This window comes from Rhodococcus sp. IEGM 1306, assembly GCF_036541985.1.
GTDB classification, from domain to species: Bacteria; Actinomycetota; Actinomycetes; order Mycobacteriales; family Mycobacteriaceae; genus Rhodococcus_F; species Rhodococcus_F qingshengii.
In genome coordinates this window covers 1-461,373 of record NZ_JAZHFF010000002.1, presented here as the reverse complement: position 1 = coordinate 461,373, position 461,373 = coordinate 1, and the positions used below count along the sequence as shown (strand labels likewise).

At 63.0% G+C, this 461,373-nt stretch carries 434 protein-coding genes, 7 tRNA genes and 1 pseudogene (1 of these 442 only partly in view); 175 read left to right on the top strand and 267 right to left on the bottom strand.

Annotated elements, in window-relative coordinates; genetic code table 11:
- The 17 genes from V3587_RS08950 to V3587_RS08870 all read right to left on the bottom strand — a co-directional run.
- Positions 1–276: the 5' portion of a primosomal protein N' gene (locus V3587_RS08950; protein WP_283376399.1), read on the bottom strand. It extends 1,743 nt beyond the left edge of the window; only the first 276 of its 2,019 coding nucleotides appear in the window; it begins with the start codon at positions 274–276; the stop codon falls past the left edge of the window.
- Between the two features lie 25 nt (positions 277–301).
- Entirely contained in the window at positions 302–1,516 is a 1,215-nt protein-coding gene (gene metK / locus V3587_RS08945) for a methionine adenosyltransferase (RefSeq protein WP_003944827.1), read from the bottom strand.
- A gap of 188 nt (positions 1,517–1,704) precedes the next feature.
- Positions 1,705–3,003, bottom strand: coding sequence for a bifunctional phosphopantothenoylcysteine decarboxylase/phosphopantothenate--cysteine ligase CoaBC (gene coaBC, locus V3587_RS08940; protein ID WP_003944888.1), 1,299 nt, complete (start codon positions 3,001–3,003; stop codon positions 1,705–1,707).
- Positions 3,000–3,299 (bottom strand): DNA-directed RNA polymerase subunit omega, encoded by a 300-nt coding sequence (gene rpoZ, locus V3587_RS08935; RefSeq protein WP_003944996.1) that lies wholly within the window; start codon positions 3,297–3,299, stop codon positions 3,000–3,002. The genes coaBC and rpoZ overlap by 4 nt, the downstream gene beginning before the upstream one ends.
- A gap of 98 nt (positions 3,300–3,397) precedes the next feature.
- On the bottom strand, positions 3,398–3,997 hold the full coding sequence (gene gmk, locus V3587_RS08930; protein ID WP_020907704.1) for a guanylate kinase: 600 nt from the start codon (positions 3,995–3,997) through the stop codon (positions 3,398–3,400).
- Positions 3,998–4,033: 36 nt separating this feature from the next.
- Positions 4,034–4,354 carry an integration host factor, actinobacterial type gene (gene mihF, locus V3587_RS08925; protein ID WP_003944825.1) on the bottom strand — a complete coding sequence of 107 codons (321 nt, stop codon included), beginning with the start codon at positions 4,352–4,354 and terminating at the stop codon, positions 4,034–4,036.
- A 369-nt stretch (positions 4,355–4,723) separates the two neighbouring features.
- A complete protein-coding gene (locus tag V3587_RS08920) occupies positions 4,724–5,923 on the bottom strand; it encodes a glycosyltransferase 87 family protein (RefSeq protein WP_235172203.1) in 1,200 nt (399 codons plus the stop codon).
- 57 nt (positions 5,924–5,980) lie between these two features.
- Complete coding sequence (pyrF, locus tag V3587_RS08915; protein ID WP_095970206.1) at positions 5,981–6,802, bottom strand: orotidine-5'-phosphate decarboxylase; 822 nt, start codon at positions 6,800–6,802, stop codon at positions 5,981–5,983.
- A complete protein-coding gene (gene carB / locus V3587_RS08910; protein WP_095970207.1) occupies positions 6,799–10,155 on the bottom strand; it encodes a carbamoyl-phosphate synthase large subunit in 3,357 nt (1,118 codons plus the stop codon). The genes pyrF and carB overlap by 4 nt, the downstream gene beginning before the upstream one ends.
- Positions 10,155–11,330, bottom strand: coding sequence for a glutamine-hydrolyzing carbamoyl-phosphate synthase small subunit (carA, locus tag V3587_RS08905; RefSeq protein WP_064075331.1), 1,176 nt, complete (start codon positions 11,328–11,330; stop codon positions 10,155–10,157). Before carA ends, carB begins: the two co-directional genes overlap by 1 nt.
- Positions 11,327–11,893, bottom strand: coding sequence for a PH-like domain-containing protein (locus V3587_RS08900; protein ID WP_095970208.1), 567 nt, complete (start codon positions 11,891–11,893; stop codon positions 11,327–11,329). Before V3587_RS08900 ends, carA begins: the two co-directional genes overlap by 4 nt.
- A 6-nt stretch (positions 11,894–11,899) precedes the next feature.
- Complete coding sequence (locus V3587_RS08895; RefSeq protein ID WP_003944990.1) at positions 11,900–13,207, bottom strand: dihydroorotase; 1,308 nt, start codon at positions 13,205–13,207, stop codon at positions 11,900–11,902.
- 26 nt (positions 13,208–13,233) lie between these two features.
- Complete coding sequence (locus V3587_RS08890) at positions 13,234–14,178, bottom strand: aspartate carbamoyltransferase catalytic subunit (protein WP_003944883.1); 945 nt, start codon at positions 14,176–14,178, stop codon at positions 13,234–13,236.
- On the bottom strand, positions 14,175–14,816 hold the full coding sequence (gene pyrR / locus V3587_RS08885; RefSeq protein ID WP_095970210.1) for a bifunctional pyr operon transcriptional regulator/uracil phosphoribosyltransferase PyrR: 642 nt from the start codon (positions 14,814–14,816) through the stop codon (positions 14,175–14,177). Before pyrR ends, V3587_RS08890 begins: the two co-directional genes overlap by 4 nt.
- Positions 14,817–15,045: 229 nt before the next feature.
- On the bottom strand, positions 15,046–15,543 hold the full coding sequence (nusB, locus tag V3587_RS08880; RefSeq protein ID WP_007728014.1) for a transcription antitermination factor NusB: 498 nt from the start codon (positions 15,541–15,543) through the stop codon (positions 15,046–15,048).
- Positions 15,544–16,107 carry an elongation factor P gene (efp, locus tag V3587_RS08875; RefSeq protein ID WP_003944958.1) on the bottom strand — a complete coding sequence of 188 codons (564 nt, stop codon included), beginning with the start codon at positions 16,105–16,107 and terminating at the stop codon, positions 15,544–15,546.
- Between the two features lie 34 nt (positions 16,108–16,141).
- Entirely contained in the window at positions 16,142–17,236 is a 1,095-nt protein-coding gene (locus V3587_RS08870) for a M24 family metallopeptidase (protein WP_283376398.1), read from the bottom strand.
- 111 nt (positions 17,237–17,347) lie between these two features.
- Here V3587_RS08870 and V3587_RS08865 point away from each other — a divergent pair, with 111 nt between their 5' ends.
- Complete coding sequence (locus V3587_RS08865) at positions 17,348–17,956, top strand: B-4DMT family transporter (protein ID WP_124568642.1); 609 nt, start codon at positions 17,348–17,350, stop codon at positions 17,954–17,956.
- Between the two features lie 87 nt (positions 17,957–18,043).
- Here V3587_RS08865 and aroQ read toward each other — a convergent pair whose 3' ends face one another.
- The 11 genes from aroQ to V3587_RS08810 form a co-directional block, all read right to left on the bottom strand.
- Complete coding sequence (gene aroQ, locus V3587_RS08860; protein WP_095970213.1) at positions 18,044–18,472, bottom strand: type II 3-dehydroquinate dehydratase; 429 nt, start codon at positions 18,470–18,472, stop codon at positions 18,044–18,046.
- Entirely contained in the window at positions 18,469–19,578 is a 1,110-nt protein-coding gene (aroB, locus tag V3587_RS08855) for a 3-dehydroquinate synthase (protein ID WP_095970214.1), read from the bottom strand. Before aroB ends, aroQ begins: the two co-directional genes overlap by 4 nt.
- 25 nt (positions 19,579–19,603) lie before the next feature.
- Positions 19,604–20,113, bottom strand: a complete 510-nt coding sequence (locus V3587_RS08850; RefSeq protein ID WP_095970215.1) for a shikimate kinase — start codon at positions 20,111–20,113, stop codon at positions 19,604–19,606.
- Positions 20,114–20,126: 13 nt separating this feature from the next.
- On the bottom strand, positions 20,127–21,314 hold the full coding sequence (aroC, locus tag V3587_RS08845) for a chorismate synthase (protein ID WP_003944974.1): 1,188 nt from the start codon (positions 21,312–21,314) through the stop codon (positions 20,127–20,129).
- Positions 21,315–21,425: 111 nt separating this feature from the next.
- Positions 21,426–22,124, bottom strand: a complete 699-nt coding sequence (locus V3587_RS08840; RefSeq protein WP_283376397.1) for a S1 family peptidase — start codon at positions 22,122–22,124, stop codon at positions 21,426–21,428.
- 225 nt (positions 22,125–22,349) lie between these two features.
- On the bottom strand, positions 22,350–22,988 hold the full coding sequence (locus V3587_RS08835) for a prepilin peptidase (protein WP_283376396.1): 639 nt from the start codon (positions 22,986–22,988) through the stop codon (positions 22,350–22,352).
- 80 nt (positions 22,989–23,068) lie between these two features.
- Positions 23,069–23,908: a shikimate dehydrogenase gene (locus tag V3587_RS08830; protein WP_069146549.1), complete on the bottom strand. Its 840-nt coding sequence runs from the start codon at positions 23,906–23,908 to the stop codon at positions 23,069–23,071.
- Positions 23,898–25,208, bottom strand: a complete 1,311-nt coding sequence (mltG, locus tag V3587_RS08825) for an endolytic transglycosylase MltG (protein WP_124568646.1) — start codon at positions 25,206–25,208, stop codon at positions 23,898–23,900. The genes V3587_RS08830 and mltG overlap by 11 nt, the downstream gene beginning before the upstream one ends.
- On the bottom strand, positions 25,205–25,738 hold the full coding sequence (gene ruvX / locus V3587_RS08820; RefSeq protein ID WP_003944838.1) for a Holliday junction resolvase RuvX: 534 nt from the start codon (positions 25,736–25,738) through the stop codon (positions 25,205–25,207). The genes mltG and ruvX overlap by 4 nt, the downstream gene beginning before the upstream one ends.
- A gap of 2 nt (positions 25,739–25,740) precedes the next feature.
- Positions 25,741–28,413: an alanine--tRNA ligase gene (gene alaS / locus V3587_RS08815; RefSeq protein WP_283376395.1), complete on the bottom strand. Its 2,673-nt coding sequence runs from the start codon at positions 28,411–28,413 to the stop codon at positions 25,741–25,743.
- Between the two features lie 77 nt (positions 28,414–28,490).
- On the bottom strand, positions 28,491–29,930 hold the full coding sequence (locus V3587_RS08810; protein ID WP_378376475.1) for a replication-associated recombination protein A: 1,440 nt from the start codon (positions 29,928–29,930) through the stop codon (positions 28,491–28,493).
- Positions 29,931–30,027: 97 nt separating this feature from the next.
- Here V3587_RS08810 and V3587_RS08805 point away from each other — a divergent pair, with 97 nt between their 5' ends.
- Positions 30,028–30,408 carry a nuclear transport factor 2 family protein gene (locus V3587_RS08805; RefSeq protein ID WP_095970221.1) on the top strand — a complete coding sequence of 127 codons (381 nt, stop codon included), beginning with the start codon at positions 30,028–30,030 and terminating at the stop codon, positions 30,406–30,408.
- Positions 30,409–30,479: 71 nt separating this feature from the next.
- Here the strand turns inward: V3587_RS08805 and V3587_RS08800 are convergent, their stop codons facing one another.
- From V3587_RS08800 to aspS, 3 genes are all read right to left on the bottom strand, one after another.
- Positions 30,480–31,661 (bottom strand): kinase, encoded by a 1,182-nt coding sequence (locus V3587_RS08800; RefSeq protein WP_235172199.1) that lies wholly within the window; start codon positions 31,659–31,661, stop codon positions 30,480–30,482.
- Between the two features lie 191 nt (positions 31,662–31,852).
- The gene (locus V3587_RS08795) at positions 31,853–32,818 is read right to left on the bottom strand and encodes a DUF389 domain-containing protein (RefSeq protein WP_235172198.1); all 966 of its coding nucleotides are present in this window, start codon (positions 32,816–32,818) and stop codon (positions 31,853–31,855) included.
- A gap of 18 nt (positions 32,819–32,836) precedes the next feature.
- Complete coding sequence (gene aspS, locus V3587_RS08790) at positions 32,837–34,645, bottom strand: aspartate--tRNA ligase (RefSeq protein WP_214886543.1); 1,809 nt, start codon at positions 34,643–34,645, stop codon at positions 32,837–32,839.
- 163 nt (positions 34,646–34,808) lie between these two features.
- Between aspS and ypfJ the strand changes: the two genes are divergently transcribed.
- The 3 genes from ypfJ (at position 34,809) to V3587_RS08775 (ending at position 37,137) form a co-directional block, all read left to right on the top strand.
- Positions 34,809–35,732, top strand: a complete 924-nt coding sequence (gene ypfJ / locus V3587_RS08785; RefSeq protein WP_095970224.1) for a KPN_02809 family neutral zinc metallopeptidase — start codon at positions 34,809–34,811, stop codon at positions 35,730–35,732.
- A 74-nt stretch (positions 35,733–35,806) separates the two neighbouring features.
- Entirely contained in the window at positions 35,807–36,418 is a 612-nt protein-coding gene (locus V3587_RS08780) for an ArsR/SmtB family transcription factor (RefSeq protein WP_124568650.1), read from the top strand.
- A 2-nt stretch (positions 36,419–36,420) separates the two neighbouring features.
- Positions 36,421–37,137 carry an ATPase gene (locus V3587_RS08775; protein WP_095970226.1) on the top strand — a complete coding sequence of 239 codons (717 nt, stop codon included), beginning with the start codon at positions 36,421–36,423 and terminating at the stop codon, positions 37,135–37,137.
- 4 nt (positions 37,138–37,141) lie between these two features.
- Here the strand turns inward: V3587_RS08775 and V3587_RS08770 are convergent, their stop codons facing one another.
- From V3587_RS08770 to V3587_RS08755, 4 genes are all read right to left on the bottom strand, one after another.
- Positions 37,142–38,542, bottom strand: a complete 1,401-nt coding sequence (locus tag V3587_RS08770; RefSeq protein WP_124568651.1) for a DUF2252 domain-containing protein — start codon at positions 38,540–38,542, stop codon at positions 37,142–37,144.
- Positions 38,543–38,591: 49 nt separating this feature from the next.
- Positions 38,592–39,011 (bottom strand): DUF1622 domain-containing protein, encoded by a 420-nt coding sequence (locus V3587_RS08765; protein WP_095970274.1) that lies wholly within the window; start codon positions 39,009–39,011, stop codon positions 38,592–38,594.
- A gap of 51 nt (positions 39,012–39,062) precedes the next feature.
- On the bottom strand, positions 39,063–40,094 hold the full coding sequence (locus V3587_RS08760; protein ID WP_283376394.1) for an ABC transporter substrate-binding protein: 1,032 nt from the start codon (positions 40,092–40,094) through the stop codon (positions 39,063–39,065).
- A 101-nt stretch (positions 40,095–40,195) separates the two neighbouring features.
- A complete protein-coding gene (locus V3587_RS08755; protein ID WP_283376393.1) occupies positions 40,196–40,549 on the bottom strand; it encodes a zinc ribbon domain-containing protein YjdM in 354 nt (117 codons plus the stop codon).
- Positions 40,550–40,653: 104 nt separating this feature from the next.
- Between V3587_RS08755 and V3587_RS08750 the strand changes: the two genes are divergently transcribed.
- From V3587_RS08750 to V3587_RS08735, 4 genes are all read left to right on the top strand, one after another.
- A complete protein-coding gene (locus tag V3587_RS08750; RefSeq protein WP_283376392.1) occupies positions 40,654–41,286 on the top strand; it encodes a TetR/AcrR family transcriptional regulator in 633 nt (210 codons plus the stop codon).
- A 32-nt stretch (positions 41,287–41,318) separates the two neighbouring features.
- Positions 41,319–42,890 (top strand): MDR family MFS transporter, encoded by a 1,572-nt coding sequence (locus V3587_RS08745; protein ID WP_283376391.1) that lies wholly within the window; start codon positions 41,319–41,321, stop codon positions 42,888–42,890.
- Between the two features lie 15 nt (positions 42,891–42,905).
- On the top strand, positions 42,906–43,505 hold the full coding sequence (locus V3587_RS08740; protein ID WP_411742223.1) for a CHAP domain-containing protein: 600 nt from the start codon (positions 42,906–42,908) through the stop codon (positions 43,503–43,505).
- Between the two features lie 209 nt (positions 43,506–43,714).
- Positions 43,715–44,443 carry an HD domain-containing protein gene (locus V3587_RS08735; protein WP_283376389.1) on the top strand — a complete coding sequence of 243 codons (729 nt, stop codon included), beginning with the start codon at positions 43,715–43,717 and terminating at the stop codon, positions 44,441–44,443.
- Here the strand turns inward: V3587_RS08735 and V3587_RS08730 are convergent, their stop codons facing one another.
- Positions 44,444–44,815: a cupin domain-containing protein gene (locus tag V3587_RS08730; RefSeq protein ID WP_283376388.1), complete on the bottom strand. Its 372-nt coding sequence runs from the start codon at positions 44,813–44,815 to the stop codon at positions 44,444–44,446.
- 89 nt (positions 44,816–44,904) lie between these two features.
- On the opposite strand from V3587_RS08730, the gene V3587_RS08725 reads away from it, so the two are divergent.
- Complete coding sequence (locus V3587_RS08725) at positions 44,905–45,747, top strand: helix-turn-helix domain-containing protein (protein WP_283376387.1); 843 nt, start codon at positions 44,905–44,907, stop codon at positions 45,745–45,747.
- 70 nt (positions 45,748–45,817) lie between these two features.
- On the opposite strand, the gene V3587_RS08720 is transcribed toward V3587_RS08725, so the two are convergent.
- Positions 45,818–46,273: a hypothetical protein gene (locus tag V3587_RS08720; RefSeq protein ID WP_283376386.1), complete on the bottom strand. Its 456-nt coding sequence runs from the start codon at positions 46,271–46,273 to the stop codon at positions 45,818–45,820.
- Entirely contained in the window at positions 46,270–47,325 is a 1,056-nt protein-coding gene (locus tag V3587_RS08715; RefSeq protein ID WP_253252851.1) for a LacI family DNA-binding transcriptional regulator, read from the bottom strand. The genes V3587_RS08720 and V3587_RS08715 overlap by 4 nt, the downstream gene beginning before the upstream one ends.
- Before the next feature lie 70 nt (positions 47,326–47,395).
- On the opposite strand from V3587_RS08715, the gene V3587_RS08710 reads away from it, so the two are divergent.
- Positions 47,396–48,625 carry an MFS transporter gene (locus V3587_RS08710; RefSeq protein WP_095970237.1) on the top strand — a complete coding sequence of 410 codons (1,230 nt, stop codon included), beginning with the start codon at positions 47,396–47,398 and terminating at the stop codon, positions 48,623–48,625.
- On the opposite strand, the gene V3587_RS08705 is transcribed toward V3587_RS08710, so the two are convergent.
- Genes V3587_RS08705 through V3587_RS08690 form a run of 4 tightly spaced genes read right to left on the bottom strand, consistent with a single transcriptional unit; the run spans position 48,586 to position 54,330 of the window.
- Entirely contained in the window at positions 48,586–49,254 is a 669-nt protein-coding gene (locus tag V3587_RS08705; RefSeq protein ID WP_283376385.1) for a class I SAM-dependent methyltransferase, read from the bottom strand. The two genes, V3587_RS08710 and V3587_RS08705, sit on opposite strands and share 40 nt — an antisense overlap.
- Positions 49,255–49,290: 36 nt before the next feature.
- Positions 49,291–51,834: a polynucleotide kinase-phosphatase gene (locus V3587_RS08700; RefSeq protein ID WP_095970239.1), complete on the bottom strand. Its 2,544-nt coding sequence runs from the start codon at positions 51,832–51,834 to the stop codon at positions 49,291–49,293.
- Positions 51,831–53,255 carry a 3' terminal RNA ribose 2'-O-methyltransferase Hen1 gene (locus tag V3587_RS08695; RefSeq protein ID WP_095970240.1) on the bottom strand — a complete coding sequence of 475 codons (1,425 nt, stop codon included), beginning with the start codon at positions 53,253–53,255 and terminating at the stop codon, positions 51,831–51,833. Before V3587_RS08695 ends, V3587_RS08700 begins: the two co-directional genes overlap by 4 nt.
- A 37-nt stretch (positions 53,256–53,292) precedes the next feature.
- Entirely contained in the window at positions 53,293–54,330 is a 1,038-nt protein-coding gene (locus V3587_RS08690) for an Rv2578c family radical SAM protein (RefSeq protein ID WP_283376384.1), read from the bottom strand.
- Between the two features lie 98 nt (positions 54,331–54,428).
- On the opposite strand from V3587_RS08690, the gene V3587_RS08685 reads away from it, so the two are divergent.
- From V3587_RS08685 to V3587_RS08665, 4 genes and pseudogenes are all read left to right on the top strand, one after another.
- A complete protein-coding gene (locus tag V3587_RS08685) occupies positions 54,429–54,809 on the top strand; it encodes a RidA family protein (protein ID WP_095970242.1) in 381 nt (126 codons plus the stop codon).
- Positions 54,810–54,863: 54 nt separating this feature from the next.
- Positions 54,864–55,763, top strand: a pseudogene (locus V3587_RS30685) (DUF5995 family protein).
- Positions 55,764–55,812: 49 nt separating this feature from the next.
- Positions 55,813–57,246, top strand: a complete 1,434-nt coding sequence (locus V3587_RS08670) for a putative nucleotidyltransferase substrate binding domain-containing protein (protein WP_251011995.1) — start codon at positions 55,813–55,815, stop codon at positions 57,244–57,246.
- Positions 57,243–58,025 carry a Fic/DOC family protein gene (locus tag V3587_RS08665; protein WP_200313907.1) on the top strand — a complete coding sequence of 261 codons (783 nt, stop codon included), beginning with the start codon at positions 57,243–57,245 and terminating at the stop codon, positions 58,023–58,025. Before V3587_RS08670 ends, V3587_RS08665 begins: the two co-directional genes overlap by 4 nt.
- 38 nt (positions 58,026–58,063) lie before the next feature.
- Here V3587_RS08665 and V3587_RS08660 read toward each other — a convergent pair whose 3' ends face one another.
- Genes V3587_RS08660 through V3587_RS08645 form a run of 4 tightly spaced genes read right to left on the bottom strand, consistent with a single transcriptional unit; the run spans position 58,064 to position 63,088 of the window.
- Complete coding sequence (locus V3587_RS08660; RefSeq protein ID WP_283376381.1) at positions 58,064–60,046, bottom strand: 5-oxoprolinase/urea amidolyase family protein; 1,983 nt, start codon at positions 60,044–60,046, stop codon at positions 58,064–58,066.
- Positions 60,043–60,696: an urea amidolyase associated protein UAAP2 gene (locus tag V3587_RS08655; RefSeq protein WP_283376380.1), complete on the bottom strand. Its 654-nt coding sequence runs from the start codon at positions 60,694–60,696 to the stop codon at positions 60,043–60,045. Before V3587_RS08655 ends, V3587_RS08660 begins: the two co-directional genes overlap by 4 nt.
- Positions 60,693–61,526, bottom strand: coding sequence for an urea amidolyase associated protein UAAP1 (locus V3587_RS08650; RefSeq protein WP_283376379.1), 834 nt, complete (start codon positions 61,524–61,526; stop codon positions 60,693–60,695). The genes V3587_RS08655 and V3587_RS08650 overlap by 4 nt, the downstream gene beginning before the upstream one ends.
- 2 nt (positions 61,527–61,528) lie before the next feature.
- The gene (locus tag V3587_RS08645; protein WP_095970248.1) at positions 61,529–63,088 is read right to left on the bottom strand and encodes an amino acid permease; all 1,560 of its coding nucleotides are present in this window, start codon (positions 63,086–63,088) and stop codon (positions 61,529–61,531) included.
- A gap of 197 nt (positions 63,089–63,285) precedes the next feature.
- Here V3587_RS08645 and V3587_RS08640 point away from each other — a divergent pair, with 197 nt between their 5' ends.
- On the top strand, positions 63,286–64,017 hold the full coding sequence (locus V3587_RS08640) for a TetR/AcrR family transcriptional regulator (protein WP_166810239.1): 732 nt from the start codon (positions 63,286–63,288) through the stop codon (positions 64,015–64,017).
- A gap of 12 nt (positions 64,018–64,029) precedes the next feature.
- Here V3587_RS08640 and V3587_RS08635 read toward each other — a convergent pair whose 3' ends face one another.
- Positions 64,030–64,584: a LysM peptidoglycan-binding domain-containing protein gene (locus V3587_RS08635; protein ID WP_095970250.1), complete on the bottom strand. Its 555-nt coding sequence runs from the start codon at positions 64,582–64,584 to the stop codon at positions 64,030–64,032.
- 440 nt (positions 64,585–65,024) lie between these two features.
- On the opposite strand from V3587_RS08635, the gene V3587_RS08630 reads away from it, so the two are divergent.
- Positions 65,025–65,672, top strand: a complete 648-nt coding sequence (locus V3587_RS08630; protein ID WP_283376378.1) for a hypothetical protein — start codon at positions 65,025–65,027, stop codon at positions 65,670–65,672.
- Positions 65,673–65,739: 67 nt separating this feature from the next.
- On the opposite strand, the gene V3587_RS08625 is transcribed toward V3587_RS08630, so the two are convergent.
- From V3587_RS08625 to V3587_RS08615, 3 genes are read right to left on the bottom strand one after another with little or no spacing between them, the layout of a single operon-like run.
- Complete coding sequence (locus V3587_RS08625; protein ID WP_124568670.1) at positions 65,740–67,422, bottom strand: ABC-F family ATP-binding cassette domain-containing protein; 1,683 nt, start codon at positions 67,420–67,422, stop codon at positions 65,740–65,742.
- A 15-nt stretch (positions 67,423–67,437) separates the two neighbouring features.
- The gene (gene kstD / locus V3587_RS08620; protein ID WP_283376377.1) at positions 67,438–69,222 is read right to left on the bottom strand and encodes a 3-oxosteroid 1-dehydrogenase; all 1,785 of its coding nucleotides are present in this window, start codon (positions 69,220–69,222) and stop codon (positions 67,438–67,440) included.
- The gene (locus V3587_RS08615) at positions 69,222–69,842 is read right to left on the bottom strand and encodes a TetR/AcrR family transcriptional regulator (RefSeq protein ID WP_234036687.1); all 621 of its coding nucleotides are present in this window, start codon (positions 69,840–69,842) and stop codon (positions 69,222–69,224) included. Before V3587_RS08615 ends, kstD begins: the two co-directional genes overlap by 1 nt.
- A 158-nt stretch (positions 69,843–70,000) precedes the next feature.
- Here V3587_RS08615 and V3587_RS08610 point away from each other — a divergent pair, with 158 nt between their 5' ends.
- The 5 genes from V3587_RS08610 (at position 70,001) to V3587_RS08590 (ending at position 74,338) form a co-directional block, all read left to right on the top strand.
- Positions 70,001–70,504 carry a nuclear transport factor 2 family protein gene (locus V3587_RS08610; protein WP_283376376.1) on the top strand — a complete coding sequence of 168 codons (504 nt, stop codon included), beginning with the start codon at positions 70,001–70,003 and terminating at the stop codon, positions 70,502–70,504.
- Positions 70,501–71,556 carry a serine/threonine protein phosphatase gene (locus V3587_RS08605; RefSeq protein WP_283376375.1) on the top strand — a complete coding sequence of 352 codons (1,056 nt, stop codon included), beginning with the start codon at positions 70,501–70,503 and terminating at the stop codon, positions 71,554–71,556. Before V3587_RS08610 ends, V3587_RS08605 begins: the two co-directional genes overlap by 4 nt.
- 81 nt (positions 71,557–71,637) lie before the next feature.
- Entirely contained in the window at positions 71,638–72,612 is a 975-nt protein-coding gene (locus V3587_RS08600; protein ID WP_283376374.1) for an ABC transporter ATP-binding protein, read from the top strand.
- Positions 72,612–73,403: an ABC transporter permease gene (locus V3587_RS08595; RefSeq protein ID WP_283376373.1), complete on the top strand. Its 792-nt coding sequence runs from the start codon at positions 72,612–72,614 to the stop codon at positions 73,401–73,403. The genes V3587_RS08600 and V3587_RS08595 overlap by 1 nt, the downstream gene beginning before the upstream one ends.
- A 134-nt stretch (positions 73,404–73,537) precedes the next feature.
- Positions 73,538–74,338 (top strand): alpha/beta fold hydrolase, encoded by an 801-nt coding sequence (locus V3587_RS08590; protein ID WP_283376372.1) that lies wholly within the window; start codon positions 73,538–73,540, stop codon positions 74,336–74,338.
- 9 nt (positions 74,339–74,347) lie between these two features.
- Here V3587_RS08590 and otsB read toward each other — a convergent pair whose 3' ends face one another.
- Positions 74,348–75,136, bottom strand: a complete 789-nt coding sequence (gene otsB, locus V3587_RS08585) for a trehalose-phosphatase (protein ID WP_260395807.1) — start codon at positions 75,134–75,136, stop codon at positions 74,348–74,350.
- A 175-nt stretch (positions 75,137–75,311) separates the two neighbouring features.
- Between otsB and V3587_RS08580 the strand changes: the two genes are divergently transcribed.
- Together V3587_RS08580 and V3587_RS08575 are read left to right on the top strand one after the other, a co-directional pair.
- The gene (locus V3587_RS08580) at positions 75,312–75,641 is read left to right on the top strand and encodes a type VII secretion target (protein ID WP_283376371.1); all 330 of its coding nucleotides are present in this window, start codon (positions 75,312–75,314) and stop codon (positions 75,639–75,641) included.
- Complete coding sequence (locus V3587_RS08575; RefSeq protein ID WP_283376370.1) at positions 75,638–76,867, top strand: hypothetical protein; 1,230 nt, start codon at positions 75,638–75,640, stop codon at positions 76,865–76,867. The genes V3587_RS08580 and V3587_RS08575 overlap by 4 nt, the downstream gene beginning before the upstream one ends.
- Before the next feature lie 33 nt (positions 76,868–76,900).
- On the opposite strand, the gene V3587_RS08570 is transcribed toward V3587_RS08575, so the two are convergent.
- From V3587_RS08570 to V3587_RS08555, 4 genes are all read right to left on the bottom strand, one after another.
- Positions 76,901–77,890: a malate dehydrogenase gene (locus V3587_RS08570; RefSeq protein WP_124569683.1), complete on the bottom strand. Its 990-nt coding sequence runs from the start codon at positions 77,888–77,890 to the stop codon at positions 76,901–76,903.
- A gap of 66 nt (positions 77,891–77,956) precedes the next feature.
- Entirely contained in the window at positions 77,957–78,586 is a 630-nt protein-coding gene (locus tag V3587_RS08565) for a hypothetical protein (RefSeq protein ID WP_200314968.1), read from the bottom strand.
- The gene (gene hisS / locus V3587_RS08560; RefSeq protein WP_124569685.1) at positions 78,576–79,847 is read right to left on the bottom strand and encodes a histidine--tRNA ligase; all 1,272 of its coding nucleotides are present in this window, start codon (positions 79,845–79,847) and stop codon (positions 78,576–78,578) included. The genes V3587_RS08565 and hisS overlap by 11 nt, the downstream gene beginning before the upstream one ends.
- A gap of 15 nt (positions 79,848–79,862) precedes the next feature.
- Entirely contained in the window at positions 79,863–80,543 is a 681-nt protein-coding gene (locus V3587_RS08555; protein WP_095973604.1) for an MBL fold metallo-hydrolase, read from the bottom strand.
- A gap of 194 nt (positions 80,544–80,737) precedes the next feature.
- Between V3587_RS08555 and V3587_RS08550 the strand changes: the two genes are divergently transcribed.
- A complete protein-coding gene (locus tag V3587_RS08550; RefSeq protein ID WP_124569687.1) occupies positions 80,738–81,619 on the top strand; it encodes a peptidylprolyl isomerase in 882 nt (293 codons plus the stop codon).
- Positions 81,619–82,431 carry a peptidylprolyl isomerase gene (locus tag V3587_RS08545; RefSeq protein WP_411742224.1) on the top strand — a complete coding sequence of 271 codons (813 nt, stop codon included), beginning with the start codon at positions 81,619–81,621 and terminating at the stop codon, positions 82,429–82,431. The genes V3587_RS08550 and V3587_RS08545 overlap by 1 nt, the downstream gene beginning before the upstream one ends.
- Before the next feature lie 51 nt (positions 82,432–82,482).
- Here V3587_RS08545 and V3587_RS08540 read toward each other — a convergent pair whose 3' ends face one another.
- The 10 genes from V3587_RS08540 to V3587_RS08495 all read right to left on the bottom strand — a co-directional run bounded on the left by V3587_RS08540 (position 82,483) and on the right by V3587_RS08495 (position 94,103).
- Complete coding sequence (locus tag V3587_RS08540; protein ID WP_095973602.1) at positions 82,483–84,894, bottom strand: RelA/SpoT family protein; 2,412 nt, start codon at positions 84,892–84,894, stop codon at positions 82,483–82,485.
- Positions 84,895–84,992: 98 nt separating this feature from the next.
- Entirely contained in the window at positions 84,993–85,571 is a 579-nt protein-coding gene (locus V3587_RS08535) for an adenine phosphoribosyltransferase (RefSeq protein ID WP_007732962.1), read from the bottom strand.
- Positions 85,568–87,298 carry an ABC transporter substrate-binding protein gene (locus V3587_RS08530; protein ID WP_283376369.1) on the bottom strand — a complete coding sequence of 577 codons (1,731 nt, stop codon included), beginning with the start codon at positions 87,296–87,298 and terminating at the stop codon, positions 85,568–85,570. The genes V3587_RS08535 and V3587_RS08530 overlap by 4 nt, the downstream gene beginning before the upstream one ends.
- Positions 87,299–87,300: 2 nt before the next feature.
- Positions 87,301–88,500, bottom strand: a complete 1,200-nt coding sequence (gene secF / locus V3587_RS08525; protein ID WP_411742227.1) for a protein translocase subunit SecF — start codon at positions 88,498–88,500, stop codon at positions 87,301–87,303.
- Positions 88,501–88,520: 20 nt separating this feature from the next.
- On the bottom strand, positions 88,521–90,242 hold the full coding sequence (secD, locus tag V3587_RS08520) for a protein translocase subunit SecD (protein ID WP_283376367.1): 1,722 nt from the start codon (positions 90,240–90,242) through the stop codon (positions 88,521–88,523).
- A gap of 237 nt (positions 90,243–90,479) precedes the next feature.
- Positions 90,480–90,827, bottom strand: a complete 348-nt coding sequence (gene yajC, locus V3587_RS08515; RefSeq protein WP_003943339.1) for a preprotein translocase subunit YajC — start codon at positions 90,825–90,827, stop codon at positions 90,480–90,482.
- A 138-nt stretch (positions 90,828–90,965) separates the two neighbouring features.
- Positions 90,966–92,063: a Holliday junction branch migration DNA helicase RuvB gene (gene ruvB / locus V3587_RS08510; RefSeq protein ID WP_095973598.1), complete on the bottom strand. Its 1,098-nt coding sequence runs from the start codon at positions 92,061–92,063 to the stop codon at positions 90,966–90,968.
- Entirely contained in the window at positions 92,060–92,659 is a 600-nt protein-coding gene (gene ruvA, locus V3587_RS08505) for a Holliday junction branch migration protein RuvA (RefSeq protein ID WP_003943318.1), read from the bottom strand. Before ruvA ends, ruvB begins: the two co-directional genes overlap by 4 nt.
- Positions 92,656–93,225 (bottom strand): crossover junction endodeoxyribonuclease RuvC, encoded by a 570-nt coding sequence (gene ruvC, locus V3587_RS08500; RefSeq protein WP_003943325.1) that lies wholly within the window; start codon positions 93,223–93,225, stop codon positions 92,656–92,658. The genes ruvA and ruvC overlap by 4 nt, the downstream gene beginning before the upstream one ends.
- A gap of 125 nt (positions 93,226–93,350) precedes the next feature.
- The gene (locus tag V3587_RS08495) at positions 93,351–94,103 is read right to left on the bottom strand and encodes a YebC/PmpR family DNA-binding transcriptional regulator (RefSeq protein WP_007732951.1); all 753 of its coding nucleotides are present in this window, start codon (positions 94,101–94,103) and stop codon (positions 93,351–93,353) included.
- A 145-nt stretch (positions 94,104–94,248) separates the two neighbouring features.
- On the opposite strand from V3587_RS08495, the gene V3587_RS08490 reads away from it, so the two are divergent.
- Both V3587_RS08490 and V3587_RS08485 read left to right on the top strand, forming a co-directional pair.
- Positions 94,249–94,605: a GntR family transcriptional regulator gene (locus tag V3587_RS08490; RefSeq protein ID WP_283376366.1), complete on the top strand. Its 357-nt coding sequence runs from the start codon at positions 94,249–94,251 to the stop codon at positions 94,603–94,605.
- The gene (locus V3587_RS08485; RefSeq protein ID WP_283376365.1) at positions 94,602–95,522 is read left to right on the top strand and encodes a hypothetical protein; all 921 of its coding nucleotides are present in this window, start codon (positions 94,602–94,604) and stop codon (positions 95,520–95,522) included. The genes V3587_RS08490 and V3587_RS08485 overlap by 4 nt, the downstream gene beginning before the upstream one ends.
- Before the next feature lie 13 nt (positions 95,523–95,535).
- Here V3587_RS08485 and V3587_RS08480 read toward each other — a convergent pair whose 3' ends face one another.
- Both V3587_RS08480 and V3587_RS08475 read right to left on the bottom strand, forming a co-directional pair.
- Positions 95,536–96,237 carry a GAP family protein gene (locus V3587_RS08480; RefSeq protein ID WP_283376364.1) on the bottom strand — a complete coding sequence of 234 codons (702 nt, stop codon included), beginning with the start codon at positions 96,235–96,237 and terminating at the stop codon, positions 95,536–95,538.
- Position 96,238: 1 nt separating this feature from the next.
- Positions 96,239–96,439 (bottom strand): hypothetical protein, encoded by a 201-nt coding sequence (locus tag V3587_RS08475; RefSeq protein WP_003943331.1) that lies wholly within the window; start codon positions 96,437–96,439, stop codon positions 96,239–96,241.
- 111 nt (positions 96,440–96,550) lie between these two features.
- On the opposite strand from V3587_RS08475, the gene V3587_RS08470 reads away from it, so the two are divergent.
- On the top strand, positions 96,551–97,777 hold the full coding sequence (locus tag V3587_RS08470; protein WP_283376363.1) for a sensor histidine kinase: 1,227 nt from the start codon (positions 96,551–96,553) through the stop codon (positions 97,775–97,777).
- Positions 97,732–98,409, top strand: coding sequence for a response regulator (locus V3587_RS08465; protein WP_166809512.1), 678 nt, complete (start codon positions 97,732–97,734; stop codon positions 98,407–98,409). The genes V3587_RS08470 and V3587_RS08465 overlap by 46 nt, the downstream gene beginning before the upstream one ends.
- 26 nt (positions 98,410–98,435) lie before the next feature.
- Here V3587_RS08465 and pdxT read toward each other — a convergent pair whose 3' ends face one another.
- Complete coding sequence (gene pdxT, locus V3587_RS08460; RefSeq protein WP_095973592.1) at positions 98,436–99,041, bottom strand: pyridoxal 5'-phosphate synthase glutaminase subunit PdxT; 606 nt, start codon at positions 99,039–99,041, stop codon at positions 98,436–98,438.
- Positions 99,041–99,910 (bottom strand): acyl-CoA thioesterase II, encoded by an 870-nt coding sequence (gene tesB, locus V3587_RS08455; RefSeq protein WP_007732935.1) that lies wholly within the window; start codon positions 99,908–99,910, stop codon positions 99,041–99,043. Before tesB ends, pdxT begins: the two co-directional genes overlap by 1 nt.
- A 79-nt stretch (positions 99,911–99,989) precedes the next feature.
- Between tesB and V3587_RS08450 the strand changes: the two genes are divergently transcribed.
- On the top strand, positions 99,990–100,613 hold the full coding sequence (locus tag V3587_RS08450; protein ID WP_283376433.1) for a hypothetical protein: 624 nt from the start codon (positions 99,990–99,992) through the stop codon (positions 100,611–100,613).
- A 36-nt stretch (positions 100,614–100,649) separates the two neighbouring features.
- On the opposite strand, the gene V3587_RS08445 is transcribed toward V3587_RS08450, so the two are convergent.
- From V3587_RS08445 to V3587_RS08435, 3 genes are all read right to left on the bottom strand, one after another.
- Positions 100,650–101,471 carry an acyl-CoA thioesterase gene (locus V3587_RS08445; RefSeq protein ID WP_019748291.1) on the bottom strand — a complete coding sequence of 274 codons (822 nt, stop codon included), beginning with the start codon at positions 101,469–101,471 and terminating at the stop codon, positions 100,650–100,652.
- Positions 101,472–101,584: 113 nt separating this feature from the next.
- Positions 101,585–103,096: an HNH endonuclease signature motif containing protein gene (locus tag V3587_RS08440; RefSeq protein ID WP_283376362.1), complete on the bottom strand. Its 1,512-nt coding sequence runs from the start codon at positions 103,094–103,096 to the stop codon at positions 101,585–101,587.
- Positions 103,097–103,293: 197 nt separating this feature from the next.
- A complete protein-coding gene (locus tag V3587_RS08435; protein ID WP_283376361.1) occupies positions 103,294–103,551 on the bottom strand; it encodes an NUDIX domain-containing protein in 258 nt (85 codons plus the stop codon).
- 162 nt (positions 103,552–103,713) lie between these two features.
- Here V3587_RS08435 and V3587_RS08430 point away from each other — a divergent pair, with 162 nt between their 5' ends.
- Positions 103,714–104,190 (top strand): RidA family protein, encoded by a 477-nt coding sequence (locus V3587_RS08430; RefSeq protein ID WP_020969521.1) that lies wholly within the window; start codon positions 103,714–103,716, stop codon positions 104,188–104,190.
- A 102-nt stretch (positions 104,191–104,292) separates the two neighbouring features.
- Here the strand turns inward: V3587_RS08430 and pdxS are convergent, their stop codons facing one another.
- The 9 genes from pdxS to V3587_RS08385 form a co-directional block, all read right to left on the bottom strand.
- Complete coding sequence (gene pdxS, locus V3587_RS08425; RefSeq protein ID WP_283376360.1) at positions 104,293–105,201, bottom strand: pyridoxal 5'-phosphate synthase lyase subunit PdxS; 909 nt, start codon at positions 105,199–105,201, stop codon at positions 104,293–104,295.
- A 171-nt stretch (positions 105,202–105,372) separates the two neighbouring features.
- A complete protein-coding gene (locus V3587_RS08420; RefSeq protein WP_042951805.1) occupies positions 105,373–106,395 on the bottom strand; it encodes an NUDIX hydrolase in 1,023 nt (340 codons plus the stop codon).
- Positions 106,392–107,519, bottom strand: a complete 1,128-nt coding sequence (locus tag V3587_RS08415) for a glycosyltransferase family 4 protein (protein ID WP_095970498.1) — start codon at positions 107,517–107,519, stop codon at positions 106,392–106,394. Before V3587_RS08415 ends, V3587_RS08420 begins: the two co-directional genes overlap by 4 nt.
- Complete coding sequence (locus tag V3587_RS08410; RefSeq protein WP_030536867.1) at positions 107,516–108,418, bottom strand: phosphatidylinositol mannoside acyltransferase; 903 nt, start codon at positions 108,416–108,418, stop codon at positions 107,516–107,518. Before V3587_RS08410 ends, V3587_RS08415 begins: the two co-directional genes overlap by 4 nt.
- Positions 108,415–109,110, bottom strand: coding sequence for a phosphatidylinositol phosphate synthase (gene pgsA / locus V3587_RS08405; protein ID WP_283376359.1), 696 nt, complete (start codon positions 109,108–109,110; stop codon positions 108,415–108,417). The genes V3587_RS08410 and pgsA (V3587_RS08405) overlap by 4 nt, the downstream gene beginning before the upstream one ends.
- Positions 109,111–109,191: 81 nt before the next feature.
- Positions 109,192–109,746 (bottom strand): HIT family protein, encoded by a 555-nt coding sequence (locus tag V3587_RS08400; RefSeq protein ID WP_095970499.1) that lies wholly within the window; start codon positions 109,744–109,746, stop codon positions 109,192–109,194.
- Positions 109,743–111,800 carry a threonine--tRNA ligase gene (gene thrS / locus V3587_RS08395; RefSeq protein ID WP_235172153.1) on the bottom strand — a complete coding sequence of 686 codons (2,058 nt, stop codon included), beginning with the start codon at positions 111,798–111,800 and terminating at the stop codon, positions 109,743–109,745. The genes V3587_RS08400 and thrS overlap by 4 nt, the downstream gene beginning before the upstream one ends.
- Positions 111,801–111,931: 131 nt before the next feature.
- Positions 111,932–112,384, bottom strand: a complete 453-nt coding sequence (locus V3587_RS08390; protein ID WP_185564970.1) for a TIGR02611 family protein — start codon at positions 112,382–112,384, stop codon at positions 111,932–111,934.
- 171 nt (positions 112,385–112,555) lie between these two features.
- Positions 112,556–112,627 (bottom strand) — tRNA-Val (locus tag V3587_RS08385).
- A 293-nt stretch (positions 112,628–112,920) separates the two neighbouring features.
- Between V3587_RS08385 and V3587_RS08380 the strand changes: the two genes are divergently transcribed.
- From V3587_RS08380 to V3587_RS08360, 5 genes are all read left to right on the top strand, one after another.
- Positions 112,921–112,993: transfer RNA gene (locus V3587_RS08380), tRNA-Gly, on the top strand.
- 25 nt (positions 112,994–113,018) lie between these two features.
- Positions 113,019–113,089 (top strand) — tRNA-Cys (locus V3587_RS08375).
- 1 nt (position 113,090) lies between these two features.
- Positions 113,091–113,165, top strand: a tRNA-Val gene (locus V3587_RS08370).
- A 92-nt stretch (positions 113,166–113,257) separates the two neighbouring features.
- Positions 113,258–113,333: transfer RNA gene (locus tag V3587_RS08365), tRNA-Gly, on the top strand.
- 16 nt (positions 113,334–113,349) lie between these two features.
- Positions 113,350–113,424 (top strand) — tRNA-Val (locus tag V3587_RS08360).
- 148 nt (positions 113,425–113,572) lie between these two features.
- Here V3587_RS08360 and V3587_RS08355 read toward each other — a convergent pair.
- Both V3587_RS08355 and V3587_RS08350 read right to left on the bottom strand, forming a co-directional pair.
- Positions 113,573–114,052 (bottom strand): alpha-isopropylmalate synthase regulatory domain-containing protein, encoded by a 480-nt coding sequence (locus V3587_RS08355; protein WP_283376358.1) that lies wholly within the window; start codon positions 114,050–114,052, stop codon positions 113,573–113,575.
- Positions 114,053–114,227: 175 nt separating this feature from the next.
- Positions 114,228–115,613 (bottom strand): GH1 family beta-glucosidase, encoded by a 1,386-nt coding sequence (locus tag V3587_RS08350; RefSeq protein WP_283376357.1) that lies wholly within the window; start codon positions 115,611–115,613, stop codon positions 114,228–114,230.
- A gap of 116 nt (positions 115,614–115,729) precedes the next feature.
- Here V3587_RS08350 and V3587_RS08345 point away from each other — a divergent pair, with 116 nt between their 5' ends.
- Complete coding sequence (locus V3587_RS08345; RefSeq protein WP_283376356.1) at positions 115,730–116,926, top strand: MFS transporter; 1,197 nt, start codon at positions 115,730–115,732, stop codon at positions 116,924–116,926.
- Positions 116,927–116,993: 67 nt separating this feature from the next.
- The gene (locus V3587_RS08340; protein WP_095970505.1) at positions 116,994–117,527 is read left to right on the top strand and encodes a GNAT family N-acetyltransferase; all 534 of its coding nucleotides are present in this window, start codon (positions 116,994–116,996) and stop codon (positions 117,525–117,527) included.
- A gap of 12 nt (positions 117,528–117,539) precedes the next feature.
- Here the strand turns inward: V3587_RS08340 and zapE are convergent, their stop codons facing one another.
- A complete protein-coding gene (gene zapE / locus V3587_RS08335) occupies positions 117,540–118,556 on the bottom strand; it encodes a cell division protein ZapE (RefSeq protein ID WP_003942629.1) in 1,017 nt (338 codons plus the stop codon).
- A gap of 43 nt (positions 118,557–118,599) precedes the next feature.
- Here zapE and V3587_RS08330 point away from each other — a divergent pair, with 43 nt between their 5' ends.
- From V3587_RS08330 to msrB, 4 genes are read left to right on the top strand one after another with little or no spacing between them, the layout of a single operon-like run.
- The gene (locus V3587_RS08330; protein ID WP_283376355.1) at positions 118,600–119,349 is read left to right on the top strand and encodes a pyrimidine reductase family protein; all 750 of its coding nucleotides are present in this window, start codon (positions 118,600–118,602) and stop codon (positions 119,347–119,349) included.
- 19 nt (positions 119,350–119,368) lie between these two features.
- The gene (locus V3587_RS08325; RefSeq protein ID WP_283376354.1) at positions 119,369–120,922 is read left to right on the top strand and encodes an alpha/beta fold hydrolase; all 1,554 of its coding nucleotides are present in this window, start codon (positions 119,369–119,371) and stop codon (positions 120,920–120,922) included.
- Positions 120,923–120,982: 60 nt separating this feature from the next.
- Complete coding sequence (locus V3587_RS08320; RefSeq protein WP_054828358.1) at positions 120,983–122,266, top strand: glycosyltransferase family 87 protein; 1,284 nt, start codon at positions 120,983–120,985, stop codon at positions 122,264–122,266.
- Positions 122,267–122,275: 9 nt separating this feature from the next.
- Positions 122,276–122,707 carry a peptide-methionine (R)-S-oxide reductase MsrB gene (gene msrB / locus V3587_RS08315; RefSeq protein ID WP_003942631.1) on the top strand — a complete coding sequence of 144 codons (432 nt, stop codon included), beginning with the start codon at positions 122,276–122,278 and terminating at the stop codon, positions 122,705–122,707.
- A gap of 54 nt (positions 122,708–122,761) precedes the next feature.
- On the opposite strand, the gene V3587_RS08310 is transcribed toward msrB, so the two are convergent.
- From V3587_RS08310 to hemE, 7 genes are all read right to left on the bottom strand, one after another.
- Positions 122,762–123,682, bottom strand: coding sequence for a WXG100-like domain-containing protein (locus V3587_RS08310; protein WP_003942627.1), 921 nt, complete (start codon positions 123,680–123,682; stop codon positions 122,762–122,764).
- A complete protein-coding gene (locus tag V3587_RS08305) occupies positions 123,682–123,993 on the bottom strand; it encodes a hypothetical protein (protein WP_003942588.1) in 312 nt (103 codons plus the stop codon). The genes V3587_RS08310 and V3587_RS08305 overlap by 1 nt, the downstream gene beginning before the upstream one ends.
- The gene (locus V3587_RS08300) at positions 123,986–124,459 is read right to left on the bottom strand and encodes a YbaB/EbfC family nucleoid-associated protein (RefSeq protein ID WP_223304570.1); all 474 of its coding nucleotides are present in this window, start codon (positions 124,457–124,459) and stop codon (positions 123,986–123,988) included. Before V3587_RS08300 ends, V3587_RS08305 begins: the two co-directional genes overlap by 8 nt.
- 82 nt (positions 124,460–124,541) lie before the next feature.
- Complete coding sequence (locus V3587_RS08295) at positions 124,542–126,818, bottom strand: molybdopterin guanine dinucleotide-containing S/N-oxide reductase (RefSeq protein ID WP_283376432.1); 2,277 nt, start codon at positions 126,816–126,818, stop codon at positions 124,542–124,544.
- 53 nt (positions 126,819–126,871) lie between these two features.
- A complete protein-coding gene (hemQ, locus tag V3587_RS08290) occupies positions 126,872–127,567 on the bottom strand; it encodes a hydrogen peroxide-dependent heme synthase (RefSeq protein WP_019748269.1) in 696 nt (231 codons plus the stop codon).
- A gap of 4 nt (positions 127,568–127,571) precedes the next feature.
- Positions 127,572–128,933: a protoporphyrinogen oxidase gene (locus tag V3587_RS08285; RefSeq protein WP_283376353.1), complete on the bottom strand. Its 1,362-nt coding sequence runs from the start codon at positions 128,931–128,933 to the stop codon at positions 127,572–127,574.
- A complete protein-coding gene (gene hemE / locus V3587_RS08280) occupies positions 128,930–130,027 on the bottom strand; it encodes a uroporphyrinogen decarboxylase (protein WP_124569718.1) in 1,098 nt (365 codons plus the stop codon). The genes V3587_RS08285 and hemE overlap by 4 nt, the downstream gene beginning before the upstream one ends.
- Positions 130,028–130,195: 168 nt before the next feature.
- On the opposite strand from hemE, the gene V3587_RS08275 reads away from it, so the two are divergent.
- The 5 genes from V3587_RS08275 (at position 130,196) to V3587_RS08255 (ending at position 137,042) form a co-directional block, all read left to right on the top strand.
- Positions 130,196–130,786: a DUF3000 domain-containing protein gene (locus V3587_RS08275; RefSeq protein WP_283376352.1), complete on the top strand. Its 591-nt coding sequence runs from the start codon at positions 130,196–130,198 to the stop codon at positions 130,784–130,786.
- Between the two features lie 60 nt (positions 130,787–130,846).
- Entirely contained in the window at positions 130,847–132,253 is a 1,407-nt protein-coding gene (locus V3587_RS08270) for a WS/DGAT/MGAT family O-acyltransferase (protein ID WP_235172141.1), read from the top strand.
- A gap of 11 nt (positions 132,254–132,264) precedes the next feature.
- Positions 132,265–133,554 (top strand): ribonuclease D, encoded by a 1,290-nt coding sequence (locus tag V3587_RS08265; RefSeq protein ID WP_283376351.1) that lies wholly within the window; start codon positions 132,265–132,267, stop codon positions 133,552–133,554.
- Between the two features lie 161 nt (positions 133,555–133,715).
- Entirely contained in the window at positions 133,716–134,936 is a 1,221-nt protein-coding gene (locus tag V3587_RS08260) for a thiolase family protein (RefSeq protein ID WP_095970517.1), read from the top strand.
- Positions 134,937–137,042, top strand: coding sequence for a 3-hydroxyacyl-CoA dehydrogenase NAD-binding domain-containing protein (locus V3587_RS08255; RefSeq protein WP_007732875.1), 2,106 nt, complete (start codon positions 134,937–134,939; stop codon positions 137,040–137,042). It begins immediately after the preceding gene.
- 66 nt (positions 137,043–137,108) lie between these two features.
- Here the strand turns inward: V3587_RS08255 and V3587_RS08250 are convergent, their stop codons facing one another.
- Both V3587_RS08250 and V3587_RS08245 read right to left on the bottom strand, forming a co-directional pair.
- A complete protein-coding gene (locus V3587_RS08250; RefSeq protein ID WP_095970518.1) occupies positions 137,109–138,680 on the bottom strand; it encodes a GMC oxidoreductase in 1,572 nt (523 codons plus the stop codon).
- A gap of 102 nt (positions 138,681–138,782) precedes the next feature.
- Positions 138,783–139,334: a TetR/AcrR family transcriptional regulator gene (locus V3587_RS08245; protein ID WP_095970519.1), complete on the bottom strand. Its 552-nt coding sequence runs from the start codon at positions 139,332–139,334 to the stop codon at positions 138,783–138,785.
- Positions 139,335–139,458: 124 nt separating this feature from the next.
- Here V3587_RS08245 and V3587_RS08240 point away from each other — a divergent pair, with 124 nt between their 5' ends.
- The 3 genes from V3587_RS08240 to V3587_RS08230 all read left to right on the top strand — a co-directional run bounded on the left by V3587_RS08240 (position 139,459) and on the right by V3587_RS08230 (position 142,642).
- Entirely contained in the window at positions 139,459–140,475 is a 1,017-nt protein-coding gene (locus V3587_RS08240; protein WP_283376350.1) for an iron-siderophore ABC transporter substrate-binding protein, read from the top strand.
- 40 nt (positions 140,476–140,515) lie between these two features.
- Positions 140,516–140,986, top strand: a complete 471-nt coding sequence (locus tag V3587_RS08235) for an SRPBCC family protein (protein WP_166809536.1) — start codon at positions 140,516–140,518, stop codon at positions 140,984–140,986.
- Between the two features lie 213 nt (positions 140,987–141,199).
- Positions 141,200–142,642 carry a sugar porter family MFS transporter gene (locus V3587_RS08230; protein ID WP_124569724.1) on the top strand — a complete coding sequence of 481 codons (1,443 nt, stop codon included), beginning with the start codon at positions 141,200–141,202 and terminating at the stop codon, positions 142,640–142,642.
- 88 nt (positions 142,643–142,730) lie between these two features.
- On the opposite strand, the gene dxs is transcribed toward V3587_RS08230, so the two are convergent.
- Positions 142,731–144,677, bottom strand: coding sequence for a 1-deoxy-D-xylulose-5-phosphate synthase (dxs, locus tag V3587_RS08225; RefSeq protein WP_166809537.1), 1,947 nt, complete (start codon positions 144,675–144,677; stop codon positions 142,731–142,733).
- 252 nt (positions 144,678–144,929) lie between these two features.
- Here dxs and glsA point away from each other — a divergent pair, with 252 nt between their 5' ends.
- Positions 144,930–146,756 (top strand): glutaminase A, encoded by a 1,827-nt coding sequence (gene glsA / locus V3587_RS08220; RefSeq protein ID WP_283376349.1) that lies wholly within the window; start codon positions 144,930–144,932, stop codon positions 146,754–146,756.
- Between the two features lie 9 nt (positions 146,757–146,765).
- Positions 146,766–147,431, top strand: a complete 666-nt coding sequence (locus V3587_RS08215) for an SIMPL domain-containing protein (RefSeq protein ID WP_235172133.1) — start codon at positions 146,766–146,768, stop codon at positions 147,429–147,431.
- Positions 147,432–147,482: 51 nt separating this feature from the next.
- Here the strand turns inward: V3587_RS08215 and V3587_RS08210 are convergent, their stop codons facing one another.
- The 4 genes from V3587_RS08210 to V3587_RS08195 all read right to left on the bottom strand — a co-directional run bounded on the left by V3587_RS08210 (position 147,483) and on the right by V3587_RS08195 (position 153,077).
- Positions 147,483–149,117: an MDR family MFS transporter gene (locus tag V3587_RS08210; protein ID WP_185564972.1), complete on the bottom strand. Its 1,635-nt coding sequence runs from the start codon at positions 149,115–149,117 to the stop codon at positions 147,483–147,485.
- Between the two features lie 5 nt (positions 149,118–149,122).
- On the bottom strand, positions 149,123–149,611 hold the full coding sequence (locus V3587_RS08205; protein WP_095970526.1) for a MarR family winged helix-turn-helix transcriptional regulator: 489 nt from the start codon (positions 149,609–149,611) through the stop codon (positions 149,123–149,125).
- Positions 149,612–149,765: 154 nt separating this feature from the next.
- On the bottom strand, positions 149,766–151,034 hold the full coding sequence (locus tag V3587_RS08200; protein ID WP_283376348.1) for a class I SAM-dependent RNA methyltransferase: 1,269 nt from the start codon (positions 151,032–151,034) through the stop codon (positions 149,766–149,768).
- A 48-nt stretch (positions 151,035–151,082) separates the two neighbouring features.
- Entirely contained in the window at positions 151,083–153,077 is a 1,995-nt protein-coding gene (locus tag V3587_RS08195) for an APC family permease (RefSeq protein ID WP_095970528.1), read from the bottom strand.
- 171 nt (positions 153,078–153,248) lie between these two features.
- On the opposite strand from V3587_RS08195, the gene V3587_RS08190 reads away from it, so the two are divergent.
- A complete protein-coding gene (locus V3587_RS08190) occupies positions 153,249–153,914 on the top strand; it encodes a potassium channel family protein (RefSeq protein WP_095970529.1) in 666 nt (221 codons plus the stop codon).
- Positions 153,915–154,000: 86 nt separating this feature from the next.
- Positions 154,001–154,663: a potassium channel family protein gene (locus tag V3587_RS08185; RefSeq protein WP_003942632.1), complete on the top strand. Its 663-nt coding sequence runs from the start codon at positions 154,001–154,003 to the stop codon at positions 154,661–154,663.
- Positions 154,664–154,705: 42 nt separating this feature from the next.
- Here the strand turns inward: V3587_RS08185 and V3587_RS08180 are convergent, their stop codons facing one another.
- The gene (locus V3587_RS08180) at positions 154,706–155,935 is read right to left on the bottom strand and encodes an IS110 family transposase (protein ID WP_044480091.1); all 1,230 of its coding nucleotides are present in this window, start codon (positions 155,933–155,935) and stop codon (positions 154,706–154,708) included.
- A 365-nt stretch (positions 155,936–156,300) separates the two neighbouring features.
- Between V3587_RS08180 and V3587_RS08175 the strand changes: the two genes are divergently transcribed.
- A complete protein-coding gene (locus V3587_RS08175) occupies positions 156,301–156,594 on the top strand; it encodes a GNAT family N-acetyltransferase (RefSeq protein ID WP_095970530.1) in 294 nt (97 codons plus the stop codon).
- On the opposite strand, the gene V3587_RS08170 is transcribed toward V3587_RS08175, so the two are convergent.
- Both V3587_RS08170 and V3587_RS08165 read right to left on the bottom strand, forming a co-directional pair.
- The gene (locus tag V3587_RS08170; RefSeq protein WP_095970531.1) at positions 156,587–157,300 is read right to left on the bottom strand and encodes a DUF3159 domain-containing protein; all 714 of its coding nucleotides are present in this window, start codon (positions 157,298–157,300) and stop codon (positions 156,587–156,589) included. The two genes, V3587_RS08175 and V3587_RS08170, sit on opposite strands and share 8 nt — an antisense overlap.
- A 52-nt stretch (positions 157,301–157,352) precedes the next feature.
- Positions 157,353–157,727, bottom strand: a complete 375-nt coding sequence (locus V3587_RS08165; protein WP_003942613.1) for an OB-fold nucleic acid binding domain-containing protein — start codon at positions 157,725–157,727, stop codon at positions 157,353–157,355.
- A 138-nt stretch (positions 157,728–157,865) separates the two neighbouring features.
- On the opposite strand from V3587_RS08165, the gene V3587_RS08160 reads away from it, so the two are divergent.
- Entirely contained in the window at positions 157,866–158,591 is a 726-nt protein-coding gene (locus V3587_RS08160) for an alpha/beta hydrolase (protein WP_283376347.1), read from the top strand.
- A gap of 11 nt (positions 158,592–158,602) precedes the next feature.
- On the opposite strand, the gene V3587_RS08155 is transcribed toward V3587_RS08160, so the two are convergent.
- Positions 158,603–159,442, bottom strand: coding sequence for a DUF3710 domain-containing protein (locus V3587_RS08155; protein ID WP_200315052.1), 840 nt, complete (start codon positions 159,440–159,442; stop codon positions 158,603–158,605).
- Positions 159,443–159,445: 3 nt separating this feature from the next.
- Positions 159,446–159,940: a dUTP diphosphatase gene (gene dut / locus V3587_RS08150; RefSeq protein ID WP_200315054.1), complete on the bottom strand. Its 495-nt coding sequence runs from the start codon at positions 159,938–159,940 to the stop codon at positions 159,446–159,448.
- 41 nt (positions 159,941–159,981) lie between these two features.
- Between dut and V3587_RS08145 the strand changes: the two genes are divergently transcribed.
- Positions 159,982–160,479, top strand: a complete 498-nt coding sequence (locus V3587_RS08145; RefSeq protein WP_283376346.1) for a DUF3093 domain-containing protein — start codon at positions 159,982–159,984, stop codon at positions 160,477–160,479.
- 80 nt (positions 160,480–160,559) lie between these two features.
- Here V3587_RS08145 and V3587_RS08140 read toward each other — a convergent pair whose 3' ends face one another.
- Positions 160,560–160,862 carry a DUF4193 domain-containing protein gene (locus tag V3587_RS08140; RefSeq protein ID WP_003942593.1) on the bottom strand — a complete coding sequence of 101 codons (303 nt, stop codon included), beginning with the start codon at positions 160,860–160,862 and terminating at the stop codon, positions 160,560–160,562.
- A 533-nt stretch (positions 160,863–161,395) separates the two neighbouring features.
- On the opposite strand from V3587_RS08140, the gene cei reads away from it, so the two are divergent.
- Positions 161,396–162,079 (top strand): envelope integrity protein Cei, encoded by a 684-nt coding sequence (cei, locus tag V3587_RS08135; RefSeq protein ID WP_003942618.1) that lies wholly within the window; start codon positions 161,396–161,398, stop codon positions 162,077–162,079.
- A 6-nt stretch (positions 162,080–162,085) separates the two neighbouring features.
- Here cei and V3587_RS08130 read toward each other — a convergent pair whose 3' ends face one another.
- Entirely contained in the window at positions 162,086–162,964 is an 879-nt protein-coding gene (locus V3587_RS08130) for an inositol monophosphatase family protein (RefSeq protein WP_283376345.1), read from the bottom strand.
- A gap of 156 nt (positions 162,965–163,120) precedes the next feature.
- Here V3587_RS08130 and ppgK point away from each other — a divergent pair, with 156 nt between their 5' ends.
- Both ppgK and V3587_RS08120 read left to right on the top strand, forming a co-directional pair.
- Positions 163,121–163,888: a polyphosphate--glucose phosphotransferase gene (gene ppgK, locus V3587_RS08125; RefSeq protein ID WP_283376344.1), complete on the top strand. Its 768-nt coding sequence runs from the start codon at positions 163,121–163,123 to the stop codon at positions 163,886–163,888.
- Between the two features lie 112 nt (positions 163,889–164,000).
- On the top strand, positions 164,001–165,425 hold the full coding sequence (locus V3587_RS08120; RefSeq protein ID WP_370333980.1) for an RNA polymerase sigma factor: 1,425 nt from the start codon (positions 164,001–164,003) through the stop codon (positions 165,423–165,425).
- A gap of 69 nt (positions 165,426–165,494) precedes the next feature.
- Here V3587_RS08120 and V3587_RS08115 read toward each other — a convergent pair whose 3' ends face one another.
- The 4 genes from V3587_RS08115 to V3587_RS08100 all read right to left on the bottom strand — a co-directional run bounded on the left by V3587_RS08115 (position 165,495) and on the right by V3587_RS08100 (position 168,452).
- On the bottom strand, positions 165,495–166,304 hold the full coding sequence (locus tag V3587_RS08115) for a tyrosine-protein phosphatase (protein WP_283376343.1): 810 nt from the start codon (positions 166,302–166,304) through the stop codon (positions 165,495–165,497).
- 21 nt (positions 166,305–166,325) lie between these two features.
- Positions 166,326–167,498 carry a cation:proton antiporter gene (locus V3587_RS08110; protein WP_003943778.1) on the bottom strand — a complete coding sequence of 391 codons (1,173 nt, stop codon included), beginning with the start codon at positions 167,496–167,498 and terminating at the stop codon, positions 166,326–166,328.
- Positions 167,499–167,505: 7 nt separating this feature from the next.
- Positions 167,506–167,988: a cation:proton antiporter regulatory subunit gene (locus tag V3587_RS08105; protein WP_021344116.1), complete on the bottom strand. Its 483-nt coding sequence runs from the start codon at positions 167,986–167,988 to the stop codon at positions 167,506–167,508.
- A gap of 86 nt (positions 167,989–168,074) precedes the next feature.
- Positions 168,075–168,452, bottom strand: a complete 378-nt coding sequence (locus V3587_RS08100; protein WP_124569734.1) for a DUF952 domain-containing protein — start codon at positions 168,450–168,452, stop codon at positions 168,075–168,077.
- A gap of 234 nt (positions 168,453–168,686) precedes the next feature.
- Between V3587_RS08100 and V3587_RS08095 the strand changes: the two genes are divergently transcribed.
- Positions 168,687–168,878, top strand: a complete 192-nt coding sequence (locus tag V3587_RS08095; RefSeq protein WP_003942643.1) for a DUF7455 domain-containing protein — start codon at positions 168,687–168,689, stop codon at positions 168,876–168,878.
- 135 nt (positions 168,879–169,013) lie between these two features.
- Here V3587_RS08095 and V3587_RS08090 read toward each other — a convergent pair whose 3' ends face one another.
- Positions 169,014–170,792 carry a DEAD/DEAH box helicase gene (locus tag V3587_RS08090; RefSeq protein ID WP_020907558.1) on the bottom strand — a complete coding sequence of 593 codons (1,779 nt, stop codon included), beginning with the start codon at positions 170,790–170,792 and terminating at the stop codon, positions 169,014–169,016.
- Positions 170,793–171,048: 256 nt separating this feature from the next.
- On the opposite strand from V3587_RS08090, the gene V3587_RS08085 reads away from it, so the two are divergent.
- Positions 171,049–172,296 (top strand): YihY/virulence factor BrkB family protein, encoded by a 1,248-nt coding sequence (locus V3587_RS08085; protein ID WP_235172127.1) that lies wholly within the window; start codon positions 171,049–171,051, stop codon positions 172,294–172,296.
- Here the strand turns inward: V3587_RS08085 and V3587_RS08080 are convergent.
- Positions 172,269–172,505 (bottom strand): DUF3039 domain-containing protein, encoded by a 237-nt coding sequence (locus V3587_RS08080; protein ID WP_003942602.1) that lies wholly within the window; start codon positions 172,503–172,505, stop codon positions 172,269–172,271. The genes V3587_RS08085 and V3587_RS08080 overlap by 28 nt on opposite strands.
- A gap of 83 nt (positions 172,506–172,588) precedes the next feature.
- On the opposite strand from V3587_RS08080, the gene V3587_RS08075 reads away from it, so the two are divergent.
- The 3 genes from V3587_RS08075 (at position 172,589) to V3587_RS08065 (ending at position 175,605) form a co-directional block, all read left to right on the top strand.
- Positions 172,589–172,948, top strand: coding sequence for a DUF3099 domain-containing protein (locus tag V3587_RS08075; protein ID WP_003942638.1), 360 nt, complete (start codon positions 172,589–172,591; stop codon positions 172,946–172,948).
- 26 nt (positions 172,949–172,974) lie between these two features.
- Positions 172,975–174,474: a DUF7782 domain-containing protein gene (locus V3587_RS08070; protein ID WP_235172126.1), complete on the top strand. Its 1,500-nt coding sequence runs from the start codon at positions 172,975–172,977 to the stop codon at positions 174,472–174,474.
- A gap of 159 nt (positions 174,475–174,633) precedes the next feature.
- The gene (locus V3587_RS08065; protein ID WP_003942639.1) at positions 174,634–175,605 is read left to right on the top strand and encodes a sigma-70 family RNA polymerase sigma factor; all 972 of its coding nucleotides are present in this window, start codon (positions 174,634–174,636) and stop codon (positions 175,603–175,605) included.
- A 142-nt stretch (positions 175,606–175,747) separates the two neighbouring features.
- On the opposite strand, the gene V3587_RS08060 is transcribed toward V3587_RS08065, so the two are convergent.
- On the bottom strand, positions 175,748–178,453 hold the full coding sequence (locus tag V3587_RS08060; RefSeq protein ID WP_283376342.1) for a bifunctional acetate--CoA ligase family protein/GNAT family N-acetyltransferase: 2,706 nt from the start codon (positions 178,451–178,453) through the stop codon (positions 175,748–175,750).
- Positions 178,446–179,717 (bottom strand): acetoin utilization protein AcuC, encoded by a 1,272-nt coding sequence (locus V3587_RS08055; RefSeq protein ID WP_003942159.1) that lies wholly within the window; start codon positions 179,715–179,717, stop codon positions 178,446–178,448. Before V3587_RS08055 ends, V3587_RS08060 begins: the two co-directional genes overlap by 8 nt.
- Positions 179,718–179,893: 176 nt before the next feature.
- Here V3587_RS08055 and V3587_RS08050 point away from each other — a divergent pair, with 176 nt between their 5' ends.
- Positions 179,894–180,580: a metal-dependent transcriptional regulator gene (locus V3587_RS08050; RefSeq protein ID WP_003942150.1), complete on the top strand. Its 687-nt coding sequence runs from the start codon at positions 179,894–179,896 to the stop codon at positions 180,578–180,580.
- 11 nt (positions 180,581–180,591) lie between these two features.
- Positions 180,592–181,581, top strand: coding sequence for a UDP-glucose 4-epimerase GalE (gene galE, locus V3587_RS08045; RefSeq protein ID WP_283376341.1), 990 nt, complete (start codon positions 180,592–180,594; stop codon positions 181,579–181,581).
- On the opposite strand, the gene V3587_RS08040 is transcribed toward galE, so the two are convergent.
- A complete protein-coding gene (locus V3587_RS08040) occupies positions 181,578–182,705 on the bottom strand; it encodes a DUF4192 domain-containing protein (protein WP_283376340.1) in 1,128 nt (375 codons plus the stop codon). The genes galE and V3587_RS08040 overlap by 4 nt on opposite strands.
- A gap of 155 nt (positions 182,706–182,860) precedes the next feature.
- A complete protein-coding gene (locus V3587_RS08035; RefSeq protein WP_124569738.1) occupies positions 182,861–183,616 on the bottom strand; it encodes a sensor domain-containing protein in 756 nt (251 codons plus the stop codon).
- A gap of 355 nt (positions 183,617–183,971) precedes the next feature.
- Here V3587_RS08035 and V3587_RS08030 point away from each other — a divergent pair, with 355 nt between their 5' ends.
- The 3 genes from V3587_RS08030 (at position 183,972) to V3587_RS08020 (ending at position 188,681) form a co-directional block, all read left to right on the top strand.
- The gene (locus V3587_RS08030) at positions 183,972–184,931 is read left to right on the top strand and encodes a proteasome assembly chaperone family protein (protein ID WP_283376339.1); all 960 of its coding nucleotides are present in this window, start codon (positions 183,972–183,974) and stop codon (positions 184,929–184,931) included.
- A 181-nt stretch (positions 184,932–185,112) separates the two neighbouring features.
- Positions 185,113–186,150 (top strand): alpha/beta fold hydrolase, encoded by a 1,038-nt coding sequence (locus tag V3587_RS08025; RefSeq protein ID WP_007732813.1) that lies wholly within the window; start codon positions 185,113–185,115, stop codon positions 186,148–186,150.
- A 26-nt stretch (positions 186,151–186,176) separates the two neighbouring features.
- Positions 186,177–188,681, top strand: coding sequence for a DEAD/DEAH box helicase (locus V3587_RS08020; RefSeq protein ID WP_095970545.1), 2,505 nt, complete (start codon positions 186,177–186,179; stop codon positions 188,679–188,681).
- 54 nt (positions 188,682–188,735) lie between these two features.
- On the opposite strand, the gene V3587_RS08015 is transcribed toward V3587_RS08020, so the two are convergent.
- Entirely contained in the window at positions 188,736–189,143 is a 408-nt protein-coding gene (locus V3587_RS08015; RefSeq protein WP_095970546.1) for a DUF5997 family protein, read from the bottom strand.
- 56 nt (positions 189,144–189,199) lie between these two features.
- On the opposite strand from V3587_RS08015, the gene V3587_RS08010 reads away from it, so the two are divergent.
- Together V3587_RS08010 and V3587_RS08005 are read left to right on the top strand one after the other, a co-directional pair.
- Positions 189,200–190,048 carry a LysR substrate-binding domain-containing protein gene (locus tag V3587_RS08010; RefSeq protein ID WP_214886441.1) on the top strand — a complete coding sequence of 283 codons (849 nt, stop codon included), beginning with the start codon at positions 189,200–189,202 and terminating at the stop codon, positions 190,046–190,048.
- Between the two features lie 121 nt (positions 190,049–190,169).
- Positions 190,170–191,570 carry an FAD-binding oxidoreductase gene (locus tag V3587_RS08005; protein WP_283376338.1) on the top strand — a complete coding sequence of 467 codons (1,401 nt, stop codon included), beginning with the start codon at positions 190,170–190,172 and terminating at the stop codon, positions 191,568–191,570.
- Between the two features lie 28 nt (positions 191,571–191,598).
- Here V3587_RS08005 and V3587_RS08000 read toward each other — a convergent pair whose 3' ends face one another.
- Complete coding sequence (locus V3587_RS08000; RefSeq protein ID WP_095970736.1) at positions 191,599–192,519, bottom strand: hydrogen peroxide-inducible genes activator; 921 nt, start codon at positions 192,517–192,519, stop codon at positions 191,599–191,601.
- A gap of 229 nt (positions 192,520–192,748) precedes the next feature.
- On the opposite strand from V3587_RS08000, the gene V3587_RS07995 reads away from it, so the two are divergent.
- From V3587_RS07995 to V3587_RS07985, 3 genes are all read left to right on the top strand, one after another.
- Complete coding sequence (locus V3587_RS07995) at positions 192,749–193,336, top strand: peroxiredoxin (protein ID WP_095970549.1); 588 nt, start codon at positions 192,749–192,751, stop codon at positions 193,334–193,336.
- 2 nt (positions 193,337–193,338) lie between these two features.
- A complete protein-coding gene (locus tag V3587_RS07990) occupies positions 193,339–193,878 on the top strand; it encodes a carboxymuconolactone decarboxylase family protein (protein ID WP_003942122.1) in 540 nt (179 codons plus the stop codon).
- A gap of 80 nt (positions 193,879–193,958) precedes the next feature.
- Positions 193,959–194,639 carry a PhzF family phenazine biosynthesis protein gene (locus V3587_RS07985; RefSeq protein WP_283376337.1) on the top strand — a complete coding sequence of 227 codons (681 nt, stop codon included), beginning with the start codon at positions 193,959–193,961 and terminating at the stop codon, positions 194,637–194,639.
- On the opposite strand, the gene V3587_RS07980 is transcribed toward V3587_RS07985, so the two are convergent.
- Entirely contained in the window at positions 194,625–195,323 is a 699-nt protein-coding gene (locus V3587_RS07980; protein WP_283376336.1) for a hypothetical protein, read from the bottom strand. The two genes, V3587_RS07985 and V3587_RS07980, sit on opposite strands and share 15 nt — an antisense overlap.
- 17 nt (positions 195,324–195,340) lie before the next feature.
- Here V3587_RS07980 and V3587_RS07975 point away from each other — a divergent pair, with 17 nt between their 5' ends.
- Positions 195,341–195,607 (top strand): hypothetical protein, encoded by a 267-nt coding sequence (locus V3587_RS07975; RefSeq protein WP_095970552.1) that lies wholly within the window; start codon positions 195,341–195,343, stop codon positions 195,605–195,607.
- A gap of 2 nt (positions 195,608–195,609) precedes the next feature.
- Here V3587_RS07975 and V3587_RS07970 read toward each other — a convergent pair whose 3' ends face one another.
- A complete protein-coding gene (locus tag V3587_RS07970) occupies positions 195,610–196,833 on the bottom strand; it encodes an aminotransferase family protein (protein ID WP_283376335.1) in 1,224 nt (407 codons plus the stop codon).
- 130 nt (positions 196,834–196,963) lie between these two features.
- Here V3587_RS07970 and V3587_RS07965 point away from each other — a divergent pair, with 130 nt between their 5' ends.
- Entirely contained in the window at positions 196,964–197,281 is a 318-nt protein-coding gene (locus V3587_RS07965; RefSeq protein WP_166809551.1) for a DUF2322 family protein, read from the top strand.
- Here the strand turns inward: V3587_RS07965 and V3587_RS07960 are convergent.
- Positions 197,252–197,881 (bottom strand): Pr6Pr family membrane protein, encoded by a 630-nt coding sequence (locus V3587_RS07960; protein WP_124569744.1) that lies wholly within the window; start codon positions 197,879–197,881, stop codon positions 197,252–197,254. The two genes, V3587_RS07965 and V3587_RS07960, sit on opposite strands and share 30 nt — an antisense overlap.
- 101 nt (positions 197,882–197,982) lie before the next feature.
- Between V3587_RS07960 and hrpA the strand changes: the two genes are divergently transcribed.
- Positions 197,983–201,888: an ATP-dependent RNA helicase HrpA gene (hrpA, locus tag V3587_RS07955; RefSeq protein WP_283376334.1), complete on the top strand. Its 3,906-nt coding sequence runs from the start codon at positions 197,983–197,985 to the stop codon at positions 201,886–201,888.
- 287 nt (positions 201,889–202,175) lie between these two features.
- Here hrpA and nrdR read toward each other — a convergent pair whose 3' ends face one another.
- The gene (gene nrdR / locus V3587_RS07950) at positions 202,176–202,673 is read right to left on the bottom strand and encodes a transcriptional regulator NrdR (RefSeq protein WP_095970738.1); all 498 of its coding nucleotides are present in this window, start codon (positions 202,671–202,673) and stop codon (positions 202,176–202,178) included.
- A gap of 195 nt (positions 202,674–202,868) precedes the next feature.
- Positions 202,869–203,609, bottom strand: a complete 741-nt coding sequence (locus V3587_RS07945) for a LysM peptidoglycan-binding domain-containing protein (protein WP_283376333.1) — start codon at positions 203,607–203,609, stop codon at positions 202,869–202,871.
- Between the two features lie 242 nt (positions 203,610–203,851).
- Here V3587_RS07945 and lexA point away from each other — a divergent pair, with 242 nt between their 5' ends.
- Positions 203,852–204,580 carry a transcriptional repressor LexA gene (gene lexA, locus V3587_RS07940; RefSeq protein WP_007735195.1) on the top strand — a complete coding sequence of 243 codons (729 nt, stop codon included), beginning with the start codon at positions 203,852–203,854 and terminating at the stop codon, positions 204,578–204,580.
- A 93-nt stretch (positions 204,581–204,673) separates the two neighbouring features.
- Here lexA and V3587_RS07935 read toward each other — a convergent pair whose 3' ends face one another.
- From V3587_RS07935 to V3587_RS07925, 3 genes are all read right to left on the bottom strand, one after another.
- On the bottom strand, positions 204,674–205,816 hold the full coding sequence (locus tag V3587_RS07935) for an acyl-CoA dehydrogenase family protein (protein ID WP_007735194.1): 1,143 nt from the start codon (positions 205,814–205,816) through the stop codon (positions 204,674–204,676).
- A 186-nt stretch (positions 205,817–206,002) separates the two neighbouring features.
- Positions 206,003–207,283 (bottom strand): uracil-xanthine permease family protein, encoded by a 1,281-nt coding sequence (locus tag V3587_RS07930; protein ID WP_166809794.1) that lies wholly within the window; start codon positions 207,281–207,283, stop codon positions 206,003–206,005.
- 75 nt (positions 207,284–207,358) lie between these two features.
- Positions 207,359–209,032: a putative PEP-binding protein gene (locus V3587_RS07925; protein ID WP_095970558.1), complete on the bottom strand. Its 1,674-nt coding sequence runs from the start codon at positions 209,030–209,032 to the stop codon at positions 207,359–207,361.
- A 191-nt stretch (positions 209,033–209,223) separates the two neighbouring features.
- Here V3587_RS07925 and V3587_RS07920 point away from each other — a divergent pair, with 191 nt between their 5' ends.
- The 4 genes from V3587_RS07920 (at position 209,224) to V3587_RS07905 (ending at position 213,441) form a co-directional block, all read left to right on the top strand.
- Positions 209,224–209,991 carry a DeoR/GlpR family DNA-binding transcription regulator gene (locus V3587_RS07920; RefSeq protein WP_095970559.1) on the top strand — a complete coding sequence of 256 codons (768 nt, stop codon included), beginning with the start codon at positions 209,224–209,226 and terminating at the stop codon, positions 209,989–209,991.
- Positions 209,988–210,983: a 1-phosphofructokinase family hexose kinase gene (locus V3587_RS07915; protein ID WP_124569748.1), complete on the top strand. Its 996-nt coding sequence runs from the start codon at positions 209,988–209,990 to the stop codon at positions 210,981–210,983. The genes V3587_RS07920 and V3587_RS07915 overlap by 4 nt, the downstream gene beginning before the upstream one ends.
- Before the next feature lie 18 nt (positions 210,984–211,001).
- Positions 211,002–213,086, top strand: coding sequence for a PTS fructose transporter subunit IIABC (locus V3587_RS07910; protein WP_283376332.1), 2,085 nt, complete (start codon positions 211,002–211,004; stop codon positions 213,084–213,086).
- Between the two features lie 97 nt (positions 213,087–213,183).
- Complete coding sequence (locus V3587_RS07905; protein WP_003942144.1) at positions 213,184–213,441, top strand: HPr family phosphocarrier protein; 258 nt, start codon at positions 213,184–213,186, stop codon at positions 213,439–213,441.
- 39 nt (positions 213,442–213,480) lie between these two features.
- Here the strand turns inward: V3587_RS07905 and V3587_RS07900 are convergent, their stop codons facing one another.
- From V3587_RS07900 to V3587_RS07870, 7 genes are all read right to left on the bottom strand, one after another.
- Positions 213,481–214,806: an alpha/beta hydrolase gene (locus V3587_RS07900; RefSeq protein WP_283376331.1), complete on the bottom strand. Its 1,326-nt coding sequence runs from the start codon at positions 214,804–214,806 to the stop codon at positions 213,481–213,483.
- Between the two features lie 56 nt (positions 214,807–214,862).
- Positions 214,863–215,852 carry a hypothetical protein gene (locus V3587_RS07895; protein WP_283376330.1) on the bottom strand — a complete coding sequence of 330 codons (990 nt, stop codon included), beginning with the start codon at positions 215,850–215,852 and terminating at the stop codon, positions 214,863–214,865.
- A gap of 10 nt (positions 215,853–215,862) precedes the next feature.
- Positions 215,863–217,338, bottom strand: a complete 1,476-nt coding sequence (gene hflX, locus V3587_RS07890; protein ID WP_124569752.1) for a GTPase HflX — start codon at positions 217,336–217,338, stop codon at positions 215,863–215,865.
- Between the two features lie 75 nt (positions 217,339–217,413).
- The gene (dapF, locus tag V3587_RS07885; RefSeq protein ID WP_283376329.1) at positions 217,414–218,283 is read right to left on the bottom strand and encodes a diaminopimelate epimerase; all 870 of its coding nucleotides are present in this window, start codon (positions 218,281–218,283) and stop codon (positions 217,414–217,416) included.
- A gap of 32 nt (positions 218,284–218,315) precedes the next feature.
- Entirely contained in the window at positions 218,316–218,987 is a 672-nt protein-coding gene (locus tag V3587_RS07880) for a class F sortase (RefSeq protein ID WP_283376328.1), read from the bottom strand.
- A gap of 84 nt (positions 218,988–219,071) precedes the next feature.
- Entirely contained in the window at positions 219,072–220,007 is a 936-nt protein-coding gene (gene miaA / locus V3587_RS07875; protein WP_283376327.1) for a tRNA (adenosine(37)-N6)-dimethylallyltransferase MiaA, read from the bottom strand.
- Positions 219,995–220,741, bottom strand: coding sequence for a class III extradiol dioxygenase subunit B-like domain-containing protein (locus tag V3587_RS07870; RefSeq protein ID WP_283376326.1), 747 nt, complete (start codon positions 220,739–220,741; stop codon positions 219,995–219,997). The genes miaA and V3587_RS07870 overlap by 13 nt, the downstream gene beginning before the upstream one ends.
- Before the next feature lie 139 nt (positions 220,742–220,880).
- Between V3587_RS07870 and V3587_RS07865 the strand changes: the two genes are divergently transcribed.
- Complete coding sequence (locus tag V3587_RS07865) at positions 220,881–222,266, top strand: DUF349 domain-containing protein (RefSeq protein ID WP_283376325.1); 1,386 nt, start codon at positions 220,881–220,883, stop codon at positions 222,264–222,266.
- A gap of 93 nt (positions 222,267–222,359) precedes the next feature.
- Here the strand turns inward: V3587_RS07865 and V3587_RS07860 are convergent, their stop codons facing one another.
- Both V3587_RS07860 and miaB read right to left on the bottom strand, forming a co-directional pair.
- Positions 222,360–222,950 (bottom strand): Rv2732c family membrane protein, encoded by a 591-nt coding sequence (locus tag V3587_RS07860; protein WP_124569757.1) that lies wholly within the window; start codon positions 222,948–222,950, stop codon positions 222,360–222,362.
- Positions 222,947–224,530, bottom strand: coding sequence for a tRNA (N6-isopentenyl adenosine(37)-C2)-methylthiotransferase MiaB (miaB, locus tag V3587_RS07855; RefSeq protein ID WP_166809563.1), 1,584 nt, complete (start codon positions 224,528–224,530; stop codon positions 222,947–222,949). The genes V3587_RS07860 and miaB overlap by 4 nt, the downstream gene beginning before the upstream one ends.
- A 213-nt stretch (positions 224,531–224,743) precedes the next feature.
- Here miaB and gluA point away from each other — a divergent pair, with 213 nt between their 5' ends.
- From gluA to V3587_RS07835, 4 genes are all read left to right on the top strand, one after another.
- Complete coding sequence (gene gluA / locus V3587_RS07850) at positions 224,744–225,472, top strand: glutamate ABC transporter ATP-binding protein GluA (RefSeq protein ID WP_007735175.1); 729 nt, start codon at positions 224,744–224,746, stop codon at positions 225,470–225,472.
- Between the two features lie 124 nt (positions 225,473–225,596).
- Positions 225,597–226,433, top strand: coding sequence for a glutamate ABC transporter substrate-binding protein (locus V3587_RS07845; protein ID WP_030535553.1), 837 nt, complete (start codon positions 225,597–225,599; stop codon positions 226,431–226,433).
- A 100-nt stretch (positions 226,434–226,533) separates the two neighbouring features.
- Entirely contained in the window at positions 226,534–227,214 is a 681-nt protein-coding gene (locus V3587_RS07840; protein WP_030535554.1) for an amino acid ABC transporter permease, read from the top strand.
- Positions 227,211–228,107 (top strand): amino acid ABC transporter permease, encoded by an 897-nt coding sequence (locus tag V3587_RS07835; RefSeq protein ID WP_116056808.1) that lies wholly within the window; start codon positions 227,211–227,213, stop codon positions 228,105–228,107. The genes V3587_RS07840 and V3587_RS07835 overlap by 4 nt, the downstream gene beginning before the upstream one ends.
- A 101-nt stretch (positions 228,108–228,208) precedes the next feature.
- Here the strand turns inward: V3587_RS07835 and recX are convergent, their stop codons facing one another.
- From recX to V3587_RS07795, 8 genes are all read right to left on the bottom strand, one after another.
- Positions 228,209–228,784 (bottom strand): recombination regulator RecX, encoded by a 576-nt coding sequence (gene recX / locus V3587_RS07830; protein ID WP_095970569.1) that lies wholly within the window; start codon positions 228,782–228,784, stop codon positions 228,209–228,211.
- A gap of 8 nt (positions 228,785–228,792) precedes the next feature.
- Positions 228,793–229,830, bottom strand: a complete 1,038-nt coding sequence (gene recA / locus V3587_RS07825) for a recombinase RecA (RefSeq protein WP_007735170.1) — start codon at positions 229,828–229,830, stop codon at positions 228,793–228,795.
- A gap of 336 nt (positions 229,831–230,166) precedes the next feature.
- Positions 230,167–230,361, bottom strand: coding sequence for a DUF3046 domain-containing protein (locus tag V3587_RS07820; RefSeq protein WP_003942185.1), 195 nt, complete (start codon positions 230,359–230,361; stop codon positions 230,167–230,169).
- Between the two features lie 52 nt (positions 230,362–230,413).
- Positions 230,414–231,577: a glycosyltransferase gene (locus V3587_RS07815; protein ID WP_283376324.1), complete on the bottom strand. Its 1,164-nt coding sequence runs from the start codon at positions 231,575–231,577 to the stop codon at positions 230,414–230,416.
- A gap of 12 nt (positions 231,578–231,589) precedes the next feature.
- A complete protein-coding gene (locus tag V3587_RS07810; RefSeq protein ID WP_283376323.1) occupies positions 231,590–233,125 on the bottom strand; it encodes a glycerol-3-phosphate dehydrogenase/oxidase in 1,536 nt (511 codons plus the stop codon).
- Between the two features lie 2 nt (positions 233,126–233,127).
- Entirely contained in the window at positions 233,128–233,766 is a 639-nt protein-coding gene (locus V3587_RS07805) for a TetR/AcrR family transcriptional regulator (protein ID WP_095970573.1), read from the bottom strand.
- A 73-nt stretch (positions 233,767–233,839) separates the two neighbouring features.
- Positions 233,840–234,553 (bottom strand): PIG-L deacetylase family protein, encoded by a 714-nt coding sequence (locus V3587_RS07800; protein WP_019748191.1) that lies wholly within the window; start codon positions 234,551–234,553, stop codon positions 233,840–233,842.
- A 17-nt stretch (positions 234,554–234,570) separates the two neighbouring features.
- Positions 234,571–234,759 carry a hypothetical protein gene (locus V3587_RS07795; protein WP_419183465.1) on the bottom strand — a complete coding sequence of 63 codons (189 nt, stop codon included), beginning with the start codon at positions 234,757–234,759 and terminating at the stop codon, positions 234,571–234,573.
- Between the two features lie 225 nt (positions 234,760–234,984).
- Between V3587_RS07795 and V3587_RS07790 the strand changes: the two genes are divergently transcribed.
- The 3 genes from V3587_RS07790 to V3587_RS07780 are packed head-to-tail and all read left to right on the top strand — an operon-like array spanning position 234,985 to position 236,870.
- On the top strand, positions 234,985–235,581 hold the full coding sequence (locus V3587_RS07790) for a biotin transporter BioY (protein WP_007735162.1): 597 nt from the start codon (positions 234,985–234,987) through the stop codon (positions 235,579–235,581).
- Positions 235,582–235,587: 6 nt separating this feature from the next.
- Entirely contained in the window at positions 235,588–236,268 is a 681-nt protein-coding gene (locus V3587_RS07785; RefSeq protein WP_166809568.1) for an energy-coupling factor ABC transporter ATP-binding protein, read from the top strand.
- The gene (locus V3587_RS07780; protein ID WP_283376322.1) at positions 236,265–236,870 is read left to right on the top strand and encodes an energy-coupling factor transporter transmembrane component T family protein; all 606 of its coding nucleotides are present in this window, start codon (positions 236,265–236,267) and stop codon (positions 236,868–236,870) included. Before V3587_RS07785 ends, V3587_RS07780 begins: the two co-directional genes overlap by 4 nt.
- Positions 236,871–236,892: 22 nt before the next feature.
- Here V3587_RS07780 and pspM read toward each other — a convergent pair whose 3' ends face one another.
- From pspM to pgsA (V3587_RS07755), 5 genes are all read right to left on the bottom strand, one after another.
- Entirely contained in the window at positions 236,893–237,738 is an 846-nt protein-coding gene (pspM, locus tag V3587_RS07775; protein ID WP_235172102.1) for a phage shock envelope stress response protein PspM, read from the bottom strand.
- A gap of 31 nt (positions 237,739–237,769) precedes the next feature.
- Positions 237,770–238,582, bottom strand: a complete 813-nt coding sequence (pspA, locus tag V3587_RS07770) for a phage shock protein PspA (RefSeq protein ID WP_003942098.1) — start codon at positions 238,580–238,582, stop codon at positions 237,770–237,772.
- A gap of 156 nt (positions 238,583–238,738) precedes the next feature.
- Complete coding sequence (locus tag V3587_RS07765) at positions 238,739–239,119, bottom strand: helix-turn-helix domain-containing protein (RefSeq protein ID WP_095970577.1); 381 nt, start codon at positions 239,117–239,119, stop codon at positions 238,739–238,741.
- A 90-nt stretch (positions 239,120–239,209) separates the two neighbouring features.
- Positions 239,210–239,707, bottom strand: a complete 498-nt coding sequence (locus V3587_RS07760; protein ID WP_283376321.1) for a CinA family protein — start codon at positions 239,705–239,707, stop codon at positions 239,210–239,212.
- On the bottom strand, positions 239,704–240,345 hold the full coding sequence (pgsA, locus tag V3587_RS07755) for a CDP-diacylglycerol--glycerol-3-phosphate 3-phosphatidyltransferase (RefSeq protein WP_003942125.1): 642 nt from the start codon (positions 240,343–240,345) through the stop codon (positions 239,704–239,706). Before pgsA (V3587_RS07755) ends, V3587_RS07760 begins: the two co-directional genes overlap by 4 nt.
- Before the next feature lie 120 nt (positions 240,346–240,465).
- On the opposite strand from pgsA (V3587_RS07755), the gene V3587_RS07750 reads away from it, so the two are divergent.
- The gene (locus tag V3587_RS07750) at positions 240,466–240,990 is read left to right on the top strand and encodes an amino-acid N-acetyltransferase (RefSeq protein WP_095970579.1); all 525 of its coding nucleotides are present in this window, start codon (positions 240,466–240,468) and stop codon (positions 240,988–240,990) included.
- Between the two features lie 74 nt (positions 240,991–241,064).
- On the top strand, positions 241,065–241,349 hold the full coding sequence (locus V3587_RS07745) for a YciI family protein (protein ID WP_095970580.1): 285 nt from the start codon (positions 241,065–241,067) through the stop codon (positions 241,347–241,349).
- A gap of 16 nt (positions 241,350–241,365) precedes the next feature.
- On the opposite strand, the gene V3587_RS07740 is transcribed toward V3587_RS07745, so the two are convergent.
- The 6 genes from V3587_RS07740 to thyX all read right to left on the bottom strand — a co-directional run bounded on the left by V3587_RS07740 (position 241,366) and on the right by thyX (position 249,682).
- On the bottom strand, positions 241,366–242,346 hold the full coding sequence (locus tag V3587_RS07740; RefSeq protein ID WP_069146046.1) for a TerC family protein: 981 nt from the start codon (positions 242,344–242,346) through the stop codon (positions 241,366–241,368).
- A 45-nt stretch (positions 242,347–242,391) separates the two neighbouring features.
- Positions 242,392–245,163, bottom strand: coding sequence for a DNA translocase FtsK (locus V3587_RS07735; RefSeq protein WP_166809570.1), 2,772 nt, complete (start codon positions 245,161–245,163; stop codon positions 242,392–242,394).
- Positions 245,164–245,287: 124 nt separating this feature from the next.
- A complete protein-coding gene (locus V3587_RS07730) occupies positions 245,288–245,911 on the bottom strand; it encodes a TIGR03085 family metal-binding protein (RefSeq protein ID WP_095970582.1) in 624 nt (207 codons plus the stop codon).
- A gap of 59 nt (positions 245,912–245,970) precedes the next feature.
- Positions 245,971–247,980, bottom strand: coding sequence for a ribonuclease J (locus V3587_RS07725; protein WP_283376320.1), 2,010 nt, complete (start codon positions 247,978–247,980; stop codon positions 245,971–245,973).
- Positions 247,981–248,886: a 4-hydroxy-tetrahydrodipicolinate synthase gene (gene dapA, locus V3587_RS07720; RefSeq protein ID WP_003942142.1), complete on the bottom strand. Its 906-nt coding sequence runs from the start codon at positions 248,884–248,886 to the stop codon at positions 247,981–247,983. It lies immediately after the preceding gene.
- A gap of 43 nt (positions 248,887–248,929) precedes the next feature.
- Complete coding sequence (thyX, locus tag V3587_RS07715; RefSeq protein WP_095970584.1) at positions 248,930–249,682, bottom strand: FAD-dependent thymidylate synthase; 753 nt, start codon at positions 249,680–249,682, stop codon at positions 248,930–248,932.
- 153 nt (positions 249,683–249,835) lie between these two features.
- Here thyX and V3587_RS07710 point away from each other — a divergent pair, with 153 nt between their 5' ends.
- The 23 genes from V3587_RS07710 (at position 249,836) to V3587_RS07600 (ending at position 272,483) form a co-directional block, all read left to right on the top strand.
- A complete protein-coding gene (locus V3587_RS07710; protein WP_095970585.1) occupies positions 249,836–250,315 on the top strand; it encodes a toxin-antitoxin system HicB family antitoxin in 480 nt (159 codons plus the stop codon).
- Positions 250,316–250,402: 87 nt separating this feature from the next.
- Complete coding sequence (locus V3587_RS07705) at positions 250,403–250,837, top strand: SRPBCC family protein (RefSeq protein ID WP_283376319.1); 435 nt, start codon at positions 250,403–250,405, stop codon at positions 250,835–250,837.
- Between the two features lie 180 nt (positions 250,838–251,017).
- Positions 251,018–251,410 (top strand): Rv3143 family two-component system response regulator, encoded by a 393-nt coding sequence (locus V3587_RS07700; protein WP_095970743.1) that lies wholly within the window; start codon positions 251,018–251,020, stop codon positions 251,408–251,410.
- A 228-nt stretch (positions 251,411–251,638) separates the two neighbouring features.
- Positions 251,639–251,998 (top strand): NADH-quinone oxidoreductase subunit A, encoded by a 360-nt coding sequence (locus V3587_RS07695; RefSeq protein WP_283376318.1) that lies wholly within the window; start codon positions 251,639–251,641, stop codon positions 251,996–251,998.
- 80 nt (positions 251,999–252,078) lie between these two features.
- Positions 252,079–252,633 (top strand): NuoB/complex I 20 kDa subunit family protein, encoded by a 555-nt coding sequence (locus V3587_RS07690; RefSeq protein WP_095970587.1) that lies wholly within the window; start codon positions 252,079–252,081, stop codon positions 252,631–252,633.
- Positions 252,630–253,292 carry an NADH-quinone oxidoreductase subunit C gene (locus V3587_RS07685; RefSeq protein ID WP_200315120.1) on the top strand — a complete coding sequence of 221 codons (663 nt, stop codon included), beginning with the start codon at positions 252,630–252,632 and terminating at the stop codon, positions 253,290–253,292. The genes V3587_RS07690 and V3587_RS07685 overlap by 4 nt, the downstream gene beginning before the upstream one ends.
- Positions 253,292–254,623: an NADH dehydrogenase (quinone) subunit D gene (nuoD, locus tag V3587_RS07680; RefSeq protein WP_095970589.1), complete on the top strand. Its 1,332-nt coding sequence runs from the start codon at positions 253,292–253,294 to the stop codon at positions 254,621–254,623. Before V3587_RS07685 ends, nuoD begins: the two co-directional genes overlap by 1 nt.
- Positions 254,620–255,444, top strand: a complete 825-nt coding sequence (gene nuoE / locus V3587_RS07675) for an NADH-quinone oxidoreductase subunit NuoE (RefSeq protein WP_200315122.1) — start codon at positions 254,620–254,622, stop codon at positions 255,442–255,444. The genes nuoD and nuoE overlap by 4 nt, the downstream gene beginning before the upstream one ends.
- A 1-nt stretch (position 255,445) precedes the next feature.
- Positions 255,446–256,765, top strand: coding sequence for an NADH-quinone oxidoreductase subunit NuoF (gene nuoF / locus V3587_RS07670; protein WP_283376317.1), 1,320 nt, complete (start codon positions 255,446–255,448; stop codon positions 256,763–256,765).
- On the top strand, positions 256,762–259,191 hold the full coding sequence (locus tag V3587_RS07665; RefSeq protein WP_283376316.1) for an NADH-quinone oxidoreductase subunit G: 2,430 nt from the start codon (positions 256,762–256,764) through the stop codon (positions 259,189–259,191). Before nuoF ends, V3587_RS07665 begins: the two co-directional genes overlap by 4 nt.
- Entirely contained in the window at positions 259,188–260,528 is a 1,341-nt protein-coding gene (gene nuoH, locus V3587_RS07660) for an NADH-quinone oxidoreductase subunit NuoH (RefSeq protein ID WP_283376315.1), read from the top strand. The genes V3587_RS07665 and nuoH overlap by 4 nt, the downstream gene beginning before the upstream one ends.
- On the top strand, positions 260,521–261,078 hold the full coding sequence (gene nuoI / locus V3587_RS07655; RefSeq protein WP_124569768.1) for an NADH-quinone oxidoreductase subunit NuoI: 558 nt from the start codon (positions 260,521–260,523) through the stop codon (positions 261,076–261,078). The genes nuoH and nuoI overlap by 8 nt, the downstream gene beginning before the upstream one ends.
- Positions 261,075–261,872: an NADH-quinone oxidoreductase subunit J gene (locus tag V3587_RS07650; RefSeq protein WP_200315128.1), complete on the top strand. Its 798-nt coding sequence runs from the start codon at positions 261,075–261,077 to the stop codon at positions 261,870–261,872. The genes nuoI and V3587_RS07650 overlap by 4 nt, the downstream gene beginning before the upstream one ends.
- Entirely contained in the window at positions 261,869–262,168 is a 300-nt protein-coding gene (gene nuoK, locus V3587_RS07645) for an NADH-quinone oxidoreductase subunit NuoK (RefSeq protein ID WP_003942238.1), read from the top strand. The genes V3587_RS07650 and nuoK overlap by 4 nt, the downstream gene beginning before the upstream one ends.
- Before the next feature lies 1 nt (position 262,169).
- Entirely contained in the window at positions 262,170–264,062 is a 1,893-nt protein-coding gene (gene nuoL, locus V3587_RS07640; protein ID WP_283376314.1) for an NADH-quinone oxidoreductase subunit L, read from the top strand.
- Between the two features lie 8 nt (positions 264,063–264,070).
- A complete protein-coding gene (locus V3587_RS07635) occupies positions 264,071–265,675 on the top strand; it encodes an NADH-quinone oxidoreductase subunit M (protein ID WP_283376431.1) in 1,605 nt (534 codons plus the stop codon).
- On the top strand, positions 265,672–267,267 hold the full coding sequence (nuoN, locus tag V3587_RS07630; RefSeq protein ID WP_166809577.1) for an NADH-quinone oxidoreductase subunit NuoN: 1,596 nt from the start codon (positions 265,672–265,674) through the stop codon (positions 267,265–267,267). Before V3587_RS07635 ends, nuoN begins: the two co-directional genes overlap by 4 nt.
- A 4-nt stretch (positions 267,268–267,271) precedes the next feature.
- Complete coding sequence (locus V3587_RS07625) at positions 267,272–267,955, top strand: lysoplasmalogenase (RefSeq protein ID WP_283376313.1); 684 nt, start codon at positions 267,272–267,274, stop codon at positions 267,953–267,955.
- Positions 267,956–267,985: 30 nt separating this feature from the next.
- Positions 267,986–268,570: an RNA polymerase sigma factor gene (locus tag V3587_RS07620; RefSeq protein ID WP_124569772.1), complete on the top strand. Its 585-nt coding sequence runs from the start codon at positions 267,986–267,988 to the stop codon at positions 268,568–268,570.
- A complete protein-coding gene (locus V3587_RS07615) occupies positions 268,567–269,289 on the top strand; it encodes a hypothetical protein (RefSeq protein WP_283376312.1) in 723 nt (240 codons plus the stop codon). The genes V3587_RS07620 and V3587_RS07615 overlap by 4 nt, the downstream gene beginning before the upstream one ends.
- 20 nt (positions 269,290–269,309) lie before the next feature.
- The gene (locus V3587_RS07610) at positions 269,310–269,936 is read left to right on the top strand and encodes a class I SAM-dependent methyltransferase (RefSeq protein ID WP_095970601.1); all 627 of its coding nucleotides are present in this window, start codon (positions 269,310–269,312) and stop codon (positions 269,934–269,936) included.
- 103 nt (positions 269,937–270,039) lie between these two features.
- A tRNA-Cys gene (locus V3587_RS07605) sits at positions 270,040–270,110 on the top strand.
- Positions 270,111–271,028: 918 nt separating this feature from the next.
- On the top strand, positions 271,029–272,483 hold the full coding sequence (locus tag V3587_RS07600; protein WP_283376311.1) for an MFS transporter: 1,455 nt from the start codon (positions 271,029–271,031) through the stop codon (positions 272,481–272,483).
- Here V3587_RS07600 and V3587_RS07595 read toward each other — a convergent pair.
- The 9 genes from V3587_RS07595 to V3587_RS07555 all read right to left on the bottom strand — a co-directional run bounded on the left by V3587_RS07595 (position 272,432) and on the right by V3587_RS07555 (position 292,184).
- Positions 272,432–273,277 carry a siderophore-interacting protein gene (locus V3587_RS07595; RefSeq protein ID WP_095970605.1) on the bottom strand — a complete coding sequence of 282 codons (846 nt, stop codon included), beginning with the start codon at positions 273,275–273,277 and terminating at the stop codon, positions 272,432–272,434. The genes V3587_RS07600 and V3587_RS07595 overlap by 52 nt on opposite strands.
- A complete protein-coding gene (gene entS / locus V3587_RS07590) occupies positions 273,274–274,575 on the bottom strand; it encodes an enterobactin transporter EntS (RefSeq protein ID WP_166809581.1) in 1,302 nt (433 codons plus the stop codon). The genes V3587_RS07595 and entS overlap by 4 nt, the downstream gene beginning before the upstream one ends.
- Positions 274,572–275,585 (bottom strand): Fe2+-enterobactin ABC transporter substrate-binding protein, encoded by a 1,014-nt coding sequence (locus tag V3587_RS07585; RefSeq protein ID WP_095970745.1) that lies wholly within the window; start codon positions 275,583–275,585, stop codon positions 274,572–274,574. Before V3587_RS07585 ends, entS begins: the two co-directional genes overlap by 4 nt.
- Positions 275,586–275,625: 40 nt before the next feature.
- A complete protein-coding gene (locus V3587_RS07580; protein WP_283376310.1) occupies positions 275,626–288,069 on the bottom strand; it encodes a non-ribosomal peptide synthetase in 12,444 nt (4,147 codons plus the stop codon).
- Positions 288,070–288,277: 208 nt separating this feature from the next.
- On the bottom strand, positions 288,278–288,730 hold the full coding sequence (locus V3587_RS07575; protein WP_019748153.1) for a flavodoxin family protein: 453 nt from the start codon (positions 288,728–288,730) through the stop codon (positions 288,278–288,280).
- 46 nt (positions 288,731–288,776) lie between these two features.
- Positions 288,777–289,424, bottom strand: a complete 648-nt coding sequence (locus V3587_RS07570) for an isochorismatase family protein (RefSeq protein WP_124566205.1) — start codon at positions 289,422–289,424, stop codon at positions 288,777–288,779.
- Between the two features lie 35 nt (positions 289,425–289,459).
- Positions 289,460–291,124, bottom strand: a complete 1,665-nt coding sequence (locus V3587_RS07565) for a (2,3-dihydroxybenzoyl)adenylate synthase (RefSeq protein WP_283376309.1) — start codon at positions 291,122–291,124, stop codon at positions 289,460–289,462.
- 41 nt (positions 291,125–291,165) lie between these two features.
- Positions 291,166–291,966, bottom strand: coding sequence for a 2,3-dihydro-2,3-dihydroxybenzoate dehydrogenase (locus tag V3587_RS07560; protein WP_283376308.1), 801 nt, complete (start codon positions 291,964–291,966; stop codon positions 291,166–291,168).
- Positions 291,954–292,184: a phosphopantetheine-binding protein gene (locus V3587_RS07555; RefSeq protein WP_003942230.1), complete on the bottom strand. Its 231-nt coding sequence runs from the start codon at positions 292,182–292,184 to the stop codon at positions 291,954–291,956. Before V3587_RS07555 ends, V3587_RS07560 begins: the two co-directional genes overlap by 13 nt.
- A gap of 199 nt (positions 292,185–292,383) precedes the next feature.
- Between V3587_RS07555 and V3587_RS07550 the strand changes: the two genes are divergently transcribed.
- Positions 292,384–293,541, top strand: a complete 1,158-nt coding sequence (locus tag V3587_RS07550; RefSeq protein ID WP_283376307.1) for an isochorismate synthase — start codon at positions 292,384–292,386, stop codon at positions 293,539–293,541.
- 7 nt (positions 293,542–293,548) lie between these two features.
- On the opposite strand, the gene V3587_RS07545 is transcribed toward V3587_RS07550, so the two are convergent.
- A complete protein-coding gene (locus tag V3587_RS07545) occupies positions 293,549–293,947 on the bottom strand; it encodes a DUF1801 domain-containing protein (protein ID WP_283376306.1) in 399 nt (132 codons plus the stop codon).
- A gap of 203 nt (positions 293,948–294,150) precedes the next feature.
- Between V3587_RS07545 and V3587_RS07540 the strand changes: the two genes are divergently transcribed.
- Together V3587_RS07540 and V3587_RS07535 are read left to right on the top strand one after the other, a co-directional pair.
- A complete protein-coding gene (locus tag V3587_RS07540) occupies positions 294,151–295,098 on the top strand; it encodes a hypothetical protein (RefSeq protein WP_283376430.1) in 948 nt (315 codons plus the stop codon).
- A gap of 47 nt (positions 295,099–295,145) precedes the next feature.
- The gene (locus V3587_RS07535; RefSeq protein ID WP_283376305.1) at positions 295,146–295,802 is read left to right on the top strand and encodes a DUF3105 domain-containing protein; all 657 of its coding nucleotides are present in this window, start codon (positions 295,146–295,148) and stop codon (positions 295,800–295,802) included.
- 34 nt (positions 295,803–295,836) lie between these two features.
- On the opposite strand, the gene V3587_RS07530 is transcribed toward V3587_RS07535, so the two are convergent.
- A complete protein-coding gene (locus tag V3587_RS07530) occupies positions 295,837–296,301 on the bottom strand; it encodes a hypothetical protein (RefSeq protein WP_046378448.1) in 465 nt (154 codons plus the stop codon).
- Positions 296,298–297,062 (bottom strand): 4-hydroxy-tetrahydrodipicolinate reductase, encoded by a 765-nt coding sequence (dapB, locus tag V3587_RS07525; protein ID WP_003942179.1) that lies wholly within the window; start codon positions 297,060–297,062, stop codon positions 296,298–296,300. Before dapB ends, V3587_RS07530 begins: the two co-directional genes overlap by 4 nt.
- Before the next feature lie 102 nt (positions 297,063–297,164).
- On the opposite strand from dapB, the gene V3587_RS07520 reads away from it, so the two are divergent.
- Together V3587_RS07520 and V3587_RS07515 are read left to right on the top strand one after the other, a co-directional pair.
- The gene (locus tag V3587_RS07520) at positions 297,165–299,204 is read left to right on the top strand and encodes an ATP-binding cassette domain-containing protein (protein WP_283376304.1); all 2,040 of its coding nucleotides are present in this window, start codon (positions 297,165–297,167) and stop codon (positions 299,202–299,204) included.
- Positions 299,201–299,935, top strand: a complete 735-nt coding sequence (locus V3587_RS07515; RefSeq protein ID WP_095970616.1) for an energy-coupling factor transporter transmembrane component T family protein — start codon at positions 299,201–299,203, stop codon at positions 299,933–299,935. Before V3587_RS07520 ends, V3587_RS07515 begins: the two co-directional genes overlap by 4 nt.
- Positions 299,936–299,947: 12 nt before the next feature.
- Here V3587_RS07515 and V3587_RS07510 read toward each other — a convergent pair whose 3' ends face one another.
- Positions 299,948–300,556 carry a TetR/AcrR family transcriptional regulator gene (locus V3587_RS07510; protein WP_095970617.1) on the bottom strand — a complete coding sequence of 203 codons (609 nt, stop codon included), beginning with the start codon at positions 300,554–300,556 and terminating at the stop codon, positions 299,948–299,950.
- A gap of 225 nt (positions 300,557–300,781) precedes the next feature.
- On the opposite strand from V3587_RS07510, the gene V3587_RS07505 reads away from it, so the two are divergent.
- Both V3587_RS07505 and V3587_RS07500 read left to right on the top strand, forming a co-directional pair.
- A complete protein-coding gene (locus V3587_RS07505) occupies positions 300,782–301,729 on the top strand; it encodes a metal-dependent hydrolase (protein WP_095970618.1) in 948 nt (315 codons plus the stop codon).
- The gene (locus V3587_RS07500; protein ID WP_124566216.1) at positions 301,729–302,889 is read left to right on the top strand and encodes a DUF7802 domain-containing protein; all 1,161 of its coding nucleotides are present in this window, start codon (positions 301,729–301,731) and stop codon (positions 302,887–302,889) included. Before V3587_RS07505 ends, V3587_RS07500 begins: the two co-directional genes overlap by 1 nt.
- A gap of 46 nt (positions 302,890–302,935) precedes the next feature.
- Here V3587_RS07500 and V3587_RS07495 read toward each other — a convergent pair whose 3' ends face one another.
- Positions 302,936–303,985, bottom strand: coding sequence for a lipoate--protein ligase family protein (locus V3587_RS07495; RefSeq protein WP_166809588.1), 1,050 nt, complete (start codon positions 303,983–303,985; stop codon positions 302,936–302,938).
- A gap of 276 nt (positions 303,986–304,261) precedes the next feature.
- Between V3587_RS07495 and V3587_RS07490 the strand changes: the two genes are divergently transcribed.
- Positions 304,262–304,417: a hypothetical protein gene (locus tag V3587_RS07490; RefSeq protein ID WP_172436565.1), complete on the top strand. Its 156-nt coding sequence runs from the start codon at positions 304,262–304,264 to the stop codon at positions 304,415–304,417.
- A 19-nt stretch (positions 304,418–304,436) separates the two neighbouring features.
- Here V3587_RS07490 and V3587_RS07485 read toward each other — a convergent pair whose 3' ends face one another.
- The 3 genes from V3587_RS07485 to V3587_RS07475 form a co-directional block, all read right to left on the bottom strand.
- A complete protein-coding gene (locus V3587_RS07485) occupies positions 304,437–305,252 on the bottom strand; it encodes a MerR family transcriptional regulator (protein WP_166809590.1) in 816 nt (271 codons plus the stop codon).
- A gap of 52 nt (positions 305,253–305,304) precedes the next feature.
- Entirely contained in the window at positions 305,305–305,811 is a 507-nt protein-coding gene (locus V3587_RS07480) for a VOC family protein (RefSeq protein ID WP_283376303.1), read from the bottom strand.
- 71 nt (positions 305,812–305,882) lie between these two features.
- Positions 305,883–307,064 (bottom strand): SGNH/GDSL hydrolase family protein, encoded by a 1,182-nt coding sequence (locus V3587_RS07475; protein WP_283376302.1) that lies wholly within the window; start codon positions 307,062–307,064, stop codon positions 305,883–305,885.
- A 109-nt stretch (positions 307,065–307,173) separates the two neighbouring features.
- Between V3587_RS07475 and V3587_RS07470 the strand changes: the two genes are divergently transcribed.
- The gene (locus V3587_RS07470; RefSeq protein WP_283376301.1) at positions 307,174–307,749 is read left to right on the top strand and encodes a TetR/AcrR family transcriptional regulator; all 576 of its coding nucleotides are present in this window, start codon (positions 307,174–307,176) and stop codon (positions 307,747–307,749) included.
- 163 nt (positions 307,750–307,912) lie between these two features.
- Here the strand turns inward: V3587_RS07470 and V3587_RS07465 are convergent, their stop codons facing one another.
- The 4 genes from V3587_RS07465 to V3587_RS07450 form a co-directional block, all read right to left on the bottom strand.
- Entirely contained in the window at positions 307,913–308,821 is a 909-nt protein-coding gene (locus V3587_RS07465; protein ID WP_095970624.1) for a tyrosine-protein phosphatase, read from the bottom strand.
- Positions 308,822–309,755: 934 nt separating this feature from the next.
- Positions 309,756–311,345, bottom strand: a complete 1,590-nt coding sequence (locus V3587_RS07460) for an amidohydrolase (RefSeq protein ID WP_124566220.1) — start codon at positions 311,343–311,345, stop codon at positions 309,756–309,758.
- Positions 311,345–312,838 (bottom strand): sodium:solute symporter family protein, encoded by a 1,494-nt coding sequence (locus tag V3587_RS07455; protein ID WP_124566221.1) that lies wholly within the window; start codon positions 312,836–312,838, stop codon positions 311,345–311,347. Before V3587_RS07455 ends, V3587_RS07460 begins: the two co-directional genes overlap by 1 nt.
- The gene (locus V3587_RS07450) at positions 312,835–313,092 is read right to left on the bottom strand and encodes a DUF3311 domain-containing protein (RefSeq protein ID WP_283376300.1); all 258 of its coding nucleotides are present in this window, start codon (positions 313,090–313,092) and stop codon (positions 312,835–312,837) included. The genes V3587_RS07455 and V3587_RS07450 overlap by 4 nt, the downstream gene beginning before the upstream one ends.
- A 196-nt stretch (positions 313,093–313,288) precedes the next feature.
- Here V3587_RS07450 and V3587_RS07445 point away from each other — a divergent pair, with 196 nt between their 5' ends.
- Entirely contained in the window at positions 313,289–314,494 is a 1,206-nt protein-coding gene (locus V3587_RS07445; RefSeq protein WP_283376299.1) for a PucR family transcriptional regulator, read from the top strand.
- A 16-nt stretch (positions 314,495–314,510) separates the two neighbouring features.
- Here the strand turns inward: V3587_RS07445 and V3587_RS07440 are convergent, their stop codons facing one another.
- On the bottom strand, positions 314,511–315,434 hold the full coding sequence (locus V3587_RS07440) for an alpha/beta hydrolase (RefSeq protein ID WP_283376298.1): 924 nt from the start codon (positions 315,432–315,434) through the stop codon (positions 314,511–314,513).
- Between the two features lie 173 nt (positions 315,435–315,607).
- Here V3587_RS07440 and V3587_RS07435 point away from each other — a divergent pair, with 173 nt between their 5' ends.
- Positions 315,608–317,071, top strand: coding sequence for a glycoside hydrolase family 5 protein (locus tag V3587_RS07435; RefSeq protein WP_283376297.1), 1,464 nt, complete (start codon positions 315,608–315,610; stop codon positions 317,069–317,071).
- A gap of 51 nt (positions 317,072–317,122) precedes the next feature.
- On the opposite strand, the gene V3587_RS07430 is transcribed toward V3587_RS07435, so the two are convergent.
- Together V3587_RS07430 and V3587_RS07425 are read right to left on the bottom strand one after the other, a co-directional pair.
- Positions 317,123–317,785: a GAP family protein gene (locus V3587_RS07430; RefSeq protein WP_283376296.1), complete on the bottom strand. Its 663-nt coding sequence runs from the start codon at positions 317,783–317,785 to the stop codon at positions 317,123–317,125.
- A gap of 135 nt (positions 317,786–317,920) precedes the next feature.
- Positions 317,921–319,513: a D-alanyl-D-alanine carboxypeptidase/D-alanyl-D-alanine-endopeptidase gene (locus tag V3587_RS07425; protein ID WP_283376295.1), complete on the bottom strand. Its 1,593-nt coding sequence runs from the start codon at positions 319,511–319,513 to the stop codon at positions 317,921–317,923.
- A gap of 86 nt (positions 319,514–319,599) precedes the next feature.
- Here V3587_RS07425 and V3587_RS07420 point away from each other — a divergent pair, with 86 nt between their 5' ends.
- Positions 319,600–320,925: a serine hydrolase domain-containing protein gene (locus V3587_RS07420; protein ID WP_283376294.1), complete on the top strand. Its 1,326-nt coding sequence runs from the start codon at positions 319,600–319,602 to the stop codon at positions 320,923–320,925.
- Positions 320,926–320,968: 43 nt separating this feature from the next.
- Positions 320,969–321,607, top strand: coding sequence for a PadR family transcriptional regulator (locus tag V3587_RS07415; RefSeq protein WP_283376293.1), 639 nt, complete (start codon positions 320,969–320,971; stop codon positions 321,605–321,607).
- Positions 321,608–321,651: 44 nt separating this feature from the next.
- Here the strand turns inward: V3587_RS07415 and V3587_RS07410 are convergent, their stop codons facing one another.
- Positions 321,652–323,073: a hypothetical protein gene (locus V3587_RS07410; protein ID WP_166809599.1), complete on the bottom strand. Its 1,422-nt coding sequence runs from the start codon at positions 323,071–323,073 to the stop codon at positions 321,652–321,654.
- 103 nt (positions 323,074–323,176) lie between these two features.
- The gene (locus V3587_RS07405; protein WP_283376292.1) at positions 323,177–324,841 is read right to left on the bottom strand and encodes an alpha/beta hydrolase; all 1,665 of its coding nucleotides are present in this window, start codon (positions 324,839–324,841) and stop codon (positions 323,177–323,179) included.
- A 153-nt stretch (positions 324,842–324,994) separates the two neighbouring features.
- On the opposite strand from V3587_RS07405, the gene V3587_RS07400 reads away from it, so the two are divergent.
- Together V3587_RS07400 and V3587_RS07395 are read left to right on the top strand one after the other, a co-directional pair.
- A complete protein-coding gene (locus tag V3587_RS07400) occupies positions 324,995–325,546 on the top strand; it encodes an AAA family ATPase (RefSeq protein ID WP_283376291.1) in 552 nt (183 codons plus the stop codon).
- Entirely contained in the window at positions 325,489–327,336 is a 1,848-nt protein-coding gene (locus V3587_RS07395) for a LuxR C-terminal-related transcriptional regulator (protein ID WP_283376290.1), read from the top strand. The genes V3587_RS07400 and V3587_RS07395 overlap by 58 nt, the downstream gene beginning before the upstream one ends.
- A gap of 83 nt (positions 327,337–327,419) precedes the next feature.
- Here V3587_RS07395 and V3587_RS07390 read toward each other — a convergent pair whose 3' ends face one another.
- The 23 genes from V3587_RS07390 to V3587_RS07285 form a co-directional block, all read right to left on the bottom strand.
- Positions 327,420–329,237 (bottom strand): ABC transporter ATP-binding protein/permease, encoded by a 1,818-nt coding sequence (locus V3587_RS07390; RefSeq protein WP_283376289.1) that lies wholly within the window; start codon positions 329,235–329,237, stop codon positions 327,420–327,422.
- A gap of 31 nt (positions 329,238–329,268) precedes the next feature.
- Positions 329,269–330,018 (bottom strand): DUF6390 family protein, encoded by a 750-nt coding sequence (locus tag V3587_RS07385; RefSeq protein WP_283376288.1) that lies wholly within the window; start codon positions 330,016–330,018, stop codon positions 329,269–329,271.
- On the bottom strand, positions 330,018–331,088 hold the full coding sequence (gene hypE / locus V3587_RS07380) for a hydrogenase expression/formation protein HypE (protein WP_283376287.1): 1,071 nt from the start codon (positions 331,086–331,088) through the stop codon (positions 330,018–330,020). Before hypE ends, V3587_RS07385 begins: the two co-directional genes overlap by 1 nt.
- On the bottom strand, positions 331,078–332,190 hold the full coding sequence (gene hypD, locus V3587_RS07375) for a hydrogenase formation protein HypD (protein WP_166809604.1): 1,113 nt from the start codon (positions 332,188–332,190) through the stop codon (positions 331,078–331,080). The genes hypE and hypD overlap by 11 nt, the downstream gene beginning before the upstream one ends.
- Entirely contained in the window at positions 332,187–332,486 is a 300-nt protein-coding gene (locus V3587_RS07370) for a HypC/HybG/HupF family hydrogenase formation chaperone (protein WP_095970637.1), read from the bottom strand. Before V3587_RS07370 ends, hypD begins: the two co-directional genes overlap by 4 nt.
- Before the next feature lie 16 nt (positions 332,487–332,502).
- Complete coding sequence (hypF, locus tag V3587_RS07365; RefSeq protein ID WP_283376286.1) at positions 332,503–334,791, bottom strand: carbamoyltransferase HypF; 2,289 nt, start codon at positions 334,789–334,791, stop codon at positions 332,503–332,505.
- Entirely contained in the window at positions 334,788–335,072 is a 285-nt protein-coding gene (locus V3587_RS07360) for a HypC/HybG/HupF family hydrogenase formation chaperone (protein ID WP_283376285.1), read from the bottom strand. Before V3587_RS07360 ends, hypF begins: the two co-directional genes overlap by 4 nt.
- A gap of 3 nt (positions 335,073–335,075) precedes the next feature.
- The gene (locus V3587_RS07355; RefSeq protein WP_095970640.1) at positions 335,076–335,570 is read right to left on the bottom strand and encodes a hydrogenase maturation protease; all 495 of its coding nucleotides are present in this window, start codon (positions 335,568–335,570) and stop codon (positions 335,076–335,078) included.
- A 6-nt stretch (positions 335,571–335,576) separates the two neighbouring features.
- On the bottom strand, positions 335,577–335,696 hold the full coding sequence (locus V3587_RS30680) for a DUF6893 family small protein (protein WP_003942178.1): 120 nt from the start codon (positions 335,694–335,696) through the stop codon (positions 335,577–335,579).
- Between the two features lie 49 nt (positions 335,697–335,745).
- Entirely contained in the window at positions 335,746–337,110 is a 1,365-nt protein-coding gene (locus V3587_RS07350; RefSeq protein WP_283376284.1) for a hypothetical protein, read from the bottom strand.
- Positions 337,107–337,745 (bottom strand): DUF6084 family protein, encoded by a 639-nt coding sequence (locus tag V3587_RS07345; protein WP_124566237.1) that lies wholly within the window; start codon positions 337,743–337,745, stop codon positions 337,107–337,109. The genes V3587_RS07350 and V3587_RS07345 overlap by 4 nt, the downstream gene beginning before the upstream one ends.
- Positions 337,742–338,362, bottom strand: coding sequence for a DUF5947 family protein (locus tag V3587_RS07340; protein ID WP_200315195.1), 621 nt, complete (start codon positions 338,360–338,362; stop codon positions 337,742–337,744). Before V3587_RS07340 ends, V3587_RS07345 begins: the two co-directional genes overlap by 4 nt.
- A 36-nt stretch (positions 338,363–338,398) precedes the next feature.
- Positions 338,399–339,301 (bottom strand): NifU family protein, encoded by a 903-nt coding sequence (locus tag V3587_RS07335; protein WP_200315197.1) that lies wholly within the window; start codon positions 339,299–339,301, stop codon positions 338,399–338,401.
- A gap of 3 nt (positions 339,302–339,304) precedes the next feature.
- Complete coding sequence (locus V3587_RS07330) at positions 339,305–341,098, bottom strand: nickel-dependent hydrogenase large subunit (protein ID WP_124566238.1); 1,794 nt, start codon at positions 341,096–341,098, stop codon at positions 339,305–339,307.
- Between the two features lie 54 nt (positions 341,099–341,152).
- Positions 341,153–342,262, bottom strand: coding sequence for a hydrogenase expression protein HypE (locus tag V3587_RS07325; protein ID WP_235172061.1), 1,110 nt, complete (start codon positions 342,260–342,262; stop codon positions 341,153–341,155).
- A 191-nt stretch (positions 342,263–342,453) separates the two neighbouring features.
- A complete protein-coding gene (gene hypB / locus V3587_RS07320) occupies positions 342,454–343,257 on the bottom strand; it encodes a hydrogenase nickel incorporation protein HypB (RefSeq protein WP_283376283.1) in 804 nt (267 codons plus the stop codon).
- Between the two features lie 3 nt (positions 343,258–343,260).
- Complete coding sequence (gene hypA, locus V3587_RS07315) at positions 343,261–343,590, bottom strand: hydrogenase maturation nickel metallochaperone HypA (RefSeq protein ID WP_095970748.1); 330 nt, start codon at positions 343,588–343,590, stop codon at positions 343,261–343,263.
- A 158-nt stretch (positions 343,591–343,748) separates the two neighbouring features.
- Positions 343,749–345,380 (bottom strand): cutinase family protein, encoded by a 1,632-nt coding sequence (locus tag V3587_RS07310; RefSeq protein WP_283376282.1) that lies wholly within the window; start codon positions 345,378–345,380, stop codon positions 343,749–343,751.
- 181 nt (positions 345,381–345,561) lie between these two features.
- Positions 345,562–346,674 carry an alcohol dehydrogenase catalytic domain-containing protein gene (locus V3587_RS07305; RefSeq protein WP_206029038.1) on the bottom strand — a complete coding sequence of 371 codons (1,113 nt, stop codon included), beginning with the start codon at positions 346,672–346,674 and terminating at the stop codon, positions 345,562–345,564.
- A gap of 28 nt (positions 346,675–346,702) precedes the next feature.
- Positions 346,703–348,061, bottom strand: coding sequence for a M16 family metallopeptidase (locus V3587_RS07300; protein ID WP_003942169.1), 1,359 nt, complete (start codon positions 348,059–348,061; stop codon positions 346,703–346,705).
- A 134-nt stretch (positions 348,062–348,195) separates the two neighbouring features.
- Positions 348,196–350,466, bottom strand: a complete 2,271-nt coding sequence (locus V3587_RS07295) for a polyribonucleotide nucleotidyltransferase (protein ID WP_003942275.1) — start codon at positions 350,464–350,466, stop codon at positions 348,196–348,198.
- Positions 350,467–350,896: 430 nt separating this feature from the next.
- Positions 350,897–351,166, bottom strand: coding sequence for a 30S ribosomal protein S15 (rpsO, locus tag V3587_RS07290; RefSeq protein ID WP_007735061.1), 270 nt, complete (start codon positions 351,164–351,166; stop codon positions 350,897–350,899).
- A gap of 174 nt (positions 351,167–351,340) precedes the next feature.
- The gene (locus tag V3587_RS07285; RefSeq protein ID WP_019748071.1) at positions 351,341–352,321 is read right to left on the bottom strand and encodes a bifunctional riboflavin kinase/FAD synthetase; all 981 of its coding nucleotides are present in this window, start codon (positions 352,319–352,321) and stop codon (positions 351,341–351,343) included.
- Positions 352,322–352,438: 117 nt separating this feature from the next.
- Here V3587_RS07285 and V3587_RS07280 point away from each other — a divergent pair, with 117 nt between their 5' ends.
- Positions 352,439–353,185, top strand: a complete 747-nt coding sequence (locus tag V3587_RS07280; RefSeq protein ID WP_095970650.1) for a metal-dependent transcriptional regulator — start codon at positions 352,439–352,441, stop codon at positions 353,183–353,185.
- A gap of 10 nt (positions 353,186–353,195) precedes the next feature.
- Here V3587_RS07280 and V3587_RS07275 read toward each other — a convergent pair whose 3' ends face one another.
- The 12 genes from V3587_RS07275 to rimP form a co-directional block, all read right to left on the bottom strand.
- Entirely contained in the window at positions 353,196–353,672 is a 477-nt protein-coding gene (locus tag V3587_RS07275) for a GNAT family N-acetyltransferase (protein WP_283376281.1), read from the bottom strand.
- A complete protein-coding gene (gene truB, locus V3587_RS07270; protein ID WP_095970652.1) occupies positions 353,669–354,589 on the bottom strand; it encodes a tRNA pseudouridine(55) synthase TruB in 921 nt (306 codons plus the stop codon). The genes V3587_RS07275 and truB overlap by 4 nt, the downstream gene beginning before the upstream one ends.
- Before the next feature lie 24 nt (positions 354,590–354,613).
- Positions 354,614–355,273, bottom strand: a complete 660-nt coding sequence (locus tag V3587_RS07265; protein ID WP_200315209.1) for a 4'-phosphopantetheinyl transferase family protein — start codon at positions 355,271–355,273, stop codon at positions 354,614–354,616.
- 13 nt (positions 355,274–355,286) lie between these two features.
- A complete protein-coding gene (locus tag V3587_RS07260) occupies positions 355,287–356,210 on the bottom strand; it encodes a metallophosphoesterase family protein (protein WP_003942180.1) in 924 nt (307 codons plus the stop codon).
- A complete protein-coding gene (locus tag V3587_RS07255) occupies positions 356,195–357,598 on the bottom strand; it encodes an MATE family efflux transporter (protein WP_411742225.1) in 1,404 nt (467 codons plus the stop codon). The genes V3587_RS07260 and V3587_RS07255 overlap by 16 nt, the downstream gene beginning before the upstream one ends.
- A 10-nt stretch (positions 357,599–357,608) precedes the next feature.
- Positions 357,609–358,601, bottom strand: a complete 993-nt coding sequence (locus V3587_RS07250) for a DHH family phosphoesterase (protein WP_095970656.1) — start codon at positions 358,599–358,601, stop codon at positions 357,609–357,611.
- 12 nt (positions 358,602–358,613) lie between these two features.
- Positions 358,614–359,093: a 30S ribosome-binding factor RbfA gene (gene rbfA / locus V3587_RS07245; protein ID WP_095970657.1), complete on the bottom strand. Its 480-nt coding sequence runs from the start codon at positions 359,091–359,093 to the stop codon at positions 358,614–358,616.
- A gap of 943 nt (positions 359,094–360,036) precedes the next feature.
- Complete coding sequence (locus V3587_RS07240) at positions 360,037–360,327, bottom strand: DUF503 domain-containing protein (protein WP_003942205.1); 291 nt, start codon at positions 360,325–360,327, stop codon at positions 360,037–360,039.
- Positions 360,328–360,440: 113 nt separating this feature from the next.
- On the bottom strand, positions 360,441–363,386 hold the full coding sequence (gene infB / locus V3587_RS07235; RefSeq protein ID WP_020907439.1) for a translation initiation factor IF-2: 2,946 nt from the start codon (positions 363,384–363,386) through the stop codon (positions 360,441–360,443).
- Between the two features lie 108 nt (positions 363,387–363,494).
- The gene (locus V3587_RS07230; RefSeq protein ID WP_283376280.1) at positions 363,495–363,845 is read right to left on the bottom strand and encodes a YlxR family protein; all 351 of its coding nucleotides are present in this window, start codon (positions 363,843–363,845) and stop codon (positions 363,495–363,497) included.
- A gap of 44 nt (positions 363,846–363,889) precedes the next feature.
- Positions 363,890–364,921 carry a transcription termination factor NusA gene (gene nusA / locus V3587_RS07225; RefSeq protein ID WP_003942738.1) on the bottom strand — a complete coding sequence of 344 codons (1,032 nt, stop codon included), beginning with the start codon at positions 364,919–364,921 and terminating at the stop codon, positions 363,890–363,892.
- The gene (gene rimP / locus V3587_RS07220; protein WP_095970659.1) at positions 364,918–365,538 is read right to left on the bottom strand and encodes a ribosome maturation factor RimP; all 621 of its coding nucleotides are present in this window, start codon (positions 365,536–365,538) and stop codon (positions 364,918–364,920) included. The genes nusA and rimP overlap by 4 nt, the downstream gene beginning before the upstream one ends.
- A gap of 271 nt (positions 365,539–365,809) precedes the next feature.
- Here rimP and V3587_RS07215 point away from each other — a divergent pair, with 271 nt between their 5' ends.
- Both V3587_RS07215 and V3587_RS07210 read left to right on the top strand, forming a co-directional pair.
- Entirely contained in the window at positions 365,810–366,262 is a 453-nt protein-coding gene (locus V3587_RS07215) for a hypothetical protein (protein WP_095970751.1), read from the top strand.
- The gene (locus V3587_RS07210; RefSeq protein WP_095970660.1) at positions 366,259–366,714 is read left to right on the top strand and encodes a ferritin-like domain-containing protein; all 456 of its coding nucleotides are present in this window, start codon (positions 366,259–366,261) and stop codon (positions 366,712–366,714) included. Before V3587_RS07215 ends, V3587_RS07210 begins: the two co-directional genes overlap by 4 nt.
- A gap of 54 nt (positions 366,715–366,768) precedes the next feature.
- Here the strand turns inward: V3587_RS07210 and V3587_RS07205 are convergent, their stop codons facing one another.
- Entirely contained in the window at positions 366,769–368,193 is a 1,425-nt protein-coding gene (locus V3587_RS07205) for an MFS transporter (RefSeq protein ID WP_283376279.1), read from the bottom strand.
- Positions 368,194–368,276: 83 nt separating this feature from the next.
- Between V3587_RS07205 and V3587_RS07200 the strand changes: the two genes are divergently transcribed.
- The 3 genes from V3587_RS07200 (at position 368,277) to V3587_RS07190 (ending at position 370,333) form a co-directional block, all read left to right on the top strand.
- Positions 368,277–368,912, top strand: coding sequence for a TetR/AcrR family transcriptional regulator (locus V3587_RS07200; RefSeq protein ID WP_021333000.1), 636 nt, complete (start codon positions 368,277–368,279; stop codon positions 368,910–368,912).
- 93 nt (positions 368,913–369,005) lie between these two features.
- Positions 369,006–369,503 carry a nuclear transport factor 2 family protein gene (locus V3587_RS07195; RefSeq protein ID WP_124566250.1) on the top strand — a complete coding sequence of 166 codons (498 nt, stop codon included), beginning with the start codon at positions 369,006–369,008 and terminating at the stop codon, positions 369,501–369,503.
- Positions 369,500–370,333, top strand: coding sequence for an SDR family NAD(P)-dependent oxidoreductase (locus V3587_RS07190; protein WP_235172053.1), 834 nt, complete (start codon positions 369,500–369,502; stop codon positions 370,331–370,333). The genes V3587_RS07195 and V3587_RS07190 overlap by 4 nt, the downstream gene beginning before the upstream one ends.
- On the opposite strand, the gene V3587_RS07185 is transcribed toward V3587_RS07190, so the two are convergent.
- Together V3587_RS07185 and V3587_RS07180 are read right to left on the bottom strand one after the other, a co-directional pair.
- Positions 370,295–371,299 (bottom strand): DMT family transporter, encoded by a 1,005-nt coding sequence (locus tag V3587_RS07185; protein ID WP_283376278.1) that lies wholly within the window; start codon positions 371,297–371,299, stop codon positions 370,295–370,297. The genes V3587_RS07190 and V3587_RS07185 overlap by 39 nt on opposite strands.
- Before the next feature lie 44 nt (positions 371,300–371,343).
- Positions 371,344–372,639, bottom strand: a complete 1,296-nt coding sequence (locus tag V3587_RS07180) for an MFS transporter (protein ID WP_283376277.1) — start codon at positions 372,637–372,639, stop codon at positions 371,344–371,346.
- A gap of 158 nt (positions 372,640–372,797) precedes the next feature.
- On the opposite strand from V3587_RS07180, the gene V3587_RS07175 reads away from it, so the two are divergent.
- Positions 372,798–373,223 (top strand): pyridoxamine 5'-phosphate oxidase family protein, encoded by a 426-nt coding sequence (locus V3587_RS07175; RefSeq protein WP_095970664.1) that lies wholly within the window; start codon positions 372,798–372,800, stop codon positions 373,221–373,223.
- A 76-nt stretch (positions 373,224–373,299) separates the two neighbouring features.
- Here the strand turns inward: V3587_RS07175 and V3587_RS07170 are convergent, their stop codons facing one another.
- The 5 genes from V3587_RS07170 to V3587_RS07150 form a co-directional block, all read right to left on the bottom strand.
- Positions 373,300–374,079 (bottom strand): nuclear transport factor 2 family protein, encoded by a 780-nt coding sequence (locus tag V3587_RS07170; protein WP_283376276.1) that lies wholly within the window; start codon positions 374,077–374,079, stop codon positions 373,300–373,302.
- On the bottom strand, positions 374,076–375,806 hold the full coding sequence (locus V3587_RS07165) for an acyl-CoA dehydrogenase (protein ID WP_283376275.1): 1,731 nt from the start codon (positions 375,804–375,806) through the stop codon (positions 374,076–374,078). Before V3587_RS07165 ends, V3587_RS07170 begins: the two co-directional genes overlap by 4 nt.
- A 58-nt stretch (positions 375,807–375,864) precedes the next feature.
- Positions 375,865–376,524 (bottom strand): rhomboid-like protein, encoded by a 660-nt coding sequence (locus V3587_RS07160; RefSeq protein ID WP_021343988.1) that lies wholly within the window; start codon positions 376,522–376,524, stop codon positions 375,865–375,867.
- Positions 376,525–376,546: 22 nt separating this feature from the next.
- On the bottom strand, positions 376,547–377,218 hold the full coding sequence (locus V3587_RS07155; protein WP_095970668.1) for an O-methyltransferase: 672 nt from the start codon (positions 377,216–377,218) through the stop codon (positions 376,547–376,549).
- Positions 377,219–377,297: 79 nt separating this feature from the next.
- Positions 377,298–379,043 (bottom strand): proline--tRNA ligase, encoded by a 1,746-nt coding sequence (locus V3587_RS07150; RefSeq protein ID WP_095970669.1) that lies wholly within the window; start codon positions 379,041–379,043, stop codon positions 377,298–377,300.
- Positions 379,044–379,098: 55 nt separating this feature from the next.
- Between V3587_RS07150 and yaaA the strand changes: the two genes are divergently transcribed.
- A complete protein-coding gene (yaaA, locus tag V3587_RS07145) occupies positions 379,099–379,842 on the top strand; it encodes a peroxide stress protein YaaA (RefSeq protein WP_007735009.1) in 744 nt (247 codons plus the stop codon).
- Between the two features lie 12 nt (positions 379,843–379,854).
- Here yaaA and V3587_RS07140 read toward each other — a convergent pair whose 3' ends face one another.
- The 10 genes from V3587_RS07140 to mqo all read right to left on the bottom strand — a co-directional run bounded on the left by V3587_RS07140 (position 379,855) and on the right by mqo (position 391,257).
- A complete protein-coding gene (locus tag V3587_RS07140; RefSeq protein WP_283376274.1) occupies positions 379,855–381,363 on the bottom strand; it encodes a protein adenylyltransferase SelO in 1,509 nt (502 codons plus the stop codon).
- Between the two features lie 35 nt (positions 381,364–381,398).
- Positions 381,399–381,827, bottom strand: coding sequence for a CBS domain-containing protein (locus tag V3587_RS07135; protein ID WP_047888847.1), 429 nt, complete (start codon positions 381,825–381,827; stop codon positions 381,399–381,401).
- Positions 381,828–381,907: 80 nt separating this feature from the next.
- A complete protein-coding gene (locus V3587_RS07130) occupies positions 381,908–383,404 on the bottom strand; it encodes an MFS transporter (RefSeq protein ID WP_411742226.1) in 1,497 nt (498 codons plus the stop codon).
- Positions 383,405–383,415: 11 nt separating this feature from the next.
- A complete protein-coding gene (gene cobA / locus V3587_RS07125; protein WP_283376273.1) occupies positions 383,416–384,642 on the bottom strand; it encodes a uroporphyrinogen-III C-methyltransferase in 1,227 nt (408 codons plus the stop codon).
- A complete protein-coding gene (locus V3587_RS07120) occupies positions 384,639–385,052 on the bottom strand; it encodes a cobalamin biosynthesis protein (RefSeq protein ID WP_283376272.1) in 414 nt (137 codons plus the stop codon). The genes cobA and V3587_RS07120 overlap by 4 nt, the downstream gene beginning before the upstream one ends.
- Positions 385,036–386,412: a cobyrinate a,c-diamide synthase gene (locus tag V3587_RS07115; protein ID WP_283376271.1), complete on the bottom strand. Its 1,377-nt coding sequence runs from the start codon at positions 386,410–386,412 to the stop codon at positions 385,036–385,038. The genes V3587_RS07120 and V3587_RS07115 overlap by 17 nt, the downstream gene beginning before the upstream one ends.
- Positions 386,406–387,020 (bottom strand): cob(I)yrinic acid a,c-diamide adenosyltransferase, encoded by a 615-nt coding sequence (gene cobO / locus V3587_RS07110; RefSeq protein ID WP_019748043.1) that lies wholly within the window; start codon positions 387,018–387,020, stop codon positions 386,406–386,408. Before cobO ends, V3587_RS07115 begins: the two co-directional genes overlap by 7 nt.
- A gap of 21 nt (positions 387,021–387,041) precedes the next feature.
- Entirely contained in the window at positions 387,042–389,006 is a 1,965-nt protein-coding gene (locus V3587_RS07105; RefSeq protein ID WP_283376270.1) for a magnesium chelatase subunit D family protein, read from the bottom strand.
- A gap of 224 nt (positions 389,007–389,230) precedes the next feature.
- Positions 389,231–389,707 carry a GNAT family N-acetyltransferase gene (locus tag V3587_RS07100; RefSeq protein WP_003942808.1) on the bottom strand — a complete coding sequence of 159 codons (477 nt, stop codon included), beginning with the start codon at positions 389,705–389,707 and terminating at the stop codon, positions 389,231–389,233.
- 11 nt (positions 389,708–389,718) lie between these two features.
- The gene (gene mqo, locus V3587_RS07095) at positions 389,719–391,257 is read right to left on the bottom strand and encodes a malate dehydrogenase (quinone) (protein WP_003942820.1); all 1,539 of its coding nucleotides are present in this window, start codon (positions 391,255–391,257) and stop codon (positions 389,719–389,721) included.
- 146 nt (positions 391,258–391,403) lie between these two features.
- On the opposite strand from mqo, the gene V3587_RS07090 reads away from it, so the two are divergent.
- Both V3587_RS07090 and mtr read left to right on the top strand, forming a co-directional pair.
- Positions 391,404–392,453, top strand: coding sequence for an alpha/beta hydrolase (locus V3587_RS07090; protein ID WP_095970676.1), 1,050 nt, complete (start codon positions 391,404–391,406; stop codon positions 392,451–392,453).
- On the top strand, positions 392,450–393,826 hold the full coding sequence (gene mtr / locus V3587_RS07085; RefSeq protein WP_283376269.1) for a mycothione reductase: 1,377 nt from the start codon (positions 392,450–392,452) through the stop codon (positions 393,824–393,826). Before V3587_RS07090 ends, mtr begins: the two co-directional genes overlap by 4 nt.
- A 78-nt stretch (positions 393,827–393,904) precedes the next feature.
- Here the strand turns inward: mtr and V3587_RS07080 are convergent, their stop codons facing one another.
- Positions 393,905–394,450 carry an alpha/beta fold hydrolase gene (locus V3587_RS07080; RefSeq protein ID WP_003942671.1) on the bottom strand — a complete coding sequence of 182 codons (546 nt, stop codon included), beginning with the start codon at positions 394,448–394,450 and terminating at the stop codon, positions 393,905–393,907.
- Positions 394,451–394,693: 243 nt separating this feature from the next.
- A complete protein-coding gene (locus V3587_RS07075) occupies positions 394,694–395,320 on the bottom strand; it encodes a TetR/AcrR family transcriptional regulator (RefSeq protein WP_283376268.1) in 627 nt (208 codons plus the stop codon).
- A 101-nt stretch (positions 395,321–395,421) separates the two neighbouring features.
- Between V3587_RS07075 and V3587_RS07070 the strand changes: the two genes are divergently transcribed.
- The gene (locus tag V3587_RS07070) at positions 395,422–396,567 is read left to right on the top strand and encodes a hypothetical protein (protein ID WP_166809629.1); all 1,146 of its coding nucleotides are present in this window, start codon (positions 395,422–395,424) and stop codon (positions 396,565–396,567) included.
- Positions 396,560–397,591 carry a phosphotransferase family protein gene (locus tag V3587_RS07065; protein ID WP_283376267.1) on the top strand — a complete coding sequence of 344 codons (1,032 nt, stop codon included), beginning with the start codon at positions 396,560–396,562 and terminating at the stop codon, positions 397,589–397,591. The genes V3587_RS07070 and V3587_RS07065 overlap by 8 nt, the downstream gene beginning before the upstream one ends.
- A 34-nt stretch (positions 397,592–397,625) precedes the next feature.
- Here the strand turns inward: V3587_RS07065 and V3587_RS07060 are convergent, their stop codons facing one another.
- Genes V3587_RS07060 through V3587_RS07050 form a run of 3 tightly spaced genes read right to left on the bottom strand, consistent with a single transcriptional unit; the run spans position 397,626 to position 399,557 of the window.
- Positions 397,626–398,432 (bottom strand): enoyl-CoA hydratase/isomerase family protein, encoded by an 807-nt coding sequence (locus V3587_RS07060; RefSeq protein WP_283376266.1) that lies wholly within the window; start codon positions 398,430–398,432, stop codon positions 397,626–397,628.
- A complete protein-coding gene (locus tag V3587_RS07055) occupies positions 398,429–399,046 on the bottom strand; it encodes a TetR/AcrR family transcriptional regulator (RefSeq protein WP_283376265.1) in 618 nt (205 codons plus the stop codon). Before V3587_RS07055 ends, V3587_RS07060 begins: the two co-directional genes overlap by 4 nt.
- Before the next feature lie 49 nt (positions 399,047–399,095).
- On the bottom strand, positions 399,096–399,557 hold the full coding sequence (locus V3587_RS07050) for a PPOX class F420-dependent oxidoreductase (protein ID WP_283376264.1): 462 nt from the start codon (positions 399,555–399,557) through the stop codon (positions 399,096–399,098).
- Positions 399,558–399,677: 120 nt separating this feature from the next.
- On the opposite strand from V3587_RS07050, the gene V3587_RS07045 reads away from it, so the two are divergent.
- Together V3587_RS07045 and V3587_RS07040 are read left to right on the top strand one after the other, a co-directional pair.
- Positions 399,678–400,547, top strand: coding sequence for a PhzF family phenazine biosynthesis protein (locus V3587_RS07045; RefSeq protein ID WP_283376263.1), 870 nt, complete (start codon positions 399,678–399,680; stop codon positions 400,545–400,547).
- An 88-nt stretch (positions 400,548–400,635) separates the two neighbouring features.
- Positions 400,636–401,070 (top strand): DUF6069 family protein, encoded by a 435-nt coding sequence (locus V3587_RS07040; RefSeq protein ID WP_283376262.1) that lies wholly within the window; start codon positions 400,636–400,638, stop codon positions 401,068–401,070.
- Here the strand turns inward: V3587_RS07040 and V3587_RS07035 are convergent.
- The 5 genes from V3587_RS07035 to V3587_RS07015 form a co-directional block, all read right to left on the bottom strand.
- Complete coding sequence (locus tag V3587_RS07035; RefSeq protein WP_200315247.1) at positions 401,057–401,890, bottom strand: GAF and ANTAR domain-containing protein; 834 nt, start codon at positions 401,888–401,890, stop codon at positions 401,057–401,059. The genes V3587_RS07040 and V3587_RS07035 overlap by 14 nt on opposite strands.
- A 76-nt stretch (positions 401,891–401,966) precedes the next feature.
- Positions 401,967–402,536 (bottom strand): RNA polymerase sigma factor, encoded by a 570-nt coding sequence (locus V3587_RS07030; RefSeq protein ID WP_283376261.1) that lies wholly within the window; start codon positions 402,534–402,536, stop codon positions 401,967–401,969.
- A gap of 84 nt (positions 402,537–402,620) precedes the next feature.
- Complete coding sequence (locus V3587_RS07025; RefSeq protein WP_283376428.1) at positions 402,621–404,132, bottom strand: cobyric acid synthase; 1,512 nt, start codon at positions 404,130–404,132, stop codon at positions 402,621–402,623.
- Positions 404,133–404,140: 8 nt separating this feature from the next.
- Positions 404,141–404,998 (bottom strand): type I methionyl aminopeptidase, encoded by an 858-nt coding sequence (map, locus tag V3587_RS07020; protein WP_007734970.1) that lies wholly within the window; start codon positions 404,996–404,998, stop codon positions 404,141–404,143.
- A 29-nt stretch (positions 404,999–405,027) separates the two neighbouring features.
- A complete protein-coding gene (locus V3587_RS07015) occupies positions 405,028–405,747 on the bottom strand; it encodes a transglutaminase domain-containing protein (protein WP_283376260.1) in 720 nt (239 codons plus the stop codon).
- Between the two features lie 53 nt (positions 405,748–405,800).
- On the opposite strand from V3587_RS07015, the gene V3587_RS07010 reads away from it, so the two are divergent.
- The 4 genes from V3587_RS07010 to V3587_RS06995 all read left to right on the top strand — a co-directional run bounded on the left by V3587_RS07010 (position 405,801) and on the right by V3587_RS06995 (position 408,584).
- Entirely contained in the window at positions 405,801–406,151 is a 351-nt protein-coding gene (locus V3587_RS07010; RefSeq protein WP_166809637.1) for a DMT family transporter, read from the top strand.
- Positions 406,148–406,474, top strand: a complete 327-nt coding sequence (locus V3587_RS07005; protein WP_166809638.1) for a DMT family transporter — start codon at positions 406,148–406,150, stop codon at positions 406,472–406,474. The genes V3587_RS07010 and V3587_RS07005 overlap by 4 nt, the downstream gene beginning before the upstream one ends.
- A gap of 54 nt (positions 406,475–406,528) precedes the next feature.
- Positions 406,529–407,365: a helix-turn-helix transcriptional regulator gene (locus V3587_RS07000; RefSeq protein WP_166809639.1), complete on the top strand. Its 837-nt coding sequence runs from the start codon at positions 406,529–406,531 to the stop codon at positions 407,363–407,365.
- 142 nt (positions 407,366–407,507) lie between these two features.
- A complete protein-coding gene (locus tag V3587_RS06995) occupies positions 407,508–408,584 on the top strand; it encodes an ABC transporter substrate-binding protein (RefSeq protein WP_283376259.1) in 1,077 nt (358 codons plus the stop codon).
- 17 nt (positions 408,585–408,601) lie between these two features.
- Here V3587_RS06995 and V3587_RS06990 read toward each other — a convergent pair whose 3' ends face one another.
- Positions 408,602–409,195: a GNAT family N-acetyltransferase gene (locus V3587_RS06990; RefSeq protein WP_283376258.1), complete on the bottom strand. Its 594-nt coding sequence runs from the start codon at positions 409,193–409,195 to the stop codon at positions 408,602–408,604.
- 162 nt (positions 409,196–409,357) lie between these two features.
- Here V3587_RS06990 and V3587_RS06985 point away from each other — a divergent pair, with 162 nt between their 5' ends.
- Positions 409,358–409,756, top strand: coding sequence for a DUF7144 family membrane protein (locus V3587_RS06985; protein ID WP_019748023.1), 399 nt, complete (start codon positions 409,358–409,360; stop codon positions 409,754–409,756).
- 78 nt (positions 409,757–409,834) lie between these two features.
- Positions 409,835–411,280 carry a hypothetical protein gene (locus V3587_RS06980; protein ID WP_283376427.1) on the top strand — a complete coding sequence of 482 codons (1,446 nt, stop codon included), beginning with the start codon at positions 409,835–409,837 and terminating at the stop codon, positions 411,278–411,280.
- Here the strand turns inward: V3587_RS06980 and V3587_RS06975 are convergent.
- A complete protein-coding gene (locus tag V3587_RS06975) occupies positions 411,258–411,635 on the bottom strand; it encodes an SHOCT domain-containing protein (RefSeq protein ID WP_283376257.1) in 378 nt (125 codons plus the stop codon). The two genes, V3587_RS06980 and V3587_RS06975, sit on opposite strands and share 23 nt — an antisense overlap.
- Before the next feature lie 132 nt (positions 411,636–411,767).
- Positions 411,768–412,019: a three-helix bundle dimerization domain-containing protein gene (locus V3587_RS06970; RefSeq protein ID WP_283376256.1), complete on the bottom strand. Its 252-nt coding sequence runs from the start codon at positions 412,017–412,019 to the stop codon at positions 411,768–411,770.
- Positions 412,020–412,237: 218 nt separating this feature from the next.
- Between V3587_RS06970 and ppk2 the strand changes: the two genes are divergently transcribed.
- From ppk2 to V3587_RS06950, 4 genes are read left to right on the top strand one after another with little or no spacing between them, the layout of a single operon-like run.
- Entirely contained in the window at positions 412,238–413,005 is a 768-nt protein-coding gene (gene ppk2, locus V3587_RS06965) for a polyphosphate kinase 2 (RefSeq protein ID WP_411742228.1), read from the top strand.
- A 27-nt stretch (positions 413,006–413,032) separates the two neighbouring features.
- Positions 413,033–415,795, top strand: coding sequence for a cation-translocating P-type ATPase (locus V3587_RS06960; protein ID WP_283376254.1), 2,763 nt, complete (start codon positions 413,033–413,035; stop codon positions 415,793–415,795).
- Positions 415,792–417,486, top strand: coding sequence for a SulP family inorganic anion transporter (locus tag V3587_RS06955; protein ID WP_283376253.1), 1,695 nt, complete (start codon positions 415,792–415,794; stop codon positions 417,484–417,486). Before V3587_RS06960 ends, V3587_RS06955 begins: the two co-directional genes overlap by 4 nt.
- A 47-nt stretch (positions 417,487–417,533) precedes the next feature.
- The gene (locus V3587_RS06950; protein ID WP_283376252.1) at positions 417,534–418,499 is read left to right on the top strand and encodes an endonuclease/exonuclease/phosphatase family protein; all 966 of its coding nucleotides are present in this window, start codon (positions 417,534–417,536) and stop codon (positions 418,497–418,499) included.
- A gap of 35 nt (positions 418,500–418,534) precedes the next feature.
- Here the strand turns inward: V3587_RS06950 and V3587_RS06945 are convergent, their stop codons facing one another.
- The gene (locus V3587_RS06945) at positions 418,535–419,533 is read right to left on the bottom strand and encodes an Lrp/AsnC family transcriptional regulator (RefSeq protein ID WP_260395226.1); all 999 of its coding nucleotides are present in this window, start codon (positions 419,531–419,533) and stop codon (positions 418,535–418,537) included.
- Positions 419,534–419,668: 135 nt separating this feature from the next.
- On the opposite strand from V3587_RS06945, the gene V3587_RS06940 reads away from it, so the two are divergent.
- The 7 genes from V3587_RS06940 (at position 419,669) to V3587_RS06910 (ending at position 428,067) form a co-directional block, all read left to right on the top strand.
- A complete protein-coding gene (locus tag V3587_RS06940; protein ID WP_095970700.1) occupies positions 419,669–421,012 on the top strand; it encodes a DUF3100 domain-containing protein in 1,344 nt (447 codons plus the stop codon).
- A 52-nt stretch (positions 421,013–421,064) separates the two neighbouring features.
- Positions 421,065–422,279: an amidohydrolase gene (locus V3587_RS06935; RefSeq protein WP_235172020.1), complete on the top strand. Its 1,215-nt coding sequence runs from the start codon at positions 421,065–421,067 to the stop codon at positions 422,277–422,279.
- Positions 422,276–423,634 (top strand): L-serine ammonia-lyase, encoded by a 1,359-nt coding sequence (locus V3587_RS06930; protein WP_283376251.1) that lies wholly within the window; start codon positions 422,276–422,278, stop codon positions 423,632–423,634. Before V3587_RS06935 ends, V3587_RS06930 begins: the two co-directional genes overlap by 4 nt.
- Before the next feature lie 126 nt (positions 423,635–423,760).
- Positions 423,761–424,651 (top strand): hypothetical protein, encoded by an 891-nt coding sequence (locus V3587_RS06925; protein WP_206028988.1) that lies wholly within the window; start codon positions 423,761–423,763, stop codon positions 424,649–424,651.
- Positions 424,652–424,777: 126 nt separating this feature from the next.
- Positions 424,778–425,938 (top strand): serine hydrolase domain-containing protein, encoded by a 1,161-nt coding sequence (locus tag V3587_RS06920; RefSeq protein WP_283376250.1) that lies wholly within the window; start codon positions 424,778–424,780, stop codon positions 425,936–425,938.
- A 305-nt stretch (positions 425,939–426,243) separates the two neighbouring features.
- Entirely contained in the window at positions 426,244–426,930 is a 687-nt protein-coding gene (locus tag V3587_RS06915; RefSeq protein ID WP_283376249.1) for a TetR/AcrR family transcriptional regulator C-terminal domain-containing protein, read from the top strand.
- A 9-nt stretch (positions 426,931–426,939) separates the two neighbouring features.
- Positions 426,940–428,067 carry an FAD-dependent oxidoreductase gene (locus tag V3587_RS06910; protein WP_283376248.1) on the top strand — a complete coding sequence of 376 codons (1,128 nt, stop codon included), beginning with the start codon at positions 426,940–426,942 and terminating at the stop codon, positions 428,065–428,067.
- A 15-nt stretch (positions 428,068–428,082) separates the two neighbouring features.
- Here the strand turns inward: V3587_RS06910 and V3587_RS06905 are convergent, their stop codons facing one another.
- Together V3587_RS06905 and V3587_RS06900 are read right to left on the bottom strand one after the other, a co-directional pair.
- The gene (locus V3587_RS06905) at positions 428,083–428,934 is read right to left on the bottom strand and encodes an SDR family oxidoreductase (RefSeq protein WP_095970706.1); all 852 of its coding nucleotides are present in this window, start codon (positions 428,932–428,934) and stop codon (positions 428,083–428,085) included.
- Between the two features lie 100 nt (positions 428,935–429,034).
- A complete protein-coding gene (locus tag V3587_RS06900) occupies positions 429,035–429,778 on the bottom strand; it encodes a GntR family transcriptional regulator (RefSeq protein WP_095970707.1) in 744 nt (247 codons plus the stop codon).
- Positions 429,779–429,874: 96 nt separating this feature from the next.
- On the opposite strand from V3587_RS06900, the gene V3587_RS06895 reads away from it, so the two are divergent.
- The 6 genes from V3587_RS06895 to V3587_RS06870 are packed head-to-tail and all read left to right on the top strand — an operon-like array spanning position 429,875 to position 435,617.
- Complete coding sequence (locus V3587_RS06895; protein ID WP_283376247.1) at positions 429,875–431,002, top strand: TIGR03364 family FAD-dependent oxidoreductase; 1,128 nt, start codon at positions 429,875–429,877, stop codon at positions 431,000–431,002.
- A gap of 25 nt (positions 431,003–431,027) precedes the next feature.
- The gene (locus tag V3587_RS06890) at positions 431,028–431,705 is read left to right on the top strand and encodes a phosphonatase-like hydrolase (RefSeq protein ID WP_235172012.1); all 678 of its coding nucleotides are present in this window, start codon (positions 431,028–431,030) and stop codon (positions 431,703–431,705) included.
- A gap of 25 nt (positions 431,706–431,730) precedes the next feature.
- Positions 431,731–432,780, top strand: a complete 1,050-nt coding sequence (locus tag V3587_RS06885; RefSeq protein WP_283376246.1) for a 2-aminoethylphosphonate ABC transporter substrate-binding protein — start codon at positions 431,731–431,733, stop codon at positions 432,778–432,780.
- Between the two features lie 2 nt (positions 432,781–432,782).
- Entirely contained in the window at positions 432,783–433,958 is a 1,176-nt protein-coding gene (locus tag V3587_RS06880) for an ABC transporter ATP-binding protein (RefSeq protein ID WP_124566290.1), read from the top strand.
- Positions 433,955–434,857, top strand: coding sequence for a 2-aminoethylphosphonate ABC transporter permease subunit (locus V3587_RS06875; protein ID WP_283376245.1), 903 nt, complete (start codon positions 433,955–433,957; stop codon positions 434,855–434,857). Before V3587_RS06880 ends, V3587_RS06875 begins: the two co-directional genes overlap by 4 nt.
- The gene (locus V3587_RS06870) at positions 434,832–435,617 is read left to right on the top strand and encodes an ABC transporter permease (RefSeq protein WP_166809655.1); all 786 of its coding nucleotides are present in this window, start codon (positions 434,832–434,834) and stop codon (positions 435,615–435,617) included. The genes V3587_RS06875 and V3587_RS06870 overlap by 26 nt, the downstream gene beginning before the upstream one ends.
- Positions 435,618–435,674: 57 nt before the next feature.
- Here the strand turns inward: V3587_RS06870 and V3587_RS06865 are convergent, their stop codons facing one another.
- Positions 435,675–437,297: an AMP-binding protein gene (locus V3587_RS06865; RefSeq protein WP_235172008.1), complete on the bottom strand. Its 1,623-nt coding sequence runs from the start codon at positions 437,295–437,297 to the stop codon at positions 435,675–435,677.
- Between the two features lie 178 nt (positions 437,298–437,475).
- Between V3587_RS06865 and V3587_RS06860 the strand changes: the two genes are divergently transcribed.
- Positions 437,476–438,285: a LuxR C-terminal-related transcriptional regulator gene (locus V3587_RS06860; protein ID WP_166809803.1), complete on the top strand. Its 810-nt coding sequence runs from the start codon at positions 437,476–437,478 to the stop codon at positions 438,283–438,285.
- Between the two features lie 4 nt (positions 438,286–438,289).
- Here the strand turns inward: V3587_RS06860 and V3587_RS06855 are convergent, their stop codons facing one another.
- The 5 genes from V3587_RS06855 to dxr all read right to left on the bottom strand — a co-directional run bounded on the left by V3587_RS06855 (position 438,290) and on the right by dxr (position 444,743).
- Positions 438,290–440,104 (bottom strand): penicillin-binding transpeptidase domain-containing protein, encoded by a 1,815-nt coding sequence (locus V3587_RS06855; protein ID WP_200315286.1) that lies wholly within the window; start codon positions 440,102–440,104, stop codon positions 438,290–438,292.
- 69 nt (positions 440,105–440,173) lie between these two features.
- Positions 440,174–441,010, bottom strand: coding sequence for a GNAT family N-acetyltransferase (locus V3587_RS06850; protein ID WP_095970716.1), 837 nt, complete (start codon positions 441,008–441,010; stop codon positions 440,174–440,176).
- Positions 441,011–441,121: 111 nt separating this feature from the next.
- Positions 441,122–442,279, bottom strand: a complete 1,158-nt coding sequence (gene ispG / locus V3587_RS06845; RefSeq protein ID WP_095970762.1) for a flavodoxin-dependent (E)-4-hydroxy-3-methylbut-2-enyl-diphosphate synthase — start codon at positions 442,277–442,279, stop codon at positions 441,122–441,124.
- 87 nt (positions 442,280–442,366) lie between these two features.
- Positions 442,367–443,578 carry a M50 family metallopeptidase gene (locus V3587_RS06840; RefSeq protein ID WP_200315288.1) on the bottom strand — a complete coding sequence of 404 codons (1,212 nt, stop codon included), beginning with the start codon at positions 443,576–443,578 and terminating at the stop codon, positions 442,367–442,369.
- A gap of 7 nt (positions 443,579–443,585) precedes the next feature.
- A complete protein-coding gene (gene dxr, locus V3587_RS06835) occupies positions 443,586–444,743 on the bottom strand; it encodes a 1-deoxy-D-xylulose-5-phosphate reductoisomerase (RefSeq protein WP_124566295.1) in 1,158 nt (385 codons plus the stop codon).
- Between the two features lie 120 nt (positions 444,744–444,863).
- Here dxr and V3587_RS06830 point away from each other — a divergent pair, with 120 nt between their 5' ends.
- A complete protein-coding gene (locus V3587_RS06830) occupies positions 444,864–445,133 on the top strand; it encodes a DUF2631 domain-containing protein (protein WP_003942762.1) in 270 nt (89 codons plus the stop codon).
- Positions 445,134–445,211: 78 nt separating this feature from the next.
- On the opposite strand, the gene rlmN is transcribed toward V3587_RS06830, so the two are convergent.
- Positions 445,212–446,321 carry a 23S rRNA (adenine(2503)-C(2))-methyltransferase RlmN gene (rlmN, locus tag V3587_RS06825; RefSeq protein ID WP_003942816.1) on the bottom strand — a complete coding sequence of 370 codons (1,110 nt, stop codon included), beginning with the start codon at positions 446,319–446,321 and terminating at the stop codon, positions 445,212–445,214.
- Positions 446,322–446,423: 102 nt separating this feature from the next.
- On the opposite strand from rlmN, the gene V3587_RS06820 reads away from it, so the two are divergent.
- Positions 446,424–446,834, top strand: coding sequence for a LapA family protein (locus V3587_RS06820; RefSeq protein ID WP_172436569.1), 411 nt, complete (start codon positions 446,424–446,426; stop codon positions 446,832–446,834).
- Between the two features lie 95 nt (positions 446,835–446,929).
- Entirely contained in the window at positions 446,930–447,772 is an 843-nt protein-coding gene (locus V3587_RS06815) for an HpcH/HpaI aldolase/citrate lyase family protein (RefSeq protein ID WP_235172005.1), read from the top strand.
- 80 nt (positions 447,773–447,852) lie between these two features.
- Here the strand turns inward: V3587_RS06815 and V3587_RS06810 are convergent, their stop codons facing one another.
- The 6 genes from V3587_RS06810 to rpsB form a co-directional block, all read right to left on the bottom strand.
- Complete coding sequence (locus V3587_RS06810; protein WP_235172004.1) at positions 447,853–448,581, bottom strand: class I SAM-dependent methyltransferase; 729 nt, start codon at positions 448,579–448,581, stop codon at positions 447,853–447,855.
- Between the two features lie 6 nt (positions 448,582–448,587).
- Positions 448,588–449,484, bottom strand: a complete 897-nt coding sequence (locus tag V3587_RS06805) for a phosphatidate cytidylyltransferase (protein WP_095970724.1) — start codon at positions 449,482–449,484, stop codon at positions 448,588–448,590.
- A gap of 48 nt (positions 449,485–449,532) precedes the next feature.
- Positions 449,533–450,090: a ribosome recycling factor gene (frr, locus tag V3587_RS06800; RefSeq protein ID WP_003942777.1), complete on the bottom strand. Its 558-nt coding sequence runs from the start codon at positions 450,088–450,090 to the stop codon at positions 449,533–449,535.
- A gap of 43 nt (positions 450,091–450,133) precedes the next feature.
- Positions 450,134–450,862, bottom strand: coding sequence for a UMP kinase (gene pyrH / locus V3587_RS06795; protein WP_019747988.1), 729 nt, complete (start codon positions 450,860–450,862; stop codon positions 450,134–450,136).
- 199 nt (positions 450,863–451,061) lie between these two features.
- On the bottom strand, positions 451,062–451,889 hold the full coding sequence (tsf, locus tag V3587_RS06790; protein WP_007734877.1) for a translation elongation factor Ts: 828 nt from the start codon (positions 451,887–451,889) through the stop codon (positions 451,062–451,064).
- Positions 451,890–452,041: 152 nt separating this feature from the next.
- Entirely contained in the window at positions 452,042–452,899 is an 858-nt protein-coding gene (gene rpsB / locus V3587_RS06785; protein WP_003942709.1) for a 30S ribosomal protein S2, read from the bottom strand.
- A 313-nt stretch (positions 452,900–453,212) separates the two neighbouring features.
- Between rpsB and V3587_RS06780 the strand changes: the two genes are divergently transcribed.
- Positions 453,213–453,707 (top strand): M23 family metallopeptidase, encoded by a 495-nt coding sequence (locus V3587_RS06780; RefSeq protein ID WP_235172003.1) that lies wholly within the window; start codon positions 453,213–453,215, stop codon positions 453,705–453,707.
- A 12-nt stretch (positions 453,708–453,719) separates the two neighbouring features.
- Here V3587_RS06780 and V3587_RS06775 read toward each other — a convergent pair whose 3' ends face one another.
- Positions 453,720–454,829 (bottom strand): MinD/ParA family ATP-binding protein, encoded by a 1,110-nt coding sequence (locus tag V3587_RS06775; protein WP_095970726.1) that lies wholly within the window; start codon positions 454,827–454,829, stop codon positions 453,720–453,722.
- A gap of 123 nt (positions 454,830–454,952) precedes the next feature.
- The gene (locus V3587_RS06770) at positions 454,953–455,879 is read right to left on the bottom strand and encodes a tyrosine recombinase XerC (RefSeq protein WP_095970727.1); all 927 of its coding nucleotides are present in this window, start codon (positions 455,877–455,879) and stop codon (positions 454,953–454,955) included.
- Between the two features lie 84 nt (positions 455,880–455,963).
- Between V3587_RS06770 and V3587_RS06765 the strand changes: the two genes are divergently transcribed.
- Positions 455,964–457,136 (top strand): multidrug effflux MFS transporter, encoded by a 1,173-nt coding sequence (locus V3587_RS06765; protein WP_283376426.1) that lies wholly within the window; start codon positions 455,964–455,966, stop codon positions 457,134–457,136.
- On the opposite strand, the gene V3587_RS06760 is transcribed toward V3587_RS06765, so the two are convergent.
- The 4 genes from V3587_RS06760 to V3587_RS06745 all read right to left on the bottom strand — a co-directional run.
- Positions 457,133–457,903, bottom strand: coding sequence for a siderophore-interacting protein (locus tag V3587_RS06760; RefSeq protein ID WP_095970729.1), 771 nt, complete (start codon positions 457,901–457,903; stop codon positions 457,133–457,135). The two genes, V3587_RS06765 and V3587_RS06760, sit on opposite strands and share 4 nt — an antisense overlap.
- Positions 457,904–458,197: 294 nt before the next feature.
- Complete coding sequence (locus V3587_RS06755) at positions 458,198–458,557, bottom strand: histone-like nucleoid-structuring protein Lsr2 (RefSeq protein ID WP_003942721.1); 360 nt, start codon at positions 458,555–458,557, stop codon at positions 458,198–458,200.
- 459 nt (positions 458,558–459,016) lie between these two features.
- The gene (gene dprA, locus V3587_RS06750) at positions 459,017–460,144 is read right to left on the bottom strand and encodes a DNA-processing protein DprA (protein ID WP_283376243.1); all 1,128 of its coding nucleotides are present in this window, start codon (positions 460,142–460,144) and stop codon (positions 459,017–459,019) included.
- Positions 460,141–461,373, bottom strand: a 1,233-nt coding sequence (locus V3587_RS06745) for a YifB family Mg chelatase-like AAA ATPase (RefSeq protein WP_317829737.1), incomplete at its 5' end; no start/stop codon positions are given. The genes dprA and V3587_RS06745, both read right to left, overlap by 4 nt.

The window sequence follows — 461,373 nt, the reverse complement described above, 5'->3', positions numbered from 1 at the left end:
TTGCGCAATTTCGGCCGTCAAGACCCGCTCGGACGAGATGACGCGTTCGAGCCAGCCGAACTTCCCCTGATGGTCACTGGTCGCCTCGCGCGAGACGATGAAACCGTCCACCAGACGACCAGCGAAGCGGATGCGCACCCGGACTCCGGGCTGCGCATCCGCTTCGAGTTCACGAGGAACGAGGTAGTCGAATTCACGGTCGAGGTGAGCGAGCGGGAGCATCGGCAGCACCCGGGCGACCGGATCGACTTCTGCCGCTACTCTTTCCGCGCCCACCCGCGCCCCGTCTGTACGTCAGTGATCAGAGACCAGCTGCGCTACGCAGCTTGTCGGCGCGATCGGTGCTCTCCCACGGGAGGTCGATATCGGTGCGACCGAAGTGACCGTATGCCGCCGTCTGCGCGTAGATCGGGCGCAGCAGGTCGAGGTCGCGGATGATCGCTCCCGGACGCAGGTCGAAGATCTCGGTGATCGCCTTCTGGATCCGTGCCGGATCGGTCTTCTCGGTGCCGAAGGTTTCAACGAAGAGTCCGACCGGAGCTGCCTTGCCGATGGCGTAGGCGACCTGAACCTCGATGCGGTCGGCCAGACCTGCGGCAACAGCGTTCTTGGCCACCCAGCGCATGGCGTAGGCAGCGCTGCGGTCGACCTTTGACGGGTCCTTGCCGGAGAACGCGCCGCCACCGTGGCGAGCCATTCCGCCGTAGGTGTCGACGATGATCTTGCGGCCGGTCAAACCGGCGTCACCCATCGGGCCACCGAGGACGAACTTGCCCGTCGGGTTCACCAACAGACGAACATCGGAGGTGTCGAGATCGGTGAGGTTGACGTCGGTCAGCACCGAGTGAAGCACCTTCTCGCGAAGATCGGGCGTCAACAGGTTGTCGAGGTCGATGTCAGCGGCATGCTGGGTGGAGATGACCACGGTGTCGAGACGGACAGCCTTGTCACCGTCGTACTCGATGGTGACCTGGGTCTTGCCGTCCGGGCGCAGGTACGGCAGCACGCCGGACTTACGGACCTCGGTCAACCGGCGAGAGAGACGATGAGCCAGCGCGATGGGCAGCGGCATCAGTTCCGGCGTGTCGGTGGTGGCGTAGCCGAACATCAGGCCCTGGTCGCCCGCACCCTGACGGTCGATCTCGTCGTCGCTGATTCCGTCGACGCGAGCCTCGTGCGAGTGATCGACACCCTGCGCGATCTCGGGCGACTGGGCGCCGATCGCGACGTTGACGCCGCAGGAGTTACCGTCGAAGCCCTTTGCGGAGCTGTCGTAGCCGATTTCGAGGACCGTGTCGCGCACGATCTTCGGAATGTCCGCGTACGCAGTGGTCGTGACCTCACCGGCTACGTGAACCTGGCCGGTGGTGACCAGTGTCTCGACGGCCACGCGGGCGCGCGGGTCCTGGGTGAGCAGCGCGTCGAGGATCGAGTCGCTGATCGCGTCACAGATCTTGTCCGGGTGCCCCTCGGTGACGGACTCGCTGGTGAATAGCCGACTGCCGGACTTGCTCACAGATCTCCCTCTCGACGACTGAGTTCTTGACTACAGCTTATTGAAGTATCCGAATCACCGTTCGGTGACCGTTTTGTCATGCTTTGTTAGCTGGGGGCTGAGCCGACGATAACGGTTGGACCGCCTGCGCAACACCCTTGTACTCACCCGATTATCGTGGGGTAACTCTCACCACCGGGCGCGTGTCGCTACTCGGGAAAGAGCTTGACCAGGGCGTCGAGTACTCGACTGGCCATCAAAGCCTTGGATCCGTGTTCGAGAGCGGACTCCGAGCCGTCGGAACCGAGCAACCAACCGTCGTTGTGATCGACCTCGAACGCCTTGCCCTCGCCGACCGCATTGACCACGAGGAGATCGCAACCTTTGCGGGCAAGCTTGGAGCGGGCATAGGTGAGAACGTCACCATGGGCGTCACCGGTCTCAGCGGCGAATCCGACGATCACCGTTCGAGCATCCAAGTCGCCGTCACGACGCGCTTCGACGAGACCGGCGAGGATGTCGGCATTTCTGGTGAGGCTGATCGAGTCGGGTTCGTTTGCGCCCTTCTTGATCTTGCTGCCTTCGACGGTGGTGGGGCGGAAGTCCGCGACAGCCGCAGCCATGACGACTCCGTCGTGTCCCGGTGCGTGCTTTTCCACTGCCAACCGGAGATCTTCGGCCGTCTTGATGTGCACGACGTCGACAGCGGCGGGGTCGGCGAGATCAGCCGTGTACCCGGCGATCAGTGTCACGTGCGCGCCGCGTTGCGCGGCAAGACGGGCGAGCGCGTAGCCCTGTTTGCCCGAGCTGCGATTACCGAGAAAGCGCACGGGATCCAGCGGCTCGCGAGTACCGCCGGCAGTGACCAGAATGCGGCGACCTTCCAGGTCGCGCGGCAACGCGTCCGAGCGCTCGAGGAGCAACGATGCCAAACCGACGATCTCGTCGGGTTCGGGAAGTCGACCCGCTCCGGTATCTTTTCCGGTCAACCGCCCGGAGGCAGGTTCGATCACGTGGACGCCGCGCGAGCGCAGTGTCGCCACGTTGGACACCGTTGCGGGGTGCTCCCACATCTCGGTGTGCATTGCTGGGGCGAAGACGACCGGACAGCGCGCGGTCAACAAAGTGGCCGTCAACAGGTCGTCTGCGCGACCCATGACAGCTCGCGCCATCAGATCAGCGGTTGCCGGCGCGATGACGACGAGATCGGCTTCCTGTCCGAGACGGACATGCGGAACCTGCGGGACGTCGTTGAAGACGCCGGTGTGAACCGGGTTGCCGGAGAGTGCTTCGAACGTCGCGCGGCCGACGAACTCCAGAGCGGATTCGGTCGGAATCACGCGGACGTGATGACCGCTCTCGGTGAAGCTGCGGATGATCGAGCACGCTTTGTACGCGGCGATACCCCCACCGACACCGACGACAATGCGCTTACGTATCGATGTGGGTGCGTCGGACACTCCCCCGACACCCGAACGAGGTTCGGGTGCGGCAGACGTGGTGCTCACTCGCCTTCGGTGTGCTCGAGGAGATCAGCGTGGATTTCACGCAACGCGATGGACAGCGGCTTTTCCTGCAGACCGGGCTCGACCAGAGGTCCGACGTATTCGAGGATGCCGTCACCGAGCTGGTTGTAGTAGTCGTTGATCTGGCGTGCACGCTTGGCCGAGTAAATCACCAGGGCGTACTTGGAAGAGGTGCGTTCGAGCAACTCGTCGATCGGCGGGTTGGTGATGCCGAGCGGGGTGTCGTAGGCAGGCAGAGCGCCCTGACCTGCTGCGGACGCGGCTGAAGTGCTGCTCACTCTTGTGTCTCCTGAATTAGATCTTCATTGAAGAACTAGTTTTATCGATCCGGATATCTGAGAAACAGGATGGAAATCGGTTCCCGAAGGGTGCCGAATCAGTTCCCAACCAACAAGGATACCAACTCATCGCAAGCACGGCTTACATCCTCGTTCACGATGACCGTGTCGAACTCGTCCTGTGCGGCCAATTCCACTCGGGCCGTCTCGAGTCGCCGTGCCACGACGTCTTCCGTTTCGGTGCCTCGTCCGGTCAGCCGTTGCACCAGAACGTCCCAGCTCGGTGGAGCCATGAACACCAACAGAGCCTCGGGCATCGCTTTCCGGACAGCTCGTGCTCCGGCGAGATCGACCTCGACGAGAACGGGCTTTCCAGCTTCGAGTGCTTCTTCGATCGGAGCTGCGGGGGTGCCGGAGCGCTGCAGACCGCCGTGGATTTCCGCCCATTCGAGAAGTTCACCGGAGTCGATCATCCGTTGAAATTCTTCGCGGGAGGTGAATCGGTAGTCCTTGCCGTCCACTTCACCTGGACGGGGATCGCGAGTGGTTGCCGAAACACTGAAAACGAGTTCGGGCAACCGAGTTCTCAGCTCGCGAACGACGCTGGACTTACCGACAGCCGAAGGGCCGGCCAGTACAACCAGCCGACCCCTCCGCACTGCGGTCTTGCTCTCTGACACTGTTGCGTCAGCAATCATCAGACACTGCCGCGTCAGCAATCATCACTTGTCGGCTCAGGCCTCGAAGTCAAACTTGGTGAGCAGAGCCTTGCGCTGCCGATCACCGAGGCCACGAAGGCGACGGGTCGGTGCAATCTCCAGCTCGGTCATGATCTCCTGAGCCTTGACCTTGCCCACCTTGGGCAGCGCCTCGAGCAGTGCCGAAACCTTCATCTTGCCCAAGATTTCGTTGTCTTCGGCGTCCTTGAGGACCTGCTTGAGGTCGGTGCCGCCACGCTTCAGGCGCTCCTTGAGCTCAGCCCTGGCCTTGCGGGCAGCAGCTGCCTTCTCCAAAGCAGCAGCGCGCTGCTCATCAGTCAACTGGGGAAGGGCCACGGTTCCTCCGTCTCGTCGTGTGCAAATTTTGTCTATTCCGCTGATAACCAGCAGCGATAGCGACCGTACTCACGCCTGGCGCGAATTGCTAACCCACCCCCCGCGGTCCGATGCAGATCGCGGTGGGTTATGCGCGTCGAATCGATGTCACCGATCGTCGCCATTTTCGGCAGGATCGAGACGGATTCGGCGCAACATGAACATGCGTACAGTACCGAAATAGACTGTAGCACAAAGTATTTCGTCAATCGCGGCATGACCGCCCTGTGTACGTGTGCGAAATCGTTACCTGCGGGAATGAACGTGGTCGCCGACACATCCAAAATTTTCGAGCATTTTCGACGCCCATGCGCGTGTCGCGGCCTGTTTTCAGGTCTGCAGTGACGATTTCGGATCGCCGGCGTCGACCGTCTCGGGTTCGGTGCGGCTCACACCGGGGGCAGCCAGAGCGATGACCACCGCGAGGCTCGCCCAGAGCAATGAATTCTCCAGTACGAAGCCGAAGACCGGGACATCCATGTCCGCACCGACTCGCGGAAGCCGAAACAGGACGACTGCGGCAGTGAGGCTGATGGCGACCCAGGACCACACGGGCACGGTTCGAGTGCGCTCCCCCACGCTTGGCTTGATCGGAACCAGGAGCACGCCCACCGCCGGCACCAACCACACGAAATGGTGGGTCCAGGCAATGGGAGTCACGACTGCCGCCAGCAGAGCCACCACCGTGAAACCGGCAAGATCACCCCGCAGGCGCTGAGCACGCCGTGTTGCGACAATTCCGACGACACCCAACACTGCACAGGCGAAAAGCCATGCGGGACCCACCAGGCCCTCGGGAAGTAGCCGCAAGGCCATTCCACGCACGGACTGGTTGCCGAACACAGAAGGGTCGCCGACAGCGACGCGCCCCGACAGTGAGGCGATGTCACCGAAGTAGTCGATCGTCTGGCGCGGGAGAACCGCCAAGCCGAGTGCCGTTGCGCCGAGGAAGCCGGCGAGGCCTCCCGCAACCGCTTTCCAACGCCCGGTGATCACGTAATAACCGATGTAGACGAGCGGCACCAGTTTGACCGCCCCGGCGATCCCCACCAACACACCCTCGGGAATCCACCGTGGTCGAGCCAGCACGTCGATCAGACACAGGAGCGTCAGGAACAACCCGACCTGCCCGTACCCGAGGTGATCGGAGATCGGTGATGCTGCCGTCCACAGGACCAGGAAACCCACGTAGACCACGACCGGTCGCTTACGCGTGAACGGGACTTCGCGGTAGCTGAGCACGATGATCGCGGCCAGCATCAGGAGGCTGACAAAACTCCATCCCCACTGGACCGCGCCCCACGAACCCAAGGCGACCGGAACGGCGACGAGCGCAGCGAAGGGCGGATACGTGAACGGCAATCTCGCGTTGAACGACTCGTCGTACAGGTTCGAGCCGTCGAGGACGGCCTGACCCGCCGTCCGGTACACGGCGAGATCGTCGCCGTGTACGCCGGTGACGGATTGGAACCCGGTGGCCAGCAGCGCGCACGCCGCGATGAGAAGTCCGATCTGCCACCAACGATTCACCGACGGACGGTACCACCGGGTTCCACCGCTCGAACGAGCCTCGAGGTCACTCACGGATCAGTTCGCCAATGCGGCTTCGATCTCGTCTCGGTCACGCATTGCTGCCTCCCGAAGTGCCGATACCGAAGGACCGTGCCTGAGCACCCCGCGTGAGGTGTTCGGCAGCAGGAGTTCGGTCGAACCGGCAAAGATGTCTGCGAGATCCGCTGCCGTTGCGCCCTGCGCGCCGAGCCCCGGAGCGAGAATCGGCCCGTTGAACTGCGACAGGTCCAGACCGTGGTCCCGAGTTGCACCAACCACCAGTCCGACGGTGTCGCGGCCGTCGGCGTTCGCGTCGACCGCCGCGTTCACGATCGACTGAGCCACGCTCACACCGTCGGCCGACGACTGTTGAAGTTCGCCACCCTCCGGATTGGACGTTCGGGCCAGCACGAAGATCCCGCGTGCGTTCTCCCTCGCCAGTTCGAGTGTCGGAGCCAGCGCCCCGAACCCCAGGTACGGCGAAACAGTGACCGAGTCGGAGGCCAACGGTGAATCACCCAACCAGGCTTGCGCGTACGCGTCCATCGTCGATCCGATGTCACCACGCTTGGCGTCCGCGACGACGAGCGTTCCCGCGTCGCGGAGGACCGAGATGGTCCGCTCCAACACGGCGAAGCCGGCGCTGCCGTATGCCTCGAAGAACGCGACCTGAGGTTTGACGAGTCCGACCTCACCGGTGAACGCCTCGACGCAGATCTCGGCGAAAGTCTCGAGACCCTCAGCAGTACGCGGCAGTCCCCACGCGTCGAGAAGTGCGGGATGCGGGTCGATGCCGACGCACAGCCGCCCCCGGTCCGCGATCGCGGACCGGAGACGATGCCCCCAGCTGTGACTCACGACTGCTGTGCCGGCCGGCGAAGACCTGCGTGCAGTTCCTGCAGGGAGTGAACCCCGATGTCGCCGCGGATGGCCGCTTCGATGCCTTGTACGGCAGCCGAGGCACCCTGCACCGTCGTGATGCACGGGATGTTCGACGCTACTGCTGCGCTTCGGATCTCGTAGCCGTCGACGCGCGGGCCGTTGTTGCCGTACGGCGTGTTGATGACCATGGCGACCTCGCCGCTGCGGATCTGGTCGACGATGGTCTCGGCACCGGCCGGAACATCCTCACCCGACTGCTTGTACACCTGCTTGCACTCGATACCGTTGCGCCGCAACACATCTGCGGTCCCTTCGGTGGCAAGAATGGTGAATCCGAGATCTGCCAGGCGCTTGACCGGGAAGATCAGCGAACGCTTGTCCTTGTTGGCGACCGAGACGAACACCGCGCCCGTGGTGGGCAAGGAACCGTAGGCAGCCGTCTGCGACTTGGCAAAAGCCGTACCGAAGTCGAAGTCGATTCCCATGACCTCACCGGTGGACTTCATCTCAGGGCTGAGCAAGGTATCCACGCCGGTACCGTCGGCGCGGCGGAAGCGGTTGAACGGCAACACAGCTTCCTTGACCGCGATCGGTGCACCGGCCGGAGTGTTTCCACCGTCACCGGTCGCCGGCAGGATGCCGCTTGCGCGCAGCTCGGCGATGGATTCGCCGAGCATGACGCGGGCGCATGCCTTGGCCAGCTGGACGGCCGTCGCCTTGGACACGAACGGAACCGTACGGCTGGCGCGGGGGTTCGCTTCCAGCACGTAGAGGATGTCGTCCTTGAGGGCGTACTGGACGTTGAGCAGGCCCTTGACACCGATGCCCTTTGCAAGAGCCTCGGTGGAGCGGCGGACGTTCTCGAGATCCGCACGACCCAGAGTGATGGGCGGAAGCGCACACGCCGAGTCGCCGGAGTGAATGCCGGCTTCCTCGATGTGCTCCATGACGCCACCGAGGTACACCTCGGTGCCGTCGCACAGAGCGTCGACGTCGATCTCGACCGCGTCTTCGAGGAAGCGGTCGACCAGGACCGGACGATCGTCGGAGATCTCCGTGGCACGCGAGATGTAGTCGGCGAGGGAAGCCTCGTCGTAGACGATCTCCATGCCGCGACCACCGAGCACGTACGACGGACGCACCAGCACCGGGTAGCCGATACCGGCTGCGATCTCGCGGGCGCCGTCGAACGTGGTGGCGGTACCGAACTTCGGTGCAGGCAGTCCGGCTTCGGTGAGCACGCGACCGAATTCGCCGCGGTCCTCGGCCAGGTCGATCGCTGCGGGGCTGGTTCCCACGATGGGGACTCCGGCAGCTTCGAGGCGCTTCGCCAATCCGAGCGGGGTCTGGCCGCCGAGTTGGACGATGACGCCGGCAACGGTGCCCGACTGAGCCTCCGCGCGGTAGACCTCGAAGACGTCCTCGAACGTCAGCGGCTCGAAGTACAGGCGGTCAGCGGTGTCGTAGTCCGTAGAGACGGTCTCGGGGTTGCAGTTGACCATGACGGTCTCGTACCCGGCTTCGGACAGCGTCTGCGCCGCATGGACACACGAGTAGTCGAACTCGATGCCCTGACCGATGCGGTTGGGGCCGGATCCGAGAATCAGAACCTTGGGACGCTCGGTCTGCGGAGCCACCTCGGACTCTGCCTCAGGATCAAGCTCGTAGGTCGAGTAGTGGTACGGCGTCTTGGCCTCGAACTCTGCGGCACAGGTGTCGACGGTCTTGTAGACGGGGCGCACGCCCAGCTGATCACGCAGAGCGCGAACGGCGTCCTCACCTGCGTGCGTGTCACCACCGAGTTCGGGGCGCAGAGCCGCGATCTGGCGGTCCGAGATGCCGTGGTACTTGGCCTGACGCAGGGCAGCCTCGTCGAAAGACTCTGCAGCGCGTAGCTTTTCACCGAGCTCGTGAATCTGCTGGAACTGGTCGAGGAACCACGGATCGATCTTGGTGGCGTCGAAGAGCTGCTCGACAGTTGCGCCGAGGGCGAATGCCTTCTCGATGCCGTACATGCGGCCGTCCTGCGGAACGCTCAGATCGGCGAGCAGTGCGTCCAGGCTCTCCGTCTCGATGTCGGCGCCGGTCCAGTAACCCGCACGCTTGGTTTCGAGTGAACGCATGACCTTGCCGAAGGCCTCGGTGAAGTTGCGGCCGATACTCATGGCCTCGCCTACCGACTTCATCGTGGTGGTCAGGGTTCCGTCGGCACCGGGGAACTTCTCGAAAGCGAACCGCGGAGCCTTGACGACGACGTAGTCGAGCGTCGGCTCGAAGCAGGCCGGGGTTTCCTTGGTGATGTCGTTGACGATCTCGTCGAGCGTGTAGCCGATGGCAAGCTTGGCTGCCATCTTCGCGATCGGGTAACCGGTCGCCTTCGACGCCAGAGCCGACGAGCGGGAAACGCGCGGGTTCATCTCGATGACAACCAGGCGGCCGTCCTTCGGGTCCATCGCGAACTGGATGTTGCAGCCGCCGGTGTCGACGCCCACCTCACGCAGGATGTCGATGGAAAGGTCGCGCATCGCCTGGTACTCGCGGTCGGTCAGTGTCATCGCCGGAGCGACCGTCACGCTGTCTCCGGTGTGGACACCGACCGGGTCGACGTTCTCGATGGAGCAGACGATCACGACGTTGTCGCGACTGTCACGCATGAGCTCGAGTTCGTATTCCTTCCAGCCGAGGATGGATTCCTCGATCAGGACGTTCGCCGTCGGCGACGCGGCGAGACCGCCACCGGCGATCCGGTTGAGATCGTCGACGTCGTACGCCATGCCGGAGCCGAGGCCGCCCATGGTGAAGGACGGGCGCACGACAACCGGGTAACCGAGTTCGGCGACCGTTGCGTGTACTTCGTCCATCGTGTAGCACACTGCGGACTTCGCGGATTCGCCACCGACCTTGGCGACGATGTCCTTGAACTTCTGGCGATCTTCGCCGCGCTGGATGGCGTCGAAGTCGGCGCCGATCAGTTCGACGTCGTACTTCTCGAGGATGCCCTGCTCGTGCAGCGCCACGGCGGCGTTGAGCGCAGTCTGACCGCCGAGCGTCGCGAGGACGGCGTCGATCTTGTTGCCCTGCAACGCTTCCTTGGCGATGACCTTCTCGAGGAACTCGGCCGTGATCGGCTCGACGTACGTGGCGTCGGCGAACTCGGGGTCCGTCATGATGGTGGCGGGGTTGGAGTTGACGAGGCTGACGCGCAGGCCCTCCTCCTGGAGGACGCGGCAAGCCTGGGTGCCCGAGTAGTCGAACTCGCAGGCCTGACCGATGACGATCGGACCGGAGCCGATTACCAGGATGTGCTTGAGATCTGTACGGCGTGGCATTAGTTCTTGACTCCGGTTTCTTTCCGTGCGGAGAGCAGGCTGGTGAAGCGGTCGAAGAGGTACGCAGCGTCGTGCGGGCCGGCTGCTGCCTCCGGGTGGTACTGCACCGAGAAGGCCGAATCGTCGAGCAGGCGTACACCTTCGACGGCGCCGTCGTTTGCGCAGGTGTGGCTGACGACCGCGCGACCGAACGGGGTGTCGAATTCCTGGCCGGCTTCGCCTTCGAGTGCGAAGCCGTGGTTCTGCGCGGTGATCGCGATACGACCGGTCTGATGCTCGATCACCGGGATGTTGATGCCGCGGTGTCCGAATTTCATCTTGTACGTGCTCAGGCCGAGGGCGCGGCCCAGGATCTGGTTACCGAAGCAGATACCGAACAGCGGCAAGCCCTGTCCGATGACCTCTTTCGTGAGGTGAACGGCACCGTCGGCGGTGGCCGGATCACCAGGGCCGTTGGAGAGGAACACTCCGTCGGCCTTCAGGTCGAGGATCTGTTCGAGACTCGCGTTGGACGGCAACACGTGGACGCGAATGCCGCGCTCGGCGAACATGCGCGGGGTGTTGGTCTTGATACCGAGGTCGATGGCGGCAACCGTGTACAGCGCCTCGCCACCCTTCGGCTCGACGACGTAGCCGCTGGTGGTGCTGACCTCACCGGCAAGATCGGCGCCGAGCATGGTCGGCTGATCCTGGACCCGGCGAACCAACTCGTCATCGGCGGCGATGGCTTCACCGGAGAAAATGCCGGCCTTCATCGAACCGCGAGTACGCAGGTGGCGAACCAGGGCACGAGTGTCGATCCCGGCGATCCCGACGATGCCCTGCTCTTCGAGCTTGGCCTGCAGCGAACCGGTTGCACGCCAGCTCGAGGTGACGCGCGAGGGGTCACGAACGACGTATCCGGCAACCCAGATCTTGGCGCCGGCACGCTCGCCGGTCGGTCCGACCGACTCGTCGTCTTCGTCGTTCCAGCCGGTGTTGCCGATCTGCGGCGCGGTGGAGACCACGATCTGGCGGTGGTAGCTGGGATCGGTGAGCGTTTCCTGGTAGCCGGTCATTCCGGTGCTGAACACCGCTTCGCCCAGGGTCTGTCCAACCGCACCGAAGGTGGTTCCGCGGAACACCCGTCCGTCTTCGAGGACCAGTACTGCCGGGCTGTTACCAAAGCCGCTCATGCGTTCTTTCCGTTCTGCTCGATGTCGCCAGAGCTTGCGTCTTCGTTGTCATTCGTCTTGTTCGAAGCAGTCTTGTTCGAAGCAGTTACCGGCTTGACCCAGTCCGGATAGACCGTCTTGTCGTCACCGCGCACGCCCGTGTCGATCTCGGTTCCGCTCGGCAATTCCCAGCGGATGACCAGGACGCCGTCCTTGCTCATGACCTTGCCGGCGAGACCGTTCTCCGTGCGGATCGCGCGGATCGACTTCTCCGGAATCCATATGGCCGACGCACCGTCACGCTCGACCAGAATTCCGCCGCTGTAGCGGCTGATCTCGCAGGTGGCGCGGAAACCGAGGTCGCCCACGGCGATACGGTCCTGCCAACTGGGTGCGATGGTGCTGCCGACGTAGAGGCCGGTGGTCGGCAGCACGAGCAGCTCACCCAGGGTTGCCGGTACCGTCGGCAGCTCGCCGATCCTGTCTTTCTGGCGTCGCGCGCGTCCACGCCAGCCGACGTACATCAGGCCGATCATCGCGACCCAGAAGATCGCCAGACCGATGATCCACAGTGCTCTGTCCATGACGCGCTACTCCTCGCTACTCCGCAGCCGCACATTCCCGTCGTGTGCGGTGATGCGGCCACGTAACAGTGTGGTCGTGACCCGAGCGGGCAATGTCATCGACTCGTACGGAGTGTTATGCGCGACACTCGCCAGGTCGGGACCGTGGACCGTCCACTCGGCCGACGGATCGACCAATGTCAGGTTCGCCGGCTCCCCCACCTCGATGGGGCGGCCCTGATCGTCGAGGCCCACGATTGCCGCGGGGCGCTCGCTCATGACCCGGGCAACGCCGCGCCAGTCCAACAGGCCAGGCTGGACCATCGTCTGCACGATGATCGACAGCGCCGTCTCGAGGCCGAGCATTCCGGGACGAGCGGCCGCGAATTCGCAGCATTTGTCCTGCTCGGCGTGCGGAGCATGGTCGGTCGCGACGCAGTCGATGATGCCCTCGGCCAGACCCTTGCGCAGGGCAGCAACATCGCTGGCCTCACGCAAGGGAGGATTGACCTTGTTGATCGCGTCGTACGTCTCGAGCCGTGAATCGTCGAGGAGCAGGTGATGCGGGGTGACCTCGGCGGTGATCGAAATCCCTTGGCTGCGAGCCCACTTCACGAGTTCAACGGTTCCGGCGGTGGATGCGTGGCAGATGTGAACGCGAGCTCCGGCGTCACGCGCGAGGAGTGCGTCACGGGCGACGATCGATTCTTCGGCTGCTCGCGGCCATCCGGCCAGGCCGAGACGCGCGGCCGTGGGGCCCTCGTGGGCGACCGCACCGACGGTCAGGCGGGGCTCTTCGGCGTGCTGTGCGATCAGAACGCCCAGTGAGCTGGAGTATTCGAGCGCGCGACGCATGATCAGTGGGTCGTAGACGCAGTGGCCGTCGTCGGAGAACATCTTGACCTTGCCGACGCCAGCGGCCATGGTCGCCATCTCGGCGAGCTGCTTACCTTCCAGGCCTGCTGTGACTGCGCCAACGGGGTGGACGTCGACGAGGCCGACTTCCTGACCGCGTCGCCAGACGTGATCGGTGATGACCACCGAATCGGCGACGGGGCTCGTGTTGGCCATCGCGAAGACCGCGGTGTATCCACCCAGCGCGGCTGCCGAGCTACCGGTTTCGATGGTCTCGGTGTCTTCGCGGCCCGGCTCACGCAGATGCGTGTGCAGATCCACGAAGCCGGGAAGCAGGATCTGCCCGCCGGCATCGATCACCTCGGATGCCGTGGCCGGATCGAGGTCCACGCCGATCTCGAGGATCGTGCCGTCGCCGACGAGTACGTCGGTGGGCTCACCTTCTCCGTAGATCAGGACTCCGCGGAGCAGGACACTCACGGGTGATTCTCCGTTCTCGTTTCTCGTCACAGCGCGCCGTCCTCCGACCCGACCAGAAGTCGGAACAAGACAGCCATGCGCATGTGCACGCCGTTGGTAACCTGTTGCAGTACAGCAGTTTTCGAGGAATCGGCGACGGCGGATGCAATCTCCATGCCGCGCAGCATCGGGCCGGGGTGCAGTACCACCGCATGATCGGCCAGCATCGCCAGTCGCTTCTCGGACAGGCCGTAGTTGATCGAGTACTCGCGCTGCGACGGGAAGAAGCCGCCGTTCATGCGTTCGGCCTGAACCCGCAGCATCAGCACCGCGTCGAGGCCGGGCAGTTCGGCGTCGAGTGAATGCGAGACCGTGACCGGCCACGTGTGCGCCCCGACCGGCAGCAGTGTCGGCGGGGCAACAAGAACAACCTCGGCGCCGAGCATCGAGAGCAGCAGCGCGTTGGAGCGGGCCACGCGGCTGTGCAGAATATCGCCGACGATCGCGATCCGCTTGCCCTCGATGTCACCGAGACGCTGCCGAAGGGTCAAGGCGTCGAGAAGCGCCTGGGTGGGATGCTCGTGCGTACCGTCACCTGCGTTGATGACTGCCGGGCCACCGTCGTCGGCCGCTCCGGTCCACTTGGCGATCTGGTGGGCGGCACCCGAAGCCGGATGCCGCACGATGAGGGCGTCGGCACCCGCCGCGCGCAGGGTCATCGCGGTATCGCGCAGGGATTCGCCCTTGGACACCGAGGAACTCGATGCGCTGACGTTGATGACGTCGGCACTCATCCACTTGCCGGCCACCTCGAAGGACACCCGGGTGCGCGTCGAGTTTTCGAAGAACACCGTCATGACCGTGCGTCCACGCAGCGTCGGGAGCTTGCGTACCTCGCGTCCCAGAAGCGCCTGCTCGAAGCGTTCCGCCTCGTCGAGAAGTTCTACCGCGGACTCACGATCGAGGTCCGCGATGGAAAGAAGGTGCTTCACGCGCTCTTACCTCCGGAGATGACTACCGCTTCCCTGCCGTCGTGCTCCTGGAGGAGAACCTTGACATCCTCGGACCTCGCGGTCGGGACGTTCTTGCCGACGTAGTCGGCACGCAGCGGGAGTTCGCGGTGACCACGATCCACGAGCACTGCGAGTTGGACCGCACGAGGGCGGCCCAGATCGCGCAACGCGTCCAGTGCCGAGCGCACAGTGCGACCGGAGAAGAGGACGTCGTCCACGAGAACGACCAGCGCATTGTCGACGCCACCTTCGGGGACGGACGTGCGCTCGAGCGGGCGATGCGGCTTGTTCCGGAGATCATCCCGGTAGAGCGTGATGTCGAGAGATCCGATAGGAAGACGCACACCGGAGAATTCTTCGATCTTGGCGCGCAGTCGCGTGGCGAGAGTGGTTCCACGCGTAGGGATACCGATCAGAACCACACGAGGGGCTGTTCCCTCGGGTCCGTCGAGTGCGGTTTTCTCGATGATCTCGTGAGCGATCCGCGCGATTGTCCGGCCCACATCCTGGGCGGACAACAATTCGCGGGTCTCGCTACCTGCCTCGGCACCGACCGGCGCCTTCGCGTTATCTGGACCTGCAAGATCGGATGGGCGAGACCCTTCGGGCACGCTCATGCTGCGACCTCCTTCTCCGCCTCACTGGACGGATCGTTAAAGGATGTCTGACGGTCCCCACCCTATCAGCCGACAGACCTGATCCCGCCGTGCGAGCAGTGACTCTGACCGGTTGTGTGCAGACACACAACTCGCGCAGAGACATCTGTGCGACTCGCACGGCGACATCTGTGCGACTCGCACGGCGACATCTGTGCGACTCGCACGGCGGGTGGTGGAACAAGACTTGCTACTCGGTACCGGAATCCGATTCCTGCGCGCGCTGCGAGGTCGCCGCTGCTGCCGATCGAACCTGCGGCGCAACGAGAACGACCTGGCCGAGGATTCCGTTGACGAATCCCGGAGAGTCGTCCGTCGAGAGCTGCTTGGCGAGTTCGACGGCCTCGTCCACGGCGACAACCGGCGGAACGTCCGTCGCGTGGAAGAGCTCCCACACGGCGATACGCAGAATCGCACGGTCGACGGCGGGCAGACGCTCGAGCGTCCAATCCTGCAGATGCGAGGAGATGACCTGATCGATCCGGTCCAGATTCTCCGCGACTCCGGACACCAACGTGACGGTGTAGGCCGCGACAGGCGCTACCGCGTCGTCCTTGACGGACAGGTCGGAACGCTCCGACGCGAGTGCGACCGGATCGAGGTCACGTGCCTCGGCTTCGAAGAGGAAGTCGACGGCACGCTTGCGCGCCTTGTGGCGTGCACCGAGTTTCTTATGTGTGCCGGACACTCAGGAATTCACACGCCCGAGGTAGTTGCCGTCACGGGAATCGACCTTGAGCTTGTCACCGGTGTTGATGAAGAGCGGGACGTTGATCTCGGCACCGGTCTCGAGGGTGGCAGGCTTGGTGCCGCCGGTGGAGCGGTCGCCCTGCAGGCCCGGATCGGTGTGCTTGACGACGAGCTCGACCGTGACCGGAAGCTCGACGAAGAGGGGAACGTCTTCGTGGGTCGCGACCTGGACGGCCATGTTCTCGAGCAGGAAACGCGACTGGTCGCCGACGGTGGACTCGCTGATCGACACCTGGTCGTAGGTGTCGCCGTCCATGAAGATGTAGTCGCTGCCGTCGTGGTAGAGGTACGTCATGTCACGACGGTCGACCGTGGCGGTCTCGACCTTCACACCGGCGTTGAACGTCTTGTCCACTACCTTGCCCGAGAGCACGTTCTTGAGCTTGGTGCGCACGAAGGCAGGGCCCTTGCCGGGCTTGACATGCTGGAACTCGATGATCGTCCACAGCTGGCCTTCGATCTGCAGAACCAGACCATTCTTGAAATCACTGGTGGAAGCCACTTGCTTCGCGTCTCCTAGGGGTCGGGAAACCGTCTCAGACGACGGTAAGGTCTTTTGCGGTCAGTGTGAGCAGCTCTGGCCCCTGCTCACGAACTACGAGCGTGTCCTCGATCCGTACACCTCCGCGCCCGGAGAAGTACACGCCCGGCTCGACGGTCACCGCCGCGCCGGAAAGAAGTGTACCGGTGCCGAGCTTGCCGATCCCCGGTGCTTCGTGGATTTCGAGGCCGACACCGTGGCCGAGGCCGTGCAGGAACAATTCGCCGTACCCTGCATCGCCGATCACCGCACGGGCGACGGCGTCGACTGCCGCACATTCGACACCCGGCGCGAGCGCGTCGCAACCGGCAGCTTGAGAACGCGCGACAAGCTCGTAGATCTCCTGTTGCCAATCGGAAACGGACTCGAGCACGTAGGTACGGGTCATGTCCGAGTGGTACCCACCGACCTGAGCTCCGAAGTCGAGTTTCACGAAGTCACCCGACGCCAGGATCGCGTCGGTCGGTCGGTGATGCGGAATTGCCGAGTTGGCGCCGGCCGCGACGATCGTCTCGAACGAAATACCGTCCGCACCGTTGTCGAGCATCAGATTTTCCAGCTCGCGGCCGACCTCTCGTTCCGTTCGGCCAGGTCGCAGACCACCGCGAGTGATCAACTGTGCCAACGCGACATCGGCTGCGGTGCACGCGGCGCGCAACAACTCCACCTCGTGCTCGTCCTTGACCATGCGCAACTGTTCGACAAGTCCGCTCACCGGTTCGAACCGGATCTTCGGCGCCGCCTCGGTCCACGCCCGATGTTCGGCGAACGTCGCCACGTGTGACTCGAATGCGAGAACGGGCGCCGTGGACTTCTCGATCAAGTGCGCAGCACTCGAACGGGCGATTTCGGCACGAAGGTCAGGTACCTGCTCCGCGACCTGCGTCACGTAACGGCCGTCGGTGCAGATCACCGTCTCGCGTTCGTCGGACGCTGAATCGGATGCACTGACGACGAGCGCCGCATTCGAGCCGGTGAAACCGGTGAGGTATCTGATGTTGAGGAGATCTGTGACGAGAATCGCGTCGAGTTCGCGCTCCGAGAGGAGGCGTCTGAGGGATTCACGGCGTGTTCTGAAGTCGACCGGCATCCCTCGAACCTACCGCCCGCGCAGACCTGCCGATCAACTCGAAACTCACGGTTACAGCAATAAGTGTGGGTTAGGCCACAAGGTGTAATGGGTTCTAGTTAGGCTGTACCCATGAATGCGTGGTTGGTACGTGGCCTCGGCATGGCCCTGATACATGTTGTGTTTCGTGCGTTGCTCGGTGCAGCGATCGCACAGTGGCCACTTCAGGGGTCCACCCTGCGCTGGCTGTCCCTGTTGATCGTCATCGTCTTCGCCGCGATCTGGGGTGGTATCGACGGCATTCGTGACCGCCGGAACTTCCCCGAACCCGAGGACGGCGCCGATCTGACCATGCTGTGGCTCAAGGCCGCGTTGGTCGGCGGGTTCGTCGCCGGTGCTGCCAGCTGGGCACTCAGCCTCGTCCCCTCCCTCGAGCTGACCCAGCAGGGCTTGTTCTTCGAGGTGACGTCGGGTGCGGCGTTCACGATTCTTCTCATCTTCGTCCCCGCCATGATCGCCATCACCGTCGGACGCTTCTTCGTCAGCCGCGAACAGCGCAAGAACGGAACAGCTCCGCAGACCCCGACCCACGAGCGTCACCGCGAACCCGTGCCCGTCAGCGAGGGCTACGACTCCCCCACCGAGCAGCACGCGTACAGCGGAGCCGCCATGTCCGTCGAGGAATCCGACGCCGATACCGCGGTCTTCCCGGCGATCGATCTGGGCAAGCGCGAGCAGTAACGCCCACCGTCTACACAACCGAATGCGGCCCCGAGGATATTTTCCTCGGGGCCGCATTCGTGTGGCTGGGTTTTCGACTTCCCTCGTTCAGCCCCGCTCGGCGAGGAATCTGATCGCCAGCGGGTACGCGGCGACGCCGAGTCCGACGATCACGCCGGTCGCAATCGGGCTCAGGTAAGAATGGTGCCGAAACTCTTCTCGCGCATGAACGTTCGAGATGTGCACTTCGACGAGACCTGCGGTTAGTTCGGCGCATGCATCTCGCAGGACCACCGACGTGTGCGTCAAGCCACCGGCATTGAGGATCACGGGTTCCCCCGCGTCCGCCGCGTCGTGGATCCAGCCGAGCAGATCACCTTCGTGATCGCTCTGACGAACGACGACCTCGACGCCGAGCTCCTTGCCTGCCGCGACACACAATTCGATCAGGTCGTCGTGTGTGGTCGCGCCGTAGACCTCGGGCTGACGCTTACCCAGACGTCCCAGATTGGGCCCGTTGACGACGTTGATCTTCACAGCAGGACCGTTCCGCCGGCCGGCCTCGCATCGCGGGCAATCGCGGAGTATGCCGCAACCAACAAGCTCGGATCCGGCCCTTCGAGGCGGCCCGGCTTGGCCAGACCGTCGAGGACCACGAAACGCAGCAGGCCGGCACGGTTCTTCTTGTCGGTCTGCATTCCCTTGAGCAGGTCACCGAACGCGTCACCGTCGTAGGACGTCGGCAGCCCGACGAGATCGAGAATCGACTTGTGACGATCCGCGGTGGCATCGTCGAGTCGGCCCGCGAGCCGTCCGAGTTCGGCAGCGAAGACCAGTCCGACGGAGACGGCAGCACCGTGGCGCCACTTGTAGCGTTCACGACGTTCGATCGCGTGGCCGAGGGTGTGGCCGTAGTTGAGGATTTCACGCAGATCCGACTCGCGCAGATCCGCGGCCACGACCTTGGCCTTGACCTCGACGGAGCGACGAATCAACTCGGGCAGAACAGTTCCCGACGGATCGAGAGCTGCCTTGGGATCGGCTTCGATGAGATCCAGGATTACCGGGTCGGCGATGAATCCGGTCTTGATGACCTCGGCCATGCCGGCGACGATCTCGTTGTGCGGCACCGTCTCGAGTGTCGCGAGATCGATGAACACCGCGCCGGGTTCGTGGAACGAACCGACGAGGTTCTTGCCCGCTTCGGTGTTGATACCGGTTTTGCCGCCCACTGCTGCGTCGACCATCGCGAGCAAGGTGGTGGGGACGTGAACTACCTTGACACCGCGCATCCACGTAGCAGCGACGAAGCCGGTGAGGTCGGTCGCCGCTCCCCCGCCCAAGCTCATGATCGCGTCGCTGCGAGTCAGGCCGATCCGGCCGAGCACATCCCAGCAGAAGCCGGCGACGGCAAGATCCTTGCCGTCCTCGGCATCGGGAATCTCGATACGGTGAGCGTCGATTCCCTTCTCCGCCAACGCAGCCCGTACGGCCTCCGCGGTCTCTGCCAGCGGCGGCTGATGGAAGATCGCGACAGTGCGCGCGCCGTCGAACTCGGCAACGAGATCACCGAGCAGGCCGCGGCCGATCACGACCGGGTAAGGACTTGCGGTCTTCACCTCTACACGTACGGGTTCGGTCACTGCTCCACTACTCCGCTCCGGTTGTTCATTTGTCTTGAAGTTTCGACACCAGTTGTCCGACGACACGCGCCGGACTTCGGCCGTCGGTCCGAATCCGAATCGTGGCCGAACGCCGGTACAGCGGACGACGACGCCTCATCAACTCCTGGTACTTGACCTTGGGATCTCCGCCGGCCAGCAGCGGACGATGATTGTTCGCCCCGGTGCGGCGAAGCCCTTCGGCGACACTGATCTCGAGGTAGATGACCGTGTGCCCCTGGAGCAGTTCGCGGGTGCGATCGGAGAGGATCGCGCCACCTCCGAGGGAGACGATGCCGTCGGTGGCCTCCAACGCTTCGCGAACCACCGATTCCTCGATCTCACGAAACCGAGGCTCGCCGTCATGGGTGAAGATCTCCGGGATCGTCCTACCCGTGGTCCGTTCGATCTCGGCGTCGGTATCGACCAATTCGAGTTCGAGTGCCTGCGCGAGACGTCGACCGATGGTCGATTTGCCGGCTCCGGGCGGACCGATGAGTACAGCCTTCGGCTTCATCGATACGTGAGTCCTATCGAGGCGGCCGGGCTGCGATGCCCTCGGCGTAACGACGGTAGTTGGCAGTGGTTTCAGCAATGGAATCACCACCGAACTTTTCGAGTGCAGCCTGAGCCACGACAAGCGCAACCATCGACTCGGCGACGACGCCGGCGGCCGGAACCGCGCACACGTCGCTGCGCTGGTGGATGGCAACCGCTTCCTCGCCGCTCTCCATGTCGACCGTCGCCAGAGCGCGCGGAACCGTCGAGATCGGCTTCATCGCGGCGCGAACTCGCAGAGCCTCACCATTGGTCATGCCACCTTCGATACCGCCTGCGCGGTTCGTGGAACGCACGATGCCGTCGGGGCCCGGACGGATCTCGTCGTGAGCCTCGCTGCCACGACGGCGCGCGGTCTCGAAGCCGTCACCGACCTCGACGCCCTTGATGGCCTGAATTCCCATGAGGGCAGCGGCAAGTCGTGAATCGAGACGCTCGGCGCCACTGACGAAGGTGCCGAGTCCGACCGGCAACCCGTGGATGACAACCTCGACGACGCCACCGAGGGTGTCGCCGTCCTTCTTGGCCGATTCGATTTCGGCGATCATCGACTCTTCGGCGGCCTTGTCGAAGGCACGGACCGGGCTCGCGTCGATCGCGTCCAGATCCTTGCCCTCCGGCACAGGACCGACGTACGGCTCGGAAGCGCCGATGGAGATGACGTGTGAGACGACCTCGGCACCGAACACCTGACGCAGGAACGAACGCGCGACGGTTCCGGCGGCTACTCGGGCTGCGGTCTCGCGAGCGCTGGCACGCTCGAGGACGGGACGCGCATCGTTGAAGCCGTACTTGAGCATGCCGCTGTAATCGGCGTGGCCGGGACGCGGGCGCGTCAGCGGGGCATTGCGTGCCTGATCGGCGAGCAGGTCCGGGTCGACCGGGTCGGCGGACATGATGGTTTCCCACTTGGGCCACTCGGTGTTGCCGATTTCGATGGCCACGGGGCCACCGAGCGTAAATCCGTGGCGGACACCGCCGATGATGGTGACCTTGTCGGCCTCGAACTTCATCCGTGCGCCACGGCCGTAACCGAGTCGACGACGGGCAAGTTCGGACGAGATGGCCTCAGAGGTCACTTCGACCCCCGCGACCATGCCCTCGAGCATCGCAACGAGGGCGGGACCATGGGATTCTCCGGCAGTTATCCAACGCAGCACGCCGACCATCTTTCCACGTCGCAGACCTCAGTTGTCACAGTGGCCCTCCGGGTGAACGCAGATGGCCCACACGCACGATGCGTGTGGGCCATCTCAGAGGTTCCTGCGGGTCTAGAACAGGCGGAATCCTCCACCGTTGGCATTGATGTCAGCCAAACCGATGTTGATGTCCGCCGAGTTGTCGGGAGCATGGAACGGCGGCGGGAGCGGCTCGAAGCAGTACGGTTCGAAACCGTTGCTGATCAAGCCGACCAGGCGATCACCGACGACAAGGGGTCCACCGGAGTCACCGGGAATCGAGCAGGTGTGCTCGACGATCTCACCGTAGGCGGAGTCGTAACCCCAGGTGATACCGCATGTGTTGCCGGTCGATCGGCCTTCCTTGCACACGATCGTGCCCGGTGCCGGCGGGGCGCCGATTCCGTTGATCGTCGTGCCGCCGACGGTACGCAGCGGGGCAACCTTTGCGTCGTCGAGATCGATCACGGCGATGTCCGAGACCGGACTCGAGTAGGTGAACCGGCCGATGGGGCCGGCTTCGGGCAGGTATTCGGCGAACACCCGGTCGCCGACAACTCCACAATGTCCGGCGGTGAGTGCCACGAGCGAACCGGCGTTGTCATAGCCGACCGCGGTCAACGTGCACGCCGCAACTTGGTCGGGATTGGAGTGATCCACGTCCGGCAGCAGGATTCCTGAGCCCCCGCCCAGTGCCACCGACGAAGGTGCAGGCGCGGCGCCGGCGACGCCTGCCCCTGCGGCCACAGCAGCCAAACAGGCTGCCGCAGCGACGAAAAGCCTTGTGCGCATAGGTTCCCCCGATAATCGAGTGCGAAACGAGATTCGTTTTGTCCCATTTCCGAATGCTCAGTGAACGACAGCATGTGGACATTCGGCAAGTCCGACTCGCCGCATACTGGGACTGCGCGCTTGCAATACCCGCATTTATGAAACCGACGGTTACGTCTTTCCTGCAGATCACGGTTCGTCGTTGAACGGTCAATGACGCCAGACTTTCCGCCGATGTTGCACTCGTCACGTCAGCCAGGCAAACGTGATCGAACCGCATGCTGCCAGGCACATCGAAGGACCGTGCGGCAGGGGCGAATTGTGGGCAACCGGTCCCCTCTTTCGACGTCCGAGCGTCCGCAGTTCGAGCACGATCCCCAGGGTTGCGGTGAGCACCGACGCAGACACCAACGACCACAACCAGGCGTCAGCACCCACCAATCCGGTGAGAGCGCCGAGTGGAAGAGAGAGTTTCGCATCGCCGACACCCATGGAACCAGGCGACATCACGTGCGCCAGGAGATGGATTCCGGCGAGCAGCACCGATCCCACCGCGGCTGCCCACACCGTGCCTGCCACCGTCGCGTAGAACATCACGACTGCGTAGCCGGGCAACGTGAAACTGTTGGGCAGCCGGCGCACGGCCAGGTCGACAGTCGAGATCGCGACGCACCACCACACCACGGCGAGACCGGAAAGCAACTGCACCACCGAGGTATTCAGAGCGCCGACCACAACCCAGCCTGTTGCGACGGCACACTGTGGCACACAACAGAGAGCCACGACTGGTCGATAACCGTGTCGTCGCAACCAGCTGTCGACGATCGCCCGAGCACCGACACCACCGATTACCCCAGCGCCTGCCAAGACCACGAACGTCCACATGGTTTCGAGCTTGGCGTCTGGCGTACACCAGCGGCAGACCACGAATCGTCTTGTGGACTACCTCGACACTGTGAACAGAGCTAGGCGATAGCGGCAGCCATCGCCTCTCGCGGAGCGGGCTTGCCCGTGAACTGCTCTACCTGTCCGAAAGCCTGATTGAGCAACATCTCGAGGCCACCGATCACCGTGCCACCAGCCGCCTCGACAGCCGAAGCGAGTGGCGTCGGCCAGGGGTTGTAAATCGCGTCGAGGACAAATCGTGCCCTCCCCAGTTGCTGGGCGAAAGGCGCGGCCGCTTCTGCGGGAACTGTGCTGACCAAGACCGAGGATTCGGCACAGATCCCACCGAGTCGTGCGTCGTCGAAAGAGACCAGATCAATGCCCAACCCGACAGCACTGCCGCATTCGATGGCACCGGATGCTCGCCCCGGATCACGCGCGACCACGGTGACTGTCCGAACTCCCATGTCGGCCAACGCGACCAATGCCGGCCGCGCGGTGCCGCCCGCGCCGACGACTACCGCCGAAGTGCCGCTGAGATCGCCGACGCCGCCGGCGATCAACGCACCGCTGACTCCGTCGACGTCCGTGCAGTCGGCACGCCAACCGCCGTCGATGCGGACCAGGGTGTTCGCCGAGCCGATGGTCACCGCTCGCGGTGTGCGTTCGGTGGCATAGTCGAGTGCTGCGATCTTGCCCGGCATCGTCACGGAGAGGCCGACCCATTCGGGGCCGAGTGAGTCCACGAGGGCAGGCAACTGCTCGCCGGTGCATTCGATTCGCTCGTAGGTCCAATCGCTCAGACCCAAAGCCTCGTACGCAGCAAGGTGCAGCAACGGCGACTTCGAGTGAGCGATCGGGCTTCCGAGAACTGCCGCCTTACGCGGCGTCGCGAGCGAAGTCGCGGTACTACCGTCCACTGTCGAGAATCCCACTTTGCTGTGCCAGTTCGATGTTGGCCAGATGCTCCTCGTAACTCTTGGTGAAGAGCGTCTGGCCTTCCTTGTTGATCGTGACGAAGTACAACCAGTCACCGGCCGCCGGCGATTCCACGGCCTTCAGCGCGTCGATGCTCGGCGAAGCAATAGGCGTCGCAGGCAGACCGGGCATTGCGTACGTGTTCCAGGGGGTGACGCGCTCACGGTCGGCATCCGTCGTGGCAACTTCGGTGGTGTCGAGTGAGTAGTTGACCGTGGAGTCGAACTGCAAAGGCTGATCGACTGCGAGTCGGTTGACGATCACCCGCGCGACCTTGGCCATGTCGCCAGGCAATGCCTCACGCTCGACCAGCGACGCTGCCACCAACAGCTGGTACGGCGACATTCCGACTCCGCTGCCTGCTGTCAGGATCCCGGTGGCCTCGTACTTGGCGGCGCTGCCCTCGACCAACGAACGCAGGATCTCGGTCGGCGTCGCAGTGGGGTCGAAATCCCAACTGCTGGCGGCGATCAGGCCTTCGAGCTGACGGTCCTTGTCCGGCACGCTCTTGACCGACGACATCGCCCAGTCCGGCACGCCGAGCGAAGCCAGATCGGAAGACGCTCCCGCAGTGTTCAATTCGTCCGTCGAGACGCACTTCTGAGCGGAAACCGGGCCGACACAGCTCGCCTCGGAAATGAGGTTGTAGATGCCCTTCTTGAGCGAGCCCGTCTGCGCGTCCGAACTGTCGTGCAGCTGACGACCCTCGGCGATGACAACACTGCCGACTCGGGAGTCCGGGGCAACCAAGGTGTCGAGTGCGCTCGCGGCGCTACTCTGCACCGGCACCTGGTAGAAGCCTGGTTGCACCTTCTGGATCTCCGACGGGTTGGCGATCGCGGCGTTGTAGAAAGCAGCGGAACTCGCGACGACGTTCTTCGCTTCCAGCGTCGCACCGATCTCCGATGCGGTTTCTCCACTGTTGATCTGGATGACCACGGGAGCGCCGCCCGGGCCGGCGAAGTCCTCCGCGGCCTTGTTGCGATCCATGTACCAGAGGGCACCGTATGCACCGACACCGAGAACCGCGATCACCAACACCAGGAGAGCGAGAACACCGACCTTCTTACCTCGCTTCGCGCGCTTGTTGCGTGCTTCGCGTTGCTTACGTGCCTCCGCTCGCGACATGTGCGGCGGATCGATGTTCTGCGGCAGCGCCCGCATGACCATGGTCTCGTCGTTGTCGAAGTCGAACGAACTGGTGGGCCGGCTTCCGCCGCCCTCATCCCACCGCGCGTTCACAGATCGCCCTCCAGTGCAGCGTCCTTCGACGACTCCCCTGGTTTCACAGCTCTACTCCGCTCGTCCAGCCAGCCTTGCAGGATTTCCACCGCCGCAGCCTGATCGATCATCGGTCGCTGACCGCGTGCCTTGACTCCACTTTCGCGGAGGTTGCGCGCAGCCGTGACGGTCGTCAGTCGTTCGTCGGACAGTCTCACCGGGATCGGTTCGACGGCCCGCTGCAGTCGTTTGGCGAATGCAGTCGCGATACCGGCGGCTTTACCTTGCTCACCGCGCAGCGTCTGTGGCAGTCCGACGATAACCTCAACGGCCTCGTATTCGGACACGATGGCGATAATGCGCCGGATATCCGGCGCGTCGGGCCCACGCTCCTTCGAGCGTGGAACCGTTTCCACCGGTGTCGCGAGGATGCCGTCGGGGTCGCTGGACGCGACGCCGATGCGAACGCTGCCGACGTCGATGGCGATGCGCCGCCCGCGACCAGGGTCGTCGATGCCGGGGCGATCGGGACCCTGCTGCGTAGCCACCACCGTCAGCTGCCGCCCGCCAGCTCTCCGACTCTGTCCCGGATCGCATCGAGCGCCGCCGGGATTCCTGCGGAGTCCGAACCCGAACCCTGGGCCATGTCGGGCTTTCCGCCGCCGCGGCCACCGATCTTGGGACCGAAGGACGCAACCAGCTCACCGGCCTTCACTCCGAGACTCTGGGCTGCCTTGCTGGATGCGACCACGAACGGGACCTTGCCGTCGACGTCACCGAGGAGAGCTACGACGGCAGGTTCGGAGCCGAGACGACCCTTGATGTCCGTGACGAGGCTGCGCAGATCGTTGCCGCCGACGCCCGCGGGAGCAGGCTCGGCGATGACGAGGACGCTGCCGATGCGCTTGGCCTTGGCGACGTACTCGCCCGCCGATGCCAGCACAGCCTTGGCCTTGGTCTGTTCGAGTTCCTTCTCGGCCACCTTCAGACGCTCGACGAGAGCCTCGACTCGGGCAGGCACCTCTTCCGAAGGAACCTTCAGCGAGGAGGACAGTCCGGCCAGGAGCGCACGCTCCTTGGCGAGGTAGCGGTAAGAGTCCAAACCGACGTACGCCTCGACGCGTCGGATTCCGGAGCCCACCGACTGCTCGCCGAGCAGCGTGACCTGACCGATCTGAGCGGAGCTTCCGACGTGAGTGCCGCCGCACAGTTCCATCGAGAACGGACCGCCGATTTCGACGACGCGAACCTCGTCGCCGTAGTTCTCACCGAAGAGTGCCATCGCACCCATCGCCTTGGCCTTGTCGAGATCGGTGACAAAGGTGTTGACCGCGTAGTTCGACGCCACGGCTTCGTTGGTGAGTGCCTCGATGTCCTGCTTCTGGGAATCGGACAGCGCGCCCTGCCAGGAGAAGTCGAAGCGGAGGTATCCCGGCTTGTTGAGAGAGCCCGCCTGCACCGCGTTGGGGCCGAGCACCTGACGCAGCGCCGCGTGCACCATGTGGGTACCGGAGTGCCCCTGGGTTGCGCCCTTGCGCCACTCGGCATCGACGTGCGCGAGGACGACGTCACCCTCGGTGATCTCGCCCTTCTTGACCGTCACCTTGTGCGTCCAGACCTTCTTGGCGATCTTCTGCACGTCGTTGACCTTGGCTTCGAGGCCCGGAGCGGTGAGCGAACCGATGTCGGCGATCTGTCCACCGGACTCTGCGTAGAGCGGGCTTCGGTCGAGGATGACCTCGACGTCCTGGCCTGCCTTCGCCACCGGCACACGGACGCCGTCGACGATCAGCGCGAGGACGTGAGCCTCGGAGACGAGCTCGTCGAAACCGGTGAACTCGGTGGCGCCTCGATCGAGCAGTTCCTTGTAGACCGTCAGGTCCGCATGCGCGTGCTTACGCGCTTGAGCATCGTCCTTGGCGCGCTTGCGCTGCTCGGCCATCAGCGTGCGGAAGCCATCTTCGTCGACTGTGAGACCGGCCTCGGACGCCATTTCGAGCGTGAGGTCGATCGGGAAGCCGTAGGTGTCGTGCAGTGCAAATGCCTGATCGCCGGCGATGACCGACTTTCCGGACGACTTGACCGTCTCGGCAGCATTCTCGAACAGGGCCGATCCCGATGCCAGCGTCTTGAGGAACGCGGTCTCCTCACCGACGGCAACGTTCTCGATGCGCGTGAAGTCGGTTTCCAGAACCGGGTACGACGGCGCCATCGTGTCGCGGACGACGATCATGAACTCGCGCATGGTGGGCTGCTCGCTGCCGAGCAGTTTGGCCGAGCGCACGATGCGACGCAGCAACCGGCGCAGGACGTATCCGCGGCCGTAGTTACCGGGGTTCACACCGTCGGCGATCAACATCGCTGCAGTGCGTGCGTGGTCGGCGATGACGCGGAAACGAACGTCAGACGTGTGATCGGTCCCGTACACACTGCCGGTCAGTTCGGCGGCCTTGTCGATGACGGGGCGGAGAAGGTCTGTCTCGTAGACGTTTTCGACGCCCTGCAGGAGGAACGCGACGCGCTCGACGCCCATGCCGGTGTCGATGTTCTTCTTCGGCAGCGGTCCGAGGATCGGGTAGTCGCCCTTGTTGGTGCCCTCGCCGCGCTCGTTCTGCATGAACACGAGGTTCCAGATCTCGATGTAGCGATCCTCGTCGGCTTCGGGGCCACCCTCGACGCCGTATTCGGCGCCGCGGTCGTAGAAGATCTCAGAGCAGGGTCCACACGGTCCGGGGATACCCATGGACCAGTAGTTGTCCTTCATCCCGCGGCGCTGGATGCGCTCTTCGGGCACTCCGACCTCGTCGCGCCAGATCGAAAATGCTTCGTCGTCGTCGAGATAGACGGTTGCCCACAGGCGCGTGGGATCGATGCCGTATCCGCCGTCCTCGACCGAACCTGTCAGCAACTGCCAGGCGTGGGAGATGGCTTCCTTCTTGAAGTAGTCACCGAAGGAGAAGTTGCCCGCCATCTGGAAGAAGGTGTTGTGGCGGGTGGTGATGCCGACCTCTTCGATGTCCAGGGTGCGGACACACTTCTGCACGGACGTCGCCCGTGAGTAGGACGGCGTCTGCTGCCCGAGGAAGAACGGCACGAACGGAACCATGCCCGCGTTGACGAACAGAAGGTTCGGGTCGTCGAGAATCAGCGAGGCGCTGGGCACCTCGGTGTGGCCGGCCTTGACGAAGTGGTCGAGGAATCGCCTGCGGATCTCGTGGGTTTGCACTAACCGGTCCTTACCTTCAAGAGCGTCGAGCTATGGGTGTCCAGACTAACGCGTCGACCGGTGGAACCTGGCAGGCGTCAGCCACGAACTATTCGGCGGAGTTTGCTCACCCGATCGGCGATCTCTCGCTCGTTGCCGTGCGCGGTGGGCTGGTAATAGTCGACACCCACCAGATCGTCTGGTGGATACTGTTGCCGCAGAACACCATCACGTGTGTCGTGCGGGTACTTGTATCCGACTGCGTTGCCCAATTGCTCGGCACCCTTGTAGTGCCCGTCACGCAGATGCGGCGGTACCAGTCCGGATTTTCCGGCGGCCACGTCGGCCATGGCTGCACCGAGAGCGGCGATGACCGCACCCGATTTGGGAGCCGTCGCCAGATGAATGGTGGCCTGTGCCAGCGCCAGACGAGCCTCCGGCATACCGATGAGCTGCACTGCTTGCGCTGCGGCGGTGGCAGTCTGCAGTGCCGTCGGATCGGCCATGCCGATGTCTTCGCTGGCATGAACCACCAGCCGCCTCGCGATGAAACGAGGGTCTTCGCCCGCTGTCAGCATCCGTGCGAGGTAGTGCAGGGCGGCGTCGACGTCTGATCCACGAATGCTCTTGATGAAGGCGCTGATGACGTCGTAGTGCTGATCTCCGGCACGGTCGTACCGAACCGCGGCCTTGTCGACACTGGCCTCGACGGTCGCGAGGTCGAGCACCACCGGGCCCGACGCGTCACCTGCCGTGTCCAGTGCGGCTCCGGCGGCGGCCTCGAGTGCCGTCAGGGCTCGGCGTGCGTCGCCGGCCGCCAGACGAACGAGGTGTTCCATCGCGTCGTCGTCGATCGTGATCGCGCCCCCGAACCCGCGCTCGTCGGCGACGGCGCGTTCGAGCAGTTCCTGGACATCCGCAGCGGTGAGCGATTGCAGTTGTAAGACCAACGAGCGCGACAACAGCGCGGAGACGACGGAGAACGACGGATTCTCGGTGGTCGCGCCGACCAAGAGCACGATCCGGTTCTCGACCGCGGCGAGCAAGGCGTCCTGCTGGGTTTTGGAGAAACGATGAACCTCGTCGATGAACAAGACGGTCTGTTCGCCGTTCAGCAGACGACGGCGCGCAAGTTCGATGACACCGCGAACCTCCTTGACGCCGGCGGACAGAGCAGACAGAGCCTCGAACCGGCGGCCGGTTGCGCCCGAGATCAACGAGGCGAGAGTGGTCTTGCCGGTGCCGGGAGGTCCGTACAGAAGGACCGATGCTGCACCGGATCCCTCGACCATTCTGCGCAGCGGAGCGCCAGGGCCGAGCAGGTGCTGTTGACCGACAACTTCACCGAGAGTGAGCGGACGCATGCGGACAGCCAGTGGAGCCCCGGGCGGCACCGAGGACAAGGCGCGCTCGGCTACCGACACGACATCTGGTTCGTCGACGATCGCGGATTCCTCCGGAGTTGCCTCGAACAGGCCGTCTTCCGCCACCACGCCGTCTTTCGCCCCCACACTGTCTTCCGCTTGCCAATCGCTCACGAATCGACGCTACTAGAGACCACCGACGCCGGACACAACCCGCAGTTCCAGCCAGCCCGAACGTCCTCGGCGGAGGCGCTGTAATAGCGTTGTCGCCATGAGCACCTCCGAGATCGCCACCGTCCTCGCGTGGCACGATGCACTCAACTCCCAAGACATCGACACACTGCTGCAGTTGTCGAGTGACGACATCGAGGTAGGCGGCCCCAAGGGCGCGAGCCAGGGACTCGCAGCCTTGCGCGAGTGGGCCACCAACGCCGGCATCACCCTCGTCCCCGGCAAGATGTACGTCCACCACGGCGTGGTCGTCGTCGAACAGACTGCAACGTGGGCGGCCGAACCGGACAAGTCCGCGACTCTGGCCTCGGCTTTCCGAGTCGTGGCCGACCAGGTCACGTCGACGTTCCGGCATCCTGATCTCGAGACGGCGCTCGCGGCGACGGACCTGTCCGAGAACGATCTGGTCTCCGACAACTGAGGTGACTCGAACGAGAAAGGGCGTCCGTGCTGCGTGCACGGGCGCCCTTCTGCGTGTGTTCGGTCAGAGACTCAACTGAACTCGGTGCGCAGCGCCGCCACGACGTCGCGGGCGTGTGCCTCGACGGCGTCGTTGCCGGCGAGCTGCGCCGAACGCGCGAGCCTGGCCCAACGGCCGACCAAGGCGTCGGCGCGCGGGATCGAGAGATAATGCTCGCGGACGGCGGCGATACGCGAATGATCCTCGGGCAGATACAGATAGGTGCTGAGCCACACCCAGATGAGTTGGGCCTCGACGATCCTGCGCCCCAACTCGGCTTCGTCGGCCAGGGCGGGCCACATCCCCACGACCTCGGCGCGCCAGGCGTCGACCATCGCCGACGCCCGCTCTTCGGTCAGGTCGATGTTGCACAGGCAACCGGGGAACGACACCAGTGCGTAGGTGATGTCGAGGAGCGCGTCGCGGTAGCCACCCCACTCGTAGTCGAGGAACTGCACGCCGTCGTCGTTGACGATGATGTTGTCCGGGCACAGATCGGACGGGCTGAAGGCACGGAATCGACCGCCACTGAACAGTGTCTGCGCGTGCTGAACCTGCTCGAGAATGTCCGGACTCACATCGATGCCGAGACTTTCCACCAACATCGCGGGAACACCGGCCACTGCGCGGCCCACCTGATCCGCCACTTCGTCCGAGCAATGTGCAACTTCGGCACGACGCAGAAGCGCGGTGAAGTCGTCCTCACGGCCGACGGTCGCGGCGTGCATGCGGCCCATTGCCTGCGCCATGGCCATCAACGTGTGTGTGACGGTGTCCGGGTCGGAGTCTTCGAGCCGGACGCTGATTGCGGTGGCGTCGCCGAGATCACTCAGGATCAGGAGGCGAGCATCGAGGTCGGAGGCCAACAGTTCGGCACCGGGGCGTGCGTCCTTGGCAAGCGCGTTGGCGAACTGATACGACACCGCTTCACGAAGGAAAGCGGTCTCGACGTCGAAGTCGCCTTCGGACGCGGCCGGGAGCGCAATCGCTGTTTTGGTAGCTCCCTGGAAGTTGTCGCGGACCTGCTTGATCACCAGCGTCCGAGGCAGGGAGAACGGGTTCTCGGCGACACGTACGCGCAGCACGACGGTGCGGCCACTCCCCCCGAGATCGACTGGATCCACCAGGGTTACGGGTGCCCCTGTGCGGCGTGTCAGCAACTGCTCAGCAGCTGCGACGACTTCGGAAACGGGGTCTGCCAGTAATGCGGTCATCACCGACCAACTTACCCGTTAGTGACTCCGATCATGCCCGGCTCATCCGCTCACAGCGGAGAATTCAGGTAATCACAGCGACAGAAGTTGCCGTCTACCTGCGGTGATGACAAAAGTCCCTAATCGCCACACCGCTTTACAATTCTCGCGAGAATATTGCTGTCGACGAGCAGAACTCCGGACCGGCGAATTCACGGAGTCTTGTCCTCGTCGACAAAGCGGGAAATACCCTTCAACGCTGCTTCGAACTCCTCGTCGGCTCGCGTTCTGACCCAGAGAACAAGCACGCAGGCAACGACGATCCCGAGCAGGTTGACAGCCAGTTGCAGAGACGACAACCCGGCGATCCGCCACTCCCCGTTTGCTGCTGCCACCACTGCGAAACCGGCGGCAGGAACGGTAGTGACCGAGATGAACACCCCGACCAAAGCAGCGGACTTCGACGAGACGAGTGCCAGCATCCCAGCCGCACCGGCAAGAAGCGCGACGACAAACGAAATGGGCCCGACCTTGTAGACGAAATCGACCTCGTGGAGTGATTCGAGACTGACGACGTCCATCCACCCGAAGAACTTCACCACGAACGTGGCGGCAAGGGTCACTCCCATCGCGATGGGGAATCCGACGGCAAGGGCGAGAATCGAGCGTCGGCGCAACCGTCGATCCCGCCGTACGAGTGCGACTGCCAAAGCAGCCAGCGGACCGAACTCCGGGCCGACGACCATGGCGCCCACGATCGTGATCTGAGAGTCGGTGACGACGCCGATCGCGGCCAGCAGACACGCGATCGTCAGGAATGCGACGAACAATCCGTTGAGAGTCGACTCTTCGCGCGTGCGGGACAGTAATTCCTCCCACACGACGGAGTCCGCGGGATCACCCGGCACGTCGCGTTCGGCTTTGCGGGCCGCCGCCGACAAGACAGTCTCGACCGGTACGAGCGTCATTCCGCCGTCCTCGGCGACGCCGAGTTCGTTCAGGGCGTCGACGACGTCGTTTGCGGCCTCACGGGCGACGTCGGCCTCCACCATGTCTCCGGCAGGATGAACCGCGACATCGCGCATCACGACGATGTGTGTCGCGCCCCGCTGCGACGCGAGCGCACCGAGAACTTGCTCGGTGCGCTCGGTCGGGCAGATCACCCGCAAATGCAGCATGGCGATCCGGTGTCGGCTCTACTTGGCTTCGCCGGTGTCGCCTTCGGACTTCTTGTCCTCTGACTTCTTCTCGGGCTTCGCGTCGATACCCGATTCCTTGCGCTGCTGAGCCGAGATCGGTGCCGGAGCATCCGTCAGCGGGTCGACGCCGCCGCCGGACTTCGGGAACGCGATGACCTCACGGATGGAATCCATACCGGCGAGGAGCGCGGTGATGCGGTCCCAGCCGAATGCGATTCCGCCGTGCGGCGGCGCACCGAAGGCGAAGGCGTCGAGGAGGAAGCCGAACTGCTCCTGCGCCTCTTCCTCGGAGATGCCCATCACCTTGAACACTCGTTCTTGAATGTCCTTGCGGTGGATACGAATACTGCCGCCGCCGATCTCGTTGCCGTTGCAGACGATGTCGTAGGCGTAGGCGAGAGCGGAATCCGGATCGGTGTCGAATGTGTCGAAGAACTCCGGCTTCGGCGACGTGAAGGCGTGGTGCACCGCCGTCCATGCGGAGTGGCCGAGCGCGACGTCACCGGATGCAGTGGCGTCGGCGGTCGGCTCGAACATCGGAGCGTCGACGATCCACACGAAGGCCCACGCGTCGGGATCGATGAGATCCTTCTTGCGGGCGATCTCACCACGGGCCGCGCCGAGGAGAGCACGCGTCGACTTGGTCGCGCCCGCTCCGAAGAAGATGCAGTCACCCGGCTGAGCCCCGACGTGTGCAGCAAGGCCCTCACGCTCGGCGTCGGTCAGGTTCTTGGCAACCGGACCACCGAGAGTGCCGTCTTCACCGACCAACACGTACGCCAGGCCCTTGGAGCCGCGCTGCTTCGCCCACTCCTGCCAGGCATCGAGCTGCTTGCGCGGCTGGCTTGCACCACCGGGCATCACGACGGCGCCGACGTACTCGGCCTGGAACACACGGAAGGTCGTGTCCTTGAAGAACTCCGCGCACTCGACGAGTTCGATACCGAAACGCAGGTCCGGCTTGTCGCTGCCGTAACGACGCATTGCCTCGTTGTAGGTCATGCGGTCGATCGGCGTCTTGATCTCGTGGCCGACGAGCTTCCAGAGCGCCGTCAGAATTTCCTCGGCGAGCAGGATGATGTCGTCCTGGTTGACGAAGGCCATCTCGATGTCGAGCTGGGTGAACTCCGGCTGGCGATCGGCGCGGAAATCCTCGTCGCGGTAGCAACGCGCGATCTGGTAGTAGCGCTCGATGCCGCCGACCATGAGGAGCTGCTTGAACAGCTGCGGGCTCTGCGGCAGTGCGTAGAAGCTACCGGGCTGCAGGCGTGACGGCACGAGGAAATCGCGGGCACCCTCGGGCGTCGAGCGCGTGAGCGTCGGAGTCTCGACCTCGACGAACTCGTGGTGCGCGAGAACGCCGCGCGCAGCAGCACTCACCTTGGAGCGCAAGCGAATTGCGGAGCCGGGGCCTTCACGACGCAGGTCCAGGTATCGGTACTTGAGGCGCGCTTCTTCGCCGACCTGATCGTCGAGCTGGAACGGCAGCGGTGCGCTCTCGTTGAGAACCTCGAGTTCTGTGGCGTTGACCTCGATTGCTCCCGTGGGGATCTCGAAGTTCTGGTTGCCCTCGGGGCGAACCTCGACCGTTCCGGTCACGCGGACGCAGTATTCCGCGCGCAGACGGTGGGCCTGCTCGGCCACGTCACCTGCCCGGAAAACTACCTGCGCAACTCCGGATGCATCACGGAGATCGATGAAGATCACTCCGCCGTGATCACGACGCCTGGCTACCCAACCGGTGAGCGTTACGGTCTGCTCTGCCTGCTCGGGTCGCAATGAACCGGCGAGATGTGTGCGCAGCACGGGATTCCTTTCGAACTACTTCCAATAACCGACGACCGACTACTTTGCCTGCGATCCTACGGAGCGAACTGCGCAGAGCGGAAACGCGGACCCGCATCGCATGCGAAGCTATCTCCAGAAGTGACGGCAAGCACTTGTTCATGACAGCAGAAAGCGGACATAGATGACCTTCAACGAGGGGGCCCGCGGCGAAGCGGGACGCGTTCAGGTTCAAGGCGGCGGCGGGGGCGGCGGCCGCGGCGGCAAAATCGCGATCGGCGGTGGCGCGGGTGGCATCATCGTTCTGATCCTGGCGCTGTTGTTCGGCGGTGACCCCGGCTCACTCCTGGGCACGTCTACCGAGACTTCGAGTTCGTCGACCGGACTGTCGTCGGTCGACGAGTGCACCGGCGCTCAGGCAAACGCCGATGTGAACTGCCGCGTCACACTGACCGTCGGAAGCCTCGACGACGTCTGGGAACAGCAGTTGGTCAAGCAAACCGGCACGGCGTACGTGCGCCCCGAAGTTGTCTTGTTCAGCGGTTCGGTCAACACCGGGTGTGGCCAGGCGTCGAGTGATGTCGGCCCGTTCTACTGCCCGGCCGATCAGACGGCGTACTTCGACACGAGTTTCTTCCAATTGCTCGTCGACCGTTTCGGTTCCAGTGCCGGACCGCTCGCACAGGAATACGTGGTCGCTCACGAGTTCGGACATCACATCCAGAATCAGCTCGGCGACATCGGCCGCGCGCAGGCCGACCCGCAGGGTGAGGAGTCCGGCGCGGTTCGCACCGAACTCCAGGCCGATTGCTATGCCGGCGTCTGGGCTCATTTTGCCGACACGATTCCCGACGAGGCAACCGGTCAGCCATTTTTGAAGCCACTGTCGAAGAACGATATTCGCGACGCTCTGTCAGCAGCATCGTCGGTGGGCGACGACCGTATCCAGAAGTCGACTACGGGTCGAGTCAACCCCGAAGGATGGACACATGGTTCCTCCGCGCAACGCCAGGCGTGGTTCGCCACCGGGTACCAAACGGGCCAGGTCTCCTCGTGCGACACCTACTCGGCGAGGGATTTGAACAATCCGCCCGATCTGAAGCGGTAGAGAAACCACGAAACCATCCCGCCGACAACTTTTTCTTTCTTGACAGATCAAGTTGTCGGTGGGATGGTTTTCTCATGTTGGAAGTCGCAGTCATCGACCGCCCCGCAGCTGCCGAGGTCTCTCTCGATCCGATCCGGCAACGGATTCTGGCTGAACTGGCAGTTCCGGGATCAGCATCCTCGCTGGCACCCCGGATCGGACTGACACGCCAGAAGGTGAATTACCACCTGCGCACTCTGGAAGAACATGGACTCGTAGAGCTGGTCGAGGAACGCAAGCGGGGCAACATGACCGAGCGCATCATGCAAGCGAGCGCCGCGTCGTACGTCATCTCGCCCGCCGCGATGTCCGCACTCGCCCCGGATCCGAGTCGGTTTCCGGATCAGCTCTCGGCACGTTGGCTCGTCACTCTCGCGGCACGGATCGTTCGAGAGGTCGGTGAGCTGATCGCCGGAGCAACTGCGGCCGGAAAACCATTGGCCTCCTTTGCCATCGACAGTGACATCACCTTCGCCACTGCTTCCGACCGAGCCGCATTCGCCGGCGAACTCGGCGAGTCGATCAACTCACTCGTGGCCAAGTACCACGACGGCAATTCCGAAGGTGGACGCAAACACCGCCTGGTTGTCGCCCTGCATCCCAGCCTCACCACACCGCACGTCACCACACCCGAAACGGAGCAGTAGCAATGTCCGAGAAATTCGAAATCCGCCGCGAGGTGGTCGTCCCCGGAACTCCCGAACAGATCTGGGCCGCGATCTCGGCAGAGACGGCCGGCTGGATGTTCCCGTCCCCTCTCGAGATCCCCGCCGACGGCAGTCGCCCGGACAGCCCGATCATCGCGGACTGGGAACCGCCCCGCGAACTAGCCATCCACATGCAGGGCCCCGACGGCTGGTTCAACAACCTCGAGTACGTCGTCGAGGCCCGCGACGAGAGCACCGCTGTCGTCCGTTACGTCCACGCCGGAGTATTTGCCGAGGACTGGGACAACCAGTACGACGGCGCGAGTAAGCACACAGACTTCTACCTGCACAGTCTCGGCCAGTACGTTCAGTACTTCGCCGGCAGACCCGTCACCTACGTCTCAGCCGAAGGGCCGGAAGCCTCTTCCGCACCGGAGGCCATGGGAGCACTTCGCGGCGCCCTCGGAATCGCCTCGGGCGCCACCGCCGGAGACACGGTGACGGTGGATGTCCCCGGAATCGGAACCGTCGAAGCAATCATCGACTACATCGACGACTGGTTCGTCGGCCTGCGCACCGAGAACGCATTGCTGCGGTTCTACGGCCGAAATGCCTTCGGCGGCAACGTCGATGCAGCCCATCACCTCTTCGCCGCGGATGCGGACGGAGACGCAGCGACAGCGGCATGGCAGGCCTGGCTTTCCGGCGTGTTCGCCTGAGCCGTCACACTCCCCGCTCTGCTGACACGCGACCGTCGTCGATCGCGGTCAGCAGAGCGGAGTGATCGCGTGCGTTGCGCTTGGCGTAGGCAGCCGCGAACTCTCCGATCGCGAAATCGAATTCGGTTCCCTCACCAAGGTATTCGGCGATCGCAATCCGGTCGGAGGAGCGAGCGTGCGCATAGGCGAGGACCCTCGCACACAAGCGCCCGTAGAGTTCCAGACCCTCCGGAACCATCTCCTCGATGACTGCCGATCCCTTACCGTCACGCAGTTGACGAATGTAGAAATCGTGCTCACCCTCGTCCAGTCCCGGCCCGCGTTCCCAGCCGAGGAAGATGTCGCTCGTAGCCTGCATCAAACGCTGCCCGTTGACGACGCGCTCACCTTCGTTCTTGAAGGTCGGACCGTCGACGTAGCCGGACAGCACCGAAGGCTGCGCCTCCTTGACCTGCAAAATCAGCGGGTCGCCATCGTCGACGCCCTTCATCAGGATCATCCACGCGCGGGTTCCGACGCTTCCGACGCCCACCACCTTCCGGGCGATGTGCGTCATCTCGAAGGCGTCGAGGAGAACGCGCCGATCCCATTGCAGAGTGTTGCGGTACGACCGGACACGCTGACGCAACAAGTCCTCGATCTGCGTGAGATCGGTGCCCGCGAACAACTCGTCTGCCGGAACGATCAAAGGCGGATCACTGATGAATCGCCGACGGCCGTCGACGATTTCGGTGAACTTGCCGGCGGCCTGCACACTGTCGCGGCGGCGAGCCTTGTCGAGCGTCGCTTGCGTGCGCGCGACCATTCGCTTCTTCAGGTCGATTTGGAGATCCTCGAGCCCGTCCTCGGGTGCGATGTGCGAGTACCAGACCGCAAGATTACCCAACCCTGCCTGGGTGATCATGGTTTCCCGGTACTCGGCCGCGCATCCGCGAACGATCTTCTTTCGCTCCTTGCCCGAAAACCCGTTGTCCTTCGCGGCGATCACCAAACTCGCGGCCAGCCGCTTGACGTCCCACTCGAACGGGCCCGGGTATGTCTCGTCGAAATCGTTGATGTCGAACGCCAACTTCCGCTCCGGCGTCGCATAGATGCCGAAATTGCTCAGATGTGCGTCACCGCAAAGTTGACTGCCGAGGCCCGAATCCGCGCTGCGAGACAAGTCGTCCGCCATCACCAATGCGGCACCACGGAAGAACGAGAACCGTGACGCCGACATCCGCCCGTAGCGAATGGGTACCAGGTCCTGCACCCGGGATTTCGCCTGTACTTCCAGCAGCGAAATCGGGTCGCGATCGCTGTCCGCGAGATCCGCGAGCGCTGCCAGCGGGGTGTCTCTACGCGCTTGGCGGCCGCGCGCCCGCCGCTCGTCGACAGAGAGATGTTCGGTGCGCACTGCTGTCATCTGCCCGACCTTTGTCATCTGCCCGACCTTTCACTCGCAACGGCTATCGCTACGAACTCGACGCGTCGGGCATCGCTCGGCCTCCTGATCCGCGCGCCGCGCGTACCAGGAGTTCCGGACTGGACACCAACGCCTTGCGCCACGGAAGTACCCCGTCGATCTCGATCTGAATCGACAGGCTCAGCACAGTTCGAATCAGCACGATCATGCCCAGAACTGCGGCGTCGGTCAGTGACGGAGAAGACGTCACAGTCTTCACCAGATCAGCGGCGACGAGGATCTCGAGTCCGAGAAGGATGACCGCGCCCATGGTCTCGCGCAGCGTGCGAAACGCCGAACTACCGTCGCGTGTTCGACTCCACGCCCGCCCCGCGATCACGAATGCGAACACGAACCCGAGAACCATGGCGACAACACCGAGCACTTCGAACCATTCGGTGACAAGCTCGAAGAACCTGATTTTGTCCATGGTCATGATTCTCGAGGTAATGCACCGATAAGTCGAGGTGACACGACGGAGTCAGCTGAAGATCCGCTCGATGTCGTCGAGCCGCAGCTCGGTGGCCCGAGGGGAATAGCCCGAGCCCCACAGGCTGTCGTCGACGTAATGGACGTTTCCCGAGCGGACAGCGGGAAGGCGCTCCCAGAGCGGGTTCGTCGCCAACTGTGCGCGGACGTCCTGCTGATCCTGGAAGGCGCCCACGATGATCACGTCGCTGGTGACCTGATCGAGTTGCTCCGCGGTCAGTGTGCGCGTGAACTCCTCCGACGTGGCTCGATCGCCGGGGAACTCGAGGGCGTCGAGAAGTGCGTCGACCTGGTTGTAGACGACACCGTTCTCACCGGTACGCAGCAGCGTCACCGACGGTAGCGAGCCGAGGGCCGCGAGTCGATCCTTGATTGCGAGGAGGCGCTCTTCCGTTCTCGCGTTCAATTCGGCTGCCGCTTCTTCGCGTCGGACCGCGACGCCCATCGAGGTGACCAGTTTCTTCATCTCGTCCCACGTGAGGAATCCGTTGAAGCCGGCGAACACCGGCACTCCGGTCGCTGAGAGTTCGTCGTAAGATTTTGCGGCATAGGCATTTCCGGCCGTCAGAAGCATGACGATCAGGTCGGGCGATGCGCCGATGATAGCTTCTTTGTTCCACGTTCCCGCCGTGCCGAGGTTCGGGATGTTCGCAGCCTCCGGCATCGTGCGCAACACCGCGTCACCGCTCACACCCTCGAGACCGAAGAAGCCGCCGACGATCTTCTCCGGCGGCACACCGAGGTCGAGCACCGTCGCCATGGCGCTGACATGGGCGATGACCATTCGCTGCGGATCCGAAGGAATCTCGACACTGCCCGTCTCGTCCTGCACCGTGACGAGACTGCCTGACTCCACGCCGTTTTCGTCACTGCTGCACGCTGCCAGCAAGGTCGCGGCCGCGACACCGAGCCCGGCGCCGAGGAATCCCCTGCGCGTCAGCGCATCGACGATGAGGCTCCACTGCTCGTCTGTATCGAGTGCGGTGCTATCGGGAGCAGGGTCAAGGCAGATCGAGTGCGACACAGTTCGGTCCATTCGTTCGAGAGGTCGAGAATCTCCTCGATTGTGGCTGTCGAACCGTCGAAACTGAACAGGATCTCGAGCCGACTTCTATTGCTATCCGGTCAGACCTTCTTGACGACGCTCGACTTCAATTGCATCGGCCCGATGCCGTCGACCTTGCAGTCGATGTCGTGGTCCCCAACGCCCTGAACAAGGCGGATGTTGCGCACTTTCGTGCCCGACTTGATACCGGTCGGACTGCCCTTCACCTTGAGCGTCTTGACGACCGTCACAGTGTCTCCGTCCGCAAGGACGTTTCCTACCGAATCTTTCACCACTCCCAGAGCATCCCCTGTGCCCTCGACTGGCGCCCACTCGTGTGCACAGGACGGACACACCATCAAGGCACCCATTTCGTAGGTGTATTCGCCGGCGCATTCAGGACAAGGAGGCAAGGTGTCTTCCACGTGGATCATCCTATCCAGCGGGTGTCGGATCCCCATTTTTGCACTTCATAGGTCATTCTTGGGACAGCAATTGCATTCGATGAAACTTTGCACTCTGTGCAATTATGGATGAAATGGGAACCGAAACACTCGGATTGCGCGAACGAAAGCGAATCGCTACGAGGCAGCTGATCGAGCACACCGCGGTCGAACTCGTCCTCGACCTCGGATACGTCGAAGTGACCGTCGAGAAGATCTGCGAAGCCTGCAATCTGTCGACCCGCACGTTCTTCAACTACTTCCCCACCAAGGACGCAGCCATCGGTGGACTCATGCTCGTCGTACCGAATGAGACGACCATGATCACGCTGATCAACGAGCACCCCGATGACCCTCTCCGAGGGGCTCTGGCGGTCTTCGAAGAGGCGATGCAGATCGTCGACGAGCGGCCCGACCTGCTGGCGTACCGCCGCGAATTGTTCGAACGGCATCCCACACTCTTGCAGCAGCACCTGGCCACGTTTCACGATCTGGAGGACACACTCACCAGGCTCTTGACGCGTGAGTTGCGCGGTCGCCCCGAGTATCGACAGCTTCCGGCAGACACCGCCGCGGAAGACGAGGCCACCGCAACGGTCATCACAGCGGGCGCAGCGATGCGTTACGTCTTCCGAAAGTGGCAGAACAGCGAACGGGCAAGCCCCAGAACCGAACTGCTCGATCCTGCACTACTTCTGATGGCTCGAATTCTCCGCTCCGCGAACTGATTTCACCAGCTGTCACTCAACTAAGGAATTCCATGTCCACTCGAGAAGCTGCGACCGTCGGCCCAGACGACACGCGCACCGACACCGAATCCACGCCAGACAAGCGGTCGATCATCCTCGTTTTTGTCGGGTTGATGATCACCATGCTTCTGGCATCGCTCGATCAGATGATCTTCAGCACCGCCTTGCCCACCATCGTCGGCGAATTGAACGGCGTCAACCACATGGTCTGGGTGACGACGGCGTACATCCTCGCCTCGACCGTCATGATGCCGGTGTACGGGAAACTCGGTGATCTGATCGGCCGCAAGGGCCTATTCATCGGCGCCATCAGCATTTTCATCGTCGGTTCTGTGATCGGCGGTCTGTCCCACGACATGACCACACTCATCGCGGGGCGCGCTGTTCAAGGACTCGGCGGCGGCGGGTTGATCTTGCTGTCCCAGGCGATCATCGCCGACGTCGTTCCGGCCCGGCAACGCGGCCGGTACATGGGCGCGATGGGCGGTGTGTTCGCCTTGGCTTCGGTTGCCGGTCCCCTACTCGGCGGCTGGTTCACCGAAGGCATCGGTTGGCGTTGGGCTTTCTGGATCAACATCCCCCTCGGCCTTCTCGCCATCGCGAGTGCGATGGCATTCCTTCACTTGCGGAAACCGAATCTCGGCAAGCCTCGCATCGACTACCTCGGAATGATCCTGGTCGCGACGGCAGCGACGTGCCTGATCCTGTTCACCACCTGGGGCGGAAACACTTACGCCTGGGGTTCCGGAGTCATCATCGGGTTGATCGTCGGCTGCATCGTGACCGCCGTGGCGTTCGTCTTCGTCGAGAAGCGTGCCGACGAACCAGTGATTCCGATGCACCTGTTCGCTCAGCGAAACTTCGTGTTGACCACCGTCGCGGGTCTGATCATCGGAATCGCGATGTTCGGTGCGCTCGCCTACCTGCCGACCTACATCCAGATGGTGACCGGAAAGAACGCCACCGAAGCAGGACTGATCATGATTCCGATGATGGCGGGCCTACTCGTCGCCTCCATCGGATCCGGTCAGCTGGTCAGCAAAACCGGTCGCTACAAGATCTTCCCCATCGTCGGAACATCCATCGTCGCCGTTGCTCTGGTCCTGCTTTCACGTCTGACGCCGTCGACCTCGCTGCTGGTCTTCGGTTGTTACATCGCCCTCATGGGTATCGGCCTCGGCCTCGTCATGCAGATCTTGATCCTGATCGTGCAGAACACCTTCCCTGCGGCCGAAGTGGGAACGGCCACCGCGTCGAACAACTTCTTCCGTCAGATCGGCGCTTCGTTGGGCAGCGCTATCGTGGGCAGCCTGTTCGCCTCGCGCCTGACCAATCTGCTGTCCGAACGACTACCGGCAAACGGAGGCGCAGCGGGTGGGGACGAGAACTCTTTGACGCCGGGAATTCTCTGGAAGTTGCCGAGCCAGGTTCGCGAGATCATCGTCGGCGCATACAACGATGCGCTTGCGCCGATCTTCCTCTATCTCGTACCGCTGGTCATCGCGGCGGTCGTCTTGTTGCTCTTCGTCAAGGAGAAGCCCCTCGCGACGACGATCGACCGCTCAGCGCCCCCGCTCGAGTAATTTGACTATCGTGGCGTGATGTCGCACGCACCGAATACGTCCAGACGCACTCTCACCGTTCTGGGCGTATTCGGCGTTGTAGTGGTTGTAGCAGCCGCCGGCATTTTCTGGTGGTTCGCCCGCAGCGACGACGCCCTTGCCGGCGAGAACCTGGATTCGTTCCCGGCTGTCGACCACAGCGCACTGACCGCTCAGCAAAGTGCGCTGCTCACCGTCCTCGAACAGGAATGGGAGTCAGGGAGCCCCGGCACCAAGTACGCCGAAGGTGTCGAGGAATCGTGGTGTGCCGATTTCGTGAGCTGGTCGATGAACCAGATCGGCACGCCGTTCTCGAACCCCAACTCAGGCTCGTGGCGCATCCCCGGGGTGTACACGCTGCAGGAGTATTACGAGTCGGTCGACGCGTTTGTCCCCTACGGTCAGGACTACCAACCCAAGGTCGGCGACACGATCCTGTACGGCGACTCGAGCCCATTCGGTCAACACGTCAACGTCGTTCTGGTCAATGACGCCGGCACTCTGACGACCGTCGGCGGCAACGAGAACAACAAAGTCATGCTTCATCGCATAAAGCCCTCGGAAGTTCCGGGAATAGTCGGGTTCGGCGTCATCTGAGCCGAACCCCACCGTCGTTGCTTGTCGAGATAGTGCGAAGTGCAGAGGTGAGGTTGCTGATTTGTCGTTGCCGTTGGATGGCACTTGCTATCAACCAACATTCGGATAATACCGCATTTCCGTCGTCGACAGATATTATGCAAGCGTGAAGAATTGTCCTCGCCAACTAGATTCGTATTCAGCTGTCCCCTACCTCAGACAGGAATTCGATGCGCCCTGGTGAGCTGACCACCCTCGAGCAGATGCAACTCATGGCCCGCGCGGCAGCTGCGCAGGCCATGAGTACCCCGTCGATGCTTCGACTGCGGCTCGGCCGCTACCCCACTCACACGCCCGACCTGCGCAAATGCCAACTCCCCGACACCAGACTGTGCAGGGAAGCGCTCGATCACGCCAGAGGAACCCTCTCCCCCGCGGTCTTGAACCACAGTCTCCGCTGCTGGATCTGGGCCGACACCTTCGCACAGATCGACGCGATCGAGTACGACCCCGAAGATCTCTTCACTGCGTGCGCCCTTCACGATGTCGGACTGGGCGCAGAAGGATCGGCCGAGCATGGGTGTTTCACCTACATCAGTGCCGCAGACGCGGAAGAACTCGCGACCCGAGTGGGAACTTCGGAGAAGTCGGTAGAGCGAATCGGCGCAGCGATCCGTCTGCACATGGATCTGACCGTCGACCGCAGCGCGGGCGGTGACGCCTATCTCCTGCACGCCGCAGCGCATTTCGATGTTGCCGGTCGGCGTGCGGCCGAAATTCCGCGAGCAACTGTTGATGCAGCAATCGCGGAGTACCCCCGAACAGGATTCACCGACGAGTTCGCGCAGTCGATGCGGCGCGAGGTCGAGCTCCGTCCGCGCTCTCGCGCGGCGACGCTCTGGAGATCGGGAATGGCCCTGCCGTTGCGTACCAATCCCCTGGACTGGAAGAGCCGGTAACTACGAAAGGTCCTCGAGCACTGCGGTTCGCGGACCTCCCACGTTCCCGGTATTCACCACGCCGACGGGTTCGATCAACATCACCTCCGCTTCCTCCTCGGCGATCGGGCAATGTTCGACGCCGCGAGGTACCACGAACAGTTCACCGGGCCCCAGTGCAACATCTCCGTTTCGCAGTTGGATTCGAATCTGCCCCTTCGTCACCAGGAACATCTCGTCGGTGTCGGCGTGGGAGTGCCAGACGAATTCACCTTTGATCTTGACGATCTTGATCTCGTAGTCATTGAGCGCCGCAATCTTCTTGGGCGACCAGTGCTCGGTGAACTGACCGAACTTCTCGCGAAGCGATACCGCTGTTGCCGAACTGTTCATGTTGTTCCTCCCTCGGGCGCGCCACCACCGCGATGACGACCCCGCCACTCTTCGTCACCCGCGGCAGCTGCGTCTTGTACGTTTCTGACATGGATCCCCACGGCGCACAGATCACCGCGTGGGCACCGGGCCTCGCGGGAATCACCGAGGTCTTCCATGCCGATTTCGTCGGACACGCCTATCCCAAACACACGCACGATCAGTGGTCTCTGATGCTCGTCGACCGCGGCACGATTGCATACGACCTCGATCATCGCGCTCATGGCGCAGCACCCGAGATCGTGACTCTGCTGCCGCCAGGTATCGCACACGACGGAGTTCCCGTCACCGAGGCCGGATTTCGTCAACGAATCCTTTACCTCGACACGTCAGTTCTCGGCGAGGTCCTCATAGGCCCGGCAGTGGACAGTCCCGAGATTCGAGACCCTCTGCTGCGCCACCGCATCGATCAACTGCACTCTGCACTCGACCCAGACGGCGAATCACTCGAGGCCGAAAGTCGCCTGGGGTTCCTCGCTGAAAGATTGAACGAGATCCTCACACCGGCCACAGGCCGAGCCCGTCACACGCCCACCGTTGACGAACGCGTTGCCGATCAACTGCGAGACCTGCTCGATGCGCGACTCACAACGGGAATCACGATGCACGAAGCGTCGAACATCCTGCAGCGGAACTCCACGTATCTGATCAAGAACTTCGCGAAGCATTTCGGGCTTCCGCCTCACAAGTACGTGACGGGACGCCGAATCGATCTGGCACGACGCGCAATCCTCGCCGGGCGCGAATTGGCGGACGTGGCCGTCGACGTCGGGTTCCACGATCAATCCCACTTGTCGCGGCACTTCGTGAAACACGTCGGGGCGCCGCCCGGCAGGTACGCACGGAACGTGGTCGGCAGAGCGGGCTCGCCACAGCAGCTGGCACCGGTTTAATCGAGCAGAGACTGTTTCCGGTCAGCTGGAGCCTGTGCTCACTGGATGAAAACGGTGCCAGGTCCAGCGATCAAGAAGCCGTCTCGAGGTCGACGAGCAAGAAGTCCTCGCGACGCGGCCCCCATTCACGATCGGTCAGCTGATACGAGCGCAATGCGCGAGGCGCACGGGCCAACTCGTAGAACCGCTCGGACCCGGGCACGAATTGCCTCGTAGCCCAGCCCCAGCTCGGGCCGTGCGGAAACTTCGGGTCGGGCAGCATGTCGGACTCCAACGACATGAGCCGCAGGCGCCGAACCACTCCGGTAGTGGAGGCATTCTCGTCGAAATCGGTCCACGCCTGACGGGCGTTTGTGCCGTCACGAGGAGTTCCGGCACATAGTTGCAAAGCGCCCGCGGCTTCGGCGACCGCCCATCTGCGCGGGCTGTCGACATTCCACGAGAGTCCCCACCGGACGGTCTCCCCCACTTCGGGAGGAACAAACCACCGAAGACGCAGAGCGTCGACCACTACCGGCGTGATCATCGTGTCGAAGTTCGCCGACGCACCGACCATTCGACCGGCTCGACCGCATCGTCCAGCCCGAGAACCACGCGAGCTGCGTTACGTCCCTGATCGAAGAGGGACTGGCGAACTGTGGTCAAGCCGGCGTCCGATGCAGCTGTTGTGTCGTCCCACCCGACGACTGCGACATCATCGGGCAGCGCGAGGCCGAGTTCACGGATCGCGTCCAGGGCCCCCAGAGCAAGTTCGTCGCTCATCGCCAGGATGACATCGGGCCTTCGGCTCACGGGAACGTCGAGCAGGGACCGAGCCATCCGAGCCCCTTCGCTCCGCTCGTTGACGGTGACGACCCCCACCCGCACCGATGACCACTCGAGGCCGGCGTTGCGGACGCCGCGTTCGTAGCCCTCGAGCCGATGGCGGGACACCGGAAACAACGCTTCACCTGGATCCACGTCCATCCGAATCTCGGACCGACGCTCACGATCCCACGGAAGGCTGATCACCACAGGCCGCTGCGCCCCCGACAACCCGACCGCCGCGATCGCAACGGCGCCGGCAACATCGTCCATCCCGACGAGATCCACACCCTCGTGCAGGGGCCCACCCTGGATGCATGCGGGTTTTCCGGTGCCGACGATCGCGTCGAGGATAGGATCGTCGAAGACGGTGGTCCAGACGACAAAGCCGTCTACTGCTGCGTCGCGAACTCTGTCGACGTCTCCAGGTTTCCCCGAGTTCGGCAGCATCATCAATCCGGCGTTCGCATCCAGGCACGCTTCGGCCACTCCCGAGAGAAACCGCCGGGCTACTGCGTCTTCGAAGGCGTAAGTCAGCTTCTCGCTGAAGACGACCGCAATGTTGTTGAATTTCCCGCTACGCAAGGACTGCGCCGCCCGGTTGGGGCCCGCGTACTCGAGTTCTTCAGCAGCCGCGAACACCTTGGCCCGCGTTGATTCCGACACGCGCTCGGGCTGTGCGAAGGAGTACGACACCGACATCACCGACACCCCCGCGGCCTTGGCGACGTCGGCCATCGTCGGTCGACTCGAACGCTGCGCACGTGTGGCCATGAGCATCAGCATAGCGAGTGCAAAATATCCACTGCGCAGGTGTGTATCGATACATGTATCGTTACACAACATGACCGCTCGACTGCCCAAGGCAACCACGCTCCGGCTGATGACCCTGGCCGGAGCAGCCTTCGCCTACGTGACGGCCGAAATGCTCCCCGTCGGACTGCTCAGCGAAATCTCGACGGACCTCGACGTCACCGAAGGGCGTGTCGGCCTACTGCTGACCTTCTACGCATACGGTGTCGCGGCCTTGACTCTTCCGCTGATCGGAGCGGTCAAAACCTGGCCGCGCCGACGCGTCGTCGTTCTGACGGTGGCCACCCTCGCGGTGTCGCAACTGGTCGCAGCGTGCGCCGTCAACTATCCGATGCTGGTGATCGGACGATTGCTCTGCGCTGCGACGCACGGAGTGTTCTGGGCTGTCGTTGCCCCGGTCGCAGCCACCCTGGTTCCGCGCGGACAACAGGGCAAGGCAATCGCGACGGTGTATGCCGGAACGTCTCTCGCTTTTGTTCTCGGGGGTCCACTTTCCTCGGCGATCGGCCAATCCTGGGGTTGGCGAACTGCGTCGGCGGCAATCGGTGTGGTGGCAGTGATCATCGCTTTCTCGCTGCATCGTGCGCTGCCTGAGATGCCGGTCGACCAGCGCCATCGGAACAAGCGAGACAAACCGAAACCGACACCGGAGATGCGACGGGCACTCGCCGTCATCTGCGCGGCAACGCTGTTCGCCGCCCTGGGACAGTTTGCGTCGTACACGTTCTTCACGCTTCTCGTGGAGGAAAGCCTCGGCTCGTCCGGTGGCATCCGTACCGCGATGCTTCTGGTGTACGGCGCAGCGGGCGCCGTCGGAGTGTGGGTCGCCGGCAAGTACTACGACCGCCGACCGCGCCTCTTCACGCTCATCTCGATCGCGACGGTGGCCGGCGCGCTGGCCATTTTCTGGCTCCTGGCGCCGTCGATGGGAGCGTTCGCCGTCGTCGCCACGATCTTGTGGGGCGCGGCGTTCACCACCGTTCCGATCTGCCTCCAGTCCTCGGTTCTGCGCGCCGTCCCGATCGGGACCGACCGCGCGTCCGCCATCTACGTCGTCGTGTTCCAGATCGCGATTGCAACAGGCGCGCTGCTCGGTGCGGCCGTCGTAGACAGTGGTGGGCTCTCACATCTGGCGGGCATCGGGGTCGCCTTGATGATCGGTTCCTTGGTGATAGTCGGGTTCGGGCGACGCGCGTTTCCCCAGGAACCGGAACGGTCTACTCACTCCCCCACCGACGCGCCCGCGGGCCTCGCGTCGTAGATCAGGGTGTATCGCCAGAACAGTCGTCTCCTGATCCTGCTCCCTGGCAAACACGACGCGGCCGCGCGCCGGACGTCAGCCATCGACTCACCCGGGTCAGCGGTGGGAGCCGTCATCGCCTTCAGCGACTCGGAGGCAACCCGTCGATGCTTGACGACGCCGAGGACGGGATTGCAGACGGTCGCCAACACCGACAGGAGCCCGTCGGTGGCTGTGGTCGATCGATAACACCCGACCACGACGAGCCGGCCGCCCGGTTCGAGAAGGCCGCGCAGCCGCTTCATCGATTCGTCGAGTGGAAGATGGTGCAACGCTGCGACGACCGTGATCGCGTCGTACTTCGCCTCGGATGCAAAGTCCTCGATCCGCCGTGCGTCGATGATCACGTTCTCCTCGTGGACAAACCTTGCGCGCACGGCGGCCGAGGTCGTGGGGTCGGGTTCCACACCGACCACCACGTCGAACCGCCGACGCAAGAGTTCGATCAGATTGCCCGTCCCGCACCCCACGTCGAGAGCGCGACCGGACCTGACCCCGCGCAGATTACGTAGAATCCATCGGCCGTAGTGATCGTTGTGACTCCACGGATGGCGTCGGTTGAAACCGTCCAAGCGAGTAATCACACCCATACCCGACGGTATCAATCCGAGCCCCGGCACCGGCCGTCACAACCGCGGGTCGACCGGCTCCGATTCGAGAGCCAACACCGCGAACACGGCCTGGTGCGCTCGCCACAAAGGTTCACGGTCGACGAGCCTGGAGACTGCCTCCATGCCGAGCGCGTACTCGCGCAGCGCCATCGACTGCTTGTGCCCGAGGTTGCGATTGCGTAGCCGAGCAAGCGTCGACGGTTCGAGGTAGTCGGCACCGTAGATCAATCGCAGGTACTCCCGGCCGCGAACCTTGATGCCCGGTTGTACCTTCGCGTTGTACCCCCGCGGTCCGTGGATCTGATTCGCCAGAGGTTTGACGACCATCCCCTCACCACCGTCAGCGGTCAGCGACTCCCACCACTTCGTCGCTTCGGACACCGAGTCCTCGGAACCGAGATCGACTACCAGTCGACGCGTGGTGGTAAATCGATTCGGGTCGGCCGCGGCCAGGCGGTCCGAAATACCGAGGTGCCATTCGTGATCCCGTTCCCCGTACGACTGGCCCTCGGTCGCAAGAATCTGGAAGGGCGCGATGGTGACGCCGTCCAGTCCGTTCGTCGGCCACACGTACCGTCGGTAGGCCTCACCGAAGCGGTCGATACTGGCAGCCCGAACAGTTGTCTGTTCGAACATCTCCGCCACGTCCAGGCCCCGCGAACCTGCCTGCGCCAACACGGCCTCGCGAGCGGCGAGGTCTGATCGCCCTGCCGCCGCGACCGACGCATACTGCGAGCGCAGCAGACCCTCCGCTTTGACGTTCCACGGCAACAGTTCGCAGTCGAGGAGCAGCCAGTCGGTGCCCAACTCTTCCCACAACCCCGCTGCGGTGACTGCGGCGGCGATGTCGTCGATCAACTGCTGAGTCAGGCCGTCGCCGAAGAACTGACGGCCGGTGCGGGTGTGCACCATCCCGGTGAGCGAATCCGGTGCGTCGAAGCGGGACTGAGCAACCGATCGATCACGGCACACGAGCACAACTGCCCGCGAACCCATGTGCTTCTCTTCGCAGATCACTGTTCCGATTCCGCCGGCCCGGTATGCGTCGAACGCGGTCGACGGGTGTTCCAGATAGTCGTCGGATTGGGCCGTCGCGCAGGGCGCCATGGTCGGCGGTAGGTACCGCAGCCATTGCGGGGCGACCGCGAATCGGCTCATCACTTCCAAGGCGCCGGCGGCGTTGTCGGTGCGAACGGACACTCGCCCGCGCAGTTCGGTGTCGACGCCGGTCGTTTCCAGGACGTCGGCCAGATCGAGCACATCCGGATCGCGAGTCGGCGCAGCCAGCGGCACCACCGGTTCGTACCAAACCCGCTCCGCCGGAACCGACACGATCTCTCGTTCCGGGTATCGAAGAGCGGTGAGGGATCCACCGAAGACGCACCCGGTATCGAGGCACGCGGTGTTGTTGATCCATTCCACCTCGAGCACCGGCGTGTGACCGTAGAGGACCATGGCTGATCCTCGGTAGTCCTGCGCCCACGGGTATCGAACAGGCAAGCCGAATTCGTCAGTCTCACCGGTGGTTTCACCGTAGAGCGCAAAGCTTCGCACCCGGCCGGACGCCCTGTTGTGGTAGTCCTCCTTGAGACCGGCGTGTGCGACGACGAGTTTGCCGTCGTCCAGGACGAGGTGCGCCACGAGGCCGTCACAGAAGTCGACGACGCTTTCGCGGAACTCCGCCGACTCGGCGGCAAGCTGCTCGAGCGTCTCGGCCAGTCCGTGACTGGCCGTGACCTTCTTACCCCGAAGCGCTTTGACGAGTTTGTTCTCGTGGTTACCCGGAACTGCTATCGCATGTCCCGCCGCGACCATCCCCATGACCAGACGCAGCACACCGACCGAATCCGGTCCCCGATCCACGTAGTCCCCGAGGAAGACGGCAGTTCGCCCGTCCGGCGGCACCGCGTCGACAGCGCTGCCATCCGTCCCGTAGTCGACGGTGTAGCCGAGTTTCACGAGGAGCGACTCGAGCTCACTTCGACATCCGTGGACGTCGCCGATGACGTCGAACGGGCCATGCTCGACACGCAGATCGCTGCGCAGCGGGTGGCGCGAGAATGTGGCTTCGGAAACCGCGTCCTCACCTCTGAGGATGTGAACCGAACGGAAACCTTCCTTACCCAAACCTCGGAGCGAGCGAGTCAACTGTTGGTGCTGGCGGCGAATGACGTCGCGTCCGAACGTCCGATCAGAGCGAGCGTCGTTTCGTGCCGAACACACCGATTCCGGAACATCGAGCACGACTGCCACCGGCAGTATGTCGTGCTCGCGTGCCAACGCAACGAGCCGCTTGCGCGCAGCGGGCTGGACGTTGGTCGCGTCGACAACCGTGAGACGTCCGCGTCGCAGACGCTTGGCTGCGACGAACTCCAGCACTTCGAAAGCGTCGGACGTCGATTCCTGTGAGTTCGGATCGTCACTGACCCACCCACGGAAGGTGTCACTCGAGAGAGTTTCGAAGTCACCGAAGTGACGCGCCGCGAAGGTCGACTTTCCCGAGCCACTGACACCGATGAGTACTACAAGAGCGAGGTCTGGAATCTCGTACACCGTCATGACGTTCGTGCCTCCTTCGTGAAGATCGCCATCTGAGTCGGCCCGCCGAGGGCCGGATCGATGGCTCCGACGAATTCGAACTCCACGGAATACCCGTGGGCTCGGGCCGTTTCGGTTGCCCAGTCGCCGAATTGGGTTCGGGAGAACTCGAACCTGTGGTCCGGGTGCCTGAACTCTCCCTCCGCCAACGCCGGATACAGCACGTTGTAGTCGGCATTCGGAGTTGTCATCAGCACGTACTGCGGTGCTGCGTCCACGAAGACCGATCTGACCAGGGCAGGCAACCGCGCAGCATCGACGTGCTCGATCACTTCCATGAGCACGGCTGCGTCGAAGCCTTTCATCCGTGCATCGCGGTAAGTCGCCGACGACTGCATCAAAGACACCCGTTCACGCTGGACGTCGGACATTTCGGTGAACTTCAATCTCCGCTGCGCACGCGTCAGTTCGCGCGCGCTCACGTCGACCCCGACAAGTTTGTCGAATCGAGCGTGCGGCATCAGTGCCTCGATCAGTTTCCCTTCGCCGCAACCGATGTCGACGATCGTTCGCACGGGCAGTCGCTGAAGCGTCGCCGACACTGCGTCGACGCGAAGCCTCTCCAGCGGCGGATCCGGTCGCGGTACTTCGATCTGCGCCTCGGCTTGTTCGGGAATCAGTCGATCGACCACCGATTCGACCAGGTCGCGTCGACGAGCCAGGTAGCGGGACATGATCAGCGCGGAATCCGGATGCGACGCCAACCACTCTCCAGCGACGCGGATCAATTTGTCTGCCTCGTCGGGTCCCACCCAGTAGTGCTTCGCGTCGTCGAGGACCGGCAACAGCACGTAGAGGTGCCGTAGGGCGCTCTGCACCGTGTGTTCCCCGGTGAGCGTCAGCGATACGAAGTCGGAGTTTCCCCACGTCGGCAGGTGCGGATCAAGCTGCACCGGTATCGCGGTTACATCCCAGCCCAGCGGCTCGAACAGCCGACGAGGCAAATCCGCATCGCCGCCACACGGAACCACCGGAATCGAGACGGTCAACGCTAGTTCGGCTCCGACGAGTTCCGGGTGTGACTTGCACGTTCCCGTCAACGCGGTGCGAAACAGCTTCGACAGGGCAACCGAGAGGATGGACGACGCCGCATACGGCCGATCGTTGACGTACTCCCCCAGCGAAAAGTTGTCGCCACTCTTACCGCGTCGATACCTACTCTGCACAAGTTCGATGGGGTCGACGTCCACAATCACTGCCACAGTTGTCTTCTCGGCCGAGGACTCCGGGTACAGAACCGTGGCGGTGCCGATCGCCAAGTCGAAGCTTTGCACGCGGTCGGGATGTTTGTGCAGCAGGTAGCTCAACGCGGTCGCATCAGGAGTCTGCGAGGTCGGGGTGGACGTCAGTGTGAGTAGCACCAGGCGAATGTAGCCCGGCAAACGTCCGGGGCGCCTCCGATTTACGCGCCCAGGGCCGTCAGAACAAGGTGAGAGCTGCTCCCGCACCCACCAGTTCCCGAGGCGCCTCGCGCGATTCGATGCCGGCTGCACTGACGTCTCGATGCTCCGAGCGACCACCCAACCCATGACGCTCGACCAGTGGCTCGACACGGCTTGCAAGCCAGCGCTTGTACTCGGGCGTGACATACGCACCCCGCCCGTACAGCTCGCGGTAGCGACGGATGAGCGCCGGGTGTTCCTGAGCAAGCCAATTCATGAACCAACCCCGAGTACTCCCGCGCAGGTGCATCGGAAAGACCGTCACGCTGCTCGCGCCTGCCTCCGACAGTGCCTCGAACAGACCGTCGAGGTGACTGGTGGAATCGGTGAGGAACGGAATGACCGGCGCCACCATGACATTGCACGAGAATCCGGCATCGGTGATGGCGCGGATCATCTCGAGACGCGCCCGCGGCGACGGGGTACCAGGCTCGATCTGCTTCTGAAGGGCTGCGTCGTTGATCGCCAACGACACTCCGATTCCGACGTCGACCTGCGCCGCCGCCATTTTCAACAGCGGCAGATCCCGTCGGAGCAGAGTTCCCTTCGTCAAGATCGAGAAGGGAGTTCCCGATTCGGTCAACGCGCGAATGATGCCGGGCATCAAGCGGTATCGGCCCTCGGCTCGCTGATAGGGATCTGTGTTGGTGCCCAGTGCCACCGCCTCCCGTTTCCAGGACTTTCGCGCCAACTCCTTGCGGAGCACCGCGGCGATGTTCGTCTTCACGACCACTTGGGAGTCGAAATCCGCGCCGGCGTCGAGGTCGAGATACTCGTGACTCGGTCTCGCGAAGCAATATCGGCATGCGTGCGAGCAACCACGAAAAGCGTTGACGGTGAAGCTGAACGGCAACGTCGACTCTTCGGGCAACTTGTTGAGCGCGCTCTTGCAGAGCACCTCGTGAAACGTGATTCCCTCGAACTCGGGAGTCTGCACGGAGCGCACCAACCCGGCCCGTTCGAGTCCGGGTAGTGCTCCGTCATCTGCATCCAATGCCTGACCCGACCACCTCATGGCCCCAAGTCGAACACTTGTTCTAAGCTATGTCAAGATGAAGCGAATAGCCGACCGTGCCTCACCACGGCCGGTGAGTTGTTGGCACAATTCCTCGCATGTCGAACACAAGCACGCCGAACAGAATCAACATTTCGTCCGGTTCCGAATGGGAACCGAAGATCGGTTACTCCCGCGCCGTGCGCATCGGTAACCAGATCGCAGTCTCCGGCACCACCGCTCCTGGTGAGACCCTCACCGATCAGACCCGCGCAGCGCTCGAAACCATCAAGGCAGCACTGGCCGAGGCAGGCGCCACCCTCGGCGACGTCATCCGCACTCGCATGTACCTTCGCGACATGACGCAGTGGGAGCAGGCCGCTCTCGCCCACGGTGAAGTGTTCGGCGAAATTCGTCCCGCCACCACGATCCTCGAGGTCAGCTCGCTGATCGACCCCGCTCTGCTCATCGAGATCGAGGCCGACGCGGTTATCAGCTGATCGCCAATCCGGACATTTGCGAAAGTGGGCGCCTAGTCTGAGCCGATGACACCGATGCGGCTGTATCCGTTGACGCTCGCGCTCGGCATCACCGTCACTTTCCTCGCGTCCACCTTCCTCTCGCCCGGCTCTGCACTCGCAGATCCGGGCGAGAGTCTTTCGACGGCCTGTGGCAGCCCGCTGAGCAATGCCGAGGTGGATCGGGTTGCCGAACTCAGTGACGTCACGACGCTGACCGGCGCTGGACTATCGCGTCTCGAGACCGCTGTCGAACGTCATCGGGAGATCACGTCGATCCTCGTCTCACACCATGATTGGCGAGGCTTGTTCTCCGTCGGCCTCGACGCTGTGGAGCACGAGGCGGTGATGCCGCTGCAGCGAGACCGTGCGGCCTTCGACGATGACGAGTGGGCCCATTCGGTCAGCTACGAATTGCTGCGCAGGTACCTGGTGAACGTCCATGCGGAGTTCACCGGCACTCCCACCGATCCGGCGTGGAGCAACTAGTTCGCCCTGACGCGTCAGTGCGACGCCAGTCCGGCACGAGTCGCCATGGCCGGCTACAACGCCCATCTCACCGTCGATCTCGCTCACGCCGTCGCCACATCCGGAACCACTGCGGAGGATGTCCCCGATTTCTACAAGATCGTCGATTCCATTGCCGTCAAGGGTGGTTCGATCGTGACCCTCACCAAGGCCGAGTACGACGCCGATCTCGGGCCGCTCTGGCGGTTCTACTTCGTCGGCGAAGGACTCGACCGATTGGCCGGAAACTCGCAGCCCTCGGAACTACTGCTCCGCGCCGCCGACAGCGGATACAACACCATCACACTGGCCAACGGGTTCGCCCTCCAGAATCCGCAGACACGTCCCGGCGCAGAACAGGAGATCGACGCGCTCTGGCGTACTACAGATTCCGCTCTCGACGTACTCTCGCGACTCGGTGGTCTCTGACATCTCCCCCTCCGCTGCCTGAAACGGACACACCTGCGACAATGACCCCATGACGGGGCACTCGGCGGGGCAAGGCATGCAGAGTCCCGCCATGCGCCGGGTGCGAGACCTGTTGCGCGGGCCCGCAATTGTCTGCGACGGCCGGGCAACCATCCGCGATGCCGCCAAGTTGATGACCGATGCGGGCCGCCGCGCTGTTGTGATCCCGACGGAGACAACCGGTTTCGGAATCTTCACCGAAGGTGACCTACGTGCCCGCGTGGTAGTCGGTGGTATCGACAGCAACCAGCCGGTATCAACGGTGATGACGCCGTCAGCAGTGACAGTCGATCCGGATCGACTGGGCGCCGACGCCGTGACCGACATGCTCGAGTACGGATTGCGCCATCTCCCGGTCGTGACCGAGGCAGGCGCACTGATGGGTGTGCTCGAACTCAGCGACCTCCTGACTTCGGCCACCAATCAGGGTTTCGAACTGCGCGCAGCGCTCGCCACGGCACAGGACGACTCCCACCTCGTCGAAACAGCCCGCGCGGTCCCTGTTCTGGTGACGGAATTGGTGGCGTCACGGGTCTCACCGCTCGACATCGGTGCGACGCTGGCGGTGCTGATCGACGTGACGGTCAGGCGAGCGATCGAATTGGTAGTGGGCGGAGACGAGCGACCGGATTTCGCGTGGCTGTCGCTCGGCAGCGTCGCCAGACGTGAAGCGCTCCCCTCTTCGGATATCGACAGTGCGCTGGTGTGGGGCGGCGAATCACATCACGAGGGAGCCGACGCCGCGAAGACCATCCACGACATCCTCGATCTCTGCGGGTTCCCTCGCGACACCAAGAACGCCGTCGCGACCCAGGCCAGGTTTGCTCGGACGCTCCCACAATGGCGCACTGCGCTGCGGAAATGGGTGTCCAATCCGTATCAGGACCAAGCCCTGGTCATGTTGTCGATGCTCGCGGATGCCCGCGTCGTCGCGGGCGATCCTGCGTTGGATCCTCGTCCTGCGGCGTTGGATCAACTGCGACTGCACCCGGCAGTGATGCGCCTGCTCCTTCGCGAAGCGGTCGGCGACAAGGCAAAGCTCCATTCGTTCAAGGACGTGATGACGCGTCGGACCGGAACCGTCGACCTCAAAGCCAGCGCCGTCCAACCGATCGTGAACATCGCTCGATGGGCGGGGATTTCCGTGGGCGCCCGCACGAGTTCGACCCTCGAACGCCTCAAAGCCGCAGCGGGAAGTGGTTTCCTACTCGACGACGACGCCCAGGTACTGATCGAATCTTTCGAGGTGCTGCAGCAGATTCGTGTCCGCCACCAGACCGACCAATTCTCCGCGGGTAGGCCACCGACCGACGAAGTCGTGATCGCCGAACTCACTCCCCTCTCGCGTAGCTTGCTGAGCAATGCTGTGCGCGAAGTCGCGGGTGTGCAACGACGACTCGAATATGCCGCGTCCGCGTCGGCGCTACCCGACATCGACCCGTGAATCGCACTGCGCTCGAACAGGTTCTGGCGGCGGAGGGCCTCGAAGGCTGGGATCCGAGCGATGAGCAGATCGCGGAACTCGAAGCCGTCCTCGTCGGAACACTCTCTCGGCGTGAATATTTCGAGCAGGAATTGGCGCGGGCTGTCGGCCTGTCGTCACCGATTCCCCCGCGGATCCGCTGGCGAAGATCAGCGCCGTACGTCTATCGCGGTACGTCGGTACTCGAGAACAACTTCGACGTGCGGGATCCCGCTGCCCTGCAATCACTCGAGTTCGCGGCGACCGCGCTCCGCCTGGGTGAGGCGCACCTCGGCAGCGACCTCGTACCGCACACGCGAGACACAGCCGAACTACTCCTGCTTCACCAGCACGTTTTCCAAGACCTGTATCAGTGGGCCGGCCACATCAGAACGGTCGACATCAGGAAAGGTGCGGCGACGTTTGCGCCGGTCTCGGCGATTCGGAACTATCTGTCCGAGGTGGAAGAGATCATCGCCGCCGTCGATTGGGTAGCGCTCGATCACGGCGCTGCGTCGTTCGCGCTCGCTTCGGTGTACTCGACGCTCAATCATGCCCACCCGTTTCGGGAAGGAAACGGGCGAACCGGAACCCTCTTCCTGCACCGACTCTCCGCCGACACCCGGCATCAGCTCGACTTGTCGCGGGTGAGCAGAATCGAGTGGGTATCGGCGTCGAGGGACTCTGCGCCTTTCCGGCCCACCGGAACCCCGTCGCCTCGCCCGTTCATCGATCTGTTCAATCGCGCTCTGACTCGCTGACGCACACGACTGCCGGTGGTCCGCGCTGGGATCGAGCATCAACCGGGCAGCGCGAACTCCCCTGCGTCGGACCAGCGTTGACGCTCGGCCCCGAATGCGACGGACTGCATCGCGCGGAACTCCTCGATCGAGCGCGAGTTCGACGCGAGGAACTCTTGATGCTCGGCCAGCGAGAAGCTGCCGTCCTCGATCTCGACGCCCCCGCCGCGGCCGGCGGCGGTGTCCGCGCGCAGATCCATCAACTCGTCCGGCTCGACGGGGTACCAGGAGATCCGGTCGAAGAATCGCAGCAACCACGGAGTGCCCTCCTCGAACGGCCCGGACTTCGCGGGATGACGGTGATTCCACACCTGCGTCGTACGTCCGACGAACTGGTATCCACCTGGGCCTTCCATGCCGTAGATGCAGAGGTAAGCCCCGCCGATCCCGACGGCGTTTTCCGGGGTCCAGGTGCGGGCCGGGTTGTACTTGGTCGTGACAAGGCGATGACGGGGGTCGAGCGGCGTCGCGACCGGAGCGCCGAGGTAGACGTCGCCGAGTCCGAGCACCATGTATTCGGCGCCGAAGACGGTGTCGAACACGTCGTTCACGGATTCGAGACCGTTCATCCGGCGGATGAACTCGATGTTCCACGGGCACCACGGCGCGTCGGCACGCACGCCGTGCATGTACCGCTGGATCGCTTCGCGCGTAGCCGGGTCGTCCCACGACAGTGGCATCCGCACAGTGCGACTGGGCACCACGAGTTCGTTGGCAGCAGGCAAGGTGTCCTCCGCCTCGGCGAGCATTCCCATCAGCTTGCGGACGGGCAGGACGTCCGGGTCGACGCGAACCTGCAGGCTGCGGATTCCAGGTGTGAGATCGAGTAGTCCGGCCGGCTTCTCGGCTTCGAGTCGCTGATGCAGTGCATGTGCACGCGCACGGAGCGCCAGGTCGAGGTTCATGTCGCCGTATTCGACCAACACGTTGTCATCGCCTGAGCGCCGGTACGTGACCGCGGTGTCGCCGTCACGGCGGGCTATGACGCCGTCGTCGCCGTCACCACCGGAGGAATGCACAACCGAATTGGACGCTCGACGCGATACTCCGAGGTCACGGCGGGAGGCTGCGCGTTCGGCGCGGATCGGTACGAAGCGAATCTTGTTCCCGGGTGCCAACTGTCCGAGCTTCCAGCGATCAGCGGACACGACCGTGATCGGGCAGACGAAGCCGCCGAGGCTCGGTCCGTCGGGTCCGAGGAGGATGGGCGTGTCACCGGTGAAGTCGAGTGCACCGATCGAATACGCGTTGTCGTGGATATTCGAAGGGTGAAGTCCCGCTTCGCCGCCGGTGGTTCTGGCCCAGTCAGGTTTCGGACCGATCAACCGGACTCCGGTGCGGTCGGAGTTGAAGTGGACCTCGTACTCGGTCGCGTACAGCGTGTCGATGTCGGAGCGGGTGAAGAACTCCGGCGCCCCGTGCGGGCCCTCGGTCACCGCAAGTTCCCAGCACGTGTGTATCGCCGGAACATGCTCGGCGGGAACAGCTCCCACTGCGCCGGTCGCCTGTCCGAGTTTGAGAACGTCCCCCGCCCGCAGGGTCCTCCCTTCGTGTCCACCGAACCTGCCGAGGGTGAAGGTCGACGCGCTGCCGAGATAGTCGTCGGTCTCGATTCCGCCCTGGACGAGTACGTAGATGCGCAGTCCCGGGCCGCTGACCGTTCCGACATCGAGCACCGCTCCAGCGGGGACGAAAACGGGACGCCACTGACCGTGTGCGACGCCGTCGACCGTCACCGACACCGGGGCGCCCGTGACGCATACCGTGGTGTCCTCGTCGAACGTCATCGCAGGTCCGGCCATCGCGCATTCGATGCCGGGGGCACCTTCGGGGTTTCCGACTGCGGTGTTTCCCAACCGAAACGACAGGTCGTCCATCGGGCCGGACGGAGGGACTCCGATCTGCCAGTACCCGACGCGTCCTGGATAGTCCTGAACCGTCGTCAACATTCCGGGACGCACGATGGTCAGTTTTGCGTTCATTCGTCTGCCTCCGGCCGTGTGACGATCATGCGGACGGCAGTCGGATCGAAGCCGTTGCACGGGTTGTTGATCTGCGGGCAGTTGGACACGAGGACGAGCACGTCGCGTTCGGCACGCAACGCGAGCCGCTTGCCTGGCGCTGAAAGCCCGTCGACGATCCCGAGCGTGCCGTCGGGGTCGACCGGGACGTTCATGAAGAAGTTGATGTTGGACACCAGGTCCCGCTTACCGAGCCCCCATCTGGCGCCCTCGACGAGGAAGTTCTCGACGCACGCGTGCTGATGTTTGGTGTGGTGGCCGTACCGCAGGGTGTTCGATTCCTGTGAGCACGCGCCGCCCACGGTGTCGTGGTTTCCGACCTCGTCCGCGACCAGGGTCATGAGTGGCGTTCCGTCGTCACTGCGAAGCACGGAGCCTGCGGACAGAAACAGGTTCTTCTGGGCTGCGACCGTCGCTGCTGCCGAGTACCGAACGCTGTGATCGTCACTGGCGTAGACGAGTGTGTCGACTGCTTGGTTTCCGTGCAGATCGACGACGGTCAGGACGTCACCGGCGCGGACAACTGCGGACCACGGCCCAAATGCATCGGCAATCTCGTCGAGGATCACCGTTCCGGTAACGAGGGCGGGCACATCCAAGGTGGTGGTCATACGATCGCCTCCAGGTTCGAAGCCGTCCAGGCATCTTCGGTATTGAGCACTGCGCGTTGGTATTCCGGACCGCCGCCGGCAAGGCTGCCGAGTTCCTCGGCCGCGTTCCACGCGAGCACTTCGAGGGACGTGGTGGGAAACTCCAGCGCCGGATCGAGTGGGTGCGCGGTGTTGGCGATCATCACGATGACCGGCAGGTGGATGAGAAGATCGACCGTTGCGCCTGCGCCGACAGATCCGGTACTGGTGAGAGCGCCGTCCGCCTCGACGCGGACACCGTGGAAGAAGGACAACGGAGGCGCAATGTCCTGCGGCCCGAGTCCGTTCTTCGCGGCAGCGACGGTGAACAGTTCGCGTCCGGCGGGTGCGGCGCTGTGCAACGAACCCTGCCCGTACTTCGCCTCGTTGGTGGCACGTGACGTCGTTCCGCAGAACGCATCGTGGTGACCCGACGTGTCTGCGACCACGGTCGCAAGTACTCGCCCCTGATCGGAGAGCAACGGGTGCCCGACGCCGAGATAGGCCTGCCATGGCACCTTGACGGTATCGGCGACGTTGAGACGCTCCCAGGGGGCGTCGGCGCGATAGAGCAAGATGTTTGCGCAGGCGCTGCCGGCGATGTCGCGAAGTCGCAATCGGGTTCCACGGGCGAGAACCTTGGTCGTGTACCGCCCACCCGGCACGGTTTCAGCCCAGGTCAGACGTTCGGGAGCGACGTCCTCGGGTGGGTTCGGCCAATGCGTTGCCGGCAATACGGGCATGGAATCGGTGATCGTTCCAGCTTGGGACCGGGCATGCTCGCGCGCTCCGGCGGTGGTCTGAGTACTCATGGTCAGGCTCCGATCGTGACGGGATTCGGGGTGGCGCGGCCGCGCGGGAAGCAGGCGACTCCCAGCCCCACCACCAGCGCTATCGTGATGGGCGCGGCCCACTGCAAAATGGGGTACTCCCCCGTGGGGTTGAAGATCTCGGCTCGTGGCCAGGACAGGTTGATCACCATCAGCGCGCCGTACACAACCGCGGCGATGTTGACCGGGACTCCCCAGATGCCCAGGGAGAAAAGCTTTTTGCCTTCGGCGTCGAACTTGGGGCCGACAGCGGTGCGCGGCCAACCCTTGAGACGCTGAACCAGCAGCGGCACGGTCACCATGAGGTAGGCCAAGTAGATCAAGATGATGCATACGCTGGACAGGGTCGCGAAAATTGCCGAGTTGCCCACGTTGACGGCCAGAACGGCTATGCAGATCAGGCCGATGAGGACGGACGGTGCGATAGGTGTTCCGGTGCGGGGGTTGACCTTTGCCAGTATCTGCGAGGCAGGCAGCCGGCCGTCGCGGGCCATGGAGAACATCAGCCGTGAAGCAGCAGTCTGAATGGCCAAGGTGCACACGAACACTGCGATCGAGACGTCGATCAACAGGACCGTGCCCCACGGCGAACTCAGAATCGATGTCAGTACGTACGGCAAACCTTCCGTGGCCAGGCGTCCGTCGGTGAGTGAGGGGGCTGCCATCAACGCGCCGAGGATCATCAAGCCGCCGCCGAGTGCGGAAGCGGACAGTGCGAGGCGGATCGTACGAGGTGCGACGCGTCGGGGGTTACGGGTCTCCTCGGCCAACTCCCCTGCCGAACCGAAGCCGACCATGACGTAAGCGGCCATCAGTCCGGACATGATCCACGCCCAGGCGTATCCGGGCTGACCGCCGGCACTGCCGGTGTCGAAGACGACGTCCGGTCCGCGCTGAGCGTGGGTGAAGAACATCCCGATCACTGCGATGACACCGACGATTTCGCAGGTCACACCGATATTGTTGATACGCGACATCCAGTTGACGCCGATGCAGTTGATGAAGGTGGTCAGAACCAGAAGCACCGAACCGAGCAGCACGGCATTGGCAGCGCCGCTCGAGGAGGTGAGCGCACTGTCCTCGCCGATGATCTGGAACCCGCTCCACACATTGGGAAGCACGACCTGCAAGGCGATGGCAGCAGCCGATGCAGTGACGATCTGAGCGAGAATCATGAACCACCCGGCGAACCAGCCGACTATCTCACCGCCCATCCGTCGTGACCACTGGTAGATGGCTCCCGAAATCGGATACCTGGCAGCGAGTTCCGCGAAGTTGAGCGCGACCATGAACTGGCCGACGAAGACGACCGGCCACGTCCAGAAGAACGCCGGACCCGCGAAACCGAAACCGAGGCCGAACAATTGGAAGATCGTCGTCAGAATGGAGACGAAGGAGAAGCCCGCAGCAAACGACGCGAACTTTCCCAGCGATCGATGCAGCTGCTGCTCGTAACCGAACTCCGCTAAGTCGCCGTCGTCGTGAGGTGACGAGGCGAGTGCGGATGCGGTGGTGGGCTGCGCAGCCGGGGTTGTTGCACTCAACGGCGTACTCCTTCGGCGAGGCGATTCAGAGGCGAATAACTGTCGATTGACAGTTTTCGCGAAATCAACTCGTCGCAGGTGACGCCCGCGTATACGATTCGCCCGATTCTGTAACAGGCTCGTTGAGTACGTTTCGAGCATGTGACCGAATGCTCACAGGGCCGTCCACCCCGCACGTAAGGCCTCCGCCTGCCACTATGGAAGGCGTGACCAACGCCGGCCCCGGACGACCCCGCCTGACAGCTCGCCGACGCCCGGGTGGGACCGCCCGGGCGGAGATCTTGGATGCTGCTGCAGAACTGTTCACCACCCGAGGCTTTGCCGCGACGTCGACGCGCCACATTGCCGAAGCTGTCGGGATGCGTCAGGCGTCGTTGTACAACCATTTCGCCACCAAGGACGACATCCTCGTTGCGCTACTCGCCGACACAGTGACTCCGGCGCTCGACTTCGCCGAGAATCTCAGGCCTCTCGACGCCTCTCCCGAGGTGAAGCTGTATGCACTGTCGTACCTCGACGCCGCGCAACTGATCACCGGTCGGTGGAACCTGGGCGTCCTTTACCTCTTGCCGGAACTGAGAAGCGACAGATTCATGTCGTTCCGGGCTGATCGCGATCGGCTTCGCGAGCAGTACCGGGCACTCGCCCAGGCAGTTCTCGACGCGATGGGCGATCCTGCGTCGACACAACTGGCCGAGTTGCCGTTTCGTCTGGTCGAAAGCGTGATCAGCGCAAGAGCCGACGCACTCGAAGGAACACCGATCCCCGACGCCGCGGTGATCGCCGGGTCCGCACTGCGCATTCTGGGGTGGCGCCAGGATCTTGATCCCATCCACACGGAAGCAGCAGAGCTCATTGCGAACGCAGAAACGTCGACATTGTCCGGAGCTGCAACAGCTCCGGACAATGTCGACGCAATGAAGACCTGAACGGCCACGAGACTAGACCGAGAGGGACTGTCCCGGGAAGATCAGGTTGATGTTCGGGACCTGGCTGGCGAGGTTCTCGAGCGAGATGCCGTGTGCAGCAGCGATCTTCGACAGGGTGTCGCCTGCCTTGACCACGTAGTTGCCGCTTCCGGTGCTTGCTGCCGGAGCCGACTCGACGGAAGCCTCAGCGGTGATGGGAGCTGCTGCGGCCTCGTAGTTGCCTGCGGTGGTGCCGGTGGTCAGGTACTGACCGCACACGGGCCATGCGCCGACGCCCTGGCCTGCGAGAACGTTCTCGGCGACACGGATCTGCTCAGCCTGGCTGGCGTTGGCAGCGTTGCCCGATCCACCGAACGCGTTCCAGGTGCTCTGAGTGAACTGGAGACCGCCGTAGAAGCCGTTGCCGGTGTTGGCAGCCCAGTTACCGGAGGACTCGCAGTTCGCGACTCCGGACCAGTCGTGGCCGGCTGCCGAAGCGGTACCGGTGCTCATGGCGAGCGGGATCGCGACGACTGCGCCTGCGGTTGCAACTGCGCCGAGGGCGCGCTTGAAGGTAATGCTGGTCATTGGGTAGATCCTCTCCGCTACCGCGGACGAGGTCGGTCCGGACGCTTACACGTCTCGTCGATCGACTCGTCTGTTTCACTCCTGCCCCGCGAAGGTTTCGGGAGTACCGGACCCGCGGGGCAGAAGCACGCAGTTGCGGGTCGGTGTTTGCCCGGTAGTTTCGGGCTGTCAACGACCGTAGGCGATGGTCACGGATTGGTCACGGGGCATTTTTCCGGTACTAATGTACCAGATTCTGTCGTAATTCAAGCAATAGCCACAGGTCAACCGATTGATTCGAGGTTCAACCATACCGATCGTTATCCGTCCGTTATGTGGCAACCGTCACTGCGATTTTGTGACCCACCGCACCGAAAAAGGCCGTGTCGAACCACGAAGGAGCCCCCTTCGGATGTTAAGAGATTCCTGGCAACGGGCAAAAACCAACCGCCCCAATCGTTATGGAGAATCAACTGGTGATCATCGCAGTGGAAGGACCCAGCTCCGCCGGCAAGACCACTTGGTGCCGAGCCCAGATGACGAATGAATCGGTCGTCGAGGAATTCGTGGCCGAATATCAGCCCACAGGGTTCGAACCGGATGGAACCAACCTCGAAGTGCAGGCAAGTTACTGGGCAACGGTCAATTCGAACCGATGGTCGCAAGCGAAAGAACTCGAAGTGAGATCCGGCATCGCGATCTGCGACAGCGACCCGTTGAAACTGCACTACAGCTGGTGCCTCGCCGCAGTGGGTGCGGCACCAGCGGAGCGATTCGAGCGCGAGCTTTCGGCAGTGGAAAGCGCTTTTGAACAGCTGAAACTGGGTTTCGCAGACCTGACCGTCATTTCGATGCCGTCACCGGAACAACTTCGGCTGCAACGCGAAAGAGACCACAGCCGCCGACGACGGCACTTCGAGCTTCATGCAGCGCTCGCTGGGCCACTCACCCACTGGTACGCGGCGATCGACCGAGTAGATCCAGGTCGCGTTCTGTGGCACTTCCCGACACAGCTCGATCTTTCGCAGTGTCCACCGCCTCGATCGGATCGCAGCGATCTGGGCCTCCTTCACGCCGTGATCAACGAGTTGCCGCCTCTTCCCAAATAGCCGGCAGATGCGCACTCGGTCAGCGAGACACAGCGTCACCGAGACACAGCGTCACCGAGACACAGCGTCAGCGTGCTCGTTCGACCCTGGCCTCGTCCCACACCGGCGACTCGCTCTCGTACACGTTCCCGTCCGATCCGAAGACGAGGAACCTGTCGAACCCGCGCGCGAACCAACGATCGTGGGTGACCGAGATGACGGTCCCGGCAAATTGTGCGATGCCCTGCTCGAGCGCGTCCGCCGAATGGAGGTCGAGGTTGTCGGTCGGCTCGTCGAGCAACAACATCGTCGCGCCGGAGAGTTCGAGGAGCAGAATCTGCAGTCGCGCCTGCTGTCCGCCGGACAGGTCGTCGTACTTCTGTTCGGCTGCTCGGGACAGTCCGTAACGGTCGAGCGCGCGGCTCGCCGCTTCACGCCCCATTCCGTTTCGGTGTTCGTCGCCCATGTGCAGGATCTCGAGCAGCGTATTTCCGGTCAGATCAGGCCTGGAGTGGGTCTGCGCAAACAATCCGGGACGTACCCGGGCACCGAGCGTCGCGGTACCACCGTGCTCGACCGGCGCGATGTCGAGCGCCTCGACGGGTAGATGCTCCGTCCCCGGGTCGGTTCCACCGCCCGCCAACAGACGGAGGAAATGCGACTTTCCGGAACCGTTGGAGCCCAGCACGGCAACGCGGTCGCCGTACCAGATCTCGGTGTCGAAAGGCTTCATCAGCCCCGTCAGCTCGAGATCCTGACATACCAAGGCCCGCTTGGCGGTTCGCCCACCCTCCAGCCGTACTGTCACCTTCTGCTGGAGGGGGATCGCCTCGGGCGGTCCGGCCTCCTCGAATTTCGCCAACCGGGTTTGCGAAGCGTGATACCGCGCCGCGACGCCGTCGTTGAACTTGGCCTTCTCACGTAATCGCAGAACAAGGGCACGAAGTTTCGCGTGCTCCTCGTCCCAGCGTCGACGCAGTTCTTCGAATCGAGCGTTGCGATCCTCGCGGGCCTGGTGGTAGCTGGCCAACCCAGCGCCGTGGGTCCACGACGTCGCGCCGCTGATTCCGGGTTCGAGCGTCACGATGTGGGTAGCTGCATTGGCGATCAGTTCGCGGTCGTGGCTGACGAACAAGACGACTTTCGACGATTCCGAGATGGTCTTCTCGAGCCACCGCTTACCCGGAACATCGAGGTAGTTGTCCGGCTCGTCCAGCAGAAGTGCGTCGTCGGGCCCAGCGAACAGTGCTTCGAGGACCAACCGCTTCTGCTCGCCCCCGCTCAGCGAGTTGGCCGCTCGCCACTTCGCACGGTCGTACGGGACACCGAGAGCCGCGGTGGTGACCTTGTCCCAGAAGTCTTCCGTCTCGTAGCCTCCGACGTCAGCCCAATCGGCCAGTGCGTGTGAATATTTCATCTGAGTTGATTCTTCGTCGCGCTCGATCATCGCGTTTTCGGCTGTATCGAGCGCCAGCGCTGCGTCGCGGATCGGTGCCGGAGACACGGACAACAGCAGATCTCGCACGGTGGACTCGTCGCGAACCTGGCCGACGAATTGCCGCATCACGCCCAGTGTGCCGGATCGAGTGACTGCGCCCTCGTCGGCGACGGCGTCTCCGGCGATAATGCGAAGCAACGTCGTCTTACCAGTGCCGTTGGGGCCGATCAGTGCAGTTTTTGCACCGTTTCCGACCCGGAAGCTGACACCGCTGAGCAGTTGTCGACCATCAGGGAGGAAGTAGTCGACGTCGGCGATGTTGAGGTGGGTCACGCTCTCAAGAGAACCCTACCCACGGCGTTCTGCCAAACCATTATTGCGGTCCACGGCCTCTTGGCCTCTACCCTCGGCCTGTTGGCCTCTGCCCTCGAGCAAGCGCCCGGCCGCATCGAGCGCCGCCAGATAGCCGAAAACCATTGCGGGACCGATAGTTGCACCTGGACCGGCATAGGTATGACCCATCACCGGCGAGCTGGTGTTACCTGCTGCGTAGAGCCCGTCGATGACCGAACCGTCCGCGCGCAACGCCCGCGCGCAAGCGTCCGTATCGATGCCGCCCTTGGTCCCGAGGTCTCCCGGCACCATTTTCGCGGCATAGAACGGACCCTTGGTAAGTTCTCCGAGGCTGGGGTTGGGCTTGTTGGTGCAGTCGCCGTAGTAATGGTCGTATCTGCTTGTCCCACGGCCGAAGTCGCGATCGATGCCTTCGCGGGCATAACTGTTGAATCGTGTGATCGTCGCTGACAACGCGTCACCTGGCACGCCGATCTCGGCAGCGAGTTCGGCAATCGATCCAGCTCGTACGATCGCGCCCGATTCGATCCAGGACCGAGGAATCGGCCTGCGCGCCGGAACTCCCGCGAACAGGTAACGGTCACGGTACGTCTGATCGAAGATCAGCCAAGCCGGGATGTTCTCAGCGGGTCCTTCACCTCGGCCGTACTTTCCGCCGAACATCGCATGCGCCGCTTCGACATAGGGAAGCGACTCGTTCATGAAGCGATTGCCGCCGGCGTTGACCATCAGACTGCGCGGCAACGAGCGTTCAGCCAAGGCGAACCACGGGCCTTTGGGCAGCGGGATCGACGGAGCCCACCACGCGTCGTCCATGTACGAAATTGCCGCGCCGACCCGCAGTGCCGCCCGTATCCCGTCCCCGGTATTGGTCGGTGCCCCGAGGGTCCACTGTGCACTGCTCGGCCGACGCTGGTACTCGCCTCGCATGTCGTCGTTGTTGTCGAACCCACCGCACGCGAGGATGACGCCGCATCGAGTGTGCAGTGTTGTCTGCACTCCCCCGGACTCGAGTCGCACGCCCACGACACGATCACTGTCGGTAATCAAATCCACAAGCTTCGTTCCGAGCTTCACCGGCACTCCAGCTCCCCGAACTCCGAGCATCAGTTCCGCCATGAGCGCTGGGCCGAGCCCGATCAACTTCTTCTTCCTGGCCTTCGCGGCCAGCGAGCGCATACCCACCCGCAGCATTCGCACCGGCCCGCGCCAATGCCGAATCCCCGTGCTCAGCCAACGGTAATCAGATTGTTGGACAACCATGTTGAGCGGAACCTTCATGTACGGCGGATGAAGTGTCGCAAGATCGTCGCCCAGTGCTCGCGCGTCGAACGGGCGCGGCTCGCACGAGCGGCCGCTTGCAAGTCCGCCGGGTGCCTCAGGAAAGTAGTCGGAGTAACCCTTCACCCATTCGAGCTCGAGTGCAGAGTGCCGAATCAGGAAATCGAGGGCTTCCGGGCCTCGATCGATATACGTGTCGATACGGTCGGTGTCTGCATCCTCTCCGACAATGCTCTTCAGATATGTTCGCGCAGAGTCAATATCATCCGCCGGCGCCTCGCGGCGAAGTATCGAGTTTCCTGGAATCCACACTCCACCCCCGGACCGGGACGACGAACCGCCCCAGCATTCGGACTTCTCCACGAGAATCGTCGAGAGTCCGTTTCGGGCGGCGGTGATTGCCGCGGACATACCGGCAGCCCCCGAACCGACAACAACCACATCCACCGCGGGCAGATCCGCTACCGGTGGCACGGTGTCCTGAGGGTTCTCGGTCATCACTGGTCACTACCTTTCGTGTCGTCTACGTCCTGCGTGCGCCACCGGGATCCCCGGACCGCGTCGAGCGCCCCCTCGACGCACACGGGAAGTGATGCGCCGCGCTTTTGGGGGTTGCGTATCCATTGGCGATAACCGAACTCCGCCGCCGCCAACATCAGATGAACGAGAAGTCCGGGGCGGCTGTCATTTTCCGGATCGAGGTGCATCCGGTGCGCCACCAACTCGACCAACCGATCACGATGCTCGGGCGCGATGAGCGCGACTCGATCCATCAAATGCGGCGCGGTACGAAACGCTGCCCGCCACTGATCGATCTCCGAGGACTCGAATGCATTGGAGCGTTCGAGGATCGCCCGCGAGATCGCAAGATCAGCCGACTCGGATGCCGGGCGATCCTCGAGCAACGTCACGATTCCGGCGCCGCCCTGCCTGACCGGATCCAACAGCAGATCCTCCTTGTTGCGAACGTGCCGGAAGTACGTACTTGCCGACACTCCCGCCGCCGCCGCAATCTGCTCGGTGGTCACGTCCTCGAATCCGTCACGCGCGAACAGATCGAATGCCGCACGTTGAATGTCTGCTCGCACCTGCAACCGCTGTCTCTCTCGTAGTGACATCAGCAACGTCCTTTCACCGCGGCCGAAATCCGACCTTCCTCGATAGTGCGAGTCTCACCTATTGTGACAGTCACTGTCAATATCCAATTCCCTGTCAGGTATCAGCAGACCTCGGCGTTTCGTTGACAGGGCATTCGGTGCCACGACAAGCTTCGAAGATGAAAAGTTGGTTCGCGGCAGTCCTCGCAACGGCGATCGTCTCGCGGTCGCTGCTCCACAAAGCCTTGATCTTCAAGTTCGGGCGCGACGTCCGGGCGCTCAACTCCGGGAACTACCGCCCATTGTTGGGGTCCTATCACCGCGACGCAGTTCTGAGATTCGCAGATGGCGATCATCGGTGGGCCGGGGAGCACGCCGGGCGGGACCGAATCGAGAACTTTCTCCAGGAATTTGTCGCTGCCGGACTTCAAGGCGAAGTCAGCGAAGCGTATTTCGGCGGTCCACCATGGCGGATGACTCTGCTCGCCCGTTTCGACGACCGAGCCCTTGGCCCCGACGGCTCCGTCATCTACCGCAATCGAACAGTGCTTCTCGTTCGAACCAAGTGGGGCAAAATCATCGAGCAGGAGGACTACTACGAGGACACCGCCAGAATCGGTGACTTCGACAGGCGACTCCGCGAGATCGAAGCCGGACGATCCTGTGGCACAGTCGTGGAGTGACGCACGTCAGGATTGACCGCCACCGAAAACTGTCGACATTCCTGTCTTCCCAGAACGATGTCGAACTGGCCCGACTGACCGACACCGCTCGAGTCTCGAGCATCGGCGTGGGCGGCGCCGCAGGAGTGGTCAATGTCTGCGACCACAGGCTCAACTGTGTTCCGATATTCACCAAACGCATTCCACTGAGCGATCGGGAACTCGCCGACGTCGGCTGTACCTCCAATCATTTCGATTTGCCGATGTTCTGCCAGTACGGCATTGGCGGCCCAAGCTTCAACGCCTGGCGAGAGCTGGCCGCGAACATCATGGTCACCGAGGCCGTCCTGGCCGGCGAAACACAGTCGTTCCCAATGCTTTACCACTGGCGAGTGCTGCCCGGCCGATCGCCGGTTGCGCCCGAACACGCCGACATCGATTCCGTTCACACCGCCCGCGCCAGTAGTCAAGTGCGAGTCCGCCTCGAAGCGCTCGCCGCTGCACCGTGCAGCCTCGTACTGTTCTGCGAGTACATCGCACACCCGATCTCGGATTGGCTGCAAGACAACCCGGCCGCCAAAGCTGCCGACCTCGAGCGCCAGTTTTCGGAGATCGTGGCGTTCTTGCGAGATCGACAGTTGCTGCACATGGACGGACATTTCGGCAACATGCGCACCGATTTGGAGCGGATCTATCTCACCGACTTCGGACTGGCCACATCCCCACACTTCGACCTGTCGACTGTCGAGCACGACTTCGCCCGGCGCCATGCCACTCATGACGCCGACTATGCCGCCATGCTTCTGGTCAACTGGCTGGTGACCGAGGTCTGCGGCGTACCGAGACCGAAACACGGCGGACCAGTCACCCGCAACCAGTACGTACGACGATGCGCCACAGGTCATATCCCAGGTGATGTGGCACCGGAGGTGGCCGCGATCTTGACCCGGCACGCGCCCGCCGCTGCGAGGATGAACGACTTCTACTGGCGATTGTTCGACGGCGACTTCGATGCGCCCTACCCTCATGCCGCGGCAGTTCCGACTTCCGGTCGAGGACAGGGTTTTCCCTGAACTGCCGTCTCCGCATCTCAGGGTTCATGTCATCCTCCGGACGGATGTGCTGGTCAGTGCCGGTAGGGCACAGTTCTCCTCATGATTGAACTGAGGGGATTGACCAAGGTTTACGGACCGACGAAAGCGGTGGACGATTTGTCGTTCACGGTCAAGCCGGGCATCGTGACGGGCTTTCTGGGCCCGAACGGTGCAGGCAAGTCGACGACAATGCGGATGATTCTGGGTTTGGATCAGCCGACGTCGGGTGCGGCGTTGATCGACGGCAAGCCGTATCGGGAGCTGAAGACACCGCTGCGGACTGTCGGTGCATTGTTGGATGCGAAGTGGGTGCATCCCAATCGCAGTGCGCGGGCGCATCTGCAGTGGATGGCTGCTTCGAACGGCATTCCGAAGTCCCGGGTGGACGAGGTGCTCGGGTTGGTCGGGTTGTCCGAGGTGGCGGGCAAGAAGGCCGGCGGGTTCTCGTTGGGTATGTCGCAGCGTCTCGGGTTGGCGGGTGCGTTGTTGGGGGATCCGAAGGTGTTGTTGTTCGACGAGCCGGTCAACGGTCTCGATCCGGAGGGCATCGTCTGGATTCGTAAGTTCATGCAGCGGTTGGCGGCTGAGGGCCGCACGGTGTTGGTGTCGAGTCATCTTCTGTCGGAGATGGCGTTGACGGCGGAGCAGTTGGTGGTGATCGGTCGGGGTCGGTTGATCTCGGATTCGACGGTGGCGGAGTTCGTGGATCGTTCGTCGGAGTCGACGGTGCGCGTGCGTAGCCCACAACTCGACGCTCTCCATGCCGCATTGACTGCCCACGGACTGACTGTCCGCGAGGAGCATTCAGGATCGGAGCCGGTGTTGGTGGTCGTGGATTCGACCACCGATGTGATCGGTGGTCTGGCTGGCTCGCAGGGAATCGTGTTGCACGAGTTGGCGTCTGTGCAGGGATCGCTCGAGGACGCGTTCATGAAGTTGACCGGAGACGATGTCCAGTACCACGCATCCGGTGTCGATCCGGGTGCCGGAGCCCACCACGCAAACACACAGCACGCTATGGGAGGTGCACTGTAATGGCTGTTCTCAGTGCTGAACGAATCAAGATCACCACGACCAAGTCCCCGCTGTGGTGCACGATCACCATCATCGTCCTGGGGTTGGGCGTCGCCTGGATGATCGGGCGTTCATCGAGTTCGAGCATTCAGGCGTACAACGACAAAGCCGCATCAGGAACTCCTGATTTCGAGAAATTCCTCCCCACGTTCAACGACGCGGGGCTAGGAGTTTCCGGCTTCGGCGTCATGGTCCTGATGATCATGGCGGCGCTCGCGATCACCAGCGAGTACCGCTTCGGCATCATCCGCACGACCTTCCAAGCCATCCCGAGTCGGGCGTCGGTTCTGATCGCGAAAGCCGGCCTGATCGGAGCCTTCGGAGCGGTGCTGTCCTTTGTCCTCATGCTCGGCGCAGTCTTCATCACCAAAGCTGCTGCAGGCACTGAAGGTTCCACCAACCTGGCACTCGACAACGCCGATGCCTGGCGCGCCGTCTACGGCGTACCGATCTTCGCGTTCCTCTGCGTCGTCCTCGCTATCGCCGTCGGAGCACTCCTCCGTCAATCTGCCGGGGCTATTGCACTACTGCTGCTGTGGCCGCTGCTCATCGAGAGCCTGTTCGGCATGTTCGGATCCTTCGGTAGAAACGTCACACCGTTCCTCCCGTTCGCCAACGCCGACCACTTCCTCTCCTCGGGTTCGAGCACCAATTTTCATTGGGGCCCTTGGGGAAGCCTGTTCTACTTCGCCGCATTTGTTCTGGTGGTTTTCGGAATCAGCATCGCCGTCGTCAACAAGCGCGACGCCTGACCGAACACCACGACTGGCCGTACCGGAGATGGTTCCGGTACGGCCAGTTTCTCGTTGCCACAACCGAAGTTCACATAACTTAGGATAGGCTCACTTCTATTCGATTCGGCAACGAACTGAGGCAACGGACAGCGATGCAGACTCTGACAACCCAGACGATTTCCACTCCGGGCACCGAGATGCGTGTGTGGCGCACGTCGGCGCTCGACCGGAAATGCGTGGTTTTCCTGCATGGCGCCGGAGTTGATCATCGAATGTTCGACGACCAGGTCGCGGAACTCGCGGGGGCCTATTCCCTGCTGCTACCCGATTTACGCGGTCAAGGGCTGTCCATCCTGAAGGAAGGCCACCGCGCCACTCTCGACACTGTGATCGACGACGTGAAGGTCATGTTCGACTCGCTCGGAATCGATCGGGCAAGCATCGTCGGACACTCGTTCGGCGGAAACATTGCGCAGGAGTTCACCCACCGCTATCCGGATCGAGTCGACAAGCTCGTCATGATCGGCAGCCCTGGACAGCACCGGGAAATGAGTGCCGCCGCTGCCTCGGCGATCAAGATCGGCACACATCTGTATCGACGAATTCCGTGGGGCCCCTTTGCCTTTTACAGTGGTCGGTGGTCGAGTCGAAATCCCGCAACTCGCAGATACGTTGCCGACTGCATGCTGGCCGCCGGACGGCAGACGTGGCTGGATTTGGGAACAAGCGGGTTCGCGTCACTCTGCCCGGTGGATACGGCACCCCGAAAGGAGACCCTCCTGATGCGGGGAGAGGTAGACATGGCGCGCCAACTCGATCGCATCTACGACGCGCTGAGTGAACAACTCCCCGACCTGACTCGCCGGGTGGTGATCAGCGGTGTCGGACATCAATGCACACAGGACAACCCGGAAGAGGTCAACCGCGCGCTGGCCGAGTTCCTGGCAGACTGACCCTACGTGTCAGCGTTCCAGTTGCGCGGCAAGCTCTTTCATCCACTCCAGAAACGCCTGCGGGCCGTCGAACTGGACGCCGTCGACAGCAGCCACCTCCGGTGCAATGTCATCGCCCTTGACCACCAACGCTTCTCCACCCGAGGCAAGGACAGCAGCAAAGGCGGGTAGGTCACCCCGGTCGTCGCCCGCATACGCGACGACGTCGACCCCTGCGGCTGCGATCGCGCGAAGGAGGCCTGTTCCCTTGTCCTCCTCAACGGGTGGGCGCAATTCCTCGACCAACTTGCCGGGCTCACGACGCAACCCGGTCCGGCTCGCGATTTCTGTTGTCGCCGCTTCCACCAGGCGCTGCGCGGCCGCTCGATCCGCGACCCGACGCCAATGCACTGCTACCGCAAGGCCTTTGCTCTCGACGTGGATGCCAGGAACTGCCTGAGAGTCGAACAAGCGGCGCAGTTCGGCTTCTGCTTCGGCGACAGCATCACTGAACGCCGCGACTGCCGGAAGCACTTGGATTCCGTCGTCCGTCCAGGTCTCGACGCCGTAGGAACCCATGAGCACAACGGAATTCAAGCTGAGCCGCTCTCGCAAGAACGACACCGGCCGTCCCGAGAGCAAGCCGACCACACCGAGGTGCTCCGCCAGGGTCGCGAGCACGTCTTCGGCGCCGGGCAGGAGTGCACTCGCCGACGGATCGTCGACGATGGGTGCAAGCACTCCGTCGAAATCCATCACCAGTCCCGCACGAGCTGGATCGGACGTGAGTCGGAGGATGACGTCCGAAGCGGTTCGCATGGTTCGAGTGTGCCAAATCGATCGCACTCGCAATACCAACACCGGAGCCGAATGTAATCTCTGCCACTTCGTCCAGGTTGTCCGGAACCGCTGAGTAGGTCGCGTCCACTCCCTGCACGGGCCCACAGTGGTCCGCTAAAGTTCTCACGACGCTTACCAACTGGGGGGGGTAATGATGAGCGAATTGACTGTCGTCACTGACGGCATCCGAAAGTACGGCTCGACGTCCACCGAAGCGGCAGGACGCATCGCGCAGGCCGCCGCCGTCGATCTGGGTGCAAACATCGCTGCAGTCGCACCGGCCGTGGGCCCCGTCGGGATCGAATTTCTCGAAGCATTCGCGCGCGCTCAGGCCACACACACCAAAGATGTTGCAGCACTCGCCACGTTCTACGCCGGCAACGCCGCAACGGCCGGTGCAGCCGCGCAGGCCTACGACACCACAGATCAAGCAATCGCAACAGATCTGACCGCTGCGGCTGGATCGACGGGCGCGACCGCGTGAGCACCGAAGACGACTCGACGACCGTCATCGAATTCCTTCACGGTGGTGCTCCGGCCCCGGTACTGCCGAACAACGCGGTCGAATCGATGCTCGCCGGCATACCGGTACCGCCGCTACCCGGAATCGAAGATCTGTTCGCGCCCTTGATCGAACTCGGCAAGAGTCTCGGCACAGGCACTTTTGCGGGCATCGATCCCGTCGGCATCTTCAATCAGGCGTCCACTCTCATCGACCACGCCATGGGACTGTCCCAAAGCGCGGTCGCCGAGGTGGGCCAGACCTGGAACAGCACCGGCAGTGAAGCCGCGACCGAACTGTCGCGATCCGCCCAGAACAGCGGCGCCGAATTGAGCGAACGCGGAACCGCGATATCGAAAACTGCTGCCGCCGCCGCGGAATCGGTGCAGCGAGGCAACGCGAATCTCGCGGCAATCGCGCAGTCCTTCGCCACCACGGTTGCAGCTGCTGCGCCGATCGCGTGGACACCACCAGGACAGGCGATGTTGCTTGCCTCGGCAGCTGAACACATGCAGGCAGCCGTCGCGTCGGTGACTCGGACTCGTGGGGAGATGCTCGGGCACACCGCAGCCATGAACGCCCTTGCCGGGTCGATCCCAGTTCCGACTCCACCGACCAGTGAGGCACTGTCCAACCTGGTCACTCCGGAGGCAATCAACAACGCCGCCCGTCAGATCGCCCAACCTCTGTCTGCCTCAACCGATGCCGGTGACGCGTACTCCACCCACCAGGACTCCACTCAGCCAGTCACCGACGCAGTCCGGACCTCGGCGGCGCAGGCAGGCGCCGGACTTGCGACCGGCGTCGACAAGCTGTGGGGCGCGGGCAATTCGTCGACGTCACTCACAGCTGGCGGGTCGCCGTCACCCAGTGCGACGACGAGCTCCGGTGGAGCATGGGTGGGTGGAAGCGGCACTATCGGTGGAATTGCAAGGGGCGCAGCGGGAGTTACTGCGGCTCAACCGGTCCCGATAGCAACGCCCGGCCTGGGTGCACCATCGTCGGCGGCCGCCAATGCTGGCATGTCGCCGGGCGGCATGTTGGGCGGTGGACCCCGCGGATCTCGGGACGACGAGTCGTCACGCACTACCGCGGGGTATCTCGTGACTGCCGGCGACGAGAATTCGATGGTCGACGACCTACCGATGGTGTCACCGCCCGTGCTCGGTGCCGAGAATCCCGATCAGTATCTGTTCCGAGATCTTTGATCGGGACTTCCCGGCCGGGGCGGCATTACAACCTCAGACGAAGCCCAACTCCCGTACCGCCGCGCGCTCCTGCTCCAATTCGCTGACAGACAGGTCAATCCGTTCGCGCGAGAAGTCGTCGATCGCGAGGTCGGGAACGATAGTGAATTCACCATCGGCGCAGGTCACCGGGAAAGACGAGATCAATCCTTCGGGCACTCCGTAGGAACCGTCCGAACACACGGCCATGGACACCCAGTCGTCCTCGGCCGTTCCGATCACCCAGTCGCGGACGTGGTCGATAGACGCGCTGGCCGCACTTGCCGCCGAGGACGATCCACGCGCAGCGATGATGGCGGTGCCTCGCACCTGCACAGTCGGGATGAAATCGTTCTCCACCCAGTCGCGGTCGTTGATCACCGCGAGCGCAGGCTCACCCGCGACGGTCGCGTGGGACAGGTCCGGGTACTGCGTCGCCGAATGGTTTCCCCAGACGGACACCTTGCGCACCGACGACGCACGAACGCCGGTCTTCTTCACCACCTGCGCAATCGCTCGGTTGTGGTCGAGACGCGTCAACGCACTGAACCGAGTATCGGGTACATCCGGCGCGTTGTTCATCGCGATGAGAGCGTTGGTGTTGGCCGGGTTTCCGACGACCAGCACCTTGACGTCCGAGGCGGCGTTGTTGTTGATCGCCTTCCCGTGCGCTGTGAAAATCGCGCCGTTCGCGCTCAGCAAGTCGGCGCGCTCCATGCCCTTGCTCCGCGGACGCGCACCGACCAGCATGCCGACGTTCGCACCGGAGAAGGCGACATCGGGATCGTCGGTGATGTCGATGGAGCTCAGCAACGGAAATGCGCCGTCTTCGAGTTCCATCGCAACGCCTTCGGCAGCGGACACGGCGGCGGGAATCTCGAGCAGTCGAAGTTTGATCGGTACGTCAGCGCCGAGCATCTCCCCCGCAGCTATGCGGAAAAGCATTCCGTATGCGATCTGACCCGACGCTCCGGTCACCGTGACGGTTACGGGCGCAATACTCATTGCCGACTCCTCACCTGCCGTTTTCACGACTGTCCGTTCTACAACGCTGTAAGAACGGTTTCCACGCTAGTCGAGTAATCCGGCCACTTCGTGGTCTGTCAGTGTGGTTCTCGGCACTCGTCCCGCCGCCGTCACGAGTTCGACGGCGCGGTACAGCGGACGCTCGTCCAGCCCGGCGCCGCGGGCTTCGGCACGCAACTGTTCGATCAGGACCGAAGACAACGCGGCCGCCGGTACCAACTCGCTGGCTGCCAGGGCGTCGGCGAGTTTGCGGAGCGCAAGGATCTCCAACTCCCGCCCGCCACCCGCGGTATACAACGCGAGCGGGATTCGCACGGTGGACCGCCCGTCGCCGAGCGTCAGGCTGACCTCGCTGATCCGGCCGGATCGCACCGTCAGCGCCGCCGTGAGTACCTCGGCGACGTCGACGTCGTTGGTTCGGAAGCCGGCTTGAGCCCGAATCCTGTTGCCGTACAGGGTGATGTGTCGGCGCAACGTCATCAGAATGGCCAGCGACGTCGGCACCGCGATGACGGCGCCGACGATCGCTCCCACGGTCGCCGTCGAGAAAACACTGACGATCAACCCGACGACAACACCGAACACCACCACGACGACAGCGAACTTCTTCAGCCGCGGCGCGATCAACGCCACGGGAACCAGATCGAGCGAAACCGGTTCGGCCTCAGTGCTCAACGAGATCCCCGAGCTTGTCGACGACCTGGTCGAGTGCCACCGACTCCTGCTCACCTGTCGCCAACTGTTTGACGACGATCACGCCTTCTTCGAGTTCACGCTCGCCGAGAACCAACGCGATTGCGGCACCCGAGCGGTCGGCCGCTTTCATCGAGCCCTTCACACCACGATTTCCGTAGGCGATGTCAACTCGAATTCCGTTGGCACGCAGCTGGTGAGCAATCTTCACCAGCGCTGCCTTCGCTTCGGTACCCATCGGCACACAGAACACATCGACACGTGCCGGTGGTGCTACCGACTTACCCTCGGCCTCGAGCGCGAGAACAGTGCGGTCGACGCCGATTCCGAATCCGATCCCCGAGAGCGGCTGTCCGCCCAGTTGTTCCATCAGACCGTCGTAGCGACCACCGCCACCGATTCCGGACTGCGCGCCCAGTCCGTCGTGCACGAACTCGAAGGTCGTCTTGGTGTAGTAGTCGAGGCCGCGAACCATGCGCGGGTTGACGACATAGGGAACGCCCAAGGCGTCCAGGTGCGCGAGTACCTCGTCGAAGTGTGCCTTGCAGCTCTCCGACAGGTGATCGAGCATGAGCGGTGCGCCCGCAGTCATCTCACGCACATCCGGGCGCTTGTCGTCGAGCACCCGGAGCGGGTTGATCTCGGCGCGTCGACGCGTGTCCTCGTCGAGCGGGAGTGCAAAGAGAAACTCCTGCAGCAGTTCGCGGTACTGCGGTCGGCAGGTGTCGTCGCCGAGCGAGGTGATTTCGAGGCGGAAGCCGTCGAGCCCCAATGACCGGAATCCGGCGTCGGCGATCGCGATGACCTCAGCGTCGAGTGCGGGGTCGTCGATCCCGATGGCCTCGACGCCGACCTGCTGCAACTGGCGGTAACGACCGGCCTGCGGACGCTCGTAGCGGAAGAACGGGCCCGCGTAGCTGACCTTGACCGGCAGCTGTCCACGATCGAGGCTGTGCTCGATGACCGCACGCATCACACCGGCGGTTCCCTCGGGACGCAACGTCACCGAACGGTCGCCACGGTCGGCGAACGTGTACATCTCTTTACTCACGACATCGGTCGACTCGCCGACGCCGCGCGCGAACAATCCGGTGTCCTCGAAGATCGGCAATTCGATGTGGCCGTATCCGGCCAATCTGGCGGCGCGCGTCAAACCGTCACGAACGGCGACGAATTCGGCTGACTGCGGCGGAACGTAGTCCGGAATACCCTTGGGTGCAGAGAAGGTGCTGGCTTTACTCACGAGAGGTACTTTTCCTTATTCTTGTGCGCTGAGTCCAACGAGAAACGGGTTCGAGCTTCGCTCGGCGCCGATCGAACTGTTACCACCGTGCCCGGGCAGGACCACTGTCTCGTCGCCGAGTACCAGTAGCTTGCGGGCGATCGAGGCGAGCAACTGCTCGTGATTTCCGCCGGGCAGGTCGCTGCGTCCGATCGAACCCTGGAACAGCGTGTCACCGGTGAACGCCAAGTCCACGGGTCCGGTCTCCGTGTTCGCCTGGGTTCGGAACACCACGGATCCCTGCGTGTGCCCGGGTGTGTGGTCCACGAAAAAAGACATTCCGGCCTCGGTGATCTTGTCTCCATCGGCCAGTTCGATCACTTCGTCCGGCTCCACGAACGTCATACCCTGGATGAATTCCTTCATTGTCGGGCCGATTCCCCGTGCCGGATCACTGAGCATGTAGCGATCCTCGGGATGGATGTACGCGGGTACGGAGTACCGCTCACAGACCTCGCGGGCCGACCACACGTGATCGAGATGGCCGTGTGTCAACAGGACCGCGTTGACCGTCATGTCTTTGGAGTCGAGATATTCGAAGAGCGGCTCGGCCGCGTCCTGCCCTGGATCGACGACCACACATTCGCACGCGTCGTCCTGGGCGAGTATGTAGCAGTTGGTTTGGAACATCCCGGCCGGAAAACCAGTGACGAGCACGGGGGCAACTCCTCTTCGAAGGGTGGAAACGAACAACACGGTGTCGGTTACAGCCTAAGCTGCTGCCCCGCCAGTAAGTTCTCAGGTTGCAATGGGAGACTCTGACGACGAGTAGAGCCGCTTGCCGAAGCCGACCCCAGGGTGTCGCTCGGCCGGCCGACCACGATCCACCCGCGATACGGAGGACTACAGCAGTGCCGAGTAACGAGCAACGCCGCGAGGCGGCGAAACGCAAGCTCGAGCGTCAGCTCGAACGCCGCGCAGAACGTGCCCGCAAGCGCAAGCAGATGACGATCGCCGGAACCGCGCTCGGCGTGGTTGTCGTGGTCGGTGTCGTCGGTGGACTCATCTGGCTGAGCAACCGCAGTGACGACGACGCGAACACCACCAACACTGCTGCCGACGACTCGAGCCTCACGCCACAGACTGCGGGTGCCATGCCTGCCGGACTGTCGACGCCGCTCGCCGACACGGTGTCCTGCTCGTACCCGGCTGACGGCGCTACCGCGTCCAAGGCCAACAATCCGCCTCGTACCGACGGCATCCCCACCACCGCGCCCGACGCGACGCCGAGCATCAGCGTCGAGACCTCGCAGGGAAACATCGGGCTCACGCTCGACGGAACGAAGTCGCCGTGCACGGTCAACAGCTTCGTGAGCTTGGCGCAGCAGGACTACTTCAACGACACCACCTGCCACCGTATGACGACGAGCCCCTCGCTCCAGGTTCTGCAGTGCGGTGACCCGTCGGGCACCGGCACCGGCGGACCGGGCTACGGATTCGACAACGAGTTCCCCACCACGGCCTACGCCACCACCGACCCGGCAGCGCAAGAGCCCGTCACCTACGCGCGCGGCACGGTTGCGATGGCCAACACCGGGGCACCCGGTAGCAACGGCAGCCAGTTCTTCCTCGTCTACGGCGACTCACAACTCCCGCCGCAGTACACGGTTTTCGGCACGATCGACGAAACCGGGCTCGCCACTTTGGACAAGGTCGCGGCCGGCGGATCGACGCCAGAGGGCGACGGCAAGCCGAATCTGACCACCGACATCAAGACAGTAAGGCTCGACTGATGCGACGTAATCCCGTGCTGCGCTTTCCTGTAGTCATTGCCGCTGCGAGCGCCGCGGCGCTGCTTCTGGCTGGTTGTTCCAGTGATTCCGGTAGCTCGGACTCGCCGTCCAGTACCTCCAAGGCGAAGACGACAACCGCTGCCATGCCGCCGCTCGACATGTCGCAGTTCGACGCACTCCCGCCTGTCCCGACTCCGGCGTCGGCGACCGTCGACTGCTCGTACCCGAGCGCGGCGGGTGCAGCCAAAACCGTCAATCCGCCGAACTCCACGGGTGTGTCCACCGAGGGAACCGTCAACGTCGCGCTCACGACCACGGCCGGCCCGATCGGGATGGAACTGAACCGGGCAGAAGCCCCCTGCACGGTCAACAGCATCGTGAGCCTGACCGAGCAGAAGTACTTCGACGACACTCCGTGTCATCGACTCGTGACCAGCCCTGGGTTGCAGATCCTGCAGTGCGGCGATCCCTCGGGCAAGGGCACGGGCGGACCGGGCTACGGCTTCGACAACGAGTACCCGACCACGGCCTACCCGGCTAACGATCCGGCACTCTCCTTGCCTGCCGTCTACCCCCGCGGCACGCTGGCAATGGCCAACTCGGGTGTACCGGGCAGCAACGGCAGTCAGTTCTTCCTCGTCTACGAGGATTCGGTCTTGCCGCCCAACTACACGGTCTTCGGAAAGATCGACGACGCCGGCCTGGCGACAATCGAGAAAATCGCAGCCGACGGCGACGACGGTGGCATGGGCGCAACCGGCGGCGGTGCACCCAACACCCCGATCACCATCGAGACTGCAGTAGTCGCCTGACCCACTGTGCGCCTTTATTAACCGCCCGCGGTTAATAAAGGCGCACAGCAGTTACGAAGCAGAGGTCACGCGGTAGACGTCGTAAACGCCTTCCACATTGCGAACCACATTGAGCACATGACCCAGATGCTTCGGGTCGCCCATCTCGAAGGTGAACTTGCTGATCGCCACTCGGTCGCCGGACGTGGTGACCGAGGCGGACAGGATGTTCACCTTCTCGTCGGCCAACGCCTTGGTGACGTCGGAAAGCAACCGATGACGATCGAGCGCCTCGATCTGGATCGCGACCAGGAACACCGACGTCGCTGACGGCGCCCATTCGACGTCGATGATTCGCTCCGACTGATCGTGGAGCGAGTTGGCGTTGGTGCAGTCGGTACGGTGCACGCTGACCGCTCCGCCGCGCGTGACGAAGCCCAGAATCGAATCGCCCGGAACCGGCGTGCAACATTTTGCCAGTTTGGCCACCGTGCCCGGCGCTCCGGGAACAAGAATTCCGGAGTCGCCCGTACTGCGGGTGCGTACCGGCATGGTCGACGGCGTCGAACGCTCGGCCAATTCCTCCTCGACGGCGCCGACGCCGCCCAGATGAGCAACGAGACGCTGCACGACGTGGTGCGCCGACACCTGGCTCTCGCCTACCGCCGTGTACAACGCCGAGACGTCGGGATAGCGAAGTTCGTGCGCGATCGTGCTCATCGATTCGGCATTCATCAACCGCTGCAACGGAAGTCCCACACGGCGGACTTCCTTCGCGATCTGATCCTTGCCGGACTCGAGCGCCTCTTCGCGGCGTTCCTTCGCGAACCACTGACGGATCTTCGCCTTGGCGCGCGGCGAGACGACGAATGTCTGCCAATCTCGGCTCGGCCCGGCGGTGGCAGCCTTCGACGTGAAGACCTCCACGACTTCGCCGTTCTCGAGAGTTCGTTCCAGTGCGACCAGTCGGCCGTTGACCCTGGCACCAATGCATCGGTGGCCGACCTCGGTATGCACCGCATACGCGAAATCAACGGGAGTCGATCCGGCAGGCAACGTGATGACGTCACCCTTCGGCGTGAAGACGAAGATCTCCTTGACGGCGAGGTCGTAACGCAACGATTCGAGGAACTCCCCCGGATCGGCTGCTTCACGTTGCCAGTCGAGTAGCTGACGCATCCACGCCATGTCGTCGACCTCGGCGATGTCGCCGGCGTGCTTGCCCTTGGTCTCCTTGTACCGCCAGTGCGCGGCGATACCGAACTCCGCGGTCCGGTGCATGTCCTGGGTCCGGATCTGGACCTCCAGGGGCTTGCCTTCCGGTCCCACGACGGTGGTGTGCAGCGACTGGTAGACGCCGTAGCGCGGCTGCGCGATGTAGTCCTTGAAGCGTCCGGCCATCGGCTGCCACAGCGAGTGGACTACGCCGACCGCGGCGTAACAGTCACGCACTTCTTCACACAGAATGCGCACGCCGACCAGATCGTGGATGTCGTCGAAATCGCGGCCCTTGACGATCATCTTCTGATAGATCGACCAGTAATGCTTGGGCCGGCCCTCGACGATGGCGTTGATCCGCGAGGCGGACAGAGTCGAGTTGATCTCGGCGCGAACCTTGGCCAGATAGGTGTCTCGAGACGGCGCGCGATCGGCGACCAGTCGAACGATCTCGTCGTACTTCTTCGGGTGCAGGATTGCGAACGAGAGATCCTCGAGTTCCCACTTGACGGTCGCCATTCCGAGCCGATGCGCAAGTGGCGCAATGACTTCGAGAGTCTCTCTGGCCTTACGTGCCTGCTTTTCGGGCGGCAGGAATCGCATCGTGCGCATGTTGTGCAGACGATCCGCAACCTTGATCACGAGCACGCGCGGGTCCCGCGCCATCGCGATGATCATCTTGCGGATGGTTTCGCCCTCGGCTGCGGTGCCCAGAACGACCTTGTCGAGTTTGGTGACTCCGTCGACGAGGTGAGCGACCTCGTCACCGAAGTCCTTGGTCAACTCTTCGAGTGAGTAACCGGTGTCCTCGACGGTGTCGTGCAGAAGGGCTGCGACGAGGGTGGTGGTGTCCATACCCAACTCGGCCAAAATGCTCGCGACTGCCAACGGATGCGTGATGTACGGATCGCCGGACTTGCGCCGCTGGCTCGAATGTCTGTCCTCGGCGACGTCGTACGCACGCTGGAGCAGCGCGAGGTCGGCCTTCGGATACAGCTCACGGTGGAGGCTGACCAACGGCTCGAGTACCGGGCGGATGGTGGCATTGCGCTGACCGGTGATGCGCCGCGCAAGCCGGGCACGCACCCTACGGGAGGCCGAAGCGGGCACGGCCAGATTCTGCCCACCCCGATTGCCGGTAGTTTGCGCTGATCCCGAAACGTCAGGAACCGCGGACTTCGATGGTGTCGTCTCCGGAGCGGGAACTGCACCCGTCTCCTGCGACACTGCACCCGAGTTCTGTGATCGATCAAGATTCGACGTCATGTCGCCACCTCCTACCACCGAGTTGGATGAGGCAACCGCCCTGCATCGGGTAATTGCCCTGGAGGTCTAACTCGACCCCCAGGAGACAACTTTAATACTCAGACCTTCACCAGGGATGTCAGTGGGTACTTCAAGAAGCGATCACGGCCGCGCAATTCCTCGATCTCGAGCACCACTGCGACGCCGACGACGTTAGCTCCACCCAACTCAACCAACTGTACAGCCGCCTCGAGTGTCCCTCCGGTAGCCAGAACGTCGTCGATCACCAGAACATTCCGTCCGGTGAGATCGAAGCCGTTTGCCGGGATCTCGAGTGTCGACGATCCGTACTCGAGGCTGTAGGAACGAGAGAGCACCGGCGGCGGCAGTTTGCCGACCTTCCGCACGGCAACTACTCCAGCGCCCATCTTCGCGGCCGCGCCGGCACCGAGCAGGAAACCGCGAGCATCGACGGCGGCGATCGTGTCGGCGTCCGGAGCACAGGCGACAAGGGCGTCGAGCACGGCTCCGAATCCCTCGGCGTCGGCGAACACCGGAGTCAGATCGGCGAACCGAACACCGGGACCGGGAAAGTTGTCCGCCCAGCGGGTCAGCCGAACGACGGCGTCTCCGGCAGCCCGGTGGATTGCGATCAATTCTTCAGTCGTGTGCAAGGCAACACCGTTCGAGACGCTCATCTGCGTAGTACCCATCTGTCCATGTTCCAGCCGGTAGCGGCCCGAGTCGGATTGACCAACACTGCCGACATGCCTGGGGCTACAGCGACAGTTCGTAGTTGATTGAACAGTGGAATCGTAGGCACCTGGGTCCACAGGATGTTCTCCGCCTCCACCGAGAGTCCCAATTGCGCACTGGTGCTCGCATCCACGTTCAACTGATCGATGATCTGATCGATCCTTACGTTTCCGTACGTTCCGAGGTTTGCGCCGTTGCCCGATCGCAATGCTCCGCGCGCGTCGATCATGCTCGCTGTGCCGCCTGCACCGACTTTGCCTGCCATGCCGGAAAGCACAGCGTCGACTCCCCCGGACTGCAGACTCGTCGGATCGAAGCTGTCGCTACTCGCGTCCTCGATCGTGATTCCCGCCGGAGCACACGCGGCTTTCGCCTCGGAGACGATCTGCGCCCGCACCGGGTCCGGTGCGAGGTACCCGACCCGGATGGTCAACTGATCGAGGTCGGCTTCCGACAACGAGGTCTTCGCGGCCTCGACGTCGGCGTTGGCGTACCGATCACCGTCGACCGCGGCGGCGTCGCCGTAGACGAGTGAATCCGGCGCCATCAGTCGTGAATCAACCACGCCGGAACCCAGACCGGCCTGCGGCGCATTCTCCGTCTGTCCGAACTTCTCGAAAAGTGTTGTCCGCGGAACGCAATGCGCGAAGGCACGGCGCGCGGCCTCGTCCCCCAGCGCGCCCGAAGTCGCGAGAACGAACTGCTCGATCGACCGCGACGGAATCTGCTGGACATCGAACCCGGACGGAGTGCCGAGTTCGCCTGCCGACCCGGAAGCGACGTCGACGACCTCGATCGAGTTCTTGTCGAGGTCCTCGGTCAGATTCACACCACGTGGCCAGACGACGATGCGATCGGTCGCCGGCTTGTTACCCCACCACCGCTCGTTCGCGACCAGTACCAGACCGTCGTCGTCACTGTACGAGTCGATTCGATACGGACCAGCGGAAGGCAGTACGGAGGTGTCCACTTGCCCGGGAGTCAGGTTCCACCCGGTGTTCCAGAAGTCCGCGATCTTCGACAACGCTTCGGCGTCAGCGGCATTCACCGCACTCACGACGTCGCCGACGCCGGCGCGCTGCGTCACGATGTGTGAAGGCATCAATGCAGTCGCACCGAACAAGGATCGCCAATCGGTGAACGATCGCCCGGGTTTGAAGAAGACAGTCGCGTCCTTCGACCCGCTCTGGCAGTCGATCCGGTCGATGTCCGCATATCCGAGATTGTTCGCCGTGTCGAACATGGGCTTCACGACCCCATCGACGTCTTTGGTGAACTTGCCACTCGACGCCGCCCAGGTGAGGACCAGATCGTCACAGGACATCGGAATCCCGTCGGAGTACACGGACGCCGGATTGAGCTTGTACGAGACCGTGAGGACGTCACCGGGCAACTCCGACGCCGTTCCGATGTCGGTGTCCGATACCGGTGCCCCGGCCGGGCCCGTGAACGTGAAGCCGGGAAGCACCCGGCCGAACGCGGCCATCGCCCCGGACACCGATCCGGCTGTCGTGTTGGCGTTGTACGTGGAGATGGAGTTGTCGATGGCGTATCCGATGGAGGGAACCTGCTCGGAGCTTTCCGAGCAGGCCGCCAACGAACCCGCAGCCACCGCAGTGGCTGCAACGAACGTCATCGATCGAACCAGTGTGCGTGTCCTTGGGAGCATGTTCAGTGCCCCTTCTTGTTTCGCTTTCCGGTCGGCCGCGCACCCGGCTGCGGAGCAACCGGCACACGACGTGCAACTGGTGCGCCGACGGCAACCGCCTGCGTACCCTTCTCGGCCAGCGTAGCCCGGCGAGCGAGCACCTTACGAGTGTGTGCGGCGACGGGTCCCCAGCGTTCCTTCATCGACACCAGGAGCGGCGTCGCGAAGAAGATCGAGGAGTACGCACCGACGATGATGCCGACGAGCTGAACGAGCGCAAGGTCCTTGAGCGTGCCGACGCCGAGCATCCATACCGCGACGACCATCAGCGCGATCACCGGAAGCACACTGATGACGGTCGTGTTGATCGATCGCATCAAGGTCTGATTCACCGCGAGGTTGGCCTGCTCGCCGTACGTACGACGCGTCAGATGCAGAACACCGCGGGTGTTCTCTTCGACCTTGTCGAACACCACCACTGTGTCGTACAGCGAGAAGCCGAGAATGGTGAGCAAACCGATCACCGTCGCGGGCGTCACCTCGAAACCGACAAGCGAATAGACGCCGGCAGTGACGATGATGTCGAAGAACAACGCGACGATGGCTGCTACCGCCATGTCGCGCTCGAAGCGGATGGCGATGTAGATACTCACGATCACCAGGAACACAATCAGCGCGATCAGCGCCTTCTTGGTGATCTGGCCGCCCCAGGTTTCACTCACGTCCGCGAAACTGATGGCTTGCGCCGACGGGTTCCCGTTCTTGTCCTTGGGCTGGAACTCGTCGAAGAGAGCAGACTGAAGATCGTTGATCTGCGTCGCGTTCAACGTCTCCGACCGGATCTGCACGGTGGCGCTGGCACCCGAGCCGACCGTCTGCACGCTGACGGGCTCGAAGCCGAGTGTGTCGGAGTACACGGTTTCCACCGCCGACGTCTCGACTCCACCCTCGGCCGGGAACTGAATGCGCGATCCGCCTTCGAAGTCGATACCGAAGGTGAAGCCGCGCAAAATGATGCTCAGCAACGCGATCGCGACCAGAGCGCCGGTCAGTCCGTAGTAGAAGCGACGCTTGCCGACGACCTCGAACGCACCCGTTCCGGTGTACAGACGCGAGAGCCAGCTGTGCTTGGGCATCGCGCCCTGGTCGACGCCGGAGTCGGTGATCTCCGATCGGGCTGCGGCATCGGAGGACGCGGCCGAGGAACTGTTGTCGGACCCCATCGGGGAGTTGTTGGACTCGCTCATGCTCGTGTCTCCTTAGCCGACGCAGCGGCGGCAACCTTACGTTCGCGGGCAACCTCTTGCACTGCGCCGAGACCGTTGACGCTGGGCTTGGACCAGAACGCCGAACGGGACGCCATGCTGACCAGTGGCCACGTCACGAGGAACACGACAATCACGTCGAGGATGGTGGTAAGACCCAAGGTGAAGGCGAATCCTCGCACCTGTCCGACCGCCAGTACGTACAGAACTGCAGCGGCGATGAAGCTCACCGCGTTGCCGGAAAGAATGGTTCGGCGCGCTCGCGCCCAACCGCGTGGCACCGCCGAGCGGAAGCTACGACCCTCACGCATTTCGTCCTTGATGCGTTCGAAGAACACGACGAAGGAGTCGGCGGTCATACCGATACCGATGATCAGACCGGCCATGCCGGCCAAGTCGAGTGTGAAGCCGATGTATCGACCGAGCAGAACCATGATCGCGTAGACCATGACTCCGGACAGAATCAGCGACAACGCCGTCAGGACGCCGAGCATGCGGTAGTAGACGAGGCAGTACAGCAGCACGAGTACGAGACCGACTGCTCCGGCGATCAACGCCGCCTGCAGTGATGCCAGGCCGAGCGTGGCCGAGACCGTCTCCGCCTCAGAGGCTGCGAACGACAGCGGAAGCGAACCGTACTTCAGTGTGTTGGCCAGCTCCTTCGCGCTTTCTGCAGTGAAGCTGCCGGTGATCGAAGTGGCACTGCCCGCAGGCGTTGCGCCTTGAATCGTGGGAGCGCTGACGACCTTCGAGTCGAGGGTGAACGCTGCCTGCTTGCCGATGTTGGCTGAGGTGAACTCGGCCCAGGTGTTGCTGCCGGTCGTCTTGAACGAGAGGCTGATCTCGTGGCGCGACTGCTGCGAGTTGAAGACCGACGACGCGTCGGCAATCTCCTGGCCGTCGATGATCGAGGGACCGAGAAGGTAGATGTTCAGTCCGTCTTGCGAGCATGCGACCAGCGGCAGGGTCGGGTCGTCGTTGCCACGAAGTGGATCTGCAACCGAGCAGTCGAGGTTGGCCAGTGCCTGCTGCTGCACAGTTTGGTCGGTGCTCTGTCGAAGGGCGCGCGCTGCGGCGATTTCCGCTGCTGCTGCGTCGCCTTCGTCGGTGCCGTCGCTCGGCGCGTCTCCGGTGGGAGCCGGCGTTGTCGTCCCCGGCGCCGGGGTGGCCTCCGGGGTAGTCGGGTCCTGAGCCAGGAACGGACGGTTCTGCGGAGTCTGGGTCCCGTCAGCGGGCGCTTCGGGAGCCGGAGCATCGGTGGCCGGAGTTTCGGCCGCCGGCGCCTCGGGCGTAGCTGTCCGATTCGCGTCACGGGTGGCGACATCGATCGAACCCGTCACCGGGCGGATGTACAGACGGGCGGTCTGGCCGAGCGAGCGAGCCTGCGCACTGTCGTCGCCGGGAACGGTGATGACGAGGTTGTCACCGTCGACGACGACCTCGGAGCCGGAAACGCCGAGACCGTTGACGCGGGTCTCGATGATTTCCTGAGCCTGCTTCAGACTGTCCTGACTGGGAGCGCTGCCGTCCGGGGTACGAGCGGTCAACGTGACGCGCGTTCCACCCTGCAGGTCGATACCGAGCTTCGGCGTAGTCGACTTGTCGCCAGTGAAGAACACCAGGGCATACAGTGCCACCACCAGGACCCCGAAAAGGGCCAGGTAGCGGACCGGATGCACCGTTCCGGTGGAAGGTGCCACGATCTTTAAGTCTCCTCAGTAGGTGCAGAGCTTCAGTAAATGCAGGGCTCGGGCGGTCGACGACCACCCGAGCTGCGGCGTTCGAACTGCAACGATTGATCAACGGGATGAACTGAGCTGCTGGTCAAAGAACGGCTCTGACGAAAGAATCATTCTCACGAAAGAACTACCACGGACAAACTGATCTGGACGTGTGTCCGAGTTCACAACTCTAGAACACGTACCAGGTCGACGAAGTCAGGACTCCTTGGTGAGCCGGATTTCGGTGTCGGCAGCAGACTCTTCGATCTCCGAAATCGAGTCGTCGTCGTACTCGTCGGTCTCGGTCGTCTCGACCACGCGCTCACGGATGACCAGACGCGACCAGGTGGTGATGACGCCGTCGGCGATCTCGAGGTCCACGGTGTCGTCGTCCAGAGAAGCAATCGTGGCATAGAGCCCGGCCGTGGTCTGCACTCGATCGCCGACCTGCAGCGAGTCCTGCATCTCGGAAGTGGCAGCCAAAGCCTTCTTCTGCTTGCGCATGCCCAGGAACATGGGCACCAGCAGTGCGAGGATCAAGAGTGGGAAAAGCAAACTCGACATGTGTTGATCAACCTCGGTTGTGTTGCACGTTTTACGCCGCGATGGTCCCGGATGGACCTACGCAATACACCAGTGTGCCATTAGTTGCTGAGGATTCCTGACAGATCGGCCGTTCAAGTAGGCCTTTCCAGTCGAAATTCACTCTCCGTTCGGATCGAACAACGTGGCCTGCGGTTCGTTGACACGAACCTCGATACCGCCCGCTGCGGCATCCGGCGGCGGTGTCATTCCGAGTTGCGTCCAGGCAGCGGCGGTAGCCACACGTCCTCGCGGCGTCCGGGCGATCATCCCGGCACGGACCAGGAACGGCTCGCACACTTCTTCCACCGTCGACGGTTCCTCGCCGACGGCCACCGCAAGCGTCGACACGCCGACAGGCCCGCCGCCGAACGACCGCACCAACGCACTCAGAACGGATCGGTCGAGACGATCCAAGCCCAACTGGTCCACGTCGTAGACGGCCAAGGCTGCCTGAGCGACGTCCATGGTGACGATTCCGTCGGCGCGGACCTCGGCGAAGTCACGAACCCGGCGCAGCAAGCGGTTCGCGATACGCGGCGTCCCGCGCGAGCGTCGCGCGATTTCGGCCCCGGCGTCAACTTCGAGATTGACGCCCAGAATTCCGGCCGACCTCATCAGAATCTGTTGCAGCTCTTCGGGTTCGTAGAAATCCATGTGCGCGGTGAATCCGAAACGATCGCGCAACGGACCGGTCAGCGCACCGGATCGGGTAGTCGCACCGACCAGCGTGAACGGTGCAACCTCCAGTGGAATCGACGTGGCACCCGGCCCCTTGCCGACGACGACGTCGACACGGAAGTCCTCCATCGCCAGGTACAACATCTCCTCCGCCGGACGCGCGATGCGGTGAATCTCGTCGATGAACAACACGTCGCCTTCGACGAGATTGCTCAGCATCGCGGCCAAGTCTCCAGCGCGTTCGAGCGCGGGCCCGGACGTCAGCCGCAGTGAAGAGCCCAACTCCCCCGCGATGATCATCGCCATCGACGTCTTACCCAGCCCGGGCGGACCGGACATCAGGATGTGATCAGGCGTGCTGCCACGAAGTTTTGCACCGGTGAGCACCAGCTGCAATTGCTCACGAACACGAGGTTGCCCGATGAAGTCGTCGAGACTCTTGGGACGCAAACTCGCTTCGACGTCGCCGTCCCCTGCCACCAATTCGGCGGAGACCTGCGACTCGTCCTCGAAATCGTCGATCGGGTCGAAGTTCATCGAGTCTTACCGAGCAACGACAGGGCAGAACGCAGCGCGACCGACGTGGTGGCCTCGGGTGATTCCGCCAGAACCGAGTCCGTGGCCTGCTCGGCCTGCTTGATCGGGAAGCCCAGACCTTCCAGAGCTTCGACGATCTGATCGCGGATCGAACTGCCGGCGACCACACCGGAAGCCGCGCCGGCCGTCGTCGCGACCGCGTCGACCTTGTCGCGCAGTTCGACGACCATGCGCTCAGCGCCGCGTTTTCCGATACCGGGGACCCTCGTCAACGCCGTCAGGTTGCCTTCCGAAAGTGCCCGCCGCAATGCGTCGGGTTCGAGAACTGCGAGAGTTGCCATCGCCAGGCGCGGCCCGACACCCGAGACCGTTTGCAAAAGGCTGAACAGATCCTTCGACTCGGTATCGGAAAAGCCGTACAACGTCATCGAATCTTCGCGAACGATCATCGTCGTGAACAGTCGTGCTTCGCTTCCCCGATGCAGCGCACCGAGGGTCACCGGGGTGGCATTGACCCGATAGCCGACGCCCGACGCTTCGATGACCGCATGGTCGAGCGCAATATCGAGTACCTCGCCGCGTACCGACGCGATCATCGTGAACCTGCCTTCTTCGTCTCGGCCAATTTTGCCTGATACTTACGCATTTGTTCGGCGGCCATCGCCTCGGCGCGGGCCATTCTCTCGATCATGGGAGCTCGCCAGCAGTGACAGATCGCCAGCGCCAGCGCGTCGGCGGCATCAGCAGGTTTCGGCGCAGTCTTCAAATTCAGGATTCGAGTCACCATCGCGGTGACCTGCGCCTTGTCTGCGTTACCGCTACCGGTGACGGCAGCCTTCACCTCACTGGGCGTGTGGAAACACACCGGGATTCCGCGCCTGGCTGCCGCGAGTGCCACAACACCGCCCGCTTGCGCCGTTCCCATCGCGGTACTGACGTTGTGCTGTGCGAACACTCGCTCGATCGCAACCACCTCGGGCTTGTACTGCTCGATCCACAGTTCGGCCGCATCGGAAATCCGCAGGAGCCGAGAACCGAGGTCCATCTCCGCCGGGGTCCGCACCACGTCGACTGCAATCGGGCGCACTTTCCTGCCGTTGCTCCCGTCGACCACGCCCAACCCACAGCGAGTCAGCCCTGGGTCCACTCCGAGCACGCGCACTTTGTCACACCTCTCCATACCGAACAGCTGTTCGATAGCTTAGCGGTGTGCGGTACTACTACCCCGCATCAACACGCAACCCGGCCCAGACGCGGACGTCAGGGCCGGGTTGAGTTGAAAAGCAATCAGTCTTCGAGAGCCGCGAGAACCTCGTCGGACAGATCGATGTTGGTGTAGACGTTCTGCACGTCGTCGGAGTCCTCGAGCGCGTCGACGAGCTTGAAGATCTTGCGTGCGCCGTCGACATCCAGGGGAACCTCGACGGAAGCGCGGAAATCAGCTTCGGCTGAGTCGTAGTCGATGCCGGCTTCCTGCAGCGCCGAACGCACTGCAACCAGATCCTGTGGCTCACTGACGATTTCGAAGGTTTCACCGAGATCGGTGACCTCTTCGGCGCCGGCGTCGAGCACAGCCATCAGGACGTCGTCCTCCGACTGGCCGTTCTTCTCGAGCGTGACGACGCCCTTGCGAGCGAACAGGTAGGACACCGAACCCGGGTCTGCGAGGTTTCCACCGTTGCGCGTCATCGCGGTGCGAACTTCACCGGCTGCGCGATTGCGGTTGTCGGTGAGGCACTCGATCAGAACGGCGACGCCGTTGGGTCCGTAGCCCTCGTACATGATGGTCTGCCAGTCTGCGCCGCCCGCTTCTTCACCGGCGCCGCGCTTGCGCGCACGCTCGATGTTGTCATTGGGAACTGACGTCTTCTTCGCCTTCTGGATGGCGTCGTACAAGGTGGGGTTGCCCGTGGGATCGCCACCGCCGGTTCGTGCCGCCACCTCGATGTTCTTGATCAGCTTCGCGAAGGATTTGCCACGACGTGCGTCGATCACAGCCTTCTTGTGCTTGGTGGTGGCCCATTTTGAGTGGCCGCTCATGCGATTCAAGCCCCTTTCCTGCTGCGTTGCGCACGCCGAATGCGCGTCTTTCAGCTCTGCCGATGTTACCCGTCCCACGTCACAACTCGCTGCATCCCCCGACACGAATTAGTCAAACCTCGCATTGTTTGCATAGAATGCAAACATGTTGGTCCGAATAGATCACGCCTCCACAACTCCACTCGCGGAGCAGATTGCAGCCGGGGTTCGTGGCTCGGTCATCCGCGGTGAGATCGGTCCAGGTGACCGCCTGCCGTCCGCTCGCGCCCTCGCCGAGTCGATCGACGTCAATCTCCATACGGTTCTTCGTGCGTACGCAACACTGCGCGACGAAGGCCTGCTCGATCTCCGACGCGGACGTGGCGCCGTCATTCGCACCGAATTCGACTCGGGAAGAACAGCTCTCAACGAATCTGCGCGCGAGTTCGTACGGCAAGCCCGAAATCTCGGACTCGACACCGCGCACATGCTCGACCTCATCAAGGAGACCAGCACACAATGACGACCAGCAAGATCCGACTCTGGACAGCAGCTTCGCTGACTCTGATCCCGACCCTGATCCTGGTTATCGCACGCTTCGCGTGGGGTGACCGCCTACCCGAGACCGTCGCGAGCCATTGGTCCGGGTCGAACCCGGACGGGTTCAGCACCACGACGACCTTTTTCTCCATCGCGCTGGCGATATCACTGGTGGCAGTCGTTATCGCGTGTGTTGTCGCGGCCCGTTCGAGTGACAACGCCCCCCTGTTTCTCGCCGTCACCTCGATCTCGAGCGCAACGCTGGCGACGATCTGGATTCTGAGCGTTGCCCTGACGCTCGATGCCGGAACGCCGGCAGACGCACGTATCGGCTGGTGGATTCTTGCGCCGATCGCGGCGGTACTCGTAGGAGTTCTGGCATACGCGCTGCCTGACCAGCAACGAAACGGCCCGAAGTCGCCCCTGCCGACTCCGACGCTCGATACTCCACTGACGTCCTCCGAACGTGCAGTGTGGGTCGGGCAGGTCCGCAGCGTCTGGCCGTGGATCACTACCGCCGGCCTCGTAGTTCTCGTCATCGCGACTGCCGCGTACTCGGATTGGTGGGTTGCCGTGATCCTGGGTGTATCCACCCTCGCCGTCACAGCATTCGCGTCGGTCACCGTGCGCGTCGACCGTCACGGTGTCGGCATCAGTTCCTGGGGCGTTCGATGGAAGAAGATCCCCATTTCGAAGGTGAAGTCCGCGTCGGTCGACGCGATACGTCCGGCCGAATGGGGTGGATGGGGGTACCGGATCACACCTCGTGGAACAGCCGTCACGCTCCGCTCGGGCGAGGCCATCGTGGTCACTCTCGAGAACGGACGACTGTTCGCCGTGACCGTCGATCACCCGGAAGACGGTGTGAAGCTGATCAATTCGCTGGTTCAGGCTGGTTGATTCACGAACGACGTCAGTTCACGAACAACACGGCAGCGGCATTGCCGGCGAGGTAGAAGCCGGCAATGCCGAACACCCAACCCATTGCGGTGTCGCCGTGGTGAGAGATGAACGAATCCACTCGGCGCAGCGGCTTGTCGAGGCGGTGGCCGGCCACGACCCGCCCGAACAGAAGAAGGACCGCTGGCGCGGCCATGATCAGACAGTAACCGGCAAGTATCGACGCAGACGTGACTGCGGACAACCCAGCAGCGGTGATCATCGCGATTGCCGCCAAGTAAGGCAGCATCGTCACCAATTCAGCAGTCCCGGCAGCAATCGCCAGAAGTACAACACTTCTCGCGGAACTCGCCGAGCCCAGCACCCGCTCTCGCCAAACATGAGTTCGATCGGCCCGACCGGATGTGCGCCTCTTCTCGGAATCGAATCGAAAGCTCCACGCGAACAACGCGATACCGAGAATCAACTGCGCACCGCGGGCTGCGGGGGTTTCGAGCAGCGGGGCGACGACAGGCATGCCTGCCCGTGCCGTCGTCCAGACTGCCACCCCGACAACAAAATAGAACGTCGTGATGACCACCAAATAGATCACCATCCTGCGAACGTGCGGTCGTCCCGGCATCAACAACATCCAGACCGGGACGACCAACGTTCCGATGCTCGTACTGTCCAGCAGGGCGAGTCCACCCAGGGTCGCGAGTAGGACGAGTTCCACGTCAGTCGTTTCGTCGCTCGGGTATCGCCGTCTCCCTCGTTCGGACTGCATTCACGATGTCGAAAGCACCGATGATCGCGAGAATCACGCCGAGTGGCCCGCCGCGAAACCAGAAGAACTCGGCGTCACGCGCGAACAGCCACAGGCAGCCACCACCGACGACCAAGAGAATGCCGATCATCAACTCGAATCGAATTTTCATGCCTCCAGCATGTCTTCACTCTCGAATCCGCACATCAGTCATCGGAACAACACCGACCTCATCATTTGGTATGACAAGTCGAGCGCCCCGATGTGCTCTGATAAGTCTGTGGTGACCAGAAGTCGGAGTGCCGGCAAGTTGAACGGTCCGCTCATCGCCTTCGGCTTGTTCGCGATCGGGGCGCTCCTCTACCTCGTCGGCTTGTACGAAATGTGGACCGATGTCGGAACTGTCGCCGACGTCCCCGTCGGAGTCCGGATCGGGATGCTGGCTCTGCTGTGTGCGATCGACTCGTTCCGGCAGGTGCGCCCGGCCACGGCCCTGGCGGCGGGGGCCGTCATCGTCGCGGTCGACGCCGCCCTCGGCCCCACTCTGCCGATGTGGCTGGTTCTCTCGGATCTCACCTACGCCGCAGTTCTGTACGGGACGGCTCGGCTGGGCCGAGTGGTGTGTTCTCTGACCGCGGTGACGGTTGCCGCACTCGCCGCCCTCGTTTACCTGTCCACCCAGGACGTCCGCGCTGCAGCCGGGGCAGGCGTCGTGACCGCTCTGTTCTTCGGTACGCCGGTGTGGTGGGCACTGGTCATCCGTCGACAGGTCGAACTGACCAAGGCCGAACGTGAGCGTTCCCGAGTCCACGAAGCACTCGCCGTTCTGGACCGCGAGGCCGCAGTCGCTCACGAACGCGCGACCATGGCGCGCGATCTGCACGACGTGATCGCGAGCCATCTCTCCGCCATCGCAATCCACTCGGAGGCCGCACTCTCCACCGCAGCTCTCTCCGCTGAACGGGGCGAACCCGACGATGAACGACAAACTGGCTTGAGGGAGATGATCGGAGCGATCAGATCGAGCAGTCTCGCGGGACTTTCCGAGATGCGGTCGATGATCGAACTGCTCCACGCCGGGGACGACGAGACCCCGGACCCGCGTTCCTCTCCCCCGAGGCTGACCGAGTTGCCCGTCGTCCTGGACGCAGTTCGGGCGGCCGGCGCCGCCGTGCACGTTGCGATCGACATCGATGCTGCCGACCTGCCGAGCGTCGTCGATCATACGGCGTATCGGATCACCCAGGAGGCGCTGACCAATGCACTCAAGCATGCGCCTGGAGCGCCGATCTCGATGTCGATCTCTCTCCAGCACAATGCATTACAGATCGAGATCCGAAACCCCGTCGGCCGCGGCACATCCAATCCGCGGGTAGGAACGCATGGACTTGCAAACATGCGTCACCGCGCCGAGCTGCTGGGCGGTTCACTCGACGCACTTCCGGTCGACGGAGAATGGACGGTATGCGCGCAGCTACCGGTCCCCGCACCGAGCGGAACGGATCGGTGATCACCGTCGCCCTGGTCGACGACCACGCCGCGATCCGTTCCGGACTGTCGATGATCCTGCGGCAGCACGACGACATCGATGTCGTCGCGGAGGCCGGTGACGGAGCGTCGGCGATCACCGTCACTCGCACGCACCAACCCGACGTCGTGCTGATGGACATCCGGATGCCGGGCACCGACGGCATCGAAGCGACACGTCAGATCGTCGGCACTACCCGAAGCCACGTACTGGTGTTGACCACCTTCGATCTCGACGAATACGTCTTCGCAGCCCTGCGCGCTGGTGCGTCGGGATTCCTGCTCAAGACTGCGACCGCGGACGAGCTGACCAGCGCTATCCGAAATGTCGCAGCCGGAGATGCAGTGCTCGCTCCTCGCGCGGCGCGTGCACTGATCGGCGAGTTCGTCCAGCGTGCACCCAAACCCACCGAACCGATGGGATTGAGCGAGCTCACCGACCGTGAACGTGAGGTGCTCGCGCTGCTGGGGACCGGTCTGTCGAATGCCGAACTGTCGCGGGAACTCGGTGTCGGTGCTCCGACGGTGAAGTCGCATGTATCGCGAGTTCTGTCGAAGTTGCACCTCACCTCACGCGTCCAGGCGGCGATCCTTGCCCGCGAACTGGAGCTGTAGGTTCGACCGAGGCTGAGTATGCGTCGTTATCCGCGCACCAGATCGACGAACATCTCGTGCACCCGACGGTCACCGGTCACCTCGGGATGGAATGACGTGGCGATCACCGAGCCCTGCCGAACCGCGACGATCCGGCCCGCGGCCTCCCCCGCGGCGGCGGGAACCTGCGCAAGGACCTCCACGCCCGGACCCACTCGCTCCACCCACGGGGCGCGGATGAAGACGGCGCGGATGGGATCACCGATGATGCCCTCGAACTCCAGGTCGGACTCGAAAGAATCGACCTGCCTGCCGAAAGCGTTGCGGCGCACCGTCATGTCGATGGCGCCGAGATGCTCGGCGTCCGGCCGGGTGTCGAGTACCTCGCTGGCGAGCAGAATCATGCCGGCACACGAACCGTAGGCCGGCAGCCCGCCGCGGAGTCGCTCACGAAGCGGTTCCAACAGTTCGAACACCTGCAGAAGCCGGCTCATGGTGGTGGATTCGCCACCCGGAATCACGATTCCGTCTACCTTGTCCAACTCCTCCGGCCGACGGACACCCACGGCATCGGCACCCGAATCATCAAGTGCGGCAAGGTGCTCGCGAACATCACCCTGGAGAGCGAGTACACCGATCAAAGGACGCGTCATCACACAGTTCCTGTCTTGTTCTCACGGCTGTTCTTGCTCTCATGGCTGTCGGGTTCGCGTTCCAGACGCGTCAAACCCTCCTGAACCACCGCTGCCACCATGTTGCCATCGCGATCGTAGATACGCCCCTGAGTGAGCGCGCGACCGAAACCTGCCGACGGTGACGTCTGGTCGTAGAGCAACCACTCGTCGGCCCGGAACGGACGCAGGAACCACATCGCATGATCGAGCGAAGCAGTCTGCGTCTTCACGCCCCGGTGCGGGACTTTCGAAGTTCCGAGCAAAGTCATGTCACTGAGGTACGCAAGCGTGCAGATGTGCAGCAGCGGACGATCCGGCAGAGCCTCGCGGTAGCGCATCCACACGCGTTGTTGCGCGGCGAGATCCGGCGCTGACGCGCTCTGCTCAGCGGGCACAATTCTGATGTCCCAGTTCTTCCACTCCTGGTAGAACTGCGATTCAGCCAATTTGGGAACAGTCTGCGCGTCCGGCAAATCCTCCGGCGCCGGAACGGAGGGCATCCGATCCTGGTGCTCGATACCTTCGTCGTCGACGTGGAACGAGGCCGACATCGTGAAGATCGTCTTGCCGTCCTGGACTGCGTTCACCCGGCGGGTGCAGAACGAGCGTCCGTCGCGGATGCGGTCCACCAGGTAGACCGTCGGAATCTTGGGGTTGCCCGGACGCAGGAAGTATCCGTGCAACGAGTGCACGTGGTAGCTCTCGTCAACGGTGCTCACGGCAGAAACCAACGACTGCCCGGCAACCTGCCCGCCGAACGTCCGTTGAAGCGCGGTGGGATGGACCGCACCACGGAAGATGTCCTTCTCCAGGTGTTCGAGCGCGAGGATCTCCTCGATACCAACCATGAGTCCTCCGAAAACATAGACCGCCGCACTGGGCGCGATGACGGTTCACAATATCGCCTCGGCGAGCGGGCACGGCACCATGGTGGGCGTGAGTACATTCATCCCGTCCACTCCCCTCGCCCTGGCCGAGCAGATTGCAAGGCTGAGCGGATCCCTTCCGTCGGTGGCGGTAGTAGCGATCGACGGACCTGATTGTGCGCAGCCGTCTCGGCTCGCGGAACTGGTCGGCGCCGCCGTCGAGTCCCACAACAGACCGAGTGCTGTTGTGTCACTGCACGACTACGTGCGACCGGCCTCGCTGCGATACGAGTTCGGGCACGAGGATGGGTTGAGTTACCGCACCATCTGGTTCGACTATCCGGCACTCGATCGCGAAGTGATCACCGCGGCCCGCACCAAACGAACGCTGTTGCCGAAACTCTGGGACGAACCCACCGATCGATCGGCTCGCTCGATCCGGGTCCCTGTCCATGAGCGCGCGGTCATCGTGATCGCCGGTCCGATGTTGCTCGGGCGTGGGCTGGAGTTCGACGTCAGCGTCCGCCTGGACATGAGCGAGGCTGCCATGCGACGGCACACGCCGGAGGCGGATCTGTGGACCGTCGACGCACTTCTCGAACACCGATCAGAGGTGTCCGAGGAGGTCGATTTCGAGGTCAGGTACGACCATCCGGCTCGGCCTGCGGTGCGGTCTCGCCCCTGAAGGGTCTCACTGCGATGGGCCTCACTTCAGGCGACGTCACTTCGGCCGATAGAGCCTGGTCAGGCCTTCCTGGACGACTGCAGCAACCATATTTCCTCGGCTGTCGAAGATTCGTCCCTGCGTCAGTGCGCGACCGAAGCCCGCTGACGGCGACGTCTGGTCGTACAACAGCCACTCGTCGGCCCGGAACGGACGCAGGAACCACATGGCGTGATCGAGCGACGCGCTTTGCATGGCGACGTCCATGTGAGGGCCGCGGGAAGATCCGAGCAGCGTCATGTCGCTCATGTACGCAAGCGTGCACACGTGAAATACCGGGTCGTCCGGGAGAGCCTCGCGGGAACGGAACCATACTTGCTGCTGCGCGGCAGCGCCCGGACGTTTGTTGATGTCGGCCTTCGGCACCATTCGCAGGTCCCAGTCGGACCACTCGCGCGCCAACCACGCAGTTTCTGGGTCTTCCGAATCCTGGGCGATGGCCAAGGTCTCGGGGTCGGGGACCGGTGGCATCTCGTCCTGGTGCTCGATGCCTTCGTCCTGGACGTGGAAGGATGCCGACATCGTGAAAATGGCTTGTCCGTCTTGGATTCCGGTGACGAGTCGGGTCGCGAACGATCGACCGTCTCGAACTCGATCCACCAGAAAGACCGTCGGTTCCATCGGATTGCCCGGACGCAGGAAGTACCCGTGCAGCGAATGTACCGAGTAGGCCGGATCGACTGTGCGTACCGCCGATACCAATGCCTGTCCGGCGACCTGGCCGCCGAAAGTGCGGGTCAGGGTGGTCTCCGCGATGATTCCTCGAAAGATGTCCCGCTCGAGGCGTTCCAACTCCAGAATTTCTTCGATCCTCGCCATCGATGCTCCACATCTTCCCGTGTACCGACGTCTACCGACCTTCACACAATGCCTGACGCACCCCCCGCCACCAAAGTGGGCATCCAAAATCAAGGAGTGACACGCCGATCTACTCAGAATGGTGGTGGATCGTCTCCGTGATCGACGGTCTTCCGTCGGCCCCTCTTCTTCATTCGCAGGTGCATTCGTAACCGCTGCCGCCGGCGTTCACCTTTGACGCGCACAGCCTTGTTTTCCAGACGTGTGCGCCGACGCCGACCGCCCTCGGGCGGTACTGGCTCGAGCATTCCCGACATCAGACCTGACGGCCTCGTTCGGTAGCAATGTCCGGTCGGCGAGGTCAGCATGACGCTGCGGTCCGGGTTCGAGGTGTGCATCCACTGACCGGAATGCTTGAGGCGGTGATGGTTTCGACAGTAAGCACTCATATTCGACGCCACGGTCTTTCCACCACGAGTGGGATCACGATGATCAAAAGGTTCAGTGTGATCGAGATCTGAATTCCATGCCGCGACATCGCAGTGCAACCACTGGCAGCTTCCTGCGATCACCCGCAACCAGGTGTCGAGGAACGCGCCCGGGCGGTACACGAACGCCGAAGGGGTTACGGGCGAAGGTGCTTGCTCGCTCGCACCGGCAGACTCACGCTCCGCGTCGGCTGGAACCTTCACCTTCCGAATCACCGCACCCGCAGCGATGTCACGCGCATGCTCCGCACTGATCACTCCGTACCCGTCGAGGTGAGCGGGTTCGTCTGCGCCTGGTGCTTCACCACCTTGAAGCGCGGACTCAAGCACGACCACATGAACCAACGGCCGACGCACCACAACAATCCCGCTTCGATGTTGTGGGCAGTCGGCCCGGCCGCAATCACACGGCAGAATCGTCGACCCGGCTACCAACGCTCCCAATGCGTCGGCTCGTCGCTGCTCGTACTTACGGGAATCATGTCGACACACCGACAGTGCCAACTCCCGCAACCGACCGTCGAAAGCCCGTGCGTTCTCCGCCGGAATACTCCCCAAGATCCGGGCCATTCCGTCCTCGGCAGCGCTCACACCCACAAACCGATCGGCCAGGGCGCGGCGTCGACGTTCCCTCATTCCCTCGGGATCCACCACGGCGACGATCCGGTCGATAGCCGCCGTCAATCGGCGACCGGTCAGGCCCGTACCGCCGTGAATCGGTGGGGCCGAAATCTTCTCGAGGAGTTGCCGTTCCACCTCGTCGATCACATCGTCGGCGACGTTGGCCGTTGCGGAGTCGATCAAGCCCACTCGATAGAGATCGAGTTCTCCACGCGCCATAGCGGCACGCGTGCGATGGAGGCGAGTCTTGAGAGAAAAGCCGAGACCGATCAACTTTCCCGCCGCGGCACGACCCATGGTCAACGCCGCGCCGAGCTCTGCCTCAGCCAGTTCGTGAGCGGTGGACGACCACGCGCCGGCATCGGAGTGGTCAGCGCTGCGACGCTCGAAGAACTCGGCAATGGCGGCGAGTTTCCGTTCCACGAGCATCGATTCACGCGCATGCAGGTCGGCGATGAGATCGATGAGGGCGCAGTCGGATTCGGCACCGGGCAGCTGCGCTGCGGTACCTGAATTTCCTACTCCGTCATCGAACATTCCTCAACCATATTCGAAACTCTGTTCGAATCGCTATGGTTTCCGGAAATCAGTCCGAAGAATCCCGATTGACCGAAAATTGTTGCGGAGCAACATTTGCAGCCACTCTTGTTTCGGCAACGGATCCCACTACTGAATCAGGGCGTCGATAATGCGGGCGACTCCGGCCGGGTAGATGGGGCGGTCGGACCCACCTGTCAGTACCCAGTGGACTGGACTACCTTCGTCGAGGACTCGGAGTTGCACGTCGAGCGGAACTCGGCGCTCCCCAACGTGACGCCGAGTTCCTCCGCGAACTCGCGTCGCAGCGCCGCCTCGGCCGTCTCACCGAACTCGATACCGCCACCGATCAATCGATGGAAGTTCTCCCCCGTGACAGAGTCCGTGCCGTCGAGCATGAGTACGTGACCGGAACGGACAGGTAGCCCCAGCGAGATGTTGCGAATTGACGACATACAACAAAGCTTAGGTGGCCGAATCGAACACCATTTTGAATCCGACGACAGTGAGTATCACCAAAAGTGATGGGGTGGGCGCAAATACGACTTGGACTTGCAGACACCGCCGATGACAGACTCGAACACCATTCCCGGACAAAAGAACCCATTGAGGAACCGATGAACGACGCAAGTACCTGGACCGCACGACTCGCCGCACTCGACCTGACCCTCCCGCCTGTTGCCACCCCCGCAGGCTCATACCTTCCCGCCGTTCAGACGGGGTCATACGTCTACACGTCGGGGCAATTGCCTCTCGTCGACGGCACCACGACGTGCATCGGCAAGTTGGGCGAAGGCGTGTCCGTCGAAGACGCAGCCCAGGCGGCGCGGTTGTGCACTCTGAACGGACTCGCAGCCGTCGATGCATTGGTCGGGCTCGACCGCATCGTTCGCGTCGTCAAAGTCGTTGGATTTGTCGCTTCGGGATCAGGATTCTCGCAGCAACCCCAGGTGATCAACGGCGCATCCGACCTGTTGGCCGAGATCTTCGGTACGGCCGGACAACATGCCCGCTCTGCGATCGGTGTGGCCGAACTCCCCCGAAACAGTGCCGTCGAGGTCGAGTTCGTGTTCGAGGTATCGGACAGCATCTGACCCGGTCTGCCATACGCCGAAGGGGCGGCGGTTGCCAATGCAACCGCCGCCCCTTCGTCTGTAAAGACCTTCAGGCGTTGAGCCCGGTCATCGAGCCTGGTGTCACCAGCCGCGCTCTGCGAGGCGATGCCCGACGGGCAGGTCGTCGACGTTGATGCCGACCATTGCCTCACCGAGTCCGCGTGAGGCCTTGGCGAGCACGTCCGGGTCGTCGTAGAACGTGGTGGCCTTGACGATGGCCTCGGCGCGCTGCTTCGGGTTGCCGGACTTGAAGATGCCCGATCCGACGAACACGCCTTCGGCGCCGAGCTGCATCATCATCGCAGCATCTGCCGGGGTGGCGATGCCGCCGGCGGTGAACATGGTGACAGGCAGCTTGCCGGCCTTGGCGACCTCGACGACCAGTTCGTACGGGGCCTGCAGTTCCTTGGCGGCCACGTACAGTTCGTCCTCGCTGAGCGAGGTCAACCGGCGGATCTCGCCGCGGATGGTGCGCATATGGGTGGTGGCGTTGGAGACGTCGCCGGTGCCGGCTTCACCCTTCGAGCGGATCATGGCCGCGCCTTCGTTGATGCGACGCAGCGCTTCGCCGAGGTTGGTGGCGCCACAGACGAAGGGAGCGGTGAACTTCCACTTGTCGATGTGATTGGCGTAGTCGGCCGGGGTCAGGACCTCGGACTCGTCGATGTAGTCCACGCCGAGGCTCTGCAGGATCTGCGCTTCGACGAAGTGACCGATGCGTGCCTTCGCCATGACGGGGATGCTGACGGTGGAGATGATGCTGTCGATCATGTCCGGGTCGCTCATGCGGGAGACGCCGCCCTGCGCGCGAATGTCCGCGGGGACCCGCTCGAGTGCCATGACGGCGACGGCGCCTGCGTCTTCGGCGATCTTGGCCTGCTCAGCGGTGACCACATCCATGATCACACCGCCCTTGAGCATTTCAGCCATGCCGCGCTTGACGCGTGCGGTGCCGACGGCGGTGGTGGGGGCAGAGTCGGGGGTGCTCACAGCAAACTCCTGCAGTAGTGGCGTGACAAAAGAAACGAGGCACGGCGAACACACGAGTTCGTTCGCTCGGAGGCCTCTGGCCAGAACTCTAGGACTAACCGGCCTTCGATTCCGTATCCAATTTGGCATTGCTGGCCTTAAACGGCCGCGACCGCTGAACGGCCGACCGGTTCAACGGATGGAACGCACTTCCGGATCCTCGGAACCGTCCGCGATCGTCGCCGCCTCCACCAGGAGGTTTGCCAGATCCAACGGGTAGACGGGCTCACCGGACTTGGCCAGTCGGCGGATCTCGTCGGCGCTGCACCAGCGATGGCCGGTGATCGCGCGCTGCTCCAATTCCGTGTGGCCTTGGAACACCGGCTCGAAGCCATGAGTGCGTGTGGCGAAGAACAGCTCTTCCGAACGGATCAGCTCACCGTCGAACGGGAAGATCGCCACGCGACGCCAGAGCGGACCTCGCAGGTTCTCCGGCGCTACCTTGAACCCCGTTTCCTCCTCGATCTCACGAACCGCGGCCGCTCGCAGATGTTCGCCGCGTTCGAGCCCGCCACCGACGGTGAACCAGAAGTAAGTGTTCGGGATCTTGGGATCGTGGCCGCGCAACAGCAGCACCCGATCCTCCTCGTCCAGCATCACCACCCGGGCGGAGGTCCGCGACGTGTCGACGGTGATGCCCTCGGGCACCGCCGCCGCGGTCGTGCGCTCCGATATCTCGAAGTACTGAGGCAGCGGTGCCGTTCCCCCGAGGTGGAGCCAGCGAACAAGTCGACGCGTACGCAACGCGAGAGTGTCTCGCACCGCGTCGTTGTGGAACCGCCGAGCGATCAGCACCCTCGCCTCGGCATCGGCCAACTCGGCCACCAGTTGAGGTCGCAGCGACGTCGTGCCATAGGCGGCAAGAGCGTTGGAGAGCCTGTTTTCGGCCAGTTCGCGATCCTGACGATCCGCTCGTTCGGCAGCGTCCGCCAAGGTGACGAATCTGCGAGCGTCGTCGGCGCTCATGTCCACCGCCGCAGCGCGGACAACCGCGGCACGACGAGACAGTGCCGCATCGAGCGCCAGCCACGACTGATCCGAACGCACATGCAGCCGATCGAGTCGGTTCGCCGTCCCGTACGCCCACAGTCCGACGACCAGGACGACGGCAGCGACGAGCCCGAGAATGAAGATCGTCAGAGCGGAGAAGGTCATGAACCCACCACGCGTACGCCGGTGCCGCCAACCGTGACGGTCTCGTAGACACGCAGGATCTGTTCGGCCACCACCGGCCAGTCGTATTCGGCAACAACACTTGTCGCGGTGTTGACCAGCGCGCGTCGTCGATCCGGGTCACCGAGAACGGAATCGATTGCCTCGGCCAAGGCATCGGAGTTCCCGATGGGGACCAGCAAGCCTGCCTGACCGTCGCGAAGAACACGGCGGAAAGCGTCCAACTCACTCGCCACGACGGCAGTGCCCGCCGCCATGGCCTCGACCAGCACGATCCCGAAGCTCTCACCACCGAGATTGGGCGCGCAGTAGACGTCCGCACTGCGAAGCGCCGACGCTTTCTCCTCATCGCTGACCTGCCCGAGCAGGCGGAGATGCTTGAAGTATTTGCCCGCCTCTTTGCGGAGTTTTTCCTCGTCGCCGCGTCCGACCACGATCACTTCGAGATCCGGATGACGCTCGACCAACTCCGGCAGCGCACCGAGGAGGACAGCCATCCCCTTCCGCGGTTCGTCGTAGCGACCGAGGAACAGAATGGTTCCACCTTCGCGCGGGTAACCGGGCAACATGTCGGCCTCGGCAAACGCTGAGACGTCGACGCCGTTGGGAATTTCGACCGCGTCGGATCCGAGGGACTCGACCTGCCAACGACGCGCCAACTCCGAGACTGCGATCCGGCCGCTGATCTTCTCGAGATACGGAGCCAAGACACCCTGAAAAGTGCTCAGCACCAAGGACTTCGTGGTCGACGTGTGGAAGGTGGCGACGATCGGGCCTTCCGCGATACGCAACGCGAGCATGGACAGACTCGGCGCATTGGGTTCGTGGATATGCAGAACGTCGAAGTCACCTTCCGCGATGAACTTGCGGAGGCGGGCGTTCGCCGTCGGGCCGAAGGACAACCGCGCAACAGAACCGTTGTAGGGAATCGCGACGGCTTTACCGGCGGAAACCACAAAATCCGGCAACTCGTCGTCGTCGGACGACGGCGCCAGCACACTCACTTTGTGGCCACGTTCGATCAGCACCTCGGCCAGATCCACCACGTGCGCCTGCACGCCGCCGGGGACGTCGAAGGAGTACGGGCAGATCATGCCGATTTTCATTCACCCTCCATGCGGGCGAGCCGCGATTCGGAGAGGTCCGAGCGCCACAGAGGTTGAAGCATGTGCCAGTCAGCGGGGTGCGCTGCGATGTTGACCGCGAAACGGTCGGCGAGTGCCTGTGTGGCCGGGCCGACGCCGCCGGAAACGTCGATCGGTGGGTCGATCTTGAAGCCCCATCCGTCGGGAGTGAACCAGCAGTGAACCGGTAGCAGCGGCGCGCCGGTGTCGATCGCGAGCTTCGCCGGGCCGGCGGGCATGCGAGTCGGTTCTCCGAAGAACGTGACCGGTACACCCTTCTTCGCCAGATCGCGCTCCCCCAACAGGCACACGATCTTGTTCTCACGCAGATGCTTGGAGAGTTCGACGAACGGAGGATGCTCCCCGCCGCTGAGCGGGAAAATCTCGAAGCCGAGACTCTCGCGATAGTCGACGAACCGTTCGTAGAGGGATTCGGGCTTGAGCCGCTCGGCAACGGAGGTCAACCCACCCCATTGCTGAACACACCACACCCCGGCCATGTCCCAGTTGCCACTGTGCGGCAACGCCAGCACTGCGCCATGACCTGCCGCCATCGCTTTTTCCAGATGTTCCTGGCCTTCGACCAGTGCATGCAGCGCTTTACCGGTGGCGACCAGGTCCATCGACGGAAGTCGGAACGCCTCACGCCAGTACCGGGCGTACGAGCGCATCGAATCCTTGATCAACTGATCCGGAACTTGCTCCGGTGTCGTGCCCAGAACTCTCGCGAGGTTCTTCCTGAGTTGTTCGGGACCGCCCTTGCGTACCGCGAAATCCGCTCCGGCGTCGAACAGCTTGACCGCCACCGATTCCGGCAGGCTTCGCACCAGACGCCAACCCGCGGCGTATCCCAGATCGGTTGCACGCTCGGCAAAGCTCATTTCTCTGGCTCGCCGTCCGTTTTAGGCTCGCCGTCGGTGTTCGGCGTGCCTTCGACCGTCGATGCGGCCGGGGCGATCGGCAGAAGCTCCCGGGCGCCAGGGGAATTGCGCACCGCGAGCACTCGCTGGAAGACCGTCACGATGCTTCCGGCGGCAAGTACCCACATCGCGATGTGGATCGCCCACGGTAGACCCATACCCGTCAGGCCAGATCCGACCAGCACGATGATCAGTCGGTCCGGGCGCTCGATCCACCCGCCGTCCGCAGTCAGCCCGCTCGCCTCCGCGCGCGCCTTCGCGTACGAGATGACCTGGGAGGTGACGAGGCAGATGAGCGTCGCGACTAGCAGCCACTTGCTGTTCTCGTGGTAGACCGCCCACCAGGCGAGGCCGGCAAAAATCGCGCCGTCGGCCACGCGGTCGCAGGTCGCGTCCAGTACCGCCCCGTACCGCGTTCCGCCGCCGCGAGCACGAGCCATTGCGCCGTCGAGCATGTCGAACATGACGAAGAACCAGATGAACATGGTTCCCCAGAACAGATGTCCGGACGGAAACAGCGTCACCGCACCGGCGACGCTTGCCACCGTGCCGATCACTGTCACCGAGTCCGGCGTCAGACCGGTCTTGACCAGCGCCTTCCCCATAGGTGCCGTCACCTTGGACACCGATGCGCGCCCGAAGAAGCTCAACACCGCAGGAACCCTCCCCGTCGTGAGTTCCGGTTCGGAACTCGTTGCAGCAATGCATCCTGCCATGAAGCCGGATGCGCCAACCTATTGTTGCCAGGCACCGGCGAGTAGTCCCCTGGTCTCCCGCAGCAATTGCGGCATCACCTTGACCCCACCGAGCACGGTGATGAAGTTGGCGTCGCCGCCCCAACGTGGCACTACGTGTTGGTGAAGGTGCTCGGACAGCGAACCGCCCGCAGCCGCACCGAGATTCAGGCCCACGTTGAATCCGTGAGGATTCGACACGCTCTTGATCACCCGCAACGCCTGCTGGGTGAACGCCATCAACTCGGCACTCTCCTCCGGCGTCAGGTCTTCGAGTGCCGCGACCTTGCGGTACGGAACCACCATCAGGTGCCCCGGGTTGTACGGGTACAGGTTCAGAACCGCATAGACATGCTCACCGCGGGCAACGATGAGCCCTTCTTCGTCCGACATCTTCGGAATGTCGATGAACGGTTCACCCGTCGTACCCGGGGTGTTGGGCGCCTCGGTGATGTACGACATCCGATGTGGCGACCAGATGCGCTGCAAATGGTCAGGGTCGCCGACACCGTGGTCGATCAGCGAACCTGGACCCTCGTCACCGGGGGCGCTCACTGCGCCACACTTGGCTGCACCAGTTCGGCTGTCGGCGAGGCGTTCTCGCGGCGGCCGATCCACTCGGTGATGATCCGGACGGCGTCGTCGACGGGAATTCCGTTGATCTGCGTGCCGTCGCGGAAACGGAAGCTGACCGCGCCGGCCTCCACGTCACGCTCGCCCGCGAGGAGCATGAAGGGAACCTTCTGCGTGGTGTGGTTACGGATCTTCTTCTGCATACGGTCGTCGCTGAAGTCGACTTCGGCGCGCACACCGGCTGCCTTGAGCTTCTTCGTGACGTCGAACAGGTGATCGGCGAACGCCTCGGCCACCGGAATTCCGACGACCTGCACCGGTGCCAGCCACGCTGGGAAGGCTCCGGCGTAGTGCTCGGTCAGCACACCGAAGAACCGTTCGATCGAGCCGAACAGCGCGCGGTGGATCATGACCGGACGAGTCTTGACGCCGTCGCTGCCGGTGTACTCGAGTTCGAACCGTTCCGGCAGGTTGAAGTCGAGCTGGATGGTCGACATCTGCCAGGTGCGGCCGAGGGCGTCCTTGACCTGAACGGAGATCTTGGGACCGTAGAACGCGGCTCCGCCCGGATCCGGAACCAGTGTCAGGCCCGAAGCTTCGCCGACCTCGGCGAGCGTTGCGGTCGCCTCTTCCCAGACGTCGTCGCTACCGACGAACTTGTCCGGGTTCTTGGTGGACAGCTCGAGGTAGAAGTCGTCGAGGCCGTAGTCCTTGAGCAGGTTCAGCACGAACTGCAGCGTGGTGGTCAGCTCGTCGCGCATCTGCTCACGGGTGCAGTAGATGTGAGCGTCGTCCTGAGTCATGCCACGCACACGGGTCAGTCCGTGGATGACGCCGGACTTCTCGTAGCGGTAGACCGAGCCGAACTCGAAGAGCCGCAACGGCAATTCACGGTACGAACGTCCGCGAGCACGGAAGATCAGGTTGTGCATCGGGCAGTTCATCGGCTTGAGGTAGTAGTCCTGGCCCGGCTTGCGCACAGTGCCGTCCTCGTTGAGCTCCTCGTCGACGTGCATCGCCGGGAACATGCCGTCGCGGTACCAGTCGAGGTGACCGGAGACCTCGTACAGATGCCCCTTGGTGATGTGCGGAGTGTTGACGAACTCGTAACCCGCCTCGATGTGGCGGCTGCGCGAGTAGTTCTCCATCTCCGTGCGGATGATGCCGCCCTTGGGATGGAACACCGGCAGACCCGAACCGAGCTCGTCGGGGAAGCTGAAGAGGTCCAGTTCGGTCCCGAGCTTGCGGTGATCACGACGCTCTGCCTCGGCGAGCAACTCGAGGTACTCGTCCTGAGCCTCGGTGGACTCCCACGCGGTGCCGTAGACACGCTGCAGATCGGCGTTGTCCTGGTTGCCACGCCAGTAGGCGGCGGAGCTTCGGGTCAACTTGAAGGCCGGGATGTGCTTGGTGGTCGGGATATGCGGGCCGCGGCACAGATCGGACCAGATCTTGTCGCCGGTACGAGGATCGAGATTGTCGTAGATGGTCAGCTCGTTGCCACCCACCTCCATGATCTCAGGATCGTCGATACCGGACTTGTCGTCGATGAGTTCGAGCTTGAAAGGTTCGTCGGCCAACTCGACCCGAGCGTCCTCGATCGAATCGACCACTCGACGCGAGAAACGCTGCGATCCCTTGATGATCTGCTTCATACGCTTTTCGAGCTTGGCCAGATCCTCCGGAGTGAACGGACGATCCACCGCGAAGTCGTAGTAGAAGCCGTCCTTGATCGGCGGACCGATCCCGAGCTTCGCGTCGGGGAACTCTTTCTGGACCGCCTGCGCGAGGACATGGGCCGCGGAGTGCCGGATGACGCTGCGTCCGTCTTCGGTGGAAGCCGCCACCGGCTCGACGTCGACATCGACCTCAGGTGTCCACGACAGATCCTTCAGCGTCCCCTCGCCATCGCGGACAACGACGATCACGTCGGGCCCCTTCGTGGGGTATCCGGCTTCGCGCACTGCAGTCCCGGCGGTCGTCCCCGCGGGCACCCGAAGTGGGGCGGCTGAGTGCTCTGGCGCGGGACTGGTCACGGCGATGTGCTCCTAAGGTATTGCGACAAGTTAGACAGGCGTCGTACCCACTGCGAGCACGCGCACGATCATGTTATCGGCCCTACCGACATGTCGAGACAACCGAGTGAAGGAAATCGGCCGCGTTCAGCTCACAGTGGCGATTCGAGCCACGAGTAGTCCAGGCCCACCCATGTCCCGATCAGGCCGAAGGTGCCGAGCACCCACAAAGTCGCCAGGACGATCACTGTGGTGAACAGAACGCCCAACCCTTTGACGAACAACGACTGCTTGCCGAACCATTCCATGAACCGGTCGTATCGAGCCTTCGCGAAATGAAGGAGTCGATGTGCCCACGCGAACTCCGACGCCAGGATGCCGAGGCCGGCGAAGACGATGAGCCAACCGGGTCCCGGGTACGGAATAGCCACGATGCCGGCGGCGAACACGATCGCGCCCACGACTCCGACGCCGATGCGGTACGCAAGATTGAGTGTGGGCCGCGCGGCGATTCCAGCACGCCACCGCTCCCAACGGGACTCTGCCTCTTGAAAGACGGACAGGTCTGAATCGTCGACAGAAGAATCGACCTTTTCGGTACTCAAGTCAGTCACCTTTTCGGTCGCGAAATGTCTCTTCGACCAGGCTACCGAAATCGTCGCCCGGCGACCTGCGACGACGGTCTGCATGCCGAAACAACCGCGCCCTCGAACAGCTGTGCTCTCAAACGACTGAAGGCGTCCCCGATGATCGGGAACGCCTTCAGTGCTTTTCTGTGGTCCCGGCTGGGATCGAACCAGCGACCTTCCGCGTGTGAAGCGGACGCTCTCCCACTGAGCCACGGGACCGTAAGTCATCCGAACGCATGCGCTCGAACGAGTTGGAACATTAACACGGCTGCGCGGCGAATACGAATCACCAGGTTGGCATTCGTTTTGCCCTAGGCGACCCCGAAATCCACGAATTCGAGCCGATTTCAGGCCGTATTCATCGCCAAGTCGGACTGTTGCAACGCCCGCGACGGGTCGATTCGACGTCGAACACGCCACTGAGCTGGTGATTTGTGTGTATCCGACACGGTCGGCTAATGTTTCCAACGCACCGAGGAGAGCGAGCAGCTCCCCGAGCAACATGGTGCGATGCGGACGTGGCGCAGCTGGTAGCGCACAACCTTGCCAAGGTTGGGGTCGCGGGTTCGAATCCCGTCGTCCGCTCGAGAGGTGTGACTCAACCTTTTACGGTGGAGTGGCCGAGTGGTGAGGCAACGGCCTGCAAAGCCGTGCACACGGGTTCGATTCCCGTCTCCACCTCGCGCGATTAGCTCAGCGGGAGAGCGCTTCCCTGACACGGAAGAGGTCACTGGTTCAATCCCAGTATCGCGCACCACGTCAGGCCCTCGGGCCTGATGGTCAAGACCTGCTTGCAGGTCTGATAAGTTAGAAAAGTACTGAGTTCCGGTAACGGAGTTCATTGCTCATGCGGACGTGGCGCAGCTGGTAGCGCACAACCTTGCCAAGGTTGGGGTCGCGGGTTCGAATCCCGTCGTCCGCTCCATTTTTCTCCAGAACCCGCGCGATTAGCTCAGCGGGAGAGCGCTTCCCTGACACGGAAGAGGTCACTGGTTCAATCCCAGTATCGCGCACCATTTGAGAATGCAAGAAGCCGGAACCTCAGGGTTCCGGCTTTTTGCGTTCGAGCGCCAAACATACTGGGCCGCAGTACTGACGCAGGGCCCCTCGGGAGCTCCGCGTCAGTACCGCGGTTGATGTAGCTGATCAGATCGTTGTCACTGCTCAGTGAGAGAAGCGGTTCGCTGCCGAAGTCATCGCGCGCAGCGAGGACTCCGTCGACGACTCCGCAATACCCATCGCCCAGCTCCGACGACCGTCGCACTCGGTGAAGATGAACGTCGCCGTGCGGTGGCCGATCTGGTGCTGATGGAAAGACAGGATCTCGAGCGAGATTCCCGCGTCGTGCAGCATGGACGTCATGGCCGAGATCGCGCCGGTCGAGGTGGCGGACGCCTTCTGGATGCGCTCCCCCAGCCCGAGTGTCGCTTCGAAGGTCCAACGACCCGGTGCGATCTTCTCGGAGGACCACGCACCCAGACGGATCGGGCCGCTCATAGCCGCATACGTGGACTCGAACTCGGTCCACGACATCGCTGAGCATTCGGCACGCAGGCCGGCGGGCAGGGATTTTCCGTGACGCGCCGCGAAGGGATCAGCAGCGGCAGAAGAAGAATCAGAAGCGAAAGCGAAGTTGTAAGTCATGATCGTGGTCTTCCTGGAATGAAGTGGAGGACCAACTGGTAGCAAGACGACCCGCAGCGAGGGGTCGGTCCGATTCAGACCCCGCTACGGCGGCTTACTACGAGAATTCGCTTCATGAGAGACGAGGGTAGGCGGCCTGGTTCCATAAAGCAACCCAGACCGCCTCCGCTGCAGGTCAGACCTGAGCCGCTTTGTGCTCGGCGATCAGAGCGCGATACCACTCGAACGAGGCCTTCGGTGTGCGCTTCTGGGTGCCGAAATCGACGTGTACCAGGCCGAAACGCTCCTTGTACCCCGCAGCCCATTCGAAATTGTCGAGAAGCGACCACACGAAATAGCCGCGTACATCGACACCGTCGTCGATGGCCGATCGGAGGGCGCGAAGGTGCGCATCGTGGTAGTCGATTCGTGCTTTGTCCTCGACAACTCCTGCGGCATCCGGAGCATCGTGGAACGAACACCCGCTTTCCGTGATGTAGATCGGCGGCAGTGCGTCACCGAAGCGTGCTTGGAACGTCCGCAATATCTCACCTAGTCCCTCCGGAACGATCGGCCAACCGAAATCTGTTGTGGGATAACCGGTAATCGCGACGGGGGCAAAGGGCAGGCCCGGCGGCAGGTCGACTTCGAGCACACCTTCGGTCCCCTGGCCTTCTACCGGAGCGGCAATCATCGTCGGCTCGTAGTAGTTGATCCCGTACCAGTCGAGCGGCGCCCCGATGATCTTCAAGTCCTCGTCGACCGGACCGCTGAGCAGCTGAGCGAATTCGTCGGCGGGGTATTTCCCGACCAGAACCGGGTCGGCGAACATCCAATTGACGACGTGGTCGTAGATGTCGGCAGCCATCACGTCTTCCGGGGAATCCGAAGCGGCCCGCACCGGCGCATGGTTCGAGGCGATTCCGATGTTCGTGCATCCGGTTGCCCGAAGCGCTTCGACAGCGAGGCCGTGCCCGAGCAGTTGGTGATGTGCGGCTTGGAAAGCCTCGAACCCCAGAGCGAGTCCGGGGGCGTGAACTCCCAAGGCATGTCCGTAGAGCGTGTGCACCACCGGTTCGTTGAGCGGCATCCACATTCCGACTCGATCCGACAGTCGCTCACCGACTACCTGCGCATACTCCCCCAGTCGATACGAGGTGTCGCGGTTCATCCAGCCACCCTGCTCCTGCAATGCGAGGGGCAGATCCCAGTGAAAAAGCGTCACAGCGGGGGTAATTCCCACCGCGCACAGTCGATCGACGAGTCGGTCGTAGAAGTCGAGCCCTTTCGCATTCACTGCCCCCGATCCGGTGGGCAGAATTCGCGACCACGACAGGGACAGCCGATAAGCGTCGAGCCCGAGCTGTTGCATCAGGTCGATGTCCGATTCCCAGCGGTGGTAATGATCGGCAGCGACCGTCCCGGTGTCGCCCCCGACGACAACACCGGGACGGTCACAGAACTCGTCCCAGATCGACGGCCCGCGACCGTCTTCGGCCACAGCTCCTTCGATTTGATAGGCCGCAGTTGCGGTTCCCCAGACGAAAGAAGACGGAAATTCTGGTGTCGGCTGCCGAGTCATGTCGGTCAGTTAATCAAAGAACCGTGCAAAACACGCAGGTTTGTTGGACACTCGACCAGTATCAAGATCCAGTACCGTTCGGCCTACCCGAACGAACGAGACAAAGGCCCTGCTTGATGACGGATAACACCCGCACCCTGACGAGGGCCCGGATCGCCACTTCGGTGGCCTTCGGACTTCAAGGATTCCTGCTCGCCGCCATACTGACGCAGCTTCCGCAGTACAAGGACTTGTTCGAGCTGAGCGAGACACTGGTTGTGGTTGCGGTTGTCACCGTGTCCGTCATCGCCGGGCTCGGCAGCGTGCTCGCCGAGATGCTGGCCGTACGGACGTCGAGCAAGATGACTCTGCGAACCGGACTCGCCGTCATCGCAGTCTTCGGCGGGGCAACCGGAATTGCGCCAAACGCGGCGATGTTTTTCGTCTTCCTGGCGATCTACGGCATCGGACTCGGCATGGTCGACGCGGCCGCCAACATGCAGGCGGTCTCGATCCAACACGCCAAGGGCCGCTTCATCCTCTCCTCCTTCCATGCTTCCTGGAGCGTCGGAGCGATTGTCGGCGCTCTCTTCATCTCTGCTACCGCAGGCCTCGACGTCTCGATCCGCGTGACGCAGGTGATCGCGGGAGTTGTTGTCGGACTGATGCTTCTGGCCTTCGGTCCGCAACTGCTCGATCGGTCCGAGTCTCCGGTTGCCGATGCAAACATCACGAGCACCGCGAAATTCACCGTCCCCACCCGCGCCTTCGTCCTCCTCGGCGTCGCGATGGCCCTGTTCTACGCGGTCGACTTCAGCGTCGGAAACTGGTCGACGCTCTACGTCAAGGACGAACTGCTCGCCGACGCCGGGACGGCTGCACTCTCCGTAGCGGCGTACCAAATCGCGGCACTGATCGCACGACTGACCGGCGACTACTGGGTCGGCAAGTTCGGTGAGACCACCGTCGTGCGGATCGGCTCTCTCATCGGCGTGTTCGGCATGACGATCGTCGTCCTCGCACAATCTCCCGCCGTTGCCATCGCCGGCTTCCTGATCGTCGGCCTCGGCGTACCGGTAATCGCCCCGATCTGCTTCAGCGCCGCCGGGCGAATGGCACCCCCGGATCAGGTCGATGCGGTTATCGCACGCATCAACCTCTTCAACTACGTCGGCACAGTGGTCGGCGGCGGCATCGTCGGCGCGGTCGCTGCCTTCAGTGACCTTCGAATCGGGTTCCTGATTCCGCTGGCGTTCTGCGCGATCTTGATAGTTCTTGCTCCCGCGTTCGCTTCGAAACGAGCCACGACGCCAGTCACCGAGAACGCCGCTTGAGCGTTGTGCCCGAGGAAAGTGGTGTACTTGATCGACCGAATCATGTGCGCGAGAGGTAGAAACTGACGTGACGATCACCGTTGACCGGGCCGGGATCTGGGATTCCGAAGCAATCGCCGATGTGGCTGCGGTGACTTTTCCGCTGGCCTGCCCACCGGACGCATCCGACGACGACATCAGCGCCTTCATCGACAACGTTCTCTCCGTCGACAAGTTCTCCGAGTATCTGACGGACCCGACACGAACGGTTCTCAAGGTCATTCGCGACGGCTCGATCGTCGGCTACGCGATGCTTGTCGACGACGAGCCCGCCGATCCGGACGTCAAAGCTGCTGTGACACTTCGCCCGACGACGGAACTGAGCAAGTTGTACGTGCTTCCGGGAAACCACGGAACCGGCGCGGCGGCATCCTTGATGGACGCGGTTGTCGACCATGCACGACGCGGCGGAAGTGCCGGGATCTGGCTGGGTGTCAATCAGGAGAATCTGCGCGCACAGAAGTTCTATGCCAAGCACGGTTTCACGCAGGTCGGCACCAAGACTTTTCTCGTGGGCGCACAACTCCACCACGATTTCGTGATGGAGCGCCCCGTCAGCTGACAGGCCTGCCGATCAGCCGGCCGCGACCTCGAAACGAGAAAGCGCGAGCAGACGCGAGGTCGCGCGCAGATACTTCTTCTTGTACCCACCTGCGAGCATCTCGGGAGTGAATATCTCGTCGAGGCGTGCGCCGGAAACGGTGACCGGGATGCTCGCGTCGTACAAGCGGTCGGCGAGAACCACGATGCGCAAAGCGACGGACTGATCCGTTGCGGGGTGAACGCCGTCGATGAAGACTGCCTTCACACCCTCGACCAGCTTGTTGTAGCGCGACGGATGCAGTGTGCTGAGGTGCTTGCACAGCTCGTCGAAGTTGTCGAGCGTGGCGCCGTCGATGGCGTCGGCCCGAGAGACCAACTCCTCCGAGGAGATGGGCTCCGGTGCGGGCGGAAGGTCACGGTGACGGTAGTCGGGACCGTCGACGCGAATCGTCTCGAAGATCGAGCCGAGCTTCTTGATCTCGCGCAGGAAGTCCTGCGCGGCGAAGCGGCCCTCACCGAGCTGTCCGGGAAGCGTGTTCGACGTCGCGACAATGGATACGCCGCGTGCGGAGAGCTCCGAGAGGAGGCGGGAGACGAGCATGGTGTCGCCCGGATCGTCGAGCTCGAATTCGTCAATGCAGAGAACGCTGTGGTCGGCGAGCGCTTCGACGGCCTTGTTGAAGCCGAGAGCGCCGACGACGTGCGTCAGCTCGACGAAGGTTCCGAACGCCTTGGGCGACGGAACGCTATGGAAGATCGACGCCAGCAAGTGAGTCTTGCCGACACCGAATCCGCCGTCGAGGTACAGGCCGGCGCCGGTTGCCTGGGTCTTCTTGCCGAACAGGCCGCGGCGTCCACCACTGCGGATCTTGGTGACGCGCTTGGAGAATTCCTCGGCCTTGGCGACAGCAGCTGCCTGGCTCGGTTCCTTCGGATCAGGAATGTAGGACGCAAAACTCACCTCGTCGAACATTGCGGGAGGCACCATTTGAGCTACCAGTTGATCGGCGGGTACCACCGGGCTGCGATCGACAAGACGTTCATGCATCCGTCAAGGGTATCTACGTGATGTGATCTCTCATGTGCACCGTATGGATATTGCGACCTACTTCACACCAGGCAGAGAAGACGAGCTCCGCAGCTTGTACGCCTATCCGGAGAATCTCTCGCAACCCTGGATGCGTGTGAACTTCGTTTCCAGCATCGACGGGTGCGTCTCCGTCGACGGCGTGAGCCATGGACTGGGCACACCTGCCGACAAGTCGGTATTCGGGATCTTGCGCGAACTCTGTGACGTCGTCGTGGTCGGCGCCGGCACAGCGCGAGCCGAGAACTACGGGGGTGTGCAGATCTCGGACGAAGCCCGCGCGCGACGCTCGGCCGGCGGTCTCTCTCCGGTCCCACCGATCCTCGTCGTCTCGGCGCACGCGTCGATCGACCCTGAAAGTCGTCTCCTGCGAGATACCGAAACTCCGCCGATCCTTGTTGTCGGTAGCGCCGCGGACACTGCAGCGATTTCGGCGCTGAGATCTGCCGGAGCGCAGGTAGAGGTGACGGACTCGCCGAACGTCAGCAGCGACGACATCGACAGGGCCTTGTCGGCTCGCAAGCTCCGTCGCGTGCTGTGCGAGGGCGGACCGTCACTTTTCGGGCAGTTGATCGAGGACAATGCCGTCGACGAACTCTGCGTCACCACCTCACCTCAACTGGTGGGGAGCAAAGTCGGCCGAATCTCGCTCTCCCCCAACGCAATGCCCACAGCGATGCGTCCCGCACACATCCTCGGCGATACGGACGGCACGATCCTCACTCGATGGGTTCGTCAGCAGCCACGTCGGTGAACCTGGCACTCTGGTCGGCATGCGCAGAGTTGCTTTGATGGCCGTCGTCCTCGCGACGTGTTGTGCGTGCGGCGCCGGACCGTCGCTTCGGCCCGCCGTCGCGGTCGAAGGCCGCACCGACGGCAGCCCCGCCCAGAGCGAGGGACCGTCGCCCGATGCGCCGCCGGTTGACCCTGGCGTCCCGACCGACGACCTACCGTGGCGGGACTGCACCGGCACGTCACTAGCGGACCAGGCCCTCGCGGCGTCGAGCGCCGGCGTCATCCTCGAATGCGCGGAATTCAGTGCCCCCATCGACGTGACCGGTGCCATCGACGGCAACTTCACTGCCGGCTTGACCCGCGCGCGGACCTCGTCGACACCTGCAAACGCGTATCCGATCGTGTTCACTTCCGGCACCGACCGTTCGTCGGGAAACTCTCTGGCCATGCTCGCTGCAACCGGATTGACGACGGTGCTCGCGGACCACCCCGTCGTTGCCCTGGATCGACGCGGAATCGACAGGTCCACTGCAATCGACTGCATGACGCCGGAGATTCGGCGCGGCCTTCACGATCTGGGCCACTTCGACGCGGACTCCACCGGCGACGCCGCCGACGCGGTCGCCGCTCTCGGTCACGATGCAACCATCGCGTGTACCGACTATCTCGATCCTCAAGAACTGAAGTTCGGCGCGGACTCCGCGGCCGAGGACATCGACGCTCTACGTACGCGGTGGGGCGTCGAGACCATCGCTCTGTGGTCGGCAGGGTCCAGCTCGGACATCGCGCTGAGCTACGCGGCAGCCCACCCCGACAACCTCGCGAGGTTGATCCTCGATTCTCCCGCTCCGGTGGCCACGGACGCTGCCACCGAGGCAGAGAGCCGCGTGCAGGGCGAGGAAGCGGCGTTGACCGCATTCGCTCAGCGATGTGTGGCGCTGGGGTGCTCACTCGGACCTGATCCGAAGAAAGCGGTCACGGACCTGATGGAGCGCGCTCGGGCCGATGAATTCCAGCCGCTGTCCGCCGCTGCGGTGTCGAACGCGATTTCGGCGAGCCTGTGGACTGCCGGAACCAACCGTGAGCAAGAGACCCGCTCGCTCTCAGACGCTCTGTCCGCGCTCGGTACCGCCAACGCTTCGCCGATTCGAGAGCGCGCCGCCCGGGCAGAGAACGAGGTGGACGGTGACGGCCAGTTCATCGGACGATGCACCGACGGCATGCAGTGGCCGGGGATCGGGCGCGTCCGCGAACTGGCGGACACCTGGGGCACCAACTATCCGGTATTCGGTCGAGAAGCCGCGCGCGGTTTGCTCGCATGCGCCAGCTGGCCGTCGACCGCCAACTCTCCCCTGCCCAACCAGTTGAAGCCCGCCGTCCTCGTGCTGAGCGGTCAGGGTGACCCGGCCGTCGGAAACTCCGGACTCTCGACCGTCACCGGCGTCGTCACCAACGCAGGGTCGCGCTTCGCAACCCTGGACTGGCAGGGTGCGGGTCACCCCGCGGCACAATCCACCTGTGCTCAGCAGGCGATGAGGGCATACCTCACCGACGCCTCCCTGCCCAGCAACGGAAGCGTGTGCCCGGCCTGACTCGGGCGCTCGTCCACCACGACCGAAAAGGGGTGCATCCCCCGATCACACCCTGCTCCGGTGTACCGTGCCGAAGTGTTCCTTCGACAGCTCGAGCCGCGTACCGGGCGGACAACCCAACAAGTCGTCAACTTCGTTTTGTGGCCGATCGCCGTGATGACCGTGCTCAATCGTGTCATCGTCACAGCCGTCAACGGCGCCATCACCGATGACTTCCGACCGGTCTACAACGCCGCGCTGGCGTTCTGGAACGGGCGCGACGTCTACACCGCAGATTTCAACTCCGTAGACCCCCATTACCTGTACCCACCATCGGGTTCCTTGTTGATGGCACCCCTGGCGATCCTCGATCCCGAGCGCTCACGGTGGCTGTTCATCGGTGTCAATGCCGTCGCAATTCTCGTGGCTCTCTACCTGCTGTTGCGCTTGTTCGACCTGACGATCAGTTCCATCGCGGCGCCGATTCTGGTGCTCGGCGCGTTCATGTCGGAGACGGTCACCAACACGTTGGTGTTCACCAACATCAACGGCCTCGTCCTGCTCGGCGAAGTTGCCTTCCTCCTGTTGCTGATGCGCAAGAAGGATCTGTGGGCCGGCGCCGCGATCGGTCTCACCATCGCAGTGAAACCCACTCTCGCGCCGCTGCTCCTGCTGCCACTCGTTCGCGGTCAGTGGAAGGTGTTCGTCACCGCCCTGGGCATCCCGTTCATTCTCACGGTCGTGGCATGGCCGCTGGCGTCGGATCCGATGGACTTCGTCCGCCGCACCGTGCCGTACCTGCTCGAATCTCGTGACTACTTCAACAGTTCGATTGTCGGAAACGGCGCTTACTTCGGTCTGCCCGAATGGTTGATCCTGCTCTTGCGCGTCGTGTTGGCCGCCATGGTCGTCGTCTCGCTGTGGCTTCTGTACCGCTACTACCGCAACGACGAACTTTTCTTCCTCACCACCGCGACCGGTGTGATCATGACCGCGTCGTTCCTGCTGCCCTCGCTCGGCCAGATGTACTACTCGATGATGCTGCTCCCGCTCCTGATGTCCGTGGTGCTCAAGAACTCGGTCATGCGGAACTGGCCGGCCTGGCTCGCCGTCTACGGCTTCATGACGTTCGACAGCTGGTGGTCGAACCGCTGGCCGACCTTCGGCCGGGCGGCCGAATACACCAAGAGCACCCTCGGCTGGAGCCTTCTGCTGATCGTGATCTTCTGTGTCCTCGGATACCGGTATCTGGTCGCGCGTCGAGAGGGCCGTTTGGATCGGGGAATCGATCCCGCGTACCTCCTCGATCCCCCACTCGATGCCGTCTCACCTGCCCACGAAGCCGAAACGGCGACAAAGCATTAGCGTGGAGGCATGAGTTCTTCACACGATGGCATCGACAGCACACCTGAGGTCACGTACACCGAGAGCGAGTGGCGCGAAAAACTGACGCCGGAGGAGTTCGCCGTCCTGCGCCAAGCCGGCACCGAACGCCCCTTCGTCGGCGAGTACACCGACACCACCACGGAAGGTGTCTACTCCTGCCGGGCCTGCGGAGCCGAACTGTTCCGCAGCACCGAGAAGTTCGAATCGCACTGCGGGTGGCCGTCCTTCTTCGATCCGGCGGATTCGGATGCCGTGATCCTGAAGGAAGACAGCTCACTCGGGATGCGCCGCGTCGAGGTCATCTGCAAGAAGTGCCACAGCCACCTCGGTCACGTCTTCGAGGGTGAGGGGTACCCGACGCCGACCGATCAGCGGTACTGCATCAACTCGATCTCGCTGGTCCTCAAGCCCGCTCAGTAGCCAGGTCGTGGGCTACCCCGTGTCACTGGTAGCCCACGATTCGAGACTTTCCACTCAGAAGTCCCAGTTCAGCGCAGTCGGGCTCAGACCGGCCGCATTCAGGTCCTCGTTGCGAGCGACAAGGCCGTCTTTGACGGAACCGATCCCGCCACCGATCGCGCCGGAAGTGATGTCAGTCAACGAGGCGTCGCCGCCCGTGACTTCCTTCGTCACGATCGCAGCGGACGCTCCCGACACCGCGTCGTCGAAGGCGCCCCGCGCGATCTCCTGCACTCTCGAACCGGTCGGGAGCGGGTTCGGGTCAGGGCCGACACGATCCGGCGTCGTCTTCAACCCTCCGTTCGCAAGTCCCTTGATGAAACCGTCGCGCCCCTCGGTCACGACCTTGCCACCGTCGATCGACTGGCGATGATCCATCGTCATCTGCCCGAGTTGAATGGCGAGGCCGGAGAAGACGGCAGCGGCAGCTTCCACTGCCGCAGCCTCGATCACTCGTATCAACAATTGCTGCAACAACATTCGGACCGTGAGTGTTGTTGCGACCTCAGCCGCCACGACCCCGGCGGTACTGACACCCAGTGTCGGGACAGCAGCCGCCACCATGGCGGCAATCTCGAGCGCCAGTGCGCCCAGCGCCGCGAGGATCGACAGTTTGGTGTACTCGATGTCCGTGCCGGTATCGGTGCATGACTGACCCAGTTCGGCCGCGGCAGAGGACAACCGCTCGAAGACCTCCGCAACTCCCCCGGCCTCGGACCAATACCGAGACAACGAGTCGCCGGCTCGACCGTCGATCGATGCCAGTACTGCCTGCAATCCGTAACCACCGGCAGCGGCCGAAGCCTCGATCCGATCGGCCGCACCTGACCAGGCATCACCCAACCTCCACAGTGCCGTTTCGTCTCCTTGCGGCCAGTCACTGCCCACCGCGACCGACGCAACCGCCTGTAACCAGCCGGGAATCTCGAGTCCCATCAGAGCCCACCCGCCATGTCGTCGGCAAGCGAGGTGTCGATCGATTCGAAACGATCGGTGATCTCGATCAGCGTGGCGGTCAATTCGCGGAGCGCGCCCGCGACCAGTGTCATCCCACCGACTGCTGACTCCGCACCGGGAACATATGCGCCTGAGAATGCGGATCCGAACTGGTCAGTGCCCCAGCAACCCTCTTCGGCGGCGACCACTGCGTCGAGAGCGCTCCGCGCCTCGTCGAGATCGGCAGCGACCACCGCGAAGGCTGGTGCAGCACTTTTCATCGCGGCCACATTCACGCCCAGTTCAGACATTGCCGGAGCTCCTCAGAACGGTGCGGTCCCAGTTCTCGTCGCAGGAAGCCGGTGTGGAGCTCGGACGAGGTTCGAGAATCTCGCGCAATCCGAGCACGCCCGGAACCAGATCCGGCAAGTCGATTCCGGCCGCCTCCGTGAGCGGCTTCGTCATCTCGGCAACCTGTCGGCGTATGTCTTCTGCCGCAGACGCGGCCGTAGCCAGGATCAGATTCCCCAACGCTGCCGGCGAATGCTTGGCGTAAGAACTCCCCGAGAGATCGACTCCCACCACCGCCCCCGAGGCGTCGACGACGATTTCCACGCTGCCGTCACTCGAACGCGCGCTCGCCGTCGCTCGAGCGATCCTCTCCTGCAAGTCCGCCAGCGATCGAGTCCGCTCCAACAGAACGTGCTGCATCGAATCGATCTGGGCCCGAAGTACTTCGACTTGCCCCCGCATCGAACCAACATCCGCTGCACTCACGATGGCCCCCACCTTCGATAGATCGTGACACCTGATTCAGGCGCTCACGAGGTTCGACGCGAGAGGTGGCCGATCGGTTCCGTCAGCGTGAACGAAGCACGGGCGGATCGAACGCCTTGACCGGCGGCAGGGCCCCGTCGAATTTCTCGATCTGCACCAGAACGTGCTGGCCGGTGCACCCGTGCGAGAGTGACGACGTACCGATGTCCGGTGTCAGAACATTGGGATTGCCGTGCACGCACAGAGAGTCGGGATCGGCAGGATCGAGCGGGTCGTACCAGGCACCGGTGGAAAGTTGGACGACGTCGCTCCGCAAGTCCGAGTCGACGATCACACCAGCAAGGCACGCTCCGCGATCGTTGAACACCCGCACCACGTCTCCTGCCGAGACGCCGCGCGCGGCCGCTGCATCGGGGTGCATACGAATCGGCTCGCGTCCCTGAATCTTCGACGCCTGGCTCGCAGCGCCGTGATCGAGTTGGCTGTGCAGACGCGTCTTGGGCTGATTGGCGATCAAGTGAAGCGGGAATTGCGAGGCTCGCGGTCCACCCAGCCACTCGTCGGGCTCGTACCAGCGCGGATGGCCCGCGCAGTCGTCGTAGCCGAAGGACTCGATGGTCTCGGAGAAGATCTCGATCTTCCCACTCGGAGTCGAGAGCGGATATTTCTCGGGATTCTCACGGAAGTCACCGAAGAGCACGAGGTTGTCTTCGGTTCGCATCCGGTAGTGCCCTTCTGCCCAGAAGTCCTCGAACGTCGGTGTGTTGCCGCCGTCTGCATCGACGAACGGCCGCCATTGAGCGTAGAGATGCTCGATCCACTCCTGTGAGGATCGCCCCTCTGTGAACTGTTCCCCGAATCCGAGCGCAGAAGCGAGAGCGGCAAACGTGTCGTAGTCGTCACGCGAGTTCTCGAAAGGTGGAACGACCTGCTGCATCGCGACCAGAAGCGGGTCGTTTCGAGTGCAGCTCAGGTCATTTCGTTCGAGCGAGGTGGTCGACGGGACCACGATGTCGGCGTTGCGGGCCATCGGCGTCCAGTACGGATCGTGAACGACGATCGTGTCCGGACGCGCAAATGCCCGTCGCAGCCTCGGGAGATCCTGATGGTGGTGAAACGGATTGCCACCGGCCCAATAGACCAACCGGATGTCAGGATAGGTCAGGCGTCGGCCGTCGTAATCGAACTCCTCCCCGGGCGAAAGCAGCAGGTCGGAAATCGCGGCTACCGGAATGAAATCCGACACCGGATTCACACCTTGCGAGAAGGTCGGCAAGGGATACGGCACCGGAGCCAGACCCGGCTCGTTCATCGAACCGTAGCCGTGCCCGAAACCTCCACCCGGAAGCCCGAATTGGCCGAGCATCGCTGCGAGTGTCACGCCCATCCACGGTGCCTGTTCACCGTGTTTGATGCGTTGCAACGACCACGTGACGGTCACCAGCGTCCGGCCAGACGCCATTCTCCGAGCCAGGTCGGTGATGAACTCCGCCGACACACCGGAGATCTTCTGCGCCCAGCGCGGATCCTTCGGTACACCGTCGGAACGTCCGAGCAGGTAGTCCTCGAAGCGTTCGTAACCGACGCAGAAACGGCCCAGGAAATCGCGATCGTGCAGGTCCTCCGACGCCAGGACAAACGCCAGGGCAAGCATGATTGCAACGTCGGTTCCCGGAACGGGTGCGATCCACTCGCAGTCACCCTCGACGTCGTCACGCAACGGACTGAAGGAGACGATCTTTCCGCCGCGAGCACGAAACGCGTCGAGCGCCCCGCGCGTCGGATGATCACTCGTACCACCGGCATTGACTCCGGTGTTCTTGATCGGCACTCCCCCGAACGAGACGAGGAGATCGGAGTGCTTCGCGATGACATCCCACGACGTGGAGCGCGCGAACAACTTCCAGTGCGTTCCGACCACACGCGGCATGATGACGCCGGTGGCACCGAGCGAGTAGCTGTGAACTGACTTGGTGTATCCACCCAGCTGATTCAGAAATCGGTGAACTTGGCTCTGCGCGTGATGGAATCGGCCGGCGCTGGCCCAGCCGTACGAGCCGCCGAAGATCGCGTTGTTTCCGTGCGCGTCGACCACGCGACGCAGTTCACGCGAGAGGAGTTCGGTCAGTTCGTCCCAGGAGATCGAGACGAATTCGTCGGCTCCACGTCGGTCGCTGGGACCCGGCCCGTTCTCGAGCCAACCCCGACGCACCGCCGGGCCCGAAACACGAGCCCGACTGCGCACCGAACCGGCGAGGTTCCCGAGCATCGGCGAAGGATTCGCATCACCCTCGTACGGATGCACGGCGGTCACCTCGCCGGCGACCGATTCGGCGGTGAACATTCCCCAATGGGACATGTGTTGACGACGCCGGTTCGGTGCTGTTGTCACAGGACTACTTTCGAAGCAGATCAGGGAAGGGAAAGGACCAGCTTCTCGATGTCCACGCGCGGGCCGGTGAAGAACGGCACCTCTTCGCGAACGTGCAAGCGAGCTTCGGTGGCACGTAGATCGCGCATCAGATCGACGATACGAATGAGTTCGGGTGCTTCGAACGCGAGAATCCACTCGTAGTCCCCCAGGGCGAAGGCCGGGACCGTGTTGGCGCGAACGTCCTTGTACGAACGAGCAGCCATACCGTGATCGGCGAGCATCTTGCGACGCTCCTCGTCGGGGAGCAGGTACCACTCGTACGAGCGGACGAACGGGTAGACGCAGATGTAATCGCCCGGATCCTCACCCGCGATGAAAGAGGGCACGTGGCTCTTGTTGAACTCCGCGGGGCGGTGCACCGCCGAGTTGCTCCAGATGGGGGCACTCGCCTGACCGAGGACCGTGGTGCGACGGAAATCCGCGTACGCGGCCTGCAGTTCCTCGATGCTGGCCGCGTGGGTCCAGATCATGAAGTCCGCGTCGGCGCGCAAGCCGGCGACGTCGTAGATGCCGCGAACCACGACGCCCTTGTCTTCGAGACCCTCGAAGAACAAGCGGGCGTCCTTGACCGCAGCTTCCCGATCATCGCCCAGCACACCGGGTTCCACCTGGAACACGGAGAACATGAGGTAACGGATTTCAGAGTTCAGTTTGTCGAAATCAAGGCGTGCCATGGGTCTATCGTGCCACTCGCTCGAATATCCGTGTAGCCGCCGTCGTGCCGACTGCGACACACGCCGGAACCCCGACGCCGTGCAGCCACGACCCGGCCACTTCGAGGCCGTCGAACTGCGCCATCCCGGACTCGATTTCGGCCACGATTTCCGTGTGACCTGGGGCGTACTGGGGAAGACCTCCGTTCCACCGCTGCACGAAGCTCGCTGTTGGCACCTCGGTGATTCCGGTCACGGTCTCGAGATCGGCGCGCGCGAGTTCGATGAGTTCCCGATCCGGCCGATCGACGATCTCCGATGCACCGAATCGACCGAACGAGACGCGAACGAGATGCTCGCCGCGATCAGCGAGGTGCGTCCACTTTCGACTCGACAGCGTGAACGCCTTGGCGGTCAGTTCGGCGTCGGTGGCAACCAGGATCCCCGAATTCTGCGGAAGTTCGACCTGCCCGGACAAGCGGAGCGCGACCACCACGGACGACGCCAGTTCGATCCGCGCCGCGATACTCGCGATCCCCGGATCGACTCCGGCCAACAACGTCGCTGCCCGCGGAGCCGGGACAGCCAGAATCACCGCGTCGACGCTTCCGAGGGGATCGACGTTCCACCCCGTGCCGTCTCTAAGTAACCCCGAGGCCTCTCCTCGGACGAACTTCGCGTCGGCGGCCTCCCGCAGCGCATCGAGCAGGATGCCGTAACCGTCCCTGAGCGCTCCGAATACCGGTCCGGGTGCAGGCGTCGGCAGTGCCGCGGCGACTGCAGCCGTGAGGCTACGAGCCCCGGCATCGAGCGCCGCAGCGAGCGTCGGTAATGCTGCTCGCACGCCGATGGTGTCCGCCAGCCCCGAATACACCCCGCCCAGCAGTGGATCCACCGATCGGCTGACCACCTGATCACCGAATCGTTGCGAAACCAGTTCGGCAACACTGCAATCGGAACCCCGGGTCCACTCGAACGGGACGCCTGCCTCGGCGACTATGCGCGCCAAGGTCTGCCCGTCGACAAGATCTCTCACCGACTCGGCCGACGCAGGGATTCCCATCAGGGTTCCGGCCGGCAACCGATTCAGTGAGCCCTGAGACCAGATCAACGGGCTCAGCCCAGCGGGATGAACGATCTGATCGGTCAGTCCCAGCTCGGCGAGAAGCGCAGGCACCTCCGGCCGCCGGGCGATGAACGCCTCGGCACCGATGTCGACCGGGCCGCCGCCCAAATCGACCGTCCGCAGCTTCCCGCCCAGTCGCGGCGAGTCGTCGACAACCGTGATGTCGGCGTCGGAGCCCAGACTGCGCCGAAGCCGGTACGCGGCAACCAGACCGGAGATTCCGCCTCCGATCACCGCGACCGACGGCCGAGTGGTCGTCACAGCGAGTGCACCAGCTCCACCGCCGACGTGATCGCCGACGGATCGGTGTCGGGCAGAACGCCGTGGCCGAGATTGAAGATGTGGCCGATCGCGCCGGCTTCGATCGCACGGTCACCTTCGGCGGCGATCCGACGCACCTCGCGATCGATCACCTCGGGGCCGGCGAACAGGACGGCGGGGTCGAGATTGCCTTGCAGAGCCTTGCCGGGGCCGACACGACCGGCGGCGACGTCGAGCGGAATCCGCCAGTCGACACCCACGACGTCGGCGCCCGCCTCCCCCATCGCCCCGAGGAGTTCACCGGTACCGACACCGAAGTGGATACGCGGAACGCCGGCAGCGGCAACCTCGGCGAACACTCGCTCGGAATGCGGAAGTACGAATTCCCGGTAATCCGCGAGCGAGAGGGCGCCCGCCCACGAGTCGAACAGCTGAACCGCGTCGACACCAGCCTCGAGCTGCGCCTGCAGGAAGCAGATCGTGGTGTCGGCCAGGCTTCCGAGCAGCGCGTGCCAGGTCTTCGGATCGGAGTGCATGAGCGCCTTGGTCTTCTCGTGGTTCCGGCTCGGACCACCCTCGACCAGATACGACGCCAAGGTGAACGGTGCTCCGGCAAAGCCGATCAGCGGCGTGGAGCCCAACTCGGTGGTGAGAAGTCGAACGGCCTGCGCGATCGCCCCGACCTCTTCGGGGACCAGTCGCGGGAGCGCTGCGACGTCGGCGATCGAACGGATCGGATTGGCAACCACCGGTCCGACACCGGCAACGATGTCGAGATCAATTCCCGCGGCCTTGAGCGGAACAACGATGTCCGAGAACAGAATTGCCGCATCCACGTCGTGACGACGCACCGGCTGCATCGTGATCTCGCAGACCAGCGCCGGATCGAAGCACGATTCCAACATGCCGATCCCTGCGCGGATCTCGCGGTACTCGGGCAACGAACGCCCGGCCTGACGCATGAACCACACCGGCCGCCGACTCGGAGTGCGTCCGGTCGCCGCGGCAAGCAACGGTGCGTCGGGCAAGACTCGCCGAGCGCTGTATTCCGCCGACCCGGTGGTGCCTGAATTCATGTTGTCCAACCCGCTCATCAGTCCTCGCGCTCTCCGCCAACGTGTGTCTTCGATCGACTCAATGCTGCCATGCCCGACGCTCCGGATCGGACACCCGAGCGGTTCGTGAGCGGCCACACACCCGGGCCACTCTCGGTCGGCGCGCCTCCACCTCCCCGCCCACATCCCCGACTAACGTCCTGACCTGTGACGACATCCGGATCGACAGCCGACCCGGCCGAGTTCCGTGCCGCCGTGGAGGCGATGACCGCTGCGCGGGTTCGGCCCGAGATAGAGGTCGGTCCCATCCGCCCGCCGCAGCGTCTCGCTCCGTACAGTCACGCCGTGGGAGCCGAAGTTCTGCACCCGGACTCCGACGTCGTGGCAGAGCAGTCCGAAGGTGACGCCTTCGGCCGCCTGATCCTGTTGTTCGATCCGGACGGCGACGAGGCGTGGAACGGGACCATGCGATTGGTGGCCTACATCCAAGCCGATCTCGACGAAGCCGTCGCCGCGGATCCGCTGCTTCCCGAAGTAGCCTGGAGTTGGCTGGTGGATGCACTCGAGGCCGGCCCGGAACCTTTTGTCGCCCTGGGCGGTACGGTCACGGCCACCACGTCGGTGCGGTACGGCGACATCGCCGGGCCGCCCCGGGCCCATCATCTCGAGCTGCGAGCGTCCTGGACTGCAACTTCTTCCGAACTGGCTCACCACGTGGAGGCCTTCTGCGAAGTCCTGGCATACGCGGCAGGGCTTCCGCCCGCCGGGATAACCACGCTGTCGCGGCAGAGCGACTGACTCCGCTACTCGTTTCCGCATTTCCCCGGAAAATTACTAGAACCTGTTCTAGAATGAGTCATGCAACGTCTCAGCGGACTCGACGCGACCTTCCTCTACTTGGAAACACCGACCCAGCTATTGCACGTTTGTGGACTTGTCCTGCTCGACCCGACAACCATTCCGGGCGGCTACGACTACCGGAAGCTCCTCCGCGAGTTGGACTCGCGGATGGCCACCATGCCGACCTTCCGGCGCAAACTCAAAGATTCTCGCCTCAATCTCGACTACCCGGTCTGGGTCGACGACCACGATTTCGACATCGAGCGGCATTGCCATCGAACCGCGGTACCCGCGCCGGGAACGCACGCGGAACTGGCGGAACTTGCCGGACACATCGCCAGCCAGCCGCTGGATCGGTCCCGTCCGCTGTGGGAGATGTGGGTCATCGAGGGCCTCGCCGACGGGCAGATCGCCGTCATGTCGAAAATCCACCACAGCGCCGCCGACGGTGTCACCGGCGCAAACATCCTGGCTCAGCTGTGCAGCCTCGAACCGGATTCGCCGGCTCTCGTGGATCCCGATGCCCAGGGCGCGGGCGACGCCGGAACTCTCGACATCGCGATCGGCGGACTCATGGCCGTCGTCGCACGGCCCGCACGAATTGCCCGTCTGGTCCCCGGCGGAATCGCCATGCTCCCCAAGTGGGTGACGCGTGCACGCAAGGGTGAAGCCATGCCTGCGCCGTTCACCGCGCCGCGAACTTCGTTCAACGGCGCTATCACCGGCCACCGCAACGTCGCGTTCAGCCAACTCGATCTCGCGAAGGTGAAAGCCGTGAAAGACCGCCACGGCGTGAAGGTCAACGACGTGGTCCTGGCGCTCTGCGCCGGAGCTCTGCGTAAGTATCTGGAGGACCGGGACGAACTACCGGAGGACTCCCTCGTCGCCATGGTTCCCGTCTCGGTTCACGGCAAGTCCGACCGGCCGGGCACGAACCAGATCTCGGGCATGTTCACGCAACTGGGCACCCAGATCGCCGATCCCGTCGAACGCCTGCACGCGATCAGCGATTACAACGCCACCTCGAAGGACCACAACGAAGCCCTGGGCGCGAACATGCTCCAGGACTGGTCACAGTTCGCATCACCGGCGGTATTCGGCGCCGCCATGCGCGTGTACTCGTCGCTCAAGCTCGCCGAGCGTCATCCGGTGGTGTCCAACCTGGTGGTCTCCAACGTGCCCGGGCCGCCTGTCCCGCTCTACTTCCTCGGTGCACAGATCAAAGGAATGTTCCCGCTCGGCCCGATCTTCCACGGGGCGGGCCTGAACGTCACGGTGATGTCGCTCGACGGAAAACTCGACGTCGGCATCGTCAGTTGCTCCGATCTGGCACCCGAATTGGACCAGCTCGCGCAAGGTTTCGGGGCAGCTCTCGACGAACTGTTCGACGCCGAGGTGACAACCACTGTCCCCACTGCGACGTAGAGTCAATGACCATGTCCGAAGTCACCGATGATGCGACCGAGCCCACCTCCGACGTAGTTCCGCTGCTCGTACCGCGTGACGGAGTTCCGGAAGTCATCACCACTGCCGCCGGCGTCTCCGGTGCCGCGGCCGCGCTGGCTTCCGGTCACGGCCCGCTCGCGGTGGACGCCGAGCGGGCATCCGGATTCCGCTATTCGGCACGGGCGTACCTGATCCAGCTCCGACGCGAAGGAGCAGGATCGTTCCTGCTCGACCCGATTCCGACAGCGCAAGACCTGAAGCCGTTGGCCGAGGTGATCAACCCGTTGCAATGGGTGCTCCACTCCGCCGATCAGGATCTCCCCGGCCTCGCCGAACTGGGCCTGACACCAGCCGAGCTGTTCGACACCGAACTTGCCGGTCGACTGGCCGGGTTCGAGCGAGTCGGACTCGCCGCGATTGTGGAACGAACTCTGCGAGTGGAACTTCGCAAGGGTCACGGGGCTGCGGACTGGTCGACACGTCCACTGCCGGACGCCTGGTTGAACTACGCCGCCCTCGACGTCGAAGTGCTTCTCGAATTGCGCGACGCAATGGAAGCCGAACTCGAATCCCAAGGCAAGCTCGAATGGGCGAAGGAAGAGTTCGAGTACATCCGTCTGGCCGGACCACCCAAGCCCAAACCGGACCGCTGGCGTCGTACGTCGCACATCACCTCGCTCAAGACCACGCGCCAGTTGGCGGCGGTGCGGGCGTTGTGGCAAGCCCGTGAGGATCTCGCACGCAAGCGTGACGTGTCGCCGAGCCGAGTTCTTCCCGACTCCGCGATCATCGATGCCGCCCTCAAAGATCCCCAGTCGTTGGACGCGCTCCGCTCGCTTCCCGTCTTCGGCGGACCACGTCAACGCCGGTATTCACGTGTCTGGATGGACGCATTGGAAGCTGCGCGCAGGCTCCCCGACAGCGAGCTTCCGCCGAAGACCCCGCCCATCGTCGGACCTCCGGCCGCCGGTCGCTGGGCCCGCCAGGATCCGGCGGCAGCGGACCGCTTGACGGCGGCCAGAGCCGCACTGTCGGACCTGAGCAAAGAGGTGTCGGTACCGGTGGAGAATCTGCTCCAACCCGACCTGGTCAGGCGCCTGTGCTGGGACTGGAAATTGGAACCCGACTCCGACATCGCCGAAGTCGAGAGTGCGATCGAGACCAAGCTCACTTCGGGAGGCGCACGTGGCTGGCAACGCACTTTGACGGTTCCTGTCCTCGCCGAGGCACTGAACTCCGTGGTCCCGGCCGAACCCGAGGCCGAAGCGCCTGAATCCTGACCTGACCCCGGTGTGAAGTTGGAGCAATTCGGCACGTTAAGTTACCGGTCAGTAATGGGCAGTAGTACGCTCGATACGAGGCCGGACGCCTGGCCGTGATCGCCGAACCAACGTCTCACCGCCCTTCGGTGCGGTGGGCAGCTCCATCAGGAGGAATTCGCGTGGCTCCATCCACAAACAACCAACGCAACGTCGTCTTCGTCGACGGCATTCGCACCCCGTTCGGCAAGGCCGGCCCGAAAGGCATGTACGCCGACACACGCGCAGACGATCTCGTCGTCAAGGCGATTCGTGAGCTGCTTCGTCGTAACCCGCAGCTCGATCCCGCGCGGATCGACGAAGTGGCCGTCGCAGCCACCACGCAGACCGGTGATCAGGGCCTGACCATCGGCCGCACGGCCGCGATCCTCGCCGGTCTCCCCGAAACCGTTCCCGGCTTCGCCATCGACCGCATGTGTGCCGGCGCGATGACCGCTGTCACCACCACCGCGTCGGGCATCGGCTTCGGCCAGTACGACGTCGTGATCGCCGGTGGCGTCGAGCACATGGGTCACCACCCGATGGGTGAGGGCGCAGACCCCAACCCTCGTTTCCTCGCCGATCGCCTGGTCGATCCGAGTGCCCTCGTGATGGGTAACACCGCCGAGAACCTGCACGACCGGTTCCCGACCATCACCAAGGAACGCACGGACGCCTACGCCGTGAACAGCCAGAACAAGTACGACGCTGCCAAGAAGGCAGGCTTCATCGCCGACACCCTGGTCCCCGTCGCCACCCGCAGTTCTGCAGGCTGGGGCCTGGCCACCGAGGACGAGCCGCCGCGCCCCGGAACCACCGTCGAAGATCTCGCGAAGCTCAAGACGCCGTTCCGCCCGGCCGGACGCATCACCGCCGGTAACGCCGCCGGACTCAACGACGGCGCCACCGCCGCCCTGCTCGCCGGTGAGGACACCGCAGCCGAGCTCGGACTGCCGGTCGGCATGCGCATGGTGGGCTTCGCCTACCAGGGCGTCGACCCCGCCGTCATGGGAATCGGCCCGGTTCCCGCCACCGAGAAGCTGCTGGCACGCACCGGCCTGAAGATCGAGGACATCGGACTCTTCGAGATCAACGAGGCGTTCGCCGTTCAGGTCCTCGCATTCCTCGAGCACTACGGCATCGCCGACGACGACCCGCGCGTCAACCAGTGGGGCGGCGCCATCGCGTGTGGCCACCCCCTCGCTTCCTCGGGCGTTCGCCTGATGACGCAGCTCTCCCGCCAGTTCGCGACGCGTCCCGACGTGCGCTACGGCTTGACCACCATGTGCATCGGCCTCGGAATGGGCGGAACCGTCATCTGGGAGAACCCGAACCACGCTGACTACCAGGCAGGAGTTAACTAAATGTCTGATATTGCAACAGCATTCGCCGACGAGGTCGTGACGAACGCCTACACGAAGATCATCTCGGTCCCCGGCATCGAGGGCCCGTTTGCACTGATCACCCTCGACAACGGCTTCGACCACACCAAGCCGTCGTCCTTCGGTCCCGGCGGACTCGCAGCATTCGACGCCGCCCTCGACGAAGCCTTTGCCGCCAACCCGGTTGCCATCGCCGTCACCGGCAAGCCGTTCATCTTCGCCGCCGGCGCGGATCTCAAGGGTGTTCCCGCGATCACCTCTCGTGAGCAGGGACTCGAGCTGGGCCGCTTGGGTCACAAGGTGTTCCGACGCCTGCGTGAGTCGTCCGTTCCCACGTTCGCCTTCATCAACGGTGTCGCTCTGGGTGGCGGCCTCGAGGTCGGACTGCACAGCCACTACCGCACGGTTGCCGCCAATGCGGGCGCACTGGGTCTTCCGGAAGCATTCCTCGGTCTGGTCCCCGGTTGGGGCGGAACGCAGTTGCTCCCCAACCTCGTCGGCCCGTCGAACGCCGTCACCGTGGTGATCGAGAACTCGCTGAACCAGAACAAGGTGCTCTCCCCCAAGAAGGCACTCGAACTCGGCGTCGTCGACGTCGTTCTCGATTCTGCCGACTTCATCGAGCAGTCCCTCGCCTGGGCGTCGCAGGTCCTCGCCGGCACAGTGACCCCCGCTCGCCCCGAGATCGATCGTGGCCAGGGCTGGGACGACGCGATCGCTCGTGCGAAGGCGATCGTCGACGGCAAGACCAAGGGCAACGCTCCCGGCGCCGTCAAGGCCGTCGAGCTGCTCGAACTGGCTCGCAGTACCGACATCACCGATGCCGCCTCGCTCGACAAGGGCTTCGCGGCCGAGGACGAGGCTCTTGCCGACCTCCTCCTGACCGACGAACTCCGTGCAGGTCTGTACGCCTTCGATCTGGTGAACAAGCGCGCCAAGCGCCCCGCCGGAGCACCCGACCGCTCGCTCGCCCGCAAGGTCAGCGGCGTCGGCATCGTCGGCGCCGGCCTCATGGCCAGCCAGCTCGCGCTGCTCTTCGTCCGCCAGCTCAAGGTGCCGGTCATCCTGACCGACATCGACCAGGAACGCATCGACAAGGGTGTCGGTTACGTCCACACCGAAATCGAGAAGCTCCAGGGCAAGGGGCGCCTGTCCCCCGACGCTGCGAACCGCCTCAAGGCGCTCGTCTCCGGCTCCCTCGACAAGGCCGCGTTCGCCAAGACCGACTTCGTCATCGAAGCCGTCTTCGAGAACATGGACGTCAAGAAGAAGGTCTTCGCGGAACTCGAGCAGTTCATCGCTCCCGAAACCATCCTCGCCACCAACACCTCCTCGCTCTCCATCACCGAGATGGCGTCCGGCCTCGAGCATCCCGAGCGCGTGGTCGGTTTCCACTTCTTCAACCCGGTTGCCGTTCTTCCCCTCCTCGAGATCATCAAGGGCAGCAAGACCGACGATGCCACTCTCGCAACGGCTTTCGCTACCGCAAAGTCACTGAAGAAGTCCGCCGTCCTCTGCGGCGACAAAGCAGGCTTCGTCTTCAACCGCCTCGTCACCCGCACCTTGGGTGAGGTCATGTCCGCCGTCGACGAAGGCACACCCTTCGACGTCGCGGACAATGCCATCGCCGAACTCGGCATGCCCATGTCGCCGTTCACGCTGCTGGCCCTCGTCGGACCCGCAGTGGCTCTGCACACCGGTGAGACCCTGCAGGAGTCGTACCCTGACCGGTTCAAGAGCTCACCGGGACTCGAAGCACTCGTCGAGGCTCGCAAGCCCGGCGTGTGGACCTGGGGCGAGAACGGTCAGGCCGTCGATCCCGAGGTCGCCGCGCTGTGGCCGCAGGGTGACAAGGTGTCCACCTCGGAAGAGGTCCTCGAGCGCACACGTCGTGCATTCGCCGAGGAAATTCAGATCATGCTCGACGAGGGCGTCGTAGCGGCAGCCGAGGACATCGACCTCTGCCTGCTGCTCGGCGGCGGATTCGGATTCTGGAACGGCGGCATCACGCCGTACCTGGACCGGACCGGTACCTCCGAAGCTGTCAACGGCAAGCGCTTCCTCGCGCCCGGTGTTGCCAGCGTCTGAGAAAGTCGATCGAACCGTCACGGACGGCGTGCCTTCGGGTACGCCGTCCGGGGCGTTTGTGCAGACTCAGAAGAGGATTCCCACATCGTCTTTCACGATGTTCTCGAGTGCACGCTCCGCGACGGCGGCAATGGTCATCGACGGATTGCACGCGGCGGAGTTACCCGGCAGCAGAGCACCGTCGAGCACGTACAACCCACGCTGACCGAGAACCCTGCCATCGAGGTCGCACACCGAGTTCATGCAGGCGCCGCCGAGAGGATGCCAGGTGGACGGCAGTATCGCGTTCGTGTCGGTCAGGAGACCTCCGGCCGCGATCCGATGGGCCGCCGGCCCGATGTGGCGTTGCTGGATCGCCGAATCCCCGTCCTTCGGCCAATGGAGCACCGCCTCACCCCGCACCGAGTCGTACACGAACCGACCTCGGTCGGTACTGACACCGAATCCGACCATCACCGTGCTGTGAGCGTCGAACGCCACCGGCGGGAACGACGCCTGAATGACGGTGAACGCGTTGTGCGGGTCCTCCCAGTTCCGGCTGCCGTAGACGACCGGCCCGCCCTGTGTCGCGCCGAAATTCTCCGCGAGATCCGACCAGATGTAGATCCGGTCGGCATTGGTCCCCCACCCCGCGCCGAGTTCGTCGGGCAAATCCGTGATCCGCCCCGTTGCCGCGGCGCGGACCAGGAGTTTGGTGGTGTTCATGCTGCCGGCAGCCATCACGAGCGCATCCGTCGTCAAAATCTTGTTCTCGAGAATGTTGCCGGAAATGTCGGTCCGGTCCACGTACACACGCCACCGTCCGTCGGCCGCCCGCTCGACATCGGTGACCTGGTGCAGAGTCTCCACTTCGACCAATCCGGTCGCTTCCGCAGCCGCAATGTAGGTGACGTCCACCGAATGCTTGCCGCCGTTGTTGACCCCGAGCGCGCCGTCACCGTTGGTGTACGACGGCTTCATCTCACCCCGCAGTTCGGCCAACGCGTAGTTCCAGTCGATCGGCATCGGAATTTTCGACACGGGTAGACCGGAACGCGTTGCGTTACGCGCGAATACACGTGCCGCCTCGTAGTTCGGGCTGGAAATCAGTTCGTCGGGTGCAGTTTCCACTTGCAACATCCGCGCCACCCGCGGGTAATGGACGCGGTCCATTCGTGCGTAATCGAGCTCCTCCGGAAAGTGCGTGTTGAAGACCGCTTCTTCCGGTTGCAGCGTCATCCCTTGGTACACAAGCGATCCGCCGCCCACACCGGCTGCGCAGATCGCGGTCATGTTCTCACCGGTCACCGTCTCCAACAAACCCGCGTATGGCTCGAAGATCGCCGGCCTGCCGAACAGAGTCGGGTTGGACTGATGCCAGAGGATACGCTTGTCCGGACTGGCGGGATGCGGAAAAGTTTCGGCATTCGGCCCGGTCTGCCACCGAATCCCTCTCTCCAGCAGGGTGACCGGAACCCCGGCCTCGGCCAAGCGAAGTGCCGTCACCCCTCCGCCGAACCCCGAACCGATAACCACGACACGGTGCACTTCACGTGTCAGCGGAATCCCTGTTGCAGCCTTGGCAGTGCGTGGCGCCGTCATCGCGACTCCCACGGCGGCCGTGCCGGCCAAGAACGATCTACGTTTCACTCCGGACATGACTGGTGCTCCCTCGAAGAATGTCGCCAGAGAATCCCGGGCACGCCAAAACTAGACACTCTGACGACCTAGTGTCAAGGTTTTGACGAAGTAGGCGAGGAACTACGAGGTCGACCGAATTGCGGGCCCGAGCCACCGCGCGAGAAAGGCGCGCAGGGAGTCGTCGGAATGGACGAGCTCACTGTCGAAGGCGACAACCGAAAGTCCGAGACGCACGGCAATTTCCACTATCTCGTCAAGTTCCACGTCCGTGGCGAGACCACGTTCGACCATCGGAGTGAGCATCTGAGTAGCGAAAGGTATTGCTCGACTCATCATTTCGACGTCGAAGACGGGGTTTCCCCGTTCTGCGAGAAGCAGTGTCGCCAGAACCGGGTGAGCACGCACGGCAGTTCGCGCGGCAACGATGAATTCGACGACATAGTCACACGCCGTGTCGACCGACTCCACCTGTGCCGTGATCTCCCCGAGCACCTCGATGGCAAGACCGCCCATCGCCTGGGAGACGACCTCTTCTCGCGTTCCGAAAATCGAGTACACCGTCTGACGCGAGACACCGGCCGCAGTGGCAACCGCGGCAATGTTCACAGCCTCGAATCCGCCGCCTTCGATCAGTCCGAGAGCAGCGGCGAGAATCTTTTGCTGTGATCGCACCGGGACAGTATCGCCCACCGAAACGGGGGCCCGCGAAACCCGGCCCACATCTCACCCCCACCTGCATAAACAGCGCACTCGGTTTCGTTTGGCTGCCGAAAATCAGTAGGTTAGGCTGCCCTTCATGAAAACTTCTGTTCGAGGCTTTGCCGCCCTCGGTGCCGCTGCAATTGCAGTCACCGCCCTTGTCTCGTGCTCCTCGGATACGGACACCTCGACGACCGCACAAGGTACGGACGGATTCCCCGTCGGTATCGAGAACACCTTCGGCACCACGACCATCGAATCGAAGCCCGAGCGCCTCGTCACTCTCGGATGGAACGCGCAGGACATCCTGTACGCACTCGATCTGACTCCGGTCGGACAGCCCAAGTACACCTACGGTGCGGACGACAACGGCGTGATGCCCTGGGCGCAGGACTACTTCGACGCGGACAAGACCACGCTCTTCGACATGCCGGCCAGCGGAGAACCGCCGATCGAGTCCATCGCGTCGTTGACACCCGACGTCATCCTCGCGCCGTACGAGGGCTTCGAGGAATCCGTCTACAACCAACTGAGCAAGATCGCACCGACGGCCGCCTACCCCGGCGCTGCCTGGCAGACATCCTGGCAGGACCAGACCCGCATCGTCGGCAAGGCAGTCGGCAAGAGCGACGAGGCCGACAAGCTCGTCGACGGCCTCGACGCTACTCTCGCCGATACCGCCGCAGCCCACCCGGAGTTCGCGGGGAAGACGTTGGCAGTGGTCAACTTCGACACCGACTCGAGCAACATCAACGTCTACCTGCCCACCGATCCGCGCGTCCAGGTGCTGACCGAACTCGGGTTCGTCAACGCACCAGGCGTCGAGAAGCTCGCCGCGGACAACGCAGGCGGATCGTTCTTCAAGACGATCTCCTACGAGAACATCGCCGACATCGACGCCGATGTGATCGTCGGCTTCACCGACGGTTCCGGTGATCCGTCCGGCATACCCGCAGTCGGTGGACTCGACGCGGTCAAGCGCGGATCCACCGCATTCCTCAGCGACACCCGCGTCATCGGCGGACTGAGCAACGTCAACGTCCTGAGCACGCCGTGGGTCCTCGGCCAGATCACACCGACCTTGAGCGAAGCCGCGAAGCGCGCAACCACCTAGAAAAGATGCAGTGTCGGTCACGGTCTTTATGCTCACCCGCATGGCTGAACTTTCGATCTCCGTAACCAGGCACGTCAAAGCACCGGCAGAGACCGTGTGGCAGGTCCTCACGGACCTCGACAATGCTGCCGAGACCCTCTCCGGCGTGATCCGTATCGAACGGCTCGCCGGAGAGGGCTACGCCGTCGGCACCAAGTGGCGTGAGACTCGGAAGATGATGGGCAAGGAAGCAACCGAGGACATGTGGGTGACCGAAGTCGACGCTCCTACCCGCACGGTCGTCAAAGCCAACTCCCACGGCATGAACTACACGAGTGGGTTCACTCTGAAGCCTGACGCCGCAGGCACGATCCTCGAGATGCACTTCTCCGGTGAATCCGAATCCACGTCACGTATCTCGAAAATCTTCACAGCAGTATTCGGTCGATTGGGCGCGCGGGTGACCCGGAAATTCATGGCAAAGGATCTCGAGGACATCGCGGCCAGAGCCGAGCGTCTCGCGGGCGAATAAACCCATCTCACCTGCGCCTTCCTGATTGTCTGCATAGTCACTGCAATCAATACCTCATCTCTGAGTCGGCCTGATTCGACGCGAGAATGGACTCAGCTGGATAACGGCGTGTGAGTCCCCGCCAAATCTCCTCCGGTGGGCGTAGCGTGCAGAGTGCTCGCGGATGGATCGGCGCATCGGGGTGTCGACCGTAGGGCCTTTGAGGGGGCAGGAATGGCATTCAGCGGAACCGCCTCCGGCGGTGGATCCGGCGCTACTCGCGCCGACGTCGGACACGCAGTGCTCTTCGCCGGCGCCGCCGCGCTCGGCGGTTTTCTGTTCGGATACGACACCGCCGTCATCAACGGGGCAGTCGGTGCGATCCGAGACAAGTACGACATCGGCGCCTCGGGCACCGGGCTCACGGTCTCACTGACTCTGCTCGGCGCAGCACTCGGCGCCTGGATCGCAGGCACACTCGCAGACCGACTCGGCCGCATCCGCGTCATGCAGATAGCCGCGGTGCTGTTCATCATCGGCGCCGTCGGTTCCGCAATTCCGTTCAGCGTCTACGACCTCACGTTCTGGCGCGTGGTCGGCGGCCTGGCCGTGGGTTTCGCATCAGTTATCGCCCCGGCATACATCGCGGAGATCTCCCCCGCCGCGATTCGCGGACGCCTCGGCTCGATGTACCAGTTGGCGATCGTCCTTGGAATCGCCGTGTCGCAGTTGGTCAACTATGCCCTCCAAGCTGCGGCCGGCGGTGATCGCAATCAGATCGCGGGCCTCGAAGCCTGGCAGTGGATGCTGATGCTCGAGGCTGTTCCCGCAGTCCTGTACCTGATCATGACGACCACGATTCCGGAGTCTCCGCGATTCCTCGTGGCGCAGGGCAAGGACGATCGAGCTCGCAAGATCATCTCCGACCTCGAAGGCGGAGATCACGACGCCGTCACCGAACGGATGAACGAGATTCGTGAATCACTGACGGAGAAGCAGGCCAAGACCACAGTCCGCCAACTCTTCTCGAAGCGGCTCGGCGTCTCGCATCTGGTGTGGGTCGGCATCGCGTTGGCTGCACTGCAGCAGTTGGTCGGCATCAACGTGATCTTCTACTACTCGAGCACGCTCTGGCAGGCAGTCGGATTCGGGGCCGATCGCTCGTTGCTCATCAGTGTCGTGAGCGCTCTGGTCAACATCGTCGGTACGTTCGTGGCCATCGCCGTCATCGACCGGGTCGGGCGAAAGCCGCTGTTGCTGGTCGGTTCCGCCGGTATGGCCATTTCACTGGGTACCGCAGCCTTCTGTTTCCATTCGGCAACAGTGACGAAGAACGAGATCGGCGAATCCGTGGCCACGCTGACCGGAGCCAACGCCACGATCGCACTCATCGGAGCCAACGCATTCGTCTTCTTCTTCGCTCTGTCCTGGGGCCCGGTGGTCTGGGTGTTGATCTCCGAAATGTTCCCCAACCGCGTGCGTGCTGCAGCGGTGGGAATTGCGACCGCCACCAACTGGGTCGCGAACTTCCTGGTGTCCTGGACGTTCCCGGCCCTGGCCGATTGGAATCTGTCTTACACCTACGCCGGATACGCCGTCATGGCGCTACTGTCGCTGTTCGTCGTCCTGAGGTTCGTGAAGGAAACGCGAGGCAGCACACTCGAATCCGTCCAGTAGCGAGATCTCACGGTTTCACACCGAAAAGCGGTGGCCCTCGGATTGATCCGAGAGCCACCGCTTTTCGAGATTATTGTGAGACGAGCTGTCAGCCTTGCGCGACTTCACCCTGGGCCGACGCCGAGGACGCGTCTTCCTGGACGTGGACGCCGACGCTGCCCATCCCCGCCACCCAGCCGGTGATCTTGCGCGAAAGATCCTGAGCCGTGAGTCCGAGTTCCTTGTGGATGGCTTCGCGGCTGGCGTGATCGAGGAATTGCTGGGGAACGCCCATGTCACGGCAGGACGTGTGCACGCCGGCGGCACGCATCGCAGCCGAGACCGTCGAACCGATGCCGCCGTGCAGACCGCCGTCTTCGATGGTGACCACGAGCGCGTACTTGTCCGCCATCTTCACCAGCGAATCCGCGACCGGCAGAACCCACCGCGGATCGACGACGGCAACCGAGATGCCCTGCTTGTCGAGGCGCTCGGCAATCTCGAGCGCCAAGGATGCAAACGGGCCCACCGCGACGAGGAGCACGTCGCCGCGCTCACCCTCGCTGGCCTTGAGAACGTCGACCATTCCGTCGAGTCGCTTCACTGCCGGAATAGCTTCGGGTACAGCACCCTTCGGGAACCTTACGACCGTCGGGCCGTCGTCGACGAGAAGCGCCTCGTCCAGTTCTTCGCGCAGCGTGTCTGCGTCACGCGGTGCCGCGACGCGGATCCCGGGAATGATTCCGAGGAGCGAAAGATCCCAGACGCCGTTGTGGCTGGCGCCGTCGACTCCGGTGACCCCGGCGCGGTCGAGCACGACCGTCACCGGTTGCTTGAGCAGAGCGACGTCCATCAACAACTGATCGAAAGCTCGATTGAGGAACGTCGAGTAGATAGCGACGACGGGGTGAAGTCCGCCCAACGCCAGGCCGGCGGCCGAGGTCATCGCATGCTGCTCGGCGATCCCGACGTCGAACATCCGATCGGGGAACTTCTCACCGAAGGCCGCGAGTCCGGTGGGCCCGGCCATGGCCGCGGTGATGGCGACGATGTCCTCACGACGCGAAGCCTGCTCGATCAATGCGGCCGAGAAGACCGACGTCCAGTCCGGCGCCGACGACTTGGTGCCGCGACCGGTGACGGGATCGATGACGCCGGTGGCGTGCATCTGATCGGCCACGTCGTTCTCGGCGTGTGCATAACCGTTGCCCTTGCGCGTGACGGCGTGAACGATGACCGGCCCGCCGTAAGCCTTCGCCCGGCGCAACGCCGATTCCATGGCGGCTTCGTCGTGTCCGTCCACCGGTCCGAGGTACTTGATACCCAGATCGGTGAACATGACCTGAGGGCTGACCGCGTCCTTGAGACCGGCCTTCATTCCGTGCAGGACCGAGTACGCGGTGCGCCCGACCCAGGGCAGTCTCTTGACCAGGCGTCGGCCGCTGTCGAGCGCGCGCTCGTAACTCGGTGCGGTCCGCAGTGCCGAGAGATGGTCGGCGAGCCCGCCGATGGTCGGCGCGTACGAGCGACCGTTGTCGTTGACGACGATCACCACCGAACGGTCCTTGCCCGCCGCAATGTTGTTGAGGGCTTCCCAACACATTCCGCCGGTCAGCGCGCCGTCACCGACGACGGCGACAACGTGGCGATTCTGACCCGTCAACGCGAAGGCCTTCGCGAGTCCGTCGGCATAGGACAGAGCGGCGGAAGCGTGAGAGGACTCGACCCAGTCGTGTTCGCTCTCGGCGCGGCACGGATATCCGGACAGTCCGCCCTGCTTACGCAAGGTGTCGAACTGATCCTGACGGCCGGTGAGGATCTTGTGCACATAGGCCTGATGGCCCGTGTCGAAGATGATCGCGTCCTGCGGCGAGTCGAAAATTCGGTGCAGTGCGAGGGTCAACTCCACGACGCCCAAGTTGGGCCCGAGGTGACCACCGGTCGCAGCGACCTTCAGCACGAGGAACTCACGAATCTCGTCGGCCAACTCCGTCATCTCGGCGTGGCTCAACTGACGTAGATCGTCAGGACCCTGAATGCGGGCAAGAACACCCAACGAGATCGCTCCCTCCGTGCTTCACAGCTGCACCGGTGCGCGCCGCGGCTGTCTTCGCGACAGTGCTGCCAGTCTACGGAGCGTTCCGGCGAACCGACACGCGGACTCGGCCCGATTCCGGTGTGACTTCGCGTAACAGCGAAATCTCAGAGATCGCTCGTGATCGCAATCACAGACAAATGGGATCCGTCGCAATCGACTCGACAACTCTTGTTCCACAAAACGACCGCCATGTCAGCTTAAGGTCGACGTATGGGAACTGTGGTCGACGACCTGATCACGCGAGTGTTCGACGAAGTCCGATCACTCGACGAGGGCGAGTTGGCCGACTACATCCCCGAACTCGCGGCGGTCGCCCCCGATTCGTTCGGAATCTGCATCGCCACCGTCGACGGTTACGTCTACGAGATCGGTGACTCGCGAATCCCGTTCACCATTCAGTCGATCTCGAAACCCTTCACCTACGCCTTGGCTCTCGCCGATCGGGGAAGCGAGGCGGTTGCCGCGAAAATCGACGTCGAGCCATCCGGCGAGCCGTTCAACGAAATCAGCCTCGACCCGCTCACCGAACGGCCACGAAACCCCATGATCAATGCGGGGGCGATCACCGCTGCATCACTGGTTGCTGGCCCGAATCCCGAGGCCCGCTTCGAGCGCATCCGCTCGGCGTACTCGAGGTACGCAGGCCGCGAGCTGACCTTCAACGAGTCGGTCTACACCTCCGAGGCGCGGACCGGTCACCGCAACCGCGCGATCGGCCACATGCTGCGATCCTTCGACGTCATCACCGGCAATCCAGACGAGGCCGTCGACCTGTACTTCCGTCAATGCTCGATCGACGTGACCTGCCGCGATCTGAGTCTGATGGCTGCGACGATGGCGAACAACGGTGTCAATCCGCTCACCCACGAGCGTGCGCTGGCTCCCGCGGGCGTCGAACAGGTCCTCAGTGTCATGGCAACGTGCGGAATGTACGACGGCGCCGGAAAGTGGCTGGTGGAGGTCGGATTGCCGGCCAAGAGCGGCGTCGGCGGCGGAGTCCTGGCCGTTCTGCCGGGCCAGATCGGCATCGCGGTGTACTCCCCCCGGCTCGACGTTCACGGAAACAGCGTTCGCGGAGTTGCTTCCGCCCGGGCACTGTCGAAGGAACTCGAACTGCACTTCCTCCACGTGACGCGGGCGTCACGCTCCTCGATCCGAGCCAGATACAGCGTCATCGAAGCGCCGTCGCGAGTACGACGCACCCCGACCGAACAGGCTGTGCTCGACGACGTCGGCAAGCGCAGCCGGGTCTACGAGCTGCACGGCGACCTCCTCTTCACCGGTGCCGAATCGGCGGTCCGCGAAATCGGCTCGGTGGACGAAGGTCTCGAAGTTGTCGTCATCGACGTCCGCCGCGTCGACGACGCGAGCGACGTCGCGGTGCGGATGATCACTGCGCTGCAGGTTCAGCTGGCCGAACAAGCCTGCGCGGTGGCGGTCGTCGATCCGCAAGGACTAATGGGACAACGGAGTTCGAGCATCGACCCCGCTAGAAGAAGTGGTCGGGTTTTTGCGGACCTCGATTCCGCCATGCAGTGGTGCGAAGACACGTTGCTTGCGGTGCATTGTGAAGCCGATCGTCAGGCGTCGACGATCTCGATCGAGGACCACCCTGTTCTCGATGCTCTGTCCGCGGCACAGATCGAGGGATTCTCGGCTGAATTGGAGACGCGAACCTATGCCCGCGGTGAGAAGATCGCCCGCCGAGGTGAATCGGCCTCGGGGTTCTACCTGATTCTCAGTGGCCAGGTCAGCACCATGTTCACGGACGCACACGGGGTCGAGCACCGGATCACGACGCTCTCCGCCGGAATGACGTTCGGCGAGATGACGATGTTCCTCGACACCCCCTTCCTCAACGACATTCGCGCCGATTCCACGGTCACCGTGGCCGTCCTGACACCGGAGCGATACGCAGAACTGACCGCGCAGGCACCCGAGTTGAAACTTGCACTGCTCGAACGACTTGCGGCAGGAGCCTACGAGCAACTGGACCTGATGTTGCGGAGTGTCATATCCGCCGGACGAATCGGATAGGAAGTACACATGCCGACCACCGCCCTCACCTCGGAGCCGTCCACTGTCACGGTCACCGGAACCGCCACTGCTACAGCTGTTCCCGACATCGTGCGGCTGACGATCGGAGTATCGGTGACACAGACAGCCGTTTCCGACGCATTCGACGCCGTCGCGCGGCTGTCCAGCGCTCTGACCGAGACCCTGCACTCGCGCGGCGTACGCGGAGCGGACCTCACCACCGCCGGACTGAGCGTCCATCCGCAAACTCATTGGAGTGACGGAGGCCGCCAGGAGACAACGGGATTCACGGCCTCGACAACTTTTCGAGTCGTCCTGCGAGAACTGGGGCCGGCAGCGGCGAACTCCCCTGCAGCCGTCATCGCAGCATGTGTATCGGTGGGCGGCGATGCGATCCGGCTGGACGGACTGGAGTTCGATCTCGACGATCGCAGCGATCTGGCGACAAGAGCACGCGAGTTGGCGTGGACGGCAGCCGAATCGAAGGCCAGGCAGTTCGCAGACCTCGCAGACAAAGATCTGGTCGAAGTCCTCGAGGTGCTCGAGGACTTCGACCAGATCGCGCCGATGCGCGGGCGTGTCGCGGCGATGAAAGCGGATTCCGCCCCGATAGCCGTCGAACGCGGCGAGATCGAAGAATCGATCTCGGTCCGCGTTCGATGGGCTATGGCGTGACAGAAGTAATTCAGAAGACGCAGCCGGCAGTAGACCAGCCGGGCATGCGGATCAGCGAGTGAGGTTCTTCTCTTCGCGCTCTTCCTCGAACTTCTGCTCTGCGTCGGGGGTTGCCAGGTCGATCGTGGTGCGCAGCGGACGGTTCGGGATGAAGATGACCGACACGAGCGTTACCACCGCGACTACGGCTGCGACCAGGAAGATCCGACCTGTTGCGTCGCCGTAAGCGAACCGGACGATCTGCGAGACGAAGTCAGGCATGTTGCTCAGATCCAGGCCGTCCTGCAGGCTCTTTCCGGCTACCGCCTGCTGCTCGGGCGGCAAGGTGGACACCGAATCGACTGTCAGTGTCTTGACGCGGGTCGCAAGGATGGACCCGAGCACCGAAACACCGATCGCGCCGCCGAACGTGCGGAAGAACGCCACGATACTGCTGGCCGCACCGATGTTCTCGACGCTGACCGTGTTCTGCACCGCGAGCACGATGTTCTGCATCAACATGCCGGTACCAAGACCGACGATGGCGATGAAGATTCCGATGGTCCAGAGGCTGGTGGCGTGGTCGATCGTCGACAGCAGTCCGAAACCGACAAGCAGCAGGACTGCGCCGGCGACGATGAAGGGCTTCCACTGGCCGAACTTGGTGATCAACTGTCCCGAGCCGACGGAAGCGACGAGCATACCGGCGACCATCGGGATGGTGAGCAATCCGGCTTCGGTGGGATCGAATCCGCGTGCGGTCTGGAAGTACTGCGTCAAGAAGGTCGTCGCGCCGAAGAGGCCGACACCGACGGCGATCGAGGCGATGATGGCGAGAGCCGTGGTGCGCTCGGTGATGATCTTGATCGGCAGGATCGGATCCTTGACCTTGGATTCGACGAACATCGTCAGGCCGAGCAGGGCCAGACCACCGATGACGAAGAAGGCAGATTCCTTCGAGAACCAGGCGTAGTAGTCGTCCTGGCCGGCAAACGACACCCAGATCAGCAGGACGCTGACACCGGCGGTGAGCAGGGTGGCGCCCATCCAGTCGATGGAGACGTTGTCCTTCTTCACTGTCTCGACGTGCAGTGTGCGCTGAAGCAGGAACAGTGCGATGACTGCCAACGGGACACACACGTAGAAGCACCAGCGCCAGCCGGCAGTGTCCACGAGTACGCCGCCGAGGATCGGTCCGCCGGACATCGAGACGGCCATGGCCGCACCCATGTATCCGGAATAGCGACCGCGATCTCGCGGCGGGATGATCGTGCCGATGATGGCGACGACGAGTGCGGTCAGGCCACCCATACCGATGCCCTGGATGACACGTGCACCGAGCAGCAACGGAACGTTGTGTGCCGCGCCGGCGATGACCGAACCGATCACGAAGATGACGATCGCGGTCTGGACCAGGACCTTCTTGTTGTACAGGTCGGCCAGCTTGCCCCAGATCGGCGTCGATGCCGCGGTGGCGAGCAGTGCCGTGGTGATGATCCAGGCGTACTGAGTCTGCGTTCCGTGCAATTCGCCGATGATCGTGGGAAGCGCGGTCGAAACGATGGTGCTGCTGAGCAGCGCCGTGAACAGCGCTGCGATGAGGCCGGTGAGTGCCTCGAGGATTTCGCGGTGAGTCATCGCGGCCGCTTCGCGGGGCGATCCGTCACCTCCGGTACTTGCCCGGGTTTCTCCAACTGTTGCTGCCATGTGCCTTATCTCCCAATACTTTCTACGCCCGTGTGCGGAACTGCCGGTGAGGCCTGCCGATTCGATGCGCCGAACGTCTCGTTGAGACGTTGCAGCGATGTCACTGCGGCCATGGCCTCTTCCTGGCTCCAGTCTTCGAGCATGTTGCGCAAACGCGCCGCACGCCGCTGCGTGGTTTTCCTTAAAACGTCGTGTCCCTCTTCCGATACTCGGATGCGGAACGCCCGTTTGTCAGCCGGATCGGGATTTCTCTCGACATACCCCGCGTCGACCAGATCCGACATTTGTCGGCTGAGCGACGACTGACTGACACACAGATCGACGGCCAATTCGTTCTGTCGGCACTCCCCCCGCGCTGCCAGCATGAACAACACGCTGACCAGTGCAGGCGGCAGCAGGCTGTCTGCGCCGGTGGTGACCGCGGCTCGCAGCGATCTGCCGAACATGAAGATCGTGTCGACGAGCGCCTGGGCCGTCTCCGGCTGTACCGACATTGCCTACCCCTGAATTCGAGTGGCCCGAATGAGCCGTGACTTGAAAACGGAAAACTACTTGCAGAACGAAACTATACGATTAGTTGCGTAATGCAAGCAACTGTTGTGAACGCGAGAAGCGTCACACCCGTTCGGGGAAAGAATTCGCCACGCGTCAGCGTTCGAGGAGCGCGATGCACTCCATGTGGTGAGTCTGCGGGAAGGCGTCGAACGCCCGGAGGCCGCCGATTCCGAAGCCCTGCTCCAGGTAGAGACCGATATCGCGACCGAACGACGCGGGGTCACAGCCGATGTGCACTATCCGCTCGGCGCCAGTTGCGGCGAGCGCTTCGACGACCGGACGACCCGCGCCCGCTCGTGGCGGATCGAGCACGATGACGGCAGGCGATCGCTCCAGATCCGGGAGAACGTTCTCGACTCGGGCACTGTGGAAGCGCACCTGACCGAGATCCGAGAGCGCTTCCCGTCCGTCGGAGACTGCTCGCGCCGAGGATTCGACGGACTCCACGACCCCGGACGGCCCGACAAGGTCGGCGAGCACAGCTGCGAAAACCCCGACTCCGCCGTAGAGATCCCAGGCCGTGTCGTCGGTAGCGGCTCCGGCCCAATCTCCGACCACCTGTGAGTACGCGTTCGCAGCACTGCGATGGGCCTGCCAGAAACCCGTGGCGGACAACGCCCATTCTCGATTGCCGACGCGCTCGATCACTGTGTCCGACCCGATGGCCACGCGGGTCTTTCGCGGACCGCCGCTTGCCGCTCGGCGTGCCATGGCGCCGCGACGCCCCGGAGTCCGTCGTCCCGTCTTGGACACAGCGGGCGCGGCGATTTCCACGACGTGCCGCTCGCCGGTGGCGTCGAGAACGACCTGCAGCTCACTGCCCGGCGTCCATTGCTGGCCGCCGAGACCGTCGTAGGCGCTCTGATCGATCTGGGTGCAGCGCAGGTCCGTGACGATCCGGTTGCTCCGGTACGCGTGGTATCCCGCGACCCCGTGCCCGTCCACCGCCAACCGCACTCGCGTGCGCCACCCTGTCCCGTCTCCGGTTCCAGGTAGTTCCTCCACCGCGACGTCCGATTCGACGCGAGCGAGTCGCAGAAGCTGCTCCCGCACGACCGAGGTCTTCATCTCACGTTGGACGCTCAGATCCGCGTGCGAGTAGTCGCAGCAGCCTGCCCCGCCCGGGCCGGAGATCGGGCAGGTCGGATCGATGCGATGCGGAGATGCGTCGAGAACGGCGATAGCGTCGGCGCGGCAGAACGATCCGCCCTTGTCCTCGGTCACCCGGACCAGCGCCCGCTCCCCCGGCAAACCGTGACGGACGAACACGACCCGCCCCTCGTGCCGGGCGACGACGAACCCGCCGTGACCGGGGTTGCCCAGATCGACCTCGAAGGTCTGCCCGGTCCAATTCTCACTCAACGAACTACGCCTGCCATTTCGATGTTGCCGATCATTTCTCGCGGGTGATCATTTCTCGCCGGTGTCGTAACCGCGACGCGTGGCGCCTGCGGTCTTCTCGATGTCGAGCGGCTTCGCCTTGGCCGACGAACTCAGCTGCCACGGAACGCTCGTCACCATCACGCCGGGCTGGAAGAGCAGGCGGCTCTTGAGGCGGAGCGCACTCTGGTTGTGCAGGATCTGCTCCCACCAGTGTCCGACAACGTACTCGGGGATGAACACGGTGACGACGTCACGCGGGGCATCGCGTCGTACACGCTTGACGTAGTCGAGAACCGGCTTGGTGATTTCGCGGTACGGCGATTCGATCACCTTGAGCGGAACCGTCACGTCGCTCTTCTCCCACTCACGCACAAGTGCACGGGTGTCTGGCTCGTCGACGTTGACCGTGATGGCTTCGAGGGTGTCCGGTCGCGTGGCTCGCGCGTAGGCGAGAGCTCGCATGGTCGGCATGTGCAGCTTCGAGACGAGCACGATCGAGTGCGTGCGGCTGGGCAGCACACCGTCCCACTCCTGCTCCTCGAGCTCGGCCGCGACGCTGTCGTAGTGCTTGCGGATCATCTTCATCACGATGAAGATCGCGACCATCGCGACGATGGCGATCCACGCGCCGGCCGCGAACTTGGTGATCAGAACGATGATCAAGACTGTGGCGGTCATTGCCAGACCGATCGAATTGATCACTCGCGAACGCTGCATGCGGGCGCGCTGAGACTTGTCGGTCTCGGACTTCAGATGCCGAGTCCAGTGCTTGATCATGCCGGTCTGGCTGAGCACGAACGAGACGAAGACGCCGACGATGTACAGCTGGATGAGCTTGGTGACCTCGGCGCCGAACACCACGACGAATGCGATAGCGGCACCGGAGAGGAAGAGAATTCCGTTGCTGAACGCCAACCGGTCGCCGCGGGTGTGCAGCTGACGCGGTAGGTACCGATCCTGCGCCAGGATCGATCCGAGTACCGGGAATCCGTTGAACGCGGTGTTCGCGGCCAGAACCAAGATCAGTGCCGTGACGATCGCCATGAAGAAGAATCCGATCGGGAAACCACTGAACACGGCTTCGGCGATCTGCGCGATCAAGGTCTTCTGGTGGTAGCCCTCCGGGGCTCCGACCAGCTGTTCCTGCGGGTTATGGGCGTAGACGATGCCGATCTTCTGAGCCAGGATGATGATGCCCATCAGCAGGACGATGGCGATCGACCCGAGCAGCAGCAAGGTCGTGGCGGCGTTGCGCGACTTCGGCTTCTGGAACGCCGGTACGCCGTTGCTGATGGCCTCGACGCCGGTCAGGGCGGCACAGCCCGAGGAAAATGCGCGAGCTATCAGGAACGCGAAGGCAATTCCGTACAGATGCGAGTCTTCGGCGTTCAGCGTGAACGACGACGATTCCGCGTGCACGTCCTCACCCAGGACGTAGATCCGGAAGAATCCCCACCCGAGCATCAGGAACATACCGACGATGAACGCGTACGTCGGAATCGCGAACGCCGTGCCGGATTCACGGATACCGCGAAGGTTGACCGCGGTCAGCAACACGATCGCGGCGACCGCGAACAGCACCTTGTGCTGCGCGACGAACGGCAGAGCCGAACCGATGTTCGACGCCGCCGACGATATCGACACCGCGACCGTCAGCACGTAGTCGACCATCAGCGCACTACCGACGGTCAGACCGGCGGTCGGGCCCAGGTTGACCGTTGCGACCTCGTAGTCGCCGCCACCGGACGGGTAGGCGTGGACGTTCTGGCGGTAACTCGCCACCACCACAGCCATGACGATGGCTACGGACAATCCGATCCAGGGCGTGTACGCGTACGCGGAAATACCCGCGACGGAGAGAACCAGGAAGATTTCTTCGGGGGCGTACGCGACGGATGACATCGCGTCGGACGCGAAGACCGGTAGTGCAATTCGCTTGGGTAGCAGCGTGTGCCCGAGTTTGTCGCTTCGGAACGGCCGACCGAGCAGGAGCCGCTTGGTAGCGGTCGAGAGCTTAGACACGTGCAAAGCGTAAGCCGTCTCGCCCGATTCGGAGTCATCAGCGCCCCAACTTCACCTTTTGTCGTGACAACCGGCACGCAGGCGACCGTTGTACTTGCTCTTCCCGTGAGGGGCTGTACCGTTCGATTCGGCGTGCAATCGCGCCACGAGGGTCCATGAACGGAGTAGGGCGTGTATGTCGTCATCATGGGGTGCGGTCGGGTGGGTTCGTCCCTCGCCGCATCTCTGACCAGGATCGGACACGAGGTCGCCGTCATCGACCGCGATCAGAGTGCGTTTCTGCGTCTCGATCTCGACTTCCCGGGAACCAAGGTTCTGGGAATGGGGTTCGACCGTGACGTGCTGGTCCGGGCAGGCATCGAGCGCGCCGACGCCTTTGCCGCGGTGTCCTCGGGAGACAATTCCAACATCATCGCAGCACGTGTCGCGCGCGAGACTTTCGGCGTCGAGCGCGTCGTCGCACGTATCTACGACGCCAAGCGTGCCGCCGTCTACGAACGGCTCGGCATTCCCACGGTCGCCACCGTGCCGTGGTCGACAGATCGTTTCCTGCACACGCTGACCAAGGAAAGTCAGACTGCGAAGTGGCGCGATCCTTCGGGCACCGTTGCCATCACCGAACTTGCCCTGCACGAGGATTGGGCCGGAAAGCCGATCTCCCTCCTCGAGAGCGCGACCAGTTCGCGAGTCGCCTTCGTCATCCGCTTCGGGACCGGCGTTCTCCCCGATCGCAAGACCGTCATCCAAGCCGACGACCAGGTCTACATCGCGGCCGTATCGGGAACCGTCGCCGAAGCTGTCGCGCTGGCCGGCAACCCACCGCCGAGCGACGACTGAGGGAGGCCGCAGATGACTGAACCGCACGCCGTCCCTCACAACAAATCTGCGACTGTGTTGCACTACAACGTGATTGGAAGTTCTCGATGAAGGTCGCCATCGCCGGAGCCGGCGCCGTAGGCCGCTCCATTGCGCGTGAGCTGATTCGAAGCTCACACGACGTCATGCTGATCGAACGCAAGCTCGATCACATCGAACCGGAGTCGGTGCCCGAGGCGAAGTGGGTACATGCGGACGCCTGCGAACTCAGCCGGCTCGAGGACGCGTCGATGGAGTCGTACGAAGTCGTGATCGCCGCGACCGGAGACGACAAGGCCAACCTGGTTCTCAGTCTGCTCGCGAAAACCGAGTTCGGTGTTCGCCGAGTTGTCGCCCGCGTCAACGATCCCCGCAACGAATGGCTCTTCGACGAGTCGTGGGGCGTAGACGTCGCCGTCTCGACACCACGGATGCTCGCTTCGCTCGTCGAAGAAGCCGTCTCCGTCGGTGACCTGGTCAAACTGATGACGCTGCGGCAGGGACAGGCCAACCTCGTCGAGATCACGTTGCCCGACAACACACCGCTCGCCGGCAAGGCCGTCAAGAAACTCGAACTGCCGCGAGATTGCGCACTGGTCACCATTCTGCGTGGCGGACGCGTGATCGTCCCGCAGATGGACGATCCCATCGAAGGCGGGGATGAACTGCTCTTCGTTGCGGCCGTCGACGCCGAGGATCAGTTGCGCGTAGCACTCCGTCTCGAAAACTGACACGAGCACACCGACACGAAAGACATCTCAGGAAGTTAACAGTCAAGCCGCGAGCACGAGAGGAGGTGGGAAGGCATGGGTTTCGTCGTAGGTTTGTCCGGTTTGCAGGCAGTGGTGGAGTTGTCCGAGGAATTTGTTGAACAAGTGGCGTTTGGCTTCTTGGAGCCAGTCACCTTTGGCTCGGCGCGCGTCGTAGTGCCGCCGCGCTCCGGGCGAGGATTTCAGCGCTGCCATCGCCCAGATCGAACCGGCGGCGGCGAGACGCCGGTTCTTGATGTGCCGGTGCGTAATGACGGTCTTCTTGCCGCTGGCGCGGGTGATCGGCGCGGATCCAGCGAAGGCTTTCAATCCACGAGCGTCGTCGAATTTCGAGCGGTCGTCACCGATCTCGGCGAGCACCCGGGCGCCGACCACTGGCCCCACGCCGGGGAAACTGGTCAGGATCTTCGCGTCCGGGTGTCGGTGAAAAGTCTCGGTAACCGCCTCCGTCAGGTCGGCAACCGCAGTACAGATGGCGTTCAGCTGCCCGAGCAACGCGCTCAGTTGCCGTCCCATCGCTTCTTCGATCATGGCGGGCTGACGGAGGTGCTCGGCGGTGAACACCTCGCGCAGGCGCCCGGCGTCCCGATCGAGATATCGCTGGCGGCCGGCTTTGGCCATCAACTTTCGCAATCGGGCCGGAGTCAATGTGGCCGCCTGGGCAGGGGTGGGAGCAGCGGTGAGGATCATCCGGGCATCGGCTCGGGTGATGCCGCCTTCGAGACCGGCGAAGGCTTCCAACGCTGCCGGGTAGAACTCCTTGAGCAGCGCGATGACCCGGTTGGTGACCTGTTGCCTGTTCCAGATCGTGTCCTGCTGCGCGCGAGCGAGCACCCGCACACTCTGGGCCAGCTCGGAATCATTCGATCGTGGGCGATGCTCGGGCAGGTCGGTGCGCAGGATATTCGCCAAGGTGCGGGCATCGACCGCATCGGACTTCGCTCCGGAGACGACATGCCTGGACCGGTAACGCGAGGCCGCGAGCGGATTGATCGGGTAGACCTGCCTTCCCGAGGCGGTCAACGCCGCGACCCACAGACCGTGATCGGTCTCGATGGCCACCGGCACCGGCTCGTGCGGGTCCTCACCGGCGTCGGCGAGCATGGCCAACAAGGCCTCGAATCCCGAGGCGGTGTTCTCGACCCTGCCGCCGGCCACCAGGCGGCCCGTGTGGTCGACGACCGCGATGTCGTGATGATCAGTGGCCCAATCGATTCCACAGAACAAACTCATTCGTTCCCTCCGTCTGCTCGATACGATGCCCGGTACCGGGCAGGGGCCACGCGGCACCCTAATCGCAGGACTCGACGGTCCGTCATCTCAGTAGCCGTCCGTGACTCCAGCACACCGCAGGACCCCCAGTGCTTTCCGAAGAGCTCTACGGCTCGGGAGAACTCATACCGGGGTGAACCCTGCGGTCGGCAGGGGCAACGCCATCACACCACCGAACACCAGATCACTGCTACCGGGGCGCACCGTTCTTTCGTGAGACATCGAATGTCCGGGCAACAACAGGCGTCGCCCCGACAGCAGCACCAGAACACAAACTGTCCCTATACGGGGTCAGCTCCTATCCCAACTACCGATTAGGGAAACTCATGGCACAGGCACCCGAAAACACCGTAGTCACCGACAATCCAAGCCAGAGCCGGTACGAGATCCATGCTGACGGCGACCTCGCCGGCATCGAGGACTACACCACGTCCGGAGACGTCGTCTCGTTCAACCACACCGAGATCTACCCGGCCTTCGAAGGTTTCGGGTTGGCCGGGGTTCTCGTCCGCCAAGCCTTGGACGACCTACGCGCGCGCGGCCTCAAGGTTCACCCGGTCTGCCCGTACGTCGTGAAGTTTCTCGACAAGCACCCCGAGTACCAGGACCTGATCAGCTGAGATCGCGGTCTTCGCGCGGCTTCGTCGGATTCACCGAGCCCACCTCTTCGGACCCTTCGTCCGTTGTGGTGGGCTCGCTGCCTTCGGGCCCCACAACAGGTTCCGGCTCGACGATGCGATCGGCCTTACGCACCGCCCAGACCGTCACGAGCAGCACCAAACCGGTCAGTGGCCACCCCATACCGATGCGGGCGACTGCGAGCCATCCGGTGTGGTCGGTGTCGTAGAGCTGTGACTGCACGAGATACCGCGCACCGAAGACCAGTGCCCACGCCGCCGTCGCGATGTCGTAGAGGCGGACGGCGGAGCTGTGCTTGCGCCAGAGATTGCCGTGCCCGTTGAGATAGCCCCAGATGATTCCGACGAGTGGCCAGCGCACGAGGATGGAAATCAGGAAGACCGCACCGTAGGCGAGGCTCGTGTAGATACCGAAGAGGAAATATCCCTTGGCATCGCCGGTGCGATAGGCGATGAACGCGGAAACTCCGACTCCGAGAAACCCGGAAATAGCGGGTTGGAGGGAATCCTTGCGAAAGAGTCGCCAGGCCGCGATAGCGACAGCGACGCCCAATGCGGCCCAGATTGCCGCAGTGAGGTTCCAGATGCTGTTGACCGGGACAAAAATCAGAATCGGCAAAGACGAATAGATCAGACCACTCAGCCCGCCGAGTTGGTCTATTACCGATCGCTGTTGTGTTTCAGTCACCTGTCGAGGGTGCCACAGTCACCGAGTTGCACGGTAAATGCGGGAAACGCGCCTATTCGCCGCGCAGTTCGTAGTAAGGGTTGAAGATCGCCTTGCGACCGTCACGCTCGCCCACACGACCGCGGATCAGCAGGGTCTTACCGGTCTCGATACCCGGGATCCGGCGACGCCCGATCCAGACGAGATTGATCACCTCGGTGCCGTCGAAGAACTCGGCCTCGATACTGGCATTTCCCGACTTGGGACACGCGTCGACGCTGCGGAGTCGGCCCACCATCGTGACTTCTTCACCGCGACGACAATCGCACGCCTTCTGACCTCCGGAAGCCTTGTTGGACTCGGCCATTTCCTGGGCGTCCAACTGGTCGACGTCCTCGGTCAGACGCTGGGTCAGTCGACGAAAATATCCTGCGGCGGCGGGTGCCATTGCGCGCTCCTGCGAACATGTGTGACGCAAGGGTTTCGCGTCACGTGAAGGGCTGTGTGATCGCCACTGTAGACCCATTACGAGCGTGTAACCACACCGGTCAGTCCGCGTCTCGGGGGCACCGGGCAAGATCAAAAGATGCAGAACTCAGAATCGGCGACCGTTGCCGTCGTTCTCCCAGGTACAGGCTCTGACGCCCACTTCGCGGACCGCGCATTCCGGGCGCCGCTGGCGGCTCTGGGTGTGCGCATCGTCGCAATTGAACCGGACCCTCGGCGTGTCGTGGACGGCTACCTGGACGCGATGAACAGCGCCGCGGACACGTACGGCCGAATCATCGTCGGAGGGGTCTCGATCGGGGCGGCCGTTGCGCTCCAGTGGGCAGCCGCGAACCCCGATCGAACCGCGAGCGTGTTGGCAGCGCTTCCGGCCTGGATCGGGTCGGCGGACGACGCACCCGCTGCGGCGAGCGCGAAGTTCACCGCAGGGCAACTGCGCTCCGAAGGTTTGGAGGCGGTGATCGCGGCAATGCTCGCGTCGAGTCCGGCATGGCTCGGAACCGAACTCGAGCGCTCCTGGCGCTCGCAGTGGCCCGATCTCCCGGCAGCACTCGACGAGGCTGCGTCGTACCACTCGCTCGGCGAGAGCGAGCTACGGGCGGTGGGCGTTCCGGTCGGCATTGCGTCGGCGGTGGACGATCCGGTTCATCCCGCGGCGGTAGCGCAAAGCTGGGCGGCGGCACTGCCCCGCGGCGCAGTGGCCACGACGACGCTCGACATGATCGGGCGCGATCCCGCTGTTCTGGGGGCCACCTGCATCAAAGCGCTCGCGGCGATCGAATCCGATACCACCGCGAGCGCCTGAAGAAAACCCTGTTACTGACCCAATTGCTGCATGGCAGAACCGGATTCGCCGCTACGAGGCGGCGGGGTCGGTCGCGCCGGGGGTGCCGGCGGAGCGGGTGGAGCTGCCTGCTGTTGCTGCTGGGCGGCGACCTGCTGCTGCTGAGCTGCCGCCAGCTGCTGCTCGTGTGCGGCGGCCAACTGCTCGGCGAGTATCTGCGGGAGCACGACGGGCAGCGGTGTCCGCACCGGATGCGGCTCCGATCCTCGGTTGACGACGGTGTCGCGCAGGATGTCGCGTGCGATTGCGACCAGCGGGGCGTTCGCGGCTGTGGATCCGCTCGGACCCGCGACGACGCAGCGCACCATCCATCGCGGACCGTCGACGCCGATGAACCGCAGGTCCATATTGGCCGTCACAGCAGCCAGTTCCCGGCCCCACGGGCCGTTCTCGACGCTCACCGCGGAATTGTCGTCGCGAAGCGACTGCGCGAGCTCAGCCACGACCTCTCGCCACTGACCGGGTGATTTCGGGGCGGCGTAAGCGGCTACGGTGACGCGACCGTGCTCGGTGACCAGGTGCACGGCCTGCGGCGAACCGTTGGGCGCCATCTCGACCTGCAACTGTCCGCCGGTCGGCATCGGCACCAGAACGGACCCGAGATCCAGGCGCTGACCGTCACGGCCTGCCGTCGGATCGTCGGAATCGATCTCCGAGATGTCGTAGGGGCCCTCCGATTCGTCACCGAACTCGTCGCCGGCGGCATCGAGATCGTCTTCGACCTCGTCGACCTCCACCGACTCGTCGTTCTCGTCACCGAAGAAGCTGGTGGGTTCCTCGTCGACGTCTGTCTTCTTCTTGCGTCCGAACATGATTCAGACTCCCTCTCCGACTACCGCGCCAGGCACATCGGTATCGAGTATCGCGTGACCGCCGCTGGAACCGTAGCCTCCGGTTCCTCTGGTCGTGTCGTCCAGCGACTCGACTTCCTCGAAAACAGGGAGTTCGACTCGTTGAACCACGAGCTGAGCGATTCGGTCACCGCGGCGGATGTCGATGGCTGTGGCCGGATCGAGATTGATCAAGCAGACCTTGAGTTCGCCCCGGTATCCCGCGTCCACGGTTCCGGGCGCATTCACGATCGACAGTCCCGATTTGGCGGCGAGTCCGGAACGCGGATGGATCAACCCGACGGTGCCCACCGGCAACGCGATCGCGATCCCCGTTCCGACCAGTGTTCTATGGCCGGGTTCGATGGTGACGTCGCTGGTGGAGCACAGATCCACACCCGCATCTCCGGGATGCGCACGCTGTGGAACGGGCAGGTCTGGATCCAGTCGCTTCAAGGCGATGGAGAGATGGTCGCTCACGTGGGCCAAGACTACTCGTAGCGACGGACTATCCTTGACAGGTGCCCGAAACATCTCGACCTGACGTCGCCACCACAACGCCCCCGTCCACGACGCTGTACTCCGAGCGCCTGTGGGTGCCGATCTGGTGGTGGATCGCCGGGCTGGCCGTAGCCGGACTCCTCGCGGCCGAGGTCCACATGGGCCGCCCGGGGCTTCTCTCGTACCTGGCCTACGTCGTGCTGCTCCCCATCCCGATCTGGGCGGCATTCTGGCTCAGCCGGATGCGCGTCGAGGTGGTCGAGACAGCAGGGGTGAAAGAACTGCACGTGGGTAGAGCCCACCTGCCGGTCGAACTGATTTCGCGGGCGGCAGCAGTGCCGGCATCCGCGAAGAGTGCGGCGATGGGGCGCCAACTCGATCCGTCGGCGTTCGTCCAACATCGCCCCTGGGTCAAGACAATGGTGTTGATCGTGCTCGACGACCCGGAGGATCCCACGCCGTACTGGTTGGTGAGCACACGTCGTCCCGCTGATCTGCTGGCTGCGCTGGGTCGCTGACCAGCGCGGTCACAGCAAAGCAGTACTTCCCGACCCTTGGTCGACCCTCGAGCTGACGGGTCGACCACCGGGAAGGGAGATCAGGCAGCGCAGTCCATGCACACGAGCTGTCCGTTGGCATCACTGGCCAGGCGGCTGCGGTGATGAACCAGGAAGCAGCTCGAACATGTGAACTCGTCTGCCTGCTTGGGAACCACTCGAACCGAGAGTTCCTCGCCGGAAAGGTCGGCACCCGGCAGCTCGAAGGACTCCGCGGTGTCCGTCTCGTCGATGTCGACGACGGCTGACTGCGCTTCGTTGCGTCGCGCCTTCAGCTCCTCGAGCGAGTCCTCCGAAACCTCGTCGGACTCTGTACGCCTCGGTGCGTCGTAGTCAGTTGCCATCTCGTCTACCCCATCCTCTTCGTGTATCCCGGTCCCGTGTGCGCCGAGAATCCGGTAGATCCTTGATGCGCATGGAAACCGCCGTGGCATCCAGATCATTCCCTGTCGCTGCATAACGCTGCAGGACTGGAATTAGTGCCCGGAAGTTCCTTCCGAGAACGTGATCTGCGCCTCATTTGGTTGTCATTTCGGCGTCCTGCCGATGCCCAGTTGAACGACCTGGGCCGCCAGACAGTAGCCGACGTGAGCACGAAAGTAGTAACCGAATCGGAAATTTCCGAAAAATGACTGCGAATTGTCACCAAGGCAAGAGCAAGCTGTGACCTTTCGGCGATGTTTTCGGGCCGAATCCGGGTACAAACAGGCCGGTAATCGGCCAACTGGCGGTGGGCGATCGACAGCAGTTCGACGCGTCGAGCCTCGCTTCGGCTGTGTCGTCACACATGCCCTCTAAGGTAGGCACCGAACGTCATGCCGGCACCGCTCGGCCCGATGGCGAAGTAGAAGTTTCGTCAAGAAAGTCGAGGGATACCGTGGTTTCTCTGATCACCGAAGGCAGCTCTACCGATGACCAGGGACGTCCGTTCCGCCGTCGGCGCGCGTGGCCGGTGATCGCCGTGTTCGCGGTACTCGCATTGATCGGCAGTGTGTTGTGGGTTCGCATCCTGAGCGCCGAGGCCGAAGTCAGTGACACCGTGGCCTGCAACCTCCCGCAGCCTTCCTCCGATCCGTCGGCAGCGGCGCCACTGCCGTTGGGAACCGTCGTCGACCGGTCGAAGCTGCTCGACGTCGACCCCGCTCCCCTGGCGGCCACCAAGGTTCGCGTGTTCAACGCCAACGGTGAACACGGTCAGGCGGCCCAGGTGGCGGCGCAACTGAGCGAATTCGGCTTCTCCAGCGCGCCGGACGTTCAGGTCGGAAACGACCCCGTCTACGTCGACCAGAACATGGAGTGCCAGGGTCAGATCCGTTTCGGAGCGAACGGCCTCGCCGCCGCCAGTTCCGTCTGGCTGGTCGCCCCCTGTGCCGAACTGGTCCAGGACGGTCGCGGCGACGACACAGTCGACCTGGCTCTCGGCACCTACAACAAGGGCGCCCTCACCCCCAACACAGACGCCACCGCGATCTTGCATGCCCTGGCCGAGCAGCCCGCGAACGCCGAAGTCGCCCCGATGGACATCGCGCTGCTCAAAGCGGCCCGCACCGCACGCTGCTGACAAGCCTCAGCTCGGAATCGGCTGATCCGCACCGATCGAACTGAGCATGCCGGCGAACTGCTCGGCAATTGCCGGAGCCACCGCGTAGACGACATCCCCGTCTGCCGAAGTGGAATCGGGCGCCGGGACGTTGATGACAGCGCCCGCTTCGGAAGCGATCAGCGAGCCCGCTGCCCAGTCCCACGGACTCAGTCCGTGCTCGAAGTGGGCGTCGACCCGGCCGGTGGCCACCATGCACAGATCCAAAGCAGCCGAACCGATGCGTCGGATGTCGCGAACCTGCGGCAGGATCTGCCCGATCAACGCGCCCTGTACCTTCCGGCGATCCGCTCCGTAACCGAAACCGGTGGCCAACAGCGCCATTGACAGCTCGGTCACCGCATTGGCGCGTAGGTCGCTGGCGACGCCGTCGGCCGTTGTCATGGTTGCGCCGCCGCCCCGATGCGCGGAGTACGTTGTTTCCATCGACACGTCGACCACAGCGCCGGCCACCGAGATTCCGTCGATCTGCACGGCCACCGAAATGGCGAACGCGGGGATTCCGTAGAGAAAATTCACCGTGCCGTCTATGGGATCGACGACCCATCGAACTCCCGCGGAATCGTCGGTGTCTCCGCCACCTTCCTCACCCAAGATCGAATCTGCAGGCCGCAATTGCGCGAGAAGATCGCGAATCACCTGCTCGGTTTCGGTGTCGACCACCGTGACGGGATCGGTGGGCGTGCTCTTCGCAGCAACCGAACCACCCTCGGCGGCACCGGAACCCACCAGGCCGAATACCTCGGGCCGACGCAAGCGGACGTGTTCGGCTGCGCGTTCGGCGACGGCTACGGCAACTGCCCGCAAATGTGCGGGATCCAGAGAATCGGAGGAAAAGTCGGGCAATGTTCTTTCTGAAGGGCGCACCGGACCATCGCAACACATCTCTACCGAGGGGCACCACTCGAACGCCTCGAGTCGCACGCGCCCGGGTCCTTGTTCGGGTTAGTGTTTGCAACGGTAGATCGTGACCTCGAATTCGACACTCAGGAGCGCAGGACGATGACAACCACAGGTTTCGGGATCGATGTCGGCGGCAGCGGCGTCAAGGGCGGCACGATCGACCTGAGCACCGGGGAAATGATCGGTGACCGCATCAAGATCCTGACCCCGCAGCCGTCCACTCCCGATGCGATCGCGGGCACTGTGGCCGAGATCGTCGAGCAGGCCGAGTGGACCGGTCCGGTCGGCATCACCTTGCCCGCTGTCGTGACCGGCGGCGTCGCGCACAGCGCTGCGAACATCGACAAGTCCTGGATCGACACCGACGCGGCCGCGCTCTTCGGCAAGGCCCTGGGCGGCCGCGAGGTCACCGTCCTCAACGACGCCGACGCTGCCGGAATCGCCGAGGACTCCTTCGGGGCGGGCAAGGACACCTCCGGCGTCGTGATCCTCTTGACCTTCGGCACCGGAATCGGATCTGCCGTGTTGCACAACGGAGTTCTGTTGCCCAACACCGAGTTCGGTCACCTCGAGGTCGACGGCAAGGAAGCCGAGCATCGAGCGGCCTCGTCGGTGAAGGAAAAGAAGGACTGGAGCTACAAGGAGTGGGCGGTCGAGGTCTCGCGAGTTCTGACCACCTTCGAGAACCTGCTCTGGCCCGACCTCTTCATCGCCGGCGGCGGCATCAGCCGCAAACACGAGAAGTGGATTCCGCATCTGACCAACCGCACGAAGGTCGTCCCCGCCACCCTGCTGAACACTGCGGGAATCGCCGGAGCTGCACTCGCGTCGGTCGGATTGACCAGGCCGGCTCCCGTCGCCGGATGAGAAAACCCGCACGTGAAAAGCGGAAAATCTACCTGTTACGGCCCGCCGTGACGTAAGAGTTTCCTGAGAGTCGTTACAATGGTGAAGTCCGGCTGCGCGCCGGCCAACAACCATTGACCTCTCCGCCGGATCACCACTCTGGCGTGACGCCGCACGACACCGTCACGAAAGGGCGTACGTGGCAGCCACCGATACACGTCAGACTGCTGATTCTCCATCAGAGTCAGAGCCACAATCTCCAGCCGTGGAGGCGGCCACCGTCACCGCTCCGGCAGCCAAGAAGGCTCCGGCGAAAAAGGCCCCCGCCAAGAAGGCAGCAGCAAAGAAGGCTCCGGCCAAGAAAGCTCCGGCCAAGAAGGCAGCAGCTAAGAAGGCCAGCCCCAAGAAGGCCGGCGATCCTGACGCCGAAGACGGCGATGTCGAGTTGGAAGACATCGACATCACGGACGGCGACCTTGCCGAGGTCGAGTCCGATGTCGTCGAGGTCGTAGCAGTCGGCGAAGACGAAGAGACCGCTGCAGAGCCGTCCGAGAAGGACAAGGCTTCCGGCGACTTCGTCTGGGACGAGGAAGAGTCCGAAGCTCTCCGTCAGGCACGCAAGGATGCCGAACTGACGGCGTCCGCCGACTCGGTTCGCGCTTACCTCAAGCAGATCGGCAAGGTCGCACTCCTCAACGCCGAAGAGGAAGTCGAACTGGCCAAGCGCATCGAAGCAGGCCTCTACGCTGTGCAGATCATGCAGGACCTCGCCGACAAGGGCGAGAAGTTGCCTGCGGCTCAGCGACGCGACATGAGCTGGATCTGCCGCGACGGCAACCGTGCCAAGAACCACCTCCTCGAGGCCAACCTTCGCCTGGTCGTCTCGCTGGCCAAGCGCTACACGGGCCGTGGCATGGCGTTCCTGGACCTCATCCAGGAAGGCAACCTCGGTCTGATCCGTGCAGTCGAGAAGTTCGACTACACCAAGGGTTACAAGTTCTCGACCTACGCCACGTGGTGGATCCGTCAGGCCATCACCCGCGCAATGGCCGACCAGGCTCGCACCATCCGCATCCCGGTGCACATGGTCGAGGTCATCAACAAGCTCGGCCGTATCCAGCGTGAGCTGCTCCAGGACCTGGGCCGTGAGCCCACGCCGGAAGAGCTCGCCAAGGAAATGGACATCACGCCGGAAAAGGTGCTGGAAATCCAGCAGTACGCGCGTGAGCCGATCTCTCTCGACCAGACCATCGGCGACGAGGGCGACAGCCAGCTCGGTGACTTCATCGAGGACTCCGAAGCTGTAGTCGCAGTCGACGCCGTCTCGTTCACCTTGCTGCAGGATCAGCTGCAGTCGGTACTCGAGACGCTGTCCGAGCGCGAAGCCGGCGTGGTTCGCCTCCGCTTCGGTCTCACCGACGGTCAGCCGAGGACTTTAGACGAAATCGGACAGGTCTACGGCGTCACGCGTGAGCGTATCCGCCAGATCGAATCGAAGACGATGTCGAAGCTGCGCCACCCGTCGCGTTCGCAGGTTCTGCGCGACTACCTCGACTAGTCACACCAGTTACGCGCAGAAGAGCCGCTCTCCGGATTTCCGGAGAGCGGCTCTTCTGCGTTTGCCGCCTCAGACCAAGAGTGTGTCCCGGAGTTGTGCGAGATCGTCCTCGCTCAACTGCAGACCGTCCCGGACGTAGTTGTCGAAGTTGCCGTACACCCGATCCACCGTGGCGAAAGACGTGTCCAGCCAGGACTGTTCGACGCCGTCGATGAACGCGCTCCCCGTGCGAGGTCCGGTGAGGTACTGATTGCTGAGCATGTAGTCGGTATTCACATCCGAGCGACTCACGCCGAGGACGGTCAGGAGAACTGCAGTCATCCAGCCGGTACGGTCCTTGCCCGCCGAGCAGTGGTAGAGGACTGCACCGTCAGTGTCCGCGACGTTCACCAGTGCGTCGTGGAATGCGCGGCTCGCCCCCGGATCGGTCACCATCAACGCGTACATCGTCGGCATGTCCACCAGCGCCGGGAGGTTGGCGGGGTTGGTTCCGACGACGTCGAACCAGTTGCTTCGCGCCCCGCTCGGAATACGGTCCTGCGAGAGCGTCCGCTCGACGACCGTGCGGAAGTCGTCGACCGATTCCACTCCGCGTTCGCTCAACGACGCGAGATCCGACGGTGTCAGCTTGTCGAGGGCATTCGAGCGAAACACCTTCCCCCACCGAACGGTCTGCCCGTCCTCGGTGACGTAGCCGCCGATGTCACGCGCGTTCGACGCACCCTCGAGGTGCAGCGATCGATCCGCGGCAACCTGCGCAGCTGAGGGTCCGGCTTGTTCGAGCGTGGGAATTCCACCGGCAAGCGCCGGTACCGGAGCGCACGAGAGGATCACCGCGCACAGGACTGTCGCGGCGGGACGGGCGATTCTGTTCGACATCCGGACAGGATAGGGCCGCATTCAGGACTTCGTACGAACCTTGATGTACAACGAGGCAACGGGTTCGATAACTCTTGCCGCCACCGGACCGATCACGGCCATCAAGAGCACGTAAGCCGTTGCCAATGCGGCAAGTTCGGCGTCGACGGCACCCGCGGACACCGCCAGCCCGGCGATGATGATGGAGAACTCACCGCGGGCGATCAGAGCAGCACCGGCACGCGCCTGACCCATTCGCGCGACACCCTGACGTCTGGCCGCCCAGGCTCCGGTGATCAGCTTCGTGATCGCGGTCACGACGGCCAGAATCGCCGCCCACCCGAGGACGGGCGGAATGGAACTGGGATCGGTGTTGAGACCGAAGACCACGAAGAACATCGCGGCGAACAGATCTCGTAGGGGCTCGAGCACGCGACTGGCGTTGTGCGCCGTCGATCCCGAGATCGCGATACCGAGGAGGAACGCACCCACCGCCGCCGACACCTGCATCGCAGAGCTGATACCGGCAACCAACAGTGCGGCACCGAGCAGCTTGAGCAGCAGCGTCTCGCTGTCGGGGCTGTCGAGGAGTGCGGAGACGTACCGTCCGTATCGCAGAGCCACAACGAGAACCACAGTGATGACCAGCAACGAGATTCCGACCGCTTCGAGCCCGCCCATGAAGCTGACGCCCGCCAGCATTGCGGTCAGAATCGGCAGGTACAGCGCCATTGCCAGGTCTTCGAACACCAGAATCGACAGCACGACCGGTGTTTCGCGGTTACCGAGGCGCCCCAGGTCGCTGAGCACCTTGGCGATGATTCCCGAAGACGAGATGTAGGTGACGCCGGCCATGACCGTCGCCCCCACGACGCCCCAGCCGAGAATCAAGCCGACCACCGCGCCGGGAGTCGCATTGAGGACGATGTCGACGATGCCCGCTACCCGTGAGCGTTTGAGACCGGTGACGAGCTCGGCCGCCGTGTATTCGAGCCCCAACAGCAGCAAGAGCAGGACGATCCCGATCTCACTTGCCAGATGGGAGAACTCGCCGATGTCGCCGAGCTGGATGAAACCGCCCTGTCCGAAGCACAGGCCGCCGATCAGATAGAACGGGATCGGCGACATGCCGACGCGAGCAGCGAGCCGTCCGAGCAGTCCGAGCGCGAAGAAGACCGCGCCGAGTTCGATCAGTGCGAGGGTGGTTGTGTCCACGCGCCAGTCAGCCGTTGGCCAAGATTTTTGCCGCTGCGGCCAAACCGTCCGGCGTTCCGACTGCGACGAGGAGGTCTCCCCCGGTGAAGGTGAAGTCGGGGTTCGGCGACGGGCTCACCTGTCCCGCGCGCATGACGGCGACGATGGAGACCCCGGTACGGGTGCGCATGCCGGTGTCCCCGAGTGTCTGCCCGTCGTAGCGCGACCCGTCCTTGATGTAGAGCTGTTTGGTTCGAATTCCCGGAAGGTCACGGTGCTCTTCTTCGAGCTGTGCAACCAGCTGTGGGGCACCCAGGAGATTGCTGAGCGCTGCCGCTTCCTCGGTGGTCAGAGGCAGTGAGGCAGCACACGCGTCAGGGTCGTCTGCCTTGGACACGATGAGATCGGTATGACCGTCCCGATGGGTGACGACACCCACGCGACGACCGGAAGACAGAACAAAATCCTTGCGCGTCCCGATCCCCGGTAGTGGGGTGACTTCTACGTTCATATACCAACGGTAGCGCCGATCGGCGACCCGCATCGCGTGAGGGCCGTAATCCGCCGAACGCAGTCCACGGCGGGCGAATCGGCGAACTACCGAACCGGCGCAAACACGCCGTTCGCGTCCGGAAGATACTCGACGACAGCGGTGACGGCTGCGGCCGGAATCGGGGCGTACAAATGCGGGAATCGCATCGATTCCGGGTCCGAGGGAACACCTGGTTCGTACTTCACCTCACCGCCGAGCAAGGCCGGATCGATGGCGAGAAGCACGATGTCGTCCCGGCCGGCGAAGATCCGATTCGCCGGGAGATGAACTTGCGCCGGAGTCGACATGTGAACAAAGCCCTCGGCCTCGAATCCGTCGGGGATGCGTTCACCGATCTGTTGTGCCCGAGCCCATTCCTCGCGCGTGCACATGTGGAGCAACTCGACGCTCGCGTCGACAAGTGGTTCGCGTCCGGGGTTCATCAGCCCAGAATATCGGGCTGAGGTCGGCGATCCGAATCAGCTGTCAGCGAACAATCTTCACCGGAGAATGCCTGCCCAGCGCATTTCCAGTGAGACACAACACTAAGAAACGCCTTCGGGAACAACCCGTAAACCCCAAACGTCTGTAAGAGTGGATCTACCGCGCCATTCCGACGCGGCGGACCAGGCCCCAGGCACGCGGCCCGAATGCCGCAAAGCCAGTACGGAGGAGTCATGCCCGGAACACTGACCAGCCCACAGTTGACCGCTGCCGACCGGTGCGACCGGTGCGGTGCCGGAGCACGCGTACGCGCTGTGCTTCCCACCGGCGGCGAGCTTCTCTTCTGTGGACACCACGCAACCGAACACGCGGATCGACTTCGCGAGATGAATGCCGTCGTCTCCGAAAGCGAACCCGCAATCTGACCTGTCAGCCGGGGGTGGCCTCTTCACGAGGCGCGCCATGAACGCCAGAACGGGCGATCACATTCACTGTGATCGCCCGTTCTGCCGTCCAGGGGTCCTCTGTCGTTCACGGGCCCTGGAGGAGCGTTTCGGCTGCTACCAGCTGCGGAGAATCGCGATGCGCTCGGTCAGCTGATCGACAGTCGCGATGGCCGTCGGCGGGCCGCCGCACACTCGGCGCAGTTCCGCGTGAATGATGCCGTGCGGCTTACCGGTGCGGTGAACGTTCATCGCCACCAACCCGTTGAGCTCCTTGCGGAGCGCACCGAGCTGATCTGCCGTGGCCGCTCGATCGGATACCACTGCCGCCGTCGGTTGCGGGGCGGCAGCCTTGGCAGAGTTGGCCTCGACCTGCGTCTGCTGACGTTGACGCAGCAACGCCCGCATCTGATCGGCGTCGAGTAGGCCGGGGAGTCCGAGGTAGTCTGCTTCCTCGTCACTTCCGGCGAATGTCGCGGTACCGAAGGACGATCCGTCGTAGATCACCTGGTCGAGTTCGGCGTCGGCGCCCAGGGATGTGAACGCCTTCTCCTCCTCGCCCAGCTCGTCCTTCTGCTTGTTCGCATCGGCGAGCAGGTCGTCTTCGAGGCCGTCCTTCTCACGATGCGGCTTCCCGAGTACGTGGTCACGCTGGGCCTCGAGCTGCGCGGCAAGGTCGAGAAGCACCGGCACCGACGGCAGGAAGACGCTGGCAGTTTCGCCCTTACGCCGTGAACGCACGAAGCGCCCGATCGCCTGAGCAAAGTACAGCGGGGTGGACGCGCTGGTCGCGTACACGCCGACCGCCAGGCGAGGAACGTCGACGCCCTCGGACACCATGCGGACCGCGACCATCCATTTCTGGTCGCTCGCACCGAATTCGGCGATTCGCTTGGACGCGGTGGGGTCGTCGGACAGCACGACGGCCGGTTGTTCGCCGGTGATCGCGGTGAGTGCCTTCGCATACTCACGGGCGACAGTCTGGTCGGTTGCGATGACAAGTCCGCCGGCATCGGGCATACCGGTACTGCGCAGCTGCGCCAAACGGGTGTCTGCTGCTTGCAGCACGGCAGGAATCCAGTCCCCGGCAGGGTCCAAGGCCGTACGCCAGGCGCGAGTCGTCTGCTCGGCGCTCAGCGGCTCGCCGAGGCGAGCCGTGAATTCCTCGCCCGCGTTGTTTCGCCACCGCGCTTCGCCCGAATAGGCGAGAAACACGACGGGTCGAACCACGCCGTCCTTGAGTGCATCCGAATATCCGTAGGAGTGATCGGCTTTCGAGCGGAGCAGGCCTTCCTTGTCGGGCTCGTACTCGACGAAAGGAATAGCGCTGTCGTCACTGCGGAACGGGGTTCCGGTCAGTGCGAGACGCCTGGTCGCGTCGCCGAACGCCTCACGAATGGCGTCGCCCCAACTCTTGGCGTCGCCGCCGTGGTGGATCTCGTCGAGGATGACCAGCGTCTTGCGGCCCTCGGTGCGCACGCGATGCTTCGACGGGTGCGAGGCAACCTGGGCGTAGGTCAGCACGACGCCGTGATAGTCACTCGAGGTCTGGCCGGTCGAGTTGGAGAACCGCGAGTCCAATGCCAGTCCGGAGCGCTGAGCGGACTCCGCCCACTGGTGCTTGAGGTGCTCGGTCGGCGCCACGACGGTTATCTGGTCGACCGTCCGGTCGCGGAGCAATTCCGAAGCTACCCGCAGAGCGAAGGTGGTCTTACCTGCTCCCGGAGTTGCGACTGCCAGAAAGTCACGGGGACTGCTGGAAAGGTATTTGGTCAGTGCACGGCGCTGCCATGCACGAAGGGAACCGGTAGGGGCGCCAGGTTGGGTTCCCGCGGATTGAGCTCCGGCGGGTTCGGGCGAATTGCCGAACTCGGCTGCCACGGTCTCAGACGTCATAGGCCGCGCCTCCACTGGAATCGCACTGTTGTCTCGCGCTCCTCGAATTTTCATCAATGTCCGGCGACGAGCCTAGCCGTCGCCACCGACGAAAGCCGCACTCGAAGCGCGTACTCATGGCCGTTCTCACTCCGGCCGGCGAGGTTTCGCTGCTCTCGCATCCTGCCGACCTGCACGCGAATTGTCTCAGAAATGTGCGACACGTCGGCGCCATGGTTGGGCAACCGGGTGTGTCGTCAGGGATGCTGGAGACATCATGAGTGAAGCGCGAGGCGAGAAGTCGAGCGGAAGTGATCTGCACCACCGCAGATGGCATCCGCTACGCCGCACCGGGCAGTTGATCGGTCGAACCCTGAGCAAGGCCTGGGACGATTCCATCTTCGGAAAGGCGGCTACGGCCGCGTTCTGGCAAACGCTGTCACTGGCTCCCCTGCTGCTCGGTCTTCTCGGAATGATCGGCTATATCGGTGGGTGGTTCGGACCCAACACCGTCGAGATCATCGAATCCAAGATCGTCACGTTCAGCGGGACGATCTTCAGCGAAAGCGTCGTCGACCAGATCATCCGTCCGACAGTGACGGACGTGCTCCAGCGCGGACGACCGGAGATCATCTCGGTCGGCTTCCTGCTCTCACTGTGGGCGGGGTCGTCGGCGATCAGTACGTTCGTCGACTCGATCGTGGAGGCACACGGTCAGCAGGATGCCCGCAATCCCATCTGGCAGCGCATCTTCGCCCTGCTGCTCTACGTGATGTTCCTGGTGATGGCGGTGTTCATCCTCCCGCTGGTAGCACTGGGCCCGACGCTCGTCGGGCGCGCACTACCCGCATCCTGGTATGTGGTCGGATCGAATCTGGTCGACACGTTCTACTACCCCGCAGTCGGCCTGCTGGTGATCATCGGCCTCACGACGCTCTACAAGGTCGCTCTGCCGAAGTCGCTGCCGTGGCATCGGCTCCTCGCCGGCGCTCTGGTCGCCGGTGTGTTCTTCATGGCTGCGAGCACCGGATTGCGCTGGTACCTGGGATTCGTCACCAGCACCGGCTACACGTACGGAGCGTTGGCAACGCCGATCGCCTTTCTGCTCTTCACGTTCTTCCTCGGTTTCGCCGTCGTGCTCGGCGCCGAGTTCAACGCGACCGTGCAGGAGTTCTGGCCGGCTCGAGCCACCCGGATGGAGCAGATGCGAGAGTGGCTCGCGGCTCAGAAGACCGACGACGAAACCGGCCCGGTCACCAACCTGACCTGGCACCTGGCCACCAGCCCGATCCGCATCTCGGGCGACAAAGCGGATCCGGCCACTGTCCCCTCGTACGGGCGGCCGCGCAGCAGACAAACGGAGTCGCGACAGAACTCCTGCGTCGACCAGGATCCCTGCGACAACCCGCAGGCAGACGCGAAGAGCCCGGCGGCCGACTGCGTCGAGGCTGTCGATCCGCCGAGCTCTGGAAGTACTGCCGCTCGCGTGACCCGAGGTCAGTCGCCCTTACGGAGTCCTTCGTAAATCTTCTTGCAGTCCGGGCACACCGGTGATCCCGGCTTGGCGGACTTCGTCACGGGAAACACCTCACCGCACAGCGCGACGACATGGGTTCCCATGACGGCGCTCTCGGCGATCTTGTTCTTCTTCACGTAGTGGAAGAACTTCGGGGTGTCGTCGTCGGTCGTTTCGTCGGTGGAGACGTCGGGACGTTCCTTGGTTTGAGTGCTCACCCCTCCAATAATGCCGTCTCCGTCACAGCGGTGCGACCCACGGGTCGTGTGCAATTGTCGGCCGAGAGTGGAACAGTGGAGTCATGGCACGAAATGGCGCGTTCGGCAGGTCCGACGAGGCCGGGACTCCCGACAATCCCGTACTGATCACCGAAGCGCAGCAGTCCGTCGAAGAACAGCACAAAGCCCGAGTGCGCAAGTACATGATCATCATGTCCTTCCGGTTCCCGGCGTTGATCCTCGCGGCGATCGCGTACGGCATCTGGGCCAACGCCTGGATCTCGATGCTCATCATCGGTGCATCCATTCCGCTTCCCTGGATCGCCGTCCTGATCGCCAACGACCGACCACCGCGCACCAAGGACGAACCGAGTCGATACGACGGGCGAAAGAAGACCGCAGGCGAGATCGAATCCGCGACGCACCACACCATCGAAGGCTGACAAGTTCCGCCTGCGAGAATGACGGGGTGAGAAGCGAAACGCTCCTGTCCATCACCCCTGCGCTGCGTGAGGCTCTGCTTCGCAATCGATTCGACACGGGAACCATGCTCGAGGCATTGGGTCCCGAAGTTCACGCCGCTCTCGGCCGAAGTGAGCCGGTACCCGTGCGCCGCGCCACCCGGGAACTCGGGGATCTGGGCGTTCTCGTCAGACTGTTCCTTCTCGCCGATGATTGCCCCGCGGGCGACGTCGCCGCGGCGCTGGCTCCACTGACGATTGCGCAGTGTGTCGACGCCGGTCTGCTCGAAGGTGAGAACTTCGACAGTGAGAATCCGCTCGTGCGGGCCGCGGTCGATCTTCGTCCCATCGATGTCGGCGACGGCGATCGTTGGGTGATCTCGGATCTCGACGGCGGAATCCGTCCCAAGAAGGCCACGGCCGATCACGTGCTGGGAGTCGGGCACGCGTCACTGTCCTTGCTACAGGCCACGCCCACCGCGAAGGTCGGCAGCGTGCTCGACCTCGGTACCGGATGCGGCATCCAAGCCCTGCACGCGAACACGTACGCCGATTCGGTCACCGCAACCGACATCAATCAACGCGCCGTCGACCTCACGGCAGCAACCATGGCCCTCAACGGACTGGACGTCGAACTGCTTCAAGGCTCCTGGTTCGAACCCGTCGAGGGTCGAACTTTCGACCAGGTGGTCGCCAATCCCCCGTTTGTCGTCGGCGAGGCACGCGTGCATCACACGTACCGCGATTCCGGCCTCGATCTCGACGGTGCGAGCGAATTGATGATCTCGCGCTCGATCGACTATCTGAACCCCGGCGGCACGGCAGCACTGTTGGCATCGTGGGTGCACATCGAAGGACAGGACTGGCGTTCGCGGATCGCGTCGTGGCTGCCGGCGCATGGCGTCGACGCCTGGGTGGTGCAGCGCGACGTGGCGGATCCAGCTCTGTACGTCGGTACGTGGCTCAAGGACGGCGGGCAGGATCCGCGAGATCCGGAAACGGCATCGAGAGCAAATGCCTGGCTGGATCACCTCGAAGAAGCCGATGTCGAGGGCGTCGGCTTCGGTTTCGTGTTCCTTCGCCGCACCGACTCCCCCACCGACCTGATGGCCGAGGACCTCATGCACGGCTTCTCGGACCCGCTCGGGGCCGAGGCGCTCGCATACTTCGACCGTCTTGCCTGGTTGCGTGAACACGACGTCCTCGAGGAACGATTCGTTCTCGATTCGGACACCGCACTCGAACGCGTCTACCTCCCCGGCGACGAGGGATGGCGGCCGGTCGTCACCCGCGTGCACCGCGGAAACGGACCGCATTGGCAACACGAGATCGACGAACTGGGCGCTGCGCTGCTGGCCGGCCTTCGAGCGGATGGACTGGTGGTCGACGAGCTGATCGAACTTCTCGCCGCGGCGAACGACGAAGACCCGGACCAACTACGTGAGGCCGTCGTCACATTGCTGGTCTCGCTCGTCCGGCACGGGTTGGTGCTTCCCGTCACGAACTGAGTTCCCGGTGAGTTGCAGATTTTTGTGTTCTCAGCAACTTCTCAGGACGACTGTGAAATAACTGCAGGTCACGGCGATTTAGCGGAAATCGGCACGGGAACTTTCCCGGAACTCTCACACGTTGAACTGTGTGAGAGACCGCCGATAGGGAGGCAAGTCATGACAAGCCCCAGCACCACTACTCGCATTCGTCCGAGCGCCGCAGATCTGGACGCCCAGAGCCCGGCCGCAGACCTGGTCCGCGTCTACCTGAACGGGATCGGTCGTACTGCACTGCTGACAGCAGCAGACGAGGTCGAACTGGCGAAGCGAATCGAAGCGGGGCTGTATGCCAGCCACGTTCTTGCCACGGGAAAGCGCCTGACAGTCGCCAAGAAGAGGGATCTCGCAACAATCGTTCGCGAGGGACAGTCGGCGCGTAGCCACCTCCTGGAAGCGAACCTGCGACTCGTCGTGTCGCTGGCCAAGCGCTACACCGGCCGCGGCATGCCGCTCCTCGATCTCATTCAAGAAGGCAACCTCGGACTCATCCGTGCCATGGAGAAGTTCGACTACGCCAAGGGCTTCAAGTTCTCGACGTACGCCACCTGGTGGATCCGTCAGGCGATCACCCGCGGAATGGCTGATCAGAGCCGCACCATCCGGCTCCCAGTCCACCTCGTGGAGCAGGTGAACAAGCTCGCACGCATCAAGCGCGAACTGCACCAGCAGCTCGGACGCGAAGCGACCGACGACGAGTTGGCCGAAGAGTCGGGCATCCCGGCCCACAAGATCGCGGACCTGCTCGATCACAGCCGTGACCCGGTAAGCCTCGACATGCCGGTCGGTAACGACGAAGAAGCGCCGTTGGGCGACTTCATCGAAGATTCCGAGGCGACTTCGGCGGAGAACGCCGTCATCGCCGGTCTGCTGCACAGCGATGTGCGCAGCGTGCTCGGGACCCTCGACGAGCGAGAGCAGCAGGTCATCCGACTTCGCTACGGTCTCGACGACGGCCAGCCTCGCACCCTCGATCAGATCGGCAAGCTCTTCGGCCTCTCCCGTGAGCGGGTTCGTCAGATCGAGCGCGAGGTCATGGGCAAGCTCCGCGTCGGTGACCGCGCCGAGAAACTGCGGTCCTACGCAAGCTGATCAAACAACACAGCACGTGCGTCAGCGCGCCACACCACTCGCGCTGACGCACCGCACAAAGCACCGGCCACCGCTACTTCCCTCCCCCTCGGGAATGTGCGGTGGCCGGTGTTGTTCGCTGTGTCCATCTCGAACGCTGTGACTACCGCAACCGTCTGGGCCCCAGGTCGATTGCGCTCGGCTCGGGCCCTATGCGTACTCGCGAATCGGTGATCTCCGCGCCGGTAGCCGAAGCGAGTACCGGCTCACAGGCCAGTTCGCGGACTTCCGGAACGTCGTCGGCCAGCGCCGAGATGCGCTGGACCAGATCAACCAAGGCACCCTTGTTGACCGGAACGGCGTTTCGATATCCGGAGAGCAGCGGCGCAGCCTTGGGTGCGTCGATCAACTCCGTAGCAGCGTCTTCGGTGAGTGGCAGTACGCGATAGGCACGGTCCCCGAGGAGGTCGGAGATCACACCGGCGAGGCCGAACGAGATCAGCGAACCGAACGACGGGTCGTCTTGGACTCCGACCACACACCCGATGCCCTTGGTTGCCATTTTCTGCACGTGCAGCAGCGGTTCACCCGACGCGGCCGCAAGATCTCGGTAAGCGAGGCGTACCGATTCCGGTCCACTCAGATCCAGCCTGACGCCGCCCAGATCCGGTCGGTGGCGCCACATTTCGCCGGTTGCCTTGACCGCGACCGGATAGCCGACAGCATTCGCTGCCTCGACAGCTTCGTCTTCGCTCAGGACCGAACGGAATTCGACGACCGCGACCCCGTAGCACTCGAGAAGAGCGGCTGCTTCCACGTCCGACAGCCAACGGCCAGAAGAGTTCTCGAGCCAGTCGGCCACCATCTTCTGGGCTCGCTCGGAGTCGATCCCTGCCGGGCGAACAACCTTCGACGCCGGCTTGCTGCGCCACTCCGCGTAACGCCAAGCCCTCGCCAACGCCAGTGCGGCGCGCTCCGGCCCCGGGTAGGACGGCACCGAACCGCGGGTCGGGTTACCGACTTCGTCGCGGACCGCAAGGACGTCCGGCACACCCTCGGCTGCGAGGAAGGTCGTGAGAATCGGCTTGTCCGAGCCCGCGACGGCGTCTTTGAGTGCTTTCGCGAACGGCTCGACCGGAATGGCAACCGGAGGAACGAAGACGGCGATGACGGCGTCGACGTCGAACGAGGCCAACGCGTCACGCACGGCGGTAGCGAACAGCTCCGGACTGGCCTGTGCGCCAAGGTCGACCGGGTCGCTGACCTGCAATCCTTCACTGCGGGCAGCGTCCGCGGCAAGGACACCGAGCGCGGTGGAGTTGCCGATGACTGCAAGCCGTGGACCGGCCGGCAACGGCTGGTAGCCGAAGAGCAGTGCGCAGTCGAACAACTGAGAGATGGATCCGACTTGGATGACGCCGGCCTGTTCGAAGAGGGCCCGGACGATGGAATCGTCGATCTCGACTCCCGTGGCGGCGAGCACCGGCGGAACCGCGTGCCGACCGCTCTTGACCGCGACGATCGGCTTCTTGCGCGCAACTCGACGCGCGATGCGGGAGAACTTTCGTGGGTTGCCGAAGCTCTCCAGATAGAGAAGAACCACTTCGGTGGACTGGTCGGAATCCCAGTACTGCAGAAGGTCGTTGCCCGAGACGTCCGCACGGTTACCCGCAGAAACGAAGGCGGACAATCCGATTCGACTACGCGCGGCCTCGTCGAGAATGGCGATACCGAGCGCGCCGGACTGACAGAAGAAGCCGACGTTGCCTGCCACCGGCAAGACCGGCGCCAGCGTCGCATTCAACGAAATCGCCGGGTCGTTGTTCGCGACACCCAGGGCGTTCGGACCGATGAGGCGCATTCCGTGAGCACGTGCCGCGTGGACCAGTTTGCGTTCGGACGACCGTCCGTCCGGACCACTCTCACTGAAGCCGGACGAGACCACCACCAGCGCTTTGACGCCCTTGTCGAGGCAGTCGTCGAGAACCGAATTGATCGATTCCGCAGGTACAGCCACGACGGCCAGATCGACGTCGTCGGGGATGTCACGAACCGTCGGATATGCCCGAACACCGTGCACCGAACGATGCTCCGCGTTGACGGGATAGACCGGTCCGGTGAATCCGCCGCGCAGCAGGTTGGTCAACACCGCGTTACCCACCTTGGCCGGGTCCGCCGACGCGCCGATCACTGCCACCGATCGTGGACTCAGCACGTTTCCCATGCTGCGGGCCTCAGCTGCCCGCTCCCGCGAATTACGTACCGAAACAAGCGCTTCCGTCGGGTCGATCGCGAATTCGAGTCGCAGCACGCCACCGTCGAACGAGCGGCTCACCTGATAACCCGCCTCACGGAACACCGTCACCATGTTCCGGTTCTCGGAGAGGACCTCGGCGACGAACATCGTCAGACCGTTCTCGGCCGCTGCTGCTGCCAGGTATTCGAGCAGGATCGGGCCGAGGCCGCGCCCCTGGTGTGCGTCGGCGACGACGAAGGCGACCTCGGCAGACTTCCCGTCACCGACGTCGAGGAGGCGCTCGTATCGCCCCACCGCGATGATCTCGTCGCCGAGCATCATCACGAACGCGACGCGGTTGTGGTGGTCGACCGTCGTGAAGTTCTTGACGTCGCGCGCCGACATCGTGGGGTACGGGCCGAAATACCGCAGGTAACGGGTGCGCTCGGAGAGCTTGCCGTGGAATTCGACGAGTTTGTCCGCGTCCTCGGGAACGATGGGTCGCAGCGCCACCGCGCCGCCGTCGGAGGCGAGAACATCGACTACCCACGAATGGGGATAGGTGTGAGCGGGGTCGGTCTTCGGCGCCTGCTCACTCGCGCCGCCGGCATCGGTATCGGACTGTTCAGTCACGGGGATCCTCCGGGTCGAGTCCGAGTAGCGGGAACGAAGCGCGGCGTGTGGCGATGATCGCCGAGTCGATTCGGGTGAGTGCACGGTCCACCGACGCGACGCCTGTCTCCGGTGTACCACCCGGGCCGTCCCACGGTGTGTAGGCGACATCGCCGCCGTCACCCATGGTCGGCGGGAGGTCGACGCTCGGTGCCCGCAGTTTCGTCGATTCCTTCCAGTCCTCGGGGACAGCGGTGTCGACGTCGATCTCGCGATCGAGTGCGGCCGCGATCAGGTGAGTCCATGCCCTGGGCACGACGCGAACCAGTCCGTATCCCCCACCACCGACCGCCAGCCACCGTCCTTCGGAGTAGCGGTCGGCGAGATCGCGCATTGCCAGGAACGCCGCACGCTGACCGTCGACGGTGAGGGCGAGGTCCGCGAGCGGGTCCTCGCGGTGCGAGTCCACACCGCACTGACTGATGATGATCTGCGGGCGGAAGGCTGCAATGGCTCCCGGAACGACGGCGTGAAAAGCACGCAGCCACAACGCGTCGACGGTCCCGGGAAGCACCGGGATGTTCACCGCTGTACCTTCGGCCGCGCCGTCACCGACCTCGCTCGACCATCCGGTGTTGGGCCACAACGTCGCCGGATGCTGATGCAGCGAGACGGTGAGCACCCGAGGGTCCCCGAGGAACGCATGTTGCACACCGTCGCCGTGGTGAGCGTCGACGTCGATGTAGGCGATGCGGTCGTAGCCGTTGTCGAGCAGCCACGAAATCGCAACAGCCGCATCGTTGTAGACGCAGAATCCCGAAGCCCAATCCGCCATCGCATGGTGCATGCCACCGCCGATGCTGACCGCACGCCTGGTACGCCCCGAAGCGATTTCCTGCGCTGCCGCCAGCGAGCCGCCGGCGAGGATGGCACTTGCCTCGTGCATGTGCGGGAAGACCGGGTTGTCCTCGGTACCGAGCCCGTGGGGAACATCCTGGCCGCTCACACCGTTGTTCGCAGAGTTACCCGCGTCTTTGACCGCTGCAAGATATGCCGGTGTGTGGATTCTGAGGAGGTCGGCATCGGACGCGGCACTCGGTTCGAGAAACTCGATTCCCTCGAGAAGTCCGAGGCTTCGCGAGAGTGCCATCGTGAGATCGAGGCGAGTGGGATTCATCGGGTGATCGGCGCTCCACCGATAGCTCAGGTACTCCGGACTCCACACCACGACTCGATTCGCTCGAGACGCCGCGGGGTCCCCGTCAGATCTGATCGACGCGGTCATGGGATCACGCTACTTCCTTCTCGTTTCGTGCTGCACACCACACTCGTGGCCCGCTACGGAGACCGAGATCGAGTGACACGAATCCAATTCGGACACGCGCTGGACTCGCCGCAGTGGAGGCGGCACCGGAACCACGAACTGAACGGTAGAATGATCAACTGACGAAGGGGTTGAGTGTGAAGGATCTAGTCGACACCACGGAGATGTATCTCCGGACGATCTACGACTTGGAAGAAGAGGGCGTAGTCCCACTCCGGGCGCGGATCGCCGAACGGCTCGAACAGAGCGGACCCACCGTCAGCCAGACAGTTGCGCGTATGGAGCGCGACGGCTTGCTGATGGTCGCCGGCGATCGACATCTGGAACTCACCGACAAGGGTCGCGATCTCGCGATCTCTGTCATGCGTAAGCACCGGCTGGCAGAGCGCCTGCTGGTGGACGTCATCGGTCTCAAATGGGAAGACGTACATGCCGAGGCATGCCGTTGGGAGCACGTGATGAGCGAGGAGGTCGAGCGTCGGCTCGTCGTCGTTCTGAACAACCCCACGACGTCGCCCTACGGCAACCCGATTCCGGGCTTGGACCAGTTGGGACTCGACGGCCCGGTTGCCACCACCGAAACGTTGGTGCGTCTGACCGATATTCCGCACGGCGCACAGACTGCGGTGGTCGTTCGGCGACTGGCCGAGCACGTGCAGTCCGATCCCGAGGTGATCGCGCAGCTGCGTGACGCCGGCGTCGTTCCCGACGCCAGGGTGACGGTCGAAACCCGTCCGGGCTCGGTGACCATCATCGTGCCGGGTCACAGCGGGTTCGACCTGTCCGAGGAAATGGCTCACGCCGTTCAGGTCAAGCAGGTCTGAGGAAGTAGTAGATGAAACTCCTGGTCACCGGCGGCGCCGGTTACGTCGGCAGTGTGTGCAGCACTGTGTTGCTCGAGCGTGGACACGAGGTTGTCGTCATCGACGACCTCTCCACGGGAAATGCCGACGCGGTGCCCGCCGGTGCCGAGTTCATCGAAGGGGACGTCGGGGCGCTGGCCGCCGAGGTCCTCGGTGGTGCGGGTTCACCCGTTTTCGACGGCGTACTGCATTTCGCAGCGCAGTCGTTGGTCGGCGAATCGGTGCTGCACCCCGAAAAGTACTGGCGCGGAAACGTCGTCACGACCATCGAGTTGCTCGAGGCGATCCGTCTCTCCGGCACTCCCCGGCTCGTGTTCTCTTCCACCGCCGCAACGTACGGCGAGCCGGAGCAGTCCCCCATCGTGGAAACGGCTCCGACCCGCCCTACCAATCCGTACGGCGCGACCAAGCTCGCGATCGATCATGCGATCACCTCGTACTCGATCGCCCACGGCCTGGGCGCGACCAGCTTGCGCTACTTCAACGTCGCGGGTGCGTACAAGTCCGCCGGCGAGAACCGGGTGATCGAAACCCACCTGATTCCACTCGTTCTGCAGGTCGCACTCGAGCAGCGAGACAAGATCTCGGTTTTCGGAACCGACTGGCCCACGCCGGACGGTACGGCAGTACGCGACTACATCCACGTGCTCGACCTCGCCGAAGCGCATCTACTGGCGCTCGAATCCTCGGTTCCCGGCGAGCACCGCATCTACAACCTGGGAAGTGGTGCCGGCTTCAGCGTGCGTGAGGTGATCGCTGCCTGTGCACGGGTCACCGGCTTGCCGATCAACGTCGAAGACGCGTCGCGACGCCTGGGCGATCCCGCGGTCCTCATCGCATCGAGCGACAAGGCGATTGCCGAGTTGGGTTGGACGCCCACGCGTACCGATCTCGACGTCATCGTCGCCGATGCGTGGCAGTTCCTCCAGGATCTGGGCGATCGCTCACACGCTGCTCGCTAGCTTCCGCTCGGCAGTGCCGGCGGCAAGCCGGCGATTCCGAGCGATTCCCCGATGGACAATCCGACGACCGCAAGGTCACGGATCCCGTCTGGGTGCACGCCGGATTGAAGGGACAAGTCCAGCAATCCGGCCAAGGTGTGTTCCGAATCGGCCGACAGTGCGACCGACAGCGCCACACCGGCCAGAGGGCCGTCACCGCGAACGTATGCAAAGAAACCGAGAAGTGTTGCCGGCCAAGCGCGTTCGGGACTAGGCACTTCATGGGTGAGCGCAAGCCACAATTGCTCGGCGGCCGCCGCAACTGACGTGATCGCCAGACCCAGCACCACGTCGCGCACGTGAACGTCCGTCAACGCAACCACAAGATCGGCGCATTCCTGCGGGTCAGGGTGATCTCCTCCCTCCACACGACGAATATGTTTCAGCACCAGATCGACCCGGTCCTGGACCGGGTCCTCGCCGTCGACTCCCCCTCCGTACATACCCGATTCCCTTCCGCTCGCGATCAGTTCCGCAATCACCTCGTGATTGCGAGCGGCACCGTGTACCCACCGGACCAGTTCCTCACGCGAACGGCGAATGACCCTCCCGCCCAACACCTGTGCCGCCGCAACCGACGAAGATGCCGGGTCGGGCAGAGTGCCCCGGTGAATCGAACGCGTGACGCTCGTCCACGGTTGGCCAGATTCTATTGCGGCCGTGCACAATACGTCAGCCAGCTCGACGCAGGTTCCGCCGAGCATGTCTTCGAATACCTCGGCCAGCTCGATGGTTTCATCGATCAGAGTTTCAGCTGCCGAGTAATCGGTGATCACCACGAGAACGACCGCACGCGCTCCTTCCCTGTCACACACGGAGGCGAACTGGCGCAGCGCTGCACTCATCTGCCTCGCGGGCTTTCCCCTGACACTGGGAAAGTAGTCGTGTCGCATCACCGGGCCGAGCGTCGAGGCGGAGATGCCCATCAGAGACAGCGCAACGACGGAGTTGGACGGATGAAATCCCAGGAGGGCGGGTATTGCCGTAATCAATTCGCCTGGATCGGAAACACGTTCGACGCATCCGAAAAGGGTGAGGTCGTCGTCGGAGAATTCGAATTCTCCCGGAAGAGGTGATGTGGTCATGCAGAGACCCTGGCCGATCACCCCGACGCCGCCATCCACTCGACCAGGGGAAACACCCACGTCGAAGTCGTCTGTGGATTACCGCGATTGTTGTGGACGAAGTGCCCCGACACAACGGGGCGATCCGATCCTTGTCGGACCCGTATGCTGCGGAATCACTTACCCGCTTTGACCTTCTGGACAGCGGCGGTGAATGCCTGATCCAGAGGTGCTGTCGACGGTGTCGCCGAACCGAACGTCATCAGTGTCGTCGCTACCCGCACGTCGCCGACCTGCGCGATCAACGTCAGCATCGTCTGATCGCCGGCTGCAGCTTTGGGGGAAACGACAGTGCGGCGCAGCGACATCGTCTTGTCGGCATCGATCGGCGAGGGCGGAAGAATTTCCGTCGTCACTGTTGTCGTGACGCCGTTCGCAGTGACGGTCATGGACGGGCACTGCCGAGTTTGCGCTTCCAACTCGTCCAGGGGTGCGTCGACCTTCGTGAGTTCGACCGAAATCGTTGCCCTCGTCGCATTGTCGGTCCCGACCGCCATCACGGTCCCGTTCGGACCGTAATCCTGTTCCGGTGGCTCACATTCGGATGGATCGACGGTGGCACCGCGTGGGACGCCGACCAGATCCGGCGCTGCCATCGGAACAGCCTGCGGGGGCAGGACAACAGCGCCGAAGGGCTCGGGAAATTCCTCGGGAGTCAGCAGAAGTTCGGACAACGGTGCCGCCGATTTCGGAGAGGTAGATTTCGGCGACGAGGATTTGGGGGCAGCCGTCGTACTCGGCGCCGCTGAGCCGCTGTCGGTCACACCGGCAGTCGCCGGCGCGGAGTCCGGAACGGGTGCTCCTTGGACCGACCCGGAGCAGCCCGCGAGTAGTGCAACGGCGGCCACTGCTGCAAGGGAGCTTGCGGCCACTCGCCTGGACGATCGTGGACACACCCGCATGTAAGCCTCCGCACTCGACCGATCCCGACAATCGACCAATCCATTTCGGACAAATCAGTCGTGCCGACCTTGTGTTCCACTCTGCCATGTCCGAAGCCGCGCACCCGACATCTACCGAACGCCCAGGACAAGTGTCGAAAAATACCGCTCGGCTTCGCTCTCGGCGAACGCCCGTCTCGTCGGATCGGGAATGATCGGTCACCGACTCGGTGTTCTTACCGATGAACGTCTGATCCAGTGCTGTCGGGCACCCGACTCCGATGCTGTCGAGCGTGCGCCGATAGTGGACACTTGAGATCAAGACCGAAGAGCGAAGGGGACTGCGATGGACGAACAGTCGAGGATGTACGAGCTGGAATTTCCGGCGCCCCAATTGGCGGCTGCCGACGGCCAGGGACCGATCCTGATTCACGGACTCGAGGGTTACTCCGACGCCGGTCACGCCGTGAAATTGGCGACGACGCATCTGCGGGAAAGCCTGGAAACCGAGCTTGTCGCGTCGTTTGCTGTCGACGAGCTGATCGACTACCGCTCGCGCCGACCGACGATGACGTTCAAGGCCGATCATTTCTCCGACTACGACGCTCCGGCGCTCAATCTGTATGCGCTGCGCGATACGGCCGGCACGCCCTTCCTGCTGCTTGCCGGGATGGAACCCGACCTCAAGTGGGAGCGGTTCACCACAGCCGTTCGTCTGTTGTCCGAACAGCTCGGTGTGCGTCGAACCATCGGGCTCAACGCCATTCCGATGGCAATCCCGCACACCCGACCGCTGGGCGTGACAGCACATTCGACCAACAAGGACCTGATCCAGGACCATCAGCGCTGGTCAGGTGAACTGCAGGTTCCCGGCAGCGCATCGTCATTGCTCGAGCTTCGTATGTCTCAACACGGGCACGAGGCGATGGGCTTCTCTGTTCACGTTCCCCACTACCTCGCGCAGACCGATTACCCCGGCGCCGCCGAGACTTTGCTCGAAAACGTGTCCGAGGTTTCGGAACTGGAACTTCCGCTGGCGGCACTGGGTGAGGCCGCGGCACGCGTTCGAGAACAGGTTAACGAGCACATAGCCGGAAACGAAGAAGTTCAGACTGTAGTCCACGCTTTGGAGCGGCAATACGACACTTTCGTGGCCGCCCAGGAACAGCAGTCGTCACTTCTAGCTGGAGAAGCCGACCTCCCCAGCGGCGACGAGATCGGGGCGGAGTTCGAAAAATTCCTGGCCGAACAGGCTGGGAACGACGACTTCGGCTCAGCTGGAGACGCCGGTCGAGGCGACATCTGACCAAAATGTGACGGGCGGGGCGCATAATTCGACATTGTGCGCATTCCGCAACCCCTCCGTTACCTGGGCTGTTGTTCAGGACACATCCGTCGGATAGCCTCGAACTCTGTGAGATTTTCGTTGACGGCTCAACAACTGGAGCAGACAGTCAACGTGGTCTCACGCTGAGCCAGGAGGCGACATGAGCAGACCACGGAACCGTCAGCTCCGACCGGTCCCCGACGAGGAACCTCGGATGATGTTCCGGACCATTCACGGCTACCGACGCGCATTTCGGATAGCCGGAGAGGGCCCGGCAGTACTGCTCCTGCACGGTATCGGCGACAACTCGTCGACGTGGACCGAGATCATTCCCCACCTCGCCAAGAAGTACACCGTCATCGCACCTGACCTGTTGGGTCACGGCCGCTCCGACAAGCCGCGCGCCGACTATTCGGTAGCCGCGTACGCCAACGGCATGCGTGATCTCCTGTCGACGCTCGGCATCGAGCACGTCACTGTCATCGGGCATTCACTCGGTGGCGGCGTCGCGATGCAGTTCTCCTACCAATTCCCACACATGGTGGATCGCCTCGTGCTGGTCTCGGCCGGTGGCGTCACCAAGGACGTCCACCCACTGCTGCGCCTCATGTCCGTTCCGGTGGTCAACGAGGTCGTCAAACTGCTCCGGATACCTGGAGCGATGCCGCTCGTCCGAATGGCCGGAAACCTTGCCGGCGTCGTGCACGGTTCAAATCTGCGTCCCGGCACCATGCTGCACGACACTCCCGACCTGATTCGTGTGCTCGCCGATCTCCCCGACCCCACGGCCTACGAGGCGTACCTTCGTACCCTGCGGGCGGTGGTGGACTGGCGCGGACAGGTCGTCACGATGCTCGACCGCTGTTATCTGACCGAGAATCTGCCCGTTCAACTGATCTGGGGCGACGACGACTCCGTCATTCCGGTCTCCCACGCGCACCTCGCGCATGCGGCCATGCCCAACTCCCGACTCGAAGTCTTCCGCGGCTCGGGCCACTTCCCGTTCCGCGACGATCCGATGCGTTTCCTGCAGATCGTCGAAGATTTTCTTTCCAGCACCGCACCACTCGTCTTCGACGAGGCCCGCTGGCGTCACATGCTGATCTCCGGGGTCGGCGAGAACACCATCACCGGAACGTCGTCCACCCGCATGGCGGTGCTCGACGCCATGGGCTCGGACGAGCGAAGCGCAACCTGATCCGCGGTTGCGGCTAGCCTGTACGAGTGCTGCTGACGGAACTTCTCCCCGACAACGCGGATCCTGATTCCGTTTTCGACGCCTTCTCCTCGTGGACCCTCGAACGAGGGTTGACGCTCTATCCGGCCCAGGAAGAGGCCGTCATGGAGTTGGTCTCGGGTGCAAACGTGATCCTTGCGACGCCGACCGGGTCCGGCAAATCGATGGTGGCGATCGGCGCGCATTTCTATGCGATGTCGCTCGGCAAGCGTACGTATTACACCGCGCCGATCAAGGCGTTGGTGAGCGAGAAATTCTTTGCGCTCTGTGAAGTCTTCGGTGCCGAGAACGTCGGCATGATGACCGGTGATGCCGCCGTGAACTCGTCGGCGCCGATCATTTGTGCGACGGCGGAGATCGTCGCGAATCTCGCACTGCGAGAGGGCCCGAACTCCGATATCGGCCAGGTCGTGATGGACGAGTTCCACTTCTACTCCGAACCAGATCGAGGTTGGGCATGGCAGGTTCCACTCATCGAGTTGCCGCACGCCCAGTTCCTCTTGATGTCGGCAACCCTCGGTGAGGTCGATTTCTTCTCCGAAGATCTGACGCGTCGCACCGGCAAGCCCACCACCGTCGTCTCCGGCACGGAACGCCCCGTGCCACTGATGTTCTCGTACGCGACCACGCCGGTCGGTGAAACCATCGAAGATCTGGTGACCACCAACCAGTCCCCCGTCTACATCGTGCATTTCACGCAGGCCGCCGCTCTCGAACGCGCCCAGGCACTGACGAGCGTCAACTTCTGTTCCAAGGAAGAGAAGGAAGCGATCGCCGAGGCATTGGGTGGTTTCCGCTTCACCACCGGGTTCGGAAAGACACTCTCTCGCCTGGTCCGGCACGGCATCGGCGTTCACCATGCTGGCATGCTGCCCAAGTACCGACGGCTCATCGAAGTTCTCGCGCAGGACGGACTTCTCAAGGTCATCTGCGGTACCGACACCCTCGGCGTCGGCATCAACGTCCCGATCCGCACGGTACTGCTCACCGGTCTCGCCAAGTACGACGGCGTCCGCACACGGCATCTGAAAGCCCGCGAGTTCCATCAGATCGCCGGCCGCGCGGGTCGCGCGGGCTACGACACGATGGGCACCGTTGTCGTCCAGGCACCGGAACACGAGGTGGAGAATCTGCGGGCCGTCGCCAAGGCAGGCGACGATCCGAAGAAGATCAAGAAGATTCAACGCAAGAAGGCTCCCGAGGGGTTTGTGTCCTGGAGCGAAGCGACGTTCGACCGCTTGGTCGCGGCATCACCCGAACCGTTGGTGTCACGATTCTCGGTCAGCAACTCGATGCTGCTCAATGTCATTGCCCGACCGGGCAACTGCTTCGACGCGATGCGGCACCTGTTGGAAGACAACCACGAATCGCGGCCGGCGCAGCGCAAGCACATCCTCAAAGCGATCTCGCTGTATCGCGGATTGCTCAGCGCCGGCATCGTGGAGCGCCTCGACGAACCTGACGAGCACGGCCGTATGGCACGGTTGACGATGGACCTGCAGCGCGACTTCGCGCTCAACCAGCCGCTGTCCCCGTTCGCCTTGGCGGCATTCGAACTCCTCGACGTCGAATCCGACAGTTACGCACTCGATGTCGTCTCGATCATCGAATCGACGCTCGACGATCCGCGTCAGGTGCTCATGGCGCAGCAGCACTTCGCTCGCGGCGAAGCGGTGGCACAGATGAAGGCCGACGGCATCGAGTACGAGGAGCGCATGGAGCTTCTCGAAGAGGTCACCTGGCCGAAACCGTTGTCGGACTTGCTGTTCCCGGCTTTCGAAATGTATCGCGGCGGCCACCCGTGGATCACGGAGTTCGCCCTCTCCCCCAAGTCCGTGGTGCGCGACATGATCGAACGCGCCATGACGTTTGCCGAATTGATCAGCCACTACGGACTCACCCGATCCGAGGGCCTCGTCCTGCGCTACCTCGCCGACGCGTACCGCGCCCTGCGGCAAACCGTCCCGACGGAGGCACGCACCGAGGAACTCGAAGACATCATCGAGTGGTTGGGCGAGCTGATCCGTCAGGTCGACTCGAGCCTTCTCGACGAGTGGGAGTCACTTACCGATCCCGGAGCCGAAGCAGACACCGAAGAGGTGGCGTTCGGCGCCGACATTCCCCGGCCCATCTCGGCGAACCCGCGCGCATTCCGCGTCATGGTGCGCAATGCGATGTTCCGACGCATCGATCTCGCATCGCGTCGGCAGTGGAACGAGCTGGAAAACCTCGAGGACGGTATCGACGCCGCTGAGTGGGAAGAGCAACTACTCCCGTACTTCGAGGAGTACGCAACCATCGGAACCGGACCGTCGGCGCGCGGGCCGGCGCTCTTCCAAGTCACCGAAGAGGGTGAGTTCTGGCGGGTGCGGCAGGTGCTCGAGGACCCGGAGGGCGATCACGGATGGGCACTGCTTGCCGTCGTCGACATCCCGGAATCGGATGCCGCGGGTGAAATCGTATTCGACGAGCTGAGCGTCGTAGAAGGCTAGCGCCTGTGCGCCTTTCTGATAGTGGTCGCTACCAGTGAGGCGCACAGGGGGCTTTCAGCCCCTTCGAGCCTTCCGCGGCTGATTACGACGAGCAGCGCGCTTTTCCTTGATGCGAACGTTCTCGGCCCGCACGTCGGCCTGAACAGCGCGTTCCTTCTCGAGCCAGTCGGGCTTCTCTTCGAGGAGTGCGGCGATCTGATCCGTGGTGAGCGCCTCTTCGACGCCGCCGCGAGCGAGACCGGCGATCGAGATGCCCAACTTGGCAGCGATGACCGGGCGAGGGTGCGGTCCGGTGCGTCGCAGCTCCAGCAGCCACTCCGGCGGATCGGTCTGCAGCGCGGTCAGTTCGTCACGAGTCACGTCGCCTTCCTGGAACTGCGCAGGTGTTGCTTCCAGGTACACACCCAGCTTCTTGGCAGCCGTCGTCGGCTTCATCGTCTGGGGAGTTTTGTTCGACGTCATGCAACAAGAGTAACCAGCCGATACGGGTGCTTTTACCAAGGCGGTAGCCTTGCCTGGTGACAGACGCGGATAGTCAGGCAATTTTTCGACTCGCGTACGCCCCGGGGGTGACGCCCACCAAGTGGGTCCGGGTGTGGCACGAGCGGCTTCCCGAGGTGCGTCTGGAACTGGTTCAGTTCCCGGTTCTCGAACTCGAAGCTGCACTTCGCGCAGGTGAAGCAGATGCGGGTTTGGTTCGCCTGCCGATCGACCGGACCGGCATCAGCGCCATCTCGCTGTATGCGGAAACCCCGGTCGTGGTGATACCGAAAGATCACGTGTTCACCGCGGTTGATCAGATCTCCGTCGACGATTTGGCGGACGAGATAGTGCTCGATCCACTCGACGACAGACTCGACTGGCCGACACGTCCTGGAAAAGCTGCCGCCGACAGACCCGCGAGCATCGCTGACGCGATCGAATTGGTTGCCGCCGGCGTCGGCGTTGTCGTCGTGCCTCATTCGCTGGCGCGGTTCCACCATCGCAAGGACCTGACCTTCCGTCCGGTGGACGGTGCGCCCGAGGCTCCCGTGGCTTTGGCATGGATGGAGTCCAAGACCACAGATCTGGTCGAGGAACTGATCGGCATCGTGCGGGGCCGCACGGCACAAAGTTCCCGCGGCCGAAACGGTGAGCCAGCGGAGAAGATCAAGGGCTCCGTCAAGGCCAAGATCGCGGCCCGCGAGCGTCGCGCAGAAGCTGCCAAGAACGGGCAGAAAGCGAAGGGCGCCGGCACCGCAAAGAACATTTCCGGACGCAACGCAGGTTCCGGTAAGGCCAAGGCGGGCGGCAAATCGGGTAGCGGGAAGTCCGGTGGGACCAAGAGTTCGGGTGGCCGGTTCTCCGGAAAGCAGAAGGGCCGCTAGGGATTCAGCCGGCAACTCGGAAGATCGTTGCCTGACATCGCTGAACTGTTCAGCCGCGAGTGAACCGCGCTGCGGGCCGCGAAACGGCGCATCGTCGAACTCCGTCGAGCATGATGAGAGTATGACTCCCGCGAGTTCTTCAGCCCTCGACGAATTGGTAGCGGCACTCCCCGAGGGAGCCGTCCTGCTGGATCCTGACCTGACCGCGGGCTACCGCCAGGACTGGGCTGCCGATCCGACCGCCGGCCACCCCGCTGCCGTGGTTCGCGCAACGTCCACGGAAGACATCCAAGCAGTCATGCGATGGGCAACCGCCAACCGCGTACCGGTGGTTCCCAGAGGTGCCGGCTCGGGCCTTTCCGGTGGATCCAGCGCCGTCGACGGTTGCATCGTGGTCAGCACCGAGCGAATGCGACAGATCACGATCGACCCGGTTGCCCGTGTGGCGGTTACTCAGCCCGGCTTGATGAATGCGGAGGTCAAGAAAGCAGCCGCAGAGCACGGACTCTGGTACCCGCCGGATCCCTCGTCCTTCGAGATCTGTTCCATCGGCGGCAATGCAGCCACCAACGCCGGCGGACTCTGCTGCGTCAAGTACGGGGTCACCACCGACTACGTTCTCGGACTTCGGGTCGTGCTGGCAGACGGGACAGCGGTCAGCCTCGGTGGCCCCCTTCTCAAGGACGTCGCCGGACTCTCACTCACGAAACTGTTCGTGGGTAGTGAGGGAACTCTCGGCATCATCACGGAAATCACCCTGCGTTTGATTCCCGCGCAGCCGCCCGCATCAACCGTCGTCGCGTCGTTCGACTCGGTACAAGAGGCTGCCGACGCGGTCTTGGCGATCACCGGCAACATGCGTCCGGCGATGCTCGAGTTCATGGACCATGCCAGCATCAATGCCGTCGAGGATTCGGTACGCATGGGTCTGAACCGCAAGGCTCACGCACTGCTGCTCGCGCAGTCCGACGCAGCCGGCGCGGCAGGCGTGCTGGAAATCGAGACGATTGTTCAGGCGTGCGAAAACAACGGAGCCACCGAGGTATTCGCCACCGACGACCAGGCCGAAGGTGACGCTTTTGCGGCGGCACGGCGGGCAGTGTTCCCGGCAGTGCTCGCGATGGGAAGTCTGCTTCTCGAAGACGTGGGCGTTCCCATGCGCGCACTCCCCCAGCTCGTGACCGGGGTCGAAGCCATCGCGGACGACCTCGATGTCCTGATCTGCACGGTGGCGCATGCCGGAGACGGAAATACACACCCGCTCATCGTCTTCGACCCCGCCGACCCGGACATGACCGAACGCGCACAGATCGCATTCGGACGGGTGATGGATCTCGCCATCGCGCTCGGTGGCACGATCACCGGCGAACACGGGGTCGGTCGACTCAAGCGCGACTGGCTGCCGTCACAGTTGGGTGAAGACGTCATGGCCCTCAATCGCAAGGTCAAGGATGCGCTCGACCCTCTGGGAATTCTCAATCCCGGAGCCGTCATTGCCGCGAAAGAAGGCTCTCTCGACTAGCTTTCACGTCGACGTCGAACGAGTTACGTCATCGAGGAACTGTCGGGCTGACCGAACGGACCAACTCGGCCAGCTGACGGAATCCTTCTGCTCGGCCACTCGAAGAGCGGAACACGACGCCGATCGTACGACCTGGAGCCGGCGATGCGAAGCGCGCCGTCGACAAATCTCCGCGTCGAACCTCCACTGCAACAGCAGATTCCGGGACCAAAGTCACCCCGAGTCCCCCGGCCACACACTGCACGACCGTCGCGAGCGACGTCGCCCGCGTGTCGCCGGCAAGCGGATGAGCGTCAACGGAACGACACAGATCCAACGTCTGGTCGCGCAGGCAGTGGCCGTCGTCGAGCAAGAGCAACGGCAGCGCGTCGAGCACGTCCACCGTGAGATCGACACGGCCGGCCAAGGAGTGATCGTCCGGCACGACCATCACAAAATCCTCTTCGTACACAGGAACTTCCACCAGGCCGGGCGTTCCGGCAGGAAGCGCCAGCACAGCTACGTCGAGCGCTCCCGATCGCAGTGCATCGAGTAGGCGCGCCGTCTGATCCTCGACGATCTGCGGCGCCAACGACGGCAGCTTGTCGCGCAGCTCCGGCAACAACCCCGGAAGAATGTAGGGCGCAACGGTCGGGATCAACCCGATGCGGAGCGGTCCGGTCAGAGAGTCGCCGGAGCCGGCGGCACTCGCGACGAAACCGTCGGCAGCCTCGAGAATCTGCTTGGCCTGACCGAGCAAGCGCTGCCCGTCCGCAGTCACGAGCACGCGCCGCGTACTCCGTTCGATCAGCTTGACCCCCAGGCCCGCCTCGAGCGCCGCCAGCGCCTGGGACAGTGTGGGTTGGCTCACACCGGAACGTGCTGCGGCAGTACCGAAGTGCCGATACTCGGCCACCGACACGAAGGCACGCAGCTGTGACAAGGAAGGTTGATAAGTCTGATCAGACATGCCTATCAGTGTAGTGCCACCCATCACCTTTACCTTTTGAACGGTTTGATGCAGAATGGACTCATACCAAAAAGCGCCGGTCACAACGTCGACACTCCAGTCGAAACCGTCCGACCCGCTGACGGTGACAAACCCTCTCGATCCAGCACGTTCGGCCGTCACAATCCGAACAGCCGGATCGTGTGCGCAAGAAATTCCTGTTCACGAGACACGTAGGAGAATGAGACACATGGCTCTGCTCACAATCGGCGACCAGTTCCCCGCTTACAACCTCACGGCTGTCATCGGCGGCGACCTGTCCAAGGTCGATGCCCAGCAGCCCGATGACTACTTCACCACCGTCACCAGCGACGACTACGCAGGCAAGTGGCGCATCGTCTTCTTCTGGCCCAAGGACTTCACCTTCGTGTGCCCCACCGAGATTGCTGCATTCGGCAAGCTCAACGACGAGTTCGCAGACCGTGACGCTCAGGTTCTCGGCGCTTCCGTCGACAACGAGTTCGTGCACTTCCAGTGGCGTGCACAGCACGAAGAGCTCAAGACCCTCCCCTTCCCGATGCTCTCGGACCTCAAGCGCGAGCTTGCCGAGGCCACCGGCGTCCTCAACGCCGACGGCGTTGCAGACCGCGCGACGTTCATCGTCGACCCCAACAACGAGATCCAGTTCGTCTCCGTCACAGCCGGTTCCGTCGGCCGTAACGTCGACGAGGTTCTCCGCGTCCTCGACGCTCTCCAGAGCGACGAGCTGTGCGCATGCAACTGGAAGAAGGGCGACCCGACCATCAACGCCGGCGAGCTCCTGACTGCGAGCGTCTGAGTATGAGCGTCGAGAACCTCAAGAACTCGCTTCCCGAGTACGCGAAGGACCTCAAGCTCAACCTGAGTTCCATTGCGCGCACGACGGTCCTGAATGAGCAGCAGTTGTGGGGAACGCTCCTCGCAACGGCCGCAGCCACCAAGTCTGCGTCCACGCTCAAGGAGATTGCATCCGAGGCTGCCGACAACCTGTCGGCAGAGGCGTACAACGCCGCTCTCGGCGCAGCGTCGATCATGGGCATGAACAACGTCTTCTACCGCACCAAGGGCTACCTCGACGGTAAGTACGACGACCTTCGTGCCGGCCTGCGGATGAACATCATCGGCAACCCGGGCGTCGACAAGGCCGACTTCGAATTGTGGTCGCTTGCAGTGTCCGCGATCAACGGCTGCAACCACTGCCTCGAAGCTCACGAGAACACCCTCCGCCAGGAAGGTGTCGACCGCGAGGTCATCTTCGAAGCGATCCGCGCCGGTTCCATCGTCGCGGGCGTCGCACAGGCTGTCGAAGCCAACGAGATCCTCTCTGCCGCACAGGTCTGATCACTCGGACCCGACTGCAGTTCGACGAGCCCTCCCCACCGTGAAGGTGGGGAGGGCTTTTCGCGCGCTAGGGTGGACCGATGGGTATCGAGGTGAGTGTGGTCCGGGTCTTCACGGACGAGAACGGCAAGCACGGCAATCCGCTGGGAATCGTCGACGCATCCACGGTTGCAGAATCGGATCGACAAGCCGTCGCGAAGGAACTCGACTACAGCGAGACCATCTTCATCGACGTTCCGGATGACGGCGCCTCGCGTGCCCGGGTCCAGATCTTCACTCCGGCAGCAGAACTCCCCTTCGCCGGGCACCCGACCGTCGGTGCCACGTGGTGGCTGGGCGAGCAGGGCCGCCGCGTGACCGCCCTCGACGTTCCCGCCGGCAGTGTCGACGTCCGCCAATCCGGCGCTCTCACATGGGTACGCGCGCGTGCCGAGTGGGCACCGGAATTCGCGATCTATCCGATGGACACGGTCGACGACGTCATCGACGCCGATCCGTCCGACTACGAGGCGGATCATTCGTATCTGTGGGCATGGCAGGACAAGCTCGAAGCTGCCATCCGCGTACGCATGTTCGCACCGGTGATGGGAATCGCCGAGGACGAGGCCACCGGATCGGCAGCGCTACGCATCACGGACCGGTTGAGGAAATCATTGCTCATCACCCAGGGACGCGGATCGGTGCTTCACACCACCTTCTCCCCCGAAGGGTGGCTCGAAGTCGGCGGCCGCGTCGTCGCCGAGCCGTCACGAACCTTGTGAGTACCCGGCGGGATTGCGTCCGGCCTCGAGGTCACTTGGGCTGAGAGTCACCGAGATCTCGTCACCGAGCGCAACTCCCGGTGCGAGGGGCAACTGATCTCCACTCCAGAATTTGCCCGGGTCGAACCAGTTGATCCGACGATTACCGACAAGCAGACCCATCGCTTCATAGGTCTTGGCAACCACTTCGGCGCAGTAGGCGCTCTCGGCGGCTACTGCCGATACGTCGGACTTCTTGCGCAGCTTCGGGATTCGGCCCCCGAACCAGCGTGAGGCGAGCTTGGCCGTCGACGGGAACGGCGTGCCGTCCAGTCGCGCGATCGTCTTGAGCAGAGCGTCTTCCTGCTCACGGGTGATCTCGTGGTCGAGCTGGCGCAACCATCCGCGCTGCCCATACTTGGCGCCCCACACCTGAACCGCCGACCTCAGATCGTGCAGTTGGACACCACGCTGAAAGCGTCCGGTCCACATGTCCTGCAGCGAGTGACCGAGTTCCGCATGCCACATCAGCGGCGGAAGGTCGTCGATCACCACCGACATTCCCACGTGATTGACCGGACTGTTGGTCAGCGTCTGGATGGCCCGGTCGGCCGTCGACTCTCCGCGGAAGATCCAGATGTCGCCCGTGCGGGTCGCCGCGGCGGCCTCGTCGAGACTCACCTGCGAAAGCAATCGTCGGTCCATGCCTCTAGCGTAGAGGGATGAAACTCCCTACTCCTCTGCGCGCCTCGCACGTTTGGAAACTGGTCGGCCTCGCTGGTGCCATGGGCATTGCCGCCACCGGGGTCCTCGTTGCGCGCGGCGAACGCCAGCGTCGGGCCTACTCTCCGGACGAGATTCGCTCGGTATTGCACGAGCGGTACACCCAGGCCTACGCCAAGCAGTCGGAGCAAGAAGTTCTGGAACTCGAACCTGCACCCAACGCAGTGCGGCGCCGTATCGAGAAGCTCTTCCGGCGCCGCAACTGAACTCATCCGAGGGCTGCGAGGATCCCTGCTGCCATCTCCGCGACCTGATCATCGGTCATCACGAACGTCGGCGAAATCTGCATCGCACCCTGACCCGCAGCACGACCCGAAATACCGTGCTCACGCAACGTCTTCACAAACGGCAACGCCTCAGCCGGATCAACCAACTGCACCGCAGCAACCGCACCGAGCCCACTACGAACCTCCGCCACCCGCGGATGCTCCGCCAACGGCTGCAGATGCGTATGCAACGACGCCTCCAGACGCTTCGACTCCGCGAGCAAATTCTCACGCTCGACAATGTCGAGGTTCGCCATCGCCGCCGCAGCAGCACCGGCATGCCCGCCGTACGTGTAACCATGACGCCACCACGAACCCGCATAGAACGGCTCCGCCACCCGCGGCGCGATGAACACCGCACCCATCGGAACATAACCCGACGTCAAACCCTTCGCCGTGGTCATCATGTCAGGCTGCAAATCGAAACGAGTGGACGCGAACCACTCACCACCGATACGACCGAAACCGGTCACCACCTCGTCGACGACAAACAGAATGTCGTGCTCACGGCAGATGTCACGCACCTCCGCCAGGTACCCCTCCGGCGGAAGATACACCCCACCCGCACCGATGATCGGCTCCGCGAAAAACGCCGCGATCTTGTTCGCACCGACCCGCTCGATCAACTCGAGCAGACTCTTCGCATCATCCCAGCCGACCGTCGCCGCATCCGCCATCAGCTCGCCGTAACCCTCACGGTTCACCGGAATACCCGCCAGAGCCGTTCCCGCAACATGCATTCCGTGATACGCCTTCTGACGACCGACGATGATCGCCTTCTCCGGCTGCCCAACCTCGTGCCAGTACCGACGAGCGAGCTTCGCCGCAGTGTCCACCGAATCCGAACCACCCGAAGTGAAAAAGATCTTGCTCCCGGCAACCGGCGCAATCGTCGCCAACCGCTCCGCCAACACCTGCGTCGTCTCGGGAACAAAATCACCGAAGTTGGAGAAATGAGCGATCTTCGACAACTGAGCCGCCACCGCGTCCGCGATCTCGGCGCGCCCGTGCCCGACATTGGTGAACCACAGGCCCGCCGTCGCATCCAGATACCGAGTGCCCTCGCGGTCCCAGATGTACGCCCCCTCACCGCGAGAGACGACAAACGCGCCGTTCTTCTCCACAGCGCCCATGTCCGCGAACCCGTGCCACAATGCCGAAGCCATCATTGTCCCCTTCGAATACAAACGATGCTGGTGTGCAAACGATGTGCTGCGACTATATCGACATCGGGAATCGGCGCACGACGGCGCTCGCCCGGCACCGGTATCCCGGCGCACACGTAATCTGTCGACCATGACTTTTGCCGACAATCTCGCCGCACTGCCCACCGTCGACCATCTGGCCGCCATCGAAGTACTCGACGCCGACGGAAACGTCATCGACACCGTCGAGAACAAGCCCGGAAAGTCTGGCTCGGTCAAGGTGTACAACCATCTTGCCGAGGTCTACGGCGCCCTGACACCCGAAGCCGCGACAGCAGGACTGACGATCTTCGCCGAGCACACCGAGGACGCGCGAGCGAACCGCGGCAAGCACCCGAACATCGACCGACTCGATCAGGTGATCGCCACCGGAAGCGGGCTAGGACTGCGGGGCGTTCCGGCCGCGTAGCCCGGCGCCCAACCGTCCGACGGCATTGACCGCCAACGCCATCAGGGCCATCGCGATGCCCAGCACGACAAATCCAATGAACAGAGCCAGGTAGCCCTGATGGCGCGGATCCATGAACGGGTACGGATACCAGTCGACGATCGGACCTCGAATCAACGTGTACACCGCGTAGATCACCGGAAACAGCAGCCACTGCAGCGAGCGAATTTCGGAGATCCTGTGCCGCGAAGCGAAGAACACCCAGTCGAGGAGCATCACCAGCGGAAGAATGCGGTGCAGCGCCGAGTTGATCCACGCGTCGTTCAAATTGACGTCGATGTTCGCGAGTAGGACGGCGTAGATGATTCCGGTGATGACCATGTACAGAGTCACCGCGCCACGAATCGACTGCCATGTCCGCGATTGCGGATCACGAAATGCGCCCACCAGCAACACGAACACCGCGAGGATATTGCTCTCGATGGTGAAGTAGCTCAGATAGTTCGACAACGAGAATCCGTCGGCGTTGCGAATCGGGATCCACAACAACGCAGTGAGTCCGTAGAGCGCGAACAACAATCGAAGTACTCGCACGGCAACAGGTGTCGACGCGACAGGCACCGATGACTCATTTGCGGTATTTGTCGTCACTCGACGATATTTGCACATCACTACGATCTGCGAGCGGTAGTTGTGAATGCGTTCGATAGGCTGTCATCAGCATGTCTACAACACCACCGGCCCCGCTCTCCCCCAAGCGGAGTGACCTGAAGAGCGCGCTGGCACAGGTCTCACTCCGCGACGAGAGTCGACTCCGTCGCAAACTCGACCGCGCCCGCACACCAGACGCTCTGGTGGCGCTGGCCGAAGAAATCGAGAAGGCACGCACTCGCTTGGCTGCCCGCGCAGTCAGTGTTCCTGCGGTCTCGTACCCCGAAGCCCTGCCCGTCAGTCAGCGCAAGGACGACATCGCGACCGCGATCTCGGAGAATCAGGTTGTCATCGTCGCCGGCGAGACCGGCTCGGGTAAGACAACTCAGATCCCGAAGATCTGTCTCGAACTCGGACGTGGCGTCCGCGGCCTGATCGGACATACACAGCCTCGCCGACTGGCAGCACGCACCGTTGCCGAACGTATCGCCGAAGAACTCGACACCGAACTCGGCGACGCTGTCGGATACACCGTGCGGTTCACCGACCAGGTCTCGGATCGCACCTACGTCAAGCTCATGACCGACGGCATTCTCCTCGCCGAAATTCAGCGCGACCGTATGCTCCGACGCTACGACACGCTGATCATCGACGAAGCGCACGAACGCAGCCTCAACATCGACTTCATCCTCGGTTACCTGGCTCAGCTGCTCCCCCGCCGACCCGATCTCAAAGTCATCATTACGTCGGCGACCATCGATCCCGAACGCTTCGCCGAGCACTTCGCTGTCGACGGTAAGCCCGCGCCGATCGTCGAGGTATCCGGGCGAACGTTCCCCGTCGAAATGCGTTACCGCCCACTGACCGTCGAATCCGGCGACATCACCTTCGACCGTGATCCCGTCGACGCGGTCTGCGAGGCTGTCGACGAGCTGAGCGCGGAGGGCGAAGGCGACATCCTGGTCTTCCTCTCCGGCGAACGCGAAATTCGCGACACCGCAGACGCTTTACGCGATCGGCGTCTTCGCAACACCGAAATCGTCCCGCTGTACGCGCGGCTGTCGGCCGCCGAACAACACAAGGTGTTCTCGCCGCACACCGGCCGACGCGTCGTCCTCGCAACCAACGTGGCGGAGACCTCGCTGACCGTTCCCGGCATTCGGTACGTCGTCGATCCAGGAACGGCGCGCATTTCGCGATACTCGGTACGCACCAAAGTGCAGCGGTTGCCGATCGAACCGATTTCCCAAGCGTCGGCGCGTCAGCGTTCCGGGCGTTGCGGCCGCGTCGCCGAAGGAATCTGCATCCGCCTGTACTCCGAGGAGGACTTCGAGTCACGGCCGGCATTCACCGAACCGGAGATCCTGCGAACCAACCTCGCATCCGTGATCTTGCAGATGACGGCTCTCGGCCTGGGCGACATCGCGGCCTTCCCCTTCGTCGAACCGCCGGACCAGCGCGCAGTGAAGGACGGAATCGGACTCCTCGAAGAACTCGGCGCCATCGCGCGAGGTTCCGAGGCCAGCCACCCCGAACTGACGCCCGTCGGCCGCGAGTTGGCCCAGATTCCGGTGGATCCGCGGATGGCACGAATGCTGGTGGAAGCCAAGAACAACGATTGCCTTCACGAAACCCTTGTCATCGTCGCGGCACTGTCCATTCAGGACGTTCGCGAACGGCCCGCCGAGTTCCAGCAGGCAGCCGACGAAAAGCATGCCAGGTTCAATGTCGAGAACTCCGACTTCCTGGCCTACCTGAAGCTGTGGGACTACTTACGCGAACAACGTAACGATCTGTCCTCCAACCAGTTCCGCAAGATGTGCCGGAACGAGTTCCTGCACTGGCTCCGGATCCGCGAATGGCAGGATCTGCACGGGCAACTCCGGCAGATCACCCGCGGTCTCGGCTGGACAGTAGGAGAGACACCGGCAAGCGAGAACGCGATCCATCAGTCGCTCCTCGCCGGATTGCTCTCGCATATCGGGCTACGCGAGGGCGAGAAGCGGGACTACCTCGGCGCCAGGGGCAGCCACTTCGCGATCTTCCCCGGATCGGGACTGTTCAAGAAGCCACCACGCTGGGTCATGGCCGCCGAACTCGTGGAAACGTCGAGGCTGTGGGCGCGCATGTCCGCGCGTATCGAACCCGAGTGGGCCGAAAAGCTCGCCCCGCACCTGGTGAAACGGACCTATTCCGAACCGCACTGGTCCTCCAAGCGAGGCTCGGCGATGGCATACGAGCGGGTCACTCTCTACGGAGTTCCCCTCGTGACCGGCCGCGCAGTGACGTACTCGCGAATCGATCCCGAGGCCTCCCGCGATCTCTTCATCCGCCATGCGCTGGTGCAGGGGGAATGGCAGACGAACCACAAGTTCTTCCACGAGAACCGCGCACTGCTCGACAACGTCGAGGAACTCGAGAACCGCGCGCGCCGACGCGACATCCTCGTAGACGACGAGACTCTCTACGAGTTCTACGACGAACGTATCGGCCAGGAAGCCGTGTCCGCCAAGCATTTCGACCAGTGGTGGAAGACTGAGCGGCGCAAGAATCCGAGTCTGCTGACGTTCACGCCGGAAACCGTGGTCAACTCCGACGCCGCTGCAGTCCTCGGTGGCGAGTACCCGGACGCGTGGCGCCAGGGCGACATGCAGTTTCCGCTCACTTACCAATTCGAACCCGGAAAGGATGACGACGGCGTCAGCGCGCACATCCCGGTCGGCCTGCTCGCGCAACTTCAGCCGGTCGGCTTCGACTGGTTGGTCCCGGGTATGCGCGTCGACCTGGTTACCGCTCTGATCAAGACGTTGCCCAAGAACATTCGACGCGCTGTCGTGCCGGCACCCGACTACGCCGCCGCAGCGTTGGCAGCAGTCAAACCTCGATCCGAGCCGTTGATGACCGCAATGGCCCGTGAACTCTCGCACTTGGGCGGGATCCAGATCGACGCCAAGGACTTTGATCCCGCCGCGCTGCCCGACCATCTTCGGATGACGTTTGTCGTCGAGGACGAATCGGGCAAGGTTCTCGCGAAGGGTAAGGATCTGGCGCAGCTGCGACGCGCGCTCGCCCCGCGCGTGCAGAAAGAAGTAGCCAAGGCGGCAACCGGTACCGAACGGGCAGCGGCAACCGTCTGGACATCCGAGACACTCGGCGCGTTGGAACCGACCATCACTCGCTCCATCGGCGGGCAGCAGGTAACCGGATACCCGGCACTGGTGCCGGAAAACGGCGGAGTTGCCGTTCGTGTCCTGAGTACACCGGCTGCGCAGGCGCAGGCGATGCGGGAAGGCACTCGGGCGCTTCTCCTGGCGGCCGTTCCCACCCAACTCAAGGCAGTGACCGCCGGCTTGTCGAACGCGCAGCGTCTGGCGCTCGGCCAGAATCCGGACGGCGGCTTGGAGGCCCTCGTCGAGGATTGCCGAGTGGCAGCTGCCAACGAAGTGATTGCGGCCCACGGTGGACCGGTGCGCACGCCTGAGGCCTTCGACGCCCTGGTGAAGATCGCACGCTCCGAACTGGCCGGGCGCGTTTCCGCGATCCTGCGCATGATTGTTCCGATCCTCGAACACGCCCACCAACTGAGCGTCGTCCTCGAACGCTCACGCGGGGAGGCAGCCGACGACGTCCGAGAGCAGTTGACCTCACTGCTTTTTCCGGGTTTCGTCGCCGAATTGGGCTCAGCGCGCCTACGCGATTTGCCGCGGTATCTTGCCGCAGCAAAATTCCGTCTCGAAGCTCTGCCTGCAAGCGCACAACGAGATCAGCAGGCGATGGATGTCCTCGACCGGGTGTACGCAGCGTACGACCGGTTGTTGAGTTCACTTCCCGAAGAGCGACGCACGGCCAGGGACGTCGACGCGATCAGCTGGATGATCGAAGAACTGCGCGTGAGTCTGTTTGCGCAGTCCCTCGGTACACCCACACCGATATCCGAAAAGCGAGTCCTGAAAGCTATCGAAGCGATCAAGCGTTGATGTTCGACGAGGATTGCGCGATCAGTAGATTGTCTGAATGTTGACGTTGGTGAGGAAACCGCCAAAGGTGGCAACAGTGTTGGCGAACCCGAGGGTTACCAGGCTGTTCACGACTCCGAGAACTGCAACTAAGTTCATAACGCCTCCGTGAAGATCCGAGATGCGGACGAACGTACCTGGTAGACACTAAGCGAATAACTTGCCCGATTTGTTCGATTGTTCGCTTTGTGTTCTCAGCGTTACCTAGTGCCCGCTCCGTGCTCTGAGCGTTACCTGAGTCGAAGGCCTCAGTCGACGGAAACGGGCTCGGCGCCGGGAGCCTTGTCGGCGTCGCGGGTCTCGGCATGTTCGCGCATGTCGGTGATCTCACGTTCGAAATCCGCGGCGGAACTGAAGGACTTGTACACCGAAGCGAATCGCAGATACGCAACCTCGTCGAGATTTCGAAGCGGATCGAGAATCGCGAGCCCTACCTCGTTGCTGGGAATCTCGGCAGAACCCGATGCACGTACGGCATCTTCGACCTGCTGGGCCAGCAAATTCAGCGAGTCGTTGTCCACTTGGCGGCCCTGGCATGCGCGACGCACACCTTTGACAACCTTTTCCCGGCTGAACGGCTCCGTCACGCCGCTGCGCTTCACGACCGAGAGAACTGCCGTCTCGACCGTGGTGAATCGACGTCCACACTCGGGGCACGAACGGCGCCGCCTGATCGCCTGGCCCTCGTCGGCCTCGCGTGAATCGACCACTCGGGAATCAGGGTGCCGGCAGAACGGGCAATGCATCGGGGTTCCTTCGTTGTCGCCGAAATGGCCGCAACTCAGATTCGCTACCGACTGCAAATCCTCCGACGATTTACAGAGCAGATCCACGTACTCAACGCGACCACCCGAGGTGGTGGGACTGTCAAGTGGACAGCTTACTCGCTGTGAACCGACTGCTCTCACGCTCGGTACGCCCCCGCCTGGGAGGGGGTACGGTCAGCGGCCCGAGACCGGCACGATCAGAGTTTGCCCAACGGACAGCCCGGAACTCGACATCGCATTGAGATCCATGATCTGCTCGATCACCGAACCGACAGCCTGGCCAGGCGCAACCTTGGCAGCAATATCACTGAGGGATTCACCCGCGGCAACACGAACCACTTCGGTCGCGCCGTGTGTCGCAGCTACATCACCACTCGACAAAGCGCCGATCCCCACCAACGCCAACACTGCCAGTGCAGTGAATACGGCGCCCAGGAACACTGTCTTCCAACTGACGTCCTCGGCAGCCACTTCATGTTCGACCCGTGAGACACCGACTCGGTTTCGGTGCGCAAAACTTCCTCCGTACGGGCGCGACGAATCGTGCTCGCTGTCCCACCGGCGAGGAGACTCACGCAATGACCGCGAACCTGAAACCGCGCCCACCGCCGGAACACGGCGAACGACGGCCGCCTGCGGTTCGTTGTCGACATACCTGGCCACGCCCCGCATTTCGGCCGTACCGCGCCGTTCGAATGACACAACGTCAGCATCGGACCCACCATCGGGCCCATAGAACGAGGGGTGGTACTTCAGTGCCGACGTGCCGTCGAAACCAATCGCATCGACACCAATCGCGTCGACACCAATCGCGTCGTCGAAAATCCTGTTGCTTTGCAGTGCTGCGTTACCCATCGTGACCTCCGCTGGTCGACACCGATCGATGTGTTCGATCATGCGTTCGATGGAACGCATGTTCGAATTTCTACCACGCCTGGCCGACAATGTCTCTACTTGGAGCGACACGAATCGAACAGATGTTTGAAACCGCGAGCAAATCCGGCTAGATTCGTGTCAGACCACACAGCGGGAATTTGCGAAAGCCTCCGTGTTTGTCGACAGCTCGAATGTTGGCAGGAGGCACCGACAGGTTTCTGCGTGATGTGCACCAGGCACTTTTTCAGGCACGACTTCTTCAGACACGGAGGCAACAGGCCATGAAGGACGATCGCTCCAGCACAGCCGCGGAGGCAGGAGCTTCTGCAGTTCCGTCTCCGTCGAGCGAGACGCTCACCGAGCGTCAGCGGCGCGTTCTCGAAGTGATCCGCGATTCGGTGACGGAGCGCGGGTATCCGCCCAGCATTCGCGAGATCGGGGATGCGGTGGGGCTCACTTCCACCTCGTCCGTCGCACATCAACTGCGAACGTTGGAGCGAAAGGGCTTCCTTCGCCGCGATCCCAATCGCCCTCGCGCGGTCGATGTTCGAGGCCTCGACGAAGTTGCGGCCGATACCGCCATCGCATCCGTGTCGAAGCATTCGGGCGAGTACAACAGCGCCGACCCGCTACCGGAGCCGGCGTTCGTCCCCATCCTGGGCCGCATCGCTGCCGGCGGACCGATCCTCGCCGAGGAAGCGGTGGAGGATGTGTTCCCACTCCCCCGCGAACTCGTCGGCCAGGGTTCGCTCTTCATGCTCAAGGTCGTCGGCGAGTCGATGATCGATGCAGCGATCTGCGATGGCGACTGGGTTGTCGTCCGTCAGCAGAACGTCGCGGAGAACGGTGACATCGTGGCCGCAATGATCGACGGCGAAGCCACTGTGAAGACGTTCAAGCGCACGAAGAAGGAGGTGTGGCTGATGCCGCACAACGACCTCTTCGAGCCGATTCCCGGCAACAACGCTGTCATCCTGGGCAAGGTTGTCACCGTCATGCGGAAGATCTGAGCTCGCTCGCACCCTACGACCGCAAGACTCTGGGCCCCGGCATCAGCCGGGGCCCAGGTTCTTTACGTGACGATCAGCGGTGCATCACCCGAATCAGAGATTCAGCGAACGTCCGATGATCTCCTTCATGATCTCGGTTGTGCCACCGTAGATGGTCTGCACACGAGAGTCCATGTACGCCTTGGCAACCGGGTATTCCTTCATGTAGCCGTAGCCTCCGTGCAGCTGGAGGCAGCGGTCGATGAGCTTGACCTGAGCTTCGGTGGTCCACCACTTCGCCATCGCAGCTTCCTGCACGGTCAGCTTCTCGGCATTGAGCTGTTCGATGAACTTGTCCACCAGGATCCGCACTGCGGTGGTCTCCGTAGCCAACTCGGCGAGGACGAATCGGGTGTTCTGGAAGCTACCGATCGACTTACCGAATGCCTTGCGGTCACGGCAGTACTGGATCGTGCTCTCGAGAACCGATTCCATTGCGGCAGCGGCAACAACGGCGATCGAGAGTCGTTCCTGAGGAAGGTTCTTCATCAAGTAGAAGAAGCCCATTCCCTCTTCGCCAAGCAGGTTGGCTGCGGGAACGCGGACGTCGGTGAAGCTGAGTTCGGCGGTGTCCTGAGCCTTCATGCCGATCTTGTCGAGGTTGCGTCCACGCTCGAAGCCCGGCATGTCCCGCTCGACGACGAGGAGGCTGAAGCCCTGCGCTCCCTTGTCCGGGTCGGTACACGCGACAACGATGATGATGTCGGCGTTGATTCCGTTGGTGATGAAGGTCTTCGAGCCGTTGAGGACCCAGTGATCCCCGTCGCGAACTGCTTTGGTCTTGATGCCCTGCAGGTCGCTACCGGTACCCGGTTCGGTCATCGCGATTGCCGAAATCAGCTCTCCCGAAGCGAATCCGGGCAACCAACGCTGCTTCTGCTCTTCATTGGTCAGCTCCAGCAGGTACGGCGCCACGACGTCGTTGTGCAACGTGAAGCCGATACCGCTGAACCCGCCCTTGGTGGTTTCCTCGGTGATGATCGCGTTGTAGCGGAAATCCTTCACACCGCCGCCGCCGAACTCCTCGGGCACCGCGGTTCCCAGGAAGCCCTGCTTTCCGGCCTCGACCCAGACGTCACGATCGACGATGTTCTGCTCTTCCCACTTCTCGTGGTTCGGAGCCACGTGCTGTGCCAAGAACTTCTGGTACGACTCCCGGAAGAGTTCATGTTCCGGTTCGAACAGGGTGCGCTCCACGCCGACTCCTTGCAATTCGATATACGGCACTTCAGTGATGTACCCGCTGGGGACGTACCCACTGGGGTGTAATTCGCTGAGACTGGGCACGCCGAAGTGCGCGGGCCCACGTCACTGCCTCCGACGGTAGAACCTGTTGCGATACCCGTCGATGACCCGAACGATCACGATTCGTGACTGTAGCGGTTATCTGTTACTCGAAGTACGGAATTTGGCGAGATATCGCATGATCGGGTACGCGACGAGGATGCCGATCGATCCCCAGGCGATGCCGCCCAACTCGACCGAACCGATGGTCAGCGTCAAGTTCCCGATGCCGGCGACCAACGCCGCCGCGGCGACCGTGAGGTTGACCGGATCGGTGAAGTCGACCTTCGCTTCCATCCAGATGCGCACACCGAGAATGCCGATGAGGCCGTAGAGAACCATCGTCGCGCCGCCGATGACGCCGTTCGGAACCGTGAACACCAGCGCACCGAACTTGGGCGAGAACGCGAGGATCACCGCCGTGGCGGCGGCGACCCAGTACGCGGCGGTCGAGTACACGCGCGTCGCTGCCATGACGCCGATGTTCTCGGCGTACGTAGTGGTTCCGGATCCGCCACCGGCACCCGCCAAGGTAGTGGCGAGGCCGTCTGCAAACAGTGCGTTGCCGGCCAGATCGTCGAGCGACTTCCCCGTCATGGCGGAGACCGCCTTGACGTGCCCGACGTTTTCGGCAACCAGAACGATCACCACGGGCAGGGCGAGCACGATCACCGACCAGTCGAAGGACGGACCGTGCAGACTCGGCAACCCGAACCAGTCTGCCTCACGCAGGGCCGACACCCGTTCACTGTCGAGACCACCGATGACAGCGGCGAAGACCCAGCCGATCACCACTCCGACCAGAATGCCCAAACGGCCCAGCAGGCCGGGCCCCACGACGGTGACGAGCAGGATCGCGACGAGCGTCACCGTGGCGATCAGCGGCTGTGATTCGAAGGAGCCGGCCGCAGTCGGAGCGAGATTGAGGCCGATCAGCGCCACGACGGCGCCCGTCACCACCGGCGGCATCACGGCGTCGATGACCCGTCCGCCGATCAGACGTACGGCGACGCCGATCAGCATCAACACGATGCCGACGGCCATGACGGCACCGAGCTGAGCCGCCGGGCCCGATCCTGCCGACGCTGTCAGCGGGGCGATGAACGCGAAGGACGACCCGAGGTAGCTGGGGATCCGGCCGCGGGTGATGAGCAGGAACAGCGCGGTGCCGATACCCGAGAACAACAGCGTCGTCGTGACGGGGAAGCCGGTGATGGTCGGTACGAGCAGTGTCGCTCCGAACATCGCGATGACGTGTTGCATCCCGATCCCGATGGTGCGCGGCCAACTCAGTCGTTCGTCCGGCGCCACGACCGCGCCGTCGGCGATCCGCTTGCCGTCTCCGTGGACAGTCCAGCCGATTCCGCCGGCCCCGGTCATAGTTTCTCGTTCGATCACAGGTCGAAATACTAGAGGTCAGGCGCTCGGTCGCCGACCTAGACCGACGAAACCACGTCAGCTGAGTGCGTCAGCCGCCGCTTTACGCGCTGCCACCGGATCACCGGTTGCCAGTACCGCCGCCGCAGCCGCCTCACATTGCGCCATGGTGACGGACCCGACCTTCGCTCCCACGCCGGCAACCGACGCCGCAGCGCACGACAGCGAGGAAACGCCGAGACCGGCAAGTACGCAGGCCAACAGCGGATCGGCGGCCGCCTCACCGCAGACCCCGACGCGCTTACCTGCCGCCTGACCGGCCTGGGCCGTACGTGCGACAAGGGCGAGCACCGCGGGCTGCCACGGATCGGTCAGGTCGGCGAGTTCGGAGGACATCCGATCAGCGGCCATCGTGTACTGAGCAAGGTCATTGGTACCGATCGAGAGGAATTCGACGTGTTCGAGAATCTGGTCGGCCAACAGCGCTGCCGCCGGGATCTCCACCATCACACCGGGAACAAGATCGCGTGCCCGCACGGCATCGGCAAAACGTTTCGCCTCGGCCGGGGTGGCGATCATCGGTGCCATGACCCACGGCGACGAGTTGGTCGACGCCGCCGCTGCGGCGATCGCGTCGAGCTGGCGGTCGAGAATTCCCATGTCCTGCCAGGCGATTCGGACCCCACGAACGCCGAGCGCCGGATTCGCTTCCTCTTGATGGTTGGCGAATTTGAGCGGCTTGTCCGAACCCGCGTCCAACGTGCGAACAATGACCTTCTTTCCTGCGAAGGCCTCGAGAACCTCGGCGTAGATCGCCGCCTGCTCGTCTACGGTCGGTTCGGTCTCACGGCCGAGGAAGCAGAGCTCGGTCCGGAAGAGCCCGATGCCCCCCGCAGCAGTCGACGCCGCGGCGCGAGCGCCCGCGCCGTCTTGAACGTTGGCGAGAACGTCGACCGGCCGTCCGTCCGCCGTCTGGCCCGGTCCGGTCCATGTGCTGACGCGTTCGCGATCGATCCGAGATTGTTCGACCAGTTCGCGCGCCTGCTCGGGATCCGGCTCCGCGATCACGTCGCCGGTGGTTCCGTCGATCAGAATCGGCGTTCCTGCCGAAATGGACTCCAATTCCTTCGCGGCAACGATGCACGGGATGCCCAACTGCCGCGCGATGATTGCCGTGTGGCTGGTCGGGCCGCCGTAGATGGTCACGAGCCCGATGATCTTGGTTGCATCGAGGCCCGCGGTGTCTGCAGGAGCAAGATCGTCCGCGCACAGCACCGATGGTGTCTCGGGCATCGGAACTCCTGGTTCGGGTAATCCGGAGAGTTCGGCGATCACGCGGTCGCGGATGTCCTCGAGGTCCGTGACGCGCTCGGCCATCACACCGCCGACTTTGGTGAACAGCACAACGAACTGCTCCGTCGCCGCGATCGCAGCCTGCACCGGGGGCACTCCGCCGGCGATCGATTTTTTGGCCGCCCCGATCCAGCCACGATCGGCTGCCATCGCCGCGTTGGCCTGCAAGACCTCGGCAGCCGCGCCTGTAGCTTCGGCCGCCCGTCCGAGGAGGCGGTTCTCGACAACCTTCGCCGCTGCGACGAAGGTGTCGGCGGCGGCCTCTCGATCGGCCTCGTCGAGGGCCGGCGCATCGGTGACGAGTTCTGGTCGGCTGGACGGCCAGATAGCCGGGCCGTAGGCAATTCCGGGCACGACGGGAGTGCCGTGCACGGTGATGCGATTGAGCTGTTCGGTCATCTGTCCTCCTTGAGCGATGGGCCCGGTGTCACACCGGAGCACCTCGAGCGCGTTGAGCCCACACCTTCGTTGTGACGAAGATTACTCCCAAGTCTTGACATGTCAACACACTCGGGCGTAAAACAACATAAAGCAACATTCACTGTGACCCACAACGCACCGTCGGATCACATTTCGGAATCGGAGAGCACGTGTACGCGGAAGAACGCCAACAAGCGATCGGCACCATGGTGTCGCAGCGCGGACGCATGTCCGTGGCGGCTCTGTCGGAGACCTTCGGTGTGACCACCGAGACCGTGCGTCGCGATCTGGCATTCCTCGAGCGGATCGGACAGATCAGGCGTGTACACGGCGGCGCCGTTCCGACCGGATCCCTCCACGTGACCGAACCGGGCATGGCGGAACGCGATCAGACCCGGGCGCAACAGAAGGACCGGATCGCCCGCTGCGCGGTCACCTATCTCCCTCCTACCGGCGGCAGCGTGATCTTCGACGCGGGCACCACCACAGGCCGCATGATCCCCGAACTACCGACCGAGAACGACTTCACAGCAGTCACCAATTCCGTCCCGATCGGCGCACGACTGGCATCGATGAACTCGATTTCCCTGATCCTGCTCGGAGGACGAGTACGCGGGGTGACGCAAGCCGCGGTCGGCGAGGACGCCCTACGCCTGTTGAGCACGTTGCGGGTCGACGTCGCTTTCGTCGGAACCAACGCGATCAGCGTCGGGCACGGACTCTCCACACCGGACAGCGAGGAGGCCGCAGTCAAACGAGCGATGGTCAAAGCTGCCAATCACGTTGTCGTGGTGGCGGATTCCACGAAAGTCGGCCGCGAGCACTTGATCAGCTTCGCCCCCCTCGACAGCATCGACGTCCTCATCACCGACGAAGAGATCAGTCCCACAGACACATCCGAGTTCCACGACCACGGAATCGAGGTGGTGATCGCATGATCGTCACACTGACAGCCAACCCGAGTATCGATCGGACCGTGCAGCTCGAGCAACGGCTCGAACGAGGCTCCGTGCTACGCGCCCACTCCACTCGCAGCGACCCCGGCGGCAAGGGGGTCAACGTCGCGCGTGTTCTCGCCGCAGCCGACCTCGACGTCCTCGCGGTCCTACCGGGGAACGGCGGCGACCCCCTACTCTCGGCGCTCGCCGCCGGTGGAATTCCCCACATCGGCGTCGCCACGACGGGTCTGGCTCGCACCAACATCACCATCGCGGAACCGGACGGAACCACGACGAAGATCAACGAGCCCGGCGCGACGCTGTCGGGTTCGACGCTCGACGCCTTGGCGCAGGAACTGATCGCCCGCGCCGATACCGCCCTGTGGTTCGCGCTGTCCGGCTCACTGCCCCCCGGCGTTCCTCTCGGGTGGTACGGCGAACTTGTCGCGGCGCTGCGCGATCACCCGTGCAAGGTAGCGGTCGACACCTCGGACGCCCCGCTGACGGCACTCGCCGAAGGCTTCCCCGACTCGGCACCTGATCTGCTCAAACCCAACGGCGAGGAACTCGCGCAACTGACCGGCGTCGACGGCCACGTCCTCGAACGTGCCGCCGAGAACGGTGATCGCGGGCCTGCAATCACGGCGGCACAGCGATTGGTCGATCGCGGCGTCGGCAGTGTGCTCGCCACGCTCGGCGCAGCAGGTGCTGTCCTCGTCACGGCCGACGGCGCGTGGATCGCCACCGCTCCCCCGATTGTCGCAGTCAGTACCGTCGGCGCAGGCGATTCGTCGCTGGCCGGCTACATCCTCGCCGAAGCGGGAGGCGGCTCGGAATCCGAGCGGCTACGTCACGCGGTCGCCTACGGAAGCGCCGCTGCCTCCCTTCCCGGCACAACCCTTCCCACGCCCGAACAGATCGATCTGGCAGCGGTTTCGGTATCTGCAGCAGATGCCGCCTCTCCCATCCCCGTCCCCACCGAACTCGCCTGACGCCCTAAGGAACCTGACATGTCCGATACCACCGCAGCCGGCAGTTCCGGCCCGGAGATCATCAGTCCCGAACTGATCTCACTCGACACCGACCTGGGTACGACCAAGGAAGATGTCATTCGTTCTCTCGCAGCGCGATTGACTGCAGCGGGTCGGGCGAGCGACGCCGCGGGGCTGGTCGATGCCGCACTCGCTCGCGAAGCGCAGTCCGCGACCGGGTTGCCCGGCGGAATCGCAATTCCCCACTGCCGCGCCGAGGCCGTCTCGTCCGCATCCCTGGGGTTTGCTCGACTCGATCCGAAGGTCGACTTCGGTGCACCCGACGGCCCCGCCGATCTCGTGTTCCTGATCGCGGCACCCGAGGGCGCCGGAGCCGAGCACATGAAGCTGCTCTCCTCCTTGGCCCGAGCACTCGTCAGGCCCGCGTTCGTCACGTCACTTCGTGAAGCGTCGACGCCGGACGAGATCGTGCGCTTGGTCGACGAGGTCCTCAATCCTGCACCGAAGGATCCCGCAGCCAAGGATTCTGCAGGGACGGCCGCGGCAGTGACACCCCCGGCACCTGTTTCCACCGGGAAACACGCCACCGACGAGACCCCGGCACCAGCGCCCGCGGAGCGTCACATCGTCGCGGTCACCGCCTGCCCGACCGGAATCGCTCACACCTACATGGCGGCGGACTCACTCGTCGCTGCGGGTGAACGCGCCGGCGTCAAGGTTCACGTCGAAACTCAGGGCTCGAGCGGAAGCACCCCGCTGGACCCGTCGGTCATCGCCGGAGCCGCCGCGGTCATCTTCGCCACCGATGTCGGAGTGAAGGGCCGCGAACGATTCGCCGGTAAACCCGTCGTCGCTTCCGGTGTGAAGCGGGCGATCAACGAACCGGACAAGATGCTCTCAGAAGCGTTGCGCGCTTCCGAGAATCCCGCCGCCGCCACCGTGGACGGCACTGCCGCTGCGGCCGCGGATTCCGATGCCGGTTCCGTAGGGTTCGGCACCCACCTCCGTCAGGTCCTCCTGACCGGCGTCAGCTACATGATCCCGTTCGTCGCGGCCGGCGGTCTGCTGATCGCCCTCGGCTTCCTGCTCGGCGGATACGAGATCTCCGGTCCGGCCAAGGACATCGTTCTCGACAACTCGATCACCAACCTTCCCGAAGGTGGTCTTGCCACCTATCTCGGCGCAGTGCTGTTCCAGATCGGTTCGTTGGCGTTCAGCTTCCTGGTGCCCGCGTTGGCCGGCTACATCGCCTTCGCCATCGCCGACCGGCCTGGCATCGCTCCCGGCTTCACGGCCGGTGCGGTCGCCGTGTTCGTCGGTGCCGGATTCATCGGCGGCCTGGTCGGCGGGCTCATCGCCGGTGTCGTCGCGCTCTACATCGGCCGGATCGCCGTCCCGCAGTGGCTGCGAGGTCTGATGCCGGTGGTGATCATCCCGCTGTTCGCGACGCTGGTCGTCGGAGCACTGATGTTCATCGTCCTTGGTCGTCCGCTCGCCGCGATCACCTCCGGTCTCACCGACTGGCTCAACGGACTGTCCGGCAGCTCGGCCATCTTCCTCGGCATCATTCTCGGCCTGATGATGTGCTTCGACCTCGGCGGACCGGTCAACAAGGCGGCTTACGCCTTCGCTGTAGCCGGACTCAACGTCAACGACCCGGCCACCTTGCGCATCATGGCGGCAGTCATGGCTGCCGGTATGGTTCCGCCACTGGCCATGGCACTTGCCTCGACGGTGTTGCGTCCGAAGCTCTTCAGCGAAGCCGAACGTGAGAACGGTAAAGCTGCCTGGTTGCTGGGTTCGGCATTCATCTCCGAGGGTGCAATTCCGTTCGCCGCTGCCGACCCGCTTCGAGTCATCCCCTCGATGATGGCGGGCGGCGCGGTCACCGGCGCACTGATCATGGCTTTCGACGTCACTCTCAGCGCCCCACACGGCGGGATCTTCGTCTTCTTCGCAGTCGGAGGCATCGGCTGGTTCCTCGTCTCACTGGCGGCGGGAACCGTGGTAGCTGCGCTCGCCGTCGTCGGAGCCAAGGAGTTCTTCCGCAAGGGTCCCTCCGATGCCGAACTCGACCCCGAAATCGTGCCCGCTGCGGCATGATCGACAGCAGGCAACACTGCAGTCACCACCGAAGTCACCAGATCTGCCCGAACACCCCACAACGTCCGCAACGACAGTTCTACAACGAGGAGATCCCATGCCCAGCAAGACAGTTGCCGTCGGTTCCGCAGTCGGCCTTCACGCCCGTCCCGCCGCCCTCATCGCCGAAGCAGTCGGAGCCTCCGGTGCCACGGTCACCCTCGCAGTCGCCGACGGCGAACCGGTGGATGCCGGCTCGGCACTGATGATCATGACGCTCGGCGCCGCCAAGGACACCGAAGTCACCATCGAATCCGACGACGCCGACGCACTCGCCAAGGTCGCCGAACTGGTGGCCGCTGATCTCGACGCTTGATCCGATTTCGGCCGGTGCTGTTTAGTGGGCCGGACACTTTCACGGAGTGAGTGCGAGTGTCCGGCCCAGCCAGTCCATTTCGAGTTCCAGCGCAGTGCCCCATACATCACCCGAGTGCCCACCGGGAAGGGTGTAGTAGTCCACGTTCATGTCGGCGGCACGCGCAGCCTCGAACATGACCTCCTGCTGCGGACGGTAGATGTCATCGTCCTCACCCGCGACGAACACACCCGACAACTGCGGATACCGATTCTGCGCCATCAGGTCTCGGGCATTGACCGCGTCGAACGCGTCCTCGTCACCGTTGAACATGGCCGCCACGGTGTCCTCGTGATCACCGGTCGACGGTTCGTCCTGGCCGGAGAAGTCCAGGAATGACGGGTAGCGATCCGGGAAGTTCACGGCCATTTCGATCGCGCAGGTTCCGCCGTACGAAAACCCGCCGATGGCCCATTGCGCAGCGTCCGGGTTCACTTGAAGGTTCGATTCGATCCAGTTCGGGACGTCCTGGTCCAGATACGTCGCGACGTTGCCGAGCGCAGAATCCATGCAGCCGGGGTTGGCGTCGTAGTCCCCCAACGCGTCGGGCACCACCACGACGGGAGCAAGCCCGGAATGCCTCGACGCATAGGCGTCGACGGTGGTCGCGAGCCGGCCACTGTCCAGCCAGTCGCTGGGGCTGCCGGGCTCACCCGCCACCAACACCAGTACGGGCAACTCGGCACGCGGATCGGCAAGATAGGCCGGCGGGAGATACAGCGTCGCAGGCCTCGCGTCGAATCCCGAAATGTTTCCTGGAATCGCCGCTTCCGTCACGACACCGTTGCTCGGCATCCGCACCGGAACCTGCCAATGAGTTTCGGTGGGCAGTCCCCGTTGTACCCAAGGTTCGGCCCCGGGGAGCGAATCGAAGGCAACGTTCTCGACCGAGCCCACCGGCCAGTGCCCGACCAGTGAGCCGAGTGTGGGATAGGTGCCGGTCTGCGCGTTGACCTGACCTACTGCGACGATCGCGGCCAGCCCGGCGAATGCCGTCACCGAAAGGCCACGCGCAAGCCCTGGGCGCCGAAGGAGAACGAGTGCGGCGCCGATGACTCCGAACATCGCCAGCGCTATCCAGACAAAATTCGACGCCGGTAGCTGCGCGGGCAGCGGCCGAAAGCTGAGCCACACGAATGTCGCACCGGTGGCTGATCCGAGCACTGACAGACCTAGCGCAACCAACGCGGCCCGACGCGGCAACCACCGAAGCAGAAGCAACGTGCCGACGCCGACGATGACGGAACCCACGAGCAGCGCTGCGGTGATGTGTCCGTGCTCGAGTGACATACGCGAGAGCCGCGTCAGGAGTTGATGCCCGTGCATTCGTTCCAGTATCCACATCTACCGGCGGTCTGCGAATTCGTGGAATTATTTGGGAATCAGCGGCGTCGTCGAAATCTCACGAACGCCGCGCCCCCGATCGCACATCCTGCCGCGACCAACCCGGCCCACACGAATGTCCACGGATCGACCCCGACACCGACCGAACCGTCAGACGAGTCAGCCGTCGCTTCTGTCGCGTCCACGAGCGCTCGCATCACGTACACCGGCGGCAACGCTCCGCCGGCAGATTCAGAACCGATCAGAACATCGCCCGCATCGTTGAATGCCACCGCCTCACCCTGAGGCTCCTTCGGGAGCGGGATCCGCAGCGGTTCGGTACCGGTGAGCGTCGCGCCGATTCCGCCGTCCACGACTTCGTACAGGTACAGGTCGGAGTAACTCCGAAGTGCGATCGCCGAACCGTCCGACGACACCGCTCCCCCGGTGAACATCACCGACACGGGCTTCTCCGGTCCGAGGGACACGGCTCCGACGCGCTCGAGCGGCGTCGGGCCGGGCTGCGCCAAGTCACTCAGTTTCTGATCCCCGACCGGTGTGTAGACACTGCTTTCGCCGAACAATTCCTTGGTCACGACAAAAACGTGGCCGTCGGGGTCGAGCAGTATCGACTCGGTGTCGTGCGCACCGTCCGGGTACGTGAGGCGGTGCAACGTACCGTCACCGGAATCGAGGTCCATCGTGATGAACGCCACCGTTTCGCGGGTTCGGAGGTTGTCACCGGTGTCCGACAGAACGAGCGTTCGACCACTCACCGCAAGATCTTCGACGTCGTAGGGATCAATCGGGACCGGAATCTGTTTCTGGACAACACAGTTCAGGTCCATTTCGAATACGAAGTCGTCACTGCCGCCGTCGCCCATCGCGTAGATCCGATCGTCGACGACGACCATCCCCGACAACTCCTGGAGCGCAGGATCCGTAGGTGTGCACAGTGGGGCGAACTCGCTCGGTTCGAACGACGATGCCTGTGCGGGTGCTCCGGGAAGCAATACGGTTGCCGTAGTCGCCGCAATCACCGCGACCACGGCCCCGAAATTACGCACTAGGTGCGTACTCGACCAATGCCGAGGCCAACATCTGTGGCACACGTGCGTGCACCCGCGTTCCGGCCTCTTCATGAGTCGATTCCAGAATCGTTCCGTCCGAGTGGATTCGAGCCATCAAGTCACCCCGCGTGTACGGCACCAGCACGTCGACCTCGACCTCCGGTCGAACCAGCACCTCACTGAGATGTGCTCGCAGTTCAGCGATTCCCTCGCCTGTCCGCGCCGAGACGAACACGGCGCCAGGCAACAGACCACGTAGTTGCGTCAAGGTAACCGGATCTGCCGCGTCGATCTTGTTGACCACGATCAACTCCGGCGGAGCCTTCGAATCCGTCTCGCGCAGAACATCGGTGACGACTTCCCGCACAGCCTTGATCTGTTCTGTCGGCAACGGATCCGAACCGTCGACGACGTGCAGAAGCAGATCCGCGTCGGTTACTTCCTCGAGAGTCGAGCGGAATGCCTCGACCAACTGAGTCGGCAGGTGTCGCACGAAGCCGACCGTATCGGTGAGTACGTACTCACGGCCGTCGTCGAGTGCTGCGCGGCGCGTCGTCGGGTCCAAGGTGGCGAACAACGCGTTCTCCACGAGCACACCGGATCCGGTGAGCGAATTGAGCAGACTCGATTTGCCCGCGTTGGTATATCCGACGATGGCGATCGACGGAATGTCGCTCTGCAATCGACGTGTGCGCTTGGTGTCACGAGCGGCCTTCATGCCCTTGATCTCGCGGCGTAGTTTTGCCATGCGCTCACGAATACGGCGACGGTCCGTCTCGATCTTCGTTTCACCGGGACCACGCAGACCCACACCGCCGTTGCTACCGGCACGGCCACCGGCCTGGCGCGACATCGACTCGCCCCAACCACGCAGACGCGGGAGCATGTACTCCATCTGAGCAAAAGCCACCTGGGCTTTACCCTCACGGGAAGTCGCGTGCTGAGCAAAGATGTCGAGAATCAGAGCCGTCCGGTCGATGACCTTGACCTTGACGATCTTCTCCAGCGCCGTGAGCTGCGCCGGCGTCAGCTCGCCGTCGCAGACGACGGTGTCGGCACCGGTCGCCAGGACAACTTCGCGCAGTTCCTGCGCCTTGCCGGAACCGATGTAGGTGGCAGCGTCAGGTTTGTCGCGGCGCTGAACCAGTCCTTCGAGAACCTCCGAGCCGGCCGTCTCGGCAAGTGCGGCCAGCTCGGTCATGCTCGCCTCGGCCTGCTCGGCGGTTCCCTGCGTCCAGACGCCGACCAGGACAACTCTTTCGAGTCGAAGCTGGCGGTACTCGACTTCGGTGACGTCCTCGAGCTCGGTCGACAGACCGGCCACGCGGCGCAGGGCGCCGCGATCTGCGAGTTGCATCTCACCGGTCGACGGGTTGCCCGATGCAGAATCTGCCGCGTATTCGGCTTGCGCGTACTCGGACTGCTCGTGAGCGGTGGACTCTTCGTTTTCATGTGTGTTCGTCATACAAGATCCATGGTCCCACGAAACCTGGGCACGGTGCATCCGTATTTCCTGCAGGCGTATTTCCCGCGGGCGATATCACACGAGCGATTGCCACCAGGCGTCGCTGATCGTCCCGTTCGCCACCAGAACCGAGGGCCCCCGCAAAGACCCTTCACCGCCTTCGACGGTGACCTGCACTTCGCCGCCGAGCACGCGCACCAGCACCGAACCTTCGTCGCTGCCGTCGTACTTCAGCGCCGCGGCCGCAGCTGCGACCGTTCCGGTTCCGCAGGAACGAGTCTCGCCCACACCACGCTCGTGTACGCGCATGTGGACCCCGCCGTCGTGGATCGGCGTCACGATCTCGATGTTGACCCCGTGCGGGAAGAACCCGGGATCGAAGCCCGGAGAGACACTCAGATCGAGCGCACTCAACACTTCTGCCGTCACGTGCTCGTCGACGCATGCCAAATGCGGATTACCGACGTCGATGCCGACGCCGGCGAAGACGCGGCCGTCGATTGTTGCCGAACTGATGCCGAGTTCTTTGATCCGGCCCATCGCCACGGTCACGTCACCGTGCGTGGCGTCGTAGCCGTGCACCACGACCGGACGCGCTCCGGCGCGGCTGCCGACCACGAACTCGTCCTTGCTCTCCAAGCCCGACGCCTTGAGGTAATGGGCAAATACCCGAACGCCGTTTCCGCACATCTCCGCTATGGAGCCATCGCTGTTGCGGTAGTCCATGAACCAGTCTTCTGCAGCGACGCCGTCGGGAAGTGCGGTGAGCACGCCGGCGTCCGCAAGTGCGCCCGCGCGAGCGACACGAAGGATGCCGTCGGCGCCGAGACCACGCTGGCGATCACACAACGCTGACACTCGTGCCGGCTCGAGATCGATCCGTACGTCGAGGTCAGGGAGAACAACGAAGTCGTTCTGCGTTCCGTGGCCCTTACTGAAATCCATGGTCGCCATCCTATCCGGACCTACCGACCGACTTACGCAGGTGACGCGGTGACCACCACGTTCTGTTCGTACGTGAATCCGGACGGCAACGAGGGGTCCGGCACCGTCGCGCCGCCGCAGGTCACGAGGACCAGCCTGGGCGCACCCGTTTCGGAAAAGAACTCGGCCGGCAAAGCCACCTTTTCGTACAGCTTCAGGCTCGCTGCGTGATAAGTGAACATCGTTCCGGTGTCGTCGCTCACGTAGATCGGTGTTCCGGGCTTCATCTGGTGCAGCGCCCACAAGGCGCCGTGCGTGCGATCACCGTCGTCGACGTGGCCGGCAACAAGATTGGTGCCCTCCGACGATCCGAACTGCACACCGTTGGTGAAATGCGAAACCTTGTCAGGATGCGGAAGGATCATTCCGCGGTTGGCGCCGAACCCGCTGGTCACGATGTCGGCTTGCACATCCAGATCAGGAATCGCGAGCGTGTTCGGCGGCAAGTCCGTCGGCGCGGGCGCCCATGTCGCCTGTGGGTCGGTTGGGGCTCCCACGTCGAATGGCGCTTCGGGAACGGGTGCGCTGACGGGCTTCCCGGCGGCACTCACCGCAAAATAGATCAGCACGCCGCCCACCGCGAGAAATGTGACGAGCAGCAGGAGAAGCGGCAGCCGACTCGCGCGTCGGCTTTTCGGTCGCGCGTGCGTCCCGCTCTGCGCCATGTTCGATGTCCTCCAGTCCGTCGGTCGCGAAACGGATGGATCGCGAAAGAGCTAACTGTAAGATAGCTGATCGGCTCGATCGTGTTACAGACCGCGATCTGCAAGTGCAGAGAAGGCCGAGCGAGCCAGCTCCGGATCGGCACCGTCGAGCCAGTGCACGCGTGCGTCGCGACGGAACCATGAGCGTTGGCGTCGAACGTAGCGCCGTGTCCCGATGAACGTCCGTTCGAGTGCTTCAGCCAGATCGTATTCACCGTCGAAATGTGCGAGCACCTGTGCGTAGCCGATGGCTCGCGGCGCTGTGACGCCCTCACGCAATCCTTGCTCGACCAGCACGGCAACTTCGTCGACAAGCCCGCCCGAAAACATCAGCTCGGTTCGCAACCGAATCCGTCTGTCGAGTTCTTCCGTATCCCGATCCACGCCGATGATGCGGGTTCCCCAACGAGGGTCACCGATCTGCGGCGCCGAGGCCGCGAACGGCAGACCTGTCAGCTCGACGACCTCGAGCGCCCGAACCATCCGCCTGCCGTCCGTAGGCAGTATCGACGCCGCCGCTACCGGATCAGCAGCAACAAGCGCCGTATGCACCGCACCGACCCCACCGTCGGCCAGCACTGCTTCCCACTTCGCGCGAACTTCGGGATCCGTTGCCGGAAAAGACCATTCGTCGAGCAACGACTGGACGTACATCATGGATCCGCCGACGATCACCGGAACCTTGCCCGCCGCGATCAGATCCTCGGCGATCGCGATCGCGTCGGTTTGATAACGCGCGACGGTGGCCGTCTCCGTCACGTCGAGAACGTCGAGCAGGTGATGCGGAATCCCACGGCGCTCGGCAGTCGTCAGTTTGGCGGTCCCGATATCCATGCCGCGATAAAGCTGCATCGCGTCGATGTTGATGATCTCTCCGCCGAACTCCTCGGCCAGTGCCAACGCGAGATCGGACTTTCCCGACGCCGTCGGACCGACAACTGCGATCGGGCGAAGTTCTTCAGGGACGTTCACGGCCGCCACGTCCCGACGTGGTAGCCGACGCCGAACGGCGCATCGCTGTAGTCGACCGTCGAGCGAGGATGAGCTGACGGAGACGAGCTCGTAAAGACACCGGCGAGGACCTGCCACGCCGCGCGCCCCTGGGCTCCGACACTCCGGCAGAGCTGCGGATCGAGAGCAAGAAGCGCCTCCGGGTCACCGGCGGTCAGGGCATCGTCGATGGCCGATTGCACGCCCGCGGCGCGCTCGTCGAAGCTTCCGGGCGCCTTTGCCGTCAGCGTGGACGCACCGTCAGCCACGATCAGAAGCCCTTGCGGTCGGTTGTCGCTGTCGAGCTGCTTGCGCAGCTGCTTCCCGAATTCACGACATTCATTCGCCGACGCCTCTGCACTGACGGCGTGCATGTCGACGGTGATCTCCTCGTCTGCTCGGGCACGCAGCCAGCCGGCGACAAGGGCGCACAGTTCGAGAGATGGCACCGGTTCGCCGGTCGCATCCGCGTCCAGGGACGTCCGGACATCGGCGCCGAATCCCGCAAATGTTCCGATCTGCCCATGTCCGACGCCCGATCGCCAGAGTTCGCCCGCTGCCTTCTCGGAGTCGACACCGACGCCCACCCAGTGAACCGCCTCGTGAGAGAGCCGGCGCACGGCGGCTGTCGCTGCAGCACGCACCTGAGCGGACTCGGCCGAATCACCGGACAATTCCGGCACGAGTAACGGCGCCGAGGGGACGAGAACAGCGGAAGTCAACACAGCTGCCACGCTAGTCGACCCCGAGGTGGCGACCTCACACCCTCTTACCTGATTCAATAGTCGGAGAATGTGAGTACCGGGTTCAATGGAACCAGGAATGCGATCAGGCAGCCGTGACGCGCGGCAGAGACGAGGACCGATGACCGAGAACAGTGAACCCACCACCGGCGCCGACAGCAGTTCGGCCAGCCCGAGCCCGGCAGCACCCAAACCCGGCGCGCCCAAACCTGGTGGACCACGCCCCGGTGCACCCCGCCCCGGAGCACCTCGCCCCGGCCCAGCAGCCTCGCATGCCGTCACCGCCGCACCGGCCAGCGACCCGAGCAAGTACGGACGCGTCGAGGAAGACGGGACCGCCTGGGTGAAGACCGCTGACGGTGAACGTCAGATCGGATCGTGGCAGGCCGGGGATGCCGCCGAGGGTCTCGCCCATTTCGGCCGTCGCTACGACGACCTCGCGACCGAGGTCTCGCTACTCGAGGCGCGACTGACGTCGGGCGCCGGAGACGCCAAGAAGACCAAGGCTGCCGCCATCGCTCTGTCCGAATCCCTCTCCACCGCTGCCGTGATCGGTGACCTCGACGCTTTGGCCCGACGACTCGACGTGATCGTCGCCGGGTCCGACGAGGCCGCAGCGCACGCGAAGGAAGAGAAGGAACAGTCTCGCGCGGCCAGCACCGCCCGCAAGGAGGCCCTCGCTGTCGAGGCCGAACAGATCGGCTCGGAGTCGACCCAGTGGAAGACCGCGGGTGATCGACTGCGCGAGATTCTCGACGAGTGGAAGACGATTCGCGGAATCGACCGCAAGGTCGACGACGCACTCTGGAAGCGGTATTCCAAGGCTCGCGAGTCCTTCAACCGACGACGTGGAGCCCACTTCGCCGAACTCGACCGAGATCGTGCGAGCGCCCGTTCGACGAAGGAAGAACTGGTCGAGCGCGCCGAGAAGCTGTCGACCTCCACTGAATGGGGGCAGACCGCTGGAGAATTCCGCGATCTGCTCAGCGAGTGGAAGGCTGCCGGCCGCGCACCGCGCGAGGCCGACGACAACCTGTGGAAGCGCTTCAAGGGCGCGCAGGATGTGTTCTTCGCCGCGCGCAACGCTGCTGCATCCGAGCGCGATGCCGAATTCGAGCAGAACGCGGTTGCAAAGGAAGAGCTGCTCGCTGCCAACGCGAACATCGATCCGGCGCACGGACTCGAGAATGCTCGTGCAGCGCTGCGCGACCTGCAGGAGAAGTGGGACGCGATCGGCAAGGTGCCGCGCGACCGAATGCAGGAACTCGAAGCGAAGCTCCGGGCCATCGAAACCAAGGTGCGCGATGCTGTCGACGCCGAGTGGCGTCGTACCGATCCGGAAGCACTTGCCCGAGTCGCACAGTTCAAGGAGCGGGTGAGCCAGTTCGAGGAGCAGGCCGCCAAGGCTCAGGCTGCCGGCAAGACGAAGGACGCCGAGAAGGCTCTCGCTCAGGCAAAGCAGTGGCGTGAGTGGGCCGAAGCTGCCGAAAGCGCCGTCAACGAGTAATCGACGACGAGCTGCCAAGACAACAAAACGCCGGCTGACTCCGAAAGGAGTCAGCCGGCGTTGTCTTGCGCTTTGTACAGACGGCCTGCTGTGTCAGCCGACGTTCCATTCCTGATGCTTTTCGGCTTCAGCCGCAGCGATCCGGCGTTGTTCCTCCGCAGCGAGCTGAATGTTGGTTCGTGTCCAGACCACCTTGAGCCAATGGAACGTCAAGAACACGACGGCGAACCATCCGATGATCAGCCCGATCGACGGTCCGGCCACGTTGAAACCGGCGGGAATGGTCTGACGTGACCAGACGGCCATCATTCCCAGAGCACTCGCCACGGCGCTGCCGGCCAGCGCGACCCACGCCAGACTCCAGCGACGCGTCACGAGTGCGAGCATCGAGAATCCGATGCCGAAGACGACGACGAACCACACGAACAAGCGTGAGAACAGTGCAATCCGTTCGCTTTCCGCATCCTGGTTGTACGCGAGCACATCCCAGCCGTTCGCAACTCCCGCATGGGGCAGCGCAAGCGTGCCGACCAGCACGAGCACCGCAACTGCGACGACCATGGCGCGCGCACCTGGATCGATTTCTCCCGCGACCTTGCGTTCCGCGTCGTCGAGATCCTTGCGGTAGCCCTCGAAAGCGTCGTCGCCGGGCTGTGGTGTCGTGTTCTCGTGTTGCGAGGTCATGCGTTGCATCCCATCTGGACGGGTTGTGGGGCCGGGGCACCGATCTTCGGTAGCCCGAGACCTACGCCGATGGGCGGGGTCTTGGGTGTGATGCCCTTGTCGAACGAGTCACCGGCGCGGGTCCGACGGTGCGTGAGCACTCCGTCATCTGCCACGAGGTGATGAGGGGCTCCGTGGGTGACGACGACCGTCACCACGTCACCGGGTCGGATTGTGCCGTCGAGGTTTCCCTCGGGGCGGAAATGCACCAGGCGGCCGTCTCGCGCGCGACCACTGAGACGGTGAGTCGCTGCGTTCTTCCGACCCTCCCCCGCTGCCACCAGGAGTTCGACCTCGGTGCCGACGAGTTTGCGATTTTCCTCGATGTTCACTTCTTCCTGAACCGCCAGCAATCGCATGTAGCGTTCCTGGACAACCTCTTTGGGAAGCTGATCGGCCATCTCCGCCGCCGGCGTGCCCGGGCGCTTGGAGTACTGGAAGGTGTAGGCGTTGGAGAATCGCGCCTTACGCACGACGTCCAGCGTCTCCTCGAAATCCTCTTCCGTCTCCCCCGGGAACCCGACGATGATGTCCGTGGTGATGGCGGCGTGCGGCATTGCGGCGCGCACCTTCTCGATGATCCCGAGGTACTTCGACTTGCGGTACGAGCGCTTCATCGCTTTCAGAACCTTGTCCGAACCGGACTGCAACGGCATGTGCAGCTGCGGGCAGACGTTGGCAGTGGTTGCCATCGCTTCGATGACATCGTCGGTGAACTCTGCCGGGTGCGGCGACGTGAACCTCACCCGTTCGAGGCCGTCGATGTGTCCACATGCCTTCAAGAGCGAGGCGAAGGCTCCGCGATCGCGCGGTTGTTCCGGATCGGCGAACGACACTCCGTAGGCGTTGACGTTCTGCCCGAGCAGGGTCACTTCCGAGACCCCCTCGTCGACGAGTGCCTGCACCTCGGCCAGAATGTCGCCGGGACGTCGATCCACTTCCTTGCCACGCAGGGCCGGAACGATGCAGAACGTGCACGTGTTGTTGCAACCGACCGAGATGGAAACCCAACCCGCGTAAGCAGACTCGCGCTTGGCCGGCAGCGTCGACGGAAAGGCCTCCAGCGCGTCGAGGATTTCGACTTCGGCGCGTTGGTTGTGGCGCGCGCGGTCGAGCAACGCGGGAAGCGAGCCGATGTTGTGGGTGCCGAAGACGACGTCGACGAACGGCGCCTTCTTGACTACGGTGTCACGATCCTTCTGCGCCAGGCACCCACCGACCGCGATCTGCATGTCGGGGTTCGCCTCCTTGTTCGGGGCGAGCTGGCTGAGGTTGCCGTACAACTTGTTGTCCGCGTTCTCGCGGACCGCACACGTGTTGAAGACGACAAGATCAGGATCGCTTCCGGTCTCCGCCTTCGAATACCCGGCATCCTCGAGCAGACCGGACAGTCGCTCGGAATCGTGGACGTTCATCTGACAGCCGTACGTCCGCACCTCGTAGGTACGAACAGGCGTCGCCGTCGGCTCGGAATCTGCCGTCGGTTCCGGAACTGCAGTCGGCTGTGGAAGTGCAGGGGACATTTCGTCGATCAGTGACACGCTTCAGCCTAGCTCACGTCCACTACGACGTGTAATAACGCCCTGATAAACAGCCGAAACGCGACATAAACGTCGTCACAGTAAAATTTCCATTACATATGGCAAGAACCATGGCGAAATCACGGGCGTCGACGCAAACTACGGCTAAGGTTCTCGTTTATGACCCAAGCCGACGATGCGACGACGCCGACCACCTCCGGCGATTCCACATCCATGATTTCGATGACCTCGGTGAACAAACACTTCGGGGAACTTCACGTCCTGCAAGAGGTCAATCTCGAGGTACCCAAGGGCCAAGTGGTGATCGTCCTTGGTCCGTCGGGCTCCGGTAAGTCGACTCTGTGCCGCACCATCAATCGCCTCGAACCCATCGACTCTGGCACCATCGCCGTCGACGGAAAGACGCTCCCCGAAGAGGGCAAAGCACTTGCCGCACTTCGTGCCGACGTCGGGATGGTCTTTCAGTCCTTCAACCTGTTCGCGCACAAGACGATCCTCGAGAACGTCATGCTCGCACCGATGAAGGTCCGCAAGGCGAAGAAGGACGAAGCCAAGAAGACGGCGCAGGCATTGCTCGAGCGCGTCGGTATCGCCAATCAGGCCGACAAGTACCCGGCGCAGCTTTCCGGCGGTCAGCAACAGCGTGTCGCCATCGCTCGCGCTCTTGCGATGCAGCCGAAGGTGATGTTGTTCGACGAGCCCACCTCCGCTCTCGACCCTGAGATGGTCAACGAAGTCCTCGACGTCATGACCTCCCTCGCGAAGGAAGGCATGACCATGCTCGTGGTCACGCACGAGATGGGATTCGCCCGCAAAGCCGGCGATCGTGTGCTGTTCATGGCTGACGGCCAGGTCGTCGAAGACACCACGCCCGAAGAGTTCTTCACCCATCCCAAGTCGGATCGGGCCAAGGACTTCCTCGGCAAGATCCTCACTCACTGATCACAGTCCCCTCCGACAGTCCTGTCCTCGTCCACAAGACAACTTGCTCGACTGCACCGTTCACCTCGGCTGCACCGTTCATCTCGACTGCACCGTTTGCATGTCGACAACTGAGAGGATCTTCATGAAGATCAATCGCTCCGTCCGTTTCGGAATCGGAATCATGGCTATCGCGTTCGCTGCCACGGCTTGTGGTGGCGGCGAGGAGAGCAAGTCGATCAGTGAGAACGCTGCTGACGGCAAGCTCACCGTCGGCATCAAGTTCGACCAGCCAGGACTCGGCTTGCGCAATTCGGACGGCACGTACACAGGTTTCGACGTCGAGGTCGCGAAGTACGTCGCAAACGAGCTGGGCGTGAAACCGGAGAACATCACGTTCAAGGAATCACCGTCCGCCCAGCGCGAGACGTTGATCCAGAACGGTGAGGTCGATTACATCGTCGCCACGTACTCCATCACGGACGCTCGCAAGGAGAAGGTCGGATTCGCCGGACCGTATTTCGTCGCCGGCCAGTCGCTGCTCGTCAACGCGGACAATACCGACATCACCGGCCCCGAATCTCTGAACGGCGGCAAGATTCTCTGCTCGGTGGCTGGTTCCACTCCCGCACAGAAGGTCAAGGACACCTACGCCAAGGACGTCCAGCTCCAGGAGTTCGACACCTACTCGGCGTGCGTCGAGGCGCTACGCAATGGCAAGGTTGACGCAGTCACCACCGACGACATCATTCTTGCCGGCTACGCGGCTCAGTCCCCCGGCGCATTCCGTATCGCCGGTGAGCCGTTCACCACGGAGAATTACGGCATCGGCTTGGCGAAGGACGATTCCGAAGGTCGCGGCAAGGTCAACGATGCCATCGAGAAGATGATCTCTTCCGGTGCGTGGGCCGAAGCATTCAACGAGACGGTCGGACCGTCCGGTTACACGATGCCCGCTCCGCCCACCGTCGACCGATACTGATCCAACTGAGCAGTAGCCATTCCAGGTGGGATTTCCATATTCGGAAATCCCACCTGGGCAAGCACTTTCAACAACGACCCATGAACTGGGGAGACCGTAAGTGAAAATAATCGACGATTACGGAAGCCAGATACTCGAAGCGTTCTGGACCACTATCCAGCTCACGATCTTCTCGGCGATCGGCGCATTGATCCTCGGAGTGATTATTGCCGCCATGCGGGTGTCACCCGTACCCGTGGCCCGATTCCTCGGCGCCGCCTACGTCACTGTCTTCCGCAATACGCCGCTCACCCTGATTCTGCTCTTCTGTGTGTTCGGTCTGTACCAAACTCTCGACATCAGTCTGGCATCAACCAGTTCGTCAACCTTCGTGATCGACAACAACTTCCGTTTGGCGATCCTTGGACTTAGCGTCTACACCGCGTCGTTCGTGTGCGAGTCGATCCGCGCCGGAATCAACACCGTCCATGCGGGACAGGCAGAAGCAGGACGATCCCTAGGGCTGACCTTCCTCCAGAACCTCCGACTCATCGTTCTTCCTCAGGCATTTCGCGCCGTGATCGCACCGCTCGGTAGCGTCCTCATCGCTCTGACCAAGAACTCCACCGTCGCCGCCGTCATCGGCGTGTCCGAGGCATCGAAATTGATGAAGGAGATTCTCGAAAACGAAGCCGCACTCTTCTTGACCGCAGGAATCTTCGCCGTCGGCTTTGTCATCTTGACGCTGCCGACGGGATTGCTCTTCGGCAAGCTCGCCAAGAAATTCGAGGTCGCACGATGACCAAACAAGCAACTGTTCTTTACGACGCGCCAGGCCCGAAGGCCCGGGCACTGTACCGATTCGCGTCGGTTGTCGTAGCCGTCCTCGCCCTCGCCATTGCGTTTGTCGTGTATCGCGCGCTCGACGACAAAGGGCAGTTGACATCGGCCAAATGGGATCCCTTCCTACAGGCGGACGTCTGGACGACCTATCTGCTTCCCGGCATCAAAGGCACCTTGATCGCGGCGGCACTATCCATCGTGCTTGCACTGATCCTGGGCGCAATTCTCGGCATCGGCAGATTGTCCGATCACCGCGCAGTACGCGTTGTCAGTGGTGTCATCGTGGAATTGTTCCGCGCAATTCCCGTACTGCTGCTGATCATCTTCATGTATGCGGTTTTTGCCGAGTACAAAATTGTCAAGCTCGACTACTTGGCACTCTCCGCCGTCGTGGTGAGTTTGACGCTCTACAACGGATCGGTGATCGCGGAAATTGTTCGCTCGGGAATCAACTCACTCCCCCGTGGACAAAGCGAAGCCGCCAAAGCTCTCGGCATGCGCAAATCTCAAATCATGGTGACGATCTTGCTACCCCAGGCGGTCACAACCATGCTCCCCGCACTGATATCGCAAATGGTTGTTGCACTCAAGGATTCAGCGCTGGGCTACATCATCGGCTACACCGAACTTGTTCGGCAGTCCACGCAATTGGGCGCTGCATTTCAGAACTACCTTCCGGCACTCATGGTGGCTGCGGTCATCATGATCATCCTGAACTCCTCGCTCACGTACCTGGCAACCAAGGTGGAGAAGCGCCTGCGGTCCGGGAAGCGAAAGGGCAAGGGGCCCGTCGCGGCTCCGATTGGCGACGCTGCCGTTTCGGTACCGGGTATGGACCTGACCAAGCCGTGAGCTGATCGACCTGCTGTTCCACTGACGCGAGGAGCGGGGTGTGTCACCGAATTCGGTGACACACCCCGCTCCTGGTATTCGATGCCTACGACATGTGTTGCCTACGACTCTGCGGCAGCCATCTCTGCTTTGACCACCTCGTACGACATCCCCGCTGAATATCCTTTGCGCGCGAGCATCGAGACCAGTCGACGCGTGACCTTGTCACGATCGTCGATCGGCTTGTTCTTCAGCTTGCGCCGAACCAAATCTGCTGCGCGCTCGCGCTCGTCTTCGGGATCGATCTGCGACAGCGCTTCGGAAGCGACGTCCTGGTCGATTCCTTTGAGCCGCAACTCGACTGCAAGCGCACGCTTTCCCTTGCCCGAGTACGTGTGCCGCGAATGAACCCATTGGTTCGCGAAGTCTGCGTCGTCGATCAACCCGATTTCTTGGAGTCGATCGAGGACCTTGGTAATGATCTCGGGCTCGAAGCCGCGCCCGCTCAGCTTGGTTTCCAGTTCCGAGCGGCTGCGCGCCCGGTCGGTCAGGAGGCGTAGGCAAGCATCTTTGGCCTGCGCCTCCGTACCACCTTCCGCACGTTGCGACGGTTTCTCGGAGCGTTGACGGGATCGACGCCGAGGAGCGCCGTACTCTTCACGAGCATTCTCGCCGTGGTCACCGTCGTCGAAGCTCATGACTGAACTCAGAAGTCGGCGGGAGCTTCGTCGGTTGCAGTGACGTCAGCACCGATACCGAGCTTTTCCTTGATCTTCTTCTCGATCTCGTCACGGATATCGGTGTTCTCCAGCAAGAACTTACGAGCATTTTCCTTGCCCTGACCCAACTGGTCACCTTCGTAGGTGTACCAGGAGCCGGACTTGCGGATGAACCCGTGCTCGACACCCATGTCGATGAGCGAGCCTTCCTTACTGATGCCCTGGCCGTAGAGAATATCGAACTCGGCCTGCTTGAACGGCGGAGCGACCTTGTTCTTGACGACCTTGACGCGAGTGCGGTTACCGACTGCGTCGGTACCGTCCTTGAGGGTCTCGATGCGACGGATGTCGAGGCGGACCGAAGCGTAGAACTTCAGTGCCTTACCACCGGTGGTGGTTTCGGGAGAACCGAACATCACGCCGATCTTCTCGCGAAGCTGGTTGATGAAGATGACGGTGGTGCCCGAGTTGTTCATGGCACCGGTGATCTTGCGCAGCGCCTGGCTCATCAGTCGAGCCTGCAGGCCGACGTGGCTGTCACCCATTTCGCCTTCGATCTCGGCGCGAGGAACAAGAGCGGCCACGGAGTCGATCACGACGATGTCGAGGGCGCCCGAACGGATCAGCATGTCTGTGATCTCGAGAGCCTGCTCACCCGTATCGGGCTGCGAGACCAGAAGCGCGTCGGTATCGACACCCAGCTTGGCTGCGTAGTCGGGATCGAGTGCGTGCTCCGCGTCGATGAACGCCGCGATGCCGCCGTTGGCCTGAGCATTGGCAACTGCGTGCAGTGCCACGGTGGTCTTACCCGAGGACTCCGGGCCGTAGATCTCGATGACGCGGCCACGCGGCAGTCCGCCGATACCCAGCGCGACGTCGAGCGCGATGGAACCGGTGGGAATGACGGCGATGGGCTGGCGGACACCCTCACCCAGGCGCATCACCGAACCCTTGCCGAAGTTCTTGTCGATCTGCGCCAACGCGAGGTCGAGTGCCTTGTCCCGATCAGGTGCCTGTGGTGCCATCGTGATCCCCATCCTTGTTTCAGTCTTCAGTGCCTGCCTGAGCAGACTCCGTCTCTTCAGTGCCTGCCTGAGCCGACCCTGTTGGTGTGTTGCGATCAGAGTAGATCCGGCCACCGACAGACTTTTCGATCTTGCTTTCGCGCTTGCCGATCACCGCGTTCGTGAAACACCGCATTCGTGAAACACCGCATTCGTGAAACACCGCATTTGTAGAACACCGCATTTGTAGAACACCGAAAGTTCGCAGTTACGAAAAGAGCGTCACCACCGAACAGGTTCAGCATAGACGAACACGTGTTCGAACAGAAGACGAGAGACGTTCGACACGCCGAAGAATCAGCGGCGGGCGGGGGGTACGTCGAACTCCACGCAGAGTGCGCGCCACACTTCGCGAGGCTCCCAGCCTGCTTCGACAGCCTCCGCGGCAGTCATTCCGTCGAGACTCTGGAGTACATGGTCGATCAGCATCGAGTCGCCTCGTACCTGCCCGAACTCTTCGCGCACCATTTCATGAAATTCGGTCAACCGCACAGCCGCCACCGTAGTCCACAGAGCGGTGCACCTGCATTCAGGCGCACCATGCTCACGCCGTCACACCACCGTTGACCACCTGTCGGCACACCGCCACCGGATCGGTGACCTGCGACGCAGTCGCGGCAGCAGACTTCGCAGCTTCCGCGAATCGTCTGTCGGAGAGCACCTGCAGTACGGCATCGCGAATCGACTGGGCATCTGCGGGCCGCACGATCACCGACGTCCCTGCCCGCGCAGCGCGATTGGCCAACTCCCACTGGTCCCCGCCCCCGGGAACGACGACCGTCGGCACGCCGGCCAGCAAGGCCTTCGCCAACATGCCGTGCCCGCCGCCGCACACCAATACCGACGCGTCGCGCAGCATCGCGTCCTGGCGTCCGAGACCTGCACGAACCCAATCGGGATGCTCGCCTTCTGCTCCGTCGAGCATCGACGCGATCAGCCTGACACCGGCGCCGCCGAGTCCTTCGACCGTGCCCTCGAACATTCCCACTGCCCCGGTGTGCGCCGTGGACGGCGCCACCATGACCAGCGGCTCGTCACCTGGCGGTGGATCCAGAATGACCTCGGTCGGCTCCCAGAGAAGCGGGCCGACGACGTGTGCGTGCTCCGGCCAGTCGGGGCGAGGCACTTCCAGTGCCGGAAGTGTTGCGATCAGCCGGGCTTGCGGACCGGGATCGAGAGCGGGCAACCCGACACCGACGCGAGCGTGGGAGCGCTGGGCCAACCCTTGCTTGATCGAACGTCCGGTCGCTGCGCGCATCAGGGTATCGCGGAGTCGACCACGAATTCCGACGCCTGGCGCGAGCCCGCTGCCGATCGGCGGCAGACCGCGCGAGGGTGAGTACAGCGGGTGAGGCGAGAGTTCCACCCAGGGGATGCCGAGTCGTTCGGCGGCCAATCCGCCTCCGGCAGTGAGGATGTCGGAGACGACGAGATCCGGGGAGACGGATTTCAGGTCGGGAAGCAGTTCGGTGGAAATATAGGCGGCGCGCGAATGAATCCGAGCGCCTGCATCAAGATCGTCGTCTCCCGGCCGCGGAGCCAAGCCCTTGAGCGGCTCGGCTTCCACGCCGGCAGCTCGCGCTGCCTCGACCCACCGGGTCCCCGTGTACAGGATCGGTTCGTCGCCGGCCTGGATCAACGCCAGCGACAACGCTATTGCGGGAAAAGCATGACCCGGGTCCGGCCCGGCAACAACGGCTACACGCACCGGATCAGAGTGTCACACCGAGTGAAAGGCCTGTTCCGCCGCACCCAGTGCGCGTTCGCGATCCGAAGCCACCAATCCGATCCTCGTCCTGCGATCAAGGACGTCGTCGACATCGAGGGCGCCTTCATGCGATACCGCGAAATCGAACTCTGCACCGCAGATCTCCAAGTCCGCAACCGACCGGAGTCGATCGCTGCTCGCCGCGGCCACGACCTCAGCCTCGGTGCCGTATCGCGCCACCAATGACGCGGGTGCCTTGATCTTTTTCAATTCCGCCGGTGATGCAGCGCCTACCAGCGGCAACGCGCGTGTCCGACACGCACCCGCACTCAGCGACCCGACCTCGACCGCGGCGTCGACAGCGTCTTCGGCCATCTTGCGGTACGTCGTGAGTTTTCCGCCCACTACCGTGACCAAGCCCGAGTCCGAACGGACTACAGCGTGATTGCGAGAGAGGTCCGCCGTCGAACCTTCACCGGTGTCCAGCAACGGACGCAGACCCGCAAAGGTCCCCAGGACGTCCTCACGGGTCAGAGGAACTTCCAACGCCGTGTTCACGGTGTCGAGAAGGAAGTCGATCTCGTCCTCGGACGCCGTCGGCACGTCTGGCACCGGTCCCGGCGCTGCTTCGTCGGTCAACCCGAGGTAGATCCGGCCGAGCTGCGCGGGCAGGGCGAAGACGAAGCGGTTGGTCTCGCCGGGAATCGGCACGGTCAGTGCTGCCGTGGGGTTCCCCAATCGCGCGGCATCGAGCACCAGGTGCGTCCCGCGGCTGGGGCGCAGGGTGATGCTGGAGTCGACCTGATCAGCCCAGACACCGGTCGCATTGACCACGACGCGGGCACGCATCAAGAACTCGGACCCGGTCAACTCGTCGCGCAAGGTGGCCGACGTTCCGGATACGTCGTATGCACCGACGCGGGTCAGGATTCGCGCGCCGTATGACGCTGCGGTTCGGGCGATGCCGACGACGAGGCGGGCGTCGTCGATGAGCTGCCCGTCGAACGCGGTCAAGGCGCCACGTAAGTTCTCCCGCTTGACCGCGGGAGCTAATTCGCGCGCTCGAGCAGCGCTGACCGTCCGTGATCGGGGTAGAACCGACGCTGGGGTTCGCGCCGACATGCGCAGAGCGTCACCGGCCAGGAAACCGGTACGCACCAGGGCCTTCCCGAAAAACGATGTGTCGGGCAACAGCGGTACGAGTTGAGGCATGGCGCGAACGAGATGCGGCGCGGTGCGCGTCATGAGAATGCCGCGCTCGACCGCACTTTCACGCGCTATACCGACATTGCCGGAGGCGAGGTACCGAAGGCCGCCGTGTGCCAGTTTCGAACTCCAGCGGCTGGTGCCGAATGCGAGGTCGTGCTTTTCGACCAGCGCAACACTGAGCCCCCGAGTCACGGCGTCGAGAGCGACACCGACACCGGTGATTCCGCCGCCGATAACCAGGACGTCAACCGAATCGCCGTTCGCGAACTGCTCGAGTTCACGAGTACGCCGCTGTGCGTTGAGAGCTGAATCGCCGCCTGCCGAATCCCGAAGGTCCACAGCTATTCTCCCGAATTCTTTGCAGGTGCCAGATACGCAGCGACCGCATGTCGAAGTTGCTCGACCGACGCGTCGGCCGAAAGTTCCGGCTCGAGAGTCGGTGCGGAGATGACGACGGACTGAGCCATCAGTAGAACCATCGCCGCAATCTCGTTGACGCTTCCCTCGCGAATCGAACCGTCTTGTTGACCGGCAGCCACGACGGAAGTGATCAGTTCGAGAATCGACTTCTGGCTCGCGCCGAGTCGGTCCACGATGTAGGTGGTGAGCAACTCTTGATCGGCGTGGCGAATCTTCACGAAGAGAGGATGATCGCGAATCTGGCCGACGACGTCACCGATAGCTTCCACGAGCAATGTGCCCGCAGACCCGGTGAACGCCACCTCTGGCAGCACTGATCGAATCTCCCGGGTCAGCAGATCCGCGACGACGGCTCGTGTGTCCGGCCATCGCCGGTAGACCGTCGGTCGGCTCACGCCGGCTCGACGGGAGATCTCCGCAAGTGTGGTTCGTTGCATTCCGAAATCGAGGACACACGACCTTGCTGCGTCGAGAATCACGTCGTCGATCTCGCGGCTGGGGATGCGCTGACCATCTGCCTTGCGAGGGGCAAGTGAGTCATCTGCGTTACGGATTACCATCGTATGTAACACAATACCGGACAAGTCACCGGTAATCCCGTCGGGACTTGCGAGTTCTCTCGCTCAGAGATCATCAGAAATAGTACAACTCGAAACCAACTGCGCGCTCGGCGTCGAAACCGGGCTTCGGTCCGCTGACCATGTCGATCTGTGCGCGCGCCTGTTCCCGGATCGGTGTGGAACTCAACGCCGCCAGATATCGCGCATGTTCCGCGAGCGAATCCACGGCGCGATCGACCGTCGACGTCACGTCGACGCAGTGTGTGGGAGTCATCGTGTTGACCGCAACCCACCGCACACCGGACCACGGCGCCAGTCCCTGAGCCGTCAATGACGGAAAGATCCATTCGTTCGCCGCATCAGCGGTCGCGTCCAGGACGCTGATCCCGAGTGCTCGGTGATCCGCGCTGTTGAGGTAGCCAGGTCCCCAGGTGTGGGAGAAGTTCATCGTCACCACCAATTCCGGGCGGTGGCGACGAATTGCCGCGGCGAGAGTCGAGCGCAACTCCAAGCCTTCCACGAGACGACCGTCGGGTAGACCGAGGAACTCCACCTCACTGACACCGACGATCGCGGCCGAGCGACGCTCTTCTTCCTCGCGGACCGGGCCGGACTCCTCGGGCGACAGACCGGCGATTCCAGCCTCGCCGCGCGTGGCCAGGACGTATCGCACGTCTTTACCGCGATCGGTCCATTGCGCCACTGCTGCGGCTGCGCCGTATTCGATGTCGTCGGGATGCGCCACGATGACAATCGCGCGCTGCCAGTCCTCGGGGAAGTTTTCCATAGGGCAGATCTTGCCCGTCAGAACCGCGAAGCGTGGGAATTGTCGTCACTTCCCGACATCGCCTTCACCAGGAAGTAGATTCCGAAACCGACAGCGCCGACCACCAGGACCCAGAAAAGCCCCTTGATCAGCGCACCGACCACCGCAAGTGCGACCCACACCAGTACGACGGCCAAAACGATCTTCCAAAACATGCTTACCTCCAACGTGCCGTTGAATAATCAGTCGAATCGGACAGGTGCTGCGTCGTCCGTAGAACCAGCCTGACAGGTCTGGCGTGACAAAGCAGCAGCTCAGCGGCAAGTTCAGGTAAAGATCAGGGTTCACCCCGAGACCGGCCCTCACGCAGGTCAGGTGTCCAACCCATCGGAGCTTGCTCCTGGCGTAAACTCGCGAAGTTCCATCCCGTACGCCGAAGGAGCACGTCCGCAGTGTCTACGACCCGTTTCCCCGCTCGCGATCTCGCGCATGTAGCCGTCTTCGCCGCACTCATCATCGCGCTGGGCCTTCCCGGGTCGATCAACATCGGTATCTCCGGTGTACCCATCACGCTTCAGTCCATGGGCGTCATGATGGCCGGCGCTCTGCTCGGACCACGCAAGGGTGTTCTCGCAGTCTTGACGGTCATCGCCCTGGGATTGGTCGGATTGCCCGTCCTTGCCGGCGGTCGCACCGCACTCGTGTCTCTCTCGAGCCCGACGGCCGGATTCCTCATCGGTTGGATCCCGACGGCGTTCGTCATCGGATGGCTGACTGCCAAGATGCTGCCCAAGTACCGGATCATCGCAGGCATCGGCATCAACCTTCTCGGCGGAGTCGTCGTTCTCTACGCGTTCGGCATCGTCGGAATGATGGTCCGCGGACACATGAGCTTCGTCGCCGCCTGGTCTGCCAACGCCGCCTTCATCCCGCTCGACGCCGCAAAAGCGGTCGTCACTGCGTTGGTCGCGTCCCAGGTTCATCGGGCATACCCGGCACTACTGCGTGACTCGGTGATCTCGTCGAACAAGACCGTGGTGGCGAACTAATCTCCGATGAGTGAGATCGTCTTCGAGAACGTCGGACACCGCTTCGGTGAACGAACGGTCCTGCAGCAGATAGATCTGCGTCTGAGCGAGCAGCGAATCGGGATCGTGGGTGCGAACGGAAGCGGCAAGTCGACCCTCGCTCGCATGATCAACGGACTGGTCGTTCCGACGGAAGGACACGTCCACGTCAACGGCTTGGACACGGCGAAGAAGGGCCGCGACGTACGCCGGCAGGTCGGATTCGTCTTCACCGATCCCAACCACCAGATCGTGATGCCGACGGTTGCCGAGGACATCGAATTCTCGCTCCGCCGTAGCGGATCGGGCAAAACCGAGCGCGCCGCAAAGGTGGCCTCGGTGCTCGAACGCTACGGCCTCGCCGGGCACGCCGACCATCCCACCCACCAGCTTTCGGGCGGGCAGAAACAGCTTCTCGCGCTCGCGGCCGTCATGGTGACGGAACCGACCGTACTGGTCGCCGACGAACCCACCACGCTCCTCGACCTTCGCAACTCTCGGCTGATCAGCTCGGTATTCGAGTCTCTCGATCAGCAACTGATCGTCGTGACCCACCAACTCGATCTCCTCGAATCCTTCGAACGGGTGTTGGTTGTCGACCAAGGGCGCGTCGTCGCGGACGGATCCCCCGCCGACTCCATCGATCACTACCGGTCGTTGGTCTCGTGACCACCCTCGGCGTCTACCGCCCGGGCACGTCACTGCTGCACCGGATGCCGACGGGGATCAAGCTCGTCGCCTTGATCGCGGCGATCCTCGCAGTCTCGATCTTCGTGCGTGAGCCCTGGCAGCTGGCAGCTCCTGCGATCGTCGTTGTTGCGCTGTACGTGATTGCGCGCATTCCTCCGATGACGGCACTCCGGCAACTGCGTCCGGCACTGTGGATGTTGCTCTTCATCGGGGCATTCCAGCTGGTGGTCGCGGGATGGCAGCGAGCGGCCGTCGTTTGCGGCGTTCTGATCATTTCGATCGCCTTCGCGGCGATCATGGGTCTGACCACACGGATCTCCGAGATGCTCGACGCGATCACCAGATTCCTGACGCCCTTGCGACGCTTCGGCATCAATCCCGAACGGATCGCCCTGCTCCTTGCAATGACGATCCGGTGCATCCCGCTCATGTTCGAGGTCATCACGCAGGTGTCCGAGGCACGCAAGGCGCGTGGACTCGGCTTCTCGCTACGTTCTTTCGCCGTGCCGGTCATCGTCGGCACGCTGATGACCGCGGATGCGATGGGTGAGGCGTTGGCAGCCCGCGGCGCCGACGACTGAGCGCCGATCAGACCGAGAGCTGTCAGTTGTACTTGCGGGTGATGTCGTCCACCTCACCGATGGCGTCGGCAAGCGCCGAGAGTCGCTCGGCGGCTGCGTGCAACGCCGAGAGTTCTCGATTGAACCCCACCAGTGCCGACGGGCTGTGGGGCGCGGTCAAGGCTGCGGCCGAGGTCACCAGATCCTCGTACTGATCCAACCCCGACTGCAATTCACGTACGGCGCTGTCGATAGTGGGATCGAGAGGTTCGGTCACCTTGGGCGTCGCGGCAACCGCGCGTTCCATCGCGACCACGTCCGAGGACACCGCGAACATCGCTCTCAATGCCGAATCAGCGGTGACGGTGATTTCGTCCAACTCGCCGGGGTCGATGGTGTCGGCACGCCTGAGCACACTCAAGATCTCGAACAGCGAAGTCTCGGCGCCGATCAGGCGAGACATCGGGATGAACGCGCGAGACGACGACGGTGGCAACCGCCGGCGAATCGGCGCGGACGGCGGTGGGCCGGAACTCATCGAACGGTAACGGCCGACCGCGATGACGGCGGGAACCGCGAACAGTGCCGCTCCCCCGCCTGCCACGACCACCGACCACTCTGGAGCGGACGCTACTGCGAGGCCGGCAGTGCCGACCACGGATCCGCCTGACATGAAACCCCAACGCTGCGCTCGTCGACGCGCTCGGGCACGTTTGCGTTCGAATTTGGCGCGCGGGTCCTGCCACCGCCGAGCTGCATCCGCCGCAGACAGACCGACCTCGCGCAATGTGTCCGCGGTGCGTCCCAATGCTCCGAAAGCGCCGGATACGGAAACGGGAACGGCCGACCGGGGCTCACGCCCAGATCGACCGTCTCGTGAAGAAAACATCAGAGCATCACTGCCGACATCGAGGATTCGGCTACTGCCCGGTCTGACCGGCAGCCGGGGGCTGCTTCTCGACGGACGGAGTCGCAGGAGTGGCCGCTGCGCCGCCGGACGGCAGTGCCTCGCCCTTCATGGATGCACGAATCTGTTCGAGGCGACTGTGCCCTGCCATCTGGACCGAAGCCTGCTGGACCTCCATCATGCGGCCTTGAACGGAGTTCTGAGCGAGCTCGGCAGAGCCGAGTGCGTCGGCGTAGCGACGTTCGATCTTGTCGCGCACAGCATCGAGGCTGGGTGTGTTGCCCGGAGCCGACAGCGTGCTGTCCATGGAACGAAGCGACTCGCTCACGCGCTCCTGCATCTTGGCCTGCTCGAGCTGGCTGAGCAGCTTGGTGCGCTCGGCAACCTTTGCCTGCAGAGTCATCGCGTTCTGCTCGACGGCCTTCTTGGCCTGAGCGGCCGCCTGCAAGGACTGGTCGTGCAGTGCCTTCAGATCCTCGACGCCCTGCTCGGCCGTCACCAACTGAGCCGCGAAAGCCTCGGCAGCGTTGGTGTACTGGATCGCCTTGTCGTTGTCGCCGGCAGCAGCGGCCTGATCGGCGAGGTTGACGGCCTGGCGCGCGTTGGCGTTGAGCTTCTCGACCTCGTCGAGCTGACGGCTGAGCTTCATCTCGAGTTGACGCTGATTACCGATCACCGACGCAGCCTGCTGGGACAACGCCTGATGCTGGCGCTGTGCGTCCTCGATCGCCTGCTGAATCTGAACCTTTGGATCTGCCTTCTCATCGATCTTCGAATTGAAGAGCGCCATCAGGTACTTCCAGCCCTTGACGAAAGGATTAGCCATTGGTTTGATCCTGCCTCCATCTGATGCGCCGCGCCGAACGCGACCCGGAGCGCGACCGTCGCGCACCGAAACAAGGGCTGCGCCCTATCTGCTCTGACCCCACCTGCTGGAAACCGGCGGTTACGTACAAAATCTATCGGTTACGGCCGGTAGTGGCTACGCCGCCGCCAACCTTCGAGCGTTCGGTGCCGGAATCACGACGCGGGTATCGCGTGCGATAGTCGGCGAACCGGAAGCCGAGACAGAACCGGATGCCGACACGGCAGGTTCGGTGACCTGTCGACTCGCTACCGGAGCGCTCTTCTTCGTGGCCAGGGTCTCGCTCACGTCGACCAGCACGTCGGACAGTGGGACTGCGAGCGCATCACAGATCGCTGCCAACAGTTCGCTCGATGCTTCCTTACGTCCACGTTCCACTTCGGACAGATAGCCCAAGCTCACACGCGCGCTGTTCGACACCTCACGTAGCGTGCGGCTCTGCGAAACGCGCGTACGCCGGAGACTGTCACCGATTGCCTCACGCAATAGCAGCGCCATCTCGCTCCTCCTTCATCCGTGACCTCATCGTGCATGGTCGTACGTCTTCACAATCGTCAACGTCCGAACACATCCGATTGGTTCCCGAGCCTATCGTGCCGCGCGCTCTGCGACACGATCACGTAACCGCGACACGGCAGTCGCGACTGCGGTTGTTCGAATCTCCCACCGTTCGCCGCCGAGCGCGAGCGGTACGCATTCGGTTCCGTCCGGGCCGGCGATACCGAGAAACACCGTTCCGACCGGGTGTCCGTCCTGCTCACTCGGACCGGCGACCCCCGTCAGACCGACACCCCAGTCGGCGCCGCACCTCGAGCGGGCACCGAGCGCCAAAGCCACCGCGGTGCTCGCGGACACGGGGCCGTCTGTTGCCAGGCGATCGGGGTCCACGCCAGCCAGCGTCGCCTTCAGGTCGGTCGCGTACACGACCAGCCCTCCGCGCAGCACAGCGCTCGATCCCGGCACCGACGCAACCGCTGCAGTGAACAATCCGGCCGTCAGAGATTCGGCGGCGGCGACAGTCTGCCCCGCGGCACCGAGGACCTCGACCAGTTCGGCCACTCCGAGTCCGAGCAGCGGATCGGTCATGACTCGACTGCGCGAACTCCGGCGCGAAGCCTGATCGCCTGCACGATGTATTCGATTCCCGTCGCCACCGTCAGCACGACGGCAGCAGCCATCAGCAACCCGCTGACGATGTCCCAACTGCTCGGCAGTGGGCACAGGTAGAAGCCGATCGCGACGGCCTGCACGAGGGTCTTGAGCTTGCCGCCCTTGCCCGCCGGGATGACCGCGTGCCGCAGAACCGCGAACCGCAGCAGCGTGATTCCGAGTTCTCGGGCGATGATCACTCCGGTCACCCACCATGACAAATCACCCAGAACCGAGAGCCCGATGAGCGCGGCTCCGATCAGCGCCTTGTCCGCGATCGGGTCCATGAGTTTCCCGAAATCCGTGACCAGACCGTATTTCCGAGCCAATTGGCCGTCGATCCGATCCGTGATCGCGGCCACGATGAACACGCCCATCGCCCCGAGACGCCACCACGTCGAGTGTCCGCCGTCGACGAAGAGAACAACGAGAAACACGGGAACGAGAACCATTCGAACCATCGTGAGAATGTTCGCGATGTTCAGCAATGGAACCGGGTTGTCCGCGACAGGTGTGCCGTCGGACGGGCCGACGGCAGCGCGATGGGCGTCGGTCTGATCGCGCGGGGTACTCATCGGATCACCGCACGAGCGGTGAGCCGAACCCGGGATACAGCCGAGCGGCGCGGGAATTGCGTGGGGCGGACAGGCACGCGACTTAGAATATCGGTAGGGGCATTGACTAATGTGCACCACATGACTTCGACCGCGCCGACCTATACCGAGAGCCAGTTGATCGTGCGTCGCGCGCGAACGTCGGACATCCCCGAAATCAAGCGCCTCATCGACATCTACGCCGGCAAGATCCTGCTCGAGAAGAACCTCGTGACGCTGTACGAGGCCGTCCAGGAGTTCTGGGTCGCCGAGCGCGGTAATCAGGTAATCGCCTGCGGCGCTTTGCATGTGTTGTGGGCAGACCTGGGTGAGATCCGCACCGTCGCAGTCGATCCGACAGCCAAGGGGCAGGGTGCAGGTTTCCATGTCGTCGACAAACTCATCGAGGTCGCCAAGGAATTGGAGTTGGAACGGTTGTTCGTTCTGACGTTCGAGACCGAGTTCTTCCACCGTCACGGATTCGCGGAGATCGACGGCACTCCCGTCACCGCCGAGGTCTACGCCGAGATGTGTCGTTCGTACGACGCCGGTGTCGCCGAGTTCCTCGACCTGAGCTATGTGAAACCCAACACACTCGGCAACACTCGCATGCTCCTGACTCTCTGAACCGTTCAGACTCTTCTCACACCCTGCTCTTCACACACACCTGTCTCGATCACCAGTCCCCGAAAGCGGTCACGATGTCGTTGTTTCTCGTCGAATACACCTACGCTCCCGAGAAGAACCCTCAGCGCGACGAAGTCCGTGGCGATCACCGCGCGTGGCTCGCGGATCTGGTCTCCCGCTCGATCGTTCTGTCATCCGGCCCGTTTGCAGATGGAAACGGCGCGCTGATCATCGTCGACGCCGCCGACGCCGACACCGTTTCGCTCCTCTTCACCCACGATCCGTTCGCGATCGCCGATTTGATCGAGAACGTCCGCATCACCGAGTGGGTCCCGGTATTGGGTCAGTTCAGCGCCTGAGAGCCTCGGCCCCGGCTTACTCCCCCGCCCGGTCGCGAGTCTTCAACAGGCTCGCGACCGTCGTCACCGCCAGTACTCCGATGATCACTCCGAGTGAGAGTGCCGTGGAGATTTCCGGCACGGAGACGTGTTCACCTCCGTTGACGAACGAGAGAGTGTTCTCGTGCAACGCGTGCAGTACCAATTTCACGCCGATGAACGCCAGGATTATCGAGAGCCCGTACGAGAGATAGACCAGCCGTTCGAGCAATCCGCCGATCAGGAAGTACAGCTGCCGTAGGCCCATCAGCGCGAAGGCGTTGGCGGTGAACACCAGATAGGGTTCCTGGGTCAGACCGTAGATCGCCGGAATCGAATCGAGCGCGAAGAGCACGTCGGCAAACCCGATTGCAATGAGCGCCAACAACAACGGCGTCACGACGCGCTTGCCGTCGATCCGGGTGATCAGTTTGTCCCCGTCGTATTCCTCGGTTGTCGGCAGCACCCGTTTCACGAGCGAGATAATGCGACTGTCGCGCTTCTCCTCTGCCTCCTTCTCATGCCCGTGATCGCGGATCAGGGTGTACGCGGTGTAGATCAGGAACGCACCGAAGAGGTAGAACACCCAGCTGTACGCGTTGATGGCGGCGGCACCGACACCGATGAAGATTCCGCGCATCACCAACGCGAGGACGATACCGATCAGCAGGACTTTCTGCTGGAACTCTCGTGGTACCGCGAAGGTCGACATGATGATCACGAAGACGAACAGATTGTCGACCGAGAGCGCCTTTTCCGTGACGTAGCCGGCGAAGTACTCACCGCCGTACGTGGTGCCCCAGATCCACATCACGACGAGACCGAAGACGACGGCGATCGAGATGTAGACCGTCGACCAGAATGCGGACTCCCGGAACGTCGGCGCGTGCGGAGTGCGGACGTGGGCGAAGAAGTCGAAGACGAACAGACCGAGGATCACCACGATCGTGATTCCCCAAGCCAACGGCGTCACATGCACGGGTTCCTCCGGTCGTCTGTCGACGGTTTGTCCGCCGAGGTGTCCCTACTCGTCTGCGGGTGCCTCGTCCGGGTCGCCGCCGCGAATCGACCACAGCAGACCGTCGAGTTCCTCGGGCTTCATGAGTACCTCGCGAGCCTTCGAGCCCTCGCTGGGTCCGACGACGCCGCGGTTTTCCATGAGGTCCATGAGTCGGCCGGCCTTGGCGAACCCGACGCGCAGTTTGCGCTGCAGCATCGACGTCGAGCCGAACTGGCTGGTGATCACCAATTCCACGGCCTGCAGGAGGACGTCCATGTCGTCCCCGATGTCAGGATCGACGTCTTTCTTCTCCCCGGCCTTCTGCGCGGTGACACCTTCGGTGTACTCGGGTTCCGCCTGGTTCTTCGCGAAGTCGACGACCGCCGAGATTTCTTCGTCGGTGATGAACGCGCCCTGCATACGGGTCGGCTTACCCGCACCCATGGGCAGGAAGAGGCCGTCACCCATACCGATGAGCTTCTCGGCGCCGGGCTGATCGAGGATGACTCGCGAGTCCGTCAGTGAAGACGTCGCGAACGCCAGACGCGAAGGCACGTTGGTCTTGATCAGGCCGGTGACGACGTCGACGGACGGGCGCTGTGTTGCCAGCACCAAGTGGATACCGGCAGCACGGGCTTTCTGGGTGATGCGGACGATTGCTTCTTCGACGTCGCGCGGCGCGGTCATCATGAGGTCTGCGAGCTCGTCCACGATTGCCAGGATGTAGGGGTACGGACGGTAGACGCGCTCGCTGCCCAGCGGGGCGGTGATTTCGCCGGACTTGACCTTGGAGTTGAAGTCGTCGATATGACGCACCCGGTTGGCCTGCATGTCCTGGTAGCGCTGTTCCATCTCCTCTACCAACCAAGCCAGCGCTGCCGCTGCCTTCTTCGGCTGAGTGATGATCGGCGTGATCAGGTGCGGGATACCTTCGTACGGCGTGAGCTCGACCATTTTCGGGTCGATGAGGATCATCCGTACTTCTTCCGGCGTTGCTCGGGTGAGCAACGAGACGAGCATCGAGTTCACGAAGCTCGACTTACCCGAGCCGGTCGAACCTGCCACCAGAAGGTGGGGCATCTTCGCGAGGTTGGCACTGACGAAGTCGCCTTCGATGTCCTTGCCCAGACCGATCACCAGTGGGTGGTGATCGCGTCGGGTGCTCGGCGCGTTCAGCACGTCGGCGAGGCGAACCATTTCGCGGTCGGAGTTCGGTACCTCGATGCCCACCGCGGACTTACCCGGAATGGGGGCGAGGAGACGAACGTTGTCGGTTGCCACCGCATAAGCGATGTTGCGAGCGAGCGCGGTGATTTTCTCGACCTTCACGCCTGGGCCGAGTTCGACCTCGTAACGCGTCACTGTCGGGCCGCGGGTGAATCCGGTAACGGCGGCATCGATCTTGAACTGTTCGAGGACCTCGCTGATCGCCTCGATCATCGCGTCGTTCGCAGAACTGCGGAGCTTGGGCGGGTCGCCCTCGATCAGCAACGTCGTCGGTGGGAGGTTGTAGTCGCCGTCGGTGACCCGATCGGTGACGAAGTGTTCCTTCTCCTCCGGCTCGGGTTCGGGTTTCGGCACCGGTTTGGCGATGGGGACCGAACGGGCCGGCACCTTGGGGCGCGGCGCCGGAGTCTCCACGACGGGCGCCGCCGCAGCCACGACGGGCTCGTCGGGTACCGCGGTTTCGTCGGCGTTCCACAGACCGAGTACTTCGGTCTTCTTGTCGCCGGATTCGAACTCGTCCGTCGGGTAGTTGTCGATCGGTGCGCGTCGGCTGGTCCGCTTGGCGGGCTTGAGCGGTGGCTCGGCGTAGGTGTCGACCGGATAGCCGTCGGCATCGAACAGTGAAGGATCGTAAGCAGATTCGCCGTAGTGGTGCTCGCCGTCCTCGTCGAATTCGGATCCGTAGTCGCCGTATTCGTCCGAGCGATACGAGGCACCGAAGAAGGACTGGAACTTGCTCGGCACCTCACGCAGAGTGGTTCCGGTCAGAAGGAGGATTCCGAATCCGGCAGCGATGACCAGCAGCGGCGCGGACAGCCAGACGGTGAGCCCGTTGGTGAGCGGGCCGCCCACGACGTACCCGACGAACCCTGCGCCGTTGGAGCGACCGGTGGAGTCTGTCGGTGAACCCGAGATGATGTGCCAGAGGCCGAGCGCCGGCAGACCGACCAGCAACGATCCCATGATCAGTCGGGGCCGGATCTCAGGTTTAGGTTCGGTGCGCATCAGCAGAATCGCAAGGCCGACGCCGACGATGGGGAGCACGGCCGAGGCCGCGCCGAAGATCGCGCGCACGAGGGTGTCGATGCCGCCGCCGATCGGGCCACCGGCCTTGAACCAGACGCCGCCGGCGATGACGACGCTGAATGCGATCAGACCGAGCGCTATTCCGTCGCGGCGGTGGCCGGCTTCGATCTCGCCGACCTTACTGACGGTGCGTGTGGTGGCGCCGACGCCGCGGGCAGCCAGGGACCACCCGGCTCCGATTCCCTTCCCGACAGCCGCCAACGGACTGGCCCGCTGAGACGTTTTCGATACCGGGCGACGCGCGGCCGACGACGTACCGGACGCCTTCTTCGGCGCTGGCTTGGAGCCCTTGCCCGAGGCCGGACGCCCACCAGCCCTGGCCGAAGTCGTGACGTTGCGAGGAGTCGACACGGTCCGTGTGGTGCGCGACGTACGAGGTTTTGCGGTCGCTCGGGCGCTCGGAGTAGAGGCTGACGACCTGGTCGATGCCCTGGACGTGGACGTGCTTGTACTGGATCCCCGGGCGCTCGACTTACCTGCCATGGAGTTCAGGCTAGTCTGTGCGACCCCATCTGGACCATCCGCAACACCAGCAACACTGGTCGCGAGTGCGAAACGTGATCTTCACAACCCGTCTGCGGAGCTCCACTCAGGTTGAAAAAGGCAATCAGAAACTGCGATCGAGCGCCATCACAGATTGAACGTCGGCCAGTTCACCTTTGGCTTCGATCTGCACTTCGTTGCGACCGAAAGCATGCAGCAACAACTCGGCGGGTTCACCTTGTAGAACAACACTGCGAGAGCCGGATTTGTGGACGACCGCACTCTCGCCGGAGGGAAGTTCGAAAATTACCTCGACAGCGGCCTTGCGGTAGCCCATCTTGCCGACCTGTCGTGCGTACTTCCACAGCTGAGCCTGCCGACCCTCCGACAACGGACGCGGCGCCCAGTTCAGGTGTGCGCGTCGTACATCTTCGTGGTGGACGAACATCTCCGTGGTGTTCACCTGCGCGTCGAGCCAGTACATAGGCGACCATCGCGGCGGCCCACTCCGAACGTCGTCGAGGATTTCCTCCCACGGACGCGCCGCTGCGGACTTTCGCACGCTCTCGGTGTGTCCGGCAAGAGGGCTCAACATGATTCCGGGAGCGGCGTCGAGACGCCGCTCCCGGACGATCAAGTGTGCTGCCAGGTCGCGATTGGTCCACTCCCCACACAGTGTCGGAGCATCGGGGCCGAATTCGACCATGCTGTCCACCAGGGCGAGTCGTTCGTCATGAGCGAAGGTCACCTTCGCCAAAGTACTCGAACCGGATCGGGTTCGAGCGTAAGCGACCTGCTGTGCCGAATCTACGGAACCGCGATGACCGTCGGGATGATCATCGGACGGCGACGGTACTTGTCCGCGACCCAACGTCCGACGACGCGGCGCACGGACTGAGCGATGCGATGAGCGTCGATGACGCCTTCGCTCGCCAAGCGTGCCAGGTCCGATTCCACGAGATCCGCGGCGTCCTTGAGTGCCGTCGGATCGTCGGAGAACCCGCGACCGGACACCTCGGGAGTACTGACCGCGCGGCCCGTCGACTCGTTGATGACGATGGTGATGGCGATGAAGCCGCCCTCACCGAGCACGAGGCGATCGGACAGCGTCGGCTCACCGACGTCACCGACGGAGAGACCGTCGACGTAGACGTGTCCGACCGGTACGCGTCCGACGATCTCGGCGAGGCCGTCGACCATGTCGACCACCACGCCGTCCTCGGCCAGCACGATGCGCTCTTCCGGAACGCCGGTTGCCTTGGCGAGCGCTGCGTTCGCACGCAGGTGACGCCATTCGCCGTGAACAGGCATGGCGTTGGTGGGCCGAACCGCGTTGTAGAGGTACAGCAGCTCACCGGCGGACGCGTGGCCCGAGACGTGAACCTTGGCGCTCTGCTGAGTCACGACGGTGGCGCCGCGCTTGGCCAGACCGTTGACCACGGCGAAAACGGAGTTCTCGTTGCCCGGGATCAGCGACGACGCGAGAACGACCAGGTCGTTGGCGCGGATGTTGATCTGGCGATGTTCGCCGCGAGCCATCCGCGAGAGCGCTGCCAACGGCTCACCCTGCGAACCCGTGGAGATGAGAACGAGGCGATCGTCGGGAAGGGTGGCGGCGGTGTCGATGTCGACGACCAGGCCGTCGGGCACCGTGAGGTAGCCGAGATCCTGTGCGATCTGCATGTTGCGGACCATCGAGCGGCCGACGAAGACGATGCGGCGGTTGTACCGAGCAGCAACGTCGACGACCTGCTGGATGCGGTGCACGTGGCTGGCGAACGACGCCACGATGACACGCTGCTTCGCCTTGCCGATGACGTTGTCGAGCACTCCCCCGATTTCGCGCTCGGGGGTGACGAATCCCGGAACCTCGGCGTTGGTCGAGTCGACGAGGAACAGGTCGACGCCCTCGTCGCCCAGGCGGGAGAATCCGGCGAGGTCGGTCAGGCGGCCGTCGAGAGGCAGCTGATCGAGCTTGATGTCACCGGTGTGCAGGACAACGCCGGCGTCGGTGCGAATCGCGATCGCGAGAGCGTCGGGAATCGAGTGGTTGACCGCGAAGTACTCGCAGTCGAACGGGCCGTGGGTGGTCGTGTTTCCCTCGACGACCTCGACGAGGTTCGGACGCAGGCGATGCTCGCGGCACTTGGCGGCAACCAGGGCGAGAGTGAACTTCGCGCCGATGACCGGAATGTCCGCACGCAGGCGCAGCAAGAACGGCAGAGCACCGATGTGGTCCTCGTGTCCGTGAGTCAAGATGACGGCTTCGACGTCGTCCATACGGTCTTCGATGTAGCGGAAGTCCGGGAGGATCAGGTCGACGCCGGGCTGCTGGTCCTCGGGGAACAGCACACCGCAGTCGACGATCAGCAGCTTGCCGCGGTGCTCGAACACGGTCATGTTGCGACCGATTTCGCCGATGCCACCCAGAGCGACGATGCGCAGACCCGATGCCGGTGCCTTCGGGGGTGTTCCGAGGCGACCCGTCGGATCGACGGCCGGACGGTTCTCGGGGCGCTTGTTTCCGCGTCCGTTGCCCGTCTTCGACGCTGCCGGACGGTTACCGCCGGAAGATTTGCGGGGCGACCTGTCTTCGGCCGACTTCTTCGGCGCAGCAGATTTGGAGGCTGCGGACTTGGCTGGTGCAGACTTGCTTGCTGCGGCCTTCTTGGGCGGGGCGGCTGAGGCGGGGGCCGCTTCTGCCGCCGGCGCAGCTGGTGCCTCTACCGGCGCGGCCTTTGCGGCCGTTTCGGGAGCCGGAGGCGAAGGCGGACCGGCTTGACGACTGGCACTACGACGTCGGGGGGGACGGGTCATTTACAAAACTCCTGCCGCATGCAGATCGGCGGCAAGACCGTCGATCTGCTCTTTAGTGGGTGCAACCTGCGGAAGGCGTGGTTCTCCGACATCGATTCCGATGAGTCGCAGACCCGCCTTCGAAGCGCTGACACCGCCGAGGCGGGCAACGGAACGAATCACAGGGATCAAACTGAGGTTTATCTCGCGTGCGCGGGCGATGTCGCCGGACACGAACGCGGTGTGAAGGTCACGGAGGCGACCCGGAACAAGGTGGCCGATGACACTGACGAAGCCGGTAGCACCGACAGCGAGCCACGGCAGGTTCAGGGGGTCGTCACCGGAGAAGAACTGAAGCTCGGTGGTGCCGATCAACTCTGCGCCGGCGTTGAGGTCTCCCTTGGCATCCTTGACGGCCTTGATTCGCGGGTGCTCGGCGAGTCGGCGGATCGTCTCGGTCTCGATGGGAACGACGGAGCGGGGCGGAATGTCGTACAACATGACGGGCAGGTCGGTCGCGTTGGCGACGGCAGTGAAGTGCGCAAAGAGTCCGGCCTGAGGCGGACGCGAGTAGTACGGGGTGACGACGAGCAGACCGTGCGCTCCGGCGCGGGCCGCATCCCGGGCGAGTTCGACGCTGTGCGCGGTGTCGTTACTGCCGGCGCCTGCGACGATCTTGGCGCGGTTGCCGACGGCGTCGATCACAGCGCGGAGCAGGTCGAGCTTCTCGGACTCGGTGGTGGTGGGAGACTCACCGGTGGTACCGGCAAGAACGAGGCCGTCGCAGCCGTTGTCGACGAGATGGGCTGCGAGGCGCACTCCCGCGTCGACGTCCAACTTCCCGTCGGCAGTGAACGGGGTCACCATCGCAACGGAAATGGTGCCGAACGGACGCTCGACAAGAGAAGCGGAATCACCGTAGGTCATGGTCAGAAGGTTACCCGGTTCAGCTCTTACTTCTGCACACGAGTCACGACTCGGCCGCAAATGCGCTGACGGCGATTTCCGATCCGTCGCTTCCGCGGAGAATCTCGTAGTCCCCGAACACATTTGGCGCGACGTCGCGAAGCTGACGTAGGCACTCGACCGCGACTCGCCGGATCTCGACGTCGGCATGTTCGGTGGCGCGCATCTCGACGAAGTGCCGCCATGCCCGATAGTTCCCCGTCACGACCAAGCGCGTCTCGGTTGCGTTGGGCAGCACCGAGCGCGCGGCTTGCCTGGCTTGCTTCCCCCGCATCGGGGCACCGGGCACTGATTGCAATTTCCCCTCGAGGGCGGTCAGCAGCTCGCCGTACGCTCGACGGCTCTCGTCGGTGGCAGACAGAAACAGTGCTTCGAGCTCGGGATCACCTTCGACGGCGGGAGGCACAACGACGTTCGCATCATTCTCGCGGACGAATCGCTGCGAGAGTTGCGAGTACGAGAAGTGCCGGTGACGAATCAATTCGTGAGTGCACGAGCGCGAGATACCGGTGATGTAGAAGCTCACGGTTGCATGCTCGAGCACCGAGACGTGCCCGACCTCGAGCAGATGCCGTAAGTATCCGGCGTTCGTTGCCGTTCGCGGATTCGGTTTGGACCAACTCTGGTAGCAGGCTCGGCCTGAGAACTCGACGAGTGCTTCGCCGCCATCCGCGTCCGTCTCCCACGGAATGTCCTCGGGCGGGAAGAACTCGGACTTCGCCACCAACTGCACTTTCAGCGACACCGTGTTCGGCACAACCCACTCCTCGCAAGCACAAACCGACAAGCACAAAACCTGGGCGCCGTTCGCCTCAGGTGCTGGGCAACTCTATAGCGGTCGCCCACCCCCGAGATCGCGTGACGTCACCACGTCCTTGACTGACGTCACTTTTGACGTCACTCTGGTGTCATGGACATTTCGGAGTACACCGCAAAGCTGCAGAATGACCTCGTCACCGCAGCCGAACTCGGCGACGATCACACGCGCCGGATTGCGGCGTCGTTGTCCGCCGCCATCGAACCCTCGGTCCGCCTGGTCTTGTTGGCCGCGGCGACGGAGTTGGCCAAGGAGATCGGGACCAAACTCGACGGCCGCGAGGTCAGAGTCAATCTCGACGGCAACGAGATCGTGACCGACGTCGTCCGCCCGACGAATCCGATCGACGGCGAGGGCGCAGACGAGAAAGCAGGCGACGAGAAGAAGGACTCCCCCTACTCGTTCGACGACGTCAGCGGAGATATCAGCCGAGTGACGTTGAGGATGATGGAGCAGATCAAAGCCCGCGCCGAGGAGGCAGCCAACCAGAACGGAGTTTCCCTCAACTCGTGGGTTTCACAAGCCGTTCAGGGCGCGTTGCGGGACCAGATGCGCAAGAACGGCATGGACTAGTTCGACGCCACCCCGATCGCCGAATGATCTAATTGCGCAACTGCAGTAATCACGAACCGTTGCCGCAAGGCGAGAAGGAGCACGTTCATGGCCGTTTCGGGCGTCAAGGAATTCGAGATCAAGGCCGATCCGGCGACGGTGATGCAGGCCGTCGACGCGGTCGATCGACTGCCGGAGTGGTCGTCTGCGCACAAGAAGATCACCATCGAGAGCACCCACGACGACGGACGCCCGCATCGCGTTCGCATGGCCGTGTCCATTCTCGGAATCAACGACGAGCAGGTAGTCGACTACACCTTCGAGGGCGACGAGAAGGTGACCTGGACCCTTGTCGAGAGCGGCCAGCAGAACCAGCAGGACGGCTCGTACGTCTTGACGCCCACCGACAGTGGAACCAAGGTCACCTTCGAACTGACCATCGATCCCAAGATTCCGCTGCCCGGTTTCCTGGTGAAGAAAGCGCAGAAGACGGCCCTGGAAACGGCAAGCAAGGGTCTGACGAAGTTCGTCGAAAACTTCTGAGCACACACGTAATTCAGGCGGCCCTTACTTCGGCGTTCATCGCCGGGTAGGGGCCGTTCGCTGTGAAGCCGAGCTGCGATTTCTCGGAAGTTCTTGCCGATGTCGAACATTCGCCGGTAGCCGGTGACCGCCCGGAGTAACGTCGGCCGCGTGTCCGCCGAGACCGCAGAGCCCAACTCCATGGCACCCGTGCGCATCCTCGTCTACAGCGACGACGCACACACGCGCGAGCAAGTTCGGCTCGCTCTCGGAGAGCGCCCACATCCTTCGATGCCCACCATCGACTACGTCGAGGTCGCGACGGCGCCGATCGTCGTCGACAAGCTTGATGCCGGCGGAATCGATCTCGCCATCCTCGACGGTGAGGCGAGTCCGGCGGGCGGCATGGGCGTCGCGAAACAACTCAAGGACGAGATCGTCGACTGTCCACCGATCCTCGTACTGACCGGTCGACCCGACGACGCGTGGCTGGCGTCGTGGTCCAGAGCGGAAGCCTCAGTGCCGCAGCCGATAGATCCGATTGAACTCTCTTCCGCCGTCATCGCGCTTCTGCGTCGGCAACTGAGCCGGTGAGCACCCGTTGCAGCGGTGATTCGTTGCGGCGCCGACTACTTCGGGCTTTCGCGAGCGAAACTCGGCACCTCGAAAATCAACCCAATGTCGGAGGCCTCCCCTAGTGTGGGTGTCGCAGGTCACATAAGTGGTGAATTGCTGGCAGTATCGAATTCGAACGGCACCTTCGGGTTAACGGCACCTTCGGGCTAGGCGGACATCCGCACAGCGGAGAGGAGTTCGGGTGACATGAACGCTTACATCCCCATTCTCGTTCTCGGGGTCATCGCGATGGCCTTCGCCGTGGTGTCGGTTGTTCTCGCGTCCGTGGTCGGCCCGAAGCGGTACAACAGGGCAAAGCTCGAAGCGTACGAATGCGGAATCGAACCGGCACCCCGCACCGCTGGTGGCGGACGGTTTCCCGTCAAGTTCTATCTGACGGCGATGCTGTTCATCATTTTCGACATCGAGATCGTCTTCCTCTATCCGTGGGCCGTGCACTTCGATTCGCTCGGCTTGTTCGGTCTAGCGGCCATGGGCCTTTTCATAATCAACGTTTCGGTCGCATACGCATACGAATGGCGACGAGGCGGTCTCGGTTGGGACTAGCTGGACGAGTAGACGATCAACACAAAGAAGTCAGACAAAACCGGTCACACCGAAGCTGTTACGACTGAAAAGAGTCGGATATGGGTCTCGAAGAAAAGCTCCCCAGCGGATTTCTACTGACCACGGTCGAGGGCCTTGCAGGTTATGTCCGCAAAGGTTCACTGTGGCCTGCCACCTTCGGGCTCGCGTGCTGCGCCATCGAGATGATGGCAACCACATCCGGCCGCTTCGACCTGGCGCGGTTCGGCATGGAAGCCTTCCGCGCGTCGCCGCGACAGGCAGATCTTCTGATCGTGGCCGGGCGGGTCAGTCAAAAGATGGGCCCGGTACTTCGTCAGGTCTACGACCAGATGGCCGAGCCGAAATGGGTTCTGGCCATGGGTGTGTGCGCGTCGTCCGGCGGAATGTTCAACAACTATGCAGTGGTCCAGGGCGTCGACCACATCGTGCCGGTCGACATCTACCTGCCCGGCTGTCCGCCGCGGCCGGAGATGCTCCTGAACGCGATCATCGAACTGCACCGAAAGATCCAGGAGATGCCCCTCGGCGTGAACCGGGAAGAGGCACGTGCGGCAGCCGAGCGCGCCGCACTGGCATCCACCCCCACCATCGATATGAAGGGGCTTCTGCGATGACCTCGGGTAACACCGGCGCGAGAGGGATGTTCGGAGTCCGCGGAACTGGCGACACCTCGGGCTACAGCAGGCTCGCCCCTCCGATCTCTCTGGAGGACAAGGCTTCTCGACCTTTCGGCGGATATTTCGATGCAGTCGCGGATTCCTTGGACGCGGCATTGAGCAACGCGGGTGGCACTTTCACCGATGCAGTCGAGCGAGTAGTGATCTTTCGAGACGAGATGACGCTGCACGTCGAACGCTCCCACCTGCCGCAGGTTGCGCGCAGACTGCGCGACGAACCGGATCTTCGCTTCGAGCTCTGCCTGGGTGTCGACGGAGTGCACTACCCGCAAGACACCGGTCGTGAACTGCACGCCGTGTATCCACTTGCTTCTATCACGCACAACCGCCGAATCAGGCTGGAAGTATCTGTGCCGGATTCCGATCCGCATATTCCGTCGATCGTCGGGATCTACCCGACCAATGACTGGCATGAACGCGAGACGTACGACTTCTTCGGGATCGTCTTCGACGGTCATCCGGCCCTGACCCGCATCGAGATGCCAGACGACTGGAAGGGGCACCCACAGAGGAAGGATTATCCGCTCGGCGGTATCCCGGTCGAGTACAAGGGCGCCCAGACTCCGCCTCCCGACGAGCGTAGGTCGTACAACTGATGAACGAGACGACAGGAACCAACTCCGGTGCCGCGACGGAAACCGTCGTCACAGCATCGGGACAGGACTGGGACGACATAGTCACCGCGGCCGCCCGCCAGCGAACCGGCGAGGCCGAACGGATCGTGGTCAACATGGGTCCGCAGCATCCGTCCACTCACGGGGTCTTGCGCCTCATTCTCGAAATCGAGGGTGAGACGGTCGTGGAAGCTCGATGTGGAATCGGATACCTGCACACCGGAATCGAGAAGAATCTCGAATTCCGGAACTGGACGCAGGGCGTCACTTTCGTTACTCGAATGGACTACCTGTCACCGTTCTTCAACGAAACCGCGTACTGCCTCGGGGTCGAGAAACTTCTCGATATCACCGACGACATTCCGGAGCGAGCCACCGTCATTCGCGTGATGATGATGGAACTCAATCGAATCTCGTCACATCTTGTCGCCCTGGCGACCGGCGGGATGGAACTGGGCGCCGTGACGGCGATGCTGTTCGGATTCCGCGAACGCGAATTGATTCTGGACGTGTTCGAGACGATAACCGGACTGCGGATGAATCACGCCTACATCAGGCCGGGCGGTCTCGCTCAAGATCTACCCGACGGGTCTGTCGCGAAGATACGACACCTGTTGAAAGTCCTACCGAAGCGGTTGCGTGACGTCGAACTGATGCTCAGCGACAACTCCATCTGGAAGGCCCGCACTCAGGGAATCGGATATCTCGATCTCACCGGGTGCATGGCCCTCGGAGTGACAGGACCGGTCCTGCGCGCCACGGGGCTCCCCCACGATCAGCGTCGAGCGCAGCCCTACTGCGGCTACGAGAACTACGAGTTCGACGTCGTGACGCACGACGGATCGGATTGTTACGGAAGATACGTCATCCGCGTCGAGGAGATGAAGGAGTCCCTCAAGATCGTCGAGCAGTGCCTCGACAAGCTGCAACCCGGGCCGGTCATGGTGGAAGACAGGAAGATCGCCTGGCCTGCCGATCTCGCCGTCGGACCGGATGGCCTCGGCAACTCGCAGAAGCACATCGCCAAGATCATGGAATCCTCCATGGAAGGTCTCATTCACCATTTCAAACTGGTCACCGAGGGTATCCGTGTGCCGCCCGGTCAGGTGTACGTCGCCGTCGAGTCTCCACGTGGCGAGCTGGGGGTGCACATGGTCAGCGACGGGGGAACCCGGCCGTACCGCGTCCATTTCCGGGACCCGTCATTCACCAACCTTCAAGCGGTGGCGGCGATGTGTGAAGGAGGCATGGTGTCCGACGTGATCGCCTCGGTTGCCAGTATCGATCCCGTCATGGGCGGAGTGGACCGATGACCGGCCCGAACGGCTCGTCACGGGTGTTCATCGAACTCGGGCCGCGTCCGGAGGAGCCCACGCAACTGGTACGTCCTGGCGCACGATCGAGCTATCCACCCGACGTCCTCGCCCGACTCGACGCCGACGCCGAAACCCTCGTCGCTCGTTACCGTGAGCCTGACGCCGCCGCGACCACCAGCCGATCCGCCCTCCTGCCACTCCTTCATCTCGTGCAGTCCGAGGACGGTTACATCACCCCGGCCGGGATCGATTTCTGCAGTGCCAAGCTGGGTTTGACGGGCGCCGAGGTCGCCGCCGTTTCCACCTTCTACTCCATGTATCGCCGGGGGCCGACGGGTGAGTATCTGGTCGGAGTCTGCACCAACACGCTGTGCGCGATCATGGGCGGAGACGACATCCTCGCGGCACTCGAAGAGCACCTGGGCTCGACAGGTTCCAGAGACGAAGGCGGACACTCCATCTCGACGTCCGACGGCAAGATCACCCTCGAACACATCGAGTGCAATGCGGCGTGCGACTACGCCCCCGTCGTGATGATCAACTGGGAGTTCTTCGACAACCAGACTCCGGAATCGGCGCGCTCACTTGTCGATGCGCTCCGCGCCGGAGAACGCGTGACTCCCAGTCGCGGTGCCACACTGTGTTCGTTCCGACAGACCGCGCGCACCTTGGCCGGTTTCCCGGATACGAGAATCGAAGCAGCCGAAGCACAAACCATCGGCGGGGCAACTCTTGCCGGACTACGTATCAGCCGATCTCACGACGACAACCCACCCGGCTCGGCCTCCGCGGCCGACACTCCCGGCGAAGGGAAGTGACATGACACTCGCCCCCGTCCTGAGTCGCTATTGGGATCAACCGAATTCGTGGACCCTCGACAGCTACCTACGTCACGACGGTTATCAGGCCCTACGCAAAGCGCTCGACGGCTCCCCCGATGCCGTGATCGAGACGGTCAAGGACGCGGGCCTGCGCGGACGTGGCGGCGCGGGCTTCCCGACAGGCCTCAAGTGGAGCTTCATCCCCCAGGTCTCCGAAGACAAGCCAGGAGACGGCAAGCCTCACTACCTCGTCGTCAATGCCGACGAGTCCGAACCGGGCACATGCAAGGACATGCCGTTGATGATGGCGACCCCACACACGTTGGTGGAGGGAGTGATCATCGCGGCGTACGCAATTCGAGCAGCGAAGGCGTTCATCTACGTCAGAGGCGAGGTTGTCCCGGTTCTGCGACGCCTGCAGACCGCCGTCGCCGAGGCTTACGCGGCCGGATATCTGGGCCGCAACCTTCTCGGTTCGGGTTTCGATCTGGATCTCGTCGTCCATGCCGGAGCCGGCGCCTATATCTGCGGGGAAGAGACGGCCCTCCTCGATTCGTTGGAGGGACGACGCGGTCAGCCTCGACTGCGGCCGCCGTTCCCCGCTGTCGCCGGTCTCTATGCCTGCCCGACCGTGGTCAACAACGTCGAGTCCATCGCGAGTGTTCCGTCGATCGTCCTGGGCGGCCCGGAGTGGTTCCGGTCGATGGGATCTGAGAAGTCACCGGGATTCACGCTGTATTCGCTCTCGGGCCATGTCACCACGCCCGGCCAGTACGAGGCTGAACTCGGGATCACCTTGCGCGAGCTGCTCGAATACGCAGGCGGGGTTCGCGCTGGACACACACTCAAATTCTGGACTCCCGGCGGATCGTCGACGCCGATCTTCACCGAGGAACATCTCGACGTACCACTCGACTACGAGGGCGTCGGCGCCGCGGGATCGATGCTGGGCACCAAGGCACTGCAGATATTCGACGACACAACCTGCATCGTGCGCGCAGTGTTGCGATGGACCGAGTTCTACGCCCACGAATCCTGCGGCAAGTGCACGCCGTGCCGCGAAGGTACGTACTGGCTGGTGCAGATCCTGCGGCGACTCGAAGGTGGAACAGGAACCGAAGCCGATCTCACCAAACTTCTCGACATCTCCGACACGATCCTCGGAAAGTCCTTCTGTGCGTTGGGTGACGGAGCGACCAGCCCGATCATGTCTTCCCTGAAGTACTTCCGTGAGGAATACGTAGCGCATTTCGACGGCAACGGATGCCCGTTCGATCCTCGCCGGTCCGTACTCGCGACAGGAGCGTTCGTCTCATGACTGCAGCCGACGCCACCACGAATGCCACCACCGGAGCCGATGCGGCACCGCCGACCGATCTCGTCACTCTCACCGTCGACGGCCGCGAACTCCAGGTACCCAAGGGCACGTTGATCATTCGCGCTGCGGAAATCATCGGCACCCAGATTCCGCGGTTCTGCGATCACCCCCTTCTGGATCCGGTCGGTGCTTGCCGTCAGTGCATCGTGGAAGTCGAAGGTCAACGCAAGCCGGTGGCGTCCTGCACGACACCGGTTGCGGACGGAATGGTGGTCACCACACAGCTCACGTCGCCTGTGGCCGAGAAGGCCCAACGCGGGGTGATGGAACTCCTGCTCATCAACCACCCTCTGGACTGCCCCGTGTGCGACAAGGGCGGCGAGTGTCCGCTCCAGAACCAGGCGATGTCGACCGGTCGCACCGAATCCCGGTTCGGCGAGGAGAAAAGAACCTACCCCAAGCCCATCCCCCTCTCGTCCGAGATCCTCCTCGACCGCGAGCGTTGTGTCCTGTGCGCCAGATGCACGCGATTCTCGAGTCAGATCGCCGGCGACCCGTTCATCGAGCTCCTCGAGCGCGGCGCGCTTCAACAGGTCGGGATCTACGCCAACGAGCCCTTCGAGTCCTACTTCTCGGGCAACACCATCCAGGTTTGCCCGGTCGGTGCGCTCACCAGTACGGCATACCGATTCCGGGCGCGACCGTTCGATCTGGTGTCCAGCCCCAGCGTGTGTGAACACTGTGCCGACGGATGCGCCCAGCGCACCGACCACCGTCGCGGCAAGGTTCTTCGTCGACTCGCCGGGGACGACCCCGACGTCAACGAGGAGTGGAACTGCGACAAGGGCCGTTTCGCTTTCACGTACACGACCCAAGGTGACCGGATCACCACTCCCCTCATCCGCAACGCTGACGGCGAATTGATTCCGGCGTCGTGGCCCATGGCACTCGACCTCGTTGCGCGATCCTTCGCGCAGGCCCGCGGTGACGCAGGCGTACTCGTCGGTGGGCGCTCGACCCGGGAGGACGCCTACGCCTACAGCAAGTTCGCGCGAGTTGCTCTCACTACCAACAACATCGACTTCCGAATCCGTTCTCATTCGGCCGAAGAGAGCGGTTTCCTCTCAGCTCACGTCGCGGGCCGCACGCTCGAAGAGTCGGTGACGTACCAGGATCTCGAATCTGCCCCGACTGCATTGCTGGTAGCTCTCGAGCCCGAGGAGGAGTCACCGATCATCTTTCTGCGGCTACGCAAAGCCGCTCGTTTCGGCAAGACAACCGTGCTCTCCTGCGCGCCATTCGCTACTCGGGGCCTGCAGAAGATGGGCGGCACTTTGCTTCGGACCGTTCCCGGAAGTGAAGCAGCTCTGATGGATTCGTTGGCCCGCCTGGAAAGTGCGGAGGGTCAGCTTCTCCGACGGCCCGGTGCGGTGATCCTGTTGGGCGAACGACTCAGTGAGGTGGCGGGCGGCTTCTCGGCCGCGGTCCGTCTCGCCGAAGCGACGGGAGCTTCTCTTGCTTGGGTCCCACGCCGCGCTGGTGATCGCGGCGCCGTCGAGGCCGGCGCCCTACCGGGACTGCTTCCCGGTGGACGCCTCGTTGCGGACGCGATGGCACGTCGAGAGGTGGAATCGGTGTGGGAGGCGCCCATCCCGACGTCCGACGGTCGCGATACCACGAGCCTCCTGAATTCGGGGCCGACGACTGCTGCGCTACTGATCGGCGGCGTCGAGTTGAGTGACCTACCGAACCCGGCGAAGGCACGCGCCGCGATCGAAGCCACCGGATTCGTAGTGAGCTTGGAAATCCGTCACAGCGAAGTCACCGAACTCGCCGATGTCGTCTTCCCGGTGGCACCGGTCGCCGAGAAGCCCGGAACCTTCCTCGACTGGGAAGGCCGCGAGCGTGTGTTCGACACCGCATTGAGAACCACAGGCGTAATGCCCGATCAGCGCGTTCTCCACGCGATCGCAGCCGAGATGGGTATCGATCTTGGCCTGCCCGACGCAGCTTCCGCGCGCGCGGAGATACACCGCCTCGGAGCATGGTCCGGATCGCGCCCCACCCCACCCCAGGTACCGGCAGCAACCGTGCCGTCACCGGCGCAAGGCGAAGCGGTGTTGTCGAGTTGGCGGATGTTGCTCGACAATGGTCGTTTGCAGGACGGCGAACCCAACCTGGCCGGTACTGCTCGATCCCCCCTCGTGCGTTTGTCGGCCGAGACCGCCGCCGAGATCGAAGCCGATAACGGTGATCAGGTTGCCGTGTCGACTGACTCCGGCACCGTCACTTTGCCGTTGGAGATCACCGAACTACCACCTCGAACTGTCTGGTTGCCGCTCAATTCACCGGGTAGCACCGTCTACGAAACACTCTGCGCCACCGCGGGATCTGTCGTGAAGATCGCGAAGGCGGGAACGCAATGACCGCCCACGAGTACGAGAGCGTCGCCGCTCCGGTCGACCTGTCGGCGTTCGGGCACGACCCATGGTGGTTGGTGATCGGCAAGGCGCTCGCCATCTTCGTGTTCCTCGTACTCACCCCGCTGGTGGCGATTTACGCGGAACGAAAAGTGATGGCGCGCATGCAGATGCGTGTCGGACCGAACCGCGTCGGCCCCCGCGGAATGCTCCAGAGTCTCGCTGACGGAATCAAGCTCGCCCTCAAGGAAGGCATCACGCCGACCGGCGCCGACAAGCCGATTTATCTGCTCGCTCCCGTGATCGCGGTCGTCCCGGCGTTCATGGCGTTTGCCGTCATTCCGTTCGGTCCGCAGGTGTCGATCTTCGGAACCCGGTCACCTCTGCAACTGACCGATCTGCCGGTCGGCGTTCTCTACATCCTGGCCGTGACCTCGATCGGTGTGTACGGCATCGTGCTTGCCGGCTGGTCTTCGGGATCGACGTATCCACTACTGGGCGCACTTCGATCGACCGCGCAGGTCATCTCCTACGAGGTGGCGATGGGGTTGTCCTTTGCCGCCGTCTTCCTCTACGCCGGAACGATGTCCACGTCCGGCATCGTCAGCGCCCAACAGGGTGCCTGGTACATCTTTCTTCTGCTGCCCTCATTCCTGATCTACGTGACAGCGATGGTCGGCGAAACCAATCGAGCCCCTTTCGACCTTCCCGAGGCCGAAGGTGAGCTGGTTGGCGGGTTCCACACCGAGTACTCCTCACTCAAATTCGCGATGTTCATGCTGGCCGAGTACGTGAACATGGTGACGGTGTCCGCTCTGGCCACGACGCTGTTTCTGGGCGGGTGGCACGCACCGTTCCCGTTCAACCTGTGGGACGACGCAAATTCCGGTTGGTGGCCCGTGCTGTGGTTCGTCGCCAAAGTGTGGGGCTTCCTCTTCGTCTTCATCTGGTTGCGCAGCACCCTTCCGCGGTTGCGCTACGACCAGTTCATGAATCTCGGCTGGAAGATTCTGATCCCCGCAGCCTTGGTGTGGGTGATGGTGATCGCGACCGTTCGTGCGTTCCGCAACGAGGGCTACAACACGTGGCTCGTACTCCTCTGCGTCGCACTGGTTCTCGGAGCTGGACTTTTGACGGTGTTGGCCGGGACTTACCGCGGCCGACGCCGAACTGCCTCGTCGGTGCCCGATTCGGAACTCCTGCCTTTCGATGGTCTGTCGGGTGGCTTCCCGGTTCCACCGCTCCCAGGTCAATCACTGCCGGCCCGAAAACTGCCGGGTCAGAACGTGCCACCGCCGCGGCGCACAGATGTTTCCGACACATCGGAGGACTCCCATGCCTGATTTCCTCGGACCTATCGCGGGTTTCGGAGTAACGCTCTCGACCATGTTCAAGAAACCCGAGACCGAGTTCTATCCGGAGGAGAAGCGCCCCACCGCGCCCGGATACCACGGTCGCCATCAACTCAACCGGTATGCGGACGGACTCGAGAAGTGCATCGGTTGCGAGCTGTGTGCCTGGGCCTGCCCCGCCGATGCGATCTATGTCGAGGGCGCGGACAACACCGAAGAAGAACGGTTCTCCCCCGGTGAGCGCTACGGGCAGGTGTATCAGATCAACTACCTGCGGTGCATCGGCTGCGGCCTCTGCGTCGAGGCCTGCCCCACTCGGGCCCTCACGATGACCAACGAATACGAAATGGCCGACGACAACCGAGCTGGGTTGATCTACGAGAAAGACCAACTGCTCGCGCCCCTGAAACCCGACATGGCAGCGCCACCACACGCGCTGCGTCCCGGCACAACTCAGGACGACTACTACCGCGGCGACATCGCAGCAGCACCCGAACGAGCGGCACCCGAGCAAGAGCCGAACCCGGAGGCCGAGAAATGATCGGGGCGGTCACGACCACGGTCCTGGCGGAGGGAACGATGACATCGACCTCCACCGGCGAGGCGGTGCAATTCTGGATCCTCGGAACCCTTGCGGTGATCAGCGCTTTGGGTGTCGTCGCCGCTCCCAAGGCCGTCTACTCTGCGCTCTTCCTTGCGATGACGATGATCATCCTGGCCGTGTTCTACATCGTGCAGGGCGCACTGTTCCTGGGTGTCGTCCAGATCGTCGTCTACACCGGCGCGGTGATGATGTTGTTCTTGTTCGTCCTGATGCTCGTGGGCGTCGATTCTTCGGACTCCTTGGTCGAAACACTACGGGGACAACGAGTCAGCGCGATCGTGATCGGCGTCGGCTTCGGGTTGCTGCTCATCGGCGGACTCGGAAATGCGTCGATCTCGGGCTTCACCGGTTTCACCGGACTCGACCAGGGCAACATCGACGCTCTCGCCGATCTCATCTTCATCCGCTACGTCTGGGCCTTCGAACTGACCGGAGCTCTACTGATCACGGCGACACTGGGCGCCATGATGCTTGCGCACCGGGAGAAGATCGGAGCCACGCTCAGCCAACGCGAACTCTCGCAGCAACGGTTCACGTACCTGGGCAGTGATGAGAGCAATCCCGAAAAGGGCTCCGCCACTCCACTCCCGAGTCCCGGTGTGTACGCACGTCACAACGCGGTGGACATGCCGGCCTTGTTGCCGGACGGATCGTTCTCGACCCTCTCTGTCAGCAGCGCGCTCACTCCGCGATCCCCGGATCCGAGTGCCGGTGAGGAGTCTCAGCGATGAATCCCGAGAACTACCTGTATCTGTCCGTCCTGTTGTTCACCATCGGGGCCGCGGGAGTCCTCTTGCGCCGCAACGCCATCGTGGTGTTCATGTGTATCGAATTGATGCTCAACGCCGCCAACCTGGCGTTCGTGACCTTCGCGCGCATGCACGGCAATCTGGACGGCCAGATCTTCGCCTTCTTCACGATGGTGGTCGCTGCGGCCGAAGTGGTCGTCGGTCTGGCAATCATCATGATCATCTTCCGATCTCGGCGTTCTGTATCCGTCGACGACGCAGACCTGCTGAAGTACTGACATGTCAGGAGGAATCACGTCCGCCATCTGGTTGCTCCCCGCTCTGCCGCTGTGCGGCGCCGCTGTCCTTTTGCTGGCCGGTCGTCGCACGAACGCGTGGGGTCACCTACTCGCCTGCGTCATGGCTCTCGCGTCGTTTGTCGTCGCAGTGGTGTTTTTCATCGCCATGCTCGGCCGCGACACCGCCGACCGCACCGTCACCGAGCACCTGTTCAATTGGGTCCCGGTCGACAGTCTTCAGGTCGAGTTCGGACTGCAGCTGGACCAACTGTCGATGTGTTTCGTTCTGCTCATCACCGGTGTAGGTTCACTGATCCACATCTACTCGGTCGGCTACATGGCGCACGACCCCGAGCGTCGTAATTTCTTCGCGTACCTCAATCTTTTCCTCGCTGCGATGCTGCTCCTCGTGCTCGCCGACAACTTCCTCGGACTCTACGTCGGCTGGGAAGGCGTCGGTTTGGCGTCATACCTGCTCATCGGATTCTGGCAGCACAAGCCGTCGGCGGCGACGGCGGCCAAAAAGGCTTTTGTCGTCAATCGGGTGGGCGACATCGGATTGATGATCGCAATGATGTTGATGTTCAGCACCTTCGGCTCGCTCGAGTTCAGCAACGTCTTCGCCGACGCGTCCGGCGCAAGCGAAGGTGTCCTGACGGCGATCGGTCTCATGCTCCTCCTCGCTGCGTGCGCGAAGTCCGCCCAGGTGCCGCTGCAGTCGTGGCTCGGCGACGCAATGGAGGGCCCCACCCCCGTATCGGCCCTTATTCATGCTGCCACGATGGTCACTGCCGGTGTGTACCTGATCGTGCGCTCCAATCCGATCTTCGATCTCGCACCCGACGCTCAGCTCGTGGTTGTCATCGTCGGTGCGGTGACGCTCTTGTTCGGTGCAGTCATCGGCTGCGCGAAGGACGACATCAAGAAGGCCCTCGCCGCATCGACCATGAGTCAGATCGGTTACATGGTCCTGGCCGCGGGACTCGGACCAGCCGGATACGCCTTCGCAATCCTTCATCTGATCACCCACGGATTCTTCAAGGCGGGCCTGTTCCTCGGCGCAGGCTCCGTGATGCACGCGATGAACGACGAAACCGACATGCGGCGCTACGGCGGGCTCCGAGCGTTCATGCCACTGACTTTTGTCACGTTCGGGCTCGGTTACCTTGCCATCATCGGTGTTCCGCCGTTTGCCGGGTTCTTCTCCAAGGACAAGATCATCGAGGTTGCAATCGGCGAGGGCGGTGTCAAGGGTGTGGTGCTGGGCATCGTCACGCTCTTGGGTGCGGCGCTCACTGCCTTCTACATGACCCGCGTGATGCTGATGACCTTCTTCGGAAAGGCCCGCTGGGAGAACCAGAAACCTCACGAATCTCCGGCGGTGATGACGTCACCGATGATCATCTTGGCGGTGGGGTCCGTCGGCGCCGGCCTGCTCCTGACCATCGGGTCCAGCTTGCAGAACTGGCTCGAACCGGTTGTCGGCTCCCATCACGTCGAACCGCCGATACCCGCATGGTCCATCACCGCGCTGGCGCTGCTCGCAGTTGCCGCCGGCATCGCGATTGCTTATCGCGAGTACGCCACCCGGGAGATTCCACTGGTGGCACCGACTCCGGTTTCACCGTTGACCGTTGCAGCTCGCCACGATCTGTACGGTGACGCCTTCAACGAGACGGTGTTCATGAAGCCGGGACAACAACTCACCAAGTCTTTGGAAGTGGTCGACACCAAGGGAATCGGCGGCGTCGTAGGCAGCTTTGCGGTGGTCGTCACCGGGTTGTCCGCGCTCACGCGGAGATTGCAGACCGGGTTCGTTCGTTCGTACGCGCTGGTGATGTTTGTCGGAGCAACACTCGTGGTCGCGATAATGATGGCGGTGACACTGTGGTGATCGAAACTGTGGTGATCGAAGCAGCGGTGAGCGACTCTGTGACCAATGCCGGCTTCCCCGCCTTGACGGTGCTCTGGCTGCTTCCGCTCATCGGAGCTGGTGTTGTCCTCGCTCTGCCGGCACGGTCGTACCAATTTGCGAAGTCTCTCGCGTTCTCTGTCTCCGTGGTGGTTCTGGTGGTCGCCGCCGGGCTCGGAGTTGCGTTCGACCGCGGCGGCGAGCAGTTTCAGTTCGTCGAAAGTCACAGCTGGATACCGGCATTCGGTACGACCTACACACTCGGACTCGACGGCATCGCCCTCGTTCTGGTTCTCCTGACCGCCGTGCTGGTCCCACTGCTTCTGATCGCCGGCTGGAACGACGTCCCTGCAGACCCGGCATCACCCAAACGGATGCCGCACACCTATTTCGCTCTGATCCTTGTTGTCGAGTCCATGGTGATGATTTCGTTCAGCGCCTTGGACATTCTCCTGTTCTACATCTTTTTCGAGGCGATGCTGATACCGATGTATTTCCTCATCGGCGGGTTCGGTGGAGTGGGTAGATCTCGCGCTGCGGTGAAGTTTCTGCTCTACAACCTCCTCGGCGGCCTGGTCATGCTCGCTGCGGTCATCGGCCTGTACGTGGTCACCACCCGCGACGAGAGTCCCTTCACCAGCGGCACTTTCGATTTCCGGGCGATCGCCTCAGCGGCAAACAGCGGTGAACTCGGTGTGGGACCCGGGGTGCTCAACGCACTGTTCCTCGGATTCATGTTCGCGTTCGCGGTGAAAGCACCGCTCTGGCCGCTACACAGTTGGTTGCCGGACTCCGCGGTGGAATCGACTCCGTCGACAGCGGTGTTGATGATGGCGGTCGTGGACAAGGTGGGCACGTTCGCGATGATTCGCTACTGCCTGCAACTGTTCCCGGAGTCGTCGTCGACTTTTGCACCGTGGATCATCACGCTAGCTGTGATCGGTATCGTCTACGGCGCGATACTGGCTATCGCGCAGACAGACGTCATGCGCCTGATCGCCTACACGTCGATTTCACACTTCGGCTTCATCATTCTCGGTATCTTCGCGATGACCAGCCAGAGCCAGGCCGGTTCCGCGCTGTACATGGTCAACCACGGTGTCTCGACGGCGGCACTGTTCTTGATCGCGGGATTCCTGGTCTCACAGCGGGGTACGCGATCGATCGCAGCCTACGGCGGCGTTCAGAAAGTCGCACCCGTCCTGGCCGGGACCTTCCTCGTTGCGGGCCTGGCAACGCTGTCGCTGCCGGGTCTGGCTCCGTTCATCAGTGAATTCCTGGTGCTCGTCGGAACGTACTCGCGCTATCACGTCGCTGCCGTCGCGGCGACTGCTGCGCTCGTGCTGTCCGCGATCTACATACTCTGGCTCTATCAGCGAATGATGGGCGGACCGGTGAAGGAAGGGCAGGGAACGATCCGCGACCTCGCGCGACGTGAACTCGTGGTGGTCGCCCCTCTGATCGCTCTCCTGCTGCTTCTCGGCATCTACCCCAAGCCTGCCTTGGACGTCATCACTCCTGCAGTGAGCCACACGGTCGTCGACGGGGCGCCGACACCGCTTGTCGCCGACCACGAAGGAGGTGCCCACAAATGAGTTCCTTCACCGACGTGACCGTTCTCGGTTCAGCCGGTACGGCGTCACCCAGTATCGAATACAGCCTGCTCTCGCCGATGTTGATCGTGTTCGGTGTGGCGGTGCTCGGGGTACTCATCGAAGCGTTCGCGCCCAGGCGTATTCGATACCCCGTGCAACTCGTCCTCGGTGTCGCAGGTTTGGCGGCCGCATTCGTGGCAGTGCTTCTGCTGGCCGGTACGCGGTCGACGGCGATGATGGGTTCGGTAGCGGTCGACGGTCCGACGCTCTTCCTGCAGGCGACCATCCTTCTCGTGTCGATCCCCGCAGTACTGCTGATCGCCGAACGTGGATCGGGCAACACCGCCGAGGTGATCGCGCAACACGACGCGCTCGGCAGTTTCACTCCTCAAGCGTCGAGCGTCCCGGGAAGCGTTGCGGAACAAGAAGCAGTCAAGGTCGGTATCGCCCAGACCGAAGTCTTTCCGCTCACCCTCTTCGCGGTCGGCGGCATGCTCCTTTTTCCCGCGTCGAACGATCTGCTGACGATGTTCGTCGCGCTCGAGGTGTTCTCACTGCCTCTCTACCTCCTTTGCGGGCTGGCACGTCGACGTCGCCTACTCTCCCAGGAAGCTGCGCTCAAGTACTTTCTGCTCGGGGCATTTTCGTCGGCGTTCTTCGTTTTCGGAATCGCGTTGCTGTACGGCTATGCCGGGACGGTCACTCTCTCCGGTATCGCCGACGCAGCACGCATCGGGTCGGGGACCGATGCCTTCCTGTGGCTCGGGACAGCACTCGTGGCGGTGGGGTTGCTGTTCAAAGTGGGTGCCGTGCCGTTCCATTCGTGGATTCCCGACGTCTATCAAGGGGCGCCGACGCCGATCACCAGTTTCATGGCGACGGCGACCAAGATCGCCGCATTCGGCGCCATCCTTCGTGTCTTCTACGTGGCCCTGCCCAACGAATACGTGAACTGGCGTCCGCTGATGTGGGCGGTCGCGATTCTCACGATGGTTGTCGGATCGATCGTCGCCGTGACGCAGACCGATATGAAGCGGATGCTGGCGTATTCGGCCATCGCACACACCGGATTCATTCTGACCGCAGTGGTTGCGGATTCGGACGCCGGCCTCGCGTCGGCGATGTTCTATCTTCTGGCTTACGGATTCAGCACAGTGGGCGCGTTCGCCGTCGTGAGTCTGGTTCGGGACGCAGACGGTGAGGTCGCGACGCTGACGCGCTGGGCCGGATTGGGCCGGCGCTCACCACTGGTCGGGGTCGTGTTTGCGCTGTTCCTGTTGGCTTTCGCCGGGATTCCGTTGACCAGTGGGTTCATCGGAAAGTTCGCGGTGTTCAGCGCGGCTGCCGAGGGTGGCGCCGCACCTCTGGTGATCGTCGGCGTCCTGTGCAGCGCAATCGCCGCGTACTTCTACGTGCGAGTGATCGTGTTGATGTTCTTCACCGAATCGGCCGCGGACGCTCCGACCGTCGTGGTGCCGAGTGCGCTGACCAGCAGTGTGATCGGCCTCGGCGCCGGTGTCACGCTCATCCTCGGCATACTCCCCCAGCCGGCGCTCGACCTCGCCGAGCGTGCAGCGGACTTCGTACACTGAGGCGATGCGTGAATCCGATCGTTCTGCCGGACTGACCAGCATCATCCGGTCGCCCTGGTTCGTAGGGTTTTCCGCGGTAGCGATTATTCATCTGATCCTGAATGCCGCTGATGCTGAGCCCTGGGACGGGATCACCAAGGTCATGCTCGCGCCGATTCTGGCTGCCTGGGTTGTCGGTCATCGTGGACCGAGAATTGTTGCTGCTGCCTTGATTGCCTGCGCTTTCGGAGACCTGTTCCTGATCTGGGACTCCACATTCGTCATCGGGATGGCAGCCTTCGCGATCGGTCACCTCTGTTTCATCCGATTCTTTCTCTCGCACGGCGCTTTTCGGGAGATGCGAAGGCGGCCATGGTTTCTGTGCTTCTACACCGTCGCCGGGATCGTTCTTGTGTCGTATGCCTGGACCGGGCTCGAACCGGCACTTCGGATTGCCGTCCCCGTGTACGCCGCAATCCTGGTGGGAACCGCATCTACCGCACTGGCGTACAACACGATCACCGGTATCGGCGGCGCACTGTTCCTCGCCTCTGACGCCCTCATCCTGCTCGGTCAGGCGAACAAATGGCAGCCTGCCGCTGCCGACATCTGGATCATGACGCTGTACATCCTGGCGTCGTTGCTTCTGACAGTCGGAATCCTCGGACGGAGTAGCACGGCAAACCGTCTACTGACGCCCACGCTGTAAGGATCAACGACCAGCCGGACATCTCTTCACATGACACCGAAAACCGAGGACAGGCCGCCACCGAGCGACGAAGAGCGTTTCACCGCCCTGTGGGACGACTACGCCGGTCGGGTGTTCGCGTATACCTGCCGCCACGTCGATCATCACAGCGCACAGGAAGTTGTCTCCGAGACGTTCCTCGTTGCCTGGCGACGCTTGGACGAAGTGCCCGAGCAAGCTCTGCCCTGGCTGTTGGTGGTAGCTCGAAACACCGTGAACAACAGCCGTCGAAGCGTTCGACGCAATGATGCGCTCACCGAGAAGATGCGACGAATCGAGCAGATTGCGGCATCGACGCCGGGCGCCGACGTCACTGTCACCGACCGCACGGAACTTCTCGAAGCACTGGCAACACTCACCGTCATCGAGCGTGAAGCTCTACTCCTGACTGCCTGGGACGGATTGACCGCCACCGAGGCAGCGCGGGTCGCCGGGTGTTCGGTACCAGCCATGCATGTTCGTCTCTTTCGCGCTCGGCGTCGATTGAGCAGCGGTTTGACACCAGAATCCGTCACCGCGATCCCGATCAACGTCACTCGACCTTGCGCTGCCGCCGAACACGGGAGTACCCCATGAGCAAAGATCTTCTGACCACGCTCGAGATGCTGCGGCCGACCGATGCGGTTACCTCAGAATTCTGGCCCGAGAAGGTCCAGGATGCCGCACGCGCCCGAATCATGGCTACCGAAAACAACATTGGAGCAACCGAAACTCCACGCCGCCGAGCCGGTGCCCTCGTTCTCGTCGCGGCGATCTGCGCAGCAGTGGTGGTGGGCTGCGCCGCTGCCACGGCGATGATGCCGAAACCGTTTACCGACATGTACTCCGGTTGGCAGACGATGCCGGGAACCAACGGCGGAATAGATCCGTCCACCGCCGAGCGGGCCGGGTCCATTCCCGGACCTGACGGATCCCTGTTCAGCGTCTTCGTTGCCCACGGCGAGGACGGATGGAGGTGCGTCGCCCCGGTTTTCGAGGCGTCAGCCGACGTCGACAAGATTGGACCGTCGAAATTCATCAGCCTCGGACACGGCTGCAGATCGAACGACGACTTGTACGGCGCAGATTCATTCGGCGGCGGTTCAGGCATGATGGTTGCCGGTCCGCACGAAGCGACCTACGACGCAGGCGCGGGGGGCGCCGTTCGGGCCGAACTTCACACCGCTGATGGCAGTATCTATCCCACAATTCTTGCCGAAGACCGCTTCTACGGGTGGATTCCATTGTCGCTCACATTCCCGCGTCCAACCCTCGTCGGATACGCCGCAGACGGGACGGTAGTCGGCACCCGGTGAGCTGTCGGTACCCTCGAAGAATGACTGCACAGGCCCCGAACGAGCGCGTCCCCAGCCAGTGGGAAGAGATCACTGCAGCCGACTCGACGCATTCCACACGGTATGTGGAGCGATTCCGTTCGATGAGAGCGGACGGCAAGGACATTGTCGGGGAAGCACGTTTGATCGACGCGATGCTCGGACGCAGTGGCCGGGTTCTCGATGCCGGGTGCGGGCCGGGCCGACTCGGCGGTTATCTGCACGACGTCGGTCATGTGGTTGTCGGAGTAGACGTCGACCCGGTTCTCATTGCTGCCGCGGAGGAGGACCACCCGGGCCCGACGTGGCTTGTCGGCGACCTCGCCGAGCTCGATCTACCCGCCCGCGGGGTCGAGGCGGATTTCGACGTCATCGTGTCGGCAGGCAATGTGATGGCATTTCTCGCCCCGTCCACCAGGCAGGCAGTGTTGGCAGGATTTGCTCGTCATCTCGCTCCGAGCGGCCGAGTGGTCATCGGATTCGGGGCCGGACGTGGCTACGAGTTCCCCGAGTTTCTCGCCGACGCGACCACGAGTGGCCTCGAGGTTGATCTGCTGCTCTCCACGTGGGATCTTCGCCCGTTCAAGGACAATTCCGAATTCCTGGTCGCGGTGTTCTCGCGCTCCTAGCCCGGCAGTTCACTGCTATACCAAGGGCCCGGCACACAGCGATCAACTCACTCTGATCACAATCATGGCGATTGTTGTTCACTACGAACATAATTGGATCAATGCGGGTGTGGCCGAGCGGCAAGGCAGCGGTCTGCAAAACCGTCCACGCAGGTTCGACTCCTGCCATCCGCTCCCCTTGAGCTTTCGCATTTCGTGGCGGAAAACCGCGGTACCGCCGCGAGATAGTTTCCGCTCGAGCCGAACCATTGTCCTCGAAACATCGCACCACCAAGATGTTTGGCATGCCACCGGAGCACCTCGGTTCCGTACGTGTCGCCGAACGTCCCGGCCGATGCGGGAACTGCACGCACCCCGCCCCTTCGCTGAAGCGAGGCTGGATCGAGCGCTGCCTCAGGTTTGCACCACAGCCCGCTCGCTGCGCAGAAATACTGGTCATGGACCACTACACCGGAGCGATGGAATTCTGCCGGTGCCGACATCCGTTCCACGGGTCCTGATCGCGGACAGATCGCCGAGATCCGCTGCCGAGCCGAGTCCCTCGGCGCCCCGGCTCGACAGCGGAATAACACTTGAATCAGCTCAGCGAGCTCAGCAGCGGCTCGAGAAGCTTGTAGAGCTCGAAGATTCCGATGATCGTTGAAATAGAACCCATGATGATCCTCCGTGATTCGTGAACTTTCCGTGACGTCGCGTCACAGGCAGAAAGCTAACAAACCCGGCATTCAAACGGGGACCTTGAATGTGTCCGGCAGATGAACTCCCTGCTCGCAGAATCCTTTTGGTGATCAGCGTCATGTTCGACGAGAAATAGGCCCAACCGTCACATCACCTGACATTGACCGACGGCTGCAGCGAAAGTCTGCCCGTTGCGGTCTGGCGATACTTGGCACCATTTCCGCCCCCTCCAACTCTTGCTTTGTCTGACGAATCCGATTACATTCCTCCACAATAACGGTACGCGTAACGAAATATCAAGACTCGCTACTGCGCCAACCGATATACGCAGTGCCACAACCCTTCCAGACTCCTGGCGGGGTGACGCATCGTCGCGTCGAGAAGCTCCTCACTCCCCGATCGAAAGAGAGCACGATGACCACTGAGAGCATCTCCGGACATCAGCAGCGACCGGTTGCAACAATTGCCAGCCTGACACTTCTGATCGCTGCAGTCGCCGCTCTCGAAAGCATCATCGTCCCCGCACTCCCCCTGATACAGCGAGACTTCGGAGTGACGGCCGACGTCGGAGCGCTCGCCTCCGTCGCTCTGACATTGAGCACCGTTCTCGTCACGCCGATGGCCGGGCGAATAGCCGACGTGTACGGCGCCCGTCCCACATTGCTCGCGATCACGACCATCGTCGTGCTCGGCGGCAGCGTGTCCGCTCTCGCAACGATCTTCCCGCTGTTCGTCCTCGGTCAGTTTCTCCAGGGATTCGGGCTTGGGTTGTTGCCCGTGAGCTTCGTGGTCCTACGACGCACTTTGTCCTCGGAACAACTGAAGACGGCCACCGGATTGCTCGGTGCCGTCGTCGTGGCGGGCGGCGCTCTGGGAGTCGTGCTGGCCGGGCCCGTCGCCGAAAACGTCTCCCGCACCGCGATGTATGCAGTTCCGACCGCTTTCGTCATACTCGGCGCAATTGCTTTTGCTGTGAGCACACCACGAGATCGCATGTCGAAGGTCGGCGGCCGGCTCGATTGGCCGGGAGCGGGTGGATTGGCCCTGGGATTGTTGACGCTGACCGCGTGGCTTGCGAGCGCGTCGAGCAACGGTTGGGGCGCACCGACGTCGATGCTGCTGGTTCTCGCTGCCGCTACGGTGTTCACGATCTGGGCCAGGTATCAGGGCCGAACCAACGAACCGATGGTGGACCTGACGATGATGCGGCATCGTTCGATGTGGAGCGCAGTGGTCGTCGGCGTGGTTTTCGGGTTCACCTACGGCGCAGTTGTCTATCTACTTCCGCAGCAACTCGCCGCGCCCGAGGAGAGCGGATTCGGCCGCGGTGCATCGACAAGTGCTATCGGAGTCCTGCTGTGCATCGGCTACGGCGCAGCGGTGATCGCGTCGGTGATCTCCGGAAAGCTCGCACAACGGGTCGGCACGAAAGTCATTGCGGTAGCGGGAGTTGCCCTCCTCGGCCTGAGCGGCGCCGTCGGAGTCTTTGCAACCACGATGTGGCAGATCGTTGTGGTGCTGATCCTGGCGGGTACCGGCGTTGCGGCCGCGTCGACGGCAGTGTTCGTCATCTCCGCCGACAGCGCACCGGCAGACCGCGTAGGTGTCACGACGGCAATAGTCACCATCGCCAGATCGCTGGGTTCTGCCGTCGGCACCCAAATTGCCGCCGGGATCATCGCGAGCGCGACTTCATCCGGCGGCCTTCCCCGACACTCGGCATTCGCCACGGCCTTCGGGGTAGCGGCAATCGTTGCGATTGTCGGACTCGTTGTCGCGGTGACGATGCCGAGGGCCGGGGGCGGGGCAACCGATGTTCAGTGGTCGTCGTCGTCCTCGTCGAAGTCCGCGACTCCACGCTTCCAGTAGCCGGTGATCAGGTGGTCGCCCGAACTCAATCCAAGTTCGTCGCGCACGAATCTGCGAATCGGCTTGAGGCTGGTGGCCTCACCGGAGATCCAGGCGTAGACGCGCTCGCCCTCGGGCACCGTGACCGTTCGGACGGCCTGCTCGAGTAGATCGGAGTGACCGGCCGGCACGTCGCCGCGGTACAGCCATCGCACCTCGACGCCTTCCGGAACGGTGAGTTCGATTTCCTGTGAAGGATCGGTGATCTCGACGAACACCCACCCGGCAGCAGCAGCGGGCATCATCTCGAGCCAACGAGCAATGGCAGGAAGGGCGGTGATGTCACCGGCAAGCAGATAGCGGTCGTACGTCCACGGAACCACGACGCCACCGGGCGGACCTGCCACGTGCACCCGAGTGCCGATGGTGGCCGCCTGAGCCCAATCAGAGGCGTACCCACCGTCGTGGAGTGCGAAGTCGAGGTCCAACTCCCCCGCCTCGGCGTCGTATCGACGGACGGTGTACTCACGCGAAATCGGCAGAGGGCGAGGCCACTTCAGGCTGAATCCGTCTCGTTCGGGCAGCCTCAGAGACCCGTCGGCATCCGGGTAGACGAGGCGGACATGCTCGTCGGGAGCGTGCGATTCGAAGCCCGCCAACTCAGGTCCTCCCAAAGTCAGACGCAGCAGTCCGGATCCGACCATTTCGCTGCGAACGACTTCGAGTTCGCGAATGCCGATGGGGTACGGCACTTTTGCGCCGGTGGTTCCCGCCAGAACTTCGGCGATGGTCGCGAGGTGGTCTCCTCGGTTCATGAACTACCTTCCTTTTCCGGCGGAGCATTCCCCACCGGCACGGTGATGTCGGAGTGATCGACTTCGGCTGTCTCCGAAGTTACCCGGCGCACCGAACCCAACGTTGCCAGGAGCACCAGGCCCAATGTCAGACCGGCGAGACCCAAGGCCAGCAGCGCAGCACCAGGCTCGAGCCATTGCCCGAGGAACCCGGCTGCCATCGACCCGATCGCCGTACCCGTGACGGCCTGCACCATCCACAGGCTGGAGACGCGGCCGCGGAGTTCGTCCGGCGTGTTCTGTTGCAGGACGGCAAATCTCAGAATGTCGTTGAGGGCGCGTCCGAGGCCGAATCCGGCGAGACCGAGGAAAGCGACGAGTGCTGCTCCCGACGCACCCAGTACCACCAGGCCGAGAGGCATCAGCGCAACAGAGATCAACATCGCGGCGCCGTTGCGGTGGACTCGTCCTGTCCAACCGCTGGTGAGCGAACCGATCACGGCGCCGACGGCCGGTGCGCCGTAGAGCAGACCGAGCATGGTGGGTCCACCGCCGAGAACCTGGTCGACGAATGCCGGCAGCAACACCATCGGGCCGCTGACGAACATGACCAGCAGTCCGCTGATCAAAATGCCGCGAATGACTGTGTGCGTGCCGGCGAATTTCACGCCGGTCACCAGCGCGCGCATCGGGCTTTCGTGATTCGTTCCCGGTGCAGGCGAAGGTCCGATGGCTTGGAACAACGTGACCGTTGCTGCGGTGGCCACCGCAGCGACAAAGTATGTCGCGGGGATGCCACCGGAGGCGATGATCACGCCGGCGATTGCCGGCGAGATCATCGTCCCGATGTCGGTGGTCAGAGCTACCAATGCGCCGGCCGCTGCCATCTTGTTGCGCGGCAACAGTGTCGGCATCAAAGCCATCAGGGCCGAGCTGCTGACACCGCCGGCCAAGCCGTCGACAGCTGCCGCGACGTAGATGACCCACATCGACGGGTGTGGCAAGAGCGCATTGCAGCCGAGAATGACGAAGCCGAGGCCCGCAGCACTGCGGGCCAACTGGATGGTGCGTCGCCGGTCGTAGCGATCAGCGAGCACGCCACCGAACAGGCTGCCGAAGAACATGGCGATGGCCATCGCCGTGGACACTCCGGCAACCTGCAAGGTCGACCCGGTGAGCTGGTATGTCTGCGCGGGAACGGCTACGACGAGCAGTCCGATCCCGAGCAGCGAGATCAATCGCGCCGAGAAGGCATACCGGAATGGACGGCTGGTCCGCAGCGGTGAAACATCGATCACCAGCCCACCGAATCGAGTCATGCGAAGGTCTGGCCGATCAGGTCGAGCGTAGCCATTGCGCCGTCGTAGTCAGGACGGTAGCTGCTGGCGGGGAGCTCGAACGTCGTGCCGGCCTTGAACGACGGCAACTGCGAGTAGAGCGGATCGGTGGCAAGCTCGGCCATCGGTCGACCGGACACCGGAAGGACAAAGGCGACAGGCGCATCGGCGACCTGCGAGAGCAGTTCCGGGCTGACCTCGAACGAGTCACCCGAGCCGAAGAGCTGCGGGTTGCCGGCCTTGGCCATGACGTCGTCGGCCTTGAAACCGAGCTCGGCGAGCATTGCGGGGAGCGCTGCCGTCGGCGGCACGAGGTACGGCTTGTTGCTCGAGACCGAGAGGAAGTAGACGACGTTGCCCTCGGGAACCTTGATCTTGCCCTTGACCTCTTTGACCTTGTCCTCGTATGCGCTCAACAGTGCCGGAACCTGGTCGGAACGGCCCGCGGCGTCGGCGACGATTTCAAGCTGCTTGTCCCAGTTGGCAACCGTCTTGGGGACCAACACGGTGGGTGCGATAGCGGTCAGCTGGTCGTAGAGTTCCTCGGCCTGAACCGAGGTGATGCCCTGGCCACCGCCGATGATCAGGTCGGGTTCAGCCGCCGCGACGGCTTCGATGTTGAGCTGCTCGCCGGCCGGCAATTCCTTGGTGCCCTGCGCCTTTGCGGCGTCCGACCATGCCGGCGGGAATCCACCGTCGAGGTTCGTGACACCGAGGACGCGGGTATCGGTGGCAACCACCGGTGCGTCCAGGGCGTACAGGTATCCGGCGAGACCGCCACTCAGAACCACGATGCGCTCCGCCGACGCGGGCACGGTGACCGAGCCCTTTTCGGTCTCGATCACGCGCGTCGTGGGCTCTGCAGCCTTGGTCGGTTCGTCGTTCGAATCGCTGCTGCAACCGATCATCGCCACGAGTGCGACGATCAGCAACCCTGCGATGGCGACGAAACGTCGCCAACTCCGTATCGCGAGGGGCGGTGTGGACTTCATCATTGAGCTCCCATTGTGTTTCAACTGTGTGGTTTTCGAACTATGTGGCCGTGCGTTTCGACAGATGGCTGTCGAGCAGCGGGGCAATCGCCGCCCACCCGGCTGGGGTCACCAATCCGGCGTGGTCGTACGGCAGATGGTGTACTGCCATGTCCCGGTCCCCGCGGACTCCGCGCCAGCGATCAGCCAGCAGCTGTCCGGACGCCTCGGCGTCGGCGGTGATCAGAGTAACCGGTCCGTCGTAGGTTGTGTCCGTCGAGCGGGCCACGAGCAAACGAGTGGCATCAAAACCCGCCCGAACAGCCTCGACCAGTCCCGGTGCCTGAGTGAGGATCTCGGGTGGCAGGGCGGCGGCCAGATCTCGGTCGTCTGCATCGTCGCGACCGCGATCGTCACGATCTCCCAGTGGATGAGTATCGATCAGGCCGGCGAACTCCACCGTCTCGCCGATATCGACCAGCTGAGCCGCCATCGCGGCAACGACGTTGCCACCGAACGAGTAGCCGAGCAGGTGGTACGGACCGCTCGGTTGCACGCCGCGAATCGTGTCGACGTACATCGCTGCCAATTGGTCCACGTTCGTCGGTTCGAGTGGTTCCCCGGCAACTGTGGGCAATTGGAGGCCGAACAGTGGACGGTCGGCCTCGAGGACGCCGGTCAAAGGTGCGAAGGGCCAAGCGAATCCACCCGCCGGATGCACGCAGAACAGTGGTTCACCGCTGCCTTCGGCTCGAAGGATCAGCAGGTGATCGCGACTCAGATCGATGTCGGATGCCGACTCGTCAAGGTGTGCTGCGAGCTCGGCAACTGTCGGACGGGTCATCAGCGTTCCTACACCGACGCTCACCGACAGGTCGTGCTCCATCTCCCCCACCAGCCGCATTGCTCGAAGCGAGTCGCCGCCGAGATCGAAGAAACTCTCTTCGGGATCCACCGCATCAACGCCGAGTACCCGCGCAAAGACCTGGCACAGGCGCCTTTCCGTCTCGGTTCGCGGTGCTCTGGCCGCCGCTCGGGCAGGGGGCGCCGGCAACGCACCCCGGTCCAGTTTTCCGTTGGGCGTCAGCGGTATGGAATCCACGACGACGATGTCCGACGGAACCAGGTGTGCCGGTACGCGTTCCCGCAACGCAGCTCGCAGATCGACTGCATCAACGCCGGGTTCTTCGATGACGTACCCGACCAGTCGCGGCGGCGCACCGCCTTCGCTACGGACTGACGCTGCCGCTCTCAACACTCCCGGCAGCGACGCCAGCGCGGATTCCACTTCACCCAATTCGATCCGAATGCCTCGGATCTTGACCTGATGGTCCGCGCGGCCCAGGTATTCGAGTTCGCCGTCGCGGCGACGCAGTACGACATCACCCGTGCGGTACATGCGCCTGCCGACGGAGTAGGGGTCTGCAACGAACACAGCAGAGGTCAGGGCGGTCCGGTGGAGGTAACCCATCGCCGTTCCGTCACCGGACATGTACAACTCGCCCGCCGCTCCGATCGGAACCTCCCGCAGCCCCGAATCGAGTACCCGCGCAGACGCGTTCAGAATCGGACGACCCAAGCACGGTGTCTCGCTCCCCTGAACCGGGGATCCCATCGCATTGATCGTGAACTCGGTCGGTCCGTAAAGGTCGTACCCGTCGACACCGTCCTGATCGCGCAGTCGCGACCACAGTTCGGCAGGCACAGCTTCTCCGCCGAGCATCACCAACACAGGCGTCCGCTCACCGTCGAGGAGACCGGCGGCCATCAGTTCCCGTGCATACGAGGGGGTTACGTTCACGACGTCGATCCCGACTTCGCGGTAGTGCTTCACCAGAGACACGGGGTCCAGTCGCGCCTGCTCGTCGATCACGTGAACTTCATGCCCGGCGAGCAACCAGAACAGTTCTTCCCACGACATGTCGAACGAGAACGAGACTGTGTGCGCGATGCGCAAACGTCGACCACCAGCGCTGTTCTCCGTCGGAGTGAAGATCTCGGCCTTGTGATTGTGATACATCGTCGTCAACCCGCGATGACCCACGACGACGCCCTTGGGTTTTCCGGTACTGCCCGAGGTGTAGATGACGTAGGCAGGCTGATCCGGTGAAGTCGGCCCGCATACCGCGGCCTCGTCGACGACTGGTGCCGGAGCCTGCCCGTCGAGTACCCCGGTTACGTCCGGGTCGTCGAGGACCAGACACGCCTGTCCATCGGGAACAACGAGGTCACGCGTCTGAGTCGTGGTGACCACCAGCGCAGCATCGCTGTCGAGGATCAGTTCGCGCAGGCGTGCCGGCGGGTGAGCCAGATCCAAGGGAAGATATGCCGCTCCGGTCCTCATGACGGCGAAGATCGCTACGACGTGATCGGCGGTACGCGGAAGTGCGAGCGCCACAACACGGGTCGGACCCCCGCCTGGCGCCGACTGCCCCAGCACCGAGGCGAGTAGCCGCGCCAGTCTGTCCACCCGAGAGTTCATCTCGGCCGCGCTCAGCGTGACGTCACCGAAGACCAGTGCAGTGTCGTCGGGTGTGGCCACCGCCCTTTCGCGGAGCAAGGCGTCCACGCTGCCGCCCGCCTGGTCCGGCCGCGGCATCACGACGTGCTGTGAAGCGAATTCCGCGGGAGTGCTCGAAAGCGGAATCGTCGTGTCCGCCACCGTAGCCGTGTCGGATGTCGCCATCACTTCGAGAATCGTGATGGTGCGTGACAGGACGTCCTCAGCCACGTCGTGCGGAATCAGGTCGGGGCGGTTTTCGAGTGTGAGCGCCATCGCCGCATCCCCGACACCCGGGTCCACATCGAGCGTGAGCGCATAGTGAGTGCCGTCCACCGCATCGAACCCGACGATTCCGCTGCGCCCGAACGTGTCTCGACGTGCCTGTTCGTCGCGCGGGGTGTTGCGGAAAACGTAGAGCGTGTCGAAGAGCGTGGCGAACCCTGCGCTTCGCTGCACGTCACCGAGCCCCAGAAAGTGATGCTCGAGCAGCGAACCCTGCTCGCGGAACAGGCGACCGAGCAGCGCCGGGATCTCCTCACCTGGCCGTACGCGGACACGCACCGGAATGGTGTTGAGCGCCAAGCCCACCATTCGGTCGGCGCCCTCGACCTCGGGCGAACGTCCCGAGACCGTGGATCCGAAGACGACGTCGTCTCGGCCCGTCACAGCACGCAAGGCCAGGCCCCACGCCGCAGAGACGACGGTGGACAGGGTCACGCCGCTACGTCTGGCAAGCTCGCGAACTGCCTCGGTGACGCTCTGCTCGAGCTGAACGCGGGTGAACACCGGCAACGGAGCCCGCCCACCTGATCCCGTACCACCCACGAGTGTGGGCTGCTCGAGATCCGCGAGGTAGTCCTTCCACGACGAGAGGGCGTCCGTGCGATCCGATTCGGCGATCCATCGCAGGTGATCACGGAAGTCCGCAGGCTTGTCGAGCGCGCCGTCGAGTCCAACCGGGTCCGTGCCGTGAGTGCGAGCAAACTCGTAGAGCGCAAACAACTCCGCGTACATCAAGGTCTGCGACCAACCGTCGGTCAGCAGGTGGTGCTGAGTGAAGACGAGGTGCGCTCCCCCACCTGGCAACCAGACCAACACCATTCGAATGAGTGGCGGCGCACTCAAGTCGAACAGCCTGCCGAATTCGGCCTCGTCGACTGCGCGGACCTCGATATCCAAGTCCTCGGGTGCGACAGCGCTCAGATCGATCTCACGGAAAGGCATTTCGGCTTCCCTGGGCACGAACTGCACCGGAGCATCGAACCCGGCGTGTGTGAATCCGGCCCGCAAGTTCGGATAGCGCCGCAAGAGCGCATCCCCCGCTGCGCGGAGTGAGCGAACGTCGACGGCGGCATCGGCGGAGAACTCGAATCGCGGCTGCATGTGATAAACATCCGTACCGCCGGCACCGTCCAGAACCGACTGGAAGTACATGCCTTCCTGCAAGGGACCGAGCGGTAGCACATCCTGCCAGCCCGGGCTCAGCGACTCGAGCCGTGCCCGTCGATCCGTATCGACGGCTACGAGAGGGCTCGGCACACGATCCGGCGCGGTGTCGGGCAATGCCTTGCGGTCTACCTTCCCGTTGAGCGTGAGCGGTAGTGCCTCGAGAACCGTGATGGTCTGCGGCACCATGTGTTCGGGTAGGAGCCGCGCAATCTCCTTGCGCACCAGTACCGAATCGAGCGCGGTTGCACCTTCGGGAACCACGTATCCGTGCAGACTTCCGGTACCCGCCGCATCGACGCGGACGGTGGCTGCCGCGCGGAACACACCGGCTACCGATCCGAGTGCGCCTTCGACCTCGCCGAGCTCGATGCGGAAACCGCGGACCTTCACCTGATCGTCCGCACGGCGCAGGAAGTGCAAAACCCCTCGCCTGCGTCGGACCAGATCTCCGGTGCGGTAGAGGCGTGCCCCCGGCAGAGAAGGATCGGCGACGAACCGAGCGACGGTCAGATCGGGGCGGTTCAGGTATCCGCGAACCACCTGCGCACCGCCCAGGTACAGCTCGCCCGCAACGCCTTCCGGAACCTCGCGCAGGTCGTCGTCGAGGATTCGTACGTGCACATCGGTCCAGGGTCGACCGATCGTGACTCGGTCACCGGTCGTGATGACCGAAGATGTCGCCCACACCGTGGCCTCGGTGGGTCCGTAGACATTCCGGACCGAAGCAGCGTTGGCCACCAGATCGTCGGCAAGATCCTGTGGGAGTGCTTCCCCTCCCACCAAGGCGCGCACCGCGGCGAGGCGGGGCGCATCCTCATGTTCGGTGACCACTCGCCACAGTGCCGGCGTCGCCTGCATCACTGTCGCATCACTCGCGATGATCAACGCCGACAACGCATCCGGGTCGCGAACCGTCCGGCGGTCCGCGATGATGACCGTGGCGCCCGCTGCGAGCGGGCACAGCAACTCGAGTGCCGCGATGTCGAACGACACCGTTGTCACCGCCACGATGCGATCGCCCGGCCTGATCCAGCGATCCTCGACTACCGTGTCCGCGAAGGCCGCGAGGTTGCCCGTCGAGACCATGACGCCCTTGGGGCGACCCGTCGAACCGGAGGTGTGGATCACGTAGGCGAGGTGATCACCCGCCGCAGGCGCCGGAGGAAGCACGACGCCCGAGTTGGTGAACTCACCGTCCACGAAGACGCTCGTGGCGACCATCGACGGAAGTTGACCTGCGCTGTCGATACTGGTCAGGACACACACCGGCGACGCGTCCTCGATCATGAACTCGAGCCGCTCAGTCGGGTAGTCGACGTCGAGTGGCAGGTACGCCGCGCCGATGCGCAGTACCGCGAGCAGTCCGGCCACCAGATCCGCATCTCGATCGAGCGCGACGGCGACTACCTTCTCAGGCCCTGCGCCGGCCGCGAGCAGTTCGCGAGCCAACTCGTCGACCCGCGCCGACAGTTCCCCGTAGGTAATTCCGACCTCACCGGAGACTACCGCGACGTCGTCGGGGTGACGGCTGACCTGTCGGGCGAACAACTGCGAAATTCCGGCAGGCGACGTCGCGCGTCGGTCCGGGTCACGGTCCGACTTGCTCTCCGGCAGCCGGAGATCCGCGACGACGGTGCTGTTTTCGTGGCTCAGAACCGCGATCACACCGTCGAGCAGTGCGTCTGCGGTGGCGGCGTCGAACAGCCCGGCATCAACCGTCAATCGAAGTTCTGTTGCAGTTCGGACGAACTCGAGGTCGACGCTCTTACCGGGCGAGTGACCGACGCGGGCAGCGAAGAGGCTGCTGGTAGGACGTCCGAGTAGATCGGCGATTCGGTCGAGGCTGACATCGGAATGCGCGCGTGCCTCGGACACTGCGTCTTCGACTCGTCGAACGACATCGGCAATGTGCGGCCGGCCGGACAGGTCGATCCGAATCAGGGTGTCCGTCTCGTCCGAGGACAGCCCGACCGCAAGGTCCCGACCACCGCCGAAGCCGTTCAGCGTCGCCGCCACGGCGGCCAACAGCACCGCGTCGAATCTTGATCCGTCACCGAACCGAGCATCGCGTAACTGACGAACGTAGGTGTGCGGGCGGTACTCTTCGCCGCGCGAGCGATCGTAGGGAAGGTCCGTTTCGAGGGGCAGGCCCGCAAGCGTGCGAACCCAGTACCGCTCGTGATCAGGATTTCCAGCCGCTGCTGGGGAGCGGAACGTCGCCGCGTTCACGGTGGGTCGATCAACGACAGCGACCGAATCCGGCGAGAACTTCTTCTGATCGACGCGGGCGGCCGCGGCAAGACCGAGGGGGGTCGGGGTGTCGAACACATCCGAGACGACGACGCGGATGCCCAGCTTCCGCAGACTGCCCACCAACCTCATCGCAGTGAGCGAGTGACCACCGAGAGTGAAGAAATTGTCACCCGGATCGACGTCGGAAAGCTCCAATACCGTTGCAACACAGGCACATACTGCATCGACGACCGCGGGATCGGCGTCGATCACCTGACGTTGCTCGCCGGCCCTCTCCGCGGCGGCCGTTGCATCGGCAACGCGGCGTGTCTGTCGGACAACCGTCAGCACCGCGGATGCGGGAGCTGTCGGTTCGGTCAACAAACCACGCAGGATCTCGGCGAGCCGAGCGACCGTTCGCTGCGCCGTGGCTTCGGAGACAACCGCCGGATCGTGGTACAGGACCAGATCCAGACCGGTGCTCGGCGGTGCCATCAACGTCATCGGATAGTGCGTGACTCCGCGGTTGGTGAATCCCTCGACCCGAAGTGTGTGCGACGCAGGCTGTCCCGCACCGGAGTTCGGGAAGTTCTCGAATACCAGGAGCGTGTCGAACAGTTGACCGATCCCGGCGATGCGTTCGATCTCGGCCAAACTGGTGTGCTCGACGTCCACGATGTCGAATTGCGCGTTCTGCAGCCCCACGAACTGTTCCAGCAAAGGCTCGTTCGCGGCGATGTCGAGGCGGGCCGGAATCGTGTTGCTGAACAACCCGACCATCCCCTCCACTCCGGCGAGTTCGGCAGGTCGACCTGACACGGTGGCCCCGAACACGACGTCCCACTGTCCCGTCGCCTCGGCGAGCGTTGCCGCCCACGCGCCCTGGACCAGCGTGTTGATCGTCAGCGCTCGCGCACGGCCGAGTTCGATCAACGCATCGGCGTCCGATGCCGCAAGTGGAACTTCGAGCGCGACGGGCACACTTCGCGGCGCCCCTATGTCGGCAACGAGAGTCGGCGCGGCGAGCCCACGTAAACGCTCGCTCCACACTGCACGGGCAGAGTCCTGATCCCGGCCGGCGAGCCACGCCAAGTAGTCGCGATACGGAGTCGGCGACGGGAGGTGCGCATCGCCGTCATGGTAGACGTTCATCAACTCGCGCAGGACGATCGGCGTCGACCACCCGTCCGTGAGCAGATGATGCGCGTTGAGAACGAGTCTGTGCACCCCACCGGGCAGCCGGATCAGTAGAGCGCGCAGAAGTGGCGGCGAACTGACGTCGAAGACATGCTCGGCGGCCTCGTCCTCGAGCTGAGCTGCAGAGCGGAATGCGGTGGAAGCTGGAACGGAGGTCAGGTCGACCGAACGCCACTCGACTCTTGCACCGCGCGGAATGACTTGAACGGGACGTTCGAACTGCTCGTAGTGGAAAGCGGCGCGCAAGTTCGGGTGCCTGTCGATCACCGTCTCGAACGCGTCGGCCAGCTTTCCTTCGTCCAAGGGGCCGGAAAGGTCGAAGCGTGCAGTAAGCGTGTAAACATCTGCCGCGCCGTCGCGGACCGCGTGGAACAGGAGACCTTCTTGAAGCGGCGACAACGGAAGTACGTCGGCAAGCGGTCCGTGGACGGCTTCGAGTTCGTCGATCCCTGCCTGATCGACCAGCGCGCCCTGGCCGAAGATCGTCGCCGAGCAATCGGAAGGCGTCAAACCACCCTCGAAGAGCGCGGCATGCGCGGTCAGGGCAGCGAGCGCACGTTCCCAATGCTCTTGCAGCTCGACGATCGTCGCGTCGTCAAGCACTGAACCCGCCGCAGTCCATTCGACTGCCAGCGTCGTCTCCCCATCCTCGCGGACGAATGCGTTGAGCGCCAGCACTTCCGACATAGCCTTGGTCGCCGGTTCGATAACCGCGAATGCATCCTGTTCCGGCAATCGCCATCCGGATCCGGGCAGGGACGGGAAGCGGCCGAGATAGTTGAGCAGCAGTTCGGGAGTAGCGCACGCGGAAAGATCAGGTGCGGTTTCGGGATCCAGGTGCCGCAGAACTCCGTAGCCGACGCCACCTCCAGGCACGGCGCGTTTTGCCTCCTTCACCGCCCGAAGCAGATGCCCGGCAGCTGCCCCGCCGCTGAGCGCGTCGGAAAGATCGTCGGCGGTCAGCAGTGCTTCGGTGGGAACCCGAACCGGGAATTCGCTGGTGAACCACCCGATGGTTCCGGCGAAGTCGGTGTCGCTGGTGAGCGCGTCGCGGCCGTGGCCTTCGACGGTGACGGTCTGCGCGGGCAACCCGGTCAGGCCGTGACCGTGCTGCCACGAGCGCACTGCAAGCATCAAACCAGCAAGAAGCACTTCGTCGGCCTTGGCTCGATACGCCGCCGGAAGCGTGGTCAACAGCGCGTCGGTGACGGCCGGGGGCGCAACAGTTGTCGTGCGGGAAGCTGTTGCGGTCACGTCGATGTCCGGGTCGAGGCGACGGCTGCCGATCGGCTCGTCGTCCGCCTGCACCGATGCGGACTTCCAGTGCTCCAGCTCTGATGCCCTGCTGCCCGAGGTCCCGAATTCTGCGAGCAACCCCGCGTATCGACGCCACGAAGTGCCGCCGGCAGCCAACCGGGCGGACCTGCGCTCGCGTGCAGCATCGGTGGCTTCGTGGAGATCGGGAAGCAGAATTCGCCAGGACACACCGTCGACGATCAAATGGTGAGCCACCACGATCAATTGATCGGGCCGACCGGCCTCAGTCCTCACCAGCACAACGTGCAAGAGTTCACCGGCGCGTGGATCGAGACTCGCTGCCGCCGCCTCTGCGAGCTCTCTGATCCGGAGCGGTTCGGGGCTGTCGGACACCTCGCGAACGAGCCCTTCGCTACGCACCGCGCCCGCGTCGCGGACGATCAATTCAGCAGTGCCGCTGTCGTTGTCACGCCGCAGGAGCAGACGGAGAGCGTCGTGGTGATCGAGGACCGTCTGTACGCCGGACTGCAGGTCATCCAGTGAGAGGTCGTCGTCGATGCGCACCGCAGTCCACTGCGCGTAGCCCGCGATTGCCTCGTCTGTCGGATTCTTGTCGATCAGTGCCCGAACGATCGGCGGAGCGATCACCGTGCCGGTCGCCACGTCCGCGACCGTAGCTGCGACGTCGGCGTCATCGGCAATCTTGCGCGCTGCAGCGGCAATGGTTCCCAGATCTCGCTGTGCAAGAAGCTCTTTGGGAGCCACGACCAGCCCGCGCACCCGCAGGCGACTGCTGACGCTGATTGCCGTGATGCTGTCACCACCGAGGCCGAAGAAGTCCTCGTCCACGCCGACGCGTTCGCGGCCGAGCACCTCGGCCACCACGTCACAGAGAATTTCTTCGTGCGGTGTGGACGCAGCGCGACCTTCCGACTCGGTAGCCGGGGCGGGTAGTGCCGCGCGATCGAGCTTTCCGTTCACCGTGACGGGTAGTTCGTCGAGAACGACGATTGCGGCCGGAACCAGATGATCCGGTACACGACCGGCGAGGTCTCGGCGTAGCTCTTCCTGCGGCGGAAGCGTCGCGCCGACAGCGGCGACAACGTAGCCGACCAGGCTGGGCCGTCCTCCGTCCGTACGGATCAGCGCGGCAGCCGCGCCGATTCCGGGCACCGATCCGAGAACAGCTTCGACCTCGCTCAACTCGACACGATGCCCGCGGATCTTCACCTGCTTGTCGCTACGACCGATGAAGTCGTAGCCCCGCCCCGGTACCCAGCGCGCGACGTCCCCAGCGCGGTACATCAGATCTCCCGGAGCACCGAAAGGATCGGCGACGAAACGCTCGGAGGTTGCACCGGCGCGGCCGAGGTATCCCCTGGCCAATTGCGGTCCGGCCAGATAGAGCTCACCTCGTTCACCGTCGGCGACCGGCTCGAGCGCGCTGTCGAGCAGGTACGCACGGGTACCCGCAAGGGGGTACCCGATACGCGGTCCGGCGCCTTCGACCGTGGTCGCGATCGCATCGACCGTCGTTTCGGTGGGACCGTACAGGTTTCGAGCCGGAACACCGGATTCGATGATCGCGTCCCATAGTGCGGGCGGTGCCGCTTCGCCGCCCACGACAAGCAGTTGCAGCCGCTGCGTGCGCAGCAATCCGTTGTCCACCATCGCTGCCGCCATCGACGGCGTCGTGTCGACCACGTCGACACGATCTCGCTCGAACGCCGCGACCAGGGCAACAGCGTCCTTCTGGAGTTCTTCGTCGTACACATGAACCCGATGACCACACAGTAGCCACAACAGCTGATCGAGAGACGCGTCGAAGGCGAACGACGCCGTGTGCGCGGTATGCAGTTGCCGGTTTCCGACTCGCTCGGCAGTTTCCCGGTACATAGTGGCGCGGTGGTGGTGAAGCAGATGCGCCAATCCACCACTTCTGACCAACACACCCTTTGGCTTGCCGGTCGATCCAGAGGTGTAGATGACGTACGCCAGGTGATCACCATGCCGCGGTGTCGCCAGTTCACCGAGTTCGAGTGGAAGCTCGGAATTGGCACGGAGTTCTTCTCGCGCGGCGTCGGAATCGAGTGCGAGCGGGACGGGCCGCGAATCTCCGACGAGTTTCCCGGCCAGTGCGGAAGTGGTGAGCACCACCTTCGGTTGCGCGTCGTCGACCAAGTCCCGCAATCGCTCAGCCGGGTGCTGCGGATCCAAGGCCACGTACGCTGCGCCCGCGCTCAATGTCGCGAGCAGCGCGACGACCATCTCGGACGTTCGCGGAAGTGCAAGTCCGACAATGTCGTCCGGGCCGACGTCGCGAGCGCGAAGCAACCGCGCAAGCTGGTGGACGCGGCCACCGAGTTCTGCGCCTGTCAAACGTTCCTCACCGCACACGAGGACCGTGTCATCCGCATGATCGGCGACGATGCGGTCGAAGACGTCGGGGACGAGCTCGACGGAGCCAGGCACAGGTTCGGTCTCACGGCCGGCAAGGATCCGCGCAGCCTCGGGTGCCGGCATCATCTGCACCTGTCCGACGGCAGGATCTTGCTCCCCCACCATCGCGTTCACGATGCTCACGAAACCGGCGAGGCGTCGCTGAACCGAATCCCGAGTATTGGTACGCGCGTCCACTTCGAATCCGAGTAGGACTTCGCCGTCCGCTATGGGGGTGACCGTCAAACCCAGGTCCTCCGGCGGACCTCCGGCGACGTTACGCAGTACGCCCACAGCGCCGGCGAAGTCGAGGGCGAAGTCGAAAGCCTTGAGATTGATTCCGATCCCGTGAAGGAGTGCGCCGGTACCCGCGACGCCCAGGTCCCGAGCAAGATTCTCACCGCGGTAGCGCTGGTGCGCGCGCAGGCTTTTCATCGTGGCGGCTACCTGCTTGCTCAGGTCACCGAGACGATCGTGGCTGCGAATCGTCAACCGGAGAGGCAGAACGTTGACTGCCATGGCCGGGGTCTTGAGTGCCGTGCGCCCAACGCGCGCCATGAGTGGCATCGCGATGACAACATCCGTCTCACCCAGCAATCGGTGGAGAAACGCGCCGTAGCAGGCGATCAACGCCTCGGCCCACGTTGTTCCCGTCGCGTCTGCCACCTCTTTGAGGCGGCCGAGGGCGTCGGCACTGATGACCTCACGAACCTGGATCGTTCGTTCCGCCGGACCGGCGACCTGCTGGCCGCGCCCGTCCAACGCGGGCAACGGCGTCAGGACATCACGCCAGTAGTCACGATCTTCCGCGAACTGCTCGCCCGCCCGGTACGCCTCGTCCTCGCTGACCAGATCGGTCATAGAACCGAATCGCGTTGGCGCGACCTCGGTTCCCTTCTTCGCGGCCGTGTAGTGCGCAGCGACACGGCGCGAAATCATAGCTGCGCTGTATCCGTCGACGATCAGGTGGTGATAGAGCTGGATGCACCAGATTTCGCGATCGGAGAGCCTGATCAGCGAGTACGTGTACAGCGGACGCTCCACCATCAAGCGGCAGTACTCGGACGCCCGGCTACGCTCGGCGTCGACCAATGCGTGCGCCACGGCTACGGGATCGCGCTCGTCACGGACATCGGTGATCGGGATGACGCCCACCGGCTCGTCGGAGATGTACTGACGCGGGCCGTCGACTGTCTCCACCATCCGCAGCCGCATGGTTTCGGCTTCACCGATCGTCGCCGTGATGGCGGCCGTCAGAAGGTCGGTGTCGATCGGTTCGTCGCCCGAGATTTCGAGCACCTCACCGACGAGGTAGCTCCGAGATTCGGGATCAAGCCTCTGCGCGTTCCAAATCCCGAGTTGAGCTCCTGTGAGAGCAAACGTAGCTTCGTTTGCCGCTCCGGAGTTCGAACCTGGAAGAACGCTCACACTGATCCCCTCGTCTGTGGACACACGTCACCCAAGGGTGACCTAACGTCGTTTTGGGTAGCCTAAACTAAATGGCGAGGAATCGGGGAATCCGCCTCGCCGGTGACCCGAATTCCGATGGCTCCCGACGCGTTCACAAGAGAACACCCGCTGCTACAACCGCTTGCAGGACAATCTCTTTCGTGAACCGAAACGAGAAAAGTGAAGGCTAGTCCATCAGCGTTGCTGCTACGGTTCCGCCCAGTTCATAACAACCATCGCGGACGGATTTGTCCACGCTCACAGTCACTTCGAGCGGATCCGCCACCGCGACCAATCCGAGCCCGGTGGCGAGCTTGCGCACCGACGACACGGCACCGGCAGTGTCGTTGTTGCCGTGAACCCACAGGCCGTACGGCCGATCCGACACCGCACCGAGGCATTGGTAGTACGTGGTGTCGAAGAAGTATTTCAGCGCACCCGACATGTAACCGAAGTTTGCGGTGGTACCGAAAAGATAGCCGTCAGCAGCGAGTACGTCGGGCACCGTCGCCGCCAACGCCGGCACTACCTTCACCTCCACACCCTCGATCTCGGGATCGCGAGCGCCCGCGAGGACTGCATCCAACAATTCGTGGGTTGTCGGCGAGGGCGAGTGGTGAACCACCAACAAAGTCTTCACACACCTGACAATACGGCGACGGGTGGCGCACCCGTCGCGTTCACTCCTACGCCGAAACCGTTTCCGCGCTCATCGCCTTGACCAGGTCGTCGGTTCGGGTGACCGAGGCGCAGCGCCCGGCCGCGTACTCGAGTGCACCGACATGCTCGTCGAGGGAGAAGTCGGCCACCGCGTCACCCACGAAGAAGATCTGCACGTCTTGCATGAACCCGTCCAAAGCGGTAGTCAGGCAGCCGATGTGGGCATAGATTCCGGTGATGATCAGCTGGTCACGACCACTCTCACGCAGCCGTTCACGCAGGTCCGTCTTGATGAAGGCGCTGTAGCGCCATTTTGTGAGCATCACGTCGTCCGGATGCGGAGCCAACTCGGCGATCACGTCGGTGTGAGCGGGATCTGCCTTCAGTCCCGGTCCCCAGAAATCCGACAGCAACGCGCGCTCCTCGGGATCCTGATCTCCGGGTTGCGCGGTGTAGACGATCGGGATTCCGGCAGCTCGCGCCGACGAGCGAAGGCGATCGATATTCGGAACCACGGTTCGGAGCGGGTCGACGCTTCGGTCGTACGCGTTCACGAAATACTCCTGCATGTCGTGCAGAAGCAGTACCGCGCGGGAAGGATCGAGAGTCCAGTCGACCCGATTCTGCGGAAACTCGGTGGGCATCTCGTATCGGACTGCGGTGGGTAGCGCCATGAAGAATCTCCTCCAAGAAGTGGGGCGAGAACCGATCAACTCGACAGCGTCTGTGCCGCAATCGATTCACTGAGAACACGGCGCAGGGCCGCCTTACTGGTCTTTCCGACGCCGGTGACGGGGAACTCGGTCACGAACTCCACTCGATCCGGCACTTTGTATGCCGCAACGCCTCGGCCTCGTATGTATCGCTTGATCTCGCCGACGGTCGGCGCTTCTCCGGCGACCACCAGGACAGCACACGTTCGCTCGCCCAGGTACTCGTCGGGGACGGCGACGACGGCCGCATCGTGGACAGCAGGATGCGAGAGCAGGTGGTTCTCGATCTCCTCTGCGGCCACCTTCTCACCGCCGCGGTTGATCTGGTCCTTTGCGCGACCTTCGACAATCAGGTGTCCCGTATCGGTGACGCTGACCAGATCGCCGGTGCGATAGAACCCTTCGGCGTCGAAGACCTCGGCATTGTGCGCATCTGCCCGGTAATAGCCACGGATCGTGTACGGCCCCCGAGTCAGTAAGTGCCCCGTGGTTCCGGGCTCGACGAGCGTGCCCTCGTCGTCGACCACACGAACCTCGTCGTCCGGCGAAATAGGCCGACCCTGCGTACTGACGATCAATTCTTGCGTGTCGTCGAGGCGGGTGTAGTTGACCAGCCCTTCGGCCATCCCGAACACCTGCTGGAGGGTGCAGCCCAGCTCCTCGGGTACGCGCGCAGCAGCTTCGGCGCTGAACTTTGCTCCCCCGACGCCGAGAACCCGCAAGCTCGACAGATCGTGATCTGCCTTGCTGGGGGCAGCCATCCAGGCCAACGCGATCGGTGGAACCAAAGAAGCGTGCGTGACTCGCTCTGATTCGATCAGACCGAAAGCTGTGGACGGCATGGTGTCCGGCGCCAGAACCACGGTGCCACCCGCGTGGAATACACCCAGGATGCCTGGCGAACTCATCGGAAAATTATGCGCTGCAGGAAGAACCACCAACATGCGCGTCGAGTCGTCGACGCCGCAGATCGGGTTCGATGCCCGCACCGAGTAAAGGTAGTCGGCGTGCGTTCGCGGAATCAGCTTCGGAACACCGGTCGTGCCACCGGAAAGCTGAAGAAAGGCGACCGACAACGGATCGACGTCGGCAAGAACGGGAATCTCGTATCCGCGCAGCGAATCGAAACCGACAAACTCTTCGGGGTCACCGGCCACGATCACAACAGGCGGAGTCTCGAGGCCCTCGTTCACCTCACGCGCCAGTGCGCGGTAGTCGAACCCGCCATGACGGTCGGCGACGATATAGGCAGCGACATCAGCGAACTGGCAGAAGTAGCCGATTTCGGTTCGGCGATGCGCCGGCAACCCGAATACCGGCAGGGCGCCGAGCTTCAACACACCGAACAATGCTTCGACGTATTCCACGATGTTCGGTAGCTGCAGAAGTACCCGGTCACCGGGGCGAACACCCAACCCGGACAGGCCTCCGGCCACGGCCGAGCTGCGACGATCGAGCTCGGAATACGTCAGCCGTGTCTGTGTGCCAGCGGCATCGCTGCCGACCACCGCTTCGTTGTCGGGATACCGTGCGGCCGCGGCCGTGATGAATCCGGCCAGCGTCTCGTCAGTCCAATAGCCTCGCTCCCGATAATGCGTCACCAATTCGGGTGGATACTGTGCGACGGGTGCCAAGGGCTCGCGAGCGATCCTCGAGGTCATGCAAGTGACTCCTGTTCGAAAGTACTGTCAGCAACTACGTCTCACGCTTTGAGCGTCGCTCCACCGTCGACGTACAGCGCCTGCATGGTGATGTGGGCCGCCCGGTCGGACAGCAGGAAGTGCACCGAGTCCGCGATATCGTCTGCGGTGGCCAGTTTTCCGAGCGGAATACCCAGGCGATAGCTCGCCAGATTGCCTTCGATGACGGCGTCGGCACCCGAATCGTCGAAAGGGTCCGACCATAATGACCGCTGCATCGCTGTGTCGGTGGATCCCGGAGCGACCACGTTGACACGAATCCCGTCTGCGGCCAACTCCAGTCCAGCGGTTCGAACCAACATGGTGGCGGCAGCTTTCGACGAACCGTAAGCACCCATCCCGATACGTGGGACACCGGCCGCATTCGACGAGACCACCACGATCGCCCCGGCCCGACGGCGACGCATTTCCCGTCCCACACTTTGCAGCACGTTCAGCAATCCGAAGACGTTGACGCCGAATATCTTCTGCCACTGATCTGGATCGGAGTCCAGCACCGACCCGGTGTCGAGAATTCCGGCGACGTGCGCGAGAGCATCGATCCGGCCGAACGTGTCCATCGTGGAGGTCACTGCCGCGTCGACTGCCTGCCGATCGGTCACGTCCACGACGTGACTCGCGACATCGGCGCCGTCGACGATGGTTTCTGCCAATTCCGTAGTTACCCGCTTCAATTCGACGTCGTCACGATCGAGAAGCGCCAGCGAATACCCGTCACGGGCAAGAGTCCGGGCCACTGCGGCGCCGATCCCCGCCCCCGCACCGGTGACCACGGCGATTCTGCGCTCACTCACTGCGGGCACAGGACCTGAACCCAGGCATTGATCGTGGGCTCTTCTGCCAACTCCGCGAAGTCGGCATCCGCGCCCGCTCCCCGCCACCGTTCGACGAGCGTCATCAGGCGAACCGAGTCCAGGCCTTCGTCACCCAGGTCCGCGTCGTCGCCGAGTTGTTCTGCCCTCATCGACAGAACCTCGGCGACGTCGCGCACGATCTGGTCACGGTCCACGGTGTTGCTCATCGGTCTCCTCGGGTAGTGGTCGACGCGCTCAGATCGAGCCAACCCATCCTCGTGTCGACCCCGTCCGCACGCCTGACTTTAGGCCAGCCTAACCATAACGGTACGGAAGTACACAACCCGGACGGCCACGGCACAAATTCACCCGAACTAAGGCTAGCCTCAACATAGCAAGTAATCCTGTCGAACTGGAAGGGTGTCCATGTCAGCACTCGCCGAAGTCTCCGAATTCCCGTTGCGCAACAACCGGACTGACGATGAAACGGACTCCGTTTTCCTGCTCTCACGTAGGCAAACGTCGATCCGCACTTCGGGAGTGGTCGAAGAATTCGACTCCGCCTTCGATGCCGCCGAAGCCCTCAAAACCGGGCGGATCGACTCGGTCGTCGGCGCTCTGCCGTTCTCCCCGGAGACGCCGTCCGCCCTCACTGCGCCACTGAGTTTCACTCGGGTCCACGGTGATCTATATCACTCGAACATTCCGACACTCCCCACTTCGCGGGTCGCGGAATTCGAACCGAGCCCGCAGATCCACACCGACAGGGTCCGCGGCGCCGTCACCCGCCTTCGAGCAGGCGAACTCGACAAAGTTGTCCTCGCACGCTCCCTGACCATCGAAGCCGAGTCCACGATCTCCCCCTCCGCCTTGGCAGAGAAGCTGATCGCACTCGACCACGCGCACAACGGCTTCTGCGTCGACCTGTCCCCCGCCGGAGGGAAATACCGCGGGCGTTCGCTGGTCGGCTCGACGCCCGAGGTTCTGATCGAACGGCGAGGCGACGTCGTCACCTGCCACCCGTTGGCGGGCTCGATTGCACGCCACCCGAATTCGGATCAGGACGAGGCGAATGCCGAGCAACTCCGCGCTTCGACCAAAGATCTCGCCGAACACGCGTTTGTCGTCGACTCCATCAGTGCGATACTCGGACCGCTCTGCACATCGTTCACCGCACCCGGTGCGCCGGAACTACTTCGGACACCGCAACTGTGGCACCTCGGGACCAAGATCGAAGGTGTTCTGATCGACCCGAGCGTGACCTCGCTCGAACTGGCAATGGCGCTGCATCCGACTCCTGCCGTCTGCGGAACACCGACGGCCGCCGCACGCGAGCACATCACCGCAACCGAAGCCGATCGTGGGTTCTATGCGGGTGCCGTGGGCTGGTGCGACCGGACCGGAGACGGCGAGTGGATGGTCGCTATTCGTTGCGCCGAGATCGCAGCAGACGGCCTCTCGGCGCGGGCCTACGCCGGCGGCGGCATCGTCGCTACTTCCGATCCGGAAATCGAATTGAGAGAGACCAGTACGAAATTCCGCACGCTACTCAGTGCGTTCGACCTCGCTGAACATCAGCTCTGACAGGGCGTCACTTCTTCGAGGTGTTCAGGGCAATCGCGGCGTGAACGAGTGCCTTGAACGCCTTTTCGTCGACGGCTTCACCCTCGTGGAAATCGATCGCCCGCCGCTTATTGCCCTCGAGGCTGGAGTTGAAGAGACCTGAAGCGTCGTCGAGTGATGCGCCTTTGGCAAAAGTCACCTTCACTGCGCTCTTGTAAGTCTCACCGGTACAGATCATTCCGGCGTGGTACCACACCGGAACGCCTCGCCACTTCCATTCCTCCACCACATCCGGATCCACCTCTTTGATCAGAGTTCGTATCCGGGAGAGCATCTCGCCCCGCCAGTCTCCGAGTTCCTCGATTCGCTGGTCGATCAACTGAGACGGGGAATCTGCATCTTGCTTGTCGGACTCACTCTTCGCCATCGCTTCGTCACTTCCTGCTCGTTGTCGCCTATCTCCAGTGAGTCGAGTATCCCCTCCTGCACCTGCATTCACTTGTCGAATCACTGACGCATCACGTCGCCTCGGCATCGGCCGTTTCTTGCAAACTCGGACGAAGTGAGACGGACGTCCAGTAATCTCCGGGTACTAAGTCCCGATTCTTCGGCCCGGAGGTCTGCATCGTGATGTGGAATCGCCCGCTTGCCCATTCAGTCGCTGCGGCTGCCGGCTCGGTTGTTCTCGCCGCCGCGGTCGTGGGCATTCACACTGTTCCAGCGTCGGCGCAACAGACCCCGCGTGTCTTCGACGTACTGTGCACGCCCACTGATGCAGGCCTTTCCGAGCTGTCCGGACTCACGGTCACAACAACCGGGATGTACGCAATCGGCGACAGCGGCTCCGACGACCGGGTCGCCGAACTCGATTCGAACTGCCACGTTCAGCGCTGGATCGACGTGGGCACCCCTCGCGTCGATGTCGAGGATCTCTCGTCGACTCCCGACGGCCACCTGTGGCTGGCAGACATCGGCGACAACAACGCGGTACGAACGTCGATCGGGCTGATCGAACTCGATCCGGCTTCGGGTGCCACCACCTCCTACCCCCTGGTTTATCCGGACGGGGCCCATGACGCCGAGGCAGTGCTGATCCAGAGCGACGGACTTCCCGTCATCGTCACCAAGGACTACCTAGGCGCAAGCGCGGTCTATACAACCGCTGAGCGGCAGCACGTTCAGGATCTGAGTACGGCGCCGCCGACCATGTTGGCCAAGGTGGGACAGCTCAGATTCACCCCCACCCTCACTTCCGGTGGACCGATCCCCCACGCCGGAACCATGGCTGTCACGGGCGGCGCCGTGAGCAAGGACGGCACGGTGGTAGCACTACGCACGTACACCGACGTCTATCTCTACACAGCTCCCGACGGTGATGTCGTGAAAGCCTTGACCACCAAGCCGATTCGGGTGCCCCTTCCGGACGAGCCACAAGGTGAGGCGATCGCGTTCGACGCGGCCGGTGATCTGATCAGTGGCTCCGAGGCGTACCAAGGGCCGCTGCCTCCGCTCCGAATTCTCCGAAGCGCCAGTGACATCGCGCTCTCGGGCGGGACGACAAGCTCTCTCGGGTCGTAGTCGATTCACGTCCCGGGAAAGCGGACAGGCGCCGCTATCATGGCCGAGTGAACAAACAACTTCGAGCGACAGTGGCGATCTCGGCAGTTCTCGCGCTGGCTTCGTGCGCGAATTCCCTCGAAGGAACACCTCGACCGGATGCGTTTGTTCCGAGCGTCGACAATCCGGATCCGTCTCGAGCCATCGACGGAGTTGTCACGGTCGACTACCCAGCAGCCCAACACGTACGGCCGAACGAACGTGTGGCGTACACACATTCACCGCCCTTCGGCGGTCGCCATGACTCGGTCTGGGCAAACTGCACCGGAGTTGTCTATCCGCAAGCCATTCGAACCGAAAATGCGGTCCATTCCCTCGAACACGGGGCCGTGTGGATCACGTACAACCCCGACCTCGTCTCGAGCGAGGATAAGGCTCGCTTGGCGCAGCGAGTCGAAGGTATGAGCTACACGTTGATGTCGCCGTATCCGACCCTGGATTCGCCGATCTCACTGCAGTCTTGGGGCCGTCAACTCAAGCTCGACAACGCCGCGGACGCTCGCATCGACCAATTCGTGTCGGCTTTGCGGGTCAACCCGAACACGTATCCCGAAGTGGGCGCGACGTGTTCGGTGCCGGTGACGAGTTTCGACCCGAACAACCCCCCGCCATTCGACCCCACCGCTCCGGATCCGTCTTCTCCCACAACGGTTCCCGAGCGGTAGCGTCTCAGCGGCCCCCTCGCCGCAGCAGAGACACCTACTTGCCTCGAGAACGGCGTTCCAGTTCCACTGCCCGGCGCATGGTTTCCCGAGCCCGGCTTCGATCACCGGCGTAGTCGTAGGCGCGAGCGAGTCGGAAGTTCTGCTTCCAGTTGTCCGGGTCCGCTTCCCAGTCGACCTTGATCTGGGCGAACAACTCGTCGGCCGCCGCTCGCTCGATCCGGCCCGAAGGCAGTTTCGGAAGCGCAGACGCGTCGACGGCGAGGCCCTCGTCGTGAATCTGCTGCGCGAGACGCTGGTGCGTGAAGCCGGCACGGAGCGTGGCGATGACGAGCCACAGCCCGAGGAAAGGCAGGATCAGCACTCCGATCCCGAGACCGATTGCGGCGCCACCGCCGTCCTGGATGAGCTGGATTCCGCGCTGACCGAGCAACACGAAGTACACCGCTAGCGCGATACAGATCGCAACGATCAGCGCGAGAGTGCGGGTGGTCTTGTTCATAGATCGAGGAAGGAATCGATACCGACCGTCAGGCCCGGACGAGAGCCGATCTGGCGGACTCCGAGCAGAACGCCCGGCGCGAACGAATTCCGGTCGATCGAGTCGTGGCGAATGGTGAGCGTCTCGCCCTGCGTTCCGAGAATCACTTCCTGATGCGCAACCAGTCCGGCCATCCGCACAGAGTGAACCCGGACGCCGTCGACGTCAGCTCCACGTGCGCCCTCGAGCTCGGTCGTGGTGGCGTCCGGACTGCGTCCGACGCCCGCTTCGGCGCGAGCCTCGGCGATCATGGCGGCCGTTCGGTACGCGGTACCCGAGGGGGCATCGGCCTTGTTGGGATGGTGGAGTTCGATGACCTCGACAGAATCGAAGAAGCGTGCCGCAGCAGCGGAGAAGCGCATCAACAACACGGCACCGATAGCGAAGTTGGGCGCGATGAGAACACCCGTTGCCGGCTGGGCGTCGAGCCAGGACTGCACCGTCGCGAGCCTGGACTCGTCGAAACCGGTGGTGCCGATCACGGCGTGAATTCCGTTGGCCACGAGGAATTCCAGATTTCCCATGACGACGTCCGGGTGCGTGAAATCGACCACTACCTGAGTGCGGGTGTCGACAAACGTCTCGATGCGATCACCGGTGTCGACCTGAGCGACAAGTTCCAGATCGGGAGCAGCTTCCACTGCCTCGCAGATCGCTCGACCGACCTTGCCCTTGGCTCCCAGAACCCCGACCCTGATGGGTGCTGCACTCACGTCTTCCACGCTCCGTCCGATCCATTGTTTGAGGTGAAGCCTACGCAATCGCGCAGATGCGCTCACCATCAGTCGGGCAGGAGTTATGTCACCACTGGCACACTGGACGTAGTGAGCAACCGTCCGCAAGTCCGCGAAACCGGCAACCTTCGACCACTCGAGTTGGCAACGGGTGCCGTCATGGCCGGATTCACGGTCGCGTTGTCCGTCATTGCCACGGTCATCCCCATGGCCAGCGCCCTCAACCTCGTGGCAGCGGTTCCGATGGGAATTGTCGCCCAGCGCTTCCGAGTCCGCGCCGTGATGACGGCCGGTGTCTCGGCTACTGCGGTCGCCTTCGTCGCGGCGGGTTCCGGATCTGCGGCGGCGGTCGCGCTGAGCGCTCTCCTCGGCGGAATCATCGGTACCGTCAAGCGGCGCGGTCTCGGCTTCGTCTCCGCGTTGCTCTCGTCATGTGTCATCGGGCCCGCGCTGGCGTTGTTCTCCATAGTCCTGTTGCTTGTTCTCGCGCCCCTGCGCACCTTGTTGCTGACCTCGCTCGAGAACACCGCGCTGGGTGTGGCCGCAATCTTGAAGCGCGCCCCCACGCTGGTCGGGGCAGCCGAATGGATCGAGAACAGCATCGGCTCGATCATCGACTACTGGTGGTTGTGGATCGGCGTGTCCATCATCTCCGGAATCGTCCTCAGTACCGTCGTCTCCTATTTTGTCCTCGGTGCCGTCCTCGACCGATTGGCGGCGCTCCCCTCGTCCGATCCACTCGAGACGACACCCGACGACCGTCCGATCGATCCGTTACCGGTCGTTTTCGATCACGTGGGCTTCACCTATCCGGGTGCATCGACGCCGGCCCTCGTCGACGTCAACTTCACGGTGCGACGAGGAGAGTTCGTCACCGTCGTCGGCCACAACGGCTCGGGCAAGTCCACACTCACTCGGTTGCTCGCCGGTCGCGCGCCGACTGTCGGGACCCTGACGAGACCCGGTTCCGCCGGTCTGGGCCGACACGGCGGAACCGCCGTTGTCCTCCAACGTCCCGAGAGCCAGATCCTCGGAACCCGGGTCGCCGATGACGTCGTCTGGGGGCTTCCCCCCGAGTCACATCCCGACGTCGATGCGCTGCTGGCCGAAGTGGGACTCGCCGGAATGGGCATGCGCGAGACGTCGGGGCTGTCCGGCGGCGAGATGCAACGCCTGGCGGTTGCCGCGGCTCTGGCCCGGCGCCCCGCGCTGCTGATCGCCGACGAAGCCACCGCGATGGTCGATCAGGCGGGCAGGGAGGAATTGGTCGCGCTCCTCGCCGAACTGCCACGCCGCCATCCCATGGCCGTGGTACTCGTCACCCACCACCACGCCGATACGCGTGCCGCAGATCGGGTGATCCAACTCCAGCGTGGAAGGCAGATCGATCACCAACCCGGCTGGATGACGTCGACGTTCGCGGGTCCTCCATCTGCACCGTGGCCGACCAGCACACGTGCTGTACTCCAACTCACCGATGTCACCCACACGTACAACGACCGGACTCCGTGGTCGCGACGCGCACTGACGGACGTGAATCTGACCATCGGCGACGGGGAGGGACTCCTGGTCCTGGGCGGCAACGGTTCCGGGAAGTCGACTCTGGCCTGGATCATGGCGGGCTTGATCACGCCGAGCAAGGGAACCGCAGTCTTCGACGGCAAACCCGTCTCACGCCAACTCGGCACCGTCGGCCTCACGTTCCAACATTCGCGGTTGCAGTTGCAGCGTCGAACCGTCGCCGAAGACATCGAGGCAGCCGGCGGTCCGGAGATCGGATCCGTACAAGTCTCGTGGGCACTCGACGCCGTCGGACTCGATCGTCACATCGCAGGTCGGAGCATCGACGAGTTGAGCGGCGGACAGATGCGACGCGTCGTGCTGGCCGGTCTCCTCGTCCGCCAACCCCGAGTACTCATCCTCGACGAACCCCTGGCCGGTCTCGATCCACCCGGCCGACACGAAATCCTGAACGTGCTCAGGTGGATTCGTCGGAACGGAACCGCAGTAGTCGTCATCTCGCATGACGTCGACGGCATGGACGCCGTGTGCAGCAGAGCAATTCGACTGTCGCAGGGTCGCATCCTCGACCCTGCCGCCAGCAGCGCTTTGGAAGGATCGACGACGTGACAACACTTCTGCGCGAAGTCCCGACTTCATCGCCGATCCACCGATTGTGGGCCGGAACGAAGATCGTTGCGGTGGTTCTCGTCAGCATCGTGGTCGTCGCCGCCCCGTCCTGGCCGGCGATCGGCGTCGTACTCGGATTGTTGTTGCTGACCGCGGTAATCGGACGCATCCCCCCGACTGCAGTTCCTCGACCTCCGTGGTGGTTGTGGGCGCTGATCCTGCTCGGCGCGTTGATCAACCTTCCGATCGGCCTCGACGCAGTGTTCCTCTACCTGCAAGCTGTGACGTTCGGTCTCGTATTGCTCTGCGTCTCACTGATGTTGGCGTGGACGACGTCGATGAGCGATGTGGCCCCCGCCTTGGCGACGCTGGGCCGACCACTTCGTTTCTTCAAGATTCCCGTGGATGAGTGGGCAATCGCGACGGCACTGTGTATTCGTTCGCTTCCGCTGTTGATCGACGAGATGCTCACCCTCGTTGCGGCGCGGCGACTGCGCCCGAAAGCTGTGGTGAACAGCGCGGCCGACAATTCGATAGTCGACCTGATCACCACAACCATGTCGGTGGCAATTCGGCGATCTGCCGAAATGGGCGAAGCAATCTCCGCTCGCGGGGGCACCGGGTTGATCGCGGCATACCCCAAGCGCCCTCAGCTGGCCGACCTGTTCGCCCTGGTCGTCGTCATCGCAGCGTGCGCGAGCGCGGTCGCTTTGACGATAATTCTCCGCTGACCGGGCCACCTGTCACCGAACGGGCTGGGCGATGATCGCCGAACCCATCCAGCGTCGCAGGTATCGCCGCAGTTCCTCGTCGCTCCGCTTCGGGTCGCCGGGCGCGAGGAAAAACGACTGCATCGTCCGCAGGACGTATTCGACCAGTTCCTGAAGTGACGCGTCGTCGTAGCCGTAACGCACCCAGTCCACGTCGAAACGGGTGATCATCGCCATTCCGAAGGCTTGCGCCTCCTGAGAGGTCAGACCTTCCGGGTGCACACTCGAATTCGTGCTTGTGAGCAGAATGCCGAGATGCGGCGTTCGGTGGACCTGGGTCAGTGTGTAGACAACACCCTCGGTCATCGCCTCGACGGGATCTTCGATGCCGCTCACGTGTGTGGCGAGTCGATCGAGGTAGCCGTCGACCGACGCGATCGCAGCTGCCCGCATCAGAGCGTCGGCGCTGGGGAAGTATCGGTACACGGTCTGCCGGATCACGCCCAGTGACTCCGCGACGTCGCCGATACTGATTTCCGAACTCGTTCGTCCGATCAGCTCGACAGCGGCCTCGACAATTCGACGAGACGCATCTTCGTCACTGTCCGGTGGATTGCCGCCCCACCCACGCCTTCGTGCCACTGCCCACTTCCTCGGTCGAACGAGGCTCGAACCATGTCTTTGCGCTCGAAGTCCAAGAGCCACAGGCTAACACAAGCAAGTTTTGCATCTGCGTCCCTCGAATTCACTCTCGTCGTCGAAAGTGAACATACAACTGCACACCAATATGTATGATCACTGCCACACGTGGCTTTCAGTGCCAGAGCGGCCACCTGACCAGCCCCTCCGAAAGACGAGGTTCGACAAGTGACCAACCTTCAGCCCCGAAAGATGGATTTCGGATTCGAGGATCATGACGTTCCCTTCCTGTGGAACCCGGAGAATCCGGCTTGGTCGAGCATGTCCAACGCGGTCTCGTTCCTGGCCATCGGTTTCGAGAAGATGATCGTGAAGATGATCATGCAGACCAAGTCGCGGATCAGCGATCCGGAGGTCGCCGAGGAAGCCGTGGCATTCATGCGTCAAGAAGGCCACCACTCGACCGCCCACCGCCAACATGTGAAGGCGCTGATCAGGCGCTACCCCGGACTGCAGAACACGCTCGACGCCGTGATCGGTGAATTCGATCTGCTGACCGAGGCGACCTCGCTGAACTACCGGCTCGCGTACACCGCTGATCTGGAGGCGACTTTCACACCGGTGTTCAAGCTGATGCTCGACAACGAGGCGACCTTGTTCCGTCCGGGAGACGATCGCGTCGCGTCGCTGTTCATCTGGCACTTCGTCGAGGAGGTCGAGCATCGCAGCTCGGCACTGATCATCTTCAATTCCGTTGTCGGAAGCGAGCTTTACCGAATGCGGATGGCGCCGTCGATCTTCGCGCACGTGATGAAGGTGATTCGCATCGCCTGTGCAGGGTTCAACCAGCACGTTCCGCTCTCCGAACGGCAAGTCGACTCGCTGTCGATGTTCGCCATGCACCGCACCAAGCAGAAGATTCTGACGTCATTTGCGCCCTACCTGACCAAGGGCACCATGCCCCGTGCCTTCGATCACCTGCAACTCGGCGAACAACTCGTCGCACTCGGCGGTGTCTTCCGCAGCCAGATGCCCAATCACAACCCGGACCACGAGAAGCTCCCCGCATTGGCCGACCAGTGGTTCAAGCGTTACGACGACGGCTACGACTGCACACGCTGGTACACCGCCGAATCTCAGGCACAGGCCGAGTCGATCACGTCAGGGGCCAACTGATGGCAGAGCACTGCTCCCCCACATTCGCGCAGCTCGCAACAGAACTCGGTTTCTCCTGCCAGGAAGCAGGTGGACTCGTCGAGTTCCGTAACCCGGCGGCGCTCGAGAACTGGACCCTGCCCGTCCTCGAATGGACGATCATCGTCGGTTCGGTGCTCGCACTGGTGTTGGCGATCGTGCGACTGCGCCGCAACGGTGACCCCACCAACTTGGTTCTCTGGTTCGGCGCCACCGCCTACCTGTTCATCATCGAGCCTCCGCTGTACTTCCCGGCGGCATTCGGCATCGAAGAACAAGTGGACACGATGTTCGCGCACAACGTGTTCACCGTCGACTTCATGTGGGGTCGACTGCCGCTGTACATCATTGCCATCTACCCGCTCATGGCGACACTGGCCTTCGAAATAGTCAGAATGCTCGGCGTTTTCCGCAAGTACGGTCCACTACTGGGCGCAGTCTGCGTCGGCTTCGTCCACCATGCGTTCTACGAAATCTTCGACCATCTGGGACCCCAGTTGCGATGGTGGGAGTGGTCGACGTCGAACCCGATAAACCAACCCATGTTCGACGCGGTTCCGCTTCCCAGCGTGGTCGTCTTCGCCGCGCTGTGGCCCATGTCGTTGGCATTCTGCGTCCAGTACTTCGTCGGACGGCACGTCGATGCCGGCAAGCACTTCTCCGGGCTTCAGTTGGTGTGGCGCACCATCGTGATCGGCCTGCTGGCCTCGCTGGGTACGTTCATTCTCCCGCTCCCGGCGACGGTCTTCGGGATGGGTAGCGACACCGTTCGTGGGTTCCTCTACGCGGCGGAACTCGCCGTCCTCACAATGGTCGCGATCGTGGTTCTCGTCCGGCAATGGCGAGACTTGCGCTCGGCTGAATCGAACACTTCTGCACACACCAACAGATTCGTACAGGTCTACAGCGTGGTGTACCTGGTTGTCATGGCCGTACTGTGGGCGAGTGCGCTTCCCGACTTCTTCGACGCGGTCGACGGTTCCACCAGCGCTGGGGATCCCATCGGAAATCTCTGGTACACACTGGCGTGCTTCGTCATCGCAATCCTGTGTGTGAGCGCAACTTTCACAATTCCGAAGAGGAACTCCGTCGTCGACGACGCTGAACTTCTCGGGGCACACTCAACGACCCCGGCTACCTAGGTCGACCGGGACGAGACCCCTCGGGTCTCGTCCCGATTTCCCAGGGTCACGGGACGCGGTGAGTCCACGCTTCGGTGCTGAACTTCGTGTCCACCAGCTTGCGCGCCTGCTCCAACTCCGAGTCCGTGTAATCGCTGTCACGGGTGTCGTATTGGCCTCGGAAGTGCTGCGCAAACGACTCCAGGATGGCCGCGCGTGTCATTCCGGTCTGCGAACGCAACGGATCGACACGTTTGGCCGCACTCTTGGTTCCCTTGTCCGACATCTTCTCTCGTCCGATTCGCAGCACCTGCGTCATTTTCTCCGCGTCGATGTCGTAGGCCATGGTCACGTGATGGAGCACAGTGCCGGACGCGAATCGCTTCTGAGCAGCGCCGGCGATCTTGCCCTTGTCCGAGGCGATGTCGTTGAGCGGCACGTAGCGAGCGTTGATACCGACCTCGGCAAGCGCTCCCATCACCCACTGATCGAGAAATGCGTAGGACTGCTCGAAACTCAAACCTTCGACCAACGACGCCGGTACGGCCAACGAGTACGTGATGCAGTTGCCCGGTTCCATGAACATCGCGCCGCCACCGGAGATTCGGCGCACCACGCCGATGCCGTGCCGCGCTGCCGCCTCGGAGTCGACCTCGTTACGCACCGACTGGAACGATCCGATCACGACCAGGGGCGAGTCCCAGTCCCAGAATCGCAGCGTCGGCGGACGCTCACCCGATGCCACCTCACGCGCGATGACCTCGTCCAGCGCGACGTGCATCGCGGGATCGAGAACCACCGGCGGGATGAGGTCGAACGTGTGATCCGCCCAACTCGTGGCGTGACCGAGTGCGCGCCGGATCGCAATGCCGACCGACTGGGGCGTGAAGCCGATCATCGAGACGGACTCGTCGAGCGCAGCGGAGATGGCTTGCGCCAACTGTTCTGCATCCGAGTCGGCGGGCATTCCGCGCAACGCTGCGTTGATGTCGTCGAGCGCGCTGTCTGGCTCGAGGAAGAAGTCCCCCGAGACTGCGACGTCGGCTAGTCGACCATCCGCCACCTCGACGTCGACCGCGACCAGTTTTCCACCAGGAACCTTGTACTCTCCACGCATTCGTCCAGCCTATCCCTGCGGGATTCTTTGGGGTCAGCGCCGTCGAAGATCACACCGCGTGCGCAGTGCGCATCTCTTCGGCCGGCAAGGTGATCAGGCTCTCACCGCTGTAAGTCACTGTGGGGCTGCACAATCGCGGCTACGGGACTGCACGCGTCAGACCCCGGCCATATGGTCGAGCAACGGCCATACTTCTGCCGACAGGCGAGATGATCTCTGGGGTGGGAGGATTGCCGCAACGAGCCAACTCGCTGGCGAGTCACAACGGAGGTAGACATGAAGGTCCCGGCGTTCCACTCGACGGTTCCTTCGGATCTCGACGTCTATCACGACAACGAAAGCTGTATCTTGGCCGCTCGCATCGCAGTGGCCCATCGAGCCCCCGGGGTCGACGGCCGACCGTGGTGCACTGCCTGCGCATCGTTGGACTGACGAGCGACTTCCAGCTCACTCACACCCACGTCGCCGATTCGGGGACAACTCCATTGGCCAGAGCGTTCGCATCGATGACGGCGTGGATCCACGCAGCCAGACCGGTCTCGACCTGGTCGAAGAACTCGGAGAAGCCCGGATCGGCAACGTACATCCGCCCCAGGCACACGTGCATCGAAAGTGTGCAGTCGAAGTAGACGCCGATAGACGCTCGATGCCGTTCTGCCAGCGAATTCGCCTCGTCGCTTCCCGGTTCGACGCCGGAGCGGCACGCCGACGCCAGATCGTCGTTGAGCGTCTCGACGCCGTCGGCGATCTTCTGCCAATCCTCAGCGGTCCTACCCGCCGACCGTTCCGCGTGCTGCGCCCACTGCGCGCTGTCGCCCCAACGCTCGTGCGCCTCGGTTCCCCATGACGGCTGCCAGTGCCGGCCGAAGATCGAGACCTGTTCGTCTGCCGGCAACAGCACACCCGACTTCCTGGCATCGATGATGCGATCCAAGGACTCGCCCAGCGCCTCCAAGTCGGCGATCCGTTGCCGCAATTCGGCGCGCTGCCCACGCAGCGTCTCGTCCACGTGGAGTGCGGGCGCTTCGAGCAACACCCCGATCTCGTCGAGCGACAAGCCCACGTCACGGTAGACAAGCACCCGGCCGATGCGGCCGAGGTCCGCGTCGGTGTACTGCCGGTAGCCTCCGTCGCTGCGACCGGACGGGCACACCAAACCGATTGCGTCCCAATGATGAAGGGTACGTACGGTTACGCCCAGTCGTGATGCGGCTGCACCGACAGTCAGAGCACTGTCTGCGTCGTCTCCGAAGAGTTGGTCCGTCACGGCATCCAGTTTGACAGACGCGGTGCGGGAGGCCACGGCGTCAGACCGCCGCTCAGTCGCCTGGTCCGTCAATTCCCATACCTCGCAGATACTCTGCCTCGGCACTGTTCGGGTCGTACGGACGAGCGGCAGTCATGATCACACGTGCATTCTCCGGTGTCACAATTTCCAACTCGAGGGAATTCCACGGCTTCACGTGCGGTCCGCTGGTGCATCCGGCCCGCAATTCCTCGCACGCATTTGCTATCTGGCCGATCTGGCTCAGCACACACGCAAAGCTCACGCTGACGGACGGTGGCGAATCTGCTCGCTGACCGGGTACGAGCAAGACGTCCTGAAATGCCCAGCGTCGCAGGTGCGTCAGTCGATCAGGCACCGAAAAGAGGTCGAAGAAGCCGAGTCCGCGGATCCAGAAGTCGACCGATTCGGCCAGATCCGAAGTAGGAATCGAGACGAACATCGGCATTCCGTAGAGACCTCGGAACTGTTCCGGAGGCACAGCATCGGTTGTAGGAACAGGGACGGGGCTGATGTCGAATGCTGGGTAGGTGTCGGTCATGAAGTCATCGTGAGCCCTCACGCTACGTCAGGGTCAAATCGTGTGAACTCGGATCGAACCAGACTGCGCGATTACACCTGTCCGGCGAATACACCGCCGTCTGCGAATACACGTTGGGCAAAGCGTTCACCGATGAGATGATGCGTTGCGGCGTCCGGATGGAGCTGATCGGGAAGCGGCAGCTCCGCATTCTCGGCCGCACCGTAGAGATCGCACCCGTCGACGTAGTGCAGATTGGGATCATCGACCGATCGCTGGGCTACGATGCGCGCCAACTCTTCCCGAATCGAGCGCAGCGTCAGCTTCCCGGATGCACGCTCGGCGGGATCTCCGGTGGCAACGAACCGCATTTCGCCTCTGGCAAGTGCATCGAAATCGAAAGCACCAGGTCCCGGCGTGTCTTCGTGAATCGGGCAATAGACCGGCGAAACGACCAGCAGTGGAGCCACTGGATGACCGTCGCGAACCGTGTCGAGGAAGCCGTGCATTGCCGATGTGAAGGCCCGCAGACGCATCACGTCGGAGTTGACCAGATTGATACCCATCTTGATGCTGATCAGGTCAGCAGAAGTGTCTCGCATCGCGCGGGCGATGTACTGGTCCAGCAGAGCGCTGCCACTGAACCCGAGGTTGATCAGATCCACTCCACCGACGGAGGCTGCAAGAGCAGGCCAAGTGCCGGAGGGACTTTCAGCGCCGGATCCTTGACTGATCGAGCTTCCGTGATGGAGCCACACGCGGCGCTTCGTGTCGTCCACGGGTTCGAGTGGGGCGTCGGTTCGAAGTGCGACAAGTTCGGTGGTCTCGTTGTGCGGCAACCAGATCTCGACATCCTTCGATCGCGTGGGCAGGTCCGCGAAACGAATGGTGCTGACGGGCCCGGACTGCTTCTGAGCGGCGCCGGTCGCCATGTCGATCGTCACCGAATTGCCGCCCGTGGCGCTTGCTTGCCCGGCCAGTTCGCCGCCGACGAGCAGGTCGTACACCCCTTGTGGTCTCGGCGGGGCGCCGGTGTAGATCATTTTCGTGGGCAGAGTATCGAGTTCGATGCTCGTAGCGCTGGTTCGGAACACAAGCCGCACTCCGGAGGGTTGTGATTGCGCCATGGCCATCTGCCCGTCAGCGAAGAGTGCGCGAGCCCTGGCAGGTAGACGGTGCGTCAGCACACCGCGTTCAGTCCGTTCGATTTCGAGGGCTCCGCGCACGATGTCCTCGGAAATTTCGGTAGTAATCCAGCTGCTCTGGCTGTGCATGTCATTCACCTGTAGATAGCTTGCGTATAGTTCAACTACAGCACACAGTAATTTGCCTATACTATTTAGGCAAATTGGTTTCACTTTTCGACGAACAGGACCAGCAGACATGCCTCGCGCAGGACTCACCCCCGAACGCCTCGCCATGGCGGGTGCCGAATTGGCCGACGAGGTCGGCTTCGAGCAGGTGACCGTATCGGCAGTCGCCAGACAGTTCGACGTCAAGGTCGCGAGCCTGTACTCCCATGTGAAGAGTTCGAACGACCTCAAAACCAGAATCGCATTACTCACCCTGGAAGAGATGGCCGACCAGGCTGCCGACGCCGTGGCCGGTCGGTCCGGCCGCGACGCCTTGACCGCCTTCGCGAACGTCTATCGCAACTACGCGAAGGCACACCCCGGCCGGTACGCCGCGTCGCAGATGCGCCTCACCCCGGAGGCCGCAGCAGCGAGCGCTGGCTTCAGACACTCGCAGATGATGCGATCGATTCTGCGCGGGTACAACCTCACGGACCTCGACCAGACTCACGCAGTTCGGTTGCTGGGCAGCGTTTTCCATGGCTACGCCAGCCTCGAGTTGGGTGGATCGTTCAGCCACAGTGCACCTGACAGCGCGGAAAGCTGGTCCAGGATCCTCGAGGCACTCGATTCGATGCTGACCAATTGGCCAGCGTCGAGTCCATGATCAGACGCGATCTTTCGAGTAAAGTTCTTGCGCCACTTGGTAATCGCATACGACCGAGAAACACTGGGGGGTGGACGGTTCTCGAACTCTCCGACCCGGGTTTCGTCCGCTTTGGGACAGCAGAGGTTCTGAGTGCGCAAGAAGCCGAGGTGTGGGACTGCGCCTAGACGAGAAGCTTGGCGCGCAGAGAGTCGATAGTGCCCTGGTCGACGCCGAGGCCCTCCCGTACGTAAGCGTCCATGCCGCCGTAGAGCCGGTCCACCTGGGCGTACGCCGCATCGAGCCACGACAGGTCCACCGCGTCGTCGCGGCCCAGGTAGGTGTTCGACGCCATGAAATCGGCACTGATGACCTCACGCGGGACACCGAGGATGGTCAGTAGGATCGCGGTGCCCCAACCGGTGCGGTCCTTCCCTGCACTGCAGTGGTAGACGGTTGCGCCGTTGGAGTTGTTCGCGATCGCAGTCAGCAGGTCACGGAAGGCGACATCAGAGCCTCGGTAGTTGACCATGAAGGGGTAGCCGATGCTCTGGCCGATGTTCGAGGTTCCGTTGACTGCGCCGTCGATCAACGCGCGACCGAGAGTCAGGGGAACGAATTCGTGGAACGCAATGCCGTGTTCGATACTGACGACGTCGGCGACCTGGTAGGTGACCCCGGCAGGGATCCGATCGGGATCCTCCGCGCGTTCGGAGGTGTTGCGCAGGTCGACGTCGAGGGTCAGGTTCGCGGCGGTGAGTTTGGCCAGATCAGACTCACTGAGCGAGCTGAGCTTGTTGGAACGGAACACCATTCCTGTCCGGACGGTCCTGCCGTCGGTAGTCCGGTAGCCGCCGACGTCGCGGAAGTTCCGCGCCTCGTCGAGCCTGATCGCGGCCGCGGACGGCGGTGGGATCTCTGGCAGCGGCGGGTGCTCGCCGGACGATCCGAACTGGCTCGAACCCGATTGCAGGTCGCTGCTCGAAGCGGAGGCGAATGTGGGACCGGTCAGGGCCGCAACCACGGCAAAGAGCGCAGCGAGGGCGAACCCGAAAGGGCGCGCCCCTCGGCGGCGCGTGTAAGCAGTCGTCATCGTCGTCCTCTCACTCACTGTGCGTGACGACCCCGCGCCCCCGCAAACTCACGTGCGAGATTACAAGGGTGACGCGCTCCTCGTCCCGACCTTGCTCCGGAAACCGGACAAGTGTTCAGGTGCCCGGATTGTCGCCGTCGTGCGGGAAGAAACTCGTGCCGGTCACCGCAGCGCCATCGACCACGCCGGACCCGCTCGAACTACAGACCGCGGCCACAGCCCCTCCACACGTCCGGCACGACCGTGATGAGGTTTGAGCACCATATTGTGTGGCCGTGTCACGAAGACTCACGGTTATTGGGTCCGGCAGTTCTCGGTTTCGCATTACTCGCATTGCTGGCCGAACCAAGCTCCGATGGACATGCCACTCCGATGGATCATCGTGACACCGCTGCGGTGACGAACCGATCGAGTCGGCACCATCGGCCCGTCCCCACCTCGGTGACCGCGCCATTTATGCGGTAGAACCACAGTTTTCACGTACTGAACAAACGAGCCAGCGCAGGCATGGAGGGCGGCTTCGGTGGTTGCTGGACGAGTAGCGGACGAACTGAGTTTCCAGTTCGACTGCTATCTGCGTGTACGGGCGATGGTTGCGGGATTATGGAGATTTCCATGCCGAGGGGTCAACGACTGCCGCCTTGACTCTGAAAAGGAGAACAATGAGAGGAATAGGACGCGGCACCCGCAACTGCCCATCGCTGACAACCTCACTGTCGAGCAACTGCACAAATCTCGACATACTAAGCTCCCCATAGTGTTTCCGCTCGCAGCGACCGTGCAGAGCTATCTGAACGAGAGGACGGGTTGCACGGAATCTCCGGGTCCCCGATCTCACAACCGCTATCGGTAGCTGCGGGTCAGCGTGTCAATGCAGGTCGAATCAACTCCAACTCGAGCCGGCATCCGTTTGGGACGAAATCACTCTCACGAGCTACCGGCCGTCGACCATGACCAACGCAGGCCGAGGAATTTCGGACGCAGCATCTGCGAGAGCAGCGAGAGTGCCGTCGAGCGCGACAAGGTCCGCACGACGACCCGGCGCCAAGATCCCCACCCGGCCTTCGTCGTGGACCAAGTACGCACTGTCCACAGTCATGGCCTGCACTGCACGCCGCACTCCGATCCGTTGGTGAGAGCCAAGCACGGCACCGCCCATGGTCAGCCGATTCACAGCAGTCCGAATCGTCTCGAGAGGATCCATCGGCGTTATCGGGCAATCCGAGTGCAGCCCGAATTTCAAGCCGATGTCATCGGCGCACGCCAGCGGGTCCAGGTTGCCGGCTCTCTCAGGACCGAGGAACCGGTCACGGTGACGATCGCCCCAATGAAAGACATGGTTGACGAAAAAGCTCACCCCGATCTCGGCATCACGTATTGCCTCGAGATCCGCAGGCCCACTTACCTGGCAATGCTCGATACGGTGCCGCGCTCGACGTCCGTCACTGCGGTGCGCAGTGCGCAGCGCAGTGATGGCGGCGGCTACGGCCGCATCGCCGTTGGCGTGCACCGCGACCTGACCTCCCTCGCGGTGCACCTGAAGAACCATGTCGTCGAGCTGCTCCTGCGGATAGAGCAGATCACCATGATGGTTCGGGCTGCAGGTGTACGGGGTCCGCAAGGCTGCAGACAACCCTTGAATGGACCCATCCGCCCAGAATTTGGCGCCAGCCAAGCGGAAACGTGCCCCTGGGGCCGGTGCAGCCGTGAAAGCAATGTTCCCTTCCGCCAGTTCTGCGATCGCGAGATCGCCCCGAAGGAAGCCAACCGTGTGCACGGGCATCTTGCCCATGGTGTCCAGGGCACGATACGCAGCCAGCTCCTGCATGCCCGCCGACAGGCCGACTCCTAGATCGTGCACGGTCGTGATTCCTCGCGAACGCGCCAGGATCAAGCTACGCAGCAGCGCGGTCTGCACCTCTGCCTGTGTCAGGTCTGGTATCGCGGCGCTCAGCCGGGCCACGGCATCGATTTCCCAGGCCATCCCTGTGAGCCTCCCATCCGCCCCACGCGGAAACTGCGAGTCCCCGGGATTGACCGTCGATTCGTCGATGCCTGCAGTTGCCAGAGCGACGGTGTTTGCCACCGCAAAGTGCCCCGAGATGTGCAGAACGATGATCGGGCGGTCAGTGCAGACTGCGTCGAGGTCATCGCGGGTGAGATGGCGACCTTCTCGAAGTTGTGTGTCGTCATACCCCCATCCACGTATCCAGCCGTGAGTGGGAGCAGAGTTCCGCAGCGCCCATTGGATATCCGCGATCGAGGCGCAGGGTGGCGTCCGACAATCAGCCCAACCGTCAGTCAAGCCGGCATAGGTCGGGTGAATGTGCGACTCGATCAGCCCCGGGATCACAGTTGAGCCAGCCAGATCGAGCCGACGAGTTCCCGGTCCTGCGTGCTCCGCCATGTCCTTTCGACTTCCGGTGGCGACAACCAGGCCTCCATCGAGGACGAGGGCCTCTACCTGCGGTGACGCCGCGTCTTGGGTGAGGATTGCATCTGCGGTGAGTAACGTTCTGGTCATCAGATATCCGCCTTCGCGGTCGTGGTGACGGGGCTAGGCGATGGTGCCGATCGATTTTCGGCCCGCAGACCCGAAACCGCTTCGACTGGAGGCCACATCAGCCGAGTAGCGGACACGAACAACACGTTCAGCACGAGGGCTGCGGCACCGATGTTTATCCCGTGATCCGACAACCACATCGATACCGTGCCGTGTGTGTCGAGGTACAGCCAGAGCACCACCACGTCGCCGAGCACCACGCCCATCGCGAGCGCTGCCGGTCGCAGCTTCCATCCGAATATCATCGTCGCGAACACCACCACCGCCTGGGTCACCCCGTAATACGCGGTGTTCACAAGCGTCAGCAACAATTGGGGTGCGGCGAGGGTCAGGATCAGCGAGAGGCCGAGGTAGGCGACAATGACCCCGCGCACCCACACTCTCTGACTTGATTCGGGTATCCCGGGAACGATGTTCCGCGAGACTATCGAGCCGATCCCCAGCGCCGAACCACACAGGACAACGATCGCGCACAGTGCCGCACCACCCGCCACCACTCCGGTCAGCCAGTCCGGGAGCACGAGGCGGGACAGTTGCAGGAGTACCTCATTGGACTCTGCGCCCTCGAGCTTGTTGGGCAGCAATGAAATTGCGCCGAAGGCAGCAGCGACAAGGAAGGGATACATGAGCATGTACAGCGGGTTGAATCGGGCGACTCGCTTGAGGGTTGCCTCGGACTTCGCCGAGAGCACCGCCTGCACTATGAAGGGAAAAACGAAGAAGCCGAGTGACTGGAACACAATTGTGGTGAGCACGAAGGTCAGCGACGAACCGGTGACGGTGGATTGCGAAGCCTGCCCAGCCCCATGGGATGCCGCATCGGCGAAGAGCTTCGTGATACCGCCCGATTTGGCCGTGGCGGCGAGTCCGATCAGGATCGCACCCAGCAGCAGAGCTGCGTCCTTGACGTAAGACACGAACGCCGGTGCACGCACACCCGAAAGCAGGAGGAAGAGCAGAGCAAGCGCAGCGCCGACGAAAACCGCCACCGTCGGGTTGATGGTGATGCCAAGTCCGCTCAGTGCAACCTGGAGGCCGGCAAGCTGCAGCTGCCCCCAGGGAATGAGGAAGACTACCGAAGCAATCGCAATTGTCAGTTCCAACCCGCGCGACCGAAAGTGCCGCCCTGCCACATCTGGCAGCGTCATCGCGTTGTACCGCTTGCCTGCCCGCCAGAGATAGGGCGCAAAGAAGTATCCGATCGGGTAGGCAAGCAAGATGTACCCGATGAACCAGACGCCGTAGCTTGCACCGTGGGCGTACACACCGCCGGGGAATCCGATGAGCGTGCCGATGCTGTAGGCCTCACCGGCTCCCAGGATGAAAACCAGCACGGGACCGAAAGATCGCCCGCCCACGAGGTAGTCGGAGATCTCTTTTTTGCTTCCACGGCGTGAAAGCACTCCGGCGCCGAGCGCGAGGAGTAGCACGAGCGTAAATGTTGCAGCGATCATGTCGGATCCCCGATCTCGGTCATGGCCTGAGCCAGTTCGTTTCTTTCCGCTTCCTCGAAGTCCGTGCGGTCAAAGAACTTCCATGCCAAATGGAGACATAACGAAGTAAGCGGCATCCACAGGAAAAGCCACGCGAACAAAATGGGAAATCCGAGAACAGTCAGTTCGGATCTGGAGAGCGCAACTATCCCGCCCAGCACCCCGACGAACGGAACTCCGATTGCGAGCAAGGCACTCTTCGCCTCGTTGGACATGATTGTGGCTCCTTAGCCGTTGATCGATCCGGAGCAGTTGAGGCGAGGGGCGTTTTGCCGTCGAATCGTCGTCCGGTCTAGCGTTGAGTGTGCCTCCCGTCACTATGGCGGGACCATGGGTGAACCCCGGAATCCACGACGCTCGTTCGTGAAATTCACGGGACGCAAGACCAAGCACGCACAAAGGAGTAGCCCCGTGGACGTACCCGACGTCGAAGAAGAAGACACGATCCGTCGGTTGTGTAGCGAGGTCTCCGACGAACTCGAAGCGCTCACCGAGCGCGCGGTACAACAGATCCGCAGCGAACTCCCGGCCTACTCCGCCGTACCACTGGCCGAGCAAGGCAACTACATCCGTAAACAGTTGTCCGCAATGCTGTGTGCGGTCGCCGAGAACGAAACGATCACCGTCGAAGATACCGATCGCAATCGCGAGCTGGGGCGCCGCCGCGCAATGCAAGGGCTCCCGCTCTCGAACGTCATCGAGACCTATCACATTGCTTCCCGTGAGCTCTGGAACACAATGGTCGAGCGGTCCACGAAACCCACACACGAACTGCTGCAGGCGGGCGGCAAACTCTGGGACCTCGTTCACGCGGCGACGAGCGCGGTCGCCGTCGGGCACTCCGAGGCAACGCGAAGCGAGCAGGCCATCCGCGCCGGCGTTCGCTACCGATTCTTCGAAACACTGCACAGCACAACAGATATTGGACAAAACAACGCACGGGAGCTGGCACTGAGCCTCGGATTCGATCCGCACAAATCGTTCCAAGCGCTGTCTGTCGTCGGAGACGAATGGTCAGAAGCACAAGTGGAACACCTGCAACGCACCCTGGATTCCATACACGTTGTCGCACAATGCAGTCGACATGGAACCCGGGTAATAGCGATGTGTCAAGGCGAGCCGGTCGAAGACATAATCCGTGCAATCATGCGAGATCATCCACGAACGTCATTGGGTATCGGAATGCTTCGGGAGGGACTCGTCGGCGCAGCTCAAAGCATCACCGACGCCGAGCGAGCATTGCAATTGGCAACAGCGCCGGGCGCGACGGTCAGTTTTACCGAGGAATGGCTCGTCGCCACTCTTGCCTCCCACCAGGACGAGCTCCTGCCACTCCTACACGCCGGGGCGTCTGTAGCCGAAGAACACCCCCACCTCATGGACGCAGTCCGCGCCTTTGCCCGAAGCGGATTCTCCGTCAGCGCTGCCGCCCGCGACATCCATCTGCACGCAAATTCGGTCACCTATCGGCTCGACCGATGGCAGCATCTGACTGGATGGGATCCGCGAACCCTCGACGGCCTGATGAAATCTGTGGTGAGCCTCGAGTTGTTCCATCGTCAAGCACTCGACCAATATCTGACACCGAACACACGCCGCGTGTCCTCGGCACACTGAACCGCGCCCGCGCTTGTCACGCCGACTCGTCGTCGAGACGGCGCCGAAGCCAGGCACCTATATCGAGCGCAGCGCGGCGGGCAACAGGCGTTGGATGGTTTGTAAATCCGTGCGGGACATCAGGATAGAGGCGCAAGTCGACGTCGTTGCCTGCCGCCGACAGCCGTGCCACCATGGCGAGATTCTCGGCCAGGACCACGTCGTCGGATCCGATGACAACGAGGGTCGGGGGCAGGCTGCTCAGGTCTCCGAAGGTCGGAGAAATATCCGGGACAGTGCGATCACCGACATGGCCGACGTAGGCTTCGATGAAGTATTCGTCGCCGATGGTGCGGCCGGCGGGAGTCTGAGCACTGACGTCGTACGTGCCGGCTTCCAACACGGCACCCGAGAACGACATGGCCAGACCTCGATCACGAAGCCGTAGCAATGTTGTCATCACCAAGGTTGCTCCCGCCGACATGCCACCGACGGCGAGCTTGGTTGTCCCGAATCGTTCGGCCGCGACATCGAGCAGCCACAAAGCGACTGCCTCACAGTCGTCCGGCGCTGCCGGCCAAGGGAACTCCGGTGCAAGCCGGTAATCGACGGTAACCACTGCGACCCCGACTTCGTCGGCAAGTCTCGTACTTCGGGCGTCAGCGCTTGCCGCCGAACTCATGTAGAAGCCACCGCCCGGAAGATACAGATAGACCCCGTTGACAACGCCATCATTCGGAGTGACCACGCGGACCGATATGGCTCGGCCGTCGACGTCGAGTATGTGCTCGACAGCTCGGGTCGGCGGCGCGGGATCAACCACTCTGGAAGCGCGCACCGCGAGCAGTTCCTGCAGAGAACTCGGACCGGTGCCAGCGGTCCGTGACTCGTAGAACGCACGCGTGATCGCCAACTCGTCGCCGGGTAGTCGTTCGACCAGTTCAGTCAGTGCAAGTTTCACAGATGCTCCCTCGGGTCGCGACGTGTCGACAATTCTCGCACCTCGAGTAGCAGCTTCGAGTCGGCGTGCCCAGCAATGTAGTCGTGACGGGTATGTGCGAATTGCGCCGCAACAAGGACGTTCTCCCGCTAGCCTCAACTCGGAATTGGACGTTTGTCTAGAAAGGTCGACGGATGCGTGCGCTGTTGCTTGCCACCCTTGCAATCCTGGCTGTCCAGCTTGCAGCCCCGGCGGCAAACGCTGCACCTCCGGAATCGGGCTGGACACTCCCCCGATTGACCGTCGCAGATCGAACGATCAAGGACGTCGACGGACGAACGGTGTTGCTCCGCGGCGTGAACGCCAACGGCCTCAATGACTACGCAATCAACGGCACCGGTCTACCCACCGTCACGCCGCTGGGAAGAACGGACTTCGCGCAGATGGCCGCGCTGGGCTTCAACGTCGTCCGACTCAACGTCGCGTGGTCCCTCCTCGAACCGACTCGCGGTGCATTCGACACTGCATATGTCGACCGGATTCGAGGCGCAGTCCAGAACGCGAAAGATCACGGCATCTACACCGTTCTGGACATGCATCAGGACGCATGGGGCCCGTATGTCGGCACCCCGAGCGACCTGTCGTGCCCGTCATTCATGCAGCCGGGAGTCGGCTGGGACGGCGCACCCGAATGGGCAACCCTGACCGGCGGATGGACAACCTGCAACATCGGTGGACTCCGGGAGGCTGCACCGGCGATCGGCCGCGCCTTCCAGGCGTTCTACGACGACGAGCAAGGAATCCAGAGTCGCCTCGTGGCGACGTGGGCGAGGTTGGCCGCCGAGTTCAAAGGCGAACCAGCGGTGGCCGGATACGACCTGTTGAACGAACCGAATCCCGGCCTGCGCGACCCGTTCACGGCAGCTGATCAGATCGGGCAGTTCTACAAGCGAGCCACCGACGCCATCAGACAGGCCGAAGCAGGCGGATTTCCGCACCTCGTGTTCTTCGAGCCCAGTGCGATCTGGTCGGCTTTCGGCTTCGACGCGCTGCCCCCACGCCAGTACCTGACCGATCCTCTGGTGGTCTTCTCGCCCCATCTTTACAGCGAATCGATAACAGTCAGTAGCGAATTCCCCGCAATCGAGGACGGATTCAAGATCGCCGACCGCGCTGCCGCCTGGTACGACGCACCGTTGTGGACGGGCGAATGGGGCTGGTTCGGGGACGCCGACGAGCAGGGGGCAGACGTCGACCGCTTCGTCGACGCCACCGACCAGTACCGGATGGGTGGCGCCTGGTGGTCGTGGACGCAAGCGTGCGGTGACCCCCATCCGGTTCGAGACGGCAATACCCACCAGCCGCAAGGAAATCTGAATCGCATCGACTGCCCGTCCGGCGAATCACTCGGACTTGTAGAGGGATTCGCGGTTCCACTCTCGCGTGCTTATCCGCGAGCAGCGCCCGGCACGCTGACGAAGGTATCGCGTGACGGGTTCACCGGGAGCGGCACGGGGCGGGTCGAGGCCTGGTACCCGGGCACCGGACGGCCACAACTCGAGACCACGAATCTCACCGACGTCCGCCTGGACCCGATCGAAGGCGGTTGGCAACTGATCGGCCGCGCCGACGGCGAATACGCGGTGAAAGCGACCTGATCGGACACTCACCCCGGCTGTCCCACGTCCACACCACGTGAAAGAGCGGCGTCAGAAGATTCCGCCGATTCCCTTGCCGATCAGTACAACTCCGACGACCAAGATCAACACGCTCATCACCGTGGTGTTGTTGTCCTGGAGCCAGACCTTGAGCTTGGCCAACGGCTCGCGCAGGCGGTCAGCAGCCACCACGTATCCGACGACCGGTATCACCACCGTTGAACTGGCGATGATAGTGAAGACGAGGACGGAGGCGATCACTCCACTGGTCGCCAGCGACGCCGAACCGATCGACACTCCTGCCGCGATGCACATCAGAAGGTTCTTCGGATTGATCGCGGCGAGGGCGAATCCTAGGCCCAACCCCTTGACCGCGGTCATCTCGTCGATGGCGTGCATCCACTTCGGCGTTTCGTGTTCACCGCTGCGCCCTCGCCATTGCTTGACTCCGACCACCAACAGGAGGACGCCCAGCGCCAGTTTGATCCACGAAGCGGTGGTGGACGGTCCATCGTCCGAGGTGCTCAGTGCACTGGAAAGAAGGACGAAAAGAACCGTGGCAATGAAGATTCCGAGTAACCAGCCCACCGCGAAACCGATGCTCGCGCTACCGGCGCGCTTGGAGAGCAACATCAAGATCGTCGCGATGACGGCCACCGGGGAGACGGCGACACCGACGGCTATGGGGAGGAGATCTCCGATAACGGATCCCATGTCAACACTCGTTTCTCATCGGGACGCAGTCGATACCGCTGCGCGACAATGCTGACACTGCGAGCGCCTGCGTAATTCATGCCTCGTTCGAAAGGGATGAGTGCCCGGACCGCCGTACCTCTCACTCGCCCTGAGTCAGTTCGTCTGTGCCTGTTGGAACGCAGCGGCAACGCCCCCGACGTCGCCCCCGACTTGGAAGACTCCACGAGGCAGATCGGGAAATACTGCATCGCTGACGGCTACGACGAACAGAAGTCGGCGATCATCGGGGGTGATCATGTAACCGGACAGCGCCTGAAGGGTCACTATCAACCGGCCTGTGTCGGGTTCGACGTCGGCAGACGTTCCCGTCTTACCGATGATCTTCCCCTTCGCGGGACTGTCGGCCCCGACGCCGGACAACGAACCGCGCTCACCGAGTACCGGTTGACCGGCCCAGAACGTGTCGGCCCAGGGCTGCTGGTCCACCCAGTCGAGCCAGTCGACGACTGCCGCGGGTGTCGCTTGTGACGGATCTCCGCCTTGACCGTCCATCACCACAAGATCAGACGCTGCAATACCTGCCTTCTCGGCGAGTGCCCTGACGGTCGGTAAGCCGTCGCTGCACGACGACGATCCTTCCGCTACCGCCAACAGACACAGGAAGGTGTTCGCGCCGGTGTTGTAGCTGGTCGCGAGGATCATCCCTCCCGACTCCGAAAGTGGTGCCGATCGAAGGCTCGCAACCTGACGACTGCCGGTATACGTCCGATCGGCAGGCAGAGCAGCTGCGTCGTTGGTCCGAGATACCGTTTCAACCTCGATTCCGTTGCGACGCAATGCCTCTACGAACAGCTGCCGGGCCCACGACGGTGCATCGGTGATGCGGTGGACAGTCAGCGACGTCTTTCCAGCCGGTACCGACCCGGTCACGTTGATCTGGGTGGGATCGGTCGGGTCCGCTGCTGCCTTCAGTGTCGAGTCGCTACCTTCTTCACCGGTGATGACCTGCGCATCGACGCGGAACAGGCTGTTCCCGGGAAGCATGTCGATGGTGGCGGGCTCACCTACCGCACCTGGCCGGGCCTGGATATCGACGAGATTGTCGTTGACGAAGATCGACGGAACGAGGCCTTCGACCGTCGCGTAGGTGTCCCACAGACGAGGGTCGACGAGGACGTCGCCTTTGACACGAGTGATGCCGGCGCCGGCTACTTGTCGGGCGAGATCGTTCAGTCCCGCAAGGGGATCGCCGGGCGCGAGAACGGCTCCGGGTAGGGCGTCGGCGTACACGTGGTCGATTCCGTCGGTGGCGAAGTCGAATCGTCCCTGCGCCGCATTGCGCCCGCCGAGCGCAAGGTCGCCGGAGCCGACGAGCACGAGATCTCCGGCGAGAGTGCCGTCGACGGGAACGGAGGTGGCATATACGGGGGTCGAGACGGTGTGGTCAACGCCGAGGCTGTCGTAGGTGGTGCCGACGGTGAAATGTTTGGTCTGCGAGGCCAGAAACATCGAGTTGTCCGCGTTGTTGCTGTAGATCACCTCGTCTGTGTCGGGGTCGACCACGAGATACGACCAGTTAGCCATGGAGTAGGGATCGGTGGTCATGATGCGGGTTGCCTCGTCCGGAATCTGGAGCACCGGGGTCGATGTGACACCGGAATTCGACGGCTGCGCCGAACATGCGGTGAGGACTACGCCGACGCTGACCAAAGCAGCAACGGCGCGAACTGATGTGGTGGACGACATGGACACTCCTGAGGATTCATGACTGATTTGTCGTAATTTACTGCAAAGTGCAGCATGCAATGTGCAGTATCACTTAAAGTCTCTTCATGAACTCTTACGGGAAGTCGACAGCACGACACGACGCCAAGGTTCGCAAAGTGGCCGTCGCCGGCATCGCCACGGCGTTGTTTCTCTCAGCCTGTTCGTCCGCAACCGATTCCGCGTCCCCCTCCTCGTCTGCGCCGACCTCCGCCGGGTCGACCAGCAGCGCCGTCTTGTCTTTCGACAGCGCTGCAATGGATTCCGTCGTCTCCGAGAAGGCGGAGGGATTCCGCGAGATCGCGATGGTGGTCATGATCACGACACCGACACAGAAGTACGTCAACACATGGGGTTCGGTCCGAGAAGGCGTCAACGAGCCTCCCACTCTGGACACCAAGGTTCGCGTGGGCTCGAACACCAAGACCTGGACCGGCACGGCAATCCTGCAGTTGGTCGACGAGGGCAAGCTGGCGGTAACCGATCCGGTCAGCAAGTTCCGCCCCGATGTCCCCAACGGCGACAACATCACGATCGGCGACCTACTCGACATGCGTAGCGGCCTGTACAACTACACCGAAACCCTCGAACTCAACCAGGCGCTCGACGAGCAACCGGAGCGAGTGTGGACACCCGAGGAGCTGCTGGCGATGGGGCTGAGCCAGCCGCCGTATTTCGCGCCAGACACCAGCTACCACTACTCCAACACCAATACCGTTCTCCTCGGCTTGATCGCCGAGCAGCTGGACGGCAAGCCGATTCAGCAGATCTTCGCGGACCGCTTCTTCGGGCCACTCGCACTCGCCGGGACATCGTTTCCTGCGAACACCGACACCAGCATCCCGACGCCCTATGCAAACGGGTACACCTACAGCGGGAACGTCGAAACGCTCGGCGAAGGCAAACAAGCGCTCCCACAATCTCGCCTCGACGCGATCGCCGCAGGCACCGAAAGGCCGACCGACACCACGACGCACAATCCTTCGTGGACATGGTCCGCAGGTCAGGGAATCTCTACTGCGAACGACATGGCGACATGGGTCAAAGCTCTAGGCACCGGTTCGCTCCTGAGTCCGGCCACCCAGGAATTGCGTGTGAACAGTGTGCAACCCACAGATGGCGAGGGATCTGCGGGATACGGATACGGCATCGCTCAAATGGGTCCGATGTACGGCCATATCGGCGAACTTCCCGGCTACAACTCGTTCATGGGGTACGACCCGGTCAACGATGTGACCATGGTGGTGTGGGGAAATCTGGCACCAACCGCTGACGGTTTCGCACCGGCGTCTGCCGTCGCCGGAGCGCTCGTCCCCTTCATCTACGGCAAACCTGCGCAGGACGCATCCGACGACATCGCCGACACCGAGGATGCGAACGGCGAAGGGAAGTGACACTTGTAGGCTTGGATGCCAACCGCGGAGCGAAGGGAGCCATGTGGCTCAGCGTGATCTCACACCCACCTCGTACATGATCCTGGGACTGCTGACAGCCAAGGACTGGTCCGCATACGAAATCGCCGAGCAGGTCGGACGCGGGGTCGCCGAGTTGTGGCCCAGCGCGGACCGCCAGCGATACAACGCGCCCAAGATATTGCTCGAACGCGGCCTGGTCACGGCGACCACGGTCACCAAAGGCACTCAGCGCTCACGCACTGTCTACTCCATCACCGACGAAGGCCGAACAGCACTGAGCGACTGGCTCGCCACCCAGACCACGCCCCCCGCCTTGCAATTCGAAGGCATGATCCGCGTGATCTTCGCCCACCAAGGCACGATCGACGACCTGCGGTCCACCCTGACTACCACGCGCGAACAAGCTGCTCGATCCCGAAGTCTGTTCGTCTCACACGCACAACGAATTTCGGCCCCCGAAGCCGGCACACTCCCCCAACAAAATCACCTGATGGCACTGGCCAACCGATTCATGATCGGCCACTTCAACCACATCGCAGAATGGGCCGACTGGGCGTTGGAAGAAACTGCCGACTGGCCCGACACGGTGCAACCCGCAACAACCCACCGAGAGCGCACCATGTCCATCCTCGCCCGTGCGATAGACGACGGAAGTAGCTAGCTTCCGCAGCGAAGACCGAAGAGGGCCGGTTCGACGGTATCGAGCTACTTCGCGCAGCCGCTGCCCTCGAACGCAAGCTTGGATGTATATTGACCGTCCGGCAGATACTGTCCCATCACTGCCTTCTCGTCACCGGGCGTCCGAGTATCGTGCGCAGCGTGACCGAAGTCCTTGGCCGGCAGCATGTTCCGCATGATCAGAAGCGAATCGTCGAGATGGCCTGCGCCGTCACCGGCCGGTGAGAGCGACAACCACGACACCCCACATTCCTTCGTAGCGTTTGCAGGTCGGTCTTCAGGCAGCGACGCGACAATCGTGTAGCGCCCCGCTGCATCGGTGGCCACCTGCTCGTCGAAAAGACACGTGGCTACCTTCGTCGTCGCCAGCGATTCATTGCTGCACATCGACCAGAACCGCATGTCGACTGCACTGTCGAGATTCTTTGCGCCGGTTGTCGTCTCAGGAGTCCTCGGCAACTCTCCCCGAAGTACCAGAACTTCGCCGAACCCGCGATTGACTTCGGCCGTGACGTAGCTGTTGTCGATGTTGGAGTACTGCCCGCCAACACGCTGAGGTGTGCCATCGCATTTGCCGAGATAGGTACACCCGAGCGTGAACTCGGCGCTGTAGTAAGCCCGCCAGACAGGCGTCTGCTCGGAAGGGAAGGTCGAAGGCTTGCCTGGTTGGTCACGCAATGCCTTGTACGTGTCCAGCGGCAGCGACGCCGGCTTCAAGATTCCATTGTCCGCACCGACCGCCGAACACAGATCCTCCCCACGCAACACCCGACCATCGGAAAGGCGCAACTCTGGCTCCGGCAGTCCGACTCCACCAGTGAGATCACGCCCATTGTCGGGAAGGTAGATGCGATAAAGCAGGCTTATCCGGTCCTGGCCCGGCACACCGGCATACAAGGTGTTGGGTTTCGGTTCTGCAGGCGACGCCTCGTTGCGGACCGAAGCCGTATACGACCTGGCACCGTCATTCGATCGATCGGCACCGGGAAGATAGGTGTTGTGTGAGCCTGCGTCCGGGGCCGTCGAAATGTCATTGAGAACGGCGGTGGGCATAGCGGTTGCTGCGTTGTACGAGTTCAAGGACTGATAGCGCGCATGCGCATATTGCCCTCGAACAACCAACTCGGCATCCTCGGGGATTGTGAACTGCGCAGCCCAATAGATGGCCGCGGTGTCGGGAAAGGCGTAGTTGAGTTGCGGGTCCGCGCGCTCGGGATTGATCGGCACCGACCAGAAGCAGGTCGACACCGGATGCTCCACATCAGGACCGCCGGATCCGAAATCGACAGAGCCGAATCCTGATCCGCTCGACGAACCGGTTTCGGACCCGGTCGACGAACCGAAATCGACAGAGCCGATCGCCGGCGCGGCAACCGCGGACCCCGCCCCGGCAAACACAGTGATCGCGCTCAGCGCCACCGCAGCTACGAGTGTTCTTGACGAATGCATAGCGCTCCTTGTGAGATAGCTGAAAAACAGGGATTGAACGATCACGAGCGAGTGCTCCCGCTCGAACGACGAGGGACCGTCACGAGGTCGGCGGTCCGCACTACTACTTGGTGGGTTGGAAGTTGTTCGTCAGAGCGGCGTGAATTGCGTCGGTGTCGGACTGAGACCAGTCCTCGGGGTGCAAAATCTGTGCCCACATGTCCGCTGCCTCGGCACCGTAGTTGTGTCCGTGACCAGGGGGCACGTCAGCCGAGAAGACCATGTCCAGTGTCACCTGCCAGAACGTCACGAACGGAATCCACGTCATTCCCGGATCGACATCCCGGCCCAGAGGTTCAGCAAGCCAGTCCGGTTTGTTCAGGAGTAGGTCGAAAGACCACCAGACAATCGGATCGCTGGCGTGCTGCCAGTACACGACGCGGGAGTCGTTCCACGGCGCATCGAGTTCGAGGTCTTCCGGGTAAGCGGCGAAACGGATCGACTGCCCGTCGTCGATCACCGGCACCGCTTCCCGTGAACCTGAGTCACGACCGCTGGTGATCTCCTGCCACTGAGCAGTGAAATTCGGGGTTCCCGACCACAGCGCCCCATCCACACGCGTCGCCATGTCCTGCGCTCCCGCGAACGCCGCCTGTCCCCCGTACGATCCCAGGCTCTCGCCGAAAACGACCAGCTTGGGGCGTTTGTCGAGCGGCAGCTCGATCCATTTCGCGTAGACAGAGTTGAACAGCGCCCGGCCGGCGGCCATCGGGGTTTCTCGGTCGGCGATGAATGCCAACGGGCTGGGAAGGAACGAGTACTGCATCGCCGCGATGGCAGTGTCGCCGCCCTGGACGTATTCGAAGGAGGACGCCACGTCATCGTTGACCCAGCCGCGGCCGGTGGTGGTCACCACTGCCAGGACGGCGCGGTCGAATCCACCGGTGCGCTCGAGTTCTGCGACGACCCGCCCTGCGACGCCGTCGACAGAATCGGACGACTCGCGGCCGGCGTACACGCGGATGGGTTGCTTCGCGTCCCGGCCGGTCAGCGCGGCGATCTGCTCCGCGGACGGCCCGCTACCCATGAAGGTGCGCCCTTCCTTACCCAGCGAATCCCACGCCTCGGCAGACATGGGCGAACCACTGCGTTCGGCGATCAGAGGCTGGTCGATACCATCCGGTGTGTCGTTGTCCGCACCGGAGAAACTCCAGTTCGCAAACGCGATGAGCCCGTTGTAGAGGGCACCGTTGACGACGAAGATCGCCAACGCGAAGACGACGACCAAGCTCGCGACTTTCGCCGCCTCTTTGGGCACAAACCGCAGAGCGACGGCAGCGATGCTTCTGGTGAGATACCGCAAACCGCGACCCGCCTCGAGCAAGATCAACCACACCGCGACCGAAATCAGCAGCACCAGAAGATAGTTCGCCCGGTTGACGCGCGGTGCCTCGACCAGATCACGGACGATCTGCTGCCACCACGAACCCAAGATCAGAAGGAGAGGCACCAATATCACCGCCAGGACAGTGAGTACAGTCCAGCCGAACTTCTTGGTCCGATCCGACCACGTCGGCTCGACTCCGCATTTGCGGATCATCCACGCCACGCTGACACCGATGCCGTACCCCGTGGCGACGGAAATACCGGTCGCCACGCCCTGCAGGTACCACGCCCGCGGCAAGAGGGACGGGCTCATAGAGAGGACGAAAAACACCAAGCCGAACGACAACCCAGCCGAGTGCAGCGTCTGGCCGTAGCGCCGCACACCTTCCCACACACGTTTCATGCCGGAATCGTAAGCGCGGCAGAGAGATGGAATGAGCCTCTCATCCCTTTCGAATGAGGCGCGAACTACGTCGACAAAAAGTGTCCGATGTTCCGGGTCGTACACCAATAAGCCTCGCCCCAAAGGCAACTACGGGCGAACACCGGTGGTGCGATGGCAGATTTCACGCACGCGAATCCGCGTACACTGTGTGGGGTCAATCCACTCAGCACGTACAAATTCGGCGCGATTCTCATGGCGGCAAAACGAGGAAACCTACCGATCGAACTGAGCAGTTTCGTCGGTCGTCGGTCCGAAGCCAAAGAAGTCCGACGCCTGCTGTCGGACTACCGCCTCGTGACCCTTACGGGCCTGGGTGGGGTCGGCAAAACCCGCTTGGCGCTCCGTGCCGCCGATGATTCCTCCCGTGCGTTCCCCGGGGGCGTCTGGTTCGTCGACTTCAGTGAACTGCGGGAGCCGGCACTTCTCGATCAGACGATTCTTGCCGCACTCGGAGTACAAGACCGATCTGCGCGGTCACCGCGATCGGTACTGATCGGCCGTCTCGTCGACGAACGTGTCCTGATTGTTCTGGACAATTGCGAACACCTCATCGGCTGGGTGGCCGATACCGTCGTCGAACTACTCCGGTGTTACGGGTGCCGCCAATGCGATTTCCCACCGAGGCGCCGTCGCCAACCGACACCCGTGATGGTGATGCGATGATGCTGTTCGAGCAGCGGGCACGTTCCTCCGTGACGGACTTCCGCATCACCAGCGAGAACAGTGCGGCTGTGGAGAAGATCGTCCGCCGGTTGGAGGGACTACCGCTGCCGATCGAGCTGGCGGCCGCCCGACTGAGGGCGATGTCGGTCGATCAGATCCTGCAAAAACTCGACGACCGCTTCCAACTGCTGACGCGGGGCAGCCGGAACGCTCCAGCGCGTCAACAAACGCTTGCACAGAGTATCGACTGGAGCTTCGATCTGTGTACGCCGCCGGAGAAGTCGTTGTGGGCGAACTCGAGCGTATTTGCGGGTAGCTTCGATCTCGGGTCCGTCGAAGGAATTCTCGCCGACGAAGCACAGAACGACGACTTGGGCGATCTCGTGATGTCCCTTGTCGACAAGTCGATACTCATCCGTGAACAAAACGGCTCGTACGTTCGCTACCGCCTACTCGAGACTCTTCGCGACTACGGGCGCGAACTGGTGTCAGTCGACGAGTGGGCCTCGCTGCAGCGCAGGCACAGTGAGTGGTTCAGGCAACTCGTCTTCCGCGCCGGAGTCGACTGGCCGGGGCCGCACCAAATCGACTGGATGACGCGGATCGACCGCGACCTACCCAACGTGCGCACCGCGTTGGAATTCGGTCTGACCGAACCCGACTCGGTCGAAGCCACATTGCGTACCGCAAGTGCTCTGCATGATTACTGGCTTGCACGTGGTCGATTCAACGAAGGTCGCTACTGGTTGGGTCGCGCCCTGGCCGAGGTGCCCGCACTGACCGAGGGCCCTCTCGGTGACGCGGTAGTCGAGGCCGCCGCGACAGGCGCACTGCTGGCAGCCCTCCAACGAGACATCGCTTCGGCGACAAGCATTGCCGAAGAGGCTCGGCGACAGGCCGAGATACAGCGGAACGACGACGGACACATACTGGCGCGGTACACGCTCGGATTCGTCGCGGTCGCCGACGGCGATCTCGTGCGCGGTGCCGAGTACCTGGAGCAGGCTGTCGCAGCATTCCGGGCAAACGACAACATCGCCCGTCTGGTACCCGCGCTCTACTGGTTCGCCTTCGTCGTCGACGCTCTCGGTGAAGCCGACCGTGCTGCAAGCATTTACGAGGAGGAGTTGGCCCTCACCGAATCGCGCGGCGAAATCTTGTGGCGGTCGATGGCGATGTCGGACTACGGATCCGCCCTGTGGCGTCATGGCAACCACGCTCGCGGCATCGAGCTACTCGAAGATTCTCTCCGATTGCTACGAGGGCTGGGTAACCAGTTCGGATGCGCATGGTGCCTCGAGGAAATCGCGTGGACGCTTGTCGACCGGGACGCGAAGCTGGCAGCCACACTGATGGGAGCTGCCGACACGCTGTTCACCGCCACGGGCAGCCCGATGGACACCTTCAGGAGCATGGTCCAGTACCATGAAAACAGCGTAACCAAAGCTCGTAACCGGCTCGGAGACCGGGTTTTTCAAACAGCATTCGATCATGGACGAGCTCTGACTCTCGACGACGCAGCGGCCCGCGCGCTGAGAGAGCAACCGCTCGGTGGATCATCGAAATCGGCGGCCGACGAAGTGCTGACTCCGCGGGAGCAGCAGGTGGCCGAACTCGTCGCACAGGGCCTGACCAACCGAGCAATCGCGGGCAAGCTGGTCATTTCCCAGCGCACTGTCGACGGCCACGTCGATCACATTCTGAACAAACTCGGGTACAGCTCGCGCACCGGGATTGCGGCCTGGGTGCTCCAGCGCACAAACGACCCCGACAACCCTTCGACCTCTTGACGGACGATGTCTTCGATCGCCCGCCGCGCAGTGGATGCTCCCGCCGAGGTTTGTCGAAAGAGGCCGACCGAGGAAAGCTGTTCTCAGCCTTCGCGATCAGTGAGCGTCCAGTGTCCCGCACCGCGCAGTTCGAGTTGTCGATTGTGAAAAACGTCGAGTGTGCTGCGATGGCCGACGCTGACGATGATGCTGTCGGGCAGTTCATGGCGAAGTATGTCGTAGAGCGTGTACTCGAGACCTTCGTCGATTCCGGATGTCGCCTCGTCGAGAAATGCGGTTCGCGGGCGGATCAGGAGGACTCGGGCGAATGCCAACCGTTGTTGCTCCCCCGGCGACAGAACTCGAGTCCAATCCGCAGCCTCGTCGAGTCGGCCGACCAAATGCGCAAGATGCACGTGGGCCAACGCGTCGCGAAACCTGTCATCGTCGAAGTTCGCACGCCCTGTGTTCGGCTGCCCCGCGGGCAACTGATCCGGATATGCCAGACCCGCGCGCAGCGAACCCAACGGCAAGTACGGACGTTGCGAGAGAAAGAGCACGGATCCGACAGGAGTGGTCACGGAACCGTCTGTGTACGGCCACAACTGCGCGATGCTGCGGAGCAGCGTGGTTTTGCCGCTACCCGACGGACCCTTCACCAGCAGAGCATCACCGGGCACCAGTGACATGTCGAGTTCGGAGATCAATGCCTCACCAACAGGCGTGCGCACATCGAGTCCCCGAACAATCAAGTGTTTACCCGAGGAAAAAGCGTCGAGCACCGGGAGTGCGCGGGCACGTCGATCCGCATCTGCGAGCCCTGTCAAACGGATCAGCGTGGCCCGGAAACTGGCAAAATCAGCATAGGACTCTCGAAAGAAGGACAGTGAATTGTGCACCTGGCCGAACGCTTGAGCAGTTTGCATCACGTCGCCGAAAGTCATTTGCCCGCTAAATAATCGAGATCCCTGGACGAGGAACGGAAACACCACCGCTGTCTGATTCACTGCCAGATTGAAGCCACTGAACTTGAGCGTCCGGAAAACGATCGCCCACATATTGCGGATCACCGCAGCAAAACGTAGTCCGAGGGTGCGTCGTTCGACGTTCTCTCCGCGATAGAAGGCGATGCTCTCGCCGTACTCCCGCAGTCGAACCAGTGCGTACCGGAAGGTGGCGCCGAGTTTCTCGTTCAAGAAGTTCAGCATGATCAAAGGCCGCCCGATCCAGAAAGCCAGTGCCGTCGTCACCAACACATAAATGTAGACAAGGAAGATCATCGCTCGCGGAATCTCGGCACCGAAAACAGTCAACGGCCCGGACAGATCCCACAGGATCTTGGTGAAGCTGACGATCGACACCATTGCCGTGACGGCGCCCATGGACAACGTGCGGGACGACGTCACGAATGTGGTGATGTCTGCCTGAATACGTTGGTCCGGATTGTCGACCGGGTTCTCCAGGAAGTTTCCGCGATAGTAGGCGCGGCCGTCGAGCCAATCGTCGGTCAGTGTGTCATTGAGCCAGCTGCGCCAGTTGATATCGAGGGTTTGACCTACCAGGTAGACGACAAGTGAGCTCGCGACGTGGACTGCGGCCAATATCGCGAACACTCGCAGGTAGTGCCAGAAGGCGGTTTCGTCGAGGTTCTGGATAGCGTCGTAGAAATCCTTGTACCAGTACGAGAACAACACAGTCACGCGGACACCGAATATCGTGAGCAGCAACAGTGACGCGAGAATCGACAGTGGAAGGACGGTGCGCCGGGGATCGAAGTAGGGCCAAGCCATTCGCCGAAATTGGTTGCCCCAGCGAGTGTACCGAGCAAGGAGCAGCGCGGTGATCACGAGACCCACTACCGTAATCGCGTATGCCTCTGCCAACCACAGTGCGCTGTCCGGTACCGCGCTACCCCAATTCACCGGAGCCTCCGTCCTGGAGGGGAACTGACGATCACATATCGGTCGACAACATCTGGTTCGCGATCCGCAGTGCGGAGTCCTCCGCGGCATCCAAGGCCAGTGCCTGTTCTGCAGTGATGCTGTCGCACAGCCAATCCCAGTGCATCGTCACCACGGCGCCCGGAACGGGCGGCGGCGCGAGTGAGCGGCCGCCGACACTCCATCTCACTCGCTGCGACACCGGCGTTCCGCGTGCGAGTTGCTGACCGTCGAACTCGAGCGTGGACGAAACCACCGACGCGTGCTCCTGGCTCACGTCCTCGACCACTCCGCATCTGATCCGACAGTTCTGGAGAACGGACAGGGGGACCGCACCGCGCTTGCGAAGAAGCTTGACCCACGGATACACCAGAAAAACGTGGAAACTGTGGTGTGCGAGCGCGCGGTCCCGATCCTCGAGAGCGGTGAGAAACCCGGTGTTCTCGCGTTCACCGAATGCCGTCCTCAAGTGCTGCAACAACGTCGCCGAATCGAGCGAGTCGAGGAGATCACTCCCTACCCAATAGGCTTCGATCACCCGCGGATCGAGAGGATCCTCGATGCCCGCACCTACGGCCAATGCCTCGAGGTACGGCCACGCACCGTCGAATTGACGAGCGCGATCACGGTCGCCGCTGCCCGAGCCACCAAGGGCCTGGCGGAGCAGCGCTGAAGGATCCTCGGGTCCGCAGTAACCCAACTCGTTCGGCGGATATGCGTAACGAGCAAACAACGCCGGCCCGTTGATACCGACGGCAGTCATCAGCAGATCCGCGGAAGTTGTTCACCTGCAGGCAAATCCACTACCCGATTGCCTCCCAACGCCGTGCGCGCCACCACCATTCCGCGATGTTCGGCCACGCACTCCCCGATCACGGCGGCTCCCGCACTCAGTGAATTGCCGCGCATAGCTTCCAGAATTCGGTCGGCATCGTCTCGCGGAACGAAGGCGATCAACTTGCCCTCGTTGGCAACGTACAACGGATCCAAACCGAGTAGCCCACAGGCGTCGCGCACGTCAGCGGGAATCGGCAGATCTCGTTCCACCAGTGCAACCCCGATGTTCGACGCCTGAGCGATCTCGTTCAGGGTCGCGGCGACTCCACCCCGCGTAGGGTCGCGCAGGACGTGGATGTCGACCCCGGCGGCAATCATGTCGGCAACCACGCCGTTCAGGGCCGCACAATCACTGCGCACTTCGGTCCCGAATTCGAGACCTTCGCGACAACTCATCACGGCCACTCCGTGAACGCCGATGTCGCCGCTGACGATCACGACGTCACCCACTTGTGCGCGAGTGGGGTTGATGTTCACCCCATCGGCGACAATCCCGATTCCCGCGGTGTTGATGAAGACTCCGTCGCCGTGACCGGCATCGACGACCTTCGTGTCACCCGTCACCAGCCGAACGCCGGCAACGTGCGCGGCCTCACCGAGCGCTTTCGCGATTCCCGCGATGTCGGTCAGCGCGGTCCCTTCTTCGAGAATGAAGGCTGTCGACATCACCAGAGGTTGTGCTCCCGCCATCGCCAGGTCGTTCACCGTTCCGTTGACAGCAAGATCGCCGATCGTTCCGCCGGGAAACACCATGGGTTTCACGACGTACGAGTCCGTCGAGAAGGCGAGCCGCACCCCGCCGACGTCGAATACGGCCGAGTCGCCGAGTTCTGCATCGGCGGCGCTTCCGAACGAGGGCAGGAACAGATGCTCGATCAGCTCGGCGGACATCGCTCCCCCACCACCGTGCCCCATGACGATGTTCGGCGAATCACGCAGCGGCAGTGGACAGACCCATGCCGACAGGTCCACGACAGCGGTCTCCTCAGCCGGCATGACCCGCCTCCTGAAGTTCCAGGCGCCGGTACAGGTAGTACGCAGCGCACGCCCCCTCGGACGAGACCATCGTGGCACCGAGCGGATTCCGCGGAGTGCATTCCTTCCCGAAGGCGCTGCACTCGTGTGGCTTGATCAAGCCTTGCAACACTTCTCCGGAACGGCACACGCTCGACTCGTCGGTATGGATATCGGTCACCGAAAAGCGCTCTTCGGCATCGAAATACGCATACTTCGGCGCCAGCTGCCAACCGCTGTCCGGAATCGATCCGATGCCGCGCCATGTCCGATCCGACACCGCGAACACGTCCTCGAGCATCGCCTTCGCTGCGGTGTTGCCCTCGGCCGTGACCGCACGGGCGTAGGCATTTTCGACCTCGTATCGACCCGATTCCAATTGCAGCACAGTCTTTCTGATTCCTTCCAGCAAATCCAGCGGCTCGAATCCGGTGACGACGATCGGGACCTTGTACTTCTCGGCGAGCGCCGGGTACTCCGACGTACCCATCACACTGCACACATGCCCGGCCGCCAGAAATGCCTGCACGCGGCACTCTGGCGAGTCCATGATCGCGGCCATCGCCGGTGGGACGAGAACGTGCGAGACGAGTAGCGAGAAGTTCTCGATGCCCAGGCGATTGGCCTGATAGACGGTCATGGCGTTGGCCGGCGCGGTGGTCTCGAATCCGATCCCGAAGAACACCACTTGCCGGTCCGGGTTCTCCTTGGCAATGGTCAGCGCATCCAACGGTGAGTACACGACGCGTACGTCGCCGCCGGCACTCTTGATCCGGAACAGATCCGAAGAACTCCCCGGGACTCGCAACATGTCCCCGAAGGAGCAGAAAATGACATCGGGTCTTGCCGCGATTTCGAGAGCTTTGTCGATGATCTCGAGCGGGGTGACACAGACTGGGCATCCTGGTCCGTGAATCATCTCGATCTGTTGCGGAAGTAGTTGATCGATGCCGTGTCTGATGATCGAATGTGTCTGACCACCACACACTTCCATGATCGCCCATCGCCGTGTGGCCAGCGCGCGGATCTGATCCAGCAGTTTGCCGGCCAGTTCCGGATCGGAGAACTCGTCCAGATACTTCATGATTCCGTCTCCTTCGGTTCGATCCCCGCGGCCCGGGCAGCCCTTTCGAACCCGTCACCGAATTCCTCGTCGAGTACGCCGAGGTGCTCGAATTCCGCCAGCGTGCTGCGAGCGGATTCCTCGTCGAGTCGCTGGATGGCGAATCCGACGTGTACCACGACGTACTCGCCGACTCGGGCGCCAGGAATGTACTCGAGGCACACCTCTTTTCGGACGCCTCCGAAGTTCACCACCGACATCGTCGTTCCGTCGCGTTCCTCCAAGGACTCGATACGTCCTGGTACGGCTAGGCACATGACACAACTCCTGACCTCATGACGAACTCCCGACCAGCACTTGGCCGTAGGCGAGACCGCCGTCGTTCGGTGGTAACTCCAGTCCTGTCAACGGCGTGAATCCCGCTTCTCCGAGCAGGGCACACACCCGGACGAGCAGGAGAGGGTTCTGGAAGACACCTCCGGTGAGTACTACCTCGTCCACTCCCGCCATTTCCCGACCACGAATTGCCCACTCGAGCACCAGGTGCGCTACTGATTCGTGAAAACGGGCGCCGATCACGTCGGCGGGCACCTTCGCCCGGAGATCGCCGACGACAGCCCGAATGACCGACCGCGGATCGGCTGTCCACGAATCGTCGTCCGACTGCATCCAGTCGAAGGTGTACCGCGAACCGGCGCTGTCGACTCCCCTCGAAATCCCCTCCAGCTCGATTGCGGCCTGCGCTTCGTAGTCGACACACTGTCGAACCCCGGCCAGCGATGAGACTGCGTCGAACAACCGCCCCATGCTGGAGGTGTCCACACACCCGAAACCGGTTTCCAACTGGTGAAGTAGAACCGACCGCTCTCGGGGCGGACAGGCCGCAACCGGCGCGAGGTCGACGTCCCAATCCAACCCGGCGTGCCACAGGTGAGCGAGCGCCATTCGGTACGGTCGTTCCACTCCGGCATCACCACCGGGCAGCGGTACGTATTCCAGATGGGCAAGCCTGCGACAGCCCTTGTACGTCGCCAGCAGCATTTCCCCTCCCCACACTGCGCCGTCCGCCCCGTAGCCGGTGCCGTCGAACGCCATTCCGAGTACGGGTTCGCTCCCGTCCCGGCCGTTCTCCCCCATCACGGAAGCCACATGTGCATGGTGATGCCCGACGACGCGCACCGGTCGGTCGCCGCTACGCCTTCGAGCCCACGAGGACGAGCGATACCGCGGATGTTCGTCACAGGCGATCTGCTGAGGCACTACTCCCGTAATCGATTCGAAGTGACGCTCCGAGGCACCAAAACTGTCGATGACTGCGAGGTCGCCCATGTCTCCGATGTGCTGGCTCGGCCACACACAGGCACCCTCGGCGAGACAGAAGGTGTTCTTCAGGTCGGCCCCGACCGCCAAGGTGGGCGGTAAGTCGAACGGCGCGGCGACGGGCAGCGGTGCGTATCCGCGCGAGCGACGAAGCAACTGCCGTCCACCGTCCACTATTCGCATCACCGAGTCGTCACACGGCATCAAGATCGGACGGTTGTGGGTCAAGACCCCGTCGGCCAGACAATCCAGTCGTGCGAGATCGCTGTCGGAGAACAGAATAGGCTCTCCACCGATGTTCGCCGACGTCATCACCAACACCGCCGGGCCTGCAGCGTCCCCGGGCAAGCCGAGAAGAAGATGCTGAATCGGATTGTAGGCCAGCATGATTCCGATGTCCGGGATTCCTGGGGCAACCGAGGGCGAAAGAGCGAATCCAGACGCTTTTGCCACCAGCACTATCGGGCGCTCGCGTGAGGACATGGCACCGGCCTCGGCATCGCAGACAAGACCCTGCGCTCTGGCTTCGCGCATGTCGCGCACCATCACCGCCAACGGCTTGCTTGCTCGACGCTTGCGCTCACGTAACTGGTGAACCGCGTGATCGTCGCGGGCATCACAAGCCAGATGGAATCCGCCAATTCCCTTGACAGCAAGAATCTTTCCGTCTCGTAGCAGCGATCGGGCGGCCAGGAGTGCAGCCTCGCCGGTCACCGCAGGCATATCCTCTTTCACGAACGAGAGCGTCGGGCCGCACTCCGGACAGGCAATCGGTTGCGCGTGAAATCGGCGGTCGGAGGGATCCGCGTACTCCACCGCACAGTGTGCGCATAACGGGAATCGCTTCATCGTCGTGGCGGCCCGGTCGTAGGGCAGCGACTCGATGATCGTGAATCGTGGACCACAATTGGTGCAGGTGATGAAGGGATGACGAAATCGCCGATCGCTCGGATCAGTCAGTTCGCGGAGGCAGTCGTCGCAGATTCCGACGTCAGCCGGCGCCAAGGTTCGCCCGACCGACCCCGCATCCGTCTCGATTATGCAGAACCCCTGACGACCTACCGGCGACAAGTCCTCACGCTCGATCGACTCCACTCGTGCCAGCGGTGGGGGGCTGTGTCGCATTCGAACGACAAATGCATCGATCGCCATTTTGTCGCCTTCGATGTCGATCACGACACCGAGAGCAGAATTTCCCACCGAACCCGACAGTCCCAGTTCGGTGGCACTTGCGTGTACGAACGGCCGGAATCCCACCCCCTGGACTACGCCACGAACGATGACACGGCTGGCGATCATCATGTCCCGACCTCGCCCGTACGAGTATCGGAGTCGTCGATCTCACTGGCTTGACCTCGGCCCATCAGTTCGAGGCCGGTCCGGGCACGGCGCGCTCCCTGTTCGTCGACCTTTTCCACTGCGAAGCCCATGTGGATCACCACCCAGTCCCCTGCGGCGACGGCGCCTTCGTCGAGCATCCCGATGTTGACTTTGCGCGGAGCACCTTCCACGTCGACGAGGGCGAGTTGACCGCCGTACCCGTCCAGTAGTTCGCGGACTCGTCCCGGGATTCCCAGACACATGACTCACACCTCCGGTCCCAATGTGGTGACATCGCAATCCACGTCGATCGACCTCACGAGTGCCATCACCGCAGATGCGGCTTGCCCGACCGAACCGCTCATCTCCGCACTCAATCCGATCCCGTCACCAATCGATTTCGCGTGCGCCCCCACCACGAACGTCCGCGGAAGTGTTCCGCCGAGGGCCTGCAAGCTGGCGAACACCGAACTCGGATGCATCGAGTGAGCGTCGAAACCACCGTGCGGGCCTTCACTTTCGGGGTCCACCTCGATGATCGAGAGCTTCCCCGGGACCCCGGTGGCCGGTAGTGCGTCGATCAGCACCAGTGCGTCCCACGGCTCCAACAAGTCGTACGCCAGATGCACGCCGCGAATCCCGTAGTCGACCAGACGGGTTCCCGACGGAAGATCCTCGTGCTGCAGCGCCCGAACGACTTCGGGACCGAATCCGTCGTCTTCGAGAAATATGTTTCCGACGCCTGCAATCAGCACGCGCACAGCGCTTTACATCTTTCGCATTCTCAGATACCGCTGGATGTCCGGCATCGACACCACCAGGACGATCGCGGCTGCGATCGCGGTGGCGCCGAGAAGTGCCGTCGACAGCAATCCCATGCTCCTCATGGCGAGTTCTCCTCTCGATAGCTGTGAAGTCCGATAGCTGTGAAGTACGTCAACTCGCGCTGTCTGGCGGCATCGGTTCTATCTCCTCCGGCGCGAAGTACAGATAGCGGCCGTACCAGTTGTGCAGATCGGCGGCCGGATCGTCCAAGAGTGTCACCCCAACATGAATGTCGCCGTCCACGTCTTCATGAATGGTGGCGACGTGGGCGATCCGGCCGTCGAAGAACAGGTCCTGAGCATCAGCGCGACGCGAGGGGTGAAGCCGAACTGTACTTCCACCACAGACGCGGACGCCGTTGATCAAAACTGCGTCGGTGCGCGGTTGAACACTGGTGTCGGCTTCCGGGGTCCACCAGTCCACGCCGTCAGGCACCTCGGGTACGAGATCAGAACCGGCATGCGGATCTCGCAGCACACCGTGCAAGCCGGCCAGATCGTCGTCCGTCAAGCGCTCACACCGGTCGATGATGTCGGCAGCTTTGGAATCGGTAGCCCGCGCCACCGCTTTTTCCTCGTCGGTCATGGCAAGGATTCTCAGGGTGAGTATTTCGTCGATCTCGGTCGAGTCGAACAGAGATCCTTCGCTCTGCGGCGCAATCTCGGGGAAGTCGTACAGGATGATCGGTGACACCAGAACGGTGGCCGAAGTGCCAGGGTGAGTGGAGTCCGCTATGCCCGCAAGCACGGGATAACAGCGATTTTGCCGCAGCGGCTCCGAATGATCGGGTTCTTCGAACAACGACAGGAATCTCGAGCCTGTGGAGTTCAGAATGACGTGAGTGCCGAGCATCGACTGCGCCGTGGCGGTGCCCTTGTCCCTCGCGTCGATGCTCGTGGTGTTCATGACCTTGACGGACATCACCGTGCGTCCACCTCCGGGTGAGGCGCTCACTGCCACGCGACCATTCACCGGAAGCCGTGTCCGGACGATCCGTCCGACCACTCTGCCCCGAGAGTCCGAGAGAGTCTCGCCGTCGACAACTCCCGCCGCACAGAAGGTTTCTTCGGCGCCGGCTTCGAGTTCGTCCAGACCCCACGGGCCCAATGCCGACTCGGATTCGGTCGCTTCGTCCCACGAGATCGACTCGCGCCCGTCGACTACCAACCGATCGACCGGAATCCACGCGCCGCCGGCGCCGAGTCGTTCAACCGTCCGCGACTGGTGGTGCAGAAACCTCACAGTCGCAGTCACTTCGACGCCGCTCCGCTCGAATTCGCCGAGCAGACATTGCGCGGACATCGACGGTTCCTCCCCGACTCCGACCTCGGCGGCGCCGGGCGGTCCGAGAACGCCGAACTGCCAACGGGATTGATTCTTCGCCGAACCGGCCCGGTAAGGATAGAGAAGGTAGCCCTCGTAGAGGACAGCGTCGGCCACGGCCCGAACGTCGTGATCGATCTCCGCACGAGTCATCGCTGCACCTGGCTCGCCGTCAGCAACTGCCGCACGGCTGAATCGAGGTCCGTGAGGCCGTGGGCAGCCTTGAATCGCACGAGATCGGCAATCGTCTCATGGTCGAGGCGTACCCAGCCGGAGGCCGGATAATGCGTGGCCATCAGCAGTTTCCACACGTCGACCGGCAATTCGTAGGCAGCAGATCTGTCCCACGGGATCTGCTGCACCGAGAAACCACGCGGTCCGTCAGTGAATACCGTGCCGCTCAGCAAAAGCACGATCGGAATGATTCCGTCACGGAGGCCATGCATGTACTTCGACGCCGTCACCGAGAAGTCGTACGTACACGCCATGGGTAAGGCCGCGACCGTTGCTCCCGTGAATCCTTGAACGACCGTGGAACACTCCATCCACAAGAAGGTGCGCAGCGTGCTCGACCAACGCTCCCGCGGACCGAAGAGATCGTGCAGGGCTTCGCCTTCCGCATCGGAGTACGGCCGGCGGTGCGGTTCGATTCGAACTTGTGCGCGCAGGGCCACCGCACGAACGGTCACGCCGGTCGTCTCCGACATCCTCAATCTCACCGTCAGATTCGGCGTGACCGCGTACGGTTCCACCTCCACGTTGTCGACCGAGAAGTCGAGAGAAGTCATGCCGACCTGCTTCGTGCCTCGACGCGAGCAAAGAATTCGTCCACTGCGCGTGCGGCATCCTGGCCACCGTCGAATCCGCGCCACACGGTGCGCAGCCGTCCCACCAGTTCGTAACAGGCGTCGACGGGAACCACGAAGCATCGCGGCGATTGTCCTGACGTGGGCACGGAGACGATCAACGCCTCGACGTCGGCCCGCATCTGCGAGAGCCCCGGATTCTCGTCGAGCACTGTCTCGAAGGAGTCGATCGGCAGCTCGGATTCGGTAGCTCCGGCAGGTCCCGGATAGAAGACTATGTACTTGTCGAGGAGCGAGTTTCGAAAGAAGAATGCGAGGCCGACGGGGATTTCCAAAGACTCCCAACGGCCCGGCGCCAGCTCGAAGTCCGGAAATTCGAGATACCGATCGGGAACCGCTTTGTATCGAAGGTCCGCGTCGACCGGCGAAAAGAGCAGATAGCAGGGACGGCACACGCACATCAGGCTCCGAACCTGTACGTCCACGACGTGTTGGTGTTCGTCACCTATGCCCGCCGCGCACATCTCACACAGCGGCCCGGTCGGCATGACGCGCGCCGAGGCGATTCGTGTGAGTACTTCTCCCACAGTAGTTTTCATGACAGGGTGACTTTCATGACCGGTCTTCGTTCACGGCTAGGTCACCGGCAACACGGAATCGTCGGCGAGCGCGACCGAGAGAACTCCGTCGCGGATCAACACCGGCAGCGGCGCCAGGTGCTCCGAACCACCACCAACCCTCGCTCCCGCTCCGTACACGCTGAAGTGGGCAGAGCACGTCGGACAGGTAAGAACGGCGGCGTCTCGGGCAGGAACGCCCATCATGCGTTCGAGCACAGACCCCGCCATCGAGTGGTCGCAGACGGGACAACGGTCGCGATACGCGTACAGATCGTCACCGGAGCGGCAGACCAACAGTTCGGTACCCGATACCCGGAAGCCCGCGACCTCACCCGCGTCGACTTCGGCGAATTCGGGGACCTCCACCCAGTGCGCACCTCCCCCGTCGGCGTGTACGTGCGAGAACAGGGACTCGACCGAGATCACACCCGACTTCAGCTCGTGCGGGTCCGGTGTTTCGACGTCGATTCCGGTGGTCTCGGGTGCCGCAGCCTGCACCGCGTCCTGGACCGCGGTTTCGAGAGTCACCGACGACGAAGGACAACTGTTGCAGCTTCCGAGCAGACGTAGCCGCACGACTCCGTTCGCCACCTCGATCAGTTCGACGTCGCCGCCGTGCGAGCCGAGGTACGGACGCACGCTGTCGAGCGCAGCGCGTACGCGGGTCTCGACGTCGTGCGGGTGAAGTCCGTGCACGAGTAGCAGGCTCGACACCAGATCGTCGCGAACCATCGCATCCATCGTGGCCGGATCCGCCAGCGCGACGGTGCGTTCGAGCGCTGCGCCGTACAACTGCACGACCTCACGCACCAGTTGCTCGGCGCGATCGCGAGCCACCGGTCCCGCACCAGCACTGGCCTGCAACAACGTCTCGATGCGCTCACCTGCTCCGCGCCAGTAGTCGGCCGTTTGCTCCATCGATCACTCCCCGGTCACGGACTGCGTCGGCGAGTGCAGCTTCTCCAGGGTCTTGCCACCGCCGAGATACATGTGAACCCCGCACGGCAGGCAGGGATCGAAACTACGCACCGTCCGCATGATGTCGATGCCCTTGAAGTGGTCTCGATCGTTCTCCTCGAAGATCGGCTGACCCTGCACAGCGTCCTCGTACGGACCGGGAGTTCCGTAACTGTCGCGCGGGCTCGCGTTCCACGGAGTCGGCGGGTACGGGTGATAGTTCGCGATCTTCCCGTCACGTATCACCATGTGATGAGAGAGAACTCCGCGGACGGCTTCGGTGAATCCGCATCCGATGCCCTCGTCCGGGACCTCGAACGACTCCCACGTCTTGGTCCGGCCGGCCCGGATCTCGACAAGCGCCTTCTCGGCGAAATGAAGGGCAGCCGCGGCTGCGTACGCCTGGAAATAGGTTCGCGCACGGTTTCTTTCGAGAGTATTGCTGCCGTGTTCCGGTATCTTCCACTCGAGCGAGACCGGACCTTTCAACGCTGTCTTCGGAAGATTGATCTTCACGCTGTGTCCAGTCGACTCGAGGTACCCGATGTCGACCAGGCCGGCAAGAGCGGTGCTCCACAGACGAGCCAATGCTCCCCCGCCGGTGTCCAGAGCGAGGTTGTCTTTTCCGTCGAACCATCGCGGTGACATCACCCAGCTGTACTTGTCCTCGAGGTTCCGCTTCTGCGGATGTGGGTTGGTGTGTTGATTCCACGGATGCCGGCGATCGACCGGATTACCCAGCGGATCGGTTTCGACGAACATCTCCTGATCACTCCAGTCCTCGTAATACGAGGAGCCCAGCATGATTCGGATACCGAGATTGATGTCCACCAGGTCTGTGGTGACCAACTTCCCGTCGACGACGACGCCCGGAGTGACAAACATCTTCCGGCCCCAGTCGGTCATGTCCTTGTACGAGAAATTGCAGTACTCGGGGTCTTGGAACGATCCCCAACAACCCAGCAGGGTCCGTCGCAGACCGACCTTTTCGTAACCAGGCAGCGCCTCGTAGAAGAAGTCGAACAGGTCGTCGTGCATCGGCACGACCTTCTTCATGAATTCGACGTACCGCATCAGCCGCGACAGGTAGTCCGTCATCAGTTCGATCGTCGCGACCGTGCCCACGCCACCGGGATAGAGCGTCGACGGGTGGACGTGCCTGCCCTCCATCAGACAGAACATTTCACGGGTCGAACGCGAGACTTGCAACGCTTCCCGATAGAACTCGCCCGTGAACGGATTGAGAGTCCGCATGATGTCGGCGATCGTGCGATAACCATGCTGGTCCTCGTGCGGACAGCGCGTGTTCTCTGCCTGCGCCAGCACCCCTGGATTCGTCTCGGAGACCATCTTCTCGCAGTAGTCGACCGCGACCAGATTCTCTTGAAAAATGTTGTGGTCGAACATGTACTCGGCCGCCTCGCCGAGATTGACGATCCACTCTCCCAGATGCGGCGGCTTGACACCGTACGCCATGTTCTGTGCGTAGCACGAGCATGTGGCGTGGTTGTCACCGCAGATGCCGCAGATACGACTGGTGATGAAATGCGCGTCGCGCGGGTCCTTCCCCTTCATGAACAGGGAATACCCACGAAAGATCGACGACGTGCTGTGGCACTCCACCACTTCGCGATTGGCGAAGTCGATCTTGGTGTAGATACCCAGACTGCCGACGATTCGGGTGATGGGGTCCCACGCCATCTCGACAAGACCGTCGCGGTCCGCAGTCGAGGTGGGTTCGGGAACGATGGCCGTCATTGCAGTGCCTCCCAGAGACGTTGCTCACGAACTGATTTGAATGTATCCGGTCGGTCACCACGTACGTGTCGCACCGGTCAGCAACTTCGACCCGCGCTCGCGCCAGTGCGGTTCCTTGTCCAACGTGTGACCGGTGATCCGGCGCAGACTGTGGATCACGGACCCGTACATTCCCACCGCATTGGTGGAGAGTTTGCCGCCAGGTGGTTCATCCATGAACGGCATGAATTTGTCCGGGAATCCCGGCATCGTGCAACCGATACAGATCCCGCCGACATTAGGACATCCGCCGACTCCGTTGATCCAACCGCGTTTGGGGACATTGCATTTCACGACCGGTCCCCAACACCCCAGCTTGACGATGCACTTCGGTGACCCGTACTCCGTCGCGAACTCGCCCTGCTCGTAGTACCCGCCACGGTCACAGCCCTCGTGAACGGTGGCACCGAAAAGCCACTGCGGGCGCAGGGATTCGTCCAAGGGAATCATCGGCGCCTGATCAGTGGCCATGTACAGAAGGTAAGTCAGGGTCTCGGAGAGGTTGTCCGGCTGGATGGGACACCCGGGAACGCACACGATCGGGATGCCCGCCTTCGATTTCCAGGTCCACCCGAGATAGTCCGGCACTCCCATAGCACCGGTCGGATTGCCGGCCATCGCATGTATGCCGCCGTAGGTTGCGCACGTGCCGACCGCGACTACCGCAGTGGCTTTCGGTGCCAGCTTGTCGAGCCACTCGCTCGTGGTGACCGGTTGGCCGGTTTCGCGATTGTTCCCGAAGCCACACCAGTACCCTTCGTCGTGGAGTTTCTCGTTCGGTATAGATCCTTCGACGACGAGAACGAAGGGTTCCAATTCTCCCCGGTCAGCTTTCCAGAACCATTCCAGGAAATCGTCGGCTCCACCCTGCGGTCCGCATTCGAAGTCGATGAGCGGCCAATGGACCGCTACCTGAGGCAGGCCAGGCAACGCACCGAGTGCGATCTCCTCGATACTGGGTTGCGTAGCGGCAGTCAGTGCCACCGAATCACCGTCGCAACTGAGACCGGCATTGATCCACAGCACGTGAATCAGCGTTTCTTCCGCTTTGGCTGCTGCGCTTTGGGGGGTTACAGCGGAGGCAGGTTCCGCCGTGGTGCCAGCAGTCGATTTTTGTGTGTCCATGTCAGCCGCTTTCACGGGTGCACTTGCGCCTGATTCTCGGCGCCGCCACCGGCCGGACACGCTAGGGCCTCAAAACTCTGTGGCCTCGCTGTGGTCTCGAAACACCGCGGCACCGAAACGCTGACGCCACCGGAGTCGAACCTCGGCCCACTTGCGTGGCACCCACTCATTTCATTAACTACCCGAGCAGATCAGTTGTCAACGGCCACCGGAGAAATCGCCGAACGACTACCGATCCACTCGTACCACTCGTCCATGCCCTCACCTGTCGTGGCGGACAGAACAACTACGCGCACAGCAGGATTGAGCATTCTTGCTTGCGCACTGCAGGCATCGACGTCGAACTCGACGTACGGGAGCAAGTCGATCTTGTTGATCACCACTAGATCCGCGACGGCAAAGATGTGCGGGTACTTTTTCGGCTTGTCGACCCCCTCCGGCGTCGAAATTAGGACAACCTTGCCTTCCTCGCCCAGGTCGAAGAGCGCGGGGCACACCAGGTTTCCGACGTTTTCGATCAGAAGCAGCGAGCCGTCTGGCGGATCCAAAGCCCGTAGTGCGTGATCGATCATCTCGGCATCGAGATGACATCCGGCCCCGGTGTTCACCTGGACCACCGACGCACCGGTTTCGTGAATCCGCTCGGCGTCGAGCCGGGTTTCCTGGTCACCTTCGATCACTGCGATAGGTCGTTCCCGTGTCAGTTCCCGGATCGTTCGTGCCAGCAACGTCGTCTTACCCGCGCCGGGCGAACTCATGATGTTGAGTGCTGTGATTCCGCGGACCCGCATCCACTCACGATTGTGCAGTGCAATGCCGTCGTTCTTGGCAAGCACCTGCTGCTCGAGAAGCACTGTGTGCTCCGAGTGACCGTGCTGATGGTCATGCCCGTGACCGTGTTCCTGCTCGTGACCGTCTACCTGCTCGTGCTGTCCCTCTTCGACCACCGACACCCGCGGTCCCGCGGTGTCCCCGCACCCACACGTCGCGCACATATCTCAGCTCACTTCCATCGAGAGGATCCGCAGCTCTCGGCCGGCAAGCACCTCGACATCAGCACTGCCGCACCCGCACAACAAGAACATGTCGGGCGGCGAGAACGTCACGCCACAGCTTTTGCATCGCGCGCTCGTTGCAATCTGATCGATGTGCAAGCTGGCACCTTCGGCGTGAGTACCCGCAGTGACGACGTCGAAGCAGAACAACAGAGAGTGTGGAACCACCGCGCAGAGTTGTCCGACTTCCAGCCGCACGCTCGATACTCGTCGCTCGCCGGCACGCTCACACACGGCTTCGACCACACTCTGCGCAATAGACAGCTCGTGCACGGTGAACCCACGATTCGTGATCCGGAAACCTTCCTTCCACGATAAGCACCACCAGTCGCCGTACGGAACCCGTACACCAAAACAGGCTGCGATCCGCAACTGATTGCGGATCGCAGCCTGTGACAGCGTTATTCGTGTGACGAACGGAAACCTCTCGGCTAGCCGGCTGCAGCTTGTGTCGTCATTGTTGTTGATGTTGCCGTTGTCGTGGTCGCGGCGGGCGGTGCACTCGACTCGACTGAAGTCGACGGCGCCACGGTTGAAGTCACACTCGGCGTCGCGGCCGGAGCAACGGCTGACGTCGTCGGAGCCGCGGGTGCCGGTGCTGCAGATTCCGACCCTGCGGGTGCGGGTTGTACCGCTTCGCCCGTGGTTGTGGTGGGCTTGGCCGAGTCGGTAGCCGAAGGCGAAGCAGCTAAGGCGTCGATGGCATCCGCCATCTCTTCGGCGGTCGGCTTCGCCGACGAATCGACCGGCTTGCCGTCCTGCGCCTGCTTGGCCAGATAGGTCAGCCACGCCGCTGCGTACTCCGCTGATGTCAGGGGCTTGCCGTTTGCAGCATCCGAATCGCGCCAGTAGTCGAAGTGGTGACCGACATCCGGGCCCAAGGTCAGGCCGTACGGATCGTTCATGACGACGGGAATGGTGTTCTGGTTCGTGGCGATGAGGCCGACGATTTCCTTGAACAGCTTCTGCGGCAGGTACGCCAACGGCGACACTTCCTCAGTGGAAACCGAGTCCTTTGCGACCGGCGTCGTGGTGGCCTCGCTCGGCTTGTACGCCGGATCGGACACCTTCAGCAAGACATCGAGGAAGGTTTCGTCGCTCTGCATCCAGGTGGGATTGCTCGAGATGTCGTTGAAGGCGTCGAACATCACTCGTCCCATCACGACCGCTATGTCCATGCCGGTGGCGGGCGTCAGATTCTGCGCTTGCAACTGGTCGACGTTGAGCTGCCGACCGACGTTTGCCGCCAGAATCAGGAGTGAAATGTTCTCGGGAGCTGCGCAGGTGAGGTCGCCGTCAGAGCAGAACGAGGCAATCTTGCCTTTCAGCGCCCCGAAATCTCCGCTGGTGCCTGGAAGTGCCCCGGATCCGGAAGCGGTGTTCTTTCCGTTCTGATACTTCTCGTTGAAACCATTCGGGTTCGAGTACGGGTTCTCGGCACCGGGGAACGGGCCCTCGCCCGCGAGTCGACCAGCGTCGGCGAAGATCACCACACCGACGACGTTGTCCGGATTGATGCCGGAAGTACTCGACTCCGAGCCGATGTCCATCGCGACGCGGCGCACGACGTCAGCGCCCTCGCTGTAGCCGACAATCGAGAACTTCGTGTTCGGGCAGGCCGCGCTGATTGCCTTCATCACAGCGCGGGTATTGTCTGCGCCCGTCGTCACGGCCTCTTCGTAACTGTCCATGTTTGCGGGGTACGCGATGTAGACCGAGGCGTACGAGCCGTCCTTGACCGAACCGGCAGGCGCCTTGAGTACCGGGTCCACCCAGTGGCTGCTGTAGTCGTCTGTGAGCGCCGCCGGGAGGAGCGTCTTCCCATCGGCACCAACGAGCATCTTCGTCGTGCCCTCGACCGGGGTGTCACCGCGACCGGCAACACCGATCCCGACCGTGTCGTGACACTCGGTGACAGACGCGGTCAACTCGGTCTCGATCGTCTGCGATTGCGGAGAATCCACGGCAACTGCGACCGCCACCAACGCGGCCACGCCGAGCGCTGCGGGCGCTACAGCACCCGCCAGTATTCGATGTCGCGAAAAGAACCCACGAACCGGCATATCTTCTCCCCAATCAACTTTTGGAAAACGTACGACCGACCCCCGGGGCGTCACGCAACGTCATTCGAGTAGTCGTCCAGTACGAGAGGAGCGTTACAAGGGGTAAGGATTTTCCGCGGCGACTCGGGAGGCTATCGGGGACGCAAACCTCTCATTTCCGCTGCATAACAGCAACGTGCGTCTACTCCGCGTCGAAGATAATGACCTGTCGGATTGCTTTTCCGTCGGCGAGTTCGTCCATGCCGGAATTGATGTCGGCCAGTTCGATTCGCGAGGAGATGAGCTTCTCGACCGGAAGCTTCCCGTCCCGCCACAATTGCGCGTAGATCGGGATGTCGCGGGCCGGGACCGCGGATCCGAGGTAGCTGCCGATGATGGTCCGCGCTTCGGCAACCAACCCGAGAGGCGAGATCGACGAACGCGCATCAGGTGCAGGCAACCCCACTGTGACGGTCGTGCCGCCCGGTGCCGTCGCCGCCACCGCAGTCTCGAAGGCCCGAGCATTTCCGGCGGCCTCGACGACGATGTCCGCACGGACGCCACTCTCGGACAGTCCGGACGGTGTGAAGACCTCGGTCGCGCCCAGTTCCAGGGCCTGGGCCAACTTCGACTCCAGTGCGTCGACGCCGATGACGGTCTCGACCCCGAGTGCGCGCGCCGTCAGGATTGCGGCCATCCCGACTCCGCCCAAGCCGACCACCATCACCGTGTCGGCAGGGCGAGGCTTGGCCGCGTTGAGCAGCGCTCCCCCTCCCGTCAACACCGCGCAACCGAGTACGGCTGCGATCTCGGCCGGGATGTCGTCGTCGACGGCAACAACCGACTTGGCGTTGACCACCGCATGCGTCGCGAAACCTGAAACACCGAGGTGATGTTTGACGTTCTCGCCGGAGCGTCGCAGTCGTTGCGCGCCACCGAGCAAACTGCCCTCGTTGTTGGCGGCACTACCCACCGTGCACGGCATCCGGCCGTCGGCGGCGCATCCCGCGCACTCACCACACCGCGGAAGGAACGTCATCACGACGCGGGTACCGACCGACAGTGAATCGACTCCTTCGCCGAGTTCGAGGATCCGACCAGCTGCCTCGTGCCCCAACAACATCGGTACGGGTCGTACACGATTCCCGTCGACGACGGACAGGTCGGAGTGACAAAGCCCCGCAGCTTCGATCTTGACGAGGATCTCACCCGGACCCGGGGATTCGAGATCGAGTTCCGAAATCGAAATAGGAGTCGACTCCGCAAAGGGACGCTCCCGGCCGATCTCTTCGAGCACTGCACCACGGATCTTCAACTGCACACCCCGATTTCGATAGTTCGAACTACTTACCCACGATCCCGCGTACCGACGCGGGGAGGTCACGAACACGCTTGTACGGTCCTACGACGGCGGCCGCAAACGGCCTCGTCAAGAGCACCTGCGCCACCTCGAGCACCTCTTCGGAGGTGACTGCGTCGATGGTCGCGAGCGTCTGCGCGACACTGCGATGGTTGCCGTAGTTCAGTTCACTGCGACCGATACGGTTCATACGTGAGCCCGAATCTTCCAGTGCCAGAACCAATCCGCCGCGCAGCGATCCCTTGGCGCGGGCGATCTCGGCATCGGTGATTCCGTCCGTCGCAACGTTTGCGAGTACCTCGCGGATCACTGTGGCAACCTCACCGAGGTTCTCCGGCTGGCAACCGGCGTATACGGAGAACGCTCCGGTGTCCGCGAAGGTGTCGACGCCGGAATAGACGGAGTACGCAAGCCCACGCTTCTCCCGAATCTCTTGGAAGAGACGAGAACTCAGCCCGCCACCCACTGCGGCGTTGAGAACCGACAGCGCCCAGCGATGACCCTCGTGCCGACCGAAGGCGCGTACTCCCAGCGCAAGATGGACCTGCTCGCTGTCGCGGTGGGTCAAGCTCAGTTCAGGCATCGTGCGCAATCGCAAAGTGCCCTCGCGCCGCGGCGCCGGCTTGACTCCACGCTCGAGGTGCCCGGCAAATGCGCGGCGAGCGAGCGTCACAACCTGCTTGTGGTCGACGTTTCCCGCTACGGCCAGCACCATCCGCTGCGGCGTGTAACGCCGAACATGGAAGGAATGCAACTGATTGCGCGACATCGACTCGATCGATTCGACGCTGCCGATGATCGGACGACCGACGGGATGATCACCGAACAACGCGGTCAGAAACGCGTCGCCGAGCAGATCCTCCGGATCGTCGTCGCGCATCGCGATCTCTTCGAGCACTACTTGGCGCTCGACATCGACGTCCGCAGTTCTGCAACGCCCGCGCAGTACGACGTCGGCAACGAGGTCCACCGCCATGGGAAGGTCGTCGTCGATCACGTGCGCGTAGAAACAGGTGTGTTCCTTCGACGTGAATGCATTGAGTTCGCCGCCCACACCATCCATGACCTGCGCGATGTCCAACGCAGTCCGTGACGGCGTCGACTTGAACAGCAGGTGCTCGAGAAAGTGCGCGGCCCCGGCCACACTCGGCTGCTCGTCTCGGGAGCCGACCCCGACCCACACACCGACGGAGGCAGAACGCACACCGGGAATGAACTCGGTGACGACGCGCAGGCCGCCGGGAAGGACCGTGCGCTGCACTCCGGATTCGGGAGTCGCATCGATCGGCGATTTCAGCACAGCGCTGCGGCTGCGCGTGGTGTTGGGAGTGGTCTTTGCCATGAAAAGGTTCAGCAGTCCTCGGTGCAAGTGTTGTAACAGGTACGTACAGGCTCGTGTCTACGTGTCTACAGACAGTACAGATGCGGCCCCGCACGGAAATCCGCGCGGGGCCGCATCAGAGTACGAAGTGAGATCTACTCGGAAGCAGCCTCGTCGGCGGCCGGAGCGGCAGCCTCGTCGTTGCCCTCTTCGACCGGGATCAGCGAGATCTTGCCACGTGCATCGATGTCGGCGATCTCGACGCGGATCTTGGATCCGACGTTGACCACGTCTTCGACCTTGGCAATGCGCTTACCGCTGCCCAGCTTCGAGATGTGCACCAGTCCGTCGCGTCCCGGCAGGAGCGAAACGAAGGCACCGAAGGCGGTGGTCTTGACGACCGTGCCCAGGAACCGCTCGCCGACCTTGGGGAGCTGCGGGTTGGCAATGGCGTTGATCATGTCGATCGCGGCCTGTGCAGACGGTCCATCGGTGGCGCCGACGAACACGGTGCCGTCGTCTTCGATGGAGATGTTGGCACCGGTCTGCTCGGTGATGGAGTTGATCATCTTGCCCTTGGGGCCGATGACCTCACCGATCTTGTCGACGGGGACCTTGATGGCCGTCACGCGGGGAGCGAACGGGCTCATCTCGTCCGGGGTGTCGATGGCTTCCGCCATGACCTCGAGGATCGTGGTCCGTGCATCCTTCGCCTGCGAGAGTGCACCGGCGAGAACCTGCGACGGGATGCCGTCGAGCTTCGTGTCCAGCTGCAGGGCCGTGACGAAGTCCTTGGTGCCTGCGACCTTGAAGTCCATGTCACCGAAGGCGTCTTCGGCGCCGAGGATGTCGGTCAGAGCGACGTAGCGGGTTTCACCGTCGACCTGGTCGGAGACCAGGCCCATGGCGATACCGGCAACCGGAGCACGCAGCGGCACACCGGCGTTGAGCAGTGCGAGCGTGGAAGCACACACCGAGCCCATCGAGGTGGAACCGTTGGAGCTCAGAGCCTCGGAGACCTGGCGAATCGCGTACGGGAACTCTTCGACGCTGGGCAGAACCGGCATGAGAGCGCGCTCGGCAAGTGCACCGTGACCGATTTCGCGACGCTTCGGCGAACCGACGCGACCCGTCTCACCGGTGGAGTACGGCGGGAAGTTGTAATGATGCATGTAGCGCTTGGTGGTCTCGGGGCCGAGCGAGTCGACCTGCTGAGCCATCTTGACCATGTCGAGAGTGGTGACACCCAGGATCTGGGTCTCGCCGCGCTCGAACAGCGCGGAGCCGTGTGCGCGCGGGATGATCGCGACCTCGGCGGACAGCGAACGGATGTCCGTGACGCCGCGACCGTCGATGCGGAACTGATCGCGCAGGATGCGCTGGCGAACCAGCTTCTTGGTGAGCGAGCGGAACGCAGCTCCCAGTTCCTTCTCGCGGCCCTCGAAGTTCGGTGCAACCTGCTCGAGAACCTCGACCTTGACCTCGTCGGTCTTGTCGTCGCGTTCCTGCTTGCCGGCGATTGTCAGTGCGGCATTGAGCTTTTCGGACGCAGCAGCCTCGACGGCAGCAAAAACGTCGTCCTGGTACGCCGGGAAGACCGGGTAGTCACCCGTGGGCTTTGCAGCCTTGGATGCCAGCGCTGCCTGTGCGGCACACAGGCGTGCGATGAACGGCTTGGCGGCCTCGAGGCCCTCGGCGACGATGGCCTCGGTCGGTGCCTGAGCGCCGTCGGCGATCTTCGCGATGACGTTGTCGGTGGCCTCGGCCTCGACCATCATGATCGCGACGTCGGCGTTGTCACCGCTACCGGAGACGACGCGGCCGGCGACGACCATGTCGAAGACGGCGTTCTCGAGCTGATCGACCGTCGGGAATGCAACCCACTGGCCGGTCTTGTTCTCGTCCGAGACGATGAGTGCAACGCGCACGCCACCGACGGGTCCGGAGAACGGCAGGCCCGCGATCTGCGTCGACGCGGAAGCGGCGTTGATAGCCACGACGTCGTACAGATCCTGCGGGTTGAGGCTCATGACCGTGACGACGACCTGGATCTCGTTACGGAGACCGTCGACGAACGACGGGCGCAGCGGCCGGTCGATGAGGCGGCAGGTCAGGATCGCGTCGGTGGAGGGGCGTCCCTCACGACGGAAGAACGAGCCGGGGATGCGGCCCGCCGCGTACATACGCTCTTCGACGTCCACCGTCAGGGGGAAGAAGTCGAAGTGCTCCTTGGGGTGCTTGCTGGCGCTCGTGGCGGACAGCAGCATGGTCTCGTCGTCCAGGTAAGCGACGACGGCGCCGGCGGCCTGCTGAGCAAGGCGTCCGGTCTCGAAACGGATGGTGCGGGTACCGAAGGACCCGTTGTCGATCACGGCGGTGGATTCGAACACGCCTTCGTCGACCTCTACTACGGAATTCTCTGTCATTCTTTTCTCTTCACTTCCCTCTCGTCTTCGCCGTACCCGCGCGGGCGTTTCCACCCTCCTGGTGGAAACTGCGCACCGAGGGACGTCCCCCTCTTGAATTGCAGACGCTCCTTGCGATGCGAGCGATTTCTGCTTCGGGACGTCACGACGTTCGGGCGGCCGTCGATCGAAGTCCGCCGGAGCTTTCGGGCACTCGCCCGGTCCGGAGAACCACTACCGACAACCGACACCACGTTCTCTGGTGCATACGGTGTGCTGACTGCGCACTGCACAAAGACAACTGTGCATAGCGCCGACAGCGGAAACTGCCTTGCGGCAGCTAACGCCGAAAGCCAGCGAAGCCCAGTATATGCGTGGCTTCGCCGGCTATCGGAGTGTTCGGCAAACCGAAGCCTGCCGTGTTGCTTTCGATCAGCGTCGTGAGAAAAATCTAGCGACGCAGGCCGAGACGCTCGATGAGCGTGCGGTAGCGAGCGACGTCAGTCTTTGCCACGTACTTCAGCAGACGACGACGACGACCGACCATCAAGAGCAGTCCACGACGTGAGTGGTGGTCATGCTTGTGGGTCTTGAGGTGCTCGGTGAGATCGGTGATGCGCTTGGTGAGCATTGCCACCTGAGCTTCGGGCGATCCCGTGTCGGTCTCGTGCAAGCCGTACTCGCCGAGAACGGCCTTCTTTTCTTCCGTGGTCAATGCCACTTGATTCACTCCTGTGATGACGTTTGCGTGAAAGGAACTAGATCGGGCGCGGCCACCGCAAACCGCAGCACGCACCGAGAGAAGATCCTACCAGCAGCAATGAGGCACTTTCGCCCGCCTGCAGCGAATGTGGCCGCCGCCACTAGTGCGGGACGAGTTCAACCCACTCTGCGCTCAACCCACGCTGCGCTCTGCATCCTCACTCAGGATTTGGCGTGCGCGTTCGACGTCTCGGTTCATCGCCGTGATGAGCGACTCGATCGAGTCGAACTTCTCCATGCCCCGAATCCGCGAAACCAGGTCGACAGCGACGTGTTGTCCGTACAGGTCGGCTTCTGTGTCGAGAACGTACGCCTCGACGGTTCGGGTCCGGCCGGAGAAGGTCGGGTTGGTCCCCACAGACACTGCGGCTTGGTATCGACGTCCGGGAACGACAGTTCCGAGTTCCTCGCCGGCACCGAGCACCGTGAACCACGCTGCGTACACACCGTCCGCCGGAATGGCCGAAAACATCGGCGGCGCAACATTGGCCGTCGGGAATCCCAACTCACGTCCGCGCTTGTCACCGTGCACGACTACACCTTCGACGCGATGTGGACGGCCGAGAGCTTCGGTAGCCGCTTCCATGTCACCTGCGTCGACGCACGAGCGGATGTAGGTCGACGAGAACGTCACCGCATGCTCGGCGAGTAGCTGGACGCCGTCGACGGCGAAGCCGAAGCGAGCGCCCATCTCACGGAGAAGATCGACGTTGCCGAGAGCCTTCTTGCCGAAGGTGAAGTTGTCCCCCACCACCACCTCGGCGACATGCAGACGTTCGACGAGAATTTCGTGGACGTAGCGCTCCGGCGTCAGCTTCATGAAATCAGCGGTGAACGGCATCACGCAGAACACGTCGATGCCCAGATCCTGAGCCAGTTCCGCACGCCGTTGGAGCGTCGTCAACTGGGCCGGATGACTACCCGGCCGCACAACCTCCATGGGATGCGGGTCGAACGTCATCAACACGCTCGGAACACCGCGTTTGCGGGCAGCGGTTACCGCTCTCGCTATCAATTGGGCATGCCCACGATGCACACCGTCGAACACACCGATAGTGAGCACACAACGACCCCAATCGGCCGGAACTTCGTCGAGACCACGCCATCTCAGCACGATTGGCAGCCTACGGGTCCACTGGCGGCGGGTCACGTCGGGACCCGCCCATCGAATCACCGCTGTGCTGCCGCTCACGTACGGAAGTTCCGGATTTCGTAGCCTAAGCTAAGCGTTGTGGCAGCTCACAAGACCGGAACCTCGGAAGCATCATCGACGCCGGATGGCGACAGCACTTCGGCGCACGACGCGGCAATCGACACGCTCGCACTCTCGTCGGTGGCTCAGGACTACCTCAAGGTCATCTGGACGATCCAGGAGTGGTCTCACGAGCGGGTATCCACCAAGCTCCTGTCCGAGAAGATGAACGTCTCGGCCTCGACGGTGTCGGAGGCGATCCGCAAACTCTCGGACCAGGGTCTGGTCGATCACGCCCGCTACGGCTCCATCGCGCTGACGGACAGTGGCCGCGCCGCGGCTGTGTCCATGGTCCGGCGCCACCGGTTGATCGAGACCTATCTGGTACAGGAACTCGGGTACGGCTGGGACGAGGTCCACGACGAAGCCGAAGTCCTCGAACATGCCGTTTCGGATTTGATGATCTCCCGGATGGATGCCAAACTCGGCTTCCCCGAACGCGACCCGCACGGGGACCCCATTCCCGCCACGGATGGTTCGGTACCGACTCCCCCGGCCCGCCAGCTCAGCGACTTCGCCAACGGCGAACGGGGCCGCGTTGCCCGGATCTCCGATTCCGATCCCGAAATGCTCCGGTACTTCGATTCCGTCGGCGTCAGTCTCGATGTCGAGATCACTGTCGAGGAGCGCCGCGATTTCGCCGGGACCGTGTCCGTTCGACTCGGCGACAGTCCCAACACCATCGACCTGGGAAGCCCAGTCGCTCAAGCAATTTGGCTCGTGTAGTCACAGTCGTTCAGAGCGGCAGCCGGTACCGTCGTTCCACGGGCCGGACGCCGTCTGCCCGCGTCCAGTCGGCAAGTCTCTCGTCGACGTACACCCAACCTCGACGCTCGTACAGCGCGATCGCCGGAAGAGCGTCGGCGACGACGTCGAGCTCCAGCCCCAACCGACGGTCGACGGCAAAATCCGTCACGGCGTCGAGTAGCGCACCGCTGAGGCCGCTTCCGCGTGAACCGGGATGAACGAACAGTCGCGACACGGCTATCGTGCCCGCAGTCGTGGGCGCACTTCCGAGAGAGCTGTCGAGGGCGACATGGCCGACAACACGGCCGTGACTCTCACCGACCCACGCCTTCACCAGAGTTGGCGAACTGAGCCAACGTCGTGGGATCTGCGGCCATGTGTCCGGATACCCGTCGCGCTCGTGAACCTGCGCCAGCGCATCGATGCAACCGCCGAGGTCGCTTTCGACACGCTCGCGGACGATCATCCGCGTAGCGTCGCCGGCCGCACGACCATCACCGAACTGGCGCGTCGCCCCTTCTCCTGCAAGAGCGCGATCGTGTGACCCGTGGGATCGATGGCCGCACAGATCCCCTTCATCCCGATCGGCTCGAGCCAACGACCCTGACTGATCGCCTCGGCTTCCTCCGCCGTGATCTGTCGATGTGGAAAGGCCGTCTGCGCGGCCTGATCGATGTCGAGGCTCACACCCGGCTGCTCTGCGAGATCTTCGAGCGTGCGCGCGTGTTCGAGAGTGAACGGCCCGACGCGAGTGCGGCGCAATGCCGTCAAATGACCACCGACGCCCAACTCACGACCGAGATCGCGCGCCAGCGAACGGATGTACGTTCCGGACGAGCATTCCACCTCGACATCCAGATCGACGAAGCCTCCCGGGACATCTCGCCGAGCCAGAACGTCGAAAGTCGACACCGTCACCGGGCGCGGCGCCAACTCGACGGTTTCTCCCGCGCGCACCAGAGCATGCGCGCGCTGACCGTCGACTTTGATGGCGCTCACGCTTGCCGGGATCTGCTTGATGTCTCCGGTCAACGTCGCCACGATCGCGGCGATCTCCTCGTCCGTCACCCCCGAGGCATCTGCAGATGTCAGGACCTCGCCCTCGGCGTCGTCCGTATCCGTCGCTGCGCCGAGTCGAATGGTCGCCGAGTACGCCTTGGTGGTCAGTGCCAGGAGACCGAGTAACTTGGTCGCACGCTCGACGCCGAGAACGAGAACACCGGTCGCCATGGGATCGAGCGTTCCGGCGTGTCCCACCTTGCGGGTGTTCAACAACTTGCGGCATCGCGCGACCACGTCGTGGCTGGTGATACCCGCCTCTTTGTCGACGATCAGGATTCCGGCGCCGACAAGACCGGAGGAAGGCTTTTCACGAGCTGACACGTGTGTCGATTCTGCCAGTCGCGCTCACTGCACCGAAATTGCCGTCAGGATGAGCCCGTCCGACACCAACCACCTGCCGTCGAAAGAGGTGAGCGGCGGACCGGACGTCGCCTCACCGGGGACGAGCAGACGCGAAGTGAAGGTCCCGGAAGTTTCCGACTCCGCCTCGAAGGTGATGTGGGCGTCCTCGAACCCCAACCATCGGCCGGTGAGCGGGAACCACGCCTTGTAGGTGGCTTCCTTCGCGCAGAAGAGCACTCGATCCCAGTGCACCGGACCGCCGGTTGCCTGAGCGCCCAGCCACGTTCGTTCCGCTTCGATGCTGACCGCGGGCAATACCCCGTCCGGCAGTGGACCGTGTGGTTCGGCGTCGATCCCGAGTGAGCGGACCTGCATGGAGTACGCCAGCACAGCGCCGCGGTAGCCGTCGCAATGGGCGAGGCTCCCGACCACTCCCTGCGGCCACAGCGGGGCGCCACGCTCGCCGCGCATGACTGCGGCAGACGGAACACCGAGCTTGCCCATCGCCTGACGCGCGAGATGCCGAGTAGTCACGAATTCGCGACGACGCTTCTCGACGGCACGGCCGATCAACGCCTCCTCGCTGGGGTGCGGAACCAGACCGGGCGGATCGACGAAGGCCTCGGCCGTCGCGACTCCACCGGGAAGAATCTGTTCGATCACGTAGCGATACCTCTCAGCGTCCGGCGCGCATGCGCTCGACTTCGGCTTCCTGCTCCGGCGTGACCTTGAAGTGGCCACCCCACTTGTTGAGCGTTCCCGGCGGGTACTCCGGAACGGGAAGAATCTGACGTAACAGCTTCTCCGGCAGTCCGCGCCGACGCCATTCACGCGGGTATCCGAGTGAAACTTCCTCGAAGCGGACGCCGTCGTAGTAGGTGGTTCGAGGAATGTGCAGGTGCCCGTACACCGAGCACACCGCGTTGTACTTGACGTGCCAGTCGGCGGTCGCGGTGGTTCCGCACCACAATGCGAACTCCGGATACATGAGCACGTCAGTCGGCTGCCGGACCATCGGGAAATGGTTCACGAGAACGGTTTTCGTGCCTTCGGGAAGTGCGTCCAGCCGTGCCTGGGTGTACTCGATCCTCGCGCGGCACCACGCGTCGCGCGTCGCATACGGCTGAGGTGAAAGTAGGAACTCGTCGGTGGCGACGACGTTCTTGTCCCGCGCGATCTCGAGCCCGTGTTCCTTGTCCCGCGCACCTTCCGGCAGGAAGGAGTAGTCGTAGAGAAGGAACATCGGGACGACCGTGACCGGACCCTCGTCTCCCTCCCACACCGGAAACGGGTCCTCGGGTGTGATGACGTCGAGTTCGCGGCACATGTTAACCAGGTACTCGTACCGCGGCGCTCCGTGAATCTGAACCGGGTCCTTGGCGGTCGTCCACAGTTCATGGTTCCCCGGAATCCAGATGACTTTTGCGAATCTGCTTCGCAGGAGCTTCAAAGCCCACCGGATGTCGTCCGTCTTCTCCGAGACGTCACCGGCGAGGATGAGCCAGTCGTCAGGCGAATCCGGAAACAGCTCTTCCGTCATCGGCTTGTTGCCGTTGTGACCGACGTGAATGTCGCTCACCGCCATCAACTTTGCTGCCACGATCCCTCTGCTTCCTCAGTTGAACTTCCGCGCCTCGCCGTCGCCGGACCTGTCACGGCCCACTTGCCGGAAAACGCTCGCCACGACACCGCGACCATCCGAAGTACTACGAACACGGTAAGCCCTGCCCAAATTCCGGCCAGCCCCCAGTCGTAGGCGAGGGAGAGCCAGATCGCGGGCAGAAACCCGAGAACTGCGCAGAGCATGGTCGCGTTGCGTAGGAACACCACGTCGCCGGCACCGAGCAGAACACCGTCGAGGGCGAACACAATTCCCGCGACCGGCATGATCGCGACGAAGAACCACCATGCGATCGACATTTGACCGAGCACCTCGGCGTCGGACGTGAAGAGACCGGGGATCACGGAGTGGCCGGCAGCGAAGAAGATCGCGAGCACCACGGCGAAAACCGTCGACCATGCGGTGATCCGCCAGGTCATCCTCTTCGCCGCGGCTGCGTACCCACCGCCGAGTGCTGCTCCGATGAGCGTCTGAGCTGCGATCGCCAAGGAATCGAGAAGGAGCGAAACCAGGTTCCACAGTTGGAGGACAACTTGATGTGCACCGACGACAGCTGCACCGAACCTCGACGCCACCGCGGCCGCCGAGACGAAACAAGCTTGGAACGCGAGGCTGCGCAGAATCAGGTCACGGCCCATCAGCATCTGCGCCCGCATGATCGCAAAATGTGGTCGAGCCGAGACGGGTTCACGAAAGAGCGCCCAGGCGAACAGAACACCCGAAACACTCTGGCCCACCAGATTCGCGACAGCCGATCCTTCGAGTTCCATTCGGGGAGCACCGAGCAATCCGTGCACCAGAATCGGGCACAACACCGCAGAAATACCCAGGCCGACAAGGACGAACCGCAGCGGTCGCACCGTGTTCTGAACCCCGCGCATCCAGCCGTTTCCGGCAAGGGCTACCAGGATGAGCGGAACACCCAATACCGCTATCCGAAGCCAACTTTCCGCAGCCGCGGCGATGTCGGGCGTCCCGGCCACCGCCGACGTCAACGGGCCCGCGATCACCTGCACGATCACTACCAAGGCCAAGCCGATCGCGGCTGCCAGCCAGGTCGCCTGAACGCCCTCGCCCACCGCGTCGCGCTCGCGGCCCGCTCCGTGCAGCCGCGCGGCGCGCGCCGTCGTGCCGTACGACAAGAAGGTCAGCTGCGTACTCACCAACGACAGGATCAGACCACCGACCGCCAACCCGGCCAGCGGAAGCGCCCCGAGTCGGCCGACCACGGCGATGTCGAACAACAGATAGAGGGGTTCAGCCGCCAGCACCCCGAGTGCCGGAAACGCCAGGGAAAAGATTCGTCGTCCAGTGACGTCGAACTCAGCTGCCGAAGATCTCGCCGAGGTGGCGTCAGATTCGCTCAATGCCGCGGATTCAGCCGAGTGCCGCGACGAGCGCGGCAACAATCTCGTCGCTGGACGTGGTCGACGTGTATCCGGCCGACAGCCGATGCCCGCCGCCACCGAGACTTTCAGCGACCGCCGACACGTCGATCGCCGACTTTGCACGCAACGAGATCGACCAGCTTCCGGAAACCGACTCTTTGAGTACAGCGGCAACTTCGGCTTCCGAAGTGGTTCGCACGATATCGACGACGCTCTCGATCTCCTCGGAGCGAAGATCGCCGATGTCACTGCGTCGGATCACTGCGTACACCAGCCCACGGCCGGCGGCGGCGTCCGGAATCAACACTGCGGACCCGAGTACCGATCCCAGCATCGGCAACCACCCGAACGGATGGGTGTCGAGCAGCTTTCGCGCAATCGCGTCGCCGTCGATGCCCGTCGCCAGCAAACGCGCCGCGAGCACATGTGGAAGCGGACCTCCCCACCGGAAGGAGCCGGTGTCGGTGACCAGTCCGGCATAGAGACAGTGCGCGATATCGCGATCGATCGCGACTCCCCACGCATCGAAGAATCGTGCGATGAGTGCCGTCGTCGAAGCCGCGGTTTCGTCGACCACGTTGATCGTTCCGAACTCCGAATTGGAGCGATGATGATCGAGAACGATCGTGCGACGTGCGCCGGTGAGTCGACTCGCCAACTCACCGAGCCGCCCCTCGCTGCCGACGTCCACGGTCACCAGCACGTCGACGTTTTCCCGAACGTCGATGGGAGCCACGAGCAGGTGCACACCGGGGAAATCACGCATCGACTCGGGCAGCGCCGACGGCCGGCTGAACGCGACCTGAACCGAAACTCCCCGACGCTCGAGGACGAGGCCGAGTGCAAGTCCACTACCGATCGTGTCCGCATCCGGCTGCACGTGGCAGAGAATCGTCACCGAGTGTGCTGCTTCGAGCACCTCGGCCACCTGAGCGAATTTCGCCGCGCAGGGGTCGACGTCCGAAAGTGCGGTGATCGTCATTCTCGGTGCGCGTCAGTCGGCTTCACGAACATCTGGAGACGCCGCGTCTTCGTCCGCAGCCACTCGCGGTTCCTTGTACGGATCTGCATCTCCGGCGGGCTGTGCGTTCTCACGAGCCTTGGCGACCTCGTCGTCGGCTGCCTTGGCCCGGGCCAAAAGCTCTTCCATATGACGCGCGGTGTCGGGAACGGTATCGGCGACGAAGGTCAGAGTCGGAGTGAACCGGACTCCGGTTCCGGCGCCGACCTTCGAGCGCAGAACACCCTTGGCCTTCTCGAGACCCGCAGCGGCAGCTTCCACGTCGGGCGCGGAATCGACCTTCTCACCCATGACGGTGTAGTACACCGTCGCGTCGTGCAGATCGTTGGTGACCTTGGTGTCCGTGATGGTGACGAATGCGAGCCGCGGATCCTTGATCTCGTGATCGATCGCCGTCGCGACGATGGTTCCGATACGCTTTGCCAGCTTGCGTGCCCGGGCTGGATCTACCATGACTGTCAGTCTCCTCTACCTGGCCACTCGAATCGAGGTGACTCGATCGATCAAAGTTCTGGTTAACAAGAATTATTACCGACAACAGTCTCGTCCATCGGCTACCCGGCAACCAAATCACCATCCACCCGCGCCTGCCGGACCCACAGCACAGACCGATCGGCCTTTTGTTGGTAACGTCCGGTCGACGACGCGATCAAGAATCACCGCATCGATAATTTTCGGAGGACTCGTTGCGACTGCACTACTTTGCTCGCCGGCAATCGCGTCGGCCGACCACAGCGAGTTCACACCGCTTCCATTGACATATTCGTTGGGAAGGAACAACACCCTTCCTTGTAGCGGACAACTCACGGGCTACGTCCAAACCCCGCACGACCGTCCAGGCATTGCAGTCGTTTCAGTCTCCTGGACTTCGTTTTTCGACAGCCCGTGTTCGATCACCGCCTATGTCAATTATTCGAACCGCGACACTCACACCGGTGGAACCAGAGCAATCGACTTGACGCACATCTCTGACGGATCCGGTTCGCTGCGGGGTGAATCGAGCCGCCAGATATCCATTGAGGTCGGGTCGGGCAACGCGGGCCTCAATCTGACCAGCGAATCGCTCACATCAACCTTGATCGATCCGGGCGCGTCTACCGTGCGCTTCGTAGTGGCATGAAGTAGTGCGCCGCCTACAGGGAGGTCCTCGCCAAGGGCGCCCCGCGAATCACGCGCTTCCGGACCGGATCTGCCCGACGCAGGCGCGGACCGGGTGAAAGCGCTGACCGCTCCTGTCAAGATCGGCGTTGCACAGAGTGGAACCGAGATTGCGCGGAAAATACGCGACGCGGCCGACACAGTCGCACTTGGTCCCGTAGACGCCTAATCCCTTGCCAACCAACTCGTTTCGATACGCCGTCTCGAGGAGCGACTCACCGACACCGACCAGTGACACTCAGTCTTCCGGGCCGAAGATTCGCCTTCGCACAGCCAGCAACTGAATCTCCGGACGCTCGGCCACCGCCCGCTCACAATGATCGAGAACATCGTGCAGGTGATCGACGGACGAACTGACCACACCGACGCCCACGAGCGCTCGACGCAGGCGTCCCTGCTCCCCCGCCTCCGCTGCACTCACACCGAATCGACGGAGTTCCGTCAGGATCGGCGACAACATCGAACGCTTTTCCTTGAGTGAGTGGACATCACCGAAAAGGATGTCGAACTCCAGTGCCCCTACAAACATTTTCCCCCTAGACAGAGCCGAATGGACCCTTCCGGACTTGTATGTTCAAGTCCGGAAGAGTCCATGTCAGCTAGTACTCACGTGCGTCCGCCCCAACGCCCGTGTCGACATAATCAGTCGCGCGGCTTCTCGCGAAGCTCGTAGCACTCGAGAACGTCACCGATCTTGATATCGGAGTAGGTGACGGTCAAACCACATTCGTAGCCTTCGCGAACCTCGGTGGCGTCTTCCTTCTCCCGCTTGAGCGAGGAGATGGTGACCGTCTCGGCGATGACCTTGCTGTCGCGGATGAGACGTGCCTTGGCGTTGCGACGGATGCTGCCCGAGGTGACCAAGCAACCGGCAATGTTGCCGATCTTGGACGAACGGAACATGGCGCGAATCTCTGCCTTGCCCAGCTCGACCTCTTCGTACACCGGCTTGAGCAGGCCCTTGAGTGCCTTCTCGACCTCGTCGATGGCCTGGTAGATCACCGAGTAGTAGCGAATGTCGACGCCCTCGCGGTTCGCCAGCTCCGTTGCCTTGCCTTCGGCGCGGACGTTGAAGCCGATGATGATCGCGTTGGACGCAGCAGCCAGGTTGACGTTGGTTTCCGTGATGCCACCGACACCGCGGTCGATGACGCGCAACTGCACCTCGTCGTCGATCGGAATGCCGAGGAGAGCCTCTTCGAGAGCCTCCACGGTTCCCGAGTTGTCACCCTTGAGAATCAAGTTCAGCTGCGAATGTTCCTTCAGAGCTGCATCGAGATCGTCGAGGCTGATGCGCTTACGACTCTTCGCTGCAAGCGCGTTGCGCTTACGTGCGTTGCGACGGTCCGCGATCTGGCGAGCGATACGGTCCTCGTCGACCACGAGCAGGTTGTCGCCTGCACCGGGGACCGACGTGAAGCCGATGACCTGGACCGGACGTGAAGGCAGTGCCTCGTGGACGTCCTGACCGTGCTCGTCCACCATGCGGCGGACGCGGCCGTAAGCGTCACCGGCAACGATCGAGTCGCCGACCCGCAGCGTTCCGCGCTGAATGAGCACGGTAGCGACGGGGCCGCGGCCACGGTCGAGGTGCGCCTCGATGGCAACACCCTGAGCGTCCATGTCCGGGTTGGCGCGCAGATCCAGGGAAGCGTCCGCCGTCAACAGCACTGCTTCGAGCAGTGCGTCGATGTTGAGGCCCTGCTTCGCCGAGATGTCGACGAACATGGTGTCTCCGCCGTATTCCTCGGCCACCAGTCCGTACTCGGTGAGCTGCTGCCGGATCTTGTCCGGGTTCGCGCCTTCCTTGTCGATCTTGTTCACCGCGACCACGATCGGCACGTCGGCCGCCTGGGCGTGGTTGATCGCTTCCACCGTCTGCGGCATGACGCCGTCGTCGGCTGCGACGACAAGGATCGCGAGGTCGGTGGCCTTGGCACCACGAGCACGCATGGCCGTGAAGGCCTCGTGACCCGGGGTGTCGATGAACGTCACGAGACGCTCGTTGCCCTCGAGCTCGGTCAGCACCTGGTAGGCACCGATGTGCTGCGTGATGCCGCCGGCTTCGCCCTCACGGACATTCGCCTTACGGATCACGTCGAGCAGACGGGTCTTACCGTGGTCGACGTGGCCCATGACGGTGACCACAGGCGGACGGGACTCGAGGTCCTCTTCTCCGCCGGCGTCCTCGCCGTAGGTGAGGTCGAAGCTGTCGAGCAGCTCGCGGTCCTCGTCCTCCGGGCTGACGACCTGCACGACGTAGTTCATTTCGCCGCCGAGCAGCTCCAGCGTCTCGTCGTTGACCGACTGAGTTGCCGTGACCATCTCACCGAGGTTGAACAACGCCTGCACGAGTGCTGCGGGGTTCGCATCGATCTTGTCCGCGAAGTCCGACAGCGATGCGCCGCGAGCGAGACGGATGGTCTCGCCGTTGCCGCGTGGCAGCCTGACGCCGCCGACTGCGGGAGCCTGCATGCTTTCGTACTCGGCGCGCTTCGCCCGCTTCGACTTACGTCCACGGCGAACTGCTCCGCCGGGACGACCGAATGCACCTGCCGCTGCGCCGCGCTGACCGGGACGGCCGCCGCCGCCTGGACGACCGCGGAATCCACCGGCCGGAGCTGCTCCACCGGGAGCACCTGCACCGGCACCGGCGCCGGGAGCACCGCCGCCGCGGTATCCACCGCCGCCGCCACCCGGACGACCACCGGGAGCGCCACCGGGACGACCCGGACGTCCGCCGCCACCTGGCGCGGGACGAGCGGAACGCGCAGGCATTGCACCCGGGTTCGGGCGAGGAGGCATGGAGCCGGGGCTCGGGCGAGGTCCGCCCTGACCTGCAGGCGGACGAGGTCCACCCTGGCCGGGAGCCGGACGGGGACCGCCCTGACCCGGAGCCGGACGAGGTCCACCCTGGCCGGGAGCCGGACGGGGACCGCCCTGACCCGGAGCCGGACGAGAACCGCCCTGGCCTGCACCCGGACGCGGTGCGCCGGGAGCGGGACGAGGTGCCGGACGCTCGGCGGGAGCCGAGGAGTACGGGTTGTTACCGACGCGAGGTGCCTTCGGTCCCGGACGCGGTCCGCCGGGCTTTGCGCCGGTGGACGGTGCTGCCGGAGCCGCGGGGGCTGCCGGAGCCGACGCTGCGGGAGCAGCCGGAGCCGGACGTGCCGGCTGTGCTGGTTTCGGAGCGTTGAACGTCGGGGTGGGGACCGGCGCCGACGGTGCTGCCGGAGCAGCAGCTGCGGGAGCCGCGGGGGCTGCCGGTGCCGGAGCTGCGGGAGCAGCCGGTGCGGGTGCGGCCGGCTTGGGGCCGGGACGCGGGCCACCGGGCTTTGCAGCTGACGGCGACGGTGCGCCGGGCTTTGCCGCGGGGCGAGCCGCCGGAGCGGCTGCGCCGGTCTCGGACTTGGTTTCTGCTCCGCCTGCCGACGGGAATGACTCCCGCAGACGACGGGCGACGGGCGCCTCCACTGTGGATGACGCAGACTTCACGAACTCGCCTTGCTCCTTGAGCGTTGCGAGTAGTTCCTTGCTGGTGACACCGAGTTCTTTAGCCAACTCGTGCACGCGGGCCTTGCCTGCCACTGCTCTCCTCACTGATGAGGTCGAGCAGGAGGCATCCCACAGATGTGGGTCCCGCACGACCTCGGGTTATCGCCGATGGACGTTCATCGTTGGTGCTTCACGGTGTGCTCATGAGTGCTTGTGCCTGTTCTTCTCGAGAGGTACTGCTTTTGTGCGAACTGCGTCGACCAGCTGGTCGACAGCGGACGTGTCCAGATTTCCGGACACTCGCAGTGCTCTGCTGAATGCTCGGCGCCGCTCTGCCAGGCTCAGACAACTCGGATCCAGGTGCAGCCATGCACCTCGACCGGGGAGTCTTCGCGATACGTCGGGGATCAGCGGGGAACCCTCCGGCCCCTGCTCACCAACCACGACCCTCAACAGATCGACAGCCGACCCTTGTTCCCTGCACCCCACGCACGTTCTGACCGGCGAACCGGGTTTCACGCGCGCAGAATCCGAGGACTCACGTCGAACCATTGTCCACTCTACCGCCGAACCGTCTCGATCACTGCATTCCACCGTTATCCGTTGGACGTGGCGGGCCGGTCGGACGCGTCACCAACGGGTGCCGCATCGCTACGAATGTCGATACGCCAACCCGTCAACCGCGCAGCCAGACGGGCATTTTGACCCTCTTTTCCGATGGCCAACGAAAGCTGGAAATCGGGCACGATGACACGGGCTGCACGAGCTTCGGGATCGACGACAGTGACGGAGACCACTTTCGACGGGGAAAGTGCGTTGCCCACAAACGTCGCGGGATCTTCGTCGAAGTCGATGATGTCGATCTTCTCCCCCGCGAGTTCACTCATGACGTTGCGGACGCGCTGACCCATCGGGCCGATGCATGCACCCTTTGCGTTGAGCCCCTGCACGCGTGAGGCAACAGCGATCTTGGAACGGTGTCCCGCTTCGCGCGCGACGTTGATGATCTCGACACTGCCGTCCGCGATCTCCGGAACCTCGAGTGCGAACAATTTGCGAACCAGGTTCGGGTGAGTCCGCGAGAGGGTGATCTGCGGGCCACGGGCGCCACGAGCAACTCCGACGACGTAGCACTTGATGCGCTCACCGTGCTCGTAATTCTCGCCGGGAACCTGTTCTGCAGGCGGCAACAATCCTTCTGCGCCATTGGATTCGCTGCCGATGCGCACAACGACCATTCCGCGAGAGTTCGCACGCGTGTCACGCTGAATGACACCGCCGACGATCTCGCCCTCATGGGTGGAGAACTCACCGAAACTGCGCTCGTGCTCGGCGTCTCGCAAACGCTGCAGAATGACCTGACGTGCGGTCGTAGCCGCAATGCGTCCGAATCCTTCGGGAGTGTCGTCCCACTCCTCACCGATCATGTTGCCGTCGGCATCGGTGTCGTGCGCCATCACTCGCACCGAACCGGTCTTGATGTTGACATCGATCCGAGCGTTCTGCTTGTGCCCCTCGGTATGGCGGTACGCCGTCAGCAGCGCGGTCTGGATCGTGGCGATCACAGTTTCGATCGAAACGCCCTTTTCGGCTTCGATCGCTCGCAACGCTGCAATGTCGATATTCACTTGTCGAACCCTTCTTCGTTTTCTACGTCTTCTAATTCTGCTTCGTCGTCTTCGACACTGTCCACGCCCGAGTCATCGGTGAGGTCAACCGCATCCGAGGGAACTGCGCGCCCCTCCGGGATGCCGCCCGCGAGTTCCAACTCCGCCTCACTGGGCTTCGAGAACTCCACCTGAACTACGGCCTTCTGAACGTCGTCCAGAGCAATCTCGCGCACGGTCAGCCCGCCGCGGCCACCGATGACAACCGCCACGGAATCGTCGTTCAACGTTCCGATACGGCCCACCACGGTCTCGCCGGCCAGATCGATACGCGCTTTACGTCCGCGAGCCCGACGCCAGTGACGCTCGAGCGTCAGTGGGCGATCGATACCCGGAGAGGTCACCTCGAGGGTGTACGGCGTTTCACCGATTTCCTCGAGGCTGTCGAAAAGTTCCGAAACGAGTCTGCTGATCTCTGCGGCGGCATCGAGTTCGATCCCGGCATCGCTGTCGACCATGATGCGCACCGCGCTGTGCTTGCCCGCACTGGTCACGACAACGTCCTCGACGTCGTAACCCTGGGCGTGCACGAGTTCGGAGATCAGCTCGATCACCCTCTCCCTGGATGGCACCGGCATCTCGCGAACTCCTCATTTCAGTTGTCGTCGATTGTCCGACTTGTGTCGACTGTCGACGTGGGCGGCTGCGAGCATGAAAAGACACCAGGTGCCACATGCTGCAAGCATCCAAGAGTACCGCTCATTGCGCGTCTCCGTGACCAGAGTGCCCGACGCACGTCACACTTGAACACGACGCGCGGATTCGAACGATCGGCCGACCACCTGGCACGATGGACTGGTGCTGACGCCCATGACTACTACCCCACTCTCCCGGCGGAGTGCGCTCAAGATGACGGGAACCGCAGCAGCGTTGGGCGCTGCAGCCTTCTCGTTGTCCGCCTGCACCGACGACGGCACAGCGGAGGCGGCTGCAGAAGTCGACCAGCTGACGGCCCAGGCCGAGCGAGCTCGCGCCGACGCTGCCGCCGCAACCGCCGCGATCGCACTCGCACCGGACAAGTCGGCATCACTGACCACGATCAGCGCCGAACGCACAGCGCATGCACTCGAACTCGACGCCGAGATTGCACGAGCAGCGGGCGGCGGCGCCGCTACGACCACTGCACCCCCGTCGACCTCGGTCGCAAACGCTCCTACCGGCGTCGAATCCTTGAGTACCTCGCTGGCTGATTCGGCGCGCAGTGCCGCGGATCTCGCTCGGACGATGTCCGGCTATCGCGCGGGCCTGCTCGGTTCGATCAGCGCGTCGTGCTCGACTCAGGTTGCGGTGTTGCTTCCGTGATCATTTCGCACACCCGTCGATCCGAGAGTTCTGCCTTGCTGACCGCGATCGAATCAGAGAATGCCGCGATCTTCGCTTACGGAGTGGTTGCCGCGTTTTCGAATCCTGCCCGTGTCAACGAAGTTGCCACACATACGGCCGCGCACCGCGCGCGACGTGATGCGCTGGTTGCCCTGTCGACCGACGCGGGCGAGACCCCACCGACAGCCGCGGCAGCCTACGAGATTCCGTTCCCGGTGACGGACGCCGTTACCGCGGCACAACTGGCAGCACAGATCGAATCCGATACCGCCGTGACCTACCGGGCATTCGTCGAACAGGTCGATACCGACCAACTCCGCACGTTCGGAATCGACGGCCTCACCGATGCGGCAATCCGCGGCGCCGGATGGCGGTCCGCGCTGGGAACGGCTCCGGCCACCTCAGCCTTCCCGGGGGACCCGACTTCATAACTGCTGTGCGCCTTTATTAACCGCCGGGGGTTGATAAAGGCGCACAGCAGTGGCTCAGGCCTTTCGATGCGAGGGCACGAACCACGCCGCGACCACGGCCACCAGCACGAAGCAACCGCCGACGCGCAGCGCGGGTGTCAGGGCGTCGCCGTAGCCAAGCGGGGTGAGCGCGCCACCAGCGGCAAGGAAGACCGCTGTGAGAACCGCGATTCCCAGTGCGACACCGATCTCGCGAAGCGTCGAATTCGTCGAACTGGCTGTTCCGTGATCAGGCTCGTCCATGTCGACGAGTACCGCGGTCGAACTCGGCGCGAAGGTCAAACCCATCCCGATTCCCGCCATCAGTAGAGCCGGAACCAGCGAACCGTACGTCACGTCGGGACCGATCAACGCGGCCAACCAGAACAGTGCTCCGGCCTGGAGCAGCAGACCGGTCAGCAGTAGCGAACGAAGCCCGACCTTCGGCGCCAGAAAACCGGCGAGAGGCGCGAAGATCATCGGTGCCGCCGTCCACGGAAGCGTCCGCAGGCCTGCTTGGAACGGGCTGTAGCCCATCACGATCTGGAGGTACTGAGACAGCAGGAACACCGCTCCGAAGATTCCGATCGAGAAGGTCAAGCCGATGACGTTCGCCATCGAGAAGCTGCGTGAACGGAACAGACGTAGTGGCATGACCGGATGTGACGTCTTCATCTCGCGAAGAACGAACAGCGCCAACGCGACTGCGGAACCGACCAACGACGCAACCACTCCAAGCGATCCCCAGCCGTCGTCGTTGCCGTGAACGATCCCCCACACCGCCAGAAACACACCGAGTCCGGCGAGTGCGACACCGGGAAGGTCGAGAGGTTGTGTGCGACCGGTCGATTCACGCAACGCATACAACGCGAGAGGAACGGCAACGATCGCCACCGGCACGTTGATCCAGAAGATCCCCTGCCACGAGAACCCGTCGACAACCGCTCCACCGACCACGGGACCCATCGCGATACCCAGGCCGGAGACACCACCCCACACGCCGATTGCCATGGCGCGCTTGGCTTCCGGTACCGCTGCGACGAGGAGGGTCAGCGAGAGGGGCATGATCGCGGCAGCACCGGCGCCCTGGAAGGCTCGGGCCGCAATCAGCAAGCCTGGGGTTGTGGACAGCGCCGAAGCGATCGATGCCGCCGTGAACAGCCCGATTCCGAACACGAACATACGGCGGCGACCCCACCGATCGCCGAGCGTCGTCGCCGAAAGCATCAGCGTCGCAAAGCAGAGCGTGTACGCATTCATGAACCACTGGAGTTGCCCGACGGACGCGTTCAGTTCCTTCTCGATCACCGGCAGCGCGCTCGTCATCACGAGATTGTCGAGGGTGGCCATGAACATGGGCAGAGAGGCAGCAACCATCGCGATCGCGATCGGAACCTTACGTCCCCCACTGCTTTCCGACCCGGATGCGGCGTCCGATCCGGACTTCGTCAAAACGGTCATCGCGATTCCTCGAGTGAAGGTGCCTTAAGGCATTGAATGATTACTTAAGTCGAAACTAAGCTATCCGGTGATAACGTGTCAACATGTCGATCGGTGCAGCTGAACCACGTACCCGCAGGATGAGCGCACCGGAACGTCGCGCACTGGTCCTTGCCGCGGCAACGCGAGCGTTCGCAAAGGGCGGATATTCCGGCACCAGCACGGACGCCGTGGCCAAGGAAGCCGGCGTCTCGCAGCCGTACGTCGTGCGCATGTTCGGAACCAAGGCCGATTTGTTCCACGCGGTGTTCACGCGCGCGCTCGATGAAATCGTCCGCACCTTCAACGACAAATTGGACACCGTCACAATCGATCCGAGCAATCCGCAGTTCTGGGCCGAACTCGGATCCGCCTACGGCGAGCTGGTTCTCGACCGGGATCTACTGCTTGTCATGTTGCACGGCTTCGCAACCAGCACCGACGACGTCGCCGCGGTGTCCCGGAACGCCATGTCCGGCATCTACACCTTGCTGCGTGAGCGCACCGGTTGCACGCCCGAGCAAGCGCGCTTGTTCATCGCGAACGGCATGCTGATCAACAATCTGCTCGCGATGATGGCACCCGAACACGCCGAAGAAGATCCGGCCCTCGGCGAACTGTGGGGCAGCGTCTTCAGCGACTCGACTGCAATCACTCTCACCGGCGACGAATCCTCGAGCGAAACCGACACCGTTTCCTGACCGGTCACTGGGAAAAACTACACACATGTGACTGAGGACACCCTACAGTCGATCCGACATGTCTCCGGGAAACCCAGACGAAAAGGACCGACGGTGGATCTCGCACAACGCCTCGACGCGCTCGAACAGATCGAGGAAATCAAGAAGCTCAAACATGGCTACTGGCGAGCCTGTGACGCCAAGGATCCGGTTCGGTTCCGCAGCAGCTTCATCCGTTCAGGAGCATCGATCGACTACGGCCGCCTCGGCGCGTTCGACGACGCCGGGCCGATGGCGGACATCTTCGAGAAGATCGCTCTTCGGAAGATCGACGGCCGGTACGCGGTCCTCGACATGCATCACGGATTGCATCCCGACATCGCACTGACCTCGGAGACGTCGGCGGTGGGGCGATGGACCCTGCAGTTCCGCCAGGTCGACACTGTCGGACGCACCGAGAAGTTGATGACCGGCGAATACGACGACAAATACGTGATCGAGGACGGTGTGTGGAAAATGAGTCAATGCCATTTCACGGAGACGTGGTCGATTACGACCCCCCTGTCCCCGGACGCTGATATCGCCGAGGGTTCGTTGGGTGGGCCGCGATGACGACGAACGGAAAAGTTGCGCTCGTAACCGGAGCCAGCCGGAGCGTCGGCAAGGGCATTGCCCTCGCCCTGGGAAGCGACGGCTGGACGGTGTACGTGACGGCGAGAGGAACCGTCGGCGCCGACGGCCCGCTCGATCGCACCGCAGCGGAGATCACCGAACGCGGTGGTCACGGCATTGCCGTGCAGTGCGATCACGCCGACGATCAACAGATCGTCGACCTGTTCGCACGTATCGCCGAGGAACAGTCCGGCCGCCTCGATCTTCTGGTCAACAACGTCTGGGCCAATCCGGCGGGCTATGCAGGCTTCGCCGATCCGTTCTGGAAGAGGCCGATCGACGATTGGGATTCGCTGATCGGGATCGGACTGCGCGCTCACTACGTTGCTTCGGTGGAAGCGGCGAAGTTGATGGTTCCCCGGGGCAGTGGAGTGATCGGCAACATCTCGTCGTTCGGGACCCGCGGGTACCTGCACTCTGTGCTGTACGGGATGTCGAAGGCAGGTCTGGACAAGATGGCCGCGGACATGGCTGTCGAATTGAAGGGAACCGGCGTCACCGCACTTTCCTTCTGGCTCGGGTTGATCCGCAACGAGCGGATGGAGGCGAGTGGGATCGAGAGCTTCGAAGGCTTCTCACTGGCCGAGGCCGAAACCCCGGAGTTCGTCGGCCAAGTCATCACTGCATTGGCCAACGATCCGGAAGTGAACGCGCGTAGCGGTCACACACTGATCACGGCGGAGACGGCCGTCGAGTACGGGATCACCGACGCCAACGGGAAACAACCTGCGTCACACCGCAGTGCCTTCGGTGGCGGCCCGCTTTTCTGAATCATCGGTGGCAGTAGACGCGTCGCGTGCCGACACAGCACGCGGCGCTGCCACTCGAGCCTTCAGGGCAAGCCAGGCACACCCGATGACGACGACGCCGCCGGCCACGATCGAGGGTGACAACGCCTCACCGAGTATGAGCGCCGACCAGGCAATGCTGAGCACCGGTTGAACCAACTGTGTTTGGCTCACTGTGGAAATGGGGCCGATCGCCAGACCCCGGTACCAGGGAAAGAATCCGAGAAACATACTCACGCATCCCAGGTACGCAAACGAAAGCCACGAGTTGATATCGGCAGAGACCGGAGCCTGTGCCATGGACGCAACCGTCAACGCAATCGTGACCGGCAGTCCGAGAATCAATGCCCAGGCAATCGTCTGCCACGACCCGATCTCGCGGGCCAGCAACGCACCTTCCGAATATGCCAGTGCTGCACAGACAACCGCGGCGAACAGAAAAAGATCAGCGAGATGGAACGAGCCGAGTCCACCGTTGGCGACGGCCACGAATCCGACGACGGACACCGCACCGGCGGCGCTCGCCCACCAGAATCCCTTACTGGGACGCTCTTTTCCTCGAACGACGGCAAATACCGCAGTCGCCGCGGGAAGCAACCCAATCACGACTGCCGCGTGACTCGCCGGCGAGGTCTGCAATGCAAACGTGGTGAACAGTGAAAACCCCAGTACTGCACCAACGGTCACGAGTGCGATGCGCAACCATTGCCGAAGTGTCGGAAGCGTCGCGCGAGTAACCGACAGCATCACAATCGCAAGGGCTCCGGCGACGACGGCGCGGCCCGCACCGACGAACAGTGGGTCGAGATCCTCGACGGCGACCCGCGTGAGCGGAACGGTGAACGAGAACGCCAGCACTCCGAGCAATCCCCACAACAAACCGGATCGTGACGATGCCACCGGTAGCGGTGCCTGTGACGCGACGATAGCGCTACTCTTCTTACTCATATTCAACGATAGCAGTAGCGCACCAAGCTACGAAACTGACATTTTCAGATGCGCACCCGCGTGCAGGAGATCGACATTGCACCGAGCAGTCCGACGAGCGCGAAAGCGTAGAAGCCCCACGGCACGGCGTACCCCGCACCCAGGAGAACTCCACCCAGAATCGGGCCACAGATGGCACCGACCCGGCCGACGCCTGCCGACCATCCGAGCGCTGTCGCGCGAATCTGAGGTGGATGATTGGCGCTGGTGAAGGCGTAGACCAATACCTGCGCACTGAACACGAAACATCCGGCGAAGAAGACCATCACGTAGATCCCGAACGACACCTTCACGCTCAGTAGCGCCAGGAACAACGCCGCTCCGGCAAACCACACGATGGCTGCGGTACGCGGGCCGATCTTGTTCGCCACACCCCCGGCGATCAACAGTCCGACGACGGCTCCGGCATTGAGGATCAGAAGGAACGTCAACGACGTCCCGAGGTTGTATCCGGCCTCGCGCATGATCGTCGGAAGCCACGTGTTCAATCCGTAGACGAGCAGCAAGCCCATGAAACTGGTGATCCAGATGGCGATGCTGTTACGCAGGAACTTCGAAGAGAACAGTGCGCGAACGGGATTGGCAGCTTCGGCGCGCCCAGCTTCGGACGTAGGCGCAGCCTCGAGTTCGACGCCGTAGCGGGCAGCGATTTCCTCGGCCTCGGCACGCTTTCCGTGAGCGAGAAGGTATGACGGGGATTCCGGCAGATACCGCAACATGAGTGGAATGAGGACGACGGCAGGAAGTGCGCCGACAACGAACATCGCTCGCCAACCGAAAGGCTCGATCACGACGAGCGCCAGCGCGGCGGTGGCAACGGCGCCCACGTGATAGCCGGTCATCAGCATGGTCGACGCAGATCCCCCGCCTTGCTTCTTCGAGAATTCGTTGACCAGAGCCAATGCCGTCGGCAGGGCGCCACCCAGTCCCACACCGGCGAGGAAGCGCAGCAGTCCGAAGATGAACGGATTGGGCGCAAGTGCGCACAACAGAGTCAGAATCGAGAATGCGGCAACGGCGTACAGCAGCGCGCGGCGTCGACCGATGACGTCGGTGAGAGTGCCGATGACGAGGGCGCCGATGGTCATGCCGATGAGCCCGAAGGTCGAGATCATCGTGATCGTGCCGGTACTCAATCCCCACGCGTCGTAGTCGAGAAGCGAAGGAATGACAGCGCCGAGTACGACCAGGTCGAATCCGTCCAGAAGCACAGCGATCCAACACAACGGTGCCACCCACATTGCGGCACGCGCCCCACGCGAACCGGTAATTGAACTCGACTGCGTATGCGGTGCGGTCATCGGATCCTCGACATTCACTGCTTGTGGGCGTTCGCGACCGGTTCAAATCCAGTAATTCAGATCGAAAATGTTCGCATTGCGAACGCCTGTTCATAATGAGCACATCGATTGTGTACGGAGTCACAACGCCGTGTCAAACGTCGCGGTAATCTCGAGGAATGGCACTCTCCGAAAATGAGCGTGAACAGTTTCTGGCCGAACCCCACATCGGGGCGCTGTCCGTAGCGGACGGCGCCGAACGCGGTCCCTTGACCGTCCCGATCTGGTACCTGTACTCGCCCGGTGGCAAACCATGGATCCTCACGGGCAAGGATTCACGAAAGGCACGACTCATCGAGTCGGCCGGACATTTCTCGTTGATGGCCGAAAGGCTCGATCCGACAATCCGTTACGTCAGCGTCAGCGGATCCGTCGACAAGATCGTTCCGGGCACCGACGAGATGCTGGTCGAAGTCTCGCGGCGGTATTTGACCCCGGACAAGGTCGACGGGTATCTCGAATTCGCGCGATCGCAGTTGGGTGAGCAGGTAGCGATCTACATGAATCCGCAGCACTGGCTGTCTGCGGATCTCGGGGCGATCTGACACTTCACCGAAAAGCGAAGACTCGGCGCGCCGGAGTGGCGCGCCGAGCCTGTTCTGCATTCGAGTGTTCTCGGTATCAGCTTTCGGTGAAGAAGCGCACCCGATTGAGGCGATGACCGCTCGCCTCGAAGCCGAACAGTGCGATGGCCGGTTCTCCGCACACGACTACGCTCGCCGTCACAGTGCGACCGGCAACCAGCATCTTGCTCTTCGTCACGCCGGTGAGCAGAGCGTTGACATCAGCATTGGACAACGGCGTGCCCGCCGGAAGCTCGACGGGCACCGGCGGCGTTCGACCGACAGCGGCCGCCTCGAGGAACCGCGAAGCTGCCTTCTTGCCTTTGTCTCCGACGCCGAAGATGCCGCGCGAGAATCCGAGCGCTCCCCCGATCCCCTGGTTCGAGAGCAACTGCGGAGTCAATTTCGCGGCCGCCTTCACCCCGGCAACGCCGGCGGTAGCGAGCTGGCTCAGCATCGTCGCCAATTCCCAATGCGCATAGAGGGTTCCGATCCGCAACGAATCCGGCTCCCCCACCAAGTCGTAGCGCAAATGCATCGGCACGTCGAGGACGACTCCAGTCGACATCTCGGTAGCGAGGCTCAGATCACGCCACACCGTGCGGCCGCACACGATGTCTCGCTCGACATGGAAGGTGATCGAATTGGGGGCGATGAACGTGTCGTAGAAACTCTCGATCGCCGCCTGCCCGTTGTGCGGACGTGAACCTACCGGGTCGTTGATCTGGCCCTCCTCGGCAAACAGGGCAACCCAGGTCGAGCGGTCATGCGCGCCGACGGCTTTCGGGGATCCCTCCACGACGGCCATCAACTGCTCGCGCGTCACCGGGGCCGTCATGCGCGCATCTCGTATGCACCGTCGTACGCCTTGACCTGCTGCCACACCCGGTCGAAGCGTTCACTGTCGACGACAGGCTTCCGCACCGCGGCCAAGGCCCACTTCTGCTGCTCCGGCGTCGACGACGGCTTTCCGTGCAGTGCGATCGCGTATCCCGAGAAGTCGCGGATCTGGAAGTCGAAGATCTGATCGACGACGTCGGCGTCGAGCCCGCCGATCTCGGCCTGCTCGAGAATCAGATGGCCGTAGACAACGAGGGAGAACAGGTGCCCCACGTTGAGCATGAAGTCGAGATCCTTTTGCTGCTGCGCGTCCGGCGCTGCCGCAGTGAGCAATTCGGTGAGCGCGATAGCCTGCTCGTAGAAACGAGCGACGTTCGGAATCGACGAGTGCTTCTCGTAGACGGGCTTCCACTCGTGGAACTGAATCTTCGCAGCGCCGCGGGTAGGCCCCTGGTTCCAGAAGAACTCGTCATCGGCGGCGTCGTCACGAGTAACGATCTCCGGGAACTGCGCCGAATTGAACAGATAGTTCGGCAAGAACTTGAGGATCAGGCCGACGTTGACGTGGACGGTGCCCTCGAGTTTGGGCAGCGTGCCGATCATCTGCGCTGCCTCACGGAAGTACGTGGACTTCTCGTAGCCCTTGGCTGCGATCACGTCGTGCAGCAACCCGACGACCTTTTCACCTTCCGAGGTGACTTTGGCCTTGGTCATGGGGTTGAACAGCAGATAGCGACGGTCTTCGAGGCTGGCGCTGCGGAAGTAGTCGACCGCCCGGGCACTGAACTGTTTCATCGCGATCAGACGTGAGTACGCGTCGACGAATGCGGCGCGAACGTGGGCGAAGTCCGTGACCGGATTGCCGTAGAGAATTCGATTCTGCGCGTGAGTGATTGCCTCGAAGAACGCATGTTCGGTGATCCCGATGGAGCCGGTGCAGAGGTTGAACTTTCCGACGTTGACCGTGTTGAGCGCGGCCTCGAATGCGGCGACGCCGGTGTGCAGAATGTCTTCCTCACGGACCGGATAGTCGTCGAGGCGGAAATTGCTGACGTACATCTGGCCGCGCAGGACGTTGTCCACGAGTTGATAACTCGGATGTGCGCTGTCGGCGACGAAGAACACGTAGCCTTCGGGACCCTCGACGTCGGTACGACGCCCGAACACCGACACCATCCCGGCTACGTTGCCGTTCCCGATGTAGTACTTCTCGCCGCTCGCACGGAAGGCGACATCACCGTCGGCGGGAGTGAGAAGCATGTCGGTGGAGTACACGTCGGCGCCGTGGTCGCGCTCGGACAGTCCGAATGCCATGACTCCACCATCGGCGAGTTCCTGTGCTGCACGCTTCTTCGCTGCGTCGTTGTCACTCATCCAGATCGGTCCGAGTCCGAGGATCGTGACCTGCCACGCGTACCAGTACGCCAGCCCGTAGAAACCGAAGATCTCACTCAGAGCTGCGTTGCGGGCACCGTCCCAACGACGGTTCTCGTCACCGTCGGCGAACGCCGCCGGAGTCTGGAACGTGGCGAACAACTTCTCCTTGCCGACGAACTCGAGAAAGTCGGAAACCCACACTGCGTCGAGGTCGTCCTGAAGCAGTTGCTTCTTGCCGCGGTTCTCGAACCATTCGATCGTGGCTCGCAGCAAACGGCGGGTCTCAGGATCGAACTGAGCGGGGTCGTAAGTATGGGGGTTGAAGAGCAATCCATCGGTGCCAGACACGTCATTACCTTTCGTCGATGACGCTAAACTACCAGCGGGTAACTTTCCGCGGTGCGATTCATGGAAGACCTGCGATTCTTCGCGAATGCCACAGGTCCATCGGATTCCACGTGCCGGCTCGAGCACGGGTGATCGGGTAGCACGCCAACCCGAGCAACAACGCAGACATGTGGCCGATGGCGGTGAAATTGGTGGCGAAAATCAGAGGTACACCGTAGAAGAGCAACAAGCCCGCGAGATAGACGTACCGCCACGGATCGACGATGCGGTACACCAGAATCCCCATGATGCCGGCCAGACCGTAGCTCACGCCCACGTCGAGAGTGTTGACCGCCGACTCCGCCACGTAGCCGTGCCGAATACCTTCGTACAGAACACCTTCGCTGATGTACGTGGCTCCGACATGGGCGATGACGACAACACACAGCCACCGCCACGTCCCGAGCCAACGCTCAGCCGTGGCATGAAAGATGGTGAACAGAACCAGGTATCCCAACCACCCGCCACCTTCGAGCCAGAAGGCACTCGAGAACAGGACTCGTAGCGGGTCTTCGGCCAGGTGATGCAGATTGGTCGAGCGCTTGCCGAGAAAACGCTCCTCGACATTGTCAGGCAGATGCCGCAGGAACAGTGTGGTGAACAGCAGGGCAAGCAACCAGACGTATGTACCGGGAGCACTGCGCACCCATCGCCATGCCGCCTTTGCTGCCCCCAGCATCCTCACCGCTTCGAGTCTGCGCTCACTCGTTCACTACTGCAACGGCAAACCCGTCCCATCCCTTCGAACCCACGGTTTGAATGGCGGTGCCGTCGAGTTTCGGCTCGGCCGCGATCATCTCCAACACCGCTCGACTCGCTTTGACGCGCTCGTCGTCGATATCCGGGTTGGACACATGTCCCCCACGCACCACGTTGTCCACGATGATGACGGTTCCGGGATGCGAAAGGGCCAACGCCCACCGCACGTACTCGGTGTTGTTCTCCTTGTCGGCGTCGATGAAGACCAAGTCGAAAGGTCCCAACTCTTCCTTCGCGATCGACGGGAGGCTGTCGAGCGCGGCCCCGACGCGGATGTCGACACGGTCAGCCAAGCCGGCGCGCTCGATATTCGCCCGAGCGACATCCGCATGGGTGGGATCGAATTCCAGCGTGATGACCTGGCCCGAGGGGCCGACCGCGCGAGCGAGCCAGATCGTGCTGTACCCGCCCAGCGTTCCGATCTCGAGAACATTGCGCGCCAAGCACATTCGCGCCAGAAGATTGAGGAGCTTGCCCTGGTTCGGCGCCACGTCGATGGGCGGGAGACCGGCCTCGGCATTGGCGGCGAGTGCCGCGTCGAGAACCGGATCTTCACCTACCAGCGTGGAAACGAGATAGCCGTCGACTTCTGCCCAATCCGGTTCGCGTTCCATAGCCACGATTGTGGCAGAAAAGAAGGGCCACCGCAGATACCTCGAAAGGTGGCTGCGGCGGCCCTGACAGCTGATCGAATCAGCCGCGAACTGCGCTGATGATCTCCTCGATCGCCGAGTCCGCGTCGATCTCACGGCTCTCGCCAGTGAAGCGGTCGCGAATTTCGACCTTGCCGTCTGCCCAACCACGGCCGACGACAACGATCAATGGAACGCCGATCAGCTCGGAGTCCTTGAACTTCACGCCCGGCGATGCCTTGCGGTCGTCGAGGATCACTTCGAGTCCGGCGCGGTCGAGCTGCGCGGCGAGGCCTTCTGCACCTTCACGAGCGGTCTCGTCCTTGTTCGCGATGACGAGGTAGACGTCGGCCGGTGAAACCTCGGCCGGCCAGCGCAGACCCTTCTCGTCGTGATGCTGCTCGGCGATGACGGCCACCAGGCGCGAGACGCCCACGCCGTACGAACCCATGGTCGGACGGACGGGCTTGCCGTTCTCGGCGAGAACGTCGACGGTGAAGACGTCGGTGTACTTACGGCCGAGCTGGAAGACGTGCCCGATCTCGATACCGCGAGCCGAGACCAGCGTGCCGGCTCCGTCCGGAGAGGCGTCGCCGTCGCGGACTTCGGCAGCTTCGATGGTTCCGTCGGGGGTGAAGTCACGACCGGCAACGAGGCCGACCACGTGCTTGCCGTCTTCGTCGGCGCCCGTGATCCAGCTCGTGCCGTCGACGACGCGCGGATCGACGAGGTAACGAACGCCGTTGGCCTGCAGTGCCTTCGGGCCGATGTAGCCCTTGGCCAGGAACGGGTTGTTCTTGAAGTCGGTCTCGGTGATCATCACGAACTCGGCCGGCTCCAGCGAAGCTTCGAGGCGCTTTTCGTCGACCTCACGGTCGCCGGGGATGCCGATACCGAGCAGTTCCCACTCGCCGCCGGGTAGGCGGGTCTTGACCATGATGTTCTTGAGAGTGTCGGCGGCGGTGATCGTGCGGCCGAGGTCGGCACCGTTGGCCCAGTCCACCAGGGTGTCGATGGTGGGTGTGTTCTCGGTGTCGTACACCTTGGCTTCGGGCAGTCCGTCGAACGGAATCGAGTCCGGAACAACCGTCTTGACGGCCTCGACGTTGGCGGCGTAGCCCGACTCGAGGCAGCGGACGTAGGTGTCTTCGCCGATCTCGCTCTCGGCGAGGAACTCTTCGGAAGCGCTACCGCCCATCGCACCGGAGGTGGCCGAGACGATGACGTATTTGACACCCAGACGCGTGAAGATCTTCTCGTAGGCGCCGCGGTGCGCCTGGTACGACTCCGTCAGGCCTTCGTCGCTGAGGTCGAAGGAGTAGGAATCCTTCATGAGGAACTCGCGACCGCGCAGAATGCCCGCACGCGGACGCTCTTCGTCACGGTACTTGGTCTGCACCTGGTACAGGGTGACCGGGAAGTCCTTGTACGAGTTGTACTCACCCTTGACCGTCAGAGCAAAGAGCTCCTCGTGGGTCGGGCCGAGCATGTAGTCGTTGCCCTTGCGGTCCTTGAGGCGGAACAGGTTGGGGCCGTACTCGGTCCAGCGGTTCGACGCCTCGTAGGGATCGCGCGGGAGCAGAGCAGGCAGCAGAATTTCCTGCCCACCAATGGCATTCATTTCTTCGCGAACGACACGCTCTACCTCGCGCAGCACCCGCAATCCCAGCGGCAACCACGAGTAGACGCCTGGCGCGATACGACGCACATAGCCGGCACGAACCAGCAATTTGTGGCTGGCAACTTCGGCGTCCGAGGGATCGTCACGCAGGGTACGCAGGAACAGGTGGGACAGACGGGTAATCACGAGGTGTAAGGATAGTCGCCGCAGTCGGCCGAGCGGGCCTCGGTACGGTTACAGCGTGCTTGTACTGCTGCCTCCCTCAGAAACCAAGTCCGACGGCGGCAAGGATGCGCCCCTCGATCTGGCCGAACTGTCGATGCCACAGTTGACCGAAACGCGCGAATTGCTGGTTCAGACGCTGGTCGATCTGGCCGCTGACGTCGAGGCGTCGTGCGAAGCGCTCGGCCTTGGTCCGACGCAAGCAGACGAAGTGGAGCGCAACGCCAAGCTGTGGGTGTCCGCGACACGGCCCGCGCTGCAGCGCTACACCGGAGTGCTCTTCGATGCCCTCGACGCGAAGTCGTTCACCCGTGCCCAGAAGGCCAAGGCTCTCGATCGGATCGCGATCGGTTCCGCTCTTTTCGGTGCTGTCCGCGCGGGAGATCTGATCCCCGCCTACCGCCTTTCCGGCGGGTCCAAGCTGCCGGGGATGGGCACGCTCCGCTCACTATGGAAGCCGGAACTGCCGAAGGCGCTGGCCGCCGAAGCCGACGGGCTGGTGATCGATCTGCGATCGGGTACCTACCAAGACCTCGGACCGGTTCCGGACGCACTGATCGCCACCGTGCTCACCGAAAAGCCGGACGGCACCCGGACGGTCGTCAGTCACTTCAACAAGCACCACAAGGGTCTGCTCGCCCGTGCGCTGGTGGTCTCGCGTGCCGAACCGACCGATATCAAGGGGGTTGCGCGGGTGGCGTCGAAGGCAGGCCTGCGGGTGGAAATCGCGTCGGAGCGTGAACTGATCATCCTGACGGATTGATGGCTTCGTCTGTCAAGTGCCACAGAAGGTTTGGAATGTTTCGCTGAAAGACTGCGGAGCCGCCTCGGTGTAGTCAGCCCACTCGTCGCGTCGGCCGAACGGGTGCGTGACCACTTCCAACAGCTTCTCGAAGGGAGCGAGGTCACCGTCGGTCGCGGCGCGCAAGGCCGCATCGAGCCGATGATTACGCGGAATGTACAGCGGGTTGACGCGATCCATCGCGCTCGCGGTCTCCGCGGCCCCGTGTCCGTTTTCGGTCAGGGCTCCCTGCCACCGCTGCAACCAGGGCGCGATGTGCTCCCGTGGCACGAGGTTGTCGAGAGGCACCGAATTTCCGCGCAATTCGTCGGCGAGAGCGCGGAAACTGCCCGTCCAATCAGCACCGTGTTCCGCCAACAACGTCAGCAGATCGTCGACGAGCGCCCGATCGACAAACGGCTGGGCCAGACCGAGCTTTGCCGCGAGACCGGTCGCGTAGTGACCCTCGTAGCGCTCGTCGAAGGTCTCGAGAACTGCTGACGCCGCGGAAATTGCTTCGTCGGGTGTGGAATCGATCAGTGGCAACAGTGTTTCTGCCAAGCGCGCCAGGTTCCACTTCAGTACGGCGGGCTGATTGCCGAATGCATAGCGCCCCCCGTGGTCGATCGAGCTGAACACTGCCGCCGGATCGAATGCGTCGAGGAAGGCGCACGGACCGTAGTCGATGGTCTCCCCCGAAATTGTCGTGTTGTCGGTGTTCATGACCCCGTGCACGAAACCGATGAGCATCCACCTCGCCACCAGTGACGCCTGCGCCTCGACCACCGCCTCGAAGAACCTCATGTACCGATTGTGTGTACCCGTCGCCGGCAGTTCGCTCAGCTCCGGGTAATGGCGGGCGATCGCGAAGTCGGCGAGCGACTGCAAGACCTCACCCTGCCGGGCCGCGAACTCGAAGGTCCCCACTCGAATATGGCTCGACGCAACCCGGGCAAGCACAGCACCGGGTTCCGCGCCGTTGCGGCGAACGTGGCGACCCGTCGCCACCACCGACAGCGCGCGCGTGGTGGGGATGCCGAGGGCGTACATCGCCTCGCTGACCAGATATTCGCGCAGCATCGGCCCTACGACTGCATACCCGTCGCCGCCCCGAGAGAACGGCGTGGGCCCGGAGCCCTTCAGATGCAAGTCAACTCGCTGCCCGTCATTGGTGACGAGTTCGCCGAGTAACAACGCCCGACCGTCCCCGAGTATTGGTGCGTATCCACCGAACTGATGGCCCGCATACGCCATCGCCACCGGTGTGGCCCCGACCGGCACCGTCGACCCGGACAGGACGCCGACCCCGTCCGCACTTCGCAGCACCGTCACGTCCAATCCCAACGACGCGGCCAGTTGCTCGTTCACCACGAGCAACTGCGGGTCAGGCGCGGCAGCACCCTGCCACGGCACGGTCAGAGCGCCCAGCTCGTCGGCGAAAGTGCTCTCGAGGCCGGCCACGATGGTGACCGCGCCTGCTGTGGATTCCTGGATTGCAGCCATCACACGAGAGTAGTCACCGTGAGACGACCTATCGATCAGCCCTGATCGATGTACGACTCGAGTTGATCGCGCTCACTCTTGAGCTCGTCGATGCGACTCTTCACCACGTCCCCGATACTCACGATGCCGAGAAGGCTGCCGTCCTCGATGACCGGCAGATGGCGGATACGACGCTCGGTCATGATCGCGGCAATGCTGTCCACCGCATCTGCCGGAACGCACGTGTACATCAGCGCGGTCATGACCTCGGAAACCTGGATGTCCAGGAGATCCGGGCCGCGTTCGTGCAGGCGTCGAACGACATCGCGTTCGGAGATGATCCCGACCACCGCGTCGTCGTCGACCACGACCATGGCCCCGATGTTGTGGCGGGCGAGATCGCACAGCAACCCGTTGACCGTCGTGTGGGCGTCAATGGTGACGATGCTGTTGCCCTTGTTTCGCAATATGTCCGCGATCCGCATCACGGCACCCCGATCCGTCGAGACTCTCGGCACGTCCTGCAACGATCGTATCGGCTGGCGAAGCGGATAAACAGGGCTGATCAGGCGATTCCCTGAGCTGCCTTCTCCGCCGCTTGTGCCTGGGCTACCTGTGAGGGCGTGAACCTGATGCAGAGCGCTGCGATACCGGCGAACACCGCGCAGACCGCGCAGCCGACGAGCGCGAAGGTGTATCCCTCGCCGAGCGCGATCAATTGTGCTGGATTCATGTCCGCGGCCTTGCCTGAAGTGCCGCCGAGCGAGAGCGTCTTGGACGTCGCCATCGCACCGATCACCGACAGCGCCAATGGTCCACCGAGCGTCTGGGCAACCTGGGAAATGGCGGTCAGTGGGCCGATCTCGGTCTCGGGTACTCCGGCGATCGCGCACAGTGGCAAGGGCACCATCGCGAGGCCGATACCGAATCCGATTCCGATCACGGGCACGAACAAGTTTGCGAGGTAGGTGGAATCGGAATCGAGAGTAGATCCGTAGAGGAGTCCGACGATCATGATCACGACGCCGGTGAGGACCAGCCACCGCGGCTGAATCTTCACTGCGAGCTTGGATGCAACCGAGGCGGCGGCGCCCAATCCGAACGCGAACGGAATGAACGCGATACCGGCACGCAGCGGCGAATACTGCATGATGTCCTGCACGAACAACGCGACGAAAGCCGTCATGCTGAACATCGCGCCACCGACGAAGAAGATGGCCAGAAACGTCGCGACGCGGTTGCGATCGGCGAACAAGGAGAACGGCAACAGCGGATTGTCTGCAGTTCGCTCGACGAAGAGGAAGGCTGCGAGGGCGACCAGGCCGACAGCCAATGCCCCGACGACGGCGATACTCCCCCACCCCATTTCCGGGCCTTCGGTGAGAGCAAAAACGACACCGGTGCATCCGAGGGTTGCGAGGATCGCGCCGGGGACATCCAACGCCAGACGCGTCTGATTCGTCTCTCGAAGGGCGCGGAACGCCATGCCGACGAGCGCGATGCCGATCGGGACGTTGATGAGGAAGATCAGACGCCATGACACCTCGGTCAACGCGCCGCCGATGATCAGACCGGCGATCGATCCGACGCCCGTCATGGCGGCAAAAATCGCGATGGCCTGATTTCGAGCCGGACCTGCGGCGAAAGTCGTGGCAACAAGGGCGAAGGCGGTGGGCGAGGCCACGGCCGCGCCAACGCCTTGCAGCGCCCGCGCTGCGATCAACATGCCCTCGTTCAGGGCGAGACCACAGAGCAACGACGCCACCGTGAACAGGGAGACTCCGGCGATGAACATCTTCTTGCGCCCGTACGCGTCACCGAGGCGCCCACCGAGCAACATGAGCCCACCAAAAGCCAGCGCATAAGAGGTCAGTACCCAGTTGCGGCCACTGTCGCTCAGTCCGAGATCAGCCTGCAGCGGGGCAAGCGCGAGGTTTGCGACGGTGCCGTCGAGCACCACCATCATCTGCAAACCACTCAGGACGATGATGGCGAGCCCGATGACTCGAGTCACTATCGGAGCGTTAGCCGAAGCGGTTTCAGACGTTGGGGAATCAGACACAAGACTTCACGTTACCCAGCGTCGACAGAAAAGCCCGCGACCGGCCCGATCACGATGATCGCCGGAGGCTTGATCTCCTCGTCCTTGACGCGCTGAGCAACGGTCGCCAGATCGGCCCGAAGTTCACGCTGAGTTCGCAACGTGCCCTCTTGGATCACGGTGACGGGCGTGGATGCGGGGCGTCCACCGTCAACGAGCGCCTTCGCGAATTGATCGATGCGCTCGACCGCCATGAGCAGCACGATCGTGCCGCGCAACTTGGCCAGCGCCGACCAGTCGACCAGCGAATCCGGATGGTCCGGAGCCACGTGCCCACTGACGACGACGAACTCGTGGGTGACGCCGCGGTGGGTGACCGGGATGCCTGCGGCCGACGGAACCGAGATCGCGCTCGTGATTCCGGGCACTACGGTCACCGGAACGCCGGCAGCGGCACACGCTTCGAGTTCTTCGTATCCCCGCCCGAAGACGTACGGGTCCCCGCCCTTGAGGCGGACCACGAACTTGCCTGCCTTTGCGTTGTCGATCAGTGCGGCGTTGATGGCCTCCTGAGCCATGGCGCGGCCGTACGGAATCTTCGCGGCGTCGATCACCTCGACGTCCGGACCGAGTTCGGCGAGCAACTCCGGCGGAGCCAATCGGTCGGCCACGACGACGTCGGCCCGGGCGAGCAACCGGCGTCCTCGCACGGTGATCAGGTCGGGGTCACCCGGGCCACCACCGACGAGGGCAACACCCGCAGCAGCCGGCTCGGCCGTATCGGCGAGGACGCCCGACTGAAGACCTTCGACGACGGCGGTGCGCACGGCTGCCGAACGACGGTGATCGCCGCCGGCCAGAATTCCGATGCTCATACCGTCGTACTCGGCGCTGGCGGGAGTCACCGCCGTGCCGTGCTTCGCGTTGTCGGCGCGCACGCAGAAGATGTGGCGACGCTCCGCTTCGGCGACAATCGCCGCATTGGTTTCAGGCTCGTCGGTCGAGGCGATGGCGTACCACGCACCTTCGAGGTCGCCGTCGGCGTACGGGCGCTCTTCGACCGTGATCTGTCCGGCCGTGGCCATACCTTCGACGGCTGGAGTGAATGCGCGGCTGATGACGTGAACACGGGCACCGGAGGCGACCAGCAGTCCGAGTCGGCGCTGAGCCACAGTGCCGCCACCGAACACGACCACGCGTCGATCGGTCAGGTTGAGGCCGACCAAGTAGTTGGTCTCGTCTGCGGTGGACTCGCTCACTCGCACTCCGTTTCGTCGTCAGAATTGTTCAAGCTGGAGGGAACTTTACGGGCCGCGGCTACGGTCACTCCATCCCTGGCAGTCTTGGTCACTACGAGCCGGCCACCCCCGGAGGCGAGGATTGCCGCCGCTTCCGCGACGCTTGCCGTCCCGATCGCGTGTTCGACGCGAGTCGACGGTGACGGAACCCGAACTCGCCCAAGTACGTCCGAGTCGAAACTCACAATCGGGACGTTCAGCTCATCGGCCGCTGCCAACAGAGCCGCAGACGCCGCCTTTCCGGTCACAGTGGCGAGGACCACGATCCTCGCTTGCCCCCGCAGCACGGCGTTCACCGCAGCGACGATGTCCTTCGCAGTGGCACTCGTCGTGAATCCAACACCTATACAGAGGTCATCCCCGAGCGGCATCGACGAACTTCGCGATCGATTGGGGCTGCCCCACCGGATGAGTGTGCAGATACGACGCGTGGACGCCGCCGCGAACAAATCCTTCGCGGACACTGCCGCCGTCCCACGGCCGCCATCCCCACGCGCCGGCACAACCGTCCGCGTCTGTCGAGACGAGAGACGTTCGGTGGAACTCGTGACCGGTGACACGGGAGCCCGCGTCGAAGAGGCTGGAGTCGCTGATCGCCACTGCCTCGCGGTAGCCGAGGGTCAGGCGTTTTCCGAACGTCGCGTCCACGCCGACAACACCGGCCATGCTGTGACCGTCCAGGCTGCGCGCGAGGTAGAGCAGTCCGGCACACTCGGCATGGATCGGTGCACCGCCGTCCGCCAGGTCACGAACCTGCTGCAGCAGAACGGTATTGGCCGCAAGGTCCACCGCGTGTTCTTCCGGGAAGCCGCCGGGAAGGACCAGAGCGGCAGTTCCCGCGGGAAGCTCGTCGTGCAACGGATCGAACACCTGCACGTCCGCGCCGGCAGCGGTCAGCAGCTCCCGATGCTCGGCGTAACCGAAGGTGAAGGCAGGTCCACCAGCCATGGCGACCACCGGCCGAGATTCGGCGTGCCCGCCGATTTCGGCAACCGGATCCCACGCAGCAGAGCTGACGTTCGAGGCGGCCAACGCGCGAACAGCACCCAGATCGACGTGCGAGGCAATCAGGTCGGACATCGCGTCCACCGCGGCCACGGCGGCCGCGCCGTGCTCGGCCGCCGGAATCAGACCGAGGTGCCGAGACGGAACTTCGAGTTCCGTCAACCGCGGTACCACTCCGAGCACCGCGACGCCGACCTTGTCGCACGCATGACGCAACACCTGCTCGTGACGAGCGCTCCCGACGCGGTTGAGGATGACGCCGCCGATGCGCACACCTGCGTCGTACGTCGCGAAGCCGTGCAGTACGGCGGCCAGACTCTGACTGTGTCCACGGGCGTCGATGACGAGAACCACCGGCGCACCAAGGATTGATGCGACCTGCGCCGTCGATCCTTCGGCCGACGGCTGCGAGTTGGCCTCGTCGATCTTGCCGTCGAACAAGCCCATGACACCTTCGACCACCGCGATGTCGCAGCCGCCTGTTCCGTGCCGGTAGAGCGGGCCGATGCGATCGGGGCCCACCAGGACAGTGTCGAGGTTGCGTCCAGGTCGACCCGCGGCGAGCCCGTGATAACCGGGATCGATGTAGTCAGGCCCCACTTTGAAAGGCGCGACGCTGCTGCCCGAGCGCCGGAGCGCACCGATCAATCCCGTTGCCACCGTGGTCTTTCCGCTACCCGAGGCAGGTGCGGCAATCACCACAGCCGGGGTGGAAGAACTCACCATTCGATGCCCCGTTGACCCTTTCGGCCGGCATCCATGGGGTGCTTGATCTTGGTCATCTCGGTCACTAGGTCGGCTGCGTCGATCAACGCCTGCGGGGCGTCGCGTCCCGTGATGACTACATGCTGGTTGCCCGGACGATCGCGCAGTGTCTGCACGACCTCGTCGACGTCGACCCAACCCCACTTGAGTGGGTAGGTGAACTCGTCGAGGACATAGAATCGATGTTCCTCGCCCGCAAGCCTTCTCGCGATCTCCTGCCAACCCTCAGCGGCAGCAGCGGCATGGTCTTCTTCGCTACCGGCCTTGCGTGTCCACGACCAGCCCTCGCCCATCTTGTGCCACTGCACCGGCCCACCGACACCGGTTTCGTCATGCAGGTTTCCGAGGGCGCGGAATGCGGCTTCCTCACCGACCTTCCACTTGGCGCTCTTCACGAATTGGAAGACGCCGATGTCGAAGCCCTGGTTCCAGGCGCGCAGCGCCATGCCGAAAGCGGCAGTGGACTTACCCTTTCCAGGGCCGGTGTGTACGGCGAGCACCGGTGCGTTGCGACGCTGACGCGTGGTCAGACCGTCGTCGGGAACTGTCTCGGGAACACCCTTGGGCATCGTGAACTCCTGAGCTGGGATCTAGGCTGCGGCGCGGACGACACCCGCGACCTGCTGCGCTGACAATTCGGCGAGGCGGACGTATCCGCCACGTAGTTCTCGGGCCAACTCGGCGGCCAACCCCAGACGCACGAGGCCGGTCTCGCAATCGACGACGATGGACGCGACAGACGCGTCGGCAAGAAGGTGCGCGGCGACGCGGGCGCGATGCAGCGCATCCTTGCCGCCGGTAGCCCGGCCGTCCGTGAGCGTGACGACGAGGGCTCGACGCTGCGGATCACGAAGGCGCTCACGCAGAACCACCTCACGGGCACGCAGGAATCCCTCTGCGAGTGGCGATTTGCCGCCGGTACGCATGGACTGCAGACGACGAACAGCGATGTCCACCGACGACGTCGGCGGCAGTACGAGCTCCGCCTCGCGACCACGGACCGTGATGACGGCGACCTTGTCGCGGCGCTGATAGGCGTCGCGCAGCAGCGACACAACCGCACCGGTGACCGCTGAGAGCCGATCGCGTGCCGCCATCGACCCCGAGGCGTCCACAACGAAGACGATCAGATTGCCTTCTCGCCCTTCACGAATCGCGCCACGCAGATCGGCAGGTGCCAGCCGCAGCCGTCCAGCAGTGCGACCGCGCGCAACTTGGGACTCGACTGCGGCGAAGACCGTGCTCGTCAGATGCAACCCGTGACCACGCTCCCGGGTGGATCGCACGACCCGTCCGCGGGACGACATGGACCGCGAGCGGCGTCCCGGTGCACCTTCACCGACTCCCGGAACTTCGAGTAGCTTGGCCTTGAACTCGCCGGCCGGTGGTGCCGAAGGTCGATCGGTGGCGCGTACTCCCCCACCAGGTCCGTCAGGACCTTCCGGGCCGTCGTCGTCCGGACCCTCGTCGTCCGGACCGCCGTCTTCGGGGCCACCATCTTCCGGGCCACGGTCTTCGTCAGGGCCACGGTCTTCGGGACTCTCGGGAGGTTCGGGCTCTCCGTCGCGCGCGTCGTCCTCGACCTGAGACTGGGCGTCCTGATCAGCCTGCTCGAGTGCATCGTCCAACTGCTGCTGATCCAAGCCGGGCTCGTCGAACGGATCGCGGCGGCGGCGATGCGGCAGCGTCAGTTCCGCCGCTACTCGCACGTCCTCCGCAGTGACCTCAGTGTCGCCTCGCCACGCGGCGTGGGCGGTCGCGGTGCGCGCGAGCACCAAGTCGGCGCGCATTCCGTCGACGTCGAACGACGCACACAGTGAGGCGATACGACGCAGCTCGCGGTTGCTCAGCTCGACCGAGTCCAGTTTCTCACGCGCCGTGAGGATTTCGGCTGCCAACTCGTGATCGGCTGATTCGTACCGAGCGACAAATGCCTCGGGGTCACGCTCGTAGTCGAGGCGGCGACGCACCACTTCCATGCGCACGTCGACGTCGCGGGAAGCTGCGACGTCGACAGCCAGACCGAATCGGTCCAACAACTGCGGACGTAGTTCTCCCTCTTCGGGATTCATCGTGCCGACGAGTACGAACTTGGCCGGGTGCGAATGGGAGATGCCGTCACGCTCGATGTGGACCCGGCCCATCGCCGCGGCGTCGAGAAGCACGTCGACCAGGTGGTCGTGAAGCAGATTCACCTCGTCGACGTACAGAACACCCTGGTGAGCGGCGGCAAGCAGGCCCGGTTGGAAAGCGCGCTCACCGTCACGGAGAACTTTCTCGAGGTCGATCGAGCCGATCACTCGGTCTTCGGTGGCGCCGACGGGCAGTTCCACCAAGCGGGCCGGTCGCATCGTTCCGGCGTCGTCGACCGCGGGCAGCAGCGCAGTCAGCGCGCGCACGACCGTCGACTTGGCAGTTCCCTTCTCACCGCGGACCAGGACTCCACCGATCCCCGGATGCACCGCACACAGGATCAGCGCCAATCGCAATTGATCCTGGCCGACCACAGCACTGAACGGGAAGCCCGCCACTGGTCGATCTTCTTCACTTCGCACGTCGATATCCCTCCACCTCTCGGTTTCCTCGCCGAGAATTTGGCTGCACTCGAATGTCGCGGCAACCTGGCTGAGATCTCCCGGTCAATCGGTAGAGGAGAGATCTTTCACAGTGGCGGGACCGCGCCTGGATCGAACAGGACTTCCCCGCGAGCATTCGGTATCGAAAAAACCCTAGTCGGCTCACTTTCCCATGAGCCGACCAGGGTCAAATCTCCGACGAACTAGCTGACAGCCACGAAAGGCTCTCCCCCACCACGACGCATCGGAGTGTGCGGGATGCCGTCTTCGATGAACTCTTCACCGTCGGCCTTGAATCCGTGCTTGGCGTACATCTCGACCAGGTAGGTCTGCGCGTTGATCCGACACGGCGCTTCGCCGACCTCGGCCAGCGCAGCCTGCAGGAGGCGGGTCGTATGCCCCTGTCCACGAGCCTGACGCGACGTGCAGAGACGCCCGATTCGGAAACTCTTGTTTCCGTCGTCGTGCTCTTCGAGCAGACGGAGTGTGCACACCACCTGGCCGTCCTGCTCGAGCCAGAAGTGGCGGGTTTCCGTCAGCAGGTCCCGCCCGTCCAACTCGGGATACGGGCAGGCCTGCTCGACGACAAAGACCTCCACTCGAAGCTTCAACAACTCGTAGAAGGTCTTGTTGTCGAGGTCGAGTGCCCATGAACGCTTCAAAGCTGCTGTTGCCGTCATGGGTTGGACTATCACACAGTCGCGGCGGTATCCGCGACCGGAGCCGATTCGGAAGCACCGGCAGAATCGAGCTCGAGAACCTTCGAGGACCAATCCCAGACCTGGTTGAACAGGCCTTCGTTGTCAGTGAGTTTGACGCCGATGGACGGAACCATCTCGCGAAGCTTGCCCTTCCAACCCTGGAACTCGGTCGGGAAGCAACGCTCGAGCACGTCCAGCATCGCCGGAACGGCCGTCGACGCACCAGGCGAAGCACCGAGCAGGCCGGCGATGGAACCGTCCTCAGCGGCGACCACAGCGGTGCCGAATTCGAGAACACCACCCTTGCCCTTGGCCCGGCGGATCACCTGGACACGCTGGCCGGCGGTGATGAGTTCCCAGTCCTGCGCCTGCGCCTTGGGCGCGAATTCACGCAGATCCCAGATGCGACCGGCTTCGTTCTTGGCGAGCTCGCTGACCAGGTACTTGACCAGGCCGAGCTCGCTGACACCGACGCCGAGCATCGAGAGGATGTTGTTCGGCTTGACCGAGCCGGGCAGGTCCGTGACGCGACCCTGCTTGAGGAACTTCGGCGACCAACCGGCGTACGGGCCGAACAGCAGACCCGGCTTGTTGCCGATGACACGGGTGTCGAGGTGAGGCACCGACATGGGCGGGGCGCCGACAGCAGCCTTGCCGTAGACCTTGGCGCTGTGCTGGTCGATGAGTTCGGGGTTGGTGCAGCGCAGGAAAGCGCCGCTGACCGGGAAGCCGCCGAAGCCCTTGGCTTCCTTGATGCCCGACTTCTGCAGCAGGTGCAGGGCGCCGCCACCGGCACCGACGAACACGAAGCGCGAGCGAACGGTGCGCTTTTCACCGGTACGACGGTTGGTGACCTTGACGGTCCAGGACTTGTCCGAGTTCTGGGTCAGGTTGGTGACCTCGTGGCCGAAGTACATCTTGCCGCCGGTCTTACCGATGTAGCCGATGAGCTGCTTGGTGAGCGCTCCGAAATCGACGTCGGTGCCGTCTTGGCTCCAGTTCAGGGCGATGGGATCCGAGAAGTCGCGTCCCTTGGCCATGAGTGGCAAACGCTTGCTGAACTCGGCCGGATCGTCGATATATTCCATGCCGCGGAAGAGCGTGTGGCCGGCAAGTGCGTCGTAGCGAGCACGCAAGTACTTGGCGTTGGCCTCACCGTGAACGAAGCTCACGTGTGCGATGGGGTTGATGAATTCCTTGGGCTGAGTCAGGACGCCCTGCTCGACCGCGTGTGCCCAGAACTGGCGGGACACCTGGAACTGCTCGTTGACGTTGACGGCCTTCTTGATGTCGACCGTGCCGTCCGAGTTCTCCGGGGTGTAATTGAGCTCACACAGGGCGGAGTGACCGGTTCCCGCGTTGTTCCAGGGGTCGCTGCTCTCGGCTGCGACGGCATCGAGCCGCTCGAAGGTCGAGATCGACCAATCGGGCTGCAGCTGGCGCAGCAATGCGCCCAGCGTGGCGCTCATGATGCCTGCGCCCACGAGCACTACATCCGTCTTCGTCTCTACCGCGTTCTGATTCGACACTGGAGAATCGACTTCCTTGTCATTAGCCGTGCGCGCATCCGCCTGCTGTGTTACGCCGAATAGGTTACCCGTGCGTACTCGCGCGGTTCACCACCCCCAATTGTGCTCTACAACGCGCACCCGAAACGACGATTAGATTGTGATTTGTGACTACTTGGGTTCCAGACGTCCTCGGTGACGGATATCAGCAGCTGACGATCCCCCTCGGAACGGATCCGGACGGCGAAGGCGAGGTGGACGCAACACTGGTCCGCTACCAACCGCAGAAGGAGGCGGTGAAGACACGTCGTGCCGTCTTGTACGTGCACGGCTTCACCGACTACTTCTTCCAGAAGCACCTGGCCGAGCATTTCGCCGAACAGGGTTACGCGTTCTTCGCACTCGATCTGCGTAAGTGCGGGCGCTCCCTCAAGCCGGGGCACACAGCTCATTACGTCTCCGACCTTGCGCTCTACGACGCCGAACTGAACGAAGCGCTGCGCATCGTCCGCAGCGAGACCGAGGGCAGCGAGGTGTTGCTCATGGCGCACTCCACCGGCGGTCTGATCGTTCCGCTCTGGCTGAACCGTTTGCAGCGCAAGCCCGGTGGCAGCGCCGGAGCCGGAATCTGCGGGCTGGTCCTCAACAGCCCGTGGTTCGACCTTCAGGGGCCTTCGGTAGTTCGCAACGTCGGTACTACGGCGATCGACGCCCTCGGACGAGTGTCGGCAAAGACCGTGATCCCGGGAACGGGACTACCGACTTACGGTTCCAGCCTTCATGTTTCGGCCAACGGCGTCTGGGATTACAACCTCGATTGGAAGCCACTGGCAGGCTGCCCCGTCACCTTCGGGTGGATGCGCGCGGTTCGAGCGGGTCACGCGAAACTTCACCGCGGCCTCGACATCGGAGTGCCTGCGCTGATCCTGCGCTCGAAGAAGTCGCAGTTCGCGAAGGCGTACAACCCGAGCGTCGACCTCGCCGATTCCGTTCTCGACGTCAAACAGATCGCACGCTGGGCGGGGTGCCTCGGCGATCGCACCACTATCGTCCCGATCGACGGCGCCCGCCACGACGTGTTCCTTTCCACCGAGAAGCCCTTGGCCACAGCCTTTTCCGAACTCGATCTGTGGTTGGAGTGGCTCGACGGCCACCTCACCCCGGCCGTAGAAAGTTCGGCAAGCACAGCAAGCAACACACAGGAGATCGCGCAGTGACGCACTACGACCTTGCAATCATCGGCAGCGGATCCGGAAACTCGCTGCCCGACGAGCGGTTCGACGGCAAGAAGATCGCAATCCTCGAAGAGGGCACCTTCGGCGGAACGTGCCTCAATGTCGGGTGCATTCCGACCAAGATGTTCGTCTACGCCGCCGAGGTGGCACGCACCATCACCACTGCCGAGAAGTACGGCGTCGACGCCACGCTCGACGGCGTCCGTTGGTCCGACATCGTCAAGCGCGTCTTCGGCCGCATCGATCCCATTTCTGCAGGTGGAGAGCGGTACCGCAGCGAAGACAGCCCCAACACCACCGTCTATCGCGGCCACGCCACGTTCACCGGCGACAAGACGATCGACACCGGAACCGGCGAGACGATCACCGCTGACCAGGTGGTCATCGCAGCCGGTTCACGTCCGATCATCCCGGAAGAGATCGCGTCGAGTGGTGTGAAGTACTACACCAACGAAGACATCATGCGACTGCCGGAACTCCCTGAACACCTCGTGATCGTAGGCTCCGGATTCATCGCCACCGAATTCGCACACGTGTTCTCCGCGTTGGGTTCCCGCGTGTCGATCATCGGTCGCAGCCAGCGACTGCTACGGCACCTCGACGACGAGATATCCGAGCGCTTCACCGAGTTGGCCGAACAGAAGTGGGACGTCCATCTGGGCTCACCCCTCACGTCGGTACGCGGCGACGGCGACAACATCGCCGTCGAACTGGCAAACGGCACAGTCGTTTCCGGTGACGTCCTCCTCGTCGCGGTGGGTCGGCAGCCCAACGGCGATCTACTCGGCCTCGACAAGGCCGGAGTCGAACTCGACGACAAGGGCTCGATCGTGGTCGACGAATACCAACGCACCACCGCCGAGGGTGTCTTCGCGCTCGGTGACGTCTCCTCGCCGTACCAACTCAAGCACGTCGCCAATCACGAAGCGCGAGTCGTTCAGCACAACCTGCTCCAGGACGCCCGGAAGGACACGTCCGGGCTTCGCAGCACCGATCACCGCTTCGTACCCGCTGCAGTGTTCACCGACCCGCAGATCGCCGATGTCGGAATGACCGAGAAGCAGGCTCGCGACGCCGGACTCGACATCACGGTCAAGGTGCAGGCATACGGCGACGTCGCGTACGGCTGGGCGATGGAAGATCAGGAGGGCATCTGCAAGGTGATCGCCGAGCGCGGCACCGGACGCATCCTCGGCGCCCACGTCATGGGTACGCAGGCCCCGACCGTCATCCAGCCGCTCATCCAGGCGATGAGCTTCGGTTTGTCAGCTCAGGACATGGCCCGCGGCCAGTACTGGATCCACCCGGCCCTGGCCGAAGTAGTCGAGAACGCGCTGCTCGGCCTCGATATCTGACCACGACCAACCCGCATGACGCCGAAAAGGCGGGCACTCCGCATAGTGGGAGTGCCCGCCTTTCCGTAGGTCAGAGTGTCACCAGGGGCTGGTACGCAGCACGATCTCGGTTGCGAGTTCGGCCGGTGCCGACTTCACGACGTCGTCGACACCCGGAAGTTCCGTCACGCGGAAGTCGGAGTACACGAAACGACCACTGGCGTCAGCGATGGCCCGTCCTCCACTACCCACGACGACGGTGGTCGGAACCTCGACCGGCGGAACGCCGGCAATATCGCTGGCCGACGGGTGACCACGGTCCACGGCGATCAAACTCGCGAAGCGGCCGAACTGACGTGCAGCCAACAGCCACGCGAGATCGGCGCCCTCCCGGTGACCGACCAGATTCACCCAGGCGATGTTCAACTCGTCCAGCAGCACCACTGCCGAGGTCTCGTCGAGATTCTCGATCGATTCCACCGCGACGGTCCGCAGATCCGAATGATGCAGTCGCTCACACACATCGTCGTACAAGTCGACGGGGTCGCCCTTGCCGGGGAGCAGGAGTACCGCATGCTTGCTGACCGGCCCGTCGATCCGAACGGTGCACGAACCACTGCCCACCGCTACTCGAGTCAATTCCATGTCTGGAAACGGTACGCGATCCACACTGTGGAGGACCCTGGAGTCGACAGAAGTATGACCACTCATACATTCACACCACCGCTGCGAGCCCGATTTGTTCGCTCTGCACCCCCTCGTTACCCCCTCCCTTCCGAGCGAAAGTGGCTTTCGGCGCATCTGAGGCGACCGATGTACCGTTCGCTCGGGTGGGGGTGGGCCGAAGCCCCGGTCGACTGACCAGGCGAACAGCCTCGGTTCAGCTGGTCATCGACGTGCCTCTGCACCGGCGGCCGTGAGAAGCAGAACCAGTGCGTCCGCAGTGCGCGTGCAGAACGCGTCACCGTCGGCGAGGCCACTCGTGAGGCCCCGCACGATGGTGGTTGCAACGAGAATGTCGAAGGCCACATCGGCGGTCGACACGATTTCCGCGTCGGACCGCTCGGGAAATTCGACACGCACTCGCTCGGCGAGTGCGAGCCGGGCCGGGTCTTCCGATCTCCGAACCAGTTGTTCGTAGGCGCCGTCTTCTTGATGGTAGGCCGACAGCAGGCCGGGAATCGCTGCGCGCGTTGCCGGTTCGGCAACTCTCGCGAGGAACCATCTCGTCCAGGCCTGCATGTCGTCACGCAAATTCGACGTGGTCACCGGTAGCGCCGCATCCTGCATTCCGAAGACCGCATCCTCGATGATGGATTCCTTGGTCGCCCAGCGCCGATAAATTGCGGCAGTGCCCAGTTCGGCCCTTCGCGCGATGGCTGTGATCGTGGTCTTCTGGTAACCCTGCTCCGCCAGCAACTCGCGGGCGGCGGTGAGGATGGCGTCGTCCACCTGCGGATCTCGAGGGCGCCCCACTCCGACGGTGCCGATACGTCGATCTCTGCGTTCGTCCACAACTGCGGACAGTACCCGACCGGTTTCGCCGAAAACCATTACGTTGCGTAGCGCTCCGTAATAGATTGTGGACATCCACCCCGTTGACAGAAGGACCTACCGTGATCACACCGCACGACGAACTACTCATTCATCAACTCCCGACGACACTCGACCACGTCTCGCAAAGTGACCTGCGCTGGACCGAACGCATCGTGATGTACGGCTTCGACAAAACGGGCGAGATCAGCATCATGACGGGGCTGGCCAAATACCCGAACCGCAACGTCCTCGACGCCTACGCGATGGTGACGCGCAAGGGCGAGGAAGCCCGCGTGGTGCGCCTGTCCACCGAGTTGAACCCTCAGACCGGAGGACTGGCAGCGTGGAGTGTGGGGCCGTACACCTATGAAATCGTCGAACCACTCCGCCAGGTACGTTCCACGGTCGACGCAAACGAACACGGATTGAGCCTGCAACTCGACTTCCACGGCGACTTCCCGGTGTACGAGCAGACGGCAGCGTTCCATCGCACGCGCGGCCGCGTTCGCGAAGACGCCCGACGCTTCTACCAGAACGGCACCATCACGGGTTGGATCGAAATCGACGGCACCCGCATCGACATCGATCCGGACAACTGGTGGTTCGGCCGCGATCACTCGTGGGGCGTACGACACGGCGGTGGCGGCGGCAGTCTGTCCGAGGGCGCGAACCTGCAGCCGTCCGAGGTTCCGGACGGAGTCCTCTATTACATGGGGATATTCCAATTCGACGACGAGGTAGTGCATTTCGCGCAGCGCGAAACCAGCACCGGCGCGCGCTGGCAGTTCGAGGGCGAGGTGCTCTTTCCGATCGGTTCCGGCAAGGACGCGCTACCGATCGTCGACGTCGAGCACGACCTGAAATTCCGTGACGACATGCGGGTGGTCGAATCCGGCACTTTCACCGTGCACCGAGCGGACCGGACCACCGACGTGATCGAGGTGAATCCAGTGTGCGATTTCTGGCCCGGACTGGCCGGTTACGACGAGTACCGGGGCTACGCCTCCGGCATGTACCGCGGCAAGGACTTCAGCGACAGCTTCACCGTCGACATCACGAACCTCGATGAAATCCGGCAGGTGAGCATGCTCAGCGAGACGCTGTGCGAGGTCCGCATGGGAGACAAAGTCGGATACGGGCTCGTGGAAATGGTCTTCATGGGCGTGAATCCCCGCTACGGGTACACCGATTGGAGCAACACACGGACAGGTACGAACAATGACTGACCGAACAGCCGCAGAAGACATCGCACCCGCCCTTGAACCACTTGTCCGGGAGCACATTCCGGGTACTCGAGGCGCCAAGATCGTCAACTTCAAGCGCACCGAACGCGGATTCTCGACGGAGACATACCTGTTCGACCTCGATGGCGCCACCGGCGAGTCGAGTGGTTTCGTTTTCCGGCGTCCACCCGAGGTTTCGCTGTTCCCCGACTACGATCTCCGCCGCCAGTTCCTCGTGACACAAAGGCTCGCGAAGTCCGACCTCGCAGTCCCCCACGTTCGGTGGATCGACAGCGGTGACAACCCACTCGGCAGCCCCTACTACGTCATGGACCGCATCGGTAATGCCGAGGCGCCCAGCGACTTTCCGTCGTATCACAGTGCCGGAACATACTTCGAAGCCGACGAGGCAGGCCGAGCGAAGATGTGGTGGGGATGCGTCGAGACGATTGCGCAGATCCATCGTTTGGACCCGGACAAGCTCGAACTCGGATTCCTCTCCTACCCCAAGTTCGGCACCCATCCGGTCGAACAGGCGGTGAACTACCTCGACTGGGCCGTTCGTTGGGCATCGCCGGACCTACCGCCGATATTCGACAAAGCACTGGCCTGGCTGAGGGAGAACATCTACCAACCCGAACACGTGACACTGTGCTGGGGCGATGCCCGGATGTCGAACATCCTCTACGGCCCGGACCAGTCGATCGCCGGGGTTCTCGATTGGGAGATGGCCTACCTCGGCGATCACGAGGCAGACCTCGCGTGGCTGTTGTTTCTCGATTGGGCGTGTAGCGAATTCGAGGGACACACACCTTTGCGAGGCACTCCCAGCCGAGAAGAGACGATTGCCCGCTACGAGGAGCTGACCGGCTGGAGCGTCGAGAACCTTGTGTTCAACGAGGTACTCGCTGCGGTTCTGCTCGCTGTTCCGCTCCTGCGCCTGTCCACGCATCTCCAACTCGGCGAACATACGGATATCACCGCGTTCTGCAAACATCGTCTCGAACAGTTGCTGCTAGACGCGTAGTCGTCCGCGTGTGATTTTCCGCAAGGCTCCCGAATCATTCCGACGGGATTTCCTGCCACTCGGCGGACAAGCGCGAAACCCACACAGGCGTGCGCCGTTCCATTAATGCACGAACACCTTCCACCGCGTCCGGCTTCCCCATGACGCGTAGATGCAGGTCCGTTTCGATGGCCGCCACCGTCTCTGGTCGACAGCTGCTGCTCTGGCTCTGCCAGAGCAGTCGCTTCGAGAGTGCCACCGACATCGGTGCAGTGTTCGTCGCAATGTCTCGGGCGATCACCAACGCCGCCGAAAGCACTTCGTCAGCGGGCAGGCAACGGCTACCCAATCCGAGCGCGATTGCCTCGGCTCCGTCGAACGTCCTCCCAGTCAAAAGGATGTCGGCGGCCACAGCCATTCCGGCGATGCGCGGAATCGTCCAATGCGCCATCGCATCCGGCAATACACCGAGGCGAACCTGCGGTATTGCATACTTGGCGTCTGCTGCAAAGATTCTGATATCGGCCTGCATCGCGATGGTGAGGCCGATTCCGATCGCATGTCCGTTCACCGCTGCGATGACCGGCTTTCGCAACTCGAACGCCGGCGGATCCACCGGTGATGACGAAAACTGCTCACCGTCAGGTGAATCGAAGGTGCCGGCGCCGTCGCCAAGATCTGCACCCGCGCAGAATGCTGGTGGCGCACCGGTCAGCACGATCACGCGAACGGAATCGTCTTCGTCGAGCTTTCGGTACGCCTGCCCCAATTCTCGACCCATGTGCTTGTTGAAGGCATTCCGCTTGTCAGGCCTGTCGAGGGTCGCGACGGCAACGCCGCCGTCCACCGAAACCGAGATCATTGCCCCACCGCTTCCGTCCCGACGACGTCGGCCGGATGCGAAGCCAGGACGTACAGAGATCGTGCGAGGGCATCTACAAAGCCGTCCTGACCCTCGAGCCCACGGGTCAGCCCCTGCATTGTCGTCGTTCCGGCCAGCAGATCGAACAAGAACATCGCGTCTGCACCTGCCGGGATCTCACCATGCCTCACCGCGTCGTCCAGCAGATCCTGAAACGCTGCACGAACCGGCGCACCGATAGCCAACAGACGTTGTCGCGCCTCCGCCGTCCGCGAATCGGCAAGCAGGCCAGGAACTCCGGCCCGCGCCGCGGGTCGGGCAGCGCGGACCAGGAAGATGTGCACCCACGTCGTCAGATCCACCCGCAAATCACCGGTCGACCGAGGCAGCGGATGTCCGCCGGGACCATGCACCGCTTCTTCGATCAGGGCTTCCCGTGACGACCAGCGACGGTAGATGGCCGGCGTATTGACACCGGCAGTCCTGGCAATCGCCGAAATGGTCGTCTGCTGATACCCGACTTCGGCCAGCAGTGTGCGAGCTGCAAACAGCACAGCCTCGTCCTTGTCTGGGTCGCGTGGTCGTCCGATACGGGCGGGAGACTCGGTTTTCACCATTACATGTTAACTCGTAACGTTATCTCCCCACCTGAACCAACACAGTTCAGGTACCGGACGGTTTGGGGAGCCTCGTCATTCCGTAGACGTGATCAGCGCGCACCGTGAGGATCTGTCGACGCTCCACAACCATTGCTTCGCGGTACTCCTCCCAATCGGGATGCTCCTGGCCGCTGATGTCCCGGTACAGCTCGACCAGTGCGTCAGACACTTCGTCGTAAGGATCGGCCGCGACGGGTGTTACCACGGCAAGTCCTTCGATCACGGCGTAGCTCCAGAAGTCGGGCGCGCTGACGTGGAGGGAAACCCGCGGATCGCGGATCGCATTTTTACTCTTGGCGCGATCGGCTGTGATGGACACCGAAGCAGTCTTCGACTCGACGTCCCAGCGGTAAATGATGTTGGACAACTGTGGGCGGCCGTCACGCTTGACGGTTGCCAGCACGCCTTGTTTTCCCTGGGCCACGAGTGCGAACAACGCTTCGGCGGTGTCTGTGTCATTGCTCATATCTGCACCAACGACGCCGTGCGGCCGGTTTGTTCCGGAGCAGTCCAGTTCGCAGATCGCGGACCGTAATCGCGCGATGTCTCTTCCCCCGATGGACGACAGCGGACAAAGATGGTCGACATGGCAACTCCTCACGACATCCTCCGGCTGACTGCGTTCAGTTCGGATCCGGCCGGCGGTAATCCCGCCGGCGTACTGCTCGACGCCCGCGGGCTGGACGACTCCGAATTACAATCTGTTGCAGCTGAAGTCGGGTATGCAGAGACGGCGTTCCTCATCGAACCGGAACTCGGCGGCAATCCGCGTCACAGCCGGATCCGCTACTTCTCCCCCATCGCCGAAGTACCGTTCTGCGGCCATGCCACTATCGCGACGGCGATCGCGCTCACCGAGAGAGACGGCGCCGGCACCTTCACATTCGAGACGCCGATCGGACCGGTATCGATCGACACGGCGACCGACGCGGACGGCAGATCCACCGCCACCTTCACCAGCGTCGAACCGTCGGTCTCGCCGATCGATCACGCGGTGTTGACGGCACTGCTCGGGCTCATCGGCATCGATTCGTCCGCGCTGGACGTACGGTATCCCGCAATGCTCTCGTATGCCGGCAACACTCACCCGATCGTCGTACTACAAGAGCAGACAGCTTTCGACGAGTTCACATTCGATCCCGTAGCGATGCGAACCCTGATGGACGCGCAGGGGTGGGCCGGCACGGTGACAATCCTGCATCCCCTCGACGACTCCACATTCGAAGCCCGAAATCTGTTTCCGGTGGGAAACATCGTCGAGGATCCCGCAACCGGGTCCGCAGCGGCGTCGACCGGCGGTTACCTGCGCAAACTCGAACCCGCGGCCACTCCGCGGCGGATCACCATCCACCAGGGCCGACACGTCGGGCGTCCCAGCGTGCTCGAGGTCGACATCCCGGTCGACGGCGGTATCGCGGTCACCGGCACCGCAGTGCCCGTCGTCGACGGGCAGTAGTCAACCTCAGCGATGAGTTTCTCCCCGCCGGCGGGTCTATTCATCAGAGCGACGTCACAAGACCATCGCATCGAGCCGGGAGAACACCATGTCTGCAATCGCGTCAACCGCACACAACCTCCACGTCACCAAGCCACGTGCCGTACTCGGCGCCACGGTAATTGCTCTCGTCGTCAATCTGATCCTGTGGTTGGTCGGCCTCGCATTGGGCGGATCCTTCGAGATGACAGATCAGGGAAAGCTGGCCGGCGTCGCACCCGGCGGGGTCATCACATTGACGGTCGTGCCGCTGTTGGTCGGTTTGTCGGTCGCAATGTTGATCTCACTGAAGTGGGAGCCGATCGTCCGCATCGCCCAGGTCGTGGGTGCAGTCGTTGCGCTCGGCACCATCGCTTTGACCATTGCCGCCGACTTCGACGCCGCCAGCACGGTCATGCTCGCGCTGATGCACGTGGTTGTCGCCGCGGGCGTCGTCGTCGCGCTCGAGGCTGTACGTCGGTCCCCTCGAACTAGACAGCGGTAGGCGGCGCCGAATACGTCTCGACGATCTCGGCTGCCACGTCGCGCAACCGGGTATTCGTCGTCTGAGACTGCTTGCGCAGCATGTGAAATGCAGTGTCGGCGTCGATCCGATGGATGGCCATCAGCATGCCTTTGGCCTGTTCGATCGGCGCCCGGGTCTCGAGCGCACGTTGCAAGGCATCAGCCACAGCCTTGGCGGACTTGAAACGAGAGAAGTCGCCGATCGCGCGTGAGACCGTTGTCGTGAGAATCTCCATGACGTCCGCGTCGACGCGATCGAAGGCCGCTGGGGCGCGTCCGTACAGGTTGAACGAACCGAGTCGCTGATCCGGCGTGAAGAGCGGCGCCGCGAGAAAGGACTTGATCCCTTCGTCCTTCGCCGCCGCCGCGAACCGCGGCCAGCGTTCCGCGCTGGTCTCGGCGTCGACGACAACGGTGTCACCGGTTCGAGCGGCGTGCAGACATGGTCCGTCGCCGGCGTCGTATTGCTCGATGTCGACGCGCAAGGTTCGCGAATCGGTGTGCACGGCGGTGTAGGTCTGCCCGGCCAGATCGATGGTGACGCCGATGCTGTCGGCGCCCTCGATGGCGTCGTTCGCGATTTCGACGGCCCGCTGGAGCAGGACCACGAGTTCGTCCTCGTCACCGATACTTCCTCCGAGCGCTGCCAGCAACTCCCGGACCGCGCTTGCAGTCAGCCGAGTTTCCGCAGCCTCGACGGCGACGTCAGCACCCGTTGCCGTCGCATCGTCCGGCATTACCGACGGCACCGAATCCTCGGTTCTCGGGTCGAAGCCTCTGGGGTCGAAAGCGGTATCCACGACGAAGCATTCTTCCAGCTACCCGGGCCGTCAGGAGAGTGAGTTCGGTGACAGAACCCGGCAAACCGCCGAGTCGTCATCGCCATCGGTCGAGCGCGAGACCCAGATTCCGCCTCGCCCGAGTGTGTTGGCCACGAACCGCGTCCGGACTCAGTTCCAGGACAACTGCGATCTGTGGATACGTCATGCCCTCCACTTCCCGCAAGACCCAGGCGGCGCGCTGACGCAGCGGTAGACGATCGAGTTCGGCTTCAAGAGCGTCGAGAAATGCTGTGCCGCATACTTCCTCGCTCGGATCGCGCAATCGAGTATCGACTTCGTCCCGAAGTCCGTCCACATCGGCGGCGCAGGAGCCGACTTTTCGATGGACATCCGAGATCTTGCGAGAACAGATCGCGAACAACCAGGTCTTGATGCTCGAGCGCCGCTGAAACCCCGGAAGTTGGCGCCAGGCGGCTAGGCAGGTTTCCTGGACGATGTCGTCGACGTCACTCTCACTGGTGACGAGTCGACGGGCAAATCGATACAAGTGCGGGCCGTATCGGCGAACGATGACGTCGAAGGCCGCATGATCGCCGAGCATTGCCGAGTCGACCAGCACCTCGTCACTGAAGTCGGTAAGCAAGCCGTCGAATTGATCTGTCACCGCGCACACTCCTACTAGGGAGCCGTCGCGGGAGTGAGGCCTGGCTATTCTACCGCGTGCACGCCGACGCCCGCGGGAGCGCTCTCAGGCTTCGAGTGCGGAGGCAATGACGGGAAGCCCGACAGGCGCCCCACCGTTGATCAGTTTCTCGAGTAGATCCTGATCGAGGTGCTGCTCGACGAGATCAGCGAGAAGGTCGAGTTGTTGTTCTCGCACCGCGGCAACCGAGGTGTCGGGTGCAGCAACAAAACCGGGAACCGCGATCTCACGCAGCAGGCTGCGCCGAAAGTCGTCACTTTCCAGGAGACCATGCCAATGTGTCCCTCGAACAGACCCTCGCACACTGCCTTCCGGCACACCGCCCGAGTCCGCCAGCAATGGGCGGTCCCCGTTGCGCACGACGCGTCCGTGATGAATCTCGTACCCCGACACCGAGATACCGTCGGCGGAACCGGTTACCTGCGCCAGCACTTTGTCCGAAGCGAATTCGATGTCGAGGTCCAGCAGACCGAGTCCTGCGGTAATCCCTGATCCTGATTCGACGTCGTCGACGATGGAATTACCCAGCATCTGGTATCCGCCGCAGACTCCCAGCACGGCCTGCCCGCGACCTGCTCGGGCGATGATCTCGTCGGCCAGGCCGGTACGGCGCAGCCACTCGAGGTCACTCACGGTGGACTTACTACCGGGGATCACCACGAGGTCTGCGTCGCGGATCCGCGACGGATCGGTCACCCACGAAACTGCCACGCCCGGTTCACATGCCAGCGCCTCGACATCCGTCGAGTTGGAGATGCGCGGGAGCCGAACCGCAGCAACGGTGAGCCAGGCCGAACCGACGGGTGGGCCAGGGCGCCCTACCGGGGCGTTGCCGGTGACGCCAAGCGAATCCTCGGCGTCGAGCCAAAGATCGTCGGCAAACGGGATCACTCCGAGAGTGGGTCGACCGGTGAGGCTGCGCAGTTGATCCAGTCCGGGTTCCAACAGTGCAACGTCACCGCGGAATTTGTTGATCACAAATCCCGCGATCAATGCCTGGTCGCTCGGCGAGAGCACCGCAACGGTCCCGAACAGATGGGCCAGGACGCCGCCGCGATCGATGTCACCGACGACGACGACCGGAATCTGCGCAGCCTCCGCCAACCCCATATTGGCGAGATCTGTTGCACGTAAATTGATTTCAGCCGGGGAACCCGCGCCTTCACAAATCACTACGTCGAACTCGGATCGAAGCGATTCGAGATCCTCGGCCACGACGGCGCGAAGCCACTGTCGATGCTGCATGTAGTCGCGAGCACCCACTGTGGTCATCGCCTTGCCCCTAACGACAAGTTGCGACGTCCGGTCACTGCCCGGCTTGAGCAGCACCGGATTGAACCGAACACTCGGTTCGAGCCCGCACGCTCGTGCTTGAAGAGCCTGCGCACGGCCGATCTCTCCGCCGTCGAGCGTGACCACGGAATTGTTCGACATGTTCTGTGCCTTGAACGGCGCAACTCTGACGCCTCGACGCGCCAGCATGCGGCACAGTCCGGCCACCAGAACGCTCTTGCCGGCGTCGGATGTCGTGCCCGCCACCAGCAGAGCGCCGCGCATCTCCGAACTCAAGGCAGGGTGAGAATCTCTGCACCGGTCTCGGTGACCACCAAGGTGTGCTCGAACTGTGCCGTCCACTTACGGTCCTTGGTGACGACGGTCCAGCCGTCCTCCCAGATCTCGTAGTCGATACCACCGAGGTTGATCATCGGTTCGATCGTGAAGACCATGCCCGGTTCGATGATCGTCTCGACCGCGGGCTCGTCGTAGTGCAGGATCACGAGGCCGTTGTGGAAGGTCTCGCCGATACCGTGTCCGGTGAAGTCCCGGACGACGCCGTACCCGAACCGATGGGCGTATGACTCGATGACACGTCCGATCACGTTGAGCGCACGGCCGGGCTTGACGGCTTTGATGGCCCGCATCGTTGCCTCGTGCGTGCGCTCGACGAGCAAGCGGTTCTCTTCGGACACGTCACCGGCGAGGAACGTCGCATTGGTGTCGCCGTGAACCCCGTTGATGTACGCGGTGACGTCGATATTGACGATGTCGCCGTCCTGGATCACGGTCGAGTCGGGGATTCCGTGGCAGATCACCTCGTTGAGAGACGTGCAGCACGACTTGGGAAAGCTCTTGTATCCCAACGTCGACGGATATGCGCCGTGGTCGAGCATGAACTCGTGTGCGATGCGGTCGAGTTCGTCGGTCGTGACACCGGGAGCGACAGCCTTGCCGGCTTCCTGCAGCGCGCCTGCAGCGATCTTGCTGGCGATGCGCATCGCCTCGATCGTCTCCGGCGTCTGAACCCAGGGCTCGTTGCCCTCTTTGGCGGTCGGCTTCCACGCGTACTCGGGCCGCTCGATCTTCGAGGGCACAGCGAGGACGGGAGAGACGGTTCCAGGGACCAATGGGGTACGCACAGACATGCAGAACAGCCTAGACCTCGCGTCGCGCGTCAGCCGGATGCACTCCAGTTCCGGAAAACAGGATCGACGAGAATTCTGACGGGGGTCGACATCGTCTGTCCGAACTCCTCGAAGAGATTGTCGCGCGATTCGAAGGTGCCCAGATCACGGTCGACGAACTCGGAGAAGTCCAAGCAATCACACGAAACCGATCCACCCCAGCTGATCGGAGCGCGTCCGATCGCGTCGAACAGTGTTTCCTCGCCGGTGTTCGTGAACGGTTGCACCGATGAGACTGCCGCAGGTGCAACGATCTCGGAGATGTCCTGCCAGCGTCCGTCGATCAGAAATTCCGGCCACGCCAGCAGCACTGACGTCGGAATCACCGCACGTAGATGCCGAAATCGCGGATACCAGAATTCCCCGCGAAGTACGAGACCGCGGACGCGGGTGGCGATACCTCGGCGGCGAGCCAACGCTTCGACCACGGCAAGTCTCTGGCTGCATGATCCGCGCCCTCGACTCAATGTCACCGAGACGGGTTGCCGGTCGTCGAGTCCGTACACCGCCCGAATCGTTGCAGCGACGCTGCGATGCGCCGACACCAGGAACTCCTGCGCCGACTGGATCGCACCTTCTGCAATGTCCTCGTATAGGCGGGCCACGTCATCGTGGCCCCAGTCGAGAATCGGCGTCGCGGCTGCGTCGCCTCCGGACACATCGTGGCGGATGTCACCGTCGCGGATTCCGCCGAGCAGCACGCACGTCATGTCTCAACCGTAGTGCGCGACCGGAATCCGTGGAGCCTGACAGAATCCGAACCGTGAAGAAATGGCTGCTGTTGATCACCGCGATCCTGACCGAGGTGTCTGCGACTTTGTCGTTGCGCGCCGCCCTCGATCACCCCGCTTGGTACATCGTGGTCGTCGGCGGATATCTCGCGGCATTCACCGCCTTGTCGTTCGTCCTGCGGGAGGGCATGGGACTCGGTGTCGCATACGGAATCTGGGGCGCAACCGGAGTTGTCCTGACCGCCGTGTTCGCAACTTTCCTTTTCGGCGACCCGCTGACAGCAACGATGGGCGTCGGTATTGCCCTGGTCATCGGCGGAGTGCTGTGCGTCGAACTCGGTTCCCAGGTTGCTGCCGACAGCGGGCCGGCGGACCCGGCATGACCTTCGTATTTCTGATCGCTGCAATTATTTCCGAGGTCACCGCGACGTTGTCACTACGGATGGCGTCGCAGGACGGCAGCGACAAACGATGGCTCGCGGTTGTCGCCGTGGGGTACCTCGCCGCTTTCGCTTTCCTCACGCTCGCACTCGACGCGGGCCTGACGATCGGCGTTGCGTACGGCATCTGGACTGCATGTGGGGTGGCGCTGACGGCAATCGCATCCCGCATTCTCTTTCGCGAACCGCTGACCAAGCTCATGATCGTGGGGATCGGCCTTATCGCGGCAGGCGTGCTTCTCATCGAACTCGGTGCGGCCCACTGAGCCCAGCAAACAGGGTGTAAGGTTTACCTAACTTTGCTTTGGAGGTAGTCCGCGGTGCCGATCCCTGCCCTTCGTGAAATCGACGGTGGTCCACAGCTGGACGACGGTCCGCACTTACGGGAACCCGAACGCCACACTCCGATGGCGCGCGCCGTCCCGGCGCCGTTTCGACTGACGACGTACATCGTCGAGACCGACCACATCACGCAGTGGCCACAGCACGCTCATGCCGAGCACGAACTCATCTGGTCCGACCGCGGCGTCGTCAACATGATCATCGACAATCAACTCTGGACCGTCACGCCCGGCGTCGGCCTGTGGATCCCTCGCGGGGTCCTCCACGAGGGTCAGGCCAATCCCCACGTCGCATTCCGCGCCACTCTCTTCACCCCCGAGTTGTGGACTCCCGCCTGGAACGAACCGTGCATCGTGACGCTGAGCGAGGCGGCGCGAGTTCTGCTGATCCACCTCGCCCATACCGGAATGCCTGCAGAACAACGCCTTCGGGCTCAGCAGGTCTGCGTCGATCTCCTCACTCCCGCATCAGCCCCGCATTTCGACGTGCCGATCCCCCGCGATCCTCGGCTACGGATACTCGTCGACAAAGTTCTGTCTGATCCCGCCGACGATCGATCACTCGATCAGTGGGCGCACGTTCTCAATCTCAGCCGACGCACGGTCACCCGGATCTTCGCCGCGGAACTCGCCTTGAGCTTTGCGCAGTGGCGCACCCTGGTTCGCATGAGTACGGCCTTGGGAATGCTCGGGACCGGGATGAGTGTGAATGCAGTCAGTCGTCGAGTCGGGTACGGGACGTCGAGTTCGTTCATCGCCGCCTTTCGCAAGACGGTCGGCTACACCCCTGGCAATGCTCTCGCCGCCGTCAACTGACGCAAGCCTGACCTGTTGTCGACATCTGCTGGCCCCTTCGCTACACGGACGCGCCCTACATTCACTTAGGTAAGCCTGCTCTCATGTGCTCGAGGCACTGAGTCGTGCAAGCACTTCCCCGATCAATCCCGAGGAGTTTCGCGTGTTCAGATCTGCCCGTCAGAGAATTCGTCCCCAGCGGAGGCGACGAATAGTCGTTGCGCTGATGGTGGCGGCCGCACTGCCTCTGGCCGCCTGCACGCAGTCGTCGACCGAGACCGAAGGAAACAATTCGTCGGCATCCGCCGTCGAGGACGGCGCGTTTCCCGTCACGATCAAGCACGCATTCGGTGAAACCGTCATCGACAAGGAACCGACCAGGGTCCTCACCCTCGATTCCGCAGCGGCAGACACCGTCATCGCCCTGGGAGTCACCCCGGTAGCGATGCAGAAGGACTCGTGGGCCGGCGACGCCGACGGCTTCCTGCCGTGGACCCGCGCGGAACTCGAGAAGTCGGGCCAGACACTGCCCACGCCTGCGCCGTACTACTCCGACAGCGGGGAGCTCCTGTTCGAACAGATACTCAATGTCGCACCCGATCTGATTCTTGCGCCGTATTCCGGTTTCTCCGAGCAGGACTACCAGCGCCTGAGTTCGATCGCCCCGACACTCCCCTACGACACCAAGCCGTACCAGCCGAGTTCGTGGCAGAACCTGGCCACCGATGTCGGCAAGGCTCTCGGTCGCCCCACTCAGACCGCTGCGCTGATCAAGTCCGCGGAGGAAACTGTCCAGGAGTCGAAGGCGAGCCATCCGGAATTCAACGGGGTCACCTTTGCCTTCGGGTCCTACATCCGCGAGGGAGAAACCGAAACCGCCATCTACGGCCCCGACGATCCACGCGTCAAGTTCGTCGAAAACCTTGGGCTCACAGTTGCTCCCGACGTGGTGAACGGCGCCAAGAACTTTGCAGGCGACTCTTTCCTGTTCGGCATCAGCATGGAGAAACTCGACACGATCAACACCGACGTGTATCTCGGATGGGCAAGCGATCAGTCGGAAGTCGACAGCACGTTGGCCAACACTCTGTTCGCGCGGTGGCCGGTCATCGCCAACGGAAAGGACTTGTGGATCACCGACAATCGCCTGACAGCGGCGACCATGTACGTCAGCGTTCTGAGTGTCCCGTGGGCAACCGACGAGCTCGTTCCACAGTTGACCGAACTGGTCGCCAAGTAGCAGCCCACACGGTCCGATCACGCACCTGAAGGCCACTCACTGCGCAGTGTCGCGAAAACCAGAGTGTCGGTCCATTCGTTCTTGATCCACGCGTTCTGCCGAAAATGTCCCTCTCGCCGCATACCGATACGCTGCGCGAGTCGTGCCGAAGATTCGTTTCTCGAATCCATCTGCGCGATCACGCGGTGCAATCGGGGAGTCGCGAATACATAATCGAGCAGAGCCGTCACCGCTTCCGTCGCGAATCCGCGGCCGCCGAACTCGGGCGAGAATGCCCACCCGAGTTCGGCGGTGCGCTCGGTTTCAGCTGTGCGCTCGGGCTCGTCGACAAGCCACGCACTCACGCTTCCCACAACCTGACCGTCGTATTCGACGACAAGAGCCACCGCGCCCGCTGTCAGGTCGCGGCGAGACATTCTGGTCTGCACTGCCTCTCGCGCATCGTCCGGGCTCCAGGGTTCGTTGAACAAATACCGGCACACGTCGCTACGCCCGTAGAAGGTGAGAAGGTCCTGATGATCGCCGGGACGGTAGGTACGAAGCACCAGTCGATCCGTCCGAATTGTTACCGGCGCAGTCGTCGGCGTCATGCCTGCGTCCTCCACATCCATGCCGTCACGGTAGATCCTCTCGGATTCGTGGGCGAGCGAATATCGCGAGGATGTCCAGCGCTCAATGTTTGATTTGCCCCGTGGCGGGATACTTCACCACCGTAAATAGTCGCAATACGGAGTTACGCCAGGCAATTTCGCACTTGATACCAAGGGGCGGTCATGGCCGAGGAATCACTGGTCAAGCAAGGTGTGGCAAAAGGAAGCGCGCTGGGCGGAGCCGTTCTTCTCGTCACCGTCGGCGTGCTCGAAATTCTCCAAGGCATCTCGGCGATATCCAAGGACGATGTGACCGTTGTCGGCCCTGAATACGCGTACCAATTCGACCTCACCTCCTGGGGATGGATTCACCTCGTACTCGGCGTGCTCGTCACCGCTGTCGGAATCATGCTCTTCACCGGCGCGACGTGGGCACGGGTAGGCGCGATAATCTTCTGTTCGCTCTCGATCCTCGCGAATTTCCTGTGGCTACCCCACTCTCCGTGGTGGTCGATCACCATCATCGCGCTCGACGTATTCGTCATCTGGGCTGTCGCGACATGGAATCCCGACGTGATCTGAGGTCTCGACTTCGGATACACCCATCGAATTCAGCGTTTTCATCTGTGCGGCAGTAGTTTCCCTCCGGAGAGGAACATGATGGCAAACGGCACGAGCGACGGCCCACTCCACGAGGACGAGCGTGCCGAACTGGCCAGGCTGCGCCAAGAGGTTGCATCGCTTCGCGAGCACACTCCCAGCGCCCGTGAAACGCCCCTCGAACAGGTCCCCCGGCCACCTCGACACGGCCTCCGGTGGAGCGCCGTGGTAATTCTGCTCGTGTTGGTCGCGCTACTCGCAGTCTTGTCCGTGACCACGCGCTTCACCCGAAGTCAGATCCTGGACACGGACCGTTACGTCAGCACTGTTGCGCCACTGGGCGAGAATCCCGCCGTGCAGGCCGAGATCACGAATCAGATCACCGACGAGATATTCGATCGTGTCGATGTCGAGGGGCTCACCACCGACGCGCTCACCGCACTGACCGACGTGTCGAACCTTGCAGCCAACGCACCTCGCCTGGACCAAGCGCTCGTGGGGTTGGCCCCGGTGATCGCCGGTCAGGCGAAGAGTTTTGTCCACGACACGGTGGGCTCACTCGTGCGGTCACAACAGTTCGAAGACTTGTGGATTCAGGCGAACAGGTCTGCGCACAACTCTCTCGTCGCGGTCATGACCGGCAACTACGGACCCGACTCCGTCGAAGTCGATCAGAGCGGAACCGTCAGCATTTCGCTGAGCACGATCATCGACAAGGTCAAAACAGTCTTGATCGACCGCGGCTTCGCCTTCGCAGACAAAATCCCCTCCGTGGACAAGGAATTTGTTCTCTTCCAGTCCCCCGAACTCGTGAAGGCACAGCGAGCCGTCTCGGCACTCGACAAGGTCTCAGCAGTGCTGCCATGGCTGGGAATCGCTTGCGCAGCAGCCGCTGTCGCCGTTGCTCCAACGGGTCGCAGGCTCCGCGCGCTGTCACTGGTCGGTCTGTCGATTGCGTTGGGAATGCTTGTTCTCGCGATCGGAATTCTCATCGGGCGTGCAATCTACCTCGACAGTGTCCCTACCGATATTCTCTCGCCAGACGCCGCGACTGCCGTCATCGACACAGTTCTGGTGCCACTGCGCACGAGTCTTCGCGCGGTTGCAGTCCTCGGCGTGGTGGTGGGGCTCGGCGCCTACCTGGTCGGTGGGTCGTCGTCGGCAATCGCCGTTCGCCGAGGCTATGGGCAGGCATTGGACTTCGTCCGGCATTCCTCCAGAGGGCGTACGCCGAATCAGGTGGAGCGGTGGGCCGATCAGCTTCGTGTTCCGCTGCGCTGCGCCATCATCGGCATCGCCGCACTGTTGCTGCTCTTCTGGCGCTACCCCACAGGATTGGTCGTGGGTTGGATTGTCATCATTGCGCTGCTCGCACTCGTAGTTCTCGAAATACTTGTTCGTCCTGCACGCGCCACCGCGGAGGATGCCCGGCCCGACGACGCCGGAACCGACGACGCCGGGCCTGGGGCAGAAGATACGAAAACTACGCCAGCGCCTTTGCCTTGATGGCCTGAAATTCGTCTTCGTTGATCGCGCCTGAGTCGAGAAGCTCTCTGGCGTCGGCGATCTGCTGAGTCGGCGACTTCCCGGCGACGTTTCGAATGTAATCACTCTGCGCGTGTATGTGCTGCTGAGCGGCCTCCATCGACCGCCGGGTCATTCCGTCGTTCTTGACGACCACGTAGATCATCGCGGACAGGAACGGAATGACGAAGAGAAATATCATCCACAGCGCCTTGGCCCAGCCCGAAGTCTCGTGATCACGGAACAAATCGGTGATGATCGAGAACAACACGCTCAAGTAGGCCACAAAGGCGAAACAGACGAAGATGAACCAGAAGAATTCCCAGAAACCTTCCATGTCAACGCTCCCTGCACTCGGTTTACACATCCGGAGTTCGGGAGGCTGACCTTCCGCGCCTGAACTTCTGCATTCGGCCAGAACTCCCTGGTCCAAGGTCATTTCAGTATGCGCCGACGACATCCGTTCCGGCTACAGCTCGAGTGAGTCCAGGTTCGCCGAACGCTCGTCCATAATCGAGATCACGATTCTCCGATTCGAGATCTCTTGTCTGGCAGCCTTTTCGACAAGGAGAGGCACGAAGTCACGGATCCGACAGCCCACGAACCGCTGATGAATTGTTCGCACTTTGTTTTCGATCTCCGGTGGAGGAACATTCGGATACCGGGAAATCAGGCGAGTGATCACCCGCTCGACGTGAAGCAACTCTTCGTCGCCAGTCATTCATTAATGGTCGTCCGTCCAGCCGAGCGCGTCAAGACTCGGAAAGAGTTCGAAAACAACACGATTCGGGTCTCGATCACGGAGAGAATAGGTTGACCGAATACGGGGCATACACACACGAGCGGACGATTCCCGCACGCTCACGTCGCCTAGGAGTGGAAGTGGGAAAGAACGCTCGGATTCTTCACGACGACGCGGCACTCGTCGCAGAAAAGCCGATGAAGAACAAGGTGTACCGCCGCAAACTCAAGCCGATGCACGGCGAACTCGTCGCATTGCAGGAGTGGGTCAAATCGTCTGGCGCCAAAGTCTGCATCGTGTTCGAAGGCCGAGATACCGCCGGGAAGGGCGGGGTCATCAAAGCCATCACCGAACGCGTGAGTCCCCGAGTGTTCCGGGTGGTTGCCCTACCAGCCCCGACCGAGCGAGAGCACTCGCAGATGTACATCCAGCGCTACGTCCCACATCTGCCGGCGGCCGGTGAAATCGTCATCTTCGACCGGAGTTGGTACAACCGCGCCGGAGTCGAACGGGTGATGGGCTTTTGCACCGACGACCAGGCACGTCAATTTCTCCAGCTCATTCCGACCGTCGAACGCGCGATCGTGGAATCAGGAGTCATTCTGCTCAAGTACTGGCTCGAGGTCAGCGAAGAACAGCAGCTCGTACGTCTGCAGAGCCGGATCGACGATCCTCGAAAGATCTGGAAGCTGTCGAATCTCGATCTGAAGTCGTTCAGTCATTGGTACGACTACTCGCGTGCCCGCGACGAGATGTTTCGCTTCACCGACACAGGCTGGGCGCCATGGTATGTCGCAAACAACAATGACAAGAAACGCGGACGACTCAACATCATCAGCCACATTCTGAGTCAGATCCCCTACGAGCCCGTGCAATCCACGGACATCACCCTGCCGAAACGGCAGAAGGCCCACGGCTACCAGACGCCCAACCAACCACTTCACTGGATTCCGACCCGGTATTGACGATCGCCAAGGAAAGGACGTGCGGTCATGAGCCCCACGCCATGGCATGCGCAAAGTGGCGAATCAGTCGTGTCCGCACTGCAGTCGGACCAGGAACGCGGACTGCAGTCGGATGAGGCCGACCAACGGCGACGACGCTACGGGTCGAACGAAATCACATCGACGCCACCGCCGTCGACGTGGTCGATCGCTGTGTTGCAGCTGAAAGATCCGATGAACTTGATGCTCGTCGCCGTGGCCGCGGTCAGCATCGCCATCGGTGAAGTGCCGACAGCGATCGTGGTGGCGGTCCTCGTCGTGCTCAACATCGTCCTCGGAACTCGACAGGAGTTGAAGGCACGGGCCAGCGTCGACGCGCTCGCCAAGATGCAGACACCCCAAGCACGGGTCATTCGTGACGGAAACCTGATACAGCTCGACGCCACCGAACTGGTGCCGGGTGACATCATCCAAGTCGAGGCAGGAGACATCATTGCTGCCGATGGACGGTTGCTCGCCTCGACCACTCTGGAGACACAAGAAGCCGCATTGACCGGGGAAAGCACGCCCATCCCGAAAGACCCGAAAACGCTGGAGAACGAGGATATTCCACTCGGAGACCGCAGCAATCTGGTGTTCCAGAACACCTCGGTCACCCGCGGCACGGCGACCATGGTGGTCACCGAGACCGGGATGCAGACGCAGATCGGCCAGATCGCCTCGATGTTGTCGGCGGTCGCCCCTGGCAAGTCGCCACTGCAACGTGAATTGGACTCTCTCACCAAACTTCTCGGCATCATCGCGTGGACGGCAGTGATCGTCATCGTCGTCATCGGCCTCATTCGTGGGCAGGACCTGACAACGCTTCTGCTCCTTGGTATCGCAATGGGGGTGTCCGCGATTCCGACCGGCCTACCAACTTTCGTCCAGGCGATGCTGGCCTACGGTGCACGTCAACTGGCCGACGCCAAGGCAGTCGTGAAGAACCTGACCGACGTCGAAACCCTCGGTGCAACCAGTGCAATCAACTCGGACAAGACCGGCACGCTGACCATGAACCAGATGACCGTCCGATCGCTGTATGTCCACAGCCGTTGGTACACGGTCGACGGCGAGGGCTATGCCAAAGCGGGAAGGATAACGCAGGTTGCCGGCGAGACGCCGCCTGACTTCACCCTTCTCGCAAACGGACTGTGTCTCGACAGTGATGCAACGGTTTCCGATTCCGGAGTAGTTGTCGGCGACCCGACCGAGGCCGCACTCGTGGTGCTCGCGGCAAAGATCGGCGCCGACGCCCCGCTCACCAGGCGGACCTACCCGCGGGTGGCGACGGTTCCGTTCGATTCCGCGTACAAGTTCATGGCCACGTACCACCATCTCGAAGTCGACGGCGAGAGTCAGTTCGTCGAATTGGTCAAGGGCGGACCCGATGTCGTCCTCGCTCGTTGTTCTTCGGCCTTCCTCCCCGGCCGCCGGCAGGTACCGATCGAGGAAGTCCGAGACGAACTCACGGCCGCAAATCAGTCGATGTCCGAGAAGGGTCTTCGGGTGCTGGCATTCGCTGTCAGACGTCTCGACGGACGGGAAGACGCTGTCGTGGCGGACCCCATGTCCTTTGTCGAGGACCTGACGTTTGTCGGCATGGCAGGCATCATCGACCCGCTGCGTCCGGAGGCGATCGATTCGGTGCGAACCGCACACCGGGCCGGCATCGAGGTCCGCATGATCACCGGCGACCATGCCATCACCGCCGCCGCGATCGGTGCCGAACTCGGACTCGGCCCGGGCGCGGTCGGCGGAGCCGAATTGCAAGCGATGACCGACGACGAACTCTCGGCCGCATTGCCGAACCTGCACGTGTTCGGCCGAGTCACTCCGCAGGACAAACTTCGCTTGGTCGATGTCATGCAGAGCGGTGGCGCCGTGGTCGCAATGACCGGAGATGCGGTCAACGACGCCGCCGCGTTGAAGAAGGCCGATATCGGCGTCGCCATGGGCTCGGGCAGCGAGGTGACCAAACAGGCGGGCAAGATGGTGCTCACCGACGACAACTTCGGAACCCTCATCACCGCGATCACTCTGGGCCGCAACATCTACGGGAAGATCGTGTCGTATATCCGCTACCAGATGTCGAAACTCTTTTCGTTGGTTCTCCTCTTCCTCGCCGCGAGCATCTTCAACATCAACGAGGGTGTGGCACTGACGCCACTGATGGTGTTGTTCCAGCACTTCTTCATCACACTGTTCCCCGTCGCCGTGATCATGCTCGACCCACCGCCACCGGATCTGATGAACAAGCCTCCACGCGATCCCAAGTTGCCGATCGCCCATCGAAGCGCAGTCGCTCAATGGCTCGCGTACGGCGTCTTGCAATTTGCCGTGACACTCGCAGCGATGCTTCTTGCGCCCGGCGAAATGAGCACTACTGAGGCGAATGTCCCCATGACCACCGCATTCGTAGTGCTCTCTCTCGGTTCGATATTCGCTGGGTTGACCATGCGGCGTGATCCCGAGTCCGGACTTGTTCCGCCGGTTCTCGGTGCCGTCAAGATCTTGACCATCCCCACGGTCGTGACCGTATTTGCCGTCGAGGCGGGTGTTCTCCAGGACCTCCTCATGACAACTTCACTGACCGGCGCCCAGTGGCTCGTCTGCCTAGGCTGGTCACTGATCATCCCGGTTGTCGTCGAGTTGGAAAAGGCGATCCGACGCCACCGCATCGCACGTGCACCTGCGCCCCTTCCTGCGACCACTGCGGTTGCCCCATCGCGCGCCCGTCACTCCGCTGAGGGAGGGACAATCACACGATGATGTGGACGGAGAGTCTAGGTCGGCTACCGGGGATCGCGACTGCACGCGGATATCGCCGTGAATGGCTGCGCGCAGACGTCACGGCAGGACTCGTTCTGACGGCCCTGCTCATCCCCGCGGGGATGGGCTACGCGGAGGCCGCCGGATTGCCCGCGTACGCCGGTCTGTACGCAACCATCGTGCCGTTGCTCGCGTACGCGGTAGTCGGACCGTCGAAGATTCTTGTACTCGGACCTGATTCGTCGCTGGCACCGCTCATCGCCGCCGCAGTCATACCGCTGGCGGTGGTCGGCGATTCGGAGAACGCGCTTGCACTAGCCGGAGTTCTGGCCGTTCTTGTCGGACTCATCCTCGTGATCGGCGGATTCCTTCGTCTCGGCTTCGTGACCGAACTCCTCTCGAAACCGATCCGTCTCGGCTACCTCAATGCCATTGCACTCGTCGTCGTAGTTGGTCAGATTCCCAAGCTGCTCGGATTCTCCGTCGACGCGTCCGGTCTACTCGGTGAAATCGGCGGGATCTCAAAGGCCCTGGTGGGTGGCGACGTCGACCCCCTCGCTGCCGCCATCGGTGTCGGTTCGCTAGTCGTCATAGTCGCCTTCCGGCTCTGGGTACCTGTTGTTCCCGGCGTTCTGGTGGCCGTTGTCGCGGCCATAGTCTTGTCCGCTGCCGCCGGTCTCACCGATGACATCGGCATGGTCGGCGCACTGCCGGAAGGACTCCCCCTCCCTTCCGTCGGTGGAGTCACCTGGCAGGACGTCGGCCATCTGATCGGACCCGCCGCCGGTATCGCATTGATTGCCTTCGCCGACACCGGCGTTCTCTCGCGTACCTTCGCCGCCCGACACGGCGAGGACGTGAACGGCAGTACCGAAATGAAGGCGATCGGTGTCGCGAACGTGGCCGGCGGACTTTTCGGCGGATTCCCGATCTCTGCGAGCGGATCACGGACGCCGGTAGCCGAACAGAGTGGGGCACATACACAATTGGCCGGCGTTGTCGGAGCGCTTGCGGTCCTGGTGTTCGTCCTCGTCGCTCCCGGACTCACGGCATATCTGCCCGATGCAACACTGGCCGCCGTCGTCATCGTCGCCGCGTGTGCACTGATCGACGTGGGCGGCATGGTCCGCATGTGGCGCATGAGCACCGTGGAATTCGGCCTCGCCGTCGCGGCGTTCCTCGGCGTCGCCCTCGTCGGGGTGCTTCTAGGCATCCTTGTTGCGATCGGACTGTCCTTCGCAGCGGTCATCGCGCAGGTATGGCAGCCACATCGAACCGAACTCGTCGAGACCGGCGAACCCGCCGGATTCCACGACGTCGAACGACATCCAGATGGGCATCGCATCCCCGGCCTGGTGTTGGTGAGGTTTGACGCGCCACTGTTTTTCGCGAACGGCGAGATCTTCGACGAGTACGTTCGCTCCGTCGTCGCCAAGGCACCCGACCCGGTCGAATGGGTGGTCATTGCCGCCGAACCGATCACCGGGCTGGACACGACCGCCGTCGACGAACTCGTCGATCTGGATACATTTCTGGAGGGCAAAGGAATTCGATTGGCATTCGCGGAGATGAAAGGTCCGATCAAGGATCGACTCATCCGATTCGGTGTCGGCGACAGATTCGACTCGACACACTTCTACCCGACCATCGAAGCGGCCGTGAACGCATTCCGCACCCGAACCGGCGACTGACAACGCCAGGCAGTCGGGAGCCTTGGCTGCATTAGGTACCGTTTGGTATGGGACTCACGACGGACAACGTTCCGGCACGCCGTATCGCTCAGGTCGCCGGTGTGGGCGGTATTGCCGTCGGGGTTGTCGCGCTGATCGCATTCTACTCCACCAAACCGATCAACCCGTTGATCGCCGTGGCCTCCTTTGTCCCGATGCTGCTTGCGGTCACACTCGTCGCGTCCCTGATATGCCTGATTTTTCGTCGCTGGATACTGCTGGCGATCTCGATGTTGCTGATTGCGGTGGGCGCGTCGGTGATCAGTCCCATGTATGTGGCAAACAGTTCCGAAATCGACGGGCCGTCCCTGCGTGTAATGCAAGCGAACCTCCTCTTCGGGCAGGCAGACCCCGTCAGTTTGACTGCGACGGTGCGCGAGAAGGCAGTCGATGTCCTGACGGTTCAGGAACTGACCACATCACTCGAAGGGTCCCTGAGAGATCAAGGGCTCGAGCAACTGTTGCCGCATCACTACTTGGTACCGGACGAGGCCGGCGGGGGTGGCGCAGGTATTTACAGCCGTTATCCCCTGACGGAAACTCGGGAACTGACCGGATTCGGACCTACCAATCTTGTTGCCGAAGTGGGCTTCTCGACTCCGTTCACCCTTCTGGCGGTACACCCCGGACCGGCGTTCGTGACCCCTCCCGACGTGTGGACTGCCGAGCTGAGCACTTTGCGGAACACACTCGACGCCGCCTCCGCGCAAGAAACCGTCATCGTCAGTGGCGACTTCAATACGACATTCACGCACAAGCAATTTCGTGACCTCCTCGACGTCGGCTACTCCGATGCCGCAGACCAATTGGGAGTAGGCATCGTTCGCACCTACCCGGCGGACAAGAAATATCCCGCGATCGTCGGCATCGACCATGTACTTCTGCGGGGCGGACAGGCGAAAGCTCTCGAGCGGATCGAGATCGAAGGTTCCGATCACTTCGGCTTGATCGTCGACGTGACGATCCCCGACTAGTCGGAAGAGCACCCACCCCGCGAACGCATTGCGGATCACCCGTGCTTCGGCATGCTTCGACCCGACACATCGATCGTTCGATGAAGGTGATGCGGCGTACGCAGGACGATCGACCGGTCCACCACGGATACGCCCGGAAACTGCTCGGCGAGATAACCTTCCAAACGCTGCACGTCGTCGATCGAGCGCAGCCACACCGCCAACGCGATGTCGTAGCTGCCGATGGTAGAAGCAACAAGCCTCGCCTCGCGCAGGTGGGAAAGGCGCTGAGCAATTGCCTCCTTTCGCCCGTCGAGACGTAAGAAGTACCACGCGTAGACCGGCCAGCCGGAGTAGGGCCGAGCTATCTCCGTGCGGACGACCAGACGCCCCGTCGACAGCTCGTGAGAAAGTAACGCTCCGGCGCGTGCCGGCGTGACTCCGAGGGCTGCAGCGAGTGCCGAGACGGTAATTCGTGGTTCGCGGGAAAGGATGTCGAACAGCTGCGACTGTTCCTCTCCGCTGGCGCGTACACCACGAATCTTCGCCGGCGGAGTCGCCTCGAGCGCGGCGATCTCGTCCGCGTCGAGAGCACGTAGACGCCAGTTTCGGGCATCGGAGTTCGCCGAGGACACGATCTGTGTTCGCATCGCGGTGATCATCGGCAGCGATCGTGTTCGCTCCAGGACGTATCTGGACAATTGATCGAGGTCGGTGCACGTGAGCGTGACAAGCAGATCCCGATTGCCGGTTGTGAGATCGACTGTCAGGACCTCTGGATCGTGCGCGATCTGTTCGGCGACACCAAGGGTCTGCGCGGGTGCGCATTCGATCTCGAGGAGCGCAGTCGCCGACACGATGGGACCGCCTCGGTAGGCAGCGATCCACGCTATCCCTTGCGAGTGCAGACGCTCCCAACGCCTGGTCAGGGTCACCGGGTCGGAACCGATCGCGCGTGAAAGCTCGGACCACGACGCCCGCGGCCTGATCTGCAGTGCGTTCAACAGCCGAAGATCGTCGTCCTTGAGCATCTGATCCTGCACCGAGGACCTCACTTTCACAAGAATGCTGCACCGAAACAGGATCGAAACGCATCAATCCTAACTTCATCTCATCAATAGTCCACCAAATCCTGAGCCTCGAGAACGCTACATCTTGCGTTCGTTCGCCCCCTCGAGAAAGACACCGACATGACCGAAGCATTCCCTGTCTCGCATGACGATTCTCCGGTCAGCGATCAGACCGCGACGCACAAGGTCGTTTTCGCCATGAGGTCGCCACGCCTGTGGATCGTGGTGATTCTGCTCCTCGGGCTTGCGGCAGGCGCCCAACTGATCGGCCCCGCAGTGATTCCCGTCGGCGCTGCCGCCATCACGATCCTGCCCATGGTGTGGGGACTGATTGCCGGCGGTGTCGTCTCGAGCCAGAAGTGGAAACCTCTCGGCCTCGATCTTCAGGCCGCAGCCTCGGCAATCATGGGGCTGGCTGTTCTCTTGCTCTGCGCAAGACTGTCTTTCACCATCGGCCCGAACATCCAACTGTTGTTCGAGGCGGGCCCTGCCCTGCTACTGCAGGAACTGGGGCACTTGTTCGGCACTATCGCTCTCGCACTCCCACTGGCGGTACTCCTTCGGATGGGACCGGCGACCGTCGGAGCAACCTTCTCCATCGACCGCGAGGGCTCCTTCGCGATGGTCAGTGAACGCTACGGCCCCGATTCCGACCAGTACCGCGGAGTCCTGTCGATGTACGTTTTCGGCACTCTGTTCGGTGCCGTGCTGATCAGCCTGATTGCGTCGCTGGCTACGTCCTTCAACATCTTCGACCCCCTCGCGTTGGCGATGGGTGCTGGGGTCGGATCCGGCTCGATGATGGCTGCCGCTGCCGCGAGCGTCGTTTCGGCGCACCCCGAGATGGCCGACCAGGTACTCGCCGTGGCGGCCACATCCAACATCATCACCGGCCTCCTCGGCGTGTATGTCGGCATGTATGTCGCACTCCCCCTTGCTGATCGAATCTACGGCGCACTCACCAAGCGCTCGAAGACGACCACCGAACGGAAAGCTGACACTGCCCCACGAGCGGTCGCGCCGAGCGTCACCGTGCCGCTGACCACTATCGTTCCGATTCTGTTCGTCGGTGGGGTCATCGTCTCCTCGATCGCAGCGGGTGGCGTAACTCGATCGATCATCGTCGGATACCTGATCCTCACCGGATTGTTGCTCCTGGGCGTCGGCGTGGCCCGCCTGACCCGCGGCAAGATCGCGGCGATGATCGCCATCATCACCGTCGGCGCCTTGGCGACCACGCCGTGGTCCCCCATCGGTGACTTCGTCTCGAGCACCGTCGGTACCGTCGACTTTCTCTCGATCTGCACCCTCACCCTGACTGTCGCAGGTCTCAGCCTCGGCAAGGACCTTCCCTTGCTCAAGACGATCGGCTGGAAGATCGTCCCGGTCGGTATCGTCGCGATCCTCGCCTCGTACCTGCTTTCCGTGGTCGTCGCGGAGTTCGCGCTCGGCCTCTGGCACTAGGACTGCACCGAAAGACGCTGGAAACAAAAGATCTTGAAAGGAAGCAATACCCATGTCCATCGCTGACACCCTCACCCCCACGGACTCGGTTTCGAGCACGATCGAGAAGTGGTCATCTCGCCTCATCGACGTCAGCCACACGATCCATGCTCACCCAGAGTTGGCATTCGAAGAGCATCGTGCGTCGGCGCTCTTGGCTGACGCCGCGCAGGAAGCGGGCTTCACGGTTACTCGCGCCGCCTACGGCCTCGAGACGGCATTCGAAGCGGTGCGAGGCTCCGGCCCCTTCCGCGTCGTCGTCTGCGCCGAATACGACGCCCTCCCCGACATCGGTCATGCGTGTGGGCACAACGTCATCGCCGCCGCCGGACTCGGAGCAGCCGTCGCACTCGGTGAGGTCGCGGAAGAGCACGGCCTGACCGTCGTCCTCCTCGGTACGCCGGCCGAGGAACACGGCGGCGGGAAAGTCCTACTCCTCGAACGCGGCGCATGGGAGGGCGCGGCGATGTCGATCATGGTCCACGGCGCTGCAGGTGAAGACGTCAGTTGCACCGTCACCGGAACGCAGGCAGTCGATCGGTTCGACGTGACCTACTCCGGACGAGCCGCGCACGCGGCCGCTGCGCCACACAAGGGAATCAACGCAGGTGACGCCGCCACGATCGCCTTGGTTGCCATCGGACTTCTCCGTCAACAACTTCCGTCCGACGTCAGACTGAACGCCTACATCGAGCACGGCGGCGAAGCGACAAACATCATTCCGGCCTCGACATTGGTTCGAGCGGAAGTTCGGGCCGCAGAACTCGACGTGCTGTTGGACGCCAAGCGTCGCATGCTCGCATGCTTCGAGGGCGCTGCTGTGGCCAGCGACTGCTCCTGGTCGACCGAACGCGCCGAACCTCGGTACGAGGAGCTGGTACAACATCGCGTGCTGGCGACCATCTGGGACGAGGAGATCGCGAGCCTGGGCCGCACCGCGGCCGCCCGAACTCCCCTGACCGGCGGCTCGACTGACATGGGCAACGTGTCGAAGGCGGTGCCCTCGATCCACCCGATGATCGCGTTGCGCGGCGTCACCGGAGTTCCTCACACTATCGAGTTTGCCGCTGATGCCCGCTCCGCGGCGGGTGACGAAGCCGTTCTGCATGGGGCAATCGCAATGGCGCGCACTGTGATCCGAGCCGCTAGCGGGGACTCGCGCTCCACCCTCTTGACGCTTGCGGCCCAGCGCGAGTCAGGAGCGACCACCGTCACGAGCGCCGAATGAGCACCACCGGAGTCTATGTTTCCGCTCTCGAATTCTTCTCCATCGGCATCGGACCCTCCAGTTCACACACGGTCGGTCCGATGCGCGCTGCGCACGCTTTCGGCGGCGAGCTCGCCGCTGCCGACTTGACCGCGTCGGTCGACCGGATTCGCTGCAACCTGCACGGCTCTCTCGCCGCCACCGGTATAGGTCACTGCACTCCCGACGCGGTGATTGCGGGACTTCGTGGGTTGGAGCCTGAAACGTGCGAGCCGACCGACGTTCACGGCCGATGGGCCGAGCTGTCGGACGGCGGATCGATGACGCTCGTCGGTGGCTCGCTCGAACACGTAGTGTTCGAGCACGAGGACATGGTGTTCGAGCCGCTGGTTCGCCGTCACGGCCACCCCAACTCGATGACCCTGACCGCCTTCAGCGGTCGCGAAATCGTCTGTACACGTACATATCTGTCGATCGGTGGCGGATTCGTACTGCGCGCCGGAACGGAGACGCAAGCAAACGCGCATTCGATCAACTCACGCTACCGAACCGCGAAAGAGCTACTGGCGGAATGCGGCTCCGGAACTATCGCCGAACTGGCCTTGTCGGACGAAATCGCGATACACGGCCAGGATCGGGCATTCACCGGCATCGACGCGATCTGGTCCGCGATGCGCGCCTGCATCGAGCGCGGCACCCAGACCGAAGGTGTATTGCCCGGGCGTCTCGGAGTTCGCCGACGCGCGCGGTCTGCGAACATTCAACTGGAACAACGTAACTGCGCACCATCCTCACGCGAGTGGCTGACCGTCTACGCCATGGCGGTCAACGAAGAAAATGCAGCAGGTGGCCGCGTGGTAACGGCTCCGACGAACGGTGCGGCAGGCATCGTGCCGGCGGTACTCTACCACCACATACGTGCGACGGGCGCCGGCGCGCATGACGTTCGAACGTTTCTCCTCACCGCGGCCGCAATCGGGTCGATCATCAAGGCGAATGCCTCGATCTCGGGTGCGGAAGCCGGGTGTCAAGGCGAGGTCGGAGCCGCTTGTGCGATGGCGGCGGCAGGTCTGTGCGCAGTCATGGGTGGATCGCCTCGACAAATCGAGAATGCAGCTGAGATTGCCATGGAACACCATCTGGGGCTGACCTGCGATCCGGTTGGTGGCCTGGTCCAAATCCCCTGCATCGAGCGAAATGCCGTAGCCGCCTCGACTGCAGTCACCGCAGCGCAGCTCGCATACCTGGGTGACGGGACGCATGTGGTGAGCCTCGATACCGTCATCGAGACCATGCGACAAACCGGAAACGACATGTCCGTGCGCTACAAGGAAACCAGTGAAGGCGGGCTCGCCGTCAATGTCGTCGAGTGCTGAGGGGGATGTCGACGCCGGCGGCGTCCGCGGGCGGACGCCACCGCCGGAAATATCATCCTCTCGAACGATGAAGTCCGTAGCGCGGATTTCTACACTCGGTGACATGACTTTGTGGACGGTGACCAGATGACCGCGCATCACGCTGGCGGAATCCCGCTGCATACCGCGTCGGGGCCATCTCGGCCGATACTGTCTTCCGGCCGCAAGATCGCCGCGCTGATCGCTGCCGCCGCCGTCTTCTCCGCAGCCTTCGTTCTCGCCCCGGCCATGCTGACAACACGTCCCGGCGAGGGCTATGCAAACCAGGGGGCGCTCGTCGAGACGGTCCGAGCAAATTTCGTCGAGTATTGGAACTCGGGCGTTGAGAGCTTCACGCCCGGTTTGCAGTCCGCTGTCGACTACTGGCAGCGGTACCACATGGCCAAGGCAGTGATTGCGGTAATCCTGTTGACCGTCCTGCTCTCACTCGGCCGCGCGCTCTGGATGTCGTTCGTGAACGCCGGCCCTCTGACGGCTGGAAAGAAACTCGCATTCGTCTCGGCCGGTGGACTGGTCACACTCCTCGCACTGTTCTCGTCGGTACTCGTAATGGCAAACGTCCAAGGTGTCGTTGCGCCCTTCTCTTCGCTGATCTCGATGTTGCCCGTGGCCCAGACGGATGGGGCACTTGGCGACACTGTCGGGCAGGTCCGACAACAGCTCGCTCAGTCGACGGGCACCGGAAATCAGCAAAGTCCGGCCCTCGAACTGATGATCAGCGACTTCGCGCGGTATCACTTGGCCATGGCGGTGATCGCGCTGATCGCGGCAGCAATATCACTGGCCGTGGCCGTGGTCGTGTGGGCACGCTTCGCGAGAACGGCACGATCCGACAGGCGGACGAGATTCGTGTCGGGGTCGATAGGCATTCTCACTGCACTGTTCACGCTGGGATTGATCGTTGTCTGCGTGGCAAATATGGGCACCGCGGCAGACCCGGCACCGGCGCTGGCGGCGTTCTTCGACGGCGGGCTCTGACCCCTGTCAAGGGTTGAGGCCAGGGTTCCGTAGTCCCTCGGTACCGGTTGAGGAGGTACCTGGGGACTGCGTCTGCCGTACCCGGGGTCGATGTGTGAGCGCCCTCGGACAGGCAGAGTTCGACTCATGAAAACCGGAGCAAGACGCATCATGCTTGTCGGCCTGTGCAGCGCCATGGTTGCCGGAGCTGTAATCAGCTGCAGCACGGACAAATCCGCAGACAATCCCACATCCACCTCTGACAAGGTCATGGACTCTGCCATCACCGGCCAGCTCGACTCGATCATCGACGCGGCGGTGAATTCGACCGGGATTCCCGGTGCGATGGTGGGCATTTGGGGACCCGACGGCAACTATGTGAAGGTTGCGGGCGTCGCCGATACTGCAACGAAAGCACCGATGGAAACCGACTTCTACCACCGAATCGGTAGCGTCACCAAGACATTTACCGTGACCGCCCTGCTGCAATTGGTCGACGAGGGAAAGATCGGTCTCGATGATCCGATTTCCCAGTACGTCGACGGCGTCATGGAAGGTGATGCGATCAGCTTGCGTCACCTGGCAGGGATGCGCAGCGGCCTCGTGGACTACACGACATCTGAACAGTTTGTGATGGAATATCTTTCGGATCCTCGTCGAGCTTTCACACCAGAGGAACTCGTCGGATACGTCAAGGACCTCCCACTCCAACTTCGACCAGGGACCACCGTCGACTACTCGAACACCAACACTGTTCTGCTGGGAATGGTGATCGAAAAGGTCTCCGGCTCAAGACTGTCGGACGTCATCGACACCAAGATCGCGACACCACTCGGGATGGAGCACACCAGCTTTCCCATGACCAACGCGTTCCCGACACCACACGCACAGGGGTACACCAACCAAACGCTCGACGAATCCGTGACCGCGGCGACGGATTGGAATCCGTCGTGGGGCGGCGCCGCGGGTGCAATGATCTCGTCGTTGGACGACATGCGCATCTGGGTTCCGGCGCTGGCCAAGGGCGATCTCCTCACCGACGACACTCAGAAGCAGCGCCTGCAAACCGTGAACTTGAGCGAAGGGGACGACAGCTCCGGCTACGGACTCGGATTGTTCAACAGCGGTGGCTGGATCGGTCACAACGGAAGCCTGCCCGGCTACAAGACAGTCTCGGTCTACTTGCCCGAGAAGGACACCACCCTGGTCGTCTTCATCAACACCGACATCGACGGCGAGACTGATCTGACCAGCGCGTTGATGGTGCCGATCACCAAGTTGATCAGCCCCGACAACGTCTACGGCTGATCACCTCAGGTCCGATCCACAATTCAGACAAAAGTGATATATCGGGCTCGATCTGTCGATAAGCTCGACCGTCGACAGATCGAAACCCGAAAGAGGCGCTCATGGGATCCTTGAACGACTGGCTACTCAACAGCGACAGCCCGCTCGCGGGGATCGTCGGCGGCATCCTACTGACGATCGCGATGCTTTCCGGCGGCAAGGGCATGTAGCCCACCACGCTCGATACAGCTCTGTATAGCGCTGGATGTTCAGTGCGTGACCCAACGAACATGTTCGTTACGAACATGTTCGTGTACGGTGGAGTCATGCCCACTCAGCCAACAGGTCCGTCGAGCCGTCGCAATCGTCCGGCCAAACCCGCTCTGACACGCGAGGGCATCGTCGGTACCGCGGTGCAAATCTTGCGGTCGGAGGGGTTGCAGAAGTTGACGATGCGTCGACTCGCCCTCGAACTCGACACCGGCCCGGCGTCGCTGTACGTGTACGTGCGCAATACTGTCGAGCTGCATGCCGCGGTTCTCGACGAACTCCTCGGAGTCGTGGATCTCGCCGAAAATTCTCCCGGCACTTGGCAAACCCGCCTCGAACAGGTCTTGACCTCCTACACGGCCGTGCTGTTCGAACATCCCGGTCTCGCCCAGTCGGCACTAGTTTCCCGGCCCAGCGGAGTTCACTACGTACGCCTGCTCGAGCGGCTGCTGGCATTACTCGACGAAGGCGAAGTCCCTTCGGGTCAAGCAGCGTGGGGCGTGGACTTGCTGCTGCAGTATGCGACGTCCACAGCTGCCGAACACTCGGCGCCGAACAATTCCGCCGACTCGGATGCCCAATGGAGCGCGTTGACCGACGCAATCCAGAACGCAAACCCGCAGACGCACCCCCTCGTCGCAGGCCATGCAACAGCACTACTCGCCGGTGAACCCACCGCACGTCTGTCCTGGGGATTTCGCACGCTCATCACGGGCATCGAGAACACCCCACTCACTTCTTAGGAATCCACCATGAATCACTATCCCATCGCAATCATCGGTGCCGGCCTCGGCGGCCTCACCCTCGCCCGAGTCCTCCATCTCCACGGAATCGATTCGGCGGTATTCGATCTCGAATCCGGACCAACAGCGCGGACCCAAGGCGGCATGCTCGACATCCACGAAGACTCGGGCCAGATCGCGCTTCGTGCCGCCGGCCTGTACAACGAGTTCCGCGCCCTCGTTCATCAAGGCGGTGAAGAGACACGCGTCCTCGATCGAAATGCCGTCGTGCACCTGAGCGAGCAGGACACCGGAGACGGTGACCGCCCGGAAATCGACCGAGGCCAGCTGCGTGACCTACTGCTCCGCTCAATTCCACAAGAAACAATCCACTGGGGAGCCAAGGTCCGCAGTGCACATCCGTTGCCGGACGGTCGACACGAAGTCCACCTCGCCGATGGCACCCACTTCACCACCGATCTCCTGATCGGCGCCGACGGCGCGTGGTCGAAAATTCGCCCACTGGTTTCGAACGCCACTCCCGCCTATACCGGAATATCTTTCGTTGAGTTCGACCTTCACGACGCCGACAACCAACACGCGAATGCCGCCGAAACAATCGGTGGCGGAATGATGTTCGCGCTCAGCGCCGACAAAGGCTTCCTTGCCCACCGTGAGACCGACAACAGTCTGCACATCTATGCCGCCCTGCGAGTTCCCGAGAACTGGACGGCGAGTGTCGACTTCTCCGACGATCACATCGCGAAGAAGATTCTGCTGGAACACTTCTCGGACTGGGACGAGTCGCTGCGTTCACTGATCGCCGAAGCGGACAGCACGCTGACTCCTCGCCCCATCCATGCCCTTCCCATCGGGCACAGTTGGAGCCGTACTCCAGGCGTCACATTGCTCGGGGACGCAGCGCACGTCATGTCGCCGTTTGCCGGAGAAGGCGCAAACCTGGCAATGCTCGACGGCGCCGAACTCGGCGAGGCGATCGCGTCACACAGCAGCACGGAGCAAGGACTTGCTGCCTACGAAGAGCGACTGTTCCCGCGTAGCGCCGCGTCGGCACAACAGTCGGCTGATGGACTGGACATGTGCTTCGGCGAGAACGCACCCCAGGGGCTCCTGGACATGTTCACCTCACACCCCTGACCTGACGAATTCGGATCAGGTCGTCAGGTCCTCGTGGGCAAGCGACGAAGACAAACCACGGTGGGCTTCGACTTGCTCCAGCAGTTGGCGGGCTTTCTGCTCGACCACGGACACTGCATCGGCGCCGGCGACCCAACGACGTGGGGGTAGCGGCGAATCGACAAGTGCCACAAGTGCCGCGGCAAGTTTCACCGGATCCCCACCCTGGGCACCGTTCATACTCTTCCACGCTTCGACGGTCTCGCCAGTCCGAGCGTCGTAGTCGTCTATCGACAATTCCGGCCAGATCGACGACGCACCCTCGACAAGCAGCTCGGTCCGGAAGAATCCCGGCTCCACGATCGTCGTCCCGATTCCGTACGGTTCGACGTCGAATCGCAATGATTCCATCCAGCCCTCCAGCGCAAATTTCGACGCGGCGTAGGCTGCGCAAAACTCCTGACCAACCAGGCCCGCAAGCGAACTGACAGTCACGACATGCCCACTCCGTTGCCTACGCATCACCGGCAGCACCGCCCGTGTCACATTGATCGGCCCGAAAAAGTTGGTCTCCATCTGAGCGCGAAGTTGTGCCGGACTGACAACTTCGAAGAACCCGGCGTAGAAGTTTCCGGCGTTGTTCACCAGCACATCGATTCCACCGAATCGTGCAACTGCCGTGTCCACCGCAGCATATGCGGCTTGTTCGTCGGTGATGTCCAAGGCAATCACCAACAGGTCGTCATGCTCACCGATCGCTGCAGAAACACGGTCCGCATCACGCCCCGTTGCCACCACCGCGTGCCCGGCAGCAAGAGCCGCCTGCGCAATGTCGACTCCCATGCCCCGGCCTGCGCCGGTAACGAACCAGACCTTCTTTTCAGCCATGTTCACTGTCCTCTCGTTTGACGGAGTCCAGTACAGAACAGATTCCACGACCCTGGGAGTGCCTGTCGTTCCGGGTAACAGCAGACCCCCTCAACGCCCCCTACTCGCGAAGAGTCGTCAAGAAGGCAATACGGTCACCACGGTAGAGCGAACGAACGCGCTCGATCGGCACACCCTCCGGATCGACGGACGTCCGGTGCAACAGAAGCATCGGCATCGAGGTGGTGGACTCGACAAGTGTTGCCTCGCGCGGTGACGCGAGCACCGTCTCGATCCGTTCGGTAGCAGAGGCGAAGACCACGCCGATGGAGCGGATAGCCGCGTACAGGGACGTCGTCGCGTCGAAGGCGTCGAGCATCTCACCGAACCTGCTGTCCGGCAGGAAGGTTGATTCGAGCCCGATCTTCTCGCCGTCGGCGAAGAGGACACGCTCGAGATGAACCACGCTGTCGCCCAACTCGATACCCAACTCCGTCGCGAGACCGTCGTCGGCTGACATTCGTTCGAAGGTCACAACCTTACGACTGGGCACTCGCCCAGCACTCAGAGCGCCTTCGGTATAGGAACGAATCGACAGCGGCTGAACCAACTTCGGACTCGCCACGACGGTGCCCCGACCCCGCCGCTCGATCCGTCCTTCGACGAGAAGATCACGAAGCGCTTGACGAACCGTCTCGCGAGCGACGGTGAACCGCGCCGCCAGTTCCCGCTCCGACGGGACGGAATCACCCTCGTCGAGCCCGCTGAGAATGGTCTCGATCTCGGTGCGCACCCGGTAGTACTTCAACTCGGGTTCGATCACGACGCTCGAGGTCCCCGGCCCGGTGGACGTCTGCTGATTCATGGCGCAAGCGTACAAGAATTCGGTCTATACCAATTGTTAACCTGGAGTTCGTCTCGATTCCCCCTATTGGTCTAGACCAAACGTCACTATCTCTACATGCGAATTTTGATTGTGGGCGGAGGAATCCTCGGAACGGCGCACGCCGACGAGGCAATCCGCCGGGGACACGATGTCATCCATCTCGAACGCGAGCCCGAAGCCCGCGGTGCAACGGTACGGAACTTCGGATTGGTCTGGGTATCCGGGCGAGCTCCCAACGAACTGGAAGCCGCGCTGCGTTCGCGCGAGCTGTGGGCGAACCTAGCCGCCCGTGTCCCCGGCGTCGGATACCGCCCGGCCGGCTCCATCACCCTCATGCGCACCGAGGAGGAGGTCGCGGTCGCGCAGGAAGCATTCGCTCGGCCGGACGCCGACAACCGAGGGTTCGCACTTCTCGATCCCGACGCCGTTCGCGTCGTCAACCCCGCACTCCGGGGCAAGTTTCTCGGCGGACTGCACTGCACCCTGGACGCCGCTGTCGAGTCGCGGCAAGCGCTCCCCGCCATCCGTTCTTACCTCGAATCCACCGGCCGTTACACCTTCCACGCCGGAACGGAAGCCCGCGAGATCACGACGAACACCTCCGGCGTACACATCCGTGACGATCACGGTCGCAACTTCGAGGCCGATCTCGTGATCGTCTGCCCCGGAGCAACACTCGGCGGATTGGCCCGCGATCTCGCCGGCGATCTCCCGTTGCGACGTGTGCGCCTGCAGATGATGCAGACAGCCCCACTCGGCGAAAAGCTCACCACCGCAATCGCGGACGGTGACAGCTTCCGCTACTACCCCGGTTTCGCCGGATCTGCCCTCGATCACCTTCGCACGGTGCAGCCGCAGGAACCGACGGCCGAGGAGCACCGCATGCAGCTCCTGTGCGTGCAGCGCTTGCACGGCGGCCTGACCATCGGCGACACCCACGAATACGAGGAGCCCTTCGACTTCGACGTCGACGAGGCGCCCTATCGCCATCTGTCCGGAGTCGTGGAAACACTTCTGGGACGCGATCTTCCGCCCATCGTCAAGCGATGGGCGGGCGTCTACAGCCAGTGCCTCGACCCCTCACAACTTGTTCACCGCGCACAAGCCGCCGACAACGTCTGGGTGGTTGCCGGTCCCGGTGGCCGAGGCATGACGCTCGGCCCGGCACTGGCGGAACACACCGCCGACCAGCTCGGTCTCTGAATCCTTCCGACAAGAAAGACTTCTCATGTCTCCCATCACCCTTGCCGTTCTCGACATGGCCGGCACCACCGTCGCCGACGACGGACTGGTGCTTCGCGCGTTCGCCGCCGCTGCCGAAGCCGGCGGACTGCCTGCCCAAGGCACCGAAGCCGACGCCGCTCGCCGATACGTCCTCGACACGATGGGCCAGTCGAAGATCGTCGTGTTCCGGGCGATCTTCGGGGACGAATCCCGCGCCCAAGCCGCGAACGCCGCCTTCGAAACCACTTACGATTCCCTCATCGACCAGGGCCTGGCCGAGCCGATCCCCGGCGCCGAGAAAGCCATCACCACTTTGCGCGAGGCCGGCATCAAAGTTGCCTTGACCACCGGGTTCAGCCGATCGACGCAGGACAAACTCCTCGTCGCGCTCGGCTGGGAATCCCTCGCCGATCTCACCCTCTCCCCCGCCGAGGCCGGTCGCGGTCGACCGTACCCGGACCTGGTTCTGACTGCCCTGCTCAAACTTTCGATCGACGACGTCCACCAGATCGCCGTACTCGGCGACACGTCCAACGACGTGCTCAGCGGCATTCGCTCCGGCGCATCGATCGTTGCCGGCACTCTGACCGGCGCTCACGACGAACGGCAACTTCGCGAAGCCGGTGCCACCCACATCGTCCCGTCCGTGACGGAGTTCGCCGAACTCCTCACCCACTCCTGATCTCACCTCCGAAAAAGGAATCGTCATGCGTCTACGCCCGAGCATCGCTGCGGCCGCTCTCGCCGTGTCCGTCCTTTCGTTCACCACCGCCTGCGGTGGCACCGGCACTGCCGCCGGATCAGATACCGAGACCGTCACCGTCTACAGCGCCGACGGCCTGTCCGGTTGGTACAAGGGAAGATTCGACGCCTTCACCGCGCAGACCGGTATCGCCGTCAACCTGGTCGAAGCTGGATCCGGCGAGGTTGTCTCCCGCGTCGAGAAGGAGCAGTCCAACCCACAGGCAGACGTGATCATCACGCTGCCGCCGTTCATCCAGAAGGCCGACGCCCAAGGTCTGCTCGAGCCCAGCGGAATCGACACCTCCGCCGTTCCTGCCGACGAGAAGGACGACGCCGGCAAGTACGTACCCGTCGTCGAGAATTACCTCTCGTTCATCGCCAATCCAACTGCATCACCCGCCCCACAATCTTGGGACGACCTGCTCACCGGTCAGTTCAAGGGCAAGTTGCAGTACTCCACGCCCGGGCAGGCCGGCGACGGTACCGCGGTGTTGTTGCTGCTCCAGCATCTGATGGGCAAGGAAGGCGCCCTCGACTACCTCGGAAAGCTCCAGGCCAACAACGTCGGACCCTCGTCCTCCACCGGAAAGCTCCAGCCCAAGGTCAGCAACGGCGAGCTGCTGGTCGCCAACGGTGACGTCCAGATGAACCTCGCGTCCATCGCCGACGACGGATCGAAGTTCGACATCTTCTTCCCCGCTGGAGCCGACGGCACTCGCACCACCATTGCACTGCCCTACGTGATGGGCCTCGCCAAGAGCGCACCCAGCAGCGAACAAGCCAAGAAGTTGATGGAGTTCCTGCTCTCCGAAGAGTCCCAGAAGACCATCGCCACCGATGCACTCGGCGTATCGGTCCGCGAGGACGTCCGAAGCAACGCCGGTGAATCCACCGACAAGAACACGCCTTCCGGAGTTCTGCAGGGCGTCGACGTCTGGACCCCGAACTGGAACGACGTCCTCAGCTCGCTCGACGCCGACATCGCCGCTTACCAGAAAGCCACCGGGAGCTGATCATGGCAAGAACCAGACTGGGGCGGACGCTCCCCGAGACCGTCGGTGTTCACGGAGCGATCGAACATTCCGCTCCGGCAATCACTTTCGATCGCGTGAACGTCGCATACGGCCGTGGGAAGACCGCAACCCATGCACTCGTCGATTTCAATCTGCGAGTGGCACCGGGTGAAACTGTGGCACTGCTGGGGCCCAGTGGATCCGGGAAGTCGACCGCGCTGAAGGCCCTCGCGGGATTTGTCCGCCCCACGTCCGGTTCCGTCAAGCTCGGCACCCGAGACATCACCAATCTGCCTCCCGCACAGCGCGGTATCGGCGTCGTCGTTCAGTCGTACGCCCTCTTCCCGCACATGCGAGTTTCCGAGAACGTAGCCTTCGGACTCCGAGCCCATCGCGTGCCGCGGTCGGAGATCGGCCCTCGCGTAGCCGAAGCCCTCGACATGGTCGGGATGTCGGCGTACGGAAAGCGCCTTCCCCGTGAACTTTCCGGCGGTCAACAGCAGCGAATCGCCATTGCCCGAGCATTGGCGATTCGCCCTGGAGTACTCCTCCTCGACGAACCGTTGGCCGCCCTGGATGCTCAACTTCGCGAGAGCATGCTCGGCGAGCTGGCGAGGCTGCGCGCAGCACTACCTGACACCGCCATGCTCTACGTGACGCACGATCAGAGTGAAGCCCTGGCGCTCGCGGACCGAATCGCAGTGATGCGCAACGCCAGACTCGCGGACATCGACACCGCCGAGGCCTTGTGGAAGCGTCCACCGTCCAGCTTCACCGCGGCCTTCCTCGGGGGTGCCAACCTGCTGCCCTGCACCGTCACACGCGTCATCGGCACCTCCGCACTGGTCTCGATCGGTGGCACGCCGTTCACTGCTCACGCCCCGCAGCCCGAGATCGGGCACATCGAATGGGAGTCCGACATGGACGCCTACCTGTGTGTTCGTCCACACGCGGTGGGCGTAACCGGCGTCGGCGCGCGAGGATCATTCCCGGCACATATCGTCTCGAGCGTCTGGCGCGGTTCCACGACGCGTCTGACACTGGCTGTCCATGGTCTCGACGACGTCCGCGTCGACGCAGATGTTCCAGGGCACGACGAGCGACCGGTCGACACAGAAGTGGGCGTCGTCTTGCCCACGGACGGCAGCGTTCTGGTTCCCGCGGATCGCCACCCATGACGACCACCGTGGAACGCCCCGAAACCGCTGTGCCCCAGCACAGAGACCCGATCCCGTGGCGCCGGATCGGGTGGGCCCTACCGCCACTGCTTCTCGTCCTCGTGTTTGCCGTCTATCCCACCGCGCGTGTCCTCACGGAATCGGTGAGCACCGAGAGCGGCACCGGGTTGTCCACGTGGTTCTCCGTACTCGGTTCGGAACTGTTCCGAACCGCACTCTGGCGGACCATCCAGATCGCCGTGGCGTCGACGCTGGGCTGCCTGGTGCTGGGCACCTTCCTCGCCTTGGTGCTTGCCTTCGTTCCGTTTGCCGGATCCAAGGTGGTTGGCCGATTGATCGACACAGTGCTCGCCCTGCCGTCGTTCCTGATCACGCTGGCGTTCACGTTTCTCTACGGCACGGCCGGCGCCGTCAACGCGTTGATCATTCGCATCACCGGCGACGCGAGCGGTCCGCTCAATTTCCTCAACACGCCGTTCGGAGTCATCGCGGCCGAGATCACCTTCTTCACGCCGTTTGTCGTCCGACCGCTACTGGCCGCGTTCACCCAGATTCCGCGTGAACAGCTCGACGTTGCAGCCAGTCTCGGCGCGTCTCCTGTCCGAGTTCTGCGACAGGTGGTGATGCCGGAAGCGTGGCCGGCCCTGCTGGCCGGTGGTTCACTCGTCCTTCTGATGACGCTCAACGAATTCGGCATCGTGCTCTTCACCGGAGCAAAAGACGTCGTAACCCTTCCGGTCCTCATCTACACCCGTGGCATCGTCACCTTCGACTTGCCGGGAGCGGCAGTGATCGCGACGGTTCAAGTCGCACTCTCGCTCGGCTTGTACTGCCTCTACCGATTCACGTTCAACAGATTGATGGGAGGCAGCCGTGCTGCTGTGGACCCGAAGCTCTAGGGCTCTCGTACTCGGATTCTTCGCCCTCGTCGTCGCGGTTGTCTTCGTCGCGCCGATCGCCACCGTCGTCGCGGCTGCCTTGGCCGGATCGTGGACCGGGCCACTTCCGTCGAATCTCGGTGGAAAGAACTTCTCCACGGCGCTGTCCGACGAGAACTTCGCCAGCCTGACCGTCAGCTTGCAGACTGCGTTCATCTCGGGCGCGCTAGCTCTGATCGTCGGAACCTGGGCGGCGCTGGCTGCTCGTGAGGCGCCGATGTGGCTGCGGCGCATCACCGACGCCGTGTTCCACCTGCCGATTGCGGTTCCCTCGGTCGCGATCGGATTGGGGCTGCTGATCACCTTCAACGAGCGCCCGCTGCTGCTCGGCGGCACCAAGTGGATCGTGATTCTCGCTCACACGGTTTTGGTGCTTGCCTTCGCCTTCAGTTCCGTGTCGGCCGCGCTCGAACGGCTCGATCCCGCCTACCGTCAAGCTGCCGAATCACTCGGCGCCGGGCCCGTGCGGGTCCTGACGCGGGTGACGCTACCGCTGCTGCTCCCAGCGTTGGGTGCGGCCGCCGGGCTTTCCATCGCACTGTCGATGGGCGAGCTGGGCGCTACCGTGATGGTCTATCCGGCGACCTGGAAGACCTTGCCGGTCAGCATCTTCGGACTCACCGACCGCGGCCAGGTATTTCTCGCCGCAGCAAATACGACACTGCTGCTTGCAGTCACCCTGGTCGCCCTCATGGTGGTCGGCAGAATCCGGCGGCGCTGACCTTGCTGTGCGCCTTTATTAACCGCCGGGGGTTAATAAAGGCGCACAGCAGGGGGTTTATCCCTTCCGCAAGATGTACCGCTGAACCTTGCCGCTCGGGGTCTTGGGCAGGTTCGGAACAAAATGCACGGTGCGCGGGTACGCGTGCGCGGCAAACTTCTTCTTCACCAGGGTTTGCAGTTCCTTCTCGAGTTCGTCGTCGCCGTCGACGCCTTCGCGGAGAACGACGAACGCCTCGAGGACCTCGCCGCGCAACTCGTCGGGCATACCCACGACGGCGGCCTCGATGACGTGTTCGTGCATGACCAGCACGCTCTCGACGTCGAAGGGGCCGATGCGGTAGCCCGCCATGATGATGACGTCGTCGTCGCGCGAGGAGAAGAAGAAGAATCCGTCCTCGTCCGTCATCCCGGCGTCACCGGTGATGTACCAGCGACCGTCTTCGCTGAATCGCTGCTTCGTCTTCTCCGGCGCATCGACATACCCGGTAAACCACATCAACGGGCTGTTGTGCGTATCGATCGCAACGCGTCCCTGAGTGCGAGCCGGCGCGATGTCATCCGAATTGTCTTCCAGCACAGCGGCAGACCAACCCGGCAACGGACGACCCATCGATCCCGGGCGTACGTCTTCGCGGAGACCGTCGGCCCAGGCGTTGACGATGAACATGCCGTGCTCGGTCTGGCCGTAGTGATCACGGACTTCGACGCCCAACGAGTTCTTGGACCACGCAACAACATCCGGGGTCAGGGGCTCACCGGCCGAGGACGCACGGCGCAGCGAGATGCCTTCCGGAACGGGCGCCTTGTCGGCGCGCAGACTGCGGTACACGGTCGGAGCGGCGGCAAAATTGGTGACACCGAACTTCTCGATGATCTGCCACGTCAGAGGCGCGGAGAAGCCGGCGTGCAGCAGAATGCTTCGCGTGCCGGCGGCAAGCGGGCCGAGCAACGCGTAGTACAGCCCGTACGCCCAGCCCGGGTCTGCGGCGTTCCAGAACACGTCGTCGTCGCGGACGTCGAGGCCGAACTCCTGGTAGGCGTGGAACGACGCGAGCGCGCGCACCGGAACGGGAACGCCCTTGGGTGTTCCCGTGGTGCCACTGGTGAACAACTGCACCATCGGTGCGTTGCCGCCGACTGCCTGAGCAGCGCCCTTCGGGTCTTCGGCATCCTGAGCCGCGACAAGTGCGTCGAAGTCCAACTCGTCACCGGCCGCACCGCCCGCGACGACGACCTGCCACGCTGCGTCGGCGGGAATGTCCTCACCCGGCGCGAGCTTCTCGAGCTGATTGGCGTCGGAAATGACCACCTTCGCGCCGCTGGCCGTCAAGCGGAAGGCGATGGCCGGCGAAGCGAACGCCGTGAACAACGGCACGTGGACCGCGCCGCGGCGCCAGATTCCGAGGAGCGCGACCACGAGGTCCGCAGACTTGCCCATCAACGTCGCGACGTTGTCACCCGGCTCGACTCCGAGGTCGGCCAGAGCTGCCGCGAAACGCGCCGACTGCTCACGTAGATGACCGTAAGTGAGGTCCACCGAGCTAAGGTCTGCCTCGACGACGGTGAATGCAACGCCATCCGCGGGATGCCGATCGCAGAGCAATTCTGCGGCGCTGGCATGCGGGGTGTCGTACTGGTCCAGCAGCTCGCGCACCCGTGCGGTGGGATCGGTGCTCATCAACTTGCTCCTTATCGATCGTCGTATGGTTGGCCCGACCGGTTACGTTGGCGGCTCGTCATACGTACTGTTCACCCCCTATGATCTAGCTCACAAGAGAACTTCACTACCCCCAGAAAGGGGTACCTGCGTGAACCGACATGCTTCGTCACTTCTGCGTCCCCGCGACGGGGACGCTATGCGAGGTGAACTCCGAACAATTGCAGCTCAGGGCGTTGTTCCCGTGCTGTTCGGAGGCGAGGTCCAGGACGGAACCCTGCACCTGAGCGAATTCGTCGGCACCCGCACCAACAACCTCAAGGGCTTGGCCATCCCGCCGCGCTCGGGCATGGGCGGACGCGTCGTCGCCCAGGGTTCACCGATCACCGTCAACGATTACGGCAATTCGCAGTCCATCACTCATCACTTCGACCGGCCTGTTCTCAGCGAGGGCCTGCATTCGATCATCGCCGTTCCGGTCATGGTGTCCGGCAAATCGCGCGCTGTCCTCTACGCCGCGATCCGTGATTCCGCTCCGTTGGGTGACCGCACAGCAGACGTCATGGTCAACGCATCCCGGCGCCTCGGGATGGAGTTCGCCATCCGCGACGAAGTCGACCGTCGCCTGCAACTACTGCAGGCCGCCGCCGCGACCACCGCCGACGGTATGTCTTCGGAAGAGATCCGCGGAGTCCACGCCGAACTACGCAGTGTCGCCCAGACCGTCACAGACACCGACTTACAGACCAAACTCCGCGGACTCTCCCAGCGGTTGGCCAACCTGCTGCGGCCTACCGTCGACGCCGAATCCGACGTCACGCTCACCCCACGTGAAGTGGATGTTCTCTCGCAAGTCGCACTCGGCTGCACCAACATCGAAGCCGGCCAAAGGCTTTCCCTCCGCCCGGAGACCGTGAAGAGCTACCTGCGTAGCGCGATGGGCAAGCTGGACGCGAGCTCACGCCACGAAGCTGTGGTGACCGCCCGCAGGTTGGGACTGCTCCCCTGACGAGTCAGTAGCCTTCCGGCAAGGCGGTGAGCATGTCGCGGGTGACTGCGACGGCGTTGTCCGAACTTCCGCCCCGCACAACCAGAGTCGCGAAGGCAAGGTTGCCTCGATAGCCGACGAACCACGCATGCGATCCCCCTTCGACCTCGGCTTCACCGGTCTTGCCGTACACCTCACCCTGATCTTCGACGCGTTCGGCAGTACCGCTGGTGACCACGAGTCGCATCATTCCGCGCAGACCGTCGACCATGGCCGGCGTGATCGCCGGGCGCTCGCCGTCGATGGTGGTTTCGCGCCCCGAAATCAGTTGCGGCACCGGAGTCGACCCGTTCGCGACCGTCGCAGCTGCCATCGCCATTCCGAACGGACTGACCACGACCTTGCCTTGACCGAACCCGTCTTCCGTCCGCTGGACCAGATCCGACGCCGGCGGCACCGAACCCGAATCGATCGGCAATCCCACCACGTTGTAGTCCTGGCCGATACCGAACTGCGCTGCGGCAGTAGTCAACGTGTCCGGTTGCATTTCGCTGGCCAGCTTGGCGAAGGACGTATTGCACGAACGTGCGAAGGCCGTTGCCATCGGCACTGTGCCGAGTGAGAACTCGTTGTAGTTGGGAACGCTGCGCTCACCGATCTCGATCCGGCCCGGGCACGGCACCATCGTGTCGGGGGTCGCCTGACCGGTCGAAATCGCCGCACCCGCCGTGATGATCTTGAACGTCGAACCCGGTGGGTACTGACCCATCGTCGCGACCGGTCCGTCACGGTCCGCCGCCTTGTTCTGTGCAACGGCCAGAATGGCCCCACTCGACGGTTCGATGACCACCATCATCGCCTGGTCCTTGTTCACGTTCACCGCGCGCTGCGCAGCGATCTGGATGTTACGGTCCAGACTGATACTGAACGACGGAACAGGTTGCGGCGCAGTCTCGGTCAGCACGTCGGTGTCGACGCCGTTCTGGTTGACCGTGACGACACTCCAGCCGGCTTTACCGTCAACCTCGTCGATGATCGTCTTCTTGATCTGCCCGAGTAGGTCAGGCGCGAACTCCGGGTCCGTCGAGACGAGATCCGATTCGTCCGAGACAGATACTCCCGAGATGGCTCCCAGTTGTGCCGAAACCTGGTCGTAGTCGTCACTGCGCAGCCGGGTCACCAGATAGTCGCCCTTGACGGCCGTCGAGGATTCGGCGATCGACTGACCCGTCAGCGACGAATCGAACCGACCGAGAACACTTGCGAGACTGTTTGCGGAACCGATGATGTCGTTGCTCTTGGAGCGATCGAACTTCACTCGGTAGACGATTCCCGGCACCAGGACATCGGTCCCCGAATGCTCGTTGACCCGCGCTCGCGGCGCTGCGGTTGCCCGCAACGACATCGTCTGCTTGTCACCGAGACGCGGATGAACGTCCGTCGAACTCCACCGGACGGACCAGTCGCCGTCCTTGCGTCCCATCTGAAGCTCGCCGTCGTACGTCCAGACGCGGTCTTTCGGAAGGTGCCACTCGTAGGTGTAGCCGACCGTCGCGGTATCACCGTTCATCTTCACCGAGGTGGTCTCGGCAGTCATCGACTCCGCCTGGAGCGCATCCCAGGTGTCACTCAATACAGGACCCGCGGAATCAGGCCGGTCCGTCAGTTTCGCTGCCTCGTCGATGTCCCTGTCACCGAACGCACTCAGGAACTGCTGCGCGACGGGCTCGGGACCGGCGGGTTTCGGAGTACACGAACTGATCCCCACCGCCATGAAAATCACGGTGCAGGAGGCCAACAGTTGGGCCGAGCGACTACGAGAGAAATGCCGAGTGTTCATCGAGCCCCATAGTAGGGCGACAAATGCTCCACCCAGCGTAGGCGCGACCATTGCCTGCAACTTGGACGCTCAGTCGAGCAGCACCGTCGAAAAGGTCGCGACCTGCCGGAACCCCACGCGCGAATAGGTCGACCGCGCAATCGTATTGAAGCTGTTGACGTACAGGCTCGCAATGCGACCGGTCGCCATGATCGACTCCGCTACAGCCGCTGTACCGGTCACGCCGAAGCCTTGTCCCCGAAACTCGGGATTGACCCACACACCCTGAATCTGGCCACAGCGCGCAGACATCGAACCGACCTCGGCCTTGAACACGACCTGACCGTCATCGATATGCGCCCACGCTCGCCCGGCGGCGATCAGACTTGCGACACGATGTCGGTACCCGCGCCCACCGTCGTTGGCACGTGGATCGACGCCGACCTCTTCGATGAACATTGCGATCGCGGCAGGAAGATAGATCTCGAGTTCGTCCGAACGAACCTGCCGGACCAGCGGATCGGACGGACACGCCAACGGCTCGGATACCGCGAGCAAAGGTTGTTCGGGGCGGACCTCCCGCGCAGTTCCCCAATCGAGCTCGAGCATCTCCCATAGCGGCAACGCCAACTCGGCGCGTCCGACTACCGACGAGCACATACGCGGAATCCGGCAGGCACGGTCAGCGAATGCCCGAATGTCATCCGGCTCGCCCCGAAGCGGAACCAAATTCGCCCCGGCAAAGCACAGGGAAGACAACGGCCCGCCTCGACTCCACAGCTCGCCGTGAATCATTCGCGGATCGACGCCGCATTCTTCGACACGCGCGGCAATCATGCAGGCCGCCACCGGATCGGCGTCGAGTACCGCCCGGACGTCCTCGAGATCTCGACTTCCGACCTGCTTGGCTCCGAGGAGTTTGAGCATCCGTCAACCCCCTCGACTCGACTGCGCGTCCACGAATATCACTACCCGATCATGATGCACTCAGATTGCCACGAACCTGACACCGACGGGGAAGATTCATCCGGCAATCACTCAACTCACGGTGACGACCGGTGCACCCTCCGAAGCGTCACCCTCCATGCTTTCGGCAATTTTCATCGCCTCTTCGATCAGCGTCTCGACGATCTGAGCCTCGGGCACCGTCTTGATGACCTTGCCCTTGACGAAGATCTGGCCCTTGCCGTTGCCGGACGCCACTCCGAGGTCCGCCTCACGCGCTTCACCCGGCCCGTTCACGACGCAGCCCATGACTGCCACGCGAAGCGGAATCTCCATACCCTCGAGGCCGGCAGAGACCTCGTCGGCCAGTGTGTAGACGTCGACCTGTGCACGGCCACACGAGGGGCACGACACGATCTCGAGCTTGCGCGGACGCAGGTTCAGCGACTGCAGAATCTGGTTGCCGACCTTGATTTCCTCGGCCGGCGGGGCAGAGAGCGATACGCGGATGGTGTCGCCGATACCCTCCGCGAGCAGCGCACCGAAGGCGACCGCGGACTTGATCGTGCCCTGAAACGCAGGGCCCGCCTCGGTGACGCCGAGGTGCAGCGGGTAATCGCACTTGGCAGCGAGTTGGCGGTAAGCCTCGACCATGATCACCGGATCGTTGTGCTTGACCGAGATTTTGATGTCACCGAAGCCATGCTCTTCGAACAGCCCGGCTTCCCACAGCGCGGACTCGACCAACGCTTCGGGCGTCGCCTTGCCGTACTTCTCCATCAACCGAGGATCGAGCGATCCCGCATTGACGCCGATGCGGATCGGAATGCCCGCGTCACCGGCAGCCTTGGCTACCTCTTTGACGCGGCCGTCGAATTCCTTGATGTTGCCCGGATTGACGCGCACCGCAGCGCATCCCGCCTCGATTGCCGCGAAAATGTAGCGCGGCTGGAAGTGGATATCCGCGATAACCGGGATCTGGCTCTTCTTGGCAATGATCGACAACGCGTCCGCGTCTTCCTGACGCGGGCAGGCGACACGGACGATGTCGCAACCGGACGCGGTCAGTTCGGCGATCTGCTGGAGCGTTGCGTTGACGTCATGCGTCTTCGTGGTGCACATGGACTGCACCGAGATGGGGAAATCGCTGCCCACACCTACCGTGCCGACCTGCAGCTGCCGTGTCTTGCGTCGAGGAGCAAGAATCGCTGCGGGTGCCGAGGGCATTCCCAGTCCGATAGGGATGGTCACGTCTGTGCCTTCTTTCATAGCTTCACTGCAAGTTTAGCCGGGCGATCGCCGCACTACCGCGCGGCAACCGTCGCCCTTCTCACACGGTCAGAAGATCTTGATCGGATTGACGATGTCAGCCGTGAGTGTCAGCAACATGAACGCGCCACCGATCACGATGAATACGTAAGTAATCGGAAGGAGTCTCGTGTAGTCGACCGGGCCGCCCGGAATCAGGCCGCGGCGTGCGCGGAACCAATCGCGGATCTTCTCGTAGAAGACGACCGCGATGTGCCCGCCGTCGAGCGGCAACAGCGGCAGGATGTTGAAAACACCGAGGAAGAAGTTGATCGACGCGAGCAATCCGACGAACATCGGCCACTCGGCTCGATCAGCGGCCTCGCCGCCGATCACGCTGGCACCGACCACGCTGATCGGTGTGTCCTGAGCCCGCTCGCCGCCGGTGACCGACTCCCACAGAGCCCCCACCTTCGACGGAATGTCAGCCAGCGCCTTCACCGAGTCGACCATGATCTGTCCGGTGTAGTCGAAGGCTGCCGGCACAGCCGTGAACGCGTTGTACTCGACCAACGCCGAGCCCGGACCACCGATTCCGACAGCGGATACTTCCTGCTTCACGGGAACGCCACTGGCCGAGTTCACATATCGCTGGACTCGTTCGGGGACGACCGTGATCGACAACGCCTCTCCGTCGCGATCAACCGACAACACGATCGGGCCATCCACACCTCGAATAGCAGCTGCCACCTCGGGGAAGGTGCTCGTCGACTTTCCATCGACTGCGGTGATCCGATCCCCCGATTTCAGGCCCGCATCTCCTGCGGGGCCTCCACCCGAGCACTCTGTCAGCTCGAAGTTGCCGTCCTGGCCCAGCTGATCGGGGGCTACACACGTGACCTCTTGGACCACTGGCTGAGCGGGCTCAGTTCGACCCCAACCGAGGAGCAATGCGTAGATCAGGAGGAACCCGAGAATGAAGTTCATCGCGATACCACCGGACATGACGACGACGCGCTTCCACGCCGCCTTCTTGTACATCGCGTGCGGCTCTTCTTCGGGCGTCATCTCGTCGAGGGCCGTCATGCCGGCGATGTCGCAGAATCCACCGAGCGGCAGCGCCTTGAGTCCGTACTCGGTCTCACCTCGACGGAACGAGAAGATCTTCGGTCCGAAGCCGATGTAGTAGCGGCGAACCTTCATTCCCAAAGCCTTGGCCGTCCACATGTGGCCGGCTTCGTGCAGGGCGATGGACACGCCGATGCCGAGGGCAAACAGCACTACGCCCAGTGCAAAAACCATGAAAGCTCTAGCCCTCCTGCTTCACGAGCTGACGCGCTCGTGTGCGTGCCCAGCCGTCTGCGGCCAGAACGTCGTCCACGGTAACCGGTTCCGCGGACCATTGACCTGCATCGTCGAGAACAGCGGCCACCGTGCGGACGATTGCCGGGAAGGAAATGACACCGTCGAGGAATGCCTGGGCTGCCACTTCGTTGGCCGCGTTGTAGATCGCGGTGAAGCAACCTCCGGATTTGCCCGCGCTTCGCGCCAGATCGACGGCGGGGAACACAGACGAATCGAGCGGCTCGAATTCCCAGGTGGAGGCGGTGGTGAAGTCGCATGCCGACGCCGCGCCTTCGATACGGTCCGGCCAGCCGAGAGCGAGCGCGATCGGCAGCTTCATGTCCGGCGGGCTTGCCTGTGCCAGCGTCGATCCGTCGAAGAAGGTCACCATGGAATGCACGATCGACTGAGGATGGACGGTGACGTCGATCCGGTCGTAGTCGATCCCGAACAGCAAGTTCGTCTCGATCAACTCGAGGCCCTTGTTGACCAGAGTTGCCGAGTTGAGAGTGTTCATGGGTCCCATCGACCAGGTGGGGTGCGCTTTTGCCTGTGCCGGGTTCACACTTTCGAGATCCTCGGCACTCCAGCCGCGGAATGGCCCACCCGAAGCGGTGAGGACCAAGCGAGCCACCTCGCCGGCCGATCCGCCACGCAGGCACTGAGCCAGCGCGGAATGCTCGGAGTCGACCGGCACGATCTGACCGGGCGCGGCAGCCTTGGTCACCAGCGCTCCGCCCGCCACAAGCGATTCCTTGTTCGCCAGCGCCAGACGCGCCCCCGAGTTCAAAGCAGCCAGCGTCGGCTCGAGTCCTAACGAACCGACGAGCGCATTGAGGACAACGTCGGCACCACTGTCCCGAACCAGTTCCGTCACGGCGCTCGGTCCCGAACGGGCGGTGACCGATTCCAGCGCCGATGCCGCCGCAGGATCGGCAACGGCGACGTCGGTGACGCCTGTTGCGCGAATCTGTTCGGCCAACAACTCGACATTGTTGCCACCCGCCGCGAGTCCCACTACTTCGAAACGATCGGGGTTGGCGGCGATGACCTCCAGCGCTTGGGTACCGATCGAACCGGTACTGCCGAGGAGGAGGACGCGGGTACGTGTGGTTTCCTGCACTCGCCCATTGTTCCTGATAACACCTGAGAACAACCTTATCGACGCCCAACTACGTACGACAGGCAGTCGTATGTCACCATATTGGGCAGTAGTGCAACCGAATGAGCAGGAGGATCGACCGTGGCCGATACCCAGTTGGACGTCAAGTCCAGCGCCCCCGTCGTGGTCTCGCACGTCGATGAGGCCGAGGTTCCCTCTGCCGCATGGGGGTGGAGTGGTGAAGGACTCAAGTTTTTCCGTTTCCTCGGATGGTTCTTCGCAATATTCCTGCTTCTGATGATGATCGGAAACCATCACGGCAAGGTCGAGGATCTGTGGCTCATCGGCACCGCCGGATTGATGATCTTCATTCTGGTCCGCGACATCGTCATTCGTCGCCGCCCGCGCTAGAGACCTGACATAGAGAAGGCCTCCACGAACGAAAGTTCGTGGAGGCCTTCTCTTTACGTGTTTCAGGCCTGGAGCGTTTCAGTTCTCCGCGGCCAACTGACCACAGGCTGCGGCGATTTCCTGACCGCGCGTATCGCGCACCGTGCACGAGACTCCCTGAGCGATGACCCGACGCACGAACTCACGCTCGACGTCCTTGGGGCTCGCGTCCCACTCGCTGCCCGGAGTCGGGTTGAGCGGAATCAAGTTGACGTGCACCAAACCGCCGAGCGCCTTCTTCAGCTTCTTGCCCAGCATGTCCGCGCGCCACGGCTGATCGTTGACGTTCTTGATCATCGCGTACTCGATGGAGACACGGCGACCGGTCTTGTCCGCGTAGTACCGGGCAGCCTGAAGTACCTCCGACACTGACCAGCGATTGTTGACCGGGACAAGGGTGTCGCGCAGTTCGTCGTCCGGCGTGTGCAGCGACACCGCCAACGTGACGCTCAGGCCTTCGTCAGCGAGCTTGCGGATCGCCGGGGCAAGCCCGACGGTCGAGACGGTCACGGACCGCTGAGACAGGCCCAGTCCGTCCGGTGCAGGTGACGTGATGCGTCGTACCGCTGCCACTACGCGCTTGTAGTTCGCCAAGGGCTCACCCATGCCCATGAACACGACGTTCGACAAGCGGCCAGGACCGCCGGCAACTTCACCGTCGCGCATGGCGGCCGCTGCCTCGCGTACCTGATCCACGATCTCGGCAGTCGAGAGGTTGCGGTCGAGGCCGCCCTGACCCGTCGCGCAGAACGGGCAGGCCATTCCACAGCCTGCCTGACTCGAGATGCAGAGTGTCGCTCGATCGGGATACCGCATCAGGACGCTTTCGAGCAGCGTTCCGTCATGCGCCTTCCACAGGGTTTTGCGAGTGTCGCCCGAATCGCACGCGAGATGCTTGATCGGCGTCAACAGAGTCGGGAAGAGCGACTCCCCCACCTTCTCGCGCACCGATGCGGGGAGATCGGTCATCTTCTCCGGATCGGCTTCGAGCCGCGCGTAGTACTGACGCGCCAGCTGATCGGCCCGGAAAGCCGGTAGGCCGAGCTCTTTCACCGCTTCTTTGCGCTCGGCGGAATCGAGATCGGCGAGGTGCCGTGGAGGCATTCCGCGCTTGGGTGCAGTGAAAACGAGGGGAAGAGAGGCAGCCATAGTTACACCATTGTCCCATTGTTTTGGGGTGCTACCCCACTGCCACCCGATTGTGGCCGGATTACCCGTGCAACTTCGCGCAGGTTGCGTGATGATCATGTCATGTCAACCACACCAGAGGATCCGTCGAACTCCCCCGTGTACGGCCCCGCCGACGGTTTCGGTCCCGACCCGGAACTTCCGAAGGTGGGCGAGGACAAGGCCGTCGAAAAACACGATCCCGAACCGACGCCGGCGCCTGAACCTACGCCGACCGGAACGGCGGTCACTGACCGAACCAGAGCTGCGACAACCTGGGTTGGCCTGGTCATAGGCGCAATCGTGCTGATCTTGCTGCTGGTGTTCATCCTGCAGAATCTCGAGAGCGTCTCCGTCAAGATCCTGGCCTGGCAGATCGACTTTCCGCTCGGAATCACGATCCTGCTTTCCGCTATCGCAGGCGCGCTGATCATGGCATTGGCCGGCGGCGTTCGCATCATTCAGATCCGGCGCGCAGCGAAGCGGCAAATGTGACTGAAATCTAGTTACGCAATTGGGTCGATCGATGGGCCACCAGGCATCATTGATGTCGTGGAAATCACCGGAAAGGCCCTGATGTGACTACTCACATGGAGAGACCTGTGACCTCGCGAATTGCCCCGCAGCAGGCAAGATCCTGGCTCCTCGTCCCCGCGTCCAAACCGGACACCTTCGACGCCGCCCTCGCGAGTGCGGCCGACGCCGTCATTCTCGACCTCGAGGATGCCGTCACCGCACCCAACAAACCGGCCGCCCGCCGCGATGTCGCCGCATTTCTGGGCGAGCACAATCACGCCTGGGTTCGGATCAACGACGCCACGACACCGTTCTGGGAAGAGGATCTCGCCGCACTCGCGGGCCTCCCCGGACTCGAGGGTGTCATGCTCGCAAAGACCGAAAGCGGACAGCAGGCCGACGCCACTGCCGAGCGACTACCCGAGGGCACCAAGATTCTTGCCCTCGTCGAATCCGCTGTGGGACTCGAAGCTGCCCCCGAGATCGCACGCACCGACGGAATCTTCCGTCTGGCATTCGGCAGTGGCGATTTCCGGCGCGACACCGGGATGGACGACTCGCCCACCTCGATGTCGTACCCGCGTTCGCGGCTCACCATCGCCAGCCGCGCGGCACGCATCGCTCCGCCGATCGACGGCCCCACACTCGGCCCCGATCTGGATCTGCTCGCCCGAGACTGTGCGATCACGTTGTCACTCGGGATGGCAGGCAAGCTCTGCATGACCACCGCACAGACCGCCCCCGTCAACGCGGGCCTGAGCCCGTCCGTTGCCGACGCCATCTGGGCTCAGAACGTCATCGACGATCTCGGCGAAGACGGCTCACGCGTACGCGATGGCAGTGACCTGCCCAAGCTCGCCAAGGCGAAGAAGATCCACAAGCTCGCCACCCTGTTCCACATCCCCACCGATCACTGATTTTTTTCGAACTGAATCGGTCCAGAAAACGTCAGGCGCTCAAGTCGGAGCGCCTGACGTTCGTCTTTTCAAGCCTTGCTTCACGCAAGTTCGAGTGAGCGTGGTTTGTATCGGACGTGGATCCGGTACCCCACCGAAAAGGCCAGACCCGTCACTTGTGCGAATGCACGCTCGGCGGTCTTCTCGGTGAATTCGATACCGAGTACTCGCCGCAAATCGTCTCGATTCTCGAACTCCCAACGGGCCTCGACACGGGTGAGCGAGAATCCCTGAGCGTCGAAGAAGGCTTCGACTGCCGCGGGATCGTATTTGGGCAGATCCGCCCTCATCCACTCTCCGTACGGACCGGCGCTCACATCGAGGTCCACGATGAGCAGGGCTCCCCCAGGCCTCAAGATGCGCATGGCCTCGCGAATTCCCGGACCGCAGCCTTTGCCGAAGAAATACGCCGTTCGGGCGTGGACGAGGTCGACTGAAGCATCGACCAGACCTGTGGACTCTGCCGAGCCATGGACTATGTCGATCGACGCCGAATCGCGGGTTCGTTCCCGCGCGGCCTTCACCAGCGGTGCGTGCGGCTCCACTCCGACGACACGACGCGCGGTACTAGCGAACTCCGGTAGATGAAACCCTGCCCCACAGCCGACGTCGACGACGTCACGTCCGGACCAGTCGATCTGGGCTCGCATCGCGGCCCAGATGGACCCGTCGACGTCCTGCGCGCGGTTCTCGACCTCGTAGACGTCCGGCCAATGCCAGATGTTCGGACTGGGGATCGGCTTGGACCGGCCGGAGAAGAAATCACGCACGAGAAATCAGACGAGTGCGTACAGAATCAGCCAAGTCACAAATGCCGACGGCAGGAGTGAATCCAGGCGATCCATGATTCCGCCGTGTCCGGGAAGCAGGGTTCCCATGTCCTTGATGCCGAGTTCACGCTTGATCTGCGATTCGATCAGGTCGCCGACCGTCGCGACTACCACCAGGACGACACCGAGCAGGACGCCGATCATCGAGTTCGCGTCGAGGATCAACGTCACCGACAACAAGCTGCCGATGACACAGAAAATGAGGGACCCGACGAATCCTTCCCATGACTTCTTCGGGCTGACCGCCGGAACCATCGGATGCTTTCCGAACAGGACGCCGGCCGCGTAACCACCGATGTCGGAGCACACGACACCGATCATCAGGACGAAGACGCGACCCGGGCCGTCGTCTTCGAGCACCATCAACGCACCGAAGGACGCCAACAGCGGGATCCATGCCAGAACGAACACCGTGATGGAGGTGTCTCTCAGGAAGTTCTTCGGGGTTGCCTTGAGCCCGTGGTCGAACAACCGCCACACCATGCACACCAGGACGGTCGCGGTGAATCCGCTGAGCACCCCGACAGGTCCCCACGGCCAGCCGAGCCAGATCGTGGCTTGTCCGCCGACGAGCAGCGGAATTCGCGGCACCTCGATGTCGGCTTCTCGGAGTCGCGTGGTGACCTCCCACGTCGCGATGAACATCGCAACCGCGACGACGGCGATCCACCCCGGGGGCAGGAAGATCAAAGTGCCGATGACCAGGGCGCCGAGACCGGCTCCGACGCCGATGGCGGCAGGTAGGTTCCTGCCCGCCTTCGACTTCGGCGGTTGCGCGCCCTCAGCGCCGCCCGTAGGCCCGTCCGTGACGGGACCACCGGCGGTTCCCTCTTGTGCGTGCACCCAAACTCCCTGATCTACTCCCGACGACAAACACTGCAAACGAGGAGGCTATACCTCCATCAACTCTGCTTCCTTGTGCTTGACGAGTTCCTCGACCGTGTGCACGTACTTCGCCGTGGTCTTGTCGAGTTCTTTCTCTGCGCGACCGACCTCGTCCTCGCCGGCTTCACCGTCCTTCTGGATCCGGCCGAGCTCGTCCATCGCCTTACGGCGGATGTTACGCAGCGTGACCTTCGAATCCTCGCCCTTGGACTTGGCCTGCTTCACCAGTTCACGACGACGCTCTTCAGTGAGCTGCGGAACCGAGATGCGGATGATGCTGCCGTCGTTGGACGGATTCACACCGAGATCCGAGTTGCGGATCGCCGTCTCGATCGCGTTGAGCTGCGAAGCCTCGTACGGCTTGACGATGACCATGCGGGCCTCGGGAACATTGATGCTCGCGAGCTGCGTGATCGGCGTGATCGAACCGTAGTAGTCGATCACGATGCGCGAGAACATACCGGGGTTCGCGCGTCCGGTGCGAACCGAGCCGAGATCGTCCTTGGCTACCGTGACAGCCTTTTCCATCTTCTCTTCTGCCTCGAAGAGCGCTTCATCGATCACGGCTGTTCCTCCATGTTGTTCTGCATCATTTTTTGGGTGTCACTCACGACTTGATCAGGGTGCCGATCTTCTCACCGGACACCGCGCGAGCGATGTTTCCTTCGGTGAGGAGGTTGAACACCATCATCGGCATCGAGTTGTCCATGCACAGGCTGAATGCCGTCGCGTCCGCGACCTTGAGCTCACGCTCGATGACCTCGCGGTGCGTGATCTGTTCGTACATCGTCGCGTCCGGGTCGATACGCGGGTCGGCCGAGTAGACGCCGTCGACTGCCTTGGCCATCAGCACCACCTCGGCACCGATCTCCAGTGCGCGCTGCGCAGCAGTGGTGTCAGTCGAGAAGTAGGGCATACCCATCCCGGCACCGAAGATGACTACGCGACCCTTCTCGAGGTGCCTACGTGCGCGAAGGGGAAGGTACGGCTCGGCGACCTGTCCCATGGTGATGGCCGTCTGCACTCGGGAATCGACGCCGGCCTTCTCCAGGAAATCCTGCAGAGCGAGGCAGTTCATGACGGTGCCGAGCATGCCCATGTAGTCGGAGCGGGCGCGATCGAGGCCACGCTGCTGCAGTTCCGCTCCGCGGAAGAAGTTTCCGCCGCCGATGACCACTGCAACCTGCACGCCTGATCGAACGACCTCTGCGATCTGCTCAGCCACCTTGGTGACCACGTCGGGATCGAGACCGACTTTGCCGCCCCCGAACATTTCGCCGCCGAGTTTGAGCAGGACCCGCTTGAATCCTGGACGTTCGTTGGCTGGTTCGGACATTGTTCTCCTCAGTTCGATACAAGACCTTGTAGGTCCTTCATTCTTCTTCTGCCGCGAATCGGACACCGCGACATAGGAAAGCCCCCGGGACTCGTCCCGAGGCACTCTCATCCTGCCTCATCGGCGGCCCCAGGTACACGTAGACCCCGCCGGTAGAGCAAATGCTCTTCAGGCGGGGTCCATGTGTGCGGGCTCCGAATTAAGCGGAGGCGCCGACCTCGAAACGCACGAAGCGCTTGATGGTCACGCCTGCCTCGTCGAGGATCGCCTTGACGGTCTTCTTGGAGTCCGTGACCGAAGACTGCTCGGTCAGAACGACGTCCTTGAAGTAACCGTTGACGCGGCCTTCGATGATCTTCGGCAGCGCCTGCTCGGGCTTGCCTTCTGCGCGGGCGGTCTCTTCGGCGATGTGACGCTCGGAAGCGACGATCTCCTCGGGAACCTCGTCACGCGTGACGTACTTCGCCTTGAGCGCTGCGACCTGCATTGCAGCGCCGCGAGCAGCCTCAGCAGCAGCATCGCCTTCACCGGTGTACTCGACGAGAACGCCGACAGCGGGCGGCAAGTCGGAGCTGCGCTTGTGCAGGTACACGGCAACGGGGCCGTCGAAGGAAGCGACGCGGCTCAGTTCGAGCTTCTCACCGATCTTCGCGGACTGCTCCGCAATGACGGTGTCGATGGTCTTGCCGTCGAGCTCGAGTGCCTTGAGAGCGTCGAGGTCAGCAGGCTTACCAGCAGCAGCGACGGTCACGATCTCGTCGGCCAGCTTGATGAACTCGTCGTTCTTGGCGACGAAGTCGGTCTCGCAGTTGATCTCGATCATGACGCCGTCCTTGGCGACGACGAGACCCTCAGCGGTGGTGCGCTCTGCGCGCTTTCCGACATCCTTCGCGCCCTTGATGCGCAGCTGCTCGACGGCCTTGTCGAAATCGCCGTCTGCATCTGCGAGTGCGTTCTTACATGCCATCATTCCGGAGCCGGTGAGCTCACGGAGCCGCTTGACGTCAGCGGCGGTGTAGTTCGCCATGATTAGCGAGCCTCCTCATGTGTCTGTTTCGGACCTAGGACTAACGGTGAAGCACGGCCTAACGGTGAAGCACGGCCTGACGGTGGTGCTCGGGCCTAACGGTGAAACGGCCCTGACCAAATGAACTCTTGGTCAGGGCCGGTTTCAACGAATCAGGCCTCGGTGGCCGGTGCCTCTGCGGCGGGGGCTGCTTCAGCCTCTGCAGCCGGAGCTGCCTCAGCCTCTGCGGCGGGAGCTGCCTGCGAGAGCAGTTCCTGCTCCCACTCGGCGAGGGGCTCGCCTGCGCCGGCTTCGGGCTTCGCGTCCTTGTCGGCGCTCAGTCCTGCACGTGCCTGCACGCCCTCGGCAACCGCGGAAGCGACAACCTTGGTCAGCAGTGCTGCGGAACGGATGGCGTCGTCGTTGCCCGGGATCGGGTAGTCGACGAGGTCGGGATCGCAGTTGGTGTCCAGGATCGCGATGACCGGGATGTTCAGCTTGCGAGCCTCGGCAACTGCCAGGTGCTCCTTGTTGGTGTCGACGATCCACACCGCGGAAGGAACCTTGGCCATGTCGCGGATACCACCGAGGGTGCGATCCAGCTTGGTCATCTCACGCGTGAGCATGAGGATTTCCTTCTTGGTGCGACCTTCGAATCCACCGGTCTGCTCCATTGCCTCGAGCTCCTTGAGGCGAAGCAGACGCTTGTGAACGGTGGTGAAGTTGGTGAGCATGCCGCCGAGCCAACGCTGGTTGACGTAGGGCATTCCGACGCGAGTCGCTTCGGAAGCGATGGACTCCTGCGCCTGCTTCTTGGTGCCGACGAAGAGAACGGTGCCGCCGTGGGCAACGGTCTCCTTGACGAACTCGTACGCCTTGTCGATGTACGTCAGCGTCTGCTGGAGGTCGATGATGTAGATGCCGTTGCGGTCGGTCAAGATGAATCGCTTCATCTTCGGGTTCCAGCGACGGGTCTGATGTCCGAAGTGGGTTCCACTATCGAGCATCTGCTTCATGGTTACGACAGCCATGGCTGTGTACCTCAAACTTTCAATCCGGTTGATGCAGGCGATCGGGTGATCCCTGCCCTGGCACCCGCACGGCCGTCGGACCTGTTTCGTGAGAATCAGGACCAGCCGAGGCCGGAAAACGTGCGCGGGCGCGCGAAGTCGGACTGTGCGAGCACAGACCGCTCGACAAGTGTACGTCCTCGTCCCCCGATGCCATAACCACCCCGGAAGCAACAGACCGAACCGGCGGTTGTGGATCGGCGGTTCGCTTGTGGATTACCCGCCTGATCTGCGTTGAAGCGCGAACGACTCCACGGAAGATCAAGGAATGACGATGTTGAGCGGAGCCCGACGCGGCGTGGTCGTTGCCGTGATCTCCTGCTGTGCCGCCGTCGGCACGGCGTCGGCAGACGCGCGTTTCGACTGGCCGCTCGCTCCCCGGCCGCACGTGGAACGCGTATTCGACAAACCGGCCGAGAACTGGCTGCCGGGTCATCGCGGCGTCGATCTCGGCGGCAGTGCCGGCCAACCCGTCCTCGCTGCCGGCGAGGGCATCGTGGCGTTCGCCGGAGTCGTCGCGGGCAAGCCGACGGTCTCGATAGATCATTCCGGCGGCCTACGCACGACCTACGAACCCGTGGTGACCGACGTTCACGCCGGTGAACGTGTCGCGGCCGGGGCCGTGATCGGCACCCTGGAATCCGGCCACGAAGGGTGCGTCGTCGCTGCATGTTTGCATTGGGGCGTGCGACGAGGGCGCGAGTATCTCGATCCCCTCGGTCTTGTTCGGACGCAACCGCTCAGGCTCAAGCCACTGAGAGATGGTTGATCAGTCGCAGAATCAGTGCCATTCGGAAACGGCGTGCCGACCCACAGCGTCCGCGAAGTCGTCGGCCACCATCGCTGCCAATTCCATGAATGCTCGCCTGGTGGCCGGTCGCATCAACTCGAGGTCCATCACCGACCCCTCCGCGAGATGCTCGTCGAATGGAATGACCTCGACGGCGCGGCATCGACGCATGAAATAGTCCACCAACGCGTCCATGTCGATCACGCTCGACCCTGGACGGGCGGCACTGATGACGACGACGGTCCGTTCGACCAGGTGACCGTAACCATGCAACTGAAGCCAATCGAGCGTCGCCGCCGCACTTCGGGCCCCGTCGATTGCCGGCGAACTGACGAGCACCAACGAATTGGCAAGATCGAGAACGCCGTTCATCGCCGAGTGCATGATCCCGGTACCGCAATCGGTGAGAATGATGTTGTAGTAGACCTGCAAGATGTCGATGACCTGGCGATAGTCCGCCTCGCTGAATGCTTCCGAAATCGCCGGATCCTGCTCACTCGCCAGGACCTCGAGACGACTCGGCGACTGTGATGTGTGCACTCGCACGTCCGAATAACTCTTGATGTCCGGCCGCGCGGCAATCAGATCGCGCACTGTCGAATTGGTCTGCAGCGGAACACGTTGCGCCAAAGTTCCGAAATCGGGATTGGCGTCGACCGCCACGACACAGTCGCCGCGGAGCGACGCAAACGTTGCACCGAGCCCCACCGTGACCGTTGTCTTGCCCACGCCCCCCTTGAGCGAGAGCAAAGCAATTCGGTAGTCGTTGCGTATCGGCTGTTCGATGCGGGCGGCCAGGGCGCGGTTGCGCTGTTCGTTGGTCGATTCCCCCAGATTGACCACACCACCGGTCGCACGATGCAATCCTCGCCGCCAGCCACCCCGGGGTGTCCGTTTGGGGCGTTTCAGTAAAGCCTCGGCAACCAGATCCTGGTTTGTCACCTGCTGCTGGCTGGACGGCGGCGGTGGCGCTGTCCAGGCCTCTTGCGGTCGCACCGCAGGCTCCGGTGTCGGCACCGGCGGTGGAGCCGGTTGCGGCGCTTCGGACAGCCAGGCCGGTTGGCCACTGTTCGGCGGGTGCTTCACATCTTGGCGGTTCACGAATCCCCCGGATATCGCATGTAATCGAGTGTCTTGACACGACGATCGAACTTTGCCGATTGTTCACTCTTCCGACCTGCGACGCTACCAAATACCGGCCGAGAACTCGCGTCGCTTGACGATCTAGGCGCGTGGATGGGCCTGATCATGGACGGATCGGAGCCGTTCGACCGACACATGCGTGTACAGCTGAGTCGTCGCCAGACTCGCATGCCCGAGGAGTTCTTGGACCACACGAAGATCAGCACCGCCCTCCAGCAAATGTGTCGCAGCCGAGTGCCGAAGCCCGTGCGGACCCATGTCGGGAGCTCCTGGAATTGCAGCCATCGTTTCGTGGACCACCGAACGCGCCTGACGCTGATCGAGCCTGCCGCCTCGAACTCCGAGGAGCAATGCTCGCCCGGACCGATCCGAACTCAGTGCGGGTCGCCCGTGCTCCAGCCACCCGTTCAGTGCCGATTCTGCGGGCAGTCCGTAGGGCACCGATCGCTCCTTGTTGCCTTTGCCGAGAACACGAAGCAATCGTCGATCGGCGTCGACCGACTCTACGTCCAGTCCACACAACTCACCGACACGAATTCCGGTGGAGTACAACAATTCCACGATGAGCCTATCCCGCAGGGCGAGCGGCTCTTGTTGCTGCGCACCGCTTTCCGCCGCATCCATGGCGTCGAGGGCTTGACTCTGACGCAGCACCGTCGGCAGTGTACGACGAGCAGGTGGAGCCGCCAGACGTGTACCCGGATCGACGGGAATGCGTCCGGTTTGCGCGAGCCACGCTGTGAAACCGCGCGCCGACGACGCCCGACGAGCGACCGTCGTGCGGGCCGTTCCGACGGCATTCTGGGCGGCCAACCACGAGCGCATGACCCCTAGGTCGAGGCCGTCGAGATCTACCTTCTCCGAACCCGCGGCGAAATGGGTCAGCAATGCCCGTGCGTCGCCGACGTAGGCGCGGATCGTGTGTTCCGACCGACCCCGACTCAGTCGGAGGTGCTCGGCATAGGCATCGAGGTGATCACTCAAGCTCGCCGGCAATGCGTCAGTCATGAACACACGCTCGCCCGCCGCGATTGAAACTGCAAGCTGCCTCGCCGATAGGGTTGATCGGTGAATCGAGCTATTCCTCTGAAGATGTTGTGTGTACTGGCACTGATTTCCGCAATCGCTCCACTGTCCATCGACATGTACCTGCCTGGCCTACCCTTGATGGCGGATGCACTCGACACTACTGCGGCCAGCGTTCAGCTGACACTGACCACCTTCATGGCGGGCCTCGGAATCGGGCAGCTGATCATCGGGCCGATCTCCGACGGACTGGGCAGGCGACGAATACTGCTGGCCGCGACGATCATCACGGCACTGAGTGGCGCGGCATGCGCAGTGGCACCGAACATCGAGTTTCTCATCGGTGCGCGACTCGTCCAGGGATTGAGTGGAGGCGCTGCCATAGTCCTTGCCCGCGCTTGTATTGCCGATCGAGCACGTGGCGACGACGCGGCGAAGCTTTTCAGCATCATGATGATCATCGGCGGTATCGCTCCCGTGGTCGCCCCACTGATCGGCGGTGCACTTCTCGGCCCCGTCGGATGGCGCGGAATCTTCTGGGTGCTGGCCGTCGCAGGTGTGGTGATGGTGGCTGGCGTCGTGTTGCTTGTTCCCGAGACACTTCCACCCGAGCGACGCCACGGCGGTGGATTGAAGGCACTGATCTCGAATCTGCGATATGTCGTCCGAAATCGGCACTACCTCGGTTATGCACTCGCATTCGTCTTCGGATTCGGCGCCCTGTTCGCGTATATCTCCGCATCACCGTTCGTCGTTCAGAACGTCCTGGGGCTCACTCCGTCACAGTTCTCGATAGTGTTCGCAGTGAACGCCACCGGAATGGTCACGGCAGCGATGATCACCACTCGCCTTCTCGGCCGAGTCGGTGCTCGCACATTACTGCGATTCGGGGTGTGCCTACTCCTCGCCGACGGTGCCGTATTGTTCTGCACCAGTGTGGTTTTCAGCTCCACGAATCCCTGGTTGATCTTGGGCCCGCTGTTCGTCGCCATTTCGAGCATCGGGTTCATCATGGGCAATGCGACCGCTCTCGCCCAAGGAGAGGTCACCAACGCGGCCGGAACCGGCTCAGCACTGATGGGAGCGGGCCAGTTCGGCTTGGCCGCGCTGGTTTCGCCGTTGGTGGGAATTGCGGGAGAAGACACGGCAGTTCCGATGGCAATCGCAATTCCCACCTTCGGAGTTCTCGCGGCCGTTGCGCTCGTGTTGCTGACTCGCGGCAAGGCCGCAGCAGCTTAGCTTTCGGCCGCGGCGAATTCGGACTTCCACACTCGGAAGCCTTCTTCGGTGCGACCACGACGCCAGTATCCGGAGATAGAAGCGGCCGACGCCGGGACATTTCGTTCCTTGCGAATGTATGGCCGAAGGTTATGCATGACGGCTTGCGCCTCGCCGTGAATGAATACGTGAGGTTCACCTGGCAGCCACTCGAGCGCCTTGACCGCGGCAACAACTGGCGCGTTGTCACCTGCCGACTCTTCACCCACCGCGTCGGACGACGCTCCGCGATGTAGCCAGGTCACGGCAATACCCTCTGGAGCATCGAGTGCAATCTCGTCTTCCGGTCCACCGACTTCGACGACGGCGTAGCCGACCGCATCCGGCGCCAATCTTGCTATCGACGCAGAAATGGCAGGTATTGCGGTCTCGTCACCGACGAACAGATACCAATCAGCGGACGGTGACGGTGAAAACGCGCCGCCCGGTCCACGCAGGGTAATCTCAGTGCCCGGCTGAACTGAAGCCGCCCAAGGACCTGCAACTCCGACGTCACCATGGACGACGAAATCGATCGCTATCTCTTTGGTAGCAAGATCGTAGGAACGGATCGTGTAGGTACGCAGGACGGGCTGATCAGGAGTGCCGAATTCGATCTTTACATAGGAATCGCTGTATTCGCTGGGAGTGAACGACTCGAAGCCTGGTCCCCCGAGAAACACTCGTACCATATGGGGGGTCAATTGTTCGGTCCGCAGAACCGTCAATGCAGTTGTCGGCTTGGCCACAGAAAGATCCTTCCGAAAGTTAGTGTTACCTAACTAATGTACACGACAATTGCAGCACGAGGGCGAAATACCTCGCCGACGACTCCACGCAGCGCTCTGTCGGCCCTTGTACGCAACGAAAGAAACCGACCAATCTGCTGGGTAAATACGGTGCCGTATACGCAAATTCTCTGATCAGCTTCACATAGACGACCTGTCGGACAAAGCTGTCCGAGAACTCGGCAAAGCAACAGTAAAATACACCTCTGGCTCCCGGCGAAGTTCGCCGGGAGCCAGAGGTGTATTTAATTCAATCTAGTGTGCAGCGTCGAAAGCGTCGATGATTTCCGCTTTGATACGTCCACGCGGAGCAACTTCGTAACCGTTCTTACCCGCCCAGTCACGGATGGCCTGGAGCGTCTCCTTGGAGCGGCCTGAACCCGATGTGGCCTGCGGAGATGCAGCCTGAGCCTTCTTACCGCGCTTCCCGCTCACCTTCGCAGCCGCCTCGACGAACGGCTTCACCGCAGCGTCGAACTTCTCCGCATTGGTGGCGCGCAGATCGATCACGTAATCCGTTCCCTGGTAAGAGAACTCAATTCGATCACCGAATCCATCGTCAATCGGCTTACCGTCAAGGTCGTCGATGAGTTGCCGAATCAGCTTCTCAGCCATTGCACTCCTCTTTCAATGATCGATTCAATTCTCCTTCACAATACACAGATAGAGCGTTGATGAACAAAAGAAGTTCGTAAGTCTCCGTGATTTCCGAACAGACTCAATGGTCCGAATTAGCAGCAGGTTAGCGGCATTGCCTCGAACGAACATGGTCCCGAAATTTTGTACATTCACACTTCGGGTGCCGGGTTTCGATCAATACCCGCTGTCATCGTGATCCAGACTAATCGGACTTCTATGCACATAGACCTGAGGCTTTCCTGAGACTTGTCGAACCTGCAGGTCGGCTCGGCAAAGCGGGGTCGAGAATTACATTGCACACAGTCGAGCAAATTCACGAAAAATAGCCCTGACGTGCAATTACCGATGCACCGACGGTATTGAAGATTCGCTGCCTTCGGAAACGATTAGTGAGCATCGCCACGCATGGTCGGACAGCGCAGAGAGGTTCACGAACTACCGCGTCCGAAACCAACCACTCGAATCAGAACTTGCAAATCCCTCGAGTTCGAGCAGAGGAAGAGTTGCACGAACCTGAGCGATGAGCAAGCCCGATTCCTCGGACAGCTCACGCGTACTACGTGAACCTGTTCCCGGCAATGCTTCGTATACCAATCGAGAATTGCCCCGCAATGCGTCGATGTCACGCGTCGCCGCAGCATCCTCCGCGGAATCCCCGACACCAAATGGACCTGACGCTTCGACTACATCCACGGCATTGGAAACGAGTTGCGCTTCACCTTCGCGAATCATCCGGTGACATCCGGTCGACGATGCCGAAGTAACCGGTCCCGGCACCGCCATTACCGGGCGGCCCAATTTCCGAGCCCAATTGGCGGTATTGCGAGCCCCACTGCGCCAACCCGCCTCGACAACCACTACTCCGTCCGACAACGCAGCTACCAGTCGATTCCTCGCCAGAAACCGGAACTTTGCAGGTGTTGTGCCCGGTGGATATTCACTTATCACCGCACCCGAATTCGCTATCTGTTTGAGTAGTCGCGCATGCCCGGACGGATACGCTCGATCGACCCCACAGGCCAAGACGGCCAGTGTGTTTCCACCTACGCCCAATGCAGCGCGGTGCGCGGCCCCGTCGATACCGAAGGCCGCCCCGGAAATCACGGTCCATCCGTCGACGGCGAGGTCACCGGCAATCTCTGCCGTCACATGTTCGCCGTATGCAGTCGATGCCCGCGTGCCGACAATCCCAACCGATCTCTCGGTGAGATCGACCAAATCCCCAGACCCCAACATCCACAACACAAATGGCGCCGTCTCGCCCCCGGAGGCATCGAGTCCGTCGAAGGAAAGCATCCGCCACGCAGGCCAATCGGTGCAGTTCGGAGTTACGAGCCTGCCACCCATTGCCTCCATCAGGTCGAGATCTCGCTGGGCGGTGTCGATGTGAGCGCGGGCTCGCGTCTTCTCCTCGATCGAGGGCGGCAGATCGCCCTTGCGAACCGCCCTCGCAGTTTCTTCGACCCCGAGCTCGTCGATCAACATGGACATATACGCGCTGGGCCCCTGCACGACGCGGGACAGATATGCCCAAGCGAGTAGTCGTGGATCGTGTGCAGTCATTGGAATCCCCTGTCTCGGAAGTCGAGTGCGGTGACAACTTGGTCGGGCCCTGGCATCGCCTCACCTGCCAGATCGGCGACACTCCAGGCAACCCGCAACGCTCGGTCAGCCCCACGAGCGGTTATCACCCCTTTACGCAGCGCCCGTTCCACCGGCGCCAACGCCGCACGCGAGAGTCTGAACTTCTGCCTCAACGCCGGCCCTGGCACTTCCGCGTTGGTCCGCCACCCGTACTCGCTCCACCGCTGGGCTGCAGTGTCTCGAGCTGCCGCCACGCGCGCACGAACATCGCCGGTGCTTTCCCCCACTTCGTCGATCAGCGCTCCGGTCGCAACGGCTTGCATCCGGACCCTGATGTCGACTCGGTCCAAGAGCGGGCCGGACAATTTCCCCAGGTACCGGCGACGCGCCGCGGGTGCACAGACACAATCCGCGTCTCTCGGCGGCGCGCACGGGCAGGGATTGGCGGCCAGGATCAGCTGGAACCGCGCCGGGTACCGCGCAACTCCGTCCCGCCGGGCGATTCGCACCTCCCCGTCTTCGAGCGGCGTACGTAGCGCTTCGAGCACTTTCACCCCGATCTCGGCACATTCGTCGAGGAACAGCACGCCGCGATGGGCCCGGCTGACCGCACCAGGACGAGCCATCCCACTACCACCACCCACCAGTGAGCTGACCGACGAACTGTGATGCGGCGCAATGAAAGGCGGCATGTCGATCAACGGCCGATCCTCCGGCAACACCCCCGCCACCGAATGAATCGCCGTCACCTCCAACGACTCCCCCTCCGTCAACGGCGGAAGAATCCCCGGAAGCCGCTGCGCCAACATCGTTTTCCCGATCCCCGGCGGACCCGTCAACATCAGATGATGCGCACCCGCCGCCGCAACCTCGATCGCCCACCGCGCATCCGTCTGCCCGACAACCTCACTCAAATCCCGCACCACCACCGAATCCGCACGCTCGAAAACATCAGGAACAGCCAACGCCAACTCACCACGCAACCACCCGATCACCGCAGACAAATCGTCGGCACCCAGCACCTCGATCCCCTTCACCAGGCCCGCCTCAGCCAACGCCCGAGCTGGAACCACCACAGTCCCCCACCCCGCACGCTTCGCCGCAAGCACCGCAGGCAACACACCACGCACCGTCCGCAAACGACCGTCGAGCGCCAACTCCCCCAAAAACACAGTCTCCCGCAACAACTTCCGCGGCAACTTCTTCGC

What these genes read in the sequence shown, in the direction of transcription:
- gmk (WP_020907704.1), bottom strand. Translation starts at nt 3,997, where the DNA reads ATGATTGCTGACGCAACAGTGTCAGAGAGCAAGACCGCAGTGCGGAGG.
- carB (WP_095970207.1), bottom strand. Translation starts at nt 10,155, where the DNA reads ATGCCACGCCGTACAGATCTCAAGCACATCCTGGTAATCGGCTCCGGT.
- carA (WP_064075331.1), bottom strand. Translation starts at nt 11,330, where the DNA reads ATGAGCGGCTTTGGTAACAGCCCGGCAGTACTGGTCCTCGAAGACGGA.
- V3587_RS08900 (WP_095970208.1), bottom strand. Translation starts at nt 11,893, where the DNA reads ATGGACAGAGCACTGTGGATCATCGGTCTGGCGATCTTCTGGGTCGCG.
- pyrR (WP_095970210.1), bottom strand. Translation starts at nt 14,816, where the DNA reads ATGAGCGTGCCCGAAGGGTCTCGCCCATCCGATCTTGCAGGTCCAGAT.
- V3587_RS08870 (WP_283376398.1), bottom strand. Translation starts at nt 17,236, where the DNA reads ATGCCGGTCGACTTCAGAACACGCCGTGAATCCCTCAGACGCCTCCTC.
- V3587_RS08865 (WP_124568642.1), top strand. Translation starts at nt 17,348, where the DNA reads ATGAATGCGTGGTTGGTACGTGGCCTCGGCATGGCCCTGATACATGTT.
- V3587_RS08850 (WP_095970215.1), bottom strand. Translation starts at nt 20,113, where the DNA reads ATGAAGCCGAAGGCTGTACTCATCGGTCCGCCCGGAGCCGGCAAATCG.
- V3587_RS08840 (WP_283376397.1), bottom strand. Translation starts at nt 22,124, where the DNA reads ATGCGCACAAGGCTTTTCGTCGCTGCGGCAGCCTGTTTGGCTGCTGTG.
- V3587_RS08835 (WP_283376396.1), bottom strand. Translation starts at nt 22,988, where the DNA reads ATGTGGACGTTCGTGGTCTTGGCAGGCGCTGGGGTAATCGGTGGTGTC.
- V3587_RS08805 (WP_095970221.1), top strand. Translation starts at nt 30,028, where the DNA reads ATGAGCACCTCCGAGATCGCCACCGTCCTCGCGTGGCACGATGCACTC.
- V3587_RS08800 (WP_235172199.1), bottom strand. Translation starts at nt 31,661, where the DNA reads ATGACCGCATTACTGGCAGACCCCGTTTCCGAAGTCGTCGCAGCTGCT.
- V3587_RS08795 (WP_235172198.1), bottom strand. Translation starts at nt 32,818, where the DNA reads ATGCTGCATTTGCGGGTGATCTGCCCGACCGAGCGCACCGAGCAAGTT.
- ypfJ (WP_095970224.1), top strand. Translation starts at nt 34,809, where the DNA reads ATGACCTTCAACGAGGGGGCCCGCGGCGAAGCGGGACGCGTTCAGGTT.
- V3587_RS08780 (WP_124568650.1), top strand. Translation starts at nt 35,807, where the DNA reads ATGTTGGAAGTCGCAGTCATCGACCGCCCCGCAGCTGCCGAGGTCTCT.
- V3587_RS08775 (WP_095970226.1), top strand. Translation starts at nt 36,421, where the DNA reads ATGTCCGAGAAATTCGAAATCCGCCGCGAGGTGGTCGTCCCCGGAACT.
- V3587_RS08770 (WP_124568651.1), bottom strand. Translation starts at nt 38,542, where the DNA reads ATGACAGCAGTGCGCACCGAACATCTCTCTGTCGACGAGCGGCGGGCG.
- V3587_RS08765 (WP_095970274.1), bottom strand. Translation starts at nt 39,011, where the DNA reads ATGGACAAAATCAGGTTCTTCGAGCTTGTCACCGAATGGTTCGAAGTG.
- V3587_RS08755 (WP_283376393.1), bottom strand. Translation starts at nt 40,549, where the DNA reads ATGATCCACGTGGAAGACACCTTGCCTCCTTGTCCTGAATGCGCCGGC.
- V3587_RS08750 (WP_283376392.1), top strand. Translation starts at nt 40,654, where the DNA reads ATGGGAACCGAAACACTCGGATTGCGCGAACGAAAGCGAATCGCTACG.
- V3587_RS08745 (WP_283376391.1), top strand. Translation starts at nt 41,319, where the DNA reads ATGTCCACTCGAGAAGCTGCGACCGTCGGCCCAGACGACACGCGCACC.
- V3587_RS08735 (WP_283376389.1), top strand. Translation starts at nt 43,715, where the DNA reads ATGCGCCCTGGTGAGCTGACCACCCTCGAGCAGATGCAACTCATGGCC.
- V3587_RS08730 (WP_283376388.1), bottom strand. Translation starts at nt 44,815, where the DNA reads ATGAACAGTTCGGCAACAGCGGTATCGCTTCGCGAGAAGTTCGGTCAG.
- V3587_RS08725 (WP_283376387.1), top strand. Translation starts at nt 44,905, where the DNA reads ATGGATCCCCACGGCGCACAGATCACCGCGTGGGCACCGGGCCTCGCG.
- V3587_RS08720 (WP_283376386.1), bottom strand. Translation starts at nt 46,273, where the DNA reads ATGATCACGCCGGTAGTGGTCGACGCTCTGCGTCTTCGGTGGTTTGTT.
- V3587_RS08715 (WP_253252851.1), bottom strand. Translation starts at nt 47,325, where the DNA reads ATGGCCACACGTGCGCAGCGTTCGAGTCGACCGACGATGGCCGACGTC.
- V3587_RS08710 (WP_095970237.1), top strand. Translation starts at nt 47,396, where the DNA reads ATGACCGCTCGACTGCCCAAGGCAACCACGCTCCGGCTGATGACCCTG.
- V3587_RS08705 (WP_283376385.1), bottom strand. Translation starts at nt 49,254, where the DNA reads ATGGGTGTGATTACTCGCTTGGACGGTTTCAACCGACGCCATCCGTGG.
- V3587_RS08700 (WP_095970239.1), bottom strand. Translation starts at nt 51,834, where the DNA reads ATGACGGTGTACGAGATTCCAGACCTCGCTCTTGTAGTACTCATCGGT.
- V3587_RS08690 (WP_283376384.1), bottom strand. Translation starts at nt 54,330, where the DNA reads ATGAGGTGGTCGGGTCAGGCATTGGATGCAGATGACGGAGCACTACCC.
- V3587_RS08685 (WP_095970242.1), top strand. Translation starts at nt 54,429, where the DNA reads ATGTCGAACACAAGCACGCCGAACAGAATCAACATTTCGTCCGGTTCC.
- V3587_RS08670 (WP_251011995.1), top strand. Translation starts at nt 55,813, where the DNA reads ATGACGGGGCACTCGGCGGGGCAAGGCATGCAGAGTCCCGCCATGCGC.
- V3587_RS08660 (WP_283376381.1), bottom strand. Translation starts at nt 60,046, where the DNA reads ATGAACGCAAAACTGACCATCGTGCGTCCCGGAATGTTGACGACGGTT.
- V3587_RS08655 (WP_283376380.1), bottom strand. Translation starts at nt 60,696, where the DNA reads ATGACCACCACCTTGGATGTGCCCGCCCTCGTTACCGGAACGGTGATC.
- V3587_RS08650 (WP_283376379.1), bottom strand. Translation starts at nt 61,526, where the DNA reads ATGAGTACTCAGACCACCGCCGGAGCGCGCGAGCATGCCCGGTCCCAA.
- V3587_RS08640 (WP_166810239.1), top strand. Translation starts at nt 63,286, where the DNA reads ATGGAAGGCGTGACCAACGCCGGCCCCGGACGACCCCGCCTGACAGCT.
- V3587_RS08635 (WP_095970250.1), bottom strand. Translation starts at nt 64,584, where the DNA reads ATGACCAGCATTACCTTCAAGCGCGCCCTCGGCGCAGTTGCAACCGCA.
- V3587_RS08630 (WP_283376378.1), top strand. Translation starts at nt 65,025, where the DNA reads ATGGAGAATCAACTGGTGATCATCGCAGTGGAAGGACCCAGCTCCGCC.
- kstD (WP_283376377.1), bottom strand. Translation starts at nt 69,222, where the DNA reads ATGACCGAGAACCCTCAGGACACCGTGCCACCGGTAGCGGATCTGCCC.
- V3587_RS08615 (WP_234036687.1), bottom strand. Translation starts at nt 69,842, where the DNA reads ATGTCACTACGAGAGAGACAGCGGTTGCAGGTGCGAGCAGACATTCAA.
- V3587_RS08610 (WP_283376376.1), top strand. Translation starts at nt 70,001, where the DNA reads ATGAAAAGTTGGTTCGCGGCAGTCCTCGCAACGGCGATCGTCTCGCGG.
- V3587_RS08600 (WP_283376374.1), top strand. Translation starts at nt 71,638, where the DNA reads ATGATTGAACTGAGGGGATTGACCAAGGTTTACGGACCGACGAAAGCG.
- V3587_RS08595 (WP_283376373.1), top strand. Translation starts at nt 72,612, where the DNA reads ATGGCTGTTCTCAGTGCTGAACGAATCAAGATCACCACGACCAAGTCC.
- V3587_RS08590 (WP_283376372.1), top strand. Translation starts at nt 73,538, where the DNA reads ATGCAGACTCTGACAACCCAGACGATTTCCACTCCGGGCACCGAGATG.
- otsB (WP_260395807.1), bottom strand. Translation starts at nt 75,136, where the DNA reads ATGCGAACCGCTTCGGACGTCATCCTCCGACTCACGTCCGATCCAGCT.
- V3587_RS08580 (WP_283376371.1), top strand. Translation starts at nt 75,312, where the DNA reads ATGAGCGAATTGACTGTCGTCACTGACGGCATCCGAAAGTACGGCTCG.
- V3587_RS08570 (WP_124569683.1), bottom strand. Translation starts at nt 77,890, where the DNA reads ATGAGTATTGCGCCCGTAACCGTCACGGTGACCGGAGCGTCGGGTCAG.
- V3587_RS08545 (WP_411742224.1), top strand. Translation starts at nt 81,619, where the DNA reads ATGCGACGTAATCCCGTGCTGCGCTTTCCTGTAGTCATTGCCGCTGCG.
- V3587_RS08540 (WP_095973602.1), bottom strand. Translation starts at nt 84,894, where the DNA reads ATGACGTCGAATCTTGATCGATCACAGAACTCGGGTGCAGTGTCGCAG.
- V3587_RS08535 (WP_007732962.1), bottom strand. Translation starts at nt 85,571, where the DNA reads ATGAGCGTCTCGAACGGTGTTGCCTTGCACACGACTGAAGAATTGATC.
- V3587_RS08530 (WP_283376369.1), bottom strand. Translation starts at nt 87,298, where the DNA reads ATGCTCCCAAGGACACGCACACTGGTTCGATCGATGACGTTCGTTGCA.
- secF (WP_411742227.1), bottom strand. Translation starts at nt 88,500, where the DNA reads ATGGGGTCCGACAACAGTTCCTCGGCCGCGTCCTCCGATGCCGCAGCC.
- yajC (WP_003943339.1), bottom strand. Translation starts at nt 90,827, where the DNA reads ATGTCGAGTTTGCTTTTCCCACTCTTGATCCTCGCACTGCTGGTGCCC.
- ruvB (WP_095973598.1), bottom strand. Translation starts at nt 92,063, where the DNA reads ATGAACTTCGACCCGATCGACGATTTCGAGGACGAGTCGCAGGTCTCC.
- ruvA (WP_003943318.1), bottom strand. Translation starts at nt 92,659, where the DNA reads ATGATCGCGTCGGTACGCGGCGAGGTACTCGATATTGCGCTCGACCAT.
- V3587_RS08495 (WP_007732951.1), bottom strand. Translation starts at nt 94,103, where the DNA reads ATGAGCGGCCACTCAAAATGGGCCACCACCAAGCACAAGAAGGCTGTG.
- V3587_RS08490 (WP_283376366.1), top strand. Translation starts at nt 94,249, where the DNA reads ATGTTGGTCCGAATAGATCACGCCTCCACAACTCCACTCGCGGAGCAG.
- V3587_RS08485 (WP_283376365.1), top strand. Translation starts at nt 94,602, where the DNA reads ATGACGACCAGCAAGATCCGACTCTGGACAGCAGCTTCGCTGACTCTG.
- V3587_RS08475 (WP_003943331.1), bottom strand. Translation starts at nt 96,439, where the DNA reads ATGAAAATTCGATTCGAGTTGATGATCGGCATTCTCTTGGTCGTCGGT.
- V3587_RS08465 (WP_166809512.1), top strand. Translation starts at nt 97,732, where the DNA reads ATGCGCGCAGCTACCGGTCCCCGCACCGAGCGGAACGGATCGGTGATC.
- pdxT (WP_095973592.1), bottom strand. Translation starts at nt 99,041, where the DNA reads ATGACGCGTCCTTTGATCGGTGTACTCGCTCTCCAGGGTGATGTTCGC.
- tesB (WP_007732935.1), bottom strand. Translation starts at nt 99,910, where the DNA reads ATGGTTGGTATCGAGGAGATCCTCGCGCTCGAACACCTGGAGAAGGAC.
- V3587_RS08450 (WP_283376433.1), top strand. Translation starts at nt 99,990, where the DNA reads ATGGTGGGCGTGAGTACATTCATCCCGTCCACTCCCCTCGCCCTGGCC.
- V3587_RS08445 (WP_019748291.1), bottom strand. Translation starts at nt 101,471, where the DNA reads ATGGCGAGGATCGAAGAAATTCTGGAGTTGGAACGCCTCGAGCGGGAC.
- V3587_RS08440 (WP_283376362.1), bottom strand. Translation starts at nt 103,096, where the DNA reads ATGTTCGATGACGGAGTAGGAAATTCAGGTACCGCAGCGCAGCTGCCC.
- V3587_RS08435 (WP_283376361.1), bottom strand. Translation starts at nt 103,551, where the DNA reads ATGTCGTCAATTCGCAACATCTCGCTGGGGCTACCTGTCCGTTCCGGT.
- V3587_RS08430 (WP_020969521.1), top strand. Translation starts at nt 103,714, where the DNA reads ATGAACGACGCAAGTACCTGGACCGCACGACTCGCCGCACTCGACCTG.
- V3587_RS08420 (WP_042951805.1), bottom strand. Translation starts at nt 106,395, where the DNA reads ATGACCTTCTCCGCTCTGACGATCTTCATTCTCGGGCTCGTCGCTGCC.
- V3587_RS08415 (WP_095970498.1), bottom strand. Translation starts at nt 107,519, where the DNA reads ATGAAAATCGGCATGATCTGCCCGTACTCCTTCGACGTCCCCGGCGGC.
- V3587_RS08410 (WP_030536867.1), bottom strand. Translation starts at nt 108,418, where the DNA reads ATGAGCTTTGCCGAGCGTGCAACCGATCTGGGATACGCCGCGGGTTGG.
- V3587_RS08355 (WP_283376358.1), bottom strand. Translation starts at nt 114,052, where the DNA reads ATGACTTACAACTTCGCTTTCGCTTCTGATTCTTCTTCTGCCGCTGCT.
- V3587_RS08350 (WP_283376357.1), bottom strand. Translation starts at nt 115,613, where the DNA reads ATGACTCGGCAGCCGACACCAGAATTTCCGTCTTCTTTCGTCTGGGGA.
- V3587_RS08345 (WP_283376356.1), top strand. Translation starts at nt 115,730, where the DNA reads ATGACGGATAACACCCGCACCCTGACGAGGGCCCGGATCGCCACTTCG.
- zapE (WP_003942629.1), bottom strand. Translation starts at nt 118,556, where the DNA reads ATGCATGAACGTCTTGTCGATCGCAGCCCGGTGGTACCCGCCGATCAA.
- V3587_RS08330 (WP_283376355.1), top strand. Translation starts at nt 118,600, where the DNA reads ATGGATATTGCGACCTACTTCACACCAGGCAGAGAAGACGAGCTCCGC.
- V3587_RS08325 (WP_283376354.1), top strand. Translation starts at nt 119,369, where the DNA reads ATGCGCAGAGTTGCTTTGATGGCCGTCGTCCTCGCGACGTGTTGTGCG.
- msrB (WP_003942631.1), top strand. Translation starts at nt 122,276, where the DNA reads ATGAGTTCTTCACACGATGGCATCGACAGCACACCTGAGGTCACGTAC.
- V3587_RS08310 (WP_003942627.1), bottom strand. Translation starts at nt 123,682, where the DNA reads ATGGGACTCGAGATTCCCGGCTGGTTACAGGCGGTTGCGTCGGTCGCG.
- V3587_RS08305 (WP_003942588.1), bottom strand. Translation starts at nt 123,993, where the DNA reads ATGTCTGAACTGGGCGTGAATGTGGCCGCGATGAAAAGTGCTGCACCA.
- V3587_RS08295 (WP_283376432.1), bottom strand. Translation starts at nt 126,818, where the DNA reads ATGTCCCATTGGGGAATGTTCACCGCCGAATCGGTCGCCGGCGAGGTG.
- hemQ (WP_019748269.1), bottom strand. Translation starts at nt 127,567, where the DNA reads ATGGCACGCCTTGATTTCGACAAACTGAACTCTGAAATCCGTTACCTC.
- hemE (WP_124569718.1), bottom strand. Translation starts at nt 130,027, where the DNA reads ATGAGCGGGTTGGACAACATGAATTCAGGCACCACCGGGTCGGCGGAA.
- V3587_RS08270 (WP_235172141.1), top strand. Translation starts at nt 130,847, where the DNA reads ATGCAACGTCTCAGCGGACTCGACGCGACCTTCCTCTACTTGGAAACA.
- V3587_RS08265 (WP_283376351.1), top strand. Translation starts at nt 132,265, where the DNA reads ATGTCCGAAGTCACCGATGATGCGACCGAGCCCACCTCCGACGTAGTT.
- V3587_RS08255 (WP_007732875.1), top strand. Translation starts at nt 134,937, where the DNA reads ATGTCTGATATTGCAACAGCATTCGCCGACGAGGTCGTGACGAACGCC.
- V3587_RS08250 (WP_095970518.1), bottom strand. Translation starts at nt 138,680, where the DNA reads ATGTCCGGAGTGAAACGTAGATCGTTCTTGGCCGGCACGGCCGCCGTG.
- V3587_RS08240 (WP_283376350.1), top strand. Translation starts at nt 139,459, where the DNA reads ATGAAAACTTCTGTTCGAGGCTTTGCCGCCCTCGGTGCCGCTGCAATT.
- V3587_RS08235 (WP_166809536.1), top strand. Translation starts at nt 140,516, where the DNA reads ATGGCTGAACTTTCGATCTCCGTAACCAGGCACGTCAAAGCACCGGCA.
- V3587_RS08230 (WP_124569724.1), top strand. Translation starts at nt 141,200, where the DNA reads ATGGCATTCAGCGGAACCGCCTCCGGCGGTGGATCCGGCGCTACTCGC.
- glsA (WP_283376349.1), top strand. Translation starts at nt 144,930, where the DNA reads ATGGGAACTGTGGTCGACGACCTGATCACGCGAGTGTTCGACGAAGTC.
- V3587_RS08215 (WP_235172133.1), top strand. Translation starts at nt 146,766, where the DNA reads ATGCCGACCACCGCCCTCACCTCGGAGCCGTCCACTGTCACGGTCACC.
- V3587_RS08210 (WP_185564972.1), bottom strand. Translation starts at nt 149,117, where the DNA reads ATGGCAGCAACAGTTGGAGAAACCCGGGCAAGTACCGGAGGTGACGGA.
- V3587_RS08205 (WP_095970526.1), bottom strand. Translation starts at nt 149,611, where the DNA reads ATGTCGGTACAGCCGGAGACGGCCCAGGCGCTCGTCGACACGATCTTC.
- V3587_RS08185 (WP_003942632.1), top strand. Translation starts at nt 154,001, where the DNA reads ATGAAGGTCGCCATCGCCGGAGCCGGCGCCGTAGGCCGCTCCATTGCG.
- V3587_RS08180 (WP_044480091.1), bottom strand. Translation starts at nt 155,935, where the DNA reads ATGAGTTTGTTCTGTGGAATCGATTGGGCCACTGATCATCACGACATC.
- V3587_RS08175 (WP_095970530.1), top strand. Translation starts at nt 156,301, where the DNA reads ATGGCACAGGCACCCGAAAACACCGTAGTCACCGACAATCCAAGCCAG.
- V3587_RS08165 (WP_003942613.1), bottom strand. Translation starts at nt 157,727, where the DNA reads ATGGCACCCGCCGCCGCAGGATATTTTCGTCGACTGACCCAGCGTCTG.
- V3587_RS08160 (WP_283376347.1), top strand. Translation starts at nt 157,866, where the DNA reads ATGCAGAACTCAGAATCGGCGACCGTTGCCGTCGTTCTCCCAGGTACA.
- V3587_RS08155 (WP_200315052.1), bottom strand. Translation starts at nt 159,442, where the DNA reads ATGTTCGGACGCAAGAAGAAGACAGACGTCGACGAGGAACCCACCAGC.
- V3587_RS08140 (WP_003942593.1), bottom strand. Translation starts at nt 160,862, where the DNA reads ATGGCAACTGACTACGACGCACCGAGGCGTACAGAGTCCGACGAGGTT.
- ppgK (WP_283376344.1), top strand. Translation starts at nt 163,121, where the DNA reads ATGACAACCACAGGTTTCGGGATCGATGTCGGCGGCAGCGGCGTCAAG.
- V3587_RS08115 (WP_283376343.1), bottom strand. Translation starts at nt 166,304, where the DNA reads ATGTCGAACAGAATCGCCCGTCCCGCCGCGACAGTCCTGTGCGCGGTG.
- V3587_RS08105 (WP_021344116.1), bottom strand. Translation starts at nt 167,988, where the DNA reads ATGAACGTAGAAGTCACCCCACTACCGGGGATCGGGACGCGCAAGGAT.
- V3587_RS08100 (WP_124569734.1), bottom strand. Translation starts at nt 168,452, where the DNA reads ATGAACCCCGGACGCGAACCACTTGTCGACGCGAGCGTCGAGTTGCTC.
- V3587_RS08095 (WP_003942643.1), top strand. Translation starts at nt 168,687, where the DNA reads ATGCCCGGAACACTGACCAGCCCACAGTTGACCGCTGCCGACCGGTGC.
- V3587_RS08090 (WP_020907558.1), bottom strand. Translation starts at nt 170,792, where the DNA reads ATGACGTCTGAGACCGTGGCAGCCGAGTTCGGCAATTCGCCCGAACCC.
- V3587_RS08085 (WP_235172127.1), top strand. Translation starts at nt 171,049, where the DNA reads ATGAGTGAAGCGCGAGGCGAGAAGTCGAGCGGAAGTGATCTGCACCAC.
- V3587_RS08075 (WP_003942638.1), top strand. Translation starts at nt 172,589, where the DNA reads ATGGCACGAAATGGCGCGTTCGGCAGGTCCGACGAGGCCGGGACTCCC.
- V3587_RS08065 (WP_003942639.1), top strand. Translation starts at nt 174,634, where the DNA reads ATGACAAGCCCCAGCACCACTACTCGCATTCGTCCGAGCGCCGCAGAT.
- V3587_RS08055 (WP_003942159.1), bottom strand. Translation starts at nt 179,717, where the DNA reads ATGACCGCGTCGATCAGATCTGACGGGGACCCCGCGGCGTCTCGAGCG.
- galE (WP_283376341.1), top strand. Translation starts at nt 180,592, where the DNA reads ATGAAACTCCTGGTCACCGGCGGCGCCGGTTACGTCGGCAGTGTGTGC.
- V3587_RS08040 (WP_283376340.1), bottom strand. Translation starts at nt 182,705, where the DNA reads ATGACCACATCACCTCTTCCGGGAGAATTCGAATTCTCCGACGACGAC.
- V3587_RS08030 (WP_283376339.1), top strand. Translation starts at nt 183,972, where the DNA reads ATGGACGAACAGTCGAGGATGTACGAGCTGGAATTTCCGGCGCCCCAA.
- V3587_RS08025 (WP_007732813.1), top strand. Translation starts at nt 185,113, where the DNA reads ATGAGCAGACCACGGAACCGTCAGCTCCGACCGGTCCCCGACGAGGAA.
- V3587_RS08015 (WP_095970546.1), bottom strand. Translation starts at nt 189,143, where the DNA reads ATGACGTCGAACAAAACTCCCCAGACGATGAAGCCGACGACGGCTGCC.
- V3587_RS08005 (WP_283376338.1), top strand. Translation starts at nt 190,170, where the DNA reads ATGACTCCCGCGAGTTCTTCAGCCCTCGACGAATTGGTAGCGGCACTC.
- V3587_RS08000 (WP_095970736.1), bottom strand. Translation starts at nt 192,519, where the DNA reads ATGTCTGATCAGACTTATCAACCTTCCTTGTCACAGCTGCGTGCCTTC.
- V3587_RS07995 (WP_095970549.1), top strand. Translation starts at nt 192,749, where the DNA reads ATGGCTCTGCTCACAATCGGCGACCAGTTCCCCGCTTACAACCTCACG.
- V3587_RS07990 (WP_003942122.1), top strand. Translation starts at nt 193,339, where the DNA reads ATGAGCGTCGAGAACCTCAAGAACTCGCTTCCCGAGTACGCGAAGGAC.
- V3587_RS07985 (WP_283376337.1), top strand. Translation starts at nt 193,959, where the DNA reads ATGGGTATCGAGGTGAGTGTGGTCCGGGTCTTCACGGACGAGAACGGC.
- V3587_RS07980 (WP_283376336.1), bottom strand. Translation starts at nt 195,323, where the DNA reads ATGGACCGACGATTGCTTTCGCAGGTGAGTCTCGACGAGGCCGCCGCG.
- V3587_RS07975 (WP_095970552.1), top strand. Translation starts at nt 195,341, where the DNA reads ATGAAACTCCCTACTCCTCTGCGCGCCTCGCACGTTTGGAAACTGGTC.
- V3587_RS07970 (WP_283376335.1), bottom strand. Translation starts at nt 196,833, where the DNA reads ATGGCTTCGGCATTGTGGCACGGGTTCGCGGACATGGGCGCTGTGGAG.
- V3587_RS07965 (WP_166809551.1), top strand. Translation starts at nt 196,964, where the DNA reads ATGACTTTTGCCGACAATCTCGCCGCACTGCCCACCGTCGACCATCTG.
- hrpA (WP_283376334.1), top strand. Translation starts at nt 197,983, where the DNA reads ATGTCTACAACACCACCGGCCCCGCTCTCCCCCAAGCGGAGTGACCTG.
- nrdR (WP_095970738.1), bottom strand. Translation starts at nt 202,673, where the DNA reads ATGCATTGCCCGTTCTGCCGGCACCCTGATTCCCGAGTGGTCGATTCA.
- V3587_RS07945 (WP_283376333.1), bottom strand. Translation starts at nt 203,609, where the DNA reads ATGCGTTCCATCGAACGCATGATCGAACACATCGATCGGTGTCGACCA.
- lexA (WP_007735195.1), top strand. Translation starts at nt 203,852, where the DNA reads ATGAAGGACGATCGCTCCAGCACAGCCGCGGAGGCAGGAGCTTCTGCA.
- V3587_RS07930 (WP_166809794.1), bottom strand. Translation starts at nt 207,283, where the DNA reads ATGACCGGGGCCGGCGGAATCGGCTGGACTGTCCACGGAGACGGCAAG.
- V3587_RS07925 (WP_095970558.1), bottom strand. Translation starts at nt 209,032, where the DNA reads ATGACCGAACAGCTCAATCGCATCACCGTGCACGGCACTCCCGTCGTG.
- V3587_RS07915 (WP_124569748.1), top strand. Translation starts at nt 209,988, where the DNA reads ATGATCGTCACACTGACAGCCAACCCGAGTATCGATCGGACCGTGCAG.
- V3587_RS07910 (WP_283376332.1), top strand. Translation starts at nt 211,002, where the DNA reads ATGTCCGATACCACCGCAGCCGGCAGTTCCGGCCCGGAGATCATCAGT.
- V3587_RS07905 (WP_003942144.1), top strand. Translation starts at nt 213,184, where the DNA reads ATGCCCAGCAAGACAGTTGCCGTCGGTTCCGCAGTCGGCCTTCACGCC.
- V3587_RS07900 (WP_283376331.1), bottom strand. Translation starts at nt 214,806, where the DNA reads ATGCACGGGCATCAACTCCTGACGCGGCTCTCGCGTATGTCACTCGAG.
- hflX (WP_124569752.1), bottom strand. Translation starts at nt 217,338, where the DNA reads ATGACGAACACACATGAAAACGAAGAGTCCACCGCTCACGAGCAGTCC.
- dapF (WP_283376329.1), bottom strand. Translation starts at nt 218,283, where the DNA reads ATGGATTTCAGTAAGGGCCACGGAACGCAGAACGACTTCGTTGTTCTC.
- V3587_RS07880 (WP_283376328.1), bottom strand. Translation starts at nt 218,987, where the DNA reads ATGGCGCAGAGCGGGACGCACGCGCGACCGAAAAGCCGACGCGCGAGT.
- V3587_RS07865 (WP_283376325.1), top strand. Translation starts at nt 220,881, where the DNA reads ATGACCGAGAACAGTGAACCCACCACCGGCGCCGACAGCAGTTCGGCC.
- V3587_RS07860 (WP_124569757.1), bottom strand. Translation starts at nt 222,950, where the DNA reads ATGACCTCGCAACACGAGAACACGACACCACAGCCCGGCGACGACGCT.
- gluA (WP_007735175.1), top strand. Translation starts at nt 224,744, where the DNA reads ATGATTTCGATGACCTCGGTGAACAAACACTTCGGGGAACTTCACGTC.
- V3587_RS07845 (WP_030535553.1), top strand. Translation starts at nt 225,597, where the DNA reads ATGAAGATCAATCGCTCCGTCCGTTTCGGAATCGGAATCATGGCTATC.
- V3587_RS07835 (WP_116056808.1), top strand. Translation starts at nt 227,211, where the DNA reads ATGACCAAACAAGCAACTGTTCTTTACGACGCGCCAGGCCCGAAGGCC.
- recX (WP_095970569.1), bottom strand. Translation starts at nt 228,784, where the DNA reads ATGAGCTTCGACGACGGTGACCACGGCGAGAATGCTCGTGAAGAGTAC.
- recA (WP_007735170.1), bottom strand. Translation starts at nt 229,830, where the DNA reads ATGGCACCACAGGCACCTGATCGGGACAAGGCACTCGACCTCGCGTTG.
- V3587_RS07805 (WP_095970573.1), bottom strand. Translation starts at nt 233,766, where the DNA reads ATGGTAATCCGTAACGCAGATGACTCACTTGCCCCTCGCAAGGCAGAT.
- V3587_RS07800 (WP_019748191.1), bottom strand. Translation starts at nt 234,553, where the DNA reads ATGGAAAACTTCCCCGAGGACTGGCAGCGCGCGATTGTCATCGTGGCG.
- V3587_RS07785 (WP_166809568.1), top strand. Translation starts at nt 235,588, where the DNA reads ATGAGTGAGATCGTCTTCGAGAACGTCGGACACCGCTTCGGTGAACGA.
- pspM (WP_235172102.1), bottom strand. Translation starts at nt 237,738, where the DNA reads ATGTTTTCTTCACGAGACGGTCGATCTGGGCGTGAGCCCCGGTCGGCC.
- pspA (WP_003942098.1), bottom strand. Translation starts at nt 238,582, where the DNA reads ATGGCTAATCCTTTCGTCAAGGGCTGGAAGTACCTGATGGCGCTCTTC.
- V3587_RS07765 (WP_095970577.1), bottom strand. Translation starts at nt 239,119, where the DNA reads ATGGCGCTGCTATTGCGTGAGGCAATCGGTGACAGTCTCCGGCGTACG.
- V3587_RS07760 (WP_283376321.1), bottom strand. Translation starts at nt 239,707, where the DNA reads ATGACCGATCCGCTGCTCGGACTCGGAGTGGCCGAACTGGTCGAGGTC.
- pgsA (WP_003942125.1), bottom strand. Translation starts at nt 240,345, where the DNA reads ATGAGTACCCCGCGCGATCAGACCGACGCCCATCGCGCTGCCGTCGGC.
- V3587_RS07750 (WP_095970579.1), top strand. Translation starts at nt 240,466, where the DNA reads ATGACTTCGACCGCGCCGACCTATACCGAGAGCCAGTTGATCGTGCGT.
- V3587_RS07745 (WP_095970580.1), top strand. Translation starts at nt 241,065, where the DNA reads ATGTCGTTGTTTCTCGTCGAATACACCTACGCTCCCGAGAAGAACCCT.
- V3587_RS07735 (WP_166809570.1), bottom strand. Translation starts at nt 245,163, where the DNA reads ATGGCAGGTAAGTCGAGCGCCCGGGGATCCAGTACAAGCACGTCCACG.
- V3587_RS07725 (WP_283376320.1), bottom strand. Translation starts at nt 247,980, where the DNA reads ATGACCCGTCCCCCCCGACGTCGTAGTGCCAGTCGTCAAGCCGGTCCG.
- dapA (WP_003942142.1), bottom strand. Translation starts at nt 248,886, where the DNA reads ATGACCTACGGTGATTCCGCTTCTCTTGTCGAGCGTCCGTTCGGCACC.
- V3587_RS07710 (WP_095970585.1), top strand. Translation starts at nt 249,836, where the DNA reads ATGGACATTTCGGAGTACACCGCAAAGCTGCAGAATGACCTCGTCACC.
- V3587_RS07705 (WP_283376319.1), top strand. Translation starts at nt 250,403, where the DNA reads ATGGCCGTTTCGGGCGTCAAGGAATTCGAGATCAAGGCCGATCCGGCG.
- V3587_RS07700 (WP_095970743.1), top strand. Translation starts at nt 251,018, where the DNA reads ATGGCACCCGTGCGCATCCTCGTCTACAGCGACGACGCACACACGCGC.
- V3587_RS07695 (WP_283376318.1), top strand. Translation starts at nt 251,639, where the DNA reads ATGAACGCTTACATCCCCATTCTCGTTCTCGGGGTCATCGCGATGGCC.
- V3587_RS07690 (WP_095970587.1), top strand. Translation starts at nt 252,079, where the DNA reads ATGGGTCTCGAAGAAAAGCTCCCCAGCGGATTTCTACTGACCACGGTC.
- V3587_RS07685 (WP_200315120.1), top strand. Translation starts at nt 252,630, where the DNA reads ATGACCTCGGGTAACACCGGCGCGAGAGGGATGTTCGGAGTCCGCGGA.
- nuoD (WP_095970589.1), top strand. Translation starts at nt 253,292, where the DNA reads ATGAACGAGACGACAGGAACCAACTCCGGTGCCGCGACGGAAACCGTC.
- nuoE (WP_200315122.1), top strand. Translation starts at nt 254,620, where the DNA reads ATGACCGGCCCGAACGGCTCGTCACGGGTGTTCATCGAACTCGGGCCG.
- nuoF (WP_283376317.1), top strand. Translation starts at nt 255,446, where the DNA reads ATGACACTCGCCCCCGTCCTGAGTCGCTATTGGGATCAACCGAATTCG.
- V3587_RS07665 (WP_283376316.1), top strand. Translation starts at nt 256,762, where the DNA reads ATGACTGCAGCCGACGCCACCACGAATGCCACCACCGGAGCCGATGCG.
- nuoH (WP_283376315.1), top strand. Translation starts at nt 259,188, where the DNA reads ATGACCGCCCACGAGTACGAGAGCGTCGCCGCTCCGGTCGACCTGTCG.
- nuoI (WP_124569768.1), top strand. Translation starts at nt 260,521, where the DNA reads ATGCCTGATTTCCTCGGACCTATCGCGGGTTTCGGAGTAACGCTCTCG.
- V3587_RS07650 (WP_200315128.1), top strand. Translation starts at nt 261,075, where the DNA reads ATGATCGGGGCGGTCACGACCACGGTCCTGGCGGAGGGAACGATGACA.
- nuoK (WP_003942238.1), top strand. Translation starts at nt 261,869, where the DNA reads ATGAATCCCGAGAACTACCTGTATCTGTCCGTCCTGTTGTTCACCATC.
- nuoL (WP_283376314.1), top strand. Translation starts at nt 262,170, where the DNA reads ATGTCAGGAGGAATCACGTCCGCCATCTGGTTGCTCCCCGCTCTGCCG.
- nuoN (WP_166809577.1), top strand. Translation starts at nt 265,672, where the DNA reads ATGAGTTCCTTCACCGACGTGACCGTTCTCGGTTCAGCCGGTACGGCG.
- V3587_RS07625 (WP_283376313.1), top strand. Translation starts at nt 267,272, where the DNA reads ATGCGTGAATCCGATCGTTCTGCCGGACTGACCAGCATCATCCGGTCG.
- V3587_RS07620 (WP_124569772.1), top strand. Translation starts at nt 267,986, where the DNA reads ATGACACCGAAAACCGAGGACAGGCCGCCACCGAGCGACGAAGAGCGT.
- V3587_RS07615 (WP_283376312.1), top strand. Translation starts at nt 268,567, where the DNA reads ATGAGCAAAGATCTTCTGACCACGCTCGAGATGCTGCGGCCGACCGAT.
- V3587_RS07610 (WP_095970601.1), top strand. Translation starts at nt 269,310, where the DNA reads ATGACTGCACAGGCCCCGAACGAGCGCGTCCCCAGCCAGTGGGAAGAG.
- V3587_RS07600 (WP_283376311.1), top strand. Translation starts at nt 271,029, where the DNA reads ATGACCACTGAGAGCATCTCCGGACATCAGCAGCGACCGGTTGCAACA.
- V3587_RS07595 (WP_095970605.1), bottom strand. Translation starts at nt 273,277, where the DNA reads ATGAACCGAGGAGACCACCTCGCGACCATCGCCGAAGTTCTGGCGGGA.
- entS (WP_166809581.1), bottom strand. Translation starts at nt 274,575, where the DNA reads ATGACTCGATTCGGTGGGCTGGTGATCGATGTTTCACCGCTGCGGACC.
- V3587_RS07585 (WP_095970745.1), bottom strand. Translation starts at nt 275,585, where the DNA reads ATGAAGTCCACACCGCCCCTCGCGATACGGAGTTGGCGACGTTTCGTC.
- V3587_RS07570 (WP_124566205.1), bottom strand. Translation starts at nt 289,424, where the DNA reads ATGGCGCTACCCACCGCAGTCCGATACGAGATGCCCACCGAGTTTCCG.
- V3587_RS07565 (WP_283376309.1), bottom strand. Translation starts at nt 291,124, where the DNA reads ATGACCTCGAGGATCGCTCGCGAGCCCTTGGCACCCGTCGCACAGTAT.
- V3587_RS07555 (WP_003942230.1), bottom strand. Translation starts at nt 292,184, where the DNA reads ATGAGCAACACCGTGGACCGTGACCAGATCGTGCGCGACGTCGCCGAG.
- V3587_RS07550 (WP_283376307.1), top strand. Translation starts at nt 292,384, where the DNA reads ATGTCAGCACTCGCCGAAGTCTCCGAATTCCCGTTGCGCAACAACCGG.
- V3587_RS07545 (WP_283376306.1), bottom strand. Translation starts at nt 293,947, where the DNA reads ATGGCGAAGAGTGAGTCCGACAAGCAAGATGCAGATTCCCCGTCTCAG.
- V3587_RS07540 (WP_283376430.1), top strand. Translation starts at nt 294,151, where the DNA reads ATGTGGAATCGCCCGCTTGCCCATTCAGTCGCTGCGGCTGCCGGCTCG.
- V3587_RS07530 (WP_046378448.1), bottom strand. Translation starts at nt 296,301, where the DNA reads ATGAACAAGACCACCCGCACTCTCGCGCTGATCGTTGCGATCTGTATC.
- V3587_RS07500 (WP_124566216.1), top strand. Translation starts at nt 301,729, where the DNA reads ATGGCAGAGCACTGCTCCCCCACATTCGCGCAGCTCGCAACAGAACTC.
- V3587_RS07495 (WP_166809588.1), bottom strand. Translation starts at nt 303,985, where the DNA reads ATGCGTGGAGAGTACAAGGTTCCTGGTGGAAAACTGGTCGCGGTCGAC.
- V3587_RS07490 (WP_172436565.1), top strand. Translation starts at nt 304,262, where the DNA reads ATGAAGGTCCCGGCGTTCCACTCGACGGTTCCTTCGGATCTCGACGTC.
- V3587_RS07480 (WP_283376303.1), bottom strand. Translation starts at nt 305,811, where the DNA reads ATGACCGACACCTACCCAGCATTCGACATCAGCCCCGTCCCTGTTCCT.
- V3587_RS07475 (WP_283376302.1), bottom strand. Translation starts at nt 307,064, where the DNA reads ATGCACAGCCAGAGCAGCTGGATTACTACCGAAATTTCCGAGGACATC.
- V3587_RS07470 (WP_283376301.1), top strand. Translation starts at nt 307,174, where the DNA reads ATGCCTCGCGCAGGACTCACCCCCGAACGCCTCGCCATGGCGGGTGCC.
- V3587_RS07465 (WP_095970624.1), bottom strand. Translation starts at nt 308,821, where the DNA reads ATGACGACTGCTTACACGCGCCGCCGAGGGGCGCGCCCTTTCGGGTTC.
- V3587_RS07460 (WP_124566220.1), bottom strand. Translation starts at nt 311,345, where the DNA reads ATGACCAGAACGTTACTCACCGCAGATGCAATCCTCACCCAAGACGCG.
- V3587_RS07455 (WP_124566221.1), bottom strand. Translation starts at nt 312,838, where the DNA reads ATGATCGCTGCAACATTTACGCTCGTGCTACTCCTCGCGCTCGGCGCC.
- V3587_RS07450 (WP_283376300.1), bottom strand. Translation starts at nt 313,092, where the DNA reads ATGTCCAACGAGGCGAAGAGTGCCTTGCTCGCAATCGGAGTTCCGTTC.
- V3587_RS07435 (WP_283376297.1), top strand. Translation starts at nt 315,608, where the DNA reads ATGCGTGCGCTGTTGCTTGCCACCCTTGCAATCCTGGCTGTCCAGCTT.
- V3587_RS07430 (WP_283376296.1), bottom strand. Translation starts at nt 317,785, where the DNA reads ATGGGATCCGTTATCGGAGATCTCCTCCCCATAGCCGTCGGTGTCGCC.
- V3587_RS07425 (WP_283376295.1), bottom strand. Translation starts at nt 319,513, where the DNA reads ATGTCGTCCACCACATCAGTTCGCGCCGTTGCTGCTTTGGTCAGCGTC.
- V3587_RS07420 (WP_283376294.1), top strand. Translation starts at nt 319,600, where the DNA reads ATGAACTCTTACGGGAAGTCGACAGCACGACACGACGCCAAGGTTCGC.
- V3587_RS07410 (WP_166809599.1), bottom strand. Translation starts at nt 323,073, where the DNA reads ATGCATTCGTCAAGAACACTCGTAGCTGCGGTGGCGCTGAGCGCGATC.
- V3587_RS07405 (WP_283376292.1), bottom strand. Translation starts at nt 324,841, where the DNA reads ATGAAACGTGTGTGGGAAGGTGTGCGGCGCTACGGCCAGACGCTGCAC.
- V3587_RS07400 (WP_283376291.1), top strand. Translation starts at nt 324,995, where the DNA reads ATGGCAGATTTCACGCACGCGAATCCGCGTACACTGTGTGGGGTCAAT.
- V3587_RS07395 (WP_283376290.1), top strand. Translation starts at nt 325,489, where the DNA reads ATGCGATTTCCCACCGAGGCGCCGTCGCCAACCGACACCCGTGATGGT.
- V3587_RS07385 (WP_283376288.1), bottom strand. Translation starts at nt 330,018, where the DNA reads ATGACTGCCGTCGGTATCAACGGGCCGGCGTTGTTTGCTCGTTACGCA.
- hypE (WP_283376287.1), bottom strand. Translation starts at nt 331,088, where the DNA reads ATGCCGGCTGAGGAGACCGCTGTCGTGGACCTGTCGGCATGGGTCTGT.
- hypD (WP_166809604.1), bottom strand. Translation starts at nt 332,190, where the DNA reads ATGAAGTATCTGGACGAGTTCTCCGATCCGGAACTGGCCGGCAAACTG.
- V3587_RS07370 (WP_095970637.1), bottom strand. Translation starts at nt 332,486, where the DNA reads ATGTGCCTAGCCGTACCAGGACGTATCGAGTCCTTGGAGGAACGCGAC.
- hypF (WP_283376286.1), bottom strand. Translation starts at nt 334,791, where the DNA reads ATGATGATCGCCAGCCGTGTCATCGTTCGTGGCGTAGTCCAGGGGGTG.
- V3587_RS07360 (WP_283376285.1), bottom strand. Translation starts at nt 335,072, where the DNA reads ATGTGTCTGGGAATCCCGGGACGAGTCCGCGAACTACTGGACGGGTAC.
- V3587_RS30680 (WP_003942178.1), bottom strand. Translation starts at nt 335,696, where the DNA reads ATGAGGAGCATGGGATTGCTGTCGACGGCACTTCTCGGCGCCACCGCG.
- V3587_RS07350 (WP_283376284.1), bottom strand. Translation starts at nt 337,110, where the DNA reads ATGACTCGTGCGGAGATCGATCACGACGTTCGGGCCGTGGCCGACGCT.
- V3587_RS07345 (WP_124566237.1), bottom strand. Translation starts at nt 337,745, where the DNA reads ATGACTTCTCTCGACTTCTCGGTCGACAACGTGGAGGTGGAACCGTAC.
- V3587_RS07340 (WP_200315195.1), bottom strand. Translation starts at nt 338,362, where the DNA reads ATGAAAACTACTGTGGGAGAAGTACTCACACGAATCGCCTCGGCGCGC.
- V3587_RS07335 (WP_200315197.1), bottom strand. Translation starts at nt 339,301, where the DNA reads ATGGAGCAAACGGCCGACTACTGGCGCGGAGCAGGTGAGCGCATCGAG.
- V3587_RS07330 (WP_124566238.1), bottom strand. Translation starts at nt 341,098, where the DNA reads ATGACGGCCATCGTTCCCGAACCCACCTCGACTGCGGACCGCGACGGT.
- V3587_RS07325 (WP_235172061.1), bottom strand. Translation starts at nt 342,262, where the DNA reads ATGGACACACAAAAATCGACTGCTGGCACCACGGCGGAACCTGCCTCC.
- hypB (WP_283376283.1), bottom strand. Translation starts at nt 343,257, where the DNA reads ATGTGCGCGACGTGTGGGTGCGGGGACACCGCGGGACCGCGGGTGTCG.
- V3587_RS07310 (WP_283376282.1), bottom strand. Translation starts at nt 345,380, where the DNA reads ATGCCGGTTCGTGGGTTCTTTTCGCGACATCGAATACTGGCGGGTGCT.
- V3587_RS07300 (WP_003942169.1), bottom strand. Translation starts at nt 348,061, where the DNA reads ATGGCAAAGACCACTCCCAACACCACGCGCAGCCGCAGCGCTGTGCTG.
- V3587_RS07295 (WP_003942275.1), bottom strand. Translation starts at nt 350,466, where the DNA reads ATGACAGAGAATTCCGTAGTAGAGGTCGACGAAGGCGTGTTCGAATCC.
- V3587_RS07275 (WP_283376281.1), bottom strand. Translation starts at nt 353,672, where the DNA reads ATGATCGTCCGCGAGCGTGTCGAAAGCGACCTCGGCGGTTGCATCGAT.
- V3587_RS07250 (WP_095970656.1), bottom strand. Translation starts at nt 358,601, where the DNA reads ATGACGATCACCGCACTTTCGGACGTCGACCCCTGCGCGGCGAAATTC.
- rbfA (WP_095970657.1), bottom strand. Translation starts at nt 359,093, where the DNA reads ATGGTAGATCCAGCCCGGGCACGCAAGCTGGCAAAGCGTATCGGAACC.
- V3587_RS07240 (WP_003942205.1), bottom strand. Translation starts at nt 360,327, where the DNA reads ATGTTTGTAGGGGCACTGGAGTTCGACATCCTTTTCGGTGATGTCCAC.
- V3587_RS07230 (WP_283376280.1), bottom strand. Translation starts at nt 363,845, where the DNA reads ATGGTTCGACGTGAGTCCTCGGATTCTGCGCGCGTGAAACCCGGTTCG.
- rimP (WP_095970659.1), bottom strand. Translation starts at nt 365,538, where the DNA reads ATGCCGGTGCCATCCAGGGAGAGGGTGATCGAGCTGATCTCCGAACTC.
- V3587_RS07215 (WP_095970751.1), top strand. Translation starts at nt 365,810, where the DNA reads ATGACGGGAACCGCAGCAGCGTTGGGCGCTGCAGCCTTCTCGTTGTCC.
- V3587_RS07205 (WP_283376279.1), bottom strand. Translation starts at nt 368,193, where the DNA reads ATGACCGTTTTGACGAAGTCCGGATCGGACGCCGCATCCGGGTCGGAA.
- V3587_RS07200 (WP_021333000.1), top strand. Translation starts at nt 368,277, where the DNA reads ATGTCGATCGGTGCAGCTGAACCACGTACCCGCAGGATGAGCGCACCG.
- V3587_RS07190 (WP_235172053.1), top strand. Translation starts at nt 369,500, where the DNA reads ATGACGACGAACGGAAAAGTTGCGCTCGTAACCGGAGCCAGCCGGAGC.
- V3587_RS07185 (WP_283376278.1), bottom strand. Translation starts at nt 371,299, where the DNA reads ATGAGTAAGAAGAGTAGCGCTATCGTCGCGTCACAGGCACCGCTACCG.
- V3587_RS07180 (WP_283376277.1), bottom strand. Translation starts at nt 372,639, where the DNA reads ATGACCGCACCGCATACGCAGTCGAGTTCAATTACCGGTTCGCGTGGG.
- V3587_RS07175 (WP_095970664.1), top strand. Translation starts at nt 372,798, where the DNA reads ATGGCACTCTCCGAAAATGAGCGTGAACAGTTTCTGGCCGAACCCCAC.
- V3587_RS07170 (WP_283376276.1), bottom strand. Translation starts at nt 374,079, where the DNA reads ATGACGGCCCCGGTGACGCGCGAGCAGTTGATGGCCGTCGTGGAGGGA.
- V3587_RS07160 (WP_021343988.1), bottom strand. Translation starts at nt 376,524, where the DNA reads ATGCTGGGGGCAGCAAAGGCGGCATGGCGATGGGTGCGCAGTGCTCCC.
- V3587_RS07155 (WP_095970668.1), bottom strand. Translation starts at nt 377,218, where the DNA reads ATGGAACGCGAACCGGATTGGGCAGAAGTCGACGGCTATCTCGTTTCC.
- V3587_RS07140 (WP_283376274.1), bottom strand. Translation starts at nt 381,363, where the DNA reads ATGGCTGCAATCCAGGAATCCACAGCAGGCGCGGTCACCATCGTGGCC.
- V3587_RS07135 (WP_047888847.1), bottom strand. Translation starts at nt 381,827, where the DNA reads ATGCGGATCGCGGACATATTGCGAAACAAGGGCAACAGCATCGTCACC.
- V3587_RS07120 (WP_283376272.1), bottom strand. Translation starts at nt 385,052, where the DNA reads ATGCCGCTCGGGGATGACCTCTGTATAGGTGTTGGATTCACGACGAGT.
- V3587_RS07115 (WP_283376271.1), bottom strand. Translation starts at nt 386,412, where the DNA reads ATGGTGAGTTCTTCCACCCCGGCTGTGGTGATTGCCGCACCTGCCTCG.
- cobO (WP_019748043.1), bottom strand. Translation starts at nt 387,020, where the DNA reads ATGCCCAAGGGTGTTCCCGAGACAGTTCCCGACGACGGTCTGACCACG.
- V3587_RS07100 (WP_003942808.1), bottom strand. Translation starts at nt 389,707, where the DNA reads ATGACGGCAACAGCAGCTTTGAAGCGTTCATGGGCACTCGACCTCGAC.
- V3587_RS07080 (WP_003942671.1), bottom strand. Translation starts at nt 394,450, where the DNA reads ATGGAATTGACTCGAGTAGCGGTGGGCAGTGGTTCGTGCACCGTTCGG.
- V3587_RS07065 (WP_283376267.1), top strand. Translation starts at nt 396,560, where the DNA reads ATGACTGACCGAACAGCCGCAGAAGACATCGCACCCGCCCTTGAACCA.
- V3587_RS07060 (WP_283376266.1), bottom strand. Translation starts at nt 398,432, where the DNA reads ATGATCTCGGTTTCGGTGGACGGCGGCGTTGCCGTCGCGACCCTCGAC.
- V3587_RS07050 (WP_283376264.1), bottom strand. Translation starts at nt 399,557, where the DNA reads ATGAGCAATGACACAGACACCGCCGAAGCGTTGTTCGCACTCGTGGCC.
- V3587_RS07045 (WP_283376263.1), top strand. Translation starts at nt 399,678, where the DNA reads ATGGCAACTCCTCACGACATCCTCCGGCTGACTGCGTTCAGTTCGGAT.
- V3587_RS07040 (WP_283376262.1), top strand. Translation starts at nt 400,636, where the DNA reads ATGTCTGCAATCGCGTCAACCGCACACAACCTCCACGTCACCAAGCCA.
- V3587_RS07025 (WP_283376428.1), bottom strand. Translation starts at nt 404,132, where the DNA reads ATGCGCGGCGCTCTGCTGGTGGCGGGCACGACATCCGACGCCGGCAAG.
- map (WP_007734970.1), bottom strand. Translation starts at nt 404,998, where the DNA reads ATGTCTGTGCGTACCCCATTGGTCCCTGGAACCGTCTCTCCCGTCCTC.
- V3587_RS07015 (WP_283376260.1), bottom strand. Translation starts at nt 405,747, where the DNA reads ATGACGTGCGTGCTGCTCGGCGGAATCCGCGACGGTGACATCCGCCAC.
- V3587_RS07005 (WP_166809638.1), top strand. Translation starts at nt 406,148, where the DNA reads ATGACCTTCGTATTTCTGATCGCTGCAATTATTTCCGAGGTCACCGCG.
- V3587_RS06990 (WP_283376258.1), bottom strand. Translation starts at nt 409,195, where the DNA reads ATGGATGTGGAGGACGCAGGCATGACGCCGACGACTGCGCCGGTAACA.
- V3587_RS06985 (WP_019748023.1), top strand. Translation starts at nt 409,358, where the DNA reads ATGGCCGAGGAATCACTGGTCAAGCAAGGTGTGGCAAAAGGAAGCGCG.
- V3587_RS06980 (WP_283376427.1), top strand. Translation starts at nt 409,835, where the DNA reads ATGGCAAACGGCACGAGCGACGGCCCACTCCACGAGGACGAGCGTGCC.
- V3587_RS06975 (WP_283376257.1), bottom strand. Translation starts at nt 411,635, where the DNA reads ATGGAAGGTTTCTGGGAATTCTTCTGGTTCATCTTCGTCTGTTTCGCC.
- V3587_RS06970 (WP_283376256.1), bottom strand. Translation starts at nt 412,019, where the DNA reads ATGACTGGCGACGAAGAGTTGCTTCACGTCGAGCGGGTGATCACTCGC.
- ppk2 (WP_411742228.1), top strand. Translation starts at nt 412,238, where the DNA reads ATGAAGAACAAGGTGTACCGCCGCAAACTCAAGCCGATGCACGGCGAA.
- V3587_RS06960 (WP_283376254.1), top strand. Translation starts at nt 413,033, where the DNA reads ATGAGCCCCACGCCATGGCATGCGCAAAGTGGCGAATCAGTCGTGTCC.
- V3587_RS06955 (WP_283376253.1), top strand. Translation starts at nt 415,792, where the DNA reads ATGATGTGGACGGAGAGTCTAGGTCGGCTACCGGGGATCGCGACTGCA.
- V3587_RS06950 (WP_283376252.1), top strand. Translation starts at nt 417,534, where the DNA reads ATGGGACTCACGACGGACAACGTTCCGGCACGCCGTATCGCTCAGGTC.
- V3587_RS06940 (WP_095970700.1), top strand. Translation starts at nt 419,669, where the DNA reads ATGACCGAAGCATTCCCTGTCTCGCATGACGATTCTCCGGTCAGCGAT.
- V3587_RS06935 (WP_235172020.1), top strand. Translation starts at nt 421,065, where the DNA reads ATGTCCATCGCTGACACCCTCACCCCCACGGACTCGGTTTCGAGCACG.
- V3587_RS06930 (WP_283376251.1), top strand. Translation starts at nt 422,276, where the DNA reads ATGAGCACCACCGGAGTCTATGTTTCCGCTCTCGAATTCTTCTCCATC.
- V3587_RS06925 (WP_206028988.1), top strand. Translation starts at nt 423,761, where the DNA reads ATGACCGCGCATCACGCTGGCGGAATCCCGCTGCATACCGCGTCGGGG.
- V3587_RS06920 (WP_283376250.1), top strand. Translation starts at nt 424,778, where the DNA reads ATGAAAACCGGAGCAAGACGCATCATGCTTGTCGGCCTGTGCAGCGCC.
- V3587_RS06915 (WP_283376249.1), top strand. Translation starts at nt 426,244, where the DNA reads ATGCCCACTCAGCCAACAGGTCCGTCGAGCCGTCGCAATCGTCCGGCC.
- V3587_RS06910 (WP_283376248.1), top strand. Translation starts at nt 426,940, where the DNA reads ATGAATCACTATCCCATCGCAATCATCGGTGCCGGCCTCGGCGGCCTC.
- V3587_RS06905 (WP_095970706.1), bottom strand. Translation starts at nt 428,934, where the DNA reads ATGGCTGAAAAGAAGGTCTGGTTCGTTACCGGCGCAGGCCGGGGCATG.
- V3587_RS06900 (WP_095970707.1), bottom strand. Translation starts at nt 429,778, where the DNA reads ATGAATCAGCAGACGTCCACCGGGCCGGGGACCTCGAGCGTCGTGATC.
- V3587_RS06895 (WP_283376247.1), top strand. Translation starts at nt 429,875, where the DNA reads ATGCGAATTTTGATTGTGGGCGGAGGAATCCTCGGAACGGCGCACGCC.
- V3587_RS06890 (WP_235172012.1), top strand. Translation starts at nt 431,028, where the DNA reads ATGTCTCCCATCACCCTTGCCGTTCTCGACATGGCCGGCACCACCGTC.
- V3587_RS06885 (WP_283376246.1), top strand. Translation starts at nt 431,731, where the DNA reads ATGCGTCTACGCCCGAGCATCGCTGCGGCCGCTCTCGCCGTGTCCGTC.
- V3587_RS06880 (WP_124566290.1), top strand. Translation starts at nt 432,783, where the DNA reads ATGGCAAGAACCAGACTGGGGCGGACGCTCCCCGAGACCGTCGGTGTT.
- V3587_RS06875 (WP_283376245.1), top strand. Translation starts at nt 433,955, where the DNA reads ATGACGACCACCGTGGAACGCCCCGAAACCGCTGTGCCCCAGCACAGA.
- V3587_RS06865 (WP_235172008.1), bottom strand. Translation starts at nt 437,297, where the DNA reads ATGAGCACCGATCCCACCGCACGGGTGCGCGAGCTGCTGGACCAGTAC.
- V3587_RS06860 (WP_166809803.1), top strand. Translation starts at nt 437,476, where the DNA reads ATGCGAGGTGAACTCCGAACAATTGCAGCTCAGGGCGTTGTTCCCGTG.
- V3587_RS06855 (WP_200315286.1), bottom strand. Translation starts at nt 440,104, where the DNA reads ATGAACACTCGGCATTTCTCTCGTAGTCGCTCGGCCCAACTGTTGGCC.
- V3587_RS06850 (WP_095970716.1), bottom strand. Translation starts at nt 441,010, where the DNA reads ATGCTCAAACTCCTCGGAGCCAAGCAGGTCGGAAGTCGAGATCTCGAG.
- V3587_RS06840 (WP_200315288.1), bottom strand. Translation starts at nt 443,578, where the DNA reads ATGGTTTTTGCACTGGGCGTAGTGCTGTTTGCCCTCGGCATCGGCGTG.
- rlmN (WP_003942816.1), bottom strand. Translation starts at nt 446,321, where the DNA reads ATGGCTGCCTCTCTTCCCCTCGTTTTCACTGCACCCAAGCGCGGAATG.
- V3587_RS06820 (WP_172436569.1), top strand. Translation starts at nt 446,424, where the DNA reads ATGTCAACCACACCAGAGGATCCGTCGAACTCCCCCGTGTACGGCCCC.
- V3587_RS06815 (WP_235172005.1), top strand. Translation starts at nt 446,930, where the DNA reads ATGGAGAGACCTGTGACCTCGCGAATTGCCCCGCAGCAGGCAAGATCC.
- pyrH (WP_019747988.1), bottom strand. Translation starts at nt 450,862, where the DNA reads ATGTCCGAACCAGCCAACGAACGTCCAGGATTCAAGCGGGTCCTGCTC.
- tsf (WP_007734877.1), bottom strand. Translation starts at nt 451,889, where the DNA reads ATGGCGAACTACACCGCCGCTGACGTCAAGCGGCTCCGTGAGCTCACC.
- rpsB (WP_003942709.1), bottom strand. Translation starts at nt 452,899, where the DNA reads ATGGCTGTCGTAACCATGAAGCAGATGCTCGATAGTGGAACCCACTTC.
- V3587_RS06780 (WP_235172003.1), top strand. Translation starts at nt 453,213, where the DNA reads ATGTTGAGCGGAGCCCGACGCGGCGTGGTCGTTGCCGTGATCTCCTGC.
- V3587_RS06770 (WP_095970727.1), bottom strand. Translation starts at nt 455,879, where the DNA reads ATGACTGACGCATTGCCGGCGAGCTTGAGTGATCACCTCGATGCCTAT.
- V3587_RS06765 (WP_283376426.1), top strand. Translation starts at nt 455,964, where the DNA reads ATGTTGTGTGTACTGGCACTGATTTCCGCAATCGCTCCACTGTCCATC.
- V3587_RS06755 (WP_003942721.1), bottom strand. Translation starts at nt 458,557, where the DNA reads ATGGCTGAGAAGCTGATTCGGCAACTCATCGACGACCTTGACGGTAAG.
- dprA (WP_283376243.1), bottom strand. Translation starts at nt 460,144, where the DNA reads ATGACTGCACACGATCCACGACTACTCGCTTGGGCATATCTGTCCCGC.